The 461,373-nt window shown below is 71.9% G+C and carries 400 protein-coding genes, 1 tRNA gene, 8 pseudogenes and 2 riboswitches (2 of these 411 cut by a window edge); of the genes and pseudogenes, 184 read left to right on the top strand and 225 right to left on the bottom strand.

Features of this window, described 5'->3' with window-relative positions; genetic code table 11:
* The 5 genes in view from tkt to pgl are tightly spaced (at most 34 nt apart) and all read left to right on the top strand, a layout consistent with a single transcriptional unit that may run on beyond the window.
* On the top strand, positions 1-644 hold the 3' portion of the coding sequence (gene tkt, locus B9W62_RS29435) for a transketolase (RefSeq protein ID WP_087809987.1). Its footprint begins 1,444 nt before the window's first position; the window shows 644 of its 2,088 coding nt (coding positions 1,445-2,088); its start codon lies beyond the left edge, outside the window; its stop codon occupies positions 642-644.
* A 34-nt stretch (positions 645-678) separates the two neighbouring features.
* Positions 679-1,797: a transaldolase gene (tal, locus tag B9W62_RS29430; RefSeq protein WP_087809986.1), complete on the top strand. Its 1,119-nt coding sequence runs from the start codon at positions 679-681 to the stop codon at positions 1,795-1,797.
* 3 nt (positions 1,798-1,800) lie between these two features.
* The gene (gene zwf, locus B9W62_RS29425) at positions 1,801-3,324 is read left to right on the top strand and encodes a glucose-6-phosphate dehydrogenase (protein WP_087809985.1); all 1,524 of its coding nucleotides are present in this window, start codon (positions 1,801-1,803) and stop codon (positions 3,322-3,324) included.
* On the top strand, positions 3,321-4,376 hold the full coding sequence (gene opcA / locus B9W62_RS29420; protein WP_087809984.1) for a glucose-6-phosphate dehydrogenase assembly protein OpcA: 1,056 nt from the start codon (positions 3,321-3,323) through the stop codon (positions 4,374-4,376). Before zwf ends, opcA begins: the two co-directional genes overlap by 4 nt.
* Complete coding sequence (gene pgl / locus B9W62_RS29415) at positions 4,373-5,158, top strand: 6-phosphogluconolactonase (RefSeq protein ID WP_087809983.1); 786 nt, start codon at positions 4,373-4,375, stop codon at positions 5,156-5,158. The genes opcA and pgl overlap by 4 nt, the downstream gene beginning before the upstream one ends.
* A 67-nt stretch (positions 5,159-5,225) precedes the next feature.
* On the opposite strand, the gene B9W62_RS29410 is transcribed toward pgl, so the two are convergent.
* From B9W62_RS29410 to B9W62_RS29385, 6 genes are all read right to left on the bottom strand, one after another.
* Positions 5,226-10,193: a DUF3320 domain-containing protein gene (locus tag B9W62_RS29410; RefSeq protein ID WP_087809982.1), complete on the bottom strand. Its 4,968-nt coding sequence runs from the start codon at positions 10,191-10,193 to the stop codon at positions 5,226-5,228.
* Between the two features lie 160 nt (positions 10,194-10,353).
* Positions 10,354-11,193, bottom strand: coding sequence for a carbohydrate ABC transporter permease (locus B9W62_RS29405; protein ID WP_087809981.1), 840 nt, complete (start codon positions 11,191-11,193; stop codon positions 10,354-10,356).
* Between the two features lie 10 nt (positions 11,194-11,203).
* Positions 11,204-12,568: a carbohydrate ABC transporter permease gene (locus B9W62_RS29400; protein ID WP_087809980.1), complete on the bottom strand. Its 1,365-nt coding sequence runs from the start codon at positions 12,566-12,568 to the stop codon at positions 11,204-11,206.
* Positions 12,569-12,581: 13 nt separating this feature from the next.
* Positions 12,582-13,913 carry an ABC transporter substrate-binding protein gene (locus B9W62_RS29395; RefSeq protein WP_087809979.1) on the bottom strand — a complete coding sequence of 444 codons (1,332 nt, stop codon included), beginning with the start codon at positions 13,911-13,913 and terminating at the stop codon, positions 12,582-12,584.
* Positions 13,914-13,961: 48 nt separating this feature from the next.
* Positions 13,962-15,626, bottom strand: a complete 1,665-nt coding sequence (locus tag B9W62_RS29390) for a glycoside hydrolase family 13 protein (protein WP_179235727.1) — start codon at positions 15,624-15,626, stop codon at positions 13,962-13,964.
* A gap of 131 nt (positions 15,627-15,757) precedes the next feature.
* Positions 15,758-17,023 carry an ABC transporter substrate-binding protein gene (locus tag B9W62_RS29385; protein WP_087809977.1) on the bottom strand — a complete coding sequence of 422 codons (1,266 nt, stop codon included), beginning with the start codon at positions 17,021-17,023 and terminating at the stop codon, positions 15,758-15,760.
* A gap of 160 nt (positions 17,024-17,183) precedes the next feature.
* Here B9W62_RS29385 and B9W62_RS29380 point away from each other — a divergent pair, with 160 nt between their 5' ends.
* The 3 genes from B9W62_RS29380 to B9W62_RS29370 are packed head-to-tail and all read left to right on the top strand — an operon-like array spanning position 17,184 to position 20,916.
* Entirely contained in the window at positions 17,184-17,699 is a 516-nt protein-coding gene (locus B9W62_RS29380) for a PadR family transcriptional regulator (RefSeq protein WP_087809976.1), read from the top strand.
* Positions 17,696-18,463 carry an ABC transporter ATP-binding protein gene (locus B9W62_RS29375; RefSeq protein ID WP_087809975.1) on the top strand — a complete coding sequence of 256 codons (768 nt, stop codon included), beginning with the start codon at positions 17,696-17,698 and terminating at the stop codon, positions 18,461-18,463. Before B9W62_RS29380 ends, B9W62_RS29375 begins: the two co-directional genes overlap by 4 nt.
* 50 nt (positions 18,464-18,513) lie before the next feature.
* The gene (locus B9W62_RS29370) at positions 18,514-20,916 is read left to right on the top strand and encodes an FtsX-like permease family protein (protein ID WP_087809974.1); all 2,403 of its coding nucleotides are present in this window, start codon (positions 18,514-18,516) and stop codon (positions 20,914-20,916) included.
* Between the two features lie 34 nt (positions 20,917-20,950).
* Here the strand turns inward: B9W62_RS29370 and pgi are convergent, their stop codons facing one another.
* The 11 genes from pgi to uvrC form a co-directional block, all read right to left on the bottom strand.
* Positions 20,951-22,606, bottom strand: coding sequence for a glucose-6-phosphate isomerase (gene pgi / locus B9W62_RS29365; protein ID WP_087809973.1), 1,656 nt, complete (start codon positions 22,604-22,606; stop codon positions 20,951-20,953).
* Positions 22,607-22,739: 133 nt separating this feature from the next.
* Complete coding sequence (locus tag B9W62_RS29360) at positions 22,740-23,075, bottom strand: RNA polymerase-binding protein RbpA (protein ID WP_003976875.1); 336 nt, start codon at positions 23,073-23,075, stop codon at positions 22,740-22,742.
* A 213-nt stretch (positions 23,076-23,288) separates the two neighbouring features.
* Positions 23,289-23,525 (bottom strand): preprotein translocase subunit SecG, encoded by a 237-nt coding sequence (gene secG, locus B9W62_RS29355; protein WP_016325957.1) that lies wholly within the window; start codon positions 23,523-23,525, stop codon positions 23,289-23,291.
* Positions 23,526-23,660: 135 nt separating this feature from the next.
* Complete coding sequence (gene tpiA, locus B9W62_RS29350) at positions 23,661-24,437, bottom strand: triose-phosphate isomerase (RefSeq protein ID WP_087809972.1); 777 nt, start codon at positions 24,435-24,437, stop codon at positions 23,661-23,663.
* Between the two features lie 5 nt (positions 24,438-24,442).
* A complete protein-coding gene (gene pgk, locus B9W62_RS29345) occupies positions 24,443-25,654 on the bottom strand; it encodes a phosphoglycerate kinase (RefSeq protein ID WP_087809971.1) in 1,212 nt (403 codons plus the stop codon).
* A 134-nt stretch (positions 25,655-25,788) separates the two neighbouring features.
* Entirely contained in the window at positions 25,789-26,799 is a 1,011-nt protein-coding gene (gene gap, locus B9W62_RS29340; RefSeq protein ID WP_087809970.1) for a type I glyceraldehyde-3-phosphate dehydrogenase, read from the bottom strand.
* Positions 26,800-27,026: 227 nt separating this feature from the next.
* Positions 27,027-30,026 carry a M14 family metallopeptidase gene (locus B9W62_RS29335; protein ID WP_087809969.1) on the bottom strand — a complete coding sequence of 1,000 codons (3,000 nt, stop codon included), beginning with the start codon at positions 30,024-30,026 and terminating at the stop codon, positions 27,027-27,029.
* A 248-nt stretch (positions 30,027-30,274) separates the two neighbouring features.
* Positions 30,275-31,267, bottom strand: a complete 993-nt coding sequence (gene whiA / locus B9W62_RS29330) for a DNA-binding protein WhiA (protein WP_059300230.1) — start codon at positions 31,265-31,267, stop codon at positions 30,275-30,277.
* Positions 31,258-32,349, bottom strand: a complete 1,092-nt coding sequence (gene yvcK / locus B9W62_RS29325; RefSeq protein WP_087809968.1) for a gluconeogenesis factor YvcK family protein — start codon at positions 32,347-32,349, stop codon at positions 31,258-31,260. The genes whiA and yvcK overlap by 10 nt, the downstream gene beginning before the upstream one ends.
* Before the next feature lie 7 nt (positions 32,350-32,356).
* Positions 32,357-33,454: an RNase adapter RapZ gene (rapZ, locus tag B9W62_RS29320; RefSeq protein WP_179235726.1), complete on the bottom strand. Its 1,098-nt coding sequence runs from the start codon at positions 33,452-33,454 to the stop codon at positions 32,357-32,359.
* Positions 33,451-35,655 (bottom strand): excinuclease ABC subunit UvrC, encoded by a 2,205-nt coding sequence (gene uvrC / locus B9W62_RS29315; protein ID WP_087809966.1) that lies wholly within the window; start codon positions 35,653-35,655, stop codon positions 33,451-33,453. Before uvrC ends, rapZ begins: the two co-directional genes overlap by 4 nt.
* Positions 35,656-36,004: 349 nt before the next feature.
* Here uvrC and B9W62_RS29310 point away from each other — a divergent pair, with 349 nt between their 5' ends.
* Positions 36,005-36,955 carry a hypothetical protein gene (locus B9W62_RS29310; protein ID WP_087809965.1) on the top strand — a complete coding sequence of 317 codons (951 nt, stop codon included), beginning with the start codon at positions 36,005-36,007 and terminating at the stop codon, positions 36,953-36,955.
* 27 nt (positions 36,956-36,982) lie between these two features.
* Here the strand turns inward: B9W62_RS29310 and B9W62_RS29305 are convergent, their stop codons facing one another.
* Positions 36,983-37,408, bottom strand: coding sequence for a Rieske (2Fe-2S) protein (locus B9W62_RS29305; protein WP_087809964.1), 426 nt, complete (start codon positions 37,406-37,408; stop codon positions 36,983-36,985).
* A gap of 313 nt (positions 37,409-37,721) precedes the next feature.
* Between B9W62_RS29305 and B9W62_RS29300 the strand changes: the two genes are divergently transcribed.
* A complete protein-coding gene (locus tag B9W62_RS29300) occupies positions 37,722-38,807 on the top strand; it encodes a LacI family DNA-binding transcriptional regulator (protein ID WP_087809963.1) in 1,086 nt (361 codons plus the stop codon).
* Positions 38,804-39,712 carry a carbohydrate kinase family protein gene (locus tag B9W62_RS29295; RefSeq protein WP_087809962.1) on the top strand — a complete coding sequence of 303 codons (909 nt, stop codon included), beginning with the start codon at positions 38,804-38,806 and terminating at the stop codon, positions 39,710-39,712. The genes B9W62_RS29300 and B9W62_RS29295 overlap by 4 nt, the downstream gene beginning before the upstream one ends.
* A 142-nt stretch (positions 39,713-39,854) precedes the next feature.
* Here the strand turns inward: B9W62_RS29295 and B9W62_RS29290 are convergent, their stop codons facing one another.
* Positions 39,855-40,718 carry a helix-turn-helix domain-containing protein gene (locus B9W62_RS29290; RefSeq protein ID WP_087809961.1) on the bottom strand — a complete coding sequence of 288 codons (864 nt, stop codon included), beginning with the start codon at positions 40,716-40,718 and terminating at the stop codon, positions 39,855-39,857.
* A 103-nt stretch (positions 40,719-40,821) separates the two neighbouring features.
* On the opposite strand from B9W62_RS29290, the gene B9W62_RS29285 reads away from it, so the two are divergent.
* Positions 40,822-41,394: a YceI family protein gene (locus tag B9W62_RS29285; protein WP_087812160.1), complete on the top strand. Its 573-nt coding sequence runs from the start codon at positions 40,822-40,824 to the stop codon at positions 41,392-41,394.
* A gap of 65 nt (positions 41,395-41,459) precedes the next feature.
* On the opposite strand, the gene uvrA is transcribed toward B9W62_RS29285, so the two are convergent.
* Entirely contained in the window at positions 41,460-44,546 is a 3,087-nt protein-coding gene (gene uvrA, locus B9W62_RS29280; protein ID WP_087809960.1) for an excinuclease ABC subunit UvrA, read from the bottom strand.
* Positions 44,547-44,769: 223 nt separating this feature from the next.
* Between uvrA and B9W62_RS29275 the strand changes: the two genes are divergently transcribed.
* Together B9W62_RS29275 and B9W62_RS29270 are read left to right on the top strand one after the other, a co-directional pair.
* Positions 44,770-45,456: a maleylpyruvate isomerase family mycothiol-dependent enzyme gene (locus B9W62_RS29275; RefSeq protein WP_087809959.1), complete on the top strand. Its 687-nt coding sequence runs from the start codon at positions 44,770-44,772 to the stop codon at positions 45,454-45,456.
* Between the two features lie 62 nt (positions 45,457-45,518).
* Entirely contained in the window at positions 45,519-46,175 is a 657-nt protein-coding gene (locus B9W62_RS29270; RefSeq protein WP_087809958.1) for an MBL fold metallo-hydrolase, read from the top strand.
* A 210-nt stretch (positions 46,176-46,385) separates the two neighbouring features.
* On the opposite strand, the gene aroQ is transcribed toward B9W62_RS29270, so the two are convergent.
* The 7 genes from aroQ to B9W62_RS29235 all read right to left on the bottom strand — a co-directional run bounded on the left by aroQ (position 46,386) and on the right by B9W62_RS29235 (position 55,368).
* Positions 46,386-46,859 (bottom strand): type II 3-dehydroquinate dehydratase, encoded by a 474-nt coding sequence (gene aroQ / locus B9W62_RS29265; protein WP_087809957.1) that lies wholly within the window; start codon positions 46,857-46,859, stop codon positions 46,386-46,388.
* Positions 46,860-46,951: 92 nt separating this feature from the next.
* Complete coding sequence (locus tag B9W62_RS29260; RefSeq protein ID WP_087809956.1) at positions 46,952-48,052, bottom strand: calcium:cation antiporter; 1,101 nt, start codon at positions 48,050-48,052, stop codon at positions 46,952-46,954.
* 144 nt (positions 48,053-48,196) lie between these two features.
* The gene (locus B9W62_RS29255; protein WP_087809955.1) at positions 48,197-49,198 is read right to left on the bottom strand and encodes a TerC family protein; all 1,002 of its coding nucleotides are present in this window, start codon (positions 49,196-49,198) and stop codon (positions 48,197-48,199) included.
* A 253-nt stretch (positions 49,199-49,451) separates the two neighbouring features.
* Positions 49,452-51,467, bottom strand: a complete 2,016-nt coding sequence (locus B9W62_RS29250; protein WP_087809954.1) for a TerD family protein — start codon at positions 51,465-51,467, stop codon at positions 49,452-49,454.
* A gap of 123 nt (positions 51,468-51,590) precedes the next feature.
* Positions 51,591-52,169 carry a TerD family protein gene (locus tag B9W62_RS29245; RefSeq protein ID WP_003976854.1) on the bottom strand — a complete coding sequence of 193 codons (579 nt, stop codon included), beginning with the start codon at positions 52,167-52,169 and terminating at the stop codon, positions 51,591-51,593.
* Between the two features lie 141 nt (positions 52,170-52,310).
* Positions 52,311-54,449: an excinuclease ABC subunit UvrB gene (uvrB, locus tag B9W62_RS29240; protein ID WP_087809953.1), complete on the bottom strand. Its 2,139-nt coding sequence runs from the start codon at positions 54,447-54,449 to the stop codon at positions 52,311-52,313.
* 40 nt (positions 54,450-54,489) lie between these two features.
* Complete coding sequence (locus tag B9W62_RS29235; RefSeq protein ID WP_087809952.1) at positions 54,490-55,368, bottom strand: MHYT domain-containing protein; 879 nt, start codon at positions 55,366-55,368, stop codon at positions 54,490-54,492.
* Positions 55,369-55,659: 291 nt separating this feature from the next.
* Between B9W62_RS29235 and B9W62_RS29230 the strand changes: the two genes are divergently transcribed.
* Positions 55,660-56,529: a glycerophosphodiester phosphodiesterase gene (locus B9W62_RS29230; protein WP_087809951.1), complete on the top strand. Its 870-nt coding sequence runs from the start codon at positions 55,660-55,662 to the stop codon at positions 56,527-56,529.
* A gap of 37 nt (positions 56,530-56,566) precedes the next feature.
* Complete coding sequence (locus tag B9W62_RS29225) at positions 56,567-57,121, top strand: methylated-DNA--[protein]-cysteine S-methyltransferase (RefSeq protein ID WP_087809950.1); 555 nt, start codon at positions 56,567-56,569, stop codon at positions 57,119-57,121.
* Positions 57,122-57,154: 33 nt separating this feature from the next.
* On the opposite strand, the gene B9W62_RS29220 is transcribed toward B9W62_RS29225, so the two are convergent.
* Complete coding sequence (locus B9W62_RS29220) at positions 57,155-57,583, bottom strand: VOC family protein (RefSeq protein ID WP_087809949.1); 429 nt, start codon at positions 57,581-57,583, stop codon at positions 57,155-57,157.
* 138 nt (positions 57,584-57,721) lie between these two features.
* Between B9W62_RS29220 and B9W62_RS29215 the strand changes: the two genes are divergently transcribed.
* Positions 57,722-58,627, top strand: a complete 906-nt coding sequence (locus B9W62_RS29215; RefSeq protein ID WP_087809948.1) for a pseudouridine-5'-phosphate glycosidase — start codon at positions 57,722-57,724, stop codon at positions 58,625-58,627.
* Positions 58,624-59,571: a carbohydrate kinase family protein gene (locus tag B9W62_RS29210; RefSeq protein ID WP_087809947.1), complete on the top strand. Its 948-nt coding sequence runs from the start codon at positions 58,624-58,626 to the stop codon at positions 59,569-59,571. The genes B9W62_RS29215 and B9W62_RS29210 overlap by 4 nt, the downstream gene beginning before the upstream one ends.
* Positions 59,572-59,583: 12 nt before the next feature.
* Here the strand turns inward: B9W62_RS29210 and B9W62_RS29205 are convergent, their stop codons facing one another.
* Positions 59,584-60,378, bottom strand: coding sequence for a methyltransferase domain-containing protein (locus B9W62_RS29205; RefSeq protein WP_087809946.1), 795 nt, complete (start codon positions 60,376-60,378; stop codon positions 59,584-59,586).
* A gap of 268 nt (positions 60,379-60,646) precedes the next feature.
* On the opposite strand from B9W62_RS29205, the gene B9W62_RS29200 reads away from it, so the two are divergent.
* A complete protein-coding gene (locus B9W62_RS29200; RefSeq protein ID WP_087809945.1) occupies positions 60,647-61,774 on the top strand; it encodes a magnesium and cobalt transport protein CorA in 1,128 nt (375 codons plus the stop codon).
* Positions 61,775-61,778: 4 nt separating this feature from the next.
* Here the strand turns inward: B9W62_RS29200 and B9W62_RS29195 are convergent, their stop codons facing one another.
* Complete coding sequence (locus B9W62_RS29195) at positions 61,779-62,411, bottom strand: nucleoside/nucleotide kinase family protein (protein ID WP_087809944.1); 633 nt, start codon at positions 62,409-62,411, stop codon at positions 61,779-61,781.
* Between the two features lie 228 nt (positions 62,412-62,639).
* Here B9W62_RS29195 and B9W62_RS29190 point away from each other — a divergent pair, with 228 nt between their 5' ends.
* Both B9W62_RS29190 and B9W62_RS29185 read left to right on the top strand, forming a co-directional pair.
* Positions 62,640-63,119: an anthrone oxygenase family protein gene (locus B9W62_RS29190; protein ID WP_087809943.1), complete on the top strand. Its 480-nt coding sequence runs from the start codon at positions 62,640-62,642 to the stop codon at positions 63,117-63,119.
* Between the two features lie 118 nt (positions 63,120-63,237).
* Positions 63,238-64,728, top strand: a complete 1,491-nt coding sequence (locus B9W62_RS29185) for a glutamate synthase subunit beta (RefSeq protein ID WP_087809942.1) — start codon at positions 63,238-63,240, stop codon at positions 64,726-64,728.
* Positions 64,729-64,989: 261 nt separating this feature from the next.
* On the opposite strand, the gene B9W62_RS29180 is transcribed toward B9W62_RS29185, so the two are convergent.
* From B9W62_RS29180 to B9W62_RS29170, 3 genes are all read right to left on the bottom strand, one after another.
* Positions 64,990-65,796 carry an SAM-dependent methyltransferase gene (locus B9W62_RS29180; RefSeq protein WP_087809941.1) on the bottom strand — a complete coding sequence of 269 codons (807 nt, stop codon included), beginning with the start codon at positions 65,794-65,796 and terminating at the stop codon, positions 64,990-64,992.
* A gap of 93 nt (positions 65,797-65,889) precedes the next feature.
* A complete protein-coding gene (locus tag B9W62_RS29175; protein ID WP_087809940.1) occupies positions 65,890-66,165 on the bottom strand; it encodes a DUF397 domain-containing protein in 276 nt (91 codons plus the stop codon).
* Positions 66,166-67,026, bottom strand: coding sequence for a helix-turn-helix domain-containing protein (locus B9W62_RS29170; RefSeq protein WP_087809939.1), 861 nt, complete (start codon positions 67,024-67,026; stop codon positions 66,166-66,168).
* 276 nt (positions 67,027-67,302) lie between these two features.
* On the opposite strand from B9W62_RS29170, the gene B9W62_RS29165 reads away from it, so the two are divergent.
* Entirely contained in the window at positions 67,303-68,028 is a 726-nt protein-coding gene (locus B9W62_RS29165; protein ID WP_373433712.1) for an ATP-binding protein, read from the top strand.
* Positions 68,019-68,459 (top strand): hypothetical protein, encoded by a 441-nt coding sequence (locus B9W62_RS29160; RefSeq protein WP_373433711.1) that lies wholly within the window; start codon positions 68,019-68,021, stop codon positions 68,457-68,459. Before B9W62_RS29165 ends, B9W62_RS29160 begins: the two co-directional genes overlap by 10 nt.
* 17 nt (positions 68,460-68,476) lie before the next feature.
* On the opposite strand, the gene B9W62_RS29155 is transcribed toward B9W62_RS29160, so the two are convergent.
* The 5 genes from B9W62_RS29155 to B9W62_RS29135 all read right to left on the bottom strand — a co-directional run bounded on the left by B9W62_RS29155 (position 68,477) and on the right by B9W62_RS29135 (position 73,923).
* Complete coding sequence (locus B9W62_RS29155; RefSeq protein WP_087809936.1) at positions 68,477-68,662, bottom strand: hypothetical protein; 186 nt, start codon at positions 68,660-68,662, stop codon at positions 68,477-68,479.
* Between the two features lie 155 nt (positions 68,663-68,817).
* A complete protein-coding gene (locus tag B9W62_RS29150; RefSeq protein ID WP_087809935.1) occupies positions 68,818-69,507 on the bottom strand; it encodes a DUF899 domain-containing protein in 690 nt (229 codons plus the stop codon).
* A gap of 223 nt (positions 69,508-69,730) precedes the next feature.
* Positions 69,731-71,110: an amidohydrolase gene (locus B9W62_RS29145; RefSeq protein WP_087809934.1), complete on the bottom strand. Its 1,380-nt coding sequence runs from the start codon at positions 71,108-71,110 to the stop codon at positions 69,731-69,733.
* Positions 71,110-72,966 (bottom strand): FUSC family protein, encoded by a 1,857-nt coding sequence (locus B9W62_RS29140; RefSeq protein ID WP_087809933.1) that lies wholly within the window; start codon positions 72,964-72,966, stop codon positions 71,110-71,112. The genes B9W62_RS29145 and B9W62_RS29140 overlap by 1 nt, the downstream gene beginning before the upstream one ends.
* 177 nt (positions 72,967-73,143) lie before the next feature.
* Positions 73,144-73,923 carry a nucleotidyltransferase domain-containing protein gene (locus B9W62_RS29135; protein ID WP_087809932.1) on the bottom strand — a complete coding sequence of 260 codons (780 nt, stop codon included), beginning with the start codon at positions 73,921-73,923 and terminating at the stop codon, positions 73,144-73,146.
* Between the two features lie 149 nt (positions 73,924-74,072).
* Here B9W62_RS29135 and B9W62_RS29130 point away from each other — a divergent pair, with 149 nt between their 5' ends.
* Positions 74,073-74,486 (top strand): RidA family protein, encoded by a 414-nt coding sequence (locus tag B9W62_RS29130; RefSeq protein WP_087809931.1) that lies wholly within the window; start codon positions 74,073-74,075, stop codon positions 74,484-74,486.
* Between the two features lie 179 nt (positions 74,487-74,665).
* Positions 74,666-75,118, top strand: coding sequence for a GNAT family N-acetyltransferase (locus tag B9W62_RS40925; RefSeq protein ID WP_087812159.1), 453 nt, complete (start codon positions 74,666-74,668; stop codon positions 75,116-75,118).
* Here B9W62_RS40925 and pip read toward each other — a convergent pair.
* Entirely contained in the window at positions 75,115-76,116 is a 1,002-nt protein-coding gene (gene pip, locus B9W62_RS29115; protein WP_087809930.1) for a prolyl aminopeptidase, read from the bottom strand. The genes B9W62_RS40925 and pip overlap by 4 nt on opposite strands.
* 41 nt (positions 76,117-76,157) lie before the next feature.
* A complete protein-coding gene (locus B9W62_RS29110) occupies positions 76,158-76,874 on the bottom strand; it encodes a uracil-DNA glycosylase (RefSeq protein WP_087809929.1) in 717 nt (238 codons plus the stop codon).
* Between the two features lie 159 nt (positions 76,875-77,033).
* Here B9W62_RS29110 and B9W62_RS29105 point away from each other — a divergent pair, with 159 nt between their 5' ends.
* The gene (locus tag B9W62_RS29105) at positions 77,034-77,573 is read left to right on the top strand and encodes an RNA-binding S4 domain-containing protein (protein ID WP_087809928.1); all 540 of its coding nucleotides are present in this window, start codon (positions 77,034-77,036) and stop codon (positions 77,571-77,573) included.
* A 26-nt stretch (positions 77,574-77,599) separates the two neighbouring features.
* Here the strand turns inward: B9W62_RS29105 and B9W62_RS29100 are convergent, their stop codons facing one another.
* Together B9W62_RS29100 and B9W62_RS29095 are read right to left on the bottom strand one after the other, a co-directional pair.
* A complete protein-coding gene (locus B9W62_RS29100) occupies positions 77,600-78,037 on the bottom strand; it encodes a DoxX family protein (RefSeq protein ID WP_087809927.1) in 438 nt (145 codons plus the stop codon).
* Positions 78,038-78,104: 67 nt separating this feature from the next.
* Complete coding sequence (locus tag B9W62_RS29095) at positions 78,105-78,788, bottom strand: class I SAM-dependent methyltransferase (RefSeq protein WP_087809926.1); 684 nt, start codon at positions 78,786-78,788, stop codon at positions 78,105-78,107.
* 181 nt (positions 78,789-78,969) lie between these two features.
* Between B9W62_RS29095 and B9W62_RS29090 the strand changes: the two genes are divergently transcribed.
* Positions 78,970-79,227 (top strand): DUF6343 family protein, encoded by a 258-nt coding sequence (locus tag B9W62_RS29090; protein ID WP_087809925.1) that lies wholly within the window; start codon positions 78,970-78,972, stop codon positions 79,225-79,227.
* Between the two features lie 3 nt (positions 79,228-79,230).
* Here the strand turns inward: B9W62_RS29090 and B9W62_RS29085 are convergent, their stop codons facing one another.
* From B9W62_RS29085 to rpsA, 4 genes are all read right to left on the bottom strand, one after another.
* Positions 79,231-79,611, bottom strand: a complete 381-nt coding sequence (locus tag B9W62_RS29085; protein WP_087809924.1) for a tetratricopeptide repeat protein — start codon at positions 79,609-79,611, stop codon at positions 79,231-79,233.
* A 49-nt stretch (positions 79,612-79,660) separates the two neighbouring features.
* Positions 79,661-80,263 (bottom strand): dephospho-CoA kinase, encoded by a 603-nt coding sequence (gene coaE, locus B9W62_RS29080; RefSeq protein ID WP_087809923.1) that lies wholly within the window; start codon positions 80,261-80,263, stop codon positions 79,661-79,663.
* Positions 80,264-80,295: 32 nt separating this feature from the next.
* The gene (locus B9W62_RS29075) at positions 80,296-81,234 is read right to left on the bottom strand and encodes a PAC2 family protein (RefSeq protein ID WP_087809922.1); all 939 of its coding nucleotides are present in this window, start codon (positions 81,232-81,234) and stop codon (positions 80,296-80,298) included.
* A gap of 158 nt (positions 81,235-81,392) precedes the next feature.
* Positions 81,393-82,901, bottom strand: a complete 1,509-nt coding sequence (gene rpsA, locus B9W62_RS29070; RefSeq protein ID WP_052841553.1) for a 30S ribosomal protein S1 — start codon at positions 82,899-82,901, stop codon at positions 81,393-81,395.
* Between the two features lie 374 nt (positions 82,902-83,275).
* Between rpsA and B9W62_RS29060 the strand changes: the two genes are divergently transcribed.
* Positions 83,276-84,088: a class I SAM-dependent methyltransferase gene (locus B9W62_RS29060; RefSeq protein WP_179236146.1), complete on the top strand. Its 813-nt coding sequence runs from the start codon at positions 83,276-83,278 to the stop codon at positions 84,086-84,088.
* A gap of 64 nt (positions 84,089-84,152) precedes the next feature.
* On the top strand, positions 84,153-86,948 hold the full coding sequence (locus tag B9W62_RS29055; protein ID WP_087809920.1) for an ATP-dependent RNA helicase: 2,796 nt from the start codon (positions 84,153-84,155) through the stop codon (positions 86,946-86,948).
* A gap of 43 nt (positions 86,949-86,991) precedes the next feature.
* Here the strand turns inward: B9W62_RS29055 and B9W62_RS29050 are convergent, their stop codons facing one another.
* From B9W62_RS29050 to polA, 3 genes are all read right to left on the bottom strand, one after another.
* Entirely contained in the window at positions 86,992-88,770 is a 1,779-nt protein-coding gene (locus tag B9W62_RS29050; RefSeq protein WP_087809919.1) for a lytic transglycosylase domain-containing protein, read from the bottom strand.
* A 302-nt stretch (positions 88,771-89,072) separates the two neighbouring features.
* Positions 89,073-89,462: a hypothetical protein gene (locus B9W62_RS29045; RefSeq protein ID WP_179235725.1), complete on the bottom strand. Its 390-nt coding sequence runs from the start codon at positions 89,460-89,462 to the stop codon at positions 89,073-89,075.
* A gap of 447 nt (positions 89,463-89,909) precedes the next feature.
* Positions 89,910-92,633 carry a DNA polymerase I gene (polA, locus tag B9W62_RS29035; RefSeq protein WP_087809916.1) on the bottom strand — a complete coding sequence of 908 codons (2,724 nt, stop codon included), beginning with the start codon at positions 92,631-92,633 and terminating at the stop codon, positions 89,910-89,912.
* Positions 92,634-92,885: 252 nt separating this feature from the next.
* On the opposite strand from polA, the gene B9W62_RS29030 reads away from it, so the two are divergent.
* From B9W62_RS29030 to B9W62_RS28990, 9 genes are all read left to right on the top strand, one after another.
* Positions 92,886-95,165: an FdhF/YdeP family oxidoreductase gene (locus tag B9W62_RS29030; protein WP_087809915.1), complete on the top strand. Its 2,280-nt coding sequence runs from the start codon at positions 92,886-92,888 to the stop codon at positions 95,163-95,165.
* An 85-nt stretch (positions 95,166-95,250) separates the two neighbouring features.
* Positions 95,251-95,739 (top strand): PaaI family thioesterase, encoded by a 489-nt coding sequence (locus tag B9W62_RS29025; RefSeq protein ID WP_087809914.1) that lies wholly within the window; start codon positions 95,251-95,253, stop codon positions 95,737-95,739.
* A 124-nt stretch (positions 95,740-95,863) separates the two neighbouring features.
* Positions 95,864-96,307: a hypothetical protein gene (locus tag B9W62_RS29020; RefSeq protein WP_087809913.1), complete on the top strand. Its 444-nt coding sequence runs from the start codon at positions 95,864-95,866 to the stop codon at positions 96,305-96,307.
* Positions 96,304-96,900: a Tat pathway signal sequence domain protein gene (locus B9W62_RS29015; protein WP_087812158.1), complete on the top strand. Its 597-nt coding sequence runs from the start codon at positions 96,304-96,306 to the stop codon at positions 96,898-96,900. The genes B9W62_RS29020 and B9W62_RS29015 overlap by 4 nt, the downstream gene beginning before the upstream one ends.
* 287 nt (positions 96,901-97,187) lie before the next feature.
* Complete coding sequence (locus tag B9W62_RS29010) at positions 97,188-98,423, top strand: branched-chain amino acid ABC transporter substrate-binding protein (RefSeq protein WP_179235724.1); 1,236 nt, start codon at positions 97,188-97,190, stop codon at positions 98,421-98,423.
* 116 nt (positions 98,424-98,539) lie between these two features.
* A complete protein-coding gene (locus tag B9W62_RS29005; RefSeq protein WP_087809911.1) occupies positions 98,540-99,472 on the top strand; it encodes a branched-chain amino acid ABC transporter permease in 933 nt (310 codons plus the stop codon).
* A gap of 5 nt (positions 99,473-99,477) precedes the next feature.
* Positions 99,478-101,304, top strand: a complete 1,827-nt coding sequence (locus B9W62_RS29000; protein ID WP_087809910.1) for a branched-chain amino acid ABC transporter permease — start codon at positions 99,478-99,480, stop codon at positions 101,302-101,304.
* A 5-nt stretch (positions 101,305-101,309) separates the two neighbouring features.
* Positions 101,310-102,233, top strand: a complete 924-nt coding sequence (locus B9W62_RS28995; RefSeq protein WP_087809909.1) for an ABC transporter ATP-binding protein — start codon at positions 101,310-101,312, stop codon at positions 102,231-102,233.
* Entirely contained in the window at positions 102,230-102,946 is a 717-nt protein-coding gene (locus B9W62_RS28990; RefSeq protein ID WP_087809908.1) for an ABC transporter ATP-binding protein, read from the top strand. The genes B9W62_RS28995 and B9W62_RS28990 overlap by 4 nt, the downstream gene beginning before the upstream one ends.
* An 85-nt stretch (positions 102,947-103,031) precedes the next feature.
* Here the strand turns inward: B9W62_RS28990 and B9W62_RS28985 are convergent, their stop codons facing one another.
* Entirely contained in the window at positions 103,032-103,691 is a 660-nt protein-coding gene (locus tag B9W62_RS28985) for an ANTAR domain-containing response regulator (protein ID WP_059299131.1), read from the bottom strand.
* 101 nt (positions 103,692-103,792) lie between these two features.
* Here B9W62_RS28985 and B9W62_RS28980 point away from each other — a divergent pair.
* Positions 103,793-103,866 (top strand) — tRNA-Leu (locus B9W62_RS28980).
* Positions 103,867-103,915: 49 nt separating this feature from the next.
* On the opposite strand, the gene pyk is transcribed toward B9W62_RS28980, so the two are convergent.
* Entirely contained in the window at positions 103,916-105,346 is a 1,431-nt protein-coding gene (pyk, locus tag B9W62_RS28975; RefSeq protein WP_087809907.1) for a pyruvate kinase, read from the bottom strand.
* 215 nt (positions 105,347-105,561) lie between these two features.
* Here pyk and B9W62_RS28970 point away from each other — a divergent pair, with 215 nt between their 5' ends.
* Positions 105,562-107,370 (top strand): bifunctional metallophosphatase/5'-nucleotidase, encoded by a 1,809-nt coding sequence (locus B9W62_RS28970; RefSeq protein ID WP_087809906.1) that lies wholly within the window; start codon positions 105,562-105,564, stop codon positions 107,368-107,370.
* A 17-nt stretch (positions 107,371-107,387) separates the two neighbouring features.
* Here the strand turns inward: B9W62_RS28970 and B9W62_RS28965 are convergent, their stop codons facing one another.
* From B9W62_RS28965 to B9W62_RS28950, 4 genes are all read right to left on the bottom strand, one after another.
* The gene (locus tag B9W62_RS28965) at positions 107,388-108,800 is read right to left on the bottom strand and encodes a lysine N(6)-hydroxylase/L-ornithine N(5)-oxygenase family protein (protein ID WP_087809905.1); all 1,413 of its coding nucleotides are present in this window, start codon (positions 108,798-108,800) and stop codon (positions 107,388-107,390) included.
* Complete coding sequence (locus B9W62_RS28960; RefSeq protein WP_087809904.1) at positions 108,797-110,155, bottom strand: pyridoxal phosphate-dependent decarboxylase family protein; 1,359 nt, start codon at positions 110,153-110,155, stop codon at positions 108,797-108,799. The genes B9W62_RS28965 and B9W62_RS28960 overlap by 4 nt, the downstream gene beginning before the upstream one ends.
* A gap of 165 nt (positions 110,156-110,320) precedes the next feature.
* On the bottom strand, positions 110,321-112,819 hold the full coding sequence (gene pepN / locus B9W62_RS28955; protein WP_179235723.1) for an aminopeptidase N: 2,499 nt from the start codon (positions 112,817-112,819) through the stop codon (positions 110,321-110,323).
* 128 nt (positions 112,820-112,947) lie between these two features.
* Entirely contained in the window at positions 112,948-113,304 is a 357-nt protein-coding gene (locus B9W62_RS28950) for a chorismate mutase (RefSeq protein ID WP_087809902.1), read from the bottom strand.
* Positions 113,305-113,430: 126 nt separating this feature from the next.
* Here B9W62_RS28950 and B9W62_RS28945 point away from each other — a divergent pair, with 126 nt between their 5' ends.
* Positions 113,431-114,327: a hypothetical protein gene (locus B9W62_RS28945; protein ID WP_087809901.1), complete on the top strand. Its 897-nt coding sequence runs from the start codon at positions 113,431-113,433 to the stop codon at positions 114,325-114,327.
* Positions 114,328-114,366: 39 nt separating this feature from the next.
* Positions 114,367-114,996, top strand: a complete 630-nt coding sequence (locus tag B9W62_RS28940) for an SIMPL domain-containing protein (RefSeq protein WP_179235722.1) — start codon at positions 114,367-114,369, stop codon at positions 114,994-114,996.
* 19 nt (positions 114,997-115,015) lie between these two features.
* Here the strand turns inward: B9W62_RS28940 and B9W62_RS28935 are convergent, their stop codons facing one another.
* Positions 115,016-115,741, bottom strand: a complete 726-nt coding sequence (locus B9W62_RS28935; protein WP_087809900.1) for a vWA domain-containing protein — start codon at positions 115,739-115,741, stop codon at positions 115,016-115,018.
* A 153-nt stretch (positions 115,742-115,894) separates the two neighbouring features.
* On the opposite strand from B9W62_RS28935, the gene B9W62_RS28930 reads away from it, so the two are divergent.
* Positions 115,895-116,830: a rhomboid family intramembrane serine protease gene (locus B9W62_RS28930; protein ID WP_087809899.1), complete on the top strand. Its 936-nt coding sequence runs from the start codon at positions 115,895-115,897 to the stop codon at positions 116,828-116,830.
* A 30-nt stretch (positions 116,831-116,860) separates the two neighbouring features.
* Positions 116,861-117,787: a chitosanase gene (locus B9W62_RS28925; protein WP_087809898.1), complete on the top strand. Its 927-nt coding sequence runs from the start codon at positions 116,861-116,863 to the stop codon at positions 117,785-117,787.
* Positions 117,788-117,906: 119 nt separating this feature from the next.
* On the opposite strand, the gene B9W62_RS28920 is transcribed toward B9W62_RS28925, so the two are convergent.
* The 3 genes from B9W62_RS28920 to B9W62_RS28910 all read right to left on the bottom strand — a co-directional run bounded on the left by B9W62_RS28920 (position 117,907) and on the right by B9W62_RS28910 (position 125,065).
* Positions 117,907-119,370 (bottom strand): glutamate synthase subunit beta, encoded by a 1,464-nt coding sequence (locus B9W62_RS28920; protein WP_087809897.1) that lies wholly within the window; start codon positions 119,368-119,370, stop codon positions 117,907-117,909.
* Positions 119,363-123,907 (bottom strand): glutamate synthase large subunit, encoded by a 4,545-nt coding sequence (gltB, locus tag B9W62_RS28915; RefSeq protein ID WP_087812156.1) that lies wholly within the window; start codon positions 123,905-123,907, stop codon positions 119,363-119,365. The genes B9W62_RS28920 and gltB overlap by 8 nt, the downstream gene beginning before the upstream one ends.
* Before the next feature lie 426 nt (positions 123,908-124,333).
* Positions 124,334-125,065 carry a VIT1/CCC1 transporter family protein gene (locus B9W62_RS28910; RefSeq protein WP_087809896.1) on the bottom strand — a complete coding sequence of 244 codons (732 nt, stop codon included), beginning with the start codon at positions 125,063-125,065 and terminating at the stop codon, positions 124,334-124,336.
* A 235-nt stretch (positions 125,066-125,300) separates the two neighbouring features.
* On the opposite strand from B9W62_RS28910, the gene B9W62_RS28905 reads away from it, so the two are divergent.
* Genes B9W62_RS28905 through B9W62_RS28880 form a run of 6 tightly spaced genes read left to right on the top strand, consistent with a single transcriptional unit; the run spans position 125,301 to position 132,345 of the window.
* The gene (locus tag B9W62_RS28905; protein WP_256976623.1) at positions 125,301-126,440 is read left to right on the top strand and encodes an ADP-ribosylglycohydrolase family protein; all 1,140 of its coding nucleotides are present in this window, start codon (positions 125,301-125,303) and stop codon (positions 126,438-126,440) included.
* Complete coding sequence (locus B9W62_RS28900; protein ID WP_087809895.1) at positions 126,437-127,714, top strand: ADP-ribosylglycohydrolase family protein; 1,278 nt, start codon at positions 126,437-126,439, stop codon at positions 127,712-127,714. The genes B9W62_RS28905 and B9W62_RS28900 overlap by 4 nt, the downstream gene beginning before the upstream one ends.
* Complete coding sequence (locus tag B9W62_RS28895) at positions 127,711-128,889, top strand: ADP-ribosylglycohydrolase family protein (protein WP_087809894.1); 1,179 nt, start codon at positions 127,711-127,713, stop codon at positions 128,887-128,889. Before B9W62_RS28900 ends, B9W62_RS28895 begins: the two co-directional genes overlap by 4 nt.
* Complete coding sequence (locus B9W62_RS28890) at positions 128,877-130,310, top strand: ADP-ribosylglycohydrolase family protein (RefSeq protein WP_087809893.1); 1,434 nt, start codon at positions 128,877-128,879, stop codon at positions 130,308-130,310. The genes B9W62_RS28895 and B9W62_RS28890 overlap by 13 nt, the downstream gene beginning before the upstream one ends.
* Positions 130,292-131,524 (top strand): CaiB/BaiF CoA transferase family protein, encoded by a 1,233-nt coding sequence (locus tag B9W62_RS28885; RefSeq protein ID WP_087809892.1) that lies wholly within the window; start codon positions 130,292-130,294, stop codon positions 131,522-131,524. Before B9W62_RS28890 ends, B9W62_RS28885 begins: the two co-directional genes overlap by 19 nt.
* Complete coding sequence (locus B9W62_RS28880) at positions 131,521-132,345, top strand: HpcH/HpaI aldolase/citrate lyase family protein (protein ID WP_087809891.1); 825 nt, start codon at positions 131,521-131,523, stop codon at positions 132,343-132,345. The genes B9W62_RS28885 and B9W62_RS28880 overlap by 4 nt, the downstream gene beginning before the upstream one ends.
* An 86-nt stretch (positions 132,346-132,431) precedes the next feature.
* Here B9W62_RS28880 and lgt read toward each other — a convergent pair whose 3' ends face one another.
* From lgt to hisI, 11 genes are all read right to left on the bottom strand, one after another.
* Positions 132,432-133,496: a prolipoprotein diacylglyceryl transferase gene (gene lgt, locus B9W62_RS28875; protein ID WP_087809890.1), complete on the bottom strand. Its 1,065-nt coding sequence runs from the start codon at positions 133,494-133,496 to the stop codon at positions 132,432-132,434.
* Between the two features lie 76 nt (positions 133,497-133,572).
* Positions 133,573-134,346, bottom strand: coding sequence for a DsbA family protein (locus B9W62_RS28870; protein WP_179235721.1), 774 nt, complete (start codon positions 134,344-134,346; stop codon positions 133,573-133,575).
* Between the two features lie 86 nt (positions 134,347-134,432).
* The gene (trpA, locus tag B9W62_RS28865) at positions 134,433-135,248 is read right to left on the bottom strand and encodes a tryptophan synthase subunit alpha (RefSeq protein WP_087809888.1); all 816 of its coding nucleotides are present in this window, start codon (positions 135,246-135,248) and stop codon (positions 134,433-134,435) included.
* Positions 135,245-136,528, bottom strand: coding sequence for a tryptophan synthase subunit beta (gene trpB, locus B9W62_RS28860; RefSeq protein ID WP_087809887.1), 1,284 nt, complete (start codon positions 136,526-136,528; stop codon positions 135,245-135,247). Before trpB ends, trpA begins: the two co-directional genes overlap by 4 nt.
* 116 nt (positions 136,529-136,644) lie before the next feature.
* Positions 136,645-136,836: a tryptophan biosynthesis modulator TrpM gene (trpM, locus tag B9W62_RS41270; RefSeq protein ID WP_087809886.1), complete on the bottom strand. Its 192-nt coding sequence runs from the start codon at positions 136,834-136,836 to the stop codon at positions 136,645-136,647.
* 21 nt (positions 136,837-136,857) lie between these two features.
* Positions 136,858-137,667, bottom strand: coding sequence for an indole-3-glycerol phosphate synthase TrpC (gene trpC / locus B9W62_RS28850; protein ID WP_087809885.1), 810 nt, complete (start codon positions 137,665-137,667; stop codon positions 136,858-136,860).
* A 117-nt stretch (positions 137,668-137,784) separates the two neighbouring features.
* Positions 137,785-138,231, bottom strand: coding sequence for a DUF2752 domain-containing protein (locus B9W62_RS28845; protein ID WP_087809884.1), 447 nt, complete (start codon positions 138,229-138,231; stop codon positions 137,785-137,787).
* A gap of 102 nt (positions 138,232-138,333) precedes the next feature.
* The gene (locus B9W62_RS28840) at positions 138,334-138,585 is read right to left on the bottom strand and encodes an HGxxPAAW family protein (RefSeq protein WP_087809883.1); all 252 of its coding nucleotides are present in this window, start codon (positions 138,583-138,585) and stop codon (positions 138,334-138,336) included.
* Positions 138,586-138,718: 133 nt separating this feature from the next.
* Positions 138,719-139,354: a TIGR02234 family membrane protein gene (locus tag B9W62_RS28835; protein ID WP_087809882.1), complete on the bottom strand. Its 636-nt coding sequence runs from the start codon at positions 139,352-139,354 to the stop codon at positions 138,719-138,721.
* An 83-nt stretch (positions 139,355-139,437) separates the two neighbouring features.
* Positions 139,438-140,928, bottom strand: a complete 1,491-nt coding sequence (locus B9W62_RS28830) for an anthranilate synthase component I (RefSeq protein WP_179236144.1) — start codon at positions 140,926-140,928, stop codon at positions 139,438-139,440.
* A 29-nt stretch (positions 140,929-140,957) separates the two neighbouring features.
* Positions 140,958-141,413, bottom strand: coding sequence for a phosphoribosyl-AMP cyclohydrolase (gene hisI, locus B9W62_RS28825; RefSeq protein WP_087809880.1), 456 nt, complete (start codon positions 141,411-141,413; stop codon positions 140,958-140,960).
* 81 nt (positions 141,414-141,494) lie between these two features.
* On the opposite strand from hisI, the gene B9W62_RS28820 reads away from it, so the two are divergent.
* Complete coding sequence (locus B9W62_RS28820) at positions 141,495-142,130, top strand: TIGR03085 family metal-binding protein (RefSeq protein WP_087809879.1); 636 nt, start codon at positions 141,495-141,497, stop codon at positions 142,128-142,130.
* A 10-nt stretch (positions 142,131-142,140) separates the two neighbouring features.
* On the opposite strand, the gene B9W62_RS28815 is transcribed toward B9W62_RS28820, so the two are convergent.
* The 11 genes from B9W62_RS28815 to hisD form a co-directional block, all read right to left on the bottom strand.
* Positions 142,141-143,403 (bottom strand): MFS transporter, encoded by a 1,263-nt coding sequence (locus B9W62_RS28815; RefSeq protein ID WP_256976622.1) that lies wholly within the window; start codon positions 143,401-143,403, stop codon positions 142,141-142,143.
* Positions 143,404-143,407: 4 nt separating this feature from the next.
* Positions 143,408-143,782, bottom strand: coding sequence for a hypothetical protein (locus tag B9W62_RS28810; RefSeq protein WP_087809878.1), 375 nt, complete (start codon positions 143,780-143,782; stop codon positions 143,408-143,410).
* Complete coding sequence (locus tag B9W62_RS28805; protein WP_030186025.1) at positions 143,779-143,997, bottom strand: hypothetical protein; 219 nt, start codon at positions 143,995-143,997, stop codon at positions 143,779-143,781. Before B9W62_RS28805 ends, B9W62_RS28810 begins: the two co-directional genes overlap by 4 nt.
* A gap of 67 nt (positions 143,998-144,064) precedes the next feature.
* Positions 144,065-144,820: an imidazole glycerol phosphate synthase subunit HisF gene (gene hisF, locus B9W62_RS28800; RefSeq protein ID WP_087809877.1), complete on the bottom strand. Its 756-nt coding sequence runs from the start codon at positions 144,818-144,820 to the stop codon at positions 144,065-144,067.
* Positions 144,817-145,221, bottom strand: coding sequence for a RidA family protein (locus B9W62_RS28795; RefSeq protein WP_087809876.1), 405 nt, complete (start codon positions 145,219-145,221; stop codon positions 144,817-144,819). Before B9W62_RS28795 ends, hisF begins: the two co-directional genes overlap by 4 nt.
* Positions 145,218-145,943, bottom strand: a complete 726-nt coding sequence (gene priA, locus B9W62_RS28790; RefSeq protein ID WP_087809875.1) for a bifunctional 1-(5-phosphoribosyl)-5-((5-phosphoribosylamino)methylideneamino)imidazole-4-carboxamide isomerase/phosphoribosylanthranilate isomerase PriA — start codon at positions 145,941-145,943, stop codon at positions 145,218-145,220. Before priA ends, B9W62_RS28795 begins: the two co-directional genes overlap by 4 nt.
* 35 nt (positions 145,944-145,978) lie before the next feature.
* The gene (hisH, locus tag B9W62_RS28785; protein WP_179235720.1) at positions 145,979-146,632 is read right to left on the bottom strand and encodes an imidazole glycerol phosphate synthase subunit HisH; all 654 of its coding nucleotides are present in this window, start codon (positions 146,630-146,632) and stop codon (positions 145,979-145,981) included.
* The gene (locus B9W62_RS40345) at positions 146,623-146,787 is read right to left on the bottom strand and encodes a hypothetical protein (RefSeq protein ID WP_003976764.1); all 165 of its coding nucleotides are present in this window, start codon (positions 146,785-146,787) and stop codon (positions 146,623-146,625) included. The genes hisH and B9W62_RS40345 overlap by 10 nt, the downstream gene beginning before the upstream one ends.
* 3 nt (positions 146,788-146,790) lie before the next feature.
* On the bottom strand, positions 146,791-147,384 hold the full coding sequence (gene hisB / locus B9W62_RS28780; RefSeq protein WP_030186039.1) for an imidazoleglycerol-phosphate dehydratase HisB: 594 nt from the start codon (positions 147,382-147,384) through the stop codon (positions 146,791-146,793).
* Positions 147,381-148,490: a histidinol-phosphate transaminase gene (locus tag B9W62_RS28775; RefSeq protein ID WP_087809873.1), complete on the bottom strand. Its 1,110-nt coding sequence runs from the start codon at positions 148,488-148,490 to the stop codon at positions 147,381-147,383. The genes hisB and B9W62_RS28775 overlap by 4 nt, the downstream gene beginning before the upstream one ends.
* Complete coding sequence (gene hisD / locus B9W62_RS28770; protein ID WP_087809872.1) at positions 148,487-149,812, bottom strand: histidinol dehydrogenase; 1,326 nt, start codon at positions 149,810-149,812, stop codon at positions 148,487-148,489. The genes B9W62_RS28775 and hisD overlap by 4 nt, the downstream gene beginning before the upstream one ends.
* A 199-nt stretch (positions 149,813-150,011) precedes the next feature.
* Between hisD and B9W62_RS28765 the strand changes: the two genes are divergently transcribed.
* The 4 genes and pseudogenes from B9W62_RS28765 (at position 150,012) to ybaK (ending at position 154,189) form a co-directional block, all read left to right on the top strand.
* Positions 150,012-151,589 (top strand): oxidoreductase, encoded by a 1,578-nt coding sequence (locus B9W62_RS28765; RefSeq protein WP_087809871.1) that lies wholly within the window; start codon positions 150,012-150,014, stop codon positions 151,587-151,589.
* Between the two features lie 287 nt (positions 151,590-151,876).
* Positions 151,877-152,905 (top strand): annotated as a pseudogene (locus tag B9W62_RS28760) (hypothetical protein).
* Between the two features lie 11 nt (positions 152,906-152,916).
* Entirely contained in the window at positions 152,917-153,657 is a 741-nt protein-coding gene (locus B9W62_RS28755; protein WP_087809870.1) for an LON peptidase substrate-binding domain-containing protein, read from the top strand.
* Between the two features lie 13 nt (positions 153,658-153,670).
* Complete coding sequence (ybaK, locus tag B9W62_RS28750) at positions 153,671-154,189, top strand: Cys-tRNA(Pro) deacylase (protein ID WP_087809869.1); 519 nt, start codon at positions 153,671-153,673, stop codon at positions 154,187-154,189.
* 172 nt (positions 154,190-154,361) lie between these two features.
* Here the strand turns inward: ybaK and B9W62_RS28745 are convergent, their stop codons facing one another.
* From B9W62_RS28745 to B9W62_RS28730, 4 genes are all read right to left on the bottom strand, one after another.
* Positions 154,362-155,078: an AAA family ATPase gene (locus B9W62_RS28745; protein ID WP_087809868.1), complete on the bottom strand. Its 717-nt coding sequence runs from the start codon at positions 155,076-155,078 to the stop codon at positions 154,362-154,364.
* 34 nt (positions 155,079-155,112) lie between these two features.
* Positions 155,113-155,937: an ABC transporter permease gene (locus tag B9W62_RS28740; RefSeq protein WP_087812154.1), complete on the bottom strand. Its 825-nt coding sequence runs from the start codon at positions 155,935-155,937 to the stop codon at positions 155,113-155,115.
* 107 nt (positions 155,938-156,044) lie between these two features.
* On the bottom strand, positions 156,045-157,019 hold the full coding sequence (locus B9W62_RS28735; RefSeq protein ID WP_087809867.1) for an ABC transporter ATP-binding protein: 975 nt from the start codon (positions 157,017-157,019) through the stop codon (positions 156,045-156,047).
* Between the two features lie 146 nt (positions 157,020-157,165).
* On the bottom strand, positions 157,166-158,380 hold the full coding sequence (locus B9W62_RS28730; protein ID WP_087809866.1) for an NYN domain-containing protein: 1,215 nt from the start codon (positions 158,378-158,380) through the stop codon (positions 157,166-157,168).
* A gap of 224 nt (positions 158,381-158,604) precedes the next feature.
* Here B9W62_RS28730 and B9W62_RS28725 point away from each other — a divergent pair, with 224 nt between their 5' ends.
* The gene (locus B9W62_RS28725; protein ID WP_087809865.1) at positions 158,605-158,772 is read left to right on the top strand and encodes a hypothetical protein; all 168 of its coding nucleotides are present in this window, start codon (positions 158,605-158,607) and stop codon (positions 158,770-158,772) included.
* A gap of 90 nt (positions 158,773-158,862) precedes the next feature.
* Here B9W62_RS28725 and dnaE read toward each other — a convergent pair whose 3' ends face one another.
* Positions 158,863-162,402: a DNA polymerase III subunit alpha gene (gene dnaE / locus B9W62_RS28720; protein WP_087809864.1), complete on the bottom strand. Its 3,540-nt coding sequence runs from the start codon at positions 162,400-162,402 to the stop codon at positions 158,863-158,865.
* Between the two features lie 203 nt (positions 162,403-162,605).
* Here dnaE and B9W62_RS28715 point away from each other — a divergent pair, with 203 nt between their 5' ends.
* From B9W62_RS28715 to B9W62_RS28700, 4 genes are all read left to right on the top strand, one after another.
* Positions 162,606-163,946, top strand: a complete 1,341-nt coding sequence (locus B9W62_RS28715; protein WP_087809863.1) for a DUF2252 domain-containing protein — start codon at positions 162,606-162,608, stop codon at positions 163,944-163,946.
* A gap of 86 nt (positions 163,947-164,032) precedes the next feature.
* Positions 164,033-164,743 (top strand): hypothetical protein, encoded by a 711-nt coding sequence (locus B9W62_RS28710; protein WP_087809862.1) that lies wholly within the window; start codon positions 164,033-164,035, stop codon positions 164,741-164,743.
* Between the two features lie 100 nt (positions 164,744-164,843).
* Positions 164,844-165,644: a DsbA family protein gene (locus B9W62_RS28705; protein WP_087812153.1), complete on the top strand. Its 801-nt coding sequence runs from the start codon at positions 164,844-164,846 to the stop codon at positions 165,642-165,644.
* A gap of 83 nt (positions 165,645-165,727) precedes the next feature.
* Positions 165,728-167,410 (top strand): alkaline phosphatase D family protein, encoded by a 1,683-nt coding sequence (locus B9W62_RS28700; RefSeq protein WP_087809861.1) that lies wholly within the window; start codon positions 165,728-165,730, stop codon positions 167,408-167,410.
* On the opposite strand, the gene B9W62_RS28695 is transcribed toward B9W62_RS28700, so the two are convergent.
* On the bottom strand, positions 167,395-167,985 hold the full coding sequence (locus B9W62_RS28695; protein WP_087809860.1) for a dienelactone hydrolase family protein: 591 nt from the start codon (positions 167,983-167,985) through the stop codon (positions 167,395-167,397). The genes B9W62_RS28700 and B9W62_RS28695 overlap by 16 nt on opposite strands.
* Before the next feature lie 105 nt (positions 167,986-168,090).
* On the opposite strand from B9W62_RS28695, the gene B9W62_RS28690 reads away from it, so the two are divergent.
* Positions 168,091-169,239 carry a mechanosensitive ion channel family protein gene (locus B9W62_RS28690; protein WP_087809859.1) on the top strand — a complete coding sequence of 383 codons (1,149 nt, stop codon included), beginning with the start codon at positions 168,091-168,093 and terminating at the stop codon, positions 169,237-169,239.
* Between the two features lie 21 nt (positions 169,240-169,260).
* Here B9W62_RS28690 and B9W62_RS28685 read toward each other — a convergent pair whose 3' ends face one another.
* The 5 genes from B9W62_RS28685 to B9W62_RS28665 all read right to left on the bottom strand — a co-directional run bounded on the left by B9W62_RS28685 (position 169,261) and on the right by B9W62_RS28665 (position 173,881).
* Entirely contained in the window at positions 169,261-170,847 is a 1,587-nt protein-coding gene (locus tag B9W62_RS28685; protein ID WP_087812152.1) for a Na+/H+ antiporter, read from the bottom strand.
* A gap of 88 nt (positions 170,848-170,935) precedes the next feature.
* Positions 170,936-171,424: a GNAT family N-acetyltransferase gene (locus tag B9W62_RS28680; protein ID WP_087809858.1), complete on the bottom strand. Its 489-nt coding sequence runs from the start codon at positions 171,422-171,424 to the stop codon at positions 170,936-170,938.
* Entirely contained in the window at positions 171,421-172,365 is a 945-nt protein-coding gene (locus B9W62_RS28675; protein ID WP_087809857.1) for an RluA family pseudouridine synthase, read from the bottom strand. Before B9W62_RS28675 ends, B9W62_RS28680 begins: the two co-directional genes overlap by 4 nt.
* A 77-nt stretch (positions 172,366-172,442) precedes the next feature.
* Positions 172,443-173,048: a signal peptidase II gene (lspA, locus tag B9W62_RS28670; RefSeq protein WP_087809856.1), complete on the bottom strand. Its 606-nt coding sequence runs from the start codon at positions 173,046-173,048 to the stop codon at positions 172,443-172,445.
* Between the two features lie 68 nt (positions 173,049-173,116).
* Positions 173,117-173,881, bottom strand: coding sequence for a TraR/DksA family transcriptional regulator (locus B9W62_RS28665; protein ID WP_087809855.1), 765 nt, complete (start codon positions 173,879-173,881; stop codon positions 173,117-173,119).
* 550 nt (positions 173,882-174,431) lie between these two features.
* On the opposite strand from B9W62_RS28665, the gene ileS reads away from it, so the two are divergent.
* A complete protein-coding gene (ileS, locus tag B9W62_RS28655; protein ID WP_087809854.1) occupies positions 174,432-177,578 on the top strand; it encodes an isoleucine--tRNA ligase in 3,147 nt (1,048 codons plus the stop codon).
* 161 nt (positions 177,579-177,739) lie between these two features.
* On the opposite strand, the gene divIVA is transcribed toward ileS, so the two are convergent.
* The 16 genes from divIVA to rsmH form a co-directional block, all read right to left on the bottom strand.
* Entirely contained in the window at positions 177,740-178,951 is a 1,212-nt protein-coding gene (gene divIVA / locus B9W62_RS28650) for an apical growth/hyphal branching protein DivIVA (protein ID WP_087809853.1), read from the bottom strand.
* Positions 178,952-179,006: 55 nt separating this feature from the next.
* The gene (locus B9W62_RS28645; RefSeq protein ID WP_007448661.1) at positions 179,007-179,291 is read right to left on the bottom strand and encodes a YggT family protein; all 285 of its coding nucleotides are present in this window, start codon (positions 179,289-179,291) and stop codon (positions 179,007-179,009) included.
* Positions 179,292-179,372: 81 nt separating this feature from the next.
* The gene (locus B9W62_RS28640) at positions 179,373-180,014 is read right to left on the bottom strand and encodes a cell division protein SepF (RefSeq protein WP_059299077.1); all 642 of its coding nucleotides are present in this window, start codon (positions 180,012-180,014) and stop codon (positions 179,373-179,375) included.
* A gap of 128 nt (positions 180,015-180,142) precedes the next feature.
* Entirely contained in the window at positions 180,143-180,862 is a 720-nt protein-coding gene (locus B9W62_RS28635; protein WP_087809852.1) for a YggS family pyridoxal phosphate-dependent enzyme, read from the bottom strand.
* Positions 180,863-180,868: 6 nt separating this feature from the next.
* Positions 180,869-181,597, bottom strand: coding sequence for a peptidoglycan editing factor PgeF (gene pgeF, locus B9W62_RS28630; RefSeq protein ID WP_087809851.1), 729 nt, complete (start codon positions 181,595-181,597; stop codon positions 180,869-180,871).
* Positions 181,594-182,793, bottom strand: a complete 1,200-nt coding sequence (gene ftsZ, locus B9W62_RS28625) for a cell division protein FtsZ (protein WP_087809850.1) — start codon at positions 182,791-182,793, stop codon at positions 181,594-181,596. The genes pgeF and ftsZ overlap by 4 nt, the downstream gene beginning before the upstream one ends.
* Positions 182,794-183,081: 288 nt before the next feature.
* Complete coding sequence (gene ftsQ / locus B9W62_RS28615) at positions 183,082-183,876, bottom strand: cell division protein FtsQ (RefSeq protein ID WP_087809848.1); 795 nt, start codon at positions 183,874-183,876, stop codon at positions 183,082-183,084.
* A gap of 23 nt (positions 183,877-183,899) precedes the next feature.
* On the bottom strand, positions 183,900-184,994 hold the full coding sequence (gene murG / locus B9W62_RS28610; RefSeq protein ID WP_087809847.1) for an undecaprenyldiphospho-muramoylpentapeptide beta-N-acetylglucosaminyltransferase: 1,095 nt from the start codon (positions 184,992-184,994) through the stop codon (positions 183,900-183,902).
* 6 nt (positions 184,995-185,000) lie between these two features.
* Complete coding sequence (gene ftsW, locus B9W62_RS28605) at positions 185,001-186,371, bottom strand: putative lipid II flippase FtsW (protein ID WP_087809846.1); 1,371 nt, start codon at positions 186,369-186,371, stop codon at positions 185,001-185,003.
* A 77-nt stretch (positions 186,372-186,448) separates the two neighbouring features.
* On the bottom strand, positions 186,449-187,864 hold the full coding sequence (gene murD / locus B9W62_RS28600; protein ID WP_087812151.1) for a UDP-N-acetylmuramoyl-L-alanine--D-glutamate ligase: 1,416 nt from the start codon (positions 187,862-187,864) through the stop codon (positions 186,449-186,451).
* Between the two features lie 8 nt (positions 187,865-187,872).
* Positions 187,873-188,964, bottom strand: a complete 1,092-nt coding sequence (mraY, locus tag B9W62_RS28595; protein WP_087809845.1) for a phospho-N-acetylmuramoyl-pentapeptide-transferase — start codon at positions 188,962-188,964, stop codon at positions 187,873-187,875.
* Entirely contained in the window at positions 188,964-190,379 is a 1,416-nt protein-coding gene (murF, locus tag B9W62_RS28590) for a UDP-N-acetylmuramoyl-tripeptide--D-alanyl-D-alanine ligase (RefSeq protein WP_087809844.1), read from the bottom strand. Before murF ends, mraY begins: the two co-directional genes overlap by 1 nt.
* Before the next feature lie 49 nt (positions 190,380-190,428).
* On the bottom strand, positions 190,429-191,949 hold the full coding sequence (locus B9W62_RS28585; protein ID WP_087809843.1) for a UDP-N-acetylmuramoyl-L-alanyl-D-glutamate--2,6-diaminopimelate ligase: 1,521 nt from the start codon (positions 191,947-191,949) through the stop codon (positions 190,429-190,431).
* Positions 191,950-192,170: 221 nt separating this feature from the next.
* Positions 192,171-194,135 (bottom strand): cell division protein FtsI, encoded by a 1,965-nt coding sequence (gene ftsI, locus B9W62_RS28580; protein ID WP_087809842.1) that lies wholly within the window; start codon positions 194,133-194,135, stop codon positions 192,171-192,173.
* The gene (locus tag B9W62_RS28575; protein ID WP_179235719.1) at positions 194,132-194,695 is read right to left on the bottom strand and encodes a cell division protein FtsL; all 564 of its coding nucleotides are present in this window, start codon (positions 194,693-194,695) and stop codon (positions 194,132-194,134) included. The genes ftsI and B9W62_RS28575 overlap by 4 nt, the downstream gene beginning before the upstream one ends.
* Before the next feature lie 79 nt (positions 194,696-194,774).
* Complete coding sequence (gene rsmH, locus B9W62_RS28570) at positions 194,775-195,731, bottom strand: 16S rRNA (cytosine(1402)-N(4))-methyltransferase RsmH (protein ID WP_087809840.1); 957 nt, start codon at positions 195,729-195,731, stop codon at positions 194,775-194,777.
* Between the two features lie 428 nt (positions 195,732-196,159).
* On the opposite strand from rsmH, the gene B9W62_RS28565 reads away from it, so the two are divergent.
* The 4 genes from B9W62_RS28565 to B9W62_RS28550 all read left to right on the top strand — a co-directional run bounded on the left by B9W62_RS28565 (position 196,160) and on the right by B9W62_RS28550 (position 201,784).
* A complete protein-coding gene (locus B9W62_RS28565; RefSeq protein ID WP_087809839.1) occupies positions 196,160-196,702 on the top strand; it encodes a beta-class carbonic anhydrase in 543 nt (180 codons plus the stop codon).
* A 257-nt stretch (positions 196,703-196,959) separates the two neighbouring features.
* Positions 196,960-198,033, top strand: coding sequence for an AAA family ATPase (locus tag B9W62_RS28560; protein ID WP_373433710.1), 1,074 nt, complete (start codon positions 196,960-196,962; stop codon positions 198,031-198,033).
* Entirely contained in the window at positions 198,033-199,397 is a 1,365-nt protein-coding gene (locus B9W62_RS28555) for a DUF58 domain-containing protein (RefSeq protein WP_179235718.1), read from the top strand. Before B9W62_RS28560 ends, B9W62_RS28555 begins: the two co-directional genes overlap by 1 nt.
* Positions 199,394-201,784 (top strand): transglutaminase TgpA family protein, encoded by a 2,391-nt coding sequence (locus B9W62_RS28550; RefSeq protein ID WP_087809836.1) that lies wholly within the window; start codon positions 199,394-199,396, stop codon positions 201,782-201,784. Before B9W62_RS28555 ends, B9W62_RS28550 begins: the two co-directional genes overlap by 4 nt.
* 317 nt (positions 201,785-202,101) lie before the next feature.
* On the opposite strand, the gene B9W62_RS28545 is transcribed toward B9W62_RS28550, so the two are convergent.
* From B9W62_RS28545 to B9W62_RS40340, 3 genes are all read right to left on the bottom strand, one after another.
* Entirely contained in the window at positions 202,102-202,509 is a 408-nt protein-coding gene (locus B9W62_RS28545) for a spore wall synthesis complex protein (RefSeq protein ID WP_011028137.1), read from the bottom strand.
* A 276-nt stretch (positions 202,510-202,785) separates the two neighbouring features.
* A complete protein-coding gene (locus B9W62_RS28540; RefSeq protein WP_179235717.1) occupies positions 202,786-203,613 on the bottom strand; it encodes a methyltransferase in 828 nt (275 codons plus the stop codon).
* A gap of 151 nt (positions 203,614-203,764) precedes the next feature.
* Complete coding sequence (locus B9W62_RS40340) at positions 203,765-204,352, bottom strand: SAV_6107 family HEPN domain-containing protein (RefSeq protein ID WP_160166069.1); 588 nt, start codon at positions 204,350-204,352, stop codon at positions 203,765-203,767.
* A 184-nt stretch (positions 204,353-204,536) separates the two neighbouring features.
* Between B9W62_RS40340 and B9W62_RS28530 the strand changes: the two genes are divergently transcribed.
* A complete protein-coding gene (locus B9W62_RS28530) occupies positions 204,537-205,166 on the top strand; it encodes a TetR/AcrR family transcriptional regulator (RefSeq protein WP_087809834.1) in 630 nt (209 codons plus the stop codon).
* A 459-nt stretch (positions 205,167-205,625) separates the two neighbouring features.
* Positions 205,626-207,146, top strand: a complete 1,521-nt coding sequence (locus tag B9W62_RS28525) for a phytoene desaturase family protein (RefSeq protein ID WP_087809833.1) — start codon at positions 205,626-205,628, stop codon at positions 207,144-207,146.
* A gap of 13 nt (positions 207,147-207,159) precedes the next feature.
* On the opposite strand, the gene B9W62_RS28520 is transcribed toward B9W62_RS28525, so the two are convergent.
* The 6 genes from B9W62_RS28520 to B9W62_RS28495 all read right to left on the bottom strand — a co-directional run bounded on the left by B9W62_RS28520 (position 207,160) and on the right by B9W62_RS28495 (position 212,130).
* The gene (locus tag B9W62_RS28520) at positions 207,160-208,155 is read right to left on the bottom strand and encodes an SCO2102 family sporulation regulator (protein ID WP_087809832.1); all 996 of its coding nucleotides are present in this window, start codon (positions 208,153-208,155) and stop codon (positions 207,160-207,162) included.
* A 56-nt stretch (positions 208,156-208,211) separates the two neighbouring features.
* Positions 208,212-209,135 (bottom strand): methylenetetrahydrofolate reductase [NAD(P)H], encoded by a 924-nt coding sequence (metF, locus tag B9W62_RS28515; protein WP_087809831.1) that lies wholly within the window; start codon positions 209,133-209,135, stop codon positions 208,212-208,214.
* 126 nt (positions 209,136-209,261) lie between these two features.
* Complete coding sequence (gene thiE / locus B9W62_RS28510) at positions 209,262-209,936, bottom strand: thiamine phosphate synthase (protein WP_087809830.1); 675 nt, start codon at positions 209,934-209,936, stop codon at positions 209,262-209,264.
* A gap of 123 nt (positions 209,937-210,059) precedes the next feature.
* Positions 210,060-210,425, bottom strand: a complete 366-nt coding sequence (locus B9W62_RS28505; RefSeq protein WP_087809829.1) for an Rv2175c family DNA-binding protein — start codon at positions 210,423-210,425, stop codon at positions 210,060-210,062.
* A gap of 41 nt (positions 210,426-210,466) precedes the next feature.
* Positions 210,467-211,747, bottom strand: a complete 1,281-nt coding sequence (locus B9W62_RS28500; protein ID WP_087809828.1) for an NAD(P)/FAD-dependent oxidoreductase — start codon at positions 211,745-211,747, stop codon at positions 210,467-210,469.
* Positions 211,748-211,779: 32 nt separating this feature from the next.
* Positions 211,780-212,130 (bottom strand): avidin-fold protein, encoded by a 351-nt coding sequence (locus tag B9W62_RS28495; RefSeq protein WP_087809827.1) that lies wholly within the window; start codon positions 212,128-212,130, stop codon positions 211,780-211,782.
* 52 nt (positions 212,131-212,182) lie between these two features.
* Positions 212,183-212,294, top strand: a riboswitch (TPP riboswitch).
* Between B9W62_RS28495 and thiO the strand changes: the two genes are divergently transcribed.
* The 7 genes from thiO (at position 212,292) to fxsT (B9W62_RS41140) (ending at position 224,151) form a co-directional block, all read left to right on the top strand.
* Entirely contained in the window at positions 212,292-213,500 is a 1,209-nt protein-coding gene (thiO, locus tag B9W62_RS28490; RefSeq protein WP_087809826.1) for a glycine oxidase ThiO, read from the top strand. It overlaps the preceding riboswitch by 3 nt.
* Positions 213,497-213,697 (top strand): sulfur carrier protein ThiS, encoded by a 201-nt coding sequence (gene thiS / locus B9W62_RS28485; RefSeq protein WP_087809825.1) that lies wholly within the window; start codon positions 213,497-213,499, stop codon positions 213,695-213,697. Before thiO ends, thiS begins: the two co-directional genes overlap by 4 nt.
* Positions 213,698-213,699: 2 nt before the next feature.
* Entirely contained in the window at positions 213,700-214,497 is a 798-nt protein-coding gene (locus B9W62_RS28480; RefSeq protein ID WP_087809824.1) for a thiazole synthase, read from the top strand.
* A gap of 194 nt (positions 214,498-214,691) precedes the next feature.
* The gene (gene pknB / locus B9W62_RS28475) at positions 214,692-216,602 is read left to right on the top strand and encodes a Stk1 family PASTA domain-containing Ser/Thr kinase (protein WP_179235716.1); all 1,911 of its coding nucleotides are present in this window, start codon (positions 214,692-214,694) and stop codon (positions 216,600-216,602) included.
* A 144-nt stretch (positions 216,603-216,746) separates the two neighbouring features.
* Entirely contained in the window at positions 216,747-218,675 is a 1,929-nt protein-coding gene (locus tag B9W62_RS28470; protein WP_143665482.1) for a VMAP-C domain-containing protein, read from the top strand.
* On the top strand, positions 218,672-219,688 hold the full coding sequence (locus B9W62_RS28465) for an AAA family ATPase (RefSeq protein WP_256976619.1): 1,017 nt from the start codon (positions 218,672-218,674) through the stop codon (positions 219,686-219,688). Before B9W62_RS28470 ends, B9W62_RS28465 begins: the two co-directional genes overlap by 4 nt.
* Positions 219,688-224,151 (top strand): FxSxx-COOH system tetratricopeptide repeat protein, encoded by a 4,464-nt coding sequence (fxsT, locus tag B9W62_RS41140; protein WP_087809820.1) that lies wholly within the window; start codon positions 219,688-219,690, stop codon positions 224,149-224,151. Before B9W62_RS28465 ends, fxsT (B9W62_RS41140) begins: the two co-directional genes overlap by 1 nt.
* Here fxsT (B9W62_RS41140) and B9W62_RS28455 read toward each other — a convergent pair.
* From B9W62_RS28455 to B9W62_RS28445, 4 genes are all read right to left on the bottom strand, one after another.
* Positions 224,082-226,337, bottom strand: a complete 2,256-nt coding sequence (locus tag B9W62_RS28455; protein WP_179235715.1) for an aKG-HExxH-type peptide beta-hydroxylase — start codon at positions 226,335-226,337, stop codon at positions 224,082-224,084. The two genes, fxsT (B9W62_RS41140) and B9W62_RS28455, sit on opposite strands and share 70 nt — an antisense overlap.
* Positions 226,334-227,533, bottom strand: a complete 1,200-nt coding sequence (locus B9W62_RS28450) for an FxsB family cyclophane-forming radical SAM/SPASM peptide maturase (protein WP_087809818.1) — start codon at positions 227,531-227,533, stop codon at positions 226,334-226,336. The genes B9W62_RS28455 and B9W62_RS28450 overlap by 4 nt, the downstream gene beginning before the upstream one ends.
* On the bottom strand, positions 227,496-227,666 hold the full coding sequence (locus B9W62_RS40335) for a hypothetical protein (RefSeq protein ID WP_159330091.1): 171 nt from the start codon (positions 227,664-227,666) through the stop codon (positions 227,496-227,498). Before B9W62_RS40335 ends, B9W62_RS28450 begins: the two co-directional genes overlap by 38 nt.
* 159 nt (positions 227,667-227,825) lie before the next feature.
* Positions 227,826-228,146 carry a CU044_2847 family protein gene (locus tag B9W62_RS28445; protein ID WP_087809817.1) on the bottom strand — a complete coding sequence of 107 codons (321 nt, stop codon included), beginning with the start codon at positions 228,144-228,146 and terminating at the stop codon, positions 227,826-227,828.
* Between the two features lie 95 nt (positions 228,147-228,241).
* On the opposite strand from B9W62_RS28445, the gene B9W62_RS28440 reads away from it, so the two are divergent.
* Positions 228,242-229,123, top strand: a complete 882-nt coding sequence (locus tag B9W62_RS28440) for a deoxyribonuclease IV (protein WP_087809816.1) — start codon at positions 228,242-228,244, stop codon at positions 229,121-229,123.
* 19 nt (positions 229,124-229,142) lie between these two features.
* Here B9W62_RS28440 and B9W62_RS28435 read toward each other — a convergent pair whose 3' ends face one another.
* Positions 229,143-229,790, bottom strand: a complete 648-nt coding sequence (locus B9W62_RS28435; RefSeq protein WP_087809815.1) for a sulfite oxidase-like oxidoreductase — start codon at positions 229,788-229,790, stop codon at positions 229,143-229,145.
* A gap of 191 nt (positions 229,791-229,981) precedes the next feature.
* Between B9W62_RS28435 and bfr the strand changes: the two genes are divergently transcribed.
* Positions 229,982-230,485: a bacterioferritin gene (bfr, locus tag B9W62_RS28430; RefSeq protein WP_007448529.1), complete on the top strand. Its 504-nt coding sequence runs from the start codon at positions 229,982-229,984 to the stop codon at positions 230,483-230,485.
* A gap of 13 nt (positions 230,486-230,498) precedes the next feature.
* Here bfr and B9W62_RS28425 read toward each other — a convergent pair whose 3' ends face one another.
* Together B9W62_RS28425 and B9W62_RS28420 are read right to left on the bottom strand one after the other, a co-directional pair.
* Positions 230,499-230,732, bottom strand: a complete 234-nt coding sequence (locus tag B9W62_RS28425; RefSeq protein ID WP_164883559.1) for a (2Fe-2S)-binding protein — start codon at positions 230,730-230,732, stop codon at positions 230,499-230,501.
* Between the two features lie 165 nt (positions 230,733-230,897).
* The gene (locus B9W62_RS28420; protein ID WP_003976701.1) at positions 230,898-232,250 is read right to left on the bottom strand and encodes a class II 3-deoxy-7-phosphoheptulonate synthase; all 1,353 of its coding nucleotides are present in this window, start codon (positions 232,248-232,250) and stop codon (positions 230,898-230,900) included.
* A 169-nt stretch (positions 232,251-232,419) separates the two neighbouring features.
* On the opposite strand from B9W62_RS28420, the gene B9W62_RS28410 reads away from it, so the two are divergent.
* From B9W62_RS28410 to B9W62_RS28400, 3 genes are all read left to right on the top strand, one after another.
* A complete protein-coding gene (locus B9W62_RS28410) occupies positions 232,420-235,248 on the top strand; it encodes an N-acetylmuramoyl-L-alanine amidase (protein WP_087809813.1) in 2,829 nt (942 codons plus the stop codon).
* A gap of 45 nt (positions 235,249-235,293) precedes the next feature.
* A complete protein-coding gene (locus B9W62_RS41265; RefSeq protein ID WP_071528813.1) occupies positions 235,294-235,350 on the top strand; it encodes a trp operon leader peptide in 57 nt (18 codons plus the stop codon).
* A 100-nt stretch (positions 235,351-235,450) separates the two neighbouring features.
* Positions 235,451-237,382 (top strand): anthranilate synthase family protein, encoded by a 1,932-nt coding sequence (locus B9W62_RS28400; RefSeq protein ID WP_087809812.1) that lies wholly within the window; start codon positions 235,451-235,453, stop codon positions 237,380-237,382.
* Here the strand turns inward: B9W62_RS28400 and B9W62_RS28395 are convergent.
* The 5 genes from B9W62_RS28395 to B9W62_RS28375 all read right to left on the bottom strand — a co-directional run bounded on the left by B9W62_RS28395 (position 237,334) and on the right by B9W62_RS28375 (position 242,303).
* Positions 237,334-238,329 (bottom strand): 2-hydroxyacid dehydrogenase, encoded by a 996-nt coding sequence (locus B9W62_RS28395; protein ID WP_087809811.1) that lies wholly within the window; start codon positions 238,327-238,329, stop codon positions 237,334-237,336. The two genes, B9W62_RS28400 and B9W62_RS28395, sit on opposite strands and share 49 nt — an antisense overlap.
* A gap of 84 nt (positions 238,330-238,413) precedes the next feature.
* On the bottom strand, positions 238,414-239,442 hold the full coding sequence (locus B9W62_RS28390; RefSeq protein ID WP_087809810.1) for a 6-phosphofructokinase: 1,029 nt from the start codon (positions 239,440-239,442) through the stop codon (positions 238,414-238,416).
* Positions 239,443-239,498: 56 nt separating this feature from the next.
* Positions 239,499-240,146 (bottom strand): response regulator, encoded by a 648-nt coding sequence (locus B9W62_RS28385; protein ID WP_087812149.1) that lies wholly within the window; start codon positions 240,144-240,146, stop codon positions 239,499-239,501.
* Positions 240,147-240,303: 157 nt separating this feature from the next.
* A complete protein-coding gene (gene macS, locus B9W62_RS28380) occupies positions 240,304-241,545 on the bottom strand; it encodes a MacS family sensor histidine kinase (RefSeq protein ID WP_087809809.1) in 1,242 nt (413 codons plus the stop codon).
* 26 nt (positions 241,546-241,571) lie between these two features.
* Complete coding sequence (locus B9W62_RS28375; protein ID WP_179236138.1) at positions 241,572-242,303, bottom strand: lysophospholipid acyltransferase family protein; 732 nt, start codon at positions 242,301-242,303, stop codon at positions 241,572-241,574.
* Positions 242,304-242,453: 150 nt separating this feature from the next.
* On the opposite strand from B9W62_RS28375, the gene B9W62_RS28370 reads away from it, so the two are divergent.
* A complete protein-coding gene (locus B9W62_RS28370) occupies positions 242,454-243,257 on the top strand; it encodes an alpha/beta hydrolase (RefSeq protein ID WP_087809807.1) in 804 nt (267 codons plus the stop codon).
* Positions 243,250-243,867 (top strand): hypothetical protein, encoded by a 618-nt coding sequence (locus B9W62_RS28365; RefSeq protein WP_087809806.1) that lies wholly within the window; start codon positions 243,250-243,252, stop codon positions 243,865-243,867. Before B9W62_RS28370 ends, B9W62_RS28365 begins: the two co-directional genes overlap by 8 nt.
* Before the next feature lie 29 nt (positions 243,868-243,896).
* On the opposite strand, the gene B9W62_RS28360 is transcribed toward B9W62_RS28365, so the two are convergent.
* From B9W62_RS28360 to B9W62_RS28335, 6 genes are all read right to left on the bottom strand, one after another.
* The gene (locus tag B9W62_RS28360; RefSeq protein WP_087809805.1) at positions 243,897-244,658 is read right to left on the bottom strand and encodes an endonuclease/exonuclease/phosphatase family protein; all 762 of its coding nucleotides are present in this window, start codon (positions 244,656-244,658) and stop codon (positions 243,897-243,899) included.
* A gap of 170 nt (positions 244,659-244,828) precedes the next feature.
* Positions 244,829-245,782 (bottom strand): ROK family glucokinase, encoded by a 954-nt coding sequence (locus tag B9W62_RS28355; protein WP_031035803.1) that lies wholly within the window; start codon positions 245,780-245,782, stop codon positions 244,829-244,831.
* 54 nt (positions 245,783-245,836) lie between these two features.
* On the bottom strand, positions 245,837-246,373 hold the full coding sequence (locus B9W62_RS28350; RefSeq protein WP_087809804.1) for a DUF5304 domain-containing protein: 537 nt from the start codon (positions 246,371-246,373) through the stop codon (positions 245,837-245,839).
* A gap of 73 nt (positions 246,374-246,446) precedes the next feature.
* Positions 246,447-247,619 (bottom strand): ArsA family ATPase, encoded by a 1,173-nt coding sequence (locus tag B9W62_RS28345; RefSeq protein WP_087809803.1) that lies wholly within the window; start codon positions 247,617-247,619, stop codon positions 246,447-246,449.
* 125 nt (positions 247,620-247,744) lie between these two features.
* Positions 247,745-248,179, bottom strand: coding sequence for an SRPBCC family protein (locus B9W62_RS28340; protein ID WP_003976686.1), 435 nt, complete (start codon positions 248,177-248,179; stop codon positions 247,745-247,747).
* A gap of 138 nt (positions 248,180-248,317) precedes the next feature.
* Entirely contained in the window at positions 248,318-249,115 is a 798-nt protein-coding gene (locus tag B9W62_RS28335) for a metallophosphoesterase family protein (RefSeq protein ID WP_087809802.1), read from the bottom strand.
* Positions 249,116-249,425: 310 nt separating this feature from the next.
* Between B9W62_RS28335 and B9W62_RS28330 the strand changes: the two genes are divergently transcribed.
* On the top strand, positions 249,426-251,222 hold the full coding sequence (locus B9W62_RS28330; protein ID WP_087809801.1) for an AMP-dependent synthetase/ligase: 1,797 nt from the start codon (positions 249,426-249,428) through the stop codon (positions 251,220-251,222).
* A gap of 151 nt (positions 251,223-251,373) precedes the next feature.
* On the opposite strand, the gene B9W62_RS28325 is transcribed toward B9W62_RS28330, so the two are convergent.
* Positions 251,374-252,516, bottom strand: a complete 1,143-nt coding sequence (locus tag B9W62_RS28325) for a glycosyltransferase family 4 protein (protein ID WP_087809800.1) — start codon at positions 252,514-252,516, stop codon at positions 251,374-251,376.
* Between the two features lie 176 nt (positions 252,517-252,692).
* Between B9W62_RS28325 and B9W62_RS28320 the strand changes: the two genes are divergently transcribed.
* Entirely contained in the window at positions 252,693-253,961 is a 1,269-nt protein-coding gene (locus B9W62_RS28320) for a glycosyltransferase family 87 protein (protein ID WP_087809799.1), read from the top strand.
* Between the two features lie 36 nt (positions 253,962-253,997).
* On the opposite strand, the gene B9W62_RS28315 is transcribed toward B9W62_RS28320, so the two are convergent.
* From B9W62_RS28315 to B9W62_RS28295, 5 genes are all read right to left on the bottom strand, one after another.
* Positions 253,998-255,191: a hypothetical protein gene (locus tag B9W62_RS28315; RefSeq protein WP_179235714.1), complete on the bottom strand. Its 1,194-nt coding sequence runs from the start codon at positions 255,189-255,191 to the stop codon at positions 253,998-254,000.
* Positions 255,192-255,266: 75 nt separating this feature from the next.
* Positions 255,267-256,283, bottom strand: a complete 1,017-nt coding sequence (locus B9W62_RS28310) for a C40 family peptidase (RefSeq protein WP_087809798.1) — start codon at positions 256,281-256,283, stop codon at positions 255,267-255,269.
* A 215-nt stretch (positions 256,284-256,498) separates the two neighbouring features.
* Positions 256,499-257,542 (bottom strand): C40 family peptidase, encoded by a 1,044-nt coding sequence (locus B9W62_RS28305; RefSeq protein WP_087812147.1) that lies wholly within the window; start codon positions 257,540-257,542, stop codon positions 256,499-256,501.
* A gap of 251 nt (positions 257,543-257,793) precedes the next feature.
* Positions 257,794-259,137: an NYN domain-containing protein gene (locus B9W62_RS28300; RefSeq protein WP_087809797.1), complete on the bottom strand. Its 1,344-nt coding sequence runs from the start codon at positions 259,135-259,137 to the stop codon at positions 257,794-257,796.
* Between the two features lie 62 nt (positions 259,138-259,199).
* A complete protein-coding gene (locus B9W62_RS28295; protein WP_052841425.1) occupies positions 259,200-259,439 on the bottom strand; it encodes a hypothetical protein in 240 nt (79 codons plus the stop codon).
* 155 nt (positions 259,440-259,594) lie between these two features.
* Between B9W62_RS28295 and B9W62_RS28290 the strand changes: the two genes are divergently transcribed.
* The 7 genes from B9W62_RS28290 (at position 259,595) to B9W62_RS28260 (ending at position 265,960) form a co-directional block, all read left to right on the top strand.
* Positions 259,595-260,365: a rhomboid family intramembrane serine protease gene (locus B9W62_RS28290; protein WP_087809796.1), complete on the top strand. Its 771-nt coding sequence runs from the start codon at positions 259,595-259,597 to the stop codon at positions 260,363-260,365.
* On the top strand, positions 260,362-260,643 hold the full coding sequence (locus tag B9W62_RS28285) for an Lrp/AsnC family transcriptional regulator (protein ID WP_007448778.1): 282 nt from the start codon (positions 260,362-260,364) through the stop codon (positions 260,641-260,643). Before B9W62_RS28290 ends, B9W62_RS28285 begins: the two co-directional genes overlap by 4 nt.
* A 141-nt stretch (positions 260,644-260,784) precedes the next feature.
* A complete protein-coding gene (locus B9W62_RS28280) occupies positions 260,785-261,081 on the top strand; it encodes a small secreted hydrophilic protein (protein WP_087809795.1) in 297 nt (98 codons plus the stop codon).
* On the top strand, positions 261,020-262,492 hold the full coding sequence (locus tag B9W62_RS28275; RefSeq protein WP_373433709.1) for a sensor histidine kinase: 1,473 nt from the start codon (positions 261,020-261,022) through the stop codon (positions 262,490-262,492). The genes B9W62_RS28280 and B9W62_RS28275 overlap by 62 nt, the downstream gene beginning before the upstream one ends.
* Positions 262,493-262,531: 39 nt before the next feature.
* Positions 262,532-263,197 carry a response regulator transcription factor gene (locus tag B9W62_RS28270; RefSeq protein WP_087809794.1) on the top strand — a complete coding sequence of 222 codons (666 nt, stop codon included), beginning with the start codon at positions 262,532-262,534 and terminating at the stop codon, positions 263,195-263,197.
* An 82-nt stretch (positions 263,198-263,279) separates the two neighbouring features.
* Entirely contained in the window at positions 263,280-264,695 is a 1,416-nt protein-coding gene (locus B9W62_RS28265) for an SLC13 family permease (RefSeq protein WP_179235713.1), read from the top strand.
* Between the two features lie 11 nt (positions 264,696-264,706).
* The gene (locus B9W62_RS28260) at positions 264,707-265,960 is read left to right on the top strand and encodes a glycerate kinase (RefSeq protein ID WP_087809793.1); all 1,254 of its coding nucleotides are present in this window, start codon (positions 264,707-264,709) and stop codon (positions 265,958-265,960) included.
* Here the strand turns inward: B9W62_RS28260 and B9W62_RS28255 are convergent.
* From B9W62_RS28255 to B9W62_RS28230, 6 genes are all read right to left on the bottom strand, one after another.
* On the bottom strand, positions 265,882-267,267 hold the full coding sequence (locus B9W62_RS28255) for an aminotransferase class V-fold PLP-dependent enzyme (RefSeq protein WP_087809792.1): 1,386 nt from the start codon (positions 267,265-267,267) through the stop codon (positions 265,882-265,884). The two genes, B9W62_RS28260 and B9W62_RS28255, sit on opposite strands and share 79 nt — an antisense overlap.
* A gap of 151 nt (positions 267,268-267,418) precedes the next feature.
* A riboswitch (SAM riboswitch) is annotated at positions 267,419-267,535 on the bottom strand.
* Between the two features lie 88 nt (positions 267,536-267,623).
* Positions 267,624-268,688 carry an anthranilate phosphoribosyltransferase gene (gene trpD, locus B9W62_RS28250; RefSeq protein WP_087809791.1) on the bottom strand — a complete coding sequence of 355 codons (1,065 nt, stop codon included), beginning with the start codon at positions 268,686-268,688 and terminating at the stop codon, positions 267,624-267,626.
* 131 nt (positions 268,689-268,819) lie between these two features.
* Positions 268,820-270,457, bottom strand: coding sequence for a cytochrome bc1 complex cytochrome b subunit (locus B9W62_RS28245; RefSeq protein ID WP_087809790.1), 1,638 nt, complete (start codon positions 270,455-270,457; stop codon positions 268,820-268,822).
* The gene (locus B9W62_RS28240) at positions 270,454-271,515 is read right to left on the bottom strand and encodes a cytochrome bc1 complex Rieske iron-sulfur subunit (RefSeq protein ID WP_087809789.1); all 1,062 of its coding nucleotides are present in this window, start codon (positions 271,513-271,515) and stop codon (positions 270,454-270,456) included. The genes B9W62_RS28245 and B9W62_RS28240 overlap by 4 nt, the downstream gene beginning before the upstream one ends.
* Positions 271,512-272,321 (bottom strand): cytochrome bc1 complex diheme cytochrome c subunit, encoded by an 810-nt coding sequence (locus B9W62_RS28235; RefSeq protein ID WP_087809788.1) that lies wholly within the window; start codon positions 272,319-272,321, stop codon positions 271,512-271,514. The genes B9W62_RS28240 and B9W62_RS28235 overlap by 4 nt, the downstream gene beginning before the upstream one ends.
* Before the next feature lie 74 nt (positions 272,322-272,395).
* Positions 272,396-273,016 carry an aa3-type cytochrome oxidase subunit III gene (locus B9W62_RS28230; protein WP_003976664.1) on the bottom strand — a complete coding sequence of 207 codons (621 nt, stop codon included), beginning with the start codon at positions 273,014-273,016 and terminating at the stop codon, positions 272,396-272,398.
* Between the two features lie 198 nt (positions 273,017-273,214).
* On the opposite strand from B9W62_RS28230, the gene B9W62_RS28225 reads away from it, so the two are divergent.
* The gene (locus B9W62_RS28225) at positions 273,215-273,616 is read left to right on the top strand and encodes a response regulator (RefSeq protein ID WP_087809787.1); all 402 of its coding nucleotides are present in this window, start codon (positions 273,215-273,217) and stop codon (positions 273,614-273,616) included.
* 87 nt (positions 273,617-273,703) lie between these two features.
* Here B9W62_RS28225 and B9W62_RS28220 read toward each other — a convergent pair whose 3' ends face one another.
* The 4 genes from B9W62_RS28220 to coxB form a co-directional block, all read right to left on the bottom strand.
* Positions 273,704-274,978 carry a L,D-transpeptidase gene (locus tag B9W62_RS28220; RefSeq protein ID WP_087809786.1) on the bottom strand — a complete coding sequence of 425 codons (1,275 nt, stop codon included), beginning with the start codon at positions 274,976-274,978 and terminating at the stop codon, positions 273,704-273,706.
* 130 nt (positions 274,979-275,108) lie between these two features.
* Positions 275,109-275,507, bottom strand: a complete 399-nt coding sequence (locus B9W62_RS28215; RefSeq protein WP_087809785.1) for a cytochrome c oxidase subunit 4 — start codon at positions 275,505-275,507, stop codon at positions 275,109-275,111.
* The gene (ctaD, locus tag B9W62_RS28210; RefSeq protein ID WP_087809784.1) at positions 275,504-277,240 is read right to left on the bottom strand and encodes an aa3-type cytochrome oxidase subunit I; all 1,737 of its coding nucleotides are present in this window, start codon (positions 277,238-277,240) and stop codon (positions 275,504-275,506) included. The genes B9W62_RS28215 and ctaD overlap by 4 nt, the downstream gene beginning before the upstream one ends.
* Positions 277,237-278,196 carry an aa3-type cytochrome oxidase subunit II gene (gene coxB, locus B9W62_RS28205; RefSeq protein WP_087809783.1) on the bottom strand — a complete coding sequence of 320 codons (960 nt, stop codon included), beginning with the start codon at positions 278,194-278,196 and terminating at the stop codon, positions 277,237-277,239. The genes ctaD and coxB overlap by 4 nt, the downstream gene beginning before the upstream one ends.
* A 305-nt stretch (positions 278,197-278,501) precedes the next feature.
* Between coxB and B9W62_RS28200 the strand changes: the two genes are divergently transcribed.
* Positions 278,502-279,890, top strand: coding sequence for a cysteine desulfurase/sulfurtransferase TusA family protein (locus B9W62_RS28200; RefSeq protein WP_087809782.1), 1,389 nt, complete (start codon positions 278,502-278,504; stop codon positions 279,888-279,890).
* 120 nt (positions 279,891-280,010) lie between these two features.
* Here B9W62_RS28200 and B9W62_RS28195 read toward each other — a convergent pair whose 3' ends face one another.
* Positions 280,011-280,985: a carbohydrate kinase family protein gene (locus B9W62_RS28195; RefSeq protein WP_087809781.1), complete on the bottom strand. Its 975-nt coding sequence runs from the start codon at positions 280,983-280,985 to the stop codon at positions 280,011-280,013.
* 132 nt (positions 280,986-281,117) lie between these two features.
* Here B9W62_RS28195 and B9W62_RS28190 point away from each other — a divergent pair, with 132 nt between their 5' ends.
* Together B9W62_RS28190 and B9W62_RS28185 are read left to right on the top strand one after the other, a co-directional pair.
* On the top strand, positions 281,118-281,327 hold the full coding sequence (locus B9W62_RS28190; RefSeq protein WP_087809780.1) for a hypothetical protein: 210 nt from the start codon (positions 281,118-281,120) through the stop codon (positions 281,325-281,327).
* Positions 281,328-281,441: 114 nt separating this feature from the next.
* The gene (locus B9W62_RS28185; RefSeq protein ID WP_087809779.1) at positions 281,442-282,968 is read left to right on the top strand and encodes a hypothetical protein; all 1,527 of its coding nucleotides are present in this window, start codon (positions 281,442-281,444) and stop codon (positions 282,966-282,968) included.
* Positions 282,969-283,128: 160 nt separating this feature from the next.
* On the opposite strand, the gene B9W62_RS28180 is transcribed toward B9W62_RS28185, so the two are convergent.
* Complete coding sequence (locus B9W62_RS28180; protein ID WP_052839876.1) at positions 283,129-283,485, bottom strand: HesB/IscA family protein; 357 nt, start codon at positions 283,483-283,485, stop codon at positions 283,129-283,131.
* 291 nt (positions 283,486-283,776) lie between these two features.
* Between B9W62_RS28180 and nadA the strand changes: the two genes are divergently transcribed.
* On the top strand, positions 283,777-284,961 hold the full coding sequence (gene nadA / locus B9W62_RS28170) for a quinolinate synthase NadA (RefSeq protein ID WP_087812144.1): 1,185 nt from the start codon (positions 283,777-283,779) through the stop codon (positions 284,959-284,961).
* A gap of 78 nt (positions 284,962-285,039) precedes the next feature.
* Here nadA and B9W62_RS28165 read toward each other — a convergent pair whose 3' ends face one another.
* From B9W62_RS28165 to B9W62_RS28145, 5 genes are all read right to left on the bottom strand, one after another.
* On the bottom strand, positions 285,040-288,165 hold the full coding sequence (locus B9W62_RS28165) for an efflux RND transporter permease subunit (RefSeq protein WP_087809778.1): 3,126 nt from the start codon (positions 288,163-288,165) through the stop codon (positions 285,040-285,042).
* A 180-nt stretch (positions 288,166-288,345) separates the two neighbouring features.
* Positions 288,346-289,029 (bottom strand): response regulator, encoded by a 684-nt coding sequence (locus B9W62_RS28160; protein WP_087809777.1) that lies wholly within the window; start codon positions 289,027-289,029, stop codon positions 288,346-288,348.
* Entirely contained in the window at positions 289,026-290,267 is a 1,242-nt protein-coding gene (locus tag B9W62_RS28155) for a sensor histidine kinase (protein ID WP_087809776.1), read from the bottom strand. The genes B9W62_RS28160 and B9W62_RS28155 overlap by 4 nt, the downstream gene beginning before the upstream one ends.
* A gap of 153 nt (positions 290,268-290,420) precedes the next feature.
* Positions 290,421-290,705 (bottom strand): PspA-associated protein PspAA, encoded by a 285-nt coding sequence (locus tag B9W62_RS28150; protein ID WP_087809775.1) that lies wholly within the window; start codon positions 290,703-290,705, stop codon positions 290,421-290,423.
* A 21-nt stretch (positions 290,706-290,726) separates the two neighbouring features.
* Positions 290,727-291,524: a PspA/IM30 family protein gene (locus tag B9W62_RS28145; RefSeq protein WP_306426460.1), complete on the bottom strand. Its 798-nt coding sequence runs from the start codon at positions 291,522-291,524 to the stop codon at positions 290,727-290,729.
* A gap of 284 nt (positions 291,525-291,808) precedes the next feature.
* Between B9W62_RS28145 and B9W62_RS28140 the strand changes: the two genes are divergently transcribed.
* From B9W62_RS28140 to B9W62_RS28130, 3 genes are all read left to right on the top strand, one after another.
* Entirely contained in the window at positions 291,809-292,447 is a 639-nt protein-coding gene (locus tag B9W62_RS28140) for a DUF3043 domain-containing protein (protein ID WP_179236136.1), read from the top strand.
* A gap of 83 nt (positions 292,448-292,530) precedes the next feature.
* Complete coding sequence (locus B9W62_RS28135; protein WP_087812143.1) at positions 292,531-293,232, top strand: class I SAM-dependent methyltransferase; 702 nt, start codon at positions 292,531-292,533, stop codon at positions 293,230-293,232.
* 208 nt (positions 293,233-293,440) lie between these two features.
* A complete protein-coding gene (locus tag B9W62_RS28130) occupies positions 293,441-294,529 on the top strand; it encodes a S1C family serine protease (protein ID WP_087809772.1) in 1,089 nt (362 codons plus the stop codon).
* 43 nt (positions 294,530-294,572) lie between these two features.
* Here B9W62_RS28130 and B9W62_RS28125 read toward each other — a convergent pair whose 3' ends face one another.
* The gene (locus B9W62_RS28125; RefSeq protein WP_087809771.1) at positions 294,573-294,812 is read right to left on the bottom strand and encodes a hypothetical protein; all 240 of its coding nucleotides are present in this window, start codon (positions 294,810-294,812) and stop codon (positions 294,573-294,575) included.
* A gap of 193 nt (positions 294,813-295,005) precedes the next feature.
* On the opposite strand from B9W62_RS28125, the gene B9W62_RS28120 reads away from it, so the two are divergent.
* Complete coding sequence (locus B9W62_RS28120; protein ID WP_087809770.1) at positions 295,006-296,205, top strand: bifunctional adenosylcobinamide kinase/adenosylcobinamide-phosphate guanylyltransferase; 1,200 nt, start codon at positions 295,006-295,008, stop codon at positions 296,203-296,205.
* On the opposite strand, the gene B9W62_RS40905 is transcribed toward B9W62_RS28120, so the two are convergent.
* Positions 296,194-296,670, bottom strand: a complete 477-nt coding sequence (locus tag B9W62_RS40905; protein ID WP_256976617.1) for a class I SAM-dependent methyltransferase — start codon at positions 296,668-296,670, stop codon at positions 296,194-296,196. The genes B9W62_RS28120 and B9W62_RS40905 overlap by 12 nt on opposite strands.
* 397 nt (positions 296,671-297,067) lie before the next feature.
* Here B9W62_RS40905 and cobT point away from each other — a divergent pair, with 397 nt between their 5' ends.
* On the top strand, positions 297,068-298,141 hold the full coding sequence (gene cobT, locus B9W62_RS28110) for a nicotinate-nucleotide--dimethylbenzimidazole phosphoribosyltransferase (RefSeq protein WP_087809768.1): 1,074 nt from the start codon (positions 297,068-297,070) through the stop codon (positions 298,139-298,141).
* 455 nt (positions 298,142-298,596) lie between these two features.
* On the opposite strand, the gene B9W62_RS28100 is transcribed toward cobT, so the two are convergent.
* Positions 298,597-299,337 (bottom strand): hypothetical protein, encoded by a 741-nt coding sequence (locus B9W62_RS28100; RefSeq protein WP_087809767.1) that lies wholly within the window; start codon positions 299,335-299,337, stop codon positions 298,597-298,599.
* Positions 299,338-299,397: 60 nt separating this feature from the next.
* Between B9W62_RS28100 and B9W62_RS28095 the strand changes: the two genes are divergently transcribed.
* Positions 299,398-300,180, top strand: coding sequence for an adenosylcobinamide-GDP ribazoletransferase (locus tag B9W62_RS28095; RefSeq protein ID WP_087809766.1), 783 nt, complete (start codon positions 299,398-299,400; stop codon positions 300,178-300,180).
* A gap of 9 nt (positions 300,181-300,189) precedes the next feature.
* Here the strand turns inward: B9W62_RS28095 and B9W62_RS28090 are convergent, their stop codons facing one another.
* Positions 300,190-300,978, bottom strand: coding sequence for an endo alpha-1,4 polygalactosaminidase (locus B9W62_RS28090; protein ID WP_087809765.1), 789 nt, complete (start codon positions 300,976-300,978; stop codon positions 300,190-300,192).
* 252 nt (positions 300,979-301,230) lie between these two features.
* On the opposite strand from B9W62_RS28090, the gene B9W62_RS28085 reads away from it, so the two are divergent.
* The 7 genes from B9W62_RS28085 to B9W62_RS28055 all read left to right on the top strand — a co-directional run bounded on the left by B9W62_RS28085 (position 301,231) and on the right by B9W62_RS28055 (position 312,425).
* Positions 301,231-302,769, top strand: coding sequence for a leucyl aminopeptidase (locus B9W62_RS28085; RefSeq protein ID WP_087809764.1), 1,539 nt, complete (start codon positions 301,231-301,233; stop codon positions 302,767-302,769).
* Between the two features lie 455 nt (positions 302,770-303,224).
* Positions 303,225-304,613 (top strand): dihydrolipoyl dehydrogenase, encoded by a 1,389-nt coding sequence (lpdA, locus tag B9W62_RS28080; protein WP_179235711.1) that lies wholly within the window; start codon positions 303,225-303,227, stop codon positions 304,611-304,613.
* Positions 304,614-304,675: 62 nt separating this feature from the next.
* Complete coding sequence (gene sucB, locus B9W62_RS28075; protein WP_087809763.1) at positions 304,676-306,463, top strand: 2-oxoglutarate dehydrogenase, E2 component, dihydrolipoamide succinyltransferase; 1,788 nt, start codon at positions 304,676-304,678, stop codon at positions 306,461-306,463.
* A 256-nt stretch (positions 306,464-306,719) separates the two neighbouring features.
* Complete coding sequence (locus B9W62_RS28070) at positions 306,720-307,343, top strand: GntR family transcriptional regulator (RefSeq protein ID WP_003976633.1); 624 nt, start codon at positions 306,720-306,722, stop codon at positions 307,341-307,343.
* 384 nt (positions 307,344-307,727) lie between these two features.
* Positions 307,728-310,433, top strand: a complete 2,706-nt coding sequence (aceE, locus tag B9W62_RS28065; RefSeq protein ID WP_087809762.1) for a pyruvate dehydrogenase (acetyl-transferring), homodimeric type — start codon at positions 307,728-307,730, stop codon at positions 310,431-310,433.
* Positions 310,434-310,501: 68 nt separating this feature from the next.
* On the top strand, positions 310,502-311,485 hold the full coding sequence (locus tag B9W62_RS28060; protein WP_087809761.1) for a helix-turn-helix transcriptional regulator: 984 nt from the start codon (positions 310,502-310,504) through the stop codon (positions 311,483-311,485).
* Between the two features lie 418 nt (positions 311,486-311,903).
* Entirely contained in the window at positions 311,904-312,425 is a 522-nt protein-coding gene (locus tag B9W62_RS28055; protein ID WP_087809760.1) for a DUF4240 domain-containing protein, read from the top strand.
* A 22-nt stretch (positions 312,426-312,447) separates the two neighbouring features.
* Here the strand turns inward: B9W62_RS28055 and B9W62_RS28050 are convergent, their stop codons facing one another.
* A complete protein-coding gene (locus B9W62_RS28050) occupies positions 312,448-313,446 on the bottom strand; it encodes a peptidoglycan recognition protein family protein (RefSeq protein ID WP_087809759.1) in 999 nt (332 codons plus the stop codon).
* A gap of 109 nt (positions 313,447-313,555) precedes the next feature.
* On the opposite strand from B9W62_RS28050, the gene B9W62_RS28045 reads away from it, so the two are divergent.
* Positions 313,556-314,740, top strand: a complete 1,185-nt coding sequence (locus B9W62_RS28045; protein WP_087809758.1) for a MarP family serine protease — start codon at positions 313,556-313,558, stop codon at positions 314,738-314,740.
* On the opposite strand, the gene B9W62_RS28040 is transcribed toward B9W62_RS28045, so the two are convergent.
* Positions 314,730-315,254, bottom strand: coding sequence for a GNAT family N-acetyltransferase (locus B9W62_RS28040; protein WP_179235709.1), 525 nt, complete (start codon positions 315,252-315,254; stop codon positions 314,730-314,732). The genes B9W62_RS28045 and B9W62_RS28040 overlap by 11 nt on opposite strands.
* 72 nt (positions 315,255-315,326) lie before the next feature.
* Here B9W62_RS28040 and B9W62_RS28035 point away from each other — a divergent pair, with 72 nt between their 5' ends.
* On the top strand, positions 315,327-316,271 hold the full coding sequence (locus tag B9W62_RS28035; protein ID WP_087809756.1) for a TIGR01777 family oxidoreductase: 945 nt from the start codon (positions 315,327-315,329) through the stop codon (positions 316,269-316,271).
* Positions 316,272-316,579: 308 nt separating this feature from the next.
* Positions 316,580-317,932 (top strand): NAD(P)/FAD-dependent oxidoreductase, encoded by a 1,353-nt coding sequence (locus B9W62_RS28030; protein ID WP_087809755.1) that lies wholly within the window; start codon positions 316,580-316,582, stop codon positions 317,930-317,932.
* A 131-nt stretch (positions 317,933-318,063) separates the two neighbouring features.
* On the opposite strand, the gene B9W62_RS28025 is transcribed toward B9W62_RS28030, so the two are convergent.
* Positions 318,064-319,527 carry an NsdA family TPR-like regulatory protein gene (locus tag B9W62_RS28025; RefSeq protein ID WP_087809754.1) on the bottom strand — a complete coding sequence of 488 codons (1,464 nt, stop codon included), beginning with the start codon at positions 319,525-319,527 and terminating at the stop codon, positions 318,064-318,066.
* 235 nt (positions 319,528-319,762) lie between these two features.
* On the opposite strand from B9W62_RS28025, the gene lipB reads away from it, so the two are divergent.
* The 4 genes from lipB (at position 319,763) to B9W62_RS28005 (ending at position 322,916) form a co-directional block, all read left to right on the top strand.
* A complete protein-coding gene (gene lipB, locus B9W62_RS28020; protein WP_087809753.1) occupies positions 319,763-320,560 on the top strand; it encodes a lipoyl(octanoyl) transferase LipB in 798 nt (265 codons plus the stop codon).
* Between the two features lie 156 nt (positions 320,561-320,716).
* Complete coding sequence (gene lipA, locus B9W62_RS28015; RefSeq protein ID WP_087809752.1) at positions 320,717-321,670, top strand: lipoyl synthase; 954 nt, start codon at positions 320,717-320,719, stop codon at positions 321,668-321,670.
* Positions 321,671-321,914: 244 nt separating this feature from the next.
* Positions 321,915-322,130 (top strand): SCO2195 family GlnR-regulated protein, encoded by a 216-nt coding sequence (locus tag B9W62_RS28010; protein WP_087809751.1) that lies wholly within the window; start codon positions 321,915-321,917, stop codon positions 322,128-322,130.
* A gap of 81 nt (positions 322,131-322,211) precedes the next feature.
* Positions 322,212-322,916, top strand: coding sequence for a DUF4191 domain-containing protein (locus B9W62_RS28005; protein WP_087809750.1), 705 nt, complete (start codon positions 322,212-322,214; stop codon positions 322,914-322,916).
* A gap of 107 nt (positions 322,917-323,023) precedes the next feature.
* On the opposite strand, the gene B9W62_RS28000 is transcribed toward B9W62_RS28005, so the two are convergent.
* Positions 323,024-323,491 carry an RDD family protein gene (locus B9W62_RS28000; protein ID WP_087809749.1) on the bottom strand — a complete coding sequence of 156 codons (468 nt, stop codon included), beginning with the start codon at positions 323,489-323,491 and terminating at the stop codon, positions 323,024-323,026.
* 220 nt (positions 323,492-323,711) lie between these two features.
* Between B9W62_RS28000 and glnA (B9W62_RS27995) the strand changes: the two genes are divergently transcribed.
* Together glnA (B9W62_RS27995) and B9W62_RS27990 are read left to right on the top strand one after the other, a co-directional pair.
* The gene (gene glnA, locus B9W62_RS27995; protein WP_003976617.1) at positions 323,712-325,121 is read left to right on the top strand and encodes a type I glutamate--ammonia ligase; all 1,410 of its coding nucleotides are present in this window, start codon (positions 323,712-323,714) and stop codon (positions 325,119-325,121) included.
* Positions 325,122-325,302: 181 nt separating this feature from the next.
* A complete protein-coding gene (locus B9W62_RS27990; RefSeq protein WP_179235708.1) occupies positions 325,303-325,563 on the top strand; it encodes an SCO2583/SCO2584 N-terminal domain-containing protein in 261 nt (86 codons plus the stop codon).
* A 21-nt stretch (positions 325,564-325,584) separates the two neighbouring features.
* On the opposite strand, the gene B9W62_RS27985 is transcribed toward B9W62_RS27990, so the two are convergent.
* Positions 325,585-326,424 (bottom strand): NAD(P)H-binding protein, encoded by an 840-nt coding sequence (locus B9W62_RS27985; protein WP_087809747.1) that lies wholly within the window; start codon positions 326,422-326,424, stop codon positions 325,585-325,587.
* Between the two features lie 113 nt (positions 326,425-326,537).
* On the opposite strand from B9W62_RS27985, the gene B9W62_RS27980 reads away from it, so the two are divergent.
* The 4 genes from B9W62_RS27980 to B9W62_RS27965 all read left to right on the top strand — a co-directional run bounded on the left by B9W62_RS27980 (position 326,538) and on the right by B9W62_RS27965 (position 329,784).
* A complete protein-coding gene (locus B9W62_RS27980; protein WP_087809746.1) occupies positions 326,538-326,909 on the top strand; it encodes a winged helix-turn-helix transcriptional regulator in 372 nt (123 codons plus the stop codon).
* A 62-nt stretch (positions 326,910-326,971) separates the two neighbouring features.
* Positions 326,972-327,886, top strand: coding sequence for a zinc metalloprotease HtpX (gene htpX / locus B9W62_RS27975; protein WP_087812141.1), 915 nt, complete (start codon positions 326,972-326,974; stop codon positions 327,884-327,886).
* A 45-nt stretch (positions 327,887-327,931) separates the two neighbouring features.
* Entirely contained in the window at positions 327,932-328,510 is a 579-nt protein-coding gene (locus B9W62_RS27970) for a PspA-associated protein PspAB (protein WP_087809745.1), read from the top strand.
* Between the two features lie 86 nt (positions 328,511-328,596).
* The gene (locus B9W62_RS27965; RefSeq protein WP_087809744.1) at positions 328,597-329,784 is read left to right on the top strand and encodes a winged helix DNA-binding domain-containing protein; all 1,188 of its coding nucleotides are present in this window, start codon (positions 328,597-328,599) and stop codon (positions 329,782-329,784) included.
* Between the two features lie 92 nt (positions 329,785-329,876).
* Here the strand turns inward: B9W62_RS27965 and B9W62_RS27960 are convergent, their stop codons facing one another.
* Complete coding sequence (locus B9W62_RS27960; protein ID WP_087809743.1) at positions 329,877-330,191, bottom strand: hypothetical protein; 315 nt, start codon at positions 330,189-330,191, stop codon at positions 329,877-329,879.
* Positions 330,192-330,366: 175 nt separating this feature from the next.
* Between B9W62_RS27960 and B9W62_RS27955 the strand changes: the two genes are divergently transcribed.
* On the top strand, positions 330,367-330,726 hold the full coding sequence (locus B9W62_RS27955) for an arsenate reductase family protein (RefSeq protein ID WP_087809742.1): 360 nt from the start codon (positions 330,367-330,369) through the stop codon (positions 330,724-330,726).
* Between the two features lie 117 nt (positions 330,727-330,843).
* Positions 330,844-331,512, top strand: coding sequence for an RlpA-like double-psi beta-barrel domain-containing protein (locus tag B9W62_RS27950; protein WP_087809741.1), 669 nt, complete (start codon positions 330,844-330,846; stop codon positions 331,510-331,512).
* 3 nt (positions 331,513-331,515) lie between these two features.
* Here B9W62_RS27950 and B9W62_RS27945 read toward each other — a convergent pair whose 3' ends face one another.
* Positions 331,516-332,397, bottom strand: a complete 882-nt coding sequence (locus B9W62_RS27945; protein ID WP_087809740.1) for an alpha/beta fold hydrolase — start codon at positions 332,395-332,397, stop codon at positions 331,516-331,518.
* A 157-nt stretch (positions 332,398-332,554) separates the two neighbouring features.
* Here B9W62_RS27945 and B9W62_RS27940 point away from each other — a divergent pair, with 157 nt between their 5' ends.
* The 8 genes from B9W62_RS27940 to B9W62_RS27900 all read left to right on the top strand — a co-directional run bounded on the left by B9W62_RS27940 (position 332,555) and on the right by B9W62_RS27900 (position 340,909).
* Entirely contained in the window at positions 332,555-333,010 is a 456-nt protein-coding gene (locus B9W62_RS27940; RefSeq protein WP_256976797.1) for a MarR family transcriptional regulator, read from the top strand.
* A gap of 136 nt (positions 333,011-333,146) precedes the next feature.
* Entirely contained in the window at positions 333,147-334,178 is a 1,032-nt protein-coding gene (gene glnII, locus B9W62_RS27935; RefSeq protein ID WP_087809738.1) for a glutamine synthetase, read from the top strand.
* A gap of 134 nt (positions 334,179-334,312) precedes the next feature.
* Positions 334,313-335,242, top strand: coding sequence for a DUF6891 domain-containing protein (locus tag B9W62_RS27930; protein ID WP_087809737.1), 930 nt, complete (start codon positions 334,313-334,315; stop codon positions 335,240-335,242).
* Positions 335,243-335,583: 341 nt separating this feature from the next.
* Positions 335,584-336,192 (top strand): winged helix-turn-helix domain-containing protein, encoded by a 609-nt coding sequence (locus tag B9W62_RS27920; RefSeq protein WP_087809736.1) that lies wholly within the window; start codon positions 335,584-335,586, stop codon positions 336,190-336,192.
* 70 nt (positions 336,193-336,262) lie between these two features.
* Positions 336,263-337,291: an SDR family oxidoreductase gene (locus tag B9W62_RS27915; RefSeq protein WP_087809735.1), complete on the top strand. Its 1,029-nt coding sequence runs from the start codon at positions 336,263-336,265 to the stop codon at positions 337,289-337,291.
* Between the two features lie 52 nt (positions 337,292-337,343).
* Positions 337,344-338,621 carry a sensor histidine kinase gene (locus B9W62_RS27910; RefSeq protein ID WP_087809734.1) on the top strand — a complete coding sequence of 426 codons (1,278 nt, stop codon included), beginning with the start codon at positions 337,344-337,346 and terminating at the stop codon, positions 338,619-338,621.
* The gene (locus B9W62_RS27905) at positions 338,606-339,259 is read left to right on the top strand and encodes a LuxR C-terminal-related transcriptional regulator (protein ID WP_087809733.1); all 654 of its coding nucleotides are present in this window, start codon (positions 338,606-338,608) and stop codon (positions 339,257-339,259) included. The genes B9W62_RS27910 and B9W62_RS27905 overlap by 16 nt, the downstream gene beginning before the upstream one ends.
* A 159-nt stretch (positions 339,260-339,418) precedes the next feature.
* A complete protein-coding gene (locus B9W62_RS27900) occupies positions 339,419-340,909 on the top strand; it encodes a DUF1996 domain-containing protein (protein WP_087809732.1) in 1,491 nt (496 codons plus the stop codon).
* A gap of 76 nt (positions 340,910-340,985) precedes the next feature.
* On the opposite strand, the gene B9W62_RS27895 is transcribed toward B9W62_RS27900, so the two are convergent.
* On the bottom strand, positions 340,986-341,429 hold the full coding sequence (locus tag B9W62_RS27895; RefSeq protein ID WP_087809731.1) for a hypothetical protein: 444 nt from the start codon (positions 341,427-341,429) through the stop codon (positions 340,986-340,988).
* A gap of 133 nt (positions 341,430-341,562) precedes the next feature.
* On the opposite strand from B9W62_RS27895, the pseudogene B9W62_RS27890 reads away from it, so the two are divergent.
* The 5 genes and pseudogenes from B9W62_RS27890 (at position 341,563) to B9W62_RS27870 (ending at position 346,974) form a co-directional block, all read left to right on the top strand.
* Positions 341,563-342,073: pseudogene (locus B9W62_RS27890) on the top strand (tetratricopeptide repeat protein).
* A 60-nt stretch (positions 342,074-342,133) separates the two neighbouring features.
* Entirely contained in the window at positions 342,134-344,065 is a 1,932-nt protein-coding gene (locus B9W62_RS27885) for a hypothetical protein (RefSeq protein ID WP_087809730.1), read from the top strand.
* Positions 344,066-344,246: 181 nt separating this feature from the next.
* Entirely contained in the window at positions 344,247-345,137 is an 891-nt protein-coding gene (locus tag B9W62_RS27880; protein ID WP_087809729.1) for a metal-dependent hydrolase, read from the top strand.
* Positions 345,134-346,228: a PDR/VanB family oxidoreductase gene (locus B9W62_RS27875; RefSeq protein ID WP_087809728.1), complete on the top strand. Its 1,095-nt coding sequence runs from the start codon at positions 345,134-345,136 to the stop codon at positions 346,226-346,228. Before B9W62_RS27880 ends, B9W62_RS27875 begins: the two co-directional genes overlap by 4 nt.
* Before the next feature lie 56 nt (positions 346,229-346,284).
* On the top strand, positions 346,285-346,974 hold the full coding sequence (locus B9W62_RS27870) for a TetR/AcrR family transcriptional regulator (protein ID WP_087809727.1): 690 nt from the start codon (positions 346,285-346,287) through the stop codon (positions 346,972-346,974).
* Here the strand turns inward: B9W62_RS27870 and B9W62_RS27865 are convergent.
* The 7 genes from B9W62_RS27865 to B9W62_RS27835 form a co-directional block, all read right to left on the bottom strand.
* Positions 346,971-347,327 (bottom strand): 5-carboxymethyl-2-hydroxymuconate Delta-isomerase, encoded by a 357-nt coding sequence (locus B9W62_RS27865; RefSeq protein ID WP_087809726.1) that lies wholly within the window; start codon positions 347,325-347,327, stop codon positions 346,971-346,973. The genes B9W62_RS27870 and B9W62_RS27865 overlap by 4 nt on opposite strands.
* A 55-nt stretch (positions 347,328-347,382) precedes the next feature.
* Positions 347,383-352,797 (bottom strand): pullulanase-type alpha-1,6-glucosidase, encoded by a 5,415-nt coding sequence (gene pulA, locus B9W62_RS27860; protein ID WP_179235707.1) that lies wholly within the window; start codon positions 352,795-352,797, stop codon positions 347,383-347,385.
* A gap of 107 nt (positions 352,798-352,904) precedes the next feature.
* Positions 352,905-353,465 carry a GNAT family N-acetyltransferase gene (locus B9W62_RS27855; protein WP_087809724.1) on the bottom strand — a complete coding sequence of 187 codons (561 nt, stop codon included), beginning with the start codon at positions 353,463-353,465 and terminating at the stop codon, positions 352,905-352,907.
* Between the two features lie 91 nt (positions 353,466-353,556).
* Positions 353,557-355,290: a glycoside hydrolase family 13 protein gene (locus tag B9W62_RS27850; protein ID WP_087809723.1), complete on the bottom strand. Its 1,734-nt coding sequence runs from the start codon at positions 355,288-355,290 to the stop codon at positions 353,557-353,559.
* Between the two features lie 129 nt (positions 355,291-355,419).
* Complete coding sequence (locus tag B9W62_RS27845) at positions 355,420-356,331, bottom strand: sugar ABC transporter permease (protein WP_087809722.1); 912 nt, start codon at positions 356,329-356,331, stop codon at positions 355,420-355,422.
* A gap of 13 nt (positions 356,332-356,344) precedes the next feature.
* Positions 356,345-357,349, bottom strand: coding sequence for a carbohydrate ABC transporter permease (locus B9W62_RS27840; protein WP_003976584.1), 1,005 nt, complete (start codon positions 357,347-357,349; stop codon positions 356,345-356,347).
* 114 nt (positions 357,350-357,463) lie between these two features.
* Positions 357,464-358,735 (bottom strand): extracellular solute-binding protein, encoded by a 1,272-nt coding sequence (locus tag B9W62_RS27835; protein WP_087809721.1) that lies wholly within the window; start codon positions 358,733-358,735, stop codon positions 357,464-357,466.
* A 390-nt stretch (positions 358,736-359,125) separates the two neighbouring features.
* Between B9W62_RS27835 and B9W62_RS27830 the strand changes: the two genes are divergently transcribed.
* Complete coding sequence (locus B9W62_RS27830; protein ID WP_087809720.1) at positions 359,126-360,160, top strand: LacI family DNA-binding transcriptional regulator; 1,035 nt, start codon at positions 359,126-359,128, stop codon at positions 360,158-360,160.
* Positions 360,161-360,253: 93 nt separating this feature from the next.
* Positions 360,254-361,120: a phosphatase PAP2 family protein gene (locus B9W62_RS27825; RefSeq protein ID WP_087809719.1), complete on the top strand. Its 867-nt coding sequence runs from the start codon at positions 360,254-360,256 to the stop codon at positions 361,118-361,120.
* Positions 361,121-361,256: 136 nt separating this feature from the next.
* On the opposite strand, the gene B9W62_RS27815 is transcribed toward B9W62_RS27825, so the two are convergent.
* Entirely contained in the window at positions 361,257-364,259 is a 3,003-nt protein-coding gene (locus B9W62_RS27815) for a bifunctional [glutamine synthetase] adenylyltransferase/[glutamine synthetase]-adenylyl-L-tyrosine phosphorylase (protein WP_087809718.1), read from the bottom strand.
* Between the two features lie 188 nt (positions 364,260-364,447).
* Between B9W62_RS27815 and B9W62_RS27805 the strand changes: the two genes are divergently transcribed.
* From B9W62_RS27805 to B9W62_RS27795, 3 genes are read left to right on the top strand one after another with little or no spacing between them, the layout of a single operon-like run.
* Complete coding sequence (locus tag B9W62_RS27805) at positions 364,448-364,711, top strand: type II toxin-antitoxin system Phd/YefM family antitoxin (protein WP_052839935.1); 264 nt, start codon at positions 364,448-364,450, stop codon at positions 364,709-364,711.
* The gene (locus B9W62_RS27800; protein ID WP_087809717.1) at positions 364,708-364,962 is read left to right on the top strand and encodes a Txe/YoeB family addiction module toxin; all 255 of its coding nucleotides are present in this window, start codon (positions 364,708-364,710) and stop codon (positions 364,960-364,962) included. Before B9W62_RS27805 ends, B9W62_RS27800 begins: the two co-directional genes overlap by 4 nt.
* A 57-nt stretch (positions 364,963-365,019) precedes the next feature.
* Positions 365,020-365,466, top strand: a complete 447-nt coding sequence (locus B9W62_RS27795) for a VOC family protein (RefSeq protein ID WP_087809716.1) — start codon at positions 365,020-365,022, stop codon at positions 365,464-365,466.
* A 27-nt stretch (positions 365,467-365,493) separates the two neighbouring features.
* On the opposite strand, the gene B9W62_RS27790 is transcribed toward B9W62_RS27795, so the two are convergent.
* The 3 genes from B9W62_RS27790 to B9W62_RS27780 all read right to left on the bottom strand — a co-directional run bounded on the left by B9W62_RS27790 (position 365,494) and on the right by B9W62_RS27780 (position 368,623).
* The gene (locus B9W62_RS27790; RefSeq protein ID WP_087809715.1) at positions 365,494-367,263 is read right to left on the bottom strand and encodes an NAD+ synthase; all 1,770 of its coding nucleotides are present in this window, start codon (positions 367,261-367,263) and stop codon (positions 365,494-365,496) included.
* 68 nt (positions 367,264-367,331) lie between these two features.
* Positions 367,332-367,958: a DUF305 domain-containing protein gene (locus tag B9W62_RS27785; protein WP_087809714.1), complete on the bottom strand. Its 627-nt coding sequence runs from the start codon at positions 367,956-367,958 to the stop codon at positions 367,332-367,334.
* Positions 367,955-368,623 (bottom strand): DUF3105 domain-containing protein, encoded by a 669-nt coding sequence (locus tag B9W62_RS27780; protein WP_087809713.1) that lies wholly within the window; start codon positions 368,621-368,623, stop codon positions 367,955-367,957. The genes B9W62_RS27785 and B9W62_RS27780 overlap by 4 nt, the downstream gene beginning before the upstream one ends.
* Before the next feature lie 292 nt (positions 368,624-368,915).
* Here B9W62_RS27780 and glnA (B9W62_RS27775) point away from each other — a divergent pair, with 292 nt between their 5' ends.
* Positions 368,916-370,277: a type I glutamate--ammonia ligase gene (gene glnA, locus B9W62_RS27775; protein WP_087812139.1), complete on the top strand. Its 1,362-nt coding sequence runs from the start codon at positions 368,916-368,918 to the stop codon at positions 370,275-370,277.
* A 33-nt stretch (positions 370,278-370,310) separates the two neighbouring features.
* Here the strand turns inward: glnA (B9W62_RS27775) and B9W62_RS27770 are convergent, their stop codons facing one another.
* Positions 370,311-370,757: an anthrone oxygenase family protein gene (locus B9W62_RS27770; RefSeq protein WP_087809712.1), complete on the bottom strand. Its 447-nt coding sequence runs from the start codon at positions 370,755-370,757 to the stop codon at positions 370,311-370,313.
* 90 nt (positions 370,758-370,847) lie between these two features.
* Between B9W62_RS27770 and B9W62_RS27765 the strand changes: the two genes are divergently transcribed.
* The gene (locus B9W62_RS27765) at positions 370,848-371,426 is read left to right on the top strand and encodes a TetR/AcrR family transcriptional regulator (RefSeq protein ID WP_087809711.1); all 579 of its coding nucleotides are present in this window, start codon (positions 370,848-370,850) and stop codon (positions 371,424-371,426) included.
* Positions 371,427-371,450: 24 nt separating this feature from the next.
* Here the strand turns inward: B9W62_RS27765 and B9W62_RS27760 are convergent, their stop codons facing one another.
* The 3 genes and pseudogenes from B9W62_RS27760 to B9W62_RS27750 form a co-directional block, all read right to left on the bottom strand.
* Positions 371,451-373,529 carry a WD40 repeat domain-containing serine/threonine protein kinase gene (locus tag B9W62_RS27760; protein ID WP_179235706.1) on the bottom strand — a complete coding sequence of 693 codons (2,079 nt, stop codon included), beginning with the start codon at positions 373,527-373,529 and terminating at the stop codon, positions 371,451-371,453.
* Complete coding sequence (locus B9W62_RS27755) at positions 373,526-373,735, bottom strand: DUF397 domain-containing protein (protein ID WP_087809710.1); 210 nt, start codon at positions 373,733-373,735, stop codon at positions 373,526-373,528. Before B9W62_RS27755 ends, B9W62_RS27760 begins: the two co-directional genes overlap by 4 nt.
* A pseudogene (locus B9W62_RS27750) lies at positions 373,732-374,582 on the bottom strand (helix-turn-helix domain-containing protein). Before B9W62_RS27750 ends, B9W62_RS27755 begins: the two are co-directional and overlap by 4 nt.
* 509 nt (positions 374,583-375,091) lie before the next feature.
* On the opposite strand from B9W62_RS27750, the gene B9W62_RS27740 reads away from it, so the two are divergent.
* From B9W62_RS27740 to B9W62_RS27725, 4 genes are all read left to right on the top strand, one after another.
* Complete coding sequence (locus B9W62_RS27740) at positions 375,092-375,589, top strand: FBP domain-containing protein (protein ID WP_087809709.1); 498 nt, start codon at positions 375,092-375,094, stop codon at positions 375,587-375,589.
* Between the two features lie 400 nt (positions 375,590-375,989).
* Positions 375,990-376,214, top strand: a complete 225-nt coding sequence (locus B9W62_RS27735) for a hypothetical protein (protein ID WP_087809708.1) — start codon at positions 375,990-375,992, stop codon at positions 376,212-376,214.
* Between the two features lie 161 nt (positions 376,215-376,375).
* Positions 376,376-377,203, top strand: coding sequence for an MBL fold metallo-hydrolase (locus tag B9W62_RS27730; protein ID WP_087809707.1), 828 nt, complete (start codon positions 376,376-376,378; stop codon positions 377,201-377,203).
* A gap of 103 nt (positions 377,204-377,306) precedes the next feature.
* Positions 377,307-377,924: a hypothetical protein gene (locus tag B9W62_RS27725; protein WP_256976616.1), complete on the top strand. Its 618-nt coding sequence runs from the start codon at positions 377,307-377,309 to the stop codon at positions 377,922-377,924.
* On the opposite strand, the gene B9W62_RS27720 is transcribed toward B9W62_RS27725, so the two are convergent.
* From B9W62_RS27720 to B9W62_RS27705, 4 genes and pseudogenes are all read right to left on the bottom strand, one after another.
* Positions 377,908-378,129, bottom strand: a complete 222-nt coding sequence (locus B9W62_RS27720; protein ID WP_087809705.1) for a DUF397 domain-containing protein — start codon at positions 378,127-378,129, stop codon at positions 377,908-377,910. The two genes, B9W62_RS27725 and B9W62_RS27720, sit on opposite strands and share 17 nt — an antisense overlap.
* Positions 378,126-378,374, bottom strand: a pseudogene (locus B9W62_RS27715) (Scr1 family TA system antitoxin-like transcriptional regulator); the annotation flags it as partial. The pseudogene B9W62_RS27715 and the gene B9W62_RS27720, both read right to left, overlap by 4 nt.
* 13 nt (positions 378,375-378,387) lie before the next feature.
* On the bottom strand, positions 378,388-379,629 hold the full coding sequence (locus B9W62_RS27710; protein WP_087809704.1) for an MFS transporter: 1,242 nt from the start codon (positions 379,627-379,629) through the stop codon (positions 378,388-378,390).
* Positions 379,630-379,750: 121 nt separating this feature from the next.
* Positions 379,751-380,803, bottom strand: a complete 1,053-nt coding sequence (locus B9W62_RS27705; protein WP_087809703.1) for an endonuclease/exonuclease/phosphatase family protein — start codon at positions 380,801-380,803, stop codon at positions 379,751-379,753.
* A gap of 319 nt (positions 380,804-381,122) precedes the next feature.
* On the opposite strand from B9W62_RS27705, the gene panB reads away from it, so the two are divergent.
* From panB to B9W62_RS27690, 3 genes are all read left to right on the top strand, one after another.
* Positions 381,123-381,998 carry a 3-methyl-2-oxobutanoate hydroxymethyltransferase gene (gene panB / locus B9W62_RS27700; RefSeq protein WP_087809702.1) on the top strand — a complete coding sequence of 292 codons (876 nt, stop codon included), beginning with the start codon at positions 381,123-381,125 and terminating at the stop codon, positions 381,996-381,998.
* Positions 381,999-382,176: 178 nt separating this feature from the next.
* On the top strand, positions 382,177-383,208 hold the full coding sequence (locus tag B9W62_RS27695) for an ATP-binding cassette domain-containing protein (RefSeq protein ID WP_087809701.1): 1,032 nt from the start codon (positions 382,177-382,179) through the stop codon (positions 383,206-383,208).
* The gene (locus tag B9W62_RS27690; protein ID WP_087809700.1) at positions 383,205-384,029 is read left to right on the top strand and encodes an ABC transporter permease; all 825 of its coding nucleotides are present in this window, start codon (positions 383,205-383,207) and stop codon (positions 384,027-384,029) included. Before B9W62_RS27695 ends, B9W62_RS27690 begins: the two co-directional genes overlap by 4 nt.
* Positions 384,030-384,050: 21 nt before the next feature.
* Here B9W62_RS27690 and B9W62_RS27685 read toward each other — a convergent pair whose 3' ends face one another.
* Positions 384,051-387,629 (bottom strand): AfsR/SARP family transcriptional regulator, encoded by a 3,579-nt coding sequence (locus B9W62_RS27685; RefSeq protein WP_256976615.1) that lies wholly within the window; start codon positions 387,627-387,629, stop codon positions 384,051-384,053.
* Between the two features lie 273 nt (positions 387,630-387,902).
* Between B9W62_RS27685 and B9W62_RS27680 the strand changes: the two genes are divergently transcribed.
* Positions 387,903-388,700 (top strand): site-2 protease family protein, encoded by a 798-nt coding sequence (locus tag B9W62_RS27680; protein ID WP_087809698.1) that lies wholly within the window; start codon positions 387,903-387,905, stop codon positions 388,698-388,700.
* 6 nt (positions 388,701-388,706) lie between these two features.
* On the opposite strand, the gene B9W62_RS27675 is transcribed toward B9W62_RS27680, so the two are convergent.
* Together B9W62_RS27675 and npdG are read right to left on the bottom strand one after the other, a co-directional pair.
* Positions 388,707-388,916, bottom strand: a complete 210-nt coding sequence (locus B9W62_RS27675; protein WP_179235705.1) for a hypothetical protein — start codon at positions 388,914-388,916, stop codon at positions 388,707-388,709.
* Between the two features lie 53 nt (positions 388,917-388,969).
* Positions 388,970-389,689: an NADPH-dependent F420 reductase gene (gene npdG, locus B9W62_RS27670; RefSeq protein ID WP_087809696.1), complete on the bottom strand. Its 720-nt coding sequence runs from the start codon at positions 389,687-389,689 to the stop codon at positions 388,970-388,972.
* Positions 389,690-389,820: 131 nt separating this feature from the next.
* Here npdG and B9W62_RS27665 point away from each other — a divergent pair, with 131 nt between their 5' ends.
* Together B9W62_RS27665 and B9W62_RS27660 are read left to right on the top strand one after the other, a co-directional pair.
* Entirely contained in the window at positions 389,821-390,435 is a 615-nt protein-coding gene (locus B9W62_RS27665) for a hypothetical protein (RefSeq protein ID WP_052839956.1), read from the top strand.
* Between the two features lie 376 nt (positions 390,436-390,811).
* The gene (locus B9W62_RS27660) at positions 390,812-392,083 is read left to right on the top strand and encodes an MFS transporter (RefSeq protein ID WP_087812137.1); all 1,272 of its coding nucleotides are present in this window, start codon (positions 390,812-390,814) and stop codon (positions 392,081-392,083) included.
* Here the strand turns inward: B9W62_RS27660 and B9W62_RS27655 are convergent, their stop codons facing one another.
* Entirely contained in the window at positions 392,084-392,326 is a 243-nt protein-coding gene (locus B9W62_RS27655; RefSeq protein ID WP_161379795.1) for a hypothetical protein, read from the bottom strand.
* A gap of 57 nt (positions 392,327-392,383) precedes the next feature.
* Here B9W62_RS27655 and map point away from each other — a divergent pair, with 57 nt between their 5' ends.
* Both map and B9W62_RS27645 read left to right on the top strand, forming a co-directional pair.
* Positions 392,384-393,241 (top strand): type I methionyl aminopeptidase, encoded by an 858-nt coding sequence (gene map, locus B9W62_RS27650; protein WP_087809695.1) that lies wholly within the window; start codon positions 392,384-392,386, stop codon positions 393,239-393,241.
* A 131-nt stretch (positions 393,242-393,372) separates the two neighbouring features.
* Complete coding sequence (locus B9W62_RS27645) at positions 393,373-394,020, top strand: biliverdin-producing heme oxygenase (RefSeq protein WP_087809694.1); 648 nt, start codon at positions 393,373-393,375, stop codon at positions 394,018-394,020.
* Positions 394,021-394,119: 99 nt separating this feature from the next.
* On the opposite strand, the gene B9W62_RS27640 is transcribed toward B9W62_RS27645, so the two are convergent.
* The 4 genes from B9W62_RS27640 to B9W62_RS27625 form a co-directional block, all read right to left on the bottom strand.
* The gene (locus tag B9W62_RS27640; protein ID WP_087809693.1) at positions 394,120-394,332 is read right to left on the bottom strand and encodes a hypothetical protein; all 213 of its coding nucleotides are present in this window, start codon (positions 394,330-394,332) and stop codon (positions 394,120-394,122) included.
* 104 nt (positions 394,333-394,436) lie between these two features.
* Positions 394,437-395,081 carry a PhzF family phenazine biosynthesis protein gene (locus B9W62_RS27635; protein ID WP_087809692.1) on the bottom strand — a complete coding sequence of 215 codons (645 nt, stop codon included), beginning with the start codon at positions 395,079-395,081 and terminating at the stop codon, positions 394,437-394,439.
* 170 nt (positions 395,082-395,251) lie between these two features.
* Positions 395,252-396,853 carry an HtaA domain-containing protein gene (locus B9W62_RS27630; RefSeq protein ID WP_087809691.1) on the bottom strand — a complete coding sequence of 534 codons (1,602 nt, stop codon included), beginning with the start codon at positions 396,851-396,853 and terminating at the stop codon, positions 395,252-395,254.
* Positions 396,854-396,883: 30 nt separating this feature from the next.
* Complete coding sequence (locus B9W62_RS27625; RefSeq protein WP_087809690.1) at positions 396,884-398,329, bottom strand: HtaA domain-containing protein; 1,446 nt, start codon at positions 398,327-398,329, stop codon at positions 396,884-396,886.
* Positions 398,330-398,441: 112 nt separating this feature from the next.
* Between B9W62_RS27625 and B9W62_RS27620 the strand changes: the two genes are divergently transcribed.
* The 5 genes and pseudogenes from B9W62_RS27620 to B9W62_RS27600 all read left to right on the top strand — a co-directional run bounded on the left by B9W62_RS27620 (position 398,442) and on the right by B9W62_RS27600 (position 402,484).
* A complete protein-coding gene (locus B9W62_RS27620; RefSeq protein WP_087809689.1) occupies positions 398,442-399,467 on the top strand; it encodes a heme/hemin ABC transporter substrate-binding protein in 1,026 nt (341 codons plus the stop codon).
* The gene (locus B9W62_RS27615; RefSeq protein WP_087809688.1) at positions 399,464-400,555 is read left to right on the top strand and encodes a FecCD family ABC transporter permease; all 1,092 of its coding nucleotides are present in this window, start codon (positions 399,464-399,466) and stop codon (positions 400,553-400,555) included. Before B9W62_RS27620 ends, B9W62_RS27615 begins: the two co-directional genes overlap by 4 nt.
* Positions 400,552-401,394, top strand: a complete 843-nt coding sequence (locus tag B9W62_RS27610) for a heme ABC transporter ATP-binding protein (protein WP_087809687.1) — start codon at positions 400,552-400,554, stop codon at positions 401,392-401,394. Before B9W62_RS27615 ends, B9W62_RS27610 begins: the two co-directional genes overlap by 4 nt.
* Positions 401,395-401,397: 3 nt before the next feature.
* A pseudogene (locus B9W62_RS41260) lies at positions 401,398-401,532 on the top strand (iron transporter); the annotation flags it as partial.
* Positions 401,495-402,484 (top strand): SCO2278 family lipoprotein, encoded by a 990-nt coding sequence (locus B9W62_RS27600; RefSeq protein ID WP_179235704.1) that lies wholly within the window; start codon positions 401,495-401,497, stop codon positions 402,482-402,484. The pseudogene B9W62_RS41260 and the gene B9W62_RS27600, both read left to right, overlap by 38 nt.
* Before the next feature lie 24 nt (positions 402,485-402,508).
* Here the strand turns inward: B9W62_RS27600 and B9W62_RS27595 are convergent, their stop codons facing one another.
* The 6 genes from B9W62_RS27595 to B9W62_RS27565 form a co-directional block, all read right to left on the bottom strand.
* Entirely contained in the window at positions 402,509-403,240 is a 732-nt protein-coding gene (locus B9W62_RS27595) for a bifunctional DNA primase/polymerase (protein ID WP_087809685.1), read from the bottom strand.
* Positions 403,241-403,345: 105 nt separating this feature from the next.
* On the bottom strand, positions 403,346-404,002 hold the full coding sequence (locus B9W62_RS27590; RefSeq protein WP_087809684.1) for a TetR/AcrR family transcriptional regulator: 657 nt from the start codon (positions 404,000-404,002) through the stop codon (positions 403,346-403,348).
* A gap of 58 nt (positions 404,003-404,060) precedes the next feature.
* Positions 404,061-404,723, bottom strand: coding sequence for a response regulator transcription factor (locus tag B9W62_RS27585; RefSeq protein WP_179236132.1), 663 nt, complete (start codon positions 404,721-404,723; stop codon positions 404,061-404,063).
* A 31-nt stretch (positions 404,724-404,754) separates the two neighbouring features.
* Entirely contained in the window at positions 404,755-405,744 is a 990-nt protein-coding gene (locus B9W62_RS27580) for a small ribosomal subunit Rsm22 family protein (RefSeq protein ID WP_087809682.1), read from the bottom strand.
* Between the two features lie 515 nt (positions 405,745-406,259).
* Complete coding sequence (locus tag B9W62_RS27570; protein ID WP_087809681.1) at positions 406,260-407,306, bottom strand: serine hydrolase domain-containing protein; 1,047 nt, start codon at positions 407,304-407,306, stop codon at positions 406,260-406,262.
* 77 nt (positions 407,307-407,383) lie between these two features.
* Entirely contained in the window at positions 407,384-408,742 is a 1,359-nt protein-coding gene (locus B9W62_RS27565) for a multidrug effflux MFS transporter (RefSeq protein WP_256976614.1), read from the bottom strand.
* Between the two features lie 168 nt (positions 408,743-408,910).
* Between B9W62_RS27565 and B9W62_RS27560 the strand changes: the two genes are divergently transcribed.
* Entirely contained in the window at positions 408,911-410,005 is a 1,095-nt protein-coding gene (locus B9W62_RS27560) for a Gfo/Idh/MocA family protein (RefSeq protein WP_256976613.1), read from the top strand.
* On the opposite strand, the gene B9W62_RS27555 is transcribed toward B9W62_RS27560, so the two are convergent.
* Entirely contained in the window at positions 409,992-411,662 is a 1,671-nt protein-coding gene (locus B9W62_RS27555) for an alkaline phosphatase D family protein (RefSeq protein ID WP_087809679.1), read from the bottom strand. The two genes, B9W62_RS27560 and B9W62_RS27555, sit on opposite strands and share 14 nt — an antisense overlap.
* 132 nt (positions 411,663-411,794) lie before the next feature.
* On the opposite strand from B9W62_RS27555, the gene B9W62_RS27550 reads away from it, so the two are divergent.
* Positions 411,795-412,586 (top strand): SDR family oxidoreductase, encoded by a 792-nt coding sequence (locus B9W62_RS27550; protein WP_087809678.1) that lies wholly within the window; start codon positions 411,795-411,797, stop codon positions 412,584-412,586.
* Between the two features lie 260 nt (positions 412,587-412,846).
* Here B9W62_RS27550 and B9W62_RS27545 read toward each other — a convergent pair whose 3' ends face one another.
* Positions 412,847-413,173: a nuclear transport factor 2-like protein gene (locus B9W62_RS27545; RefSeq protein WP_087809677.1), complete on the bottom strand. Its 327-nt coding sequence runs from the start codon at positions 413,171-413,173 to the stop codon at positions 412,847-412,849.
* Positions 413,174-413,350: 177 nt separating this feature from the next.
* Here B9W62_RS27545 and B9W62_RS27540 point away from each other — a divergent pair, with 177 nt between their 5' ends.
* Both B9W62_RS27540 and B9W62_RS27535 read left to right on the top strand, forming a co-directional pair.
* A complete protein-coding gene (locus B9W62_RS27540) occupies positions 413,351-413,893 on the top strand; it encodes a DoxX family protein (protein ID WP_087809676.1) in 543 nt (180 codons plus the stop codon).
* Between the two features lie 36 nt (positions 413,894-413,929).
* Positions 413,930-414,268 carry a MazG-like family protein gene (locus tag B9W62_RS27535; protein WP_087809675.1) on the top strand — a complete coding sequence of 113 codons (339 nt, stop codon included), beginning with the start codon at positions 413,930-413,932 and terminating at the stop codon, positions 414,266-414,268.
* 94 nt (positions 414,269-414,362) lie between these two features.
* Here B9W62_RS27535 and B9W62_RS27530 read toward each other — a convergent pair whose 3' ends face one another.
* Positions 414,363-415,373: a polysaccharide deacetylase family protein gene (locus B9W62_RS27530; protein WP_087809674.1), complete on the bottom strand. Its 1,011-nt coding sequence runs from the start codon at positions 415,371-415,373 to the stop codon at positions 414,363-414,365.
* A 34-nt stretch (positions 415,374-415,407) separates the two neighbouring features.
* Positions 415,408-416,403 (bottom strand): glycoside hydrolase family 11 protein, encoded by a 996-nt coding sequence (locus tag B9W62_RS27525; protein ID WP_087809673.1) that lies wholly within the window; start codon positions 416,401-416,403, stop codon positions 415,408-415,410.
* A gap of 229 nt (positions 416,404-416,632) precedes the next feature.
* Here B9W62_RS27525 and B9W62_RS40895 point away from each other — a divergent pair.
* The 6 genes and pseudogenes from B9W62_RS40895 to B9W62_RS27495 form a co-directional block, all read left to right on the top strand.
* Positions 416,633-416,740 (top strand): annotated as a pseudogene (locus B9W62_RS40895) (LysE family translocator); the annotation flags it as partial.
* 826 nt (positions 416,741-417,566) lie between these two features.
* Entirely contained in the window at positions 417,567-418,859 is a 1,293-nt protein-coding gene (locus tag B9W62_RS27515; RefSeq protein ID WP_087809671.1) for a helix-turn-helix domain-containing protein, read from the top strand.
* A complete protein-coding gene (locus B9W62_RS27510) occupies positions 418,856-419,428 on the top strand; it encodes a helix-turn-helix domain-containing protein (protein WP_256976611.1) in 573 nt (190 codons plus the stop codon). The genes B9W62_RS27515 and B9W62_RS27510 overlap by 4 nt, the downstream gene beginning before the upstream one ends.
* Positions 419,429-419,608: 180 nt before the next feature.
* Positions 419,609-420,322, top strand: coding sequence for a ParA family protein (locus tag B9W62_RS27505; RefSeq protein ID WP_087809669.1), 714 nt, complete (start codon positions 419,609-419,611; stop codon positions 420,320-420,322).
* Positions 420,319-421,176 carry a hypothetical protein gene (locus B9W62_RS27500; RefSeq protein ID WP_087809668.1) on the top strand — a complete coding sequence of 286 codons (858 nt, stop codon included), beginning with the start codon at positions 420,319-420,321 and terminating at the stop codon, positions 421,174-421,176. The genes B9W62_RS27505 and B9W62_RS27500 overlap by 4 nt, the downstream gene beginning before the upstream one ends.
* Positions 421,177-421,302: 126 nt before the next feature.
* Positions 421,303-421,629 carry a hypothetical protein gene (locus B9W62_RS27495; RefSeq protein WP_087809667.1) on the top strand — a complete coding sequence of 109 codons (327 nt, stop codon included), beginning with the start codon at positions 421,303-421,305 and terminating at the stop codon, positions 421,627-421,629.
* A gap of 38 nt (positions 421,630-421,667) precedes the next feature.
* Here B9W62_RS27495 and B9W62_RS27490 read toward each other — a convergent pair whose 3' ends face one another.
* The 5 genes from B9W62_RS27490 to B9W62_RS27470 all read right to left on the bottom strand — a co-directional run bounded on the left by B9W62_RS27490 (position 421,668) and on the right by B9W62_RS27470 (position 428,332).
* A complete protein-coding gene (locus B9W62_RS27490) occupies positions 421,668-422,888 on the bottom strand; it encodes a helix-turn-helix domain-containing protein (protein ID WP_087809666.1) in 1,221 nt (406 codons plus the stop codon).
* Positions 422,885-423,685: a hypothetical protein gene (locus B9W62_RS27485; RefSeq protein ID WP_087812134.1), complete on the bottom strand. Its 801-nt coding sequence runs from the start codon at positions 423,683-423,685 to the stop codon at positions 422,885-422,887. Before B9W62_RS27485 ends, B9W62_RS27490 begins: the two co-directional genes overlap by 4 nt.
* 216 nt (positions 423,686-423,901) lie before the next feature.
* Complete coding sequence (locus B9W62_RS27480) at positions 423,902-425,812, bottom strand: UvrD-helicase domain-containing protein (protein ID WP_087809665.1); 1,911 nt, start codon at positions 425,810-425,812, stop codon at positions 423,902-423,904.
* Between the two features lie 3 nt (positions 425,813-425,815).
* Complete coding sequence (locus tag B9W62_RS27475; protein ID WP_143665480.1) at positions 425,816-427,699, bottom strand: ATP-dependent nuclease; 1,884 nt, start codon at positions 427,697-427,699, stop codon at positions 425,816-425,818.
* Between the two features lie 375 nt (positions 427,700-428,074).
* A complete protein-coding gene (locus tag B9W62_RS27470) occupies positions 428,075-428,332 on the bottom strand; it encodes a helix-turn-helix domain-containing protein (RefSeq protein WP_256976610.1) in 258 nt (85 codons plus the stop codon).
* A gap of 209 nt (positions 428,333-428,541) precedes the next feature.
* On the opposite strand from B9W62_RS27470, the gene B9W62_RS27465 reads away from it, so the two are divergent.
* On the top strand, positions 428,542-429,846 hold the full coding sequence (locus tag B9W62_RS27465) for a tyrosine-type recombinase/integrase (protein WP_087809663.1): 1,305 nt from the start codon (positions 428,542-428,544) through the stop codon (positions 429,844-429,846).
* Positions 429,847-429,945: 99 nt separating this feature from the next.
* Positions 429,946-431,418 carry a hypothetical protein gene (locus B9W62_RS27460; RefSeq protein WP_087809662.1) on the top strand — a complete coding sequence of 491 codons (1,473 nt, stop codon included), beginning with the start codon at positions 429,946-429,948 and terminating at the stop codon, positions 431,416-431,418.
* Here the strand turns inward: B9W62_RS27460 and B9W62_RS39755 are convergent.
* Together B9W62_RS39755 and B9W62_RS40330 are read right to left on the bottom strand one after the other, a co-directional pair.
* Positions 431,415-432,232 (bottom strand): IS5 family transposase gene (locus B9W62_RS39755; protein ID WP_256976609.1). Its coding sequence is split into 2 segments (ribosomal slippage): positions 431,415-431,881 and positions 431,881-432,232, totalling 819 coding nucleotides; the frame shifts between segments, so codons are not numbered across the junction. The genes B9W62_RS27460 and B9W62_RS39755 overlap by 4 nt on opposite strands.
* Positions 432,233-432,318: 86 nt before the next feature.
* Positions 432,319-432,633: a transposase gene (locus tag B9W62_RS40330; protein WP_179235703.1), complete on the bottom strand. Its 315-nt coding sequence runs from the start codon at positions 432,631-432,633 to the stop codon at positions 432,319-432,321.
* 279 nt (positions 432,634-432,912) lie between these two features.
* Between B9W62_RS40330 and B9W62_RS27440 the strand changes: the two genes are divergently transcribed.
* A complete protein-coding gene (locus B9W62_RS27440) occupies positions 432,913-435,492 on the top strand; it encodes a DEAD/DEAH box helicase (protein WP_179235702.1) in 2,580 nt (859 codons plus the stop codon).
* A 198-nt stretch (positions 435,493-435,690) separates the two neighbouring features.
* Here B9W62_RS27440 and B9W62_RS40325 read toward each other — a convergent pair whose 3' ends face one another.
* Genes B9W62_RS40325 through B9W62_RS41255 form a run of 3 tightly spaced genes read right to left on the bottom strand, consistent with a single transcriptional unit; the run spans position 435,691 to position 436,639 of the window.
* Positions 435,691-435,861: a DUF3052 family protein gene (locus B9W62_RS40325; protein ID WP_179235701.1), complete on the bottom strand. Its 171-nt coding sequence runs from the start codon at positions 435,859-435,861 to the stop codon at positions 435,691-435,693.
* On the bottom strand, positions 435,858-436,430 hold the full coding sequence (locus B9W62_RS40320; protein WP_179235700.1) for a hypothetical protein: 573 nt from the start codon (positions 436,428-436,430) through the stop codon (positions 435,858-435,860). Before B9W62_RS40320 ends, B9W62_RS40325 begins: the two co-directional genes overlap by 4 nt.
* Positions 436,427-436,639, bottom strand: coding sequence for a phosphotransferase (locus tag B9W62_RS41255; RefSeq protein ID WP_373433708.1), 213 nt, complete (start codon positions 436,637-436,639; stop codon positions 436,427-436,429). The genes B9W62_RS40320 and B9W62_RS41255 overlap by 4 nt, the downstream gene beginning before the upstream one ends.
* Positions 436,640-436,958: 319 nt before the next feature.
* Here B9W62_RS41255 and fxsT (B9W62_RS27425) point away from each other — a divergent pair, with 319 nt between their 5' ends.
* Complete coding sequence (gene fxsT, locus B9W62_RS27425; RefSeq protein WP_087809656.1) at positions 436,959-439,052, top strand: FxSxx-COOH system tetratricopeptide repeat protein; 2,094 nt, start codon at positions 436,959-436,961, stop codon at positions 439,050-439,052.
* 51 nt (positions 439,053-439,103) lie between these two features.
* On the opposite strand, the pseudogene B9W62_RS27420 reads toward fxsT (B9W62_RS27425), so the two are convergent.
* The 5 genes and pseudogenes from B9W62_RS27420 to B9W62_RS27400 all read right to left on the bottom strand — a co-directional run.
* Positions 439,104-439,328 (bottom strand): annotated as a pseudogene (locus B9W62_RS27420) (helix-turn-helix domain-containing protein); the annotation flags it as partial.
* 320 nt (positions 439,329-439,648) lie between these two features.
* Entirely contained in the window at positions 439,649-440,038 is a 390-nt protein-coding gene (locus tag B9W62_RS27415) for an XRE family transcriptional regulator (protein ID WP_087809655.1), read from the bottom strand.
* 489 nt (positions 440,039-440,527) lie between these two features.
* Positions 440,528-441,211, bottom strand: a complete 684-nt coding sequence (locus B9W62_RS27410) for an RES domain-containing protein (RefSeq protein WP_087809654.1) — start codon at positions 441,209-441,211, stop codon at positions 440,528-440,530.
* A gap of 265 nt (positions 441,212-441,476) precedes the next feature.
* A complete protein-coding gene (locus B9W62_RS27405; protein ID WP_087809653.1) occupies positions 441,477-443,759 on the bottom strand; it encodes a WD40 repeat domain-containing protein in 2,283 nt (760 codons plus the stop codon).
* Positions 443,752-445,836 (bottom strand): ATP-binding protein, encoded by a 2,085-nt coding sequence (locus tag B9W62_RS27400; RefSeq protein WP_256976607.1) that lies wholly within the window; start codon positions 445,834-445,836, stop codon positions 443,752-443,754. Before B9W62_RS27400 ends, B9W62_RS27405 begins: the two co-directional genes overlap by 8 nt.
* Before the next feature lie 60 nt (positions 445,837-445,896).
* Here B9W62_RS27400 and B9W62_RS27395 point away from each other — a divergent pair, with 60 nt between their 5' ends.
* The 5 genes and pseudogenes from B9W62_RS27395 to B9W62_RS27375 all read left to right on the top strand — a co-directional run bounded on the left by B9W62_RS27395 (position 445,897) and on the right by B9W62_RS27375 (position 452,493).
* Positions 445,897-447,378, top strand: a complete 1,482-nt coding sequence (locus B9W62_RS27395; RefSeq protein WP_256976605.1) for an esterase/lipase family protein — start codon at positions 445,897-445,899, stop codon at positions 447,376-447,378.
* Positions 447,379-447,521: 143 nt separating this feature from the next.
* Positions 447,522-448,656, top strand: a pseudogene (locus tag B9W62_RS27390) (IS701 family transposase).
* A 1,035-nt stretch (positions 448,657-449,691) separates the two neighbouring features.
* The gene (locus B9W62_RS27385; RefSeq protein WP_143665479.1) at positions 449,692-449,919 is read left to right on the top strand and encodes a hypothetical protein; all 228 of its coding nucleotides are present in this window, start codon (positions 449,692-449,694) and stop codon (positions 449,917-449,919) included.
* A 1,117-nt stretch (positions 449,920-451,036) separates the two neighbouring features.
* The gene (locus tag B9W62_RS40035; protein WP_143665478.1) at positions 451,037-451,486 is read left to right on the top strand and encodes a hypothetical protein; all 450 of its coding nucleotides are present in this window, start codon (positions 451,037-451,039) and stop codon (positions 451,484-451,486) included.
* A gap of 179 nt (positions 451,487-451,665) precedes the next feature.
* Complete coding sequence (locus tag B9W62_RS27375; protein WP_087809649.1) at positions 451,666-452,493, top strand: SAM-dependent methyltransferase; 828 nt, start codon at positions 451,666-451,668, stop codon at positions 452,491-452,493.
* Positions 452,494-452,537: 44 nt separating this feature from the next.
* Here the strand turns inward: B9W62_RS27375 and B9W62_RS27370 are convergent, their stop codons facing one another.
* Both B9W62_RS27370 and B9W62_RS41250 read right to left on the bottom strand, forming a co-directional pair.
* Complete coding sequence (locus B9W62_RS27370; protein ID WP_087809648.1) at positions 452,538-453,461, bottom strand: helix-turn-helix domain-containing protein; 924 nt, start codon at positions 453,459-453,461, stop codon at positions 452,538-452,540.
* Between the two features lie 102 nt (positions 453,462-453,563).
* A complete protein-coding gene (locus B9W62_RS41250; protein WP_373433707.1) occupies positions 453,564-453,944 on the bottom strand; it encodes a DUF397 domain-containing protein in 381 nt (126 codons plus the stop codon).
* Positions 453,945-454,727: 783 nt separating this feature from the next.
* On the opposite strand from B9W62_RS41250, the gene B9W62_RS27360 reads away from it, so the two are divergent.
* On the top strand, positions 454,728-455,174 hold the full coding sequence (locus B9W62_RS27360; protein ID WP_087809647.1) for a hypothetical protein: 447 nt from the start codon (positions 454,728-454,730) through the stop codon (positions 455,172-455,174).
* Positions 455,175-455,227: 53 nt separating this feature from the next.
* Complete coding sequence (locus B9W62_RS27355) at positions 455,228-456,067, top strand: transposase family protein (protein ID WP_087809646.1); 840 nt, start codon at positions 455,228-455,230, stop codon at positions 456,065-456,067.
* 84 nt (positions 456,068-456,151) lie between these two features.
* On the opposite strand, the gene B9W62_RS27350 is transcribed toward B9W62_RS27355, so the two are convergent.
* Positions 456,152-458,656 (bottom strand): ATP-binding protein, encoded by a 2,505-nt coding sequence (locus tag B9W62_RS27350; protein WP_087809645.1) that lies wholly within the window; start codon positions 458,654-458,656, stop codon positions 456,152-456,154.
* A gap of 436 nt (positions 458,657-459,092) precedes the next feature.
* On the opposite strand from B9W62_RS27350, the gene B9W62_RS40030 reads away from it, so the two are divergent.
* Both B9W62_RS40030 and B9W62_RS40890 read left to right on the top strand, forming a co-directional pair.
* Entirely contained in the window at positions 459,093-460,778 is a 1,686-nt protein-coding gene (locus B9W62_RS40030) for a hypothetical protein (RefSeq protein ID WP_143665477.1), read from the top strand.
* 139 nt (positions 460,779-460,917) lie between these two features.
* Positions 460,918-461,373, top strand: partial view of a hypothetical protein gene (locus B9W62_RS40890; RefSeq protein ID WP_256976603.1) — the 5' portion only. It continues 24 nt past the right edge of the window; 456 of the gene's 480 nt are visible here — the first part of the coding sequence; it begins with the start codon at positions 460,918-460,920; its stop codon lies off the right edge, out of view.

Genomic DNA, 461,373 nt, shown 5'->3' with positions numbered 1-461,373 from the left:
TGTGGACGCACGACTCCATCGGTCTGGGCGAGGACGGCCCGACCCACCAGCCGGTCGAACACCTGGCCTCGCTGCGCGCCATCCCCGGCCTGAACGTGGTCCGTCCGGCCGACGCCAACGAGACGGCGATCGCCTGGCGCGAGATCCTGCGCCGCTGGACGAAGGAGTTCGGCAAGGGCCAGCCGCACGGTCTGGCGCTCACCCGCCAGGGCGTGCCGACGTACGAGCCCAACGAGGAAGCGGCCAAGGGCGGCTACGTGCTGTTCGAGGCGGACGGCGGCGAGCCGCAGGTCGTCCTGATCGCCACCGGTTCCGAGGTGCACGTCGCCGTCGAGGCGCGTGAGCAGCTCCAGGCCGACGGCGTGCCCACCCGGGTGGTGTCCATGCCGTCCGTGGAGTGGTTCGAGCAGCAGGACCAGGGGTACCGGGACAGCGTCCTGCCCCCGTCCGTGAAGGCCCGGGTCGCGGTCGAGGCCGGGATCGGCCTGACCTGGCACAAGTACGTGGGGGACGCCGGACGCATCGTCTCCCTGGAGCACTTCGGTGCTTCTGCGGACGCCAAGGTGCTCTTCAAGGAGTTCGGCTTCACCGCCGAGAACGTCGCGTCCGCCGCCCGGGAATCGATCGCCGCAGCCCAGCGCTGACGCTCGTACACGACACGTAGGAGATGCATTTTCCATGACAGACGCACTCAAGCGCCTCTCCGATGAAGGCGTCGCGATCTGGCTGGACGACCTGTCGCGCAAGCGGATCACGTCCGGCAACCTCGCCGAGCTGATCGACCAGCAGCACGTCGTGGGCGTCACCACCAACCCGTCGATCTTCCAGAAGGCGATCTCGCAGGGCGACGGCTACGACCAGCAGCTCGCCGACCTCGCGGTGCGCGGGGTCACGGTCGAAGAGGCCATCCGCATGATCACCACGGCGGACGTCCGCGACGCCGCCGACATCCTGCGCCCGGTCTACGACAACACCGGCGGCAAGGACGGCCGGGTCTCCATCGAGGTGGACCCGCGCCTGGCGCACAACACCCACGCCACGGTGGCCGAGGCCAAGCAGCTGGCGTGGCTGGTGGACCGGCCCAACACGCTCATCAAGATCCCGGCCACCGAGGCCGGCATCCCGGCGATCGCCGAGACCATCGGTCTGGGCATCAGCGTCAACGTCACGCTGATCTTCTCGCTGGAGCGCTACCGCAAGGTCATGGACGCCTTCCTGACCGGCCTGGAGAAGGCCAAGGAGCGCGGCCTGGACCTCTCCCAGATCCACTCCGTGGCGTCCTTCTTCGTGTCCCGCGTGGACACCGAGATCGACAAGCGGATCGACGCGCTCGGCACCGACGAGGCCAAGGCGCAGCGCGGCAAGGCCGCCATCGCCAACGCGCGCCTCGCCTACCAGGCGTACGAGGAGGTCTTCGGCACCGACCGCTGGGCCGCCCTGGAGAAGGCCGGCGCCAACAAGCAGCGGCCGCTGTGGGCGTCCACCGGTGTCAAGGACAAGGCGTACAGCGACACCATGTACGTCACCGACCTGGTCGCGCCGAACACGGTGAACACCATGCCGGAGGCGACGCTGTTCGCCACCGAGGACCACGGCGAGATCACCGGGGACACCGTCTCCGGGACGTACGAGCAGGCCCGCGCCGACCTCGACGCGGTCGAGAAGCTCGGAATCTCCTACGACGAGGTGGTCCAGCTCCTGGAGAAGGAAGGCGTCGACAAGTTCGAGGACGCCTGGAACGACCTGCTGAAGTCCACGGAGGCGGAGCTCAAGCGCCTCGCTCCCTCGAAGGGCTGACAATTGTCAAGCAGCAATCCGCTGCGTGACCCCGCAGACCGACGGCTCCCGCGCATCGCGGGGCCGTCGGGTCTGGTCATTTTCGGCGTCACCGGCGATCTGTCCCGCAAGAAGCTCATGCCCGCCGTGTACGACCTCGCCAACCGGGGCCTGCTGCCGCCGGGCTTCTCGCTCGTCGGGTTCGCCCGCCGCGACTGGGAGCACGAGGACTTCGCCCAGGTCGTGCACGACGCCGTCAAGGAACACTCCCGCACGCCGTTCCGCGAGGAGGTCTGGCAGCAGCTCATCCAGGGGATGCGCTTCGTCCAGGGCACCTTCGACGACGACGACGCCTTCGAGCGGCTGCGCGGCACCATCGAGGAACTGGACAAGGCACAGGGCACGGGCGGCAACTTCGCCTTCTACCTGTCGGTGCCGCCGAAGTCCTTCCCCGTGGTCATCCAGCAGCTGAAGAAGCACGGTCTCGCCGACCAGTCGAGCGGCTCCTGGCGGCGCGCGGTGATCGAGAAGCCGTTCGGCCACGACCTCAAGTCGGCCGAGGAGCTCAACGCGATCGTCCACGAGGTCTTCGGCTCCGACCAGGTCTTCCGCATCGACCACTACCTGGGCAAGGAGACCGTCCAGAACATCCTGGCGCTGCGCTTCGCCAACACGATGTTCGAGCCGATCTGGAACCGGTCCTACGTGGACCACGTGCAGATCACCATGGCCGAGGACATCGGCATCGGCGGCCGGGCCGGCTACTACGACGGCATCGGCGCCGCCCGCGACGTCATCCAGAACCACCTGCTCCAGCTCCTCGCCCTGACCGCGATGGAGGAGCCCGCCTCCTTCGACGCGGACGCGCTGGCGGCGGAGAAGACCAAGGTGCTCGGCGCGGTCCGCCTCCCCAAGGACCTGGGCCGGGACACCGTGCGCGGCCAGTACGCGGCCGGGTGGCAGGGCGGCGCCAAGGCCGTCGGCTACCTCGAAGAGGACGGCATCGACCCCAAGTCGAAGACCGACACCTACGCCGCGATCAAGGTCGGCATCGACAACCGCCGCTGGGCGGGCGTCCCCTTCTACCTGCGCACCGGCAAGCGCCTCGGCCGCCGGGTCACGGAGATCGCGGTGGTCTTCCAGCGGGCCCCGCACTCCCCCTTCGACACGACGGCCACCGAGGAACTCGGCTCGAACGCGATCGTCATCCGCGTCCAGCCCGACGAGGGCGTCACCGTCCGCTTCGGCTCCAAGGTGCCGGGCACCTCGATGGAGATCCGGGACGTGTCCATGGACTTCGCCTACGGCGAGTCCTTCACCGAGTCCAGCCCGGAGGCGTACGAGCGCCTGATCCTGGACGTCCTGCTCGGCGACGCCAACCTCTTCCCGCGCACCGAGGAGGTCGAGCTGTCCTGGAAGATCCTCGACCCGATCGAGGAGTACTGGGACGAGCACGGCACCCCGGCCCAGTACCCGGCCGGCACCTGGGGGCCCGTCGAGGCCGACGACATGCTGGAACGAGACGGACGGAGCTGGCGCCGGCCATGAAGACCGACCTCACGGACACCACGGCCAGCAAGATCAACAAGGCGCTGGTGCTCGGCCGTCGGGCCATCGGCACCCCGGCCATCGGCATGGTGCTCACCCTGGTCATCGTCACCGACGAGGAGAACGCCTACGACGCGCTGAAGGCAGCGAGCGACGCCGCGCACGAGCACCCCTCGCGCACGCTGGTCGTCATCAAGCGGGTCTCGCGCTCGCCCCGCGACCGCACCCGGTCCCGGCTGGACGCCGAGGTCCGCCTCGGTGCCGACGCGGGCACCGGCGAGACGATCGTGCTGCGGCTGTACGGCGACGTCGTCGACCACGCCCAGTCGGTGGTCCTGCCGCTGCTGCTGCCGGACGCGCCGGTCGTGGTCTGGTGGCCGGTGAACGCGCCGCTGGACCCGGCGAAGGACCCGCTGGGCGCCCTCGCCCAGCGCCGGGTCACCGACACCTACGCCTGCGAGGAGCCGATACGGGAGCTGGCGGCCCGTGCCGACGCCTACGCGCCGGGCGACACCGACCTGTCGTGGACCCGCATCACGCCGTGGCGCTCCATGCTGGCGGCCGCGCTCGACCAGGTCGACTGCAAGGTGCAGGGCGTCGAGGTGGAGGGCGAGGAGTTCAACCCGAGCTGCGAGCTGCTCGCGATGTGGCTCGCGGACCGGCTGGACGTGCCGGTGCGGCGCACGGTGTCGAGCGGTCCGGGTCTCACCGCGGTCCGCATGGACACCGACTGCGGCCCGGTCGTCCTGGACCGGGCCGACGGCTCGCTGGCGAACCTCTCCATCCAGGGCCAGCCGGCCCGCGCGGTCGCGCTCAAGCGCCGCGAGACGGCCGAGCTGATCGCGGAGGAGCTGCGGCGCCTGGACCCGGACGACACGTACGCCTCGGCGCTGCGGTACGGCGTGGACCGGCTGACCGAGTCGGCCAAAGGAGACCGGGCCGGAGAAGGGGACGCCCTCGCGGCCGCCGCTCCCGTCGGGACGGTCGCGAAGGCACCCGCGAAGGACGCGGCGCAGGAGAAGACACCGGTGAGGAAGGCGGCGGCGAAATGAGCGACACCCCGCAGCTGGTCGTGCACCGCGACAAGGAGCTGATGGCCGAGGCCGCGGCGGCCCGCCTGATCACGAAGATCGTGGACGCGCAGGCCTCCCGGGGCAGCGCGTCCGTGGTCCTCACCGGCGGCCGCAACGGCAACGGCCTGCTCGCGGCGCTGGCCGGCTCCCCGGCCCGGGACGCGATCGACTGGAGCCGGCTCGATCTCTGGTGGGGCGACGAGCGCTTCCTGCCGGAGGGCGACCCGGAGCGCAACGTCACCCAGGCGCACCAGGCGCTCCTCGACGCGGTGCCGCTGGACCCGAAGCGGGTGCACGCGATGGCGGCCTCCGACGGCCCCTACGGCTCGGACGTGGAGGCGGCAGCGGCGGCCTACGCGCAGGAACTGGCCACGGCGTCCGTCCCCGAGAACCACGCCGCGGTCCCGTCCTTCGACGTCCTGCTCCTCGGCGTCGGCCCGGACACCCATGTGGCGTCGCTCTTCCCGGAGCACCCGGGGGTCCGGGAGACGGAGCGCACGGTGATCGGCGTCCACGGCTCCCCCAAGCCGCCGCCCATCCGCATCTCCCTGACCCTGCCCGCGATCCGCGCCGCCCGTGAGGTCTGGCTGCTCGCGGCCGGCGAGGACAAGGCGAACGCGGTGGCGATGGCCCTGTCGGGCGCGGGCGAGATCCAGGCCCCGGCAGCGGGCGCCCGGGGCCGCGCCCGCACCCTGTGGCTCCTGGACTCGGCGGCGGCGTCCCAGCTGCCGAGGTCGCTGTACCCGCCGGCGTCGGCCTGAGGAGTGCGGGCCTGGGTGCCGAAGGGTCTCACTCCCTCCGGCACCCGGGCCCGTTCCCGTCCCGGCGTCAGGCGCGCACGACGCCGACCCGCTCCGGTCCGCCTTCCAAGCGGCCCTGGTCGTGCAAGGTGGTGACGTCCGTCGCCAGACAGTCACGGATGTCCTTGCCGATACGGCGCCAGCCGAAGAACTCGCACGCCTGCTTGATCAGTTCGTCCTGCGACATGCCCGGGCACTCGGCGGCCAGCTCGCAGAGTGCCAGGTACCGCTCCTCCGGTGCGATGTGCACGACCTTGCGCACCGGCGTGCCGTCCTGAGGCGTCCGGGCCTTCAGGGTGTCCCGGTCCGCCGTGTCGAAGAACGCGCCGTCGGACGAGACGAGTCCCGACCGGACGAGGGCGAGCGCCACCTCCCGGACGTTGTCACGGATGCGGTTGCCCGCCCGGCCGACGCCCCACGCCTCCCGCGCGCGCTGCACGAGCAGGTCCTCGTGGATGGGTCCCTCCACCTCGATGACCTGGGCGAGCACCTTGCGCAGCGCCGGCCTGGCCTCCGGCGTGTGCAGCTCGTGGCGTGGGCCGACCTCGACACGACTCGTCCGGTAGGGCGCGCTCCACTCACGTTCGGCACCGGAGTCGACCGGCACGCGTTCGTACTCCACTTCCACCTGGGCGGGCGCCCTGGGCGCAGGCACCGCCCGCAGTGTCCCGGCGTCCTGCTGTCCGTCATCGGCCGGGGCCGTCCCGTCGGCCGTCGGCTCGCTGCCGGGGTCGGTGCCGGTGCTGGTGCCGGTGGCCGGTGGCTCCACCGGTGCCCGGAGCGGTCCCTGGGCTACGGCCTGCTCGACGGCCTCCCGCAGCCGCAGCTCGGCGGCGGCTCGTCCGCGGTACCAGTCGGTGCCCCAGATGCGGTGGAGCCGCCAGCCGAGCCCGGTCAGGACCTGCTCGCGGAGCCGGTCGCGGTCCCGGGCGGTCTTGGAGGAGTGATACATGGCACCGTCGCACTCGATGCCGAGCGCGTAGGCGCCGGGCAGCTCCGGATGGCGTACGCCGAGGTCGATGCGGTACCCGGCGACGCCGACCTGTGGCTGAACCCGGTAGCCCCAGCCGCGCAGGACGGCGAGGACCGATTCCTCGAACGGGCTGTCCGGCTCGGCGTCCGCCTGGACGACGTCACGGGCGAGGACGGCCGGCCCGCTCTCGGCGTATTCGAGGTAGCGCTTGAGGTACTGCACGCTCTCGTTGGCGCTGTCGGGCAGGGCGGTGCCGCGGAAGGAGGCGACGACCTCCATGCGGTAGCGGGCGCGGGTCACCGCCACGTTGAGGCGGCGCCAGCCGCCGCCCTTGTTGATCGGGCCGAAGTTCAGTCCCAGCTTGCCGTGCTCGTCGGGGCCGTAGCCCACCGACATGATCATCACGTCGCGCTCGTCGCCCTGGACCGATTCGAGGTTCTTGACGAAGAACCCGTCGAGCCGGTCCTCGGTGAAGCAGTGGTCGAGGTCGGGGCGCGCCAGCCGGGCCTGTTGCACGGCCTGGTCGATGGCGGACGCCTGGGCCTGGGAGAGCGCGACGACACCGAGGGTCCGGCCGGGACGGGTGTCGAAGTGGTGCAGGACGCGGCGGGCGACGCAGTCCGCCTCGGCGCGGTTGTCCCGGCGCCCGCCCCGGTCGTAGACCCCGTCGGCCTTCAGGAAGGCGACGCCGACGTCGTTGCCCTGGTCGACGGCTCCGGGGAAGGTGACCATCGAGTTGCCGTAGAACTCGCGGTTGCTGAAGGTGATCAGGTCTTCGTGGCGGCTGCGGTAGTGCCAGCGCAGGGGAAGTTCGCGCATGGCGCCGGCCTTGCAGGCGTGCAGCAGGGACTCGAAGGAGTCCGGGACGTCCTCGGCGTACTCCTCCGAGTCGTCTTCGACCGAGGAGTCGAAGAACGAGGTCGGCGGGAGCTGCTTCTCGTCACCGGCGACGACGAGGGTGCGTCCCCGGTAGACGCAGTTGATCGCGTCGCTGGGGCGGACCTGGGATGCCTCGTCGAAGACGACCACGTCGAAGTGGAAGTCGGCCGGGAGGAACTGGCTGACCGTCAGGGGGCTCATCATGAAGCACGGCTTGACCGCCTGGACGACCTCGCGGGTCCTGCCGAGCAGTTCCCGCACCGGCATGTGCCGGGTCTTCTTCTCCGCCTCGCGGACGATCACCGCGCCCGCACCGCCCGCGAACCGCCGGGGGCGCCGCTTGTTGCACGCCTCGATCACCGCTCCGCCCGCGGCCGCGACCAGCCTGCGGTCGGCCTCCTGGAAGTCGGTGACGCGTGCGTCGAGGTCGTCGGAGCGGGTGGTGCGCAGGCGTGCGTCGGACGCGAGGACGCCGTCGGCCCACGCGCGCAACAGCGCCTGTTCGACGATGTCGGGCAGCCGCCGCGGGTCGAGTCCACGCTCGGCGGCCGTCCCCACGAGGTTGTCCGCTCCGTGCCGGGCGAGCACCGCGAGCCCGTCCTGGTGGGCGTGCCACTCGTCCGGTCCCTGCGGGTCGGCGCGCAGGGTGTCGACCAGCCGCCGGGCGTCCTCGAACCGGCCCAGCAGGGCGGGCGAGAGCTGGGTCCGGCGGGCGGGATCGAACAGGTCGAGCAGCGCGGTCACGGACCGGGACCAGTGTTCGGTGCGGGTGGTGACGGCGGTGCACCACGCGCCGAGCGCGTCCCGGACGGTGTCCGTGAGCAGCGCCGGGAGGCGGTCGGGTTCGGCGTCGTCGGCGAGGCGGTCGGCGAGCAGCTCGGGCCGGTCGGCGTCGCGGGTCAGCTCGGCGATCCGGTCGGCCGTCGACAGGGCCTGTTCGAGGTCGGCCAGCGCGTCCTGGGTCCGCGGGGTGTACCGGCCGAGGAGCGCGGCGTGGTGGTCGGCCAGTCGGGCCGTTTCGGCGGCGGCGGTGTGCCAGGCCAGGGCCTGCTCCAGGCGGCCCACGAGTGACTTGTGCCAGGCTCCGTCGCGGGTCAGCGCTGCCGCCTCTTCGCGGTCGGCCTTGTACTGGGCGGAGAAGCGTGCCATCAGCCCGCGGTGCTGTTCGTCGAACCGGCGCACCAGCTCGGGCAGTCCGGTGGCGTGGAGGACCTGGTCGCCGAAGACGTCCGAGGCCGCCTCCCGGGCCGCGGCCTCGGCGTCCAGGACGGCGCGCAGCTCGTGCGCCGCCGCGTGGGCCCGGCCCAGGGCGTCGGCGTGGAACCAGGCTCGGGGAGGTCGCCGGCCGGCGGTGGTGAGGTCGGCGAGTTCACACAGGGCGAAAGCGGCGTCCGCGTCGTCGGCCTTGGGCATGCCGAAGAGGTCGGCGAGCTGCGCGACCTGGCTGGTGACGTCCTCCGGGAGGGGGCCGCCGGGCGTCCCGGCGCGGTCGGGAAGCCCGGCCCGCAGGGTGCGCACCGTCTGCTGCACCTCCCGTACCGACGCGGGTTCCGACCGGGTCGCGGCGAACGGACGCCGGGCGGTCGCCTTCAGTACGGCGTCCAGCGCGTCGGCGGCTTCGGAGACGGTCTGGTGAGCGCCCGTGCCGATCAGACCGCGCCAGGCGAAGGCGTCGCCCTCGGCGGCGGGGCGCCAGGAGCGGCTGACCGCCTGGGCCGCGGCGGTGACGTCCTGCAAGGAACCGGCGGTCAGCCGGCGGACGATCTCCGCGTTGTCGGCGGCCGGCGTGAGGTCCGGGGTGTCCGCCGAGTCCAGCTGGACGAGACGGCCGAGGACGTCGTGCAGCGTGCGCTGCAACGGCTCCCTGACCTGGTTCATGGCGGCCGCGTACGCGGACAGCTCCTCGCGCAGTCTCCGGGCCCGCTCCAGTTCGTGCTCGGCGGCCCCGGTGACGCGGGCCTCGGTGGTGAGCACCCGGGCGAGTTCCGTCGCGACGGCCTTCTTGCTGGTGTCGCCGCTGTGCAGCGCCATGACGAAGTCGCCGAGGCCCACGCCCCGCAGCCGGTTGCGTACGACGTCGAGCGCGGCGGCCTTCTCACTGACGAACAGCACGCTGCGGCCGGCGTGCATGAGTGAGGCGATCATGTTGGTGATGGTCTGGCTCTTGCCGGTCCCCGGCGGGCCGCTCATCACGAACGACCGGTTGTCCAATGCTGCGGCTATGCACTGGCGCTGAGAGGCGTCGGCGTCGAGGACCAGCGGCGTCCGCTCGGGCAGCTGGACGTCGTCGATGCGGTCCAGCTCGGGCGGTTCGAAGCCGATCAGGTCGTCGGGCAGGCCGGCGTCGGGGCCGAGTGCGACGGCCCGCACCAGCGGATGGCCGAGGATGCGGTCCTCGTTCTGCTGGAGGTCCTGGTACATGGCCTCCCGGTGCGAGGCGAACAGGCCGAGCACCGCGCGTTCGGCCACCGACCAGCCCTTGAGCCCGGCCGCCACCGAGCGTGCGGCCGACAGTACGCCGGGCAGGTCCCCGACGTCGGTGGCGGCGACCGCCGACCAGTCGACGCCGAGCCGCTCCAGCTTCACCGCGAGCGCCGGATTGTGGATGCGTTCCTGGTCGTCGGACAGGTGCAGCCGGTAACGGCGGTGCCGGTCGCGGCGCAGCTCGACCGGGACCAGGACGAGGGGGGCGGAGCTGCTCTCGTGGGCGTCGGCTTCGCGCCAGTCCAGCATGCCGACCCCCAGCCACAGCACCCACAGGCCGTAGTCGTTGTACATCTGACCCGACTTCTGGCGCAGTTGGTACAGCGAGGCGTCCAGCGCCGCCTGAGTGGTCTTCTGGGTGACCAGACGGAGCCGGGCCCCGTCGGCGAGGGGCCCGGCCGCGCCGGTTTCCGCCTGCTCCACTCCGCCCGTCTCCACGACCGGTGCGAAGTCCCAGCCCTTCGCGAGACCGCTCAGGAGAGCGCCGGCGCCGGGCGAGGAGATCTCGAGGGACGCGGTCCGGCTGTGGCGGAAGTTCAGCAGCCGGTTCCGGCCGCCCATGTCCAGCAGGGAGTTGCGCCAGCCGTCGAGCACGGCCCGCAGCCGGCGCAGACCGGGGTCGTCGGCACCGGCGGACGCGGTCGGGGACTGGTGGGGCATGGGCGGGTACCTCCTGAGCAACGCACAGGGGCAACCGGCCTCACAGTCCCCCCGAAGGTATCTGCCTATCAGCTGTGATCTGCGGACACACCGAAGATCGACGAGACGGTATGCGTTTGTTGTGAAACCTGTGGACAGATCGTGCGGAAGAGTGTTCGCGTCACTTGACGGACCCCGCCATGACTCCTTGCACGAAGTGCCGCTGGAACGCGAAGAACACCACCACCGGCACCACCAGGGACAGGAACGCCCCCGGCGCCAGCACGTCGATGTTGCTGCCGAACTGCCGGATCTGCGACTGGAGCTCCACCGTCAGCGGCTGCGCCGAGCTGTCCGCGAAGAGCAGCGCGACCAGCATGTCGTTCCACACCCACAGGAACTGGAAGATGGCGAGGCTGGCGATGGCCGGCTTGCCGACCGGCAGCACCAGCCGCGTGAAGATCCGCCACTCGTTTCCGCCGTCCATGCGCGCGGCCTCCAGCATCTCCTTGGGCATCTCGGCGAAGTAGTTCCGCAGCAGGAACACCGCGAACGGCAGTCCGTAGGCGACGTGGAAGAGCACGACACCCGGGATGGTCCCGAACAGGCCCAGCTGGCCGAAGAGTTTGGCGACCGGCAGCAGCCCGATCTGCACGGGCACCACCAGCAGCGCGACGACGACCAGGAAGACCGTCTCGCGCCCCGGGAAGTCCAGCCAGGCGAAGGCGTATCCGGCGAGCGCCCCGACGACCACGACGAGCACGGTCGTCGGGACGGAGATGAGCACCGTGTTCCAGAAGGCCTGGGTGATGCCCGAGTTGCCGAGCAGCGCCGAGTAGTTGTCGAGGGAGAGCTGCCCCGGGCTCGCCAGGGCCGTCCACCAGCCGCCCTTCGCCGTGTCCTCGGAGGACCGCAGCGAGGACAGGAACAGCCCGGCCAGCGGCGTCATCCACACCAGCCCGACGAGCACGAGGAAGGCCTGGACGATCCCCTTGCCCAGATACCGCCGGACGGCGTTCATCGCTGACTCCTCATCGCTGACTCCTCTTGAAGCGGCGGACGTTGAAGACCATGGCCGGGGCGACGAGCAGCAGGAGCAGTACGCCGAGCGCGCTGCCGAGGCCCTGGTTGTTGCCGCCGCCGAACGACACCAGCCACATCTGCGTCGCGAGCACCGTCGCGTCCTCCTGCACGGGTCCGGGCGCGATGATGTAGACGAGGTCGAAGACCTTCATCACGTTGATCACGAGGGTGATGAAGACGACCGTGAGCACGGGTGCCAGCAGCGGCACGGTGATCCGCCGGAAGATCTGCCACTCGTTGGCGCCGTCCATCCGCGCCGCCTCCAGCGCGTCGCGCGGCAGCGACGACAACCCGGCGCCGATCAGCACCATCGCGAACCCGGTCCAGATCCACAGGTACGCCCCGATGATGGCGGGGGTGACCAGCGCGGGCCCGAGCCAGGAGACGCCCTCGTAGGGCGGGGCGAAGTTCGAGGCGGGCAGCCTCACGGTGTAGGAGCCCCGGTCCAGCCCCTCGAAGTGGAAGGAGCCGTCGTCGGCGGTGGTCGTGGTGGCGACCGTACGGCCGTCGCGCACCGCCTCGACCGTCATCTCGGGCAGCCCGCTCTCCCGCCGGTCGACCCGGCCCTGCTCCCCTCCCCCGCCGGGTGTGAAGTCCAGGTAGACGACCCCGCGCACCTCACCGGCGGCGGCGTCCCGTCCCGCCGCCTCGTACGCGGACTGCGCGCCGGACGGCAGGTCGTCGGGCCGCACGCCGACCAGGCCGAGGGCCACCGTGTCGCCGGGTGACACGCCCGCACCGGTCCGGTACGAGCCGTCGGCCCCCTTGACCAGGCCGCCCTCCTGGCCCTCACGCGCCCGGGCGCCCGGGTAGCTCGACGTACCGGCGAAGGCGTCGTGCACGCCGGTCACGGCGGCGTTGAGGACGCCCTTGTCCGGGTCGTGGTCGTAGGCGAGCCGGAAGATGATGCCGGCGGCGAGGAAGGAGACCGCCATCGGCATGAAGAGGAGCAGCTTGAAGGCGGTGGCCCAGCGGACCTTCTCGACCAGGACGGCGAGGATCAGGCCGAGGCCGGTCAGCAGGGTGGGCGCGACGACGACCCAGATCGCCGTGTTGCGGACGGCCTTGAGAGTGGCCGGGTCGCGGAACATCTCGGTGTAGTTCTCGCCGCCCACGAAGCGCGTGCCGGAGGCGTCGAAGAAGCTGCGGCCGACGGAGAACAGCATGGGGTAGACGACGAGGGCGCCCAGCAGGAGCAGCGCGGGCAGGACGAAGAGCAGGGCGACGGCCGCCCGGCGCCGCCGGGGGCGCCGCAGGGGCGCCGGGCCGGGAGCGGCGGGCGGGCTCGCCTCTTTCACCAGGGTGGAGGTCATGACCGGTCGGCCCTCAGCCCTTGTAGGCCTTGGCCGCCGCGGTCTCCAGTGCGGCCGCGGTCGCCTTCGGGTCGGAGGGGTCGCGCAGGAAGTCCTGGAGGATCTTCCACTCGCCGGTGCCCTTGGTGCCGCCGAAGGCCGCCGGTGCCTGGTCGGACATGTCGAAGCGGACGGAGTCCCCGGCGCCGACGAGGGACTCGGCGGTGGCCCGGGTGACGTCGTCGCCGTAGGAGGCGGGGTCGAGGTTCTTGTTCGGGGAGAGGAAGCCGCCCGCCTCGGCCCACACGGCCGCGGCCTCCGGCGTCGCGAGGTACTCCAGGAGCGCCATGCCGGCCTCGGAGTTCTTGCCGTCCTTGAGGACGACGGCCGCGTCACCGCCGCTGACCACGGGCGCCTCGCCGCCGTCGACCGCGGGGAACGGGAAGAAGTTCGCGTCCTTGCCGATCTCCTTGCCGAACTGGTCCTTGGCGACCCCGGCGACGAAGTCCCCCTCGTAGACCATGCCGGCCTCGGGCTTCGGGCCGAACACCTTTTCCACCGAGCCCGGGAAGTCGGTGTTCAGGGCGCCCTGCTGACCGCCCGCGACGAGCTGCTTGTCCTTGAAGAGCTTGCCGAGGGTGGTGAGCGCGTCGACCACGCTCGCGTCGGTCCACTTCAGTTCGTGGGCGGCGAGGGCGTCGTACTTCTCGGGTCCGGCCTGGGAGAGGTAGACGTTCTCGAACCAGTCGGTCAGCGTCCAGCCGTCCTGCCCGGCGACCGAGAAGGCGGCGAGCCCGGAGTCGGAGACGGTCTGTCCGGCCTTCAGCATCTCGTCGTACGTCTTCGGCGGCTCGACCCCGGCCTGGGTGAGGGCGTCGGGGCTGTACCAGACGGTCGACTTGTGGGCGGCCTTGAAGTAGAGGCCGTAGAGGGTGCCGTCGACGGTCCCGTAGGTCTGCCAGACGTCGGCGAAGTTGGTGTCGACGGACTTCTGTGCCGTCTTGGACAGCGGCTTCAGCCAGCCGTTGCCGGCGAACTGCCCCAGCACGCCGACCTGCGGGACCATCACGACGTCGGGGGCGTTGCCGCCCTCGATCTTGCTGCCGACCACGGTGGAGACGTTGTCGCCGGTGGAGACGAAGGAGGTCTTGGCGCCGGTCTTCTCGGTGAAGGCGTCCAGCACCTTCTGGAAGTTCTCCTGTTCGGTGCCGGACCAGACGCCGGCCACGGTGACCGACTGCCCGCTGAGCGCCTTGTCACCGCCGCCCGCGGTGACGGGTCCGGAGCCGCCGCAGGCGGTCGCGCCGAGGGCGAGGACCAGGGCGGTGCAGCCGGTGAGCAGGGTGGTGCTGCGTCGTCGCATCATCGTTGATGTCCCTTTCGAGGGTCGGGCGAGGCAAGGTGGGAGGCGAGGTCAGAGGTCGGCGATCCACCAGGCGGCGGTGGAGCCGGGCAGGACGTCGGGCGGGCAGGGACCGTCGCTGGTCAGCAGCGGGGCGCCGGCAACCGGTGCGGGCGTGGGGGCGGTGCCGAAGTTGACGGCGCAGACCAGTCCGTCGCCGCGGACGAAGGCGAGCACGCCGGGCGGGGTGTCCAGCCAGCGCAGGGTGCCCTCGCCCAGCTGCGGCAGGTCGGAGCGGAGTTGCAGGCCGTCGCGGTACAGGTGCCAGAAGGAGCGGGTGTCGGCGAGGGCACGGTCGGTGGCGTAGTGGGCGAAGTACTCGGGCTGCGGCAGCCAGGGCTGGGCACTCCCGTCGCCCGCGGTGAAGCCGAACGGGGACGCCTGGCCCGACCAGGGCAGCGGCACCCGGCAGCCGTCGCGGACGCGGGCGCGGCTGCCGGTGCGGTGGAAGATCGGGTCGGTGAGCACGTCGTCGGGCAGGTCGACGACCTCGGGCAGGCCCAGTTCCTCGCCCTGGTAGATGTAGGCGGCGCCGGGCAGCGCCAGCATCAGGAGGGCGGCGGCGCGGGCGCGGGCGGTGCCGAGTCCGCTGCCGTCGGTGGCGGGTTCGCCGTAGCGGGTGACGGTGCGGACCTGGTCGTGGTTGTTGAGGACCCAGGTGACCGTGGAACCGGTGCCGGCGATGTCCTGCATGGCCTCGGAGATGACCTTGCGGAAGGCGTCGGGGTCCCAGGGGGCGCCGAGGAGGTCGAAGAAGAAGGCCTGGTGGAGTTCGTCGGGCCGGACGTAGCGGGCGTGTTCGCGGGCGCTGGGGACCGACACCTCGCCGACGAGGAGGCGTTCGCGGCCGTCGCGGGCGGTGTACTCCTCGCAGACCGCGCGCCAGTGCCGCCACACGTCGTGCACCTCGGGCTGGTTCCAGGCCAGCGGGTTGACCGAGTCGCGGGTGCGGGCGTCGGCCTCCGGGTCCGGGGAGTCGGGCAGCTCCGGGTGCTTGTAGAGGCCGGCGGCGACGTCGATGCGGAAGCCGTCGACGCCCCGGTCCAGCCAGAAGCGGAGTATCCGGTCGAACTCGGCGGCGACCTCGGGGGTGCGCCAGTTCCAGTCCGGCTGCTCGGGCGTGAACATGTGCAGGTACCACTGGCCGGGGCGGCCGTCGGCCTCGGTCACCCGGGTCCAGGCGGGACCGCCGAACATGGCGTGCCAGTTGTTGGGCGGCTCGTCCCCCTCCGGTCCGCGGCCGTCGGCGAAGTGGAAGCGGGCGCGGGCCGGGCTGCCGGGCGGGGACGCCAGCGCCTCGCGGAACCACGGGTGCTCGCTGGAGCAGTGGTTGGGGACGATGTCCAGCAGGACCCGGATGCCGAGGCGCCGGGCCGCGGCGACCAGCGCGTCGAACTCGTCGAGGTCGCCGAAGAGCGGGTCGACGCCCCGGTAGTCGGCGACGTCGTAACCGTGGTCGTGCTGGGGCGACGGGTAGAAGGGGCTCAACCAGATCCCGTCGACGCCGAGTTTGCGCAGGTAGGGCAGTCCGGCCCGGACACCGGCGAGATCGCCGACGCCGTCGCCGGTGCTGTCGAGGAAGCTGCGGACGTAGACCTGGTAGATCACCGCGTCACGCCACCAGTGGTGCCTGTTCACCCCGGAACCTGTCTGTAGAGGAGGGCCGCTGTTATGCATGCATGTTAGGTAGCGGTGACAAGAGAGTGTCAATGAACAGAACAGAAGCTCCTGGACAGTTGGGGCTTTATATGCCGACTTTTCGGCACGCAGCGGACGCAGATGAGACGTCGGCGTTACCTAACGCGTAACTAGGAGATCGCGGCCAGCTCGCGCGCCAGCCGCCGCACCGCGGCCTCGGGCGTCTGCCGCCCGGTCATCGCGTCGTGCACGACCGCCTGCACGGCCAGGCTGACCTGGTCGTAGCGCGGGCTCTTGGGGCGCGGGGCGGCGGCGAGCACGCTCTCGCGCAGGGTCGGCAGGTAGGGGAACGCCTCGATCAACTCGGGGTCCTCGTACAGGCGGGCCCGTACGGGCGGCAGCGCGCCGCGGGTGAGGACCTGGCGCTGGACGCGCTCACTGGTGAGGTACGCGATGAGGCGCGCGGCCGAGTCGGGGTGCCGGGCGTGGGCGCCGACGGCCAGGTTGGAGCCGCCCAGGACGCTGGTGCCGGGGCCGTCGGGGCCGGGCAGCGGTACGGCGCCGACCTTCCCGGCGACCGCGGAGTCCGGGGCGGAGGCGCCGACGTAGGCGTAGGGCCAGTTGCGCAGGAAGAGCAGGCGGCCGTCCTGGAAGGCCTGCTTGGACTCCTCCTCCTTGTAGGTCAGCGCCGCCTTGGGGATCCAGCCCTCGCGCACCCCGCGCGCCAGGAAGCCGATGCCCTCGCGGGCCGCCGCCGAGTCCACGGTGACGCGTTCGCCCTCGTCGCCGAGGATGCTGCCGCCGGCCGAGTAGACGGACTCGGCGGCGTTCACGGTCAGGCCCTCGTAGGGCAGGAACTGGCCCGCGTAGCCGTCCAGTCCGTGCTTCGGGGCGATGGTCTCGGCGTACCGCTCCAGCTCCGCCCAGGTGCGCGGCGGCGGGACGCCCTCGGCGGCGAGGACGTCCTTGCGGTACAGGAGCAGACCGGCGTTGGTGACGTACGGGACGGCGTAGAGCCTGCCGTCGTAGGTCGCCGTGTCGACGACGGGCGGCAGGAAGGAGCCGAGCGGGAAGCGGTCGCGGGGCAGCGGGCGTATCCAGTCGGCGGCGGCGAACTCGGAGGTCCAGTTGACGTCGATGTTGAGGACGTCGAAGCGGTGCCGGCCGCCGTCGCGCAGGTCGGTGGCCATCTGCGCGCGGGTCTCGTCGGCGGAGTCGGGCAGTTCGACGAGGGTGACCCGTTCGCCGGGGTGGGCGCGGTTCCAGCCTTCGAGGAGCGGGCCGAGGTAGCCGGTGAGGTCCCCGGCGGTGGCCAGGGTGAGCGGGCCCCGGCCGCTCGCGGTCCCCTCGTCCGCGCGGGCGCCGGAGGCGGCGTACCCGGTCAGGACGACGACGAGGACGAGGAGGCCCCTACCGGCGGCGTGGATCCACCGCATAGGTTCCTCCCTGTACACCCTCGTACACCGGGCTCACTGGCTCGCACCGGCACCGGGCGTCGTCGTCCCGGGTCAGAGGCCATGTATACCTGTTAGGTATGCGCGATACTAGGGCGTGGAGCACATCCGGGGACTCGAACAGAAGCGGGAGGACGGCTGAGTGCGCCTGCACCTCCTGGCTCTCCTGGCCCGCGGTCCGGCCCACGGCTACGAGCTGAAGCAGGACCTTGAGCAACTGCTGGGCTCCGCGTACCCTCAGCCGAACGTCGGCCAGATCTACGTCACCCTCGGCCGTCTCGAGAAGACGGGACTGATCGAGGGCGAGGACATCGAGCAGTCGGGCCGGCCCAACAAGAAGGTCTACCACCTCACCGACGCCGGACGCGACGAGCTGCGGGCCTGGTACGAGGAGACGGCGGACGAGCCGCGGGTGCGGGACGAGTTCTTCATGAAGCTCGCCCTGGCTCCGCAGACCGGGCTCGCCGACCAGATCGCCCTGATCAACAAGCAGCGGCGGCAGTACCTGAACACGATGCGGCAGCTGTCGAAGCTGGCCGCCGCCGAAGACCGGGACAACCGCATCGCCCACCTCCTCATCGAGGGCGCGATGCTGCACCTCCAGGCCGACCTCGACTGGCTGGAGCGGTGCCAGGAAGAGCTGGAGGAGCTGGAGTGAGCGCTGGGACGAGTGCCGACCCCGCTCCCGTGCTGCGCGCCGAGGGCCTGGTCAAGACGCACCACGGCGAGGGCGCCCCGGCGCACGCCGTGCGCGGGGTGGACCTGACCGTGCGGCGCGGCGAGTTCGTGGCGATCACGGGACCGTCCGGTGCCGGGAAGTCGACACTGCTCCACCTGCTCGGCGGGCTCCAGCGGCCGGACGCGGGCAGCCTCTGGCTGGACGGCGCGTGCACCGACGGCTACGGCGAGGCGCGCTGGGCCGTCGAGCGCAGGAAGCGGATCGGGATCGTCTTCCAGTTCTTCAACCTGGTCTCGGACCTGTCCGTCGCCGACAACGTGGAACTGCCCGCCCTGCTCGCCGGACTGCCGCCCAAGCGGGCGCGCGCCGAGCGGGAGGAGCTGCTGGCCGAGCTGGGGCTGACGGGCAAGGAGCGCAGCATGCCCGGTGAGCTGTCCGGCGGTGAGCAGCAGCGGGTGGCGCTGGCACGTGCGCTGGTCAACCATCCGCCGCTGCTGCTGGCGGACGAGCCCACGGGCAGCCTGGACAGCAAGGGCACCCGCGAGGTGATGCGGCTGCTGTCCCGCTTCCACCAGCGGGGGCAGACGATCCTGCTGGTCACCCATGACGCACGGCTGGCCAGCGCCGCCGACCGGGTGATCAGCTTCTTCGACGGACGGATAGCCGACGACGCCGAGCTGGACGCCGCCGCGCCACCGCGCCGCCGTCCCGGGGCGTCCGCCGTCCTGGAACTGAAGGACTGACATGCGGGCGTACGACCACCTCGCGCACCGCGCACCGGAGGGCTGAGCCCGTGCGAGCCACTCTGCGCTGGGCCCAGTCCGATCTGCGCACGCACCGGGGCGAGGCGCTGTTCCTCGTCCTCGCCACCGCCGGGATCGTGGCGTCGCTGCTGCTGGCCACGGCCCTGTTCGGGTACGCGACCAACCCTTGGCAACGGGTCTTCGCCCAGGCGCGCGGTGCCCACGTCTGGCTGCACACCGACCGCGCCGCCGACACCGGCGCGCTGGCCGCGCTGGACGGCGTCCAGTCCGTCGCCGGCCCCTACCCCACCGCCTCCGCCACCGTCGCCGTGCGCGGCACCCGGGCCTCCGTCGAGCTGCGCGGCACGGCCGAGGAACCCGACGTGGGGCGCCCGCTGCTCACCGCCGGGCACTGGCTCGACGCCGACGACCCCGACGGGGTGGTCCTGGAGACCCGCCTCGCCCGCGCGCTGCTGGCCCAGCCCGGCGACGCCCTCACCCTGCCCGGTACGTCGCGGACCCTCACGGTGCTCGGCATCGCCGACAGCCCCGAACGCCGCTACCGGCCGGGCGAGCAGCCGGGCCTGGTGTGGGCGACGCCGGCCGCGGTGCCCGACCCGGGCGGCCAGGTGATCGGGCTGCGGCTGACCGATCCCGGGGAGACGGACTACGCCGTGCAGCGGGCGGTGACCGTGCTGGGCGCCGGGGCGATCGGGCAGGTCTCCACCTGGGAGCAGGCCCGCGCCGAGGCCCAGGGCGACAACCGGCTGCTCGGTCAGGTCCTCGGCCTGTTCGGGCTGGGCGCGCTGCTCGCCGCGGGGCTGGCGGTGCACGGGGCGATCGGCACCCGTATCCGAGGACATCTGCGGGACATCTCGGTGCTGAAGGCGATCGGCTTCACCCCGGGCCAGGTCGTGCGGGTCTTCCTGCTCCAGCACCTCGCCTACGCGCTGCTCGGCGCGGTGGCCGCCGCCGCGACCGTCCAGGCGCTGGGCGGCCGCGTCCCGGGGCGGCTCGGGGACGCGGTCGGCGTCTGGCAGGGGCTGCCCGGGCACACCGTCGCGCTGTTCGTCGTACCGGCGTGCGCGGTGCTGTTCATCGGCGCCACCACCGGCCTCGCGGCCTGGCGGGCGGGCCGGGTGCCGCCGGTCCCGCTGCCGCGCCCGGCGGGGGCGCAGGGCGGCGGGCTGTCCGCGGCGGCTCGCCGGGCGCTGGGGCTGCGGATGTTCCGGGTACCGGTGGGAGCCCGGGGGCGGGGACGAGGGGTCCGGGGTTCCGACGGAGCGGGTGCACCGGGTGCCGGAGGGTCGCCCGGCGTGCGCGAACTGGAGGTACGCGTACCGCCCGCGCTCGTGCTCGGCTGGCACAAGGCGTTCGCCCGCCGCCCGCGCTCCTTCGCCACGGTGGCCCGGCTCACGCTGCCGCTGCTGCTGATCGTGGTGGCGTTGAGCGCGTGGACCACCATCGACCGCTTCCACAGCCGGCCCGAGCAGATCGGCCTGCCGACCGCGCTGACCGTCCGCGCGGACACCGACACCGACGCCGGGGAGCGCGGCACGCGGGCCCTGCTGGAGCGCGACCCCCAGGTCGCCGCCGCCTACCCGGGGGTCGAGGTCGCCGCCCTGGTGCCGGGCCAGACCGCGACGATCGCCCTGCGCGGGCTCGGCACCCGCGAGGACCCCTACCCGTACGCCCTGGCCGACGGCCGCCGCGCGCACGGACCGGACGAGGCGGTGGCCGGGCAGGGACTCCTGGACCTGCTGGAGGTGGAGGTCGGCGACTGGGTGCGGATGACCGTCGGCGACCGGCCGCAGATCCTCCACATCGTGGGCCGCAGCATCGAGCCGGAGAACGCCGGCCGGGTCATCTCCACCTCCCTGGACACCCTGAGGGAGAACGATCCGCGGCTCCGTCCGACCCTCTACCAACTGCGGCTGGCGACCGGGGCAGACCCCGACGAGGTCGCCGGGCGGCTGGCGGACGCCGGGCACGGGCGGCTCGACGTGCACGCCGTGGCGAACCCGGCCGACGGGCTGTCCCCGTTGCGCGGAGTGGTCCTGGGGCTGATCGCCGTCCTCGCCCTCGTCGGGCTGATCGAACTGCTCACGGCGATCGGCGGCACCGTCCGGGAGAGCGAACGGGACCTGCTCGCCCTCAAGGCGATCGGGCTCTCCCCGCGCCAGATCACCGGCATCACCGTCACGGCGACGGGCTGCACCGCCCTGGCGGCCGTGCTCCTCGCCGCCGCCCTCGGGCTGCCGCTCGCCCACTGGCTGATCGACGCCCAGGGCGCCTCCAGCGGCATCGGCGCGGGAATCGCCCAGCTCCCCTCTCCCGCTCTCCTGGTGCCGGTGGGCGCGGCTGCCGTGCTGGGTGCGGCGGCGCTGGCCGCGGTGCCGTCGGCGCGGGCGGCCCGGCGGCGCCTCGCTGACACCCTGAGCGCGGTGGCCTGACCGGGACCGGCCGGGCCACCGCGCCCCGTTCCGCTCACTGCCGGTCGCGCAGCTCCCGGTAGGCGGCGACCAGCGCCACCGTGGAGGCGTCCAGCCCCGGCACCTCCGCGCCCTCGGTCAGCGCGGGCTCGATCCGCTTGGCGAGCACCTTGCCGAGTTCGACGCCCCACTGGTCGAAGGAGTCGATGTTCCAGATCGCGCCCTGGACGAACACCTTGTGCTCGTACAGCGCGATGAGCTGGCCGAGGACGGAGGGGGTCAGCTCGGCGGCCAGGATCGTCGTGGTCGGGTGGTTGCCGCGGAAGGTCTTGTGCGGGACCAGTTCCTCCGGCACTCCCTCGGCGCGTACCTCGCCCGGGGTCTTGCCGAAGGCCAGGGCCTGGGTCTGGGCGAAGAAGTTGGCCATCAGCAGGTCGTGCTGGGCCTTGAGTTCGTCGCTCAGCTCGCCCACGGGCCGGGCGAAGCCGATGAAGTCCGCCGGGATCAGCTTCGTACCCTGGTGGATCAACTGGTAGTACGCGTGCTGCCCGTTGGTGCCCGGCGTGCCCCACACCACCGGCCCCGTCTGCCACTGCACCGGGTTCCCGTCCCGGTCCACGGACTTGCCGTTGGACTCCATGTCCAACTGCTGGAGATACGCGGTGAACTTCGACAGGTAGTGCGAGTACGGCAGCACCGCGTGCGACTGCGCGTCCAGGAAGCTGCCGTACCAGACGCCCAACAGGCCCATCAGCAAGGGGACGTTGGACTCGGCGGGGGCGGTGCGGAAGTGCTCGTCGACCAGGTGGAAGCCGTCGAGCATCTCCCGGAACCGGTCCGGGCCGATGGCGATCATCAGCGACAGCCCGATGGCCGAGTCGAAGGAGTACCGGCCGCCGACCCAGTCCCAGAACTCGAACATGTTGGCCGTGTCGATGCCGAAGTCCGCGACCTTCCCGGCGTTGGTCGACAGGGCCACGAAGTGCTTCGCGACCGCCTTCTCGTCGCCTCCGAGGCCGTCCAGCAGCCAGGAGCGCGCCGAGGTGGCGTTGGTGATCGTCTCGATGGTGGTGAAGGTCTTGGAGGCGATGATGAACAGCGTCTCGGCCGGGTCCAGGTCCCGGACCGCCTCGTGCAGGTCGGCGCCGTCCACGTTGGACACGAAACGGAGGGTGAGGGAGCGGTCGGTGAAGGCCCGCAGCGCCTCGTAGGCCATCGCGGGACCGAGGTCGGAGCCGCCGATGCCGATGTTGACGACGTTCCTGATGCGCCGGCCGGTGTGACCGGTCCACTCGCCGCTCCGGACCCGGTCGGCGAAGCCGGCCATCTTGTCGAGCACGGCGTGCACCTTGGGGACGACGTTCTCGCCGTCGACCTCGATCACCGCGTCCCGCGGCGCCCGCAGCGCGGTGTGCAGCACGGCCCGGTCCTCGGTGATGTTGATGCGCTCACCGCGGAACATCGCGTCGCGCAGCCCGAACACGTCGGTGGCGGCCGCCAGCTCCTGGAGCAGGGCCAGCGTCTCGTCGGTGACCAGGTGCTTCGAGCAGTCGACGCGCAGGTCTCCCACGCGGAGCGTCCAGCCGGTGCCGCGCTCCGGGTCCGCGGCGAACAGCTCGCGCAACCGCACCTCGCCGAGCTGCCCGCGGTGCTTGACCAGCGCGGCCCATGCGGGTGTCTGGTGGAGCCTGGTACGGCCGTCTGCGTTCATGTCGGACGTCAGCCTTCTTCCTTGGGTGTCCCAGCTGTCCCGGCTGTACAGCTGTTCCAACCTAAGTGATCAGGAGTGAAGGCGACCGACCCAAACGGAAACCGACGGAGGCGGAAACCGACGGTGTACGGAGCTAGATCTCGCCGCGCAGTTTGGCGAGTGCCTCGGCGAGGATCGCCTCGCCGTCCGCGTCGCTGCGGCGTTCGCGCACGTACGCGAGGTGGGTTTTGTAGGGCTCGGTGCGGGGCGGGTCCGGCGGGTTGTCCCGGTCCTGTCCGGCGGGGAAGCCGCAGCGCGGGCAGTCCCAGGTCTCCGGGACCTGGGCGTCGCTCGCGAAGCTCGGCTGTGTCTCGTGTCCGTTGGAGCACCAGAAGGAGATGCGCAGACGTGGCGCGGACTCGCCGCGCTCGGCCTCGCCCATCGGCCCCGCCCCGACCCGGCTTCCCCGGATCGCGTTGCCACTTGCCACGGTCGTAACTCCCTGCGTGATGGTGCCGCGAAGCGAGTCGGCGTTTCGCTTCGCTGCGAGCGCCTCAGTCTACGTAAGGCCCAACGCGCGTCCAGTATTTGGAGTTACAAGCTCCAGTGCACAGACGCAAGCCCCATGATAGGCGGCGCGCCGAGACGCGTACCGGACATGGGGCTTTACGTGCACAAGTGTGTGACGGGGCGACGGGACCCCTCAGTTGTTGGCCTTCATCAGCAGGCCGAGCACCATGATGCAGGCGAACCAGGCCAGGCCGACCACCACGGTGATCCGGTCCAGGTTGCGCTCGGCGACCGAGGAGCCGCCGACGGACGACTGCATGCCGCCACCGAACATGTCGGAGAGGCCGCCGCCCTTCCCCTTGTGCATCAGCACCAGCAGCATCAGCAGCAGGCTGAAGACGATCAGGGCGATCGAGAACCCCAAAACCACGGCTGGACCAACTTCCTCGGATTCGGATGAACGACGGGGGCACGGTGACAGCAGGCCACCATGCCCCCGCAAGGGTACGACGTATCGCCGCCAGCGCATACTCACCGGTCGATCTGCCTATCGACCGGGCGCCGGCTACTGGTCGCGGAAGCGGACGATCTTGACGAACTCGTCCGAGTCCAGCGAGGCGCCGCCGACCAGGGCACCGTCGATGTCGGGCTTCGCCATGATCTCGGCGACGTTGCCGGACTTGACGGAGCCGCCGTACTGGATGCGGACCTTGCCGGCCAGCTCCTCGGAGTACAGCTCGGCCAGCTTGCCGCGGATCGCCGCGCAGACCTCCTGGGCGTCGTCGGCGCCGCAGACCTTGCCGGTGCCGATGGCCCACACCGGCTCGTAGGCGATCACGATCGTCTCGGCCTGGTCGGCGGTGAGGTCCTTGAGACCGCCTTCGACCTGGGCGAGGGTGTGCTCGACGTGATTGTCCGCCTCGCGCACGTCCAGCTCCTCGCCGACGCACAGGATCGGGGTCAGGCCGTGCTTGTAGGCGGCCTTGACCTTGGCGTTCACGATCTCGTCGGTCTCGGCGTGGTACTGCCGGCGCTCGGAGTGGCCGACGGCCACGTACGTGCACTTCAGCTTGGCCAGCATGGGGCCGGAGATCTCGCCGGTGTAGGCGCCGCCGTCGTGCGCGGAGATGTCCTGGGCACCGTACTTGATCTTGAGCTTGTCCCCGTCGACCAGGGTCTGCACGGAGCGCAGGTCGGTGAAGGGGGCGAGGACGGCGACCTCGACGGCGTCGTAGTCCTTGTCCGCGAGGGCGAAAGCGAGCTTCTGGACGTGGGCGATGGCCTCGAGGTGATTGAGGTTCATCTTCCAGTTGCCCGCCATCAGCGGCGTGCGGGTGGTCATCGGGGTCAGTCCTCCAGTGCGGCGAGGCCGGGGAGCGTCTTGCCCTCGAGGTATTCGAGGGAGGCGCCGCCGCCGGTCGAGATGTGGCCGAATGCGTTCTCGTCGAAGCCGAGCGTGCGCACGGCCGCGGCGGAGTCGCCGCCGCCGACCACGGTGAAGCCCGGGGCGTCGACGAGGGCCTGGGCGACCGCTTTGGTGCCCTCGGCGTAGTCGGGGTGCTCGAAGACGCCCATGGGACCGTTCCAGAAGACGGTGCCGGCGTCGGCGAGCTTCGATGCGTACAGCTTGCGGGTCTCGGGACCGATGTCCAGACCCTCCTGGTCGGCCGGGATGGCGTCCGCGGCGACGGTGGTGGGGTTGGCCGGGGCCTTCGTCTTCAGGTCGGGGAACTCGGGCGCGACCAGGACGTCGACGGGCAGGACCAGCTCGACGCCGTTCTTCTCGGCGCGCTCGATGTACTCCTGGACCGCCGGGATCTGGTCCTCCTGGAGCAGCGAGATGCCGACCTCGTACCCCTTGGCCTTGAGGAAGGTGTACGCCATGCCGCCGCCGATGAGCAGCCGGTCGGCCTTGCCGAGCAGCTGGTCGATGACGGCGAGCTTGTCGGAGACCTTGGCGCCGCCGAGCGCGACGACGTAGGGGCGCTTCACCTCGTCGGTGAGCTTCTTGAGGACGCCGACCTCGGTGGCGATGAGGTACCCGGCGTAGTGCGGGAGCCGCTTCGGCAGGTCGAAGACGGACGCGTGCTTCCGGTGCACCGCGCCGAAGCCGTCACCGACGTAGACGTCCGCGAGGCCGGCCAGCTTGTCGGCGAAGGCGGCGCGCTCGGCGTCGTCCTTGCTGGTCTCGCCGGCGTTGAAGCGCAGGTTCTCGATGACGGCGACACCGCCGTCGGCGAGGCCGGAGACGACGGCCTCGGCGGAGCTGCCGACCGTGTCCTCGGCGAAGGCGACGTCGGCACCGAGCAGTTCACCGAGGCGGGCGGCGGCCGGGGCGAGGGAGAAGGCGGGGTCCGGGGCGCCCTTGGGGCGGCCCAGGTGCGAGGCGACGATCACGCGGGCGCCCGCGTCGGCCAGCGCCTTGACGGTGGGCACTACCGCGCGGATGCGGCCGTCGTCGGTGATGGTGGTGCCGTCCAGCGGGACGTTCAGGTCGGCGCGGACGAAGACGCGCTTGCCCGCGACGCCTTCGGAGAGCAGTTCGTCGATCGTCTTCAAGAGGGCTCCTGGGTTCTCGGATCGCTCGTGATCCTACGAGGGCTGGTGGCGGCGGACGCGACGCAGGGCCCGGGCAGCGCGACCTTGCGCTGTCCGAGCCCTGCTACCGCATCGAGGTGCCTTGCTGAAGTCGATCAGAGCTGGTTGCCGACGAAGACCGTGAGGTCGACGAGGCGGTTCGAGTAGCCCCACTCGTTGTCGTACCAGCCGAGGATCTTCACCGACTTGCCCTCCTGGACCATGGTCAGGGAGGAGTCGAAGGTGCAGGAGGCCGGGTCGCCGACGATGTCCGAGGAGACGATCGCGTCCTCGGTGTAGAACAGGATGCCCTTGAGGTCGCCGTCGTCGGCGGCCTTCTTGAACGCGGCGTTGACCTCGTCCTTGGTGACCTCGCGCTGGAGCTCCACGACCAGGTCGGTGGCCGAGCCGGTCGGGACCGGGACGCGCATCGCGATGCCGTCGAGCTTGCCCTTGAGCTGCGGCAGGACCAGCGCGGTGGCCTTGGCGGCACCCGTGGTGGTCGGGATGATGTTCTCCGCGGCGGCACGGGCGCGGCGCAGGTCCTTGTGCGGGAAGTCCAGGATGCGCTGGTCGTTCGTGTACGCGTGGACCGTCGTCATCAGACCCTTGACGATGCCGAAGTTCTCGTCGAGGACCTTGGCCATCGGCGCCACACAGTTGGTGGTGCAGGAGGCGTTGGAGATGACGTGGTGGTTCGCCGGGTCGTACTTGTCCTGGTTGACGCCCATCACGATGGTGATGTCCTCGTCCTTGGCCGGGGCCGAGATGAGGACCTTCTTCGCGCCGCCGGCGATGTGCTTCTCGGCGTCCGCCTTCTTCGTGAAGATGCCGGTCGACTCGATCACGATGTCGACGCCCAGCTCACCCCACGGGATGTCGGCCGGGTTGCGCTCGGACAGGACCTTGATGGTCTTGCCGTCGACGGTGATGGTGTCCTCGGTGTGCGAGACCTCCGCCTTCAGGCGGCCGAGGATGGTGTCGTACTTCAGCAGGTGGGCGGTGGTCGCGGTGTCACCCAGGTCGTTGACAGCCACGATCTCGATGTCCGCACCCTGCTCCAGCAGCGCGCGGAAGTAGTTACGACCGATGCGGCCAAAGCCGTTGATGCCTACGCGGATCGTCACGAACCGATCTCCTCGTTGGTACGCCGGCCCGATGTGCCGGCGAGCTGTATTTGGGATGTCCCCGACCACCTCCGACCCTACCTCTCCGGGGCCTCGGGGGTGACATCGAGACGCCCCATACCCGGCAGGGCGGTCCGTACCCGCCAGTAGGGGTACGGACCGCCCTGGGCGACGGGGACCAATCACCCGATGTGGTTACACAGGGTCAGTCCCCCGCACACCGGAATTCACTCGTCCAGGGCACGCAGCGCCTGCCGGACCAGTGCCGCGCGGGCGGCCGGTTCGGCGAGGTGCTCCAGGCCGAAGCCGAGCAGCACGGTGTCGTCCGTGGTGACGGCGCCGTAGGTCTGGAAGAGGGTCCCGGTGCGGGTCCAGTCCTTCAGGACCGCGGGGCTGCCCGCCGGAGGCCCGGAGACCTGCCAGGCGCCCAGCGAGGTCTCGAAGCCCTCGGTCTGCGTCGCCGCGCCCCCGACGACCAGGGAGGCCTCGTCGGCGAGGACGCCGCGGCCGCCGCTGCCCGGGTCGGTGACGTAGGCGATCGACAGCTCCACGGACTTCCCGGCGTAGGCGCTCAGGTCGAACTCCACCTGCTTCCAGCCGCCGGAGGAGCCGGTGAGGCTGTTCCACTGCCCGCTGGTGCCGGTCGCGGTGCAGCCGTCGTCGGACAGGGTCAGATAGTGCGCCAGCCAGGGGTGCCCGGCCAGGTAGAACCCGGCCGCGCACTCGGCGGGCACGGCCGTGCCGGTGGCGCCGTTCGCCTCGGGCAGCGTGGTCCAGTCGTCGGCGCCGGTGGTGTGCGCCTCGACCAGGGCGTGGTCGTAGCCGCGCTCGGTGTCCCACAGCAGCTGGGTGCGGAGCGTGGGGCGGTCGGCGGCGGTGACACCGGTGAGGTCGACGGTGCGGGTGAGGCGCTTGTAGGCGTCGTCGGTGTGGACGGCGGCGGCCATCCACTCCCCCGCGTACGGCCCGTACGGATTGACCGTCCCGGCGAACTTCCCGGCGCCCGCGCTCGCGAACTGCGGGTAGGTGCCGGGGTCGAGCTCGTCGGAGGTCACGCTGTACGCGCCGGCGGCGTCCAGCGGGTTGCCGGGGGCGTCGCCGAGGGTGCCGTCGGCCTTGTCGAGCTTGCCGGAGCCGGTGAACCCGGTGGCGTCGGAGGTGGCGGTGCGGGTGTAGGCGCCCAGGTAGTACTGACTGAAGTCGTCGGAGAGGGTGCCGCCGTCGAGGTCGACGTCGCCGCCGGCCTGCTCGCCGGCCTCGATCAGCTTGCCGCCCTCGTTGAGGAAGGCGCGCAGCTTGAGCTGGGTGGCGTTGCCGGGCACCGCGGCGCCCGTGTAGTGGACGACGGTGCCGAAGTGGCCGAGGACGCCGAGCGCGTCGGGCGCGCCCTGCGTGGCGACGTCCCAGACGGCCGCGCGGTGGCCGGTGGCCTTGAGCGCGTCGACGTACGTCTGGGTCTGGGTGGCCTTCGCGCCCTCCTCGGCGACGACGAGGACGTCGGCGCGGGGCCGCTCGGCGACCGTGTAGGTGAAGTGCTCGCTCTCGGTGCGCTTGCCGTGCTTGCCGCTTGCTCCGTGCCGGTCGTGGCTGTCGTGGGTGCCGCGCGGCGTCTCGCCGGTGAACCAGACCTCGACGCGGTCGCCGGGGCCGGCGCCCCTGACCTCGGCCCGGTACTCGTCGAAGTACAGGTTGTCCTCACCGCCGTACGTCTCGCCGCCCCGCCAGGGCCGCAGCGCCGTGTCGTGGGTGCGTCCGCCGTTGACGCGGTACTTCAGCTCCTTGTCGCGCACGGACTTGCGGACGACGACGGAGACCTCCTGGTCGGCGCCGCGTGCGTAGGAGGCGGTGAAGGGGGCCGGGGTGAAGTCGGCGGCGTCCAGGCCGACCGAGGAGGACGGCCGGTCGGGGTGGGCGGCGGACTCGGCGACGGAGAGCGCGAAGGGGATGTTCTTGGCGAACTCCTGCTGGATCAGCTTCTCGTCGTCGGGGAAGTTGAAGCCCGACTGGCAGTCGCGCGCGTTCCACGGGTCGCCGGGGTCGAGGTCGGAGGCCGTCTGGCAGGTCGACATCTCCGGGGTGAACATCGCCATGCCGTTGACGTTGGCCGCGTGCCCGTCGGCCTCGCCGTTGGTGGTGTACAGCTCCGAGGAGACCTGCGGGTGGTAGCCGGGGATCGCGGAGTTGTCGGGGGTGCCGGCCAGCGCCTCGTAGAGGACGTCGTCCGGGGTGTTGGTGGCCACCTGCCAGCCGACGCCGTAGAGGAGGAGTTCGGCGGCGGAGTGGTAGTTGATGCCGTACGTGAAGCCGATCCGCTTCTGGAAGGCGTCGAGTGCCTTGGTCTCGGGCTCGGAGCCGGGGCTCGCGCCGCGGTAGGTCTCGCTGGTGGGGTTGGGGGACGAGCCCTCGTCGTCGTAGCCCCACTTGTAGGCGAAGTTGCGGTTGAGGTCGACGCCGTCGCCGGTGCTGATGGTGCCGTCGCCGTTGACGTCGCGCAGGTTCTTGCGCCAGAGGCGGTTGTCGGTGTTCTCGAAGGTGTAGTCGTAGCCGTCGGGGTTGGCCGACAGGACGAACCACAGCTCGGTGGAGTCGACGATCTCCCTGATCCGCCGGTCCTTCTTGTAGTTGTCCAGGTAGTGGTGCATCAGCCGCCGGGTCATCTCCGGGGTGATCCACTCGCGCGCGTGCTGGTTGGACATGTAGAGGACGGAGGGCTTGGAGCCGTCCTTGGACTTCTTCGCGTGCTTGGTGAGCTTGAGCGCCAGGATGTCCTGGCCGTTGACCGTCTTGCCGAGGGAGACGACCTTGGTGAGGCCGGGGTTCTGCTGGGCGGTGCGCAGGATCTCCTCGCGCAGTCCGCCGTTGCCGCTGTAGGGGCGGAAGACGCCGTCGGCGGCGCTTTCGACGCGCTTCTCGGCCTGGGTGGACAGGGTGTGCTCGGTGAGGTCGACGCCCTGTTTCTCCAGCGTGCCGGCCTGCTTCTCGGTGAGGTACAGCTCGACTGCCGCCGTACCCCGGTCGGGTACCTGCTCGCCGAGTTCGTGGCCGTCCTGACCGGCGGCCAGCAGCAGGGGTACCTGCTCGCGGGTGACGTCGGCGCGGAAGACCTTCACTTCGTTCGCGTCCGGGGTCTCCGGATGCGCGGGTTGTGCCTGGGCGATGGGCGCGAAGCTCGCTCCGCCGATCAGGAGCGCGCCGACGGCGAGGATCGATCTCGCTCTTCGTCTCATGAACCCCCCTAGATGGGGCCTGTCCGACAGGCCTGCGTCCGCCACAGCGGCGAACAGATGCCAGGCTCATGACAGCTCATGATCGAGTCAAGAGTGCGGCAAGGACACGCGAAAGCCGGTGCCGATCACCCAAGTGGGCGCCGGCACCGGCTCGTTGTCCTCGTTCCGTACGGCCCGGGGCACGGGGGCCGGGGGCACGGGGGCACGGGGACCCTGGAGTACGGGGCCCGGGGGCCGGAGGCATCCGGTCAGCCGACGAGGTTGTCGGCCATCTCCTCCTCGCCGAGGTTGGCGTCCGTACCGGCGATGCCGAGGTCCGAGGCCCGCTTGTCGGCCATGGCCAGCAGGCGGCGGATGCGGCCCGCGACGGCGTCCTTGGTCAGCGGCGGGTCGGCGAGGGCGCCCAGCTCCTCCAGGGAGGCCTGCTTGTGCTCCATGCGCAGCCGCCCCGCCGCGGCGAGGTGCTCGGGCACGTCGTCGGCGAGGATCTCCAGGGCCCGCTGCACCCGGGCACCGGCGGCGACCGCCGCGCGGGCGGAGCGGCGCAGGTTGGCGTCGTCGAAGTTGGCGAGCCGGTTGGCGGTGGCGCGGACCTCGCGCCGCAGCCTGCGCTCCTCCCAGGCCAGCACCGAGTCGTGGGCGCCGAGCCGGGTGAGCAGGGCACCGATCGCGTCGCCGTCGCGGACCACGACCCGGTCCACGCCGCGCACCTCGCGGGCCTTGGCCGGGATCGACAGCCGGCGGGCGGCACCGACCAGGGCAAGCGCAGCCTCGGGTCCCGGGCAGGTCACCTCCAGGGAGGAGGAGCGGCCGGGCTCGGTGAGCGAGCCGTGCGCGAGGAACGCCCCGCGCCAGGCCGCCTCGGCGTCGCAGGTGGCCCCCGAGACCACCTGCGGCGGCAGGCCCCGGATCGGGCGGCCCCGGCCGTCCACCAGGCCGGTCTGCCGGGCCAGCTGGTCACCGCCCGCGACCACCCGGACCACGAAACGCGAACCGCGGCGCAGCCCGCCCGGCGCCATCACGATCAGCTCCGAGCTGTGCCCGAAGATCTCCAGGATGTCCCGCTTGAGCCGTCGCGCCGCGTTCCCGGTGTCCAGCTCCGCCTCGATCACGATGCGTCCGCTCACCAGGTGGAGGCCGCCGGCGAACCGCAGGACGGCGGAGACCTCCGCCTTTCTGCAGCAGGTCCGGGTGACGGGGAGCTGGGAGATCTCGCTCTTCACCGCTGCCGTCATCGCCATGGGCCGATCCTTCCATGCATCCGAAAAATACGGTCGTACGCGGCGGCCAGCAGCTCCGGGTCGTGCCTCGGGGTCCCGTCGGTCCGGGCGACCGGAGCCAGCTCGACCGCGGCGCCGAACCGTTTCGCGGCGTCGGTGAGCGAGTCACGGTCGGGCACGGCGGCCTCGTCGGCCAGCACCACGTCCAGGGCGAGTTTAGGGGCGTGTCGTCCCAAAACCTCCAAATGACGCTGCGGGGAGAAGCCCTCAGTTTCTCCGGGCTGCGGGGCGAGGTTCAGCGAGAGCACCCGGCGCGCCTTCGTCTCGACCAGCGCGTCCAGCAGATCCGGCACGAGCAGGTGCGGGATGACCGAGGAGAACCAGGAGCCGGGACCGAGCACCACCCAGTCGGCGTCCAGGACGGCGTCGACCGCCTCGGGGACGGCCGGCGGGTCGCTGGGCACCAGGTGCACGGACTGCACCTCGCCGGGCGTGAGCGCCACGGTCGCCTGCCCCCGTACGGTGTCCACCTCGTCGGGCCGCTCCGGGTCGTGGCCCCTGACCAGGGCCTGGAGCTCCAGCGGGACGGCGGACATGGGCAGCACCCGACCGTGTGCGCCGAGCAGCTTGCCCACCAGGTCCAGCGCCTGGACGTGGTCGCCGAGCTGCTCCCACAGGGCGACGATCAGCAGATTGCCGACCGCGTGTTCGTGCAGGTCGCCCTGGGACTGGAAGCGGTGCTGGATGACGCGGGCCCAGGTCTGGCCCCAGTCGTCGTCGCCGCACAGCGCGGCCAGCGCCTTGCGCAGGTCGCCGGGCGGCAGGACGCCCAGCTCGTCGCGCAGGCGCCCGCTGGAGCCGCCGTCGTCGGCGACGGTGACGACGGCGGTGAGGTCGCCGGTGATCCGGCGCAGTGCGGCGAGCGAGGCGGACAGGCCCATGCCGCCGCCGAGGGCGACGACCTTGGGCTGGGTGCCCCGGCGGCGCGGCTTGCCGCCGCGCGTCTGTTCGGGCCGGGCGGCGCGGGCGTCGGCCGGTCTGCCGCCGCGTCCCTCGGGCACCACCCGGCGCAGCCTGCTCAGCCGCGGAGTGCGTCCTGTCATTCCCCTGTCATTCCCGTCCCATGTCCCGGTGGACGACCACCGTCTCCACGCCCTCGGCGGCGAGCCGGGCGGCGAGCTTCTCCGACATGGCCACGGACCGGTGCTTGCCGCCGGTGCAGCCGACGGCGACGGTCACATAGCGCTTGCCCTCCCGACGGTAGCCCGCGGCGATCAGCTGGAGCAGCTCGGCATAGCGGTCGAGGAACTCCTTGGCCCCCGGCTGGTTGAGGACGTAGCTGGAGACCTCCTCGTTGAGGCCGGTGAAGGGGCGCAGCTCCGGGACCCAGTGCGGGTTGGGCAGGAAGCGCATGTCGACGACGAGGTCGGCGTCGACCGGGAGGCCGTACTTGAAACCGAAGGACATCACCGTGGCCCGCAGCTCGGGCTCCTCCTCGCCGGCGAACTGGGCGTCCATCTTGGCGCGCAGCTCGTGCACGTTGAGGCTGGAGGTGTCGATCACCAGGTCCGCGTCGCCGCGCAGCTCGCGCAGGAGCGTGCGCTCGGCGGCGATGCCGTCGACGATCCGGCCGTCGCCCTGGAGGGGGTGCGGGCGGCGCACCGACTCGAAGCGGCGCACCAGGGCGTCGTCGGAGGACTCGAGGAAGACGATCCGGCGGGTGACGCCGCGGGCGTCGAGGTCCGCGAGGGACTCGCGCAGATTGTCGAAGAAGCGCCGGCCGCGGACGTCGACGACCACCGCGATGCGGGCCACGTTGCCCTGGGATCGGGCGCCCAGCTCGACCATGGTGGGGATCAGCGCGGGCGGCAGGTTGTCGACGACGAACCAGCCGAGGTCCTCCAGACACTTGGCGGCCGTGGAGCGGCCTGCCCCGGACATGCCGGAGATGATCACCAGCTCGGGGATGGCCGCCTCGTGCGCCCCGGCCGTTTCCTTGCCCGTACTCACCTGTGCTCCGTCGTCGCGGGTCTGTTCCCGTTCGGCTGTGCCCTGGGCCTTTTCTCGTCCCGTCGCGGGCTGCGCCTGATCTCGCTCCGTCGCAGGCTGCGCCTGTTCTCGTCCCATCGGCGGCTGCGCCTGTTCTCGTTCCGCTGCGGGCCGTACCTGTTCTGGTTCCGCTGCGGGCCGTGCCTCGTGGTCGTTCATCTCTCCTGCCCCCGTCGTTCGTCCGGGGTGCCCGCGGACACGGGCTCCCCCGGGGCATCCGCCGTCGTCTCGGGTGCCCCGTCGTCGTCATCCATGATCTCTCCGGTCGCCGTGTTCACGGCGGGCGCGGCCGGGGTGGCCCTGGCAAGGGCCACGGCGACGGTCTCGGCCGTCTTGCGGCCTATGCCGGGCACCTCGCAGATCTGGTCGATCGTCGCCGACCGCAGCTTCTTCACCGAACCGAAGTGCTTGATCAGCGCCTGTTTCCGGGTCTCCCCCAGGCCGGGCACGTCGTCCAGCGGACTGGAGCGGAAGCGCTTGGCGCGCTTGGCGCGCTGGTAGGTGATCGCGAAGCGGTGGGCCTCGTCGCGGACCCGCTGGAGCAGATAGAGGCCCTCGCTGGTGCGGGGCAGGACGACCGGGTCGTCCTCGCGCGGCAGCCAGACCTCCTCCAGGCGCTTGGCGAGACCGCACACCGCGATGTCGTCGATGCCCAGGTCGTCCAGCGCCCGCTGGGCGGCGGCGACCTGGGGCTGCCCACCGTCGACGACGACGAGCTGGGGCGGGTAGGCGAACCGCTTGGGCCGGCCGTCGTCGTCCTTGAGCGCCGGGCCGTCCGTGGGCGCGGGTGCGGGTGCGGGCTCTTCCGTCAGTGCCGGACCGTGCGTGAGTGCCGGACCGCCGTCCGTGGGCACCGGACCGCCGTCCGTGGGTACCGCGCCGTTCTCCGCGGCGTCCGCGCCGGTCGTGGGCCGGTCGCCGTCGGTCAGTCCCTCGCCGTCCGCCCACTCGCCGGTCTTCTCCTTCTCGGCGAGGTAGCGGCGGAAGCGGCGGGTGATGACCTCGTGCATGGAACGGACGTCGTCCTGTCCCTCGAAGCCCTTGATCTGGAACCGCCGGTATTCGCTCTTCCGGGCCAGCCCGTCCTCGAAGACGACCATGGAGGCCACGACGTCGTCGCCCTGGAGGTGCGAGATGTCGTAGCACTCGATCCTGAGCGGAGCGCTGTCCAGGTCGAGGGCCTCGGCGATCTCCTCCAGCGCGCGCGAGCGCGTCGTCAGGTCGGAGGCGCGTTTGGTCTTGTGCAGGACGAGGGCCTGCTGGGCGTTGCGCTGGACGGTCTCCATCAGCGCCTTCTTGTCGCCGCGCTGCGGGATGCGCAGCGACACCCCCGATCCGCGGCGCTCGGTCAGCCACTGCTGGACGGGCTCCACCGGGTCGGGCAGGGCGGGGACCAGGACCTCCTTGGGGACGGTGTCCCCCCTCTCCTCGCCGTACAGCTGCTGGAGGGCGTGCTCGACGAGGGCGCCGGTGGTGATCTCCTCCACCTTGTCGGTGACCCAGCCGCGCTGACCGCGCACGCGGCCACCGCGCACGTGGAAGATCTGGACGGCCGCCTCCAGCTCGTCCTCGGCGACGGCGATCAGGTCGGCGTCGGTGGCGTCGGCGAGCACCACCGCGCTCTTCTCCATGGCCTTCTTGAGCGCCCCGATGTCGTCCCGCAGGCGGGCCGCCCGCTCGTACTCCATCTCCTCGGCCGCCTCGGCCATCTGCCGCTCCAGGCGGCGCAGGTAGGTGCCGGTGCGGCCGGCCATGAAGTCGCAGAACTCGTCGGCCAGGTCCCAGTGGTCGTCGGGGGTGATGCGGCCGACGCAGGGCGCCGAGCACTTGCCGATGTAGCCGAGCAGACAGGGGCGGCCGGTGCGGGCGGCGTTCTTGAAGACGCCCGCGGAGCAGGTGCGCACCGGGAAGACGCGCAGCAGGAGGTCGACCGTGTCCCGGATCGCCCAGGCGTGCCCGTACGGCCCGAAGTAGCGCACGCCCTTCTTCTTCTGGCCGCGCATCACCTGGACGCGGGGGAACTCCTCGTTCATCGTGACCGCGAGGTACGGGTAGCTCTTGTCGTCGCGGTACTTGACGTTGAACCGGGGGTCGTACTCCTTGATCCAGGAGTACTCCAGCTGGAGCGCCTCGACCTCCGTGGACACCACCGTCCATTCCACGGACGCGGCGGTCGTGACCATGGTGCGGGTGCGCGGGTGCAGGTTCGCCAGGTCCTGGAAGTAGTTCGCCAGGCGCTGGCGCAGGCTCTTCGCCTTTCCGACGTAGATCACCCGGCGGTGCTCGTCACGGAACCTGTACACCCCCGGGGAGTCCGGGATCTCTCCCGGCCTGGGGCGGTAGCTGGAGGGGTCGGCCATGACTCACACCCTACTGGCGCGGACCGACACTTCGACGGGGCTGTGGACGACGGGCCGGGCCCCCTGTGGACAACCGTCGGGGCAGGCCGGGGAGGACGGTGCGGGACCGGTCGGTCACGCCGGGTGGCCCTTGTGGCGAGGGCCCGTGCGTTCTCGGCCAGGAGCGCACGGCGGTCGGGCGCCAAGTGTTGTCCGGACTAGGTCAACACGCTTCAATGCGGAGGGACTCGGGGCCCTGAAGCGCGGCGTACGGATGTGAAGACCTCTGCGCCGCGACCGGGGGGCGGCCCCGGCCGATCCGTGTCGACGGCCTGACCAGCCGTCGTGAACTTCACAGAAGGGCCCCTGCATGCCGCACGCCACACAGCACGCGGACGTCGCCACCGCGCAACTCGACTCTGCCCTGCGCGGCGGCCCCTTCCACGTCGCCCTGCGGGCGGCGATCGCCGCCCGCGGACTGCCGCTCCAGCGTGTGCAGCACCATCTGTCGCGCCACGGGGTGAAGGTGGGCGTCACGAGTCTGAGCTACTGGCAGCAGGGCGCCCGGCGTCCGCAGCGTCCGGAGTCCCTGCGGGCCGTGCGCGCCCTGGAGGAGATACTCCAGTTGCCCGAGGAGTCGCTGATACGCCTGCTCTCCGAGGCCGACGCGGAGACCTCGGAGCGACCGCCCGCGGGCCGCTCCTACCGCGCCCACCTGGCGGCCTCGGGCGTCCTGGACGGGCTGCTGGCCGAACTGGGGTACCCGGCCCCGGACGGCGGGGTGCACACCCTCGGGCATCACGAACGGATCCGGATCGGGCCCGGCCGTGAGCTGGCCGGACGCGAGTCGCACCTCATCGTCCGCGCCCACCACGACGGCGTCGACCGCTTCGTCGCCGTCCATCACGGCGATCCGGGGTGCGTTCCCGCGCGGATGAGCGTCCGCGCACTGGAGAACTGCCGCACCGGACGTGTCCGCACCCACCAGGAGACCGGTGTCCTCGTGACGGAGCTGCTCTTCGACACGCGGCTGCGGGCGGGCGACACCCACCTCTTCCGCTACGGCGTCGAGGACGGCACGGCCGGTGTGTCGCGCGAGTACGTCCGCGGGTTCGGCACGGCGGGCGGGCAGTACGCACTCCAGGTGCGCTTCGACGCCGCGGCCCTCCCGGTGCGCTGCCACCGGTTCACGCAGCACTCCCCGGCGGCACCGCGCGGCGGGCGGCAGGAACTGGCGCTCAGCGGGCAGCACCGCTCGGTGCACCTCGTGGAGCCGCGGATCAGGTCGGGGATGCTGGGGATCGGCTGGGACTGGGAGTAGGGCACCGGCCGCGCCGGCCCCTGCCGGTCAGGTCCCCGGGCTCGCGACGATCCGGCCCTGCTTCACCTCGACGGGCAGTTCGACGAGCGGCACGGTCGCCGGGGCGTGCAGCACCTCGCCGGTACGGGCGTCGAACTCGCTGCCGTGGCAGTCACAGACGAGCTTGGTCCCCGCCAGCTTCTTGATCGGGCACCCCGCGTGCGTGCACACCGTGCTGAACGCCTTCAGGGAACCGTCCGCGGCCCGGCTGACCACCACGTTGCCGTCCGGGAAGAGCTTGGTCGCGCCCTTGGCGACCTCCCCCTCCGCACCGAGATCCACGGGCGCGGTCGGCCTGGCCGGCGCGGCACCGTCGTCGCCCGGGGAGCAGGCGGCCAGGCCGAGGCCCACGACGGGCGTGGCGGCGGCCGAACGCAGAACGGTACGGCGGCTCGGGGCGGGACGGCCGGACATGCGATCTCCACTGGTCGGGGCGGGTGCCGGGGCGAGTGTGTGAGCTGGCGCGGGCGGGGTGTGCGGGTGCAGGGCGACGATATCCGGCGGGCCGGGTGGCCCGGGCGGGAGGGTCTCCGCCGAGGCCTCCACCGTGGTCTACGCCGAGGTTCCCGCCGAGGCCTCCAACGGGACCGTCGGCGGGGTCTCCATCGAGACCGTTGGCGGGGTCTTTCAGCGCGGTCGCGTAAACGCTTGCGCAAGCGTTTACGCGACCGCGGGGCATGGGGTACGGTCCCGCCACGACGCGACCGCACGCGAAGGGGGTACGCCGGTGGCGACCATGGCTGACGTCGCACGGTGCGCCGGGGTCTCCGTGGCGACCGTCTCGCACGTGCTCAACGACACCCGCCCGGTGCTCCCGCACACCCGTCAGGCGGTGCTGGACGCCGTCGAGGAGCTGGGCTACACGACGAACACCCTGGCCCGTTCCCTGGTGACCGCCCGCACCCGCTCCATCGGGCTCGCGGTGTCGGCGATCAGCAACCCGTACTTCACGGAGATCCTCCAGGGTGTCGAGGCCGGCGCCCTGGAGCACGGTTACAGCCTGCTCATCGCCGATCCGCACGACGACCCCGGGCACGAGTGCAAAGTGGTCCGGCTGCTGCACGAGCGGCGGGTGGACGGCATGATCGTCGCGCCCTCCGCCGCACCCCGGGACCTCCTCGCCTACCTGACGCGCCACCGGGTGCCGACCGTCTTCCTCGACCGCATCGTCGACGTGCCGGAGAGCGCGGACGCCCCGCGCTTCGACCAGGTCTGCGCCGAGAGCGCCGAGCCCACGACGGGGCTGGTGCGCCATCTCGCCGGACTGGGCCACCGCCGGATCGGCCTGGTCGCGGGCCGGCCGGGACTCAGCACCACCCGCGAGCGGATCACCGGGTACCGGCACGGCCTCGCCGCCGCCGGGCTGCCGTTCGACGAGCGGCTGCTGGCCCACGGCGACTCCGAGGCGGCCGGCGGCGAGCGGGCCACGGCGGAGCTGCTGTCCCTGGCGGTGCCGCCCACCGCACTGGTCACCGCCAACAACGCGACGACCATCGGCGCCCTGCGCGCCCTCCGGGACCGGGGGCTGTCCGTGCCCGGTGACCTCGCCCTGTGCTGCTTCGACGACTTCGCCTGGGCGGATCTCTTCTCCCCCCGGCTCACCGCCGTCGCCCAGCCCAGCAGGGACATCGGGGCGTGGGCCGTCCGGCTGCTCCTCGATCGCCTCGCCGCACCGGACCGGCCCGCGCGGACCCTGCGGCTGCCCTGCACCTTCGTCCACCGTGACTCCTGCGGCTGCGCCGAGCGGCCCACACCGCTCTCCGGGCAGTCCGGGGAAGCCCATGCCAAGGCCCACGAAAGGACCCTTCCGTGATCGTCGTCGCCGGTGAGGCACTGATCGACCTGGTACCGCAGGGCACGGGCGCCCTCGCCGCACTGCGGCCCGCGCTCGGCGGCGGTCCGTACAACACGGCCGTCGCGCTGGGCCGCCTCGGCTCACCCGCCGCGTTCTGCTCGCGGGTGTCGTACGACGCCTTCGGCGAGGCGTTGCTGGACCGGCTGCGCGAGACCGGCGTCGACGTCTCCCCGGTGCAGCGCGGGCCCGAGCCGACGACCCTCGCCGTGGCCTCGCTCGACGCGGACGGTTCGGCCGCGTACTCCTTCTACGTGGACGGCACGGCCGACCGGCTGTTCCGGCTGCCCGCCGGTCTGCCGCCGGGCACCCGGGCCGTCTCCTTCGGGACCTGTTCGCTGGTGCTGGAGCCGGGCGCGAGCGCGTACGAGGAACTGCTGCGCGAGACGGCCGCGCGGGGCGTGTTCACCGCGCTGGACCCCAACATCCGGGCCGGGCTGATCCCGGACCCGGACGCCTACCGGGCCCGGTTCAAGAGCTGGCTGCCGTCGGTGTCGCTGCTGAAGCTGTCCGCCGAGGACGCCGAGTGGCTCGGCGGCACGCCCGGGGAGTGGCTCGCGGCGGGACCGGCCGCGGTCGTGGTCACCCGGGGCGGCGACGGATTGACGGCGTACACCCGTGACGGGGGCCAGTACACGGTGCCGGGCGAGCGCGTCGAGGTGGTGGACACCATCGGAGCGGGCGACACGGTCAACGCGGCGCTCCTGCACGGACTCGCGGCGCGGGACGCGCTCGACGACGCGGCCGTGGCCGCGCTGGGACCGGAGGGCTGGGCGGGGCTGCTGGGCTTCGCCGCCCGCGCGGCGGCGGTCACCTGTTCCCGTGCGGGCGCGGAACCGCCGTACGCCCACGAGGTCGCCGTCTGACGGCGGCGCGACGGCTGCCGACACCGGCCGCGGGTCCGGCATTCCGGTCCGCGTCGGGGGCCGGGACCGGGGCTGGGTCTGGGCCCGCGTCCGTGTCGGGGTCCGGGTCCGCGTCCGGGGCCGGTGGGCGGTGGGCGGTTTCTCAGACCGCCCGGCGTACGGCCCGCAAGGCACCGGGACGGCGGCCGTTCAGGCGGTCCAGGGCGGCGGCGGTGGCATCGTCCGCGGGCAGGTGCACGACGATCCGCCGGCCCTCCTCCGGCAACGTCAGCGTCTCGTGCAGCAGCCGCAGCGGTCCGGCCTCGGGGTGCACCATGAGCTGGGTGCCGACCCGCCGGGCCGCCGCGCCGAGGTCGGAGAACCGGTCGGTGAAGGCCGCCCCGGCGGTCAAGGTCAGCTCTTCGGCCAGGTCGTTCACGTACGGGTCCCGCAGTGGAGCCTCTTGCCGGAGCTGGGCGACCATGTCGTCGGCCACCCGGTCCCAGTCGGGGTAGGCGACCCGCGCACGCGCGTCGGTGAACACGTACCGCAGCAGGTTGGGCCGCTCGCCGTCCAGCAGTCCGATGGGGCCGGTCAGCCGGGCATAGCCGCCGGTGTGGGCGAGGACGTCACCGACCCAGTCGAGCACCACGGCGGGAGCGGGTTCCATCCGGTCCAGGACGGCCCGCACGGTGGGGCGCACGCCGCCGCCGCGCGCCGGGGCCGCGGCGCACAGCAGCGGGTCGCCGCCGTCGGCCTCCTTGGTCAGGCGGCGCAGCATCATCCGCTCCCGCAGGGACAGGCCCAGTGCGTCGGCCAGGGCACCGAGCACCTGGACCGACGGGTTGCGGTCACGTCCCTGTTCCAGCCGGGTGAGGTACTCGACGCTGACGCCGGCGAGGGTGGCCAGCTCGGCGCGGCGCAGGCCCGGAGTACGGCGGCGGGTGCCGGCGGGGAGCCCCACCTCGGCCGGGGTGACGGACTCCCGCATGCGGCGCAGGAACGTGCCCAACTCGTTGTCGCTCACGCCTTCGAACGTACCAACGCGCACGCGCGAAAGGGTGGCCCTGCGACTACCACGCTCGGGCCGGTCTCCCTCCGTGGGCTGCTCGGCCCGCACGGTGGACGGCATGACGAACGACACCCGCACTGACACCCGCACGCCCGCCGCTCCCCTGCCCATCGCTCCCGGTGCGTGGGCCCTCGACCCGTTCCACTCCTCGGTGAACTTCACCATCCGCCACCTCGGGATCGCGAAGGTGCGGGGCCGTTTCACCGGGTTCGACACGGAGCTGCACGTCGGCCGCACGGCCGAGGAGGTCCGGGTGACCTCGACGATCGACCTGGCCTCCATCGACACCGGGAACGCCGACCGGGACGCGCACGTCCGGGCCTCCGACCTGCTCGACGTGGAGAAGCGGCCGACGATGTCCTTCCGCTCGACCCGGGTCTCGGGTGCGGGCGACGACTGGACCATGGACGGCGAGCTGACGATCGGCGACGTGACCCGCCCGGTGACCCTGGCCGTGGAGTTCGGCGGGCTGGTGGACGTCCCGATGGAGGGCGGCGGCCGGCACGCCGGGTTCGAGGCGACCGGTGAGATCCGGCGCAGCGAGTACGGCCTGGATTTCGCTCCGGGGCTGCTGGGTGAGGTCGTGAAGATCCAGCTCGACATGCAGTTCGTGGAGCCGGCCGGCGCCTGAGGGACGGACCGTGTGCACGGCGCCGGGCCCCACGGATGATCCGTGGGGCCCGACGCCGTCCGGACTCAGGCCTTGCTCGTCCGCGTGGTCTTCTTCGCGGCGGGCTTGGCGGCCTTCTTGGCCGCCATATTGGCCGTCTTGGCCGCCTTCGTGGCGGTCGCCGTCTTGGCGGCGGTCGCCGTCTTGGCCGCCGTCTTCTTGGCCGCCGTGCCGGTGACCGTCTTCGTGGCGGTCTTCTTGGCGGTGGCCTTGGCCGCCACCGTCTTCGCCGCCTTGCGCGGCCTGGTCACCGAGGGCGCGTCGCTGACGCGGTCGGCGCCCAGCACGTCCCGCAGGAACTTGCCCGTGTGGCTGGCGGGGACGCCCGCGACCTGCTCGGGAGTGCCCTCGGCGACCACCAGGCCGCCGCCGGCGCCGCCCTCGGGGCCCATGTCGACGACCCAGTCGGCGGTCTTGATCACGTCGAGGTTGTGCTCGATGACGATGACCGTGTTGCCCTTGTCGACCAGGCCGCCGAGGACGGTCAGCAGCTTGCTGATGTCTTCGAAGTGCAGACCGGTGGTCGGCTCGTCCAGGACGTAGACCGTGCGCCCGGTGGAGCGGCGCTGCAACTCGCTGGCGAGCTTGACGCGCTGCGCCTCGCCGCCGGACAGGGTGGTCGCGGACTGGCCGAGCCGGACATAGCCGAGCCCGACGTCCTTCAGGGTCTTCATGTGCCGGGAGATGGCGGGCACCGCCTCGAAGAAGTCGGTCGCCTCCTCGATCGGCATGTTCAGCACGTCGGCGATGGACTTGCCCTTGTAGTGGACCTCCAGGGTCTCCCGGTTGTACCGGGCACCGTGGCAGACCTCGCACGGGACGTAGACGTCCGGCAGGAAGTTCATCTCGATCTTGATCGTGCCGTCGCCCGCGCAGTTCTCGCAGCGGCCGCCCTTGACGTTGAAGGAGAAGCGGCCGGGCAGGTAGCCCCGCACCTTCGCCTCCGTCGTCTCCGCGAACAGCTTGCGGATGTGGTCGAAGACGCCGGTGTACGTGGCCGGGTTCGACCGCGGGGTGCGGCCGATGGGCGACTGGTCGACGTGGACGACCTTGTCGACGAGGTCGTCGCCCTCCACGCGCGTGTGCCTGCCGGGGACGTTCCGCGCGCCGTTCAGTTCGCGGGCCAGGTGGGTGTACAGGATGTCGTTGACCAGCGTCGACTTGCCGGAGCCCGAGACGCCGGTGACGGCCGTGAAGACGCCCAGCGGGAAGGACACGTCGATGTCCTGGAGGTTGTTCTCCCGGGCGCCGTGCACGGTGAGCCGCCGGGAGGGGTCCTGCGGGCGCCTGATGTCGGGCAGCGGGATGGCCTTGCGCCCGGACAGGTACAGGCCGGTCTGCGACTCGGCGTTGTCGAGCAGCTCCTTGACGGAGCCGCTGTGCACCACCTTGCCGCCGTGCTCACCGGCGCCGGGGCCGATGTCGACGATCCAGTCGGCGACCTTGATGGTGTCCTCGTCGTGCTCGACGACGATGAGGGTGTTGCCCATGTCGCGGAGCCGGACGAGGGTTTCGATCAGCCGGTGGTTGTCGCGCTGGTGCAGGCCGATGGACGGCTCGTCGAGGACGTACAGCACGCCGACGAGTCCGGAGCCGATCTGGGTGGCCAGCCGGATGCGCTGGGCCTCGCCGCCGGAGAGGGTGCCCGCCGCGCGGTTCAGCGAGAGGTAGTCCAGGCCGACGTCGACCAGGAACCGCAGCCGCTCGTTGACCTCCTTGAGCACACGCTCGGCGATCTTCTTGTCCCGGGCGTTGAGCGTCAGCTCGCCCAGGAAGTCCGCGCAGTCGCTGATGGACATCGCCGAGACCTCGGCGATCGACTTGCCCATGACGGTGACCGCGAGGACGAGGGGCTTCAGGCGCGTGCCCGCACAGGTGGGGCAGGGCACCTCGCGCATGTAGCCCTCGAAGCGCTCGCGGCTGGCGTCGCTCTCCGCCTCGCTGTGCCGGCGCTTGACGAAGGGGATCGCGCCCTCGAAGGCCGTGGTGTACCGGCGCTCGCGGCCGTACCGGTTGCGGTAGCGGACCTCGACCTGGGTCTTGTGGCCGTACAGCAGGGCCTTGCGGGCGCGCAGCGGCAGGCCCGCGAAGGGGATGTCCGTACGGAAGCCGAGCGCGTCTGCGAGCGCGCCGATGAGGCGGGCGAAGTAGTCCTTGGTGTGCCCGTGCGACCAGGGGTGGATGGCGCCCTCGTCGAGGGACTTGTCCTCGTCGGGGACGATCAGCTCCGCGTCGACCTCCATGCGCGTGCCGATGCCGGAGCAGTCGGGGCAGGCGCCGAAGGGCGAGTTGAAGGAGAAGGAGCGGGGCTCCAGCTCCTCGAAGGACAGGTCGTCGTACGGGCAGTAGAGGTGCTCCGAGTACATGCGCTCGCGCTCGGGGTCGTCCTCGGGGAGGTCGACGAAGTCGAGCACGACCATGCCGCCGGACAGGCCGAGCGCGGTCTCCACGGAGTCGGTGAGCCGGCGCTTGGCGGAGTCCTTCACCGTGAGGCGGTCGACGACCACCTCGATGGTGTGCTTCTCCTGCTTCTTCAGGGTGGGCGGGTTGGACAGCTGGACGGTCTCGCCGTCCACCCGCGCGCGGGAGTAGCCCTTGGTCTGGAGGTCGGCGAAGAGGTCGACGAACTCGCCCTTGCGCTCGCGCACCAGCGGGGACAGCACCTGGAAGCGGCTGCCCTCGGGCAGCTCCAGGACCTTGTCCACGATGGCCTGCGGCGACTGGCGCGAGATCGGCCGGCCGCACTCGGGACAGTGCGGCTTGCCGATGCGGGCGAAGAGCAGGCGCAGGTAGTCGTAGACCTCGGTGATGGTGCCGACCGTCGAGCGCGGGTTGCGCGAGGTCGACTTCTGGTCGATGGAGACCGCCGGCGAGAGACCTTCGATGAAGTCGACGTCCGGCTTGTCCATCTGGCCGAGGAACTGCCGGGCGTAGGAGGAGAGCGACTCCACGTAGCGCCGCTGGCCCTCGGCGAAGATCGTGTCGAAGGCCAGGGAGGACTTGCCCGACCCGGACAGGCCCGTGAAGACGATGAGCGAGTCGCGAGGCAGGTCGAGCGAGACGTTCTTCAGGTTGTGCTCGCGCGCGCCACGGACGATGAGACGGTCGGCCACGCCGGTCCGCACCTTTCTTGAGAGAAGTGACAGGGGCGGGGCCCCCGTCTTTCTCAGACTAGGGGGAGCCACTGACAACGCCGGTCGGATTCACCGGTTGTCAACAAACCCCGACTCCCCAGCATGCCCGACGCCGCAGTCGACCTTATAGCACGTGCATTCGAATTGCGGGGGTCGTCGACCACCTTCACCCGAAGGTGTGGCCCGGTCTAAGGTCAGCAGCATGATGGATCACGCTCATGACCTGGCGTCTGTACGTGCCGCGACCGATCGGCTGCTCACCGCGGTCGGGAAACTGGACAACGCGTCCGTGACGGAGTCGTCACGGCTTCCCGGCTGGAGTCGCGGTCACGTCCTCGCCCACCTCGCCCGCAACGCCGACGCCCTCGTGAACGTCCTCGAGGGACGCCCCATGTACGTGTCCGGCGAGGCCCGGGACGCCGACATCGAGCGGGACGCCCCGCGCCCCCTCGACGCCCAGCTCACGGACGTGCGCGAGAGCGCGGCCCGGTTCCAGGAGGTCTCGGCCGTCCCCGCCGACTGGTCGCGGACCGTGGAGCTGCGCAACGGGATCACGGACTCGGCCTCCCGGGTGCCGTTCCGGCGGTGGGCCGAGGTGGAGCTGCACCACGTGGACCTGTGCATCGGCTACGAGCTGGAGGACCTTCCGGCGGAGTTCACCGAGCGGGAGACCGACTTCCTCGCCGCCCGGTTCGCGGGTCACCCCGAGGTGCCGCCGACCCTCCTCACGGACGGCACGCGCGCGTGGCGCACGGGACGGGAGGCGGACGCCGCCGAGGTGACCGTCACGGGACCCCCGGCCGATCTGCTCGGCTGGCTCGCCGGCCGCCGTGCGGGCTCCGCGCTCACGGTGGAGGGCGGCGCGCTGCCGGTGCTGCCGCCCCTGTAGGCGCCCCCGCGGTGCGGGCGGGGGCGGCCTGCGGTGCGTCCGACGGCGCTAGGCTGGCCGACATGACGTACAGCGGAGAGGTGACGGTCGGCGGCCCCGCCGACGTGCACGAGCTCAAGGACCTGATGATCACCAAGGTCGCGGTCGGCCCGATGGACAACAACGCCTATCTGCTGCGCTGCCGGGCCACCGACGAGCAACTGCTGATCGACGCCGCCAACGACGCGCACACCCTGCTCGGCACGATCGGTGACGACGGCATCGCGTCCGTCGTCACCACGCACCGGCACGGCGACCACTGGCAGGCGCTCGCCGAGGTCGTCGCGGCCACCGGCGCCCGCACCCACGCCGGCCGGCACGACGCCGAGGGCATCCCGGTGCCGACCGACGTCCTGGTCGACGACGGCGACACGATCCGGGTGGGGCAGGTGGAGCTCACCGCACGCCACATCGTCGGACACACACCGGGCTCCGTCGTCCTGGTCTACGACGACCCGCACGGGCATCCGCACGTGTTCACCGGGGACTGCCTGTTCCCGGGCGGGGTGGGGAACACCTTCAAGGACCCGGACGCCTTCGTGAGCCTCCTCCACGACGTGGAGACCAAGGTCTTCGGCACGCTCCCGGACGAGACGTGGGTCTACCCCGGCCACGGCAACGACACGACGCTCGGCGCGGAGCGGCCGCACCTGCCGGAATGGCGGGCCCGCGGCTGGTGACGGGCGGGCGCGTCGGGCACGGGTCCGTGCCCTCGCGTCTGCGTACGCGCCCCGTGTGAAGCGTTCGCACACACCCGCGGTTCGCGCGCGCTCCCCGCGCGACGGCACGGCGCGGTCGACTGGTGGCAGCCCCGCACAGGAACGACGGCTCCTGCGCGGCACGGGCCGCCGGCCTCCCGATCCCCGCCCTCGGCCGGCGGCCCCGGCGTATCAGGTCCTGGCCGAACCCGCCCCGGCCAGGGCCGCGATCCGCTCCACGCCGAAGACGTACCCCTGCACACCGCACCCCGCGACGACTCCGTCGGCGCGCTGCGAGACGTAGGAGTGGTGCCGGAACGGCTCACGCTGGTGGATGTTGGAGATGTGGACCTCCACCACCGGCAGCCCGTCGCACGTGTTGAGCGCGTCCAGGATGGCGACGGACGTGTGCGAGTAGGCGGCGGGGTTGATCACGATCCCGCAGTGGTTCAGCCGGGCCTCGTGGATCCAGTCGACCAGTTCGCCCTCGTGGTTGGACTGCCGGAAGTCCACCGTTCCCCCGTGCGCGGCCGCCGCCTTCACGCACAGCGCCTCGACGTCGGCGAGGGTGTCGGAGCCGTAGATCTCCGGCTGGCGCTGGCCGAGCAGGTTCAGGTTGGGGCCGTTGAGGATCATGATCGGGGCGTTGGCCAGGCTGCGGGGCACGGTTCCTCCGGTCCGTAAGGGGTGCGGCGGTCCGTGCGCGACCGCTGCTCGGTCCCCGGTCTATCACGGTGCGCCGACGGCCCGGCCCCGGCCTACGGGTTGACGGCCAGTTCCAGGTACGCCGCGAACAGCACCAGGTGGACGCCCCCTTGCAGCGGCGTGGCCCGGCCCGGCACGACCGTCAGGGACGCCACCACCACGGTCAGGGCGAGCAGCACCATGTGGATGGCGCTGAGGCCGAGCTCCAGCGGTCCGCTGAGCCACACGGAGGCCAGGGCGACCGCGGGGATGGTCAGGCCGATGCTGGCCATGGCCGAGCCGAGCGCCAGGTTCAGGCTGGTCTGCACCCGGTCGCGGCGCGCGGAACGCACCGCGGCGATGGTCTCCGGGAGCAGGACCAGCAACGCGATGATGACGCCGACGACGGCGTGGTGGAGTCCGGCGGCCGCCACCCCGTCCTCGATGGTCGGCGACACGCCCTTCGCGAGGCCGACGACTCCGACCAGGGCCAGGCCCAGCATCCCCAGGCTGATCATGGCCGTGCGCGAGGACGGCGCGTGGGCGTGTTCCTCGCTCGTGATCACTTCGCCCTGCCGGGTGATGGGCAGGAAGTAGTCGCGGTGCCGCACGGTCAGGGTCGCGATGAACAGGCCGTAGAGGACGAGCGAGGACAGCGCCGCGAAGGTCAGCTGCACGGTGGAGAACTCCGGGCCGGGCGCGCTGGTGGTGAAGGTGGGCAGCACCAGGCTGAGGGTGGCCAGGGTCGCCACCGTCGCGAGGGCGGCACCGGTGCCCTCCGGGTTGAACACCGCGATCCCGTGGCGCAGGGAGGCGACCAGGAGGCTGAGGCCGACGACGCCGTTGCAGGTGATCATGACGGCCGCGAAAACCGTGTCCCGGGCCAGGGTCGCGCTCTTGTCCCCGCCGTCCGCCATCAGGGTCACGATGAGCGCGACCTCGATGACCGTGACCGCGATGGCCAGGACCAGGGAGCCGAAGGGCTCGCCGACCCGGTGGGCGACCACCTCGGCATGGTGCACCGCGGCCAGCACGGACGCCGCCAGGACGATGGTGAGCAGCGCGACGACCGCGCCGGGCAGTGAGCGGCCCCAGGTGAGGGCCAGCAGTACGACCGCGATCACGGGCGTGACGGTCGTCCACTGTGCGAGGAGCGCCCTGGGACCGGTGACCATGCGGTGATCGTCGCAGAGGGCAGGGGGCGTCGCATTCCGGATCGCCTGGCCTCGTCCACCGAGCACGTGGCCCCATCACGCCCACCGAGCACACGGGGAGCGGCGACCGGCTCCAGCCGGTCGCCGCTCCTGGGCCCGGGTGGATCAGGCCTCGACGCTGTCCTTCGACGCCTCGCCGCTGCCGGCGGCCGCCGCTTCCGCCTCTGCCTGCTTCTTCGAGGCGCGGAGGCTGGTGATCGTGGTGACGATCAGGACGGAGCAGATCACGCCGAGCGAGACCGGAATGCTGATCTCGGGGACGTGGACGCCGGACTCGTGCAGGGCGTGCAGCACCAGCTTGACGCCGATGAAGCCCAGGATCACGGACAGGCCGTACGAGAGGTGGACCAGCTTCTTCAGCAGGCCGCCGATGAGGAAGTACAGCTGGCGCAGGCCCATCAGGGCGAACGCGTTGGCCGTGAACACGATGTACGGGTCCTGCGTCAGACCGAAGATCGCCGGGATGGAGTCGAGGGCGAAGAGCACGTCGGTGGTGCCGATGGCGAGCATCACGACCAGCATCGGGGTCATGATCCGCTTGCCGTTCTCCTCGATCCACAGCTTGGTGCCGTGGTACCGGTCGGCGACACCGAAGCGTCGCTCGGCGGCCTTGAGGAGCTTGTTCTCCTCGAACTCCTCGTCGTCCTCGTCTGCACGGGCCTCCTGGATGAGCTTCCAGGCGGTGTAGATGAGGAAGGCACCGAAGATGTAGAAGACCCAGGCGAAACTGGCGAGGATCGCGGCACCCGCGGCGATGAAGACGGCCCTGAGGACCAGGGCTATGAGGACACCGATGAGCAGAACCCGCTGCTGGTACTGCGAGGGCACCGCGAACTTCGCCATGATCAGGACGAAGACGAAGAGGTTGTCCACGCTCAGCGACTTCTCGGTGATGAAGCCCGCGAAGAACTCGCCGGCGGGTTCACCGCCGCCGAAGAGCAGCAGGCCGAGTCCGAAGAGGCCCGCCAGGGCGATCCAGACGCCGGTCCAGATACCGGCTTCCTTCATCGATACGTCGTGCGGTTTGCGGCCGATGAAGAAATCGACCGCGATGAGGGCGGCAAGGCCCACGATGGTCAGGACCCACAGGGTCACCGAAACTTCCACTACGCCTCCGGCAGTACGTCACACGGCAGATGTCAGCGTCGTCGCTGCCGGAGGTCTCTTCCACCCGCGGGGTCCGGGACGCGCGATGCGTTCGGAACCACGGGCCGACGCCCCGGGATCTGGCCTGATCCGTATTGACGGGTACGCCGCACAGACAGGGAGTACTCCCCTCCGTACGGACGACAGTACCCCAATCCCCAAGGGAAGGTAAAGAGATTTGCAAATAAAGCTCAAAAGCCCAGCTCGGAGACGGTCACCGACCCCATGACCGGCGGGCGGCGGCGACCTGGGAGAGCACCTGCCGGAGCACCTGGCTGCCGGGCGGCACGAGCGGGGGCTCATACGTCCAGGCGTGCCCGACCCACGGGTCGGCGAGGTGGTCGTCGGCCACCGGCGTCAGCCGGAGCAGCGAGCGCCACAGCGGATCGAGCAGCGGTCCGAACCCGGTGGACTCCTCGCGGTCGGCGACCATCATCAGGTGGACCCCGACGGCCGGACCCTCGTCGGCGAGATAGCGCAGCTGGTTGACGGCCCGGTCGTCGAAACCGTGCGGGAAGTCGTTGACGATCAGCAGTTGCTGCGAGGTGTCGAGGCCGGGCGGGAGTGCGTCCGGAGCGCCTCCGCGCAAGGCCATCTGGACCAGGTCGACGCGCTGGGTGAGACGGGCCAGTACGTCGGCCGCCCCCGCGGCCCCCTGGGCGGGCGGCGCGGCGAGCACGCCGCTCTGCACCAGTGGCGCCAGTGCCTGCGCCCCGGATCCGGCCGGGTCGATGACGTGCACGGTGAACTCGCCGGCCGGGTAGATGGCGAGCAGCCGGGCCGCGTGCGCCACGGCCGTCTCCAGGCCCAGGCGCCGCATCTCGTGGGAGTCGGCGAACGAACCGTCGAGCGAGGCGGAGCGCCCGCTGTCGATCCACAGGCCACGCTCCAGGGGCAGCCGGATCAGCATCGGAACGCGGATGCGGTCGGCCTCCGGCAGATGGAGATCGCCCAGCCGCAGGGCCATCGGGATCTCCATGGGGACGCGGTAGGCGTGCCAGACGGGGTTGTCCCAGCGGGCGAAGGCCGTGGGCAGTGCGGGCTCGACGACCTCCGCCTCGGCGACGAGCTGGGCGACGTCCCGGTCCAGGACCTCCCGGGCCTGGGACACCAGCTGCCCGTGCCGCGCGCGGGCCGCTTCGCGGGCGGCGTCACCCTGCCCGCCGATCCGGCTGCGGGGATCGGACAGGGCCTGGTCGAGTTCCTTCTCCATGCGGGAGTCGGCGAAGTCGACGGCGCTGCGGTAGGCGGCCGTGGTGCGGGCCAGGTCCTCGAACATGCCCCACACCTGGTTGTAGAGCCGCTCCTCCATGGACCAGCCGGTGGCGTCGCCGGCGACGGGCCGGGCGGGCTGTCCCGGTTCGGCCGGGGGCGCGGCCGGCGGGGGCGAGGGCGGTGCCGTGGTCTGCCGGCGGGGGTGGCTGTAGTCGATCGGGCCGCCTCCGGCGGGGGCCGACGGCTGGCCGGTGGCGGCGGGCTCCCCCGGCCCGCCCGGGTACGGCTGCGGTGCCCCGTGCCGTCCCGGCGCCCCGGGCGCCTGCGGGCCGGGAGCGGATCCACCCTGCGGGTCGTACGGAGAGGCCGGCGGGACGGCAGCGCCGGGGCCGGTCCGGGGCGCGGCGCCGTGGTCCGGGCGGTGCGCCGGGGCGGCGGCCGGCGGGGCCGGTATCGAACGGGCCAGCCCGCTCGCCACGGCCTCGTGGATGCTCGTCGCGAGCTGGTGGGCCTGGGGCAGCTTCTGGTCGGCCAGGAGCTCGGCGAGGCCGCCCGCGTACCCCTGACCGACGGCGCGGACCTTCCAGGCGCCCTGGCGCCGGTAGAGCTCCAGGGCGACGACGGCGGACTCGGCCTCCAGGCCGGTGATCGTGTAGCTGGCGACCTCGTCGCCGTCGAGGTCCGTGACGGCGACGAAGGGGGCGGCGACGCCCCCGAACCGGGCCGGGCCCCGCCCGCCGACGGGCAGGGCGAGCAGCACACTGACCCGGTGCACCTCGTCGGACACGGCGTCCAGGTCCACCGCGAGGCGGTGGTCGGCGGCGGCCTGCCGGGGAACCTCCAGGCCCGGCAGGGTGGGCGCGCCGGGGTGGGCCACCCGTTCGTCGCCGTGGATGGTGCCGTTCTCGTCGCCGAGCGTGGCCGCGGCCACGACCGGCGTACCGGCCGAGACCCGGATCTCGAGACGAGCCCGGGGAAGCGGGTGGTTCTGTCCCCGCGTCAGCTCGGCCGTCATCGCCTTTCCCCCTGTGTCGTTCGTGTGCGACCCGCGAGACGACGTGCGGGTCTGGCCGGTCCCGCGAACGGGACCGGCCGGTTCGTGTCGGACGGCTGCGGCCGGACTGCCGCGGCCCGGCCGCTACAGGACCGGCAGGATCGCCGGCATCAGGTCCTGGAAGGTGCGGCCGTTGGCCGGGGTGCCGATGGCGGTCATCGACCAGCCCTGGCCCGCGCGGTGCACCTTGGCCATGATCTGGGCCGTGAAGGCTCCGCCGCCGGCCAGCGTGTAGCGGGCGAGTTCCTGGCCGTTGGTCTCGTCGACGAGGCGGCAGAAGGCGTTCTGCACCTCCTGGAAGGTCTGGCCGGTGAAGGAGTTCACCGTGAAGACGATCTGGTCGATGTGCACCGGAACGCGCTGAAGGTCGACGAGGATCGCCTCGTCGTCGCCGCCCTGGCCGACACCGCCGACGAGGTTGTCGCCGGTGTGGCGCACCGAGCCGTCGTCGCTCACCAGGTGGCGGAAGAAGACGACGTCGACCGGCTGCTTGTCCGCGAAGAGGACCGCGGAGGCGTCCAGGTCGATCTCCCGGGTGCGCGAACCGAACAGGCCGCGCCGGGGAGCCGCCTGCCAGCCGAGACCCATGCGCACGGACGTCAGGCTGCCGCCGTCGCTCTTCTGCAGACTGATGGCCTGACCCTTGGTCATGTTGACGGTCACGCGCTGATCCCCTCTCGAACTGTCCCCTGTTGCCGCGGTCCCCGCGGTTGACAGAACCCTACGCAGGGGCACTGACAGTGCCCCACCCCGGTCGGCGCTTTGTGTCGGTCTTGCAACACAGCGCGTGCCCCGGACGGGCCGTCAGGCCAGGCCCGCCTCCTTCATCTGGCGCAGTTCCTTCTTCATCTCGGAGACCTCGTCGCGCAGCCGGGCCGCGATCTCGAACTGGAGGTCGGCCGCGGCCGCCCGCATCCGGGTGGTGAGGTCCTCGATCTGCTCGGCCAGCTCCGCCGCGGGACGGTCGGTCACCGCCGTCTCCTTGGCCCTGCCCTTGGCCGCCTTGGCTCCGCCCGCCGCCTGGCCGCCCAGTGCGGGCACGGGAGCCTTGGCGCCCTTGCCCTCCTTCGTCTGGCGGTAGCCCGAGCCGAGGAGCTGTTCGGTGTCGACGTCCTCGCGGGCGATCTGCGCGACGATGTCGTTGATCTTCTTGCGGAGCGGCTGCGGGTCGATGCCGTTCGCCTTGTTGAACGCGACCTGCTTCTCGCGCCGGCGGTTGGTCTCGTCGATGGCCCTCTCCATCGCCGGCGTGATCTTGTCCGCGTACATGTGGACCTGGCCGGAGACGTTGCGCGCCGCACGGCCGATGGTCTGGATCAGGGAGGTGCCGGAGCGCAGGAAGCCCTCCTTGTCGGCGTCGAGGATCGCCACCAGGGACACCTCGGGCAGGTCGAGGCCCTCGCGGAGCAGGTTGATGCCGACCAGGACGTCGTACTCGCCGGCGCGCAGCTCGCGCAGCAGCTCGACGCGGCGCAGCGTGTCGACGTCGCTGTGGAGGTAACGGACCTGGATGCCGAGTTCCAGGAAGTAGTCGGTGAGGTCCTCGGCCATCTTCTTGGTGAGGGTGGTGACCAGGACGCGCTCGTCCTTCTCGGTGCGCTTGCGGATCTCGTGCACCAGGTCGTCGATCTGGCCCTCGGTGGGCTTGACCACGACCTCCGGGTCGACCAGACCGGTGGGGCGGATGATCTGCTCGACGGCGCCGTCCGAGCGGGAGAGCTCGTAGGCGCCCGGGGTCGCCGACAGGTACACGGTCTGACCGATGCGCTCCTGGAACTCCTCCCACTTCAGCGGGCGGTTGTCGAGCGCGGAGGGCAGCCGGAAGCCGTGGTCGACCAGGGTCCGCTTGCGGGACGCGTCGCCCTCGTACATGGCGCCGATCTGCGGGACGGTGACGTGCGACTCGTCGATGACGAGCAGGAAGTCGTCCGGGAAGTAGTCCAGCAGCGTGTTCGGAGGGGAGCCGGGCAAGCGCCCGTCGAAGTGCATCGAGTAGTTCTCCACGCCGGAGCAGGAGCCGATCTGCCGGAGCATCTCGATGTCGTACGTGGTGCGCATACGCAGCCGCTGGGCCTCCAGGAGCTTGCCCTGCTTCTCCAGCTCGGTCAGGCGCTCGGCCAGCTCCTTCTCGATGTCGTTGACCGCCCGCTCCAGGCGTTCGGGGCCGGCGACGTAGTGGGTCGCCGGAAAGATGTACAGCTGCTGGTCGTCGCTGATGATCTCGCCGGTGACCGGGTGGAGCGTGGACAGGGCCTCGATCTCGTCGCCGAACATCTCGATGCGGACGGCCAGCTCCTCGTAGACCGGGAAGATCTCGATGGTGTCGCCGCGCACCCGGAAGGTGCCGCGGGTGAAGGCCATGTCGTTGCGCGTGTACTGGATGTCCACGAAGCGGCGCAGCAGCTCGTCCCGGTCGTGCTCCTCGCCGACCCGCAGCGGGACCATGCGGTCGACGTACTCCTGCGGGGTGCCGAGGCCGTAGATGCAGGACACGGAGGCCACCACGACGACGTCGCGGCGGGTGAGCAGCGAGTTGGTGGCGGAGTGGCGCAGCCGCTCCACCTCCTCGTTGACCGAGGAGTCCTTCTCGATGTAGGTGTCCGACTGGGGGACGTAGGCCTCGGGCTGGTAGTAGTCGTAGTACGAGACGAAGTACTCGACGGCGTTGTTGGGCAGCAGCTCGCGGAACTCGTTCGCCAGCTGGGCGGCCAGGGTCTTGTTCGGCGCCATCACCAGGGTGGGGCGCTGGAGCTTCTCGATCATCCACGCGGTGGTGGCGGACTTGCCGGTGCCGGTCGCGCCGAGCAGGACGACGTCCTTCTCGCCTGCCTGGACGCGCCGGGCCAGCTCGGCGATGGCCGCCGGCTGGTCGCCGTTGGGCTGGTAGGGGCTGACGACCTCGAAGGGCGCCACCGTGCGTTCGATCTGGGAAACGGGCCGCATGGGTTCCACCGTACGACCCCGCACTGACAACGGGTCCCGGTCAGCGGTTCTGCGGGGTGCGGGGGCGCCGGTGCACGAGGTGACGGCCGGGCCGGCGCGCGGGGTGATGGGGCGAGCGGCGGACCGTGCGCGCGCCGTCCGTGTGGGCGGGCACGCCCGGCTTCCGCTCGACGGGGACCGCGGCGGGCTTCCCCATCACCATCAGCGGGTCGAGCATGACGACGACGCCGGCGAGGAGGAGGAAGGCGAGGGGACCGATCAGCATGGGGGCGAGCAGTTCGGCGGGCGATCCGTCGGCGGACGGCTCGGCCGTGGCGCTGACGTGGACCTCGACGGCGGCCATCCCCGTGTAGTGCATGCCGGTGACGGCCAGCCCCATGATCAGCGCCGCGCCCACGCTCCACAGGAAGCCCCGGACCTGGCCGGCCGCCCACAGGGCGGCGGTGGCGGCGGCCATGGCTATGACGACGGACGCGGCGACGGTGAACGTGTTGTACGTGAGCTGCCCGTCCAGGTGCATCCCGGCCATTCCCAGGTAGTGCATCGAGGCGATGCCCAGGCCGGTGACGGTGCCACCGGTGAACAGCGCCGTCCCGCGCGCGCCCCGGTAGCCGACGATGAAGATCCCGACCCCCACCATGACGACGGCGACGGCCAGGCTGGCGAAGGTCATCGGCCAGTCGTAGCGGATCGGCGTGTGTTCGATCGTGAAGCCCATCATCGCGACGAAGTGCATGGTCCAGATGCCGGAGCCGATCGCCGCCGAGCCGAGGACGAGCCATCCGGGACGCCAGGAACGGGTGACCAGCATGGCCCTGGCGGTGCAGCGCAGGCCGAGGGCACCGCCGAGGCACGCCATGAGGTAGGCCGCCAGCGGCGTGACGAGTCCGTAGCCGAATCCGTGGACCGTGCTTTGCATGTGCGGCTGCCCTTCCGCCTTCTTACGCCCCGGTGGATGTCCCGGGTTCTCCTGATGTGCGCCCCCTCCCAGGACCGCGCGAACGATCAGGGTCGAGGCAGAGAGTATGACTTCCACCGGAATGGTCGAACGATTCTCCGGCAAAGAATCACGGTCTCGCCCCAGTTGTGCCGCCCCGGTGAGCGTAGTTGAGCAACTCCATTCAGCCTGTGGCCACTCCGTACCCCTCTCCCGTTGACTCTCTGGTGTCACAGTGGTGCTGTCCGTGATCGTTCGACGCGAGGAGTACGCATGCACGTGCGCGCAGTAGCCGTCACGACCACCGCCCTTCTTGGAGTCGCCCTCACGGCTCCCCTCTCGCACGCCCGGGCCGACGCGGCGGGCGACGACGGGCCCACGGTCGTCGCCCACCGGGGCGCTTCCGGGTACGCGCCGGAGAACACGCTGGCCGCCGTGGACCGGGCGGCCGAGCTGGGCATCCGCTGGGTGGAGAACGACGTCCAGCGCACCCGGGACGGCGAGCTCGTCGTCCTCCACGACGAGAGCCTGGCCCGTACGACCGACGTGGAGCAGGTCTTCCCCGACCGGTCGCCCTGGAAGGTGAAGGACTTCACAGCCGCCGAGATCGCGCGGCTGGACGCGGGGAGCTGGTTCGGGTCCCAGTACGCGGGCGCGCGCGTGCCGACGCTGGAGCAGTACGTGCACCGTGTGGAGCGCAACCACCAGAAGCTGCTGCTGGAGCTGAAGAGCCCCGGACTGTACCCGGGCATCGAACGGCAGACCCTGAAGGTCCTCGCCAACGAGGGCTGGCTCGACCGGCGGCACGTGGCGGGGCGGCTGGTCGTGCAGAGCTTCGACGCCGACAGCATCCGGACGGTCCACGACCTCAAGCCCGCCGTCAAGACCGGTTTCCTCGGCACCCCGGCCGTCTCGGAGCTGCCGGCGTACGCGGAGTTCGCCGACCAGATCAACCCGTCGTACGGCTCGCTCTCCATGAGCTACGTGTCCGCGGTCCACGCGTTCACCGGGCCGCACGGCAGGCCGCTCGAGGTCCTCACCTGGACGGTGAACGACGCGGACACCGCCCGCCGGGTCGCCGGGTACGACGTCGACGGCATCATCACCAACAAGCCCGACGTGGTGCGCGACGCCGTGGACTGACCCGGCGTTGTCAGTGGCGGGCCGTACCGTGGGGCGCATGGACAGCCCTGGGCAGTACGAACAGCGGGTGGTGTGGACCGTCGTCGGGACCGACATCGGTCCGCTGCTGCTGGCCGCCACCCGCGAGGGTCTGGTCAACGTGGTGTTCCACGCCACCGAGGCCACCCGCGACCGGGCGCTCGAGAGGCTCGCGGCCCGGCTGGGCACGGAGCCCGTCGAGGCGCCCGGCTCCCCGTTGCTGGCCGAGGCGATACGCCAGGTGGAGGCGTACTTCGCGGGCCGGAGGCGCGACTTCGACGTGTCCTTGGACTGGTCGCTGATCTCGGGCTTCAACCGGCAGGTGCTGCGCGAGCTGGCGTCCGGCGTCCCCTACGGCCAGGTCGTCGGCTACGGCGACCTGGCCCGCCGGGTGGGACAGCCGGGCGCCGCCCAGGCGGTGGGCATGGCCATGGGGGCCAATCCGCTGCCGGTCGTCGTGCCGTGCCACCGGGTCGTGGAGAGCGACGGCGGCATCGGCGGGTTCGGCGGCGGCGTGGGCACCAAGCGGCGGCTGCTCGCGCTGGAGGGCGTGCTGCCCGAGCCGTTGTTCTGACCGGCGGCACCCGCGGGGACGGGCGCACGGCGGTCAGTCGTAGTGCCGGGCTTCGACGATGTTGCCGTCCGGGTCGCCGAAGTAGAAGCTCCGCCTGGCCATGCCGCGGGCGCCGTAGGAGTCGTGGGAGAGGTCGGAGACCGGGACGGACTGCTCCTCCAGGCGGGCGCGCAGGGCGTCGAAGTCGTGCGCGGGCAGGGAGACGCAGATGTGGTTGACGGGATGCCCGGCGCTGGCGTCGGCGCCGGGGACCACGCGCATGCGGTCCGCCATGGCGTGCGGTGCGAGGTCGAGGATGGTCTCGTCGTTGAGGCGCACGGAGGGGAAGCTCACGGTCCCCGCGGCGTACTCGGTGACGCGCAGCGGTTCGAGGCCCAGGTTCTTCTCGTAGAAGGCGGCCGCGGCCACCGGATCGCGCACCCAGAGGACGACGTGGTCGAGACGTGTCGTGTTGTCCGTCATGGCTCCCAGGTTCGTGGCCGGTCCCGAGAGCCGCAAGGGGCCCGTTCCGGCGGCGGCGGGGTTTGGCCCGGTCCCCCGCCCGCCAGGGATGAGGGAGACCGGAGCCGAGGGAGACCGTCGACAGGAGGCAGGCGCGTGATGCTGGTGGTGTCGGAAGAGGTACGGGAGGCGATGGATGCCCGTCGCCCCGTGGTGGCGCTGGAGTCCACGATCATCGCGCACGGCTTGCCGCGCCCGCGCAACCTGCTGGTGGCGCGGGAGCTGGAGGAGGCCGTGCGGCGGGAGGGCGCCATACCGGCGACGATCGCCGTGCTCGACGGGCGGCCGCACGTCGGCCTGGACAAGGAGCAGCTGGAGCGGGTCGCCAACGAGGACGGCATCCGCAAGCTGGGGCACCGGGACCTGCCGCTCGCGGTGGCCTCCGGCGCGAGCGGGGCGACCACCGTGTCGGCGACCGCCCTGCTGGCGGCCCTCGCGGGCGTCCGGGTGTTCGCGACCGGAGGGCTGGGCGGCGTCCACCGGGAGTGGACGGTGACGCAGGACGAGTCGGCCGACCTGGGCCTGCTGGCGCGCACCCGGATCACGGTGGTCTGCGCGGGCGTGAAGTCCATCCTGGACGTGCCGGCGACCCTGCAACGGCTGGAGACGCTGGGGGTCGCGGTGGCCGGGTACGGGACGCACCGCTTCCCCGGCTTCTATCTGTCCGACTCGGGACATCCGGTGGACTGGAGGCTGGACCGCCCGGAGCAGGTGGCCGCGGTCATGCGGGCGCAGGACACGCTGGACGGGCCGCGGTCCGCGCTCGTGGTCGCCAACCCGGTGCCCGAGGAGGAGCAGCTCGATCCCGTGCTGCACGCGCGTGTGCTCGCCGAAGCGCTGCGGGCCTGTGAGACGGAGGGGGTCACGGGCCAGGCGGTCACGCCGTTCCTCCTCGAACGCCTGGTTCGGCTCACCGACGGCGCCTCCCTGAGCGCCAACCTGGCGGCCGTGCGGGGGAACGTACGGCTGGCGGCCCGGATCGCCGCGGCCTGGGCCGGGGCGTGACCGGGGCGTCGGGTGGGGCGTCGGGCGGAGCGCTGCTGGTCGTCGGGGACGTGGTCACGGACGTCGTCGCCCGGCACCGGGGACCGCTGGCCGTCGGCACCGACACCGCCGCCTCGGTCCGGCGGCTGCCCGGCGGGGCGGGCGCCAACGTGGCCTGCTGGGCGGCGCACGAAGGGTGCGGCGAGGTGCGGCTGCTGGGCCGGGTGGGCACCGACGCGGCCGCGTGGCACGAACGGGAGCTGGCGGCGTGCGGGGTGCGGCCGCTCCTCGTCGTCGACGCGGCGGCGCCGACGGGGACGGTGATCTGCCTGGTCGACACCGCCGACTCGGCCGAGCGGACGTTCCTCACGGACAGCGGGGCGTCGCTGCGGATCGGACCGGACGACTGGTCGGACGCGCTGCTGGACGGCGTGGGCCGACTGCACCTCTCGGGCTATCTGCTGTTCTCGGAGCCGAGCCGCGCCCTGGTGTCGGTCGCCCTGTCGGCGGCCCGTGCGCGCGGGGTGCCGGTCAGTCTGGACCCGGCGTCGACCGGGTTCCTCACCGCGCTGGGCGTCGATCGTTTCCTCGGTCTCGTCGAGGGAGTGGACGTGCTGCTGCCCAGTCGGGACGAGGCGTGTCTGCTCACCGGCCTGCCGGATGCGGCGGACGCGGCCGCGAAGCTCAGCCGTCACGTTCCACTGGTGATCGTCAAGCAGGGGGTGCAAGGGGCTCTGGTGGCGCGGTCCGGCGCGGTGAGCACACGCGTCGCGGCGGTCAGGGCGTCACCACGGGACAGTACGGGGGCGGGTGACGCCTTCACCGGCGCGTTCCTCGCCGCGCTGCTCGCCGGCGCGGAGCCGAGGGAGGCGGCGGCCGCCGGATGCCGGGCGGGTGCGCGGGCGGTCGAGCGGGTGGGCGGGAGACCGCCACGAGCGGCCTGCTGGGGACCGGCCGACGGGTAGCGGAGCCGGAGCTCACCCCTTGCGTCCCCACGCCGAGATCATCGGCGCGGTCGCGAGGTCCATGCCGCCGGACGCGACGTTCGCGAGGTGGCGGTCGATGTCGTCGTGGGTGGCGACCCCCGCGGCGACCAGCTGGTCGCGGATCTGCCGCACCGTCGCGGACTCCAGGGCGGCGCACGCGGGCGAGGTGACCGGGAAGTAGGCGTCGGCCTCGACTCGGCACAGCCCCGCCTCCCGGAGCAGCCGGGGCAGCCGCCGGCCGTAGGAGAGGTCGACACCGCGGTGGGACAGCAGTTGGCGGAAGCCGTGCCGGAGCCGGTTCGCCAGCTGCTGCTCGGGGCCGTGCTCATCCGGGCAGAGCAGCGGCTGGAGCGCCGGGTCGGCGTCCTCGACGAGGAGACGGCCACCGGGGCGCAGGGCCCTGGTCATCGACCGCAACGCCCGGTCCCGGTCGGGGACATGGACGAGGACGAGCCGTGCGTGCACCAGGTCGAAGCCCTCCCCCGGCGGCTCCTCCGCGCCCACGTCGTGCACGCGCACCTCGACCGGCGGCCGGCCGGCCGGGACGATCCGTGAGGTGTCGATGTCCGTCGCGAGGACCTTGCCGGTCGGTCCGACCCGCTTGGCCAGCCACGACACCACGGAAGTGCCTCCGACCCCGACCTCCCAGCAGCGCCAGCCGGGGCCGACGCCGAGTGTCTCGAGGTGCCGGAACGTCGTGGGGTCGAAGAGTGTGGCGAAGGCGTCGAAGCGCTCCGCCGCCTCGGACCGGCCGTTGTCGAGGAGGTATCCGTCGGTTCGCGTCATGCTGCGATCATCCCAGTTGTCCGGCTTGTGCGAAGGGGGCGACGCTCCGGGAGGAGGGCCTCCTCGGGGCCTTCTTGAGGCCCTCTGGGGGCGGTCGGCGGGGTCGGAACGGGGGCGTGTGCGGGCCCCGGGACGGTCCGTCCACAGGTGGGAACAAAGCGGAACCTCCCGTTTCCACAGGCCCGTTCGCCCGGCCTGCCGACCTGGCAAACTGACGTGCCAAGGCGCGGGAAGCACGGCGCGAGGGGACCCACGCGAGGAGATTCGGATGACCATGGCGGGGAATCTGCGGAAGGTCACGGGGCTGGGCAGGGTCGGCAGCCTCCGGAAGGTGGCACGGCTGACCCGTCGGCGTCCGCGGGTGGACCTGAGCCACCACGCCCGCTCCCCGCTGGGTTCCTCGGTGGTGAACTGCGTGACCTACCGGGACGGTGTCCGCACGCCCGAGGGTGGCGATCCGGTCGAGGCCGTGGCACGGATGCGCAGGCGCGGCGCGGGTTTCGTGTGGCTCGGCCTGCACGAGCCGACGGACCAGGAGTTCGCGGGCGTCGCGGAGCTCTTCGAGCTGCATCCGCTGGCGGTCGAGGACGCGATCGAGGCGCACCAGCGCCCCAAGGTGGAGCGGTACGGGGAGACGCTCTTCGCCGTGTTCAAGACCGTCTGCTACGTGGAGCACGAGGAACTCACGGCCACGAGCGAGGTGGTGAGCACCGGCGAGATCATGGTGTTCGCCGGGCAGGACTTCGTGATCACCGTGCGGCACGGGCGGCACGGCTCGCTGGGACCGCTGCGGGAAGGGCTGGAGTCCGATCCGGCGCAGCTCGCCAAGGGACCGTCGGCGGTGCTGCACGCGATCGCCGACCATGTGGTGGACGACTTCCTGAGCGTCATCGAATCGGTCCAGGAGGACATCGACCACGTCGAGACGGAGGTGTTCGCGGAGAACGGCGCGCGGGTCGACCCCGGGCGCATCTACCAGCTCAAGCGCGAACTCCTGGAGCTGCGACGGGCCGTGGTGCCGCTCGGCCGGCCACTGGAGGAGCTGGCCACGCGGCCGTTCCGCGTGGTCGACCCGGAGATACAGGCCTACTTCCGCGACGTCGCCGACCATCTGCTGCGGGCCACCGAGCAGATCGCGGCGTTCGACGAACTCCTCAACTCCATCCTCCAGGCACACCTCGCCCGTGTGACCGTCGCACAGAACGAGGACATGCGGAAGATCACGGCCTGGGCCGCGATCATCGCGGTGCCCACGATGATCTGCGGCGTGTACGGCATGAATTTCGACCACATGCCGGAGCTGGGCTGGCGGTACGGCTACGGCCTGGTCCTGGGCGTGATAGCCGTCGGCTGCCTGGCGCTGCACCGGGGCTTCAGGCGCAACGGCTGGCTGTGAGACGTCACCCGTTCCAGGCGGGATGGCGAGGGTCGTCGGCACGCACCAGGACGTCGGCGGTGCCCGACGGGTCGGTCTCCTCGTCGTAGCGCTCGAACGCGGGCAGGGTCCACTGCTCGGTCTCGGGGGTGCGGCGGCGCAGGGCGCCCGGGGTGAGGAGCAGATGGACGCTGAGATCGAGGGGGAACCAGTGACGGAGCAGAAAGGGCCCGTGGAGCAGCAGCACACCGCCGGGAGGGAGTGGGACGTAGGGGCTGCGGGTGGCGCGGTCGGTGACCGGGTCCCACAGGTCGGGCAGGACCCGCCCGTCGCCGCCGGGGCCGAGGGGGTCGAAGACCTCGCGCCACAGGGCGCCGGTGTCGTACCAGCCGTTGTAGTAGGACTCCGCGTCCTGGTGTCCGTACTCCAGGCGGAGCGAGGCGGGTCGCAGGAAGCCCTCCGCTCCGACGACGAGGGAGGGGCGGCCGCGGACGCGCAAGGCCTCACCGACTCGTGCGGCGAGGTCGCCGGGGTGGGCGGCCGGGGCGCCGTCGAGGGCGACGCGCGTCCAGGCGCCGCCGTCGGCGGGCTCCAGGTCGAGCAGTCGCTCGGCGAGCCGGTCGCCGAGCCGGTCCCAGGTGATCGCTTGCAGTCGCACCCGCCCATGATGCGTCAGGTCTCGCTTCGGTCCACACGACGGTCGCCCTCTCCGTCGCCCCGTCGGTCGCCCGGTCGGTCGCTCCGTCGGTCGACCCCGTAGCCGTCGGCCCGCGCTTGGACGCTCGCGCATGGATCCGCGGTGCTCGGCCATGGTCACCGAGTCGGTGCAGAGGTTGACTTGGGGTGATCGACGGGTGGAAGCCGAGACGGGTGGGAGTTGACGGACATGAGTGACGGACCGTACGTCGTGCTGGTGGTGCTGGGCGTGCTCGGGACCGGTCTGACGGCCGGTGTCTTCTGTGCGTTCTCCACCTTCGTCATGCGCGGGCTCGCCTCGCTGCCGCCCGCACAGGGGGTCGCCGCGATGAACGCGATCAACAGGGCCGCGGTGAGACCGCCCTTCATGCTCGTGTTCCTCGGGACGGCGGTGCTGGCCGCGGTGACGGCCGTGGTCACGTTGGTGCTGTGGCCGAAGGAGGCGGCGGTGGAGCTGCTGCTGGGGAGCGGGCTGTACCTGGTCGGCTCCTTCGGAGTCACCGCGGCGGCCAACGTGCCGCGCAACGCCGCGCTGCTCCGGCTGGAGCCGGACTCCACGGAGGCCGCCGACCGCTGGCCCGCGTACGTGCGCGAGTGGACGGCCTGGAACCACGTCCGCGCGGTCGCCTCGGCCGCCGCGGCGGTGGCGTACGTGCTGGCCCTCGTCTGAGCCGGCCGAGGAGCCGTCCGGCGTTCTGCGCGCGGGGCGGGCCGGTCGTATCGTGGAGCGCGAGAGTGCCGCCACGCGGCGCACCCGGCCAGCCACCGCGCACGCAAGGAAGACGGCCATGGCCGATCCCAAGGGTTTCCTGACGACCCCCCGCGAGGAATGGCCCCGCAGGGCGGCCGGGGAGCGCGTCCGGGACTGGGACGAGGTCTACGTCCCGGGAGCCCTGCTGCCGATCGTCGACCGGCAGGCCGACCGGTGCATGGACTGCGGGGTGCCCTTCTGCCACGAGGCCTGCCCCCTGGGCAACCTGATCCCGGAGTGGAACGACCTGGTTTCCCGGTCGGACTGGCGGGCGGCGAGCGAGCGGCTGCACGCCACGAACAACTTCCCGGAGTTCACCGGCCGGTTGTGCCCGGCACCGTGCGAAGCGGGCTGTGTGCTCGCCATCAACCAGCCCGCCGTCACCATCAAGAACGTCGAGTGCGCGATCGCCGACGTGGCCTGGGAGGAGGGCTTCGTCCCGCCGCGCCCGCCGGAGCGGCTGTCCGGGAGGACGGTGGCGGTGATCGGCTCGGGGCCCACGGGCCTCGCGGCGGCGCAGCAGCTGACCCGGGCGGGGCACACGGTCGCCGTGTATGAGCGGGACGACCGGGTCGGCGGGCTGCTGCGGTACGGGATCCCCGAGTTCAAAATGGAGAAGCGGCACCTGGAGCGGCGCATCGGACAGATGCGGGCGGAGGGTACGAGGTTTCGCACGTCGACCGCGGTCGGACAGGACGTGGACGCCGCCGGGCTGCGGGCCCGCTACGACGCGGTGGTGATCGCCACCGGGGCGACCGCGTGGCGCGAGCTGACCGTGCCCGGCCGGGAGCTGGCGGGGATTCACCAGGCGATGGAGTACCTGCCGCTGGCCAACCGGGTGTGCGAGGGCGATCTTGAGCGCTCCCCGCTGTCCGCGGCCGGGCGGCATGTCGTCATCGTCGGCGGCGGCGACACCGGAGCGGACTGTCTCGGTACGGCGGTGCGGGAGCGGGCGGCGTCCGTGACGCAACTGGACATCTACGCGCAGCCGGGTGCGGAGCGCGACGAGGAGGCCGAGCCGTGGCCGACGTATCCGCGTCTGTACCGGTTGTCGGCGGCGCACGAGGAGGCACGCGAGCTGCGGTCCGCTCCGGCGGCCGACGCGGACGCCCGGCTGTTCGCGGCGTCCACGCTCCGCTTCACCGGCGACGGGCGGGGGCACGTGCGTGCGCTGCACCTGGTCGGGGTGGACGCCGGCCGCCGGCCGCTGCCCGGCACCGAGCGCTCGCTCCCGGCGGACCTGGTCCTCCTCGCCCTCGGCTTCTCGGGCCCCGACCGGCAGGACGGACTCGTCGACGGTCTCGGGCTGGAGATGGAGCCCGGTGGCACCATCGCCCGGAACCGGGAGTTCGCGACCAGCGTCCCGGGGGTGTTCGCCGCCGGGGACGCGGCACGCGGGCAGTCACTCGTCGTCTGGGCGATCGCGGAGGGGCGGGCGGTGGCGGCGGCCGTCGACCGCCACCTGTCCGGCGGCACCACCAGACTGCCGGCGCCGGTCGGCCCGTACGACCGGCCGATGACGGCCTGACCGGCCCGACGCGGCCCGCCCCGACCGACGCGGCCCGATCCGTCCGACGGCCCGATCCGCCCGGCATCCGTCCGATGACGCGACCCGCCCGGCATCCGTCCGACGGCGCAACCCGTCCGGCATCCGTCCGACGGCGCAACCCGTCCGGCATCCGTCCGACGGCGCAACCCGTCCGGCATCCGTCCGACGGCGCGACCCGTCCGGCATCCGTCCGGCGGCTGAATCTTCCCCGCCGGGCGCGGGACAGGTGCCCGGGCGCTTTCACGGCTTGCGGGCCACCGCCCCGTACCCGGGGATGACCCCGTCGTCCTGGCCGGCGACCGGATCGCCCAGTTCGGGGTGCCACAGGTGCGGCACCTCGATCCCGGGCTCCACCAGGTCGAGGCCGGTGAAGAACCGGGTGAACTCCTCGCGCGAGCGCAGGGCCAGGGTGACCCCGGCCGCGCGGAGCTTCTCGGTGGCCGCCCGCGACTCCTCGGGCGTGAAGTCGGCCGTCGCGTGGGTCATCACCAGGTGGCTGCCGGAGGGCAGCGCGTCCAGGAGCCGCCGGACCAGGTCGTGCGCCCCGTCCTCGTCCGGGACGAAGTGCAGCAGCGCGACCAGGGACAGCGCGACGGGCCGGTCGAAGTCGAGGATCTTCCGGGCCCCCTCCAGGACGGCGTCCGGGTCCCGGACGTCGGCCTGGAGGTACTCGGTCTCCCCCTCGGGCGTGCCACGCAGCAGGGCTGCCGCGTGGGCCAGCACGATGGGGTCGTTGTCGCAGTAGACGACGCGGGCGTCCGGCGTGATCTGCTGGGCGACCTGGTGCAGGTTGGGCTCGGTCGGTATGCCGGTGCCGACGTCCAGGAACTGCCGGATGCCGTGGCCCGCCAGCCACCGGGTGGCACGGTGCATGAAGGCGCGGTTGACCCGCGCCATCACCGGCACCCTCGGGTCGAGGGTGAGCATCTGCCGGCCCATCGCCTCGTCGACCGGGTAGTTGTCCTTTCCGCCGAGATACCAGTCGTACATCCGCGCGGGGTGCGGCTTGCTCGTGTCGATCCCGGCGGTGCTGTGCTGCCCGGTCATGACGCACTCCCAGGTGTTGAGTACTCGTCGCGATGGGTGATCAACTCAGTGCCAAACAAGCTTAAAAACAACGATGCGCAAGCAACGGGTGTTTCAGGACAGAAGGAAGTCCGCCTCCCCCGCCTTCGCTCCCTCGATGAACGCCGTCATCTCGGCCGTGGTGTAGATGAGCGCCGGCCCGTCCGGGTCGGTGGACTGGCGCACCGCGATCCGCCCGTCGGCGAGCTTCATCGCCTCCAGGCAGTTGCCTCCGTTGCCGCCGCTCCACGGCTTGTGCCACCCCTCGCTGCCCAGTTCACGGGCGGGCATGCCGTTGTAGATCCGCGCGCCGCGGGTCAGTGGCGGACGCTGGGGTTTGATGCGGTTCATTCACAGCTCCTTGCGGAGATCCCGGAGGATCTCCTTCGTGCGATGTGCCGTGGCGGCCTGCGCCGCCATGCGGTCCATGACCTCGAGGTGGGTCGCCACCTCGGCACGCGCGTCGAGGTAGACGGCGCCGGTCAGGTACTCGCTGTAGACCATGTCCGGCAGTTCCGGCATGGCGAATCGGAACAGCACGAAGGGCCCGTACGTGCCGGGGTGCGGACCGCTCGAGAACGGAGCGATCTGGAGCGTCACGTTGGGCAGCTTCGCGGCCTCGAGCAGCCGGTCGATCTGGGCACGCATCACCTCCGGCCCCCCGACGGGGCGGCGCAGCGCGGTTTCGTCCATCACGACCCACAGCCGGGGTGCGTCCTTACGGGTGAGCAGTTCCTGGCGTTGCATGCGCAGGTCGACATGGCGCTCGATGTCGTCGGGCCGGGTCTGCCCGATGGCGCCCGAGCGCAGCACGCCGCGCGCGTAGTCCTCGGTTTGCAGCACTCCGGGGACGAAGTGGGGCTCATAGGCGCGGATCAGGGACGCCGCGCCCTCCAGGCTCACGTACAGCGAGAACCAGCCGGGGAGGATGTCGTGGAAGCGCTGCCACCACCCCGGCTTGTTGGCGTCCTCGGCCAGCCGGACGAAGGCGTCGGCCTCCTCGTCGCCGACGCCGTAGGCCTTCAGCAGGAGCTGGAGGTACGGGATCTTGAGGGCGACCTCGGCCATCTCCATGCGGCGGACCGTCGCGGGGGCGACGCGCAGGATGCGGGCGGCTTCCTCGCGCTTGAGTCCCGCACGTTCCCGCAGGTCCAGCAGGCGCCGGCCGAGTACGACCTGGCCGACCGTCGGCGCGGACCGCGGCTCGCTCACCGCCCACCTCCTGAAGAGTCCCGAAAGAGTCCCTGCGTCCCTGTTCCCGTGTAAGGACAGCCTCGGCGAGCCCCGGTATGTCCTGGTGCGGACAGCCCGGCGGCGCCATTCGAAGATCTGTTCGAAAACCCGCTGAGGCCTTCGACGACCTGAAGTGGCGCCGCTCGACGTGCTGTTGCGAGCAGTGTGCCACGGCCGTCCAGAACGGCACACAGCACTCTGCATTTTTCAGAGTGACACTTGCCAAGTGTTCACGGCGGGGCGATAGTGGCAAGCGTGATTCCGTCCGCGCCCTTAGGAACAGACGCCACCGCGGGCTCCCTGGACCTCGGTGCCGCCATGGGAGCCGGCTCCTCGGGAGCCTCCGCCGCCGAGCGCCGGTTCCGTTTCGAGCTGGCCGCCCATCCGGGCTCTCCCTCGCAGGCCAGACGCCTGACCCGGGCCCGGCTGAGCGGCTGGGCGGTGTGCGAGGACACCTGCGACACCGCGGCCCTGGTGGTCTCCGAACTGGTGACCAACGCGATCGTGCACACGGCGAGCAGACACATAGTGTGCGAGCTGCACGACGTCGACGACCTGGTCCGCATAGCCGTGCGCGACGAGGGCTGCGCCCCCGGCCAGCCCCACCCCTCGGCCGATCAGCAGCCGGAGGACGAGCACGGCAGGGGGCTGCTGCTCGTCGACGCCCTGTGCGACGCCTGGGGCGCCCACGAACACGGCCCCGGACTGCTGGTCTGGGCCGAGCTGCCGCGCAAGGCCGACGAACCGCGCGATCCGGCCGAGCCCCACAACGACCTGGGCTGGGGCGCCCGGCCGAAGCCCGGCCCCACGGACGGCACCGAGGACGAGGGGGACGCCGAGGGCGAGGTCGAGTCCCGCCGCGGGGCGGGCCCGGAGGCACGCGGGGCCCGCGAGACCAGAGAGAGCCGGGAGCACCGGGAGCACCGGGAGCACCGGGAGCACCGGGAAACACTGCGCGGAACGGGGACCGAATGGCTATGAGGGCTGCGTCCGGCGTCCGACCCCTCGGTCTGGACACGATGGTCCGCCTCCAGCGCGGACGGCACACCGCAACGACACCTCTGAGACTGCCCGTGCCGGACGGCATGACGGCACCGCTGGGCTGCGACGCGGTGGCGGTGCCCGCCCGCCTCGGCCAGCAGGTGCTGCCGCGGCTGCCGCGCGTGGGGTGCGTCTACGCCGATGAGACGCACTGGTGGTGGATCGTTCCGTCCGACTCCGACTACGCCCTGGATTGGCCCGCGCCCGCGCGCTACGCCACCGGTGCGGTCGTACCCGGAGCCGCGGAGCTGCCCGCCCTCCTCCACCGCTCGGACGGCACGGTTCCCTACACGCCGCCCATCCCGCTGTATCTGGCCCTGTGCCGGCTGACGAACACGACACCCACCTGGTCGCGGACGGTCAGCGCCTAGCGCCGGAAGGCGGCGCGTCAGGCGGCCGCGTCACCCGCGGCGTCGCCGCGGCGCACGACGACCAGGAACATGTCCGTGGCGAGGTCCATCACGACCTCGGCGGGCAGACCCTCGAGACGCCGCGCCTGTGCGAACTCCTCCGCCGGCCAGGATCCCCGTGGTCCACCGGCGGGAAAGCGTTCGAGCACCGTTCGCCCGTTCACTCCGCACCTCCATGTAGCGCTGTACTCGTAGAGTTAAACGCCAACCATGGAGCGAACGCCTCGCGTGGTGATGGTACTGAGACACAGTTGACACCCGTTCACCGCAAAGCGTGAGCGGCACCTCGGCCGTTCGGCCGTTTCCGCTACCGAGCGTCTCAGTCCTCGTACTCGTCGTGATAGCGCACTCTCCCACTGCCCGCGGGAGCACCGAGGGCCGACGCGCGCCCCTCGGGTTTCTCCCACGCCTCCCGCCGGCCGAGCGCGGTCAGGTCGAGCAGGCTGGTGGTCGAGCCGAGCCCGTCCAGGCCGCGCTCGTACGTCGAGTAGGTGTGGAAGACCCGTTCGCGGTCCCGCAGGAAGCAGCTGAGCCCCGGCCGCTCGACCAGCTCGCCCTCGTGCTCCAGGGTCACCTCGAAGTCGGTGTTGAAGTCGCTGACGTACGACGAGTACCAGGGCAGGGTCCAGCCCATCCGCGCCTTGAACGGCAGGATCCTCGGGTACGGCGCCCGGGAGACGGCCGCGAACGACGTGCCGCGGGCCCTGAGGTGCGCGAGGTGCCCGATCTGGTCCAGGAACGCCGAGCAGCTGCGGCAGCCGGCGTCCCACTCAGGCGCGAACATGAAGTGGTAGACGACGAGCTGTTCGCGGCCCTCGAAGAGGTCGAGCAGGGTGGCCTTGCCGTCGCCGCCCTCGAACACGTACTCCTTGTCGACCTCCACCATGGGCAGTCCGCGCCGCTCGGCGTTGAGGGCGTCACGCGCGCGGGTGGCCGCCTTCTCCTTGGCCAGTAAGGCCTCGCGCGCCGCGCGCCAGTCCGCGCGGGTGACGATCTCGGGCAGCGACATGCTCCAGCCTCCTGTACGACGTGCCTCGTGTGTCGAGCGTCGTGTGTCGTGTGTCGTGATCAGGTCCGACGGCCGACGGTCCGACAGCCGACGGCCGACGGTCCGACAGCGGTCGGGCCGTCCGGGTGGTGACCGGAGGGCGGAGCGGAACTCATCGCTGCCCGGCAAGATTCTTTTCAGCAGGGCGACGAGGACTGTCTGAACAGGCCTTTCAGGGGCCGTATCAGGTGTCGTACTCCTGGATGCGCCGGCCGTGCCCGCGGTCGGTCAGGGCGGGCAGCCGCTCCCCCAGCTCCCGCACCACCGCCGGCACGTCCACGGTGAGCAGTTCGCGGTCCCGCATGAGGACGCGTCCGTCCACGATCGTCGTGCGCACGTCGGCGGAGCGCGCGCTGTGCACCAGGGTGGCGGCGAGGTCGTGCACGGGCTGAGTGTGCGGGCCGGTGAGGTCGACGAGGATGAGGTCGGCCCGCCGCCCCGGCGCGATGCGGCCCACGGTGTCCCCGAGCCCGACCGCGTGGGCGCTCTGCACGGTGGCGTGGTGGAGGGCCTGGCGGGAGGTCAGCCAGCGCGGGTCGCCCTCGGTGGACTTCTGGATCAGGGACGTGAGCGCCATCGACTCCCACACGTCGAGGGAGTTGTTGGACGCGGCACCGTCCGTGGCGAGTCCTACGGAGACGCCGATGTCACGCAGCGCGCGCACGGGCGTGGTGCCGGGCCAGGCGAACTTGAGGTAGCCGCGGGGCGCGGTCGCCACCGCCGTACGGCCGCCCGCGCGCGCGAGGAGCGGCAGGTCGCCCTCGGTGATGCCGGTGCCGTGGGCGATGAGCACGTCGGTGTCGAGGACGCCGGTGCGTTCCAGGACCTCGATGGGGGTGACTCCGTGCCGGGCGAGGCTCGTGTCGGTCTGGTCGCGGTTCTCGGCGGCGTGCAGGTGCACGGGCAGGCCGTGGTCCCGGGCGAGTTCCGCGGTGGCGGCGAGGTCGGCGTCGGTCACCGTGTAGGGGGCGTGCGGGGCGAGTGCGGTGGTGATCCGGCCGTCGGCGCCGTCGCGGCGGCGCAGCGCGAACTCCAGCGAGGCCTCCCGGCCTTCGGGCCCCTGCGAGGAGAAGTACGCCTGTCCCAGCTGCGCCCGCATCCCGCACTGGGTGACGACCGCGGCCACGGCGTCCATGTGGAAGTAGCTGTCCGCGAAGGTCGTGACCCCCGCGCGGATCATCTCGGCGCAGGCCAGCCGGGCGCCCAGGATCACGTCCCGCACCGTGAGGTTGGACTCGACGGGCCAGACGACGTCGTTGAACCACTCCTCGGTGGGCAGGTCCTCGGCGAGTCCGCGCAGGGCGGCCATGGGCGCGTGCGTGTGGCAGTTGATCAGGCCGGGGAGGGCGACCTGGCCGCGTGCGTCGATGTTCTCGACGGCGGGCACCGCGGCCCCGGCGGCGGCGGTCGTCACGGACTCGACGACCCCGTCGCGTACGACCACGGCCGCGTCCTGCTCGAAGCCGATCCGTTCGCGGTCGTCGTGCACGAGGACGGTGCAGCCGGTGATGACGAGATCGGCGGGCCCGGCGGAAGCGGGAGAAGAGGCGGAGGAAGGCGTCATCACGCCAACGTAAGGGGCCTGCCCACGCGCCCGCGTCGCTCGGCGAGTTCGTCCCGCAGGGCGGCGAGCCGTTCGGTGTGGCGAGGGGTGAGCCGGCCGGTGTCGTCGAGGTGCACGGCGCACGCGGTGGTGGTGTCGACGAGCCGTTCGAGGACCGCGGCGACCTCGTCGGTGCCCCGGGAGTGCCGGGCGAGGGCGGGCAGTTCGGCGGCGGCCCGGGCGCCGGCGGCGCGGGCCTCGGCGAGGGTGCGGTAGGCCTCCCGGCGCAGCGTCCACCGGGTGGCGCGGTCGTCGGACTCGCCCAGTACGTGGGTGAGGTAGGCCTGTGCGGCGGCGTCGGCGGCGTCGATTCCGGCCCGGATGCCGGCGCCCCGCGGCCCCGGCATCGGCAGGTGCCCGGCCACCAGGACGATCGCGCAGGCCAGCAGCGTCTCCCCGATGCGGCCCGCGGAGGCCTGCGGTTCGCCGCCGACCATGACCAGGGCGAGGACGAGGACGGTGACGACGGTGGTCTGGGCGGCGAAGTGCCGCGCGGCGACCGGTACCAGGGCACCGCAGACGGCGACGAGTGCGACGAGCCCCTCCGGCCGGGGCAGCAGGGCCGCGAACCCGGCGAACAGCAGCGCCCCGAGCACCGTCCCGGCCGCCCGGCACAGCACCCGGGACACGAGCGGGCCGAGGTCGGGCTTGACGAGGAAGACGGCAGTGGCGGGCAGCCAGTACCAGTGCTGGTGGGAGCCGTACCAGTGACCGTGGTGCAGCGCCTGGGCGACGGCGGCACTGGCGCCGAAGCACAGGCCGACCCGCAGCCCGTACTCCCGCCCGCCCGGGCCGAGCACGGCGCGCGCCGCGGAGCGGGGTGATCGCCTGCGGACGTGCAGGTCGGGGCCCCTGCCCCGGTCGAAGGCCTCCGCCGCGTGCAGCAGGGCGTCGTCCAGGGCGCGCAGGGCGGGATCGGTCCGGCTGGGCGCGGGCAGCGGCCCGGCGTGGGTGTTGCCGCGGACGGCGGCCGCGAGCCTCAGGGGCCCTTCGACGGCCCGCGCGGGCACCGCCCGCCCCGCCCAGGCGAGCGCGGTCGCGGCCTCGCCGAGGGGCAGTGCGGCGGCGTACTGCGCGTGCAGCCGGCGTTCGGCCGCGGTGGAGGCACGGCGCCGAAGCCGGGGTCCGGCGAGCGCGTCCTGCGCATGGTCTAGGGCGGCGGTGAGCGCGGCCCGGCGGGCCGTGGCGTGCTCCGTGCCGACGGCGTCGAGCAGGGCGGCGACGGCCTGGTAGACGTCGGCGACGGCGGCCCGCTCCCCGTCGAAGCGGAAGTCGAGACGGAGATCGCCGGCGAGCGAGGTGGGCGTGGGCAGGACCAGCCGCAGCAGGAGCAGCCATCCGGCGCCGGCGAGGAAGGCGAGCACGCTCTGCCACCCGGGGCCGGGCAGCGGCATTCCGGCGCCCACGGCCGCGGTGACCAGCAGCTGCGTCCCCGTGCCCGACGCTACAGGGCCGACGGCGCTGACGCTTCCCGCGACCAGGCCGAGACCGGTCAGCACCGACGTCAGCGCCACGGCTCCGAGATGGTGCCCGGCGTACGTCCCCACGAGCAGCCCGACGGCCCCCGCGAGCGCGGGTACGCCGATCCGGCGCACGGAGGCGCGGCGGCTGCCCGGCCGGTCGTTGATGCCGGCCAGCATGGCGGCGATCGCGGCGACGACTCCGAGGGAGGCCCGCCCGGCGCCCAGGGCCACGATCAGCAGCGGCCCGCCGGCCAGCGCGCCCCGGGCCACCGCGTTCCAGGGCACGGGGCCGCGCTGGGCGCTGAGGGCATGGCCGAGCCAGGGCGGGAGCGCGTGGGCTGCGGTGCGGAACACGGGGTGCGGGGCTCCTGTCGTCCGGGCGAGGCGGTGGTGAGCCTTCGGGCGACGGTGGCCGGGCTGGGCTGGTGCGGTGCTGCGCCGTCAAGCCTACGACGGGTTCTCGAAGGCGCGGAAACGGTCCTGTTTCGGGAAGATGAAGGCCGTCGGGCACCACGGCGCACGGCGGTGCGCTCAGGGGCGGGCGGCCTCCACGGCCTCGCGCAGCACTGTCGCGGCCCGCGTCACCGAGTGCGCCAGGGCCTGTGGTTCCGGTGTCAGACCGGCGAGCAGCGCGTCGATCCCGCCCAGCCCGGCCTGCTCGACCATTCCCTTCTCGTTGGTGACCCACTCCCCCCGCGCCGCCAGTACCGCGTGTGCCGTCTGGGCCGTGGCGAGGGCGACCGCGCCGGCGACCTGGGTGAGGGCGCCCCTGGGGGCGTGGCCGGCCTCGGCGTAGGCGAGGGTGGCGGTGGCCGCGCCGTACCAGCGTTCGGGTGCGGTGGCGCGCAGGGCCTCCGGGTAGGCGGGGCGGGGCAGGTCGCCGCGCAGTACCTGGTTGATCGCCAGCTCGGCGACCACGAGGTAGGTCGGGATGCCCGCCAGGTGGAACATCAGCGGCTCGACGCCGAAGCGGCCCGCCTCCGCCTCCTGCACCTCGTGCTCGACCGTGTCGAGGTCGCGGTAGTGCACGTCGACCCGGCGCCCGTCGATCGTCAGCCAGGCGCCCCCGTTGAAGACGCCGCCGCCCCAGGCGCCGATCTCCGAGATCTCGCCCGCCCAGCCGACGGCGCGCAGGTCCGCCGGGTCGAAGGCGCCCCGGTAGTAGACCGCGAGGTCCCAGTCGCTGTCCGGTCCGTGCGTACCCCGCGCCCGGGATCCGCCGAGGGTGACCGCACGGACCGCGGGCAGGGCGGCGAGCCGGTCCGCCGTGGTGTCGAGGAAGGCCTGGTCCGTGAGGGTGGGTGCGGGCACTGGTGCGGGCTCCTGACGGTGCGGGCGGGACGGGGGCCGACTCCGGAGCCTAGGCGGCCGGAGGGCGGGCCGCGAGCGAAAATCGGATGCGCGGCGCGGGCCGGGAACGGACGATCGGGGAGTCGTCCGTCCGCCTTCCAGGAGTCCACGTGATCCAGCGCGTCACCGTGCCCGGCCTCTTCCCGCCGCCCGTCTACTCCCACGCCTCCGTCGTCGAGGCCGGGACCAGGCTCGCCTTCCTCGCCGGTTCCGTCCCGCTCGACGCGGAGGGGAAGCTGGTCGGCGAGGGCGACCCGGTCCGGCAGGCCGAGCAGGTGATCGCGAACCTCACCGAGCAGCTGCGCGCCGTCGGAAGCGGGCTGGAGCACGTGCTGTCGACCGACGTGTACGTCGTGAGCACCGAAACCGCCGCGCTGTCCGCCGTCTGGGACGTCGTCGAGGCGTCCGGGCTCAGCACCGGTCCGCACTCCTCGACCCTGCTCGGCGTGAGCTGCCTCGGCTACCCGGGACAGCTGGTGGAGATCACCGCGACCGCGGCGGTGCCGGAGCCGGGCCGCCCGTGAGCGGGGAGCCGGGTACCGGGGCGGAGCTGGGTATCGGGGCGGAGCCGGGTATCGAGGCCGAGCCGGGCACCGGGGCCGAGCCGGGCACCGGGGCCGAGCCGGGCACCGGGGCCGAGCCGGGCACCGGGGCCGAGCCGGGCTCCGGGGCCGAGCCGGGCTCCGGGGCGGGCACCCGGACCGTGGTCCTGCGGCGCGCCCGCGCCGCCGACGCGCGTGCGGCGGCCGACGTCTGGCTGCGCTCCTTCGCTGCCGCCCTGCCGACCGTGGTCCGGCCGCGCTCGGACACCGAGGTGCGTGCGTGGTTCCGGCACGTGGTGGTGGAGCGGTACGAGACCTGGGTGGCGGAGGGGGCCGACGGCGCGGTGGCCGGTGTGATGGTGCTGGAGGGCGAGGAGCTGTCCCAGCTGTACCTCGCCCCCGAGCGGCGCGGCCGCGGGATCGGCGACCGGTTCGTCGCCCTGGCCAAGGAGCGCCGGGCGGACGGGCTGTCGCTGTGGACCTTTCAGGTCAACGCGCCCGCGCGGCGCTTCTACGAGCGGCACGGTTTCACCCCCGTGGAGTGGACGGACGGCGACCGCAACGAGGAGCGGGAGCCGGACGTGCGCTACGTGTGGCGGCCCCGGCGGTCCTAGCTCCTCATCGGCCGGTCACCGCGCGCGTACTTGTCCGTGTCGCCCCGCGCGTACTTGTCCGTCGCCGCCAGCAGGGCCTCGTCGCCGATCGTCCCGGCGTCGTGCCCGGCCTCGTCCACGATCACCAGCTCGCTCTCCGGCCAGCTGTGGTGAAGCCGCCAGACGATGCCGAGGAGGTTGCCGAAGTCCAGGCTGCCCTGGACCAGGGTGCCGGGGATGCCCTTCAGCAGGTGGGCGTCCCTGAGGACCACGCCCTCGTCGTTGCCGTCGCCGAGGAAGTGGTCGTTGCCCCAGTAGTGCGTGACGGTGCGGGCGAAGCCCCTGCGGAACTCCGGGTCCTGGAACCGGGGGACCGAGCCGGGCGGTGCCGGGATCATGGCCGTCTCCCAGTCGGTCCAGGCCCGCGCGGCCCGCTCGCGCACCGCCGCGTCCGGCGACTCCAGCAGGCGGTTGTACGCGGCGGCCAGGTTTCCGTCGCGTTCGTCCGGGGGCAGTTCGGCGAGGAACCGCTCGTGCGCCTCGGGGAAGACGTTTCCCAGCCCGCGCGTCAGAAGGGCGACTTCGGCGTTGGAGCCGGTGGCGACCCCGGTCAGCACCAGCTCGGTCACCACGCCCGGGTGCGTCTGCGCGTACCGCAGGCCCAGGGCGGAGCCCCACGACACGCCCCACACCAGCCAGCGCTCGATGCCCAGGTGGGCCCGCAGCCGCTCCAGGTCCGCCATGACGTGGGCGGTCGTGTTGACGCTCATGTCGGTGTCGTGGACGCTCGCCCGGGGCCGCGAACGTCCGGCGCCCCGCTGGTCGAGGAGGACGATCCGGTAGGCGGCGGGGTCGAAGTAGCGCCGGTGCCCCTCGGTCGCCCGGCTGCCGGGTCCGCCGTGCAGCACCAGCGCGGGCTTGCCGTGCGGGTTCCCGCAGGTCTCCCAGTACACGTGGTTGCCGTCGCCGACGTCGAGCATGCCGTGGTCGTACGGTTCGATCTCCGGATACAGGCCCATCGGAGCACCGTAGCCGCGTCGGCCCAGTCCGCTCATCCCCTTTACCCGGCGGGCAGCCCGGCCGCATCCGCCGCCGTGCGCAGCACCTCGCGCAGCATCTCGGGGGTGAGCCGGCCGGTGAAGGTGTTGCGCTGGCTGACGTGGAAGCAGCCGAAGAGGTCCAGACCCGGCCCGTCGTCCGGGGCGTCCAGCGTCACGTGCCCGCCGTGTGCGAAGGCCGGCCGGGGCCGGGGTACGGTCCAGCCCGCCGCCGCGAACGCGGGCAGCGCCGCCTGCCAGCCGAAGGCGCCGAGGACGACCACCGCACGCAGGGTCGGCCGCAGCAGCCCCAGCTCCTGGACGAGCCAGGAACGGCAGGTGTCCCGTTCGGCGGGGGTGGGCTTGTTCGCGGGCGGGGCGCAGTGCACCGGCGAGGTGACGCGCACGCCGTACAGCTCCAGGCCGTCGTCCACGCGGACCGCGGTGGGCTGCGAGGCGAGGCCCACGTCGTACAGCGCCCGGAACAGGACGTCTCCGGAGCGGTCGCCGGTGAACATCCGCCCGGTGCGGTTGCCGCCGTGGGCCGCGGGGGCCAGTCCGACGATCAGCAGCCGCGCGTCCGGCGGGCCGAAGCCGGGCACCGGCCTGCCCCAGTACGTCCAGTCGGCGAAGGCGGCCCGCTTGGTGCGGGCGACCTCCTCGCGCCACTCGACCAGTCTCGGGCAGGCCCGGCATCCCGCGATGCGCTGGTCGAGTACGGAAAGGCCGCCGGTGTCCATGCGTCCACCGTAAGACCCCGGCCGCCAGGTCGGGGCCGCCAGGTAGGCGCCGCCCGCGCTCCCCGCTGCCCGACGAGGTCCACGAGGTCCACGAGGTCCGTCGGCCGGGTCGCCAAAATTGCGGTCCGCTGTGCCGGGCCGGGCGGTTAGGGTCGGACCATGGCTTCCGAGCATGACGAGGGCGGGAGCGGCCCGGTGGCCGCCCCGCAGGACGGCGCCGCAGCCGCGGCCGTGGTACCGGACCCGAAGACGGCGGCGGCGATCGCCGCCGCCGAGGCGGCCGGGCCGCAGAACGGCGAGAGCGTCCGGGTGGACAGCTGGATCTGGGCCGTCCGCCTGATCAAGACCCGTTCCCTGGGCGCGACCGCCTGCCGCGGCGGCCATGTCCGGGTGAACGGCGAGCGGGTGAAGCCCGCCCATGCGCTCCGCGTCGGCGACGAGGTGCGCCTGCGACAGGAGGGCCGGGAACGGGTCGTCGTCGTGAAGCGGCTGATCCGCAAGCGCGTCGGTGCGCCGGTCGCCGTCCAGTGCTACGTCGACAACTCCCCGCCGCCCCCGCCCCGCGAGGCCGTCGCCCCGGCCGGGATCCGCGACCGCGGCGCCGGACGCCCGACCAAGCGCGACCGCCGCGAGATGGACCGGCTGCGCGGGCTGGAGGGCCTGAGCAGTTCCCGGAGGGACGCGGGGACCGGGCCCTGAGCAACCCGCGGGCCGCGCACGCCCGATCAGCCGCGCCGGGCCCGGTCCCGTACCAGTCGGCGCAGCTCTTCGTTGTGCTCGCGCCGGGCCCCGGCGATGACCAGGAGCGGCACCAACAGGACGAGCGGCGTCGCCGCGTTCGCACCGTCGAAGTAGGTGAGCTGGACGACGAACGCGCCCACCATCAGCGCGCTCAGCGCCGTCGCCGCCACCGACTGAAGCACTGGGACGACCAGGGCGACCGCTCCCGCCAGCTCCAGGACACCGATCGCGTACATGCCCACGTCGCCCCAGCCCATCTCGGCGAAGGTGTCGGCCGCCGAGGAGTGCCCGATCAGCTTGGGCAGGGCGCTCGCGAGGGCGAAGAACAGGGCGAGGAGCACCTGCACCACGCGCAGGGCGACGCGGCGGCCACGCCGGCGGACCGGCAGGGTGGGGGCGGTCGAAACGGTGGTGTCGGACATGGCGGTCTCCCCTGGGCTGGGCGGTGCGTGCTGCTGTCGGACGGCAGACCGCTCCCCGCTCAGGAACTCATCGCGGGGCCGGCACGGCCCTCACCCACGTCCCGTCGTCGGTGAGATACCGGTCCACCGCCAGTCCCGCCTCCCCGAGCGCCGCCTCGAACTGCTCCCTGGTCAGTGGGCGGGCCCGGAAGGTCTGGGTCCAGACGGCGTCCGGGAACTCGTACTCCGCGCGGACCGAGTTGACGCCGTCGCCCACCGGGTCCGCCGACAGGATCCGCACGGTGAAGCCACTGGGGTCCACCCGCTCACGCGGCAGATTCGTGTGATAGTCCGCCCCCTCCCGCTGGATCAGTACACAGCCGTCCTCCGCCACGTGCCGGGCGCAGGCGCGCAGCAGTCCCTGCCGCACCTCGACGTCCCCGGTGTGTATGAGGAACGACGCCAGCGTCACCGCGTCGAAGCGCTCACCGAGGTCGAGGTCCTCGATCGGGCTGCGCACGGTGCGGGCCCCGCGCACGTGCGCCAGCATCTCGGCGGACTCGTCCACCGCGGTGACCGCGTACCCCCGCTCCAGCAGCGGGTGGGTCATCCGCCCCACCCCGCTGCCCAGCTCCAGAATCCGCGCGCCCTCGGGCACGGCCGCGGCGACGATGTCCGGCTCGGCTCCGGCGGGCAGCCGCGCGTAGAGCTCGACCGCGCAGCCGTCCGGGGTGATGGCTCCGGGTCCTGTCCCCTGGTGTCCCTCTCGCATTCTCAGCTCCATGTCCGTCCAACGGCCCGCGTCCGCACAGCCGTTCCCCTCGGGAGCCGGTTCACCCGACCGAGTGAATGTGCCTGTTACCGGAGGCGGCCGGTCCGGCGGTACGGCTCGCTTTCCCCTCCCGTCCTGCCGCAGTACGTTCGAAACAGGAGAGTCCGGGAGTGGTGAACGGATGCGTACGGGCAGTGAACCGGCGACCGCACGCAGTGCCCTGCGGGCGCGGTTCTGGCTGAGCCTGTGGGGGCTGGTCTGGGCGGTCTTCGGCACGGCCGCCTTCGCGCTCACGGGGCACTTCGGCTGGGCACTGGCCTGCGGGGTGCTGTGGCTCGTCGCCACGGCCGACCTGACCGTGGTCCTCCGGCACCTCCGCCAGGGCCCGCACTACCAGCCGGGCCGCGACGTCCCGCCCTACCCGCCGCCAAAACGCTGACCGTCAGGAGTCGAAGCGCGCCTGTTGCAGGTACTCCGGGTTCGGGTCCAGCGCCGCCGCCAGCCGGAAGTGGCGCCTGGCCTGGTCCGGGCAGCCCCGGCGTTCGTAGGTGCGGGCGAGGGCGAAGTGCGCGAAGGCGTTGTCCGGCTCGCGCTCCAGGACGATGGTGAACTCCAGCTCGGCCGGTCGCAGTTGCGCCGCGGCGAAGAAGGCACGCGCGCGCAGCAGCCGGGCGGCGGTGTTCTCGGGGTGGGCGCCGATGACGCCGTCGAGCAGCTTCACCGCACCGCGCGGGTCGCGCGCCGCGAGCAGTTGCTCGGCGGCGCGGAAGTCGATGACGTCCGTCTCCGGCGTACGTCCGGTCGAACCGCTTGTCTCGGGCACGGCAGAGTCCTTCCCTCGCTGGGATGGATCAACGCACGCGCCGGATCCGCTATTCCGTGTGCGCCCTGCGCACCAGTTCGTCCCAGACCTCCGCGACGCGCCGCCGCAGCTCGTCCAGCGGTACGTCGTTGTCGACGACCAGGTCCGCGATCTCCCGGCGCTGCTCGCGCGTCGCCTGGGCGGCCATGCGGGCCCGCGCGTCCTGCTCGGTCATGCCGCGCAGTCGCACCAGCCGGTCGAGCTGGGTGGCCGGGTCGGCGTCCACGACGACCACGAGGTCGTACAGCGGCGCCAGGCCGTTCTCCGTGAGCAGGGGGACGTCGTGGACGACGACGGCGTCCTCGGCGGCGGTCTCCTCGAGGGCGCGGGAGCGCTCACCGACCAGTGGGTGCACGATGCCGTTCAGGACGGCCAGCTTCTTCGGGTCGGCGAACACGATCGAGCCCAGTTTAGGCCGGTCCAGAGCGCCGTCCCGGGCGAGGACGTCCTCGCCGAAGGCCGCCACGACCGCGGCGAGCCCCGGTGTCCCGGGGGCGACGACCTCGCGCGCGATCCGGTCGGCGTCGATCAGTACGGCACCGTGCTCGACGAGGAGCCGGGACACCTCGCTCTTGCCGGCGCCGATCCCGCCGGTCAGGCCCACCTTCAGCATGAGCGGAAGCTTAGAGGGTGCCGGTCACGCCGTCAGTTGTCGCCCTCCCGCTCCGCGAGGAACCGTTCGAACTCGCGGCCGATCTCGTCCGCGGAGGGGATCTCGACGGGCTCGGCGAGCATGTTGCCCCGGGTCTCGGCGCCGGCGGCCGCGTCGTACTGGTGCTCCAGCCCCTGGACGAGGGCGGTGAGCTCCTCGTCGCCTTCCTGGATCTGCCGGTCGATCTCCGTCTGGGTGCGGTGGGCTTCCGTGCGCAGGGAGTGCGCGATGCCCGGCAGGACCAGTCCGGTCGCCGCGGTGATCGCCTCCAGGACGGTCAGGGCCGCGTCCGGGTAGGCGGAGCGGGCGATGTAGTGCGGGACGTGCGCGGCGACGCCGAGCACGTCGTGGCCGGCCTGCGCGAGCCGGTACTCGACGAGTGCCTCGGCGCTGCCGGGGACCTGCGCCTCCTCGAAGGGGCTGCGGTGGCCCGGCACCAGGTCGGTGCGGGTGCCGTGCGGGGTGATGCCGACGGGGCGGGTGTGCGGGACGCCCATCGGGATGCCGTGGAAGCTCACCGACAGACGGACGCCGAGCCGCTCCACGATCTGCCCCACGGCGGCGGCGAAGCGCTCCCACTCGACGTCCGGCTCGGGGCCCGACAGGAGCAGGAAGGGCGCTCCGGTGGCGTCCTGGACGAGCCGCACCTCGATGGTGGGCTCCTCGTAGTCCGACCAGGTGTCCCGCTTGAAGGTCAGCAGCGGACGGCGCGCGCGGTAGTCCACGAGCCGGTCGTGGTCGAAGCGGGCGACGACCTGGTGGGGCAGCGCGTCGAGCACCTGGTCGACGATCTGGTCGCCGGTCTCACCGGCGTCGATGTATCCGTCGAAGTGGTACAGCATGACCAGTCCGGCCGACTCCTGGGCGAGTGCCATGTCGACGACGGCAAGGCCCTTCGGCTCCCAGGCGTACAAATCCTGCGGATCAAGCACAGTGACCGCTCCCCTCCTCGTGTTCACACCTCACAACGCCCTTGCGGGGTGGGGCATTCCCGGCGGACACACCGAAGGGGCCGCACCTCGGAAGGTGCGGCCCCTCGGTCAACCGCTGTGCTTCAACCGCCGTGTGTCAGCGGCCGGTGCGCAGAGCCTCAGCTCTGGCCGCCGGCGAGCTTCTCACGCAGCGCGGCCAGCGCCTCGTCCGACGCCAGGGCGCCGGAGTTGTCGCCGCCCTCGGAGGAGTACGAGCCGCCGCCGCCACCACCGGACGCGACCGGAGCCGCACCCGCGGTGTCGACACCCTCGGCAGCGGCCTTCTCGTCCGCCTCGCGGGACTTGATGACCTGCGCCTGGTGCTGCTCGAAGCGCTGCTGGGCCTCGGCGTACTGCGTCTCCCAGGCCTCGCGCTGGGTCTCGTAGCCCTCGAGCCAGTCGTTGGTCTCGGGGTCGAAGCCCTCGGGGTAGATGTAGTTGCCCTGGTCGTCGTAGGACGCGGCCATGCCGTACAGGGTCGGGTCGAACTCGACCGTCGACGGGTCGGCACCGAAGGCCTCGTTGGCCTGCTTCAGCGAGAGGCTGATGCGGCGGCGCTCGAGGTCGATGTCGATGACCTTGACGAAGATCTCGTCGTTGACCTGGACGACCTGCTCCGGGATCTCCACGTGGCGCTCGGCCAGCTCGGAGATGTGGACCAGACCCTCGATGCCCTCGTCCACGCGGACGAACGCACCGAACGGCACCAGCTTCGTGACCTTGCCGGGCACGACCTGGCCGATCTGGTGGGTGCGGGCGAACTGCTGCCACGGGTCTTCCTGGGTCGCCTTCAGCGACAGGGAGACGCGCTCGCGGTCCATGTCCACGTCGAGGACCTCGACGGTGACTTCCTGGCCGACCTCGACAACCTCGGACGGGTGGTCGATGTGCTTCCAGGAGAGCTCGGAGACGTGGACCAGACCGTCGACGCCACCCAGGTCCACGAAGGCACCGAAGTTGACGATCGAGGAGACGACGCCGGAACGGACCTGACCCTTCTGGAGGGTCGTGAGGAACGTCTGGCGGACCTCGGACTGGGTCTGCTCCAGCCAGGCACGGCGGGACAGGACCACGTTGTTGCGGTTCTTGTCCAGCTCGATGATCTTCGCCTCGAGCTCCTTGCCCACGTAGGGCTGGAGGTCGCGGACGCGGCGCATCTCGACCAGGGAGGCCGGGAGGAAGCCGCGGAGGCCGATGTCGAGGATGAGACCACCCTTGACGACCTCGATGACGGTACCGGTGACGATGCCGTCCTCTTCCTTGATCTTCTCGATGGTGCCCCAGGCACGCTCGTACTGGGCGCGCTTCTTCGAGAGGATCAGGCGGCCTTCCTTGTCCTCCTTCTGGAGGACCAGGGCCTCGATCTCGTCACCGACGGCGACGACCTCGTTGGGGTCGACGTCGTGCTTGATCGAGAGCTCGCGGCTCGGGATGACACCTTCGGTCTTGTAACCGATGTCGAGCAGGACCTCGTCCCGGTCGACCTTCACGATGACGCCGTCGACGATGTCGCCGTCGTTGAAGTACTTGATCGTCTCGTCGATCGCGGCGAGGAAGGCTTCCTCGTTACCGATGTCGTTGACCGCAACCTGCGGGGTGGTGGCGGTGGTCTCGGTGCTGCTCGTCATGTGGGAAAGGGCTCCGGTACGGACATTGAAGTCGTAGGTACTGCTTACGCCGGGAGCCCGTTTCGCTCTGCAGAAGCCGGACAGCCAAGGAAGTGTCACCGAAACCAGGGGTGACACCTCGAGAACCGAGGGGACATACAACAGATGCGAGCGCGACCTGCTACGTCTGAGGTGCGCAGGCCCGCAGCGCAACTTGTAGCATACGGGGGCAGCCGGGCAGGGTCAATGCGCGAAGCCGCACACCCGGGGCGGATCGTCGCATACCCGGCACAAGAGCCGTCTCCCGAGGCCACACGGACCCCTGGATGCCCCTTGCGTGACACGCGGGGCGGGCGGCACGGAAGAGCCCGCAGACTAGTACGAGGGAGCCGGTCATCCAAGAGGGAGTCGAAGCATCCGAACCCGAGGCCACCCGGCGTGCCGCCGGTGTCACGGAGAGTTCCCGCGCCAACCGCGGCTGGTGGGACCGGAACGCGGACGAGTACCAGACCGAGCACGGCACCTTCCTCGGCGACGACCGCTTCGTGTGGTGTCCCGAGGGGCTGGACGAGGTGGAGGCGGAGCTGCTCGGCCCGCCGGAGGAGCTGAAGGGCAAGGACGTCCTGGAGATCGGCGCCGGCGCCGGCCAGTGTTCGCGCTGGCTGACCGCCCAGGGTGCCCGTCCGGTGGCCCTGGACCTCTCCCACCGCCAGCTCCAGCACGCCCTGCGCATCGGCGGCGCGTTCCCCCTGGTGTGTGCCGACGCGTCGGTGCTGCCCTTCGCGGACGGCTCGTTCGACCTGGCGTGTTCGGCGTACGGGGCGCTGCCGTTCGTCGCCGACCCGCGGCTGGTGCTGCGGGAGGTGCGCCGGGTGCTGCGTCCCGGCGGCCGCTTCGTCTTCTCCGTGACGCACCCGCTGCGGTGGGCGTTCCCGGACGAGCCGGGCCCCGAGGGGCTGTCGGTCTCCGCCTCGTACTTCGACCGGACGCCGTACGTCGAGCAGGACGACGAGGGCCTCGCGGTGTACGTCGAGCACCACAGGACGCTCGGCGACCGGGTGCGGGACGTGGTGACGTCGGGGTTCCGGCTGGTGGACCTCGTCGAGCCGGAGTGGCCGGACTGGAACACCTCGGAGTGGGGCGGCTGGTCGCCGCTGCGCGGGCATCTGATCCCGGGGACGGCGATCTTCGTCTGCGAGCGCGACTGAGCCGTACCGGGAGGCGGGCGCCCGCGCGTGGAGGGCGGTTTCGCGGACGTACGACACTGGGGACGTGATCCGTTACGACGCCCTGGACGCGCTGCCCGTGCGCGGTGCCCTGCCCGCGCTGCACGACGCCCTGGAGGGGCACGGCACGGCGGTGCTGGTCGCGCCGCCCGGCACCGGCAAGACGACGCTGGTGCCGTTGGCGCTGGCCGGGCTGCTGGGCGGCGAGGAGGCTCCCGCGCGGCGGGTGGTCGTGGCCGAGCCGCGCCGGATCGCCGCGCGGGCGGCGGCCCGCCGGATGGCGTGGCTGCTGGGTGAGAAGCCGGGCGCGAGTGTCGGGTACACCGTGCGCGGGGAGCGGGTCGTCGGGCGCCGCACGCGCGTGGAGGTCGTCACGACCGGTGTGCTGCTCCAGCGGCTCCAGCGGGACCAGGAGCTGACGGGCGTCGACGCGGTGGTGCTGGACGAGTGCCACGAGCGGCACCTGGACGCGGACACGTCGGCGGCCTTCCTGTGGGACGTGCGGCAGGCCCTGCGGCCCGAGCTGCGGCTGGTGGCGGCGTCGGCCACGACCGACGCGGAGGGCTGGTCCCGGCTGCTGGGCGACGCGCCGGTCGTCGAGGCGCACGGCGTGTCGTACCCCGTCGAGGCCGTGTGGGCGCCGCCGGTGCGGCCGGTACGGCCACCGCACGGGATGCGGGTGGACCCGGCGCTGCTCGCCCACGTGGCCTCGGTGGTACGGCGGGCGCTGGCCGAACGGGACGGGGACGTGCTGTGCTTCCTGCCCGGCGTCGGCGAGATCTCCCGCGTCGCCGGGCAGCTGGGGGCGCTCGCGGACGTGGACGTGCTCCAGGTGCACGGGCGGGCGCCCGCGGCCGTGCAGGACGCGGTGCTGGCGCCCGGGGCGCGGCGCAGGGTGGTACTGGCGACCTCGGTGGCCGAGTCGTCGCTGACCGTTCCGGGCGTGCGGGTGGTGGTGGACGCGGGTCTTGCGCGGGAGCCGCGGGTGGACCACGCGCGCGGGCTCAGCGCGCTGACGACGGTACGGGCCTCGCGGGCGGCGGCGCGGCAGCGGGCGGGCCGGGCCGGGCGCGAGGCGCCGGGAGTGGTGTACCGCTGCTGGGCGGAGGCGGAGGACGCCCGGCTGCCGCGGTTCCCGGCCTCGGAGATCAAGGTGGCCGACCTGACGGCCTTCGCGTTGCAGGCGGCCTGCTGGGGCGATCCGGACGCGTCCGGTCTGGCGCTGCTCGATCCGCCGCCGGGCGGGGCGATGGCGGCCGCGCGGTCGGTGCTGGAGGCGGTCGGCGCGGTGGACTCCACCGGCCGGGCGACGGAGCGAGGCGTACGGCTGGCCCGCCTCGGCCTGCACCCCCGGCTGGGCCGCGCGCTCCTGGACGCGGCGGAGCCGAGTGCGGGGGCCGCGTCCCCGCCCGCCTCGCCCTCGCCGGCGGAGCCTGCCGACCGCACCGGTCCGCGGGCCTCGGGTACGGGCGCGTCGTCGGCGCGGACCGCGCCCGCACGGCACACCGCCGGCGGCCCGGCGCGCACGGCCGCCCCGGGGGCCGGGAGCTCCGAGGCCGGGACTCCTGGGGCGCGCGACCGCGGCACGGCCGCGCCGCGGCCCCACACCTCCGCGACGGGCGGTTCCGGGGCGAGGACCGCCGGGGCGGCGGGCTTCGGGGGCGGCCGGGCGGAGGTGGTCGCCGAGGTGGTGGGGCTGTTGAGCGAGGAGGCGCCGCGGGAGTACGGGGACGAGCTGGTGTCCGTGCTGCGGGCGGCTCGGCGGGGCGGTGACGCGTACGGGGCCCGGTGGCGGGCCGAGGTGCGGCGACTGCGGGCCGCCGTGGACGGCGGGGACGGCGGGGACGGCGGGCCGGGACAACCGGTCGGCGACGACACCCTCGCCGGTCTGGTGGCCGCCCTGGCGTTTCCCGAGCGGGTGGCCCGGAAGGACGGCGGTTCGTACCTGATGGTCTCCGGCACCCGGGCGGAACTGCCGGAGGCGTCCGCGCTGCGCGGGGCGCCGTGGATCGCCGTCGCCGTGGCCGACCGGCCGGTGGGCAGGGGGCACGCGCGCGTGCAGCTCGGCGCGGCCGTCGACGAGGAGACCGCCCGGCTCGCGGCGGGAGCGCTGCTGACGGAGCGGGACGAGGTGCACTGGGCCGACGGAGACGTGGTGTCCCGGCGGGTCGAACGGCTCGGGGCGGTGGAACTGGCGGCGCGGCCCCTCACCGACGCCGACCCCGCGCTCGTACGGGGCGCGCTGCTGGAGGGGCTGCGGCGGGAGGGGTTCGGGCTGCTGGGCCGGTCGGCCGACGCCGAGCTGCTGCGCAAGCGGCTCGCGTTCCTGCGCCGCCACCTCGGTGAGCCCTGGCCGGACGTCACGGACGAGGCGCTGCTCGCGCGCGCGGACGAATGGCTGGAGCCCGAACTCGGCCGGGCCCGGCGGCGGGCCGACCTGGGGCGGATCGACGCCGGGCAGGCGTTGACGCGGCTGCTGCCCTGGGCGTCCGGGGAGGCGGCGCGGCTCGACGAGCTGGCCCCCGAGCGGATCCTCGTCCCCAGTGGGTCCAGGATCCGGATCGACTACGGCGACCCCGGACAGCCCGTCCTCGCCGTGAAGTTGCAGGAGATGTTCGGGCTCCAGCGGTCACCCGAGATCGCCGGGGTGCCGCTCCTCGTACATCTGCTCTCCCCCGCGGGCCGCCCCGCCGCGGTCACCGCCGACCTGGCCTCGTTCTGGAAGGACGGCTACCACGGCGTACGGGCGGAGCTGCGCGGCCGGTATCCGAAGCACCCGTGGCCGGAGGACCCGGCCACGGCGGAGCCGACGCGGTACACGAAGGCCCGGCTCGGCAAGTGACCGAGCACCGGCGGGGCGGCTGCCCCGCCGGGCGGGTCGGTGCCTACGCCTCCGGTGCCGTCGAGGGCCCGGTCGACGGGTCCGGCGCCGGTTCGGCCGGCTTGGCCACCTTCAGGGTGATGTCGAGCCGCCCGCCGCCCGGCGTGGTGAGGCGGAGGACGTACGTGCCCTCGGCGTCGTCGGCGTACAGCTTCGGCAGCTCCAGCAAACCCTCGGCGTCGGTCTGCCGGCCGGTCAGCGTACGGACGGCCTTGCCGTCGGCGTCCTTGAAGTAGGGACCCTTGTCGTTCTCGGTCGGGTCGTCCTCGGACTTGATGAGGGTGGCGGTGACGGCGACCTTGTCCGCGACGGCACCCTTGAGGGTGGCCTTCACCGCGATCGGGTCGGCGAACTCGCCGCCCGGCGTGCACGTCAGCTCGGTCTCACCGGTGCTGGTGAGGACGTCGGCGACGCGCTCGGTGACGGTGGCCTTGTAGTCGAGGCCCGGGACGGTGCGGCCGATCACGGTGGCGCGGACGGTGAAGGCGCCGGTCTGCTCGCCCGCCACCAGCGCGGGCGCGACGGCCACGCCGGAGGCGTTGGTGGTGACCGCGGCGACCTTGTCCCCGCCGGTGAAGGCGGCGTCCGTGTCACCCAGGACGGTGAAGCGGATGCGCACCTTGCCGACGGCCTCCCCGGCCTTGGTCTCGGCGCGGGCGCTGATCTTCTTGGCGAACGTGTCGCCCGCGATCGCGGTGAGCCCCGTGCTGCCGGCGTTCTCCAGGTGGTGAACCGTGTCGGTGGGCGTGGGGGGCGGGGTGGGGGTCTCGGTCGGCGGCGTCGGGTCCTTGGGCGGTGTGGAGGGGCCGGTGCCCGGGCTGCCCGGATCGGTGGGCTTGCCCGACGACGGCGGCTTGCTCGGGCTCTGGCCGGGACCGGGCGTCGTACCGGGAGCCCTGGGCGGGGTGCTCGCACCCGTCCGGCCCGGTGACGGACTGGCACCCGCGCGGGTGTCGTCGCTGCGGCCGACCGGGAGGCTGCCGGTGCCGTCCGGGATCTCGTGGGAGCCCTTGCGGTAGTGCTCCAGCCACGACAGGACCGTGTTCAGGTAGTCCTGCGAGTTGTTGTAGCTGAGGATCGCTCGATTGAGGTCGGCCTGGTCGGACAGGTCCCAGTCGAAGCGGCACAAGTAGTGGCCGGCGGCGAGCGCGGCGTCGTAGACGTTGTTGGGGTCTTCCTTGCCGTCGCCGTTGCCGTCGCGGCCCGCCCACGACCAGGTGGACGGGATGAACTGCATGGGGCCGACGGCGTTGTCGTAGCTGCTGTTGCCGTCGTAGACGCCGTTGTCGGTGTCCTTGATGAGCGCGAAGCCGTTGCCGTCGAGCTGCGGGCCGATGATCCTGCCGATCGTGGTGCCGCTGGCGTCGACGCGGCCGCCGCGGGCCTGGCCGGACTCCACCTTGCCGATGGCGGCGAGCAGTTGCCACGGCAGGTTGCAGCCGGGCTTGGCCCGGCGCAGCTCCGACTCGGCCTTCTTGTAGGCGTCGAGGACGGTGGCCGGGATGCCGGCCTCGGACGTACCCCGGGAGGAGGGGGTGCCCGTGGTCGGGGAGGGGTTGGGACTGTTGAGCGGCGGCAGGTCGGTGTAGTAGGGCGAGTTGCCCGTGGCGCTCTCCTCGGCAGGCGCGTCGGACGTCGGCACGTTGTCGGCGGTGGTCTGTCTGCCGTTGCCGTCGGCCGTCACGTCGGGGGCCTGGGACGCGGACAGGGCCGCGACCGCGACCGCCGCCACGGTGGTGGTGACCGCCGCCTTGCGGAGCCTCCTGTCGAAATGCGCCGCCATAGAGTGAACCCCTCCCGTGGACGCCCGCGCGTCCGTCCCGTCCGTTTTCTGCTGTCCTACGCGCCCGTCGTACCGGCTGTGTCCGCCCTGTTGTGACGATCGACCGGCGCAGACGGTTGCACCGCCGGTCCTCCGGGCACCGTGCGCGTCTGTTCGACCCGTACCGTGCCGCAGGCGACCCTACGACAACTTGCTTTGCACGGGCACCCGTTCCTGCCCGATATTCACCACTTGGCCATATGAGGAGTTCTGTTGCCGTTCGCGCCCCGGTCACGCGGCCGCCTTGCCGTCCGGGGCCGTGGTCAGTACCGAGTCGGGCCGCCCGGTCGGGCGCCGAGCGTGTCGGCGGTCGCGACGAACACGGTGAAGGTGTGCGCGGGCCGGGGGCGCGGCAGCAGGGTGAGGGCCAGCGCGAGGTAGCCGCGGGCCAGGTCGGCCCACAGCCGCCAGGCGGGTGTCTCGTGCGGGGCGGCGGTCGCTGGGGCGCGGCGGGCGAGTGGGCGGCGTAGGTCCGTCGCGGTGCGGCGGAGGACCGTCGCGGTGCGGCGCAGGACCGTCGTGAGGGTGGCGGGGGTGCGGCCGGTACTTGCGCCCGGTGCGAACACCGGGACCGGGAGGAGTGGCACGCGGGCGGGTCCGTCGGTGCGTGCCCGTGCCGGTGTCGTCCGGTGGTGGAGCATGCGTATACCCATGCCCGCATCCTCACGGGAGGCCGGGGGCGGGGCGTTTCCGCGGGGGCCACCGGAGTGACGGAAGCGGCGGGCGAGCGGCCCGGGGGCCGCGCACCAGCGCCGGAAGAGTGACCCGGCGTTGCGGGCGGGGGTGCGCAGCCCGACGCCGACGGGCTGGCCGGCGTTGGGGCCGGGGCGGGGTGTGCGCAGCCCGGCGTTGCGGGGTGCCGCTGCGCCCACCCGTGCCGCCCAAGCGGCACGACTGCCCGCAGCGGCGGAGGGCTAGGGGGTGTCGTTTGGATCTTGCCGGGGTCGCGGGGTCTGGCACGCACATCTGCGGCGTTGTCGTCGGTTGCCAACGCTCCGCGTTGTCGCCCTCCTCCGCCTTGCAGCTGCACGCACCAGACCCCGCTCGGGTCGGCCACAAGGCACCGTCGGCCGCGGCCGGCCTGATCCAAACGACACCCCCTAGTGCGCGGCCGACTCCCAGTCCGGGCCCGCGCCGACCGAGACGCCCAGGGGGACCCTGAGCCGCACCGCGTTGGCCATCTCGCGGCGGACCAGCTCCTCCGCCGCGGCGCGCTCGCCCGGGGCGATCTCCAGGACGATTTCGTCGTGGACCTGGAGGAGCATGCGGGACGCGAGGCCGGCCTCGCGCAGCGCCTTGTCCACGTTGAGCATGGCGATCTTGACGATGTCGGCCGCCGTGCCCTGGATCGGCGCGTTCAGGGCCATCCGCTCGGCCGCCTCGCGGCGCTGGCGGTTGTCGCTGTTGAGGTCGGGGAGGTAGCGGCGGCGGCCGAAGAGGGTCGCCGTGTATCCCGTGGCCCGTGCCTCGTCGACGACCCGGCGCAGATAGTCCCGCACGCCGCCGAAGCGCTCGAAGTAGGCGTCCATCAGGCCGCGGGCCTCGGCCGCCTCGATGTTCAGCTGCTGGGAGAGGCCGAAGGCGGACAGTCCGTACGCCAGGCCGTAGGACATGGCCTTGATCTTGCGGCGCATCTCGGCGTCCACGGCCGACTGCTCGACGGAGAAGACCTGGGCGGCCGCGGTGGTGTGCAGGTCCTCGCCGGAGGTGAACGCCTCGGTCAGGCCCGCGTCCTCGGAGAGGTGGGCCATCACCCGCAGCTCGATCTGGCTGTAGTCGGCCGTCATCAGGGACTCGAAGCCCTCGCCGACGACGAACCCGCGGCGGATCGCCCGGCCCTCGTCGGTGCGCACCGGGATGTTCTGGAGGTTCGGGTCGGTGGAGGACAGGCGGCCGGTCGCGGCGACCGTCTGGTTGAACGTGGTGTGGATGCGGCCGTCCGCGGCGATGGTCTTGATCAGGCCCTCCACCGTGACGCGCAGCTTGGCCTGCTCGCGGTGGCGGAGCATGATCACCGGCAGTTCGTTGTCCGTCTGCGCCGCGAGCCAGGCCAGGGCGTCGGCGTCGGTCGTGTAGCCGGTCTTGGTCTTCTTGGTCTTCGGCAGGTTCAGCTCGCCGAAGAGGACCTCCTGGAGCTGCTTGGGCGAGCCCAGGTTGAACTCCCGTCCGGCCGCCGCGTGGGCCTCCTTCACGGCCTGCTGGACGGCGCCCGCGAACATCTGCTCCATGGCCTGGAGGTGCTCCCGGTCGGCCGCGATGCCGTGCCGCTCCATGCGGGCGAGCAGTGCGGAGGTGGGCAGCTCCATGTCGCGCAGCAGGTCCGCGGCGCCGACGTCGGCCAGGCGGCTCTCGAAGGTCTCGCCCAGGTCGAGGATGGCGCGGGCCTGCACCATCAGCACCTCGGCCTCGGCGCCCTCGTCCGCGCCGAAGGCGAGCTGTCCGTCGGCCGCGGCGGCGGGGGCCAGCTCGCGGTGCAGGTACTCCAGGGACAGCGCGTCCAGGTCGAAGGAGCGCCGGCCGGGCTTGACCAGGTAGGCGGCCAGCGCGGTGTCCATGCCCACGCCGGCGACGCTCCAGCCGTGCTCGGCGAAGACGCGCATCGCGCCCTTGGCGTTGTGGAAGACCTTCGGACGGTCCGGGTCGGAGAGCCAGGAGCGGAACGCCGTCTCGTCGGCCTCGTCGAGCTCCGTCGGGTCGAACCAGGCGGCCTTCCCGTCGGACGCGGCGAGCGCGACCTCGGTCACCGATCCGGTGCCCAGGGCCCAGGTGTCGACGGTGGCCACGCCGAGCGGCTGCGCGCCGTGCTCGGTGAGCCAGCCGGCCAGCTCGCCCGTGCCCAGCACAGTGCCGTCCAGCTCGACGCCGTCCGCGACCACCGGGGTGGCCTCGGCCTCCCCGGCGCCCGGGTCGACGGCGTAGAGCCGCTCGCGCAGCGAGGGGTTGCGGATCTCCAGGGTGTCCAGGATCACCGCGACGCCCTTGCGGTCGTAGGCCGTCCGCTCGAGGTCGGTGACCGTCCTGGGCAGCTCGACGCGCCGCTCCAGCTCGGTGAGCCGGCGGTTGAGCTTCACGTTCTCCAGGTGGTCGCGCAGGTTCTGCCCGGCCTTGCCCTTGACCTCGTCGACGCGCTCGACCAGCTCCGCGAACGACCCGAACTGGTTGATCCACTTCGCGGCCGTCTTCTCGCCGACGCCCGGGATGCCCGGCAGGTTGTCGGAGGGGTCGCCGCGCAGCGCCGCGAAGTCGGGGTACTGGGCGGGGGTCAGCCCGTACTTCTCGAAGACCTTCTCCGGCGTGAAGCGGGTCAGCTCGGAGACGCCCTTGGTCGGGTACAGGACCGTGGTGTGCTCGCTGACCAGCTGGAAGGAGTCGCGGTCGCCGGTGACGATCAGCACGTCGAAGCCCTCGGCCTCGGCCTGAGTGGCGAGGGTGGCGATGACGTCGTCCGCCTCGAAGCCCTCGACGGCGAAGCGGGGCACGTGCATGGAGTCGAGCAGCTCGCCGATCAGCTCCACCTGCCCCTTGAACTCGTCCGGGGTCTTGGAGCGGTTCGCCTTGTACTCGGTGAACTCCTCGGACCGCCAGGTCTTGCGGGAGACGTCGAACGCCACCGCGAAGTGCGTGGGCGCCTCGTCGCGCAGGGTGTTGGCCAGCATCGACGCGAACCCGTAGATCGCGTTGGTCGGCTGGCCCGTCGCGGTCGTGAAGTTCTCCGCGGGCAGCGCGAAGAACGCGCGGTACGCCAGCGAGTGCCCGTCCATGAGCATCAGCCGCGGTCGGCCGCCGGAGGTGCTGTCGGTCTTCTTCGATGCTGTCTTCGCCACGACACCGATCCTGCCACGTGCCACTGACAGTCGGCCCCGGCCTCGCCGTCCCGCGGCCTCCCCGCGCCGTCCCACGGCCTCCCCACGCCGTCCTGCGCCGTTCTGCGCCGTTCTGCGCCGGGTGCGCGGCGGCGGCACGCAGGTTCCGCAAGCTTTGCTCACCGTCTCCGCCCCGACCGGACGGACTCGGTGTCGGCGGGGCGTGCGAGGATCGGAGACGTACCTCACAACGCGTAAGCGAAGGAGCGCGCGATGGCGACCAAGCCGCCCAAGGGTGATCCGGTTCAGGACGCGCCGCAGGTCTCGGGACCTCAGCACGCGGCGGCGGGCATCCCGGCGATCGGCCACACCCTGCGAGTCGCGCAGCGGCAGATGGGTGTGAAGCGGACGGCGCTGACGCTCCTGCGCGTCAATCAGAAGGACGGCTTCGACTGCCCGGGCTGCGCCTGGCCGGAGGGGGACCACCGGCACAAGGCGGAGTTCTGCGAGAACGGCGCGAAGGCCGTGGCCGAGGAGGCCACCCTGCGCCGCGTCACCCCGGAGTTCTTCGCCGCGCACCCCGTCGCCGACCTCGCGACCCGCAGCGGCTACTGGCTGGGCCAGCAGGGCCGGCTGACGCACCCGGTGTACCTCCCGGAGGGCGGTGAGCACTACGAACCGGTCACCTGGGAGCGCGCCTTCGGCATCGTCGCGGAGGAGATCGCCGCGCTCGACTCGCCCGACGAGGCGGTCTTCTACACCTCGGGGCGCACCAGCAACGAGGCGGCGTTCCTCTACCAGCTCTTCGCGCGCGAGCTGGGCACCAACAACCTGCCGGACTGCTCCAACATGTGCCACGAGTCGTCCGGCTCGGCGCTCTCCGAGACGATCGGCGTCGGCAAGGGCAGCGTCCTGCTGGAGGACCTGTACAAGTCCGACCTGATCATCGTGGCCGGCCAGAACCCGGGCACCAACCACCCGCGGATGCTCTCCGCCCTGGAGAAGGCCAAGGCGAACGGCGCGCGGATCATCAGCGTCAATCCGCTGCCCGAGGCCGGCCTGGAGCGCTTCAAGAACCCGCAGACCCCCAAGGGGCTCACCGCGGGTGCCTCCCTGACCGACCTGTTCCTGCAAATCCGCCTCGGCGGCGACCAGGCGCTGTTCCGGTTCCTCAACAAGCTGATCCTGGAGACGGAGGGCGCGGTCGACGAGGCCTTCGTCGAGGAACACACGCACGGCTACGAGGAGTTCGCCGCGACCGCCCGCGCCGCCGACTGGGACGAGACGCTCACGGCGACGGGACTCACGCGCGCGGAGATCGAGGCGGCGCTGCGCATGGTGCTCGCCTCCGAGCGCACCATCGTGTGCTGGGCGATGGGCCTGACCCAGCACAAGCACTCGGTGCCCACGATCCGCGAGGTCGTGAACTTCCTGCTGCTGCGCGGCAACATCGGTCGTCCCGGCGCGGGCGTCTGCCCGGTGCGCGGCCACTCCAACGTGCAGGGCGACCGCACGATGGGCATCTTCGAGCGGCCCGCGCCCGCCTTCCTGGACGCCCTGGAGAAGGAGTTCGGCTTCGCCCCGCCGCGCGAGCACGGCTACGACGTCGTCCGGGCGATCCGCGCGCTGCGCGACGGCGACGCGAAGGTCTTCTTCGCCATGGGCGGCAACTTCGTCTCCGCCTCCCCCGACACCGAGGTCACCGAGGCGGCGATGCGCCGGGCCCGGCTCACGGTGCACGTGTCGACGAAGCTGAACCGCTCGCACGCGGTCACGGGCGCACGGGCGCTGATCCTGCCGACGCTGGGCCGCACGGAGCGTGATCTCCAGGGCGGCGGCGAGCAGTTCGTGACCGTCGAGGACTCCATGGGCATGGTGCACGCCTCGCGCGGCCGTCTGGAGCCCGCGAGCGGGCAGCTGCTGTCCGAGCCCGCGATCGTGTGCCGCCTGGCGCGCCGGGTGCTGGGCGAGGAGAGCCGCACGCCGTGGGAGGAGTTCGAGAAGGACTACGCGACGATCCGCGACCGCATCGGGCGGGTCGTACCGGGCTTCGAGGACTTCAACGCGCGCGTGGCGCACCCCGGGGGCTTCGCCCTGCCGCACGCCCCGCGCGACGAGCGCCGCTTCCCGACGGCCACCGGGAAGGCCAACTTCACCGCCGCGCCGGTCGAGTTCCCCGAGCTGCCCGAGGGGCGGCTGCTGCTCCAGACGCTGCGCTCGCACGACCAGTACAACACCACGATCTACGGCCTGGACGACCGTTACCGGGGCATCAGGAACGGCCGCCGCGTCGTCCTGGTCAATCCGGAGGACGCCCGGCGGCTGGACGTCGCGGACGGCTCCTACGTCGACCTGGTCAGCGAGTGGCGGGACGGGGTGGAGCGGCGGGCACCCGGTTTCCGCGTCGTGCACTATCCGACGGCCCGGGGCTGCGCGGCGGCGTACTACCCGGAGACCAACGTCCTGGTGCCGCTGGACGCCACCGCGGACACCAGCAACACCCCGGCCAGCAAGTCCGTGGTCGTCCGTCTGGAACAATCGGCGACCGACTGAGCGTTTGCTCAGCCAAGCGGCCGGCCGGCACCCCGCGCTGCCGGCCGGCGGACCCGCAGACGGATGGACGAAACGGAGCCGGCCCATGGGCGAGCAGCAGCAGGTGCAGTTCCCGCAGGAGGTCATCGACGAGTACGCCGCGCTCGGGGTAAACCTGCCCGCGCTGTTCTCCGCCGGGCACCTGGGCACGCGCATGGGTGTCCAGATCGTCGAGGCGTCGGCGGACCGGGTCGTCGGCACCATGCCGGTGGAGGGCAACACCCAGCCGTACGGGCTGCTGCACGGCGGCGCCTCGGCCGTGCTGGCCGAGACGCTCGGGTCGGTCGGCTCGATGCTGCACGGCGGCGCCGCCAAGATCGCCGTCGGTGTCGACCTGAACTGCACCCATCACCGCGGGGTCCGTTCCGGTCTGGTCACCGGGGTGGCCACGCCCGTGCACCGCGGCCGGTCGACGGCGACGTACGAGGTCGTGATCAGCGACGAGCAGGACCGCCGGGTGTGCACCGCCCGGCTGACCTGCCTGCTGCGCGACCTGAACCCCGGCGACGGGGCCCCGACGGCCACGGCGGGCTGAGCCACCCGCGCCGGGCGCCCCGCGGCGCGGTGCCCGCGGGTACGCGCGGGATCCTGCCGGTGCCCGCCCGAGCGCCCGTGACCGCGGCATTGCCCGCGGTCGTCCCGCGTCCTAGCGTCGGGGCATGGGACGGGGAGGGGCGCTCCGGCGGGGACGGACACCGAGGCGGGGCCGTGCGGCGCTGACGCTGGTGACGGCGGTCGTGGTCGTCGGCTGCGGCTCCGGTGACGGAGCGGGCGGATCCGCCGGGTCCGCACACGGCGCCTCCGCGTCGGCCGCGCCGTCCGCGTCTCGACAGCCCTTGTCCGGCGCCGAGTTGTGCGTGAGCGCCGTCGGGTACTGGGCGCGCGAGATGCTGGACGGCGGGGAGCCCTACGGCGACTATCAGTCGATGGGGCTGTCCAACCGGCAGTACGACATCCTGCGCGAGGTCGTGGACGAGGCGCGGGCCGCGCAGCGGGACCAAGGCGCCCGGACCGCCCGGGAGTTGCTCGACCGCCGGGTGCGGCAGGCGTGCGCCGACGGATACCGCGACGGCGGTCCGAGCCGCGGTCCGTGGCAGTCATGACCGGCATCGGACCGGTCGAGCCGGGCGGGGACACCCGCGTCCGGGACGCGCCGCCGCCCCGGCCGCGCGGACGCCTCGCCCTGCGCTACGAGCGCCACCGCCGGACCGTCCTCGCCTCCGGCGCCGCCCTCGTCGTACTCGCGGGCGGCGGCTACCTGTACGCGAGCCGTCCCCAGCCGCGGCCCGCTCCCCCGCCGCCCTACCCGTCCCAGGCGGTCGACCTCGTCTACGGGGCCGCCGCGTCCGGCTCGCCGGGGGCCACGGCGGGCACTTACAGCTTCACGGTGCTGCTGAGCGTGCGGTCGGGACCGCCCGTCACGGTGACGCGGCTGACCCAGCCCTACGACGGCCTGTCGGTGACGTCCTCGCCGACGGCACCTTTCCAGACAAAGTCGCATTCCACCCGCAAGATCATTGTCACCCTGCGGGTGACGGAATGTGAAAAAGCACCCCGGAATCCCGGACTCCCTTTCCTGGATGTAACACTGCGTAATGCGCGCGCAATAGAAGCCCACAGTTTCATCCTGGGAGCGCGCTATGCGCAGGACCTCTCCCAGGCCCTCGAGGTCGCCTGCAGCAACCATTCGCGGTAATCACCAAAACGCCCCAGACGCCTGAACCCGGGCTGTTCGTCCTGCGGGTTCTCACCATGCGGACAGGGCGAATCGGCCTGAATTCAGCCCTTCTTCCCACCGAGTACCGCTCTGCAATACCCGGTGTCATAACAAGAGAGTCACAGCCTCAGTCAGACCCTCCTCCACCTTCCCCACACACGCTTAGAGTCACGGCCAGTCACCGCGCCGTCGGATTGTCATTTCGGCCCCGCGCTCGACTCGACCGCCTCCACGGGGATGCGGCCGTGCCAGGGAAAGGACTGATCGTGCGTCAACGTTCGCTCATCGCCATCACCGCCGCTCTGGCGGCGGGAGCGCTCACCCTCACCGCCTGTGGCTCGCGCGACGACGACGGCGGATCCGACTCCGGCAACGGCGGCGGGGGCACCACCGTCGTCATCGGCGTCGACGCCCCGCTGACCGGCGACCTGTCCGCGCTCGGCCTCGGCATCAAGAACTCGGCGGACCTCGCGGCCAAGACGGCCAACAAGGACAAGACCGTCGAGGGCATCACCTTCAAGGTCGAGGCACTCGACGACCAGGGCCAGCCGTCCGTCGGCCAGCAGAACGCCAGTAGCTTCGTCGCCGACAAGGACGTCCTCGGCGTCGTCGGCCCGCTGAACTCGTCGGTCGGCGAGTCCATGCAGAAGGTCTTCGACACGGCCAAACTGGTCGAGGTCTCCCCGGCCAACACCGGCCCGTCCCTGACCCAGGGCCCGGACTGGCGGAACAAGAAGGTCCGCCAGTACAAGTCGTACTTCCGCACCGCGACCACGGACGCCATCCAGGGCCCGTTCGCCGCGCAGTACGTCTACAACGACGCCAAGAAGAAGAAGGTCTTCGTCATCGACGACAAGAAGACCTACGGCGCGGGCCTCGCCGCCACCTTCACCGAGGAGTTCAAGAAGCTCGGCGGCCAGGTGGTCGGCACCGAGCACATCAACCCGGACACCAAGGACTTCTCCTCGGTCGCCACCAAGGTGAAGAACTCCGGCGCCGACGTCGTCTACTACGGCGGTGAATACCCGCAGGCCGGCCCGCTGAGCAAGCAGATCAAGGAGACCGGCGCCAAGATTCCGCTGGTCGGCGGCGACGGCATCAAGGACGACACCTTCATCAAGCTGGCCGGCTCCGCCGCCAACGGCGACCTCGCCACCTCCGTCGGCGCGCCCGTCGAGGAACTCCCGTCGGCCAAGAAGTTCGTGGCCGACTACAAGGCGGAGGGTTACAAGGAGGACTACGCGGCCTACGGCGGCTACTCCTACGACTCCGCCTGGGCGATCATCGAGGCCGTCAAGAAGGTCGTCGGGGACAACGGCGGGAAGCTTCCCGACGATGCCCGTGCCAAGGTCACCGAGGCCATGCAGAACGTCTCCTTCGACGGTGTGACCGGCAAGGTCTCCTTCGACGAGTTCGGTGACGCGACCAACAAGCAGCTCACCGTCTACTCCGTCGAGAACGGAGCCTTCAAGTCCGTCAAGTCCGGTACCTACACCGGCTGACCGGACCCGCACCACTGCCCACGAGCCGCGCGGGGCGCTGTTCCACTGGCGCCCCGCGCGGACTCGCATCCGGCCACACCATCCGTCGAACGTCCGAAAGTCTCGGAGGACATGCGGTGAACGAACTGCCGCAGCAGCTGGTCAACGGCCTGCTACTGGGATCCATGTACGGGCTCGTCGCCATCGGCTACACAATGGTCTACGGCATCGTCCAGCTCATCAACTTCGCCCACGGCGAGATCTTCATGACCGGCGCCTTCGGCGCACTCACGGTCTACATGTACATCCTGCCCGACGGCACCTCCATGCTGATCGCCCTGCCCCTGATGCTCATCGGCGCGGTGATCGTCTCCACCACCGTCGCCGTCGGGGCGGAACGGTTCGCCTACCGCCCCCTGCGCGGCGCACCCCGGCTCGCGCCCCTGATCACCGCGATCGGCCTCTCCCTCGCCCTGCAACAGGCGGTGTGGGCCTGGTACCCGGACGCGAAGTCCGCGCGGCCCTTCCCGCAGATCGACGGCGGGCCCTTCCACATCGGCGACGTCACCCTCCAGACCGGCGACATCTTCCTGTTCGTCGTCGCCCCGGTGAGCATGGCGATCCTCGGCTTCTTCGTGATGCGCACCCGCACCGGACGGGGCATGCAGGCCACCGCGCAGGACCCGGACACGGCCAAGCTGATGGGCGTCAACACGGACCGCATCATCGTGATCGCCTTCGCGCTCGGCGCCGTCTTCGCCGCCGTCGGAGGCGTCGCCTACGGCCTCAGGTACGGCCAGATCGAGTTCAAGATGGGCTTCATCCTCGGTCTCAAGGCCTTCACCGCGGCGGTCCTCGGCGGTATCGGCAACATCTACGGCGCCATGATCGGCGGTGTCGTCCTCGGCGTCGCCGAGACCCTGGCCACCGCCTACATCGCCGACATCCCCGGCCTGGACAAGTTCGGCAGCCAGTCCTGGGCGGACGTCTGGGCCTTCATCCTCCTCATCCTCGTGCTGTTGTTCAGGCCGCAGGGCCTGCTCGGCGAACGCGTTGCGGACAGGGCGTGACACCGATGACCACACAGACCACCGCGCCGAAGAACACCGGCGCCCCCGCTCCGGGCGACGCCTCCGGCCTCATCGGCATACCCGCGAACCTCGGCCGTGCCCTCGCCACCGGCGGCGGCGTCCTCACCGTCGTCTCCACCTTCCTCGCCTGGACCTGGACCGCCGAGTTCCCCGGCGACCTCACCGTCTACGGCTACCCCGGCGGCCTCCAGGTCCTGGTACTGATCGCCGGCGCCCTCACCGCCCTCTTCGGCCTCGCGTCGTACGGCGTCAAGGGGCTCGGCTGGCTCGCGCCCGCGGGTGCCGACGCGGCGCTCAAGTTCGCCGCGCTCGCCGCCTTCGCCACCACCTGGTACACGGTGGTCGCGATCAGCACCAAGCTCGGCGGCGTCGTCAACCTCGAACCCGGCGGCTACATCGCCGCGGCCGTCACCCTCGTCGCGTTCCTGGGCGCCCTCGCGCTGCCCTTCGAGCGCCCCGAGCCCGACCCGTTCGACCCCGACGACACCGGCTGGGACCGCTTCAAGCACACCGGCTCGCAGAACTGGCAGACGGTCCGGGCGGCCTTCGCCTCCAAGGACCCCAAGCCGGTGCGCGCGCTGCCCTCCTACGTCGAGATCCTCGTCATCGTGGCGATCCTCGCCGTGGCGCTGCTCGTCTTCACCTACGGCATCGGCACCGAGTACGACGAGCTGTTCATCGGCTTCCTGATCGTCGCCGGCTTCGGGTTCTCCGCCTTCCACCGGTCCGGGCTGATCGGCCACGCCACCGAGATCACCGCACGGCACCAGAACATCACCGTCTGCGGCGCCTTCATCGCGGCGGCCTGCTTCCCCTTCACCCAGTCCGACGACCAGTACGCCACCCTCGGCGTCTACATCCTGATCTTCGCCACGGTCGCGCTCGGCCTGAACATCGTCGTCGGCCTCGCCGGCCTGCTCGACCTCGGCTACGTGGCCTTCCTCGGTGTCGGCGCCTACGCCGCCTCCATGGTCTCCGGCTCCCCCAGCTCGCCCTTCGACCTGCACCTGCCCTTCTGGGCCGCGGTCCTGGTCGGCGCGGCCGCCTCCCTGGTGTTCGGCGTCCTGATCGGCGCGCCCACGCTGCGGCTGCGCGGCGACTACCTCGCCATCGTGACGCTCGGCTTCGGTGAGATCTTCCGGATCACCGCCAACAACCTGGACGGCACCTCGGGCCCGGACGTCACCAACGGCTCCAACGGCATCTCGTCCATCCCCGACCTCAAGATCCTCGGCTTCGACCTCGGGGTCGCGCACGACATCGGCGGCTTCACCCTCGGCCGGTTCGCCAACTACTTCCTGCTGATGCTCATCATCACGGCCGTCGTCGTCCTCGTCTTCCGGCGCAGCGGCGACTCCCGCATCGGCCGCGCCTGGGTCGCCATCCGCGAGGACGAGACCGCCGCGCTCGCCATGGGCATCAACGGCTTCCGCGTCAAGCTCATCGCGTTCGCCGTCGGCGCCTCGCTGGCCGGACTCGCCGGCACCGTCCAGGCGCACGTCACCTACACCGTCACCCCCGAGCAGTACCTCTTCGCCGGCACCACGCCGCCCAACTCGGCCTTCCTGCTCGCCGCGGTCGTGCTCGGCGGCATGGGCACCATCGCCGGTCCGCTCATCGGTGCGGCGCTGCTGTTCCTGATTCCCAACAAGCTCCAGTTCCTCGACGACTACCAGCTCCTCGCCTTCGGACTCGCGCTCGTCCTGCTGATGCGCTTCCGTCCGGAGGGCCTCATCGCCAACCGGCGCCGCCAGCTGGAGTTCCACGAAGAGGCCGAAGCGCCCGCAGTCCTGAGCAAGACAGGGGCCTGACCACCATGACCACCGACACCACCACCAAGGACACCGCACCGGGCGCCCCGGCCCCCGGCACCACCATCCTCGACGCGCGCGGTGTCACGATGCGCTTCGGCGGACTGACCGCCGTGAACGGCGTCGACCTCACCGTGAACAGCGGCGAGATCGTCGGCCTGATCGGCCCCAACGGCGCCGGGAAGACGACCTTCTTCAACTGCCTGACCGGTCTCTACATCCCGACCGAGGGCGAGGTCCGCTACAAGGGCCAGGTCCTGCCGGCCAAGTCGTTCAAGGTGACCGCCGCCGGCATCGCCCGTACCTTCCAGAACATCCGGCTGTTCGGCAACATGACGGTCCTGGAGAACGTCCTCGTCGGCCGGCACACCCGGACCAAGGAGGGCTTCTGGTCGGCGGTGCTGCGCGGTCCCGGCTTCCACCGCGCGGAGAAGGCGTCCCGTGAACGCGCCATGGAGCTCCTGGAGTTCGTGGGTCTCGACCCCAAGGCCGACCACCTCGCCCGCAACCTGCCCTACGGCGAGCAGCGCAAGCTGGAGATCGCCCGCGCGCTGGCCAGCGAGCCGGGGCTGCTGCTCCTGGACGAGCCGACGGCCGGCATGAACCCGCAGGAGACGCGGGCCACCGAGGAACTGGTCTTCGCCATCCGCGACAAGGGCATCGCCGTCCTCGTCATCGAGCACGACATGCGGTTCATCTTCAACCTCTGCGACCGCGTCGCCGTACTGGTGCAGGGCGAGAAGCTCGTCGAGGGCGACAGCGCCACCGTGCAGAGCGACGAACGCGTGGTCGCCGCCTACCTCGGCGAGCCCCTCGCCGACGACCCCGGCGCCGCGGAAGCGGCCGAAGTGGAGGCCGCCGAAGCCGCGCAGGCCGCCCAGGCCGGCACCACCACGGACACCGCGGCCGGCAAGGAGAACGACCGATGACCGCACTGCTCGAGGTCGAGGACCTCCGCGTCGCCTACGGCAAGATCGAGGCCGTCAAGGGCATCTCCTTCAGCGTCGACGCGGGCGAGGTGGTCACCCTCATCGGCACCAACGGCGCCGGCAAGACGACGACGCTGCGCACGCTGTCGGGGCTGCTGAAGCCGGTCGGCGGCCAGATCAGGTTCGGCGGCAAGTCGCTCAAGAAGGTCCCCGCGCACCAGATCGTCTCGCTGGGGCTCGCCCACTCGCCCGAGGGGCGGCACATCTTCCCGCGCATGACGATCGAGGACAATCTGCGCCTCGGCGCCTTCCTGCGCAGCGACCGGCCGGGCATCGAGAAGGACATCCAGCGCGCCTACGACCTCTTCCCGATCCTCGGTGAACGCCGCAAGCAGGCCGCGGGCACCCTGTCCGGCGGAGAGCAGCAGATGCTCGCCATGGGCCGTGCCCTGATGTCCCAGCCCAAGCTGCTGATGCTCGACGAGCCCTCCATGGGCCTCTCGCCGATCATGATGCAGAAGATCATGGCGACGATCGCCGAGCTGAAGTCCCAGGGCACCACCATCCTGCTCGTCGAGCAGAACGCCCAGGCCGCCCTGTCCCTGGCCGACCACGGCCACGTCATGGAGGTCGGCAACATCGTCCTGTCCGGCAGCGGCCAGGACCTGCTCCACGACGAGTCGGTCCGCAAGGCCTACCTCGGCGAGGACTGACGGCCGCTCCGCTCACGGTACGGCTGAGGCCCGCACCCCCGCACGGGGGACGCGGGCCTCACTCGTACACCGAGGGTGTCGCGGGTCAGCCCTTGGACGCCTTCTTCTCCTCGGCGTCCTGGATGACCGCCTCGGCCACCTGCTGCATCGACATCCGCCGGTCCATGGAGGTCTTCTGGATCCAGCGGAAGGCGGCCGGCTCGGTCAGGCCGTACTCCGTCTGGAGGACCGACTTGGCGCGGTCGACCAGCTTGCGGGTCTCCAGGCGCAGGCTGAGGTCGGCGACCTCCTTCTCCAGCGCCTTCAGTTCGGTGAACCGCGAGACGGCCATCTCGATCGCCGGCACGACGTCGCTCTTGCTGAACGGCTTCACGAGGTACGCCATGGCCCCGGCGTCGCGGGCCCGCTCCACCAGGTCGCGCTGCGAGAAGGCGGTCAGCATCAGGACCGGCGCGATGGACTCCTCGGCGATCTTCTCGGCCGCGGAGATGCCGTCGAGCTTGGGCATCTTGACGTCGAGGATCACCAGGTCGGGGCGGTGCTCGCGGGCCAGCTCCACGGCCTGCTCACCGTCGCCGGCCTCACCGACGACGGAGTACCCCTCCTCCTCCAGCATCTCTTTGAGGTCCAGCCGGATGAGCGCCTCGTCCTCGGCGATGACGACGCGGGTCGTCAGCGGAGGCACGTGCGACTGGTCGTCGTCGGGCACGTCGTCTACGGGCTGGGGCGACTCGGGGGCGGTCACGTGGGCTCCTCGTTCGGGGCAGGGGTACTGCTGACAAGAGCCTACCTAGCTCCTGTATGTTTGAGTCACCGAGGGGCTACACTGACCTTCGGTTCGAAGAGGCTCCGGTAGTCCAATCGGCAGAGACGATGCCCTCAAAAGGCATTCAGTGTGGGTTCGAGTCCCACCCGGGGCACTTTACCTTCGTTTCGAAGGCATCCCGAAGCCGTCGCGGAGACACCCGTTCAGCGGTCGTCCTCCCCGATGTGATGCACCCGCACCAGGTTCGTCGTGCCGGACACCCCCGGCGGGGAGCCGGCCGTGATGACCACGGTGTCCCCCTTCTCGCACCGCCCGTACCGGGTGAGCAGTTCGTCCACCTGGTCGACCATCGCGTCCGTGGAGTCCACGTGCGGGCCGAGGAAGGTCTCCACGCCCCAGGTCAGGCTCAGTTGCGAGCGGGTCGCCGGTTCCGGGGTGAAGGCGAGCAGCGGAATGGGCGAGCGGTAGCGGGACAGGCGGCGGACGGTGTCGCCGGACTGGGTGAAGGCGACCAGGAACTTGGCGCCGAGGAAGTCGCCCATCTCGGCCGCCGCGCGGGCGACCGCGCCGCCCTGGGTGCGGGGCTTGTTGCGCTCGGTCAGCGGGGGCAGCCCCTTGGCCAGGATGTCCTCCTCCGCCGCTTCGACGATCCGGGCCATCGTGCGCACCGTGTCGGTCGCGTGCTTGCCCACACTGGTCTCGCCGGAGAGCATCACGGCGTCCGTGCCGTCGATGACCGCGTTGGCGACGTCGGAGGCCTCCGCGCGGGTCGGGCGGGCGTTGTCGATCATCGAGTCGAGCATCTGGGTGGCGACGATGACCGGCTTGGCGTTGCGCTTGGCCAGCTTGATGGCGCGCTTCTGCACGATCGGCACCTGCTCCAGGGGCATCTCGACGCCGAGGTCGCCCCGGGCGACCATGATGCCGTCGAAGGCCGCGACGATGTCCTCGATGTTCTCCACGGCCTGCGGCTTCTCGACCTTGGCGATGACGGGCAGGCGGCGGCCCTCCTCGTCCATGATGCGGTGCACGTCCAGGACGTCCCGCCCGCTGCGCACGAAGGACAGCGCGACGACGTCGAAGCCGCTGCGCAGCGCCCAGCGCAGGTCGTCCTCGTCCTTCTTCGACAGGGCGGGCACGGACACCGCGACGCCGGGCAGGTTGAGGCCCTTGTGGTCGGAGACCATGCCGCCCTCGATCACCCGGGTGCGCACGTGCGGCCCGTCGACGCCGGTCACCTCCAGGCAGACCTTGCCGTCGTCGACGAGGACGCGTTCACCGGGGGTGACGTCCCCGGCGAGGCCCGCGTACGTGGTGCCGCAGGTGTGGCGGTCGCCCGCGACGCCCTCCTCGACGGTGATGGTGAAACTGTCGCCGCGTTCAAGGAGTACGGGTCCTTCACCGAAGTGGCCGAGGCGGATCTTCGGACCCTGAAGGTCGGCCAGGGCACCGACGCTGCGGCCCGTCTCGTCGGACGCCTTGCGGACCCGGCGGTAGCGCTCTTCGTGTTCGGCGTGGGTGCCGTGGCTGAAATTGAAGCGGGCGATGTCCATACCGGCGTCGACCAGGTCCTTGATCTGGTCGTACGAGTCGGTGGCGGGCCCAAGAGTACAGACGATCTTTGCTCGGCGCATGAGTCGAGCCTATGACTTACTGCCGGGTAGCGAATTGGCCACGCATGACCACTCAACAACCGTTCAGTAAAGGGATATTGACAAGTGTTGAATTGTGCGCGGCGCCGCTCCGATGAGCATACGGAGGGTCCGGCACCCCTTGACAGAAGACATGTTCAGGACAGAATCTACGCGCGTTGCCACTGTCTGCACGGGTCCACCGAGGAGAGTCAGTCATGCCGTTGAACCGCCGCACCTTCCTGAGCAGGTCCGCCGTGACGGGGGCGGGGGTCGCCCTGGCCGGCGCGGCGGCCGCTCCGGCGGCCGAGGCCGCGGCCCCCGCGCACCGGGGCGGCCGCAGGCCCAAGCGGTACGCGCTGACCGTGCTCGGCACCACCGACCTGCACGGGCACGTCTTCAACTGGGACTACTTCAAGGACGCCGAGTACACGGACGCGGCGGGCAACGCCCAGGGTCTCGGCCGGATCTCCACCCTGGTGAACCAGGTCCGCGAGGAGAAGGGCCGCCGCAACACGCTGCTGCTGGACGCGGGCGACACCATCCAGGGCACCCCGCTGACGTACTACTACGCGAAGGTGGACCCGATCACCGCCGAGGGCGGTCCGGTGCACCCGATGGCGCAGGCGATGAACGCCATCGGCTACGACGCGGTGGCGCTCGGCAACCACGAGTTCAACTACGGCATCGAGACGCTGCGCCGGTTCGAGGAGCAGTGCGACTTCCCGCTGCTCGGCGCGAACGCGGTGGACGCCAAGACCCTGAAGCCCGCCTTCCCGCCGTACTTCATGAAGACCTTCCGGGTGAAGGGCGCGCCGCCGGTGAAGGTGGCGGTGCTGGGGCTGACCAACCCGGGCATCGCGATCTGGGACAAGGCGTACGTGCAGGGGAAGCTGGCCTTCCCGGGCCTGGAGGAGCAGGCGGCCAAGTGGGTGCCGAAGCTGCGTTCGATGGGCGCGGACGTCGTGGTCGTCTCGGCGCACTCGGGCTCGTCGGGCACGTCCTCCTACGGTGACCAGGTCCCCTACGTCGAGAACGCGGCGGCCAACGTGGCCCGGCAGGTGCCGGGCATCGACGCGATCCTGGTCGGGCACGCGCACGAGGAGATCGCCGAGCTGAAGGTCGTCAACGAGAAGACCGGGAAGACGGTCGTGCTGTCGGAGCCGCTGTGCTACGCCGAGCGGCTGACCCTGTTCGACTTCGAGCTGGTCTTCGAGCGGGGCCGCTGGCACGTCGAGTCGGTGAAGGCGTCGCTGCGCAACTCCAACACGGTCGAGGACGACCCGAGGATCACCAAGCTGCTGGCGGACGAGCACGAGAAGGTCGTGGCCTACGTCAACCAGGTCGTCGGCACCGCCACCGAGACGCTGACCACGGTCGAGGCGCGGTACAAGGACGCCCCGATCATCGACCTGATCACCAAGGTCCAGGAGGACGTGGTCAAGGAGGCGCTGGCGGGCACGGAGTACGCCGCGCTGCCGGTCCTCGCGCAGGCCTCGCCCTTCTCGCGGACCTCCGAGATCCCGGCCGGCGACGTGACGATCCGGGACCTGTCGAGCCTGTACGTGTACGACAACACGCTGGTCGCGAAGCTGCTGACGGGCGCGCAGCTGCGGGCGTACCTGGAGTACTCGGCGGAGTACTACGTGCGCACGGCCGCCGGTGCGCCGGTGGACGTGGACAAGCTGACCAACGCGGGCGGCCGCCCGGACTACAACTACGACTACGTCTCGGGCCTGACGTACGAGATCGACATCGCGCAGGCGGCCGGTTCCCGGATCAAGAACCTCGCCCACGCCGGTGCTCCGCTGGACGACGCGCGGCAGTTCGTACTGGCCGTGAACAACTACCGGGCCAACGGCGGCGGCGCCTTCCCGCACGTGGCGTCGGCCAAGGAGCTGTGGTCGGAGTCGACGGAGATCCGCACCCGGATCGCGGAGTGGGCGACCGCGAAGGGTGTGCTGGACCCGAAGGACTTCGCGTCCGCGGACTGGTCGCTGACGCGCGACGGCGTGCCGGTGTTCTGAGCGGTGCCGGGGCGGCCCTAGACCCCGTCCACCAGGGGCGTGAGTGCCCGGTGGTGGCGCGCGGACGGGATCTGGGGCAGGCCGCCGTCCAGGCCGAAGGTGGTGAAGGCGGTGCGGGCGGGCAGCGGGTACGGCTCCCGCCCGGTGAGGTCGTTGAGGACGGTCGCGCTGCGCCAGGCGGCGAGGCCCAGGTCGGGCGTGCCGACCCCGTGGGTGTGCGTCTCGGCGTTCTGGACGTAGACGTTGCCGGTGACACAGGGGTCGAGGACGAGGCGGTGGCGGTCGTCGACGCGGGGGCGTTCGGAGCTGTCGCGCCGCATGTAGGGGTCGAGCCCGGCGAGGAGGCGGCCCAGCGGGCGTTCGCGGTGGCCGGTGGCGAGGACGACGGCGTCGGTGGTGAGGCGCGAGCGGGTCTTCTGCTGCTCGTGCTCCAGGTGGAGTTCGACCTGGGTGGCGGCGATGCGTCCCGCGGTGCGGACGTGGACGCCGGGGGTGAGGGTGGTGTCGGGCCAGCCGCCGTCGAGGGTGCGCCGGTAGAGCTCGTCGTGGATGGCGGCGGTGGTGTCGGCGTCGATGCCCTTGTGCAGCTGCCACTGGGCGGCGACGAGGCGGTCGCGGACCGGTTCGGCCAGGCCGTGGAAGTAGCGGGTGTAGTCGGGCGTGAAGTGCTCCAGGCCGAGCTTGGAGTACTCCATGGGGGCGAGGGCCCGGGTGCGGCCCAGCCAGTGCAGCCGCTCGCGCCCGGCGGGGCGGTGGCGGAGCAGGTCCAGGAAGACCTCCGCGCCGGACTGGCCGGTGCCGATGACGGTGACGTGTCCGGCGGCCAGGAGCGTGTCGCGGTGGCGGAGGTAGTCGGCGGCGTGCACGACGGGGACGGCGGGGTCCTCGACGAGCGGCCTGAGCGGGTCGGGGACGTGGGGTTCGGTGCCGATGCCGAGGACGACGTTCCGGGTGTGGGTGCGGCCGAGGGCCTCGGCCTCCCCGTCGGCGTCGAGCTGGGTGTAGTCGACCTCGAAGAGGTCGCGTTCGGGGTTCCAGCGCACCGCGTCGACCTGGTGGTGGAAGCGGAGCGCGGGCAGGTTCTCGGCGACCCAGCGGCAGTAGGCGTCGTACTCGGCGCGCTCGATGTGGAAGCGTTCGGCGAAGTAGAAGGGGAAGAGGCGTTCTCTGGCCCTGAGGTGGTTGAGGAAGGTCCAGGGGCTCGCCGGGTCGACGAGGGTGACCAGATCGGCGAGGAAGGGCACCTGGACGCGTGCGCCGTCGATGAGCAGGCCGGGGTGCCAGCGGAAGTCGGGGCGCTGTTCGTAGAAGACGGCGTCGAGGTCGGTCAGGGGGTCGGCGAGGGCGGCGAGGGAGAGGTTGAAGGGGCCGATGCCGATGCCGACGAGGTCGCGGGGGGCGTCGGGGGTGTGGTGCGCCGGGGTGTTCATCGCGGGACGTGTCCTTCCACGAGCGTCAGGAGTGCTGCGAGGTCGTCGGGGCGGGTGTGCGGGTTCAGGAGGGTCGCCTTGAGCCAGAGCCGGCCGTCGGCGCGGGCCCGGCCCAGGACGGCGCGGCCGGTGCTGAGCAGTGCGCGGCGTACGGCGGCGACGGCGTCGTCCCTCGCTCCGGCGGGCCGGAACAGGACCGTGCTGATGGTGGGCGGGGCGTGCAGTTCGAACCCGGGATGCGCCTCGACGAGCCCGGCGAACTCGCGGGCGAGGGAGCAGACCGCGTCGACGAGGGCGCCCAGTCCGGTGCGGCCCAGGGTCTTGAGGGTGACGGCGGTCTTCAGGACGTCGGGGCGGCGGCTGGTGCGCGGGGACCGCCCGAGGAGGTCGGGCAGGCCCGCGTCGGTGTCGTCGTCGGCGTTCAGGTAGTCGGCGCGGTGGTGGAGGGCGGCGAGGTCGTCGGCGTCGGTGACGGTGAGGAGCCCGGCCGGGATCGGCTGCCAGCCCAGCTTGTGCAGGTCCAGGGCGACGGTGTCGGCCGCCTCGAGTCCCGCCAGCCTGGCCCGGTGCCGGTCGCTGAACAGGAGGCCCGCGCCGTAGGCGGCGTCGACGTGGAGGCGGGCGCCGTGGGCGGCGCAGCGGTCGGCGATCTCGGGCAGCGGGTCGATGAGCCCGGCGTCGGTGGTGCCCGCGGTGGCGGCGACCAGGTGCGGTCCGGGGACCTGGGTGAGGGCCTCGTCGAGGGCGGCGGGGTCGAGGGTGCCGGCGGGCGCGGGGACGACGACGGGTTCGGGCAGCCCGAGCAGCCAGGCGGCGCGGGGCAGCGAGTGGTGGGCACCCTCGCCGTGGACCAGCCGCAGGCCCGCGCCGTGCGTCTCGCGGGCGAGCAGGACGGCGAGCTGGTTGGACTCGGTGCCGCCGGTGGTGACGACGGCGTCGGCGGCACCGGTCTCCCGGGCGAGGGCGCGGACGACGAGGGCCTCCAGGGCGGAGGCCGCGGGTGCCTGGTCCCAGGAGTCGAGGGAGGGGTTGAGGACGCTCGCGGCGAGGTCGGCGGCGGCCGCGACGGCGAGCGGCGGGGTGTGCAGATGGGCGGCGCACAGGGGGTGGGCGGGGTCGGCGGCGCCCTCGGCGAGCGCGCCGACCAGCACCCGGAGCGCCTCGGGGTCGCCCTTCTCGGGCAGGATGTCGCCGGCCGCGTCCGCCACCCGGGCGGCGACGGCACCGGGGCCGCCGGCGGGCAGCGGGCCCGCGCGTCGGGCCGTACCGGCGCGCAGGGCGTCGAGCACGGTGTCGAGCAGGGGCCGCAGGGCGTCGGTGCCGTGCGGGCCCGAGGCGAGGGGCGGCATGCCCATGTGCTGTCCTCCGGGCACGGGGGCTGGGGCTCCAGCTTCCACGCGAAGGGGCGCGTACGCCCGGACAGCTCAGTGATCACAACCCGAAAGGGGGACGCCAGCGGCTCTCGGCCGGGGAACGCGGCCGGTCTCCCCGCCCCGGGGAGACCGGCCGCGTCGGGTGTGTCAGGCCGTGCCCGTCTCCCGTACCCGCAGTGCGCGCGCCAGGTCGTCGAGCTGGTCGGTGAGCTTGCGGCGCAGGGCGGGGATCGGGTCGGCGTCGGCGAGGCACTCGCGGCCGAGCCGGAGGGTGTCGGCGTCGACGGCGTGGGCGGGGAAGGCCCAGCGGCCTGCGGCGTCGGCCATGGCGGGGCCGCGACGGGCGGCGAGCGCGACGGCCTCGGGGTAGTAGCGCGGTACGTAGTCCCGCACGAGGTCGGCCTGTTCGGGCTGCCAGAAGCCCTGGGCGGTGGCGGTGAACAGGTAGTTGGAGAGGTCGTCGGAGGCGAACATGGCCTCCCAGGCGCGGGCCTTGGCCTCGGCGTCCGGCAGCGCGGCGCGGCAGCGGGCGGCGCCCTCCTGGCCGGTGGCGCTCGGGTCGTCCGCCAGCTCGGCGGCGATGGCCGCCTCGTCGGTGGCGCCGAGGACGGCGAGCCGGGTGAGGATCCGCCAGCGCAGCTCCGGGTCGAGCTCGGGGCCGCCGGGCACGGTGCCGTCGGCGAGCCAGGCGGCGATGGTGTCGGGGTGGGCGGCCGTCGCGATGCGGTGGCGTACGGCGATCAGGCGCAGCCCGGGGTGGTCGCCGTCCTCGGTGCGGCGGATGAGGTCGCGGCACAGCTCGGCGAGGGTGCTCAGGGCGGCGGGCCGCTGCTCGGCGGTGACGTAGCGGTCGGCGACCTGGCCGGAGGCGAAGGCGAGGACGCCGTCGACGAGCGCGAGGTCCGTCTCGTGCGGGAGGTGGGCGCGGGCGATGTCGAGGTAGGTGGCCGCGGGGAGTTCGCCGTCGCGGACGGCGTCCCTGAGGGCGTTCCACACGACGGCCCGGGTGAGCGGGTCGGGCAGGCCGGACAGGCTCTCGCGCAAGGTCCGGAAGGAGTCGGCGTCGAAGCGGATCTTGGCGTAGCTCAGGTCGCCGTCGTTGAGCACGACCAGGGCGGGGAGCTTGCCGATGGGCCGGGGCTCGGCCTGGGGGACGTCGATGTCGAGGCGTTCGCGCGGGGTGAGGCGGCCCTCGTCGCCCGGGCTCTGGTCGTAGAGGCCGACGGCGATGCGGTGCGGGCGCTCGCCGGTGCGCCGGACGGTGAGGGCGCGGCTGCCGTTGTCGCCGGTGACGCTCGGGACGAGGGTGTCGACGCCGGTGGTGCGCAGCCAGGCGTCGGCCCAGGCGTGGACGTCGCGGTCGGTGGCGGCGGCCAGGGAGTCGATGAAGTCGGCGAGGGAGGCGTTGGCGAACCGGTGCCGCTCGAAGTGGATGTTGATGCCGGCCAGGAAGTCCTTCTCGCCGAGCCAGGCGACGAGCTGGCGCAGGGCGGAGGCGCCCTTGGCGTAGGAGATGCCGTCGAAGTTGAGCAGCGCGGAGGCGGTGTCCTGGACGTCCTCGGGGGCGACCGGGTGGGTGGAGGGGCGCTGGTCGGCGTCGTAGCCCCAGGGCTTGCGGGTGACGCCGAAGTCGGTCCAGGTGTCGGTGAAGCGGGTGGCCTCGGCGGTGGTCTGGTAGCCCATGTACTCGGCGAAGGACTCGTTCAGCCAGATGTCGTCCCACCAGCGCAGCGTGACGAGGTCGCCGAACCACATGTGGGCCATCTCGTGGGCGATGACCATGGCGCGGGTCTGCCGCTGGGTGTCGGTGACGGCGGACCGGAAGACGAACTCGTCGCGGAAGGTGACCAGGCCGGGGTTCTCCATCGCGCCGGCGTTGAACTCGGGGACGAACGCCTGGTCGTAGGAGTCGAAGGGGTAGGGCTCGTCGAACTTCTCGTGGTAGCGGTCGAAGCAGGCCCGGGTGACCTCGAAGAGTTCGTCGGCGTCGGTGTCCAGGTGCGGGGCGAGCGAGCGGCGGCAGTGGATGCCGAAGGGCAGGCCGCGGTGCTCGGTGCGCACGGAGTGCCAGGGGCCGGCGGCGACGGCGACGAGGTAGGTGGAGATCAGCGGGGTGGTGGCGGCCTGCCAGCGGCCCTCGCCGGTGTCCTCGGTGACGCCGTTGGCGAGGACGGTCCAGCCCTCGGGCGCGGTCACGGTGAGGTCGAAGACGGCCTTGAGGTCGGGCTGGTCGAAGGCGGCGTAGACCCGCTGGACGTCGTCGAGGAAGAGCTGGGTGTAGACGTAGGTCTCGCCGTCGGCGGGGTCCGTGAAGCGGTGCATGCCCTCGCCGGTGCGCGAGTAGCGCATGGCCGCCTCGACCCGCAGCTCGTGCTCGCCGGGGGCGAGGTCCTTCAGCGCCAGCCGGTTCTCCTCCAGGGCGGTGGGGTCCAGGGGCTGTCCGTCCAGCGTGACGGAGCGCAGTTGTGCGGGCTTGACCTCGACGAAGGTGTCCGCGGTGCCCTCGTCGCCGCGGACGGTGAACCGGATGGCGGTCCGGGAGTCGAAGGTCTCGTCCCCACGGGTCAGATCGAGATCGATCGCGTAGTGGTGGACGTCGAGGAGCCGGGCACGGGTCTGCGCTTCGTCGCGCGTCAGTACGGACATGCACGACATGCTGCCTGATGCGGTGGGCAGGGCACAGAGGCGGTTCGGTACGTGCGGTATGTCCGGTCCGCCGCGGCGGTCGTCGCACTCCCCCGGCGTGCGCCCCCGTGGCGGGGGCGCACCCGGTCTCAGTCGGTGGCCGGCGCCGCGCCCGCGCCGCCGCCGTTGCTCTCCGCGATGCGCTCGTGGTGGTGGATCACCTCGGCGACGATGAAGTTCAGGAACTTCTCGGCGAACGCCGGGTCCAGCTTGGCGCTTTCGGCGAGGGCGCGCAGCCGGGCGATCTGCCGGGCCTCCCGGGCCGGGTCGGCGGGCGGCAGCCGGTGGCGGGCCTTGAGGTGGCCGACCTGCTGGGTGCACTTGAAGCGCTCGGCGAGCATGTGGACGACGGCCGCGTCGATGTTGTCGATACTGTCCCGCAGCCGGGCCAGCTCCTCGCGGACGGCGGGTTCGACGGCACCGGTACCGGTGTTGCTGGTGGTCATGGGCGCACACCCTACGGGCGGCGGCCCGGCTGCCGCAGACCCGTCTCAGGCGCTGAACGCCGTACGGTCCTCGTACAGTGGGAGCAGCATTCAGGAGGCAGGGTTCAGGCGTCTTGGGGGTCGGGCGTGGCGAACGGCGGACCGGTCGAGCACGGGTTCCCGCACCTGGAGACGGTGCGGGAGGCGGTCACGGCGCTGTACCGGCGGCTGTCGTACGACACCGTGCGGACGTTCTCGGCCAGTGTGGCCCCGGCGGACGTGGCGTTCTGCGACACGGACGACCTGTACCTGGGCACGCAGCGGGTGGCGCACGAGTTGGTGCGGCACTACCGGCTGCCCGACGCCCGCATGATCGTCTCCTTCCGCGAGATGACCCACGCGGCGAACGTGGAACTCACGGCGGGCCCGGAGTACTTCATCGAGCTCAACGACCGTTTCCGCACGCACCGCCGGGATATCGGCGCGGCCCTCGCGCACGAGGTGATGCACGTGTACCTGCACCGCCTCGACCTGGCCTTCCCCTCCACCCGGGCCAACGAGATCCTCACCGACACGGCGACGACGTACCTGGGCGCCGGCTGGCTGCTCCTCGACGCCTACCGGGAGGACGCGGCGACCTCGCAGAAGCTGGGGTACCTGACGCCGGAGGAGTTCGGCTACGTGCTGGCCAAGCGGGCGCTGGTGTTCGGCGAGGACCCGTCGGTGTGGTTCACGAGTCCGCAGGCCTACACGGCGTACGGCAAGGGCCTGGCGCGGGCGCGCCGGGACGAGCAGCAGCCGCCGCTGACCGCGGCCGGCTGGGCGGGCCGCCGCCGCTACGCCCGGGACCGCCGCCACGCGCAGGACCCGCGGGCCGCCGGTGCGGCGGGCGGCGACCCGTACTCCTTCACCGCGCAGCCGCCCGGGCAGCTGCGGGTGTCGTTCCCCTGCCCGACCTGCCACCAGCGGATCAGGGTGCCGGTGCGCGGGCGGGTCCGGGCGCGGTGCGGGCTGTGCCGGACGGTGCTGGAGTGCGACACGTAAGTCGCCGCGCGGGGTGCGCAGCGCTGCTTCAATGCCCTTATGACACAGGCCATCGAAGAACCGTGGGGCATCAGCGTGTTCGGCTCGGGCACGGTGCGGGCCGAGCCGTCGCTCGCTCGGGTGCGGCCGGCGGTGGACGTGCTGGAGCCGTCGCCGGAGCAGGCCTTCCAGCGGGCCGGGGAGGCCGTGGCCCGGCTGCGGGAGGTGCTGCGGCGGCACGGTGTGCCGGACGCCTCGGTGTCGGGCTCCCGGCTGGGCCTCAGCTCGGAGTACGACGGTCACGCCCGGGGCCGGACCCTGCTCGGGTACCGGTGCCAGGCCTCGTACGCGGTGGAGACCGGGGCGCTGGACGACCTCGAGCGGCTGATCGCGGACGTGGTCGACGCGGGCGCGCACCGGATCGACGGCGTGGAGTTCGACGTGCGCGACAGGCCGGCGCTGCTCGACGAGGCACGGCGCCGGGCGGTGGCCGCGGCCCGGCGCAAGGCCCAGGTGTACGCGGAGGCGGCGGACGCGCGGCTGGGGCCGGTGCTGCACATCCAGGACGTGGAGGCGGAGCCCGTCGCCGCGTTCCGGGCCTCGGCGGCCGGCGGCCCGCCCGGCGCGCTGGCTCCGGGCGCGGTGGAGGTGTCCGCCCGGGTGGTGCTGGGCTTCTCCCTGCGGCACTGACCGCCGCGGGCGGGCGCCTTCAGGCGGGCCGCACGATCCCCTGGGCGCGTGCGGCCGCCAGCCACTGGGGGAACTCGCCCACCAGCCGGTCGTACAGTTCCGCGTCGGTCACCTTGCGCGGGTCGCGGCCCGCGTGGAAGAACCCGGCGTTGTCGACCACCCGCTTGCCGGGCACCGCGAGTTCGTCCAGCTTGCGCAGGTACTCGAACTGGCGGCTGTCCGGGTCGCCGAAGCCGACGAACTGCCAGAACAGTGGCAGCGGCGCCGCCTTGCACAGATAGCGCTCGGCGGCGAGCCGGTTGATCGGGCCGCCGTCGGTCTGGAAGACGACCAGGGCGGGGTGGCGGGCGCCGCTGTCCAGGTAGTGGTCGATGACGGCGTCCATGGCCAGGTGGTAGCTGGTCTTGCCCATGTGCCCGAGCCCGGCCACGATCCGCTCGATCCGGCCCTGGTGGTCGGCGAGCGCGATCTCGGTGACCGCGTCGACGTCGGTGGAGAAGAACACCACCGGCACGGTGCCGTCGTCGTCGAGGTGCGCGGACAGGCTCAGCACCCGGTCGGCGAGCGCCTGCACGCTGCCGTCCTTGTAGTACGGCTTCATGGAGCCGGAGTAGTCGACGACGAGGTAGACCGCGGCCCGGGTCTCCTCCATGCCGTGCTTGGTGAGCGACACCCCGGCGGTCTTGTACAGATCGACCAGCGCCGGCGCGCTCTCCCGCACCTTGGTGAGACTGATCGCGGCCATGCGGACTCCCCCCGTCACTGCTGCCTCGCGGCATCCGGTGCCGAGGGTACGGCACGGCGCACCCCGCCGACCGGCCGGTCCACGGGCATTCGCTATTTTGTTCGCCGCCGTCCCCACCGGCTCACCGTCCGCCCGTCCCGAGGAGCCGGCCCCGTGGATTCCGAGTCCACCGCCACCACCTGCTACCGCCACCCCGCGGTGGAGTGCCAGGTCCGCTGTACCCGCTGCGAGCGGTTCGTCTGCCCCGACTGCATGCGTGCGGCGCCCGTCGGCCACCAGTGCCCGGAGTGTGCCGGGGAGGGGGCGCGGTCGGCCCGGCGGGCCAGGACCCTCGCCGGGGGCCGGATGTCGGCGACGCCCGTGGTGACGTACGTGCTGTTCGCGCTCACCGTGCTCGCCTACCTGGCGGAGGTGGTGCGGCCCGGGATCGTGGACCGGTTCGCCATGGTGGGCGCGCGGCTGGTCGGTGCGGACGGCACCCACTACGCGGGCGAGGGAACGTTCCTCGTCCTCGGGCCCGTCCACACGGAGGGTGTCGCCGGGGGCGAGTGGGAGCGGATGCTCACCAGCGCCTTCCTGCACCAGTCGCCCTTCGAGGGCACGTTCGGGATCCTGCACATCACGCTGAACATGGTCGTGCTGTGGCAGTTGGGGCGGGTGGTGGAGCTGATGCTCGGCCGGTTCCGTTTCGCCGTCCTGTACCTGCTGTCGGCGCTCGGCGGTTCCGTCCTGGAGCTGGTCCTCGCCGACCCCGGGCAGGCCTCGGTCGGCGCGTCCGGTGCGGTCTTCGGCGTGGGCGCCGCGTACTACGTGCTGCACCGCCGGCTGGGCGCCGACCCGGCCCGGGTCAACCGCTCCATGGCCGCCCTGCTGCTGTGGCTGCTGGTCTCCGCCTGGTTCACCGCGTGGCAGGGGCACCTCGGCGGCATGCTGGTGGGCGGTGCGCTGGCCCTGGCGTTCGCGTACGCGCCCCGGGACGGGCGCCGGGTGGCGGTGCAGGCCGGTGCGGGTGCCGCGCTGGTGGTGCTGCTGGCGGTGACGTCGGCGGTCAAGGTGTCCGAGCTGACGGGCGGAAGCATCCCGCTGTGAGAGGTCTCCCCCTATGAGAGGTGTCCCCCAATGAAACGTGCCGGAGTGCTGCTCCTCGGGGCCCTTCCCGTGATCGCCGCGGGCGTGTACCTCGCCGTGCCGGACGACTCGGCCGGCTCGGCGGACACCGCGTCCTCGGCGTCCTCGTCGTCCCCGGCCTCCGCCGAGTCGGCCCGCGACGACGCCAAGGACCGGGCCGAGCGGGAGCGGGAGCGGGAGGCGGACGACGCGCTCATCGCCGACCTGCCGCCGGGACTCGCCGCACCGGCCAAGAAGGAGCTGGCCCAGCAGGTGGTGTCCAGCGCCGAGAACTCGACGACTCGGTGGCGCACCGCCTACGGCAGCATCGAGGACGTCGGGGACGGCGACGGGTACACCGCGGGGATCGTCGGTTTCTGCACCGGCACCCACGATCTGCTCACCCTGGTCGAGCGCTACACCGAGGACCACCCGGACAACGGCCTGGCCGGCTATCTGCCCGCGCTGCGCGAGGTGGACGGCAGCGACTCGCACGAGGGCCTGGACCCGGGCTTCACCGCGGCCTGGAAGGCGGAGGCGGAGGTCCCGGCGTTCCGCGCGGCCCAGGAGGAGGAGCGCGACCGGGTCTACTTCGAACCGGCGGTGCGCCTGGCCAAGCTGGACGGCCTGGGCACGCTGGGCCAGTTCGTCTACTACGACGCGATGGTCTTCCACGGCCCCGACACGGACGCCGAGGGCTTCTACGGGCTGCGCGAGCGGGCGATGGCCAAGGCGAGGACGCCGGGGCAGGGCGGCGCCGAGAAGGCGTATCTGGACGCCTTCCTGGACGTCCGGAAGCAGGCCATGGAGGCCAAACGCCCGGGCATCGACACCTCCCGCGTCGACACGGCCCAGCGCCGGTTCCTCGCGGCCGGGAACATGGAGCTGGCGACCCCGCTGGTGTGGGAGATGTACGGGGACACCTACCGGGTGCCCTGAGCATGCGACAGCGCCTGCCCATGGTCCGGTCGGGGACGGGGCAGGCGCCATCAGTGTTCCGCACGCCTTTGTGCGGGACGTTCTTCGGTTGTCCGTCCGTCAGGACGGTGGTCCGTCCGTCAGACCGCGAGGGCGCGGTCGGTCGGGCGGATCGGGGCCGGCAGGTCGCTGGCCCCGGTCAGGAAGCGGTCGGCGCCGCGCGCCGCCGAGCGGCCCTCGGCGATCGCCCAGACGATGAGCGACTGGCCGCGGCCGGCGTCACCGGCGACGAACACACCCGGCACGTTGGTCTGGAAGTCGGCGTCCCGGGCGATGTTACCCCGTTCGTCGAGCGCCAGGCCGAACTGGTCGACGAGACCGTTGTCCTTGTCGGTGCCGGTGAAGCCCATGGCGAGGGTGACCAGCTGGGCCGGGATCTTCCGCTCGGTGCCCGGCTTCGACGTGAGCTTGCCGTCGACGAACTCGACCTCGCTCATGTGCAGCCACTGGACGTTGCCGTCCTCGTCGCCCTCGAAGTGGGTGGTGGAGACGGCGTAGACCCGCTCGCCGCCCTCCTCGTGGGCGCTGGTGACCTTGTACAGCATGGGGAAGGTCGGCCACGGCTGGCGCTCCGCGTCCCGCTCCTCGCCCGGCCGGGGCATGATCTCCAGCTGGGTGACGGAGGCCGCGCCCTGGCGGTGGGCGGTGCCCACGCAGTCGGCGCCGGTGTCGCCGCCGCCGATGACGACGACGTGCTTGCCCTCGGCCGTGATCGGGGGCGCCACGTAGTCGCCCTCCTGGACCTTGTTGGCCAGCGGCAGGTACTCCATCGCCTGGTGGATGCCGTTCAGCTCGCGGCCGGGGGCCGGCAGGTCGCGGGCGGTGGTGGAACCGGCGGCGATGACGACGGCGTCGTAGCGCTTCTTCAGGTCGGTCGCCTTGAGGTCGCGGCCGATCTCGACGCCGGTGCGGAAGCGGGTGCCCTCCGCGCGCATCTGCTCTATGCGGCGGTTGATGTGCCGCTTCTCCATCTTGAACTCGGGGATGCCGTAGCGCAGGAGCCCTCCGATGCGGTCCGCGCGCTCGTAGACGGCGACGGTGTGACCGGCCCGGGTGAGCTGCTGGGCGGCGGCCAGGCCCGCCGGGCCCGAGCCGATGACGGCGACGGTCTTGCCGGACAGGCGCTCGGGGATCTGCGGGGCGACGTCCCCGGTCTCCCACGCCTTGTCGATGATCGAGACCTCGACGTTCTTGATGGTGACCGGCGGCTGGTTGATGCCGAGCACGCACGCCGACTCGCACGGAGCCGGGCACAGGCGGCCGGTGAACTCCGGGAAGTTGTTGGTGGCGTGCAGGCGCTCGGACGCCGCCGACCAGTCCTCGCGGTAGGCGTAGTCGTTCCACTCGGGGATCAGGTTCCCGAGCGGGCAGCCGTTGTGGCAGAACGGGATACCGCAGTCCATGCAGCGGCTGGCCTGCTTGCTGATGATCGGCAGCAGGGAGCCGGGGACGTAGACCTCGTTCCAGTCCTTGACGCGCTCGTCGACGGGGCGGGTCCTGGCGACCTCGCGTCCGTGGTTGAGAAAGCCCTTGGGATCAGCCATTGGTCGCCGCCTCCATCATCTTCTCGGTGGTCTCGGTCTCGGAGAGACCGGCTCGCTCGGCGGCGTCCTTGGCGGCGAGCACTGCCTGGTAGGTGCTGGGGATGATCTTGCTGAAGCGCTCCACGGCCGCGGGCCAGTCGGCGAGCAGCTTCCCGGCGACCGTGGATCCGGTCTCCTCGGCGTGGCGGCGCACCACGTCGTGCAGCCAGTCCTTGTCGGCGTCGTCCAGGGCCTGGACCGCGTCGACGTTGCCGACGTTGACGTTGTCGCGGTCGAGGTCGACGACGTAGGCGATGCCGCCGGACATGCCGGCCGCGAAGTTGCGCCCGGTCTCGCCGAGGACCACCGCGTGGCCGCCGGTCATGTACTCGCAGCCGTGGTCGCCGACGCCCTCGGAGACGACCAGCGCGCCGGAGTTGCGGACGCAGAAGCGCTCGCCGACCTTGCCGCGCAGGAACATCTCGCCGCCGGTGGCGCCGTAGCCGATGGTGTTGCCGGCGATGGTGGAGTACTCGGCGAGGTGGTCGGCGCCCCGGTCGGGGCGGACGACGATCCGGCCGCCGGACAGGCCCTTGCCGACGTAGTCGTTGGCGTCGCCCTCCAGGCGCAGCGTGATGCCGCGCGGGACGAAGGCGCCGAAGGACTGGCCGGCGGAGCCGGTGAAGGTGATGTCGACGGTGTCGTCGGGCAGACCGGCGCCGCCGAACTTCTTGGTGACCTCGTGGCCGAGCATGGTGCCGACCGTGCGGTTGATGTTGCGGATGGCGACCTGGGCGCGCACCGGGGCGGCCCGGGTGGCGTCCGGGGCGGCCAGCGCGTCGGAGGCGAGCTTGATCAGCTGGTTGTCGAGCGCCTTCTCCAGGCCGTGGTCCTGGCCGACGGCCTGGTGGCGCACCGCGCCCTCGGCCAGCGCGGGCACGTGGAACAGCGGCTCCAGGTTCAGGCCCTGCGCCTTCCAGTGGTCGACCGCGCGGGTCACGTCGAGGGTCTCGGCGTGGCCGACGGCCTCCTCGATGGAGCGGAAGCCCAGCTCGGCGAGGATCTCGCGGACCTCTTCGGCGATGAACCGGAAGAAGTTCACGATGTACTCGGCCTTGCCGGAGAAGCGCTCGCGCAGCACCGGGTTCTGGGTGGCGATGCCGACCGGGCAGGTGTCCAGGTGGCAGACGCGCATCATGACGCAGCCGGAGACGACGAGCGGCGCGGTCGCGAAACCGAACTCCTCGGCGCCCAGCAGCGCGGCGATGACGACGTCGCGGCCGGTCTTGAGCTGGCCGTCGGTCTGGACGACGATCCGGTCGCGCAGGCCGTTGAGCAGCAGGGTCTGCTGGGTCTCGGCCAGGCCCAGCTCCCAGGGGCCGCCCGCGTGCTTGAGCGAGGTGAGCGGGGAGGCGCCGGTGCCGCCGTCGTGGCCGGAGATCAGCACCACGTCCGCGTGCGCCTTGGAGACGCCCGCCGCGACGGTGCCGACGCCGACCTCGGAGACCAGCTTGACGTGGATCCGCGCCTGCGGGTTGGCGTTCTTCAGGTCGTGGATCAGCTGGGCGAGATCCTCGATGGAGTAGATGTCGTGGTGCGGCGGCGGGGAGATCAGGCCGACACCCGGGGTGCTGTGCCGGGTCTTGGCGACCCAGGGGTACACCTTGTGGCCGGGCAGCTGGCCGCCCTCGCCGGGCTTGGCGCCCTGGGCCATCTTGATCTGGATGTCGTCGGCGTTGACCAGGTACTCGGAGGTCACGCCGAAGCGGCCGGAGGCGACCTGCTTGATGCTGGACCGGCGCGCCGGGTCGTACAGGCGCTCCGGGTCCTCGCCGCCCTCACCGGTGTTGGACTTGCCGCCCAGCTGGTTCATGGCGATGGCGAGGGTCTCGTGCGCCTCCTGGGAGATGGAGCCGTACGACATGGCGCCGGTGGAGAAGCGCTTGACGATCTCGGAGACGGGCTCGACCTCGTCGAGGGAGATCGGCTGCCGGTCGCTCTTGAAGCCGAACAGGCCGCGCAGCGTCATCAGCCGCTCGGACTGCTCGTTGACGCGCTCGGTGTACTTCTTGAAGATCTCGTACGTGCCGGAGCGCGTGGAGTGCTGGAGGCGGAAGACCGTCTCCGGGTCGAACAGGTGCGGCTCGCCCTCACGGCGCCACTGGTACTCGCCGCCGATGTCCAGCGCGCGGTGGGCCGGCGCGATGCCGCTGGCCGGGTACGCCTTGGCGTGGCGGGCGGCGACCTCCTTGGCGACGACGTCGATGCCGACGCCGCCGATCTTGGTGGCGGTGCCGTTGAAGTACTTGGCGACGAACTCCTCGTCCAGGCCGACGGCCTCGAAGACCTGGGCGCCGCGGTAGGAGGCGACGGTGGAGATGCCCATCTTGGACATGACCTTGAGGACGCCCTTGCCGAGGGCGTAGATCAGGTTGCGGATGGCCTGCTCGGGCTCGCCGTCGTCGGTCTGCAGGAAGGTGCCCGCGCGGACCAGGTCCTCGACGGACTCCATCGCGAGGTACGGGTTGACCGCGGCGGCGCCGAAGCCGATGAGCAGGGCGACGTGGTGGACCTCGCGGACGTCGCCGGCCTCGACCAGCAGGCCCACCTCGGTGCGCTGCTTGGTGCGGATGAGGTGGTGGTGGACGGCGGCGGTGAGCAGCAGCGAGGGGATCGGCGCGTGCTCGGCGTCCGAGTGGCGGTCGGACAGGACGATCAGCCGGGCGCCGTTCTCGATGGCGGCGTCGGCCTCGGCGCAGATCTCCTCGATCCGCGCGGCCAGCGCCTCGCCGCCGCCGTGCACCCGGTAGAGACCGGAGAGGGTCGCGGCCTTGAAGCCGGGCATGTCGCCGTCGGCGTTGATGTGGATGAGCTTGGCCAGCTCGTCGTTGTCGATCACCGGGAAGGGCAGCAGGACGCTGCGGCACGAGGCGGCCGTCGGGTCGAGCAGGTTGCCCTGGGGGCCGAGCGAGGAGCGCAGCGAGGTGACCAGTTCCTCGCGGATGGCGTCCAGCGGCGGGTTGGTGACCTGGGCGAAGAGCTGGGTGAAGTAGTCGAAGAGCAGCCGGGGCCGGTCGGAGAGCGCGGCGATGGGCGAGTCGGTGCCCATGGAGCCGATCGGCTCGGCACCGGCCTTGGCCATCGGCGCGAGGATGACGCGCAGCTCCTCCTCGGTGTACCCGAAGGTCTGCTGGCGGCGGGTGACCGAGGCGTGGGTGTGCACGATGTGCTCGCGCTCGGGCAGGTCGGACAGCTCGATCTCGCCGGCTTCCATCCACTCGCCGTACGGCTGCTCGGCGGCGAGCTGGGCCTTGATCTCGTCGTCCTCGATGATGCGGTGCTCGGCGGTGTCCACGAGGAACATGCGGCCGGGCTGGAGGCGGCCCTTGCGGACGACCTTGGCGGGGTCGATGTCGAGGACGCCGACCTCGGAGCCGAGGACGACGAGGCCGTCGTCGGTGACCCAGTAGCGGCCGGGGCGCAGACCGTTGCGGTCGAGGACCGCGCCGACCTGGGTGCCGTCGGTGAAGGTGACGCAGGCGGGGCCGTCCCAGGGCTCCATCATCGTGGAGTGGAACTGGTAGAAGGCGCGCCGGTCCGGCTGCATGGAGTCGTGGTTCTCCCACGCCTCCGGGATCATCATCAGCACGGAGTGCGGCAGCGAGCGCCCGCCCAGGTGGAGCAGCTCCAGGACCTCGTCGAAGGAGGCGGAGTCCGAGGCGTCCGGCGTACAGATCGGGAAGATCCGCTCCAGGTCGGCGGAGGAGCCGAACAGGTCCGAGGCCAGCTGGGACTCGCGGGCGCGCATCCAGTTGCGGTTGCCCTTGACCGTGTTGATCTCGCCGTTGTGCGCGACGAAGCGGTACGGGTGGGCGAGCGGCCAGCTCGGGAAGGTGTTGGTGGAGAACCGGGAGTGCACGAGCGCGATCGCGGAGGCGAAGCGGCGGTCGGACAGGTCCGGGAAGAACGGCTCCAGCTGGCCGGTGGTCAGCATGCCCTTGTAGACGATGGTCCGCGCGGACAGCGACGGGAAGTAGACCCCGGCCTCGCGCTCGGCGCGCTTGCGCAGCGCGAAGGCGTGCCGGTCCAGGGCGATGCCCTGCGAGGTGCCGTCGCTCACGAAGATCTGGCGGAAGACCGGCATCGTGGAGCGCGCGGTGGCGCCCAGCATCTGCGGGGCGACCGGGACCTCGCGCCAGCCGAGGACGGTGAGGCCCTCCTCTTCGGCGATCGTCTCGATGCGCGAGACGGCGTCCTGGGTGCCGTCGACCGGCAGGAAGGCGATGCCGACGGCGTACCCCCCGGCCTCGGGCAGCTCGAATCCGGCCACCTCGCGGAAGAACGCGTCGGGCACCTGGGAGAGGATGCCCGCGCCGTCGCCGGAGTCGGGCTCGGAGCCGGTGGCGCCGCGGTGTTCCAGGTTGCGCAGCACGGTGAGTGCCTGGTCGACCAGGGTGTGGGAGGCCTCGCCGGTAAGGGTGGCGACGAAACCGACGCCGCACGCGTCGTGTTCGTTGCGGGGGTCGTACATACCCTGGGCAGCAGGGCGAGCATCCATGAAGGACCAGTTCTGGCCACTCTCGGAGTGCTGGGACGGCTGGCGCGGCGTACGCATCGGCTCTCCCGTCGTCGTCATCTGGCATGTGCAGGTGCCGAGGGACGACGTTGGCCCTCTGCGGTGGCTGAAAATTTGGTGCAGGTTACATGATGGAGCGGTTCTCGGTAAACGGGACAATCCGTTCCAGCATGCGGACACCGGAGGGTGGCGGCGGGGGTACCGCACCCGTGGTGGAAGCTATGGAGACCGGGGCGAACAGATCGGTGTCCGTCGGTCCGAGGGGCGGAGGGGGCGTCGTCGCCCACTCCGCGCATGCACGGCAGGCTTCATTGCCCACAGCGCTTACGGCTCATGCCCGGAGATTACGCACTCGAAACCAGCGAGTAACGGCTACTTATGCGGCCCGCCGCATAAGTTCGAGCCGGGCTATCCTACGGCCGTTCCGAACAGGCTGCCCAGGAGATACGTCACACCGGCCGCCGCGCCACCGAGGGCGAGCTGCCGCAGGCCGCTGTACCACCAGCTGCGGGCCGTGACCTTGGCGACCACCGCGCCGCACAGGAACAGTCCGGCCAGTGCCAGCAGCACGGCGGGCCACAGCGCACCGGCGCCGAGCAGGAAGGGCAGGACGGGGAGCAGGGCGCCCAGCGCGAAGGAGCCGAACGAGGACACGGCCGCAACGGTCGGCGAGGGCAGGTCGGAGGGGTCGATGCCCAGCTCCTCGCGGGCGTGTATCTCCAGCGCCTGCTCGGGGTCGCTGGACAGCTGGCGGGCCACCTCGCGCGCGAGGTGCGGCTCGACGCCGCGCGATTCGTAGAGCGCGGCCAGCTCGGCCTCCTCGTCCGCCGGGTGCTTGCGCAGCTCGCGGCGCTCCACGTCCAGCTCGGCCTCGACCAGCTCGCGCTGGGAGGCGACGGAGGTGTACTCGCCCGCGGCCATGGAGAAGGCACCGGCGGCCAGGCCGGCGAGCCCGCTGATCACCACGGTCTGCTGGCTCGCGGTACCGCCGGCGACGCCGGTCATCAGGGCAAGGTTGGAGACCAGTCCGTCCATGGCGCCGAAGACGGCGGGGCGCAGCCAGCCGCCGTTCACGTCGCGGTGGGTGTGGTTGTCGCGGTGCGCCTCGTGCAGCGCCGCCTCGGTCTCGATGATGGCCATGCGGGTACCCCCGGGAAGCTAGTTTGGACTCGTTCTACTTTTTTAACAACACCCAATCTACGCCGATCATTTCCGTCCCGCCAGCAAGGAAAGGCTGGGCTTACCTGCGGTTTTGCCACTCCGCACTCATTCGTGATCATGCTCGCTCATATGTCGACCGGGTGACGCTGCGCCCGGTTCGGCTGCGGTGCGACCCGCACCGGGGACAGATGTGCGGAGGGAGAGGAGAGGCCGCATGGCATCCACCGCCTGCATTTCCCCGGGCCCCGCGCCGGGAGACGCCGTCGGGCTCCGTGACCGGGCCCGGGGCGCGCTGCTCGGACTGGCCGTCGGGGACGCCCTCGGGGCACCGGCCGAGAACATGAAGCCCTCCGAGATCCGCGCCCGCTGGGGCCGCATCACGGGGTACGTGGCCGACCGGCCCGCCGGTACGGACGACACGGAGTACGCGATCTTCTCCGGGCTGCTGCTGGCCCGCCACGGCGCCGGGCTCACCCAGGCCCATGTGGAGACGGCGTGGCACGAGTGGATCGCGGACCGGGAGGAGGGCCCGTTCCGGGGCGCGGGCTTCAGCGAACGCGGCACCCTGGAGAACCTGCGCCGGGGGCTCGCCGCCCCGATCTCGGCCCAGCACCGGCACGCCTGGAGCGACGGACTGGCCATGCGGGCCGCGCCGCACGGCGTGTTCGCGGCCGGGCGCCCCGCCGAGGCGGCCCGGCTGGCGGCGATCGACGGCGCGGTCAGCCACGAGGGCGAGGGCATCTACGGCGGCCAGGCGGTCGCGGCGGGCGTCGCGGCGGCGGTGGCCGGGGCGTCGACCGTCGCGGTGGTGGCGTCCGCCCTGGCCGTGATCCCGGACGACTCCTGGACGGCGCGCTGTCTGCGCCGCGCGCTGACGGCGGCCCACCGGGGCGAACGCGCGGTGCGCTCCGCGGTGGTCATCGGCGGCTACCCGTGGACCGACCTGGCCCCCGAGGCGGTCGCCCTCGCCTTCGGCGCGTACGCGGCGGCCGACGGCGACTTCACGGACTCCGTGCTGACGGCCGTCAACATGGGCCGCGACGCCGACACCACGGCCGCGGTGGCCGGCGCCCTGGCCGGCGCGACCCGGGGCGTCCACGCGATCCCGTCCGACTGGGCCACCGCCATCGGCCCGGCCCGCGGCACCTGCCTCCCGTCGATGGCCGGCCACCACGTCCTGGAGGTGGCGGACCTGCTGACCCGCGCGGCACGCGAAGCACCTCCGGACGCCGGTCATGCCGAAAACACCGGGAGCACAGGGAGCACCGGAAACGCCGGGACCACCGGGAGCACCGGGAAGCCTCCGGGCGAACCGTCCGGCACCGCCCGTGCGGCAGCGCGGGTGGGGCCGTGAGCAGGGCTCGCGCCGGGGTCGGGGCGACCGGCACCACGGCGTACGTCGAGGGGCCCGGTGTGCCGGAGGGGGTCGTGTCCAGCGGGAGCGGGCAGCGGCCGGGAGCCGAGCCGGGGACAGCGGCCGCGTGCCCCGCCGTGCCGCTGCCGGACCGCATCGAGGGGCTCCTGCTCGGGCTCGCCGCCGGGGACGCCGCCGGCTGGCCGGCCGCCCGGCACCGGGCCGCCCGCATGCCGGAGTGGACGCGTCGGCTCACCCGCGAGCTGGACACCTTCGCCGAGCAGAACGCGACCACCACCCTCCCCGTCCCCATCGCCCTGAACCAGCCCCCGGAACCGCTGCGCCTCGGCCCCTCGGACGACGCCGAGTGGGCGGCGTTCGCGGCGGAGGCGGTGCTGCGGGCCGGGGACGACAGCGTGCTCGGGGACCTGAGCCGGGACCGCCGGATGCGGGCCGCGATCGACCTGACCTGGAACTCCGTCGCCAGCGAGGTCGCCGCGGCGGCCGACCGCGCCCCCGAGGTGGAGTCCGCGGTGCTGCCGCTGCGCGCCCGCATCTCGGTGCGGGCCGGGCTCGGCAACCTCGCCGCCGGCCTGCGTCCCCCCGCCACCGGCCACGACAACCCGCACTACTTCGACGACGCCGCCTGCGTGCGGGCCTGCGTCCTGGCCGTCGCCCACCCCGGCGCCGCGCGCGAGGCCGCCGACCTCGCCGAGTTCGACGCCCGCTACACCCAGGACGGCGACGGCGTGCACGGCGCGCGGGCCATGGCGGCGGCGCTGGCCTGCGCCCTCGACGGTGCCGACGTGGACGCCTGTGTGACGGCCGCGCTCGCCGAACTCCCGCACGCCACGGAGATCGGCCGCAACGCCCGCCAGGCCCTGGCCCTCGCGGAGGACACCGAGAACACCTTCGCCCTGGTCCCGCTCCTCGAACACCGCATCGTCGACCACGTCTACAGCTACGGCATCGCCGCCGCCGAGACCGTCCCGGTCGCCCTCGCCCTGGCCACCGCCGCCCGGGGCCGCCTCGCGGAAGCGGTCCCCGCGGCGGCCTGTCTGTCCCGGGTCGCGGACTCCGCCCCCGCGCTGGCCGGCGCCCTCACCGGCGCGCTGGGCGGCGGCACCTCGGTCCCCGCGTCCTGGCGGGACGCCTGCCGCACCCTGCCCGGCTGCGTACTGCCCCGGCTCACCGGCACCGACCTGGTCGAACTCGCCGGTCTCCTGCACGCCACCCGACCGTCCCCACCGGAAGGACGAGGCACCGCCCCATGACTCCCCCGACCCCGGACCACAGCAGCACCGCATCCCTCGACGAGCGCGTCACCGGCGCCCTCGTCGGCGCGGCCGTCGGCGACGCCCTCGGCGGCCCCGTCGAGGGCTACTCCCCCGAGCAGATCCTCGAACGCCACGGCGGCCGCGTCCACGGCGTCGTCGGCCCCTGGAACGGCGACGACTGGCGCACCGCCCGCCCCCTGGCCCCGTACCACAAGGGCGACGGCCACGTCACCGACGACACCCTGATGACGCACGCGCTGGTCCGGGTCTACGGCACGGTCCGCGACCACCTCAACGCCCACGCCGTCGCCGAGCACCTGGTCCCGGACCTGATCACGCACCCCCGCTGGATCCCCGAGCTGGAGGCCGAGGCGCTGTTGCTCCAGCGGATCTTCCTCGCCGAGAAGTGGCTGGTCGCGCGGATCCACTACGGCCACGTGGACCCGCGCGAGGCCGGCACCGGCAACATCGTCAACTGCGGGGCCGCGATGTACATGGCCCCGGTCGGCCTGGTCAACGCGGCGAACCCGGCGGCGGCCTACGCCGAGGCCCTGGACGTCGCGGGCGCGCACCAGTCGTCGTACGGCCGGGAGGCGGCCGGTGTCCTCGCGGCGGCGGTGGCCGCGGCCTGTGCGCCGGGTGCGACCCCTCAGTCGGTGGTGGCCGCCGCGCTGGCCCTGGCCAAGGACGGCACCCGGGCCGCGATCGAGGCCGTGTGCGACGTGGCCTCGGGGCACACGGACTTCGAGTCGGCCCTGGCACCGCTGCGCGCGGCGGTGACCCCGTACGACACGGTGGGCCCCGACTACCGCTCGCCCTCGCTGGGCGCCCGCCGCCCCTCGCGCCTGCACGCCATCGAGGAACTGCCGATCGCCCTGGGCATGCTGCTCGTCTCCGGCGGCGACTTCCGGCACGCGGTCCTCGGCGCGGTCAACTACGGCCGCGACTGCGACTCCATCGCCACGATGGCGGGCGCTCTGGCCGGGGCGCTCGGATCGCCGGTGCCCGAGGAGTGGGCGAAGACCGTCGCGGAGGCGAGCCGACTGGACCTGTGGGAACCGGCCGTCACGCTCACCCGGGTCGCGCGGGAGGTCTTCGAGCGGGACGTCCGGCGCCGCCGCGCCCACGAGGAGGCGTTCGCCGCGATCGGGGGCGCGGGATGCTCCGGCTGACCTGGGTCCAGCCCGAGGACCTGGTCGGCCACGAGCTGCGCCAGGCACGGCTGGACGGCCGCGACGCGTCGGCGGTCGCGGCCCGCTGGCGCGCGGCGGGCGGCGGCGCGGCACCGCCCCGGGCGGGCGCCTCCGACCGGCCCGCCTCCCCCGGCCTCCGAGCGCTGGCCGGGGAACTCCTGGACGAACTGGCCCGCCTGCCCAGTGTGTCGGCGGACGCCGAGCCGACCGAATACGACCGGATCAGGGCGCTGTGCCCCGACTGGCCCGCCCCGCGTCCCGGAGCCCGGGTGTCGCCCGCCCGGCTGGAGGCCGCCTGGCTCGGTCGCGCCGTCGGCTGCCTCCTCGGCAAACCCGTCGAGAAGCTCCCCCTGTCCGGCATCCGCCGCCTGGGCCGGGCCGCCGGCAACTGGCCCCCGACCGCGTACTTCACCGCCCGGGGCGTCCCCGGCGACCTGCTCGCCGCGTATCCGTGGAACCGCCGCTCCGCGCCCACCTCCCTCGCCGAGAACATCGACGGCATGCCGGAGGACGACGACCTCAACTACCCGCTCCTGGGCCTCAAGCTCCTCCAGCGCCACGGCCGGGGCTTCGAGACGGCCGACGTGGCCCGGGTGTGGCTCGACGAGCTCCCGGCCGGCCGTACCTTCACCGCCGAACGCGTCGCCTACCGCAACCTCCTGAGCGGCGTCGAGCCTCCCGACACCGCCCGCCACCGCAACCCGTTCCGCGAGTGGATCGGCGCCCTGATCCGCGCCGACGTGCACGGCTGGACCAACCCGGGCGACCCGGGCGCCGCCGCCGAACAGGCGCACCGCGACGCGACCCTCACCCACACCGCGGTCGGCGTCCACGCGGCGATGTTCGCGGCGGCCGTCATCGCCACCGCCGCGGGCACGGACACCGACACCGACACCGGCACCGGCACCGGCACCCGCACCCGCACCGGCACCGGCGCACCCGACGTCCACACCTGTCTGCGCGCCGGCCTCGCGGTCGTGCCGCCCGGCTCCCGCCTCGCCGGGGCCGTCCGCCACGCCGTGCGGCTCGCGGCCGCGCACGCCGACTTCGACACCGTCGTGGACGGGCTCCACGCCGTGCACTCCCCCGCCCACCACTGGGTGCACGCCGTCCCCAACACCGCCCTGATCGCCGCCGCGCTCACCCACGCGGACGGCGACTTCACCGGCTCGGTCTCGCGTGTCGTGTCGGGCGGCTGGGACACCGACTCCAACGGCGCCACCGTCGGCAGCGTGGCGGGACTCCTCGCCGGGTCCCCGGCCGCGCTGCCCGCGCACTGGACGGCCCCGCTGAAGAACCGACTGGCCAGCTCCGTCGGCGACTTCGACGGCACCGGCTTCGACACCCTCGCCCACCTCACCCACCGGGAGGCCACCCGCCCATGCCCGAGCCCGCCGTGACCTCTGCGCACTCCGCCCCCGCCACCTCCGCCGCCCCGCTCACCGGCCTGCGCGTCCTCGACCTCGCCACCCTCTTCGCGGGGCCGCTCGCCGCCACCATGCTCGGTGACTTCGGCGCCGACGTGATCAAGGTCGAGCACCCCACCCGGCCCGACCCCTCCCGGGGACACGGCCCGTCGAAGGACGGCGTGGGCCTGTGGTGGAAGCTGCTGGGCCGCAACAAGCACGCGATCACCCTCGACCTGTCGAAACCCGCCGGGCGCACCACCCTGCTCCGCCTCGCCGCCACCGCCGACGTGGTCGTCGAGAACTTCCGGCCGGGCACCCTGGAGAAGTGGGACCTGGGCTGGGACGAGCTGTCCGCCGTCAACCCGCGCCTGGTCCTCACCCGGGTCACCGGCTTCGGCCAGTTCGGTCCCTACGCGCGCCGCCCCGGCTTCGGCACCCTCGCCGAGGCCATGAGCGGCTTCGCGGCGATGACCGGCGAGCCCGACGCGCCGCCGACGCTGCCGCCGTTCGGCCTCGCCGACTCGATCGCGGCGCTGGCGACGGCGTACGCGGTGATGACGGCGCTGGCCGCCCGGGAGCGCACCGGCGAGGGACAGGTCGTCGACATGGCGATCATCGAGCCGATCCTGACCGTGCTCGGCCCCCAGCCCCTCTGGTACGACCAGCTCGGCCACGTCCAGCCGCGCACCGGCAACCGCTCGCAGAACAACGCCCCGCGCAACACCTACCGCACCGCCGACGGCACCTGGGTCGCCGTCTCCACCTCGGCCCAGTCGGTCGCCGAGCGGGTGATGCGGCTGGTGGGCCGCCCGGAGCTGATCGACGAGCCCTGGTTCGCGACGGGCGCCGACCGGGCCCGGCACGCCGACGTGCTGGACGCGGCGGTCGGCGACTGGATCGCCCGGCACACCCGCGCCGACGTGCTCGCGGCGTTCGAGGAGGCCGAGGCGGCCGTCGCGCCGGTCCAGGACGTGCGGGACGTGCTGGCCGACCCGCAGTACCAGGCCCTCGACACCGTCACCACGGTCGACGACCCCGAGCTGGGCCCGCTGCGCATGCAGAACGTCCTCTTCCGGCTCTCCGCCACGCCGGGCGCGATCCGCTGGGCGGGCCGCCCGCACGGCGCCGACACCGAGGAGGTGCTGACCGGGCTGGGACTCACCCCGGCGGACGTGAAGGAGCTGCGTGAGGAGGGCGTCGTATGACCGCACCTCCGCTGACCTGGTTGTACGCCCCCGGGGACCGGCCCCGGGTGGTGGCCAAGGCGCTGGCCGCCGGGGCCGACGTGGTGGTGGTCGACCTGGAGGACGCGGTCGCCGCCGACCGCAAGGAGTACGCCCGCGACGCCACGGCCGAGTTGCTCGGCGAGCCGCAGCCGGTGCCGGTGCACGTCCGCGTCAACGCCCTGGACGGTCCGCTCGCCGCCGACGACCTGGCGGCGCTGGCCCCGCTGCCGGGCCTGTCCGGGCTGCGGCTGCCCAAGATCACGTCGCCGGAGCAGGTCACCGGCGTCGCCGCCGCCACCGGCGGGCCGCCGCTGTACGCCCTGCTGGAGACGGCCCTGGGGGTCGAGCGGGCGTACCGGATCGCCGCCGCCCACCCGGCGCTGCGCGGCATCGCCCTCGGGGAGGCGGACCTGAGGGCCGACCTGGGCGTGCGCGGGGACGCCGGCCTGGACTGGTCGCGCTCGCGCGTGGTCGTGGCCGCACGGGCGGCGGGACTCGCACCGCCGTCCCAGACGGTGCACCCGGACACCCGGGACCTGGAGGGCCTGGCGGCGTCCTGTGCGCACGGCCGCGCCCTGGGGTTCCTGGGGCGGGCGGCGATCCACCCCCGCCAGCTGCCGATCATCGAGCGGGCGTATCTGCCGACCGAGCGGGAGCTGGAGGAGGCGGAGACGATCCTCAAGGCGGCCACGGTCCAGCCGGGCGCGCAGGCGCTGCCGGACGGCCGGTTCATCGACGCGGCGGTGGTGGCGACGGCCCGGCGCACCCTGTCCCTGGCCCGGCGGCCGGCTCTGTCCTGAGCCCTGAGCCCCGGCCCGGCACACGCCGAGGGCGCCCGGAGTGTCCTCCCGGGCGCCCTCGGCGGCGTGTGTGGTGGGGCGCGGCGTCAGCCCTTCTTCGCGGAGTCGGCGCCGTCCCTCACGGCCCCGGAGTCCTTCGCGTCCTCCGGGTCGTGCGCGTCCTCGGCGGCATCGGTGGACTCGGCGGTCCCGGTGGCCTTGGTGAGGTCGGGGGCATCGGCCTGCTCCCCGGTCCCCGCCTCGTCCCCGTCTTCGGTCGCGGTGTCCGCGGCGTCCGCCCGGTCCTCCTTCGAGTCCTTGTCCCCCTCGGACCCGGCGTCGCCGGCGGCGGTCTCCGCACCCGGCTCCACCACGGCCTCCCGGCCCGGCCGCATCCGTGCCGAGAGCACGATGTACAGCACGGCGAGCAGGAACACGAAGAGCGCCGTCCAGTTGTTCAGGCGCAGGCCCAGGATGTGGTGGGCGTCGTCGACGCGCATGTACTCGATCCAGAACCGGCCCGCGCAGTACGCGGCCACGTACAGGGCGAAGGCGCGCCCGTGGCCGAGCTTGAAGCGGCGGTCGGCCCAGATGACGAGCAGCGCGACACCGATGCACCACAGCGACTCGTACAGGAACGTCGGGTGGTAGGTGCCCGGCACCCGTCCGTCCGACGTCGAGGTGATCTCCACGGCCCACGGCAGGTCGGTCGCCTTGCCGTACAGCTCCTGGTTGAACCAGTTGCCCCAGCGGCCGATGGCCTGCGCGAGAGCGATACCGGGGGCGACGGCGTCGGCGTACGCGGGCATCGGGACGCCCCGGCGGCGGGCGCCGATCCAGGCACCCACCGCACCGAAGGCGATCGCGCCCCAGATGCCGAGTCCGCCCTCCCAGATCTTGAAGGCGTCGACCCAGTCACGGCCCTCGCTGAAGTACAACTGGTAGTCCGTGATCACGTGGTAGAGGCGCCCGCCGATCAGGCCGAAGGGAACGGCCCAGACCGCGATGTCGGCCACCGTGCCCGGCCGCCCGCCCCGGGCGATCCAGCGCCGGTTGCCGAGCCAGACGGCAACGAAGACGCCGATGATGATGCAGAACGCGTAGCCGCGCAGCGGGATGGGACCGAGGTGCAGCACCCCGCGCGACGGGCTGGGAATGAAGGCAAGTTCCATGGCAGGGTCGACGCTACCGTGTCGGACGGGACACGCGGCGGGCAGCCCGGCTACGGGTCCGTAACGAGCGGGCGCGCTACTTGTTGGCCTCCTCCACCATCTGCTTGAACTTGGCCGGGGTCATGGAGCGGTCCTGGTAGATGTTCTTGCCGTCCAGGAGCACCGTCGGGGTGCCGCTGAAGCCGCCGTTCTGGAAGGCCTTGTTGGACTTCTCGACCCAGCTGTTGTGCTTGCCGTTCTTGACGCACTCCTGGAACAGGGTGGTGTCGAGGCCGTCGACCTTGCCCGCCAGGTCGAGGAGTTTGTCCTCGTCGGCGAAGGCGTCGTCGGCCTCCGGCGGCTGGTTGTCGTAGAGCACGTCGTGGTACGGCGGGAACTTTCCGGCGTCCTGGGCGCAGGCCGCGGCGTTGGCGGCCTTGCGGGAGCCGGTGCCGCCCATGTTGCCGTCGATGATGGTCGCCAGGTGGTACTCGACCTTGAGCTGCCCGGCGTCGGTCAGCTCGTGGATGGTGTCGCGGTACGCCAGCTCGAAGGCCTTGCAGGCCGGGCAGCGGAAGTCCTCCCAGACGGTGAGCGTCGACTTGGCGCTCTCCTTGCCGACGGGGATCGCGAGGCCGTCCTTGCCCTGCGCCCCCGAGGGGGCCACGACCGGACCCGCCGACTCGCTGCCGTCGTCCTTGCCCGCGTTCGCGGCGACCACGCCGATCACCGCCGCGAGGCCCAGCACGCAGACCACGCTCGCGCCGACGATCAGCGCACGGCGGCGCTTGTCCCTGGACTTCTGCTTCTCGCGCTCGGCCGCCAGCTTCTCGCGGGCGCCGCGCTTTCCCTGTCGGTTCTTCTCGCTCACACCCCGCAGAACGAACCGGGGAGGCGCAGCGCGCCTCCCCGGTCCCGAGTCCACTCGTACGAGGGACCTCTGTCATGTGCCGGTGCTCACGCCTGTTTGCGCACGCCCTTCGCCAGGTCGGCGGCGAGGGCGCGGACGCCCTCCAGGCCGGCCGCGTCGTCGGGCGCGTCCAGCATCCGCTTGACGAACGCCGAGCCGACGATCACGCCGTCGGCGAACCGGGCGACCTCGGCGGCCTGGGCGGCGTTGGAGACACCGAGGCCGACGCAGACCGGGGTGTCGGTGGTGGCGCGGGTGCGCCGCACCAGGTCCTCGGCCTGCGCCCCGACCGACTCGCGGGTGCCGGTGACGCCCATGAGGGAGGCGGCGTACACGAAGCCGCTGCCGGCCGCGGTGATCTCGGCGAGCCGCGCGTCCTTGCTGCTGGGCGCGACCACGAAGACCGTGGCGAGGCCGTGCTTGTCGGCGTGCTCCCGCCACAGCGCCGACTCCTGGACCGGCAGGTCGGGCAGGATGCACCCGGCGCCGCCCGCCTCGGCCAGCTCGGCGGTGAACCGCTCCACGCCGTAGCGGTCGATCGGGTTCCAGTACGTCATGACGAGGATCGGCTTGCCGGTGGCCTCGTGCGCCTCGCGGACCGTGCGCATCACGTCGGCGATCCGCACGCCGCCGCGCAGCGCGATGTCGTCGGCGGTCTGGATCACCGGGCCGTCGAGCACCGGGTCGCTGTGCGGCAGGCCCACCTCGACGACGTCGGCGCCCCCGTCGAGCGCGGCCTTGACCGCCTCGATGCCGCCGGTCACGGTCGGGAAGCCGGCCGGGAGGTAGGCGATCAGGGCGGCGCGGCCCTCGGACTTCGCGGCCGCGAGGGTGTCGTTCAGCAGCTGTACGTTCCCGCTCACTTGGCGTCCCCCTCGATCTCCGCGGCGCCGGTCTCGTCGGCGGCGACCTCGGCGTCGGTGTCGTACAGCCCGAAGTAGCGGGCGGCGGTGTCCATGTCCTTGTCGCCGCGGCCGGACAGGTTGACCACGAGCAGCCCGTCCCTGCCCAGCTCCTTGCCGACCTCCAGGGCCCCGGCCAGCGCGTGGGCGCTCTCGATGGCCGGGATGATGCCCTCGGTGCGCGACAGCAGGCGCAGGGCCTGCATGGCGGCGTCGTCGGTGACCGCGCGGTACTCGCCGCGGCCGGAGTCCTTGAGGTGGGCGTGCTCGGGGCCGATGCCCGGGTAGTCCAGGCCGGCCGAGATCGAGTACGGCTCGGTGATCTGGCCCTCGTCGTCCTGGAGGACGTAGGACCGGGAGCCGTGCAGGATGCCGGGCTCGCCCGCGGTCAGGGTGGCCGCGTGCTCGCCGGTCTCGACGCCGTGCCCGGCGGGCTCGCAGCCGATGAGGCGGACGCCGGTGTCGGGGATGAAGGCGTGGAAGAGGCCGATGGCGTTGGAGCCGCCGCCGACGCAGGCGATCGCGGCGTCGGGCAGGCGCCCGGCCTGCTCCAGGAGCTGGCGCCTGGCCTCGACGCCGATGACGCGGTGGAAGTCGCGGACCATCGCCGGGAAGGGGTGGGGCCCGGCGACGGTGCCGAACAGGTAGTGGGTGCGGTCGACGTTGGCGACCCAGTCGCGGAACGCCTCGTTGATCGCGTCCTTCAGCGTGCGGCTGCCGGACTTCACGGCGATGACCTCGGCACCGAGCATGCGCATGCGGGCCACGTTGAGGGCCTGGCGGCGGGTGTCGATCTCGCCCATGTAGATGGTGCAGTCGAGGCCGAAGAGGGCGCAGGCGGTCGCCGTCGCCACACCGTGCTGGCCCGCGCCGGTCTCGGCGATCACCCGGGTCTTGCCCATGCGCTTGGTGAGCAGGGCCTGGCCGAGCACGTTGTTGATCTTGTGCGAGCCGGTGTGGTTCAGGTCCTCGCGCTTGAGGAAGATCCTGGCTCCGCCGGCGTGCTCCGCGAAACGGGGGACCTCGGTGAGGGAGGACGGGCGGCCGGTGTAGTGGACGAGGAGGTCGTCCAGCTCGCGGGCGAACTCCGGGTCGGACTTGGCCTTGTCGTACTCGACGGCGACCTCGTCGACCGCCGCGACGAGGGCCTCGGGGATGAACTTGCCGCCGTACACCCCGAAGTAGCCTTCGGGGCTGGGGATTTGACCCTCCGGGTCGGGGATGAAGAAGGTGCTGGGCATGCGTGTACCTCACGGTGAGTGTCTGATGTGACTGATCGCCGTGGGGGCGGGGGCCTCTCTGCCGGCCGCGAGCCACGTGTGGTTGCTCGCGCCCGCGCGACGGAGTCGCGAATGCGCTACAGCCCCGCGCCCCTTGCGGGGCGCGTGAGCCATCGCATGCCGTTCACTTGCCCGGGCTCGTCTCCGATGACGTACCGCACGCGGCGGCCGTGGACCCGGCGGGCGGGGGCGCGGCAGCCGCGGGGGCGGCAGCCGCGCGCCAGGCGCGCGTAGGGGTCCCGGGGGGCCGGGGCGAGCGGGAACGTCATGGGGATCAGCCTACCGGGGTGTCAGCCCCGGCCGTGGCGCAGTGCCGGATGTTCGCCGGCCGCGACCAGGTCGGAGACCGCCGTCTTGGGGTCGCGGCCGGTGACCAGGGACTCGCCGACCAGGACGGCGTCGGCGCCCTCGTTGGCGTAGGCGATGAGGTCGTGCGGGCCGCGGACGCCGGACTCGGCGACCTTGACGATGTGCGCGGGGATCTCCGGGGCGACCCGTTCGAACGTGCCGCGGTCCACTTCGAGCGTCTTCAGGTTGCGCGCGTTGACGCCGATGACCTTGGCGCCCGCGTCCACCGCGCGCTCGACCTCGTCCTCGTCGTGCACCTCGACCAGCGGGGTGAGTCCGATGGACTCGGCGCGCTCGATCAGCGACTCCAGCGCCGGCTGCTCGAGGGCCGCGACGATCAGCAGGACGAGGTCGGCGCCGTGCGCGCGGGCCTCCCACAGCTGGTACGAGGTGACGACGAAGTCCTTGCGCAGCACGGGGATGTCCACACGCGCGCGGACCGAGTCCAGGTCGGCCAGCGAGCCGCCGAAGCGGCGCTCCTCGGTGAGGACGGAGATGACGGCGGCGCCGCCCGCCTCGTAGTCGGCGGCGAGTCCGGCCGGGTCGGCGATGGCCGCGAGCGCGCCCTTGGAGGGGCTGGAGCGCTTGACCTCGCAGATGACCTTGACGCCGTCGCCGCGCAGCGCGGACACGCCGTCCTTGGCGGGCCGAGCCTTGGCCGCGCGCTCCTTGAGCTCGTCGAGGCTGACGCGCGCCTGCCGCTCCGCGAGGTCGGCACGGACTCCGTCGATGATCTCGTCGAGCACACTCACGCGAGCGGCCCCCTTTCAGACGGCAAAACCTGTGGTCACTGTGATGGTATCCGCAGCCGGGCACCGGTCCCGAATCCGGCCGATCCAAGTCCCACTACCTGGACGTTCCATGAATGATCAAGGGAGGAGCCAGCCGCCGTACGGCAGGTTCCGGACAACGGTGAAGACCAGTAGCAACGTCCCCAGCGTCCACAGGTGGACCGGTCCGAGGTCGATGCGCACGGGGCGGCCCCGCGCCGCGCGGATCACCCAGACGGTCCACAGGACGGCGAAGCCCAGATAGGCCAGGACGGCGGGCGCGTTGGCGTGCAGCGCCGCGGTCAGGTCGCCGTGGACGAAGGCGTGCGCGCTGCGCAGGCCGCCGCAGCCGGGGCAGTAGACGCCCGTGAAGCGCAGCAGGGGGCAGACGGGGTAGTGACCGGGCTCGTAGGGGTCCACGCTGCCCACGTAGGCGAAGGCCCCCGCGACGGCTGCGAGCACTCCCGCCGGGGCGGCCAGCCGGAGGGCCGCACCGCGGGGCTGGATGATGCCGGTCCGGCCGGGTTTCCCGCTCTCGACGTCCACGCCCGCATTCTGCCCCCGGCGGCCCCCGCACGCACGTGAGGGGCGGTCCGGGCACTCCCGTGCCGGTCCGCCCCTCAGGAGGCCGGTGACCGCCGCGCCCGGTCAGCCCTTGGCGCCGGCCTCGACGCGCTCGCCCGCGACCTGGTGCACGGGGTGGTTCTGCTTCGGCTGGCCGAGGCCCATCATCCTCATGATGTAGCCGACGACACCACCGAGGAGCACGACCGCCATGCCGGCCCAGAAGCCCCACGGCTGGGCCGCCACCATGAACATGCCCGCGATGCAGAAACCGATGAAGGCGATGATGACACCGGTCCAGGCGGCCGGGGTGTGACCGTGGCTGCTGCCCGCCATTGCTTGCTCCTCGTTGCTGTGTGCCAAGTCTGAGCAGGACGCTCGCACCCATTGTCCCGCACGGGGACACGCGCCGTGAGCGGGGGTGCTCCAGTGGGTGGACGCGAGCCGGGACGCGGGGCCGGACGCCGGGTCAGGCGCTGGTGGGGTCCTCGCCGCGGTCGATGGCCTTCCACAGGTCCTCGGGGCGGTCCGGGTCGACGGTCTGCGCCCTGCGCCGCGGGGCGCCACCGCGTTCGTAGCGGCCGGACATCGCGGGCCACTGGCGGCCGTAACGCAGCGCGAGCAGCCCGGCCAGCAGGAGCAGCGCGCCGCCCACGGCCGCGACGTACGGCCAGGCGGTGTGGGAGAGCGCGTCGACGGTGGCCGAGGTGTCACCGGCCGCCTTCGCGGCCTGGTCGTCCAGCGCGGAGCTGTCGGAGGCGCCCGCCAGGGCGGCGGCGACGGTGCCCGCGCCGCTGAGCGCGAGCAGCGCGGCCACGGCGAAGCGGCCGGCGCGGCGGACGGCGAAGACGGCGACGAGCGCGGCGAGGCCGACTATGGCGAGCGACGCGGGTACGCCCGTGACGTCGCTGCCCTTGGCGGTCAGGGTGAACGCGCCGCCGGCCACCGTCGCGGTGCCCTCCGCCCACTCCTGCCGGGTGGCGAGCAGGGCGACGGCGGCGCCGAGCGCGCCGCACAGCAGGGCGACGGCGAGGCTCCGGCGGCCGGCCCGGGCGGGTCCTGCGGCTGGGGTACGGGGGTGAGGAACGGCTGTCACGTACTCCACTATCACCCGAACCCCGGGCGAACCGTCACCCGGGGTTCCGATTGGGGGCGTGAGAATTGCCCCACCGGTCCGACCGGTTGGCCCTATTGCGCCAGCCGGTTGGCCGTGTGTACGGCCCGCAGCACGGCCGCCGCCTTGTTGCGGCACTCGGTGTCCTCGGCGACCGGGTCGGAGTCGGCGACGACACCGGCGCCCGCCTGGACGTAGGCGGTGCCGTCGCGCAGCAGGGCGGTGCGGATGGCGATGGCGGTGTCGGAGTCGCCCGCGAAGTCGAGGTAGCCGACGCAGCCGCCGTACAGGCCGCGCCGGGAGGGTTCGAGTTCGTCGATGATCTGAAGGGCGCGCGGCTTGGGCGCGCCGGAGAGGGTGCCGGCCGGGAAGCACGCGGTGAGGACGTCGAAGGCGGTGCGGTCCTTGGCGACGCGTCCGGTGACCGTCGAGACGATGTGCATGACGTGCGAGTACCGCTCGACGGACATGAAGTCGACGACCTCGACGGAGCCGGGCTCGCAGACGCGCCCCAGGTCGTTGCGGCCGAGGTCGACGAGCATCAGGTGCTCGGCGCGCTCCTTGGGGTCGGCGAGCAGTTCGTCGGCGAGGGCCTGGTCCTCCTGCGGGGTGGCGCCGCGCGGGCGGGTGCCGGCGATGGGGTGCACCAGGGCGTGCCCGTCCTCGACCTTGACCAGCGCCTCGGGGGACGAGCCGACGACGTCGAAGCCGTCGAGGCGCAGCAGGTACATGTACGGGGAGGGGTTGGTGGCCCGCAGGACCCGGTACACGTCGAGCGCGCTCGCGGTGCAGGGCGTCTCGAACCGCTGCGAGGGGACGACCTGGAAGGCCTCGCCCGCGCGGATGCGTTCCTTGATGTCCTCGACGGCGTCCTGGAAGTCGGGCCCGCCCCACAGCGCCGTGTACTCGGGCAGCTCGGACGGCGGCAGCGCGGCCGGGGGCTGGGCGACGGCACGCGTGAGGTCGGCCTCCATGGCGTCCAGGCGGGCGATCGCGTCGGCGTAGGCCTCGTCGACGCCGGTCTCCAGGTCGTTGTGGTTGATCGCGTTGGCGATCAGCAGGACCGAGCCCTCCCAGTGGTCCATGACGGCGAGGTCGCTGGTGAGCAGCATGGTCAGCTCGGGCAGCTTCAGGTCGTCGCGCTCCCCCGGGCCGACCTTCTCCAGACGGCGCACGATGTCGTAGCCGAGGTAGCCGACCAGGCCGCCGGTGAAGGGCGGCAGGCCCAGGTCGTGGGCGAGGTCGCGCGGGGTGTGCAGGGCCTCGACGGTGGCGCGCAGGGCGGCGAGCGGGTCGCCGTCGGTGGGGACGCCGACGGGCGGGGTGCCCTGCCAGTGCGCCTGGCCGTCCTTCTCGGTGAGGGTGGCGGCGCTGCGGACGCCGACGAAGGAGTACCTGGACCAGGATCGTCCGTTCTCCGCGGACTCCAGCAGGAAGGTGCCGGGGCGCTCGGCGGCGAGCTTGCGGTACAGGGCCACCGGGGTGTCGCCGTCGGCGAGGAGCTTGCGGCTGACCGGGATCACCCGGCGGTCGGCGGCGAGCTTGCGGAAGGTGTCGAGGTCCATGTCATGCGTGACGTCCATGGCGGCAGACCCTACTGACCCGCGCCGGGCGCGTCGGCGCCCGCGGCGTCTGCGGCGGCCCCGGCGTCTTCGGCGGCCCCGGAACCCTCGGCGAGGAGCACGTCGGTGTCGAAGCAGGTGCGGGTTCCGGTGTGGCAGGCGGCGCCCACCTGGTCGACCTTGACCAGCACGGTGTCGGCGTCGCAGTCCAGGGCGACGGACTTCACCCACTGGAAGTGACCCGAGGTGTCGCCCTTGACCCAGTACTCCCGGCGGCTGCGCGACCAGTAGGTGCAGCGGCCGGTGGTCAGCGTGCGGTGCAGCGCCTCGTCGTCCATCCAGCCGAGCATCAGCACCTCTCCGGTGTCGTACTGCTGGGCGATGGCGGGCAGGAGCCCGTCGGCGCTGCGCTTGAGCCGGTCGGCGATCTCGGGGGCGAGGGGGCTGGGCCGCCCGGGGCCGCCACCGGTGGGGGAGCTGCTGGTCATGCGCCCATTGTGCCGCGCGGGGCGGACACACCCCCGGGATGTCCATTGGGCGGACCCGGCCGCTCGCCGTAGGCTGACTTCATGTCGACTTTCGCCAAGCGTGAACGACTTCTGCTCGCGGACCTGTTGGAGACGGCGGGTCCGGACGCCCCGACCCTGTGCGAGGGCTGGCGGACCCGTGACCTGGCCGCGCACGTGGTGGTGCGCGAGCGGCGTCCGGACGCGGCCGGGGGCACCCTGATCAAGCCGCTGGCGTCCCGCCTCGACCGGGTGATGGAGGAGTACGGCGCGAAGCCGTACGAGGAACTGCTCCAGCTGATCCGCAGCGGCCCGCCCCGCTTCTCCCCCTTCCAGCTCAAGCAGGTCGACGAGGCGGCGAACACGGTGGAGTTCTACGTCCACACCGAGGACGTCCGCCGCGCCCAGCCGGACTGGTCGCCGCGCGAGCTGGACCCGGTCTTCCAGGACGCCCTGTGGTCCCGCCTGGAGCGGGCCGCCCGGCTGATGGGCCGGGGCATCCCGACGGGCCTGGTGCTGCGCCGCCCGAACGGCCAGACGACGGTCGCCCACCGGGGTACGCCGGTGGTGACGGCGACGGGCGAGCCGTCCGAGCTGCTGCTGTTCGCGTACGGCAGGCAGAGCGCCGCGAAGGTGGAGCTGGCGGGCGAGGAGAACGCGATCGCCAAGCTGCGGGAGACGAAGCAGCTGGGCATCTGACCTCCGCCGCTCACTTCGGCAGCTCGGCCCGCCGTACGCCCGGCGCGCACAGGGCGACGACCCCGCCGAGGCCGCAGACCACGGCGCTGACGGCGAAGACGGGACCGGTGCCCCAGACGCCGATGGCGGCGGCGGACAGCGGCATGCTCAGCGGGGCGATGCCAAGGCTGACGATGCCGGAGACCGCCGTGACGCGGCCGAGGAGGGCGGGAGCGGACTGGGTCTGGAGCAGGGCCCCGCAGAGCGCGCCGCTGAGGCCCGCGAGCAGCCCGATGAGCAGCGCGGTCCCGACGGCCACGGGCAGGGCGGGTGCCTGTGCCAGCATGCCGATCGCGGCGGCGCCGGGCACGAGGGCGCCGGCGACGACGTACCCGGCGTGCGGCACGCGTCCCCGGACGGTCAGCAGCAGGGCGGCCGCCCCGGCGCCGATCCCGAAACCGGCGAGTACCCAGCCCATGCCGGAGGCTCCCCAGCCGCGTTCGTCGGCGAGCAGGGTCAGACCGATGTTGAGCGGGCCGACGAAGCCGAGGTCGCCGAGGGCGATGACCAGCATCAGCGGTCCGAGGACGCGGTGCCGGCGAATGTACCGGAGCCCGTCCCGCAGGTCCCGCCACGCGGTGCCGCCCTCGGCGGTGGCCGCATCGTCGGGGGGCAGCTCGCGCATCCGTACGGAGACCAGCAGCGGCACCGACACGGCGATCAGCACCCCGGCGAGGGCGAAGGCCGCCGCCGCGCCGCCGAGCGCCACGCCGAGGCCGCCGAGCGGGGCGCCCACGACGGAGGACAGGCGGACGGCGAGGCCGCGCATGCCCTGCACACGGGCGAGCTGGTCCTTGGTGGTGATGCGGGCGGGGAGGGCTCCGACGGCGGGCATGAAAAGGGCGTCCACCGCGCCGAAGACGAGGGCGAGCAGGGCCAGGAGCCACAGTCCCGGGTCGGTGGCGAAGAGCAGCGCGGCCACCGCGAGGACCGCCGCGCACCGCACGGCGTCGCTGCCGATGACGACCCTGCGCGGTCCCAGCCGGTCGACGACCACTCCCCCGCCGAGCATGAGCAGGGCACGCGGCACCGCGCTCACGGCCGTGACGATCCCGGCCTCGGCGGGACTGCCCTGCCGCACGGCGGCCCAGGACAGCGCGAGGAAGAAGACGCTGTCGCCGAGCATGGACGCGGTGTAGGCCGCGACCCAGCGCAGCACGTTGCCGTCGCGGTGGGCGGGGCGGCCAGGGGTGGAGCCGACCTCGCGGTCGGCTATGTCGGAGAGGTCGGACACCTGGTCAGGCAGCCCAGTCGCGCAGCAGGCGGGCGGTTTCGCTGAGGTCGGCCTCGTCGCTGCGGATGTCGGAGACGAGTTTGGCCCAGTCGCCGGGTCGTGGGTCGACCGGTGTGCCGGAGGCCTCCATATACGCCCGGATGCAGCCGATGCCGATCGACGCGTTGTAGTCCGTAAACGGGCGGAGCCTCAGCGCGGTGTGCAGGAACGTGGCCGCTCGGGTCGGGATCTCCTCGTAGTAGGGCTCTCCCGCGACACGCTCGTACCGGTGCCTCTCGGCCATGCAGTGCAGGGCGCCCCAGTCCCGGATGGGTGTGTTCGGCGGCGAGACTTCGACCTGGGCGCAGAGAACCCAGCCGGTATCGACGTAGAGCGTCACCGCAGGCCCGCCGGGAAGCGCTCTTCGAAGTCGGCCATGATTTCGCGTGCGTACTTCGACGCCCCTTCCACGAAGCGCTGCTTCTGCCGTCGGCGCACCACGTCCTCGGTCAGTATGTCGTGCGCCAACCGCTTGATCGCGACGCCCTGCTCCTTGGCCTCCGCGCGCAGCTCGGCCAGCTCTTCCTCGGTGAACTCAATCGTGATCCCAGGCATATGAGCACCTTAGCGGGCACGCAACCGCAGCCACTACCGCATTCACTACCGGGAGTGACCCGTCGAACTACCGAACGGGATGTCCCGCCCCCCGCAGCGCTTCCTTCACCTCGCCGATCCGCAGGTCGCCGAAGTGGAAGACCGACGCCGCCAGGACCGCGTCCGCGCCCGCCTCGACCGCCGGGGCGAAGTGGGCGAGGCTGCCCGCGCCGCCCGAGGCGATCACGGGGACGGTCACGTGCTTGCGGACCGCCGCCAGCATCTCCAGGTCGTAGCCGTCCTTGGTGCCGTCCGCGTCCATCGAATTGAGCAGGATCTCCCCCGCGCCCAGCTCGGCGGCCCGGTGGGCCCAGTCGACGGCGTCGATGCCGGTGCCGCGGCGGCCGCCGTGGGTGGTCACCTCGAAGGTGCCGGCCTCGGTGCGGCGGGCGTCGACCGACAGCACGAGGACCTGGCGGCCGAACCGCTCGGCGATCTCGCGGATCAGGTCGGGGCGGGCGATGGCGGCGGTGTTGACGCCCACCTTGTCCGCGCCGGCCCGCAGCAGCTTGTCCACGTCCTCGGCGGTGCGCACCCCGCCGCCGACGGTCAGCGGGATGAACACCTGCTCGGCGGTGCGGCGCACCACGTCGTAGGTCGTCTCGCGGTCGCCCGACGAGGCGGTGATGTCCAGGAACGTCAGCTCGTCGGCGCCCTCGGCGTCGTACACCTTGGCCATCTCGACGGGGTCGCCCGCGTCGCGCAGGTTCTGGAAGTTGACGCCCTTGACGACCCGGCCGTTGTCCACGTCCAGGCAGGGGATGACTCGGACCGCCAGGGTCATGAATCCACGGCTCCTCTATACGCTTCCACTTCGACCGACACCAGGACCCGCGAGTCGATGAAGCCCTCCACGACCAGCAGGGTCGTGGCGGGGCGTACGGAGTCGAACAGCTCCTTGTGGGCGCGGCCCACCGCATCGACGTCGCGGGAATGTGCCAGGTACACACGGGTCCGGATCACGGACTCGATGCCGAGCCCGAACTCGGCGATCGCCTCGACGGCGGTGCCGAAGGCGACCTTGGTCTGCTCGTACGGGTCGCCCTCGCCATAGAGCATGTCGCCCTTGAAGGCGGTGGTGCCCGCCACGATGACACGGTCACCCGCCGCCACGGCCCGTGCGAAACCGAAGGACTCTTCCCAGGGACTACCGCTCTGCACGCGCCGTACGGCTTGGGACGTCATGTCGACACAGCCTCCAGGGCTTCTTCCAGGGTGAACGCCTTCGCGTACAGGGCCTTCCCTACGATGGCCCCCTCGACACCGGCCGGGACGAGCCCGGCGATGGCGCGCAGGTCGTCCAGGGAGGACACGCCGCCCGAGGCCACGACCGGGCGGTCGGTGGCGGCGCAGACGTTCTTCAGGAGCTCCAGGTTGGGGCCCTGGAGGGTGCCGTCCTTGGCGATGTCGGTGACGACGTACCGGGCGCAGCCCTCCTTGTTCAGGCGGTCCAGCGTCTCGTAGAGGTCGCCGCCGTCGCGGGTCCAGCCCCGGCCCCGGAGCGTGGTGCCCCGTACGTCCAGACCGACCGCGATCTTGTCGCCGTGCTCGGCGATGACCTTGGCGACCCACTCGGGGGTCTCCAGCGCGGCGGTGCCCAGGTTCACCCGGGTGCAGCCGGTGGCGAGGGCGGCGGCGAGGGTGTCGTCGTCGCGGATGCCGCCGGACAGCTCCACCTTGATGTCCATGGCCTTCGCGACCTCCGCGATCAGCGCGCGGTTGTCCCCGGTGCCGAACGCCGCGTCCAGGTCCACGAGGTGCAGCCACTCGGCGCCGGAGCGCTGCCAGGCGAGGGCGGCCTCCAGCGGGGAGCCGTAGGAGGTCTCGGTGCCGGACTCGCCGTGCACGAGGCGGACGGCCTGGCCGTCGCGGACGTCGACGGCGGGGAGGAGTTCGAGCTTGCTCATCTCTACCGGGCTCATTCCTTCTACCGGGCTCATCTCTACAGGGTCTCGATCCAGTTGGTGAGGAGCTGGGCGCCGGCGTCGCCGGACTTCTCGGGGTGGAACTGCGTGGCCCAGAGCGCGCCGTTCTCCACGGCGGCCACGAAGGGCTTGCCGTGCGTGGACCAGGTGACCCTGGGCTCGGCGATCAGCGGGTTGTGCGTTTCCTGGGCCCACTCGTGGACGGCGTAGGAGTGCACGAAGTAGAAGCGGGCGTCCGCGTCCAGGCCGGCGAAGAGCTGGGAGTCGGCGGGTGCCTCGACCGTGTTCCAGCCCATGTGGGGCACGACGTCGGCCTGGAGCGGTCCGACCGTGCCGGGCCACTGGTCCAGGCCCTCGGCCTCCACGTCGTGCTCGATGCCGCGCGAGAACAGGATCTGCATGCCGACGCAGATGCCCATGACCGGGCGGCCGCCCGACAGCCGGCGGTCGACGATCCAGTCGCCGCGGGCCGCCTTGAGGCCGTCCATGCAGGCGGCGAAGGCGCCGACGCCGGGGACCAGCAGCCCGTCGGCGTTCATGGCCCGGTCGTAGTCGCGGGTGATCTCGACGTCGGCCCCCGCGCGCGCGAGGGCGCGTTCGGCGGAGCGGACGTTGCCGAAGCCGTAGTCGAAGACGACCACCTTCTTGGCAGCGGCGGCGGTCAACTCCACACCTCCAGCCTCAGGACGCCGGCGAGCAGGCACATGCCGGCACCGATGGAGAGCAGCACGATCAGGCCCTTGGGCATCTGCTGCTTGGCGAAGGAGTAGATGCCGCCGAGGAAGAAGAGGCCGACGACGATCAGTGCGGTGGACGTACCGTTCATGGGTTACAGCGCGCCCTTCGTGGAAGGCAGGATGCCGGCCGCGCGCGGGTCGCGCTCGGAGGCGTAGCGCAGGGCCCGGGCCAGCGCCTTGAACTGGCACTCCACGATGTGGTGCGCGTTGCGCCCGTAGGGCACGTGGACGTGCAGGGCGACCTGGGCCTGGGCGACGAAGGACTCCAGGATGTGCCGGGTCATCGTCACGTCGTACTCGCCGATCATCGGCGCCATGTTCTCGGGCTCGGTGTGCACGAGGTAGGGGCGGCCGGAGAGGTCGACGGTGACCTGGGCGAGGGACTCGTCCAGCGGGACCGTGCAGTTGCCGAAGCGGTAGATGCCCACCTTGTCGCCGAGGGCCTGCTTGAAGGCGGCGCCCAGCGCGAGGGCGGTGTCCTCGATGGTGTGGTGGGAGTCGATGTGCAGGTCGCCGTCGGTCTTCACGGTCAGGTCGAACAGACCGTGCCGGCCGAGCTGGTCGAGCATGTGGTCGTAGAAGCCGACGCCGGTGGCGATGTCGGTCTTGCCGGTGCCGTCGAGGTCGATCTCGACGAGGACCGAGGTCTCCTTGGTCGTGCGCTCCACGCGTCCCACGCGGCTCATGTGTTCTGCTCCTTCTTGACTTCACGTACCGCGTCGAGGAACGCGTCGTTCTCCTGCGGGGTGCCGGCGGTGACCCGCAGCCATCCCGGTACGCCGTTGTCCCGGACCAGGACGCCCCGGTCGAGGATCTTCCGCCAGGTGGCGTGGGAGTCCGCGAACCGTCCGAACTGGACGAAGTTGGCGTCGGACTCGGTCACCTCGTAGCCGATGGCGCGCAGTTCGGCGACCAGCCGGTCCCGCTCGGTCTTCAGCTGCTCGACGTACTTGAGCAGCGTGTCCGTGTGCTCCAGGGCGGCCAGCGCGGTCGCCTGGGTGACGGCCGACAGGTGGTACGGCAGCCGTACGAGCTGGACGGCGTCGACGACGGCCGGGTGCGCGGCCAGGTAGCCCAGGCGCAGGCCCGCCGCGCCGAACGCCTTCGACATGGTGCGGGAGACGACCAGGTTCGGGCGGCCGTCCAGCAGCGGCAGCAGCGAGGCGCCGTGGCTGAACTCGATGTACGCCTCGTCCACCACGACCATGGAGGGCTTGGCGGCCTGCGCGGCGTCGTGGAGGGCGAGGACCGTCTCGGCCGGGACCGCGTTGCCCGTGGGGTTGTTGGGGGTGGTGACGAAGACGACGTCCGGGCGGTGCTCGGCGATCGCCCGCTCGGCGGCGGGCACGTCGATGGTGAAGTCCTCGTGGCGCGGCCCGGAGATCCAGCCGGTGCCGGTGCCGCGCGCGATGAGGCCGTGCATCGAGTACGACGGCTCGAAGCCGATCGCGGTGCGGCCGGGCCCGCCGAAGGTCTGGAGCAGCTGCTGGATGACCTCGTTGGAGCCGTTGGCCGCCCAGACGTTGCGCACGTCCAGCGGGTGTCCTGAGGTGTTCGTCAGGTACTCGGCGAGCCTCGTGCGCAGCTCGACCGCGTCCCGGTCGGGGTAGCGGTTGAGGTCGCGGGCGGCCTCGCGGACCCGCTCGGCGATCCGCTCGACCAGCGCCTCGGGCAGCGGGTAGGGGTTCTCGTTGGTGTTCAGCCGTACCGGCACGTCCAGCTGGGGCGCGCCGTAGGGGGACTTGCCGCGCAGCTCGTCCCGTACGGGGAGATCGTCGATGCCGAACGTCACTTGCTCTCCGGGACCTTCCACTCGAACCTCGCCTTGATCGCCGCCCCGTGCGCGGGCAGGTCCTCGGCCTCGGCCAGCGTCACCACGTGGTGCGCGACCTCGGCGAGCGCGTCGCGCGTGTAGTCGACGATGTGGATGCCGCGCAGGAAGGACTGCACGGACAGGCCCGAGGAGTGGCAGGCGCAGCCGCCGGTGGGCAGGACGTGGTTGGACCCGGCCGCGTAGTCGCCGAGGGAGACGGGCGCCCAGGGGCCGACGAAGATCGCGCCGGCGTTCCTGACCCGGTCGGCGACGGCGGCGGCGTCGGCGGTCTGGATCTCCAGGTGCTCCGCGCCGTAGGCGTCGACCACGCGCAGCCCCTCCTCCAGGCCGTCGACGAGGACGATCGCGGACTGGCGGCCGGCCAGCGCCGGGCGGATCCGGTCCTCGACGTGCTTGGTGGCCTCGACCTGCGGCTGAAGCTCCTTCGCCACCGCGTCGGCCAGCTCCACGGAGTCGGTGACCAGGACGGCGGCGGCCAGCGGGTCGTGCTCGGCCTGGCTGATCAGGTCGGAGGCGACGTGCACCGGGTCGGCCGTCGAGTCCGCCAGGACGGCGATCTCGGTCGGTCCGGCCTCGGCGTCGATGCCGATCTTCCCGGTGAAGAAGCGCTTGGCGGCGGCGACCCAGATGTTGCCGGGGCCGGTGACCATGTTGGCGGGCGGGCAGGACTCGGTGCCGTAGGCGAACATCGCGACGGCGGTGGCGCCGCCCGCCGCGTACACCTCGTCCACGCCGAGCAGGGCGCAGGCGGCGAGGATCGTGGGGTGCGGGAGTCCGCCGAACTCGGCCTGGGCCGGGGAGGCGAGGGCGAGCGACGGGACGCCGGCCTCCTGCGCCGGTACGACGTTCATGATCACGGACGACGGGTAGACGGACCGGCCGCCGGGCGCGTACAGCCCGACCCGGTCCACCGGCACCCACTTCTCGGTGACCGAGCCGCCGGGCACGACCTGGGTGGTGTGCGTGGTGCGGCGCTGCTCGCGGTGGACGAGGCGGGCGCGGCGGATGGATTCCTCCAGCGCGGCGCGCACCGCGGGGTCGAGCTCCGCCAGCGCGCGCGTGAGCGCGGCGGCCGGCACCCGGACCTGGTCCAGCCTGACCCCGTCGAACTGCTCGGCGAAGTCGATCAGCGCCGCGTCGCCGCGATGATGCACGGCCTCGCAGATCGGGCGCACCTTGTCCAGGGCGGCCGCGACGTCGAAGTCGGCTCGGGGCAGCAGGTCGCGCAGGGCGGGACCCTCGGGGAGGGCCTCGCCGCGCAGATCGATTCGGGAGATCACGGAACCAATTCTCTCAGACCCGCGTCGGGCACGGTCCGCGCGTATCAATGGCTGATACGGAACGCGACGGACCGCACGGCCCACGGTGAACTCGCGCGATCGATGCTCACTTTGAGTGTTCGACAGGTCACTCAGTGGGCATGAACGGTTGTACGAAGGGTGAGCGACCGGCGAGTAGGCGGGGAGGGAGTGAAGCACCGTGACGCAGGGGGCAGGCCATCGTGACGGAGAGCTGCCGGACGACCTGACCACCGCCGAGGCCGGCATGTGGCAGGCCTTCCGCAACGGCAGCGTGTACGACCTGAGCAGCGGCGACCCGGCGGTGGACGACCCGCACGGCGGGCATCCGTGGGGGCCGGAGCGGACCGTGCGGGCCCGCGTCGTGTGCTGGCTGCTCCTCGACGGTCCGCCGGCGCTCGCGGGCCGGGTGTCCTCGTTGCAACTGGTGGGCGTGCGGATCAGCGACACGATGGACCTGGCGGGCGGCACGGTGGTGCCGTACGTGGAGCTGCGGCGCTGCCGTTTCGAGCGGGAGGTGCTGCTGCCGGAGACCCGGTTCACGACGGTGCGGCTGGTGGACTGCGCGGTGCCGCGGCTGGAGGCGGCGCGGCTGCACACCGAGGGCGACCTGCATCTGCCGCGCTCCCGCTTCCCGGGCGGCATCCGGCTCACGGACGCGCAGATAGGCACCGACCTGCTGCTCAACCAGGCGATCGTGCACCGGGACCGCAGCGGGCGGTCCATCGCGGCGGACGGCATGACGGTCGGGCAGGACCTCCAGGCCGAGATGCTGGAGTCGCACGGCGAGGTGAGCCTGCGCAGCGCCCAGGTCGGCGTGTCGCTGAGCCTGCGCGGTGCCCGGCTGCTGAACCCGTACACGCGGCACGCGCTGAACGCCCCGCAGCTGACGGTGGAGCGCACGCTGTACCTGACCCCGGCGGGCCTGGGCAGCCCGCTGCTGCGGGGCACCACCCCCGCCCAGGGCACCCGCATCCAGCGCTTCGAGTGCGAGGGCGGGGTGCGGCTCGACGACGGGCGGTTCGGCGACGCGCTGGACCTGGAGCACGCCCGGTTCACCTTCACCGACGACCAGGAGCTGTCGCTGCGCCGGGTGCAGACGCCCGAGCTGCGTTTCCTGGGCGAGCGTCCGGCGCGCGGGCGGGTGGTGCTGTCGGGGGCGCGGGTGGTCAACCTGATGGACCGGGCGGACAGCTGGCCCGGCCCCGGCCGGCTGCACATGGGCGGCTTCGCCTACGAGAACCTGGTGCCGCGCGGGCCGTTCCCGCTGGCCAAGCGGCTGCGCTGGGTGGGCGCCGCGACCGCCGAGTACAACCCGGAGCCGTACGAGCGCCTGGCCGCCGTGCTGCGAGCCGGCGGCGAGGACGAGGACGCCCGCGAGGTGCTGCTCGCCAAGCACCGCAGGCGCCGCGAGAGCCTGCCGGTCGCCGCGAAGCTGGTGGGCTACGCGCAGGACTGGACGGTCGCCTACGGCTACCGGCCGGGCCGGGCGGCGGTGTGGATGGCGGTCCTGTGGGCCGCCGGCTCCCTCGCCTTCGCGGGCGCGGACCCTCCCCCGCTGAAGAGCGGCGAACACCCGGACTGGAACCCGGCCCTCTTCGCCCTCGACCTCCTCCTCCCGGTGATCGACCTGGGCCAGGCAGGCTCCTGGCAGCTTCACGACGGCTGGCAGTGGCTGTCGACGGCCCTGGTCCTGCTGGGCTGGGTCCTGGCGACCACGGTGGCGGCGGGCGCCACCCGCCTCCTCCGCCGGAGCTGACCCCGCCACGGGCAGCCACGGCCCGCCTCCGCGACCCACCCACCACCCTGCTCCCTGCTCCCTGCTCCCTGCTCCCTGCTCCCTGCTCCCTGCTCCCTGCTCCCTGCTCCCTGCCGGAACCCCCCGCCTCGGCGGCAGGTTTCGGCGCCGTCGGCGGTGGGAGGGTCCGCGGGTGTCCGTACCCGGCGGCGGGTGCCGGGGGCGGGCGGCGGGGTGGGAAGCCACGATCGGCCGAAGGCGGGACCGTGCCGCACAACCATCCCGAACCCTCGGCCGTCGTACTGGCCATGCTGCGCGCGTTCCTGCGGACCGCGGCTGCCCGGACCCGCTCCCGGACACCACGGCCCGCCCCAGACGACGACGTGCTCCTCGACGCCCCCGACGACCGCCTCGCGCCCGCCCTCGTCGCCGCGGCCCGGGGCGAGCACGGCCCCGCGGCCGGTCTTCTCGCCGCTACCCGCGAGAACGCCGAATGGGACCACCGCGACCGTTACGCGACCCGGCTCGCCGCCTTCTCCCGCTCCCGCTCCGAGTGGCTCGACACCTGGCGTGCCGCCGCCCCGGACGACCCCGACGCCCTGCTGGTCGCCGCCCGCCTGACGGTCCACCGGCACTGGGACTCACCGGCGCGCACCGAACTCCTGCGCCAGGTGCTCCCCGCCCTCGCCGCCGCCGCGGCGGCCGCGGGACCCGCCGACCCGGTGCCGTGGCGGACCGCGCTGGACGCCGCGCGGGGCGCGCGGGCCGGACACGCCGAGTTCGAGCGCCTGTGGGAAGAGGCGGTCCGCCGCTGCCCGCACCACTACGGCAGCCATGTCGCCGCCCTGGAGTACCTGGCCGCCGCCTCGCCCGACGCCCACGGCGAGTGCCTGGACTTCGCGGAGACGGCCGCCCAGGACGCGCCCGAGGACGCGCTCGTCCGGTCCTTGCCGCTGCACGCGGCCCTCACCTGCCCGACGCCGGCCGCCGTCCGCGCCCACCGCCCCCGCCTGGACGCCGCCGCGGACCGCGCGATCACCCTCTCGGCGGCGCACCCGGCGGCCGACCCCTGGGCGGCGGAGCTGCGGAACCTGCTCGTCCACGTCCTCGTACGCCTGGAGCGCCACCGGGACGCGGCGGAGCAGCTGCGGCTGACCGGCCCGTACGTCACGTCCTTCCCGTGGGACCGGGACACGGACGATCCGCTCGGCGGCTTCCTCCAGGTGCGCGCGGACGTCCGCGCGCGCGTGGCGTAGCCGGCCGCCACCACCGTTACGGCGGGTTCGGGACGGCCGCGAAATGGGCACGGCGGACGCGTCCGCCCCGGCGACCATTAGGCTTCTGCGTCGTGACCACCGTCCGGCTCCCCCTCTTCCCCCTGAACTCGGTCCTGTTCCCGGGGCTGGTGCTCCCCCTCAACATCTTCGAGGAGCGCTATCGCGCCATGATGCGCGAGTTGCTGAAGACTCCCGAGGACGAACCGCGCCGGTTCGCCGTCGTGGCGATCCGCGACGGCTACGAGGTGGCTCAGACCGCCCCCGGCCTGCCCGACCCGACGGCCACCGTCGAGCGCGGCCCGACGGCCGGGTTCGGGACCGACCCGCTCAAGGCGTTCCACAAGGTGGGCTGCGTCGCGGACGCGGCGACCGTCCGCGAGCGGGCCGACGGCACCTTCGAGGTGCTGGCGACCGGCACCACCCGGATGCGGCTGCTCTCGGTGGAGGCGTCGGGACCGTTCCTGACGGCCGAGCTGGAGCCGCTGCCCGAGGAGCCGGGCGACGAGGCGGGCGCCCTGGCGGAGGGCGTGCTGCGGTCCTTCCGGCAGTACCAGAAGCGGCTGGCGGGGGCCCGCGAACGGTCGCTGGCGACCGGCGCCGAGCTGCCGGACGAACCGGGTGTGGTCTCCTACCTGGTCGCCGCCGCGATGATGCTGGACACGCCGACGAAGCAGCGCCTGCTCCAGGCCCCGGACACCGCCTCGCGGCTGCGGGACGAGCTGAAACTCCTTCGCTCGGAGACCGCCATCATCCGTACGCTGCCGTCCCTGCCCGCGCAGGAACTGACGCGCGGCCCGACGAGTCTCAACTGAGGTACTGGCCCGCATGGCGAAGAAGCCGAACAAGCCGAGCAAGGCGAAGAAGCAGCAGCCGGGCGGCACGCCCGCGACGGTGGCGCTCACGGCGGCCGGGGTGACGTACACGGTCCACGCCTACGAGCACGACCCGGCGCACCCGTCCTACGGCGAGGAGGCGGCCGAGGCGATGGGCGTCTCGCCGGAGCGGGTGTTCAAGACGCTGGTGGCGGACGTCGACGGCGCCCTGACGGTCGCGGTGGTGCCGGTGGCTGGCCAGCTGGACCTCAAGGCGCTGGCGGCCGCGGTGGGCGGCAAGCGCGCGGCGATGGCCGACCCGGCCCTGGCCGAGCGCAGCACGGGCTACGTGCGCGGCGGCATCTCCCCGCTGGGCCAGCGCAAGCGGCTGGCGACGGTCCTGGACGCGTCGGCCGCGAAGCACGCCACGATCTGCGTCTCGGCGGGCCGCCGCGGCCTGGAGGTCGAGCTGGCCGCCGACGACCTGGCCAGGCTCACGGACGCGGTGCTGGCGCCGATCGGACGTACCTGACCCCGACCGGACACGCCCGACCCCGCCCGGACGTGCCCGACCCCGCCCGGACGTGCCTGCCCTCTCGACGGGCATCCGGTTGTCGGCTAATCAGACAGGACATGTCGAAGCGAACACGCAAACGCCGGTGGCGCACCAGGAAGGGCCGGGCCAACCACGGCCGTCGCCCGGCCTAGGCGGACTTGTCCCCGTAGGGTCCCGACGGATACTGCCCCGGTGCCGGCCACGGGTCCGGCTCCGGGTCCCGGGGTCCGAACAGGCCGGTCAGCCCCAGGTGGACCACCAGCGCCGCGAGCGACCAGGCCAGCAGCGCCCCCTTGGCGCCGAGCTTGAGCGGGGCGGAGAACGTCACGCCCTTGCCCACGTCCTTGGCGTGCGCGATCACGTCCTGCGCCGGCCCGAGCCACACCCCGAGCCGCCAGGCCAGCAGCGACCCGAGCAGTCCGCCCGCGCCGAGGGCCACCACCAGCGGCACACCCCCGCGCCGCCGCAGCAGGAAGACCACGATCCCGCTGAGCGCCCCGAACGCCAGCGCGAGCAGCGTGAACGTTCCGTCCACGCCGATCGCCTGCTCGCCCTCGGAGTCCTTGAGGTAGACGACCCAGCTGTCGTCGACCACTTCGCCCACCAGCGGCACGCTCGGCGCCAGCTTCCACCACAGCACGCCCAGCAGCGCACCGGAGAGCGCGACCGCCACCGCGGTCACGGCGGCCTGTCGCACTTCGGTCAGCATCCCGGGGCCGTCCTGTTCGCCGTGCGTGCCGTAGGGGTCGTGAGAACCGCCGGGCGCGGCTCCCACCGCGTGTGCGCCGGCGGGCGGCGGCACCGGCCCGCCCTGGTACGACGGGCGTTCGTTCGGCGGCGGTGGCGGAGTCAAGGGTGCGGTCACCGTGCCATCGTGCCAAACCCGGCTGTGCCGCGCGTCACCGGACGGCGGCCCGGCGGTACGCCCAGGTGGCCACGGCCAGCGAGATCACCCCGACCGCGGCGCACACCGCGAGGTCGCCGAGGACGAAGCCCCAGTCGGGCCGCTCGCCGAAGGTGCGTGCGAAGGCCTCCACGCCGTACGTGGAGGGCAGCAGGTCCCGGGCCAGCCGGATCACCTGCGGCATCCGCTCCGGGGGCAGCACGCCGAGCAGCAGGGCCGCCGACATGCCGAGCTGGCCGAGGAGCGTGGCGAACTCGGGCCGGGGGGCGAGCAGCCCCAGCGCCGCGCCCAGCCCCGCGAGGGCGGCGCCCGCCAGCGGGATCACGGCCACCAGCACCCACAGATGGGTCATCGGCAGCCCGAACAGCAGGCAGCCGGTCACCGCCGTCACCACGGTCCCGGGCACGGTGAAGGACGCGTACGCGCCCGCCGCGCCCAGCACCACCGCGGCGGGCGGCACCGGCAGTGTCGCGTAGTGGTCGAGGCCGCCGCTCCCGCGCAGTTGGCCGAAGTACTGGGCGAGGAGGTTCAGCGCGACGAAGGCCACGACGAGCACCGCGGACCCGGCGACCACGGCCCGTGCCTCGCCGCCGCCGTCCACGACGCCGCGCATCAGGATCATGATGCCGATCGACTGGAAGGTCGCCACGAACAGCAGCGGGATGCGCGCGACCCGCGCCCGGGACAGCTGCGCCCGGTACACGGCCACCAGGGAGGGCCACAGCCGTGCCCTGGGCCCCAGCTCGGCGGGTTCTGCCACGCGCTGCCCCTCGGCTGCCGGGGCGGCGCCCCGCAGGGCATCGGCGGATACGACACTCACGTCGCGCAGCTCCCCTTCGCTCGGGTCGTTCGAAGCGGTCGCCCCGGCGGGGACGGCCGCCCCGACGGGTACGGATGCGGCGGCCGGTGTGCTCACCGCTCGCGTGCTCACGCTCTCACCAGCCCCTGTCGCGCGGCACCGCCCAGCGCCAGGTACACGTCCTCCAGGCTGGGCGTGGCCAGGGTGAAGTCGTCCAGGGCGGCGAAGGCGGCGCCGCCGGTGACGGTGGCGACGACCGCGCGGGCCTCCTCGGGGGCGAGCCGCAGGGTCCAGCGGCGCCCCGACTCGACCACGCGGTCGCGCAGGGCGGCGACCTCGGGGACGTGCAGCGGCGCGCTCTCCCGCCACACCAGGTCGACGCGGACCTCTCCGGCGACCTTCTCCTTGAGCCCGGAGGGCGTGTCGCAGGCGATCACACGTCCCCGGTCGAGGACGGCGACCCGGTCGAGCACGGTCTCGGCCTCGATGACGTTGTGGGTGACGAGCAGCACGGTGGCGCCGTGTTCGGCGCGCCGCCGGTCAACGGCCGACCACACCGCGCGCCGGGCCACCGGGTCCATGCCGGTGGTCGGTTCGTCAAGCACGAGCAGCGGCCGCTCCCCCACCAGTGCGGCGGCGAAGCAGGCCAGGCGGCGCTGGCCGCCGGAGAGCTTCTTGATCGGCCGGCCCGCGAGCCCGGTCAGTCCCAGCTCCTCCAGCACGGCGTCCCGCTCGGCGCGGGCCCGCCGCACCTCCAGGCCGCGCAGCCGCCCGGTGGTCTCGGCGGCCAGCGACACGGTCAGCTCGTCCAGCGCGCTGGACTCCTGCCCGAGGTAGGCGAGGATCCGCGCGGCCCGCTCGGGATGGCGCACGATGTCGTGGCCGAGGATCTCCACGCTGCCGCCGTCGGGCCGCATCAGCCCGGTGAGCTGGCGCACGAGCGTGGACTTGCCGGCGCCGTTGGGTCCGAGCAGTCCGAAGATCTCGCCGCGGCGGATGTCCAGGGTGACGTCGTCGGTGGCCCGCACCTCGGGAGTGGCGGGTACGCCGCGCCTGCCGCGCTGGGCCGGATAGGTCTTGGTCAGTGCGCGCACCACGCACACGGCATCGCCACCGGGTCGAGGTGCCTGTGCCGCGCGCGTACTCACAAGGGACGAGAGTACGGGGTCGGTCCCCCCGGTCCGCTTCCGGGTCCGCCCATAAGTGTCGTTTCAGCAGGAGTCGCTTCGGCCGGGTACGCCGGGGCGGCTCACTCGGCGGCGGGCGTGCGTTCGGTCGCCGTACGGACGTCGATCTCCCGCCAGAACCCGGCCCGGATGGCGTACCGGTCGTGCTCGTCGATCTGGTCGTCCTTGTGGGCGAGCAGTCCGAAGCGGGCCGCGTAGCGCAGCAGCTCGCCGTCGACGCGGTGCGGGATGCGCGGGTACATCCCGGACAGTTTTTGCAGGTGGCCGTGGTCGCCGAGGCGTTCGAGCCAGCGCCGGGCGAAGACCTGCCCCACCTCGTACGGGTCGCCGCCGACCGTGGTGATGTCCTCCTCGCGGTCGGCCCAGCGCTGCTCGGCGGTGGTGAGCTGGGCCAGCGTCGGCAGCGAGGCGGCCTCGGCCGGCTCGGCGGCGGGCCGGTCCACCCAGCCCTTGTCGGAGGACCAGCGCAGGGTCGCGTTGGCCGGCTGCGGGGCGGGGTGGGCGGCGCCGGGGGCGCGCAGGGCGGCGAGGTCCTTGGGGGTGGGGACGCCCTTGGCGGGCGGTACGCGCTCGTCGGCGCCGCCCTGCGCCGCGGCGGACGTGGTGGGGTGCTCGGGCTGCTCGGCGGGCCGCTGGGCGGCCGACAGGGCGGACTCGGGCAGCGGCGCGGAGAGGATCGCGGCGATCTCGGGTCGGGGCACGGGCGGCGGCGCGCAGATGCCGCCGAGTTCCTTGGCGCGTACGGCCTTGGTGATCCACACACGGTCCAGGACGCGGCGTTCGTCGGCCTCGGCGACCAGGTCCTCGGACTGGTTGTAATCGCCGTCGGCGGCCTGGACGGCCCACAGGTGGACGGCGACGCCGTGTTCCTTGGCGGCCATCATGCCGGGCAGCAGGTCGCCGTCGCCGGTCACCAGGACCACGTCGGAGCAGGCGCGGTTGCGGGCCAGCTCGGTCAGTTCGGCGTGCATGGCGGCGTCCACGCCCTTCTGCGCCCACCGCCCGTCACTGCGCGTGAGGGCGCCCAGCCGGACGGTGACCCGGGGCATCACGCGCAGCCGCCGGTGTTCGGGCTGCGGGACGCGGTCGGGGGCGCCGTCGAACCAGTAGATGCGCAGCAGGGGCTGCTGGGTGTCGGACTCGGCGCGGTCGCGCAACCCCTGGATGAGGGCGGCGTGGTCGACGGTGATGCGCGAGCGCGAGGGCTCTCCCGCCAGGAGACTCGCGGCGGCCCCCAGCAGATACCCGGCGTCCACCAGGACGATGCAGCGGTCCACGCGATCCACCCTCTTTCCGGGAGGTTTGCTTCGGGCTTCCTTCGAGTCTGCCCGACCACGCGGAGGTTAACGGCCCGAACTCGATCTTCGGCGTGGCGTTTCGGCACCCCGCGCCCCGTAGAGCCGCGTCACGGACGGTAATTGCCCGATATGCGTTCTTTGTTGGGCTGTGTGAATCTGGTTCCGGCCCTGGCCCCTAGATCCCCCTCAGGAGGTAGATCACCATGGCCAAGAACAAGAACAACCGTGATCGTAAGCAGCCCCAGTCCGAGCGCTCCCCGCAGGCCGCCGAGTCGGCCGTACTGGACCGCGAGGAGCAGCACTCCCCGCAGCTGACGACGCCCGGCGACGCGGCGTCCCGCAAGCGGCAGAAGCGCTTCGGCCACAACTGACATCCGCGGTACGGGCCGTCGCGGCCCCCCGCACGACGAGGGGCGCACCCGGCAGCCGGGAGCGCCCCTCGCTCGTCCTCCCGGGCCCGCTCAGCCCGCCAGGCAGGACGGCCCGAGCAGCACCTTCAGGTCACCGAACAGCGCCGGATCGGGCTTCACCCGGTGCCGGTCCAGGCGCAGCACCGTCGTCTTCGTGGGCCCCTGGAGCTTGATCCGCACCTCGCTGTCGCCCCGGTGGTGGGTGAGGATCTCCCCGAGCCTGCTGACCATCGGCGGGGTGATGCGGGTCGCCGGGATGGTGAGGACGACGGGGGCGTTGGCGCCCGCGTTGGACAGGTCGGGGATCATCAGCTCCATCGCGACCAGCCGGGGCACGTCCTCGCGCTTGTCGAGCCGCCCCTTGACGAACACCACGGCGTCCTCCACCAGTTGGGTGGAGACCAGCTGGTACGTCGCCGGGAAGAACATGCACTCCAGCGAGCCGGCGAGGTCCTCGACGGTGGCGATGGCCCAGGCGTTGCCCTGCTTGGTCATCTTGCGCTGGAGGCCGGAGATGATGCCGCCGATGGTGACGACCGCGCCGTCGCCGAAGTCGCCGCCGGTGAGCTGGGAGATGCCCGCGTCGGCCTTGTCGGACAGCACGTGCTCCAGACCGAAGAGCGGGTGGTCGGAGACGTAGAGGCCAAGCATCTCCCGCTCCTGGGCGAGGAGGTAGGTCTTGTCCCACTCGTCCTCGCCGAAGACCACGTCGAGTCCGAAGCCGGGCTCGTCGTTCTGCTCGTCGCCCATGCCGCCGAAGAGGTCGAACTGGCCCTCGGCCTCCTTGCGCTTGACCGCGACCACGTTGTCGATCATCGGTTCGTACTGCGCGGTGAGGCCCTTGCGGGTGTGCCCCATCTCGTCGAAGGCGCCGGCCTTGATCAGCGACTCCGTCGTCCGCTTGTTGCAGACGACCGCCTCCACCTTGTCCAGGTAGTCGGGGAAGGACGCGTACTTCCCCTTGGCCTTGCGGCACTTGATGATCGACTCGACCACGTTGGTGCCGACGTTGCGCACGGCGGAGAGGCCGAAGAGGATCACGTCGTCGCCCTGCGCGGCGAAGTTCGACATGGACTCGTTGACGTTGGGCGGCAGCACCTTGATGCCCATGCGCCGGCACTCGTTCAGGTAGACGGCCGACTTGTCCTTGTCGTCCTTGACCGAGGTGAGCAGGGCGGCCATGTACTCGGCCGGGTAGTTCGCCTTCAGGTATCCGGTCCAGTACGAGACGAGGCCGTAGGCGGCCGAGTGCGCCTTGTTGAAGGCGTAGCCGGCGAACGGGACCAGCACGTCCCACAGGGCCTGGATGGCCTCGTCGCTGTAGCCGTTCTTCCTGGCTCCGGCCTGGAAGAGGACGAAGTTCTTCGCCAGTTCGTCGGGCTTCTTCTTGCCCATCACGCGGCGCAGGATGTCGGCCTCGCCGAGCGAGTAGCCCGCGATGATCTGGGCGGCCTTCTGCACCTGCTCCTGGTACACGATCAGGCCGTAGGTGACCGCGAGGACCTCCTGGAGGGGCTCCTCCAGCTCCTTGTGGATCGGCGTGATCTCCTGGAGGCCGTTCTTGCGCAGCGCGTAGTTGGTGTGCGAGTCCATGCCCATGGGGCCGGGGCGGTAGAGCGCGGAGACGGCGGAGATGTCCTCGAAGTTGTCGGGCTTCATCAGCCGCAGCAGGGAGCGCATCGGTCCGCCGTCGAACTGGAAGACGCCGAGCGTGTCGCCGCGCTGGAGCAGGTCGAAGGTCGTGGGGTCGTCCAGCGGCAGCGACAGCAGATCGAGGTCGATGCCCTTGTTGGACTTCACCATCTTGACGGCGTCGTCCATGATCGTGAGGTTGCGCAGGCCGAGGAAGTCCATCTTCAGCAGGCCGAGCGACTCGCACTGCGGGTAGTCCCACTGCGTGATGGTCACGCCGTCCGTGTGCCGGACCCAGATCGGGGCGTGGTCGACGATGGGCTCGCTGGACATGATCACGCCGGCCGCGTGCACGCCCATCTGTCGCACCAGGCCCTCGACGCCCTTGGCGGTGTCGATGACCTTCTTCACGTCCGGCTCGTTCTCGTACATCGAGCGGATCTCGCCGGCCTCGCTGTAGCGCGGGTGCGTCGGGTCGGTGATGCCGTTGAGGTCGATGCCCTTGCCGAGGACGTCGGCGGGCATGGCCTTGGTGAGCCGGTCACCCATCGCGTACGGGTAGCCCAGCACGCGCGCGGAGTCCTTGATGGCGTTCTTCGCCTTGATCTTGCCGTAGGTGCCGATCATGGCGACCTTGTCGGCGCCGTACTTCTCGGTCACGTACCTGATCACCTCGACGCGCCTGCGCTCGTCGAAGTCGATGTCGACGTCGGGCATGGAGACGCGCTCGGGGTTGAGGAACCGCTCGAAGATCAGGCCGTGCGGGATCGGGTCGAGGTCGGTGATGCCCATCGCGTACGCCACGATCGAGCCGGCCGCGGAGCCTCGGCCGGGGCCGACCGCGATGCCCTGGTTCTTGGCCCACATGATGAAGTCGGCGACCACCAGGAAGTACCCCGGGAACCCCATCTGGATGATGACGTCCATCTCGTACTCGGCCTGCTTCTGGCGGTCCTCGGGGACCTGGCCCGAGAAGCGGCGCTCCATGCCGCGGCGGACCTCCTCCTGGAACCAGGTGACCTCGGTGAAGCCCTCGGGGATGTCGAACTTCGGCATCAGGTCGCGCTTCTCGAACATGCCGGTGGTGTCGATCATCTCGGCGATCAGGCGCGTGTTGGCGCAGCCCTCCTGCCAGGCGTCGGAGGAGTCGATGGCGTACATCTCGTCCGTCGACTTCAGGTAGTAGCCGGTGCCGTCGAAGCGGAAGCGGTCCGGGTCGGAGAGGTTCTTGCCGGTCTGGATGCACAGCAGGGCGTCGTGGGCGGTCGCCTCGTGCGCGTAGGTGTAGTGCGAGTCGTTGGTGACCAGCGGCGGGATGCCGAGCTTCCTGCCGATCTCCAGGAGTCCGTCGCGGACCCGGTGCTCGATCTCGATGCCGTGGTCCATCAGCTCCAGGAAGTACCGGTCCTTGCCGAAGATGTCCTGGTAGTCGGCGGCGGCCTTCAGGGCCTCGTCGAAGTGGCCGAGGCGCAGCCGGGTCTGCACCTCGCCTGAGGGGCAGCCGGTGGAGGCGACGATGCCCTCGGACCACTGGCTGATGGTCTCCTTGTCCATCCGCGGCCACTTCTGCAGCCAGCCCTCGGCGTAGGCGTCGGAGGAGAGGCGGAAGAGGTTGTGCAGACCCTTGCTGTTCGTCGCCCACATGGTCTTGTGGGTGTAACCGCCCGAACCGGACACGTCGTCCCGCTTCTGGTGCGGCTGGCCCCACTGGATCTTGCGCTTGTTGCGCCGGGACTCGGGGGCGACGTACGCCTCGATCCCGATGATCGGGGTGACTCCGGCCTTCTTCGCGGAGTGGAAGAAGTCGTACGCCCCGTGCAGGTTGCCGTGGTCGGACATGGCGATGTGCGACATGCCCATCTCGTTGCACGCGTCGAACATGTCCTTGAGCCGCGCGGCACCGTCCAGCAGCGAGTACTGGGTGTGGACGTGCAGGTGCGTGAACGGCGGCTTTGACACGTGCGGCCTCCTGAGAAAACTGGGGACGACTGGCGGCGGTCGATCCGGGGGGTCAGCGTCGAAGTCTATGCCTCGCCACTGACACTCCGAGGGCCACCACGCGTACCTTCTGGGGCGGGCACTCCCGCATCCCTTCGAACGTTGGCCCGAGTGGAGATCCGCTCCATCCGTGAGGCACCACCCCGCACCAGGAGGCACCAGGCATGTCGGTCCCGCAGCTCAACGAGGAGCACCGCGGCGAGGAGATCCTCGCCGTCTTCGACACCGCCTTCGGCCAGCTGCTGGCCGCGGATCCCGCGGCGTTCCGGGTGAAGTTCCGGAAGATGGCGGCCTCCGCCTTCGCGTTCTACCGCGGCACCGCCGGCCTCTTTTACCGCGATTTGACCGAGGATCCCGAGTTCGGCGACCAGCCCGGCGGCGCCTACCTGGACGAGCGGACCTCCCGGGTGTGGATCCACGGCGACCTCCACGCGGAGAACTTCGGCACGTACATGGACTCCACCGGCCGGCTGATCTTCAACGTCAACGACTTCGACGAGGCCTACGTCGGCCCCTTCACCTGGGACCTCAAGCGCTTCGCCGCCTCCGTGGCGCTGATCGGGTACGCGAAGGCGTTCAGCGACGAGCAGATCACCGAGCTGGTGCGGGTGTACGCGGGCGCGTACCGCGAGCGGATCCACGCCCTGGCCACCGGTGCCAAGAGCGACGAGGTGCCGCCCTTCACGCTGGACACCGCGGAGGGTCCGCTGCTCGGCGCGCTGCGGGTGGCCCGCTCGCTGACGCGCTTCGGGCTGCTGGACTCGATGACCGAGATCCGCGACTTCGAGCGCCGCTTCGCCCCCGGCGGCGGCTCCATCGAACTGGACGCCGCCACGCGCTACAAGGTGCTCGCGGCCTTCGACGGCTACCTGGAGACGCTCCCCGAGTCCTCCCTGGCCCGCCCCGACTCCTACCGCGTGAAGGACGTCGTCGGCCGCCGCGGCATCGGCATCGGCTCGGCCGGCCTGCCCTCGTACAACATCCTGCTGGAGGGCAACAGCGACGCCCTGGAGAACGACGTCGTGATCTACATCAAGCAGGCCCAGACCCCGGCCGTCTCCCGGCACATCACCGACCAGGCCATCCGGGACTACTTCCAGCACGAGGGCCACCGCACGGTGATCTCCCAGCGCGCCCTCCAGGCGCACGCCGACCCGTGGCTGGGCTGGACCGAGCTGGACGGCGCCGGACAGCTGGTCGCCGAGGTCTCGCCGTACGCCGTCGACCTGGACTGGGGCGACATCGACGACCCGGAGGAGATCGCCGAGGTCGTCGCCGACCTGGGCCGGGCCACCGCGACCATGCACGCGGCGGCCGACGACCAGTCCGGGGAGTCCCTGGTGCCGTTCTCCACCGAGCGGGCCATCGACGCGGCGATCGCGGCCGACGAGGAGGGCTTCGCGCCCCTGCTGGTCGACTTCGCGCACCGCTACGGCGCACGCGCGCGTGCCGATCACCAGACCTTCGTCGACCTGTTCCGCAACGGCCGGATCCCGGGTCTGTGACCATTCCGGTTCGGTAACCGTCGGCCGTCTCACAGGAACCCTTTAGGGGTCCCTTACCGGACCCCGTGACACACTCTTCTACTGCTATGGACATATCCGGAACCCCGCTCAGAGCCGTACGCGCGGCGCTGTTCACGGCACTCGCCGTGACCCTCAGCACCGCGTCGCACGTGCTGCTGTCCGGGGTTCCGCTGCCGCTGCCCACGGTGGCCGCCGTCGCGGCCGCCGTGTTCCTGATCGCGTACGCCCTGGCCGGGCGGCGCGAGCGCGGCTTCGGGCGGATCGCCGCCCTGCTGATCCCGCTGGAGCTGGCCGCCGACACGGTCTTCACCACCGGCCAGCACGTCTGCTACGGCCGGGCGGGCGGCCCGGTCGCGGGCCCGCTGCGCTCGGTCGGCTTCGACGTGCTGTGCGGCGACGGGACCGGCGTCCACGCCGGGGTGACCGCGCCGCTGACCCGGGTGACCGGGGCCGAGACCGACCGGATGGCGTCGGTGCTGGCCCAGGCCGACCCCGGCACCGCCTGGCTGCTCCTTGCCGCGCACGTCGGTGTCGGGCTGCTGGCGGCGGCCTGGCTGCGGCGCGGCGAGCGGGCCCTGGCCCAGCTGCTCGGCGCGGTGGCCGCGACCACCTTCCGGCCGCTGCTGCTCGCCGTCGCGGCCGTGGGCGTGCGCCGGGCCCCGGCGGTGCGCCGCCCGGCTCCCCCGGCCCGCCGCACCGCCGGTGCCCGCCAGCGGATCCTCACGCACTCCCTGGGACGTCGCGGACCGCCGCTCCCGGTCGTCGCCCTCGGCTGACCCGGCACCGGCCGGGTCGCACGAGCACCACCGAGCACGGCAGTCCCCCATACGAACTTCCGCACACCCCCGTGTGCGCGTCCCCGGAGAGATCACCATCATGAGCAAGCGGAACAGCCAGGCGGCGAAGACGGCGGCCCGTGAGCGCCTGCGCCAGGAGCGCGAGCGCCAGGCCAAGCGCGACAAGGTCAGGCGCCAGGTCATCGTGGCCGCCTCCATCGTCGGCGTGCTGGCGATAGCCGGCGGCATCAGCTACGCCGTCGTGCAGGGCAACAAGCCCAGCGGCTGGGACAAGGCCGCCGAGGCGAAGGTGGTGGCCCCGGCCAACACCTCCGGCAAGGACGGCACCACCGTCGTCATCGGCGAGTCCACGTCCGACCACGTCATCCACCTCTACGAGGACCCGCGCTGCCCCGGCTGCGCGGCGATGGAGCAGAGCATCGGCGAGACCGTCAACAAGGGCATGGAGGACGGCGACTACAAGCTCTCCTTCACCGTCGGCACCTTCCTCGACGGCAACCTGGGCGGCGAGGGCTCCAAGAACGCGCTGAGCGCCCTCGGCGCGGCGCTGAACGTCAGCCCCGAGGCTTTCGTCGACTACAAGACCGCGCTGTACTCCACGAAGTACCACCCCGAGGAGTCGACCGACGAGTTCGCCAAGGACGACTACCTCATCAAGGTGGCGGACTCGGTCGACGCCCTGAAGGGCAACAAGAAGTTCCAGGACGCCGTGGAGAAGGGCACCTACGACGCCTGGGCGATGCGGATGAGCAAGTCCTTCGACAAGGCCGAGGGCGTCGAGTCGACCCCGACCATCAAGATCAACGACAAGGTGGTCGAGACCCCGAGCACGCCCGACGCGTGGCAGAAGGCACTGAAGGACGCGGGCGTCACCAAGTGACCCGGTGATCGCCGGCTGACGGGTGGGCGAACTTTTGCGAGTTCGCCCACCCACGCGCATACCGATCAGTAACCTGATCGGCCGTGACCAGTCGATACAGAGCGTCCGAAGACAACGAAAGCCACCGGGGTTCCCCGAACTCCCGCACCCCGAGCCGCCGTACGGTCGTCAAGGCCGCGGCGGCCGGTGCCGTTCTGGCCGCCCCGCTCGCCGCGACGCTGCCCGCCGGCGCCGCCGACGCGGCCCCCGCCTTCCTGCACGGCGTCGCCTCCGGCGATCCCCTGCCCGACGGAATCCTGCTGTGGACCCGGGTGACGCCGACGCCCGAGGCCATACCGGGCTCCGGAACCGGTCCGGACACCGAGGTGAGCTGGGTCGTCGCCACGGACAAGGCCCTCACGAACGTCGTCGCCAAGGGGTCCGTCACCGCGACGGCCGCCTCCGACCACACGGTGAAGGCGGACGTCCGCGGCCTCGCGCCCGCCACGGACTACTGGTTCCGCTTCGCCGCGGGCCCCACCGACTCCCCCGTCGCCCGCACCCGCACCGCCCCCGCACACGACGCGGCCGTCACCGGGCTGCGCTTCGGCGTGGTCTCCTGCGCCAACTGGGAGGCCGGGTACTTCTCCTCGTACCGCCATCTCGCGGCCCGCGGCGACCTGGACGCCTGGCTGCACCTGGGCGACTACATCTACGAGTACGGCACCGGCGAGTACGGCACCCGCGACACCGTCGTGCGCCCGCACGCCCCCGCCCACGAGATCCTCACCCTCGCCGACTACCGGATCCGGCACGGCCGCTACAAGACCGACCCCGACCTCCAGGCCCTGCACGCCACGGCGCCGGTGGTGGCGATCTGGGACGACCACGAGATCGCCAACGACACCTGGTCGGGCGGCGCCGAGAACCACACCGAGGGCGCCGAGGGCACCTGGGCGGCGCGGCAGAGCGCCGCCAAGCGGGCCTACTTCGAGTGGATGCCGGTGCGCCCGGCGATCGCCGGCACCACCTACCGGCGGCTGCGGTTCGGCAAGCTCGTCGACCTCTCGCTGCTCGACCTGCGCTCCTTCCGCTCGCAGCAGGTGGCGCTCGGCAACGGCGAGGTCGACGACCCGGACCGCACCCTCACCGGGCGTGCCCAGCTCGACTGGCTCAAGGCGGGTCTCGCCTCCTCCGACGCCACCTGGCGGCTGGTCGGCAACCCGGTGATGATCTCGCCGTTCGCCGTCGGCTCGCTGCCCGCCTCGCTGCTCGGGCCGCTCGCCGAACTGCTCGGGCTGCCGAAGGAGGGCATCGCCCTCAACACCGACCAGTGGGACGGCTACACCGACGACCGACGCGAGCTGCTGGCCCACCTGCGCGCGCACGCGATCCGCAACACCGTGTTCCTGACCGGCGACATCCACATGGCCTGGGCCAACGACGTGCCGCACCACGCCGGGACCTACCCGCTGTCCGCCTCGGCCGCCACGGAGTTCGTCGTCACGTCGGTGACCTCCGACAACCTCGACGACATCGTGAAGGTCCACGAGGGCACCGTCTCGGCGATCGCCGCGCCGGTGATCCGGGCCGCGAACCGGCACGTCCACTGGGTCGACACCGACCGGCACGGCTACGGCGTCCTAAACATCACCGCGGACCGGGCGCAGATGGACTACTACGTCGTCTCCGACCGCACCGACGCCGCGGCCACCTCCGCCTGGGCCCGCTCCTACCGCACGCGCAGCGGCACGCAGCGCGTCGAGCGCGTCTACGACCCGGTCTGAGCCTCCTGGAGCGAGGTGAGGAAGCCGAGCGCCACCCGCCAGGTGGCCTCGGCCGCCTCGGCGTCGTAGTCGGGCAGCTCCGGGTCGGTGTAGAGGTGACCCGCCCCGGGGTACCGGTGCACCTCGACGTCGGCGCCGATCCGGCCCATCTGGAGGTACCAGGCGCTGAGCCAGTCGTCCGTCTCGAAGGGGTCGGGCTCGGCCACGTGCAGCTGGACCGGCAGCTCGTCCACCGAGGCGTTCGGCGCGAGGTCCGAGGTGCCGTGCACGAGCAACAGCCCGCGCGCCCGGTGGTCGCCGAGGGCGAGGGTCTGGGCGATGGAGGCGCCGAGCGAGAACCCGGCGTACACCAGCCCGCGCTCGGAGTAGGGCGCGGCGGCCAGCACCGCCCGCTTCAGCAGCTCCTCCCGGCCGATCCCGTCCTGATGGGCCATGCCCTCCTCGACCGAGTCGAAGGTACGGCCCTCGAAGAGGTCCGGGGTCCACACCTGGTGCCCGGCGTCGCGCAGCCGGTCGGCGGCCTGCCGCACCGCGGGCCTCGGGCCGAGGGTCGAGTGAAAGAGCACGATGTTCATGAGGCCATGGTGCCAGCCGGGTGTGACGGGCCCGCGCCCGGCGATACCCCGGACGGGAGATACCTCACAGGTTCACAGCACCGCGCGGCCGGTTACGTTCGAGGGATGGAGACGATACTCCGCCCGCTGATCGTGGTCGGCGGCTCCGTCCTGCTGACCCTGGTCATCGGCTGGGCCACCGACCTGTTGCTGCGCAAGGCCGACGGACGCCACCCCGAGACACCGTTGTGGGGGCTGCTGCGGCGCGCCCGCGTGCCCTACCAGATCGCGCTCTGCGCGGGCCTGCTGAGAGGGTCGTACGTCGAGGCCGGGGTGTTCCCCGAGCACGGGACCGGGGTCGGCCGGACGCTGACGCTGCTGCTGATCGGCTCGGTGGCCTGGCTGGTGGTCCGGATCGCCGCGGCGGTCGTCGAGACGTCCTACTCGCGTTACGCGCACGCCCACGCCGAACGGGACCCGGCCCGGGTCCGGCGGGTGCGGACCCAGGTGTCGCTGATCATGAGGGTGGTCACGGCGATCGTCGGCGTGGTCGCCGTGTCGTCGATGCTGCTGACGTTCCCCGCGATGCGGGCGGCGGGCGCCTCCCTGCTGGCCTCGGCCGGCATCATCGGCATCGTCGCCGGTGTGGCGGCCCAGTCCACGCTGGGCAACCTGTTCGCCGGGTTCCAGATCGCCTTCGGCGACATGGTGCGCATGGGCGACACGGTCGTGGTGGACGGCGAGTGGGGCACCGTCGAGGAGATCACGCTGACGTACCTGACCGTGCGCACCTGGGACGAGCGCCGGATCACGATGCCGGTGTCGTACTTCACCTCGAAGCCGTTCGAGAACTGGTCGCGCGGCACCCCGCAGATGACCGGGACCGTGTTCTGGCACCTCGACCACTCGGCCCCGCTCGACGCGATGCGGGAGCGGCTGCGCGACCTGCTGCGCGAGTGCCCGGCCTGGGACGGGCGCAGCTACAACCTGACCGTCACGGACACCACCCCGACCACCATGGAGGTGCGGGCCCTGGTGACGGCGAAGGACGCGGACGACATCTGGACGGTGCGGGTCGCGGTCCGCGAGGGGATGATCCGCTGGCTGGCCGACGAGCATCCCTACGCGCTGCCCCGGGTCAACACGGCGGACGCGGCCCTGCGCCCGCCCCGCGCCGGCCTTCCGCACGCCCGCCACGCCCAGGAGGCGGTTCCCGGCCGCTCCTCCGACGGGGACGCCCGCCGCTTCCCGGGCCGCCCCACCAAGAGCCTGTGACCGCGGGGGCGCGCGGCCGGGTCAGCGCAGGCTGCGCACGTCCAGGTGGCGCAGGACCCGGTCGACGATCTCCGGGTCCGCGCCGGGTTCGCTGCGGGCGGCCAGCACCTCGTGCCGGGCGGCGCTCAGCATCTCGCCCTGGATGCGCCGGACGCGTTTGATCCGCCGCGCCCGCTGCTCCTGGGCCTCGCGCCGTTCCTCGTCCCCGAGGTCCGGGCTGATGCGTATGCCGATGTCGAAGGCGCGCCGCAGCATCTGCTCGGACAGCTCCTCCGGCAGTTCCTCCACCGACTCGATCTCCTTGAGCCGCTGCTTGGCCGCCTTGGCCGCCCGCAGCGCCAGGTCCCGCTCGAACTCCTGCTCCCGCTCGGTGTCCGCCCGCACCCCGAGGCGGCCCACCAGCCAGGGGAGCGTGAGGCCCTGCAACAGCAGCGTGCCCATGATCACCCCGAACGCGATGAAGACGATCTCCTCCCGGTGCGGGAAGGGCGCCCCGTCGTCCGTCTCCAGCGGGATCGCCAGGGCCAGCGCGACCGAGGCCACACCCCGCATCCCCGCCCACCACATGACCACCGTCTCCCGCCAGCTGGTCGGGATGTCCTCGTCCTGGTCGCGCCGGGCGTGCAGCCGCTGGGTCAGCCAGGTGGCCGGCAGCAGCCACAGCAGCCGGACCAGGACGACGACGCCGAGGATCGCCGCCGCCCAGCCGAGCAGTTCCGTCCACCGTCCGGAGGCGGTGCGCACGGCGTTGTGCAGTTCCAGTCCGATCAGTCCGAAGGCCACCCCGGTGACCAGCGTGTCGACCACGTCCCAGACGGTGTGGCCGCCGAGCCGGGTCATCACGTCGTCGGCGTCCGAGGCGTACTCGGCGAGGAACATGGCGGTGGTGAGTACGGCGAGCACGCCCGATCCGTGGAGTTCGTCGGCGGCGACGTAGCTGACGAACGGCACCAGCAGGGTGAGGCCGATCTGGAGCGTCGGGTCGCCGAGGACGCTCATGAGCTTGTTGGAGCCCCAGCCCAGGGCGATCCCGATCGCGACGGCGACGACGGCGGAGAGCACGAGGTCGAACCCGGCCTGCCACGGCGAGAAGGAGCCGCCGACCGCGGCGGCGATGGCCACGTGGTACAGGACGATGGCCGTCACGTCGTTGAAGAGCCCCTCGCCCTCCAGGATGGACACCAGGCGGCGCGGCAGCCCCAGTTGCCCGGCGACGGCGGTCGCGGCGACCGGGTCGGGCGGCGCCACCAGCGCGCCCAGCGCGAAGGCGGCGGCGAGCGGCAGCCCCGGCACGATCGCGTGGGCCACGGACGCCACGCAGACCATGGTGACGAAGACCAGCGCGACGGCCAGCAGGAAGATCGGGCGTTTGTTGGCCGCGAACTGCCGCCAGGACGTGCGCCGCACGGCGGCGTACAGCAGCGGCGGCAGCAGCGCGGGCAGGATCAGCTCGGGCGGGATGTCGACGTTGGGCACGAAGTCCAGCAGGGCCAGGACGATCCCGAGGAGCGTCATCAGCACCGGCGCCGGCAGCCCGAGCCGGGCACCGATCGGGACGCTCAGCAGGGCCCCGAGCAACAGCAGGAACAACAGGGCCAGCTGATCCACGGTCACCGCTCCGGTGGGGTCTCGGCGTTACACGGCGGACCTCAAGCGTGCCACGCGACCGGTCTCACCAGCCCGTTCGCCGCCCCGGCTACAGGGCTCGGCGCATCGCGCGGTGCGGAATTCCGGCGTCCGGGAACTCGGGTCCGTAGGCCTGGTACCCCAGACGTTCGTAAAATCCCAGGGCGTGGGTCTGCGCGTGCAGGTCCACGGCGGTGAGTCCGCGCGCGCGTGCGGCGTCCTCGATGGCCCGCACCAGCGCGGCCCCGACGCCCAGGCCGCGGGCCGCGGCGGTCACCGCGAGCCGGCCCAGGGAGCCGACGGCCGGGTCGCCGTCGCCGTTCTTCGCGGCGGCGGCCGCGCCGTGCAGCAGCCGGCCGGTGCCGAGCGGCACGCCGTCCTCCCTCACGGCCAGCACGTGCACCGCGTCGGCGTCGTAGGCGTCGTACTCGATGTCCTCGGGGACGTTCTGCTCGGCGACGAAGACGTCCTTGCGCACGGCGAAGCACGCCTCGCGGTCGGCGGGGTCCTCGGCGACGCGCACCTCGTAGGCGGCCGGGGCCCGGCTCGGCCCGCTCATCCGTAGGTCTCCTCGCGGACCAGGTCGAGGGCCTGCTGGAGGTCCTCGGGGTAGTCGCTGGCGTACTCCACCCAGTCGCCGGTGCCGGGGTGCTCGAAGCCGAGGCGCACGGCGTGCAGCCACTGCCGGGTCAGCCGCAGCCGCTTGGCGAGGGTGGGGTCCGCGCCGTAGGTCAGGTCGCCGACGCAGGGGTGGCGGTGGGCGGCCATGTGGACGCGGATCTGGTGGGTGCGGCCGGTCTCCAGCTTCACGTCGAGCAGGGAGGCGGCGCGGAAGGCCTCGATGAGGTCGTAGTGCGTGACGGAGGGCTTGCCCTCGGCGGTGACGGCCCACTTGTAGTCGTGCTGCGGGTGGCGGCCGATGGGGGCGTCGATGGTGCCGCTGGTCGGGTCGGGGTGGCCCTGCACCAGGGTGTGGTAGCGCTTGTCGACCGTGCGCTCCTTGAACTGGCGCTTGAGCGAGGTGTAGGCGCGCTCCGACTTGGCCACCGCCATCAGGCCGGAGGTGCCGACGTCGAGGCGGTGCACGATGCCCTGGCGCTCGGCGGCACCGGAGGTCGAGATGCGGTACCCGGCGGCGGCCAGTCCGCCGATGACGGTCGGCCCGTTCCAGCCCGGGGACGGGTGCGCGGCGACGCCGACCGGCTTGACGATCACCACGACGTCCTCGTCGTCGTGCACGATCTCCATGCCCTCGACGGGCTCGGCGACGACCTGCACGGGCGCGGGCGCCTGCGGCATCTCGACCTCGAGCCAGGCGCCGCCGTGGACGCGCTCGGACTTGCCGACCACCGACCCGTCGACCTGCACCTTGCCCGCCGCGGCGAGCTCCGCGGCCTTGGTACGGGAGAAGCCGAACATGCGGGAGATGGCGGCGTCGACGCGCTCGCCCTCCAGGCCGTCCGGCACGGGCAGGGTACGGATCTCGGGAATCGTGCTCACCCGTCGAGTATGCCGGACGGCCCGGACACTCCCGAACGCGCGCTCAGTCCCGGTGCCCGCTCAGTCCCGGTGCCCGCTCAGTCCTTGTGGACGGTCCCGTCCGGGTCCAGGCCCCGGAAGGAGAGGATCACGATCAGGATGCCGCCGCAGACGATCGCCGAGTCGGCGAGGTTGAAGACGGCGAAGTGCTTGGGCGCGATGAAGTCCACGACCGCGCCCTCGAAGACGCCGGGAGCACGGAAGATCCGGTCGGTGAGGTTGCCGAGGGCACCGCCGAGCAGCAGGCCGAGCGCGATCGCCCAGGGCAGGCTGTGCAGCTTGCGCGCGAGGCGGGCGATCACGACGATCACGGCAGCGGCGATCACCGTGAAGATGATCGTGAACGCCTCACCGAAGCCGAAGGCCGCGCCCGCGTTGCGGATCGCGGCGAACCGCAGCCAGTCGCCGATGATCTCGATCGGCTCGTGGTGCTCCAGCTTGGCGACCACCAGCATCTTGCTGCCCAGGTCGAGCAGGTACGCGAACAGGGCGACCGCGAACAGCACGGCGACCCGCCGCTTGCCCCGAGGGCGCTCAGGAGCCTGCTCCTGCTTCTGCTCCTGCTCGGCGTCGGGCCGCTCCTGCCCGTCCCCCGCCGCGTCCGGGGTGTCCGGAGTACCGATGATGCGCTCCGCCTCTGCCACGTGAGTCCCTCAGCCTAGGTCCTTGACTGAGCACGAGGGTACGGCACGCTTCCCGTCCCGGCTGCGGCTCAGTACCGGCGCTCCTGCTTCTGCTTGCACTCGACGCACAGGGTGGCCCGCGGGAAGGCCTGCATCCGCGCCTTGCCGATCGGCTTGCCGCAGTTCTCGCACAGGCCGTAGGTGCCCGCGTCCAGGCGGTCCAGGGCACGCTCGGTCTGGGTGAGCACCTCGCGCGCGGTGGCGGCCAGCGCCAGCTCGTGCTCGCGGGTGATGTTCTTGCTGCCGGTGTCGGCCTCGTCGTCGCCGGCGCCGTCGCCGGAGTCCCGCATCATGCCCTGGAGCGACCGCTCGGAGGTGTCGATCTCGGTGCGCAGCCGGTCGGCCTCGGACTGGAGCTCGCCGCGCGCCTCCTCGACCTCCTGCGGGGTCCAGGGTTCCTCGCCGGGGCGTACCGCCAGGTCGCCGGCGTCCGCAGCGGTGCCGCGGGCCTTGGGAACAGCGGTCTTGGCCGCCGTGGCCGTGCCAGGAGTCTTCTTCGCAACCACCGTCGTGGCTCCCGTCTGCTCCGCGGCCTCGGCCGCGCCCACTTTCTTGGCCGTGCTCTTCTTCGCCGTGCTGCTCTTCGCCGTGCTCTTCTTCGCCGTGCCACCGCTCGCCGCGGTCTTCTTCGCCGCGCCACCGCTCGCCGCGGTCTTCTTCGCCGCGGTCTTCTTCGCCGGGGTTCTCTTCGCCGGGTCCTTCTCTGCCGCCGCCTTCTCCTCCGGGTCCGGCACCGCGGTGCTCTCCGCGGCGGTGCTCCGTTTCGCGGCCGTCGTCTTCTTCTTCGCCACCATGGCCGCGGCCCCTTCACATATTGTGATCTTGCGCGCGAATCGTGCTGGGACGATAAATCGACTCCGGTCCCGCGGCAACGGGGCACGCCGCCCGACTCGCCCGCCCGCCGTGCGCCGCCCGGCGAGCATGCATGCGTTGTGCCCAGCTCCCCGCCCGGTAATCCGCCCAAGCGGCTCCCGCCGGGCCGTCCGGGAGCCGGGCCCCGGACGGCGGCATTCGGGTCACGCCCAAATGGGTCGGCCACGGCCCGCGCGGCGCCGTACACTGGGCGGAGCGAAAAGCGTGGATGGGGACGAGTAGCGGCGTCAGCAGCCCAGAGCGACCCGGGGACGGTGTGAGCCCGGGGGCGAGCGCGACGTGAAGATCACCCCGGAGCCGCCGGAAGAAAGCCGTGGCCGGACAGCCGCGGCGAGTAGAACCGGCTCGCGACCCCAATGAGGGGGCTCGCCGGAGCACACGACGCACCGGCCGGGCCAAGGAGGGTGGTACCGCGGGAGCACGGCTCTCGTCCCTCCGACGGAAGGCAGCACGTCCGCCGGAGGAAGCCCGTTGAATACGCAGCCGCAGTACCGCCAGGTGCCCGCCCAGGTCGACCTGCCCGCGCTCGAACACGCGGTGCTCGACTTCTGGCGCGAGCAGAAGATCTTCGCCAAGAGCCTGGAGCAGTCCGAGGGCCGCCCCGAGTGGGTGTTCTACGAGGGCCCGCCCACCGCCAACGGCATGCCCGGCGCCCACCACATCGAGGCGCGGGTCTTCAAGGACGTCTTCCCCCGCTTCCGCACCATGCGCGGCTACCACGTGGGCCGCAAGGCCGGCTGGGACTGCCACGGCCTGCCGGTGGAGCTGGCCGTCGAGAAGGAGCTGGGCTTCTCCGGCAAGCAGGACATCGAGGCGTACGGCATCGCCGAGTTCAACGCGAAGTGCCGCGAGTCGGTGACCCGCCACACCGACGCCTTCGAAGAGCTCACGACCCGCATGGGCTACTGGGCCGACCTCCAGGACCCGTACCGCACGATGGACCCGGAGTACATCGAGTCCGTCTGGTGGTCGCTGAAGGAGATCTTCAACAAGGGCCTGCTGGTCCAGGACCACCGCGTCGCCCCCTGGTGCCCCCGCTGCGGCACCGGCCTGTCCGACCACGAGCTGGCCCAGGGCTACGAGACGGTCGTCGACCCGTCCGTCTACGTCCGCTTCCCGCTCACCTCCGGCCCGCTGGCCGGCGAGGCCGCGCTGGTCGTCTGGACGACGACCCCGTGGACCCTGGTCTCCAACACCGCCGTCGCCGCGCACCCGGACGTCACCTACGTCGTCGCGACCAACGGCGAGGAGAAGCTCGTCGTCGCCGAGCCGCTGCTGGAGAAGGCCCTCGGCGAGGGCTGGGAGACCACCGGGCAGTCCTTCACCGGCGCCGAGATGGAGCGCTGGACGTACCAGCGCCCGTTCGAGCTGGTGGAGTTCCCGGAGCCCGCGCACTACGTGGTGAACGCGGACTACGTCACCACCGAGGACGGCACCGGCCTCGTCCACCAGTCCCCCGCCTTCGGTGAGGACGACCTCAAGGTCTGCCGCGCGTACGGACTGCCCGTGGTGAACCCGGTCCGCCCGGACGGCACCTTCGAGGAGGACGTCCCGCTGGTCGGCGGCGTCTTCTTCAAGAAGGCCGACGAGAAGCTGACCGAGGACCTGGACACCCGGGGCCTGCTCTTCAAGCACATCCCGTACGAGCACAGCTACCCGCACTGCTGGCGCTGCCACACGGCCCTGCTCTACTACGCGCAGCCGTCCTGGTACATCCGCACCACCGCCGTCAAGGACCGCCTCCTCCAGGAGAACGAGAAGACCAACTGGTTCCCGGAGGCGGTCAAGCACGGCCGGTACGGCGACTGGCTGAACAACAACATCGACTGGGCCCTGTCCCGCAACCGCTACTGGGGCACCCCGCTGCCCATCTGGCGCTGCGCGGAGGACCACCTCACGGTCGTCGGCTCCCGCGCGGAGCTGACCGAGCTGTCCGGCACCGACCAGTCGGCCCTGGACCCGCACCGCCCGTTCATCGACGACGTGACCTTCACCTGCACCCACGAGGGCTGCTCCCTCGAAGCGGTGCGCGTACCGGAGGTCATCGACGCCTGGTACGACTCGGGTTCGATGCCGTTCGCGCAGTGGGGCTACCCGTACAAGAACAAGGAGCTGTTCGAGAGCCGCTACCCGGCGCAGTTCATCTCCGAGGCCATCGACCAGACCCGCGGCTGGTTCTACACGCTGATGGCGGTCGGCACCCTGGTCTTCGACAAGTCGTCCTACGAGAACGTGGTCTGCCTCGGCCACATCCTCGCCGAGGACGGCCGCAAGATGTCCAAGCACCTGGGCAACATCCTCCAGCCGATCCCGCTGATGGACCAGCACGGCGCCGACGCCGTCCGTTGGTTCATGGCGGCCGGCGGCTCCCCGTGGGCGGCCCGCCGGGTGGGCCACGGCACCATCCAGGAGGTCGTCCGCAAGACGCTCCTCACCTACTGGAACACGGTCGCCTTCCAGGCCCTGTACGCCCGCACCACGGGCTGGGCCCCGAGCGAGGCCGACCCGGCCCCGGCCGACCGCCCGGTGCTGGACCGCTGGCTGCTCTCCGAGCTGCACGCGCTGACCGACCAGGTCACCCAGGCACTGGACGCCTACGACACCCAGCGGGCCGGCAAGCTGCTGTCCGCCTTCGTCGACGACCTGTCCAACTGGTACGTGCGCCGCTCCCGCCGCCGCTTCTGGCAGGGCGACAAGGCGGCGCTGCGCACGCTGCACGAGGTCGTCACGACCGTCACCCAGCTGATGGCTCCGCTGACCCCGTTCATCACCGAGCGGGTCTGGCAGGACCTGGTCGTTCCGGTCACCCCGGGCGCGCCCGAGTCGGTGCACCTGTCCTCGTGGCCGGAGGCGGACCTCACGGCCATCGACCCGGAGCTGTCGAAGCAGATGGTCCTGGTCCGCCGCCTGGTCGAGCTGGGCCGTGCCACCCGCGCGGAGTCCGGCGTCAAGACCCGGCAGCCGCTCAGCCGCGCGCTGATCGCGGTGGCGGGCTTCGACGCCCTCTCCCCCGAGCTGCACTCGCAGATCACGGAGGAGCTGAACGTGGCGTCCCTCGCCTCGCTCAGCGAGGTCGGCGGCTCCCTGGTCGACACGACCGCGAAGGCCAACTTCCGGGCGCTGGGCAAGCGGTTCGGCAAGCGCGTCCAGGACGTGGCGAAGGCCGTCGCCGCCGCGGACGCCGCCGCGCTGTCCCTCGCCCTGCGCGAGGGCACGGCGTCGGTGGAGGTCGACGGCGAGACCGTCACCCTCGCCCCCGACGAGGTGATCATCACGGAGACGCCGCGCGAGGGCTGGTCGGTCGCCTCCGACTCGGGCGCGACGGTGGCGCTGGACCTGGAGATCACGGAGGAGCTGCGCCGGGCCGGTCTCGCGCGGGACGCGATCCGCCTGATCCAGGAGGCCCGCAAGAACAGCGGCCTCGACGTCGCCGACCGGATCGCCCTGCGCTGGACGGCCACGGACCCGGCGACGATCGCGGCCCTGACCGACCACGCGGGCCTGATCGCCGACGAGGTCCTGGCGACGGACTTCGCCCAGGGCGAGGCGGACGACACGTACGGGGCGCCGTTCACGGACGAGGGCCTGTCCCTCTCGTTCCGCCTGCGCAAGCAGTAGCCGAGGGAAGACGACGAGGGCCCGCGTCCGGGGGATGCGGGCCCTCCGCCGTAGCCGCGGGCCGTCGTGCCTCATCCGCGCACACGGCACAAGGGCGGGCCCCGGGTTCAGAAACCCGGGGCCCGCCCTGAACGTTGCCGAAGGCTACGCCGTACTACAGATCAGTTGTCGTCCTCGTCGATCAGGAACCCGCGCATCGGCGAGGGCGCCTGCCCCATCGGCGACGGCCCCTGGGGCCGCACCGGTGCCATCGGCTGGGTCATCGCCGGCGACATCTGCTGCTGACCGCCGTAGGACGGACCGGACTGGCCCGGACCGCTGCCCATCGACTGGTTGCCGCCGTAGGACGGGGCACTCGCGCCGGCCGGTGCCATCGAGGGCGCCGGGGACGGCGGCAGAGAGGCCGTCGCGGGGGTACGCGGCGGGGCGAGCGAGTCGTCGGCCTGGGTCTCCAACTGGCGCAGCTGCGACTCCAGGTAGGACTTCAGCCGCGTGCGGTACTCGCGCTCGAAGCCGCGCAGGTCCTCGACCTTGCGCTCCAGCGTGGCGCGAGCGGACTCCAGGGAGCCCATCGCGACGCGGTGCTTCTCCTGCGCGTCCCGCTCCAGGGCGTCCGCCTTGGCACGGGCGTCCCGCTCCAGACCCTCGGCACGCGAACGGGCCTCGCCGACGATCTTGTTGGCCTCGGAACGGGCCTCGGCGATCGCCTGGTCGGCGGTCTGCTGGGCCAGCGAGAGCACGCGGGCGGCGCTGTCGCCGCCGGGGCCACCCTGGCCGGGCATGCCACCGGGGCCGCCGGGGCCGCCGTGACCCTGCGGGCCGCCCATGGGGCCGCCCATCGGACCGGGACCCATCTGGCCCTGCATCGGACCCGGGCCCTGGCCCATCGGCCCCGGACCCTGACCCATCGGGCCGGGACCCTGCGGGCCACCCTGTCCGCCGGGGCCGGCGGGCAGCTGCGGGGCACCGCTCGGCAGCTGGGGCGGACCACCCATGGGGCCACCCATCTGCTGCTGCGGCGGGCCCGATATGCCGGCGGGCACCGGAGCGCCGGGACCTCGCATGCCCTGCTGCGGCATACCGCCCTGCTGCGGGTGCCCCTGCTGGTGCGGCGGCTGCCCCTGCTGCGGCGGACCCTGCTGCTGCTGATCCTGCGGAGGTTCCGGAGGCTTGCGCATGTTCTGCTGGTTCTGCGCGGCCGCACGCGTCGCCGCGGCCAGCTTGGCGCGCAGGTCCTCGTTCTCGCGGAGCAGCCGGGTCAGTTCGGCTTCGACCTCGTCGAGGAAGGCATCGACCTCGTCCTCGTCATAGCCTTCTCGGAGGCGGACGGTCGTGAACTGCTTGTTCCGCACGTCCTCGGGGGTCAACGGCATCTCTTCACCTCAACGTTGTCGTCGGCATTCGGCAAGCCCGTATCTCTCTCATCGATCACAGCCGGCTCACGATCGAGATCAGGATGTAGACGATGATCATCAGTACGAAGAAGGACAGGTCGAGCGCCACGCCCCCGAGACGCAGCGGCGGGATGAACCGCCGCAGAAGCTTCAACGGTGGATCGGTGACAGTGTAGGTGGCCTCCAGAACGACCACCATCGCCTTGCCGGGTTGCCACGAGCGGGCGAACTGGAAGACGTAGTCCATGACCAACCGGAAGATGAGCACGATGAGGAAGCACATCAGCGCGATGTAGACGACATCCAGGACCACGCTCATGACCTGTGCTTCCCTCTCCCCTGAACCATCTCTCGGACCCTTCCTCGGGCCCGTGGTCTTGCTCTGTACCGGTGGTGCGTCTCAGCTCTGGTTGAAGAACCCGCCCTCTGCGATGCGGGCCTTGTCCTCCGCCGTGACATCGACGTTAGCAGGAGACAGCAGGAACACCTTCTGCGTCACCCGCTCGATACTGCCGTGAAGACCAAACACCAAACCGGCCGCAAAGTCGACAAGTCGCTTCGCATCTGTGTCATCCATCTCAGTGAGATTCATGATCACCGGCGTGCCCTCACGGAAGTGTTCCCCGATGGTACGGGCCTCGTTGTAGGTCCGGGGGTGAAGTGTGGTGATCCGGTAGGGCTCTCGTTCGGACACGACCTTGGGCATGATGACCGGTGCGCTCTTTTCCAGGCTTGCGCGTTCTTGTGTGATGGACGCCACGGGCGCGATGCGCGCCGGACGACCGGATTCCGCCGCGAGCGAAGCGGAACGGGGCATCGGCTCGCGCTGCGCGGGCGGTTGTACGACTCGTACCTCTTCGTCCCTTTGGGGCTGATGCGCACCATGTGACTGGTGCGCCGGTTCGTGGCGCCGGTGATCCCGCTCGGGTTCCGGGTCCAGTTCGGGTTCGAAGTCGTCGTCGGGGTCGAACCCCCGGCCGTCGTACCCATCGTCCTCCACGAGGCCGAGGTAGACCGCCATCTTGCGCATCGCGCCGGCCATGCTCCGAGTCCTCCGCTCTGTGGTGGATCTGCTGACGACTCCAAGTGCCTGCGATCCACGAGGTCGTTACTTCCGCCTTTCGGCGGTAATGACCATATTTTCTGCTGTGGTCCGACTTCTTGGCGACGTTACCCGAGCCTGGGGCGGACTCCGAGTACCGCAGTGCCGACGCGTACATGTGTCGCTCCGGCGGCCACGGCCTGTTCGAGGTCCGCACTCATCCCTGCGGAGACCATGTTCGCAGCCGGATGGGTTCGGCGCACGCGGGTCGACAAATCCATGAGGTGCTCGAACGCGGCCTGTTGGCGTCCCGCGTACGCGCCGGTGAGCGGAGCCACCGTCATCAGTCCGTCGAACCGCAGCCCGTCCGATCCGGCGACCAGGTCGGCCAACTCTTCGATTCCCGCGGGCGAGACGCCGCCGCGCTCCCCGCGCGCGCTCTCCCCCGCGTCGAGCGCGACCTGGAGGAGACAGCCCAGCTCGCGGCCGGCCCGTACGGCCTCCTTCGACAGGGCCGTGACCAGGCGGGCCCGGTCGACCGACTGCACGACATCCGCGTAACCGACCACGGACCGCACCTTGTTGGTCTGCAACTGGCCGACGAAATGCCACGAAAGCGGCAGATCCGAGCAGGCGGCGGCCTTGGGCGCGGCGTCCTGGTCGCGGTTCTCCGCGACGTGGCGCACCCCGAGTTCCGAGAGAATGCGCACATCGTCCGCGGGGTAGGTCTTGGTGACCACGATGAGGGTCACGTCCTGGCGCGGGCGGCCCGCGGCCGCGCAGGCGGCGGTGATGCGCTCTTCCACTTTCGCCAGGTTCGCGGCGAGTTCGTGCTTACGGTCCGTCATGCCCCATCAGTCCAGCCACACATAGCCCGCGAGCCGCCCGGTGGTGCGGTCGCGTCGGTACGAGAAGTGGTCCGCCGACTCCCGGGTGCACACCGGCGACTGCGCCCGGTCGCGCACCCCGAGGCGCTCGAGCTGCGCGAGCACACCGGCGCTCACGTCGACCGCCGGTGTGCCCCAGCTCGTCTCGGCGTACGCCGCCGGTTCGACGGCGGCCACCTCGGCGCGCATCTCCTCGGGCACCTCGTAGCACCGGCCGCACACGGCGGGTCCGGTGCGGGCGACGATCCTGGCGGGGTCCGCACCGAGTTCGGCCATGGCCCGTACGGCGGCCGGGACGACCCCGGCGACCAGGCCGGGCCGGCCCGCGTGCGCCGCGGCGGCGATGCCGGAGACCGGGTCGGCGAGCAGGACGGGCACGCAGTCGGCGGTGAGGACGGCGAGGGCGAGACCGCCTTCGGCGGTGACGACCGCGTCGACCCGCGGAACCGGGGCGTCGCCCCAGGGGCCGTCGACGACTGCGACGTCGGCGCCGTGCACCTGGTTCATCCAGACCACCCGGGCCGGGTCGACGCCCAGCGACTTGGCCGCCAGCTCCCGGTTGGCCGTCACGGCGGCGGGGTCGTCACCGACGGCTCCGCCGAGGTTGAGCTCCTCGTACGGAACGGCGCTCACTCCGCCCCACCGGTCGGTGAAGCCGAAGTGCGCGCCGTTCACGGTGTCGCGCTGTCCTATCACTTCAGGAAGTCCGGCACGTCCAGTTCCTCGGCCGCGCTGTCCGAGTAGGTCCGCGACGGCGGAACCGGCGGCGGGGAGACGGGCAGGTCGGCGACCGGCTCCGGCGCGGGCGCCTGCTCCGGCTCCTCCTTGGGCTTGACGCTGCCGAGCGAGCCGAAGGACGGGCGGCTCTCGGTCTGCCGGGCCGGGGTGGGCTCCTCGCGCTTGGCCGAGGAGGACCCGAGGACGTTGTCCCGCTTGGACGGCGGCTGGCCCCCGTCGAAGCCGGCCGCGATCACGGTGACCCGCACCTCGTCGCCGAGGGCGTCGTCGATGACCGCGCCGAAGATGATGTTGGCCTCGGGGTGAGCGGCCTCGCTGACCAGCTGGGCGGCCTCGTTGATCTCGAACAGGCCGAGGTCGGAGCCGCCGGAGATGGAGAGCAGCACGCCCCGGGCGCCGTCGATGGACGCCTCGAGCAGCGGCGAGGAGATCGCCATCTCGGCGGCGGCCACCGCGCGGTCGTCGCCGCGGGCCGAGCCGATGCCCATGAGGGCCGAACCGGCCTCGGACATGACCGACTTCACGTCGGCGAAGTCCAGGTTGATCAGGCCGGGGGTGGTGATGAGGTCGGTGATGCCCTGCACACCGGACAGCAGCACCTGGTCGGCGGACTTGAACGCGTCGAGCACGCTGACCTGGCGGTCCGAGATGGACAGCAGCCGGTCGTTGGGGATGACGATGAGGGTGTCGACCTCTTCGCGGAGCTCGGCGATGCCGTCTTCGGCCTGGTTGGCCCGGCGCCGTCCCTCGAAGGTGAACGGGCGGGTGACCACGCCGATGGTGAGGGCGCCCAGCGAGCGGGCGATGTTGGCCACGACGGGCGCGCCGCCGGTGCCGGTGCCGCCGCCTTCACCGGCGGTCACGAAGACCATGTCGGCCCCCTTGAGGACCTCCTCGATCTCCTCGCGGTGGTCCTCGGCGGCCTTGCGGCCGACGGCCGGGTTGGCTCCGGCGCCGAGTCCGCGGGTGAGTTCGCGGCCGACGTCGAGCTTGACGTCGGCGTCGCTCATCAACAGCGCCTGCGCGTCGGTGTTGATGGCGATGAACTCGACGCCCTTGAGACCGACCTCGATCATCCGGTTGATGGCATTGACACCACCGCCGCCGACACCGATGACTTTGATGACTGCGAGGTAGTTCTGCGGTGCTGCCACGTCGAAGGCCTCTCGCCTCGAGTTACGTGTCGCCCGACCGCCGAAGCACTGATGCCCCCGCGACCCGACGACTGATGCCGATTGGGACGGTCCGTAGCGCCGACCCGAACCCTAACGCTGAAGTTTAGGGTTACCAGTGTGTCTGTTCCTTGGACTCTTCCGAACAGGACACTAAGTCGACAAGTGGCGCACGTTCAACGAACACGCCGAACCTCCCGTTTTTCTTTTCACCCTATGTGATCAGCCGTAGCGCTGCCCAACCAGGGTGCTGGCCTGCACGTATACCCGTCAACTCCCGGATGACGCGGGGGCGGTGGGAACGCTCACGTCGAAGTGCCGCGCATCGGGCGTCGCTTTCATCAGCGCGGTGAGCGCGCGGGCTTTGCGCACGCTCTGCTCACCGCTTCCCCACGACACGGTCCGCTCGCCGCTCAACTCCAGCGAGATGTCGTCGTAGGAACGGACCTTGACGACCCGTGTGTCCCGGGCGACCTTGGCCGGGAGGCGGCCGGCCACCCGCACCGCCTCGCGCACCAGGCGGTCGTCGTCGAAGCGGCGCAGGCTCGCCGCGGCGGAACCGGAACGGGCGGGTTCCAATTCCAGCGCGGGTACGCCTTTCGGGGCCTTGGAAACCGTCGCGAAACGGACGCCTTCCTCGTCCACTTCCACGAAGTTTCGGCCCTTTTGAGCAATCAGGACCGGCGTACGCTCGGTCACTTTCAGTCCGATTCCGTGCGGCCAGGAACGCTCCACGTCGACCTCGTCAATGCGGGGCAATTTCCGGCGAAGTCGGGCCTCGACCGCCTCGGTGTCGACCGAGATCAGCGGGTCCCCGACCGGCACGTCGGCGGCCTCGCGCACCTGCGCGGGCGTCAGGACGCGTGTTCCCGAGACCGACACCTGTTCCAGGCGGGTCCAGTTCGAGCCGTAGAGCACCCAGACGGTGCCGCCCGTGACGAGCACGAGCGCCACCGCGAGGATGATGATCGTACGAAGGCGGGGCGGGCGGAACCGGCGCACCCGGGGCGGGCCGGACGACTCCTGCTGCCGTGCACCCCGCTCGGCGGTGGTCGATCCGGCCACGCTCCCCTGCCTTCCGTCAGTGTCTAGCGGTGCGCACGGGCGGCGATCGCCTCGTACACCATGCCGACGAGGAGGTCGTCGGCGTCCCGGCGGCCGAACTCGGCGGCGGCGCGGGACATCTCATACAGCCGGTGCGGGTCGGCGAGCACGGGCAGGACGTTCTGCTGGAGCCACTCGGGCGTGAGTTCCGCGTCGTCGACCAGCAGCCCGCCGCCGGCCTTGACCACCGGCTGGGCGTTGAGCCGCTGTTCGCCGTTGCCGATGGGCAGCGGGACGTAGGCGGCCGGGAGCCCGACGGCGGAGAGTTCGGCGACGGTCATCGCGCCCGCGCGGCAGAGCATCATGTCGGCGGCGGCGTACGCGAGGTCCATCCGGTCCAGATAACTTACCGGGATGTACGGGGGCATCCCCGGCATCTGGTGGACCTGCGGCAGTTCGTTCTTGGGTCCGACCGCGTGCAGGATCTGGATGCCGGCCTGCTGGAGCCAGGGTGCGACCTGCTGCACCACCTCGTTGAGCCGCCGGGCGCCCTGCGAACCGCCGGTGACCAGCAGCGTCGGCAGGTTGGGGTCGAGCCCGAACATCGCGCGGGCCTCGGGGCGCGCGGCGGCGCGGTCGAGGGTGGCGATGGAGCGGCGCAGCGGGATGCCGATGTAGCGGGAGTTGCGCAGCTTGCTGTCGGGAGTGGAGACGGCGACCTGGGCGGCGTAACGCGATCCGATCTTGTTGGCCAGGCCGGGGCGGGCGTTGGCCTCGTGGACGACGATCGGCACGCCGAGCCGCTTGGCCGCGAGGTAGGCGGGCAGCGCCACGTAGCCGCCGAAGCCGGCCACGGCGTCCGCCTTGGTGCGCTCCAGGATCTGCTCGGCGGCCTTGATGGTGCCGCGCAGCCGGCCCGGGACGGTGATCAGCTCGGGGGTGGGCTTGCGCGGCAGCGGCACGGCCGGGATCAGCGCCAGCTCGTAACCCCGCTCGGGCACCAGGCGGGTCTCCAGGCCGCGTTCCGTGCCCAGGGCCGTGATCCCCACGGTCGGATCCTGCCTGCGCAGGGCGTCCGCGAGGGCGAGCGCGGGCTCGATGTGGCCCGCGGTTCCTCCGCCGGCGAGTACGACATGCACCGAAATTCACCGCTCTCCGGACGAACGCGCCTTCGAGGCGCGCCGTCGCATCGTGTTCCAACTCCCGGGTCTCCGCTTGGCCGCGGGTCCCCCGGCTCCCCGCTTTCTACCAAAGCGAGGTTGCCGCAACGCAAGCGCCGCCCGCGCACCGGGTTCATCACGCGCGAACGCGATCAGCAGACCGATGGCGAACATGGTCGGCAACAGGGCGGAGCCCCCGTAGGAGAACAGCGGGAGCGGGACGCCGGCGATCGGCAGCAGCCCGAGGACCGCACCGATGTTGATCACGGCCTGGGCCGTGATCCAGGTGGTCACGCCTCCCGCGGCATACCTCACGAAGGGGTCCTCCGTGCGTCCGGCCACGCGGATACCCGCATAGCCTAGAGCCGCGAAGAGGGCGAGCACGGACAGCGTCCCCGCCAGGCCCAGTTCCTCACCGGTGACGGCGAAGATGAAGTCGGTGTGGGCCTCGGGCAGTTGGCCCCATTTCTCCACACTGGCACCGAGCCCGGAGCCGAACAGTCCGCCCGAGGCGAGGGCGTAGATGCCGTGCACGGCCTGCCAGCAGGAGTCGCCGGGGCCCGGGTCGGTGGCGCCGAGGCAGTTGAGCCGGGCCATGCGGTTCGCGCTGGTCTTGATGAGGATGAAGCCGAGCAGCAGGGCGATCGAGAGCACGCCGGCGAACAGCCGGGTGGGCGCGCCGGCCAGCCACAGCAGACCGAACAGGATCGCGGTGAGGATGATCGCGGTGCCCATGTCGCCGCCGATCATGATCAGCCCGAGCAGCATGAACGCGGCGGGCACCAGCGGCACCAGCATGTGCTTCCACTGGGTCAGCAGCTTCTTGTCGTGCTTGCGGGCGAGCAGGTCCGCGCCCCACAGCACCAGGGCCAGCTTGCCGAACTCGCTGGGCTGGATCTGGAAGGAGCCGCCCAGCGCGATCCAGTTCTGGTTGCCGTTGACCGCGACTCCTATCCCCGGCACCTGGACGAGGATCATCAGGAAGACGGCACCGGCGAGGATCGGGTAGGCCAGCGCCCGGTGCAGTTTCACCGGCATTCTCATGGCGGCGACCAGCAGCCCCCCGCCGATCAGCGCCGCGAGGGCCTGCTTGCGGAAGAAGTACGAGCCGGGCAGCGAGAGCTGGAGCGCGGTGATCTGGGACGCCGAGTAGACCATCACCAGGCCGAGCACGGTGATCAGCAGACTGCCGCCGAAAATCAGGTAGTACGCGGTCAGTGGCCGGTCCCAGGCCCGGCGCAGCCGGTGGTAGAGGCGGAGCGCGCCGTTCTCGTGCGGCGGCCCCGGTGTGGCGGGTCGCCTGACGGACCGCTGTACGGGCGGACGTCCGGTGCGGCTCTGGGGACTACCGGGCATCGCGGCCTCCGCTGTACGTCGGCATGGACCGTCCCACGCGTCCTCCCGAGTTCACCCGGCGGCAGGAGGCGGCCGGGTCAGGCGCCGAGTTCGCGAACGGCCTGCGCGAACGCGTCACCGCGCTGGTTGTAGTTGGTGAACATGTCCATGGAGGCACAGGCCGGTGCCAGCAGCACCGTGTCACCGGGCCGGGCGAGCCGCCGCGCCTCCTGGACGGCCTGGAGCATCGCACCAGTGTCGGTCCGGTCGAGGTCGACCACGGGTACTTCGGGCGCGTGTCGCGCCAGGGCTTCGCGGATCAGGGCGCGGTCGGCGCCGATGAGGACGGCACCGCGCAGCCGCTTCGCCGCGCCCGCGACCAACTCGTCGAAGGTCGCGCCCTTCGCCAGCCCGCCGGCGATCCACACGATCGACTCGTAGGCCGCCAAGGAGGCCTCGGTGGCGTGGGTGTTGGTGGCCTTGGAGTCGTCCACGTAGGCCACGCCGTCCACGTCGGCGACGTGTGCGATGCGGTGGGCGTCCGGGGTGAAGGCGCGCAGCCCGTCGCGTACGGCGGCGGCGGAGACGCCGAAGGCGCGGGCGAGGCCCGCGGCGGCAAGGGCGTTGGCGATGTTGTGCGGCGCCGGCGGGTTCACGTCGGAGACCTCGGCCAGTTCCTGGGCGTTCTTGTGCCGGTCCTCGACGAAGGCGCGGTCGACCAGGATGCCTTCCACGACGCCGAGTTGGGAGGGACCGGGGGTGCCCAGGGTGAAGCCGATCGCACGGCAGCCCTCCTCGACGTCGGCGCCGCGGACCAGGTCCTCGGTGGCCTTGTCCGCGACGTTGTAGACGCAGGCGATCCGGTTGCCCTCGTAGATACGGCCCTTGTCGGCGGCGTACGCCTCCATCGAGCCGTGCCAGTCGAGGTGGTCCGGGGCGAGGTTGAGGACGGCGGCGGAGTGGGCGCGCAGCGAGGGCGCCCAGTGGAGCTGGTAGCTGGACAGCTCCACGGCGAGGACGTCGTACTCCTCCTCGCCGGTGACCGCGTCCAGCAGGGAGACGCCGATGTTGCCGACGGCGGCGGTGCGCAGCCCGGCCGCCTTCAGGATCGAGGCGAGCATCTGGACGGTGGTGGTCTTGCCGTTGGTGCCGGTGACCGCCAGCCAGGGTGCGGGCTCCCGGCCGTCCAGACCGCGCAGCCGCCAGGCCAGTTCCACGTCGCCCCAGACCGGGACACCGGCCCGCTCGGCCGCCGTGAACAGGGGCTTGGTGGGCTTCCAGCCGGGGGCGGTGACGATCAGTTCGGTGCCCTCGGGGAGGGTGTCCCCGTCGCCCAGGCGCACGGTGACGCCGAGCGCCTCCAGTTGGGCCGCCTGCGCCCGGGCGCGCTCGTCGTCGCCGTCGTTGACGACCGTGACGTGCGCGCCGAGTCCGTGCAGGACCTTGGCCGCCGGGACGCCGGAGACGCCGAGTCCGGCGACGGTGACGTGCTTGCCGGTGAATTCCGAAGGCACCGAGGAGGTCACTTGTCCGTTGCCCATCCCGCGTAGAAGAGGCCGAGTCCGACGATCACACAGATGCCCTGGATGATCCAGAAGCGGACCACGACAAGGACCTCGGACCAGCCTTTGAGTTCGAAGTGGTGCTGGAGTGGCGCCATCCGGAAGACCCGCTTGCCGGTGAGGCGGAAGGAGCCGACCTGGATGACCACCGACATGGTGATCAGGACGAACAGGCCGCCGAGGATGGCCATCAGCAGTTCGGTGCGCGAGCAGATCGCCAGACCCGCGAGCACACCGCCGAGCGCGAGCGAACCGGTGTCGCCCATGAAGATCTTGGCCGGCGAGGTGTTCCACCACAGGAAGCCGAGGCAGGAACCCATCAGCGCGGAGGCGACCACCGCGAGGTCGAGCGGGTCTCTCACCTCGTAGCAGGCGCCCGGGTTGGTCAGGGTCAGCGCGTTGGCGCAGGACTCCTGGAACTGCCAGACGCCGATGAAGGTGTACGCGCCGAAGACGAGGACGGAGGCGCCGGTGGCCAGGCCGTCCAGGCCGTCGGTGAGGTTCACGCCGTTCGACATCGCGAGGATCATGAACAGCGCCCAGACGACGAACAGCACCGGGCCGATGGTCCAGCCGAAGTCGGTGATGAACGACAGCTTCGTGGAGGCCGGGGTGTTGCCCCGGTTGTCCGCGAATTGCAGCGAGAGCACGGCGAAGGCGATGCCGACGGTGAGCTGGCCGATCATCTTCGCCCGGGCCCGCAGGCCCAGCGAACGCCGTTTGACGATCTTGATGTAGTCGTCGAGGAAGCCGACCAGGCCCATGCCCACCATCAGGCCGATCACCAGCAGACCGGAGAAGGTCGGCCCCGCGTCGATGTCGGGGTCCAGATAGCCGGTGATGCCCTTGGCGAGGAAGTACGCGGCGACCGTCGCCAGGATGAAGGCGATACCACCCATGGTCGGCGTACCGCGCTTGCTGGCGTGCTCGCGCGGTCCGTCGTCGCGGATGTACTGGCCGTAGCCCTTGCGGGCCAGGAGCTTGATCAGCAGCGGGGTGCCGACCAGCGTGAGGAAGAGGCCAATGACTCCTGCGAACAGGATCTGCTTCATCATCGGGCGGCAACCTCACCCTCGGCGCCGGTCTCGAGGAGCGCCGTGGCGACACCCTCAAGACCCACCGAACGGGACGCCTTCACGAGCACGACGTCTCCTGGGCGCAACTCGCTGCGCAACAGGTCGACCGCCGCCTGTGCGTCGGACACGTGCACCGACTCCTCACCCCACGAACCCTCGTTATATGCGCCCAGTTGCAGCCATTGGGCTTCCCTGCCCCCGACCGCGACGAGCTTGCTGACGTTGAGCCGGACGGCGAGCCGTCCGACCGCGTCGTGCTCGGCGAGCGCCTCGTCCCCGAGCTCGGCCATCTTGCCGAGCACCGCCCACGTACGGCGCCCCTTTCCCATGGCGACGAGCGCACGCAGCGCGGCCTTCATGGACTCGGGGTTCGCGTTGTAGGCGTCGTTGACGACCGTCACGCCGTCCGGGCGCTCGGTGACCTCCATCCGCCAGCGGGAGAGGGAGCCCGCCTCGGAGAGCGCGGTGGCGATCTCGTCTGCGGACATGCCCAACTCGTGGGCGACGGCGGCCGCGGCGAGCGCGTTCGACACGTGGTGCTCACCGTACAGGCGCATGGTCACATCGCTTGCACCGGAGGGTGTGTGAAGGCTGAAGGAAGGCTGTCCGGTGTCCGTGAGTCGCACGTTCTCGGCGCGAACGTCCGCTTCGCCGGACTCTCCGAAAAGGATCACCTTCGCCTTCGTTCGGGAGGCCATGGCCCGTACGAGCGGGTCGTCCGCGTTGAGGATCGCGGCGCCGCCCTCCTCGGCCGGCGGCAGGGCCTCGACGAGTTCGCCCTTGGCCTGGGCGATCTGCTCCCGGCCGCCGAACTCGCCGATGTGCGCGGAGCCGACGTTGAGGACCGCGCCGATCTTCGGCGGGGTGAGTTCGGTGAGGTACCGGATGTGGCCGATGCCGCGGGCGCCCATCTCCAGGACGAGGAACTTCGTCTCGTCGGTGGCGGTGAGCGCGGTGAGCGGCAGCCCCACCTCGTTGTTCATGGAACCGGGCGTGAAGACCGTGGGCGCCTTGCGGCGCAGGACCTGGGCGATCAGGTCCTTGGTGCTGGTCTTGCCGGCCGACCCGGTGAGGGCCACGAGGGTGGTGCCGAGGCGCCGCACGACGTGCCGGGCGAGGGCGCCCAGGGCGGCCTGGACGTCGTCCACGACGATCGCGGGCACGCCGACGGGGCGGGAGCCGAGGACGGCCACCGCTCCCGCTTCGACGACCTGCGCGGCGAAGTCGTGGCCGTCCACCCGTTCGCCGACGAAGGCGACGAAGAGGCTGCCGGGCCCCGCTTCCCGGGAGTCCCGGACGACCGGCCCGGTGACCTCGGCGGACGCGTCCGGTATGTCGTGCATCCGCCCGCCGACGACTTCTGCGATCTCGGCGAGTGAGAGGGTGATCACAAGTTCGTCCCTTGGATCAGGATCAGGATCGGCTGGATCATTCGGGATCTCATCCCTGGGCTTTCTTGATGGCTTCGCTGAGCACCTGGCGGTCGTCGAAGGGACGGACGACCCCGGCGATGTCCTGGCCCTGCTCGTGGCCCTTGCCCGCCACCAGCACCGTGTCGCCGGGCTCGGCCCGGGCGACGGCGGCGGTGATCGCGGCGGCCCGGTCCTCGAAGACCTGCACCTCGCCGCGCTCGTGCGCGGGCACGGACGCCGCGCCCTGGAGCATGGTGGCGAGGATCGCGAGGGGGTCCTCGGAGCGGGGGTTGTCGGAGGTCAGTACGGCGGTGTCGGCGAACCGGGCCACGGCGGCGCCCATCGGCTCCCGCTTGGTGGTGTCCCGGTCGCCGCCGCAGCCGAGCACCACGTGCAGCCTGCCCTCGGTGACCTTGCGCAGGGCCCGCAGGACGGACTCGACGGCGTCGGTCTTGTGGGCGTAGTCGACCACCGCGAAGAAGGGCTGGCCCTCGTCCACGCGCTCGAGGCGGCCCGGCACGCCCGGTACGGCGGCGACACCGTCGGCGGCGCTCTGCGGGTCGAGTCCGGCGGCGGCCAGGGCGACGATCGCGGCGAGGGTGTTCGCCACGTTGAACGGCCCGGCCAGCGGCGACTTGGCGGCGATCCGCTCGCCCTTCGGCCCGAGGACGGTGAACGTCGAGTCCAGCGGGCCGACCTCGACCTCGTCGGCGCGCCAGTCGGCGTCCGGGTGGCCCTCGGCGGAGTAGGTGACGACCGGGACGGTGGCCTCGTTGGCGAGGCGCCGCCCGTACTCGTCGTCCACGTTGACCACGCCGAGCCTGCTGCGCTTCGGGGTGAAGAGCTGCGCCTTGGCCTGGAAGTAGTCCTCCATGCCGGAGTGGAACTCCATGTGCTCCGGGCTGAGGTTGGTGAAGACGGCGATGTCGAAGACGCAGGCGTCGACGCGGCCGAGCACCAGGGCGTGGCTGGAGACCTCCATCGCGACCGCCTCGGTGCCGCGCTCGCGCATCACCGCGAACAGCGCCTGGAGGTCGGTGGCCTCGGGCGTGGTCCGCTCGGACTTGATGCGCTCGTCGCCGATGCGCATCTCGACCGTGCCGATCAGGCCGGTGGACTTCGCCGTGCGCAGGCCGCCCTCGACGAGATAGGCGGTGGTGGTCTTGCCGGAGGTGCCGGTGATGCCGATCTGGAGCAGGTCGCGGCCCGGGTGGCCGTAGATCGTGGCCGCCAGCTCGCCCATCCGCGCGCGCGGGTCGTCGACGACGAGCGCCGGCAGCCCGGCGGCGGCGGCACGCTCCGCGCCGGCCGGGTCGGTCAGCACGGCGGCCGCGCCGAGACCGGCGGCCTGGGTGACGAAGTCGGCGCCGTGCAGGCGGGCTCCGGGGAGGGCGGCGTACAGGTCACCGGGGCGGACGGCGCGCGAGTCGTGGGTGATCCCCGTGATCTCGGCGGAGCCGTCCGGCGCGGCGGCACCCAGCTGATCGGCGAGTTCCGCGAGGGGTGTGGCGGAGATCCGCACCGGCCGGGGCGGTCCCGGGTATGTCACGGGGTGGCCCTTCTGGGTGGTTTGGGACTGATCAGGGTGTGGCACGGCGGTGAGCGTACCGGGAGTACCCGCTTCCCGGCGAAGCGAGGGCTGGGGCGAGGCCTGGGGGCCGCTCTGGTTCCCGGGGTCGGGGGTGATCGTTGTCACGGGTGGTTCCTGGTGGCTCGGTACTGAAACGGCGCTGGCTCGGTACGGGCTCGATGCGGGAGGGGCGGTACGGCTCAGGGTCTGAAGGTGACCGGGAGCCTCGCGGGGTCGGCCCCGGTCGGCGGGACCTGGAGGGTCTTCAGGGCGAACTCCATGACCTGCTTGTAGATGGGGCCGCAGATCTGGCCGCCGAAGTAGCTGCCCTCGGTGGCGTTCTGGATGGCGCAGTAGACGGTGACGCGGGGCTTGTCGGCGGGGGCGAACCCGGCGAAGGACGAGGTGTAGCCGTGGTACTTGCCGGTGGCCGGATCCACCCGGTTGGCCGTGCCCGTCTTGCCCGCCACCCGGTAGCCGGGGATGCGGGCCTTGGTGCCGGTGCCCTCCTCGTCGTCGACGACGGACTCCAGCATCCGGGAGAGGGTCTTGGCGGTCTTCTCGCTGGTCACGCGGGTCTTCTTGGGCTCGGGCGCCGGAGTGAAGCGCCCGTCGGCGCCCTTGGTGCCGCGGACGAGCGTGGGTTCGATACGGACGCCGCCGTTGGCGACGGTCGAGTAGATGGAGGCCGCCTGGAGCGCGTTCACGGAGACGCCCTGGCCGAAAGGAATCGTGTACTGCTGCGAGGTCGACCACTGGCCGGGCGGCGCGAGGATGCCCTTGGTCTCCCCCGGGAAGCCGAGCCCGCTGTAGTCGCCGAGGCCGAACTTGCGCAGGTATGAGTAGAGCACCTTGTTGGCCTCGGCCTGGGTCTTGCCCAGTTCGCCGGTGGCCATGATCGTGCCGATGTTGCTGGACTTGGCGAGCACGCCGTTGAGCGTGAGGTACCAGGTCGGGTGGTCGATGTCGTCCTTGAAGAGCCGGTCGCCGCGCTTGAGCCGGTTGGGGACCGTGATGTGGGTGTCCGGGGTGGCGACGTTCTCCTCCAGCACGGCCGCCATCGACAGCACCTTGGCGGTGGAGCCCGGCTCGAAGGCGTCCTGGAGGGCGGCGTTGCCCAGCGCGTCGGGGTCGGCGTGGGCGAGGTCTCCCGGGTCGAAGCCGGGTGAGTTGGCCATGGCGAGGATCTCGCCGGTGGTCGTGTCCTGGACGATGACGTAGCCGCCGTCCGCCTTGGACTTCTCCACCTGCTCGCTGATGGCGTGCTGCGCGGCCCACTGGATGTCGCGGTCGATGGTCAGCTCCACGTCGCTGCCGGGCACGGCGGGCGTCTCGGTGGAACCGGCGGTGGGCACCTGGCGCCCGCCGGACTGCGCGTAGCGGATCTTGCCGTCCTCGCCGGCCAGCGTCTTGTCCAGCTTCCGCTCCAGGCCGCCGCCGCCCTTGCCGTCGGCACCGACCCAGCCGAGGATGCCGGCGGCGAGGTCGCCGCCCGGGTACACGCGCTTGCTGCTGGGGTCGGCGAAGACGCCGGCGAGCGCGTTGACCGTCGACCTGTCGGTCTCCGCCTTCGTGGTGAGCGCGGTCTTCAGGTCCTTGATCTGGTTCCAGACCTGGGGGGTCTGCCGGCGCGCGAGGCGGACGTAGCGCAGTTCCTTGTTCTTCGGGCGGAGCACCTTGGCCAGCTGCTCCTGGTCCTGGCCGAGGATCGGCGCGAGCAGCGCCGCCGCCTGCTCGGGTCCGTCGTCCACCTTCAGCTGCTCGCGGGTGAACATCGTGGGGTCGGCGGTGATGTCGTAGGAGTCCACGGTGGACGCGAGGGCGACGCCGTTGCGGTCGGTGATCCCGCCGCGTTCGGCGGGCAGGGTGTGCACGACGTAGCGGTTCTGCTCGGCCTTCGCCGAGTAGGTGCCGGCGTCGACGGCCTGCACCTGGAGGAGCCGCACGACGAAGGCGGCGAGCACCAGGGTCAGCGCGAGGCCGATCATGCGCAGCCGGGGGCGCGGGCTGCCCAGCCGGAAGGCGCGGGGCGCCGGCCGGGGCGGTCCTGGCCTGCGGGCCGGCCGGGCGCCCGGTCCCGGGCGGCGCCCGCCGCCGGGGCGGACGGGCCTCGCGGGTCCGGGCACGCGGCGGCGCGGCGGTTCCCTGTCGGACACTTCCGTCACCTGCCGGGAGTCGGGGTCGGGGTGGGCGTCGCCGCTGTGGTGGGGGTGGCGGCTGTGCTGGGTGTGGCCGCGGTGGTGGACGTGGGGGCCGGGGCGGACGGCTCGCTGTAGGGGGACGGCGTGGCCCCGGTCGCGCCGGCGGACGTGGAGGCCAGTGCCTCGGGGGCGAGCACGAGCGGGGCGGCCGCGGCGGGCGCGGGGCTGGGGTTGCCCTTGACGGTGCCGTCGGGGTCGAGGAAGGCGGGGTCGCCGCCGGGCACCATGCCCAGTTCGAGGGCGCGGCGCTGGAGGGCCCGGGGGGCGGAGTAGGCGTCGATGTCCCGCTGGAGCGCCTGTTCCTCGTCGGTGAGTTCCTTGGTCCGCTGCTTGAGGTCGTCCAGCTGGAAGGAGCCCTCGCTCAGGGCGGAGTTCAGCACGAGGAGCCCGATGAGGCCGCCGCCGAGCAGGACGACGACCAGGAGGACGAAGGGCGCCCGGGCCGCCTGGCCCCGGGTGCCGCCGGTGGGCAGGAGCCGGGCGAGGCGGGCCGCCCGGCCCTTCAGTTCGGGTTTCCTGCTCATGTGCCCTCCCCCCGGCCCGGGACGGGCCGTCCGCACCCCTGCCTGGCCTGACTCGCTCGCCGCACCCGAGGAACCCCCTTCACCCGAGGGACTCCCTGATGCGCTCGGCGCCGCGCAGCCGTGCCGGTGCCGCCCGCCGGTTCTCGGCGATCTCCTCCTCGGTGGGAAGTTCGGCACCGCGGGTGAGCAGCTTGAGCCGCGGCGCGTACTGCTCGGGGACGACGGGCAGGCCGGGCGGCGCGGTGTTGGCGGCGCCGGCCGCGAACACCTGCTTGACCAGCCGGTCCTCCAGCGAGTGGTACGACAGCACGGCGATCCGCCCGCCGACCGCGACGGACTCGACGGCGGCCGGGATCGCCCGCTCCAGGACCGACAGTTCGCCGTTGACCTCGATGCGCAGGGCCTGGAAGGTGCGCTTGGCCGGGTTGCCGCCGGTGCGCTTGGCGGCCTGCGGCAGCGCCGCGCGGATCAGCTCCACCAGGCGGGCGCTGTTGGTGAACGGCTCCTTCTCGCGCTCGCGCACGACGGCGGACACGATCCGCTTGGCCTGCTTCTCCTCGCCGTACGCCCGCAGGATGCGGACGAGTTCGCCGGGCGGGTAGGTGTTGAGGACCTCGGCGGCGCTCATGCCGGTGCTCTGGTCCATCCGCATGTCGAGCGGGGCGTCCTGGGCGTAGGCGAAGCCGCGGTCGGCCTCGTCGAGCTGCATGGAGGAGACGCCGAGGTCGAACAGCACGCCCTGGACGCGGGGGGTGCCGAGCCGGTCGAGGACGTCGGGCAGCTCGTCGTAGACGGCGTGCACGAGGGTCGCGCGCTCGCCGTACGGGGCGAGCCGCTCGCCGGACAGGCGCAGGGCCTCCTTGTCGCGGTCGAGCGCGACGAGCCGGGCCTCGGGGAAGCGTTCGAGGAGTGCCTCGCTGTGCCCGCCGAGTCCCAGCGTGCAGTCGACGACCACGGCTCCCGGCTCCTGGAGGGCGGGCGCCAGCAGGTCCAGACACCGCTGGAGCATCACCGGGACGTGTCGACTCTGGCTCAAGTGGGGCGGCCTCTCAGGTCCGGCGCGGCGTCACGCACCGCCGGGTCCCCTCCCGCTCGCATCTGAAGGGGAGGCCTGCCGGCGCCAAGAGCGTCGGCCGGCCGGGAGCGGGAGGAGGCCGAGCCGTACGTACGCGCCGCGCACGTGGGGAGATCTGGCGGGACGTCGCCCAGGTCTCCGGGGATTTCAGTCCAGCAGGGAGGACCTCGCCTCCCGCTTCGCGTCACTTTAGTCCACCGTGTCGCCCGGTCAATCAACCGGCCTGCGCGTCGCGGACCCCGGCGTCCGCAAACCGGCACAGCGCGGCTTTTCACTCGGACGGCCGCATCCGCACCACCCTGTGGGTTGGCTCACAACAAGCCCCGATGACGTTCTTTGTACCGCTTCGCAGCGGGCCACGGCCGGGGACGGCCAGTAACGTCATGGATATGACGACTTCTGCATCGGTACCCGCGGGCCCGGAATCCGCCATAGACCACACCGTCACCGACCGGCTCGTCGAGGCGAACGAGCGCTACGCCGCGGCGTTCACCGACCCCGGGATGGACGCGCGCCCCGTACAGCGGGTCGCGGTCGTCGCCTGCATGGACGCGCGCCTGGACCTGCACGCCGCGCTCGGTCTGAAGCTGGGCGACTGCCACACGATCCGCAACGCGGGCGGTGTCGTCACCGACGACGTGATCCGCTCCCTGACCATCAGCCAGCGGGCGCTGGGGACCCGCAGTGTGGCCCTCATCCACCACACGGGCTGCGGCATGGAGACCATCACCGAGGAGTTCCGGCACGACCTGGAGCTGGAGGTCGGCCAGCGTCCGGCGTGGGCGGTGGAGGCCTTCCGGGACGCCGACCAGGACGTGCGGCAGTCGATCGAGCGGGTGCGCACCTCGCCGTTCCTGCTGCACACCGAGGACGTACGCGGTTTCGTCTTCGACGTGAAGACCGGGCTGCTGCGCGAGGTCGACCCGGCCTGATCCGGTGGCCCGCCCCGGTGATCCCGCCGCGCAAGCGCCGCAAAGGCCGTAAGGGCCGACATATCGCGGCCAGTTGTCCACAGGCGAGTGACACGAATCGGTAACGGCGGCAAGAATGCGGGAAGTGGTGTCACGCGGAACTTTTTCCGCGCGGCGTCCGTGATTCGGGGTGGGCCGGTCCGCGGTGCGGGGGCGGCCCGGCATGTTGGGGTACTCCCGCTTCCCAGGAAGTGCGGGGAAAGGCCGAGGAGGGCCGGGTGACGACCTATGACGATCAGGCGAGCCGTGGAGGCGCCGCCGCGCGTGCGTACGGAAGCGTGGGGGAAGATCTGACCGCTGTGGTCGAGCGGGTCCGCGGTTCGGTGGAGGACGTGATCGAGGGCAAGCCCGAGGTCGTACGGCTCTCGCTGACCGTGCTGCTGGCCGAGGGGCACCTGCTGATCGAGGATGTGCCGGGCGTCGGCAAGACCATGCTGGCCAAGACGCTGGCGCGGTCCATCGACTGCTCGGTGCGCCGGATCCAGTTCACGCCGGACCTGCTGCCCTCGGACATCACCGGGGTGTCCATCTGGGACCAGCAGCGCCGGGACTTCGAGTTCAAGCCGGGCGCGATCTTCGCGCAGGTGGTGATCGGCGACGAGATCAACCGCGCGTCGCCGAAGACGCAGTCGGCGCTGCTGGAGTCGATGGAGGAGCGCCAGGTCACCATCGACGGCCAGACCTACGAGCTGCCCAGCCCGTTCATGGTGGTGGCGACGCAGAACCCGGTCGAGATGGAGGGCACCTACCCGCTGCCGGAGGCCCAGCGGGACCGCTTCATGGCCCGGGTCTCCATCGGCTATCCGAGTCCGGAAGCCGAGTTGGAGATGCTCGACGTGCACGGCGGGGTCAGTCCGCTGGACGACCTGCAACCGGTGGCGCACGCGCACGACATCCTGAAGCTGATCGAGGCGGTCCGCGGCGTCCACGTGGCGGACCCGGTGCGGCGGTACGCGGTGGACCTGGTCTCCGCCACCCGCACCCACCCCGACCTCAGACTCGGCGCCTCGCCGCGCGCCACGCTGCACCTGCTGCGCGCGGCGAAGGCGTCCGCCGCCCTGAGCGGCCGGGACTACGCGCTGCCGGACGACGTGCAGGCCCTCGCGGTCGCCGTCCTGGCCCACCGGCTGCTGCCGACCGCGCAGGCCCAGCTCAACCGCCGCACCGCCGAGCAGGTCGTCGAGGAGATCGTGCAGCGCACCCCGGTGCCCGCCGAACCCCAGCAGCAGACGGGCTTCGGCATGGGCCGCGGCACGTCGGCCTACGGTCAGCAACCGCCGCGGAGGCTGTGATGGACGCCGGGGGGACGGACCGGTCCGAGGCCGACCGGGGCGAGGGCGGCGGCATCCGGACCGCCCTGGCCGGTCTGACCACCCGCGGACGCTCCTTCCTGGCGGCCGGCATCGCGGCCGCGGTCTGCGCGTACGTCCTGGGGCAGAGCGATCTGCTGCGGGTCGGGCTGCTCCTGGGCGCCCTGCCGCTGGTCTGCGCGGCCGTGCTCTACCGCACGCGCTACCGGGTCGCGGGCAGTCGCCGGCTCTCCCCCGGCCGGGTGCCCGCGGGCAGCGAGGCCAGGGTCCATCTGCGCGTCGACAACGTCTCCCGGCTGCCCACCGGTCTGCTGATGCTCCAGGACCGGGTGCCCTACGTGCTCGGGCCGCGCCCCCGTTTCGTACTCGACCGGGTGGAGCCCGGCGGTCGCCGCGAGGTGTCCTACCGGGTCCGCTCCGACCTGCGCGGCCGTTACCCGCTGGGCCCGCTGCAACTGCGTCTGACCGACCCGTTCGGCCTGTGCGAGCTGACCCGTTCCTTCTCGACGTACGACACGCTGACCGTGATCCCGCGCGTGGCGGCGCTGCCGCCGGTGCGGCTGAGCGGCGAGGCGAAGGGGTACGGCGAGGGCAGGCAGCGCTCGCTCGCCCTGGCCGGCGACGACGACGTGATCCCGCGCGGGTACCGGTACGGCGACGACCTGCGCCGCGTGCACTGGCGCTCCACCGCGCGCTACGGCGAGCTGATGGTGCGCCGCGAGGAACAGCCGCAGCGGGCCCGCTGCACGGTGCTCCTCGACACCCGGGTCGTGGCCTTCGAGGGCGGCGGCCCCGACTCGGCCTTCGAGTGGGCGGTGTCGGGTGCGGCGTCCGTGCTGGTGCACATGCTGGAGCGGGGCTTCTCCGTGCGGCTGCTCACCGACAGCGGCAACTCGGTGCCGGGCGAGGGTGCCGACGGCTTCGCGGGTACCGGCCAGGGCACCGCCGACGCGGCCGGGCTGATGATGGACACCCTCGCCGTGATCGACCACTCCGACGGCACGAGTCTGTCGCGGGCGTACGACGTACTGCGCGGCGGGAACGAGGGGCTGCTGGTGGCGTTCTTCGGTGACCTGGACGAGGAGCAGGCCACGGTGGCGGCCAAGATGCGGCAGCGCAGCGGCGGCGCCGTCGCCTTCGTCCTGGACAGCGAGGCCTGGGCACGGGAACCGGCCGACGGGCCCGGCCCGTTGGACGGGAGCGGGGAGCGCCTGCGGATGCTCCGCGAGTCGGGCTGGACCGCGGTGACCGTCCCGCGGGGCGCCACCGTCGAGGAGATGTGGCGCCTGGCCGACCACGAACGCACCACCCTCACCACGCCGGCCGGCGGAAAGGGGACGCGATGAGCGGGCGGGCGCGGCTGGCCGTGTGCGCTTGGGCGGCCACCCTGATGGCGGCGTGCGCGCTGCTGCCGTTGGTCGAGCCGGCCACGTGGATCCTCCAGGCGGCGGTCCTGCTGGCGGTGCAGTCGGTCGTGGGCGCGGTGGCCCGGCGGGTGCCGCTGGCGCGGCCGCTGACCATCGCGGCACAGGCCCTGGTCACGCTGGTGCTGCTGACCCTGGTCTTCGCCCGGGAGCAGGCGTTCGCCGGGCTGGTCCCCGGCCCGCAGGCCTTCCAGCGCTTCGCCGACCTGCTCCAGCAGGGCGGCGACGACATCGCCCGGTACGCGATCCCCGCGCCGCTGGAGTCCGACGGCATCCGGCTGATGCTCGTCGGCGGCGTCCTGGTGGTCGGGCTGCTGGTGGACACCCTCGCGGTGACCTTCCGCAGCGCCGCCCCGGCCGGCCTGCCGCTGCTCGCCCTCTACTCGGTGGCCGCCGGGCTGTCCGAGGGCGGCGCCGACTGGCTGTGGTTCCTGGTCGCGGCGGTCGGCTATCTGATGCTGCTCCTGGCCGAGGGACGCGACCGGCTCTCGCAGTGGGGCCGGGTCTTCGGCGGTTCGTCGCGCGCCCCGGGTCCGGAGCAGGGGCGCGCCTTCGCCCCGGTCCGCACCGGACGGCGCATCGGCGCCTTCGCGCTGGGCATCGCCCTGGTGGTGCCGCTCGCCCTGCCCGCGATGGACGGCGGGCTGCTGGACGGTGCCCGGGGCGGCGTGGGCTCCGGCACCGGTGGCGGCGGCACGATCTCCGCGGTGAACCCGCTGGTCTCCCTGCGGGACAGCCTCAACGTCAACGAGGACCGCCAGGTCCTCTCCGTCCAGACGGACTCCGAGGACCTGTCCAACCTGTACCTGCGCATCGTGTCGCTGGACGACTTCGACGGCACCACCTGGAAGCCGTCCAAGCGGCACATCACCGCCGTGCCGGACGGCACGTTCCCCACGCCGGCCGGGCTCGGTGCCGACACCCGGCGCACGGAGATCCGGACCCTGGTCTCGGCCGCCGACTGGTACGCCCAGGACTGGCTGCCCATGCCCTACCCGCCCAGCGGCGTCCGCGTCGCGGGAAACTGGCGCTACGAACCCGTCGGCATGACCCTGGTCGGCGACCACGGCCAGAACACCCGCGGGCTGCGGTACGAGGTGCGCAGCCTGAACGTGCAGCCGACGGCGGAGCAGCTCGCCGCGGCGCCCGTGCCGTCGGCGGCGCTCCTGCGCGAGTACACGCAGCTGCCGGACTCGCTGCCCGCGGTGGTCTCCCGGACCGCCCGCGAGGTCACCGCCGGCGCCGCGAACCCCTACCAGCAGGCGGTCAGGCTCCAGGAGTACTTCGCGGTCAACGGCGGCTTCGAGTACGACACCCAGGTCAAGGTCGGCAGCGGATCCGACGCGATCGCCCGGTTCCTGAAGGACAAGGAGGGCTTCTGCGTCCACTTCTCCTTCGCCATGGCGGCGATGGCCCGCTCCCTGGGCATTCCGGCCAGGGTCGCGGTCGGTTTCGCACCGGGCTCCCCGCAGGCGGACGGCTCGGTGTCCGTGGGGCTGCGGGACGCGCACGCGTGGCCCGAGGTCTACTTCGAGGGCGTGGGCTGGACCCGCTTCGAGCCGACGCCGACCCGAGGCTCGACCCCGTCGTACACCATCACGGACCGGCCCGGCAGCTCGGTGCCCGACCCGGCCCTGCCGTCGCGGAACACGGAGACGGAGCCGTCCGCGGCGCCCTCGTCGAGCGACACCTGCTCCCCGCAGGACAAGAAGCTGGACGCCTGCTCCAGCGAGTCCGCGGTGGCCGCGCCCGTCACCGGCGGCGACGGACCGAAGTGGTACGCGCTGCTGGCCTGGGCCCTGGCGGGACTCGTGGTGCTGCTGATCCCGCTCGCGCCGATGCTGTGGCGGCTGCGCGCCCGGGCGGTGCGGCTCGGGGCACACGGCCGCGCCGCGGAGGACGCCGCTCCGCACACCCTCGCGGTGTGGCAGGAGCTGACCGACACGGCGTGGGATCTGGGCATCCTGCCCCAGGAGTCGCAGACCCCGCGCAAGGCGGCGGCCCGCATCGTCCGGCTGGGCCGGCTCGACGCGACCCCCGCACAGGCGGTGCACCGGGTGGCGGACGCCGTGGAGCAGGTCCTCTACGCGCCGCACCCGCGCCTGACGGCGGGGCTGACGGAGGACGCCCGGCTGGCGACCGCCGGTCTGCGGGCCGCGGTCGGCCGCGGCACTCGGCTGCGCGCACGGTTCGCCCCGCGTTCGGCCATCCGGGTGACCTGGACAGTGTCGGCCCGGTGGACGGCCCTGAAACAGCGGGCCGCAGCGTCCCGCCCGGTATGGCGCAAGCCCTCCGACCAGCAGGGCTGATCCCTCCGCGAAGGGCCGCCGGTCCCGGAGGCCCGGGCGGACCGGGCGGGCGGGCTGTACTCGGCGACCGGTTTCGGCCGGAACCGCCCGGCCCGTGGCCCGATCCCGCCGGGCCGGGAGAACGGAGCGCGTGGCGTCCGGCCGTTGGGGTGAGCCCGTCGGCCGCCGGTGGGACCGACTCGCGGAGGGGGGTGGCGTCCGTGCCGCCGCGGGATGGCGCCCTCAGGAGCCGCTCATGGGCGCGCGTGAGGGGGTGACCACCCGGACGGTGGTCACCCCCTCACGCGGATGTCCTGGTGAGCAGCTGCTCGGCGGCGCTACTGGCCGCCCTGCTGCTCATCTCTGCGACGCTGCCAGCGTTCGTCGATGCGGTCCATCATGGAGCGTTTCTGTCGTCCCTGGCGGCGTGCGGCCTGCGGACCGGCACCGGCCGCCTGCTGCTGCTCGCCCGGCTTGGGGGCCTTGCGCCAGCCGGTTACGGCGAGCACCGCGCAGCCCAGCATGACGAGGAAGCCCACCACACTGAGCCACACCTGCTGGGCGACCATACCGGCCATGAGGAGCGCAATACCTACGAGGAAGCCCGCGACCGCCTGGTAGACCCGTCGCCGGGTGTACGTACGCAGCCCGCTTCCCTCGAGCGCTGTCGCGAACTTGGGATCTTCGGCGTACAGCGCTCGCTCCATCTGCTCGAGCATGCGCTGCTCGTGCTCCGAGAGCGGCACGGAGTCCTCCTCATCGTGCAGTCGCCGGGGCGACCCGGGGGGTCCCTTCAGGATAGGCAGGGAATCGCCCCCGTGAAACCCGCCCCTCTGCGCCAATTGACCAACCGGACTCCGTCATGGCCGTACCGGCTCGCTGAAGTTCCCATTCCCCAGCGGCCGACCCGTCATGCCGGGCGGTCTCCCTCGATCATACGGCGACTGCCCCCCGTTCGGGGGGCCTGTGGCGTACTCCATCTGCAGTCGCGCCCCTGATCAGCGCCTTACCCCACCGGGCGCTCAGGCCCCGTCGGCCCCTCGCGTCTCACCGAGCACATGGAGCTGCGTGGCCACGGAGTGGAACGCGGCGAGCTCGGCCGCCGCGGCCTCCAGCTTCAGCAGGGCGTCCATGGCGCCGGGCTCGGTGTCCACCAGCACACCGGGGACGAGGTCGGCGAAGACCCGTACGCCGTGCACGGCGCCGATCCGCAGCCCGGCGGCCTCGACCAGCCCGGTGAGCTGCTCGGCGGTGAACCGGCGCGGCACGGGGTCACCCGTGCCCCAGCGGCCGTCCGGGTCGCCCAGGGCCTGCCGGGCCTCCGTGAAGTGGCCGGCGAGGGCACGCGCCAGCACGGCGCCGCCCAGGCCCGCGGCGAGCAGGCTGAGGACGCCGTCGGCGCGCAGGGCCGCCACCGCGTTGCGCACCCCCTCCGCGGGGTCGTCCACGTACTCCAGGACGCCGTGGCACAGCACCGCGTCGTAGCCGCCGCGCTCGACCACGTCGAAGAGGCCGCTGGCGTCGCCCTGGACGCCCCGCACGCGGTCGGCGACGCCGGCCTCGGCGGCCCGGCGCTCCAGGGCGAACAGGGCGTTGGGGCTCGGGTCCACGACGGTGACGCGGTGGCCGAGGCCGGCCACGGGCACCGCGAAGTTGCCGCTGCCGCCACCGGTGTCGAGGACGTCCAGCGTCTGGCGGCCGGTGGCCTTGACCCGGCGGTCCAGGGCGTCCTGGAGGACGTCCCAGACCACGGCGGTGCGCAGCGCGGCCCGGGAACGGGAGGGCTCGGAGCGCGGAGCCGCCGTGTGCGGTCGGGGCTGGGAGGCGGGCGGGCGCATCGGGTCCGACACGGCAGTTGACTCCTCGGCGCGGCACCGCCTCGGACTCGGGCGGAGCGGAACGGGCTGCCGCCCCCGGCCCGGTGCGGGAGGGGGAGGCTTCAGGCGACTCCCACCCTATTGCCTGCGCCGCACCCGCCGAGCACCCCGTTTCGTCATGCGCTCAGCCCGCGTCCGGCAGGTCGCGGCCCGGGGGTCCCGCGTCGGAGCGGCCGGGCCGCTCCGGGCCCGGTGGGTCCGCGTCGGGGCGGGGCTGGGGCAGGACCGGCTGGAGGACCAGCATCCGCTCCACCAGGCGCAGGAACATCGCCACGTCGCGTATCAGGTCGTCGGCGTCCCGCGTGCCCGCGGCGCCCTGGATGCCCGCCTCGGCGCGGGCCCGGCGCCGCGCTCCGGAGGCGAACAGCGCGCTCCAGTCGGACAGCTCGGGGGCGATCTCGGGCAGCACCTCCCAGGCGCTGCGGATGCGGGCCCTGGCCCGTGGACTGGTCTCCGGGCGGCCGCGCGCGGCCAGCACGGCGGCGGCGGTGCGCAGGGCGGCGAGGTGGGCCGTCGCGTACCGCTCGTTCGGCGTTTCGAGGGCGGTGGCCTCCTCCAGTCCGGCCCGGGCCTGGGCGAGCAGGTCGAGGGCGGCGGGCGGGGCGGTCGTCCGGCGGAGCACGGGGTGCACGTCGCTCGCCGGTCCGGTCAGTGAGGGTGCAGGGCCGGCTGCGCGGCGCCGCCGGGCGGCGGCTGCGGACGAGTGGGCCATGACGATCCTCCTGTCGTCTCCGTGACGGCACGCCCCGGGCAGGAGGTGCCGTATGTGCCCATCGTGAGGTATGGCACTGACAATCCGTTCTGACCTGGACTTTTGATTCGATCGACAGTTCGGTTCGGGCTCCGGGCGGGCCTGCGGTGAACGCGCCGGGCGGGGTGCTGTGAGAATCGGGACCATGGAAAGCAGCAGCACCGCCTCGCAGAGCGGCAGCCGTCGCGAGGCCACCCGGCAGAAGCTCTACGAGGCGGCGGTCACCCTCATCGCCGAGCAGGGCTTCTCCGCCACCACCGTGGACGAGATCGCCGAGCGGGCCGGGGTCGCGAAGGGCACGGTCTACTACAACTTCGCCAGCAAGTCCGTCCTCTTCGAGGAGCTGCTGCGGCACGGTGTCGGCCTGCTGACCGCCTCGCTGCGCGAGGCCGCGGAACGGACGGCACGGGAGGGCCGCGGCCGGGTCGACGCCCTGGACGCGATGATCCGCGCGGGGCTCGTCTTCATCGACCGCTATCCGGCCTTCACCCAGCTGTACGTGGCCGAGCTGTGGCGCACCAACCGGGCCTGGCAGTCCACGTTGCTGGTGGTCCGGCAGCAGGCTGTGGCGGTGGTGGAGGGCGTGCTGCGCGAGGGGGTGGCGAGCGGTGAGTTCAGCGAGGAGATCGACGTGCCGCTGACCGCCGCCGCGCTCGTCGGCATGGTCCTGGTGGCCGCGCTGGACTGGAAGGCCTTCCAGTCGGAGCGCTCCCTGGACGACGTGCACGCCGCGCTGTCGCGGCTGCTCCAGGGGCGTGTGAGCGGCCGGGGCTGACCGAAAGGGGGCGGGGCCGCACGGGCCTCGCGGGCCGCGCACGAAGAACGCCGGTCCGTGGTGGCCGCGTCCCCCGCGGGCCGCCGTCGGACCGGCGCCTTCTCGTACTCCCCCGTACGTCCCCCCGTCGGAACTCCCGTCGCCGGTCGTCCCTCCGGGCTCCCCCGTGCCTCGCTCCCGCCGACCACGGTCGGCGGAAGGAGCGGATCGCGGGCCCGGCTCCGTTCCGACGCCCCGTGCCGCCGGTCCCGGAGCCGTGCCCCTCTCCGTGTCTCCACTCTCTCGTTCCCACAGGTCGCAGCCCATCCGCGCGCGTACTCATCTGCCGCACTAGGTACAGCTACTCACCCCTGGGCCTCCCGCGCCACGGCGCGGCGCCGCCGACCGGTCACCTGGACGTCCGCTCCGGTACTCAGCCCTCGCACGGCGGTGCCGGCGGCGGCGGATAAAGTCCCTGGCATGGCACGGATTGCGGTGATCGGCGCCGGGATGGGCGCCATGGCGGCGGCCGCCCGGCTGGCCGTCGCGGGCCACCGGGTGGTGGTGTACGAGCGGACGCGGACGTACGGCGGAGCCCTGGGCCGGTTCGAGCGGGACGGGTTCTCCTTCGACACCGGTCCCGGTCTGCTCCCGCTGCCCGCGGTCTGGCGCGATCTGTTCGTCAAGACCGGCAAGGAGCCGCTGGAGTCGTGCGTGGACCTGGTCCAGGTCGACCCGTCGTCCCGGCACGTGTTCGCGGACGGCACGGAGGTCTCGCTGCCGAACGCCTCGCGGGCCGGTGTCGTCGCCGCCCTGGACGCGGCGCTCGGCGCGGGCGCCGGGCGGCGCTGGGGCGACTTCCTTGTGCGGGCCCGGGAGACCTGGGACCGCACCCGCCGCCCCCTCCTGGAGGAGCCGCTGTGGCCGAACTGGCGGGTGCTGGCCGAGCGCGAGCCCTACCCGGCGGTCCCGCACAAGCGGCTGCTGCGCACCCGCCGGGCCGGCACGCTCGCCGAGGTCGGCGCCTGGGAGCTGCGTGACGCCCGGCTCGCGGCCCTGCTGGAGAGCCACGCGCTCGCCCACGGCCTGGACCCGCGCACCGCCCCGGCGAACACCGCGGTCCTGCCGTACATGGAGTACGCGTTCGGCGTCTGGTACGTGCGCGGCGGCGGGCTGCGGGAGCTGGCCCGGGCGGTGTACGAGCGGTGCCTGGCCCGCCGGGTCGAGTTCCGCTTCGGGGCCGAGGTCACCGGGATCGCCGAGAAGGACGGCCGGGTGGCGGGCGTGGAGCTGGCCGAAGGTGCCGCGGCGCAGGCCGAGTTCGTGGTCTCCGGCGTGCCGCCGGAGGTACTGGACCGCCTGTGCGGCGGAGCGCCGGTGCGCGGCGGGGACGAGGTGCCGGCGCGGCGCGGCGGGTCGAGCCGGCTGACGGTGCTGCTGGCGCTGCGGGGCGGCCGCCCCGGGGGCACGGCGCACCGGACGGTGGTGCACGCGGCGGACCGCGAGGCCGAGTTGGACCGCCTGTTCGGCACCGTCCCGGGGATGGCCGCGCGGCCGACCGTCACGGTCCTGCGGCCCGACGACCCGGCGCTGGTCCCGGACGCGGACCACGAGGCGGTGACGCTCAGCGCGGCGGTGCCCGCCCTGGGCGGCGCGTCGGACCGGGCCACCAGGGAGGTGTCCGGTCATCGGGCCGAGCACCTGATCGACGTGGCGGAGCGGGTGGTACCGGACCTGCGCGACCGCCTCCTGTGGCACGAGGTGCGCACCCCGGCCGAGGTGGCGGCGGACACCGGCGCGCCGGACGGGGTGATTCCGGTGCCGGCGTTCGCGGGCGCCGGCGGACGGCTGCTGCACCCGGCGAACGGCACGCGCACGGAGGGCCTGTTCACCGTCGGCGGCTGGTCGCACCCCGGCGGGGGGCTGCCGCACGCGGGGATGTCCGGTGCGCTGGTCGCCGGACTCGTGGTGGAGGGACCGGAGTTCCGCGGCTCCCAGTGAGCGGCCTGCTTCCTCAGAAGCGGTACTGCTCGTCGTACCCCTGGCCCTGGCCCTGCCCCTGCGGCTGGTCGTTGCCCTGGTAGGGGTACGGCTGCTGCTCGGGCGGGAGTTCGCCGCCGTAGGGGTCGTCGGTGCTGCGCTGCTGCGGCACCCACACCCCGCCGGCCGGGGTCTCGCCGCCGTAGCCGCCGGGCGCGCCGGTGGCGTACTGGTCCTGGCCGTAGCCCTGCTGGCCGTAGTTCTGCGCGCCGGTCGGGTCGTAGCCGCCGGTGTCGTACGCCCCGCCGCCGTAGGTGTGGGTGCCGATGTACGGGTCGGAGTAGGCGGCGTACTGCTGCTGGGCGCCGGTGTCGTAGCCGTACTCCTGCTGCTGGCCGTAGCCGGAGTAGTCGTAGGCGTAGGCCTGGTCGGCGCCCGGCGCGGGGGCCGCCTGCTGCTGACCGGTGCCGTAACCGGCGTCGGTGTACACGCCGTACGAGTTGGTGTCGTCCGGCATGGGCTGCGGTTCGTAGACGGCGGTGGTCTCCGCGGCCGAGGGGTCGGCGGTGGGCCGGGCCGGGGTGAAGACGTCGTCGCGGTCGTAGTCGTCGTGCCCGTACGGCGGGACGTCCTGGCCCGGGGCGGGTGCCTGGGCGCGCTCGTCGTACCCGTCGTGGTGGTCCCGGTCGCCCTCGGCGGGTCCGAGCCCGGAGACCTCCAACGTCGGCTCCTGGCGGCCCCGTTCGGGGCGTCCGCGTTTGCCGACCAGGCTTGCCGGGGCGTTGACCGCCCAGCCGGCCTCGAAGCCGCGGCGGAACGACAGGGTGACGTAGGTCTGGCCGACCGCGAAGGCCGCGGCGCCGAGACCGATGACGAGCACGTTCGACATCAGCACGCCGGCGACGACGCCGACGAAGCCGCCGAAGGCGAGCAGCCGCCAGCGCAGCCGCGCCTTGTACTGCAACAGCACCTCGCCGAGCAGCCACAGCGCGACCACGCCGAACGCGATGTAGAGGACCGTCCAGCCCATGTACGCCCCTCTCCCAGTGGCCGTTACGCAGTGTGTCGCAAATACGTGCGGCCGGTCTAGGCCCGCGGTGGGTGGTGCAGGCCCAGGTTCTCGTAGATTTCCAGCGTCGCCGTGGAGTTGTTCAGCGTGATGAAGTGCAGTCCGGGCACACCCTCGGCCAGCAGCCGCGCGCAGAACTCCGTGGCGAACTCGATGCCGATCGAGCGTACAGCCGCCGGATCGTCCTTGGCTGTGAGGATCCGCTCTTTCAGCTCCGGCGGGAACGAGGCGTTGCTGAGCTTGGGCAACCTCTCCAGCATCTTCACACTGGTCACCGGCATGACCTCGGGGATGACCGGGGTCGCGCAGCCGGCCGCGGCGACCCTGTCGCGCAGCCGGAGGTAGGACTCGGGCTGGAAGAACATCTGGGTGATGGCGTAGTCGGCGCCGGCCCGGCACTTGTCGACGAAGTGCGCGACGTCCGCGTCCCAGTCGGCGGAGCGCGGGTGCATCTCGGGGAAGGCCGCCACGCCGACGCAGAAGTCGCCCGACTCCTTGATGAGCCTGACCAGTTCGGCGGCGTACGTCAGGCCCTCGGGGTGCGCGATCCAGTCGGCGCCCGGGTCGCCGGGCGGGTCGCCGCGCACCGCCAGCATGTTGCGGATCCCGGCGTCGGCGTACTGGCCGATGATGTTGCGCAGCTCGGCGACGGAGTGGTCGACGGCGGTGAGGTGCGCCACCGGGGTCAGCGTGGTGTCGGCGACGATCTGCTGGGTCTCGCGGACCGTGCCGGCGCGCGTGGAACCGCCGGCGCCGTAGGTCACGGAGACGAAGTCCGGCGCCACCGCCTCGACCCGCCTCAGCGCACTCCACAGGTTCTTCTCGCCCTTGGGCGTCTTCGGCGCCGAGAACTCGAACGAGTACGTCGTCTTGCCGGTGGCGAGGATGTCACGCACCGTGCGGGCGCGATCCGTCCTCGTGCTTGCGGTTCCGAGGGCCATATGGGCAGGTTAGCCAGGGTGCGGCGGCCGCCCAACCGGATGCGGGATATTTGTCCGCATTGTCGAGTTGCTGTCCACCCTTTGGACACCTGCCCGTCCGTGACGGCGCGCCGCGACGGGGTGCGGCTACGCCCGGTCCGGGGCCGCCTGCCGCAGTCGCTTCGCGAACTCGGCCGCCGCCGCGCCCGGGTCCTCGGCGGCGGTGATCGCGCGGACGACGACCACGCGCCGGGCGCCCGCGTCCAGCACCTCGTCGAGGTTGCCGAGGTCGATGCCGCCGATCGCGAACCAGGGGCGGTCGGTGCCCAGGGCCGCCGTGCGGCGGACCAGGTCGAGGCCGGGTGCGTGGCGGCCGGGCTTGGTGGGGGTCGGCCAGCACGGACCGGTGCAGAAGTAGTCGACGCCCTCCTGGGCAGCGGCAGCGGCGGCCTCGGACTCGGCGTGGGTGGAGCGGCCGACGAGGACGTCGTCGCCGAGGATCGCCCGGGCGGCGGGCACCGGCAGGTCGCCCTGGCCGAGGTGCAGCACGTCGGCGCGGGCGGCGTGGGCGACGTCCGCGCGGTCGTTGACGGCGAGGAGCTTGCCGTGGCGGGCGCAGGCGTCGGCGAAGACCTCCAGGTGCGCCAGCTCCTCCGCCGCCTCCATTCCCTTGTCCCGCAGCTGCACGATGTCGACGCCGCCGGCGAGCACGGCGTCCAGGAACTCGGGCAGGTCGCCCTGGCTCCGGCGGGCGTCCGTGCACAGGTAGAGCCGGGCGTCGGAGAGCCGGGCGCGGGCGGTGGTCGCGGCGGTGTCGGGCATGCGGGTGTCCCCCCGGTGAGTGGCGTGGGCCCGCGAGGGGCCGCACGCCGTGGCGTACGGGCACGGGCGCCCGGCGTGCGTGGCCGCACGCCGGGCGGTGTGGCGGATCGGCGACGGGGCCGGTCAGACGGCGAGCGCCTGGGCGCGGCGCTTCACCTCCGTACCGCGATTCTCACTCAGGGCCTGGGCCGGGGTGCCGGGCAGGCTCGGGTCGGGCGTAAAGAGCCACTCCAGCATCTCCTCGGCCGTGAAGCCGTCGTCGCGCAGCAGCGTCAGGGTCCCGACCAGGCCCTTGACGACCTTGTCCTCGTCGATGAAGGCCGCGGGGATGTGCAGTGCGCGGTTCTCACCGCGGCGTACGGCGATGAGCTGGCCTTCCTTGATCAGCTGGCGTACCCGGGTCACCTCGACACCGAGCATCTCGGCGATGTCGGGAACGGTGAGCCAGGCGGGCACGAGAGCATCGGTCTTTGCGTCAATCTCGGTCACGCCTCCAGCCTGCCACCTGGCACTGACAGTCGGAAACCCGACTACGCCGTGGCCGCCGTCGCCGCCTTCAGCGGTCTCGCCGGGTCGGCCAGCAGTTCCGGGTCCATCGCCGCGCCCGACTCGATCAGGCGTCTGCCCTGCGCCAGGTCGCGGGGGCGGCCCACCGCCAGCACGGCGACCAGGCGGCCCTCGCGCAGCCAGCAGACCGTCCACGCGGCATCCGCGGGGTCGCCTCGCCACAGGGTGGTGTCGGCGGCCGCGTGGTGACCGGCGTACTGGACGAAGCGGCCGAACTGCTCGGACCAGAAGTACGGCACCGGGTCGTAGGCCGCCGGGACCTCGCCGCCCGGGGCGCCGACGATGTGCGCGGCGACCGTGCGCGGGCCCTGGAGGGCGTTGTCCCAGTGGTGCACCAGCAGCCGCTCCCGGTAGCGGGCGGACGGGAAGGAGGCGCAGTCGCCGACCGCGTGGACGTCCGGCGCGGAGGTGCGCAGGCGGTCGTCGGCCAGCACCTCGCCGTGCGCGCCGAGGGCGATTCCGGAGCCGGCCAGCCAGCCGGTGGCGGGGCGGGCGCCGATGCCGACGACGACCGCGCCGGCGGGCAGCCGGGTGCCGTCGTCGAGGACGACCCGGCCGGACTCGCCGGGGCCGCCCGCCTCCACCCGCTCCACGCGCGCGCGGGTGCGCAGTTCGGCGCCCGCGTCGGCGTACCAGGCCGTCATCGGCGCGGCGACCTCGGCGGGCAGCGCGTCGGCCAGCGGCCGGTCGGCGGCCTCCACCACGGTCACCGCGCAGCCCGCCTCGCGCGCGGCGGTGGCGAACTCGGCACCGATCCAGCCCGCGCCGACCACCACGACGTCGTGCTGCCGGGCGAGCACCGGCCGCAGCCGTTCGGCGTCGTCCAGGGTGCGCAGCAGGTGCACCCCGGGCACGCCCTCGGCGCCCGGGAGGCGGACCGGTTCGGCGCCGGTCGCGAGGACGAGGACGTCGTAGGGCACGGGTCCCTCGGAGGTGTCCAGGACGTGCTCGCCGGGGCGGACGCCCAGGGCCTCGCAGCCCAGCCGCAGGGTGATGCCGAGCCCCTCGAAGTCGACGTCGAAGGCGGAGCCCTCGGCGGTGCCGAGCAGGACGGCCTTGGACAGCGGGGGCCGGTCGTACGGTTGGTGCGGCTCCGCGCCGATCAGGATCACCGGGCCGGCGAAGCCCTGCTCCCGCAGGGCGACCGCGGTCTGCACGCCCGCCATCCCGGCGCCCACGACGACCGCGCGCCGCCCCGCGTCGGCCGCCGGTCCCTGTCCCCGTTCCCGCGTCTGCTCGCTCACCCGATCACCATAGACACCCGGCGTTTCGCCGGTCAGTGCCCGCTCGCGGTGAGCTGCTCCACCACGCTGGTCCCGCTGCCCGGCTGCGACTCCCACTCCCAGCTCTCGTCCAGGCGCACGCGCCCGTCCGGCAGTTCGACGACGGTGGACACGCAGTGCCCCGACGACGTGCTGCCGTCGGTCGTGAGCTGCACGTACCGGAAGTCGAGGCGGTCGCCCTCCCTGGTGCCCACCAGGTGCCCGCGGACCACGTCGCCGCCCGCGTACTCGGCCCACACGGCGCCGTCGTGCTCGTGGTAGGTGAACCGGGTCCGGGTGCCCACCTGGCCGGGCGCCTGGTCGGCGACGGGGGCGAGGACGAGGCCGTCGAGTGAACGCGCCACGGGTGGAGGCTCCCTTACACGTGCGTTGCGCTGCGGGCTAGGGTGGCCAACGTAAGGCACTCGCGGGAGCCCGGACGCACCGGGCTGAGAGGGAGGCTGGCGGCCTCCGACCGTACGAACCTGATCCGGGTCATGCCGGCGAAGGGAGGGGCTGGACGCCCATGTCGTCTCCACCACACACGTCTCGTACGCCTCATACGTCACGTACACCCGACGTGCTCGTCGTCGGCGGCGGGATCATCGGGCTCGTCACCGCCTGGCGGGCCGCGCGGCGCGGGCTGGTCACCGCCCTCGTGGACCCCGAGCCGGGCGGCGGGGCGGCCCAGGTGGCGGCCGGGATGCTGGCCGCCGTCACGGAGCTGCACTACGGCGAGGAGACCCTGCTCGCGCTGAACCTCGCCTCGGCCCGCCGCTACCCGGAGTTCGCGGCCGAGTTGACCGAGCTGACCGGCCACGACCTCGGTTACCGGCGGTGCGGCACGCTCGCCGTCGCGCTGGACTCCGACGACCGCGCCCACCTGCGCGAGCTGCACGCGCTCCAGCAGCGCTCCGGCCTGGAGTCCGGGTGGCTGTCGGGACGCGAGTGCCGGCGCCTGGAGCCGATGCTCGCGCCGGGCGTGCGCGGGGGGCTCCGGGTGGACGGCGACCACCAGATCGACCCGCGCCGTCTCGCCCACGCGCTGCTGGCCGCCTGCGAACGCGAGGGCGTCGTCCTCCACCGGGTGTGGGCCGAGCGGCTCACCGTCGGGCGCGGGGACCGGGCCACGGGGGTCGTCACCGCCGACGGCACGGCGCTGGCGGCCGGGCAGGTGGTGCTGGCCGGGGGCAGCCTGAGCGGGCGGCTCGCGGGCGTGCCGGAGGCCGTACTGCCGCCGGTGCGGCCGGTGAAGGGGCAGGTGCTGCGGCTGACCATGCCGGGGACGGGGGTGCGGGCGCCGCTGCTGAACCGGACCGTGCGCGCCGTGGTGCGCGGCAACCACGTCTACCTGGTGCCCCGGGAGAACGGCGAGCTGGTCGTCGGCGCCACCAGCGAGGAACTGGGCTGGGACACGACGGTCACCGCGGGCGGCGTCTACGAGCTGCTGCGCGACGCGCACGAGCTGGTGCCCGGCATCACGGAGCTGCCCCTGACGGAGACCCGCGCCGGTCTGCGCCCCGGCTCCCCGGACAACGCCCCGCTGCTCGGCCCGACCGCCCTGGACGGTCTGCTGCTGGCCACCGGCCACTACCGCAACGGGGTCCTGCTCACCCCCGTCACCGGCGACGTCATGGCGGACGTCCTGGCCGGCGGGGAGCTGCCGGAGGAGGCCCGCCCCTTCAGCCCCCGGCGCTTCGGCGCCGTCCCCGCACTCTCGGAGCAGTCCGCATGAACATCTCCGTCAACGGCGAGCCGCGCGAGGTGGCTCCCGGCACCGCCCTGGACGCCCTGGTGGGCACGCTCACCCGGGCCCCGTCCGGAGTGGCCGCCGCCCTGAACGAGACCGTCGTCCCGCGCGCGGTGTGGTCCGCCACGGCGCTGGCCGACGGCGACCGTGTCGAGATCCTCACCGCCGTCCAAGGAGGCTGACCATGGCCGACGATCCCTTTGTCCTCGGCGGCACGACGTACGCGTCCCGCCTGATCATGGGTACGGGCGGGGCGCCCAGCCTGGACGTGCTGGAGCGCGCGCTCGCCGCCTCCGGGACGGAGCTGACGACCGTCGCGATGCGGCGGGTGGACGCCTCGGTGCACGGGTCCGTGCTGTCCGTGCTGGAGCGGCTCGGCATCCGGGTGCTGCCGAACACGGCGGGCTGCTTCACCGCCGGGGAGGCGGTGCTCACCGCCCGCCTGGCCCGCGAGGCGCTCGGCACGGACCTGGTCAAGCTGGAGGTCATCGCCGACGAGCGCACCCTGCTGCCGGACCCGGTGGAGCTGCTGGACGCGGCGGAGACGCTGGTCGACGACGGGTTCACGGTGCTGCCGTACACCAACGACGACCCGGTGCTCGCGCGGAAGCTGGAGGACGTCGGGTGCGCGGCGATCATGCCGCTGGGCTCGCCGATCGGGTCCGGGCTCGGCATCCGCAACCCGCACAACTTCCAGCTGATCGTGGAGCACGCGCGCGTGCCGGTGATCCTGGACGCGGGGGCCGGTACGGCGTCGGACGTGGCGCTGGCGATGGAGCTGGGGTGCGCGGGTGTGATGCTCGCCTCGGCGGTGACGCGGGCACAGGAGCCGGTGCTGATGGCCGCCGCGATGCGCTCCGCGGTGGAGGCGGGGAGGCTGGCCCGGCGGGCGGGGCGGATTCCGCGGCGGCATTTCGCCGAGGCGTCGTCTCCTGCGGAGGGCCTGGCGGTGCTGGATCCGGAGCGGCCTGCCTTTCAGTGAGCCTGCGCCGTACTGGGGTTTGTCTCCCACCGCGCACCATCCGTTTCCAGTCGGCCAGGAGGTGGCCCGACCCGTCGTGGTGCCTCGCCGTCGGCGGCGGACGGTGCGTGGGAAGCGTCACAGGTGCGCTTCAGTCCCGCTCCTGTTCTGCTCGGCGGCGCGGGGTGTCCGTGGTGGCTCGTAGACTCACGTGCGTGGACACGACCCTTCAGGACCCTCTCGTCGGGCAGGTGCTCGACGGCCGGTACCGCGTCGAGGCGCGGATCGCGGTCGGCGGGATGGCCACGGTCTACCGGGCCGTGGACACCCGCCTGGACCGCGTGCTCGCGCTGAAGGTGATGCACCCGACGCTCGCGACCGACGCCACCTTCGTCGAGCGGTTCATCCGCGAGGCCAAGTCCGTGGCCCGGCTCGACCACCCCAATGTCGTCCAGGTCTTCGACCAGGGTGCCGAGGGGGCGTACGTCTACCTGGCGATGGAGTACATCGCGGGCTGCACCCTGCGGGACGTGCTGCGCGAGCGCGGGGCGCTCAGGCCGCGGGCCGCGCTGGACATCCTGGAGCCGGTCCTGGCCGCGCTGGGCGCCGCGCACCGGGCCGGGTTCGTGCACCGGGACATGAAGCCGGAGAACGTGCTGATAGGCGACGACGGCCGGGTCAAGGTCGCCGACTTCGGCCTGGTCCGCGCCGTGGACACCGTCACCAGCACCACCGGTGCCGTCCTCGGCACCGTCTCCTATCTGGCGCCCGAGCAGATCGAGCAGGGCACCGCCGACCCCAGGGTCGACGTGTACGCGTGCGGTGTCGTCCTGTACGAGATGCTGACCGGCGCCAAGCCGCACGACGGGGACTCGCCCGCGGCGGTGCTCTACAAGCACCTGCACGACGACGTGCCGCCGCCGTCGGCGGCCGTGCCGGAGCTGGCGTACGAGCTGGACGAGCTGGTCGCCGCGGCCACCGCGCGCAACCCGGAGATCCGGCCGCACGACGCCGTGGCGCTGCTCGCGCGGGCCCGCGAGGCGCGTGAGGCGCTGAGCGCGGACCAGCTGGACGCCGTCCCGCCGCAGGCGCTCGCCGGGGAGCACGACAACGGCGAGGACCGCACCAGCGTGATCCCGCGCGCGCTGACGATGCCCCGGCCGCTGCCCGTCAACGAGGACAACCACACCAGCCGGCTGGCCGCTCCCCCGCCGGACCCGGCGCCGTCCCGGCGGCTGCGGCTGCGCCGCGGGCCGCTGACGATCGTCGTGGCCGTCCTGCTGGTGCTCGGGATCGGCACCGGCGTCTGGTACATCAACTCCGGTCAGTTCACCAAGGTGCCGCCGCTGCTGTCCAAGACCGAGTCGCAGGCCCGGGACCGGCTGGACGACGCCGGTCTCGACGTCGGCAAGGTGCGGCACGCCTACAGCGACACCGTGGAACGCGGCAAGGTGATCAGCACCGACCCGGGGGTGGGCGACCGCATCCGGAAGAACGACTCCGTGTCGATCACCGTCTCCGACGGCCCCGACACCGTGAAGCTGCCGGACGTCACGGGCTACAAGCTGGACAAGGCCCGGACGCTGCTCGAGGACGAGGGGCTGGAGCCGGGCATGGTGACCCGGGCGTTCAGCGGCGAGGTGGCCAAGGACTTCGTGATCTCCACCAAGCCCGGGACGGGCACCACCGTGCGCGCGGGCTCCGCGGTCGCCCTGGTCGTCAGCAAGGGCAGCCCGATCGACGTCCCGGACGTCACGGGCGACGACCTGGACGAGGCGCGGGCCGAGCTGGAGGGGGCCGGCCTGAAGGTGAAGACCGCCGACGAGCGGGTGAACTCGGAGTACGACAGCGGCCGGGTGGCCCGGCAGACGCCGGAGCCGGGCGGCCGGGCCGCCGAGGGGGACACGGTGACCCTCACGGTGTCCAAGGGGCCCCGGATGATCGAGGTCCCGGACGTGGTCGGGGACAGCGTGGACGACGCCAAGCGGAAGCTCGAGGACGCGGGCTTCGAGGTGGACGAGGACCGCGGTCTGCTCGGGCTGTTCGGCGACACCGTCAAGAAGCAGTCCGTGGACGGCGGGGACACCGCTCCCGAGGGCTCGAGCGTCACCATCACGATCCGCTGACCCGGCGGCCCGACAGGCCGAATCCATGGTCAACCGGACGTCCGCAAAGGGCCGTTGCCCCCTCTGCTTCCCCCGGCGGGGACCGCTACTATGGCGGCTCCGCAGACGGTCGGGGCCTGCGGCGGCGGACGGGGGGAGGACGCCTTGGCGGCGGAACCGGTCGTACGCACGGCCGTCACCGACGACTGGCAGGTGAGCATCCTCGGCCCGGCCGGGAACCCGGTCGGCGGCGGGGTCATCGTCCCGCCCCGCTATGTGCTGACCTGCGCCCACGTCGTGACGTCGGCCATGGGCGGACGTCTGGAGGACGACCCGCACGCCACCGTCACGGTGACCCTCAGCAGCGGGCTGAAGCTGACCGGCTCCCCGGGCGGCGGGCACCGCTACACGGGCGGCAGTCACCACGAGGACGTCTCGGTGCTCACCCTGCACGGTGACCTGGGGCAGGCCAACGGCCAGTTCCCCACCTCGCACGCCCATCTCTCCACCGGCGTCTACGCCGCCAAGCGGCCCATGCAGGTGTACGGCTATCCGCAGGGCCAGCCGCACGGGGTGTGGGCGGACTGCCTGATGGCCGGCCGGGGCGGTCCGGAGTCGGCGCTGATCCAGCTGAACGACGCGCCGGACACCGGCCGCCGGGTGGCCCGCGGCTACAGCGGCTGCGGGGTCAGGGACGCCGTGACCTCCCGCGTCGCCGGGCTCGCCGTGCTGCGCGACAAGTCGCCCGAAGCGGGGGTGACCTGGATGATCCCGCTGGAGCGGCTGGCCCGGGACTGGCCCCCGTTACGGGCGGCGCTGGCGCTGTCCGGCGACCGTCCCGCGCCGCTGCCCGCGCCGGAGCCGCCGGACCCGGACGACGGCCCGTTCGACGACGAGGCCATGGACGACCTCTACCGACTGCTGCTCGACGGCCGGCTCTCGATGCCCGGCCTGGTGGGGCTGCGCGACGACGCGCTCGGGCCGGTGCGCCGCCCCTGGCAGGGCTCCCCCGAGGACATCCTCGGCATCGTGCACGACCTGCGGCACATCGCCCAGGCGGGCCGGCCGGTGCCGCCACTGCTGACCTTCGTCGCCGCGCTGTCCCGGCGGGTCCCCGGCCCCCGCGGACAGGAACTGGCCCGTTGGGTGCGCGGCCGGGCGGGGCACTGCACCCCGGCGGTCGACCCCGGGCCGCTCCTTGAGCGCCGGGTGCGCCCGGGCGGGGCGGGTACCCGGTGGACGTACGCCACCTTCCGCGTCACTCCGGCGTCGCCGAGCCGGCACTACCTGCTCGACGTGTTCCGGCAGCACGAGGGCGCCCCGCGGGAGGCCGTGCAGCAGTACACCGAGGCCATGCGGCTGGGGCGGCTGGAGCGGCTCGTGGTGGACGAGATCATCCGGATGCGCCGGGAGAAGGCCATCGACTCCCCCGACCTGTTCGTGGAGTTCGTCCTGCCCCGCGAGCTGCTGGGCCGGCCGGTCGACGGCCTGCCGATCACGACGCCGAGCGGCGCAGAGGTGCGTCTGGGGGTCGTACACCCCGTCGCCGTGCGCAGCCTCGAGCGCCAGAACGCGTCGGAATGGGTCGACTGGGGGCATAACTGGTCCCGGAAGTGGGACAGGATGAAGGCATTGTCCGCACTCTCCGGAGAGGGCGTGGTCGCGGTGGTCCCCGCCCGGAACCAGGACGGTTCGTCCTACGAGGCGCTGTTCTCCGCACTGTACGCGGACGACGGGCCGCTGGCCCTGGTCCTCGGGTTCCCGCCGCGGGTGCCCCGCAGGCGCGCCCCCGACGCCGAGTTCGACGCGGCCCTGGACGCGGGGGTGCCGGCCCTGGTCTGGGCCCACGACGAGCAGGACGGGCCGGGCGTGGCCACCGGCCTGCCGGACCGGTTGCGGGCCGCCGGGGCGCGCACGCTGCCCGGGGAGGTGCTGCGGGCCCGCCGCGGGGAGTGGTCGTCCCGGCCGGGTGCGGCCCGGCCGCGGGTCGGGGGCGGTCTGCGGCTGGGTTTCCTGTGGGACCCGTTCGACCGGCTGCCCCCGCACACCCCTCTGACCCCACCAGCTCCCGCTCCCGGAGGTGCCTCGTCGTGACCGAGCCCGCAGCCCCGCAGCCGCCGGCGTGGTGGATCTACCGCGGTGACGGCGTCCCGCACAACGGCATCGAACGGCTGCCCGATCCGCCGAGCTGGCGCCCGCTGCAACATGGCATGCCGCCGCAGGACGAGCCCGTGCCCCCGCAGCCCGCCGACACCCGCCGCGGGCGGGTCTTCCAGGTCGACCACGGTCTGGTCGACGCGGTCAACGCCGCGCTGCTGCTGCGCCGCCCGCTGCTGCTGACCGGGCGTCCCGGCACCGGCAAGTCCACCCTCGCGCACGCGGTCGCCTACGAGTTGGGGCTCGGCCCCGTCCTGCACTGGCCGGTGACCTCGCGCAGCACGCTGCGGGACGGCCTGTACGCCTACGACGCCATCGGCCGGCTGCACGAGGCCAACCTGCGCCGGGCCGGCTTGGAGACCGGGGACGGCACCGGCGACATCGGCCGCTTCCTGCGGCTCGGACCGCTGGGCACGGCGCTGCTCCCGCGCCGCCGGCCGCGGGTCCTGCTCGTGGATGAACTGGACAAAAGCGACATCGATCTGCCCAACGACCTGCTCACCGTGTTCGAGGAGGGCCGCTTCACCGTCGAGGAGCTGCTGCGGCTGCCGCCCGAGCAGCGCACCGTCCCGGTGCGGACGGCGGACGGGCAGAGCGCCCCGGTGACGGAGGGCGAGGTGGAGTGCTGGGCCTTTCCGTTCGTGGTGATCACCTCCAACGAGGAGCGGGAGTTCCCCGCCGCCTTCGCCCGGCGCTGCCTGCGCTACGACATCGAGCAGCCGGGACCCGACCGGCTGGCGGCGATCGTCGCCGCGCACCTGGGCGCCGACGCGCTGGAGGAGGCGGCGCCCCTGGTGGAGGCGTTCCTCGCGGAGCAGAGCAACGGGAGCGTCGCCGTGGACCAGTTGCTGAGCGCCATCCAGCTGGCGCGGGCCGGCGCCGACGAGGACCCGGAGCAGTGGCAGGACCTGCTGCGCACCCTGTGGCGGCATCTGGAGACGGGGCCCTGATGCCGTACGAACCGCCGGAGCGCCCCGCTCCGGACGCCCGGGAGATCGCCGAGGTCCTGTGGCTCGCGGCGCGGCTGGCCCGCGCGCCCCAGGAGCCGGAGCCCGCCCGGCCGGCCACGGGCGCGCCCCGGCTGTCCGGGATCGCGGGCCAGCTGGAGCCGGGCTCACCGCGCCGCCGGCCGGGTGCCCGGCCCTCGGCGGACCCGCCCGGCCCGGCGCCGGACGACACCTGGTCCGAGGGGGCCGGGCCGGGGGCCGGGGAGCCCCGGCTGCACGTGCGGAGCACCGGCGCGCCGGACGGCCGTACGGGCACCCCGGTACCCGCGCTGCCGGTGCGGTCACCGGGGGTGCGGCCGCTGGCCGGGACGGCGGAGCTGGCCAAGGCCCTGCGGCCGTTGCGGCGGCGGGCCGCGTCCAGCGTCCGGCACCGGCTGGACGAGGAGGCGACGGCCGACAGGGCGGCGGAGACCGACGTCTGGGAGCCGGTGCTGGTCCCGGCGGAGGAACCCTGGCTGGACCTGGTGCTCGTGGTGGACACCGGCGAGTCGATGGTGCTGTGGGACGGCGCGGTGGCCGAACTGCGCGCGGTGCTGCGCCGGGTGGGGGCCTTCCGCTCGATCACCGTGCGCTGGCTGGAGCACCTGCCGGGCGGCTCCGTGACGGTGCGCGCCACCCCGCCGCCGTGGCCGGACGGCGGCGCCCCGCGCCCGGCCACCGGTGCGGACCGGCATCTGCCGCACTCCCCGCGCGGCGCGGTCCTGGTCCTCAGTGACGCGATCGGGCCCGGGTGGTATTCCGGCGCGGCGCACCGGCTGCTGGCCCGCTGGGCGCGCGGCGGCCCGACGGCGCTGGTGCAGCCGCTGGACCGGCGGCTGTGGCACCGCACCGCGCTGCGGCCGCTGCCCGTCGCGCTCAAGGCCTCCCGGCCCGGCGCCCGCAACGCGGACCTGCGCGCGGACGCCGACCGGCCGGGGCTGCTGGTGCCGGTGGTCGAACTCGCCCCGGCGGCCCTGCACATGTGGGCGCGGCTGGTCGCGCGTCCCGAGTCCTCACCGTTCCAGGGGTACGCGGTGCGGACGGACGCCGTCCCGCGTCCGGAGCCGGGACCGGGACCGGGACCGGGACCGAACCAGGGTCCGGCGGATCCGGCCGGTCCGGGGCCCGCGGTGCTGCCGGACGAGCGGCTGTCGCCCCTCGACCGGGTACTGGCGTTCCGCGCGGAGGCCTCGCCGCAGGCCTTCGAACTGGCCGGATATCTCGCCGCCGCCCCGCTGTTCCTGCCGGTGATGCGTCTGGTGCAGCAGGTGATGGCGCCGCGCACGACCCCCTCGCACCTGGCCGAGGTCTTCCTGTCCGGTCTGCTGCACCCGGTGCCGGCGCAGCCCCGCCCGGCCGAGCAGACCGAGTTCGACTTTCCCGAGACCGTGCGGTCGCTGCTGCTGGGTTCGCTGCACCGGCAGGAGAGCCGCCGGGTCCTGACCGCCGTGTCGGGCTATCTGGCGGAGCACTCCTCGGCGCCGTACCGGTTCGACGCGACGCTGACCGACCCGTCGCGCGGGCTGCCCTCCCGGATCAGCGTCGAGAGCCTGCCCTTCGCCAAGGTCGACGCGGCGGTCGCCGACGCCCTGGGCGGCGGGTTCGCCGCCCGCGCGCGCGAACTGCGGGACCTCATCTCCCGGCAGCAACGGCCCGGGGGAGATGGTGACCCGAAGTCGCCATACGATGACGGTGTGACTGACACCACATCCACCAGTGGAGCCATCGAAACGGGCGTCGACCGCCCCCGTCCGGCCGGTCCCGGCACCCGGACCGGGGGGACGTCCGCGCCGGCGGGGGAACAGTCACGGCAGACAGCGGGAAGGGATCCATCCGTGGCCGAGTCCGCCTCTCACCCGGTCGGCGTCAACGGTCCCCCGAAGACCGCGCCGGCTCCGACGGGCACCCTTCCGACGCTCACCCGTCCGATGCGTTTCGAGGAGACCGTGCCGCAGGTGTGGGGCCGGCGCATCCCACCGCGCAACCACAACTTCACCGGACGCAGCGAGCTGATCACCCAGTTGCACGACCGGCTGGCCGACCGTCGCGCGGCCATCGTGCCGCAGGCGTTCTTCGGTCTCGGCGGTGTGGGCAAGACCCAGCTGGCGGTGGAGTACATCTACCGCTACCAGTCCCAGTACCAGCTGATCTGGTGGATCAACGCCGAGGACCCCGCCCTGGTCCGCTCCGCCATCGCCGCTCTCGCGCCGCACCTGGGCCTGGAGGCCGGGCCCAGCGGTGACGAGGCGCTTCCGCTCGTCCTCGACGCGCTGCGCCGGGGCTCTCCCTACCGCAGGTATCTCTTGGTCTTCGACAACGCCGACCGGCCCGAGGACCTGGAGGAGTACTTCCCCTCCGGCGAGGGGCACATCCTGATCACGTCCCGCAACCAGAGCTGGGCCGGTCACGCGCACCCCGTCTCGGTGGACGTCTTCTCCCGCGAGGAGTCGGTCCGCTTCCTCCAGCGCAGGGTGCCGGGCATGCCCGCGCAGGACGCCTCCCGCCTCGCGGAGGCGCTGGGCGACCTGCCGCTCGCGGTGGAGCAGGCCGGTGCCTGGCACGCGGAGACGGCGATGTCGGTCGACGAGTACCTGGAGCTGCTGCGCGAGCACGCGGACCGGCTGCTGGACACCTCCGTGCCCTCGGGGTACCCGCACTCCGTGGTGGCGACCTGGAACCTGGCGATGGAGCGCCTGGAGCGGCGCAGTCCGGCGGCCGTGCAACTGCTGCGGCTGTGTTCCTGCATGGCCCCGGAGCCGATCAGCTGGGCCATGCTGCGCAGCGCCGCGTTCGCCCCGCTGCCCTCGCCGCTCGCCGAGGCGCTGCGCGATCCCGTCGAACTGGGCCTGGCCACCCGGGAGATCGGCCGGCTCGCCCTGGCCCGGATCGACCACCGCAGCAACAGCCTCCAGATGCACCGGCTGGTGCAGGCGGTGCTCTTCAACCAGATGTCGGAGCAGGAGCAGGAGGACACCTACCACCTGACCCACGTGCTGCTGGCCGCCGCGGACCCGCAGGAGCCGGAGGACAACGACAACTGGCGCCGCTACTCCGAGCTGCGGCCGCACATCCGGCCCACCCGGGCCGTCGAGTGCGACCACCGCGAGGTGCGCGACCTGGTCATCAACGAGATCCGCTACCTGTACCTGCACGGCGACTACACCGGCGGCACCGAACTGGCCGAATTCGCCCGCAAGGAGTGGCAGCAGCGGCTGGGCGACGACCATCCGCAGACGATGCGCACCACCCGCTCCTACGCCACGCTGATCCGCAACTTCGGCCGGTTCGACGAGGCCCGGGAGCTGAACGCCCAGCTGCTGGTGCGGGCCCGCCGGGTGTTCGGCGAGGACCACGAGGAGACGCTGGCCATCGCCAACAGCAACGCGGCCGACCTGCGGGTGCTGGGCGACTTCGAGCAGGCCACGGAGCGGGACGCCGACACCCTGGAGCGGCTGACGAGGAGCTTCGGGCGGGACTACCCGCTGGCGCTGATGTCGGCCGCCAACCACGCGCTGGACCTGCGGCTGCTCGGCCGTTTCCAGGAGGCGCTGGAGCTGGACGCGGACACCTACCAGCGGCGGGTGCGCATCTTCGGCCCCGACGACCCGGTCACGCTGGTGGTGGCGGCCAACTACGCCCGCGACCAGCGGGAGCTGGGCGACTACCGGGGCTCCACCGAGTCGCTGCGGGCGCTGTACCCGAAGCTGCGGGACCGGCAGGGCCGCGAGCACCCGTCCACCCTGGACGTGGCCAAGAACCTCGCGGTCTCGCTGCGCGCGATGGGCGCCTACGAGGAGGCCTACGACCGGTCGTCGCGGACGGTGGAGCGCTACCGGGCCCGGTACGGCGAGGGCGACCTCAACACGCTGGCGGCGGTGGGCAACTACGCCATCGACCTGCTGCTGCGCGGCGAGCTGGAGGACGCCGAGCGGCTGGCCGCGCAGACCGTCGCCGGGTACGAGCAGCTGTTCGGCGCGGACCATCCGTACCTGCCGATGACCGAGACGAACCACGCGCTGGTCCTCAGCGCGCTGGGCGAGCACGAGCGGGCGCTGTCGCTGAACCTGACGGCGTACGAGAAGCTGACGGCCCGTTTCGGTCCTGAGCACAACTGCACGCTGCGCTGCGGCGTCAACCTCGCCAACGACCTGCACTCGGCAGGGCGCCACGAGGAGGCGGCGCGGGCCGACGGCCGGCACCTGGAGGCGCTGCGGGCGACCGTCGGGCCGGACCACCCGGTGACCCTGGTGTGCGGCGGCAACCTGGCGCACGACCTGAGCGCACTGGGCCGGGACGACGAGGCCGAGGCGCTCCTCGACGACGTCCTGACCCGTTTCGCCCGGTCCCTGGGCCGGGACTACCCGGTCGCCGAGGTCTTCGCCAGGGGCGAGCGCGCGTTCTGCGACATCGAGACACCGGTCTTCTGACCGGGCGCCCCGCCTCCGCCGGGCTCGGCCCCGGCGTCGAAACCCCCTCCCGGGCCCGGCGGGGCCGGAGCCACGGGCCCCTCGTCGGCGGCCGGGTCCGGGCCGGGCGAACGGGCCGGAGCCCTGGGCGCCTCCGCGGAGCCGGACTCCGCCGGGACCGCGAGCCCGTCACCGCAGGCCTGCCCCGAAGCGGGGCCGGCCTCGCCCCGGCCGACGTGCCCGGACCCTCGGGCCGGGTGGGCGCCCCGCGCCTGTGGGTCCCGCCCCGGGCCTCCCTCCTCGTCCGCGGCCGCACCCCCGCCGGAGCGATCCGTCCCAACGGCGGGGCCCGCCAGCCAGGCCGCCAAGGCCAACGGGTCGGGCGAGCCGGGCGACGCCGGGCCGGGCGTCCTCGCCGCATCCGCGACCGGACCCCCGCCGGAAGGAACCGGGCCCACGCCGGGCTCCGCCGGCCAAGCCGCCAAAGCCAACGGATCGGGCGGGCCGGGCGGTGCCGTGCCGGGCGGCCTCGCCGTCTGCCGTGCGGTGAGTCGCGCGCAGAGGTCGCGGACGAGTTCGGTGCGGGCGCGCAGGACGTCCGCGCCGGGCCGGTCCTCCTCGGCGGCCGCCGCGGCGAGTTCCGCCCATCCCTGCGCCCGGTCCGGCGCGGCGAGCACCGCGTCCGCCGCCTCGCGGGCCGGCCGGGCCCGTTCCGCGCCCCGCTGCCGTGCCGCCCAGCGCCCGAACTCCGGGCCCGGTCCGGCCACGGCGCCGGTGGCCGGGCGTACGTCCTGCGCGGGCAGCGGGCCGGCCGGGCGGCCGGCCCGCCACAGCGCGGCCAGCCGTTCGGTCCCGGCGTCGTCGGCGGCCGCCCAGCGCAGCCGCCAGACGGCCTCGTCACCCGCCTGCACCCGGGCAACGGCCCGCGCGAGCCGCTCACCACCGCTCCCGCCACCGGCCCCGGCTCCGTCCCGATCCCCGCCCCGTACGGTCCGGGCGAGCCGTTCGAGGAAGCGGGTGCCGAGGTCGGTGAGGCGGACGTGGGCCGCCGCCTCGGTCAGGCCGCGCTCGACGTGGGCCCGGGTCTGTGCCAGCCGCCAGGCCGCGTCGGCCTGCGCGGGCCCGTGCCGGCTGCCGCTGCGCTCCTGCCAGAAGGCCAGGTCGCCGAGATGGGCGTAGATGCCCTGGAGCAGTCCGCCGGGGGGTCGCGGGTCGGGCCGCCAGGGCGCGTACAGCCGGGGTCCGCCGCCGGGCTCGTACAGGGTCACCAGGTCGGTCAGGGCGCTGAGTTTGCTGTGCTGGAACTCGTGCAGCAGCGTCAGCGCCAGCCGCTCGGGGTCGGCCGGCCAGGAGGTGAGCACGGTGCCGAAGGCGTGCCGGGAGGTCGCGGAGGCCACGCCGCGTGCCGGGGCGGGCAGGGGCACGATGCCGTTCAGCCCGGCGGCGAGTTCCTCGGCCCGGCGCGGATGGTTCTCGACGAGCAGTTCCCAGGCCTGCCGCAGGAGGTCCCGCCAGGCCGCGGGACCCGCGCTGGCCGTCTCCAGTGCGGGCAGTTCCGGCGCGGCGGTCTCCAGCGGCAGCCGGAGCGTCAGCCCCCGGTGCCGGGCGTCGAGCACGGCGACGGGCTGCCAGCCGTGCCCGGGGCGGGACGGGTCGCGCGGCAGGACGCGTTCCCCGTCGGCGGTCAGGACCCGGACCCGGACCCGGCAGTTCCCGGCCGAGGTGCCCGGCATCCCCTCGGCATCCGCCGCAGCCTCGACGACGACCAGTGCCTCGGGCACCTCGCCGAGCCCGGTGACCGTGCCGAGGCCGGGCAGCGCCAGCCGCCCGTCCCGCACCGGCACGGTGATCCGGGCCGGGTGGGCCGCGCGTACCGCCGCGAGGACCGTGAGGGCGGCGAGGTCCCGCCCGGCGCACCCGCGACGCCCGTGCGCCGGGCAGTCCCGCAGGGTCCGGGCGGCCCAGGTGCCGAAGGCGGGGCCGTCGATCACCGACCGGGCCGCCTCGGGGGCGACGCGTTCGACAGCCGCCAGCAGTCCCGCGGCCGCTTCGGCGGCCCCGCCGCACGGTCCGTCCAGGGCGCGGCGCAGCAGCAGGAGGTTGCGGCTGCGCCGGGCGCGCCGCAGCAGCAGCACCGCGGGCCGGCCGCCCTCCCCCGCGGCCAGGGCGTCGAAGACGTCGTCCGGCAGGACGTACGGGCCGATCACGTCGGCGCCGCCGTGGGTGCGAGCCGGCGTCTGATGTGCCCGATGAGCAGCAGCAGGTCGGTGCAGTACACGGTGGGCGCACGGTAGCCGGAGCCGGGCCGGTAGCGGTGCCCGTACTCGCCGCCGCCGCACACGGACAGCTCCGGGCAGCGCAGGCACTGCGCGGACAGGGCGCGCTCCCCGGCCTGCCGGGCGGCGAATCCCGGGTGCAGCAGGACCTCGTCGAAGGAGTGGCGGAACACGTCGAGGCCGCTCTCGGAGGCGCCGTCGGGTCCGGTGCGCAGCGTGTCGTTCTGGTGGACGGACCCGTCGGCCTCGATGAAGACGGAGACGCTGCTGGTCACGCCCACCCAGTCGAGCCTGCTGTGGCCGCCGAGCACGGTGTGCAGCAGTTCGTCGAGGATCCGCACGGAGGTCTCCTTGCGCGGCGCGTCGGCCCAGCGGTCGAAGACGGCGGCCAGCCAGCGCCCGTACGTCCCGGCCGGTGCCGGGGGCGGGGCGCCCCAGTGGCCGTGCGGCAGCAGGAAGTCGATCAGCGGCGGCCGGGTCGCCAGCAGCGACTCGTAGACGGCGACCGGGTCCCTGGCCGCGTCCACGGTGCACAGCAGCCCCGCGTAGAGCTGCGGGTAGGAGCCGGACAGCAGGCGCAGGCCCGCCATCACGTCGTCGTAGGAGCCCCGGCCCCCGCGGGTGCGGCGGTGGGCGTCGTGCGCCTCCCGGTCGCCGTCCACGCTGACGCCGACCCGGACCCGGTGCTCGGCCAGCGTGTCCAGCATGCGGGGGTCGAGCAGCGTGCCGTTGGTCTGGACGGTGAACTCGGTCTCGGTGCCCGCCTCCCGGACGGTCTCCCGCACGGTGCGCACGGCCTCGGCGACCCCTTGGGGCCCGGCCAGCAGGGGCTCGCCCCCGTGCAGCACGACCCGGACCTGCCGCAGTCCGTGGCGCCGGGCGTGCTCCGCGATCCGCTCGGCGGTGCGGCGCAGGGTGGCGGGGCTCATGGCGCGGGGCTGGCGGCGCCAGGTGCGGTCGCCGTGCTCGTAGATGATGCAGTAGTCGCAGGCGAGGTTGCAGCGGCTGCGGGTCTTGAGGACGAACTGGCGCAGCGGGACCGGCCGCCAGCCCTCGTCGAGGAGTGCCGCGACGTCGACCGCGGGTGGGTCAGGCGCTCGCCTGCCAGCTGGTGTATTCGTCGTCATGGGACTGGGCGGCCTCCGTCTGCAACCGCTCCAGGGCCACCGCGAGTACGGAACCGGGGAGCGCGCGCAGTTCGTCGACGGTGCATCCGGCGATGTCGGGCAGTCCGCACTCGACCCCCGTGGTCTCTTCCACGCCTCGGCCCCCTCCTGCGTCCGGGACGTCCGGCATCCGGCCCCGCGCCGCGGCACACCGCCGCCCGTGCATGGTAGGCGGATCCGGGTGCGGTGCGGGAGAGGGCCTCACTCCCCCGCGGCCGGATCCGGACACCCGGTCCGCCGGGCAGGCCGCCCCTCAGCTTTCCCACACGGCACGCACGATCAGGTGGGCCTCTCCCGTCGCCTTGGCCACGACGGCACCCGCCTCCCCGCTGAGCTTCACCCCGAACTCCAGTTCCAGCCGTTGCGGGGCGACGGCGAGGGACGTCATGCGGGTGTGCGCCTCGGCGGCCATGCGCCGGATGCCGTCGAGGGCCTCGCCGAGGCCCTCCTGGGCCCGCCGGACGACCGTGCTTCCGTTGACCGAGATCTCCTGAAGTCCGTAGACGTCCTCGTCGGCCGGTTCGACCAGGACCCGGCCGCCGTCCGGCAGCGCGAAGCTGACGACGTCCCCCATGTGCACCCTCCCCAGGCTCGGCAGCGCCGGTGCGCTGGTGCAGTCGTACCCTGATCCGGGGTCCGCCCACACGTCCTGGCATCCTTGGTGCGGACATGAGCACCGCATCCCCCTCCCCCACGCCGCGCAACCCCGTCGGCGGCCACGTCCCGGTGGCCGGCGGACTGCACTCCGTCGGCCTGTCCTACGCCCGTGAGCTGGAGGCGGAGTCCGTGCAGGTCTTCGTCGCCAACCCGCGCGGCTGGGCCACCCCGGCCGGCAACCCGAAGCAGGACGAGGCCTTCCGCGAGGCCTGCGCGGCCGGGTCGGTCCCGGCGTACGTGCACGCCCCGTACCTGATCAACTTCGGCTCGCACACCGAGGCGACGGTGGAGCGGTCGGCCGAGTCGCTGCGGCACTCGCTGCGGCGCGGGCGGGCGATCGGCGCGCTCGGCGTGGTGGTGCACACCGGCAGCGCGACCGGCGGACGGGACCGTTCGGTGGCGCTGAAGCAGGTGCGCGAGCACCTGCTGCCACTGCTCGACGAGCTGACCCACGACGACGACCCGTACCTGCTGCTGGAGTCGACGGCGGGCCAGGGCTCCTCCCTGTGCTCGCGGACCTGGGACTTCGGGCCGTACTTCGAGGCGCTGGACGCCCATCCGAAGCTGGGCGTATGCCTGGACACCTGCCACATCTTCGCGGCGGGGCACGACCTGACCGGCCCGTCCGGCATGCACCAGACCCTCGACCTGCTGGTGGACACCGTCGGCGAGGGCCGGCTGAAGCTGATCCACGCCAACGACTCCAAGGACGTGGCCGGAGCCCACAAGGACCGGCACGAGAACATCGGCGCCGGTCACATCGGCGAGGACCCGTTCCGGGCGCTGATGACGCACCCCGCGACCGAGGGTGTGCCGCTGGTCATCGAGACGCCGGGCGGCAAGGAGGGGCACGCGGCGGACGTGGCGCGGCTGAAGAGGCTGCGCGACGGCTGATCCGCCGAGCGGGGCGGGATCACAGCTCGGGGCCGTCCCCGGGCTCCTCCTGGTAGGAGTAGCGCTGTTCCTTCCAGGGGTCGCCGACGTTGTGGTAGCCGCGCTCCTCCCAGAAGCCGCGCCGGTCGGCGGTCATGTACTCGATGCCGCGCACCCACTTCGGGCCCTTCCAGGCGTACAGGTGCGGGACGATCAGCCGCAGCGGGAAGCCGTGCTCGGCGGTGAGCAGCTCGCCGTCCTTGTGGGTGGCGAAGAGGGTCCGCCCGGCGGCGAAGTCGGACAGCCGGAGGTTGGAGCTGAACCCGTACTCGGCCCACACCATCACATGGGTGACGTCGGGCGCGGGCGGGGCGAGCCGGAGGATCACGGCGGCCGGGACGCCGCCCCACTCGGCGCCGAGCATGCTGAACTTCGTGACGCAGTGCAGGTCGGCGACGACCGTGGTGTAGGGCAGGGCGGTGAACTCGTCGTGGGACCAGCCGTGCTTCTCGTCGTCGGTGGTGGCGCCGAAGACCCGGAACTCCCAGCGCTCGGGGCGGAACTTGGGGACCGGTCCGTAGTGCGTGACGGGCCAGCCGCGCTGTAGCCGCTGCCCGGGCGGGAGCTCGAACCGCGACGCTCCTTGCGAACCGTCTTCTCCCGATCCGTCTTCCACCGGCTGACCCATGCCTCCATCCTGACAGACCCGGGCCGATGCCCCGGACCCACCTCTCTTACATTCGGGCAAACATCCACAAGAACGACTAAGCCGACTAAGCCTGTACTTACTTACTAAGTCAACACTTACTGGACGATCTTCGATGCCGGTGCAATCATGCCGCGCAACACGCCTGTTCCCGTTCGAAGGAGCGTCAAGCGATGCAGGGCGACCCGGAAGTCATCGAGTTCCTCAATGAGCAGCTGACCGCCGAGCTGACGGCGATCAACCAGTACTTCCTGCACGCGAAGTTGCAGGACCACAAGGGCTGGACCAAGCTCGCGAAGTACACGCGCGCGGAGTCCTTCGACGAGATGCGCCACGCCGAGGTACTCACCGACCGCATCCTGCTCCTGGACGGCCTGCCGAACTACCAGCGGCTCTTCCACGTGCGGGTCGGCCAGAGCGTGACCGAGATGTTCCAGGCCGACCGGGAGATCGAGCTGGAGGCGATCGACCGGCTGCGCCGGGGCATCGAGGTGATGCGGGCCAAGCACGACATCACGTCGGCCAACGTCTTCGAGGCGATCCTCGCCGACGAGGAGCATCACATCGACTACCTGGAGACCCAGCTCGACCTGATCGAGAAGCTGGGCGAGTCGCTCTACCTGTCGACGGTGATCGAGCAGACCCAGCCGGACCCGTCCGGACCGGGCTCGCTCTGACCCGACACGGGTCTCAGGCCGCCTCGGGAAGCTCCGAGAGGACCGGGGCGCCCTGGTCGGCCAGCTGCCGGCGGGGGCAGGCGCCGCGCCCGAGCAGGGCCTGGATGCGTCGTACGCAGCCGCCGCAGTCGGTGCCCGCCTTGCAGGCGGAGGCGATCTGCCGGGGCGTGCACGCGCCGGCCTCCGCGTGGCTCTTCACCTGTTCCTCGGTGACACCGAAGCAGCTGCAAACGAACACGCGGTTCACCTCCCGGGCGGGGTACAAGGTCGTGCCGTACCGACGACCGGAGGGCCCGACTGATCGGTGAGGCAAACCTAACCTTACCCATCGCGCCAGGCCGGCAAAAGTGCGAGGGGCGCGGATCCCGTGTGACCCGCGCCCCATTTCACCCGCCCGTCGAGGGGCGGACCGTCACTGGTCCCGGTACATCTCCGCCACCAGGAAGGCCAGGTCGAGCGACTGGCTGCGGTTGAGCCGCGGGTCGCAGGCCGTCTCGTAGCGCTGGTGCAGGTCGTCGACGAAGATCTCGTCGCCGCCGCCCACGCACTCGGTGACGTCGTCGCCGGTCAGCTCCACGTGGATGCCGCCCGGGTGGGTGCCGAGCGACTTGTGCACCTCGAAGAAGCCCTTGACCTCGTCGAGCACGTCGTCGAAGCGGCGGGTCTTGTGACCGGAGGCGGCCTCGTAGGTGTTGCCGTGCATCGGGTCGGTGATCCAGGCGACGGTCGCGCCGGACGCGGTGACCTTCTCCACCAGCTCGGGGAGCTTGTCGCGGATCTTGTCCGCGCCCATCCGGACGATGAAGGTCAGCCGCCCGGGCTCCCGCTCCGGGTCCAGGCGCTCGATGTATTGCAGCGCCTCCTCGGCCGTCGTGGACGGGCCGAGCTTGATGCCGATCGGGTTGCGGATCCGCGAGGCGAACTCGATGTGCGCGTGGTCCAGCTGCCGAGTGCGCTCACCGATCCACACCATGTGCCCGGAGACGTCGTACAGCTGCCCCGTGCGCGAGTCGACGCGGGTGAGGGCCGACTCGTAGTCGAGCAGCAGCGCCTCGTGCGACGAGAAGAACTCGACGGTCTGGAACTCGGCCGGGTCCGTCCCGCAGGCCCGCATGAAGTTCAGCGCGTTGTCGATCTCCCGGGCGAGCTGCTCGTAGCGCTGGCCGGAGGGGGACGACTTCACGAAGTCCTGGTTCCAGGCGTGCACCTGGCGCAGGTCGGCGTAACCGCCGGTGGTGAAGGCGCGCACCAGGTTCAGCGTGGACGCCGAGGCGTGGTACATCCGCTTCAGCCGCTCGGGGTCCGGGATCCGGGCCGCTTCGGTGAAGTCGAAGCCGTTGACGGAGTCGCCGCGGTAGGTCGGCAGGGTCACGCCGTCGCGGGTCTCGGTGGGCTTGGAGCGCGGCTTGGAGTACTGGCCGGCGATCCGGCCGACCTTCACCACCGGCACGGACGCGGCGTAGGTGAGGACGGCGCCCATCTGGAGCAGCGTCTTGAGCTTGTTGCGGATGTGGTCCGCGGACACCGCGTCGAAGGCCTCGGCGCAGTCGCCGCCCTGGAGGAGGAACGCCTCTCCCTTGGCGACGGCCGCCATCCGGGCGCGCAGCTGGTCGCACTCGCCCGCGAAGACGAGCGGCGGATACGACTCGAGGTCCGCGATGACTGCGCGCAGAGCCTCGGTGTCGGGGTACTCGGGCTGCTGCGCCGCGGGCAGGTCTCGCCAGGTGTTGCCAGCGCTCGGGCTGGTCTTAGCGTTCACGGTCACCCCTCAACCCTACGGGGTCGCGCCACGCCGTTTTCGCCCGGCTCGACAGGTGAGACGGGACCCCGGTGCGGACCGCGGCGACCGGGTTGGTAACCTCACGCGCCTCCTGAGTTCGGATCACAGACGACTCTCGTACATATTCATATCGAGCGCACACCGGGGTGGGGTTTTGAGCGCGGATCACCGCAGGGACCGCAAGAAGAAGAGACTGCTCGTCTACGGCATCGCCTCGGCGGTGGCCGTCGCCGCCACGGCCGGCGGCCTGGCCCTGGCCTCGCCGGGTCTGCTCGGCTCGGACCAGGCGCAGGCGGCCGTGGCCCCGGGGGCCCGGCTCCAGAGCGAGTTCGAGCAGGCCGCCGAGGAGTTCGACGTCCCGCAGAGCGTGCTGATGGCGGTCTCGTACCGGCAGACGCGCTGGGAGGACCACGACGGGCTGCCGAGCACCACCGGCGCCTACAACGTCATGGGGCTCACGGACGTCGACGAGGACAGCCTGGAGAACGCCGGCGCCGCCGAGGAGCGCGAGCACCGGCTCGAGCACATGAACCGCAGCGGCGACCCGGTCGTCGAGAAGCACTTCGACGCCGACAAGGCGCTCAAGAGCCTCGACGAGAAGCCCGTCGACACCGACGACCCGCGGCTGCACACCCTGGACGAGGCGGCCGGCCTCATCGACACGTCGGCCGAGAAGGTGCGCAGCGACACCGGCGAGAGCATCCGGGCGGGTGCCGCGCTGCTGGCCCAGTACCAGAAGGACGCCACCGGTTCGCTGCCCGCGGACCCCGGTGCCTGGTACCCGGCGGTGGCCCGGGCCAGCCAGGCCACCGACACCAAGGGCGCGCAGCTCTTCGCGCAGCGCGTGTTCGAGTCGGTCAGGACCGGCGAGCGGCGCGTCACCGCCGACGGCCAGTCGCTCAGCCTGCCGGCCGACCCGGCGGTGCGGCCGAAGAAGACGACGGACCTGGAGCTGGCCGCGGCCTCCGCCGCCCCGGCCCCCGAGTGCCCGTCCGGCCTGAACTGCGACTTCCGGCCCGCCGCCTACAAGCAGAACGGCGGCATCGACGACTGGGGCAACTACAACGTCGCGAGCCGTCCCACGGCCGGGCACGAGATCACCTCGATCGTGATCCACGACACCGAGGGCAGCTACAGCAGCGCCCTGGGCGTGTTCCAGAACTCCCTGTCGTACGCCAGCGCGCACTACCTGATCCGCGCCTCCGACGGTCTGGTCACCCAGCTGGTCCAGAACAAGGACGAGGCCTGGCACGCGGCCAACAAGACCCTCAACATGCACTCGATCGGCATCGAGCACGAGGGCTACGCGATCAAGGACGGCAGCTGGTACACCGAGCCGCAGTACGAGTCCTCGGCCGCGCTGGTGAAGTACCTGGCCGGCAAGTACGACATCCCGCTGGACCGTGAGCACGTCCTCGGCCACGACGAGGTCCCGGGCGTCCTGGACGGCAACGTGAAGTCCCAGCACTGGGACCCGGGCCCGTTCTGGGACTGGAACCACTACATGGACCTGCTGGGCGCCCCCACCGGCGCCGAGGGCCCGGGCGGCCCGTACAAGGCCGGCCAGGTGATCCGCGTCGTCCCGCCGTTCACCACGGCCAACCAGCCGAAGATCACCAACGGCGGCTCCTCGGTCCCCAAGCAGCCGGCGAACTTCAGCTACCTGTACTCCTCGGCCTCCACCTCCTCGGCCACGCTCACCGATCCGTACCTGGGCAGCCAGACCTGGACCGAGGGCTGGAACTGGGGCAACAAGGTCCTGGCCGGCGGCGAGTTCGTGGTCGCCGAGGCCCGGCAGGACTGGACGGCCATCTGGTACGGCGGCAAGAAGGCCTGGTTCCCCAACCGGGGCGGCCAGTTCGCCACCGCCGTCGGCACGCCGAACGTGGTCATGGCCAAGGCCGGGGCGAGCTCCGTCCCGGTGTACGGCCGCGCCTACCCCGAGGACAGCGCGTACACGGGCACCGGAGTGCCGGTCCAGAGCAAGAACAACGAGTCGCTGACCAAGTACGGCGTCCTGGCCGGGCAGAAGTACGCCCTGGCCGGCGCGGCCATGAAGGGCTCGTACTACAACAGCGGCAACATCGACGGCTCGGGCGTGGGCTCGCGCACGGTGGTCGTGGGCAACACCACGTACTACCCGATCCGTTTCAACCACCGCGTCGGCTACGTCCGCACGGCCGACGTCCAGCTGGTCAAGGGCACCGCGCCCGACCCGGGCACCGACCGGTACGACGTCCTCGGCCGGGACTCCTCGGGCGTGCTGTGGCAGTACCAGGGCACCGGCAGCGCGTCCTCGCCGTTCTACAGCCGCTTCCGCATCGGCGGCGGCTGGAACACCTACAACGCGGTGACCACGATGACGGCGCTGCGCGCCGACGGCACCGGCGACGTGGTGGCCCGCGACAAGAGCGGTGTGCTCTGGTACTACAAGGGCAGCGGCGACCTGACGGAGCCGTTCGAGTCCCGCACCCGGGTCGGCGGCGGCTGGTCCGTCTACGACACGATCATCGGCGCCCGCGACCTCGACGGTGACGGCAGGCCGGACCTGATCGCCCGCGACAAGAGCGGCGTCCTCTGGCTGTACAAGGGCACCGGCAGCACCTCCGCGCCCTTCGCGACCAAGTCCAGGGTCGGCGGCGGCTGGTCGGTCTACAACGCGCTGGTCGACACCGGTGACCTCACGGGTGACGGCAGGGCGGACGTGATCGCCCGCGACAAGAGCGGTGTCCTGTGGCTCTACAAGGGCACCGGCAACGCCGCGGCGCCGTTCGAGGGCCGCAGCAGGATCGGCGGCGGCTGGTCGGTCTACGACGTGCTGAACGGCCCGAGCGACCTGAACCGCGACGGGGTGCCGGACCTGATCGCCCGCGACAAGGACGGCGTGCTCTGGTACTACCAGGGCACCGGCAGCGCCGCGGCGCCGTTCAAGGCCCGCGCCAGGGTCGGCGGCGGCTGGAACACCTACGGCATGATCATCTGAGGCGAACGCCGCCGGCCCGCGCGCGGATGCGCTAGGGTCGGCGGCATGTTCGCGCACTCGACCCAGAACTGGTGGTGGACCGCTCATCCGGCGGCCCACTGACTGCGCGCGACACAAGACTCCGCGAAGGCCGCCCGAGGGGCGGCCTTCGGTGTTTCCGCGACCGGGCCCGTCCCTCCTCGACAACCGAGGGACACCACCCATGACACCGCCCACGTCGTCGCCCGCCACACCGCTCGACGGCCTCCTGGCCGACCCCCGCCCCTTCGCCCTGCTCCGCCGCCGGGCCCCCGGCCACGACCACGACCTGGTGGAACTGCTGGTCGGCCCGGTCACGGAGCACGACCGGCTCGCCGACCTGCCCGACGAGGGGCTGGCGCTCGTCCCCTTCCGGCAGATCCGCGAGCGCGGCTTCGACGTCCGCGACGACGGCACCCCGCTGCTGATGCTCACCCCCGAGGAGCGGTACGCCGTCCCGCTCGCCGAGGCCCTGGACCGGCTGCCCGCGCACGAGGTCCGGGTCGAGGGCGGCGGGTTCGACGTCGGCGACGAGGAGTACGCGCGGATCGTCGGCCGGGTCCTCGACGAGGAGATCGGACGGGGCGAGGGCGCCAACTTCGTGATCCGGCGGACGTACCAGGGCCGGATCCCCGGGTTCGGGCGGGCCGACGCGCTGGCGCTGTTCCGGCGGCTCCTGGCGGGCGAGCGGGGCGCGTACTGGACGTTCGTCGTGCACACCGGGGACCGGACGCTGGTGGGCGCCAGCCCGGAGGTGCACGTGCGGATGTCCGGGGGCACGGTCGTCATGAACCCGATCAGCGGCACGTACCGCTACCCCGCCGAGGGGCCCACGCCCGAGCACCTGCTCGACTTCCTCGCCGACGGCAAGGAGATCGAGGAGCTGTCGATGGTCGTCGACGAGGAACTGAAGATGATGTGCACCGTCGGCGACATGGGCGGGGTGGTCGTCGGCCCGCGGCTCAAGGAGATGGCGCACCTCGCGCACACCGAGTACGAGCTGCGCGGGAAGTCCTCCCTGGACGCGCGGGAGGTGCTGCGGGAGACCATGTTCGCGGCGACGGTCACCGGCTCGCCGGTGCAGAACGCCTGCCGGGTCATCGAGCGGCACGAGGCCGGCGGCCGGGGCTACTACGCGGGCGCGCTGGCGCTGCTCGGGCGGGACCCGGGCGAGGGGCCGGGGCGGCCGGCCGGGGCCCAGACCCTCGACTCCCCCATCCTGATCCGTACCGCCGACATCGACGCCGGCGGGCGGCTGCGGGTGCCGGTCGGCGCCACGCTGGTGCGCGGCTCGGACCCGGCGGGCGAGGTCGCGGAGACCCACGCCAAGGCGGCCGGCGTGCTGGCGGCGCTGGGCGTACGCCCGTCCCGGCCGCGTACGGAGGCGGGGCGGCCGAGGCTCGCGGACGACCCCCGGGTGCGGGCCGCGCTGGACGGGCGCCGCGCCTCGCTGGCCCCGTTCTGGCTGCGGATGCAGGAGCCGTCGGCCGAGCTGTCCGGGCACGCCCTGGTCGTCGACGCGGAGGACACCTTCACGGCGATGCTCGCCCACGTGCTGCGCTCCTCGGGGCTGGCGGTGAGCGTGCGGCGGTACGACGCGCCCGGGCTGCGCGAGGCGGTGCTCGGGCACGGGGGCGGCCCGGTGGTGCTGGGTCCGGGCCCCGGTGATCCCACGGACCCGGCCGACCCGAAGATGCGCTTCCTGCGGTCCCTGACCGCCGAGGTGCTCGGCGCCAACCGGAACGGCGTCCTCGGCGTCTGCCTCGGGCACGAGCTGATCGCGGCGGAGCTGGGGCTCGGCATCGCCCGCAAGGAGGTGCCGTACCAGGGTGCGCAGACCGGGATCGACCTGTTCGGGCGGCCGGAGACGGTCGGCTTCTACAACAGCTTCACCGCGCGCTGCGACGACCGGGCGGCCGCCGGGCTGGCCGCACGCGGCATCGAGGTGAGCCGGGCCGCGAACGGCGAGGTGCACGCGCTGCGCGGGCCGGGTTTCGCCGGCGTCCAGTTTCACCCCGAGTCGGTGCTGACGCTGAACGGCACCGCGATCGTGCGGGAGCTGGCCGGTCAGCTGCGCGGGACCAGCACGTTCTCCGAGCGGCGGCCCTCACGGTAGTCGAGGACGTTGCGCACCGTGGCGTCGACGATCTGGCCGACGGCGTCCTCGGTGTAGTACGCCTGGTGCGAGGTGACCAGGACGTTCGGGAAGGTGACGAGGCGGGCCAGGGTGTCGTCCTCGACGGCCTCCAGGGACTTGTCGAGGAAGAACAGGCCCGCCTCGGCCTCGTAGACGTCCAGGCCCACGCCCGCGAAGCGGCCCGCGCGCAGCTCGCCGACCAGGGCCGCGCTGTCGATCAGGCCGCCGCGGCTGGAGTTGATCAGGATGGCGTCGTCCCGCATCGCCTTCAGGGCGGTGGCGTCGATCAGGTGCCGGGTCTCGGCCATCAGCGGGACGTGCAGGGTGATCAGGTCGGAGCGGGCGAGCAGCTCGTCCTTCGGGACGTAGCGCATGCCCAGTTCGGCGCAGGCCGGGTTCTCGGCGACGTCCCAGCCGAGCAGCCGCATGCCGAAGCCGTGGGCGATCCGGGCGAAGGCCTCGCCGATCTTGCCGGTGCCTAGCACGCCGGCGGTGCGGCCGTGCAGGTCGCGGCCCATCAGGCCGTCGAGCCGGAAGTCGAAGTCGCGGGTGCGGATGGAGGCGCGCACGATCCGCCGGTTGACGGCCATGGCGAGGGCCCAGGCGAACTCGGCGACCGAGTGGGGCGAGTAGTACGACACCCGGGAGACGGTCATGCCGAGCCGCTCGGCCGTGTCCAGGTCGACGTTGTTGAAACCGGTGGAGCGCTGGGCCACCATCCGGGTGCCGCCGGCCGCGAGGATCTCCAGGACGGCCGCGCCGAGGTCGGCGTTGACGGACGTGGAGACGATCTCGTGGCCGGCCGCGATGGGGGCGGTGTCCTCGTTCAGGAAGACGTCCAGGCAGCGGACGTCCTCGTGGTCGCGGAAGGCCCGCTCGATCAGGGGTTTCTCGTCGGCCTGGACGCCGAAGGCAAGGATCTCCATGACCGCTCCCGTCGTGGTGGGCTCCGGGCCGAATATACGACTCCGGGCCCGCCGTCGCCGGTCAGCGGGCCGTTGCGCCGGGCGTCAGCCGAAGAACACCCCGACCTCCTCGTACAGCGCCGGGTCGACCGTCTTCAGGCGGGCCGTGGCCTCGGCGATCGGGACCCGGACGATGTCCGTGCCGCGCAGGGCGACCATCTTGCCGAAGTCCCCGTCGCGCACGCAGTCGATGGCGTGCAGGCCGAAGCGGGTGGCGAGCCAGCGGTCGAAGGCGCTGGGTGTGCCGCCGCGCTGGACGTGGCCGAGGACGGTGGTGCGGGCCTCCTTGCCGGTGCGCTTCTCGATCTGCTTGGCCAGCCACTCGCCGACCCCGGACAGCCGGACGTGCCCGTAGGAGTCCAGCGACTCGTCCTTGAGCACCACGTCGCCGTCGCGCGGCATCGCGCCCTCGGCGACGACCACGATCGGGGCGTAGGACGCCCGGAAGCGGGAGGTCACCCAGGAGCACACCTGCTCGACGTCGAAGCGCTGCTCGGGAATGAGGATGACGTTGGCGCCGCCGGCCAGGCCCGAGTGCAGCGCGATCCAGCCGGCGTGCCGGCCCATGACCTCGACGACCAGGACGCGCATGTGGGACTCGGCGGTGGTGTGCAGCCGGTCGATGGCCTCCGTGGCGATACCGACGGCGGTGTCGAAGCCGAAGGTGTAGTCGGTGGCGGACAGATCGTTGTCGATGGTCTTGGGAACGCCGACGCAGGGCACGCCGTACTCGTCGGCGAGGCGGGTGGCGACGCCGAGGGTGTCCTCGCCGCCGATGGTGATGAGGGCCTCGACGCCGAGTGCGGCGAGGTTGTCCTTGATGCGCCGGATGCCGTCCCGCTGCTTGAGCGGGTTGGTGCGCGAGGAGCCGAGGACGGTGCCGCCGCGGGGCAGGATGCCGCGGACGGCCGGGATGTCGAGCGGGACGGTGTCGCCCTCCAGGGGGCCGCGCCAGCCGTCCCGGAAGCCGGTGAAGTCGTAGCCGTACTCCTGGACGCCCTTGCGGACGACGGCCCGGATGACGGCGTTGAGCCCGGGGCAGTCGCCGCCTCCGGTCAGTACTCCGACCTTCATCGCGTAATCCCCTTGCCACAGTGGGTGGTTGAGGCCACTCCACTGTCCCGCGCGGGTCACGCGTCGTCCAGACCCCGTTCTATCGCGTACCGCACCAGCTCCACGCGGTTGTGCAACTGGAGCTTGCCGAGGGTGTTCTGGACGTGGTTCTGCACGGTGCGGTGCGAGATGACGAGGCGTTCGGCGATCTGCTTGTAGCTCAGGCCCTTGGCGACCAGGCGCAGCACCTCGGTCTCCCGGTCGGTGAGCCGGGGCGCGCCGGGGTCGTCGGTGCCCGCGGCGGGCGCGGGCTCGGAGGCGAGGCGGCGGTACTCGCCGAGGACCAGTCCGGCCAGCCCCGGAGTGAAGACCGGGTCACCGGCGGCCGTACGGCGCACCGCGTCCCGCAGCTCCTCGGTGGAGGCCGACTTGAGCAGGTAGCCGGTCGCGCCGGACTTGACCGCCTCCAGCACGTCGGCGTGCTCCCCGCTCGCCGAGAGCACGAGCACGCGCAGCCGCGGGTCGGCGCCGACGACCTCCTTGCAGACCTGGACGCCGGGCCTGCCGGGCAGGTTGAGGTCGAGCACCAGGACGTCGGGGGCGGCGGCGCGGGCGCGGCGCACCGCCTGGTCGCCGTCGCTCGCGGTGGCGACCACGTCGAAGCCGGACTCGGCCAGGTCGCGGGCGACCGCGTCGCGCCACATCGGGTGGTCGTCGACGACCATGACCTTGATCCGGTCCGGTCGCCGGGGGTCCTGCCGGTCGCGGTCGTGCCGGTCGCGTTCCTGCCGTTCGGACTCCTGCCGTTCGGCGGCCTGCCCCTCGGCGGCCTGCCGTTCGGCGGCCTGTCCCTCGGACTCCTGCCGCCCGGGTGTCTGTCGTTCACTCATGGTTCGCTGCCTTCCCCCGCGCGGTGGTACCGACGGTCTTCTTCGGTGCCTTCAGTTCGACCTCGGTGCCCTGCCCGGGCACCGAGATCAGCTCGGCCGTGCCACCGAGGTCGCGCAGCCGGCCGCGGATCGACAGGGCCACGCCCAGCCGTCCCTCGCCCTCGGCCTCGGCGAGCCGCCCCTCCGGGATGCCGGGCCCCTCGTCGCGGACGGTGACGACCACCTCGTCCGGTTCGTCCTCGACCAGGATCCACGCGCGCGCCCGCTCACCGACGTGCGCGCGGACGTTGTCCAGCGCGGCGCCCACGGCGGCCGCCAGCTCCCGCGCGGCAGCCGGGGCCAGCAGGACCGGGGCGCCCGGTTCGGCGAGGTTCACCAGGGATCCGGCGTACGGGGCGAGCAGCGCGCGCAGATCGGCGGGGGCGTCCGGGTCCGCCCCCTCCGGTTCCTCGACCACCCGGACGACCGCGCCCTCGGCGGCGTCCTCCGAGACGCGGGAGACGGGTACCAGGCCGCCGGAGACCAGGGTGCGCAGGGCCACCTCCTGCTCACCGGCCAGCCGGCCCAGCTCGGCCGCCTCGCCGCCGATGACGGCGCCCCGGCGCTGCACCATGGCCAGCACCTGGAGGACGTTGTCGTGGATGTCCCGGGCGAGCCGCTCGCGTTCCCTGGTCGCCGCCTCGATCTCCAGGGCGCGCGCGAGGGTGCGCTCGGAGGCGCGGGCGACCTCGACGACGTAGCCGATGGCGATGGAGGCGACCCAGACGAGGATGACGTTGTGGACGGTGTCGCGGGCCGCGGTGCCGCGTTCGACCAGGTTGGCGACGGCGACGAGGGTGGAGGCCACGGCGGCCCAGCGCCAGCCGCCCTTGATGGCGAAGGCGAGCACGGACCCTGCGGTCCATATCGACGGCAGGGTCGGTCCGCCGTCCATGACGCGTTCGTGGGCGTCGGCGAAGGGCGTGAGCAGGATGCCGGTCAGCGCGACCGTGAGGTCGGCGGCGAGGAACCGCTTGGTGCAGCTCGCGGCGTTCGCGACCCTGGGGAGGGTGGCCAGGGTCCAGACGAGGAGGACCGCGTAGTAGCCGACGGCGAGCCAGGGCCGGGCGAAACCGGAGTAGGCGGTGGCGAAGAAGCCGATCGCGTACAGCATGGTGAGCACGCGGTAGCCGGCGAGCGCGCGCCACAGCGGCTGCTCGACCGACATCCGCATGACTCTCTCGCGTCTGGCCATGTCCCCCCTCCCCGGGCCGTTGCGGGCTACGTCCCGGCCCGGTCCTTCCCGGCCTTCGCCGCCTTGCCCGCTTCCTTCTCGGCCTTCGCCGCCTCCGCGAGCTGCCGCTTCATGGCGGTCGCGTACATGTCGACGTACTCCTGGCCGGAGAGCTTCATGATCTCGTACATGACCTCGTCGGTCACCGCGCGGAGCACGAAGCGGTCGTGCTCCATGCCCTGGTAGCGGGAGAAGTCCAGCGGCTTGCCGATGCGGATGCCGGGCCGCATGAGCTTCGGCATCACCTGGCCGGGCGGCTGGATCTTCTCGGTGTCGATCATGGCGACCGGAATGACGGGCGCGCCGGTGGCGAGGGCCACGCGTGCCAGCCCGCCCGGCTTGCCGCGGTAGAGGCGGCCGTCCGGGGAGCGGGTGCCCTCGGGGTAGATCCCGAACAGCTCGCCGCGCTCCAGGACCTCTATGCCGCTCTTGATGGCGGCCTCCCCCGCGCCGCGCGCGCCGGAGCGGTCCACCGGGAGCTGGCCGACGCCCTTGAAGAAGGCGGCGGTGAGCCGGCCCTTGACCCCGGGGGTGTTGAAGTACTCGGCCTTCGCGATGAAGGTCACCTTGCGGTCGAGGACGGCGGGCAGGAAGAACGAGTCGGAGAACGACAGGTGGTTGCTCGCCAGAATGGCGGGCCCCCCGGCCGGGATGTACTCCAGGCCTTCCACCCAGGGCCGGAAGGCGAGCTTCAGCGACCCCCCGACGGTGACCTTCATCGCGCCGTACAACAACCGAGTGCCTCCCATGTCCGTGGGTCAGACCTTAACCCGCGGCGCCGTCAATGGCCCCGACGGCCCTGGTCGGTGTCAGTGCGGTCGCGTACGGTGAAAGACCCGCGAGTATCCCTGACGACAGGAGACCGAGACGTGTCGGTCCTGCCCGGAGCCGAGCCGTACCGCCACGAGGGCGGTGAGGCCGGCGTCCTCCTCTGTCACGGCTTCACCGGCTCCCCGCAGTCGCTGCGGCCGTGGGCCGAGTACCTGGCCGCGCGCGGTCTGACCGTGGCGCTGCCGCTGCTGCCCGGACACGGCACCCGCTGGCAGGACATGCAGGTCACCGGCTGGCAGGACTGGTACGCGGAGGTGGACCGCGAGCTGCGCGCCCTGCGCGAGCGCTGCGAGCGCGTCTTCGTGGCCGGTCTGTCCATGGGCGGCGCCCTTGCGCTGCGGCTCGCCGCCAAGCACGGGGACGCGGTCTCGGGCGTCGTCGTCGTCAACCCGGCGAACCGGATGCACGGCGTCGCCCAGCACGCCCTGCCGGTCCTGCGCCACCTGGTGCCCGCGACGAAGGGCATCGCCAGCGACATCGCCAAGCCGCTCAGCACGGAGCTGGGGTACGACAGGGTGCCGCTGCACGCGGCGCACTCGCTGCGCGCCTTCTTCCGTCTCGCCGACGGCGACCTGCCGCAGGTGACCCAGCCGCTGCTGCTGCTGCGCAGTCCGCAGGACCACGTGGTGCCGCCGGCCGACTCGGCGCGGATCCTGGGCCGGGTGTCGTCGACGGACGTGACGGAGGTCCTGCTGGAACAGAGCTACCACGTGGCGACGTTGGACCACGATGCGGACCGGATCTTCGCTCAGAGCGTCGCGTTCATCGGCCGGCTCGCGCCCGGTTCCGTCGGGGAACCGGAGTCCGGTCTCGGCAAGGAAGGGACGGCCGCAGGTGGCTGAGCACGACTCCGACCGCGAGGACCGCGAGGAGCGGGACCTGGAGCGGGAGCACCGTGAGGGACGGGAGCGCGCGGCGGACGGCGGCCCCGAGGCGCAGGACGTGCCGATCGACGAGGACGCCGCCTGGGCCGCGATCGTCGCCGGGTACGGGGAGGAGCCGCCGGACCCGCCGGGCGCCAAGCCGTTCAAGTCGGTCGAGGACCTGGCGCTGCTCGAGCCGGAGGTGAACGACGAGAAGCCCTCGGCGGACCGGCCCGCCTCGGACCGGCCGCTGGGCAGCTCGGTCGCCTTCGCGCCCGGCGTCGGTCCCCGCGACCACACGCCCGCCGAGCCGTCCGACGACGACTTCGACGCGGACGACGAGGGCCACTTCGTGCCGCCCGAGCCGCCACCGCTGCCCGATGCCGACCCCACGGCGAAGTTCGCCTGGCTGGGCGTGCTCGGCGGTCCGGTGCTGCTCCTGCTGGCGGTGGTGCTCGGCTGGGACATGACCTGGTGGCTGACGACCCTGAGCATCGGCGGCTTCCTCGGCGGCTTCGCCACCCTGGTCATGCGGATGCGCACGGGCGACGAGGACGACGACGATCCGGGGCGGGGCGCGGTGGTGTAGCCGGGCGGCGGCCTGCCCCCCCAGGGGGGTCAGGCGGTCGCGGGTACGCGGAGGGCGGTCAGGACCGGGAGGTGGTCCGTGGCCGCCCTCAGGTCGTCCTCGGCCACCCCGGGCAGTCCCGACGGCACCCCGCAGCCCAGCACCTCGACGCCCTCGGTGACGAAGACCGCGTCGATGCGGCGGTCCGGGGCGGTGGCGGGGAAGGTGTACTCGCCGCCCCACGGCTCCGCGGTCCAGCAGTCGCGCAGCCCGTCCCCGAGCCGCCGGAAGGTGCGCCCGCCGGGGCGCTCGTTCAGGTCGCCGCCCGCCACGGCGTGCGTCACACCGAGGGCGGCCAGGTGCTTGAGGAACAGCCCGGCCTGTTCGTGGCGCTCGTCGGCGTCCAGTGACAGGTGGGTGCTGAGGACGCCGAGACGGGCCCCGCCGATCCGGACCACGGCGGCGGCGATGCCGCGGCGGTGCCGGCCGGGGGTGAGCGGGAGCAGCACGTCCTCGGTGCGCTCCACGGTCGCCCGCAGGGAGCAGAGCAGCGCGGGGCCCGCGGCGGTTCCGCCGCCGGAGAGGAGCACCAGGTCCGCCGCGCGGGCCAGGCGGGTGAGCTTCTTGCGCCAGCGGAAGAAGCGCGGGGCCTCCTGGAGGAGGACGAGGTCGGGTGCGCAGGCCTTGATGACGCGGGCGACGGCGTCGGTGTCGTCCCGCAGCGAGCGGATGTTGTAGCTCAGGACGCGGATGACCGCGGAACCGTCGGGCTCGGTGCGGGAGTTGGGGAGCGCGGGGAGGGACGTTGCCATGCCGTCAATTTACGGGACCGCATGATCAGGCGCCTCACGGGCCGGGGCGCGGGGATCGTGGGCGACTGCCGGTGGTACGTGGCTTGTCGCGGCCGCGGGGCGGAGCCCCGAATGGACTCCGCCCCGCGCCCCTGAGGTCGGGACGGTACCCGTCGCCCGAAAAGCGACCGTTACATGATCGGGTCGGGCTCCCGGGCCAGGTCGGCCGCGCCGACCAGGCCCGCCTTGTTGCCGAGCTGGGCGGCGACCACGTCGGCGACCGGGCGCCAGTTGCCGCCGACCAGCCAGCGCTTGTACGACTTGCGGATCGGGTCGAGGACCAGGTCGCCCTCGTCCGAGAGGCCGCCGCCGACGATGAACGCGGACGGGTCGAAGAGCGAGGCCAGGTCGGCCAGGCCGGCACCGGCCCAGCGGGCCAGCTCCCGGTAGGAGTCGACGGCGACCGGGCAGCCCTGGCGGGCGGCGACCGAGATGTGCTTGCCCTCGATGCCGTCCGGGGTGCCGTCACCGAGCGCGAGCAGCACCTCGGCGCGCTCGGGGGTGGCGTTGGCACGCTGCTTGGCGTACCGCACCAGCGCCCGGCCCGACGCGTACTGCTCCCAGCAGCCCTGCGAACCGCAGCCGCACAGCAGGCCGTCCGGCACCATGCGGATGTGGCCGAACTCGGCGGCCACGCCGAAGTGGCCGCGGCGCAGCTTGTTGCCGATGATGATGCCGCCGCCGAGGCCGGTGCCGAGGGTGATGCAGATGACGTTGCGGTGGCCCTTGCCGCCGCCGAACTTGTACTCGCCCCAGGCCGCGGCGTTGGCGTCGTTCTCCACGACGACCGGGAGGCCGACGCGGGCCTCGACCTTCTCCTTGAGCGGCTCCTGGCGCCAGTCGATGTTGGGCGCGAAGTAGACCGTGGAGCGCTGGCGGTTGACGTATCCGGCGGCACCGATGCCGACGCCGACGATCTCGTGTCCCACGCGCGCGCCCTCCACCGCGGAGGCGATGGCGTCCACGATGGCCTCGGGTGTGGTGGGGGTCGGCACCTTGTGGGTCGAGAGGATGTTGCCTTCCTCGTCGACCACGCCGGCCGCGATCTTCGTGCCGCCGATGTCGACGCCGATGGTGAGTCCCATGAATCCCTCAGTTCGGTCGAGCCCCGCTAAGGGCAACCGTACCCGAGGCGGCGCTCAGTCCAGGTCGATGCGCTGTCCCGGGCCGGTGCCCTCGTCGCCCTCGTCACGGCCGTCGGTGCCGTGTCCGTCCTGGTCACGGGGGTCGCGGGGATCTCCGGGCGCGGTGTCGCCGGTGGTCCAGCGGCGTTCCTGGTTCTGGACGGCGGAGCGGTAGGCGGCGAGGAGTTCGCCGCCGGCGGCGGCGAGGTGGTCGAACAGGTCCGGGTTGCGCTCGATGACCGGTTCGACGGCGGCCTTCGCCTGCTGCACGACCTGCCGGACCACCTGCTGGGCGGCGGGTCCGGCGACCTGGCCGAGCAGCGGTGACTGGAGACCGGACAGCTTGTCCGCGACGGTGTCGACGAGCCGGCGCAGCTCCTCGGCGGCGGAGCCGGGCGGCGGCCCGTACTCGGCACGGCGGCGGGCCTTCTCCGCCTCCAGGTCCTCGGCACACGCCGTGGCCCAGGCGTCGGCGTCGGTCGCTCGCGTCTCGTCGACCGCGTCGGCCTCGTCGGGGCGGGGGGCCTCGGACGGGGGGAGCTCTTCGCTCATGACGGACTCCTGACTACGGTTCGTCCTTACGACGTTACCCGAACGGGCCCGTGCTCCGGCGGGTCCTGTCGGGTCAGCGTCCCCGCGGCCACAGTTCCGGGTCCGGCGCGAACCGCACGGCGAGTGTGCCGTCCCGCAGCGCGGCCCCCTCCACGGTGCAGCGGCGCAGTGCGGAGGGCAGCGGGACGACGCGGCGGAAGGGCCCGGCGGCGACGACCAGTTCGTCACCGCGGCGGATCAGGTCGAGGTCCTCGCGCACGGCGCCGGGCAGCGGGATGTGCCAGACCAGCACGCCGTCCTCGGCCAGCCGGTCGGTGACGGGCCACTCGACCGGGGAGGCGTCCGCGTTGACGCCGGGCACGTCGAGGGCCGCGAGGTCGTCGGTGCCGCGCGGGTCGCGGCCCAGATGGGCGACGGCGCGTACGTCGTACGTACCGCGCCACTCCTCCAGGGTCTTGCGCTGCTGGGCGAGCGGGCCGCTGAGCCAGCTGTCCGCCGGGGTGTCCTCGGGCAGGACGCGGTTGGCGACCAGGAGGTCGGTGCGCAGGCCGCGCAGGGCGAGGCCGAGGGCGGCGGCGCGGACGGCGTCGGCCCCGGCCGGTCCGGGTTCGGCGACCAGCCGTACGGCGGTGTGCCGGTCGGCCAGTACGGCCTCGGCGGCGGCGAGTTCCAGGTCCCAGCGTGCGGTGGCCTCGTACAGCGCCTCGGTCGGCATGGGGACGCCCGCGAGCCGGCCGAGGACGGGGCGCAGGGCGCGGGCGGCCTGCCGCTCGGGCGGGAGCAGGCGGCGCAGGCAGCGGCGCAGTTCCTCGGGCGCGGCGAGCAGGGCGAGGGCGCGGGGCGCGGGCGGCAGGTCGACGACGAGGAGGTCGTGCGCCTCGGCGAGGGCGGCCTCGCGCAGGGCGCGCAGCAGGGCGAGATCCTCGGCGCCGGGCAGCGGGGTGAGGTCCTCGGGGTCGAGGCGGGAGGCGCCGAGGAGGTCGAGCGCGGAGGCGGCGCGGTCCTGGAGGGCGGCGAGGCCGTCCCGGAAGCCCTGGGCGGCGTCGGGGCGCCAGACGGTGAGGCCGGGTTCCACGGGGGTCGGCGCCGGACCGGTGCGCACGCCGAGCACGGCGCCGAGGGTGTCGTCGCGGTCGGTGCCGAGGAGGAGGGTGCGGGTGCCCTCGCGGGCGGCGGTGAGCGCGGTGGCGGCGGCGACGGTGGTACGGCCGGTGCCGCCGGGGCCCGTGATCAGGAGGGTGCGCATGGGGGTGAACGGTACCTGGGGCTCCGCCGGTTGGGCTGGTGACCGGCGGGGTGCGCTGCCCGGCGTTGCGGGGTGCCTCCCAGGCCGTTCAGGCACTGGAGGAGGCACGACTGCCCGCAGCGGGGTTACTTCGACTCGACTCGCTTCTTCAGGCCGGCCAGGGCTCGGTCGATGATGACCTTTTCCGCCTTGCGCTTGATCATGCCGAGCATCGGGATCTTGACGTCCACCGTGAGCCGGTAGGTGACCTCCGTGCCCGTGCCCGCCGGGCGGAGCAGGTAGGAGCCGTCGAGGGAGCGCAGCATCTGGGACTTCACCAGCGTCCAGGACACCTCGTGCTCGCCGGTCCAGGTGTAGCCCAGCGTCTGGTCGTCCTTGATCGCCCCGGCGTCCATGACGAGCCGGACCTGCTCGGCACGCCCCTGTTCGTCAGTCGCGAGGACCTGCGCCTCCTTCACCTCGCCGGTCCAGTCCGGGTAGCGGGCGAAGTCGGCGATCACCGCCATGACGTCGGCCGGGGCCGCCTCGATGGTGATGCTCGAGCTGGTGTGTTCCGCCATCGCCGTGGCTCCTCCGGATGCGGGCCGCTACTGGGGGGCGTCGTGCGCCCGTCGCGCGCACGTGTGTGCCGCGTGCAGGCTATCGCGCACGGGGAGCGCACATGCCACCACCCACCTGCACGGGTCCGCACCGCGCGGTCACCACTCCAGCGCCCACGGCCGTCCCGTCGACGCGAAGTGGCCGACGTTCACGCATTCGGTCGCGCCGACGCGCATCCGCCGTACCAGCGGCTGGTGGACGTGCCCGAACAGGGCGTAGCGCGGGCGGGTGCGGCGGATGGCGTCCAGCAGCGCGCGGCTGCCCCGCTCGAAGCGCCGGGCGACCGTGTCGTAGACCAGTTCCGGCACCTCGGGCGGGATGTGGGTGCACAGCACGTCCACCTCGCCGACGGCCTCGATCTTCGCGGCGTACTCCTCGTCGCTGATCTCGTACGGCGTGTTCATCGGGGTGCGCAGCCCGCCGCCGACGAAGCCGAAGACGCGGCCGCCGATCTCCACCCGCTCCCCGTCGAGCACGGTGGTGCCGGGGCCGGCGTACTCGGGCCACAGCGGGGGCACGTCGACGTTGCCGTAGGTGGCGTACGTCGGGGTGGGGAAGGCGGCGAACAGCTCGGCGTACTGCCTGCGCACCGCCTGCTCGATCAGCTCCCGCCGGTCCCCGTCGACCCCGGCCCAGAGCCGCGTCCCGAACTCCCGTGCCTCGGCGAAGCGGCGGGCGGTGCGCAGCGCGACGATGCGGTCGGCGTTCGCGACGCCGAACAGGTCGGGGAAGATGCCGCGCGAGTGGTCGGCGTAGTCGAGGAAGAGGACCAGGTCCCCGAGGCAGATCAGGGCGTCGGCGCCCTCGCCGGCCCTGGCCAGGTCGCGGGCGTTGCCATGGACGTCGCTGACCACGTGGACGCGCGTGGTCGTGTTACGGGGCGGTGTGGGTGCCATGGCGATCAAGCGTAAGCAGCGCGCGCGTGCTGTGAACAGTGGCGGTCGGACCTGCGGTTACTGGCTGGTCCGCTGATCCGTCGACTACTGTGCGCAAAGCAAACCCCATCCGTGTGACGCAGCGAACATCTCGCGGGGACCCCCTGTCGGAGAACGCATACCGGCGGGTAACGTCCGGGCAGTCCAGTCGTGCTCTGGATTTCAACATGTGAATCCCGCATGAGTCCTCCGGAGCCACAGCCCGAGCCTTGGACCGCACCGTCGCATCGCATAACGTCGTGGCGCCGGCGCCTTATGAGGAGCAGCAGTCTTGCGCGAGTTCAGCCTTCCGGCCTTGTACGAGGTCCCCGCGGACGGAAACCTGACCGACATCGTCCGCAGAAACGCCGCGCAGCATCCGGACGTCGCCGTCATCGCCCGCAAGGTGTCGGGCGCCTGGCAGGACGTGACCGCGCGCACCTTCCTCGCCGAGGTGCACTCCGCCGCCAAGGGCCTGATCGCCTCCGGTGTCCAGCCGGGCGACCGGGTCGCACTGATGTCCCGCACGCGCTACGAGTGGACGCTGCTGGACTTCGCGATCTGGAGCGCGGGCGCGATCACCGTGCCGGTGTACGAGACCAGTTCGCCGGAGCAGGTGCAGTGGATCCTCGGCGACTCGGGTGCCACGGCGTGCGTCGTGGAGTCGGCCGGGCACGCCGCCGCCGTCGAGTCGGTGCGCGAGCGGCTGCCCGCCCTCAAGAACGTCTGGCAGATCGACGCCGGCGCCGTGGAGGAGCTGGGGCGGCTGGGCCAGGACGTCACGGACCGGACCGTCGAGGAGCGCGGCTCGATCGCGAAGGCCGACGACCCCGCGACCATCGTCTACACCTCGGGCACCACGGGCCGCCCGAAGGGCTGCGTCCTCACCCACCGCAGCTTCTTCGCGGAGTGCGGCAACGTGGTGGAACGGCTGCGTCCGCTCTTCCGTACCGGTGAGTGCTCCGTCCTCCTCTTCCTGCCGCTCGCCCACGTCTTCGGGCGCCTGGTCCAGGTCGCGCCGATGATCGCGCCGATCAAGCTGGGCAACGTCCCCGACATCAAGAACCTCACCGACGAGCTGGCGGCCTTCCGGCCCACGCTGATCCTCGGCGTGCCGCGCGTCTTCGAGAAGGTGTACAACTCGGCGCGCGCCAAGGCGCAGGCCGACGGCAAGGGCAAGATCTTCGACAAGGCCGCGGACACCGCGATCGCGTACAGCAAGGCCCTGGACACCCCATCCGGCCCGTCCGTGGGCCTGAAGCTCAAGCACAAGGTCTTCGACAAGCTCGTCTACAGCAAGCTCCGCACGGTCCTCGGCGGCCGCGGCGAGTACGCCATCTCCGGCGGCGCCCCGCTCGGTGAGCGGCTCGGTCACTTCTTCCGCGGCATCGGCTTCACCGTCCTTGAGGGCTACGGCCTCACCGAGTCCTGTGCGGCCACCGCCTTCAACCCCTGGGACCGGCAGAAGATCGGCACGGTCGGCCAGCCGCTGCCCGGCTCCGTGGTGCGCATCGCGGACGACGGCGAGGTGCTGCTGCACGGCGAGCACCTGTTCAAGGAGTACTGGAACAACCCGGGGGCGACCGCGGAGGCGCTGGCCGACGGCTGGTTCCACACCGGTGACATCGGCACCCTCGACGAGGACGGCTATCTGCGGATCACCGGCCGCAAGAAGGAGATCATCGTCACGGCCGGCGGCAAGAACGTCGCCCCGGCCGTCATAGAGGACCGCATCCGCGCGCACGCGCTGGTCGCGGAGTGCATGGTGGTCGGCGACGGGCGGCCCTTCGTGGGCGCGCTGGTCACCGTCGACGAGGAGTTCCTGGGCCGCTGGTGCGCGGAGCACGGGAAGCCGGCCGGGTCGACCGCGGTGTCGCTGCGGGACGATCCGGACCTGCTCGCGGCGATCCAGGACGCGATCGACGACGGGAACGCGGCGGTGTCCAAGGCGGAGTCGGTGCGCAGGTTCCGGGTGCTGGGGGCGCAGTTCACCGAGGACTCGGGGCACCTGACGCCGTCGCTGAAGCTGAAGCGGAACGTCGTGGCGAAGGACTACGCGGACGAGATCGAGGCGATCTACGCCAAGTAGCCGGGCGGGGGCGCCTCATGGGGTGCCCCCTTGTCGCCGCGGGCGGGCGCGGGTCATCGTGGCTGATCGCGCCCGCGCGGCGGAGCCGCACATGTCACAGCCCCGCGCCCCTGAGCACCTCCCCTCCCCCTGCTGCCGAAGGCGCCCCGGGCTACAACAACGCCTTCAGGTGCTCCGCCAGCAGGTCCCAGCGCCACTTCTCCTCGACCCACGCCCTGCCCCGCTCGCCCATCCTGCGGCGGAGTTCCGGGTCGGCGAGGAGGGTGGTGATGCGGTCGGCGGACTCGTCCGGGTCGGCGCCGCGGACCACCCAGCCGGTCTCCCCGTCGAGTACGGCGTCCGGCGCGCCGCCCGAATCGCCGGCGACGACGGGCAGGCCGGTCGCGGAGGCCTCCAGGTAGACGATGCCCAGGCCCTCCACGTCGAGGCCGCCCCGGCGGGTGCGGCAGGGCATGGCGAAGACGTCCCCGGCGCCGTAGTGCGCGGGCAGTTCGGACCAGGGCACGGCGCCGGTGAAGCGGACGGAGGCGGCGACGCCGGTCTCCTCGGCGAGGCGGCGCAGGTCCTTCTCGTAGGGGCCGCCGCCGACGATCAGCAGGACGGCGTCCGGCTCGGCGGCGAGGATCCGCGGCATCGCCCGGATCAGGGTGTCCTGGCCCTTGCGCGGGACCAGACGGGAGACGCAGACCACGACGGGGCGCTCGGTGAGGCCGAGGCGGGCGCGCACCTCGTCGCCGCCGCTGGCCGGGTGGAAGGTCTTCTCGTCGACGCCGGGCGGCAGTTGCACCATCCGGGCGGCGGCCTCCGGCGTGAGCGCGCCCGCGATCCGGGAGCGCGTGTACTCGCCGAGGTAGGTGATCGTGTCCGTCGACTCCCCGATCCGGCGCAGCAGTTGCCGGGCGGCGGGCAGTTGGGCCCAGCCCGCCTCGTGGCCGTGGGTGGTGGCGACCAGGCGCTCGGCGCCCGCCTTGCGCAGGGCCGGGGCCATCAGGCCGAGGGGGGCGGCCGCGCCGAACCACACCGACGTGCAGCCGTGCTCGCGCAGCAGGCCCACTGCCCGCCGGGTGGCGCCCGGCGTCGGCAGCAGCATCGTCGTGCGGTCCCGTACGACGGTGAAGGGCTGCTCGGCGTCGAAGGCGGCGGTGGCCTCGATGCCCTCGCGGCTCCGCTTCCAGGTGGAGGCGTAGACGAGCAGCCGCTCGGGGTCCAGGCGTAGCGCCATGTTGTGCAGGAAGGCCTGGATGCCGCCCGGGCGGGGCGGGAAGTCGTTCGTCACGATCAAGGTCTTGCGCACGCCGCCGACCCTACCGAACCGTCCGCCGGGTGCCGGGCCCGGCCGCGTCCTGTGGCACGTCCCCGGGGGTCCGGGTCATCATGGCCGCACCGGCGGACAAGCCGGTACGAGGCGGGGACAGGCAGGTAGGGGCGGGGACAAGCAGGTACGGACGGGCGCGAACGGGCAGGGAGCACGTGGACACGAGGGACGCGGTCCGGTCACCGCTGTGGTTGCCGACGGTCTGGGGCGCCACGCGGCTGGTGCTGCTGCTGTCCGTGCTGAAGGTGCTGGCCTTCCCGGGTCCGGACGTCACGAGCGACGTGTCCGTCATCTACCGGGACTGGTCGGACGTCCTGCGCACCGGAACGTTTCCGCTGTCGGACGTCACCTGGCAGTACCCGCCGGCGGCGGCCCTCGCGATCCTCTCCCCCGGCCTGCTGCCCTTCCTGGAGTACGCGACGGCCTTCTTCGTCCTCGCCTGCGTCACGGACGCCGCGGTCCTCGCGCTGCTGTGGCACGCGGGCCGGGGGGCGGGACGGTCGCCGCGCGGGGCGTGGGTGTGGGTCGTGGGCGTGCCGCTGCTCGGGCCGACGGTGTACGCCCGCTACGACGTGATGGTCACGGCCGTCGCGGTGGCCGCGCTGCTCGCCGCCGGGCGGCATCCGCGGGTGGCGGGGGCCCTGGCGGCCCTCGGGGCGCTGCTGAAGGTGTGGCCGGCGCTGGTGCTGGTCGGGATGCGGGGGTGGCGGCCGTGGATCGCGGCCGCGGTGAGCGGGGCGGGGCTGGCCGTGCTGTGCGCGGTGTCGATGCCCGGGGCGTTCGCGTTCCTGACGTTCCAGCGCGAGCGGGGCGTCGAGGTGGAGTCGGTGGGCTCCCTGGTCTTCCACGTCGCCCGGCACTTCGGCTGGGAGGGCGGGGTGCTGCTGAACTACGGCTCGATGGAGTTCCTGGGCCCGCACGTGGACACGGTCGGCACCATCTCGCTGGGACTGAGCGCGGTGGGGTTCGGCTGGCTGCTGCTGTGGCGGCTGCGGGCCTCGCGGCCGGCGGCCGGCCGGTTCGCGGCGCACACGGCGGCGGACGCGGCCTTCGTGGCGGTGCTGTTGTTCACGGTGACCAGCCGGGTGATCAGCCCGCAGTACCTGGTGTGGCTGGTGGGCCTCGGCGCGGTCTGCCGGTGCTTCCGGACGAGCCGGATGCGGGTGCCGGTGGCCCTGGTGCTGGCGGCGACCCCGCTGACGCTGCTGGAGTTCCCGCTCCTGTTCGCGGACGTGGTGGGGAGCACGCCCCTGGGCATCACGCTCCTGTCCGTCCGCAACGGCCTGCTGGTGGCCGCCGCCCTCCTCGGCGCCCGCGCCCTGTGGCGCGGCCCGGCACGCCACGGGTCCCCGGCCCCGGCCGCGCCCTCCGAGCGCCCGGACCGCACCACGGCTCCCGCGGACACCGGCGCCGGCACGCCGTGACCCCCTCCGGCGCCACGGCCGCCGGGCACCCGCGGCTCAGGCGAGCCGCGCACGCAGATACGCCTGCCAGCGCGCCGTGAAGTCGTCCGGCGTCGTGCCGAGCACCTCGCGCAGGGCGTCCTCGACCGCTCCGGCGCGCTGGTCGTGGGCGCCCACCGCGCGGTAGAAGGCGTCCAGCCGGTCCTCGCCCCACTGCTCGGCGATCATCCGGCAGGCCAGCCAGCCGCCCTCGTAGGCCCGGGCCAGTTCCTCCGCCTCGGCGGTGAAGCCGAAGTCCTCGTCCGTCGGCAGCCGCGCGGGCACCCGGCCCCCGGCGACCGCCTCGGCCAGCTCGGGGGCGGCCTGGACGGCGCTGCGTCCGGTGTCGCGGTAGCCGACCCAGTCGGCGTAGCCCTCGGAGAGCCACAGCGGGGTGGCCGAGGTGGTGTCGGCGCGGGTGGCGACGTGGGTGGTCTCGTGGGTGAGCACGACCTGCTTGCCGAGGCTGCCGAGCAGTCCGTAGGCGTCGGGGTTGACGATGATCCGGTCCGCGGGGGCGTGTTCCCGGCCGCCCGTCTCCCCGGTGGTGACCGCGGCGATGCCCCGGTAGGACGAGGCCGGGGAGCCGAGCAGGCCCGCCATGCCCTCCACCGACCGGGGGACGACCACGACCACCCGGCGGGACCAGTCGCCGTCCCAGGCGTCCGAGACGGCCGGCACCGCCCGGTCGGCCAGGTCGGCGAAGCGGCGCAGCATCGCGGTGGACTGCCCGACGCCGAGGACGAGGCTGTGCGTCCCGCGGACGACCTCGACCGCGCCCTGGTCCCAGGGCTGCTGGCCGGACTCCTTGGCGGGGCGGTCGGAGTCGACGGCCCACGTCCCGCCCCCGCCGTCCCGGCTCAGCCGCACGGTGCGGCCCGCGGTGACGGGGCCCCGGTCGTAGCCCTCGACGCGGTAGCGCAGTTCGACGTCGGCGGTGGCGGTGTCGCCGGTGCGCTCCACGTCCCGCACCCGGTAGGACCAGGCGGCCAGCGGGAGCGCGCTCAGGTGGCCGAAGCCCGTACCGGTGCCGGTGCGCCCGTAGGCGGCCGCGTCGTGGGCGAGGACGGCCGCCGCACGCCGGTCCAGGACCCGCTGGACGTCGGCCCGGGCCGGGTCGGCCGCGGTCCGGCCGCCGCAGCCCACGAGCGCGAGCGGCAGCAGGCACAGCGCCACCACCGAGAACCCCGACACCCGCCTTCGACCAGCCATCTTCCCGATCGTACGGGCGCGGGGCCGCGGAAGGCACCGGGTCGGGGGACGCGGCGGGGCGGAGGGGCCGCGGGGTCACACCCGGGTGATCGAGGAGACCGGCATCATGCCGACCGGGTCGTAGCGCACCGGCGCGCCGGGGTAGGGCGCGTGGATCACCTGCCCGTTGCCGGCGTACATGCCGATGTGGCTGGCGTCGTCGCGGTAGGCGACCAGGTCGCCGGGGCGCGCCTCCGCCAGGGACACCCGCTGTCCGGCGCCGGACTGCGCCTGCGAGGTGCGCGGGATGCCGACACCGGCCTGCGCGTACGCCCACTGGGTCAGGCCCGAGCAGTCGAAGCCGGAGGGGCCGTTGGCGCCCCAGACGTAGGGCTTGCCGAGGGCGGAGCGGGCGGCGGCGAAGGCGGCCGCGGCCCGGCCGGAGGCGGGGGCGGCGGCACCGGCGAGGGCAGTGAGGTCCTCGCGGCCCGAGCGGGACCCGCGCTGGTAGGCGGCGCGTTCGTCGTCGGGCAGGGCGGCGAGCAGCGCGCGGGCCTTGGCGAGCTTGCGCTCCACGGTCTTCTTGTGGGCGGCGACGGCCTTGCGGCCCTTCTCCAGCTCGGTGAGCTTGCGGGCCGCCTCCGCCCGGTCCTGGGCCAGGTCGCGCATCGCCCGCTGGAGCTGCCTCAGCTCGCCCGCCTGGCGGGTGGTGATCCGGTCCAGCACGGAGGCCCGGTCGAGGTAGTTGTCCGGTTCGGCGGAGAGCAGCAGCGCGAGGGAGGGGTCGATGCCGCCGGAGCGGTACTGGGCGCCGGCCAGCGAACCGAGCGCGTCCCGCATGCTGTTGACGCGTTCCTGCTGCCGGGCGATGGACTCCTGTGCGGTCGTGACCTGCTCGCGCAGCGCGTCGGTGCGCGCGTCGGCCTTGTTGTAGGCCTCGGTCGCCTGCTCCGCCTCGGTGTGGAGCCGGTCCACCTCCGCCCGCCGGTCGTCGTGCGGGGCGGCCGCGGCCGGTACGGCGCCCAGGAGCGCGGCGGCCACGGAGAGCAGGCCGACGGCGGCGGTGGAGCCGCGGTCGAACCCGGATGGTGCAAGGCGGCGATGGGACCCCACGGGAAGCCGCACTCCTTCCGCTGGCGGACAGGGAAACGCGGCAGACAGTAACCCCACGGCGGGGCACCGGCCAACGACCCGAGGGGCCGCGCAACACGGCGCCCCGCCGCTGACGCAGGTCACCGGCGGGGCGGGGGGTCACAGGGCCCGGACGTGATTCGCCCGAACGGGCGGCACGGCGGGGGTGACTTCGGGTGGTGCGGAGGGCGCCGGGATCAGACCCGGACGCCGAACATGAACGGGCCGCCGATGGTGCCCATCGACTCGTAGCGGACGTTCGTGCCGGTGCGCGGCGCGTGCAGGACCTGGCCGTTGCCGGCGTAGAGGCCGACGTGGTGCAGGTCGCTGAAGAAGAAGACGAGGTCGCCGACCTGGAGGTCGCTCATCGAGGAGATGCGCGTGCCGTAGTTGGCCTGCGCCTGGGAGGTGCGCGGAATGCCGACGCCGGCCTGCGCGTACGCCCAGGAGGTCAGGCCCGAGCAGTCGAAGGAGGACGGGCCGGTGGCGCCGTAGACGTACGGCGTGCCTATCTTGCCCTGGGCGGCGGCGAAGGCGGCGCCCGCGCGGCCGGAGGCAGGGGTGCTCTTGCCGCCGGTGAGGACCTGGCGCTCGCTGGCGCGGTTGGAGCGCTGCTCCTCCTGCTGGAGGGCGGCCTTCTCCTGCGCGGTGAGCGTGTTGAGCAGCTTCTGCGCGGACGAGAGCTTGCCCTGGACCTGCTTCTTCTTCTTGCCCAGTTCGGTGCGGGTGGCGGAGAGGTCCTTGAGCTTCTCGGACGCCTCGGAGCGCTGCTGGGCGAGGTCGCGCTGCTTGGTCTGGATCTTCTTCAGCGCCTCGACCTGCTGACCGCTGAGCTGGTCGAGGGTGGAGGCCTTGTCCAGGTAGTTGTCCGGGTCGGCGGACAGGAAGAGCTGGAGGGAGGGGTCGATGCCGCCGGAGCGGTACTGGGCGCTGGCCATCGAACCGAGGCCGTCGCGCAGCTCGTTGAGCTCCTCCTGGCCGCGGGCGACGTTGTCCTGGAGGGTGGAGATCTCCTTCTGGAGCTTCTCCTGCTTCTCCTTGGCGCCGTTGTACTTCTCGGTGGCCTGCTCGGCCTCCTCGTAGAGCTTGTCGACCTTGGCCTTGACCTCGTCCTTGCTCGGCTTCTCGCTCGGGGCGGCGTTGGCGGCCTGGGAGCTGAGAGCGACAGCGGCGGCGGCAGCGGTGGTGAGCACGGTCACGCGCGTGCGGCTCGGCTGCTTGGGACGACGGTGGGACGCCACGGAGACGAGCTCCTTCTTGAGAGGGATCACCCGTTCGAGGGTTCGAAGGGTGACCCTAGTGACCCACTCGTGATCAGTTCAAATCCTCCGCCGAAAAATCACGGTTACGCACCGCGATTTCCGCCGCAACTCACCTGCTGTGACACCCTTCTGACGCTACGTTGCGTGACGCTTCCGTCAATTCGGGCATAGAACGCCTACGTCACGGTTGGTACGGAAGTGAAGAGAAGTGGCCGGAAGCCAACGGCAGATCAGGAAAGCCGCTTGAGGAGCACCACGGACGCCACCGGGCGTGCGCCCGCGCGCGCCACGCCGTCGGCGACCTCGCGGTCGGTGGAGACGACGATGACCGGCCGGCCCGGCGGCTCGGCCCGCACCAGCTGGCGGATCAGCTCGTCGGCGGTGACGCCGGGCTTGGAGAACAGCACCCGTACCCCGCGCGGCGGCGCGAGCAGCACCGGCGCCACGAGTTCGGCCCCGTCGAAGACGCAGGTCATCTCGGCGCCGGTCTGCGCGGCCAGCTGGGAGAGCTGGCCGAGCAGCCGCAGCCGCTGCTTCTCCAGCGGCATCTGCGGATAGCCGGTCTTGGTGACGTTGTAGCCGTCGACGACCAGGTGCGCCTGCGGCAGCGCCAGCAGCTGGTCGAGGATCGCCGGGTCGTTCTCGGACAGGGCCCGGTTGGCGATGTCCTTCGGCGTCATCCGGCCGGGCTCGACCGCGTCCACGGTCTCGGCGGGCCGCACGGACACCGGGGGCAGCGCCAGCTCGCGGCGCAGCCCCTGGGTGGCGTCGAGGAGGGTGTCCAGGAGCAGCCGTACGCGCATGTCCTCGACGCTGCGCCCCTCGCGGGCGGCCTTGCGGGTGGCCTCCAGGGCCGCCTCGGCCTCCCCCAGGCGGGTCTTGAGCCGCCGGGTCTCGCTCTCGGCGGCGGACACCTGGGTCTGCCCCTCGGCCCGTACCGCGTCCAGCTCGGCCTGGACCTTGCGCAGCGCCGCCTCGCCGCGCTTGACGTCGCTGAGGGCGGAGCGCAGCTTGCGGTGCAGCGCCTCGGCCTCCCGCTTCGCCGCGTCCAGCTCGGTGCGCAGCCGCTCGGTCTCGGTCCTGGTGTGCTCCCGGGCCCGGGCCAGCTCCTCGTGCAGCCGCTCCAGCTCCGCCCGGTTCTCCTCGCCGGCGCGCTCGGCGTCCGCGCGCTGCGCCTCCTCGCCGGCGGCGGTGACCAGTTTCACCCAGCCGTGCGGGCGCAGCACGTAGGCCGCGGCGGCCACGTCGAGCGGGTCGGCGGCCGGGAGCGCGGACCCGGCGTCCAGGGCCTCGGCCAGCTCGGGCTGGGTGTCGCGGAACTTCTCGCCGATGCGCTGGCGGAAGAGCGGGTCGGTCTCCACGGCGGCGGCCATGGCGTTGCCGGCGAACTTGGCCCGGCGGTTCGGGGCGAACCTGGCGTACTGCCTGAGCTGCGCGGGCAGCTCGCCGAGGGTGAGTGAGCCGAAGCCGTCGGACACGATCTGCACGACCCGGCGGCGCACGCCGTCGGGCAGCGGGCGGTCGAGCACCTCAGCGGCGCCGTCGCCCGGCCCCCCGCCGTGTGTCTCCACCATCCGTCACCCCAATGTCTCAGGGCGATCCCGGGCCGGAATCGCCTTGTGCGGGGCCGCTCCGCTCAGGAGGCGGCACCCGGCCTGTCCACGAGTTCCACCTGGTCCACGGCGTTGCACCAGCGGCACCGCACCGACTCGATGGTCTCACTGAGCACCTCGCGCTCCTCCACCGTCGGCTCGCCGGCCAGATCGAGGTGCACGTACTCGACGACCTTCGAGGCCCGGGTCACGTCGAAGCGGGTGAGGTTGCCGCAGAGGGTGCAGCGCCACCGCGTCGTGTCGGTCGGCAGGGGAACCGTCATCGTGGCTGTTCACTCTCTTCCAGTGTCGGTGACGCGCCGGGCTCCCCGGGGCGTGTGGCACGTAACCCTACGGCCTGGCGGGTACCCGACGCCCGCGTGTCCACGGCGGCGAGGCGCTATGAGCCCTCGCGCCCGTTACGTCATGCTCTGTGTCCATGATCCGCAACTGGAGCAAGGCGGTCCGCAGAACGGTCACGACGGCCCGGGCGCTCGTCCCCGCCCGCTCGTCGCGACGCCGGGCGGCGCCGGTGACGTACACGCTGATCACGCTGTGCTGCCTGCTGTTCCTGATCAGCCCGGCGGCGGGCCTGAACCCGGTGTACGGCACCGGGGAGGAGCTGCTCGCGGCGCAGCGCGCCTACTTCCGGCGCTGGGGCGTGATCCCCGCAGAACTGTTCGAGGACTCCCCCGGATCGGCGCTCACCCCGGCCACGGCGCTGTTCGTGCACGGCAGCTGGGTGCACCTGCTGGGCAACATGCTCTTCCTCTACGTCTTCGGCGCGATGACCGAGGAACGGATGGGCCGGCTCCAGTTCGCCCTGTTCTACCTCGGCTGCGGCTACCTGGCCCTGGTGGGCTACGCGGGCGCCAACGCCCACTCCCAGGAGTCCCTGGTCGGCGCCTCGGGGGCGATCTCCGCGGTCCTCGGCGCGTTCCTGTTCCTCTTCCCGCGGGCCCGGGTGACCAGCCTGCTGCCCTTCCTCTTCTTCCTGCCGCTGCGCTTCCCGGCCTGGGTCGTGCTGCCGTTCTGGGTTTCCCTTCAGTGGCTGGCCGCCGGGCGGGCCGGAGACGGGCCGGGGGTGGCGTACCTGGCGCATCTGGTGGGCTTCGGCCTGGGCTTCGCCTTCGCCTGGGTGCGGTTCGGACGTACGACTAGAGTTGGTGGCGTTCCAGTGGCGGCGCCCGAGGGAGAGAACCAGCCGTGATCAGCGCGATCGTCCTCATCAAGACCAGCGTGGACCGCATTCCCGAGATCGCGGAGCAGATCGCCGCGCTGGAGAGCGTCAGCGAGGTCTTCTCCGTCACCGGCACCTACGACCTGATCGCCATGGTGCGGGTGAGCAAGCACGAGGACCTGGCCGACGTCATCCCCGGCCGGATCAGCAAGATCCCGGGCGTCGAGGGCACCGACACCCACGTGGCCTTCCGCACCTACTCCCAGCACGACCTGGAGGCGGCCTTCGCCATCGGCCTGGACAACTGAGACGCGCCCCAAAGGGGCGCGGGGAACTGCGCGACCAGCCACGACGGACCCGCACTGATCCGACAACGGGCAGATGCAGATGAAGGCTTCTTCATCCAGGGCTCATCCGGCCCACCGGATACCCCGCGCAGAATCCACCGCATGGTCTTCTCCCGCCGGATGGCGGCCCTCGCGGCCGTCGTCCTGATCCCCCTCGGCATCGCCGCGACCAGCTTCGCCCTGACCGACAGCCCGCAGGAGCCCAAGGTCCCGGCCAAGGTGGAGCTGGAGAGCGGCTCCCCCACCCCGGCGCCGACCTCCTCCTCGCCCGAGCCGACGCCCAGCGATCAGGTGGTGACACGGCCGCCGGTCACCGACGGCCCTTCGGATGACGACGATGACGACGACCGCGGCGGGGACACCGACGACGGCCCCGGAGACGGAGCGGGCGACGGGTGAGCGCGAGCGCCGCCGGGTCTCGGCCCGGGTCCGCATCCTGCTGTGGCTGCTGCTCGTGATGGCGGTCGCGCTGGCCTCGGTGGCGGCGACCACCCGGTCGATCCTGCTGCGCGACACCGACCAGCGGATCAACGGCCTGCTCGCGCAGGAGGCCGGCGAGTTCGCCAACTTCGAGGAGCAGGGCTTCGACCCGGAGACGGGCCGCCCGTTCACCGACCCGGGGCGGCTGCTGCGGGTCTTCCTGGAGCGGCAGTACGCCGACCTGGACGAGGAACTGGTCGGGCTGGTCGGCGAGGTGGGCAGCCGGCCCACGCAGATCATCCAGCAGCGCGAGATCCCGGTCGGCCGGCCCCTGCACGAGGACGCCGACGCCCGGCGCCGCATCTACGCCTCCCCCGACTCCTCCGGCACCCTGGACCGGCCCGAGGGCGAGATCCGCTGGGCCAAGGTCACCGTGGCCCGCTACGGCGGCGAACCGGCGGCCGCGTTCGTGGTCGCCTTCCACCCGGGGCGCGAACAGGCCCGCGCGGACGAGGTGTTCCGCGTCCTGCTCGCCATCTCCGGCGTCGCCCTGCTGATGACGACCGGCATCGCCTGGGTGGTGGCGGGCCGCATCCTGAAACCGGTGCGGCTGGTGCGCACGACCGCGGCCCAGCTCACCGAGCAGGACCTGACCCGGCGCATCCCGGTGCACGGCCACGACGACGTGGCGGCCCTCGCCGAGACGTTCAACGCCATGCTGGACCGGCTGGAGCGCGCCTTCGCCACCCAGCGCCGGTTCGTCGACGACGCGGGCCACGAACTGCGCACCCCGATCACCATCGTGCGCGGCCACCTGGAGCTGATGGGCGACGATCCGGCCGAGCGCGAGGAGACCGTCCGCCTCGTCACCGACGAACTGGACCGGATGAGCCGCATCGTCGAGGACCTGCTGCTGCTCGCCAAGGCCGAACGCCCGGACTTCGTCACCCCCGAGCCGGTGCAGCTGGCCGAACTCACCGCCGACGTCTACGTCAAGGCCCGCACCCTCGGCGACCGGGAGTGGGTGCTGGACTCGGTCGCCGACCGGGAGGCCCTCCTCGACCCGCAGCGGATCACCCAGGCCATGGTGCAGCTCGCGCAGAACGCCGTGCAGCACACCACGGCCGGCCAGCGGGTCCGCATAGGCTCCCGCGCCGACGGTGCGCGCATCGAGCTGTACGTCGCCGACTCGGGACCCGGCGTCCAGCCGCAGGACGCCGAGGTGATCTTCGAACGGTTCCGGCGCGGCACGGCCCGGCGCGGGGTGCGCGGCACGGGCGCCGGGCTCGGGCTGTCGATCGTGCGGGCGATCGCCGTGGGCCACGGCGGCCGGGTCGACCTGCGCACCACCGAGGGCGGCGGCGCCACCTTCGTCCTCACCCTGGACTGAACCCCCGGAGCTGCACCGAACCCCGAAGAAGAGGCTTCCATGAACCGCATCCTCATCGTCGAGGACGAGGAGCGCATCGCCTCCTTCGTCGAGAAGGGCCTGCGCGCCAACGGCTTCACCACCACCGCGGTCGCCGACGGCGACGCCGCCTACGAGTACGCCCTCACCGGCGGCTTCGACCTCGTCGTCCTGGACATCGGGCTGCCCGGCCGGGACGGCTTCACGGTCCTGCGGGAGCTGCGTGAGGCCCGGGTGACCACCCCCGTCATCGTGCTGACCGCCCGGGACTCGGTACGGGACACGGTGGCCGGCCTGGAGGGCGGCGCCGACGACTGGATGACCAAGCCGTTCCGCTTCGAGGAACTGCTGGCCCGGGTGCGGCTGCGCCTGCGCACGGCGGCCAGGGCGCCGGAGGTGACGGTGCTGAAGTCGGGGTCGCTCAGCCTCGACCTGCGCACCCGCCGGGCCCGGGCCGAGGGCCGCACGGTGGACCTGACGGCACGTGAGTTCGTGCTGCTCGAGCTGTTCCTGCGCCACCCGGGGCAGGTACTGTCCCGCGAGCAGATCCTGTCGCACGTGTGGGGCTACGACTTCGACCCGGGCTCCAACATCGTGGACGTGTACGTGCGGGCCCTGCGCAAGAAGCTGGGCGCCCAGCAGGTGGAGACGGTGCGCGGGATGGGGTACCGGCTGCCGACCTGGTGAGGCCCGCGTCCGGCCCGGTCCGGTGAAGTTTCCTTCATGTGACCCTCATTGAGGGCTCACCGCCCCCGTGGACGCTCGAGGCGTGACGTTGAACCTCCGCCTCGCGGCGGCCCTGTGCGCGGCGCTGTCCCTGTGCGCGCTGCTGGCGATCCCCGCCAACTTCCCCGCCCTGGGCGGCGACGCGCGCCTGACCCTCGCCGTGTTCGCGCTGGCCACCTGCGCCTGGATCGGTACGCCGATCGACGACACGTACATCGCGCTGGGGGCCGGACTGGCCCTCACCGCGACCGGCGTCATCAGCAGCGACACCCTCTTCGGCACCCTCGGTGAGGACACGGTGTGGCTGCTGATCTGCGCCTTCGTACTGGCGGCCGCGGTCGCCCGGACGGGGCTCGCGGGGCGGGCCGCGGCGTTCCTGGTGGGCGGGGCGCGCACGGTGCGGCAGTTGGTGCACCTGACGACGGCCGCGCTGGTCGTCACGGCCTTCGCGGTGCCGGCCACCTCGGGCCGGGCGGCGCTCGCGCTGCCGGTGTTCCTCGCCCTCGCCAAGGCGCTCGCCGAGCGGAAGCGACTGGTCGTGATGCTGGCACTGCTGTTCCCGACCGTGATCCTGCTGTCGGCGGTGGCGACCCTGATCGGTGCCGGTGCGCATCTGATCACGGTGTCGGTGCTGTGGGAGGCGACCGGGGACCGGATCGGGTTCACCCAGTGGCTGCTGCTCGGCCTGCCGCTGGCGGTCGCCTCCTCCCACCTCGCCGCCGAGACGGTCCTGCTGACGACCACGCGGCGCGCGGACCGCGCGGGCCCCGTCCGCATCACCGCCGAGGAGATACAGCGGCACAGCGAGAGCCCGGTCACCGGCGCGTGGACGCAGGCGGAGAAGCGCTGCGCGCTGCTGCTGGCCACGGTGGTGGCCCTGTGGTGCAGCGAGCCCCTGCACCGGGTCTCCCCCGCCGTGGTGGCGCTGATCGGCGCGGTCGTCGCCTCCTCCCCCGCGCTGGGCACCGTACGGCTCAAGGACGCGCTGAAGACCGTCCCGTGGTCGCTGCTGCTGTTCATGGCGGCCACGATGGCGATGGGCGTCGCGCTGGCCGACTCCGGTGCGGCGAGGTGGCTGGTGTCGGGCCTGCCCGCGGACGTCGCCCCGGGGGTCTTCCTCGGCGTGGTGGTCGCGGTGAGCACGGCGGCCCACCTCGTCCTCCAGTCCCGCTCGGCCCGCTCCTCCGTCCTGGTCCCACTGGTGATCGCGGCGGCCGTCGGCGCCGGGGTCAACCCGGTCGCCGCCGCGCTCGCGTCGACCGCGGCGGCCGGGTTCTGCCACACCCTCCCGGCCTCCGCCAAGCCGGTCACGCTGTTCTCCGACGTCCCCGGCGTCCCCACCTACACCCCGCGCGACCTGCTGCGGCTGTCCGCCGTCCTGGCCCCGCTGTCCGCCCTGCTCGTGCTGTTCTTCGCCGCCGCGGTCTGGCCGCTGCTCGGCGTGCCCGTGACCCGCTGAAGGAGCCGTCCGTGTCTTCTCCGTCCTGTGTACTCAACCGTGTCGTCGTCGCCCCCAGCGGCTTCAAGGAGTCCCTGTCCGCCCAGGCCGCCGCCGACGCCATCGCGGCGGGCGTCCGCCGGGTGCTGCCGGACGCCGAGATCGACCGGATCCCCCTGGTCGACGGCGGCGAGGGCACCGCCGTCGCGCTGGCGTCGGCGACCGGCGGACGGCTGGTCGCGCTCGCCGCCACCGGTCCGGTCGGCGACCGGATCGGCACCCACTTCGCCCTGCTCGGCGCCCGGGACACGGCGGTGGTGGAGATGGCGGCCGTGGCCGGCCTGTCCCTGGTGCCCCGCGCCCTGCGCGACCCGGGCGTCACCACCACGTACGGCGTCGGCGAGCTGCTCCGCGCCGCGCTCGACACCGGGGTGCGGCGCGTCCTGGTCGGCTGCGGCGACTCGGGCACCTCCGACGGGGGCGCGGGCGCGCTCCAGGCGCTCGGGGCCCGGCTGCTGGACGCGGACGGCTTCGAACTGGGCCCCGGCGGACGGGAGCTGAACCGCCTGGTCCGCATCGACGCGTCGGGGCTGGACGCCCGGCTGAAGGACACCGAGCTGCTCGTCGCCTGCAACCCGTACAACGTGCTGTGCGGACCGCGGGGCGTGGCCCGGGTGTTCGGACCGCAGAAGGGGGCGACGCCCGCGCAGGTCGAGGAGTTGTCGGCCGGGCTGGAGAACTGGGCGCGCGTCCTCACCCGCGACCTCGGCACCGTCGGCACCGACCTGCGGACGGGCCCGGGCACCGGCGCCTCCGGCGGTCTCGGCGCGGGGCTCGCCGCCGTCGGCGCGCGGCTGCTGCCCCGCTTCGACGTGCTCCTCGACCATGTCGACCTGGACGCCCGCCTCGCCCGCGCCGACCTGGTCCTCACCGCCGAGGGCGCCCTGGACCACCAGACGCCGCGCGGCAAGGTCCCGGCCGAGGTGGCCCGCCGCGCCAAGCTCTCCGGCCGGCCCGTCCTCGCCCTGGCCGGCACCCTCGGCGAGGGCGCACACGAGGTGCCGGGGGTGGACGCCTGCCACGGGATCATGCCGGCGCCGATGGCCCTGGCGGACGCGCTGCTGCGCGCCTCCGAACTCCTCACGGACGCCACGGAGCGGGCGCTGCGGATGGTGGTGCTGGGGTCGCGGCTGCCGGGCCGGGCGGCTCAGGCGCCGGTACCCGCCGTGGCGGCGGGAGCGGCGGAGGTGGTGTCGGGCACGCAGCGCCCGTCCTCGGTGCGGTAGTTCCAGCGGGCGCCGTCGCTCACCAGTTCCCGGACGGCGCCCACGAACCGCTCGACGTGCTCGTCGGGGGTGCCCGCGCCGAAGCTGACGCGGATGGCGTTGAGGGACTTCTCGCCGGGCGACGCCTCGGGCGCCCCGCACTCGCCCTGCGCCTGCGGGTCGCTGCCGAGCAGGGTGCGCAGCAGCGGGTGGGCGCAGAACAGGCCGTCGCGCACGCCGATGCCGTACTCGGCGGAGAGCGCGGCGGCGAAGTGCGAGCTGTTCCAGCCCTCGACGACGAAGGACAGCACCCCGACGCGCGGCGCGTCGTCCCCGAAGAGGGACAGGACGCGCACCTCGGGCACCTCGGCGAGGCCCTCGCGCACCTTCCGGATCAGGTACTCCTCGCGGGCGACCAGCGAGTCGAACCCGGCCTCGGTGAGCGCCTTGCAGGCGGAGGCGATCGCATAGGCGCCGATGACGTTGGGCGACCCGGCCTCGTGCCGTGCGGCGCTGTCGTGCCACCGCACGTCCACGCCGCCGTCCGCGCGCCGGGAGACGCTGCGGCTGGCGCCGCCGCCGGCCAGGTACGGCTCGGCCTCGCGCAGCCAGTCGGCCCGCCCGGCGAGCACGCCGGAGCCGAAGGGCGCGTACAGCTTGTGCCCGGAGAAGGCGACCCAGTCGACGTCCAGGTCGCGCACGCTCACCGGGTGGTGCGGGGCGAGCTGGGCGGCGTCCAGCACGATCCGGGCGCCGTGCGCGTGGGCGGCGGCGGCCAGTTCCCGCACCGGCCACAGCTCACCGGTGACGTTGGAGGCGCCGGTGACGCAGACCAGGGCGGGCCCGTACGGCTCGCGGGCGGCGAGGGCCCGCTCCAGGGTCTCGACGGCCTGCGCGGGCGTGCGCGGGGCGTCGAGGTAGGTCACGTCGGCGTCCCGCCAGGGCAGCAGCGAGGCATGGTGCTCGGTCTCGAAGACGAAGACCCGGCAGCCGGCGGGCAGCGCGGCGGCGAGCAGGTTCAGGGAGTCGGTGGTGGACCGGGTGAAGACCACCTGGTCCTCGTCCCGGCAGCCGAGGAACTCGGCGACGGCCTTGCGGGCGTTCTCGAACAGGTCGGTCGACAACTGCGAGAGGTACCCGGCGCCCCGGTGCACGCTGCCGTAGTACGGGGCGTAGGCGGCCACGTCGTCCCAGACCCGCTGGAGCGCGGGCGCGCTGGCGGCGTAGTCGAGCGCGGCGTAGGTGACCTCCCCGCCGGTGACGAGCGGCACGGTGACGTCCCGGCCGAGGACGGGCAGCGGGGTGGCGACAGCGGTGGGTACGGACATGGCGGACTCCCGTGAGGACCAGCGCGCGGCGGGGCGCTGTGAAAGTGAAGAGAAGAAGGGTGCGTGCGGAGGCGGGGCTCTGCGGCCCTATCGCATTCGCTGGTTCACGGAAGACTCCCTCGGACGACCCAGGACCCCTGGTTCCGCGAGGGGTCCGCGCTTGCCGTGGACCTTGCTGTCCACGACCTGGTCTTCACCCGGGGCACCCCGCCACGGACGGAGGGTTGCCGGACAGTCGGCCGGGGCCTCATGACTGTCACTCATGACCTGTCGAAAAACCTAGGGGAAAAGATCGGCGTCCCGCAACCCGGGTCCGGATCGCGGGACGCACGTCACAGGTACGGCCGTACTGCCGCTCAGCCGTTGCTGACGGCCACCCAGCGCTCCAGCACCCGCCGGGCCGCCCCGGAGTCGATCGCCTCGGCCGCCCGGTCCATGCCGGCCCGCAGCTGCGCCGCCAGGGGCTCCGCGCCGGGGTTCAGGGCCACCAGGGCCGCGGCCGAGTTCAGCAGGACGGCGTCCCGCACCGGGCCGGTCTCGCCGGCCAGCAGGCGGCGGGCGACGTCTGCGTTGTAGGAGGCGTCGGCGCCGCGCAGCGCCTCGACCGGCACCAGCTCGAGGCCGACGTCCCGCGGGTCGAAGGTCTCTTCGGTGACCCGGCCGTCGCGCACCGTCCACACCCGGGACGTGGCGGTGGTGGTCAGCTCGTCGAGACCGTCGTCGCCGCGGAAGACCAGCGACGAGTGGCCGCGCTCGGCGAAGACACCGGCGATGATCGGCGCCATCCGGGCGTGCGCCACCCCGATCGCCTGGGCCTTCACCCGGGCGGGGTTGGTCAGCGGGCCCAGGAAGTTGAACACCGTGCGGATGCCGAGCTGACCGCGGGCCGCCGCCACATGGCGCAGCGCCGGGTGGAACTTCACGGCGAAGCAGAAGGTGATGCCGGCTTCCTCGGCGACCTCCGCCACCCGCTTCGGCGTCAGCTCCAGATTGACGCCGAGCTTCTCCAGGACGTCGGAGGCCCCGGACGCCGAGGAGGCGGCCCGGTTGCCGTGCTTGACGACCTTGGCGCCCGTGCCGGCCACGACGATCGCGGACATGGTGGAGATGTTGACGGTCTTGGCGCCGTCGCCGCCGGTGCCGACGATGTCGACGGTCTCCCCCGGCACCTCGATCACGTTGGCGTGCTCGTACATGGTGCGGACCAGCCCGGAGATCTCCTCGACCGTCTCGCCCTTGAACCGCAGACCCACCGCGAAGGCGGCGATCTGCGCGTCGGTCGCCTCGCCGCGCATGATCACGTCCAGCGCCCAGGCGGTGTCGTCCGCGCTCAGGTCGCGGCCGTCCAGCAGTTTGTTCAGCAGGGCGGGCCAGGAGCGGTCCGCCGTGGTGTCGCCTCCAGCGGGGGTCACAGCGCTCATAGCCGCTCCTGAATCGTGTGTGTCGTCGACGGGGATCGTGCTCCCACCCTATCCAGCCGCGGGCACGGCGAAGGGCCCCGTCCGCAGACCGGAACGGGGCCCTTCGACCGTGGTGTGGCGACGCTGGAGGGTCAGTGGTGGCCGTGGCCGCTCGTGATCTCCTTGTACTCCTCGACGGTCGGCTTCGGAATCTGCGACTCCTCGCCGTAGTACGACTCGCTGAGCTTGGCACGGAGCTTCTGCGTGCCGCGCACCTTGCGCTCGACGCCGTTCTCGTCGACCGTCGGGCCGATCTCGGCCGGCTTGTACTGCTCGTGCGCCGTGAGCGTGTGCAGCTGCTCCTGGCTGAGCGGCTCGTGCACCTCGATGAACTCACCGTGCGGCAGGCGCTTGATGATGCCGGACTCGCGTCCGTGCAGCACCTTCTCCTTGTCCCGGCGCTGGAGGCCGAGGCAGATCCGCTTGGTGGCGATGAAGGCGACGACCGGGCCGACGAAGAACGCGACGCGGACGAACCAGGTGATCGCGTTGATCGACAGGTGGAAGTGCGTGGCCCACAGGTCGTTGCCGCCACCGATCAGCAGCACGAAGTAGACGGTCAGCCAGGCGACACCGAAGGCCGTACGGGTCGGGGCGTTGCGCGGGCGGTCCAGGATGTGGTGCTCGCGCTTGTCGCCGGTGACCCAGGACTCGATGAACGGGTAGACCGCGATCGCCGCCAGGACCAGCGGGAAGATCAGCAGCGGGATGAACACGCCCAGGACGAGTGTGTGGCCCCAGAAGTTGATCTCCCAGCCGGGCATCACCCGGATCAGGCCCTCGGAGAAGCCCATGTACCAGTCCGGCTGGGCGCCGGTGGAGACCTGGTCCGGCCGGTAGGGGCCGATGGCCCAGATCGGGTTGATCGTGGCGATGGCCGACACCACGGAGATCACACCGAAGACCAGGAAGAAGAAGCCTCCGGCCTTCGCCGTGTACACCGGCAGCAGCGGCATGCCGACGACGTTCTTGTTGGTCTTGCCGGGACCCGCGAACTGCGTGTGCTTGTGGTAGAAGACCAGGATCAGGTGGCCCACCAGCAGCCCGAGCATGATGCCCGGCAGCAGCAGGATGTGGATCGAGTAGAACCGGGACACGAAGTCGTGGCCGGGGAACTCGCCGCCGAAGAGGAAGAACGAGATGTACGTGCCGACGATCGGCACGGACAGGATCGCGCCCTCCATGAAGCGGATACCGGTGCCCGAGAGCAGGTCGTCCGGGAGCGAGTAACCGGTGAAGCCGGTGAACATGCCGAGGACGAGCAGCAGGAAGCCGAACAGCCAGTTGACCTCGCGCGGCTTGCGGAACGCGCCGGTGAAGAAGACGCGCATCATGTGCACGAACATGCCGGCCAGGAAGATCAGCGCGGCCCAGTGGTGGATCTGCCGGATCAGCAGACCGCCGCGGACGTCGAAGCTGATGTCCAGAGTGGAGGCGTAGGCCTCACTCATCATCTGGCCTTGCAGCGGCACGTACGAGCCGTGGTACTCGACCTCGGCCATCGACGGGTGGAAGAACAGCGTCAGGTACACACCCGTGAGGATGATGATGATGAAGCTGTAGAGGCAGACCTCACCCAGCATGAACGACCAGTGGTCGGGGAAGATCTTGCGCATGTTGGCCTTGGCCAGGGAGTAGATCCCCAGCCGGCCGTCGGCCCAGTCGGCGACGCGCTCGCCGGCCGGTGCCTTCCCGCGCGAGCGGGACGCTTCGTTGTCTGCAGTACTCATCCGCGCTCCCAGTAAGCAGGACCGACGGGCTCTTCGAAGTCGCCGAGCGCTTCGAGGTAACCCTCGTCGTTCACGCCGATGCGCAGCTGCGGCAGGGCGTGACCGGCGGGACCGAAGATGACCCGGGCACCGTCGGCAAGGTCGAAGGTGGACTGGTGGCAGGGGCAGAGCGCGTGGTGCGTCTGCTGCTCGTACAGGGAGATCGGGCAACCGACGTGGGTGCAGATCTTCGAGTACGCCACGATGCCCTCGTGCGACCACTCGAGTTCGCGCTTGTCCTTGATGGACTCCGGCTCCAGCCGGATGATCATCAGGGCGGCCTTGGCGATCTCGTTCTGGAAGTCCTCGTCGTGCTCCTCCAGGCCCTCGGGCATGGCGAAGGTGAGCGAGCCCACCGCGACGTCGGAGGGACGCAGCGGCTCGTTGGTGTTCATGTTGACGAGGAGCTTGCCCTTGGACCACAGGGTGTGGCGGAGCTTGGTCCCGGGCAGCGGACCGAGGTCGCGCAGCAGGACGACGCCGGAGAGCGGCACCAGGGTGAGCGCGCCCAGCATCGTGTTGCGGATCAGCTTGCGGCGCCCGATCACGGACTCCTTGGCGCCCTGCTTGAAGTCCGCGTGGACCTTGGCCCGGACCTCGGGGGACGCCGAGATCGGGTGCCGCTCGTCGGCGATCTCCTCGTCGGACATCAGGGTGCGGGCCCAGTGGACCGCGCCGGCGCCGATGGCGAACAGCGCGACGCCGAGCGTCATGCCGAGCGCGAAGTTCAGCGCACTGATGTGCCCGAGCGGGAAGATGTAGACCGACTTGTCGACGTCGATCGCCACGAAGGCGGCGATGAAGGCGACGGTGGCCAGCATCGACAGCGTGAACAGCAGGGCGACCGTGCGCTCGGACCGCTTGGCGGCCCGCTCGTCGACGTCCTGGATCCGCGGCTCGTGGGGCGGCAGACCCGGGTCGGCGAACGGGTTGGTCTCGTCCGCGGGCCGGGCGGCCGCGCCGTGCGGGCGGTCCTGCTCTGCCGGGAGCTTCTCTTCTGGAATGTCTTGGCTACTCATGACTTCTTGGCCTTTGCGGTCCGAGCGGCGACCCAGACGGCGACGGCGATCAGCGCGCCCAGTCCGAACACCCAGGCGAACAGACCCTCACTGACCGGGCCGAGTCCGCCGAGGCTGAGACCACCGGGGCTCTCGGTGTCGTCACCGTTGACCGCGTCCAGGTAGGCGATGATGTCCTTCTTGTTCTGCTCCGACAGCGTGGTGTCGGGGAAGGAGGGCATGTTCTGCGGGCCGGTCTGCATGGCCTCGTAGATGTGCTTCGGGTCGACACCCTCGAGGCTCGGCGCGTACTTGCCGTGCGTCAGGGCGCCGCCCTTGCCGGTGAAGTTGTGGCACTGCGCGCAGTTGGTGCGGAACAGCTCACCGCCCTTGGCGATGTCCGCGCCCTCGGGGCCGTACTTCTCCTCCGAGGGGATGGCCGGACCGGCACCCAGCGAGGCGATGTACGCCGCGAGCTGGTCGATCTCCGCCTGGGAGTAGATGACCTTCTTCTTCGGGACCTGCGCGCCGGGCTGCTGGGCCGGCATACGGCCGGTACCCACCTGGAAGTCGACGGCCGCGGCGCCCACGCCGACCAGGCTCGGACCGTCGGTGGTGCCCTGCCCTCCGGTGCCGTGGCAACTGGCACAGCCGACGGCGTAGAGCTTCTTGCCCTCGTCGATGGCGAGGGACTGGGCGGATTCATCGGCCTGCGCCTTGCTCGCGGGTGCGAACGCGGCGTACAGCCCCCCTGTGCATGCCAGCGCGAGGAGTAGGACGACGAGGGCCGCCAGCGGATGGCGTCGTCGTGCGGAGAGCTTTTTCACGGATTACCCCGGTGTCAGGATCTTCTGCGTCGATGCTGTCGATGCTTCTGGTGTTGCGCGGGTGCGCGCCGCGACTACTTGATCAGGTAGATCGTGGCGAACAGGCCGATCCAGACCACATCGACGAAGTGCCAGTAGTAGGACACGACGATGGCGGCGGTCGCCTGCTCGTGGGTGAACCTCCGGGCCGCGTAGGTGCGGCCGAGGACCAGCAGGAAGGCGATCAGTCCGCCCGTCACGTGCAGTCCGTGGAAGCCGGTGGTCAGGTAGAACGCCGAGCCGTACGGGTCCGACGAGAGCGAGATGCCCTCGTGCTTGACCAGCTCGGTGTACTCGAACACCTGACCGCCGATGAAGATCGCACCCATCACGAAGGTGACGATGAACCACATCCGGAGCTTCTTCACGTCCCCGCGCTCGGCGGCGAACACGCCGAGCTGGCAGGTGAGGGAGGAGAGCACCAGGATCGTGGTGTTCGTCGCGGAGAACGGGATGTTCAGCGCGTCGGCCTTCTCGGACCAGAAGTCCGGGCCCGTCACCGATCGCAGGGTGAAGTACATCGCGAAGAGGGCCGCGAAGAACATCAGCTCGGAACTCAACCAGATGATGGTTCCGACGCTGGTGAGGTTCGGCCGGTTGACCGACGGGTGCGCGTGCCCGGTTTCTACTGTCGTTGCTGTCGCCACGACCGACATTATGTCGGTCGCTTATCCCGCCCTCACCCCGGGGGGTGCCGTTCGGTGTGTTCCCCCTGCTTGTACGGCCCGGATGGCCCATCGAACGGCCCGTCGAAGCCCTGCCCGAACCCGTGCTGACGGGACGTTCGAGGGAGTAGCATCCGCCCCAACGGGCTACGACAGCCTTCACCGGTCTCACCGCGTATCGGAGGAAGCATGCAGGCGACCGCCACGGTGCTGGTCTACAGCGACGACTCCAACACCCGCGAACAGGTGCGGCTCGCGACCGGCCGCCGGCCGGCTCCGGACGTGCCCGTGGTCGAGTTCGTGGAGTGCGCCACCCCGGCCGCCGTGCTCAAGGAGCTGGACAAGGGCGGGATCGACGTCTGCGTCCTGGACGGTGAGGCCGTGCCCATGGGCGGCATGGGCATGTGCCGCCAGATCAAGGACGAGGTCTTCCAGTGCCCGCCGGTGCTGCTGCTGATCGCCCGGCCGCAGGACGCGTGGCTGGCGACCTGGAGCCGGGCGGAGGCGGCGGTGACGTCGCCGGTGGAGCCGGTGGAGTTCGCGTCCGCGCTGGCCGCTTTGCTGCGGGAGAAGAGGCTGCAGGGCGTCTAGGGGCGCTTCAACTCGGGGGTGCGGGTCCTTGTGGCGAATGCCGCGCCGTCGTGGCTTGTCGCGCAGTTCCCCGCGCCCCTCAGAGCCTCACACAGCCGTTGGGCGTAGACGTGCCGTGTCCTGGTTGTTCGAAGCACCGGTGCCGCCCGTGAGGGCGCTGCCGGTGCGCCACTTCGTCCAGTCCATGTTCCAGTCGCCGAAGCCGTTGCCGAAGGGTTCCATCGTCTCGCCGCCGGAGTTGACGACCTCGACGAGGTCGCCCTCCTGGACGGTCTCGAAGAACCACTCGGCGCTGTCGGTGCTCATGCCGACGCAGCCGTGGCTGACGTTGGCGATGCCCTGGGAGCCGACGGACCAGGGGGCGGCGTGCACGTACTCGCCGCTCCAGGTCACCCGGGTGGCCCAGTAGACCGGCAGATCGTACGACTCCGAGGAGCCCTCGGCGATGCCGACGGTGCTGCTGCGCATGCGTACGAAGGATTCCTTGCCGAGGACGACCTTGACGCCGTTGCGGGTCTCGAAGCCGGGCTTGCCGGTGGTGACCGGGATCTGCCGGATCTCCTCACCGTCCTTGAAGACCGTCAGCGTGTGCGCGGCTGCGTCGGTGACGGCCACGACGCGGTCGTCGGTGGTGATCTTCAGAGGCTTCGCCCTGCCGCCCCACATCCGGTCGCCGATCTTGATGCCGTCGAGGGTGCTGCGGACCTCGACGGTGGCGTGGGCGGGCCAGTACTCCTGCGGCCGGTAGTGGAGCTTCTTGTCGTCCACCCAGTACCAGGCGCCCTGCACCGCGGGGGTGGAGTCGACCTTCAGGGCGCGCTCCACTATGGCCCGCTGCGCCGGGTCCCGGACCGGCTGGCTCAGTTCCGCCGTGATGGGCTGACCGACGCCGTACGCGCCCGCCTTGGGCCCGAAGGCGACGTCCAGGGTCTTCTTCGCGCCGGGCTTGCCGGTCTCGAAGGTGAGCACCTTGCGGCCGGGCGCGCCGTCCCCGTCCTCGGTGCTGACGCGCACCGTGTAGCTGGCGTTGGCCGCCAGCGGCGAGGTGCTGTGCCAGCGTGCGCCGTCGGCGGACAGCTCGCCCGCGACGTGGCGTCCGGCCGCGTCCATGGCCGTGACGTCCGTGATGCGCCCGTCCGCGCCCTCGGCGACCACCTCCAGGGGTTTGTCCGGGTCGGCCTTCTTCCCGGCGTCCGTGGGGCCGTTGAAGGAGATCTGGCCGGCCGCGTCGTAGGGCGTGGCGGACAGCGGGTTGGCGTCGTCGCCGAGGCAGGCGGTGCCGCTCGCGCCGAGGGCGATCACCAGCAGGGTGCAGCCGACGACCGTACGCCCCCGCGCCTGGAAGTGAACCGTGATGCTCATGGCCTCACGCTAGGGAGAGACGTCAACGGCGGCACGGTGGGTAAGCCGGAAGAGTGAGGGACGGTACGGCAGACGAAGGGGCCCGGACGCTCCTGACGGAGTGTCCGGGCCCCTTCGTGCTCGACGCGTGCTACTGGGTGCGGTTCTCACCGCGGTAGTACTCGAAGACCCAGCCGAACAGGCCGACCAGGAGGATCGGTGCCGAGAAGTACATGATCCACCAGCCGACGGCCACGCCCAGGAAGGCGAGGGCGCCGCCGAGGGCGAGGGACAGCGGCTGCCAGCTGTGCGGGCTGAAGAACCCGACCTCGCCGGCGTCGTCCGCGACGTCCGCCTCCATGTTGTCCTGCGCGCCCACGTCGACCCGCCGCGCCGTGAAGGCGAGGTAGAAGCCGATCATGATGGCCAGGCCGAAGGCCAGGAAGAGGGCCGTGGTGCCGGCCGGCTCCTTGGACCAGTAGCCGTAGACAACCGCCACGGCGAGGATGAAGACGCTCAACCAGATGAACATCTTGCCCTGGATCTTCACTTCCCGGCCTCCTTGCCGCCGGCGAGGGCCTTCTCACCGTGGCCGACGTTCTCCAGCTGGTCGATCGCGGAGATCTCGGGGTGGTGCAGGTCGAAGGCCGGGGATTCACTGCGGATGCGCGGCAGCGTGAGGAAGTTGTGCCGCGGCGGCGGGCAGGAGGTCGCCCACTCCAGCGAACGGCCGTAGCCCCACGGGTCGTCCACCTCGATCTTCTTGCCGTACTTGGCCGTCTTCCAGATGTTGTAGAAGAACGGCAGCATCGACATGCCGAGCAGGAACGAGCTGATCGTCGAGATCGTGTTCAGGGCGGTGAAGCCGTCCGCCGCCAGGTAGTCGGCGTAGCGGCGCGGCATGCCCTCGGCGCCCAGCCAGTGCTGGACCAGGAAGGTGCCGTGGAAGCCGACGAACAGCGTCCAGAAGGTGATCTTGCCCAGCCGCTCGTCCAGCATCTTGCCGGTGAACTTCGGCCACCAGAAGTGGAAGCCGGCGAACATCGCGAACACCACGGTGCCGAACACCACGTAGTGGAAGTGCGCCACCACGAAGTACGAGTCGGACACGTGGAAGTCCAGCGGCGGCGAGGCGAGGATGACACCGGTCAGACCACCGAACAGGAAGGTGATCAGGAAGCCGGTGGACCAGAGCATCGGTGTCTCGAAGGACAGCGAGCCCTTCCACATGGTGCCGATCCAGTTGAAGAACTTCACACCGGTCGGGACCGCGATCAGGAAGGTCATGAAGGAGAAGAACGGCAGCAGCACGCCGCCCGTGACGTACATGTGGTGCGCCCACACCGTCACCGACAGACCCGCGATCGCGATCGTCGCGCCGATCAGACCCATGTAGCCGAAGATCGGCTTGCGGGAGAAGACCGGGATGATCTCACTGACGATGCCGAAGAACGGCAGCGCGATGATGTACACCTCTGGATGCCCGAAGAACCAGAACAAGTGCTGCCACAACAACGCCCCGCCGTTGGACGAGTCGAAGATGTGGGCACCGAACTTGCGGTCGGCCTCCAGCGCGAACAGGGCCGCGGCCAGCACCGGGAAGGCCAGCAGGACCAGCACACCGGTCAGCAGCACGTTCCAGGTGAAGATCGGCATGCGGAACATGGTCATGCCCGGCGTGCGCATGCAGATGATCGTGGTGATGAAGTTGACCGAGCCGAGGATGGTGCCGAAGCCGGAGAAGGCCAGACCCATGATCCACAGGTCACCGCCGATACCGGGCGAGTGCACCGCGTCGGACAGCGGCGAGTAGGCGAACCAGCCGAAGTCGGCCGCGCCCTGCGGGGTCAGGAACCCGCCCACCGCGATGGTCGAGCCGAACAGGTACAGCCAGTAGGCGAACATGTTCAGCCGGGGGAACGCCACGTCCGGCGCGCCGATCTGCAACGGCATGATCCAGTTCGCGAAGCCCGCGAACAGCGGCGTCGCGAACATCAGCAGCATGATCGTGCCGTGCATCGTGAACGCCTGGTTGAACTGCTCGTTCGACATGATCTGGAGACCGGGTCGAGCCAGCTCGGCGCGCATGAAGAGCGCCATCACGCCGCCGATCACGAAGAACGCGAACGACGTCACCAGGTACATCGTGCCGATGGTCTTGTGGTCAGTGGTCGTGAGCCACTTGATCACCACGTTGCCGGGCTGCTTGCGCCGTACCGGCAGCTCGTTCTCGTACGAGTCCTCCGCTGCCGAGGCACCCTGGGGTTCGTTGAGGATGCTCACAGGTTGTTCGTCTCCCGGTTCTTCTCGTGGCTCGTCTGAGCGATGCCCGCGGGAACGTAACCGGTCTGCCCCTTCTTCGCGAGGTCCTGGAGGTGCTGCTCGTAGCGCTCCGGGGAGACGACCTTGACGTTGAACAGCATCCGGGAGTGGTCCACGCCGCACAGTTCGGCGCACTTGCCCAGGAAGGTCCCCTCCTTGTTGGGGGTCACCTCGAAGGCGTTGGTGTGGCCCGGAATCACGTCCTGCTTCATGAGGAACGGCACCACCCAGAAGGAGTGGATGACGTCACGCGAGGTCAGGACGAAGCGGACCGTCTTGCCCTTGGGGAGCCAGAGGGTCGGGCCGGGGTTGCCGGTCTGCGGGTTCTCCGCGCCGGGGGTACCGCAGTCGTAGACACCGCCCGCGTTGGCCGGGAAGTCCTCGATGAACCGGTCCGGGATGCCGGCCAGTTCCTTGGAGGTCTTGGCGTCGCCGGTGGAGCCCGGGACGTCCTCGATGTGGTTGAAGCACCAGCTCCACTGGAAGCCGACCACGTTGACCGTGAGGTCGGGCTTCTTGTTGAGGCTCATGAGATCGGACTCGTCGCGCGCGGTGAAGTAGAACAGCACCGAGACGATGACGAGCGGAACCATGGTGTACAGCGCCTCGATGGGCAGGTTGTACCTGGTCTGCGGAGGGACCTCGACCTTGGTGCGGCTGCGCCGGTGGAAGAAGACACTCCACAGGATCAGGCCCCACACCAGCACGCCGGTGGCCAGCGCGGCTGCCCATGAGCCCTGCCACAGGGAGAGGATCCGCGGAGCCTCTTCCGTGGTGGGGGTGGGCATGCCGAGGCGGGGGAAGTCCTCGTATGTGCAACCGGTGGCGGTCGCCAGGACCAGGCCCGCGGTCAGTGCCTGCAGCAGCTTCCGCCGCATCGGGCGCCGCGGCGAGCGGTCGGAGCCGTTGGGACTCACGTAGCGCCTTCCCGAGAGTCTCGCCCGCGCGGTTGGCTGCGGCCTGCCTTCTCGCTGGTCGGTCGCCGCCCTGCGTCGGGCAGGGGTTTGATGTTTATGCGGACCAAACCCTAGCCGACGCCCTCCGGGGGGTCGCGGGGAGGGTGGCATACGCGCCGGGGGTCACCCAGAAAGGGTGGGACGGGGGCGCCTATGGGGCGGGGAGGTGCGGTTTCGTGGGCGGCTGACGATGCGTCGTGGCTTGTCGCGCCGTTCCCCGCGCCCCTGATGGGGCGCTTCGGTCCCCGGCGTTCTAGCGTTGCCGTGTGGCCTACTTCGATGCTGCTTCCGCCGCTCCCCTTCATCCCGTTGCCCGGCAGGCGCTGTTGGCGTCTCTGGACGAGGGGTGGGCCGATCCTGCTCGGTTGTACCGCGAGGGGCGCCGGGCGCGGTTGCTGCTGGACGCCGCTCGGGAGGCGGCGGCCGAGGCCGTGGGGTGCCGGGCGGACGAGTTGGTGTTCACTCCTTCGGGGACGCGAGCGGTGCATTCAGGGGTGGCGGGGGCGCTGGCCGGGCGTCGGCGCGTCGGGCGCCACCTGATCGTGTCAGCGGTCGAACACTCCTCCGTACTGCATGCGGCCGAGGCGCACGAGGCGGCCGGCGGCGGCGGGAGTGTCACGCAGGTGCCCGTGGACCGGACGGGCGCGGTGGACCCGGCGGCGTACGCGGCCGCCCTGCGCGAGGACACGGCGCTGGCCTGTCTCCAGTCGGCCAACCACGAGGTGGGCACCGAGCAGCCGGTGGCGGAGGTGGCGGAGGCCTGCCGGACGGCGGGCGTGCCGCTGCTGGTGGACGCGGCCCAGTCGCTGGGCTGGGGCCGGGTCGAGGGCGGCTGGTCGCTGCTCACGGCCAGCGCGCACAAGTGGGGCGGGCCTTCGGGGGTCGGGCTGCTCGTCGTACGCAAGGGGGTCCGGTACGCGCCGCAAGGGCCCGGGGACGAGCGGGAGTCGGGACGGGCGCCCGGGTTCGAGAACCTGCCGGCGATCGTGGCCGCGGCGGCGTCGCTGCGGGCGGTGCGGGCCGAGGCGGCGGCGGAGGCGGCCCGGCTGCGGGAACTGACGGAGCGCATCCGGTCCCGGGTGCCGGAGCTGGTGCCGGACGTGGAGGTGGTCGGCGATCCCTCGCGGCGGCTGCCCGGGATCGTCACCTTCTCGTGTCTCTATGTCGACGGGGAGACCCTGCTGCACGAGCTGGACCGCGCCGGTTTCTCCGTGTCCTCCGGGTCGTCCTGCACGAGCAGCACGCTGACGCCCAGCCACGTCCTGAAGGCCATGGGGGTGCTCAGCGAGGGCAACGTCCGGGTGTCGCTGCCGCCGGGGACGGCGGCGGAGGACATCGAGCGGTTCCTGGAGGTGCTGCCCGGCACGGTGGCCGCGGTGCGCGAGAAGCTGGGGGCGCCGGCGGCCACGGAGGCCGCCCCGCGGACCGGGGGCGACCTGGTCGTGGACGCGCTGGGCCGGCGCTGCCCCATTCCGGTGATCGAACTGGCCAAGGTCATCGGCGACGTCCCCGTCGGCGGCACGGTCCGCGTCCTCTCCGACGACGAGGCGGCCCGCCTGGACATCCCGGCGTGGTGCGAGATGCGCGGCCAGGAGTACCTGGGCGAGGAACCGGCGGAAAGGGGAACGGCTTACCTGGTCCGCCGGACGAGCTGACTCACCCGGGGGCGCGGGGCTGTATCGATTTGCGGCTCCGCCGCGCGGGCGCGACCAGCCCCCACGCCCCCGCACACGACAACGCTCCCCGCGAGGCAACCGAATAGTCGCCCCCCGCATTCAGCCCAGGTGCGCCTGGACCTCCCCCGCGGCCTCGTCCCCGTACGCCTTCGTGAACCGCTCCATGAAGTGCCCGCGCCGCAGCTGGTACTCCTGCGTCCCCACCGTCTCGATGACGAGCGTCGCCAGCATGCAGCCGACCTGCGCGGCCCGCTCCAGCGAGACCCCCCACGCCAGTCCCGACAGGAACCCCGCGCGGAAGGCGTCGCCGACGCCCGTGGGGTCGGCCTTGCGCTCTTCGTCGGGGACGCCGACCTCGATGGTCTCGCCGCCGGCCCGCTCGATGCGCACGCCCCGCGCGCCGAGGGTGGTGACGCGGTGGCCGACGCGGTCGAGGATCTCGGCCTCGCTCCAGCCGGTCTTGGTCTCGATGAGCCCCTTCTCGTACTCGTTGGAGAAGAGGAAGGTCGCCCCGTCCAGCAGTATCCGGATCTCGTCGCCGTTCATCCGGGCGATCTGCTGGGAGAAGTCGGCGGCGAAGGGGATGGACCGGGTGCGGCACTCCTCGGTGTGCCGGAGCATCGCCTCCGGGTCGTCGGCACCGATGGAGACCAGGTCGAGGCCGCCCACGCGGTCGGCGACGGTCTTCAGTTCGATGAGGCGGGCCTCGCTCATCGCGCCCGTGTAGAAGGAGCCGATCTGGTTGTGGTCGGCGTCGGTGGTGCAGACGAAGCGGGCGGTGTGCAGGGTCTCGGAGATCCGCACCGAGCCGGTGTCGACGCCGTGCCGGTCCAGCCAGGCCCGGTACTCGGCGAAGTCGGAGCCGGCGGCGCCGACCAGGATCGGGCGGGTGCCGAGCTGCCCCATGCCGAAGGCGATGTTCGCGGCGACGCCGCCCCGGCGCACGTCCAGCTGGTCGACCAGGAAGGAGAGCGAGACCGTGTGCAACTGGTCCGCCATGAGCTGGTCGGAGAAGCGGCCGGGGAAGGTCATGAGGTGGTCGGTGGCGATGGAGCCGGTGACTGCGATGCGCACGGCGTGGACTCTCTCCTGAGGGGAGGCGGGTTGACGGTTCACGCTACCCGGCGGCACCGCAAGGCTGAAGCAGGCGAAACTACCCGGTAGTACAACTTTCTTCGCGGTACGGGACGTGCCTACGGTTCTGTTATGACGAACCTGAGGACCGCCGACCCCGCTCCGGCCGACCTGGACGGCGATCTGGCGTCGCTGCGCGGCGACTGCGCCCGGATGACTCCGCGCTGGTCGGCGCCGGCCCACGTCCCGGCGCGGCCGGTGCCCCTCGCCCTCATCCACGGCGTCCGGGTGCCGCCGGCCTCGGCCCGCTTGCTGGAGGCGATGTCCGAGTACGGCGACTGAGCGGCCGCCGGGCGGCCTCGGGGCCGTTCGGGCGACGCGTGCCGCCACCGGGAACCGGATCCCGGCCCACCGCGTCCCATCGCTGTCCCCAGCAACAGCCGAAGGAGCGATGCGGTGAACACCGAGCGACCCGACAACGACGACCCCGCCGACGAGGCCGGCGGGCGTCCCGCGCGGCGGCGCCCCCGGGCGGTCGCGGTCGCGTCGGTGGCCGCCGCGGTGCTGCTCGTGGGTGCGGGCGGCGCGTACGTGGCCACGTCCGCCGCCGACGGTGACCCGGACGGCGGTACGGCGTCCGGGGCCTCGGGCGACGACACTCCCCCGCCGCTGCCCCTCGACGGCCACGGGGTGTCCCAGGACGGCGGCTCGAACGGCATCGCGCCGGGCGAGCCCGACCCGTACGGCGTCACCTACCGCGCCGACGGGCCGCTTCCCGAGGGGCCCGGCTCGGCGCCGGTGTACCGGGCGGAGGGTGACGTCACCGAGGCCGAGGTGGCCCGGCTGGCCGAGGCGCTGGGCGTCGAGGGCGCGCCCCGCACCCAGGGCGAGGCGTGGAAGGTCGGCAACGACGGGGACGGTTCCGGGCCGCTGCTCACGGTGAGCCGTCAGGCGCCGGGCACCTGGACCTTCCACCGCTACGCGCCCGGCACCGACAACTGCAAGAAGGGCGCCGTCTGCAAAGGCCCCTCCGCCGACGGGGACCCGGTGGGCGAGGCGGCCGCGAAGAAGGCGGCGGCGCCGGTGCTGAAGGCGCTGGGCCAGGACGACGCCAAGCTGGACGCGAGCCAGGTCATGGGCGCCCGGCGGGCCGTGAACGCGGAACCGGAGGTGGGCGGGCTGCCCACGTACGGCTGGACGACCGGGATCGTCGTCGACGCGCGGGGCCGGGTGGTCGGCGGCAGCGGACAGGTGAAGGCGCCGGTCAAGGGGGACGTCTACCCCGTCCTGGACGCCGAGCGGACGCTGGCGCTGCTGAACGAGCCGGGTGCCGGGGCCGGAGCGGACACGGGTGCCGGGGGTATCGGCGGCTGTGCCAGTCCCGTGCCGCACCAGGACGGCGCCGACCTGCCGTGCGCTGCGCCGACCGGCGCTCCGGAGCGGCCCGGGACGGGGAAGAAGCAGGTCGCCGCCGTCGAGGACGCGGTGTTCGGGCTGGCCGCGCATCCGGTACGGGGGCGGCAGACGCTGGTGCCGTCCTGGCTGTTCGAGGTGCGGGCGCCGGGGGCGCGGGACGCCGTGACGGTCACGTATCCGGCCGTCGAGCCGAGGTTCCTGACCACGGCGGGCTCCGCCGAACCGTCCCCGGCGCCGTCCGACGATCCGGCCTCGAAGCCCGGGGAGCCGCGGGACGTCGACATCAGCGGCTACACGGCCGCCGACGGCGAGCTGACCGTGCACTTCACGGGCGGAGTCTGCTCCGACTACGACGCGAAGGCCGAGGAGAGCGGCGGGCGGGTGACCGTCACGGTGACCGAGACCCCGCACCCGGACAAGGTCTGCATCCTGATCGCCAAGGAGTACGAGCGGACGGTGCCGCTCGACGAGCCGCTGGGCGACCGGACGGTCGTGGGCAAGGACGGCGAGGACATCCCCGTCCACAAGCCGGGCGCGCGGCTGCCGGCTCCCTCCGGCGGCCGGTGACGCCCGACGCCCGCGGAGTGACGGACGCAGCGTGACGGACGTGGCGGACGCAGCGTGACGCACGCGGCGTGACGCACGTGGCAAAAGGGCGGCGGCCCGGGGAGGTACCCCGGGCCGCCGCCCTTGTCCGTCGCGCTCGGGTGCCGCGCGGCTCGGTCCGTCAGCTGAAGGAGTCGCCGCAGGCGCAGGAGCCCGTCGCGTTCGGGTTGTCGATCGTGAAGCCCTGCTTCTCGATCGTGTCCACGAAGTCGATGGTGGCGCCGCCGAGGTACGGGGCGCTCATGCGGTCGGTGGTGACCTTGACGCCGCCGAAGTCCTTCACCACGTCGCCGTCGAGCGAGCGCTCGTCGAAGAAGAGCTGGTACCGCAGGCCGGAGCAGCCGCCGGGCTGGACGGCGACGCGCAGGGCGAGGTCGTCACGGCCTTCCTGGTCGAGCAGCGCCTTGACCTTCGACGCGGCGGCGTCGGTCAGGATGATGCCGTCGGTGACGGTGGTGGTCTCGTCCGATACGGACATCTACATCTCTCCCGGGTTGTACGGAGACTGCTTGCCGACGGTGTCAACCGACGGAGCCGCGGATTCATTCCGGGCAGACCGAGTCTTTGTCCTCGGCGCTCCCTTCATGCTCGCACACGCCCCCGGCGACGGTCAGCGGCCGGTGGACGTCGGCCGTGCACCGCGGCTCTCGGACGCCGGGATTCACGTCACACCGACACTATCGCCATCGTCAAAGTGACGTGAACCGGTTATGATATATAGCGTCAGTTCGACGAAAAGGGTCGACGAAAAGTAGAAAGGGTGCGTGTCGTGACCACCGCCCAAACCCAGGAGCTCGACGTACAGCCGACGCCCCTCGCCCTGCTGCTGCTCGGCCGTGAGGCCGACCCGAGGAGCGAGCGCGGTGTGGAGTGCCCCGGGGACCTGCCCTCGGCCTCCGACCCGGACCTGGTCGCACGCGCCCGTGCGGCCAAGGAGAAGCTCGGTGACAAGGTCTTCGTCCTCGGTCACCACTACCAGCGCGACGAGGTCATCCAGTTCGCCGACGTCACGGGCGACTCCTTCAAGCTGGCCCGGGACGCGGCCGCGCGTCCGGAGGCCGAGTACATCGTCTTCTGCGGTGTGCACTTCATGGCGGAGTCGGCCGACATCCTGACCTCCGGCGACCAGAAGGTGGTCCTGCCCGACCTGGCGGCCGGCTGCTCCATGGCGGACATGGCCACCGCCGAGCAGGTCGCCGAGTGCTGGGACGTGCTGACCGAGGCCGGGATCGCCGAGCAGGTCGTGCCCGTCTCGTACATGAACTCGTCCGCGGACATCAAGGCGTTCACCGGCAAGCACGGCGGCACCATCTGCACCTCCTCCAACGCCGAGCGCGCCCTGAACTGGGCCTTCGAGCAGGGCGAGAAGGTCCTCTTCCTGCCGGACCAGCACCTGGGCCGCAACACCGCGGTGCGGGACCTGGGCATGTCCCTGGAGGACTGCGTCGTCTACAACCCGCACCGGCCGAACGGCGGGCTGACGGCCGAGGAGCTGCGCGCCGCGAAGATGATCCTGTGGCGGGGTCACTGCTCGGTGCACGGCCGCTTCAGCCTCGACTCGGTGAACGACGTGCGGGAGCGCATCCCGGGCGTGAACGTCCTGGTGCACCCCGAGTGCAAGCACGAGGTCGTCGCGGCGGCGGACTACGTCGGCTCGACCGAGTACATCATCAAGGCACTGGAGGCGGCCCCGGCCGGTTCCAAGTGGGCCATCGGGACCGAGCTGAACCTGGTCCGGCGACTGGCGAACCGTTTCGCCCCCGAGGGCAAGGAGATCGTCTTCCTCGACAAGACGGTCTGCTTCTGCTCGACCATGAACCGCATCGACCTCCCGCACCTGGTCTGGACCCTGGAGTCGCTGGCCGAGGGCACCCTGGTCAACCGCATCGAGGTCGACCAGGAGACGGAGGCCTTCGCGAAGCTGGCGCTGGAGCGGATGCTGGCGCTGCCGTAGGCGGTTCCCACGGCGCGAGAGCACGGAGGGTGTCCCCACCGAGCGGTGGGGACACCCTCCTGCGTTCGGCCGCCGCCGTCAGACCTGCGCCGGCTCCGGCTCGTCCGACGCCGCCGGCTGCGGCGGCACGTCGCCGCCGCCCTTCTTCGCGGCCCGCTTCTTCGCCCGGCGCTCCTTGCGGAGCTCCAGCATCGCGTAGAGCGTCGGGACCAGGAGCAGGGTCAGCAGCGTCGACGTGATCAGACCGCCGATCACCACCACCGCGAGCGGCTGGGCGATGAAGCCGCCCTCGCCGGTGACGCCGAGCGCCATCGGGAGCAGGGCGAAAATCGTCGCCAGGGCCGTCATCAGGATGGGCCGCAGACGGTGCCGCCCACCCTCGACGACGGCCTCGACGACGCCGTAGCCCTGCTTGCGGTACTGGTTGATCAGGTCGATCAGCACGATCGCGTTGGTGACCACGATGCCGATCAGCATCAGCATGCCGATCATCGCCGGGACGCCCATCGGGGTGCCCGTGGCGATCAGCAGGCCGATCGCGCCGGTCGCCGCGAACGGGATCGACACCAGCAGGATCAGCGGCTGGGCCAGCGACCGGAAGGTGCCCACCAGCAGCATGAAGACGATCGCGATCGCCGCGAGCATGGCCAGGCCCAGGTTGACGAAGGCATCGTCCTGGTCCGCGGTGACGCCGCCGATCTCGGCGGTGGCGCCGGCCGGCAGGTCCAGGCCGTTGATCTTCGACTGGAGGTCCGCACCGACCGCGCCGGTGTTGTCGCCGGTCGGCTTGGCGGTGATGGTCGCCGCGCGCTGGCCGTCGATGCGGGTCATCGAGACCGGACCGTCCACCAGCCGCACGGTGGCGATGTCACCGAGCTTGACCGCGCCCAGGTTCAGGGCCTTCAGCTCGGCGATCGTCTCGGCGGGCTGCGCCGACTTGATGACGACGTCGCGCTCGGTGTCGTTCAGGGTCGCCTTCGCGGCCGGGGTGCCGCGCACCGCCTGGCCGACGGCCGCGCCGAGGGTCTGGTCGGTGAAGCCCGCCGCGGCGGCCTTCGCGTTGGCCTTGACCGAGATCCGCGGCACGCTCTGCGCCAGGTCGCTGGCGACGTCGGTGACGTCGTCGAGACCGGCGACCGCCTTGCGGACCTGCTCGGCCGCGTCGCGGAGCACCTGCCCGTCGGCCGCCTTGACGACGACGCTCAGGTCCTGGCTGCCGAAGCCGTCACCGGCGGCGATCGTGGTGGTGCCGATGCCGTCGCCGAGCTTCGCCAGCCCGTCCTCGATGTGGTCCTGGATGTCCTCGGCGTTCGCCGAGTCCTCCAGCATCAGCTGGTACGAGGCCTGGTTGGTGTCCGTGCCGCCGCCGAAGGCGGCCATGAAGCCGGACGAACCGATGGTGACCTGGTAGTCCTTGACGCCCTCGGTGTCGCCGAGCAGCTTCTCGACCTTCTTCACCTGCGCGTCGGTCGCGCCGAGGCTGGTGCCGGGCTTCAGCTCCTGCTTGACGCTGAGGACCTCCTGCTCGCCCTGGTCGAAGAAGTTGGTCTTCAGCAGCGGCGCCATGCCGAAGGTGCCGACCAGTACGACGATCGCGATGGTCACACTGGTCAGACGGCGGCGGGTGGCGAAGCGCAGGACGGGCACGTAGAAGCGCTGGAGGCGGCTCTTGGCCTCCTTCTCCTCGGCCAGCCTGCGGGCCTCGGCCGCGTCCTCGGGGGTGCCCTTCGGGGGCCGCAGGAACCAGTACGACAGCACCGGGACGACCGTCAGCGACACCAGCAGGGACGCGAGCAGCGCCGCGGTGACGGTGAGGCTGAAGGAGCCGAACAGCTCGCCGACCATGCCGCCGACCAGACCGATCGGCAGGAACACGGCGACCGTGGTGAGCGTGGACGAGGTGACCGCTCCGGCGACCTCGCGGACGGCGCCCAGGATGGCGTCCTTGCGCTCCTCGCCGTAGCCGAGGTGCCGCTTGATGTTCTCCAGCACCACGATCGAGTCGTCGACGACGCGGCCGATGGCGATGGTCAGGGCGCCCAGCGTCAGCATGTTGAGCGACAGGTCGCGCGTCCACAGGACGATCAGCGCCAGCACCACCGACAGCGGGATGGAGACCGCGGTGACCAGGGTGGAGCGGATCGAGGCCAGGAAGACCAGGATGACCAGCACGGCGAAGAGGAGACCGAGCCCGCCCTCCGTGGTCAGGCCCGAGATGGCCTTGGAGACCGCCGGTCCCTGGTCGCTGACCACGGTGAGGGTCGCGCCGGAACCGAGCTGCTCGCGCAGGTCGGGGAGCTTGTCCTCGACGGCGTTCGAGATGGAGACCGCGCTGCCGTCGTGGTCCATCGTCACGGCGACCGCGAGGGACGGCTTGCCGTTGGTGCGGGTCAGGGAGTCGGCCTTGGCCTCCTCCTCCTTGACCGTGGCGATGTCGCCGAGGCGGACCGGCTTGTCGACGCCCTCGCCGGTGACCATGAGGTCCTGGATCTGCTGGACCGAGGTGTAGCCGCCGCCGACCTGGACGGTGCGGTTGGCGCCGTCCTCGTCGAAGGAACCGGCCGGGACGGTCGCGCCGCCCGCCTGGAGGGACTGGGCGAGCACCTGCGGGCTCACCTTGGCCGCGGCCAGCTTCGCCGGGTCCGGCGTGACCGTGACCTGGACGTCGCGGACGCCGTCGACCACGACCTGGGCGACACCGTCGATGTCCTTCAGCTCGGAGACGACGGTCTTGTCGAGCTGGTCGGCGAGCGCCTGCTGGTCCTTGTCCGAGGTCACGGCGAGGACGACGGTCGGGATGTCGTCCGTCGAGCCGGAGATGACCTGCGGGTCCACGTCGTCCGGGAGCTGGGCGCGGGCCCGGTTCACGGCCTGCTGGACGTCGGCGACGAGCTGCTGGGTGTTCGGGCCGTAGTCGAAGGACGCCATGATGACGGCGTTGCCCTCACTGGCCGTGGAGGTGACGCCCGAGATCCCGTCGACGGCCTCGAGGCTGTCCTCGATCGGCTCGACGACCTGCTTCTCGACCACGTCCGGCGAGGCGCCCTGGTACGGAGCCAGCACGGACACCATGGGCAGTTCGATGGTGGGCAGCAGCTGCTGCTTGAGCTGGGGGATGGCGATCGCGCCGAAGACGAGCGCGACGATCGACATCAGGCCTATCAGGGCCCGTTGCGCGAGGCTGAATCTCGACAGCCAGGACATGGGTCAGGGTCTCTCTTCTGTGGCCGAGCGGGGGACGGGGCACATGGCAGCGCCGGTCGCGGGCGACACACGTGAGCGCCCACCCCAACACCCTGAGCCATGCGGGGCCCCGCATCCCTAGGCCCCAGGTCCATTTCCTTATCCCGGGCCTACTCCCACCGCAGTACACCCGGGCGGCGCTCACTCCACCCTTGGACGTACCAGTCCGGATTCGTACGCGATGACGACCAGCTGGGCACGGTCCCGGGCACCCAGCTTGGCCATGGCCCGGTTGACGTGGGTCTTCACGGTCAGCGGGCTGACCTCCAGCCGTTCGGCGATCTCGTCGTTGGAGTGCCCGCCGGCCACCTGGACCAGCACCTCGCGCTCGCGCACGGTCAGCGACTCCAGCCGCTCGGCGCGGGCCGGGTCGCGGTCCTCGTCGGCCGTGTCCTGCTGGGCGAGGAAGCGGGCGATCAGTCCCTTGGTGGCGGTCGGCGACAGCAGCGCCTCGCCCCCGGCCGCGACCCGGATCGCGCTGAGCAGTTCCTCGGGCTCCGAGCCCTTGCCGAGGAAGCCGGAGGCACCGGCGCGCAGGGACTGCACCACGTAGTCGTCGACCTCGAAGGTGGTCAGTATGACCACGCGCACATGGGCGAGGGACGGGTCGGCGCTGATCATGCGGGTGGCGGCGAGACCGTCCGTGCCGGGCATCCGGATGTCCATCAGCACCACGTCGGCCCGCTGCTCGGCGGCCAGCCGGGCCGCCTCCGCGCCGTCGGACGCCTCCCCCACCACCTCCATGTCGGGCTCGGAGTCGACCAGCACCCGGAAGGCGCTGCGCAGCAGCGCCTGGTCGTCGGCGAGCAGCACACGGATCGTCATACGGGGTCCTTGGTGGCGTCGGTGGCGGCGTCGGTGCGGTTCCTGACCGGAAGGATCGCATGCACGCGGAAACCGCCTCCGTAGCGGGGACCGGTGGTGAGGGTGCCGCGCACGGCGGTGACGCGCTCGCGCATGCCGAGCAGCCCGTGTCCGCCGCCCTCGGCCGGGCCGTCCGGGGCCTCGCCCTCGCCGGCCCCGTCGTCGAGCACGGTCACCTCGATGTTCGGCCCCACCCGCACGACGCTGACCTCGGCCTTGGCCTGCCGCCCCGCGTGCTTCTGCACGTTGGTCAGCGCCTCCTGGATGATGCGGTAGGCGGCCAGGTCGACGGCGGCGGGCAGCCCGGTCTCCTGGTCGGTGCGCGCCACCTCGACCCGCAGTCCGGCGTGGTGGAAGGTGCCCACGAGTTCGTCGAGGCGGGCGAGGCCCGGGGCGGGCTCGGTCGGTGCCTCCGGGTCGCCGGACTGGCGCAGCAGGCCGACGGTGGCCCGCAGCTCGTCCAGCGCGCTCCGGCTGGCCTCCCGTACGTGGGCGAGCGCCTCCTTGGCCTGGTCGGGCCGCTTGTCCATGACGTGCGAGGCGACCCCGGCCTGCACGTTGACCAGGGCGATGTGGTGGGCGACCACATCGTGCAGGTCGCGGGCGATGCGCAGCCGCTCCTCGGCGACACGGCGGCCCGCCTCCTCCTCCCGGGTGCGCTCGGCCTTCTCCGCCCGGTCCCGGATGGCCTGCACGAAGGCCCGGCGGCTGCGGACGGCGTCCCCGGCGGTCGCGCCGATACCGGTCCAGGCGAACACGGCGAGGTTCTCCTGCGCGTACCAGGGCAGGGGGCCGGCCAGCATGGCGGCGCCCGTGAGCACCGTCATGGTGAGCAGGCCGACCCGCCAGGTGGTGGGCCGGTCGGTGGAGGCGGCGACGGTGAACAGGGCGATGACGGCGGACATGACGACCGGGGCGCGCGGGTCGCCGGTGACGCTCTCGACGACGGAGACGCCGCCCGTGACGACGAGGACCGCCATCGGCCGCCGGCGTCGGAAGGCGAGCGCGGCGGCGCCGAGGGTCATGAGGGCGAGGCTGAGCGCGTCGGGGGTGCGCAGGCCCCAGCTGACGCCCTCCGGGCCGTGCGGGTCCACGAAGGAGCCGGCGAGCATGCACAGCAGGACGGCTACGGCGAGGGCGGCGTCCAGGGCGGAGGGGTGGGCGCCGATGGTGCAGCGGGCGCGGGCGAGTGTGCTCACGGTTTTTTACGGTAGCTGGACTGGGCGTGTCTCATGAGGGGCCCCGCATGCGGTGGGCGTTGGCCGGGGGCTGCGCCCCCAGACCCCCGCTCCGGCCCTGAACGGGCCTCGTCCTCAAGCGCCGGACGGGCTGGATGCAGTCACCCGCGCCCCTCAGGTGCCGCCCGGGATGAGGCCGTCGTCGCTCAGGAGTTCCTGGACCTCCTCCAGGGTGGCGTCCGGGGAGGGAAGGATGAGGTCGGAGGGCTCCAGGGTGTCGTCCGGGAGGGGCTCGCCCAGTTCCCGGACCTTGGCCAGGAGGGCCTGGAGGGTCGCGCGGAAGCCTGGGCCGTCGCCGTTCTCCATTTCGGCCAGGAGCTCGTCGTCCAGCTTGTTCAGCTCACCGAGCCGGCCGTCGGCCAGCGTCAGCTGTCCCTCCCCCATGATCCGTACGATCATGTCGGCCCTCCTAGGCGTGGGCTACTGCTTGTCGAAGCGCGGGGTGTCCTGCGGCTGCTGCTGGGACTGCGACGGGGCCTGGCCCTGACCCTGGCCGCCCTCGATGGCCTGGCGGTCGGAGGCGGAACCCCCGGCCAGCTCGGCCTTCATGCGCTGCAACTCCAGCTCTACATCCGTACCACCGGAGAGCCGGTCCAGCTCGGCCTGGATGTCGTCCTTGTGCATGCCGGACTGGTCGTCGAGCGCACCGGAGGCGAGCAGCTCGTCGATGGCACCGGCCCTGGCCTGGAGCTGGGCGGTCTTGTCCTCGGCCCGCTGGATGGCCAGGCCGACGTCGCCCATCTCCTCGGAGATGCCGGAGAACGCCTCGCCGATGCGGGTCTGCGCCTGGGCCGCCGTGTAGGTGGCCTTGATGGTCTCCTTCTTCGTGCGGAAGGCGTCCACCTTGGCCTGGAGGCGCTGGGCCGCAAGGGTGAGCTTCTCCTCCTCGCCCTGGAGCGTGGCGTGCTGCGTCTCCAGGTCGGTGACCTGCTGCTGGAGCGCGGCGCGCCGGGACAGCGCCTCGCGGGCCAGGTCCTCGCGGCCCAGCGCCAGCGCCTTGCGCCCCTGGTCCTCCAGCTTGCCCGACTGGGACTGGAGCTGGTTGAGCTGGAGCTCCAGCCGCTTGCGGCTGGTCGCCACGTCGGCGACGCCGCGGCGCACCTTCTGGAGCAGCTCCAGCTGTTTCTGGTACGAGTAATCGAGGGTCTCGCGCGGGTCCTCGGCCCGGTCAAGGGCCTTGTTGGCCTTCGCGCGGAAGATCATCCCCATACGCTTCATGACACCGCTCATGGGCTTCGCGCGCCCCCTTCTGACCGACTCCAGCTCCAGCACCTGCGACAGAACCCACAGTACGGGCCCTGCATCCATTACCGCACTGTTCGGGGACGGATGCGCTCATCCCCAAGGACGACTGCGTACGTTCCCCGTCCGGCGCAGGGAGTAGGTGCTCCCCGGGGTTGTCCGGAAAGTCCCGGTGTCCGGGGCCGTGCGCACCATCCGCGCCGTACTTCCGCTCTGTCCCCTTACAGACGTCCGGCGTTGCCGGATCGTTCCCCACTGGACTGGGGTCCACACCCCAACACCCCGTACCCTTGGGTTTTGTGTTCCGTAGCCGTGCCAAGGAAGAGAAGGCCCAGAGCGCCGTCAGCGCGCCGGTGACCGACTCCAATCAGCCCCGTGACCCGCAGGCCCCCAAGGGCAGGCCCACGCCGAAGCGCAGTGTGGCCCAGTCCCAGCGCCGCAGCGTCGCCAATACGCCGATGACGCGCAAGGACGCCGCCAAGCGGCAGCGCGAGGAGCGGCGGACCGCGATGGCCCGGCAGCGCGAGGCGCTGGCCAAGGGCGACGAGCGGTACATGCCGGCCCGCGACAAGGGCCCGGTCCGCAAGTTCGCCCGCGACTTCGTCGACTCGCGGTTCAACATCGCGGAGTACTTCCTGCCGATGGCCGTGATCATCCTCGTGCTGAGCATGATCCGGGTGGCCTCGTTGCAGAACGTCGCGCTGCTGCTGTGGCTGGTCGTGATCGTGCTGATCGTGCTGGACTCGATCGTCACCGGCTTCCGGCTGAAGAAGCGGCTCGCCGAGCGCTTCCCGGACGAGCGCCGCCGCGGTGCGGTCGCGTACGCGCTGATGCGTTCGCTCCAGATGCGCCGGCTGCGGCTGCCCAAGCCCCAGGTCAAGCGTGGGGAGCGGCCCTGAGCACGACGCCGTTCACCAAAGGCGCGGCCGAGGCCTGGACAGCGGGGCTGTCCGGGCTTCGCAATGTCGTGCGGCAGGAGCTGGTGGCCCGGCAGCTGGACGAGCAGATAGCCGGGCGCTTCGCCGTGGGCAGGCGGTTGCGGGTGCTCGACGTCGGCATGGGCCAGGGCACCCAGGCGCTGCGGCTGGCACGGGCCGGGCACCAGGTGACCGGCGTGGAGCGGGACGCGACGATGATCGCGACGGCACGCGAGGCACTGGCCGGCCAGCCGGAGGGCATCCGGGAGCGGATGCGGATCGTCGAGGGCGACGGCCGGGACACCGGCGTGCACTTCCTGCCGGGCAGCTTCGACGTGGTGCTGTGCCACGGCGTGCTCATGTACGTCGAGGAGCCCGATCCGCTGCTCGCGGGGCTGGCCCGGATGCTCGCGCCCGGCGGCCTGCTGTCACTCGTGGTGCGCAACGGCGACGCGCTCGCGCTGCGCCCCGGCCTGCACGGTGACTGGGCGGGCGCGCTGGGCGCCTTCGACACCGTGAACTACCGCAACCGCCTGGGCCTTGACGTCCGCGCGGACCGGCTGGCGACACTGACGGCGAAGCTCGCGGGCATCGGCGCCCCGCTGCACACCTGGTACGGCGTGCGGGTCTTCACCGACACGGCGCCCGACGGGGCCCCGGTCCCGGACGACCTGGAGGCGCTGCTGGCCGCCGAGGAGCGGGCCGGCCGGACCGACCCGTACCGCGCGGTCGCGGCCCTGCTGCACCTGTGCGGGGTGCGCGGCTAGGGGGCGTCGTCCGGATGTCGGCCGTGGCCTCCGGTGCCTTGCGGCCGACCCGAGCGGGGCGATGGGGGTCCCTCCCGCGCGAGCGAAGCCGAGCGTGGGGAACGTGCGGCAGGATCCAACCGGCACCCCCAGCGCCGGTCCCGGGCTCCGGCGCCCGTTCGGGTGTTCACCGGGGGCCGTGGGCCGGGGGCGCGGTGAGACTCGGGCCATGGACACTTCCCGCTCCCGTCTGTCCGGGCCGCTCGCTCCGCTCGCCGTCCTGGCCTGCTCCCTGCTGCTCGCGACCGGCTGCTCCGACGGCGGTGCGGGGACCGACCGCGGCTCGGGGAGCGCGCGGGAGGGCGACCCGGCGCGGGCCGCGGCGCCGCGCGCGGCCAACGACCTCCAGGCCGACTACGAACGGGTGATCAAGGACGTACTGCCGTCGGTGGTGCAGATCCAGGCGGGGGACTCGCTGGGGTCGGGGGTCGTGTACGACGACAAGGGGCACATCGTCACCAACGCGCACGTCGTCGGGGACGGCAGGTCCTTCCGGGTGACCACGGCACGCGCCGAGGGCGCCCTGACCGCGAAGCTGGTCTCCTCCTACCCGGAGCAGGACCTGGCCGTGATCAAGCTGGACAAGGTGCCCGACGGCATGGAGGCGGCCCGTTTCGCGGACTCCGCGAAGGTCGAGGTCGGGCAGATCGTGCTGGCGATGGGCTCGCCGCTCGGCCTGTCCTCCAGCGTGACGCAGGGCATCGTGTCGGCGACCGGGCGGACCGTCACCGAGGGCAGCAGCGGGGGCGGCACGGGCGCGACCATCGCCAACATGGTGCAGACGTCGGCGGCCATCAACCCCGGCAACAGCGGGGGCGCCCTGGTGAACCTGGACGGGCAGGTGATCGGCATCCCGACGCTGGCGGCGACCGACCCGGGCCTCGGCGACAGCGCGGCGCCCGGCATCGGCTTCGCGATCCCGGCGTCGATGGTGACGACGGTGGCCGGGCAGATCGTCAAGGACGGCAGGGTCACCGACTCGGGCCGGGCCGCGCTGGGCATCACCGCCCGGACGGTCGTGGACGACAGCTACCGGCCCGCCGGGGCGGCCGTCGTCGAGGTGAGCGACGGCGGGGCCGCCGACGACGCGGGACTGCGGCCCGGGGACGTCATCGTGCGGCTCGGGGACACGGACATCACCACCATCACCTCGCTGTCCGAGGCCCTGGCGTCGATGCGGCCGGGCGACCGCACCAAGGTGACGTACACCCGCGACGGCGACGAACGCACCGCCGAGGTGACGCTGGGCGAGCAGTGACGGGGGCGAAGCCGCCCCCGCCCCGCCCCCGGGACCACGGCCCTCAGGCCTCGGACCCGGCCTCCTCGGCCTCCGCCTCCTCGGCGTGCAGGCTCATCGGGCCGTAGATCTCGGTGGAGTCCTCGAAGAGCCGCACCTGGTCGGTGCCGCCCTCCTGGAGGTCCTTCCAGTGCTCCCCGATCCAGGACTCGGCGTCCCCTTGCGTGGTGAACTCCTCGGGCTGCACCGCGGGCGGGACCTCCGTCCCGTCGGCCGTCTCGAACCGCCACGTCCATGCCGCCATGTACGCCTCCAAGATGTGAGCACATGCAGAGCGGAAGCCGGATCTTGGTCCGGCCCCCGCCCGCAGCCTATGCGCTCGGCCGGGCACTCCGTAGAAGGCCGGGAGACAGGACCGGTCACGGGAACGGCCCGGTCGCACGCCCCATGGGGGGCTCGGGCGCGCATGTCGCCGGGTGCCCGGTGAAAATCGGTGCGTGGACGTGACTCTGCTCGGCACCGGTGCCCCCGCGGGACTTCCCCGCCCCGACTGTCCCTGCGCGGCCTGTGCCGCGACCCAGGGCGAGGACGCGCGCGCGGCGACCGCGCTGCTGGTGGACGGGGCGCTGCTGCTCGACCTGACACCCGGCGTGGCCTTCGCGGCGGCGCGGGCCGGGCGCTCCCTGGCCGGCGTACGGCAGGTGCTGCTCTCCCATCCGCACGACGGCCCCGCCGTGGAGGTCCCGGCCGGGCTGCCGCAGCCGGGCCGGGTGCCGGACGGGCGGGAGCTGGCGCTGCTGACCGGGCACCGGGTGCGGGCGGTGGCGCTGGACGCGCCCGGCACCGGGTACGCGGTGACGGGCCCGGACGGCCGGCGGCTCCTGTACGTGCCGCCGGGCGGCGCGCCGGCCGGTCTGGAGGAACCCGCCCAGCCGTACGACCTGATCCTCGCGGACGTCGTGGGGCGGCCGGACGCGCTGGCGAAGCTGCGGGCGGTGGGCGCGGCGGGCCCGACCACGGACGTCGTCGCCGTCCACCTGGACCACGACGTGCCGCCGGGCCGGGAGCTGGCGCGGCGGCTCGCGGCGGCCGGCGCGCGGGCGGTACCGGACGGCACGACGCTGGCGGTGGGCTCGTACGAGGACGTGCCCGACGTACCGCGGCGCACCCTCGTGCTGGGCGGCGCCCGGTCGGGCAAGTCGGTGGAGGCGGAACGCCGGCTGGAGTCCTTCCCCGACGTGCTCTACGTCGCCACCGGCGGCACCCGGGGCGGCGACACCGAATGGGCGGCCCGGGTCAGCGCCCACCGGGAGCGCCGCCCCGGTTCGTGGCGCACGGCCGAGACCTGCGACCTGGTCCCCCTCCTGAAGGACGAGGGCCCGCCCCTGCTCGTCGACTGCCTGTCGCTGTGGCTGACGGACGCGATGGACGCGGTCGGCGCGTGGGACGACGCGGAGTGGGCCGACGGCGGCGAACGGGCGCTTGGGGCCCGGGTACGGGAACTGACGGACGCGGTCCGCGCCACCCGGCGCACGCTGGTGGCGGTGTCGAACGAGGTCGGCTCGGGCATCGTCCCGGCCACGGCGTCCGGCCGCCGCTACCGCGACGAACTCGGCCGTCTGAACGCGGCGTTCGCCGCCGAGTGCGAGCAGGTCCTCCTCGTGGTGGCGGGCCAGGCCCTGGTGCTACGGGGCTGAGGCGTCCTTGCGGGCGATGACGCGCTGCCCCCGGGTGCCGGTGAGGACCGTGCAGCCCTGGGCCACGAGTTCGGCGCGCAGCCCGAGGGGGTGCACCGGCACCAGGCGGCGCGGGTCGGCCACGTCGACGAGCAGATGCCCGCCGGGCCGCAGCGCGCCCAGCGCGGCCCGCAGCTCCGCCCGTGGGTCCGGAACCCGCTCCAGGTACTGGAAGAGGCTGACGACGTCGTAGCGCTCCCGCACCCGCACCGCCACATGATGATCCGTCAGGCGCCCGACGAGCGCCTCCTCCACCCGCTCGACGGCGCGGGCCCGCAGCACCCGGCCGGTGGGATCGAGGCCGTCGAACGAGGTGTACGGGAAGTACGCACGGGCGGCCCGCGGGAAGTCGGCGTCCCCGGTGCCGACGTCCAGCCAGCTCTCGGGCTCGGGACAGCGGCGGGCCATCGCACGGGCGGCCAGCACGTGTCCGATCCGGACGCCGGCCCGGACCACGGGGTGTGCGGGCCCGGGCGGGAGCGGCGGATTCCGGAAGACGTGCCGGCAGTCCGGGCACCGCTCGGCCGGAGACCGGTGCGGCGCTCCCTGCCGCGGCCCGGCACCGCGCGGCCGGACACGCAGCCGCCGGGAGCCGCACCAGGGGCAGTCCTCGCGGTACGGCCCGTACGAGGGGACGGGAGGCACCGGGGGGACGGAGGTTCCGGACACGGGCGGCTCCCGACGCGAGACGAACATGGTCACGTACGACATTCCAGGCAAAACGTTACGTAGGTGAGGGCGCTCCGGGGTGCAACGACGCCGCCCGGGCGTGCTGCCCACGGGCCCTCCTCGGTGTTCGACGGGGGCCGGTACTGTTCGGCGAATGAGCTCGCTGAATCTCGACGACTTCACCGACCTGATCGAGCGCCCCGACGGCGGGGTACGCCGCGACGCGGAGGCGCGCCGGGAGCGTCAGGTCGTTCCGCCCGGATCGCTGGGCCGCCTCGACGACCTGGGCGAGTGGCTGTCGGCAGCCCAGTCCGCCGTACCGGTACGGCCGGTCGTCCGCCCCCGCGTGGTGCTCTTCGCCGGTGACCACAAGGTCGCCGAGCTGGGCGTGTCGGCGCGGCCCGCGGGCGGTGCCGGCGACCTGGTGCGCGAGGTGCTGGAGGGCGGCCGGCCGGTGTCGGTGCTCGCCGGGCGCCTGGACGTACCCGTGCGCGTCGTCGACATGGCCCTGGACTGCGACCCGGAGACGCTGCCGGCGGAGGTGGCGGGACACCGGGTGCGGCGGGGCGGCGGCCGCATCGACATCGAGGACGCGCTGACCCTCGAGGAGGCGGAGGCCGCCTTCCGGGCCGGGATGGCGGTGGCCGACGAGGAGGCCGACTCGGGCACGGACCTGGTGGTGCTCGGCGACGTGAGCGTGGGCGGTACGACGGCGGCGGGTGTGCTGGTCGCCGCGCTGTGCGGGACGGACGCGTCGGTCGTCACCGGCCGGGGCGGGCTGCCGATCGACGACCTGGCCTGGATGCGCAAGTGCGCGGCGATCCGTGACGCGCTGCGCCGTGCGCGCCCCGTCCTCGGCGACCAGTTGCAACTCCTCGCCACGGTGGGCGGCGCGGACCTCACGGCCATGACGGGCTTCCTGCTCCAGAGCGCGGTGCGGAAGATGCCGGTGATCCTGGACGGCGTCGTGACGGCGGCGTGCGCGCTGGTCGGGCAGCGGGTCGCCTTCCGGGCACCGGACTGGTGGCTCGCCGCCCACGACAGCGGGGAGCCGGGCCAGGCCAAGGCGCTGGACCGGATGGCCATGGAGCCGCTGCTGAGCCAGGGCGTGAAGGTGGGCGAGGGCGCGGGCGGTCTGCTGGCGCTGCCGCTGGTCCAGGCGGCGGCGTCCTTGGCGGCGGAACTGCCGGAGGTCTCCGACGGTGAGGCCGCGACCGGGGGCGAGTGAACGCGGTTCGGTGAACCGGGGTTCCTTGGTCGCCCGGGGTGGGTGCGGGCGCGGGGTGGGTCTCGTGACCCGGCGTTCTCCTCGTACCGGCGTGGGTGTGGGCGCGGGGTGGGTCGCGTGGCCCGGCGCTGCCGGGGTGCCGCCGCGCCCACCCGTGCCGCCCCAGCGGCACGACTGCCCGCGGTTGCGGGGGCGAGTGCCCGCGGCTGCGGGGCGACGGCCCGCAGCCGCGTACGGCGGGAAGGGGACGTGTCGGGGGGTGTTCGCCCGCAGCGGTTGGCGCGTCAACGCCCCGCACCTCTTCAAGTAACCGATTCCGCGCCGTTCCGAGGACGAACACCCCCCGGCGCGGCCCCGACCCACAACCGAACGCACCGCGCTACGCGCACCCCCACCGAACCCGCACAGGCGCCGCAGGCACCCCGCTCAACCGCCGGAGGCACCCGCACGCACCCTCATCGCGGATCCGGGCGGCCGCCGATCCAGTCCTGGACGACTCGGCGCGGCCCGGACCAGCGGCGGTCGTGGTGGTAGGCGCGCAGCCGAGCCCTCGCGCGGGCGCGCGGCCGACGGGCGTAGAAGCGGCGGGCCCACGGGGACCCCGGCCGGGCCAGGCGGATCGCGCCGATCAGGGCGATCACGGGCACGATGACCCCGAAGATCGCCAGCCGGGCCTTGCCCTTGGCCAGGGCGAGGAGAGAGAAGAAGAAGTTCCCCGCGACGGTCGCGATGACGTTCGTGCGGTCCTGCAACTCGTCCTGGGACATTCCGTCGACGCCGAACGGCGTGAACCCCGCCAGCACCAGCCCCACCAGCGCCGCGGTGAGCACCACGACCTCCACGCTCTTGCGCCCCGCCTCGGTCCAGTACACGTCGTCGAGGTGCAGGATCAGCGCGAACTCGTCCAGCACGAGCCCCGCCCCGACCCCGAAGACCACCGCCGCGAGCGCCGACCCGAACCCGTGCCGCCCGCCGGCCACCGCCCCGAAACCGCCGACGACGGTGAGGACGACCCCGGGAACCACATGGTGGATGTGCACCCCGCCCGCCTTGACGTTCCCGAAGGGCCCCTTGCCCGCCCGGATCAGACGCGTGATGACCCGGGTGATCACGAACGTCAGCACGAACGCCGTCAGCGCGAGGAGCAGCGGCAGCTTGCCCGGTTCCATGATGTTGCGCTGCCACCAATCTCCCATATGCGCACTTTATCCCCGACGCCCGTCAACGCCCCGCCGACCGCCGGGTAGTCTGCGCCGGTGCTCAGGACCCCCTCCCCCGACGGCCTCCGCTTCGCCTTCGGCACCCTCACCGTGCTCCCGGTCAAGGTCACCCGCTGGGACCGGCCCGCCGCGCGCGGCGGCATGCTGTGGGCGCCGCTGGCCGGACTGACCGTGGGCGTCCTCGCCGCGGGCACCGGGCTCCTGCTGCTCGCGCTGGGCGCCGGGCCCCTGCTGGCGGCGGTCGCCACGGCCGCCGTCCCCGCCGTCCTCACGCGCGGACTGCACCTGGACGGGCTGGCCGACACCGCCGACGGACTGGGCAGCGGCAAGCCCGCCGAGGACGCCCTGCGGATCATGAAGCAGTCGGACATCGGACCGTTCGGCGTGCTCACCCTGCTGTTCACGCTGCTGGCCCAGGTGGCCGCGCTCGCCCAGGCCTACGACGGCTCGTGGACCCGGGGAGCGCTCGCCGCCGTGGTGTCGGCCACGGCCGCCCGGCTGGCGCTCACCACGGCGGCCCGGGCCGGGGTGCCCGCCGCCCGCCCGGAGGGACTGGGCGCGGCGGTCGCCGGGGTGGTCCCGGCCGGCGCGGCGCTGGCCGCCGCGGCGCTCGTCACCCTGGCCGGCGCCGCGGCGGGCGCGTACCTGGGCCCGTACGACGCACTGCGCACGGCGCTCGCCGTGGCGTGCGCGGTCGCCGCCGCCGAACTCCTGCTGCGGCACTGCGTCCGCCGCTTCGGCGGCGTCACGGGCGACGTGTTCGGCGGCGTCGCGGAGACGGCGGCGACCACCGCCCTCGTGGTCCTCGCCCTCGGCTGAGGCACGGGCTCAGCAGGCCTCCCGCCACGCATCCAGTTCGTACTTCTTCAGCATCGAACTGAGCCGCAGCTCACGGGAGTCGGCGCAGAAGCGTTCCGTCGGCAGCTCGTACTCGACGTGGAAGACCGCCTTGTCGGCGTCGACGAACGGCTGGTTGTCGGCGCACTCGCCGTACTGGGCGCACTGCTCGTTGACGGCGAAGTCGAAGTCGTCGACCAGGTCCGGTATCTGGTCCAGGTCGTTCTTCAGTCCGACGGCCATCCCGCGGTCGTGGGCGAGCTTCGCGATCAACCGGTTGTAGCGGAGCTGGTCGTCGCCGGTGAGCGGGAAGCCGGTCTCGTTCTTGTAGCCGTCCATGTTGTCCGGCTCGACCGCGTCGAAGCCCTTCTCGCGGCACATGTCGAGACGCTCGGCCATCAGCGGCTCCAGGACATCCGTCGCGCGGATGTCCAGCCACCGCTCGCCCTCCCAGCCGTTGCCCTTGCCGAGCACGGCCGCCGGGAACTTGTCGGCGTCCGGCCGGAAGTCCTCCCAGGCGCCGGTGGAGACGTAGCAGATGACCTTGCGTCCGTCGTCGTGCAGTTCGGCGACCGTCGCCCGGTCGTGGTCGAAGCCGTCGATGTCGTAGACGGGTACGTCGACGGAGGTGTCGAGCTTGCCGCTGAGCTGCCACTGCCAGGCGGTGCCGGGCGTCGGCCGCCAGTGGCCGGCGGCCGGCCCGCCGTCGTCGCCGGGGGCCGACGTGCAGCCCGCGAGCAGCGGCAGGAGGAGGGCTGTCGACAGGACCGGGCGTCTCACGGGAAGTGCTCCAGAGGGCGGGAGGGGGAGGGCGGCGTGCCCCCGGAATGATCTCCCATGGTCCCTCCCGCGGGGAAACCGCGGCCCCGCGGGAGGGGGTGCGGCCGGGCGCGAGCGTAGGCTCGTGCCGAGTGTTCGCCTGCCCAGGCGAGGACCGCATCGCAGGAGGGATCTAGGGTCGGATGTCGGGCCCGGTCGACCCACCCGCATTCGGCCACACCAGACTTCATACGGAAGCGAGATTTCACCACCGTGACTGCTCTCACTCTCTCCACCTCCGCGGCGCCCGGCCTCCGGGCCGACGCGATCGTGATCGGTGTCGCCAAGGGCGCCGGCGGCCCGTCCGTCGCCCCGGGCGCCGAGGCCGTGGACAAGGCGTACGACGGCCGGCTCGCCGGCGTCCTGGAGACCCTCGGTGCCTCGGGCGCCGAGGGCGAGGTGACGAAGCTGCCCGCGCCGGCCGGCTTCAAGGCGCCCGTCGTGGTGGCGGTGGGCCTCGGTGCCGAGCCCGAGAAGGACGCCGGATTCGACGCCGAGGCGCTGCGCCGGGCCGCCGGTGCGGCCGCCCGCGCCCTGGCCGGCGCCAAGAAGGCCGCGTTCGCCCTGCCGCTCGCCGAGGCCGCCGACGCCGGGGTCGTCGCCGAGGGCGTGCTGCTCGGCGCGTACTCCTTCGACGCGTACAAGGAGTCCGCCAAGGACGCCAAGGGCGCCCGGGCGAAGGGCAACGGCAAGGCCCCGCTGGCGGAGGCCGCGCTGCTCGGCGGCAAGCCCCGCGACAAGGCGTACAAGGCGGCGGTCGAGCGTGCCGCGGCCGTCGCCGAGGAGCTGAACCGCGCCCGCGACCTGGTCAACACCCCGCCGAACGACCTGAACCCGGAGGCGTTCGCGGCGGTCGCGCAGACCGCGGCCAAGGAGCACGGCATCAAGGTGCAGGTGCTCGACGAGAAGGCGCTGACCAAGGGCGGCTACGGCGGCATCCTGGGCGTCGGCGCCGGTTCGGCGTCGGGTCCGCGGCTGGTGAAGCTGTCGTACACCTCGCCCAAGGCGAAGAAGTCCCTGGCCTTCGTCGGCAAGGGCATCACCTACGACTCGGGCGGCATCTCGCTGAAGCCGGCCGGGCACAACGAGACGATGAAGTGCGACATGGCCGGTGCCGCCGCCGTGTTCGCCGCGGTGGTCGCCGCCGCGCGGCTCGGCCTGGAGGTCAACGTGACCGGCTGGCTGGCGCTGGCCGAGAACATGCCGTCGGGCTCCGCGACGCGCCCGGGTGACGTGCTGCGCATGTACAGCGGCAAGACGGTGGAGGTGCTCAACACCGACGCGGAGGGCCGGCTCGTGCTCGCCGACGCGCTGTGGGCGGCCTCGCAGGACAAGCCGGACGCGATCATCGACGTGGCGACGCTGACCGGCGCGATGATGCTGGCGCTGGGCAGCCGGACGTACGGCGTGATGGCGAACGACGACGCGTTCCGCACCGCGGTGTACGAGGCGGCGGAGGAGGTCGGCGAGCCGGCGTGGCCGATGCCGCTGCCGGAGCACCTGCGCAAGGGCATGGACTCGCCGACCGCGGACATCGCGAACATGGGCGAGCGGATGGGCGGCGGTCTGGTGGCCGGTCTGTTCCTGCGGGAGTTCGTGGGCGAGGGCATCACCTGGGCGCACCTGGACATCGCGGGTCCGGCCTTCAACGAGGGCGGGCCGTTCGGGTACACGCCGAAGGGCGGCACGGGGACGGCGGTGCGGACGCTGGTGCGGGTTGCCGAGCTGGCGGCCGCGGGTGAGCTGGGCTAAGGGCGCCTGAGGGGTACGGGGTGCGGGTGACTGCGCGGCTGCGGGCCCGTCGTGGCTCGTCGCGCAGTTCCCCGCGCCCCTTGGTTGGCCGTCCTGGCGTCGGCCAAGAAGAACTCGCACGCGGTCGCGCCCACGCGGCGGAGCCGCAGAGCGACACAGCCCCGCGCACCTTGGTCGGCGGTCCTCGCGTCGGCCGGGGAGAACCGGACGCCGGTGGGGCCGCGGGGCGGGAGACCGTCACAGTTCGGGCGGGGAGCCGGTCGTAGTGTGGGGGACGAGCTCGAACGTGGGGTGTCTCACACCCCGGCCCCACGTCTCGTTCGCCTCTCACAAGTGCGAAGATGGAGCCCGGCAGGACAGGGCCCACCCAAGGGCCGAGAACAATGAGCGGCCGGACACCAGCCGCCGACCGGTCACTGGAGACCGGCGTGGCGCACATGCATGGAGGACGTGACGTGGCGAACGACGCCAGCACCGTTTTCGACCTAGTGATCCTCGGCGGTGGCAGCGGTGGTTACGCCGCGGCCCTGCGCGGGGCGCAGCTGGGCCTGGACGTCGCCCTGATCGAGAAGAACAAGCTTGGCGGCACCTGCCTGCACAACGGCTGTATTCCCACCAAGGCCCTGCTCCACGCGGGCGAGGTCGCCGACCAGTCCCGCGAGAGCGAGCAGTTCGGCGTCAAGACGTCCTTCGAGGGCGTCGACATGGCCGGTGTGCACAAGTACAAGGATGAGGTGATCGCCGGCCTGTACAAGGGGCTGCAAGGTCTGGTCGCCTCCCGCAAGATCACCTACATCGAGGGTGCGGGCCGGCTCTCGTCCCCCACCTCCGTCGATGTCAACGGTCAGCGCGTCGAGGGCCGCCACATCCTGCTCGCGACCGGCTCCGTGCCGAAGACGCTCCCGGGCCTGGAGATCGACGGCAACCGGATCATCTCCTCGGACCACGCCCTCACGCTGGACCGCGTGCCGAAGTCCGCGATCGTGCTGGGCGGCGGCGTCATCGGCGTCGAGTTCGCCTCCGCGTGGAAGTCCTTCGGTTCCGAGGTCACGGTCATCGAGGGCCTCAAGCACCTCGTCCCGGTCGAGGACGAGAACAGCTCCAAGCTCCTGGAGCGCGCCTTCCGCAAGCGGGGCATCAAGTTCAACCTGGGCACCTTCTTCCAGAAGGCCGAGTACACCCAGGACGGCGTCAAGGTCACCCTCGCCGACGGCAAGGAGTTCGAGGCCGAGGTCCTGCTCGTCGCCATCGGCCGCGGCCCGGTCTCCCAGGGCCTGGGCTACGAGGAGAACGGCGTCGCGATGGACCGCGGCTTCGTCCTCGTCGACGAGTACATGCGGACCAACGTCCCGACCATCTCCGCCGTCGGTGACCTCGTTCCCACCCTCCAGCTCGCGCACGTCGGCTTCGCCGAGGGCATCCTGGTGGCGGAGCGGCTCGCCGGCCTGAAGACCGTGCCGGTCGACTACGACGGCGTGCCGCGGGTGACGTACTGCCACCCGGAGGTCGCCTCCGTCGGTCTCACCGAGGCCAAGGCCAAGGAGGTCTACGGCGCGGACAAGGTCGTCTCGATCAAGTTCCCGCTGGGCGGCAACGGCAAGAGCCGCATCCTGAAGACCGCCGGCGAGATCAAGCTGGTCCAGGTCAAGGACGGTGCCGTGGTCGGCGTCCACATGGTCGGCGACCGCATGGGCGAGCAGGTCGGCGAGGCGCAGCTGATCTACAACTGGGAGGCGCTGCCGGCCGAGGTGGCCCAGCTCATCCACGCCCACCCGACGCAGAACGAGGCGCTCGGCGAGGCCCACCTGGCGCTGGCCGGCAAGCCGCTCCACATGCACGACTGACCGCTTCGGTCTTCGGGCGCGACGACACAGACTTCCGCAATTCGTAAGGAGCAACCGAAACCATGGCGGTTTCCGTAACCCTTCCGGCGCTCGGCGAGAGCGTCACCGAGGGCACCGTCACCCGCTGGCTGAAGGCCGAGGGTGAGCGCGTCGAGGCCGACGAGCCGTTGCTCGAGGTCTCGACCGACAAGGTCGACACCGAGATCCCGGCCCCCGCCTCGGGCGTGCTGTCCTCCATCAAGGTCGCCGAGGACGAGACCGTCGAGGTCGGCGCCGAGCTGGCGCTGATCGACGACGGCAGCGGCGCCCCCGCCGCCGCTCCGGCCCCGCAGGCCGAGCAGGTGGCCGAGCCGGCCCCCGAGCCCGCCCCGGCCGCCCCCTCCACCGAGCAGGCCGCCCCGGCGCCTGCCCCCACGGCCGAGGCCGCTGCCGGCGGCTCCGCCGAGGGCACGGACGTGGTCCTGCCCGCGCTCGGCGAGTCCGTCACCGAGGGCACCGTCACCCGCTGGCTGAAGTCGGTCGGTGACAGCGTCGAGGAGGACGAGCCGCTGCTCGAGGTCTCGACCGACAAGGTCGACACCGAGATCCCGGCCCCCGCCTCCGGCACCCTGCTGGAGATCGTGGTCGGCGAGGACGAGACGGCCGAGGTCGGCGCCAAGCTCGCCGTCATCGGTGCGGCGGGTGCCGCTCCGGCGGCTGCCCCGGCGGCCCCCGCCGCCCCGGCCAAGCCCGCACCCACCCCGGCTCCCGCGGCCCCGCAGGCTCCGGCGGCCCCGGCTCCCGCGCAGGCCGCTCCGGCTCCGGCCGCCCCGGCTCCCGCCCCGCAGGCTCCGGCGGCTCCGGCCCCGCAGCCCGCCGCCCCGGCGCCCGCGCCGGCCCCGGCCGCCGCTCCGGCAGCCCCGGCCGCCGCCCAGCCGGTGGACGACGGCGCCTACGTCACCCCGCTGGTGCGCAAGCTCGCCGCCGAGAACGGCGTCGACCTGTCCACCGTCAAGGGCACCGGCGTCGGTGGCCGTATCCGCAAGCAGGACGTCGTCGCCGCCGCCGAGGCCGCGAAGGCCGCCCCGGCTCCGGCCGCCGCCCCTGCCGCGCCCGCCGCGAGGAAGGCCCCCGTCCTGGAGGCCTCCCCGCTGCGTGGCCAGACCGTCAAGATGCCGCGCATCCGCAAGGTCATCGGCGACAACATGGTCAAGGCGCTGCACGAGCAGGCCCAGCTGTCGTCGGTCGTCGAGGTCGACGTCACGCGTCTGATGAAGCTGCGCGCCCGTGCCAAGGACGCGTTCGCGGCGCGTGAGGGCGTCAAGCTCTCCCCGATGCCGTTCTTCGTCAAGGCCGCGGCCCAGGCCCTCAAGGCCCACGCCCCGGTCAACGCCAAGATCAACGAGGCCGAGGGGACCATCACCTACTTCGACACCGAGAACATCGGTATCGCGGTGGACTCCGAGAAGGGCCTGATGACCCCGGTCATCAAGAACGCCGGTGACCTGAACCTGGCCGGCATCGCCAAGGCGACCGCCGACCTGGCGGGCAAGGTGCGGGCCAGCAAGATCAGCCCGGACGAGCTGGCGGGCGCGACCTTCACCATCAGCAACACCGGTTCGCGCGGCGCGCTGTTCGACACGATCATCGTGCCGCCGGGCCAGGTCGCCATCCTCGGCATCGGTGCCACGGTCAAGCGTCCGGCCGTCATCGAGACGGAGGACGGCCCGGTCATCGGCGTCCGCGACATGACGTACCTGACCCTGTCCTACGACCACCGTCTGGTGGACGGCGCCGACGCCGCCCGCTACCTGACGGCGGTCAAGGCGATCCTGGAGGCGGGCGAGTTCGAGGTCGAGCTCGGCCTGTAGTCCCCCGCGCCCCTGGGCCTGTACGGTGCCCCCGCCCGGAGCTTTCCGGGCGGGGGCACCGCCGTGTCCGGGGCCGGCGCGGCGCCGTTCCCGGGGCGGAGGCATCACCGCGTTCCGGACGGGGCACGCTGTGTAAGTCTCGTCTCACCTGCGTCAAAGCGCCCCCGTGCGCCCTTCCCGCCCGCCGCGACGGCCGTATTGTCTAAGCGTCAGTCGCCCCCGGGGTCCGAAGGGGACCCTCCCCGAAGGAGCTCTCATGACCGCGCCCGTCGTCCACTCGCTGCGCGAACAGATCCGCGAGCACATCCTGGAAGGGATCATCAGCGGACGCTGGCAGCCGGGCGAGCGGATCGTCGAGCGGCGGATCGCGACCGAGCTGGAGGTCAGCCAGACGCCGGTGCGCGAGGCGCTGCGGGAGCTGGAGTCGCTGCGGCTGATCGAGTCGGCGCCGAACAAGGGCGTGCGGGTGCGCAACCTGACCGCCGCCGACCTGGAGGAGAGCTACCCCGTCCGGGCCGGCCTGGAGGCGATCGCGGCGGAGCTGGCGGCGGACCGGCTCGCCCTGGACTGCTCGGCCCTGGAGCCGCACGTCGCCGCGCTGTACGAGGCCGACCGGGTCTCCGACGGCACGGGCCAGGTGCGGCACACGGTGGGGTTCCACCGGGAGCTGGTGCGGGCGGCGGGCAACTCGGTGCTGCTGCACACGTGGGAGGGGCTGGGGATCGAGGTGTTCACGGCGCTGTCGATACGGTGGCTGGGGACGGTGCAGCAGTCGTACGCGGAGGAGCACGAGGAGCTGGTCGCGGCCTTCCGCCGCCGGGACCCCCGCATCCCGGAGATCGTGAAGTCCCACGTCCTGGGCTGCGCGCCCCGCCCCTGACGCATCCCTTCGCCCCCGCCGCCCCTGCGCAGTTCCCCGCGCCCCTGAGGAACGGCTGGGCCGTTCCTCAGGGGCGCGGGGAACTGCGTGCTCAACCACGACGCACCCGCAGCCGCCACACCACGCAACCACCCGAGCCGCACCGCGCTCACCTGCACAAACCGCCACCTTCAAGGTCACCCCGTGCCACCGCCGGAGGCACCCCGTGCCGACTTTCTCGTGATCAAGAGTTTTTGCCCCTCAACCCTTTGATCGATCATCGATCAGGGAGTTACAGTCGCTTTCGGACTCCCACCGGAGCCCAGCCCTGTCCTGCCAAAGACCTAGGGCACCCCCGAACCCTTGCCGATGAGGGAACCCCCTTCGACTGAGGAAGGCGGCGACATGACGACCGACCCCAAAGCCATCCAGCCGAGCGAGCTCGACCAGCTCCCGGACCGCGACCCCGAGGAGACCGCCGAGTGGCAGGCCTCCCTGGACGCCGTCACCCAGGCGGCCGGGCCGCACCGTGCCGCGTACCTGATGCGCCGCACCCTGGAGCGCGCCGAGGGCGCGGGCCTGGCGCTGCCGAAGCTGCTGGAGACCGACTACGTCAACTCCATCCCGACCTCCGCCGAGCCGGCCATCCCCGGTGACGAGGCCATGGAGACCCGGATCACCGCGTGGAACCGGTGGAACGCGGCGGCGATGGTTTCCCGCGGCAGCAAGCACGGCGTGGGCGGCCACATCGCCACCTTCGCCTCCGCGGCCTGGCTGTACGAGACGGGCTTCAACCACTTCTTCCACGGCAAGGAGGGTGACGGCTCCGGCGACCAGCTCTACATCCAGGGCCACGCCTCCCCCGGCATCTACGCCCGCGCCTTCCTCGACGGCCGGCTGAACGAGCAGCACCTGGACAACTTCCGCCAGGAGGCGGGCGGCGCCGGTCTGCCCTCGTACCCGCACCCGCGGCGGCTGCCCTGGCTGTGGGAGTTCCCGACGGTGTCGATGGGCCTCGGCCCGCTCTCCGCCATCTACCAGGCGCGCTTCAACCGCTACCTGACCAACCGCGGCATCAAGGACGTCTCGTCCTCGCACGTGTGGGCCTTCCTCGGCGACGGCGAGATGGACGAGCCGGAATCGACGGCCGCCATCGCGCTGGCCGCCCGCGAGGGTCTGGACAACCTGACCTTCGTCATCAACTGCAACCTGCAACGCCTGGACGGCCCGGTCCGCGCCAACTTCAAGATCGTGCAGGAGCTGGAGGCCCAGTTCCGCGGCGCCGGCTGGAACGTCGTCAAGACACTGTGGGGCACCGACTGGGACGAGCTGTTCGCCCTGGACCACACGGGCGCACTGGTACGGCGGCTGCGCGAGGTACCGGACGCGCAGATCCAGACCTACCAGACGCGTGACGCCGCCTACATCCGCGACCACTTCTTCGGCCCCGACCCGGAGCTGCGGGAGATGGCCAAGCTGCTGAGCGACGCCAAGATCGAGAACTGCTTCCAGTTCTCCCGCGGTGGCCACGAGCCCCGCAAGGTCTACGCCGCGTACAAGGCCGCCCTGGAGCACAAGGGTGGCCCGACGGTGATCCTGGCCCAGACGGTCAAGGGCCACACCCTCGGCAGTGGTTTCGCCTCCAAGAACGCCAACCACCAGATGAAGAAGCTGACGGTGGACCAGTTCAAGGAGATGCGCGACCTGCTGGACCTGCCGATCTCGGACGAGATGTTCGTCGACGGCCAGGTCCCCTACGGCCACCCGGGCGCCGACTCTCCCGAGGTCCGCTACCTCCAGGAGCAGCGCGCGGCCCTCGGCGGTCCCGCCCCGGCCCGCCGGACGCACGCGCTGCCGGCCCTGCCCGTTCCGGCCGACAAGGCGTTCACCGCCTTCGACAAGGGCTCCGGCAAGCAGAGCCTCGCCACCACCATGGCCTTCGTTCGCCTGGTCAAGGACCTGGTCCGCGACAAGGAGACGGGTCGGCGCTGGGTGCCGATCGTCCCCGACGAGGCGCGCACCTTCGGCATGGAGTCGCTGTTCCCGTCGCTGGGCATCTACTCGCCGAAGGGCCAGACGTACGAGCCGGTCGACCGCGACCAGCTCATGTACTACAAGGAGGCCAAGGACGGCCAGATCCTCAACGAGGGGATCACCGAGGCCGGTTCGATGGCCGACTTCATCGCCGCTTCGACGTCGTACGCGACGCACGGCGAGGCGATGATCCCGTTCTACATCTTCTACTCGATGTTCGGCTGGCAGCGCACGGGCGACCAGATGTGGCAGCTCGGCGACCAGCTCGGCCGCGGCTTCCTGCTCGGCGCCACGGCGGGCCGGACGACGCTGACGGGTGAGGGCCTGCAGCACGCCGACGGCCACTCCCCGGTGCTCGCCGCGACCAACCCGGCGGCGCTGACGTACGACCCGGCGTTCGCGTACGAGATCGCGGTCATCGTCAAGGAGGGCCTGCGCCGTATGTACGGCGAGGCGGCCGAGGGCGAGGACCAGAACGTCTTCTACTACCTCACGGTGTACAACGAGCCGCTGCCGCAGCCGGCGAAGCCCGGTGCCCCGGGCGTCGACGAGGGCATCCTCAAGGGCCTGTACCGCTTCAACACGGCCGAGTCCGAGGGTCTGGGCATCCCGGCCAACGCGCCGCGGATCCAGCTCCTCGGCTCCGGCACGGCGATCCACTGGACGCTCAAGGCGCAGCGGCTGCTCGCCGAGGAGTGGGGCGTGGCCGCCGACGTGTGGTCCGCGACCTCCTGGACGGAGCTGCGCCGGGACGCCATGGACGCCGACGCGGCGCTGCTGCGCGGCGAGGAGCGGGTGCCATACGTCCGCCAGGCGCTCCAGGGCGCCGAGGGCCCGGTCCTCGCGGTCTCCGACTACATGCGTCAGGTCCCGGACCAGATCGCGCAGTGGGTCGAGCAGGACTACTCGTCGCTCGGTGCCGACGGCTTCGGCCTGTCGGACACCCGCGACGCCGCCCGCCGCCACTTCGGCGTGGACGCCGAGTCCATCGTGGTCGCGGCCCTGGCCCAGCTCGCCCGGCGCGGCGAGGTCAAGGCGACGGCCGTGAAGGAGGCGCGCGAGCGCTACGGCCTGTAGAGCCGAGTCACGAACGGAAGGCCCCCGCCGCCGCGGGGGCCTTCCGCGTCCTCCTGCATCATGTGGGGATGCGTGCTGCCCGCCTCATCAAGATGGTGCTGCTCCTCCAGTCCCGCCCGACGATGACCGCCGCCGAGCTGGCCCGGGAGCTGGAGGTGTCGGAGCGGACCGTGACGCGGGACGCGCAGGCGCTGTCGGAGGCGGGCGTGCCGGTGTACGCGGAGCGCGGCCGGGCCGGCGGTTACCGCCTGGTGGGCGGCTACCGCACCCGTCTGACCGGGCTCGCCCGGGGTGAGGCGGAGGCGCTGTTCCTGTCCGGGGTCCCCGGGGCGCTGCGCGAGATGGGCCTGGAGGACGCGGCCTCCGCGGCCCGCCTGAAGGTGTCGGCGGCCCTGCTCCCGTCCCTGCGGGACGCCTCCCGTACGGCGGCCCAGCGGTTCCACCTGGACGCGCCGAACTGGTTCCGGGAGCCCGAGACGCCCGAGCTGCTGCCCGCGGTGGCGGACGCGGTCTGGGACGACCGGCGCGTCGCCGCGCGCTACCGGCGCGGAACGGAGGAGGTCGTCCGGGACCTGGAGCCGTACGGCCTCGTTCTGAAGGCCGGGGTCTGGTACGTGTGCGCGCGAGTCACGGGGCCGGCCGGCGACGGCCCCTTCCGCGTGTACCGCATCGACCGCTTCACGGCGGTGGAGGCGGGCGAGGAACGTTTCACGCGGGACGACGACTTCGACCTGCCCGCGTTCTGGGCGGAGCGGGCCGAGCAGTTCGCGCGGTCGATCCTGCGGGCCGAGGTCGTGGTGCGGCTCTCGGAGCGGGGCGTGCGCACGTTGCCGTACGCGGTCGACGCGCCGACGGCCCGGGAGGCGCTGGCGGCCGCGGGCGCGCCGGACAAGGACGGCCGGCTGACGGTGACGCTGCCGGTGGAGTCGGAGGACGTCGCGCACACGCAGCTCAGGGCGCTCGGGCCGGAGGTGGAGGTGCTGGCGCCGGCGTCGCTGCGGGGGCGCTTCGCGCGGGATGCGGGGCGGTTGGCGGAGCTGTACGGGGACTGAGCGCCGGTTTGTGGCGACCCGGGGTGGGTGTGGGCGCGGGGGTGGGTCGCGTGGCCCGGCGCTGCCGGGGTGCCGCCGCGCCCACCCGTGCCGCCTGGGGGTACCTCCCAGGCCGTTCAGGCACTGGGGGAGGCACGACTGCCCGCGGCTACGGCGAGCCGCAGCCGCGTGCGGCGGGAAGGGGTCGTGTCGGGGGGTGTTCGCCCGCAGCGGTTGGCGCGTCAACGCCGGAAAGATCTGTGGCCAACCGATTCCGCGCCGTTCCGAGGACGAACACCCCCCGGCGCGGCCCCGACCCACAACCGCACGCACCGCGCACCCCCACCGAACCCGCACAGGCGCCGCAGGCACCCCGCAGATAACGATCCGCCGCACTCCACGTGCGCCGCCCCCGCCCAGGACCGATGCTGGACCCGTGATGGACGAGACGGAGTTCTGGGAGCTGATCGACGCCGCCCGGCAGCGCGCCGACGGCGACCCCGAGGACCAGGCCGACCTGCTCGTGGAGCGGCTCCTCGACATGGACCCGGACCTGGTGCTCGACTTCGCCCGCCACTTCGAGGCCCGCTACAACCGCGCCTGCACCTGGGACGTGTGGGGCGCCGCGTGGATCCTGCTCGGCGGGGCCAGCGACGACGCCTTCGACTACTTCCGCTGCTGGCTGATCGGCCAGGGCCGCGAGGTGTACGAGGGCGCGGTGCACGAACCCGACTCGCTCGCCGAGCTGCTGGACGCCTTCGACGAGGAGCTGGACGGCGACGGCGAGGAGCTGGGCTACGCGGCCGACGAGGCCTACGAGCAGCTCACCGGCACCGTCGCCCCCGACCTGGGCATCGCGCCCGCGCCCGCCGAACCGCTGGGCACCCCGATCGACCTGGAGGACGACCGCGCCCTCGCCGAACGCCTGCCCCGCCTGTGGACGAGGTTCGGACCGGAGTGACGCGCCCAGCCCGCCCGGACGGTCACACCCGCCCCTGGAGTCGCGCCGCCGTGTCCCTGATGTCACCGAGGCGCGCACTGAGCGCGGCCCCCGGGCAGCTCGTCGCGTAGCCGTCGTCGTGGCCCGCGACGGCGGGCAGCCTCGCGGTGGCGCCCGCGGCGAAGCGGCTGAGGCCGTTGCTGGAGACCAGGGCGACCTGCGCGTGCGGGTCGGTGCCGGTCTCGCCGAGCTTCCAGGCGGCCACGGCGGCGATCGCGTCGGTCAGTTCGTCGGGCACGGGCACCCCGGCGGTGTAGGTGCCGAGGGCGGCGATCCCGGTGGTGCGGTGGTTGAACCCCTGGGTGTGGGCGCCGGTGACGGGCCGGTCGATACCGCCCGCGCGGCCCTCGTAGACGGTGCCGCAGCGGTCGACGACGAAGTTGTAGCCGATGTCGTCCCAGTCCCGGGCGCCGGTCTGGCCCTGGTACACCCCGCGGAGTATGGCCGGCACGTCGGCGCAGTCGTAGCCGTTCGGCGTGTCCGTGTGGTGGACGAAGACGGCGACCACCTTGTCGTCGTAGCGCGGCGCGGGCTGGGCGCGGGCGGCGTCGCCCAGCCAGACCGACCGGGGCACGATGTCGGGCCGGGGCGCCGCGTACCGGTCGGCGGCGGCCGGGGCGGCGCCGGCGTCGGCGTCGGCCGCCCGCTCCACACCGTTCGCGCACAGGAAGAGCGCGGCGACGGCGGCCAGCCCCGGCAGGGCACCGAGCAGCGCCCGCACCGCGGTCGGCATCCGGAAGCCTCCGGAATCGCGCAGGCCACGGGAATCGCGCAGGCCACCGGAATCACGGACGCCACCGGCATCGCGGGCGGCGCCGGATATACGGTCGGGCCGCCCCTCCCGGGCCCGAGCCCGGCGCGGCCCTCGGAAGACTCGCATGGTCCCACTGTCCGGCGGATCCGCTCTGTCCGCGATGTGTGCTGTGCCACCCGGTGGAACCATCGTCCCGGTGCACGGCGTTTCAGGGTTGACCGCACACATTCGCTCGCACGGGTGGCCGCTTTTCGGACAGCCGTGCACCTCAGGCTGATCACCGGCCCGGTACAGCACGTACTGAGGGGTCCCGGGCTCCGGCAGAAAGGCGGTTCGCGTGGACCTGCTCGACATCGTGCTGGCGCTGGTGGTGCTGGCCTACGCGGCTTCCGGATACCGGCGCGGGCTGGTGGCCGGCTGTGTGTCGCTGGCCGGCTTCGTGGGCGGTGCGGCGCTCGGCGTGTGGGTCCTGCCGTGGGCGACGGACCTGGTGGAGCGGGGCTCGACGGCGGCGACGGCGGTCGCGGTGGTCACGGTGCTGCTGCCGGCGATGGTCGGCCACGAACTGGCGGGACGCCTCGCGCTGCGACTGCGCCGGGAACTGGACGCCGGCCCGCTGAGGGTCGCCGACGGGGTCGGCGGCGCGGTGGCCAACTCGGCGGCGGCGCTGATCGTGGCGTGGGTGGCGGCGAGCGTGCTCGCGGCCTCCTCGTCCTCGCTCCTCACCTCGGCGATCCGGGACTCGTCGCTGCTGGGCGCGGTGCAGCGGGTGATGCCGGACGCCACCCCGGCGTGGTTCTCGGGGGCGACGTCCGCACTGGCCGACGCCGGGTTCCCGCAGGTCTTCAACCCGTTCGAGAACGAGTCGGCCGCCGAGGTCGCCGAGCCCTCCGGCGACAGCGTCACGCCCGCGGCCACCCGCGCGGCCCAGCTCAGCACGGTGAAGGTGGAGGGCGTGAGCGGCACCCAGGGCCGGGAGGGCAGCGGCTTCGTGTACGCGCCGGAGCACGTGATGACCAACGCCCACGTGGTGGCCGGCATCGACGCCCCGACCGTGCGGATCGGCGGCGTGGGCCCGGCGTACGAGGCGCGGGTGGTGCTGTTCGACCCGGACAAGGACGTGGCCGTGCTGTACGTCCCGGACCTCGAGGCGCCGGTGCTGCGGTTCGACGAGGACGCCGCGCGGGGCGACGCCGCGGTGGTGGCGGGCTATCCGCAGAACGGCGACCTGGATCTGCGGGCGGCGACGGTGGCCAACCGGATCCGCGCCACCGGCCAGAACATCTACAACGACGAGAACGTCACCCGGGAGATCTACTCGGTCCGCTCCACGGTCCGCCCCGGCAACTCGGGCGGACCGCTGCTGACCACCGACGGCCGGGTCTACGGCGTGGTGTTCGCCCGTTCCACCTCCGACGCGCAGACCGGCTACGTGCTGACGGCGGCGGAGGTGGCTCCCGAGGCACGCGAGGCGGCGGACGCCACACTGGCGGTGGACACGGGCGAGCCGGTCACGTCGTGAGCGCGGCCTCGGCCCGGCCGTCCGGACCGGTCAGCATCTGCCCCATCAGCACGTCGTCGACGTACTGCCCGTCGAGGTGGAACTCCTCCGGCTGTACGCCCTCGATCACGAAGCCCTCCGACTCGTAGAGCTTGCGTGCGGCCGTGTTGTGCCCGAGGACCCGCAGTGTGATGCGGCGGAAGCCCTCGTCCCGGGCCTCCTGCACGGCGGCCCGGACCAGTGCCCGCCCCACGCCGTGGCCGCGGGCCGCACCGGCGACGGCGAGGCCGCGGATCTGGCGGACGTGGGTGTTGGAGTCCAACGGGGTGGGGAAGCCGAGGCGGACGTAGCCGACGACGGCGCCGTCGAGTTCGGCGACCAGGTGGGCCTCGGGCCCGCAGGTGTCACTGAAGAAGGGGTCGTCCGGTTCCGGCGGGGGCGAGACGGCGTGCAGGTAGGACCAGGTCTCAAGGTCGATCCGGCGCAGCGGCTGCTCGTCTTCGGACCTGGCGCGGCGTATGTGCGGGGCTGGCATGACGGTCACTGTACGACGCGGTGACGCAGACCGTTCCATGGTTTTCTCCCGGCCACCCGGCAGGATGGGCCCATGGACGACGGACGCGTGAACGGCGGGCACATGGACGGACGCACCGGCAGGGCCCCTTCCCGCATCGCGGTGGCCGGCGCGTCCGGTCTGATCGGCGGTGCGCTGGCACGGTCGCTGACGGCGGACGGGTACCAGGTGGTACGCCTGGTGCGGCGCGCGCCCGAGGGCGCGGACGAGGTGCGGTGGGACCCCGAGAACGGGCGGGTGGACGCGGCCGGGCTGGAGGGCTGCGACGCGGTGGTCAATCTGGCCGGGGCCGGGGTGGGCGACCGCCGCTGGACCGACGCGTACAAGACCCGTATCCGCAGCAGCCGGGTGCACGGCACGACGGCGCTCGCGGAGGCCGTCGCGGCGATGGAGCGGCCGCCGCGGGTCTTCGTGAACGGCAGCGCGATGGGCTACTACGGGGAGACCGGCGACCATCCCGTGGACGAGAGCGCACCGCCCGGCGAGGGTTTCCTGCCGGGCCTGTGCGTGGAGTGGGAGGCCGCGGCGGCCCCGGCGCAGGAGGCGGGCGTACGGACGGTGTTCACCCGCACCGGGCTGGTCGTCGCGCGCGGGGGCGGCGCCTGGGGGCGGCTCTTCCCGCTCTTCCGGGCGGGGCTCGGCGGACGGCTGGGCGACGGATCGCAGTACTGGTCCTTCGTCGCGCTGCACGACGAGGTGGCGGCCGTCCGGCACCTCATGGACCGGGACGACCTGTCCGGCCCCTTCAACCTGACCGCCCCGCGGCCGGTGACGAACCGTGAGGTCACGGTCGCCATGGGCCGGGTGCTGCACCGGCCGGCGCCGTTCCCGGTGCCCGCGCCGGTCCTGCGGGCGGTGCTCGGCGAGATGGCGGGCGACGTCCTCGGCAGCGCCCGGGTCCTGCCGGCCCGCCTCCTGGAGTCGGGCTTCCGCTTCGCGTTCCCGGAGATCGACGGAGCGATCCGGGCGGCGCTGTAGGCACGCCCGGCACCCGCCACCCCGCACCCGGCACCCGGCACCCGGCACCGACCGCATACCGACCGAGCCCGACCGGGCACCGATCGAGCACAACCTGACGCGGCGACCGAACCCGACCGGGTACGACCGGGCACCGACCACAAGATGACCGCACCCCTCCCCCATGCGACCGCCGTGCGACCGTGTGCTTCCTCCGCGCGACTCCCGTTGACCGTTTCGGGCCCTAACCTCGTCTCGAACTCGGGTATTCCTCAAGCCTGTTGGGGGCATGACGTCTCCAGCGGCCGCGCAACCTCGAGGAGGGGCACGTGCTTGAGCCCGCGTACCAGGCGGACGTCGTCGTCGTGGGAGCCGGGATCGCCGGACTCGCCGCGGCGCAGCGACTGACCAGCGCAGGAGTGACGACCACGGTCCTGGAGGCCGCGCATACGGTGGGCGGCCGGATGGCCACCGAGAAGGTCGACGGTTTCCGGCTCGACAGAATCGGACAGCTGCTGTCCACGGCGTATCCCGAACTGCGCCGCACCCCCGGGCTCGACGGCCTCGCGCTGCTGCCCTTCACCCCCGGGGTCCTGCTGCACAGCGAGGGCCGCCACCACCGCGCGGGCGCCCCGGCGGGCGTACGGAGCGCACGGGGCGCACTCCATGCGGTGCGCGCCCTGGCGAGCGCCCCCCGCGCGATGCCCGCGCCCCGCGCCCGCGCCGGGGCCCCGCTCGGCACCGCCGTGGACCAGGCCCGGCTCGGTGCCGCGCTGGCCCGGCTCGCGCACACTCCGGCCGAACGGCTGCTGGCCCGGCCGGAGCTGCCCGCCGCCCGCGCGCTGGCGGCCCGCGGGCTGCCGGCCCGTACGATCGACGGCTTTCTGCGTCCGCTGCTCGCCGCGCTGCTGTACGACCCGGACCTCACGACGTCCAGCCGGTGCGCGGACCTCGCGCTGCGCGCCTTCGCCGGCGGGCGGCTCGCGCTGCCGGAGGGCGGCGCCGAGTCCCTGCCGGAGCACCTGGCGCGCTCGCTGCCGCCGGGCACCGTGCACACCGGGGTCCGCGTCACCTCGGTCGCGACCAACGCCGTGACCACCGCGGAGCACGGGGTCGTCCGCTGCCGGGCCGTCCTGGTGGCGACCGACGCCCGCGCGGCGGCCGAGCTGCTGCCGGGCCTGCGGGTGCCGGACTTCCACCCGGTGACGGTGGTCCACCACACGACCGACGAGCCGACGACCACCGGCGCGGCCCTGCTGCTCGACGCCGACCGGGGCGGCCCGGTCGCCCACACGGCGCAGATCAGCCAGGTGGATCCGTCCCGTGCGCCCGCCGGACGCACCCTCGTCTCCTCGACGGTCCTCGGCCCTCCCCCGTCCGGCCTCGACGCCGCCGTACGCATCCACCTCGCCCGCCTCTACGGCACCCCGACCGACCGCTGGGAGACCCTCGCCGTGCACCACACGCCCGAGGCGGTGCCCGCGATGCGCCCGCCGCACGATCCGCGCAGGCCGGTACGGCTGCTGGCCGGGCTGTACGTGTGCGGCGACCACCGCGACACCAGCACCGCCCAGGGCGCGCTGCACTCGGGCCACCGGGCCTCGGCGGCGATCCTGACCGACCTGGGCGCGGGCCGTCCGATGCACACGGCGGAGCCGACGGCGACGGCCCACGCGGCCTAGGAGGTGTCGTTCGGCTCCTGCCGTTCGGCTCGTGCCGTTCGACTCGTGCCGGGTCGCGGGGGCTGCCCCAAGGAGCCGTCGCCCGGAGCCGTCCTGATCCAGACGACACCCCTTGGGGCCGGGGAACGGGGCTACCCCAGGGCGGCCACCTTGTCCCGGTACCCCCGGACCGGGGCGGCGTCCCGGTAGGGCTCCAGACGGCGTTCGAAGTCGCGGACGTACTCCGCGGCGCGCACCGAGCGCATCTCGGCCGCCTGCCCCGCCGCCTCGGCGGCCAGCTGGCAGGCCTGGTCGAGCTCGCCGAGGCCGAGCCGGGCGGTGGCGAGGACGATCCGGCAGAACAGCCGGCTGCGGGCGTAGACGGGGGCGCGCAGTTGCAGCGAGCGTTCCGCGTGCTGGGCGGCGGCGCGGAACTGCTGCAAATCGCGGTGGCAGTGCCCGAACTCGTCGGCGAGCTGCGCCTCGTCGAAGAAGCGCGCCCAGTGCGGCACCTCGTCCCCGGGCCGGGCGGCCTCCATCGCGCGCTCCGCCCGCACCAGCGCCGCCGTGCACGCCCGTACCTCCCCGAGGACGCCGTGCGCCCGCGCCTCGGCGGCGTGCAGCAGGGTCTGCACGACCGGCGGCGCGGAGGTCCCCACGCCCTGCTGCGCCACCCTGGCGAGCTGCACGGCCTCCCGCCCGTGGCCCAGGTAGACGGCCTGCCGGCTCATGGTGACCAGCACGTACGAGCCGTACGCCCGGTCCGCCGCCGCCTGCGACAGCCGCAGCGCCTGCACGAAGTACCGCTGGGCGAGACCGTGCGCGGCGATGTCGTACGAGGTCCAGCCCGCGAGCCGGGTGAGGTCGGCGGCGGCCGCGAAGAGGCGCCGGCCGGTCTGCTCGCCGTAGGTGCCGCGGAGCATCGGCTCCAGCTCGTGCTCCAGGTAGCGCACCAGGGCCTGGCGGGCGTGTCCGCCGCCGTACCGGTCGTCGAGGCTGCGGAACAGCTCGCCGACCGAGCGCAGCGCGGCGAGGTCGCCACCGCTGACTTTCTGGCCGGGGCCGCGCTCGGCGGCGGGGCGGCGCCTGGCCGGGTCGAGCGGGACGGCGAGCCTGGGGCCCGCGGGGCGGCCCTGCGCGGGGATGCGGACGGGCACCTCGGTGCGGGCCACCTTCTCGTCGGCGCGGCCGATCAGCCAGTCGCGGCTGGGCACGACGAGCCCGGCCGGGGTGAAGGCGATCTTCCGCAGCTCGGCGTGGCTGCCGGAGTCCTTGCGCCACAGCCCGCCGACGATGTCGACCGCCTCCTCCGGGCTCCCGGCGAACTCCAGGCCCGCGTAGACGGGCGCGCAGGCGTCCAGGCCGAGGTCCTGGGCGGTCAGGCGGCGGCCCAGGCGCCGGGTGAAGACCTCGGCGATCAGGGCCGGGGTGGTGCCGCGGGGCTGCTGGCCGCGCAGCCACCGGGTGACGGAGGTCTTGTCGTATCTCAGGTCCAGGCCGTGTTCGAGTCCGAGCTGGTCGACGCGACGCGCGAGACCCGCGTTCGAGAACCCCGCTTCGGCGATGAGCGCGGCGAGCTGGCGGTTGGGGGTGCGCTGCGCGGGTCGTTCCGTCATGGTGCGGTGCGGTCTCCTGCCTTCCGGGCGTTCGAAGTGCCCGGAGCGCCTGTGAGCAGCCCTTATGGCCTCGTGAACGGCGTGAATGTAGCGGAGAGTAAGCACCCGATCGCACAATTCGCCCAGCATTCATCCGATCGTGTGAGGATTGCCCGCTCCGCTGACGACGGGCGGGCGGTCGTACAGTGGCGTGGGCACGCTTCGTGCCTTACGACCTTGCAGGGAGGCACGTGCCGTGAGTGAGCTGCGCTTCGTCCGGATGGGGTTCGGTGCCGAACGCGTCGAGTACCAGGAGGCGTGGGACGAACAGCGCCGGGTGCACGCCGCCCGGTTCGCCGACGAGGTCCCCGACACCGTGCTGCTCCTCGAACACCCGCCGGTCTACACCGCCGGCCGGCGCACCGAGGACAGCGAGCGTCCGCTGGACGGCACCCCGGTGATCGACGTGGACCGCGGCGGCAAGATCACCTGGCACGGCCCGGGCCAGCTGGTCGGCTACCCCATCCAGAAGCTCCCGCGCCCGGTCGACGTGGTGGCCCACGTCCGCCGCCTGGAGGAGGCCCTGATCCGTACCTGCGCGGAGTTCGGGCTGGAGACCAGCCGGGTCGAGGGCCGCAGCGGCGTCTGGGTCCTCGGCGACCCGGTCGAGCAGCGCCCGAAGCTCGGCGGCCTGTCCCTGGACTTCGACCCGCGGCTGACGGACGAGGAGTTCGACCCGCGCCTCAACGGCCCCGACTACGCCCCGTCCAACGCCGGTCAGCGCCGCGAGGACCGCAAGATCGCCGCGATCGGCATCCGGGTCGCCAAGGGCGTCACGATGCACGGCTTCGCGCTGAACGTGAACCCCGACAACAAGTGGTTCGACAAGATCATCCCCTGCGGCATCCGCGACGCGGGAGTCGCCTCCCTGGCGAACGAACTCGGCCGCGACGTGACCATCGAGGAGGTCCTCCCGGTGGCCGAACGCCATCTGCGGGACGTCCTGGAGAACGCGGAGCTGAAGCCGAGGGTGATCGAGAAGACGCCGGCATAAATCCGGACCGTCCGGAGTTTGAACACGAGGCCCGTTCAGGGCCGCGGCGGGGGCCTGGGGGCGGCAGCCCGCAGCAGGGCCAGCACCAACGCCGACCAACAAATCAACGGGCGTACCCTGAAGAACGCCGAAGAATCAAACGCTAGGGAGCCGGTCGTGTCCGCAGTCGCACCCGACGGACGCAAGATGCTGCGCCTCGAGGTCCGCAACAGCCAGACCCCCATCGAGCGCAAGCCCGAGTGGATCAAGACCCGGGCGAAAATGGGCCCCGAGTACACCAAGATGCAGAACCTCGTGAAGAGCGAGGGCCTGCACACCGTCTGCCAGGAAGCCGGCTGTCCCAACATCTACGAGTGCTGGGAGGACCGCGAGGCGACCTTCCTCATCGGCGGCGACCAGTGCACCCGGCGCTGTGACTTCTGCCAGATCGACACCGGCAAGCCCGAGGCGCTCGACCGCGACGAGCCGCGCCGGGTCGGCGAGTCCGTGGTCACCATGGACCTGAACTACGCCACCATCACCGGCGTCGCCCGCGACGACCTCCCGGACGGCGGTGCCTGGCTGTACGCGGAGACCGTGCGCCAGATCCACCAGCAGACCGCCGACCGCGAGGCCGGCCGCACCAAGGTCGAGCTGCTGGCCCCCGACTTCAACGCGGTGCCCGAGCTGCTCCGCGAGGTCTTCGAGTCCCGCCCCGAGGTCTTCGCGCACAACGTCGAGACGGTCCCGCGGATCTTCAAGCGCATCCGCCCCGGCTTCCGCTACGAGCGCTCCCTGAAGGTCATCACCGACGCCCGCGATTTCGGCCTGGTCACCAAGTCGAACCTGATCCTCGGCATGGGCGAGACCCGCGAGGAGATCAGCGAGGCGCTGAAGCAGCTGCACGAGGCCGGCTGCGAGCTGATCACCATCACGCAGTACCTGCGCCCCTCCGTGCGCCACCACCCGGTGGAGCGCTGGGTCAAGCCGCAGGAGTTCGTGGAGCTCCAGCAGGAGGCCGAGCAGATCGGTTTCTCCGGCGTGATGTCGGGCCCGCTGGTCCGCTCGTCGTACCGGGCCGGACGGCTCTACGGCATGGCCATGGAGCAGCGCCGCTCCGCCACCGTGTGAATTCCCGCACAAGTCACTACTGGCCAGTAATGGCCGAGATGCCGCGGCTCCGACCGTCCTCGCTGATGAGGACACCGGTCGGGGCCGCGCGCCCGTTCCGGGACCCGGCAACGCGCATTCATGTGCGTTTGACCGGCGGGTCACGCCCTGGTAACACCAATCAGTGACCCTGGAATCACAGCACGTACACCACCGCGTACACCCGTCTCCGCACCCGGAGCCGTACCGAGGGGGGACCTCCACGATGCAGGCCGCGCCCGCCCGTGCCACCACCGTCCGCGCCACCGCCATCCCGTCGTTCACCACCGCCCTGCGGGCCGTCGAGTCGCTGCTGATGAGCGGCGGCCAGCGCACCGCCCGGCGCAACGCGTGGAACTCCGTCCTCGAGGACCGCCGCCGCGCCAAGGACCGGATCGAGACGGAGCGCGCGCTGCGGCAGTCCGTCGCCGGCCGCCCCTGAGCCCGTCCCCGGCCCTCCCGCCTCCCCGCCCGCCGGGCACTGCCGTCGTCGGCGCTTTCGGGGGCACGTAGACTTCGTGCCATGGCGAGGAAGGAACCTGCAGCGGACGCTGCGAATCCCGGGCGACTGAAGCAGATCGCTCTGACTTACAAGATGACCCGCAAGGCCGACAAGAAGATCGGTCTTGTGCTCGCGGGTGTCGGCATCGTCGTCTTCGGTGTCCTCCTCGCGATCGGTTTCTTGATCGGTCACCCCATCTATCTCGGCATCCTGGGCGTGCTGCTCGCCTTCCTCGCGACGGCGATCGTCTTCGGGCGCCGGGCCGAGCGGGCGGCCTTCGGTCAGATGGAGGGACAGCCGGGCGCGGCGGCGGCCGTACTGGACAACATCGGCCGGGGCTGGACGACGACCCCCGCGGTGGCGATGAACCGCAACCAGGACGTCGTGCACCGCGCGGTCGGCAAGGCCGGCATCGTGCTGGTCGCGGAGGGCAACCCGAACCGGGTCAAGTCCCTGCTGGCGGCCGAGAAGAAGAAGATGAACCGCATCGTCGCCGACGTCCCCGTGCACGACCTGCTCGTGGGCACCGGCGAGGGCCAGGTCGAGCTGAAGAAGCTGCGCACGACCATGCTCAAGCTCCCCCGCGTCCTCAGCGGTCCGCAGGTCACCGTGACCAACGACCGGCTGCGCGCCCTGGGCGACCTGATGAGCAACATGCCGCTGCCGAAGGGCCCGATGCCCAAGGGCATGCGGATGCCCCGCGGCGGCAACCCCAAGCAGCGCTGACCCGCAGGACTCCACAACGCCGGTACGGCGAGGGGGCGGCCCGATCACTCGGGCCGCCCCCTCGCCGTTCGGCGTCGTACCGCGCCGGGCGTGCGGCGCGCGGCGGGTCAGATGCGGACTTCCACCGTGCGCGCCAGCCGGTCGTGCAGGCCCCGGCCGTCGCGGTCCCAGATCAGCGCCGGGAGGGCGAGGCACAGCAGGACCGAGCGGAGCAGGGCGCGCAGCGGGCTGGGGCGGCCGGTGGCGAGGTCCACCACGCGCAGGCCCAGCAGTCGCTTGCCCGGGGTGAAACCGACCGTGCCGACGGTCAGCACGCTCAGCACGAAGAAGATCAGCAGCGCCCAGTTGCTCGCCGTCTGCCCGTAGCTGCCCGTGATCAGGCCGTATGCGATCAGGGAGCACAGGGCCCAGTCGACGGCCAGCGCGGCGAGCCGCCTGCCCGGGCGGGCGATCGAACCCGGTCCCTCCTCGGGCAGGCCGAGCTGCTCGCCGCGGTGTCCGAAGTCGGCGCCGGCCTCTTCCACGGCCGCGCGGGGGCCGGAGAGCCACGATCCGATTGCTTGCCTGTTGTCCACCCGAACACGGTACTGCGCCCGTATACGTACCGGGAACGGCGGGGTGTGCGGGCCCCCGATCCGGCCTAGGCTGGGCAGGGAGCCGGTTAACTTCTGCGAAACAAATGGGTCACGCCCGAGAAATCACCCGTCCCTAGGGTCGACGCAGCGTGTGCCACCCGCACTGGCCGCACGAACGATCTACCAACCCGGCAGGACGGTCGGGAGTAGGAGGAGCTGGATGTTCCAGAACGCCGACGACGTCAAGAAGTTCATCGCGGACGAGGACGTCAAGTTCGTCGATGTCCGGTTCTGCGACCTGCCGGGCGTCATGCAGCACTTCACGCTGCCCGCCACGGCGTTCGACCCCGACGCCGAGCAGGCCTTCGACGGGTCCTCGATCCGCGGCTTCCAGGCCATCCACGAGTCGGACATGTCCCTGCGCCCCGACCTGTCCACCGCGCGCGTCGACCCGTTCCGCCGGGACAAGACGCTCAACATCAACTTCTTCATCCACGACCCGATCACGGGCGAGCAGTACTCCCGCGACCCGCGGAACGTGGCGAAGAAGGCCGAGGCGTACCTGGCCTCCACGGGCATCGCCGACACGGCGTTCTTCGGCCCCGAGGCGGAGTTCTACGTCTTCGACTCCGTCCGCTTCGCCACCCGCGAGAACGAGTCCTTCTACCACATCGACTCCGAGGCCGGCGCCTGGAACACCGGTGCGCTGGAGGACAACCGCGGTTACAAGGTCCGCTACAAGGGCGGCTACTTCCCGGTCCCGCCGGTCGACCACTTCGCCGACCTGCGCGCCGAGATCTCCCTGGAGCTGGAGCGGTCCGGCCTCCAGGTCGAGCGCCAGCACCACGAGGTGGGCACGGCCGGCCAGGCGGAGATCAACTACAAGTTCAACACGCTGCTCGCGGCCGCGGACGACCTCCAGCTCTTCAAGTACATCGTGAAGAACGTGGCCTGGAAGAACGGCAAGACGGCGACCTTCATGCCGAAGCCAATCTTCGGTGACAACGGCTCGGGCATGCACGTCCACCAGTCCCTGTGGTCGGGCGGCGAGCCGCTCTTCTACGACGAGCAGGGCTACGCCGGCCTGTCGGACACCGCCCGCTACTACATCGGCGGCATCCTCAAGCACGCCCCGTCGCTGCTGGCCTTCACCAACCCGACGGTGAACTCCTACCACCGCCTGGTGCCGGGCTTCGAGGCTCCGGTGAACCTGGTGTACTCGCAGCGCAACCGCTCCGCCGCGATGCGCATCCCGATCACGGGCTCGAACCCGAAGGCCAAGCGCGTCGAGTTCCGCGCCCCGGACGCCTCCGGCAACCCGTACCTGGCGTTCTCGGCGCTGCTGCTCGCGGGCCTGGACGGCATCAAGAACAAGATCGAGCCGGCCGAGCCGATCGACAAGGACCTCTACGAGCTGGCTCCCGAGGAGCACGCGAACGTGGCGCAGGTCCCGACCTCGCTGGGCGCGGTCCTGGACCGCCTGGAGGCCGACCACGAGTTCCTGCTCCAGGGTGACGTCTTCACGCCGGACCTGATCGAGACGTGGATCGACTTCAAGCGCGCCAACGAGATCGCGCCGCTGCAACTGCGTCCGCACCCGCACGAGTTCGAGATGTACTTCGACGTGTGATCGGCCCGTCGACCGGCGAACCCACCGGCTGACCGGCGCCCCCGTCCCCGTTTCCCGGGGGCGGGGGCGCTGTCGTGGGTGGCCGAAAACCCTTCACAGGGTGGGCGCGGGCCGGAATCATGTCCACTGACACGGTTGTTCGAGTCGGATGGACGTCGGGGGGACGGGGAGAGTGCCGGAGATGCCGGAGCGTGACGACGAGGAGCGCGAGTACGACCTGAGGTGGGCGGACGGCGCCGCGCACAAGGAGCCGTCGGCGCGGGCCCGGATGCTCGCCGCGCGCTGGAAGGAGAACCCTCCCGGCCCGGTCCCCTTCCGCGCCGACCCCGACCACCGGGGCTCCGGGCGCCGGTCGTCGTGGGTGTCCACCGTCGTGGTCCTCGGCTGTGTCGCCGCGGTGATCGTGCTGCTCGGCTACGTCAACTTCCGGGCGCCGTACTAGTACCGCCCGCCACCACCGCTCTCAGCGGAAGGCGGTGGCGTTGCGGGCGGCCCAGTCGGCGAAGGGGCGCGGGGCGCGGCCGAGGACGCGTTCGACGTCCGGGCTGACGCGCTGCTCGGCCGGGCTCGGGTTGCCGAGGATGTCCAGGGTGTCGTCGGCGAGTTCCGCCGGCATGCTGCGGGCCATCGCGGCCCTGGCCTCCTCGCGGGTCAGCTCCTGGAAGGCCACGGGCGAGCCGAGCGCTGTTGCGAGGGCCTCCGTCTGCCCGCGCGGCGTGATCGCCTCCGGGCCGGTCAGCTCGTACGCGCCGCCGGTGTACCGGTCCTCCAGCAGGCAGGCCGCCGCCACCGCCGCGATGTCGGCCGGGTCGATCACCGGCACCCCGACGTCGCCGAAGGGCGCCGCGACGAGCCGTCGCTCGCGGACGGACTCGGCCCACCACAGGGCGTTGGAGGCGAAGCCGCCCGGCCGCAGCACGGCCCACTCCAGGCCGGACTCCCGCACCGTGTCCTCCAGCGCGCGCATCGCGATCCGCGTCGCCCCGAAGGGCCTGGTCACCACGCCGAGCGTGGAGAGCAGGACGATGCGGCGGACCCCGCTGTCCACGGCCTCGCCGACGATGTCGGCGGGGTGGGCGCCGAGGGCGTGCAGATCGCCGGAGAGCAGCAGGAACAGCGACTTCGCCCCGGCCAGCGCGGGCCGCAGCCCGGCCGGCTCGGCGAGGTCGGCCACCCGGTGGCGGACGCCGTCCGGTACCGCCGCCGGGTGCCGGGACACCGCCGTCACCTGCTCGCCCGCCTCCGCCAGCGCCCGCGTCAGCGGCCGGCCGATGTTCCCGGTCGCCCCGGTCACCACGATCATGATCAGCTCCTTGTCGGTTGTGCTCGGACGTGCTCGGACGTGCTCCGAGGGCGCTCACGCTAGGAGCGGCGGCTAACTTCTGGTAAGGGCATACCTGGAGGTAAGCTCATGACATGACGGAAGGCGTGCAGCGCAGACGGGTCGAGACCGGCGAGCGGTATGACGTGTTTCACACCGACTGCCTGGCGCGGGACGTGGTCGACCACGTGACCAGCAGGTGGGGCGTCTGGGTGCTGATCTCCCTGCGGCGCAACGACCTCCGGTTCTACGAGCTGCGCGAGAGCATCCAGGGCATCAGCGAGAAGATGCTGGCCCAGACCCTGCGCGCGCTGGTCGAGGACGGCCTGGTCTGGCGGGAGGTCGAGCCGACGACGCCGCCGCGGGTCACGTACGGGCTGACCGGGTTCGGCCGGGACGTCGGCGAGCCGCTGACGGAGCTGTTCGACCGGATCACCCGGCGGCTGTCGGCGCCCGATCCCGGCTGACCTCCGGGGCGCCGGGTGCACACTGGACAGCGGGACGAGTGCCCGACTGCGAGGTGGTGCAGATGCAGAGCCGCTTCCGGAGCGACCGGCGGTTGACCGTGCGGATGGGGATCACGCTGTTCCTGCTCGGCCTGTTGTACGTGGGGTTCGTCGCCGCGCTGATCGCGCTGCTGAAGTCCTGGGTCCTGGTCGTGGTGATCGTGGCGCTGGTGTCCGGGGCGCAGTACTGGTTCTCCGACCGGATCGCGCTGTTCGCCATGCGCGGCCGGATCGTGGAGCGGGACGAGTATCCGGAGCTGCACGGGGTGGTGGACCGGCTGGCGGCGATGGCCGACATGCCGAAGCCGGTGGTCGCGGTGTCGGAGATGGAGATGCCCAACGCCTTCGCCACCGGCCGCAATCCGGACAACGCAGTGGTCTGCGTCACCACCGGGCTGTTGCGGCGGCTGGAGCCCGCGGAGCTGGAGGGGGTGCTGGCGCACGAGTTGTCGCACGTCGCGCACAAGGACGTCGCGGTGATCACGGTGGCGTCGTTCCTCGGTGTGATCGCCGGGCTGATCGTGCGGTTCGCCTTCTACTCCCAGCTCTTCGGCGGGCGGCGGGACCAGAACACGATGGCGGTCCTGGCCGTGGTGATGGGCGTCTCGGCGGCCGTGTACGCGCTCAGCTTCCTGCTGATCCGGGCCCTGTCCCGGTACCGGGAGCTGGCGGCCGACCGGGCCGCGGCCCTGCTCACCGGGCGTCCCTCGGCCCTGGCGGCGGCGCTCACCAAGGTCACCGGCGACATCGCCCGCATCCCGACCAAGGACCTGCGCACCGCCCAGGCATTCAACGCCTTCTACTTCACCCCGGCCTTCGGCAGCGAGCCCGGCCTCGGCCGGTTCTTCGCCACCCACCCGAGCCTGGAGCAGCGGCTCGACCAGCTGGGCCGGATCTCCGCCGAACTGGGTGAGGCGACGGCCCCCGGCAGGGCCTGAGGCACGGCACGTCACGGGACGTCGCGGGAAGGCGGGCGCACGGGCATGAGACTGCTGGACATCCTGCTCGGCAGGTCCCGGGCCGTGGGCCCCGATCTGGACCGGCTGTTCGCGCTGCCCTCGGCGGCGGTGGGCCTGGAGGCCGCGGCCGGGTTCCGGCCGACCGGGCAGGGGGCGGTGTGCTTCGCGACGGTCGAGGGGGCCGCCTTCGAGCGCACGCACCGCGAGATCCGCGCCCTGCTGGACGCGGACGCGGGCCGGACCCCGGTGGAGCTGACCCACGACTCCTACGGCTACTCCTGGCTCGTCTCGCATCGCTCCCCGGCGGAGCTGCCGGTGCTGGTGAACGACCTGCACGCGGTGAACAGCACCCTGGAGGCGGCCGGTTTCGGCCCGCGGCTGCTGTGCTCCCTGGCCGGATTCGCGGCCGACGACGGGCGGCGGCTCGCCCTCGTCTACCTCTACAAGCGCGGCACCTTCTACCCCTTCGCGCCCCTGCCCGGCGGGCGGCAGCAGCGGGACAACGCGCTGGAGCTGCGGATACGGGCGGCGCTCGCCGACGAGCTGCCGGTGGAGGGCGACCTGGGCCGCTGGTTCCCGGTGTGGGGAGCGCCCGGCCTCTGAGCGCCGGGCGCCGCCGCCTGTCAGTGGGACCGGGCACGATGTCCGTACCGAGGACGCTACGGACGTGACGACGGGCGGAGGGCCCCATGCATGACGGCGGACGACGGCACATCGCAACGGCCGAGCGGCGACACCGGCTGGCGCTGCGGCACCGGCTGGCGGGGGCCGCGCGGGCGGGGAGCCCGGAGGAGGTCGCCGGATCGATGGTGGCGCTGCACGGCACGGATCCGGCGGCGGTGCACCTGGCCGTGGGCGCGCGGCTGGCGGACGCGGCGAAGACCGTGGGCGAGACGGAGCGGGCGCTGTACGAGGACGGGGCGCTGGTCCGGATGCACGGCATGCGGCACACGGTGTTCGTGTTCCCCACCGAGCTGACGGCGGTCGTGCACGCCTCCACCGGCCGCACCGTCGCCGCCCGGGAGCGGGCCAGACTGCTCAAGAACATGGCGGAGGCCGGGGCGCCGGACGCCGCCTGGCTGACCGAGGTGGAGGAGTCCGCACTGGCCGCGCTGGCCCGGCGCGGCCAGGCCACGGCGGCCGAACTGGCCCGCGACGAGCCGCGGCTCAAGGAGCAGTACGTCTACGCGGCCGGGAAGAGCTACGAGGGGGTGCACACCGTCTCCACCCAGCTGCTGAGGGTGCTGGGCGTGGAGGGCAAGGTGGTGCGGGGGCGGCCGCTGGGCTCGTGGACGTCCAGCCAGTTCCGCTGGGCACCGGCGCCGGAGCATCCCGAGCTGGACCAGGGCGGGGCCCAGGCCGAGCTGTTGCGCCGGTGGCTGACGGCGTGCGGTCCGGCGACCGAGGACGACCTCAAGTGGTGGACCGGGTGGCGGGTGACGGAGGTGCGCCGCGCGCTGACCGCGATCGGCGCGGAGGCCGTCTCGCTGGACGAGGGCACGGGGTACGTCGTCTCCGGTGACACCGGCCCGGTCGCCCCGCCCGCAGAGCCGTGGGCGGCACTGCTGCCCGCGCTGGATCCCACCGCGATGGGCTGGCAGCTAAGGGACTGGTACCTCGCCCCCGAGCTGCGGCCGCAGCTCTTCGACCGCAGCGGCAACGTCGGACCGACGGTGTGGTGGAACGGCCGCGTGGTCGGCGGCTGGGCCCAGCGCGCCGACGGCGAGATCGTCCGGCGGATCCTGGACGGTGACGGCATCGGCCGCGAGGCGGAGAGCGCGATCGCGGCCGAGGCGGAGCGTCTGGCGTCCTGGGTGGGCACGGCCCGGATCACCCCCCGCTTCCGGACACCGCTGGAGAAGGAGTTGTCGGCGTAGGGCCGCATCCCGCGCCGGTCGGGTGCATCGGTCCCCGGGAGCGGCGACACGCGCGCCGGGCGCCGTGACGGACACGGCACCCGGCGCCCACGTCACCGCGAGTACCGCATCAACGCCCGCACCATGTGGCACGTCGTGTCCGACGGCGGGTGGATCCCGATGGTCAGCGCGGCGCTCCGTATCCTCTCGTTGCGCGCCTGGTCGGGCAGGTAGACGCCGGAGTCGAGCAGGGCGATGGCGAGGCGCATCGCCTTGAGCCGGCGGTTGTGCGTCACGTACCACTCGCGCGGACGGCCCGCCGGCAGCGGACGCTTCTCCACGGGTGCGTACGGCAGGTCGAGCAGGACGGGCCGCTTGGCGGTGGACTGGGTGGGCAACGGCTTCGGCTTCAGTGCGGCAGCGGGCACAGGCATCCTCCTGTCGCGGTGGGGGCGCCGTCCGGACCTCCCGGCGACACCCTCGAACACTGCTTCTATTTTACCGCCCACCACTGACAAAAGCCCCTGCCCACAAGGCCTTTCGGGGTCGCTGTGACCCACGTGGCGAACGGGTTTCCGCACCCCTCGGGCTACCGTGTGCGGCATGGAGATCTGGATCAATCCGGCCTGCTCGAAGTGCCGCAGCGCGATCAGCCTGCTCGACGCGGAAGGGGCCGACTACACCGTCCGCCGCTACCTGGAGGACGTGCCGAGCACGGACGAGATCCTTGAGGTGCTCACCCGGCTGGGACTCGAACCGTGGGACATCACCCGCACCCAGGAGGCGGCCGCCAGGGAACTGGGCCTGAAGGACTGGCCCCGTGACGAGGCGTCACGCGACCGCTGGGTCACCGCCCTCGCCGAACACCCCAAGCTGATCCAGCGCCCGATCATCACGGCGGACGACGGAACGGCCGTGGTGGGCCGCACCGACGAGGCGGTCCGGGACGCCCTGTCCCGGTAGGCCGGGAACCGGGATGTGACGCAGGTTACGGACGCGCGTCGACGCGACCGGTGAGTCACTCCGTTCGGTATCCCGTACATAGCGGCGTACGCTCCCCTACCTCTTCAGGAGGCGCGGATGTCGCGCAGGAGAACTCTCGGTACGAAGAAGAAGATCGCGCTACTGGTCGGCGCCGCCACGGTGGCCGGTGGCGGCGCCTTCGTCATGGCGAACGCCTCGAACGCCGCGCAGACCACCCAGGACGCGCGGACGAAGGCGGCCCAGGACGCGGGCGTCTGCCAGGGGCTGGCCACCGCGCTCGGCAACAACCAGCGGTTCATCGAGGGCCAGCGGGCCGATCCCGACGCGCAGTCGCAGGCCAGGATCGAGAACCGCGAGGCCGTCGTCGCGGAGATCGAGCGCAAACAGGCCGCCTCCGGGTGCGCGGTCGGGGAGTCGGCTCAGGACTCCCAGACCTCGCAGCCGCCGCAGGCCGGGCAGGAGGCGGGCGGGCAGGACACCGGGGACCAGGCCGGAGGCCAGGCCGGGGACCAGGCGGGCGAGCAGGTCTGCGCCGGTTCCACCGTCACCCTCTCCGGCGAGGGCGGCGCGCCCGCCGCCTCCAGCAACCAGTTCCCGGTGGGCACCAAGCTGCGGGTGACCAACCTCGACAACGACAAGTCCACGACCGTGGAGGTGAACTCGGTCTCGGGCAGCTGTGCGCTGCTCAACAACGCGGCGTTCGAGCAGGTCCGCGAAGAGGGCAAGTTCCTGATCCGGCGGGCGCTGATCGAGAAGGTCGGCTGAGGGTCACTCGCCCGCCGCGCCCGGCGCGGCCAGGAAGTCGCCGAGGCGGCGGCCGAGACCGGGCGGCGCGGACTGCGGCAGCGCGTGGTGGGACACGCCCGGCAGGAGGTCGGTCTCCACGTGCGGCAGCAGGGTCCGGGCCCGGGCCGCCACCTCGGCGGGGTCGTGCGTCCTGCTGTTCCCGGCCAGGAGCAGCAGGACCGGCACGTCCAGGGCGCGCAGCGCCTCGGGGGCCGGACGCGGTCCGGTGACCGGCCTGCGCTCCGAGAAGCCGACGGCGGCCTCCTGGAGGGCGAGCCAGTCGGCGTCGAGCGGCGTCGCGCCGGTCTCCCAGTCCAGGAAGGCGCGCACCCGGCGGGGCGTGGGCCGCAGCAGCATCGGCAGCGCGTGCAGCAGGTAGGCCGCCTTGAACCCGGCGAAGCACTGGGTCGGGTCCAGGAGGAACAGGCGGCGTACCCGCTCGGGCGCGTGCAGGGCGTGATGCAGGGCGATCCAGGCGCCGTAGGAGTGCCCGCCGAGGTCCGTCTCCCCGATGCCGAGGCCGTCGAGGAGCGCGTCCAGCCAGCCGCCGAGGTCGGCGACCGTACGGGGGTGGCGGTCGCCGGCCGGCGCGCTGCGGCCGGGGGCGCCGATCAGGTCGACGGCGTGCACGCGGTGGGTGCGGGACAGCTCGGCGGCCTGGGCGTACCAGGACGCGGAGGTCGCCGCTCCGCCGCCCGGCAGCAGGACGAGGGGACGGCCGCCTGCCGGGCCGGTCACGAGGACGTGCGTCTCGCCGAACGGGGTGGGCACGGTCACCGCCCCGGTGCCCGCGGGCCACTTGGCCACGACCTTGTCGTAGGCGTCCCGGAAACGGCCGGCGTCGTACGGACCGCGAGCGCTCATGAGCGGTACCCCCTGTTTCGTTCGCTCCCCTGCTGCCTGCTTTCCCGGTAGTATCTCGCCCAACGAGATACTTGTCGAGCGAGACGATCGCGGACGCGAGCGGGGCGATCGCCGCCGGGACCGAAGGGAGCGCCCCGTGTCCGACCAGGGACCGGAGATGGAACTCGTCCACCTCCTGCGCGCGGTCGCCGTCGAACTGGGTGCGCACAGCGCCCGGTTCGCCCAGCGCAACGGCATGCACCCCACCGACGTCCGGGCACTCATCGCGCTGATGGACGCCGCGCGGGCGGGCGAGGCGATGACCGCCGGGCGCCTGGGCGGCGCGCTCGGTCTGAACTCCGCGGGCACGACGGCACTGGTCGACCGGCTGGAGCGGGCCGGCCACGTGCGCCGGGTACGCGACGGACGGGACCGGCGCAGGGTCACCGTCGAGGTGGACGAACGGGCCGTGGCGCTGGGCTGGTCCCACTTCGGACCGCTGATCGGGCGGGCGGTGGAGCTGCTGCGCGGCTACGACGAGCGGGAACGGGCGGCGATCAGGGGCTTCCTGACCGGCGTACGGGAGGCCGCCGCGGACGACGGGCGTGAGCCGCCCCACAACGACCCCGGGTAACACGGGGTTCACATACGGGCAACGGCCGGGAAATCGCCTGTTGACACGCTGCACGGCAGTAGTCGCGGCACCCCTGCCGCCCCGCGCCGCCGCACCCGCACGTGCGCCGAGACCCACCCCGAAGGATGTGGCCCCCGTGACCTTCAAGGCCGAGTACATCTGGATCGACGGCACCGAGCCGACGGCCAAGCTCCGTTCCAAGACGAAGATCATCACGGATGCCCCGGCCGGCCTGGACGCCCTCCCGATCTGGGGCTTCGACGGCTCCTCCACCAACCAGGCCGAGGGCAGGTCCTCGGACTGCGTGCTCCGGCCGGTCTTCTCCTGCCCCGACCCGATCCGCGGCGGCGACGACATCCTGGTGCTGTGCGAGGTCCTGGACACGGACATGACGCCGCACCCGAGCAACACCCGGGCCGCGCTGGCCGAGCTGGCCGAGCGCTTCGCCGCGCAGGAGCCGGTCTTCGGCATCGAGCAGGAGTACACCTTCTTCAAGGGTGCCCGCCCGCTCGGCTTCCCCGAGGGCGGTTTCCCGGCCGCGCAGGGCGGCTACTACTGCGGTGTCGGCTCGGACGAGATCTTCGGCCGCGACGTCGTCGAGGCGCACCTGGAGAACTGCCTGAAGGCCGGTCTCGGCATCTCCGGCATCAACGCCGAGGTCATGCCCGGCCAGTGGGAGTTCCAGGTCGGCCCGCTGGCCCCGCTGGAGGTCTCCGACCAGCTGTGGGTGGCGCGCTGGCTGCTCTACCGCACCGCCGAGGACTTCGGGGTCTCCGCCACCCTCGACCCCAAGCCGGTCAAGGGCGACTGGAACGGCGCGGGCGCGCACACCAACTTCTCCACCAAGGCGATGCGCGAGGGCTACGACGCGATCATCACCGCCGCCGAGTCCCTGGGTGAGGGCTCCAAGCCCCTTGACCACGTCAAGAACTACGGCGCCGGCATCGACGACCGCCTCACCGGCCTGCACGAGACCGCCCCGTGGAACGAGTACTCGTACGGCGTCTCCGACCGCGGCGCCTCGGTGCGCATCCCGTGGCAGGTCGAGAAGGACGGCAAGGGCTACCTCGAGGACCGCCGTCCCAACGCCAACGTCGACCCGTACGTCGTGACCCGCCTGCTCGTCGACACGTGCTGCACGGCGCTGGAGAAGGCCGGCCAGGTCTGAGGCGGGCCGGGTCCGAGGCGGCCGCGTCCGAGGCGGCCGAGCCTGAGGCGGGCCTAGCCTGAGGCGGGCCGGGTCCCGTCCCGGCCGGATCCCGTCCCGGCGGCGTTGTCAGTGGCGCGTGCGAAGGTGGGGTCATGGAGATCGACGGGGACCTCGCCCTCAGGGTCGAGACGGAGAACTGGCAGACGCACACCCGGATTCGGGCCGAGCGGCTGCGGGAGCTGGTGACGCGTATCGGCCACCCCGGCGACCGCTTCCTGGTGATCCAGCGGATACCGGACGTCCCCGACGTGTTCGCGCAGGTCTGGCACGAGGAGGGCGGGGAGTACCGGCTGGAGTGCCGCAGCGCCGCGGACGCGTTCTTCGGCACCGACCTCGACGACCCCCACCGCGTGGCCGACCTCCTGACCGGCTGGGCCCGCCAGGAGCCCGGCTGGGACGCGGGCGTCGCCTGGGAGCCGATCCCCGTCCCGCCGCCGGAAGAGGTCCCGGAGCTGCCGGACGAGGTCCGCGAGCAGGTCGAGCGGCGGGTGCGCGAGCAGCTCCGTTGCGGCTACGACGGCCGCGGGGCGCTCTGCGAGATCGCGGAGGACTACCTCGTCGGCGGCGAGTACGGCGAACGGCCGGTGTCGAAGGCCCAGGCGCGGCGGCTGGTGGACCGGCTGTGGCTGGAGCGGCTCGCCGAGCAGGAGTCCTGGGGCGAGGAGACCACCGACCCGGACCGGCTCACCCGGGTCTTCCGGGCCCTGGACGCGGCCGGGGTCACCGCCCGGGAGAACTTCGCCTGCTGCCGGGGCTGCGGCACCGCCGAGATGGGCGCGGAGCGCGAGGGCGCCCGGGGCTTCGTCTTCTTCCACCGGCAGAGCACCGAGGCCGCTGCCGAGGGGCACGGGCTCATGCTGCACTACGGCGGTTTCGACGGCTCCCCGGAGACGACCACGGCCGTCGGGCACGAGGTCGTGGCGGCGTTCGCCGGGTCCGGGCTGTCCGCGCAGTGGGACGGCGATCCGGGCAGAGCCATCACCGTCGCCCCGCTGAACTGGCGCAAGCGCCTGGAGGGATGACCGGGCCGGGGGCCGGTTCGCGCCAAGCGGCGTCCACGCACTGAGAGGAGTCTCCTCTCCCCCGCCGCCGTCTGCTTCAATGGGCCCATGGCCAGCTTCCGGAAGTACGCAGCGACGGGTCGCCATGACCTCGAGCCCTTCTGGCCGTCCCGTCAGCACGACGACTTCGACCGGGTGTGTTGCCGCGCGACGATCGCGCCGGCCCGCTAGGAAGCCGTACATCCCAGGCCTTCCGTGCCTTCGGCCGGTGCGCACGACGTACGTCCCGCGACGCGCCCGACCACGAACTCGCGCCCGTCGCCCCTCCCGACGAACCTCTCGCGCGAAAGAGCTGACGTCTCATGGCGACCCCCCGTTCCCTGTCCACCGTCACCCTCGGCTCCCCCACCGTCCGCCCCGACTCCGGCGGGCCCCGGCACCGGCTGCGCGCCGTGGACCGGGACGAGGTGGTGGACGTCTCCGATCTGCTGCCGCCGGGCGCCACCTGGCTGCCCGCACCCCCGCACGCCCTGCCCGCGCTGCCCGGCCGGCCGCCGATGGTCGGCTACCTGGTACTCGTCCCGGCCGACCAGCAGCCGCCGTTCCACCCGCTGGGCGCGGCCGCACCGTCCCCCGAGGGCGACGGCGAGCCGGCCCGGGACCGGCACGGGGACGAGGCCCCGCTCGTCCGGATCGATTCCGCGCGGCGCGTCGCCGCCGTGGACGGACGCGAACTCGACCTGACCTACCTGGAGTTCGAACTGCTCACCCACCTCGTCACCCATCCGCACCGGGTGCACACCCGCGACCAGCTGGTGACCACGGTGTGGGGCTACGGACACGTGGGCGACGGCCGCACCGTCGACGTGCACGTGGCCCGGCTGCGCCGGAAGCTGGGCGCGGAGTACCGGCACACGATCCAGACCGTGCGGCGCGTCGGCTACAAGTACGCGCCGCCCGCGGGACGCTGAGCCGCCACCGCCCTTCTGCTGACGGCAGAGGGGCGTTCCGCGCGGCCGCCGCGCCCGGCACAGTGACGGCATGAGACTACTGGTGCTGGGCGGTACGGAGTTCGTGGGGCGGGCCGTGGTCGAGGCGGCGCTCGGCCGCGGCTGGGAGGTGACCGTCCTGCACCGCGGACGGCACGCCCCGCCCCCCGGGGTGCGGGCGCTGCACGGCGACCGCACCGCGCCCGACGGGCTCGACGCGCTGGCCGAGGGCACCTGGGACGCCGTCGTCGACACCTGGTCGGCGGCGCCCCGCGCGGTGCGGGACGCGGCGCGGCTGCTGCGGGGCCGCGCCGGACGGTACGTGTACGTGTCGAGCTGCTCGGTGTACGCCTGGGCCCCGCCCGCCGGGTACACCGAGGACGCCCCGCTCGTCGAGGGCGCCTCGGCGGACGCCGGGCAGCTCGACTACGCCCGGGACAAGCGGGGTGCCGAGCTGGCCGTCCTGGACGCCTTCGGCGCCGACCGCTCGCTGCTCGTGCGGGCCGGGCTGATCCTCGGCCCCCTCGAGAACGTCGGCCGGCTGCCGTGGTGGCTGAACCGCATGGCCCGCGGCGGCCCGGTCCTCGCGCCGGGACCGCGGGACCTGCCCGTGCAGTACATCGACGTGCGCGACCTCGCCGACTGGATGCTCGGCGCGCTGGACCGGGAGCTGAGCGGGCCGTACAACCTGGTCTCCCGGCCCGGGCACACCACCATGGGAGAGCTGCTCGACGCCTGCGCGACGGTCACCGGCGGCGCGGCGCGGCTGCGCTGGACCGCCCCCGAGACCGTCCTGGCCGCCGGCATCGAGCCGTGGGGCCAGTTGCCGGTGTGGACCCCGCCGGGCAGCGACCTGCACGACGCCCTCCAGAGCGCGGACGTCTCCCGGGCCCTGGCGACCGGCCTGGTCTGCCGGCCCGTCGGCGACACCGTGGCCGACACCTGGGCCTGGCTGCGGGACCTCGGCGGCACGGCACCCCGGCGCCCGGACCGGCCACCGGTCGGCCTGGACCCGGAGACGGAGGCGAAGGTCCTGGCCGCCGGCGGGCCCGGCGGAGGTGTATCTGACACCACCCCCTGACCGGGGTGCCCGGCCCAGTGCCCCGCGTCGTCGCCTCGGCGAAACTGACGTCATGAGCATCGAGACGAAGAGCGGCACAGGGCGGCCACAGACACCCGGGCGGACGCGGAGCGTGGCGCTGTCGGCCGTACGGGGACTGGCACTGGCGCTCATCTCCCTGCCGGGCGCGGTGATCTGCTTCTGCCTGACCGTGGTGTCCATCGCCCTCATCCCGATCGGGGTCGGCATCGTCACCACGTCGTGGGTGCTGACGGGGGTACGGGCGTTCGCGGACTGGCGGCGGCTGCTCGCCGCCGAGTGGGGCGGGGTGCGGATCCCGCGGGCGTACCGGCCGCTGCCCGAGGGCGCCAATCCGTGGGCCCGCACCTTCGGGATGCTCCGCGACCCGGCGACCTGGCGGGACGTCCTGTGGCTGCCGGTCGACATGACGGCGGGCTTCGTCAGCGCGCTGCTGGCCGTCGCGCTGGTGCTCTACCCGCTGGAGGGCTTCGTCATCGCGGCCGGGCTGTGGCGGGCCTGGGACGACACCTACTGGTACGGCTTCGTGCCCGTGACCGACCAGATCACCGCTCTGTACGCCGCCGTCCTGGGCGCCGCCCTCCTCGTGGCCGCCGTCCGGCTCAGCCCTCTCGCGCTGAAGGCCCACTTCCGGCTCACCGGGGCGCTCCTCGGCTCCGGCCAGGGCGAACTCGCCGAGCGGGTACGGGTGCTGACCGAGACCCGGCGTAACGCCGTCGACACCTCCGCCGCCGAGCTGCGCCGCATCGAGCGCGACCTGCACGACGGGGCGCAGGCCCGGCTGGTCGCCGTCGGCATGGACCTGGGCACCATCGAGGCGCTGCTGGAGAAGGATCCGGCGAAGGCCAGGGAGCTGCTCGCGCAGACCCGGCAGTCCTCCGCCGACGCCCTCACCGAGCTGCGCGAACTCGTGCGCGGCATCCATCCCCCGGTGCTCGCCGAACGCGGCCTGGGCGACGCGGTGCGCGCCCTGGCCCTGCGGCTGCCCGTCCCCGTCGACGCCGAGGTGGACCTGCCCGGCCGCGCCGAGGCCCCCGTGGAGTCGGCCGCGTACTTCGCGGTCAGCGAGACCCTCACCAACGCCGTGAAGCACTCCGGCGCCGACCGGATCTGGATCGACATGCACTACGCGGAGGGACGGCTGCGCGTCTGTGTCACCGACAACGGCAAGGGCGGCGCCGTGGTCGGAGCGGGCTCGGGCCTGGCCGGTCTGGAGCGCCGACTGGGTACATTCGACGGCGTCCTGGCCGTCAGCTCGCCCGCGGGCGGCCCCACCATGGTCACCATGGAGATCCCTTGCGCGTTGTCCTAGCCGAAGACCTGTTCCTGCTGCGCGACGGACTGGTCCGGCTCCTGGAGGCCCACGACTTCGAGATCGCCGCGGCCGTCGAGACCGGTCCCGAGCTGTCCCGGGCCCTGGCCGAACTGGAGCCGGACGTCGCCGTGGTCGACGTCCGGCTCCCGCCCACGCTCACCGACGAGGGACTTCAGTGCGCGCTCCAGGCCCGCCGCGACCGGCCGGGGCTGCCGGTGCTGGTCCTCTCCCAGCACGTGGAGCAGCTGTACGCGCGCGAGCTGCTGGCCGACGGGAGCGGCGGGGTGGGGTATCTGCTCAAGGACCGGGTGTTCGACGCGGAGCAGTTCATCGACGCCGTACGGCGGGTGGCGGCGGGCGGTACGGCGATGGACCCGCAGGTCATTCAGCAGTTGCTCAGCCGGCGCGCGGCGGAGGACCGGCCGCTGGAGCGGCTCACCCCGCGCGAACTGGAGGTGCTGGAGCTGATGGCGCAGGGCCGGACCAACGCGGCGATCGCCGGGAAGCTCGTCGTCACGGAGCGGGCGATCGCGAAGCACACGGCGAACATCTTCGCGAAGTTGAGCCTGGAGGTCTCGGACGACGACAACCGCCGTGTGCTGGCGGTTCTGGCGTATCTGGACCGCGGCCGCTGACCCCGTGCCGCGTCCCCGGGGCCCCACCGGCCCCGGCAATTCCCCGGACCGGTGAACACCTCAGGAGCGGCTTCCGTATGGAGGGGAGCCGCTTCACTCCTGTCGGGCGCCCTCGATGCCCCGCAAGCGATGCCCCCGCAAGGAAGTTTGAGGAGTTCCATGGGACGCAACACGAGAAAACGCCGTACGCCGCTCGCCACCAAGATCGTAGCCGGGGCGGCGGCCCTGGCGGTCGGCGGGGGCGGGCTGGTCTGGGCCAACTTCTACGCTTCGGCGCACGAGGATCACGGGGGCCACAACCGGACCAGGTCGGCCGGCGCGCAGGTCGCGACGATCGACTGCCCCGACGTCGGCCAGAAGATCCGGGACGTGCCGGACCGGGCGCGCGGGGAGGTGGACGGCGAACTGGCCTCGATGGACAGCCAGATCACCGACGCCTACCAGCGCCTGGCCACCACGCGGCGGGCGCAGGCGGGTGACGCGCGGTTCGTCGAGAACAGCATCCTCGGCCCGCTCAAGGAGCGCCGGAAGGCACTCATCGACCGGATCCAGCTGGAGATCAACCGGGCCGGCGGGAAGGCCGACGACAACCTGGACGAGCTGGCCGGATGCCAGGGACGCCCCGCGGACCAGCAGCAGAACGGCGACGGCCAGGACGGCGGCGGTGGCCAGGACGACGGCCAGAACGGCGACGGCCAGAACCAGGACGACAACGGCAACGGTGTCGCCGGTCCGGTCGCCGACGACTTCATCGACATCAACGACGTCCAGCCCAACTCCCGCAACAGCCGCAACGGCCTGGCCGCCGACGGCGACGGCGGCTCCACCGGCACCTTCAGCACGGACTGCGGCGTCAACGAGAACAACCTGTTCAACAGCGACAACCTGATCGCCGCCCCGGGCGTCGACAACGGCGCGCACCACACCCACGACTACGTCGGCAACCAGGACAACGACGCCTTCTCCAGCGACGAGGACCTGGCGAACGCGGACACCTCGTGCCAGAACCAGGGCGACAAGTCCACCTACTACTGGCCGGTGCTGCGCCTCCAGGACGGTACGCAGGAGTTCGACGCGAACGACCAGGGCGGTGGCGCCGAGGGCAACATCGGCAAGATCCTCAAGCCGGCCCAGGCCGAGTTGAAGTTCGTCGGCAGTCAGCAGGGCGACGTGGTCGCGATGCCGAAGTTCCTGCGCGTCATCACCGGTGACGCCAAGTCGTTCACCAACGGCGACGCGAACGCCAACACCTCGTGGAGCTGCTCGGGCTTCGAGGACCGGCAGGTGACGGACAAGTACCCGCTGTGCCCCGAGGGCAGCCAGGTGCTGCGGACGACCAACTTCCAGAGCTGCTGGGACGGCCAGAACATCGACAGCGCCAACCACCGGGACCACATGGCGTTCGTCCGGGAGGACGGCAGCTGCCCGGAGGGCTTCCAGGCCGTTCCCCAGCTCCAGGTCCGCCTCGCGTACGACATCCCCACCCCGACCGTCGAGAACGGCCAGGTGCGGAACCCGTACGCCGTAGACAGCTTCCCGGAGCAGCTGCACAAGCCGATCACGGACCACAACGACTTCATCAACGTCATGGACGAGAACCTGATGAACGAGGTGGTCGACTGCATCAACCGGGGCGAGGACTGCCAGTAGAGGTACCGGCCCGGAGGTGAGGAGGGGGCCGGTGACGGATTTCCGTCACCGGCCCCCTTCGCGCGTCCGGGTCCGGTCAGCCGGAATGCCCGGCGTGCTCGCCGTGCCCGGCCGAGTGCCCGGCGCCGCCGCCGTGCTGGACGCCCTGCTCCAGGTTCCCGCCGAGCCGGCCGCGCAGGTCCGCCACCACGTCCTGGTGGCCGACGGCGACCCATTTGCGGCCGACCAGGTAGTAACCGCCGTAGTCCTTGGCGGTGTTGATCCACTCGCGCTGGCCGCGGTCGGTGGAGAAGGTGGCCAGGACGTACTTCCCGTCGCCCTTCCCGCACAGGGCCTGGCGGATGGTGTCGGCGTCGGTCTGCATGTTCGGGGTGCACTCGGCCTCGGCGGCCAGGTGTTCCAGGCTGCCGGTCGCCGTCGCGGGCACGCCGGCCCCGCCGTCCTCCCCGGCGCCGCAGCCGGTCAGCGCCAGGACCGCCGCGAGGGCGGCCGGCGCGAGCATCGGTCGGGTCAGCCTCATGTGTTCCTCCGGTCCGCTGTCGACATGCCGCACGGAGCCCCCGGGAGGGGCTCTCGCCATCGATACGGGCGCGGAGCGCGAAGTACTCAGCTACCCGGGTGCCGTTGTGCGGGCGCCGTGCGAGAGTGGCAGCGTGGACCAGGACTGGGAAGAGCGCGTGACGGCCGCCTGGGCGGCATTCGACGACTACGCCGAGGACGATGCCGCCGATTTCCCGGGCGGTCGTCGACGCCCTCGCCGACGAGTTGCCGGCCGACAGCCCGCTGGGCCTGTTCGAGCGGGCCTGCGCCTGGGACTCGACGGGCCACTCCGACCGGGCGGTGCCGCTGTACCGCGAGGCGCTGGAGCGGGGGCTCGGCGAGGTCAGCGCCTACAAGGGGCGCCGGGCGAAGATCCAGCTCTCCAGCTCGCTGCGGAACACCGGGCACCCGGAAGAGGGCGTGAAGCTGCTCTCGCCGGAACTGGTCGCCCCGTCCGACGAGTTGGACGACGCCGTGCGGGCCGCACTCGCGCTCTGCCTGTCGAGCATGGGCCGCGACCGCGAGGGCCTGTCCCTGGTGCTCGGCGCGCTCGCGCCCCATCTGCCGCGCTACCAGCGTTCGATGGCCAATTACGCGCGGCTCCTGGTGGAACCGGAGGACTAGGGAGCGTCGCCCGGGGCGGTCCTACGGTGACCATCGCCGCGTTCGCTCGTTCTGCTGAACGTGCAGCCACAGGATGTCGCCCCGCGCCCCGCACCGTCCTCCGCCTCCTCGGCCGATCCGGTCGTGGACGTCGAGCAGGCCGAGGCCGCGCTCGTCGAGCACTATCCGCGCCTGGCCCGGCTGGCCTATCTGGTGCTGCCGCCGGGTCTCGGCCGGAGCCGCCGCGTCCTGACCGCGCACGCCCTCACCCAGCGCGCCCTGCCCCGGAACCGGACGACGACCCCGGTGATCCCGGCCCAGTCCACCGGCCGCGAGGTCGACCCCGGGTACGCGCTGGTCCGGCTGCGGGTGGTGCGTACGGCGCTGGAGGCGGGGCTTCCGCTGCGCCGGCGGGCGTGGCCCCGGCGGACCCAGCTGCCGCCGCTGCTGCCCCACGTGCGGGGCCTCAAGCTCTTCCCGCGCTCGGGCGGCGCCGACGAACTCGCCCTGGACCAGCGGCTGTCCGCGCTCTCCGGGCCCGGCCGGGCGGCGTACGTGCTGCGCGGTCTGGAGCGGCTGCCCGACGACGCGGTGCGGCAGGTGCTCGCGGCCGCCCGGGTCGCCGACGTGGACGCCGCGCTGCGGGAGGCCGACGGGGTGCCGGGGCAGTACGGGCTGCTCGGCTCACCCGAGTTCGACCCCTGCTCGTTGCAGGCCCGGCCGACCGATCTGCTGCGCCGGCGCCAGCACACGCGGGCCGCGCTGGTCGCCGGGGCGGCGCTGGTGGTGTGCGGGGCGCTGCTCGGTCTGCCCGGGGACGGCTGGGGACCGGACGGTGCCGCCGCCCCGCCGTACGCGCAGAACCCCGCGGCCGAGGCCGCGCTGGACCCGGGCAGGCTGACCAAGGCCGCGCCCGCCGCGTGGGAGACGTCCGCGCGTACGGACTTCTCGGTGTGGCCGGCCCGCGGTGGCCTCACCGGCGACGAGGAACTGCTGCGCCGCGCGCTGGCCGTCTGGGCGCGGCCCGGCGAGAGCGTGGGGGTGTCCGCGACGCCGGGGACGGCGACCGGCGGCCCGGCCGGTCCGCCGCAGCTGCTGTACGCGGGGGAGGTCGACAACGCGCGGGTGGTGATCCTGCACGACGGTCTGCGTCTCGTCCGGTACGCCGAGCCGAAGGACGGTTCCGCCGGTGCCGCCCTGGACTTCGCGCGGACCGACGGGGCCGGCCGGGCCGCGGCGACCGCGGTGGTGCTGGGGCGCGCCGACGGCAACGTCCGCTATCTGACGGCGCCCTGGGTGACCGGGGCGGCGGCGCGCGATCTCGTCGCGCCGGACTCCGCCGCCGAGGAGCTGACGCTCACCGACGGCGTGACCTCGCCGCTGGCCAGCCCGGTGCAGCAGCAGTCCGGCGCGTGCACGTCGTGGAACGTGCTGGAGCTGAGAGACGGTTCGGACACCCGGGTGGTGACCGACCTGGGTGAGCTGGTGCCGGTCCGGCTCACCACCGGGCGCCCCGGTTCCGCGAAGGACGCCGCGGGCGCGAAGGCGCTGGGCGCGTGGGCGCCGTACGCCTGCTCGCTGGGCGCGGTGCGCGGGCAGGGGGTGCGGTCGGTGAACGCCTGGGAGTTCGCGACGCAGCCGCTGCCCGACGGGACGGGGTCGGGCGCGTGGGTGTGCACCCGCGCCGAGACCTGGCGCGGCGAGGGGGCCCGGGTGCTGGCGCAGTTCCGGACGCCGGGCGGGGCGCAGGGCGCGGTGGCGGCGCGGGCGCAGGACGTTCCGGCGTGCGGCGAGCGCGACCCGCAGGTGCTGGCCGGGGTGCTGTGGAAGTCGGAGGGCGGGCACTGGTACCTGCTCGCGGCGGGCGGACGCGACACCGCGTCGATCGAGGCGACGGGCGGCATCAGCGACCGGGCCGACGGCAACCTGCTGACCGCGAAGGCCGAGCAGGGCGCGCGGGCAGAGCTGAAGGGCACGCTGGACAGCGGCCGGACGATCGGCGGACTGCGCTAGCCGCACGGGCGGGCCGGCACCGGCCCGCCCGCCGACACCGGCCCGCCCGCCGACACCGGCCCGCCCGCCGACACCGGCCCTGTCGATACCCGCCCGGTCGGCACCGGCCTCGCTGACACTGGCGTCAACAAGTACCGGCAGGAGGGTTCCGCCGGACCGTACCCGTCAGTACATTGACGCCATGTCTAACAAGCATGTCCCGCTCAAGGCGCGGAAGGTCTCCTTCGCCTGGGAGGACACCCCGCTGCACTGGGTGCCGGGGGACCCGTTCACGACCCACACCATCAACGTGCTGCACCTGCTGCTGCCCGCCGGGGAACGGTGGTTCGTGCACGTCTACAAGCAGGTGCTGCCGTACATCCGGGACGAGCGGCTGCGCGAGGACGTCATCGGGTTCATCGGGCAGGAGGCGATGCACTCCCAGGCCCACGACGAGGTGCTGCCGCACCTGCGGGACCAGGGGCTCGACCCGACGCCGTACACCGCGCAGGTCGACTGGCTCTTCGAGAAGCTGCTCGGCGACCGCACCCTGCCGCCGGGCCGTCCGCGCCGCTGGTGGCTGATGGAGCGGGTGGCGCTGATCGCGGCCATCGAGCACTACACGGCCTTCCTCGGCGACTGGGTGCTGAACGCCGAGGCGCTCGACCGGCGGGGCGCCGACCCGACCATGCTGGACCTGCTGCGCTGGCACGGCGCCGAGGAGGTCGAGCACCGGTCCGTCGCCTTCGACCTCTTCGTGCACGTGGACGGGGACTACGCGCGGCGGGTGCGGACCTGGGCGACCGCGTTCACCGCGCTGGTGTTCCTGTGGCAGCGCGGGACCCGGTTCTTCATGGCGAACGACCCGACCCTCGCCGACGGCAGGGCCACCATCCGGGACTTCCACCGGCGCGGCCGGCAGGGCCTCCTGCCGTCCACCGGCGCGATCACCCGTTCCATACCCGGCTATCTGAGCCGCGCCTACCACCCGTCCAGGGAGTGCTCCACCGAGCAGGCCGTCGCCTACCTCGCCACCTCCCCCGCCGCCGTGGCCGCCGCGGCCGCCGTCAAACCCCAGGAAGGTGCCGCATGAGCCCGAACCCGAGCCCGAGGCCGACTCCGAAGCGGACGGCGGCCCTGCTCCTCGCGGCCGGCACGGCCGGTGCCGCGCTCGTCGTCCGCCGGGCGCTGCGCCGCCGCGTCCAGGGCTCGCCGCTGTGGCCGCTGCCCGCGCTGGATCCGCCGGTCTCCGGGCGGCCCCGCTCCCGCGCGCTGACGCTGCTGGTGACCGCGCACGAGCGGCTGGCCGACGGGGTGGTGCGGCTGCGCCTGGAGGGGACCGGCCTGCCGCGCTGGGAGCCGGGCGCCCACCTGGACCTGGTGCTGCCCTCGGGTCTCGTGCGGCAGTACTCGCTGTGCGGCGACCCGGAGGACACCTCGTCGTACACCGTGGCCGCGCGGCTGGTCGAGGACGGGCGGGGCGGCTCGCGCGAGGTGCACGAGCAGGTGCAGGAGGGCACCGAGCTGGAGGTGCGCGGGCCGCGCAACCGCTTCCCGCTGGTCGAGGCGCCCGCCTACGCGTTCGTCGCCGGGGGCATCGGCATCACGCCCGTGCTGCCGATGCTGCGGGCCCTGCCCGAGGGCACCGGCTGGCGGCTGCTGTACGGCGGGCGGACGCGGGCGTCGATGCCGTTCCTGGAGGAGATCGAGAAGCTGGACCCGGACGGCTCGAAGGTGACCGTCGTCGCCGAGGACGAGGACGGGCGGCCCCGTCTCGACGCCTTCCTGGCGGACCTCCCCGAGGGTGCGGCCGTGTACTGCTGCGGCCCGGAGGGCCTGATGGCGGCCGTGGAGGAACGCCTCCCGGCGGGCGCGGCCCTGCACCTGGAGCGGTTCGCGCCGCGTACGACGGCCGACGGCGACGCGGAGTTCGAGGTGGAGCTGCGCCACAGCGGGCGGACGCTGACGGTGCCCGGCGACTCCTCGGTGCTGGCCGCCGTGCGCGCCGAGCTGCCGAACACCCCGTACTCCTGCGAGCAGGGCTGGTGCGGGACCTGCCAACAGAAGGTGCTGGAGGGCGAGATCGATCACCGGGACGAGTTGCTGACCGACTCGGAACGCGGTGACTCGATGCTCATCTGCGTGTCCCGGTGCCTCGGCACGCGGCTCGTGCTCGACATGTGAACGCCGATGCCCGGTCCGGCCCGTTCGGGGCCGGATTCGATCGGTAAGGTGTTCGTATGACTACCGGGGTACGCCGCAGAATGGGCGTCGAGGAGCGGCGGCAGCAGTTGATCGGCGTCGCGCTCGATCTGTTCAGCCGCCGCTCGCCCGACGAGGTCTCCATCGACGAGATAGCGTCGGCGGCGGGCATCTCGCGCCCGCTGGTCTACCACTACTTCCCCGGCAAACTCAGCCTGTACGAGGCCGCGTTGCAGCGCGCCTCGGACGATCTGGCGGCTCGGTTCGTGGAGCCGCACCAGGGTCCGCTGGGCGCGCGGCTGCTGCGCGTGATGGGCCGCTACTTCGACTTCGTCGACGAGCACGGCCCGGGTTTCTCGGCGCTGATGCGCGGCGGCCCGGCCGTGGGCTCGTCCACCACGAACGCGCTGGTGGACTCCGTACGGCAGGCCGCGTATGTCCAGATCCTTTCGCACCTGGACGTCACCGAGCCGCCCGCACGGCTGGAACTGGTCGTCCGCTCGTGGATCTCGCTCGCCGAGTCGACGGCGCTGCTCTGGCTGGACGGGCGCCGCATCCCGCGCGCCGAGCTGGAGGCGCAGCTGGTGCACGACTTCGCCGCGCTGCTGGCGGTGAGCGCCGCCTACGACGAGGAGATGGGCGCCCTCCTGCGCCGCGTCCTGGCGGACGAGCCGGCCGACGGCCTCTTCGGGGACCTGGTCGGCCGGCTCATCGCCCTGGCCGGTTAGCTCTCGAACTTCCGGTACGACGGGTCCAGGTCGCGGACCTCGGCGGAGGCGTGCAGGGCGAGGCCGTCGCCCGGCTTGGCGTACTGGCGCAGCAGTTCCAGGACGGCCTCGGTCAACCGCGCCTTGGTCTCCTCGGTGCGGCCGGCGAGCAGCCCGAGCGTGACGTGCACGACGGCGTGCCCCTCGGTGTCGGGGCCGACCACGGTGTCCTCGGTGCGGCGGAACTGCGTCTTGCACGCCGGCGGCTTCGCGGCCGCGATCTCGACGACGGCCTCGTGCAGGGCCCGCGCGAAGGCGGGCCGGTCGAAGTCGCCGGCGAGCCGGTCGGAGTAGTCGACGGTGATCTGCGGCATGAGCCCTCCCGTTGCGTGAACAGCAGGGCTCACCCTAACCGCAGGTCCGCTGCCGTCAGCCGGCCCGCTGGAACACGGCGACCGTCCGGGCCGGCACGGTGAACGTGCCGCTCTCCGCCGCGTACGCCGACTCCTTCACCACCGCGTCCGCGCCCGCCGCCTGCACCGGGTGCAGCCGGTAGCCGGTCCCGGCCGCCGCGTCGACGCGCTGCTCCTGCCGCTCGGGCGTGGCGTTGAAGACGACGACGAGGTCACCGAGGCGCATGGTGATCACGCCGGGCGTCTCGTCCTCGCCGGAGAGCGGGAAGGAGAGCCGGGACTGGACCTGCGCGGCCGTGGCGAGGGAGAAGTCCCGCTCGCCGCTGCGGATCCTCAGCAGGTCCCGGTACGCCGCCGAGGCGCCGGTGATCTGCGGGCAGCCGACCCGCACCGTGCCCAGCAGGGGCTTGGCGTAGGGCCACTTGTCCTGGTTGTCGGCGGCCGGGGGCAGGCCCCGGCCGAAGCCGTTGCCGTCGGCGCAGTTCCAGTGCAGGGCGTTGAACCAGTCGCCGCTGTCGTAGGAGTTGCGGTCCAGCGACTTGGAGCGCAGCAGGTCGGTGCCCGCCTGGGAGAGCGCCGGGCCCTGCGAGAGGGCGGCGGTCGCCAGGGCGAGGACCTGCATGCGGGCCCGGTCGTCAGCGGACGTGTCCTTGGGCAGCTTGAAGGCGAGCGCGTCGAAGAGGGACTCGTTGTCGTGCGCGTCGGCGTAGGCGAGGGCGTCGCCGGGTGCCGCCGCGTATCCGGCGGGGGCGCCGTTGTAGTCGACCTCGGAGCCCTTGACCTCCTTGCCGTCGGTGTCGGTGAAGGCGTAGCCGGCGAGGTTGCCGGTCAGCCCGACCTTGATCAGGTCCTGGTAGTGGAGCAGGCGGGCCTTCTGCTCGGCCTCGGTGCCGTTGGCCTGGGAAGCGTTCGGGTCGGTGTAGAGGCCGGAGGCGAAGCCCTGGACGCCGGGGTCCTCGTCGAAGGGGCCGCCGCCGCGCACGGCGTCCCGGGCCCGGTCGGAGAAGGTGGCGACGCCGGTGCCGGCCATGTTCTTCTGGGTGGCCTGGACGAAGCGGGCGTCGTCGGCGACCTCGCCGAAGTTCCAGCCCTCGCCGTACAGGATGATCTTCTTGCCGTCGACGCCGTCCTTCGTGAGGGTCAGCTCGTCCAGCGCCTTCCTGACCGCGAGGATGTTGGCCTTCGGGTGGTGGCCCATGAGGTCGAAGCGGAAGCCGTCGACCTTGTACTCCTTGGCCCAGGTGACGACCGAGTCGACGACGAGCTTGCCCATCATGGCGTTCTCGGTGGCCGTGTTGGCGCAGCAGGTGCTGTTGGCCACCGAGCCGTCGGCGAGCAGCCGCTGGTAGTAGCCGGGCACGATCCGGTCGAGGACGCTGGTCGCCGCCTGGCCGCTCGCGGCCGTGTGGTTGTAGACGACGTCCATGACGACGCGCAGGCCGTCGTCGTTGAGGGATTTGACCATCTTCCGGAACTCGGCGGTGCGCCCGGTGCCGTCCGGGTCGGTGGCGTAGGAGCCCTCGGGGACCGTGTAGTGGTACGGGTCGTAGCCCCAGTTGAAGGCGTCCTTGGCGGCGGCCTTCGTCACGCACTCCTGCTGCTTCTCGGAGTCGGCCGGGAGGGCGGCGAGGTCGCAGCCGGGCACCGTCTGCTCGGACTTCTTCTCGGGGATGGTGGCGATGTCGAAGGCGGGCAGCAGGTGCACGTAGGAGGTGCCGGCCTCGGCCAGCTCGCGCAGGTGCTTCGAGCCGTCGCTCTTGTCGTCGGTGAAGGCGAGGTAGGTGCCCCGGTGGTCCGCGTCGGCGGTCGGGTCGGCGACGGAGAAGTCGCGGATGTGCAGCTCCTGGATCTGGGCGTCCCTGAGCGGCACCGCCTTCGGCTTGTCGTAGTCGTTCCAGCCGCGCGGGGCGAGGGAGCGGTCGTCCAGGTCGACGACGAGGCTGCGCTCGGAGTCGGTGGTCAGGCCGAGGGAGTACGGGTCGGTGACCTTGTTGGTGACGACCTCGCCCGCGGTGGGCGCCCAGACCGTGACGGCGTACCGGTAGGCCTTGCCCTTCCAGGACTTCGGGCCGGTGGCGGACCAGACGCCGGTGGCGTCGTCGCGGCGCATCCGCACGGTGCGGCCACCGATCTCCAGCTTCACGTCCTGCGCGGTCGGCGCCCACACGGAGAGGGTGGGGCGGCCGTGCCGGAAGACCGGGCCGAGGCCGGCCTTCGTCGCGCCGGAGGCGTAGAGGTCGTCCAGGGCGCCCGCGGTCTGTACGCCCGTCGCGGCGAGCAGGGCGCCGGTGGCGGTGCGCTGGGACGCGACGACCTGACCGCGCAGGGCCTCGCGGACCCGGTCGCGGTCGCGCGGGTCGACGGACCAGGCGGTGTACTCCTTCAGGTGCGGGAACTTCGCCTTCTGGGCGTCGGTGAGGGCGCTCCTGGTGAGGCGGAGCCACTGCTGGTCGTCGCCGGTGAGCCGGCCGTCCTCGGCGGTGACGGAACCGGTGCGGGAGGCGAGCAGCTGGGTGGAGGCGGCGCCTTCGGAGCCGTTCCAGGCGACGGTGTTCCGGTCGATCCAGACGGCCTTGGAGGTGGTGAGGTCGACGGCCGCCGCCGAGCCCGCGGGCTGCGGCAGCAGGTAGTCCTCCTGGCCGCTCAGCAGCCACACCTCGTGGCCGTCGGCCTTGAGGTCCAGGGCCTGGTCGGTGGGCAGGTCCTTCTCGTCGCCCTTGTGGACGATGTAGCTGAGACTGCTCGCGCCCTCGGTGAGGGGCACCTCGAAGACCGCGCCGTAGGGGTCGGTCCTGACCGGCTGGAGGGGCTTGGCCCAGTCGGTGGGGTGCGCGGCGTCGCCCCAGACGTGCAGGCCCCAGCCGTCGTAGTTCCCGTCGGCGCGCTGGTAGTGCAGTACGGCCTTGGTGGTGTCCTGGGCAGGGTACTCGGGCCGCTCGGTGACGACCTGCTCCTTGCCCTGCTCGATCCACACCTCGCCGGTCTCGGTGACGTCGATGGCGCGGTCGGCGGAGACGTCCTTGGTGCCGTCCTTGTCGACGACGACGAAGCCGACGTTCGACGCGCCCGGCTTGAGCTTGACGTGGGCGAAGGCGCCGTAGGCGTCGCGGCCGGTGAAGGGATGGCTGTCCGGCCACTCGGTGGCCTCGCCGTCGGCGAGGTCGCCCCAGGCGTACAGGCCCCAGTCGTCGTAGTCGCCGTCCGCGCGCTTGTAGTGGACGACCGCGTAGTCCCGGGAGGCGGCGCTGGGCACCTCCTCGGCGGGCGGGGTGCCGGTGGTGGAGGCGGCCGTGGCACTCGCGGTGCGGTCGGCCGAGTCCACGACGACCGCCTTGTAGCGCAGGGCGGTCCCGGCGGGAGTGTCCGCGTCGACGGTGTGGGTGACCCGGTAGGGGGCATGGTCGGCGGTGCCGAGCGTGCGCCACTTGCCGTCGCCGGTCTGGGCGGCGAAGACGACGCGGTTGAGCTGCCCGCCCGCGACGTCGGCGCTCAGCTCGACGGTGCCGGTGGCGCCGGGGTCCGGGGCGCGCAGGGTGATCGTCGGCTCGGCGGCGGGCGCGGCGAGCCGCCCCGCGGCCTTGAGGACGACGGCCGACCCGGCCGGGACGGTGACGGTGACCTTCTTGTCGGCGCCGGACTTCACGGTGGCGTCGGTGCCGTAGATGCCGCGGAAGGTCAGGTGTGCCGAGCCGGTGGCGAAGGTGGCGCTCTTCTCGGTGCCGGCGTTGTTGAAGGCGACGACGTACTCGGTACCGGTCTCGGCGTCGGTGCGGGAGACGGCGTAGACGCCGGCGCCGTCGGCCGCGTAGCGCTCGGTCTGGACGCCGTCGGCGAGGGCCGGGTTGGCCTTGCGGAGCTTGGCGAGGGCGCTGATCTGCCGGTAGAGCGGGGCGCTCGTGTCGTAGGCCGCCTCGGCGTGGGTGCGGTCGGTGCCGAGCTGGTCGTCGTCGAGGTAGTCGGCGGTGCGGGAGGCGAACATCGGCTGGCGGGCGTCCTTGTCGCCGCCCGCGCCGGTGAAGCCCTGCTCGTCGCCGTAGTAGATCACCGGGTTGCCGCGGTTGAGGAACATCAGCTCGTTGGCGAGCCGGTCCTTCTTCAGCAGCTCGGCGTCGGTGGCCTCGGGGTCGTCCTGCTTGAGGAAGGTCCCGATGCGGCCCATGTCGTGGTTGCCGAGGAAGGTGACCTGCTCGTACGCGTTGGCCTTGTCGGTCGTGTACTTGTAGTCGTCGCCGAAGACGGAGGCGAGCTTCTGGGCGCTGCCGCCCTGGGAGGCGTAGGCGCGGGCCGCGTCCTGGAAGGGGAAGTCCAGCGTGGAGTCCAGGCGGCCCTGGGTGACGTAGGGCGCGGTGACGGAGGTGTCGGCGGAGTAGACCTCGCCGAACATGAAGAAGTCGTCGCGGCCCTTCTTGGCGGCGTAGGCGTCCAGCGCGGTCGCCCACTGGGTCCAGAACTCCATGTCGACGTGCTTCACGGTGTCGATCCGGAAGCCGTCGATGGCGAAGTCCTTGACCCACCGCTGGTAGATCTTCTCCATGCCGTCGACGACCTCGGGACGCTCGGTCCACAGGTCGTCGAGGCCGTTGAAGTCGCCGTAGGTGGCGGACTCGCCGGCCCAGGTGGAGTCGCCCCGGTTGTGGTACATCGCCGGGTCGTTGAGCCAGGAGGGGACCTTGAGGTTCTTCTTGGCGGCCGGGACCGTCGGGGTGCGCGGGAAGGAGCCGGAGTCCACGCGGGGGAAGCGGCGCTCGCCGTCCGCGTAGTCGGCGTCGTCGAAGGGCTGCCCGTCCTTGGTCAGGTACGGGAAGGCACCCTTGGAGAGGTAGTCGTAGGACTTCTCCTCGTAGTCGACGACGTCGGCGGTGTGGTTGGTGATGACGTCGAAGAAGACCTTCATGCCCTTGGCGTGGGCCTTGGAGATGAGGTTCTTCAGGTCCTGGTTGGTGCCGAAGTGCGGGTCGACCTGGGTGAAGTCGGTGATCCAGTAGCCGTGGTAGCCGGCCGAGGCATCCTTGCCGGTGCCCTGCACGGGCTGGTTCTTGAAGATGGGCGCCATCCAGATGGAGGTGGTGCCCAGCCCCTTGATGTAGTCGAGCTTCTGAGTGAGGCCCTTGAGGTCGCCGCCCTGGTAGAAGCCCTTGTCGGTGGGGTCGTAGCCGGTGGTGAGCCGGGTGCCGGTCAGACCGCCGCGGTCGTTCCCGGCGTCCCCGTTGGCGAAGCGGTCCGGCAGGACGAAGTAGAACTGCTCACGCGTCAGGTCGTGACGCGCGGCGGTCTTCGCCAGCTTCGCGTCGGACGGGGGCGCGGGCGGGGCGTCGGCCCGTGCGGCGAGCGGGGGAAGCAGGGCGGCGGCGAGCGCGGTCACGGTGACGCCCGCGACCCGTCTCACTCGTGCGGTACGGCGCGCGACAGGCACCGGCCATCTCGGTATCACAGGCGTGAGCTCCTTGCGAGTACGGCTCGTTCGGGTCCGACCCCGGCGAGACCGTAGCGCTGTCGCAAGTCTTGCGGCAAGGGTCGTGAAAGTATCGGCAAGAACTTTCACGACCGTCGGTCGTGCTGTCGCTCGGCGTCCGGGGCGGTGGTCCACAACTCCTCGTCGTCGTGCACCTCTTCGCCCGGTTCCATGCCCAGCGACCGGGCGATCCCGGCCGATGCCCGGTGATCCGGGTGCACATGGGCCACGAATCGCGCCACGCCCCGCTCGCGCAGCCACAGCGCCATGACGGCGGCGGCCTCCTTGCCGTAGCCCTCGCCCTGGAAGTCGTGACCGACGACCCAGGCCAGCTCGGCCTCGACCCGGTCGGGGCCGGTCCGGTGGAGCGTTGCCTGCACGGTGCCGACCAGCCTGCCGTCGGTGTGCCGGCGCAGCATCCAGTTCAGCCAGCCCTGCCGGCCGTCGGGCGAGTGGCCCACGGCCTGCCGTCGGTAGCGCCGCCGCAACTCCTCGCGGGTGGGCGGCGAACCGCCGATCCACCGGTGCAGGCGGACGTCGTCGAGGAAGTCCACCGCTTCGCGGGCGTGTGCGACCGTCAGGGGTTCCAGCCGCAGTCGGGCTCCCCGCAACGGGGCGGCGACCGGCCAGGAGTACGTCTCGGACATGGGGTGTGTCTACCGCACACCGGTCGCCGAGGGCCCGCCACTTCCTCGTCCGGCGAGTGGCGGGCCCTTGGGCGGTGCGGGCGGGAGAGCGTCAGGCGCGGGTCCACCACACCGTCGTGTCCGCCGGGACCTTCGCCTCGCCGGCCGCCTCGGTGATCTCGCCGCTGGCCAGCAGGACGCGCCCGTGCGCGGGCACCGCCACCGACTCGCCGGTGGTGTTGGCGACGCACACGAAGTCACCGCGCCGGAAGGCGACGACGCCCTCGGGGGCGCGCAGCCACTCGACCGCGTCGCCCGCGCCCAGGTCGGCGGTGGCGCGGCGGACGGCCAGGGCCTCGCGGTACAGCTCCAGGGTGGAGCCGGGGGTACCGGTCTGCGCCTCGACGCTCAGCTCGCCCCAGCCCGCCGGCTGCGGCAGCCAGCTGCCGCCGTCGCCGAAGCCGTACGAGGTGCCCTCGCGGGTCCACGGGATCGGCACGCGGCAGCCGTCGCGGAAGCCGTCCTGGCCCGCGCCGCGGAAGTAGGCCGGGTCCTGGCGGACCTCGTCGGGCAGGTCGACGACGTCCGGGAGGCCCAGCTCCTCGCCCTGGTAGACGTAGGCCGAGCCGGGCAGGGCCAGCATGAGGAGGGTGGCGGCCCGTGCCCTGCGCAGGCCCAGTTCGCGGTCGCCGGCCAGGCGGATCTGGGTGCCGAGGCCCGCCGGGTTGGCGAAGCGGGTGGCGTGCCGGGTGACGTCGTGGTTGGACAGGACCCAGGTGGCGGGGGCGCCGACGGGGCGCATGGCGTCGAGGGTGCGGTCGATGACCGTGCGCAGTTCCTCGGCGTCCCAGTGGGTGCCCAGGTACTGGAAGTTGAACGCCTGGTGCAGCTCGTCGGGACGGACGTAGTTCGCGGTGCGCTCGACGGTCGGGGTCCAAGCCTCGGCGACGAAGATGCGCCCACCCGTCGCCCGCCCCCGCCCTTCTGCGGAAGGCCCTTCGGGCCCCATTGCATCGCTGTACTCGTCGAGGATGCGCCGCCACTGGCGGTAGATGTCGTGCACGCCGTCCTGGTCGAAGAACGGCATGACATCGTTGCCCAGCAGCTTCAACTGCTCGTGGGATCCAAGGTCGGGCAGGCCCTCCGCCTTGACCATGCCGTGGGCGACGTCGATGCGGAAGCCGTCCACGCCCATGTCCAGCCAGAACCGCAGGATGGAGCGGAACTCGTCGCCGACGGCCGGGTGCTCCCAGTTGAAGTCGGGCTGCTCGGGGGCGAAGAGGTGCAGGTACCACTCCCCCGGCGTGCCGTCGGGCTCGGTGACCCGGGTCCAGGCGGGGCCGCCGAAGATGGACTCCCAGTCGTTGGGCGGCAGTTCGCCGTTCTTTCCCTTGCCGGGGCGGAAGTGGTAGCGGTCCCGGGAGGGCGAGCCGGGGCCCTCGGCCAGGGCGCGCTTGAACCACTCGTACTGGTCGGAGGAGTGGTTCGGCACCAGGTCGACGATGATGCGCAGGCCCAGCGCGTGGGCGTCGCGGATCAGCGCGTCGGCGTCCAGGAGGGTGCCGAACATGGGGTCGACGGCCCGGTAGTCGGCGACGTCGTAACCGGCGTCGGCCTGCGGGGAGGCGTAGAAGGGGCTGAGCCACACGGCGTCCACGCCCAGGTCGCGCAGGTACGGCAGGCGGGTGCGGACACCCTCCAGGTCGCCCATGCCGTCACCGTTGCTGTCGGCGAAGCTGCGCGGGTAGACCTGGTAGATGACCGCGTCCCGCCACCAGTCGTGGCGCTCGGAGACGGTGGCGACGGCGGAGGTGGGGGCCGGTGCGGCGGAAGGCTGCTGGCTCATGTCGTCCTTGGTACGTAGCGAAACGGAGCGGTACGGAGTCGAGGCGTCGGTGGCGGAAGAGGCGGCCGGCCGCGGTGCAGCGGGGTCGGATGGGCACCGCGGCCGGACGTTTTCCGGGTCGGGCGGCGATCAGCCCTTCGTGCCGCCCGCGGTGAGGCCGGTCACCAGGTTCTTCTGCACGAGGTAGAAGAACGCGGAGACGGGTATCGCGACGAGCACGGCGGTGGCCGCCATCAGGTTGCGCTGGGCGTCGTGCTCGCTGACGAAGCTCTGGAGTCCGACGGCGAAGGTGTACTTCGTGTCGCTCAGCATGAACGTCGAGGCGAAGGCGACCTCGCCGAACGCGGTGATGAAGCTGTAGAAGCCGGCGACCGCGAGGCCCGGCCGGGCCAGCGGCAGGATCAGCCGGAAGAAGGTGCCGAACGGCGTCAGCCCGTCCACCCGCCCGGCCTCGTCGATCTCGAACGGGATGGTGTCGAAGTAGCCCTTGAGCAGCCAGGCGCAGTACGGCACCGCGGTCGAGCAGTAGACGAGGATCAGGCCGAAGTAGTTGTCGATGAGCTGGAGCTTCGACAGGATCTGGTACATCGGCACGATCAGGACCGCGATGGGGAACATCTGGGTGACCAGCAGGACCCACATGAGCTTCTTGTAGCCCGGGAAGCGCATCCGCGAGACCGCGTAGCCGGTCGTCGCGGCGACCATGACGCCGATGACCGTGGTGCCCAGCGAGACGATCAGCGAGCTCTTCAGCCAGTCGAAGAAGTTGGTGTCCTGGAGCACGAACGCGTAGTTGTCGAAGGTCATCTTCGACCAGATGCGTCCGGGGTGCAGGTAGTCGTTCTTGTCCGGGCCGAGGGACAGGTAGACCAGCCAGGCGACCGGGAAGAGCGCGACGAGGCTCGCGAGGGTCAGCACGCCGTGGGAGGCGAGGGACGCGGCGCGGCTGCGTTCGCCGCGGCCGCGGACCTTGCGCGGCGGCGCGGCGGGTGCGGCGATCTGCTCGGCGGGGGCCTTGGTGGGCGCGGTGCTTGTACTCATGGCGGCTCCTGCCTCAGTTCGCGAGCTGCTGCTCATTGCGGTTCAGCCAGCGGCGGTAGAAGGAGGTGAAGACGATCAGGATGGCCAGCAGCAGGATGCCGTAGGCCGCGGACTGCGCGAAGTCGCGCGGCTGCTGTCCGAAGCCGAGCTGGTACGCCCAGGTGACGAGGATCTGCGCGTCGGGGGCGGTGTTGCCGAACAGCAGGAAGATCACGGCGAACTGGTTGAAGGTCCAGATGATGCCGAGCAGGACGACGGTGGAGCTGACCGAGCGCAGACCGGGCAGGGTGACGTAGCGGAAGCGCTGCCAGGCGTTGGCGCCGTCCATCTCGGAGGCCTCGTAGAGGCTGTTGTCGATGGACTGGAGGCCGCCGAGGAGCGAGACCATCATGAACGGCACGCCGCACCAGGTGTTGACCATGATCGCGGAGAACCGCTGCCAGAAGGTGTCCTCCAGCCACGCGGGCGTCGGCAGGTGCAGCCAGTCCAGGGCGGAGTTGATGATGCCCTGGTCGGCGAGCATGAAGCGCCAGCCGAAGACGGTGACGAAGGTGGGCACGGCCCAGGGCAGGACCAGGATCAGCCGGTAGAAGGTGCGGCCGCGCAGCTTCTGGTTGAGCAGCAGGGCGAGCCCGAGGCCGATGAAGAAGTGCAGGCCGACGCAGACCGCCGTCCACACGATGGTCCAGATGAAGTGCGACCAGAAGCGGTCGTAGGCCGTCGGGCCCCACAGGATGTCGGCGTAGTTGTCCAGGCCGACGAACTTGTAGGTGGCCTCGATCTCGTTGACGCCGATGGTGCGCGCGCTGTTGAGGCTGTTGGCGTCGGTGAGGGTGAGGTAGAGGCCGTAGCCCAGCGGGTACAGCACGAGGACGCCGATCACGACGGCCACCGGCGCGATCATGGCGTAGGCGTACCAGTGCTTCTGGTAGCCGTCTTTCAGACGCCGGCCGAGGCCGGGCCGCGGGGTGCGGTCACCGCGGCGCTTGCCGGTCGCGCGGTCGATGGCGACTGTCATGGTTCGACACCTTCGGGAGCGATCAACGGGAGGATCGGAAGTTCAGGGGTGCGGCGCACGGCCGGTGACCGCCGGGCCCCTCCCCCAGTGCGGGGGCCCGGCGGTCGGCTGGACCTACTTGCTGAAGTCCGGCACCAGCTTGGCGATCGCGGTCTCGGCGTCGCCGAGGCCCTCGTCCAGGGACTTCTTGCCGCCGGCGATCTGGGGCAGCTCGTCGTCCAGCGGCGTCCACAGGGAGCTGTACTCGGGCAGCGCCGGGCGCGGCTGGGCGGCGGGCAGGACCGTCTGGTAGCCGGCGATGCCCGGGTCGGCCTTGACCTTGGCGGTGTAGGCGTCGTCGCGGGTCGGCAGCGTGGAGTTCTTCAGCGCGACGGTCTCCTGGGACTTCGCCGAGGTCATGAAGTTCACGAACTTCAGCGCCGCCTCCTGGTGGGCCTTGTCCGAACCGGCGTAGACGGACAGGTTGTGGCCGCCGGTCGGGGCGCCCGCCTTGCCGGTGGAGCCGGCCGGGACGGTGGCGATGCCGAGGTTGTTCTTGTCCTTGAACGCCGAGCCCTTGTAGAAGTTGGTGATCTCCCACGGGCCCTGGATGATCGAGGCGACCTTGCCGCTGACGAACGCCTCCTGGATGTGGGCGTAGGCATCGGCGGTGGTGTCGGCCTTGTGCAGGCCCTTGCCGTCGAAGAGGCTCAGCCAGGTGCCGTAGCCCTTCTTCGCCGCGGCGGAGTTGACGGTGACCTTCTTGGCGTCGGCGTCGACCGTGTCGGTGCCCTCGCCGTACAGGAACGGCTGCGCGTAGTAGCCGGCCGTGGAGGCCCAGTAGCCGTCGGCGCCGGTCTTGTCCTTGATGGTGGCGGCGGCCTTCTTCAGGTCGTCCCAGGTCTTGGGGGCCTCGACGCCGGCCTTCTTGAACAGTTCCTTGTTGTAGACGAAGGCCAGGGTGTCGGTGACCAGCGGGACGCCGTAGGTCTTGCCCTCGTACTTGGCCTGCTCGATCAGGTTGGGCTGGAACTTGTCCTGCTCGGCGAGGGCCTCGGTGCCGTCCAGGGGCAGGAAGAAGCCCTTCTTGGCGAAGGCGGGCGTCCAGCCGACCTCGGAGCGCAGCACGTCGGGCGCGCCCTTGGACCCCGCGGCGGTGTCGAACTTGTTCTGCGCCTGGTCGAAGGGGACGTTGACGAAGTTGACCTTGACGCCCTTGTTGGCGGCCTCGAACTCCTTGACCAGGGCCTTGTAGGTCGGCGCCTCGTTGGTCGCGTTGGAGGTGTCCCAGTAAGTGATGGTGACCGGTCCGCCCGACTCGCTGTCGCCGCCGTCGTCTCCGCCGCACGCCGTCGCCGCCAGGGCGAGGGACGCCACCAGCGCGGTGGCCGCTATGCCACGCCGCATGAGTTCTCCTTGAGGGTGAAAGCCCGTGTGGTGCAGGGTGCGGGCCCGTCCGCCGCTCCTGCCGTCACCGACCGCGTCATCGCCGCCGTCGGGCGACGTGAACGTAACAGCGTTGAAAGCTTGGCGAAAGGTCTTGCAGCAAAAATGTGCAAGAGATCTCCGAAGTTATCCGGGCGTGACCTCTCGGCGACCGTCATGAGACGCTTGTTTACGGGGTCCGAGCGGTATCGGGCCGGTTGTGCAAGACTCTGCAAGCTCTTGCCGCCACTTTCTCGAGGGAGCGCGATGACGCAGCAGCCCGCGCCGGGCCGTCCGACGGGCCGTCCAACCGGCCGCCCACGGCGCCCGATCGGTGTGCAAGGCGGCGGCCGACAGGTACAGTCCACCCCTGTGACCACACGGCTTGCCGACATCGCCGCCCAGGCGGGGGTGAGCGAAGCGACCGTCAGCCGCGTCCTCAACGGGAAGCCGGGCGTCGCCGCCACCACCCGCCAGTCCGTGCTCGCCGCCCTCGACGTGCTGGGCTACGAGCGCCCCGTGCGGCTGCGGCAGCGCAGCGAGGGCCTGGTCGGCCTGATCACCCCGGAGCTGGAGAACCCGATATTCCCGGCGCTGGCGCAGGTCATCGGCCAGGCGCTGACCCGCCAGGGCTACACACCGGTCCTCGCCACCCAGACACCGGGCGGCTCCACGGAGGACGAGCTGACCGAGATGCTGGTCGACCGCGGGGTCGCCGGCATCATCTACGTCTCGGGGCTGCACGCCGACACCACCGCCGACATGCAGCGCTACGAGCGGCTGCGGGCGCAGGGCGTGCCGTTCGTCCTCGTCGACGGCTTCTCCTCGCGAGTGCAGGCGCCGTTCATCTCCCCCGACGACCGGGCCGCGATGAGCCTCGCGGTCACCCACCTCGTCTCGCTCGGCCACACCCGGATCGGACTGGCCCTCGGGCCGAAGCGGTTCGTGCCGGTGCAGCGCAAGATCGAGGGTTTCGTGCGCACCGTCCAGGAACAGTTGGGCCTGAGCGCCGAGACGGTGGAGAAGGAACTGGTCCAGCACTCGCTGTACACCCTGGAGGGCGGCCAGGCGGCGGCCGCCGCGCTCATCGGGCGGGACTGCACGGCGGTGGTCTGCGCCAGCGACATGATGGCGCTGGGCGCGATACGCGCGGCCCGTCAGCAGGGCCTGGACGTGCCCAAGGACGTCTCGGTGGTCGGCTTCGACGACTCGCCGCTGATCGCCTTCACCGACCCGCCGCTGACCACGGTCCGCAAACCGGTGCCCGCGATGGGGCAGGCGGCGGTGCGCACGCTCCTGGAGGAGATCGGCGGGACGCCCGCGCCGCACAGCGAGTTCGTGTTCATGCCGGAGCTGGTGGTGCGCGGATCGACGGCGTCGGCGCCGGGCGAGCGCGGCCGTCCCTGACCCGGTGGGGGCGGCGGCTCCGGGTCGGATGCGGGTCGGGTCCACCTGGGGGATGATCGGTGGAAGAGGGCTTTTCTGGCAGACTTCATGCCTATGGGTGACGCGACCGTGAGGACTCGGGAACGCCTGGAGGACGGCGTTCCGCGCCCCGTCGCAGAGTCGACGGGGAGGGGGGTCGTGCGTCGGCTGCGGGCCCCGCGCCGTCCCCGCCTCTGGTTCGAGATCCTGCTGATCGCGCTCAGCTACTGGACGTACTCCCTGGTCCGCAACGCGGTGCCGGAACAGCGGACGGCCGCACTGCGCAACGCCGACTGGATCTGGCGGGTCGAGCAGCAACTGGGCATCGCCGTCGAGGAGTCCGTCAACCACGCCGTGAACTCGGTGACTTGGCTGGTCGTCGGCATGAACTACTACTACGCCACGCTGCACTTCGTGGTCACGCTGGGTGTCCTGGTGTGGCTCTTCCGCAGCCATCCCGGCCGCTACGCGGCGACCCGGCTGGTGCTCTTCGCCACCACCGGCGTCGCCCTGGCCGGTTACTACCTGTACCCGCTCGCCCCGCCCCGGCTGATGAACGGCGGGCACTTCATCGACACGGTGATGGTCCACCAGACGTGGGGGTCGATGGCGTCCGGGGACCTGAAGAACATGTCCAACCAGTACGCCGCGATGCCGTCGATGCACATCGGGTGGTCGGTGTGGTGCGGTCTGACGATCTTCGCGCTGGCGTCGGTGCCGTGGGTGCGGGTGCTGGGGCTGGTGTATCCGGCGCTCACGCTGGTGGTGATCGTGGCGACGGCGAACCACTTCTGGCTGGACGCGGTGGGGGGCGTGGCGTGTCTGGCGTTCGGGTACGGGGTCGCTGCCGCTTGGTACGGGAAGCTGCCGTATGCGTTGCCTCGTCTGGTGCCGGTCGCTGCGGCTCGGCGGCGGAAGGTGTGGTTGCCGGGGCGGGCTTGAGGGATGCCCGGCGCGAGCGTGGCCGGGGGGTGGGTGCGCTGCCCGGCGGGGCGGGGTGCCGCTGCGCCCACCCGTGCCGCCCCAGCGGCACGATTGCCCGCAGCTACGGGGGGCACGACTGCCCGCAGCGGCGGGGCTATGCGTAGAACAGGTCCTCCACCACCGTCCTCGCCCTTCTGGCCGTGCGGCGGTATTCGTCGAGCATGTCCCCCGCGTGGCCCGAGCCGTGGCCGAGGTAGCGGCCGACGGCCGCCAGCTCGCGCGGGTCGGTGGGGAAGGTGTCCCCCGCCCGCCCCCGCACCAGCATCACCGCGTTGCGCACCCGCGTCGCCAGCACCCACGCCTCGTCGAGCGTGGCGGTGTGCTCCTCCGAGACCAGCCCCGCGTCGCGGGCGGCGGCCAGCGCCGTGCGCGTCCGGGTGGTGCGCAGCCCGGCGATCCCGTGCCCGTGGCGCAGCTGGAGCAGCTGCACCGTCCACTCCACGTCGGAGAGACCGCCCGGCCCCAGTTTGGCGTGCAGCTTGGGGTCGGCCCCGCGCGGCAGCCGCTCGGACTCCATGCGGGCCTTGAGCCGCCGGATCTCCCGTACGGCGTCCTCCCCGAGCCCGCCCTCGGGGTAGCGCAGGGGGTCGATCAGCTCGATGAAGCGCCGCCCCAGCTCCTCGTCCCCGGCGACGAACTCGGCCCGCAGCAGGGCGTGCGACTCCCAGCCCAGCGACCAGCGCCGGTAGTAGGCCTCGTACGACTTCAGGGTCCGCACCAGCGGACCCGACCTGCCCTCGGGCCGCAGGTCGGCGTCGATCAGCAGCGGCGGGTCGGCGCTGGGCACCTGGAGCAGGCGGCGCATCTCGGAGACGACCTTGTTGGCGGCGTCGCCCGCCTCCCGCTCGTCCACCCCGTCGCGGGGCTCGTGCACGAACAGCACGTCCGCGTCCGAGCCGTAGCCCAGCTCGTGTCCGCCGAAGCGGCCCATGCCGATGACCGCGAACCGGGTCGGCAGGACGTCGCCCCACTTGTCCCGCACGACCGCCCGCAGCGTCCCCGCCAGCGTCGCCGCCGTCAGGTCGGACACGGCGCCGCCGACCAGGTCCACCAGGGCGCCCTGGTCGGCCTCGACGGGCTGGGCCTCGGTGCCGTAGGAGCCGACGATGTCCGCGGCGGCCGTGCGGAACAGCTCCCGGCGCCGTACACCGCGCACCGCGGTGACGGCCTGGACGGCGTCGTCGGCGCGGCGGACCGCGGCGAGGGTCTCCTGCTCCAGCTGGGCCCGGCCGCGCGGCCGCAGTCCCCCGGCGACGCCGTCGCCGAGCAGCGCGACCGCCTCCGGGGCCCGCATCAGCAGGTCGGGGGCGAGCCGCCCGGCGGAGAGCACCCGGGCGAGGTTCTCGGCGGCGGCGCCCTCGTCGCGCAGCAGCCTGAGGTACCAGGGCGTGGTGCCGAGCGCGTCGGAGACCTTGCGGAAGTTGAGCAGTCCGGTGTCCGGGTCGGCGGAGTCGGCGAACCAGCCGAGCAGCACCGGCAGCAGGGTGCGCTGGATGGCCGCCTTGCGGGTGACGCCGGACGCGAGCGCCTCCAGGTGCCGCAGGGCGGCGGCCGGGTCGGCGTAGCCGAGGGCGACCAGGCGTTCCCGGGCCGCCTCGGGGCTGAGCCGGGCCTCGCCGGGCGCGAGCTGTGCGACGGCGTCGAGCAGCGGCCGGTAGAACAGCTTCTCGTGCAGCCGGCGTACGACGGCGGCGTGCCGCTTCCAGGCGCGCAGCAGCCCGGTCACCGGGTCGGTGCGCAGGCCGAGCGAGCGGCCGAGGCGGCGCAGGTCGGCCTCGTCCTCGGGCACCAGGTGGGTGCGGCGCAGCCGGTGCAGCTGGATGCGGTGCTCCATGGAGCGCAGGAACCGGTACGCCTCGTCGAGCTGGGCGGCGTCGGCGCGGCCGACGTAGCCGCCCGCGGCGAGGGCCGCCAGCGCGTCCAGCGTGGTGCCGCTGTGCAGGGAGGTGTCCGCCCGCCCGTGCACCAGCTGGAGGAGCTGCACGGCGAACTCGACGTCCCTCAGGCCGCCCGGCCCGAGCTTGAGCTGCCGGTCGACCTCGGCGACGGGGATGTTCTCCACCACCCGGCGGCGCATCTTCTGCACGTCCGGGACGAAGTTGTCGCGGTCGGCGGCCTGCCACACCAGGGGCTGGAGGGCGGCGACGTACTCGGCACCCAGGCCGGGGTCGCCGGCCACCGGGCGGGCCTTGAGCAGCGCCTGGAACTCCCAGGTCTTGGCCCAGCGCTGGTAGTAGGCGACGTGGCTGCTGAGGGTGCGCACCAGCGGGCCGTTGCGGCCCTCGGGGCGCAGGTTGGCGTCGACGGGCCAGATGGAGCCCTCGACGGTGGTCTCGGAGCAGATCCGCATCATGTGCGCGGCGAGCGAGGTCGCGGCCCGCATCGCCTTGGCCTCGTCGGCGTCGGGCCCCGCGTCCGCCGCCTCGCCCACGAAGATGACGTCGACGTCGGAGACGTAGTTCAGCTCGTGTCCGCCGCACTTGCCCATCGCGATCACCGCCAGCCGGCACCGCGCGGCGTCCTCGGGCGCGGCGGCCTCGGCGAGGGCCAGGGCCGCGCGCAGGGTGGCGGTGGCGAGGTCGGCCAGCTCGGCGGCGGTCTCGGCGACGTCGATGGTGCCGCACACGTCGCGGGCGGCGATGGACAGCAGGCAGCGCCGGTAGGCGACGCGCAGGGTGACCGGGTCGGTGGCCTCGGCGAGCCCCCGCTCGAATTCCTCGACCCCGCGGTGCAGGTCGCGCGGCTCGTAGGTGACGAGGGCCTGCCAGTCCCCCGCGTGCCGGGCGAGGTGGTCGGCGAGCGCCTCGGAGGCGCCTAGCACCCCGAGGAGGCGGTCGCGCAGCGGCTTGGCCGCTATCAGGGTGTCCAGCAGCTCCTGGCGGGCGGTGGGGTCGGGCTGCGCCTCCAGGAGCCGGACCAGGCCGTGCAGGGCGAGGTCCGGGTCGGCGGTGGCGCCCAGCGCCTCCAGGAGCACGGGGTCGGCCCGCAGCTCGGCCAGCTCGGCACCCTCCAGCAGCCGTTCGGCGGCCGACGGATCCGTGAAGCCGTGCCGCAGCAGCCGCGTGAAGGTACTGCTCCTGCGCCCCGGCGCCGTCATCTCGGCCTCCTGTCGGACTGCGGGGCACGTGGGCCCGGTCGGATCAAGGTCGTACGGGCTGAGCGTAACCGGGGAACGGCGGACGGGCGCCGGGGCGTACCCCGCCCGCTCCTGCGGACTCGCTCTTCCGGTGGCCCGCCACGGACTCGTACGATATCTTGTACCAGCCGAGGAAGGGAGGCACTGGTATGTCCATCACCGCCAGCGAAGCCCGTCAGAATCTGTTCCCGCTGATAGAGCAGGTCAACGAGGATCACGCCCCGGTGCACATCACCTCCCGCAAGGGGAACGCCGTGCTGATGTCCGAGGAGGACTTCACGGCGTGGACGGAGACGGTCCACCTCCTGCGCTCGCCCAGGAACGCCCGCCGGCTGCTCGACTCCATCGCCGAGGCCGAGGCGGGCGACGCACGGCAGCGCGAGCTGATCGACCCGGACGCGGAGCGGGCGTGAGGATCACTTTCACGTCCCACGGCTGGGAGGACTACGTCCACTGGGCCGAGAGCGACCGGAAGGTGACCAAGCGGATCAACAGACTGATCACCGACATCGCCCGTGACCCGTTCAAGGGCATCGGCAAGCCGGAGCCGCTCAAGGGCGACCTGTCCGGCTACTGGTCACGGCGCATCGACGACACGCACCGTCTTGTGTACAAGCCCACCGATGACCTGCTGGTCATCGTCCAGGCGCGCTACCACTACTGACACCCGCCAGTACGGACACGACACCCTGCGACCGGCGAAAGCCGAAGGAGTCACGCCATGGACTTCACGCTCGAAGTCATCCCGCTCCCCGTCACCGACATCGACCGCGCCCGGGACTTCTACCGCGACAAGGTCGGCTTCCACGTCGACATCGACCAGGAGGTCATGCCGGGCATGCGGATCGTCCAGCTGACGCCCCCGGGCTCCGGCTGCTCGGTCGCCCTCGGCGACGCCATCTGGGACATGGCCCAGGGCCAGACCCGGCCGGAACCGGGCTCGTACCAGGGCCTCCAGCTCTGCGTCGCCGACATCAAGGCGGCGCACGCGGAGCTGACCGCGCGCGGCCTGGAGGTCTCGGAGCCGGTGCAGTACGCCCCGGACGACGGCGCCACCTTCATGTACTTCAAGGACCCGGACGGCAACGGCTGGGCGGTCCAGGAGTACCGGCGCCGGGTGGCGGAGCCGCTGCACAAGGTGCTGGCCGACCTCAAGCGCGAGGGCTGACCGGCCCCGCCGGCCGCGCCGGCCGCCTCAGCCGCGCTCCCGCCAGCGGTTGGTGACCGGCAGGCGGCGGTCCTTGCCGAAGCCCTTGGCCGAGATCTTGGTGCCCGGCGGGTACTGCCGCCGCTTGTACTCCGCGGTGTCCACCATGCGCAGCGTCCGGGTCACCAGCTCCCGGTCGTACCCGGCGGCCACGATCTCGTCCGCGCCGCGGTCCCCGTCCACGTACTGGGCGAGGATCGCGTCCAGCACCGGGTAGTCCGGCAGCGAGTCGGTGTCGACCTGACCGGGGCGCAGCTCCGCGCTCGGCGGCTTGGTGATCGAGTTCTCCGGGATCGGCGGGGTCTGCCCCCGGGCGGCCGCCGCGCGGTTGCGCCATTCGGCGAGCCGGAAGACCGAGGTCTTGTACACGTCCTTGATGGGCCCGTAGCCGCCCACCGAGTCGCCGTACAGCGTCGAGTAGCCGACCGCCAGCTCCGACTTGTTGCCGGGGGCCAGGACCAGGTGGCCCTCCTGGTTGGAGAGCGCCATCAGCAGCGTCCCGCGCAGCCGGGACTGGAGGTTCTCCTCCGCCAGGCCGGTCAGCTCCAGCGCACCCGTGTACGCGTCGAACATCGGCTCGATGGACACGGTGCGGTAGTGCAGGCCGGTGCGGCGGGCCAGCTCGGCCGCGTCGTCCCTGGAGTGCCCCGAGGAGTACTTGGAGGGCATGGAGACGCCGTACACGTGCTCCGCGCCGAGCGCGTCGCAGGCGATCGACGCGACCAGCGCGGAGTCGATGCCGCCGGACAGTCCGATCAGCACGGAGCGGAAGCCGTTCTTCGTGACGTACGCGCGCAGGCCGGTGACGAGCGCCGAGTAGACCTCCTCGTCGTCGTCCAGCGGCTCGGCATGCCCGCCCGACAGCCAGGGCTCACCGGCGGGCAGCGGCTGCTCCCGCCCGGCCTCCCCGGGGAGCATCACCCGGTCGACGCGCAGTGCGTCGTCCACGACGCCCGTGGGCGGCTCCGTGTCGGCGGCGGGCAGGTCGAGGTCGAGGACCATGCAGCCCTCGGTGAACTGCGGCGCCCGGGCCAGCACCGTCCCGTCCCGGTCGACGACGATCGAGTCGCCGTCGAAGACCAGCTCGTCCTGCCCGCCGGTCATCGCGAGGTAGGCGGTGGTGCACCCGGCCTCCTGCGCGCGCTTGCGCACCAGCTCCAGCCGGGTGTCGTCCTTGTCGCGCTCGTACGGGGAGGCGTTGACGGAGAGCAGCAGCCCGGCCCGTGCCGAGCGGGCGGCCGGCACCCGGCCGCCGTCCTGCCACAGGTCCTCGCAGATGGCCAGTGCCACGTCCACGCCGCGCACCCGCACCACGGGCAGGGTGTCGCCGGGCACGAAGTAGCGGAACTCGTCGAAGACGCCGTAGTTCGGCAGGTGGTGCTTGGCGAAGCTCAGCGCCACCTCGCCGCCGTGCAGCACGGCCGCCGCGTTCTGCGGGGCGCCGGCCGGCTGGCCGTACCTGGGCTGCGCGGTCGCCGAGCGGTCGAGGTACCCGACGACCACGGGGACGGCGCCGAGGCCCTCGTCCGCCAGCCGCGCCGCGAGGGAGCGCAGGGCGGCGCGGGAGGCCTCGACGAAGGAGGACCTGAGAGCCAGGTCCTCCACCGGGTATCCGGTCAGCGTCATCTCCGGGAACGCCACCAGGTGCGCTCCCTGTCCGGCCGCGTGCCGGGTCCAGCGCAGGACCGACTCGGCGTTGCCGTCGATGTCGCCGACGGTGGAGTCGATCTGGTTCAGGGCGAGTCGTAGGCGGGGCACGCGTCCACTGTAATCGTCAGAACGACGCGATGGGGCGACGGATGTGTTACCGCATCATGTCCGCAACCTCACGGCCGCGGCTTCGCGCCCCGCTCGGCCAGCAGGTCGGCCATCAGCCGGATCTCCGACTCCTGGGACTCCACCATCCCCTGGGCCAGCCGCTTCTCCACGCCGACCGTGCACCTGTCGACGCACCCCTGCGCCATGTGGACGCCGCCCTTGTGGTGCTCGGTCATCAGCTGGAGGTAGTAGACCTCGGCCCGCTTCCCGTTCAGCGTCCCGAGCTTGTCCATCTCGGCGTCGGTGGCCATCCCCGGCATCAGCGACCCCTCCCCGGCCGAGGGCGCGTCACCCATGCCCATCCAGGTCATCGGCGGGTCGGACGACACCTTGGGCAGCGCCCACAGGTCGAGCCAGCCGGTCATCATGCCGCGCTGGTTGGCCTGGGTCTGCGCGATGTCGTACGCGAGCCGCCGCACCTCCTCGTCGTCGGTGCGGTCGCGCACGATGTACGACATCTCCACGGCCTGCTGGTGGTGGACCGACATGTCCCGGGCGAAGCCGGCGTCCGCGGAGTCGGCGGCCGGGACCCGGCTGCCGCCGTCGTCCCCGGCGACCGCGTAGGTGATCCCGCCGGCCGCGACGAGGACCGCGGTCGCGGCCCCCGCGATCCAGCCGGCCCGTTTCGGGGTCACTGGGACAGCCCGTTGGTGCACGCGGCCCCCGGCTCGGGGGTCTGCCGGCCCTGCACGAACTTCTCGAAGAACTTGTCCACGTTCGGGTCGTCGGCGCCGGTCACCGTGCGCTGGTGCCCCCACGCGGACAGCATGATCGGGTCCTTCTGCTTGTCGTCGGGGCTCATCAGCGAGTACGGCGTCTTCTTGACCTTGGCGGCCAGCTTGTCCACGTCGGCCTTGGGAGCGTCGTCGGTGTACGTCACCCAGACGGCGCCGTGCTCCAGCGAGTGCACGGCGTTCTCGTTGTTCAGCGGCTTGGTGTAGACGTCGCCGTTGCAGTTCATCCAGACCTGGTTGTGGTCGCCGCCGACGGGGGGTTCGACGGGGTAGGTCACCTTCTTGGTGACGTGGTTGCGTCCCAGGTCGCCCTTCCAGGTCCGTACGCCGTCCGCGCCGGTCTCGAACTTCCCGGAGGTCTTGCCGTCGGACGCCGTGTCGCCGGAGGAGTCGTCGGACTGCGACCGGACGAGGAAGACGCCGCCGACGACGAGACCGGCGACGACCACGGTGCTGAGCGTGATCGTGAGGATCCGGTTCCGGCGGTTGCGGGCCTCCTCGGCACGCCGCATCTCGGCTATGCGGGCCTGTCGCGCCGTGTTGCTGCTCTTCTTGGCGGAACCCATGGGGTGTTGCCCTTCTGGGAAGGAATGCTGGGGAACGGACGACCGTGAGGTCCGCTGATCGTAATGGCGCGGGGCCCGTCCTTCGTAGGGCGGGCACAGGATCTGTCCCGGCCGGATCCCCGGAATGGCCCGATCGAACAGGTGGCCTCTACGCTGCGGTCACGGGGTGGGCCCGCCGACGGAGGTCCGCAACGCACACGTAACGGCGCTGTGGTGTGATGCTCAGGTGCCCGACCGCCTCCCGCCGTACCGGAGACAGGCGGCCTGACCAGCAAGGATGGGGAAGCGGAAGATGGACAAGCAGCAGGAGTTCGTGATCCGGACGCTGGAGGAGCGCGACATCCGGTTCGTACGCCTGTGGTTCACGGACGTGCTGGGCTTCCTCAAGTCCGTCGCCGTGGCCCCGGCCGAGCTGGAGCAGGCCTTCGACGAGGGCATCGGTTTCGACGGCTCCGCGATCGAGGGCTTCGCCCGGGTCTACGAGTCCGACATGATCGCCAAGCCGGACCCGTCGACGTTCCAGGTCCTGCCGTGGCGCGCGGAGGCCCCCGGCACGGCCCGCATGTTCTGCGACATCCTCATGCCGGACGGCTCGCCGTCCTTCGCGGACCCGCGCTACGTCCTCAAGCGCGCCCTGGCCCGCACCTCCGACCTGGGCTTCACCTTCTACACCCACCCCGAGATCGAGTTCTTCCTGCTGAAGGACAAGCCGGTCGACGGCTCGGTCCCGACCCCCGCCGACAACTCCGGCTACTTCGACCACACCCCGCAGAACATCGGCATGGACTTCCGCCGCCAGGCGATCACCATGCTGGAGTCGATGGGCATCTCGGTGGAGTTCTCCCACCACGAGGGCGCCCCCGGCCAGCAGGAGATCGACCTGCGGTACGCGGACGCGCTCTCCACGGCCGACAACGTCATGACGTTCCGCCTGGTCATGAAGCAGGTCGCGCTGGAGCAGGGCCTCCAGGCCACCTTCATGCCGAAGCCGTTCTCGGAGTTCCCGGGCTCGGGCATGCACACCCATCTCTCCCTCTTCGAGGGCGACCGCAACGCGTTCTACGAGTCCGGCGCGGAGTACCAGCTCTCCAAGGTGGGCCGCTCCTTCATCGCGGGCCTGCTGCGCCACGCCGCCGAGATCTCCGCGGTCACCAACCAGTGGGTGAACTCCTACAAGCGCATCTGGGGCGGCACCGAGCGCACGGCGGGTGCCGGCGGCGAGGCCCCCTCCTACATCTGCTGGGGCCACAACAACCGCTCGGCCCTGGTCCGGGTCCCGATGTACAAGCCCGGCAAGACCGGCTCGGCGCGCGTCGAGGTCCGCTCCATCGACTCCGGCGCCAACCCGTACCTGACCTACGCGGTCCTCCTCGCCGCCGGCCTCAAGGGCATCGAGGAGGGCTACGAGCTGCCGCCGGGCGCCGAGGACGACGTCTGGGCCCTCTCCGACGCGGAGCGCCGCGCCCTGGGCATCGAGCCCCTCCCCCAGAACCTGGGCGAGGCCCTCGCCCTGATGGAGCGCAGCGACCTGGTCGCCGAGACGCTGGGGGAACACGTCTTCGACTTCTTCCTCCGGAACAAGCGGCAGGAGTGGGAGGAGTACCGGTCCCAGGTCACCGCCTTCGAGCTGCGGAAGTCGCTGCCGGTACTGTAGGGCGGCTCTGCCGACCCGGCGGACCCCGAGGGCTCAGGTGAGGGCGGTGGCCAGCAGGGCGAAGGCCGCGAAGATGACGGCCAGGCGGACGTAGTGCCAGCGCAACCAGCGCTGCGTCTGCTCCTTCCAGTCCTCGGGCCGGTTCTCGGGGGTCCACGTCTTGTTCCGGTTGTTGATCGGGACGAGCAGCAGGAGCGACATGACCACGCTGAGGAGCAGCAGTGCGCCGGCGGTGACGACGAGGCCGGTGCCGTGGTGGTGCCGTCCGGCGGCGGCCCATATGGCGACGAGGACGAGCGAGCCGATGTACCAGACCGGCATCACGGCACCGAGCATCCGGCCCCCGTGCGCGTGGCCGAGTTGACGGCTGTCCTCCGGGAGGGCGTTGAGGATCGGGTTCATGACGAAGGCGACGGCGAACTCCACCCCCACCATCACGCCGACGACGACCGTGGTGACGACCTCGAGTGCGTTGAGCATGACGACCCCTTCGGAATCTAGTGCTGCTAGCCGATGAGGCAACGCTAGTACTATCAACGCTTCGTTGTCTAGCAATGCTAGGATCGAGTCATGTCGGTACAGGAACGCAAGCAGCGGGAACGGGCGGAGCGCGAGCGCCTCATCGTGGCGACGGCCCGTGAACTCGCCGAGCAGCAGGGCTGGGACGCGGTCACCACCCGCCGGCTCGCCGAGCGCATCGAGTACAGCCAGCCCGTCCTCTACAGCCACTTCCGCGGCAAACGCGAGATCATCGGCGCCGTCGCCCTCCAGGGCGCCACCGAGATGGCCGTGGCGATGCGGGCCGCGACCGCCGACGCCGACGGCCCGCGCGCCCGGGTGCACGCACTCGCCCGTGCCTACCTCGCCTTCGCCGAACGCAACCCGGCGGTCTACGACGCCATCTTCCAACTCGACGGCGGCCTGGCGTACGCGCGGGAGGACACCCCCGAACCCCTCAAGGACGCCTTCGCCGCGCTGATGGAGAGCCTCGGGGAGGTCGCGGGGGACGGCGTCGCACCGGGGCTGTTCACCGAGGTGTTCTGGGCGTCCCTGCACGGGGTGGCGACCCTGACCCGGTCGGGACGGCTGCCGCCGGAGGAAACCGGGCGGAGGGTGCAGCTCCTGGTGGACCGGCTCCCGGTGGTCTGATCCGGGGGCAGGGGCGGGGTCCGCTCAGTGAGCGGTCTCGGCCGGGACCTTCCACAGCCGTACGCCGCTGTCCTTGGCGGCGTCGGCATCGGCGGTGGTGCCTGGGGCGGCGGTCTCCTCGGGGGCGCCGCCGCCGGTGGTGGTGCCCGCGAGGAACCGGCCGTCCGGGCTGAAGGCCAGCTCGTCGATGTCGGCGCCGAAGCCGGTCTCGTCGTCGGCCAGGATGGCGCTGGGCTTGCGGTCGGCCAGGTTCCACAGGAGCACCCGGCCTTCGGCGGTGACGGCGAGCGTCCTGCCGTCCGGGCTGAACGCCAGGTCCCGGGCCTCGGTGACGAACTTGTGGGTGAGGGTGGCCTTCGGGCGGCCGGTGGCCGCGTCCCACAGCCGTACGCCGCCGCCCTGGCCGCCGGTGGCGAGGGTCTTGCCGTCGGGACTGAAGGCGACCGCGTAGGTGATGTCCTCCAGGGCGAGGTTGTGGCGCGGGTCGCCCTGGCCGTAGGGCCGCGGGTCGAGCCGGGTCAGGTCCCACAGCTTGGCCGGCTCGTTCTCCACCTGGTAACGCTGGTCGGAGAAGTCGCCGACGGAGGCGAGCGTCCTGCCGTCGGGGCTGAACGCCATGTCCGTCGCGTGCAGGTTCTGCGACAGGTGGGCGCGCGGGTCCTCACCTCGGCTGCCGAGGTCCCACAGGTTGGCGCCCGCGCTGTCGCCCAGGGCGATCCACTTGCCGTCGGGGCTGAGGGCGAGGGAATAGGCCGATTCCTCGATGCGGCGGACCTCCCGGCGCCGGGCCACGTCCCAGACGCCGACCAGGTGGGTGCCGGTCCTCGTGGCCAGGGTCTTCCCGTCGGCACTGAACGTCACGCCGACCACACGGCTCGGGTCTCCGGACCAGTTCTTCTCGACGAGCGTGGCACGCACCTTGCGGGTGGCGGCGTTCCACAGCCGCACCTTCCCGTCCTCGCCGCCGGTCGCGAGCGTCTCGCCGTCCGGGCTGAACGCGACGCCGCTGGTCCCCTTGGCGAAGATGTCGGTCGCCGCGACCACCGGGTACGGCTGCTTGCTCTTCGGGGGTTTCTCGGACGAGGGCAGCAGCGTCACGACCAGGACGACGACCAGGGCGAGGGCACCGACGACGCCGAGCAGGGCGGCGTACGGCGGTGTGGACGGGGTCTCGGGGCCGGCGTCCGGGGCGGGGGCGCGCGCCGGGGCGGTGGCGGTGGGCGCGTCCGGGCCGGTCGCCGGGGGCGTGGAGACGACGGTGGGCGTGCGGCCGTCGTCGAAGTCCCCGTTGGCGGCCCGGCCGCAGAGCCGGACGATCTCGGCGGGCGTCGGCCGCCGGGCCGGGTCCTTCTCCAGGCAGAGCGCCACGACGCCGCGCACGGACGCGGGACAGCCGTCGAGGTCGGGGGCTGATTCCAGGATCCGGTACGCCACGCCGTGGTCGCTGCGGCCGCCGAACGCGAGCCGTCCGGTGGCGGCGAAGTGGGCGACGAGGCCGAGCGCGAAGACGTCACCGGCCTCGGTGACCTCCTGCCCCCGGATGTACTCGGGTGCCATGTAGGCGGGCGTCCCGGCGCGCATGCCCGTGGCGGTCAGGGCCGTGACGTCCGCGGCGCGGGCGATGCCGAAGTCGATGACCTTGGGTCCGTCGGCGGTGAGGACGATGTTGGAGGGCTTCAGGTCGCGGTGGATCACCACGGCGGCGTGGATCGTCTCCAGCGCCTCGGCGACCCCGGCCGTCAGCGCGAGCACCTCGGCGGCGGGCAGCGGCCCCCGTTCGCCGACGGCCTGCTGGAGGGAGGGCCCGGGGGCGTAGGCCGTGGCCAGCCAGGGCTCGTCGGCCTCCAGGTCCGCCGCGACGACGGGCACGGTGTAGAGCCCCTGGACGCGCCGGGCCGCCGCGACCTCCAGCGCGAACCGCCTGCGGAACTCCGGGTCGGCGGCGTACGCCCGGTGGACGACCTTGACGGCCACGGCGCTCCCGGCGGGCGTACGTCCGAGGTAGACCCGGCCCATCCCGCCCTCGCCCAGCAGCCGCTCCAGCCGGTAGGGACCGATCTCGGCCGGTATGCCACTGGCGGGGCGGGACATGCGGTCCGTCATTCCGCGAGCGTCCCGGCCACGAACATCGTCCAGGTCAACGAGTCGACGGCGAGGCGGGGGCCGTCCGGACGCTTGGAATCGCGGATGTGGACGGTGGCCGGCGTTCCCGCCACCTCGACGCAGTCGCTGGGCTCGCTGGTGTCGCTGTAGCTGCTCTTGAACCATGCCAGGTCGGCGGGGTGTACGGGTGTGTCCTTACCGGTCATGTCTCCCCCAGCAGTTGTTGGATGAAGGCCACCGACTCCCTGACGGGCAGCGCCTCGGCCCGGATACTGCCATACCGCAGTTCGAGGATGCGCAGCTGCCGGGGATCCGTGACCGGCCGAGCGCCGAACAGGTCGTCGACCCGGCCGACCGCGGTGCCGTCGTCGAACTTGAGCACCTGCATCCGCCCGCCTCCCGGATGGTCGCCGCGGGACGTCGGCATCACCTGGATCTCCACATGCCGCAACTGCTCCACTTCCAGCAGGTGTTCGAGCTGGCGCCGCAGAACCATCATGCCTCCCACCGGGCGCCTGAGGGTCGCCTCCTCCTGGACAAAACTGAGTTCCGGAGCCGGGTCCCGTTCGAGCATCGCCTTGCGGCCCATCCGTGCGGCGACGGCGCTGTCCACCTCGTCATCGGTGAGGGCCGGTCGCCGTCTGCCCAGTAGTGCCCGTGCGTACTCCTCGGTCTGGAGAAGCCCGTGCAGGCTGTAGCTGCCGTACGAAAGCGACTCGACCGCTCGCGACTCCAGCTTCGCCAGGTCCCGCACCTGCTTGGGGTACCGGACCTTCTTCACGTCCTCCCAGGCCGCAGCGATGAGACCGTCCGCCCGCAGCACCTGGTCGGCCTTCTCCAGGTACTCCCGCCGGGGGATCCGCTTCCCGCCCTCCACCTTGTAGACGAGATCCTCCCCGTAGCCGACCGCCACCCCGAAGTCGCTCGCGCGCGGCCCACCGCCTCGCGGCGCAGCTTCAACTGCCTGCCCACGGTGGTGAGGACCGCCACGCCCCACTCGTCGTCCGGGTCGACCTGCCAACCCGCCTCGTCCGCCTCGCCGTTCACCGACATCCGCAACCCCCCGTCGTACGCGTCGTATCGCGATGGGCGCCACGCTAGAGGCGGAGGACATGCTCAGTGCCGGGATACGGCCACTGTGTCACTCGGACGTGCGGCGCAGTCCCCGTTGCGCCGGACAGCGTCAGCGGCTCCCCCGTGCGCGGGCGCTCGGAAATTCAGTCGCGCGGCGGTGTCGCGGGGATTAGCCTGTCCGGGATTTCGCGCGGCAGGTTCTCTGCCGCCCCGCTCGGCGCGCTCGGCGTCGACACGCATCGCGTGCCCTGCCTGGAAGGAGGCGAGAGACATGGACCGTGCCGAATGCGTTGCGGCCATAGTTGCCTCCGGCCGTGTGCCCTCCCTCCTCTGCGGCGCGCGGTAACTCTTCCCCCTTCTTGTATCTCGTCGTCGGCATCTCCCCAAGGTGTCGCCTCACGAGACGTCCTGGCCTGCGCGGTTCGCCGCCGCGCGGGCCGCGGGGGGTGTCGCGCCACCATCCACTGCGCCACCCCGAAGGACCCTTCATGAAACCCCTGACCGAGCACGACATCCGCACCTCGTTCGTCAACTGCTCCAAGGGCGCGGCCAAACGCCTCCCCCTGCCCAAGAACCTGGCGGACCTCGACCACTGGGACGACCTCGACTTCCTGGGCTGGTCCGATCTGTCCGCGCCCGATCGCGGCTATCTCGTCCTCGAGCGCGCCACCGGACTCGTCGGCCTGTCCCTGCGCTCCGCCTCCGGCAACCGCGGCTTCCTGCGCCGCAGCATGTGCTCGCTGTGCCTGACCACGCATCCCGGCAACGGCGTCTCCCTCACGACCGCGGCCAAGGCGGGCCGGGCCGGCCGTGAGGGCAACTCGGTGGGCCTCTACATCTGTGCCGACCTGGACTGCTCGTTGTACGTGCGGGGCCGCAAGAAGGCGGCACCGGGCGGACGGATCGAGGAGTCGCTCACCGTCGAGCAGCAGATCGAGCGGCTGCGCGGCAATCTCGACGCGTTCGTGGAGCGGATCCTCCACTGAGGCCGACGGGGGTGCTGATGTGTCACACCCCCGTGGGCCGGGGCCCGGCCTCGGATCGGTCCCGGAAAAGCCGTGAATCTCCACAGCGTTCATCACTCGGTCGCAGGGTCGGGGCACGGTCCCCGGCCACTGGGCGGACCGCGCGCGCCGGGGGCACAGGAGAGCCCTGTGCCCCCGGGGATGGCGTGAAGATCCAGACGCTTTCCCTGACCGCATTCACACACTGGTGAAGTCGGCGGCGCCGGGCGGCGGCGGGCAACGGCTCGCCGATGGTGGGCGGTTCGGCCCCGTGCTTTGATCGGTGCGCGGCGCGCCGGTGGCCCGTACCGGGACCCCCACTCCGGACATCGGGCGTGCGTACCGCACCGCTCTCCTTCCCCATGAAAGGAACAGACCTGCCATGAACACTGTCCCCCAGGTCGCCACGGCCGAGATCTCCGACGCGGACCTGGACCAGGTGTCCGGCGGCATCGGCCTCACCGCGAGCACGGCCCTCATCGCGGGCGACGGCGCCCTCGGCGCGGGCCTCCACGCGGAGTCCGGCCCGTTCGCCGTCACCACCGGCCTCGGCGCCTCGGCCCCCTTCGGCGGCGCGGCGGCCCAGGCCCACACGACGAGCGTCTGAGCCGTCCGCGGCTCCGCACCACACCACACCCGGGCCCCGGACCAGTGCGTCCGGGGCCCGGTTCGCGTGCCGGGCAACCGGGTTGTCCAAAGGGCTGCGTTGCCCGAGTGTCCGGAACTACCGTCTCGGCAAGAGTGTGCGGGCTGATGTGAGGAGACCTCATGCTGACGCCGGTCGCGGACGGTGTGCTGGTGCACCGGAGCGAGTTGCTGCGGAACAACACCGTTGTCGTACGGGGCGAGGCCGGTGTGCTGGTCGTCGATCCCGGGTTGACGAACGGTGAGATGGGCTGCCTGGCCGAGGATCTTCGCCGGCTGGGTCAGCCCGTCGTGGCGGGTTTCGCGACGCATCCGGATTGGGATCACGTGTTGTGGCACGCCGATCTCGGCGATGTGCCGCGTTACGGCACGGCCCGCTGTTCGGCGTACCTGCGAGAACTCATGTCGACGGCGGGGTGGAAGGCTCGTGTCGCCGAGGGGCTGCCGCCTGAGATCGCCGAAGAGACTCCCTTGGACCTGTTCGGTCTCCTCACGGGGCTGCCCGCCGGAGCGGCGCAGATCCCGTGGGACGGGCCCGCGGTGCGGGTGATCGAACATCCGGCGCACGCTCCGGGCCATGCGGCGCTGCTGGTCGAGGACCGTGGGGTGCTCGTCGCCGGCGACATGCTGTCCGATCTCTTCATTCCGATGCTCGACGACACGGAGCATCCGGTCGAGGACTATCTCACCGGGCTGCGGCTGCTGGAGAGCGTGGCGGACGACGTCGACGTACTCGTGCCGGGGCACGGATCCGTCGCCCTCGCCGATCAGGTCCGGGTGCGGATCGGCCAGGACCGGGAGTATCTGCACGCGTTGAGGGACGGCCGCGCTCCGGACGACCCGAGGCTCGGGTCTTCGGTCGAGCCCGGCTGGGAGTGGGTCGACGGCATCCACGAAGGACAGGCTGCCAGAATCGCGCGACGCGGCGAACGGGACGGCACAGAAGGCTAGTTGCCAGGGTCCATTCGGTGCGGCGGCCGGGGGAAGGGAACTCGTGGTGCGGGAGTGCTGGTTCTGCGGCGAGGCCGCCCCACCGTCGTGGCACGACCACGTCTTGGGGTTGCACAAGGACACGGACACCACCATGACCCCGTGGATCGTCGTCCTGCGCTCCACCTGGCGCATGGAGATCGTGTCCGTGCCCCGCTGTGCCCGCTGCCACACCGGACACCAGATCGAGCGGACAGCGGCGGTGCTCTCCCTGGCCGCGTTGATCGCCTACGCCGCCAGTGGCCAACTGGACCGGCTGCTCGGCACCCTGTCGTCCTCGACCGGGGAGCGGGTGGTCGCGGCGGTCTGGGCGGCCGTCGCCTGCCTGCCGGGGCTCGCCTGGATCGCGATCCGCCTGGGCCGACTGCCGTGGCAGCGCCTGGCACCCCGCCGCATGGGCTACGCCCGCCACCACCCGGAGTACTTGGAACTCCGGGCGGACGGCTGGAAGCCCAGGGCGGGACCTCTCCACTACTGGCGAAGCCCGCCCAACCCCCACCACCCGCCGCCCGCGAATCGCCCCCGGCGGCTGATCGGGGGCTCCTTCGAGCTGCTCGGAGCAGCCTGCGGACTCGCCATCCCCGTCGCCTATTTCACCGGTTACGAAGAACTGGCCGGAGTCCTCATCGCGGCAACGGCCGGGCTGCTCTTCGTGGCCTCGAAGGTCAGACCCGAGGACTGACCGCGCCCGGCCAGGCCACGAACGTCGTCCACGTCGCCGACTCGACGGCGAGGCGGGGGCCGTCGGGGCGCTTGGAGTCGCGGACGTGGATGGTGGCGGAGGCTATCGCGACCTCCACGCAGTCGTTGCCGTCTCCACTGCTGCTGTAGCTGCTCTTGAACCAGGCCAGGGCGGGTGCGTCCGGCGTTGCGGTGATGCGGCTCATGACTCTCCAAGCATCTGCTCGATGACGGCCCGCGACTCTCGGGGCGTGAGGGCCTGGGCCCGGATCATGCCATAGCGCAGCTCAAGGATCCGGAGCTGTTTCGGGTCGGACACCGGCCGTCCGGCGAACGCCCCTTCGGAGCGCCCCACCGCAGTGCCGTCCGCGAACTTCAGCACCTCGATCAACCCGCCGGTGCCGATGTGCTCCTCGGAGTCGATCGGCATGACCTGGATCGAGACGCTGCGTGACGGGAAACGGTCACTCCGTCACTCCGGCGTGGGATGCGGCCCGGTCGGTCTCCGGCACGTGCCCCGCGACCACGCGCTCGCGCCCGGGAGCCGGGGCGAGGACCGCGCGACGCCGGTCCACCGTCCACGCCGTGCCCGCGACCGCGAGGCCGAGGACCGCCAGGGCCGCGCCCGCCGTCGCCGGGGAGGTGACCCCGAATCCGGCGGTCAGGGCGAGGCCGCCGATCCAGGCGCCGCCCGCGTTGGCGAGGTTGAAGGCGGCCTGGTTGGCGGAGGAGGCCAGGGAGGGGGCCGCGGCGGCCTTCTCCATGACCATGAGCTGGAGCGGGGAGCCGGTGACGAAGGCGGCCATGCCGAGCAGGGCCACCGACGCGGCCGCCGTGACCGGCGTACGCATCAGCAGGGGGAAGAGGGCCAGGACCACGACGAGGGAGGCGAGGCCGCCGAAGAGGGTGCCGCGCAGGGAGTGGTCGGCCAGGCGGCCGCCCAGCAGGTTGCCCGCGGTGGCGCCGACGCCGAAGAGGGCGAGGAGCAGCGTCACGCTGGTCTCGGCGAACCCGGCGGCATCGGTCAGCATCGGCGTGATGTAGCTGTAGGCCGCGAAGAGCGCGCCGAAGCCGGCGACCGTCGTGCCGAGCGCCAGCCAGACGGGCAGGGAGCGCAGGGCGGCCAGTTCGCCGCGCAGGCCCGTGGTGGGGGCGGGGGCGCTGTCGCGCGGGATGAGGACGGCCAGCGCCGCTATCGCCGCCACGCCGATCGCGCTCACGCCGAGGAAGGTGGCCCGCCAGCCGAGCTGCTGGCCCATGGCGGTGGCCGCGGGAACGCCGACGATGTTGGCGACGGTGAGGCCGAGGAACATCAGGGAGACGGAGCGGGCCCGGCGTTCCGGCGCGACCATGCCGGTGGCGACGACCGCGCCGACGCCGAAGAAGGCGCCGTGCGGCAGGCCGCTGACGAAGCGGGCGGCCAGCAGGGAGATCTCGCCGGGTGCGACGGCCGACAGGGCGTTGCCCACCACGAACAGCGCCATCAGGGCGATCAGGACCGTGCGGCGGGACATCCGGGTCGTGGCCGCCGCGAGCAGCGGGGCGCCGATGACGACGCCGAGCGCGTAGGCGGAGACGAGGTGGCCGGCGGTGGGGATGGAGATGCCCAGGTCGTCCGCGACGTCGGGCAGCAGGCCCATCATCACGAACTCGGTGGTGCCGATGCCGAAGGCGCCCACGGCAAGGGCGAGCAGGGCCAGGGGCATGAGGGGGTCTCGCCTTTCGAGAGCGGGGTTGCGTACGGGAGGCCGCGAGGGCCGGGCGGGGACGACTGTATGTTCCCGTACGGAACAAAGACTCTCAGGGCGGGTATTCCGCGGACGAATTCTAGGAAGCCGTTGTGTCGACCTTCACACGCGCGGCGATCGGCAGGTGGTCGCTGCCGGTCGCCGGGAGGGTCCAGCTGGTCATCGGTTCCACGCCGGTGACCAGGATCTGGTCGATGCGGGCCATCGGGAAGGACGCCGGCCAGCTGAAGCCGAAGCCGTCGCCCACGGCGCCCTGCGGGGAGCGCAGCTGGGAGGTGATCGCGGTGAGCGAGCGGTCGTTCATGGTGCCGTTGAGGTCGCCCAGGAGGATCTTGCGGGGCAGCTTCTCGTCGGAGATGGCCTCGCCGAGGGCGTCGGCGCTCTTGTCCCGCTGCCGCGCGGTGAATCCGGCCTCCAGCTTCACCCGTACGGAGGGCAGGTGGGCGACGTACACCGCGATCGGTCCCGACGGCGTGGCGACGGTGGCGCGCATGGCGCGCTTCCAGCCCAGCTCGATGTCGACCGGCTTCACCCCGCTGATCGGGTACTTGCTCCACAGCCCGACGGTGCCGACGACCGCGTGGTGCGGGTACTTGGCCGCCAGCGCCTTCTCGTACGTCGGTACGGCGGACGCCTTCAGCTCCTCCAGGGCCATCACGTCCGCACCGGCGGCGGCGACGGCGCGGGCGGTGCCCGCCGGGTCGGCGTTGTCGGCGTTGACGTTGTGCGTGGCCACGGTGAGGTCGCCGCCGGAGCCGGTCTTGTCGAAGAGCAGGCCGCCGAAGAGGTTGAGCCACACGCTCACCGGCACGATCAGCGCGATCAGGGCCGTCGCCGACTTGCGGACCAGGGCGATCACCAGCAGCACCGGGATCAGCAGGCCGAACCACGGCAGGAAGGTCTCGGTGAGGCTGCCGAGGTTGCCGATGGCGTTCGGGATGTGCGAGTGGGCCGCCATGACCGCCGACAGGAGCAGGGCGACCACGGCCGTGACCAGGCCCCGGCGCCAGATCCGCCGGTCGCCGCGCCAGCCGCTGACGGCCCGGTCGAACAGGCGCCGAATCCGGTTCTCCCGGCGCTCGGGGTCCGAGCCGCCGCCGTCCGTCTCCGTCATGTACGCCTGCTGCGCCATACCGTTGCCTCACTGCCTGCTGTGCACACCGTCGCCCCCTGTGACTCAGCACCATAGGGGATGATCGGTTCCGATCCCGCCGTCCCTGGACGGCCGTACGGCACGAGGACGCACGGGCCGTGCCGCGGAGTTCCGCAGTGTGCCGGGACGGGCTCCTCTGTGACAGAACGGGCACATTTGACCCCATGAGCCGCACTCCGACCCCGGACGGGGGACGTGACGGGGGTCCCCTAGCCGTCGGGGCGCCACAAGTGCCACCATGGAAGGGATCCGGGGACGCCGTCAGGGCGCCTCGAGATGACATGAAGGAGCCGTTGCCATGACGCAGCTTTCGGCTGCCCAGACGCCGCAGCGCACCCCCGCCGACGGGAGCAGGGCGCTGTACGGGGGCAAGATCAACCGCCGTATCACCGTCCGGGACATCACCGCCGCCAAGGAGCGCGGCGAGAAGTGGCCCATGCTCACCGCGTACGACGCGATGACCGCGTCCGTCTTCGACGAGTCCGGCATCCCGGTGATGCTCGTCGGCGACTCCGCGGGCAACTGCCACCTCGGCTACGAGACCACCGTGCCCGTCACGCTGGACGAGATGACGATGCTCTCGGCCGCGGTCGTCCGGGGCACCAGCCGCGCCCTGATCGTGGGCGACCTGCCCTTCGGCTCCTACCAGGAGGGACCGGTGCAGGCGCTGCGCTCGGCGACCCGGCTGGTCAAGGAGGCCGGCGTCGGGGCGGTCAAGCTGGAGGGCGGCGAGCGCTCGCACCGGCAGATCGAGCTGCTGGTGGAGTCCGGCATCCCGGTGATGGCGCACATCGGCCTCACCCCGCAGTCCGTCAACTCCATGGGCTACCGGGTGCAGGGCCGCGGCGAGGAGGCGGCCCAGCAGCTGCTGCGCGACGCCAAGGCGGTGCAGGACGCGGGCGCCTTCGCAGTCGTCCTGGAGCTGGTGCCGGCCGAGCTGGCCGCCGAGGTGACGCGGACGCTGCACATCCCGACGGTCGGGATCGGCGCGGGCCCGGACACCGACGCCCAGGTGCTGGTGTGGACCGACATGCTCGGGCTGACCGGCGGCCGGATGCCGAAGTTCGTCAAGCAGTACGCCGACCTGCGCAAGGTCATGGGCGACGCGGCGAAGGCGTACGCCGAGGACGTCGTCGGCGGCACGTTCCCCGCGGACGAGCACTCCGTCCACTAGCTCCGTCGACCAGCTCCGTCCACCCGCTCCGTCGACCAGCTCCGTCCCCCCGGTAGACCACCGCGGTACGGCCACCGGCCCCGCCGATCTTCCCCCGTCGGCGGGGCCGAGTGGTTGCCGGGCGCGCTGTCGGCGGGATGTCGGCGGTTTGTCGGTGGGGCCTGTCATCGTCTGGGACATGAAGCCAATCGACGACATCCCCCGGGCCGCGGACAGCGCGGTCACCGTGCGGGGGCTGGTCAAGCACTACGGCGAGACCAAGGCGCTGGACGGCGTCGACCTGGACGTGCGCGAGGGCACCGTGATGGGCGTGCTCGGGCCGAACGGCGCCGGCAAGACCACCCTCGTACGCATCCTGTCCACCCTCATCACCCCCGACTCCGGCCAGGCGCACGTCGTCGGGTACGACGTCCTGCGGCAGCCGCGGCAGCTGCGCCGCGTCATAGGGCTGACCGGGCAGTACGCCTCCGTGGACGAGAAGCTCCCCGGCTGGGAGAACCTCTACATGATCGGCCGGCTGCTCGACCTGTCCCGCCGGGACGCGCGCGCCCGCGCCGACGAGCTGCTGGAGCGGTTCTCGCTCACCGAGGCGGGCAAGCGGCCCGCGTCCACCTACTCCGGCGGCATGCGGCGCCGGCTCGACCTGGCCGCCTCCATGATCGGGCACCCGGCCGTGCTGTTCCTGGACGAGCCCACCACCGGTCTCGACCCGCGCACCCGCAACGAGGTGTGGGACGAGGTCAAGCGCATGGTCGGCGACGGCGTGACCGTGCTGCTCACCACCCAGTACATGGAGGAGGCCGAGCAGCTCGCCACCGAGCTGACCGTCGTGGACCGCGGCAAGGTCATCGCGAACGGCGGCATCGAGGAGCTGAAGGCCAAGGTCGGCGGCCGCACCCTGCGGGTCCGCCCGGCCGACCCGCTTCAGCTGCGTCCGCTCGCCGCCTACCTGGACGAGCTGGGCATCACCGGGCTCGCCAGTTCCACGGTGGACACCGAGCGCGGGACCGTGCTGGTGCCGATCCTCAGCGACGAGCAGCTGACGGCCGTGGTCGGCGCGGTCACCGCGCGCGGCATCACCGTCTCCGCCGTCACCACCGAACTGCCCAGCCTGGACGAGGTCTTCCTGTCCCTCACCGGGCACCGCGCCAGTTCCCCGCAGGACCCCGCCCCGGCCGCCGACGACACCCGCGAGGAGGTCGCCGTATGAGCGCCGCCACGTACGCCCCCGAGACCCTGACCACCCCGGACGCGCGGATCACCCCGCGCGCCCACCTCCGGCACACCAGCGCGCTGATCCGCCGCAACCTGTTGTGGATCCGGCAGGACCCGGAGTCGATGTTCGACGCCATCCTCTTCCCGATCGTCTTCACGCTGCTGTTCGTGTACGTGTTCGGCGGCTCCATCGGGCAGTCCCTGGGCGGCGGTCAGCAGGCGTACGTGCAGTACGTCATCCCCGGCCTGATGGCCATGATGGGCATGAACATGGCCCAGGGGGTCGGCACCGGCTTCAACCAGGACTTCAACTCCGGTGTCATGGACCGCTTCCGGTCGCTGCCGATCGGCCGCGGCTCGGTGCTGTTCGCGAAGATCGCGGTGGAGCTGCTGCGGATGCTGTTCGCGACCGCGGTGCTGATGGTCGTCGCCGTCCTGGTCGGCTTCGACATCACCGACTGGGCGGGGCTGCTGGCCTCGGTGGGGCTGTCCGCGGTGTTCGGCTCGGCGCTGATGTGGGTGTTCCTGACCCTCGGCGTGGTCATGAAGAACGCGCAGTCCGTGCAGGCGATGGGGTTCCTGGTGCTGATGCCGTTGCAGTTCGGTTCGTCGATCTTCGCGCCGACCGACTCGATGCCGGGATGGCTGCAATCGTTCACGGACTACAACCCGCTGTCCTCGCTGGCGGACACCGCGCGCGGGCTGATGCTGGGCGGTCCCGTCGCGCACGACCTGTGGGTGACGCTGGCCTGGTCCGCCGCGCTGACGGCGGTGATGGCACCGATCGCCATCCACAAGTTCCGTACGAAGTCCTGATCCGCGCCCGTGTGGCAGGCGTCAGACGAGGGCGACGGCCTCCTGCGGGGAGAGCCGGCCGCCCTCGGCGTACGCGGTGTCGTACGCCTCGCCGCCGAGCGTCTCGCGGACGCGTTGGACGGCCCGCCCGCGCGCGTCGCGCTCCATGCCCGTCGACACGTGCCCGGGCGGCAGCATCGCGTCGGCCGCGCCGAGGCACCGGGCGCCGTCCGCGGCCCGGTCGCCGCCGTCCAGGCGGGCCAGGGCCATCGCGGCGATGGTCAGGTACGCCGAGCGCATGTGCGGGGCGATCGCCGTGGACAACGGGTCCTCGGCCCGCTCCAGCGACTTGCGGATCCGGGTCAGGCAGTCCTCGTGCCGGTCCTCCAGCGTGGCGAGCCACGCCTCCGCGGCGAGGATGAAGGCGTCGAAGACGACGAAGTGGGCGATGGAGAACTCCTCGCGCAGCAGCCGCAGCTGCTCGCCGGCCTCGGCCGTACGCCCCGTCATGCCCAGGTGCCCGGCGAGGAACAGCCGGGCCGCGGGCATCGCGCCGTTGTGCCCCGTCCCGGCCGTGCGGTCGATCACCCCGCGCAGCACCCGCTCGCCCTGCTCCGTGTCGCCCGCCTCGAGGAGCACGCTGCCGAGGCGGGCGTCGAGGATGTCCACCTGGGCGTGGGCGCCGAGCCGCTCGGCGTGCCGCGCGGCGGCCCGGTAGTCGGCGGCGGCGCGCTGGTACTCGCCGACGCGCTCGCGGGCCTCGGCGCGCCCGGAGAGGGCCTCGGCCATGCCCCAGGCGTCGCCGAGCCGGTGGTAGATCTCCAGCGACTCGTCGGCGTCGCGGACCGCGTCGCCCGCCCAGTCGGTGCGGTTGGCGAGCATGTTGGCACGCATCTGCAAGCCGCCGGCCAGCTCCCACTCGTAGCCCGGGGTCTCGCGGCAGGTGCGCACGGTGGCGTCCATGATCTTGCGCAGCCGTTCCATGTCACCGGTGAGCATCACGGAGTAGAACCAGAGCAGGCCGGGGCTGGAACAGGTCTGCGGCATCCCCGGCTCGTAGGCGTCCGCGATGACCCGCAGCTTGCGCTGGGCCGCCGGGTTCTGCCACGCGTCCAGCTCCGTGTCCATGCAGGCCAGATGGGCCAGGTGCACCCCGCGCCAGGCCTCGGCGAGGACCTCGCCGGTCATCGGGGGCGGGGCGGAGGTGCACCGCTCCCACACCGGCTGGGCGAGGGTGCCCGGTTCCGCGAAGGGGTCCGGGCCGAGTGCCATCACCTCGACGAACCAGTTCCGGGCCTCCACCCGCAGGTCGCGCATCTGCCAGTACCAGACCAGCGACAGCGCCAGGCACAGCGCCTCCTGCTCGTCGCGCTCGGCGACGGCGTGGCGCAGGGCGGTGCGCAGGTTCTCGTACTCGCGCTCCAGCCGCTCGATGGCGGCGAGCTGCTGCGAACCGCGCAGCAACGGGTCGGTGGTGCGGGCGAGTTCGCGGTAGTACGTCAGATGGGCGCGGGCCGCGGCGGCGCGTCCGCCGGTCTCGTCGAGGCGCTCGCCCGCGTACTCGGCGACGGTCTCCAGGAGCCGGTAGCGCATGCCGTCGCCGGACAGGCGGTCGGTCACCGGAGCGGCCACGACGAGGGACTTGTCGACGAGGGAGCCGAGGGCGTCCAGCGCGGCGGGCCCGCACACGGCCTCGGCGGCGGCGAGGTCGCAGCCGCCCGCGAAGACGGACAGCCGCCCCAGCACGTCGCGCTCGTCCGCGTCGAGCAGGTCCCAGGACCAGTCGACGACCGCACGCAGGGTCTGCTGGCGGGGCAGGACGGTACGGCTGCCCGAGGTGAGCAGGCGGAAGCGGTCGTCGAGCCGCTCGGCGATCTGGCGCGGGGTGAGCATGCGCAGCCGGGCGGCGGCCAGTTCGATGGCCAGCGGCAGGCCGTCGAGGCGGCGGCAGATCTCGGCGCAGGCGGCGGCGGTCTCCTCGTCGGCGTCGACGCGGAAGCCGGGGCGGGCGGCCGCGCCCCGGTCGGCGAGCAGGCGCAGCGCGGCGGGCTCGGGCAGCGGCTCCACGGGGCGCAGCGACTCCCCCGGCACGCCGAGGGGTTCGCGGCTGGTGGCGAGGACGGTCAGGTGGGGGCAGCGGGCGAGGAGTTCCTCGGCGAGGCGGGCGGCGGCGTCGACGACGTGTTCGCAGTTGTCGAGGACGATCAGCATGCGGCGCCGGCCGCAGTGCTCGACGAGCCGCTCGACGGCGGTGTCCTGCCCCTCGGAGGCGGTTGCGGCCCGCATCTCCTCGGCACCGGCGCGGTAGAGCACGGTCTCGCGGGCGCCGACGGCGGTCAGCACGGCCTCCGGTACGTCCGCGGGGTCGTCCACGGGGGCCAGCTCGGCCAGCCACACGCCGTCCCGCGCCGTGTCCCCGGCCCCCTCGGCGGCCTCCTGCGACAGCCGGGTCTTCCCGGCGCCGCCGGGCCCGAGCAGGGTCACGAGCCGGGTGGCCGCCAGATCGGCCCGCAGCGCCTCCACGTCACCGTCCCGCCCGACGAAGGAGGTGAGCCGGGCGCGCAGGTTGCCGCGGGGGCGGAGTCCCCCCGGGGCACGCGCGGGGACGGGCTCGGGCACCGCGCCGGAGGCGGGCGCCGCGCCGGAGGCGGCAGGAGCCCTGCCCGGCGCCGACGCCGTACCCGCGCCCGGGACCGCGCCGGGGGCCGGTGCCGTACCCAGTGTGGTGGCGGGTCCCTGCGCCGTCCCGGAGGCGGGCCACCGCTTCGAGCCGGGTCCCGGGGCAGGACCGGACGCAGGGTCCGCGCCGGACGCCACACCCGCGCCGGGCACCGGGCCGGACGACAGGGCGGCGTCGGACGACCGGGCGGGGCCGGGTGCGGGACCGGGTTCCGGGGTGGGTGAGGGACTGAGCAGCTTCGCGTGCAGGGCCCGCAGCTCGGGGCCCGGCTCGGTGCCGAGGCGGTCGGCGAGGACGCGGCGTACGGACGCGTAGGCGGCCAGTGCCTCGGCGGTGCGGCCGGCGTCGCGCAGGGCGCGCAGTCGCAGCGCCTGGAGGGGCTCGTCCAGGGGGTGGCTGTCGCACAGCGCGGTCAGCTCGGGCAGCGAGTGCTCGGCCTGCCGGAGCTCCAGCGCGGCGGTGTGGCGGGCGCGCAGCGCGTCCAGGCGCCGGGTCGTCCAGCGGGCCGTCTCGGCGGTGCGGTCGGGCAGGTCGGGCAGGACGGGGTCCCGCCACAGGGCGAGGGCGTCGTCGAGCACCACGGCGGCCTTGGCCGGGTCGCCGTCGGCGAGGGCGCGGATGCCCTCCCCCGCGAGCCGGTCGAAGCGGTGCAGGTCGACGTCGTCGGGGGCGGCGGCGAGCCGGTAGCCGCCGTCGACGGAGGCGACCGAGTCCGCGCCCAGCGTCCGGCGCAACCGCCCGACCAGCGCCTGAAGGGCACCCGGCGCGTCGGCGGGCGGGTCCCCGTCCCAGACCTCCTCCACCAGCAGCCCCGCGGGGACGGCGCGGCCGGCCCGGAGGGCGAGCACGGACAGCAGGGCGCGCAGCCGCGCCCCGCCGAGCGGGACGGCCGTGCCGTCGGGACGGAGTACCTGTGTGGAGCCGAGAATGCGATAGCGCACGGGCCCATTGTCCCCGCTGCCGTCGGAGCCGGTCACGGGGTTTTGGCCGCACGGCGTGGCCGGGCCCGCACGGCCCCGCTTCCCGCGCCCTGCGCTCCGCTTCCCGCGCCCCGCTCTCGCTCCCCGCGCCCCGCGCCCCGCTCCCCGGAACCGTCCGCACCGGCCCGGAACCGTCCGCCCCGCACGAGACGTTCTCCCCGTGCGCCCGGTACGGTCGGGCAGTCCCGCACCCCGCGGGTGCCCGTCACGCGTGCCCGACAGTCAGGGAGTCCCATGTCCACCGCCACCGCCCGTCCCAGCGACCGGAGGATCAGTCCCGTCTTCCTCGGGATCGTCGCCGTCGCCGCGGTCACGGGCTGGGCCACCTGGACCGGGTTCGCCGAGCAGCCGGGTCTCGCGGTGTTCCTGTTCGTGACGGCGGCCTGGGTCGTCTCGCTGTGCCTGCACGAGTACGCGCACGCCCGCACCGCGCTGCACAGCGGTGACATCTCGGTCGGCGCGAAGGGCTACCTCACGCTGAACCCGGTGAAGTACACGCACGCCCTGCTCAGCATCGTCCTGCCCGTCCTCTTCGTGATCATGGGCGGGATCGGGCTGCCCGGCGGCGCCGTCTTCATCGAGCGCGGGCGGATCCGGGGACGCTGGCGGCACAGCCTCATCTCGGCGGCGGGCCCGCTGACGAACGTGCTGTTCGCCGTCGTGTGCACGGCGCCGTTCTGGCTGGACGCGCTGGACGGCGTGCCGCGCGACTTCCGGCTGGCGCTGGCGTTCCTCGCGCTGCTCCAGGTCACGGCCGCGATCCTGAACTTCCTGCCGGTGCCGGGCCTGGACGGCTACGGCGTGATCGAGCCCTGGCTGTCGTACAACGTGCGGCGGCAGGTGGAGCCGCTCGCGCCGTTCGGGCTGCTGATCGTGTTCGCGCTGCTGTGGATCCCGGCGCTCAACGGCGTGTTCTTCGACGTGATCGACGCGCTGCTGCGGGGCCTGGGGATCGGCGAGATCGACACGTACTGCGGCTTCGAGCTGTACCGCTTCTGGCAGACCGATCCGCTGTGCACGCCGGGCGGATGAGGCCGCTCAGCCGGTGACGGACGTGGACGACGCGGACGAGGCGGCGCGGCGGGCGTCCCGGCCGCGCTTGGCGTAGTACCAGCACATGTTCGACGACAGCCCCGACAGCAGCACCCACACCACGCCGATCACGACGCTGCCCTGCACGAAGGAGACGACGGCGGCGGCCACGGCGAGTACGCAGACGACCAGGGCGTAGAGGGCGAGGCGGGGCATGGGAACGGCTCCTGTCGGGGGGACACTGGTACCGACCAGTGTCCCCCATCGCCTCATACGTCCGTGACGCGGAGCCCGGCGTGCGCCTTGTAGCGGCGGTTGACGGAGATCAGGTTGGCGACCAGCGACTCGACCTGGTGGGCGTTGCGCAGCCGTCCGGCGAAGACGCCGCGCATGCCGGGGATGCGGCCCGCGAGGGCCTGCACGATCTCCACGTCCGCCCGCTCCTCGCCGAGCACCATCACATCGGTGTCGATCTCGTCGATCTCCGGGTCCTGGAGGAGGACCGCCGAGAGGTGGTGGAAGGCGGCGGCGACCCGGCTGTCCGGCAGCAGGGCGGCGGCCTGCTCGGCGGCGCTGCCCTCCTCGGGCTTGAGCGCGTAGGCGCCCTTCTTGTCGAAGCCGAGCGGGTTGACGCAGTCGACGACGAGCTTGCCGGACAGTTCCGCGCGCAGGGATTCGAGGGTCTTGCCGTGCCCGTCCCACGGTACGGCGACGATCACGACGTCGCTGCGGCGCGCGGTCTCGGCGTTGTCGGCACCCTCGACGCCGTGCCCGATCTCCTCGGCGGCGGCCGCGGCGCGCTCGGCGGCGCGGGAGCCGACGATCACCTTCTGGCCGGCCTTGGCGAGGCGGTACGCGAGGCCCTTGCCCTGCGGGCCGGTGCCGCCGAGCACGCCGACGACCAGCCCGGAGACGTCGGGCAGGTCCCAGGGGTCCTTGGCCGGAGCCTTGCCGGGGGCCTTCTGTGCAGCACTGTCGGTAGAGGTCATGGGGCGACCCTACGTCCGTGACGGCCGGCCGAGCGGTACGGGTCCCGCCCGGCGGAAGGCGGTCCCCGGGCCGGGTGAATCCGGGGCGAACGCCGGACCGCGCGGCGGGGGTTGCGGCAGGATGCGGCGGCATGGACGCCGTACGGGTCGCGCTGCTGCGGGAAGTGCTCGCCGGGACCGAGTGGCTGGGGGCCACCCGGAGGTTCGCGGGGGCGCTGCGGGGGTCGGTGGTCCCGCACGGGGGCGGTCTGCTGCTGGTGGGCACCCCCGGGTTCGAGCCCTGGCACCTGGCGGCGCACCTGGTGGACGAGGCCGCCTGGTCGGGGACACCGGAGCTGGCGCCCACGCTGGTCCGGCACGACGCGCGCCCCTCGGACCCGGCGCACCTCGCGGTCGGCCTCGGGCGGCTGGCGGCGGCCCGGCGCGGCGAGACGCTGCTGGTGGTCACGCCCGACGATCCCGGCGCGCCGCTCCTGGAACGGGTGCACGACGCCCGCCGGGCGGGTGCGACGGTGCTGGCGCTGGGCACCGACCGCGAGCCGGGCGAGCGGGAGCTGACGGCGATGGCGCACGAGACGCTGACCGTCCCGGACGGCGCCGAGCTGGACCTGGACACGGTGCAGCACCTGGTCAGCGCCTCGGCCGGGGAGAACGCGGTGCCGCCGCCCCGGGGCCGCCGCCGCTTCCGCGACCGCCTCTCCCGCCTGGCCGACCACCTGACGGCCCCGCCGCCGTCGGGATGGTGACACCGGACCGGAAACGCACGGCCCCGCCGCCCCGGAACCACCCGCCCCGGCCCACCCGGCTCCCGACGGCACCGCCGCCGCAGCAGCCGGTCACCCCGCGCTCCTGCCCCGCCGCCGCTTCCGGGCCCTCGTCCCGTCCGTCCCGTCCGGCCGGCCGGCTGACCACGCCGCCGCCGTCCGACCGGTGACCAGCGCGCGAAAACCGGTTGCCCGCGCTCGTGCGGCCCCCGGACGATGACCCCTCGTGACCGAGACCTCCCCCACCGGCGCGACCGCCGACGGACCCGCCGACGGACCCGCCGACGGACGCGCCGACGAACCCGTCGACGGACCCGTCGACGAACCCACCGCCCCGCCGCCCGCCCCGACCGCCGGCCTGCGGGCCCTGCTTCCCGACCTCTCCCCCTGGCGGGCCTCGCGGGACTTCCGGCGGTTGTGGGTCTCGGGGCTGATCACGAACTTCGGGAGCTTCCTGACGTTCGTCGCGCTGCCGGTGCAGATCAAGGAGCTGACGGGCTCGGCGGCGGCGGTGGGTGCGATCGGTGCCGTGGAGCTGGTGCCGCTCGTGGTGTTCGGGCTGTACGGCGGCGCGCTGGCCGACGCCTGGGACAAGCGGCGGCTGATCCTGTGGACGGAGGCCGGTCAGGGCGTGCTGTGCGCGGCGCTGCTGGTCAACGCGCTGATGCCGAGCCCCGCCGTCTGGCCGCTGTACGTGATCGCCGCGTTCACCTCGGCGCTCGGCGCGGTCCAGCGCCCGGCCCTGGACTCGCTGATCCCGCGGATCGTGGCCCACGAGCACCTGCCGGCCGCCGCCTCGCTGAACGCGCTGCGCTGGCAGGTCGGCGGGATCGCCGGACCGGCGCTGGCGGGCGTGGTGGTGGCGTACGCGGGGCTCGGCTGGGCGTACGCGGTGGACCTGGTCACCTTCGCCGCGTCGGTGGCCCTGGTGGTGGGGCTCGCCGCCTCGCCCGCCTCGCACGAGGCGCGCAGGCCGTCCTGGGCGGCGATCGCCGAGGGCGCCCGGTACGCGTGGAGCCGCAAGGAACTGCTGGGCACCTACGCGGTCGACGTCGCGGCGATGCTGCTGGCGATGCCGCTCGCGGTGCTGCCGTTCCTGGCCGACGAGCTGGACGCCGAGTGGTCGCTCGGGCTGATGTACGCGGCGATCCCGGCCGGGTCGCTGCTGGTGAGCGTGAGCAGCGGCTGGACGTCGCGGGTGCACCGGCACGGGCGGATGGTGGTGCTCGCGGCGGCCGGGTGGGGCGTGGCGATCGCCGCGGCGGGCTTCGCCGGGAACGTGTGGCTGGTGCTGCTGTGCTTCGTCCTCGCCGGGGCCTGCGACATGGTCAGCGGCGTCTTCCGCAGCGCGATGTGGAACCAGACCATCCCGGACGAGCTGCGCGGCCGGCTCGCCGGGATCGAGCTGCTGTCGTACTCGGTGGGGCCGCAGCTCGGCCAGGTCCGGGCGGGCGGCACGGCCGCGCTCGCCGGGGTGCGGGCCTCGGTGTGGTCGGGCGGGCTGCTGTGCGCGGGCGCGGTGGGGCTGCTGGCGCTGTGCCTGCCGACGATGATGACGTACGACGCCCGGACGAACGAGCACGCGGTGCGGCTGCGCGCGAAACGCGCAGCCGACGCCGCGAGCGGCTGATCAGTCGTCCCGGTCGCCGTCCGCACTCCCCGCCGAGGAGGCGTCGTGCCACCGGGGGTCGTTCTCCCACTCGAGGTTGCGCTCGCGGGCGGTCTGCATCGCGTGCTCGGCCTCGGTGCGGGAGGCGTACGGTCCGAAGCGGTCCTTGCCCGGGCAGTCCGGGCCCTCCTCGACCTTCTGGTGTTCCAGGCAGTAGTACCACTCGCCCGGTTTGCCGACCGTGCGCTTCTTGAACAGGGCCATGGACAGCTCCTCTCGCCACCGACATGTTCCCCCACGGCCGCTGGTTAGACTCGCGGCATGTCTGGCCAGTCGCTGCTCGTACCAGGGGAGCTGTCTCCCACCCGTTCCGTGCCCGGAAACATCCGCCGACCCGAGTACGTCGGCAAACCCGCGCCGACCCCGTACACCGGACCGGAGGTGCAGACGCCCGAGACCGTCGAGGCGATGCGCGTGGCCGGGCGGATCGCGGCGCGGGCGATGGAGGAGGCCGCGAAGCACATCGCGCCCGGCGTGACGACGGACGAGCTGGACCGGGTGGCGCACGAGTACATGTGCGACCACGGCGCCTACCCCTCGACCCTCGGCTACCGCGGCTACCCGAAGTCCCTGTGCAGCTCGGTCAACGAGGTCATCTGCCACGGCATCCCCGACTCCACGGTGCTGCGCGACGGCGACATCGTGAACCTCGACGTGACGGCGTACATCGGCGGGGTGCACGGCGACAACAACGCGACCTACCTGGTCGGCGACGTGGACGAGGAGAGCCGGCTGCTGGTCGAGCGGACCCGGGAGTCGCTGGCCCGCGCGGTCAAGGCGGTCAAGCCGGGCCGGCAGATCAACATCATCGGCCGGGTCATCGAGTCGTACGCCAAGCGGTTCGGGTACGGGGTGGTGCGGGACTTCACCGGCCACGGCATCAACTCGTCGTTCCACTCCGGGCTCATCGTGCCGCACTACGACAGCCCGCACGCGACGACCGTCATCCAGCCCGGGATGACCTTCACGATCGAGCCGATGCTGACGCTCGGCACCCACGAGTACGACATGTGGGACGACGGCTGGACGGTCGTGACGAAGGACCGCAGGCGGACCGCGCAGTTCGAGCACACGCTGGTGGTGACGGACTCGGGCGCGGAGATCCTCACCCTGCCCTGACCTCGCACGCCCCTGGACGGCCCGCTCTCCCCGGAGGGCGGGCCGTTTCGCGTCCCAGTGGGTAGGCTTTTGCCGACAGGCCGTCGGCAACCTATTGACTTAGGTAAGCCTAACCATAGAAAATCGCGCCCATGGACTCCTTCTCGACCCTCATCCGCACGGCGTCCCACGAGCAGCACGTGGAGGCGGAGACCTCCACCTTCATGAGCGACCTGCTCGGGGGCCGGCTCGGCGTGGACGCGTACGCGCGCTACACCGAGCAGCTGTGGTTCGTCTACGAAGCCCTGGAGACCGCCGCCGGAGGGCTGGCGGCGGACCCGGTGGCCGGGCCGTTCGTCCGGCCGGAGCTGCTCCGGCTGGCCTCGCTGGAGCGGGACCTGGCGCACCTGCGCGGGGACGGCTGGCGCACGGGGCTGACCGCCCTGCCCGCCACCGAGGCGTACGCGGCCCGGGTGCGCGAGTGCGCCGAGGACTGGCCGGCGGGGTACGTCGCCCACCACTACACGCGCTACCTCGGCGACCTGTCGGGGGGTCAGATCATCCGAGACAAGGCCGAGCGGACGTGGGGCTTCGCCCGGAAGGGCGACGGGGTCCGCTTCTACGTCTTCGAGGAGATCTCCAACCCGGCCGCCTTCAAGCGGGAGTACCGCGAGCTGCTGGACGGCATCCGCGCGGACGACCTGGAGAAGCAGCGGATCGTCGCCGAGTGCAAGCGCGCCTTCGCGCTGAACACGGCGGTCTTCCGGGCGCTGGGCGAGGAGTTCCCGCTCTCCGCGTGAGCGACGCCCCCCCGCGATGCCCGCGATGCCCGCGGACGCACCGGTCCCCCTCGGCCGCCTGGGCCGAGGGGGACCGAAAGAGCGAACGGCAGGACCGACTCAGTTGTCGATGTCGTAGTCGTCGCTGCGGCAGTTGATGCCGCCGAAGTACAGGTCGCCGGTGCTGTCCGTGGTGATGGCGCCGAAGTACGGGCTGCACGTGGCGTCCTCGTCACCGTGCATGGGGCCGTCGAAGGCGGTGGCGGTCGCGGCACCACCGGCGGTCATGGCGGCGGTCAGCAGGACCGTGGCGAGGGCGGAGCGGATGCGCATGGGTTTCCTCTCGGGGAGACTGAGCGGTCAGGCCCAGTGGTCCCCCCTCGCCGTCGCGCGCACACGCTGTTCCACCCGTACGGAGGCGTGGTACGGCACTCCCGTCACCGCTCCAGGCGCACCCGGCCGCCGATCTCGACCCAGCCCTCGGGCTGCGGGGCGGTGAGGATCTGGGAGCCGACCCCCTGGGTGATGTTGAGGGCGCGGCCCAGCCGTCCGGTCAGCAGCAGCGCCGCCGCGCCGGTGGCCTCGTCCTCGTCGATGCCGTCGTCGCGGCCGGGGAACGCACGGGCGCGCACCCGTCCCGCCGCCTCGTCCTCCCACGCCCAGGCGTAGATCCACTCCCCTTTCGGCGGCACGGCCAGGTCATCGACCTCGGCGACGGTGGCGTACTGGCGCAGGGTGCGCGGCGGGGCCCACTCGGGGCGGGCCTCGATCCAGCTGAACTCCCCGTCCAGCCGGGCGCCCACCACCCCGGCCGGGGTGACGAGTTCGGGCACGTCGAGCAGCCAGGCGGCGCCGACGCAGGGGTGTCCGGCGAAGGGCAGCCGCAGGGTGGGCGTGTAGATGTCGACGACGCCGCGCTCGGGGTCGTCGACGAACACGGTCTCGCTGAAGCCCAGCTTGGCGGCCAGCTCCTGCCGCCGCTCCGGCTCCGGCAGCACGGAACCCTCCCGGACGACGCCGAGTTCGTTGCCGTATCCGCCGTTCGGAGCGCAGAAGACGCGCAGTACGTCGTAGTCGGTCACCGACGCATTCAAGCATCGTCCGCGGGCGGCCGGAGCGGGGTGGGGGCTGCGTCGTACGGGAGGGGGGCGAACGCGTCCGGGCGCCCCTCGGCGACCGCGTCGGCGGTCCGCCGTACCGGGCGGCCCGGACGAAACGCAGCGGCGGCGAACCGCCCCGGCCCGCTGCGGGATTACGCCCGCGTACGCCGCCTGCGCGCCGCGTACACCGCACCCGCGCCGACCGCGACCGCGACACCGGCCGCCGCGCCCAGGGCCGGGCCGGGTATGTCCGAACCGGTGGAGGCGAGGCTGCCGCCGCCGATCGAACCGCCGGTGGTCGTTCCGGTACCGCCGACGGTCGAACGCGTACCGCCGGTGCCCCCGGCGCCGCCGGTGGTCGCGCCGCCGGTGCCGCCCGCGCCGCCGGACGTGCCCGTGCCCCCGCCGTCCGGCAGTCGGGCGTCGTCGCTGAGCGCCACCGACAGGTCGACCGGGTCCAGGGCCGTGCCGGCCGGGTAGTTGCCGAAGACCTTCGCGCCGGCGTCGGTGACGGTGGCGGCGATGCCGTCGACCGTGATGACGTCCTTGTCGGCCTTCAGGTCGCCGGATGCGGCCTCGAGGTCGGCCAGGACCACGCCCTCGGTCCGCGTGCCGAGGCTGTTCACGTCGGCGGTGAGGGTGCCGCTGCCGCCGTCGAGGGTGGCCTTGAGGTTGCTCAGGGTCAGGTCGAGGCCGTAGGTGCCGCCCGACGCGTGGCCCTTGAAGTTGACGGCGCCCTTGAAGGTGGCGGTCAGCTTGTCGGCGTCCGTGTCGTAGGTGCCGGTGGCGTCCTTGAAGGTGAACGCGCCGTTCCCGGCGGCCTGGGTGGCGCCGCCCGAGACGGTGACCCGGCCCTTGGCGATGGTGCCGACGACGTACGCGCGGAAGGATTCCTTCACCCCCCAGCCGAGGGTGCCGTCGGCGATCGCGCCCTTGGCGGGGGCCGTGCCGGTGGACGCCGAGGGCGAGGCGCCCGTGCTCGCCGTGGGGCTCGGGTCCTGGGTGCCGGGCGTGGTCTGCGGGCCGGTCGGTTCCGGGTCGGCCGGGCCGGTGCTCGGCTCCTCGGAGGGCTCCCCACCGGGCTCGGTGCTGGGCCCGGTGCTCGGCCCGGTGGTGGGACCGGTGCTCGGCCCGGTCGTGGGACCGGTGCTGGGCTCCGTGGTCGGCGGCGTCTTCTTGACCACCGTCAGCGGGTCACCGGCCGCGCCCGCATAGCCCGCGCTGCCGAGGTACTCGCCCGCCTCGGTGGTAAGAGTCGTCGCCATGTCGGTCATCGCGCGGGTCACGGCGACCTTGGCGAGCGGCACGTCGTCGCCCTTCTTGGTGGGCGTCGCGCCGGAGGTGTCGACCGTGGTCACGTCGGCGGTGATCTCACCGGCGCCGCTGTCGAAGCGCACGTCGGTGAGCGTGACTTCGAAGTGGTGCGCGGCGGAGGCGCTCACCAGCTTGCCCCGGAAGGCGAGGTCGACGGTGTGCGCCGAGGTGTCGTAGGTCCCGGTGCCGTCGGTGAAGGTGAAGGCGCCGTTGCCCGCGGCCTGGGTGGCCCCCTCGGAGGCGGTGAAGCTGCCGAACATGCCGACGTACGTCCGGTAGGACTGCTTGATGCCCCAGGTCAGCTCGTAGTCGGCGAGCGGGGATTCGGCCGCCGAGGCGCTGGTGGCCCCGCCCAGCGTGGCGAGGGCGGTCGCGCCGAGGGCGGCGGCCGTGGCCACGGCGGCGGCGAGTGCGGTGGAGCGGCGTCGTCTGACGGGCATGGCTCGGTTCTCCTTGGGTGTCGGGGGTGTTCAGCCCTGGTCCGGGGCATGGTCCGCCGGGGTGCCGGGGGACGCGGCGGGCCGGGCGCGGCGCCTGCGGAGGGCGACGGCCACGAGGGCCGCGGCCGCCAGCAGCAGGGCGCCGGCCGCGAGGGAGACGGGAAGTGCGGGGAAGTCGCCGTCGTCGGTGGTGCTCGCCACCGGGGCGGCGGAGGTGTCGGCGCCGGTCTTCTCGGGCTGCGGGCTCGCACTCGGCGTGGGCGCGCTGCCCAGGTCGGGCAGGGCGGGCAGGCGCGCGTCGGCGGTGAGGGCGACGGCCAGGGAGACCGGGTCCATCTCGGTGCCCGCCCGGTACATGCCGCCGAAGGCCCGCGCGCCGCGCGCGGTGAGCTTCGCGGGGGCCTCGGTGACCTTCACCAGGCCGCCGGCCGGCTTCAGGCCGCCCGCGGTGAAGGTGACCAGGGGCACCTTCTTCTCCTCGACGTCCGGGCTCGCCACGTCGGCGTACAGCGTGCCCGTGCCGTTCTCGACGACGGCCCGCACGTTGCCGAGGCTCAGGTCGAGGCCGTGGGCGCCGGTGAAGCGCACGGTGCCCTGGAAGGCGGCGGTGAGGTCGCCGTCCGCGTACGTCCCCTCGCCGCCGGGGAAGCGGAAGAGCGCGCCGCCGTCCTGGGCACCCGCGGACAGGGTCCACTCGCCGTCGGCGATGTCGCCGGTGACGTACTCGCGGAAGGTGCGGCGCACCCCCCAGTCGACGGCACCGTCCTGGACGGCGCCGCCGGACGTCTTCGCGGGCTTCGGCGACGCGGCGGACGGGGAGGGGGTGCCGGACGGCTGCTTCTCCTGCCGCGGCGCGGACGCCTCGACGTCGGCGGACAGGCTCACCGGGTCGAGCGCGGTGCCCGCGGTGTAGTAGCCGGCGAAGGAGCGGGCGCCCTCGGCGGTGAGGGTGGCGGGCACGTTGTTCAGGGCCACGGTGGAACCGCCGCCCCGCATGTCGATGCCGCCGAGGGAGAGGGAGGCGAAGGGCACCTGACGGGACGTCGTGACCGCCCCGGTGTCCTTCGCCCTGCTGACGACGTCCACGTGGAGCGTGCCGGTGGAGCCGGAGACGCTCACGGTGGGACGGCTGAGGGTGAGGTCGAGCTGGTGGGTGCCGGCGCTCGTGCGATGGCCGAGGAAGTGCACGCCGCCCGTGAAGGCGGCGCGGAAGGCGCCGGTGGCGGCGTCGTAGGTGCCGGTCGCCGAATGGAAGCGGAAGGTGCTGCCGCCGACCGTGGCCGCACCCCCGTTCAGGGAGTAACTCCCCTTCGCTATGGGCCCGGTGACATAGCTCTGGAACGAGGACTTGATGCCCCAGTCGAGCCGTCCGCCCTGCACGGTCCGGCTCTCGGCGTGGGCGGCGGTCACGGACAGCAGGGCGCCGAGAACGGCCGCGCACACCACGGTGACCAGGGCGCGAAGGCGGGCGGGCATGCGAAGTCCTCCGGATCGGGGGGCCGGTAGCAAACAAAGGTAAGGCTAACCTAAGCTCTAGTCGACCGGCACCGGCCGCTCGTCCGCGGCCCGAGGAGAGGAACGGACCACCGTGCGACGCTTGCGCAACCGACTGGCGGGAGCACTGCTGTCCGTGCTCGCCCTGTCCCTGACCGCGACCGGATGCGGAGGCTCCTCCGAGGCCGCGCCCGGCGGCGGGGGCTCGACGTCCTCCCCCGCCGGGGCGTCCGTCGCGAACCGCGTCGAGCCGCTCGCGCCAGGACCCGAACCCCGACTCCCGGTCACCGTCCCCTCCGCCGACGGCGAGCGGGTGACGGTGCAGGCCGCCGAGCGGATCGTCCCCCTCTCCGGCAGCCTCAGCGAGATCGTCTTCACCCTCGGGCTCGGCGACCGGGTCGTCGCCCGGGACGTCACCGCCACCTTCGAACAGGCGGCGAAGCTCCCGGTGGTGACCCGGGGCCACGACGTCTCCGCCGAGAGCGTGCTGTCGCTCAGGCCCGACCTGGTGCTCGCCGAGACCACCTCGGGCCCCGAGGAGGCGGTGGATCAGATCCGCGCCGCCGGGGTCCCGGTGCTCTTCGTCGAGGCGGCGGGGGGCCTGGACGACGTGGGCCCGCGCATCCGGGCGGTCGCCGGCGCCCTCGGCGTACCGGCGGCCGGGAAGGAGCTGACCCGGCGCTCGGAGCAGCGGATCGAGGCCGTGCGCAAGGGCGTTCCGCACCGGGAGGAGCCGCGGGTCGCCTTCCTCTACCTGCGCGGCTCGGCCTCCGTCTACCTCATCGGCGGCAAGGACTCCGGCGCCGGTTCGCTGATCGAGGCGGCCGGGGCGGTGGACGCCGGGGCCGCCTCGGGACTCGGCAAGGACTTCACCGCCATCACCAGCGAGGCCCTGGTCAAGGCCGCGCCGGACGCGATCCTCGTGATGAGCAAGGGACTCGAATCGGTCGGCGGCGTCGACGGGCTGGTGAAGATCCCCGGCGTCGCCCAGACCCCGGCCGGGATGGACCGCCGGATCGTCTCCGTCGAGGACGGCGTACTGCTCAACTACGGCCCGCGCACCGACCAGGTGCTGAAGTCGGTCGTGGCGCAGCTGTACGGCGAGGACGGCGCCGAGTGACCGTCCTGGACAAGCCGGTCCGCGCCCAGGCGCCCGCGGACCCCGCCGCCCCCCGGTCCCGGCGCACCACCGCCTGGCTGCTGACCGCCGCCCTCGCCGCCGGTCTGCTGGTCCTCGTCCCGGTCGCGGCCGGCACCGGCGCCTACCCGATCCCGGTCGGCGACGTACTCGGCTCGCTGCTGCACCGGACGGGGCTCGGCGGCACGGAGCTGGACCGGGTGGCCGAGTCGGTGCTGTGGAACGTGCGGTTCCCCAGGATCGTGCTGGCCCTGCTGGTCGGCGCCTCGCTCGGGTGCGCCGGGGCGCTCATGCAGGGCGTGTTCGGCAACCCGCTGGCCGAGCCGGGCGTCATCGGCGTCTCCTCGGGCGCGGCGGTCGGCGCGGTCGCCGCCATCGCGTTCGGCCTGAACTTCCTCGGCACCTGGACGGTGTCCGTCTTCGCCTTCGTCTCCGGCCTGATCACCGTCCTGGTCGTCTACGCGATGTCCCGTTCGGGCGGCCGTACGGAGGTCGTGACCCTGATCCTCACGGGCATCGCGGTGAACGCCTTCGCGGGCGCGCTGATCGGCCTGTTCCTGTTCTTCGCGGACACCGCGGCGGTCAACCAGATCACCTTCTGGCAGCTGGGCTCGCTCGCCCAGGCGACCTGGCCGAAGGTGCTGGCGGTCCTGCCGTGCGCGGCGCTCGGCCTCGGGCTCGCCCCGCTGTACGCCCGTCGCCTCGACCTCCTCGCCCTCGGCGAACGCCCGGCCCGCCACCTGGGCGTGGACGTGGAGCGGCTGCGGATCGTCCTGGTCCTGGTGATCGCCCTGCTGACCGCGGCGGCGGTGAGCGTGGCCGGTGTCATCGGCTTCGTCGGACTCGTCGTCCCGCACCTGCTGCGGATGGCGGCCGGGCCGGGCCACCGGTTCCTGATCCCGGGCAGCGCGCTGCTCGGCGCGCTGGTCCTGCTCGCCGCCGACCTGGCCGCCCGCACGGTCGCGGAGCCGGCCGAACTGCCGCTCGGGGTGCTGACGGCGCTGCTGGGCAGTCCGTTCTTCTTCTGGCTGCTGCGCCGCACCCGGCGCAGGCAGGGAGGCTGGGCATGAGAAGGGTGAAGCTGCCGCGGCTCGTGCCGTCCCGTCCGGTGCCGCCGCCCCCGGCCGCGCCGGGCGACGTCCTCGCCGCGGCCGAGGGGCTGCGCGTGCACCTCGGCGGGCGGCCGGTCCTCGACGGGGTGGACGTGGACGTCCGCGCCGGCGAGGTGCTCGCCCTGGTCGGCCCCAACGGGGCGGGCAAGTCGACGCTGTTGGGCGCGCTGGCCGCCGACGTCCCGGCCGCCGGGGGCGTCGTACGCGTGCACGGCCGCCCGGTGGCGGACTGGTCCGCGCACGAACTGGCGCTGCGCCGCGCGGTGCTGCCCCAGTCGGCGTCGCTGTCCTTCCCGTTCGCGGTGGCGGAGGTGGTGCGGATGGGCCGGGCGCCCTGGGCGGGCGGCGACCGGGAGGCGGAGGACGACGCGGCCGTGGCGGAGGCGATGGCCCGCACGGAGGTGGCCGGCTTCGCGGAACGGCCGTTCTCCGCGCTCAGCGGTGGCGAACGGGCCCGCGTGGCCCTCGCCCGGGTCCTCGCCCAACGCGCCCCCCTCCTGCTGCTCGACGAGCCGACCGCGGCCCTGGATCTCAGGCACCAGGAGCTCGTGCTCCGCTTGTGCCGGGAGCGGGCGCGGGCCGGGGACGCGGTGGTCGTCGTCCTGCACGACCTCGCGCTGGCGGCGGCGTACGCGGACCGGGTGGCGGTCCTGCGTGCGGGCCGGATCGCGGCCGACGGCCCGCCGGCGGAGGTGTTCGCCGAGGGGCTCCTGTCCGAGGTCTACGACCAGCCGGTGGAGGTGTTCCCGCACCCCCGCACGGGCGCGCTCCTGGTCGTCCCGCGCCGCGAGCCCTGACGTGAGGTCACGGTGTGGCCGCTGTACCCGGTCCCGACGCTCGCCCGCCTCCTCGCCCCGGTAGGGTTCGCCTCCGGGAAGGGGAAGGTGAAGGAACCTGATGCGCCAGGATCGCGGCCCTCGAAGGCCCCGCAGGCTTGGGAAGTACGCGCTCATATCCGCCTCGGCGACCGCTTTGTCGCTGACGGCGAGCGGCTGCGTGGTGGTGCACGGTGAGCGCGAGGTGCTCCCCTCGGCCACCCGGGCCGAGGCCGCGAAGGCGCTGGAGCAGTTCACCACCGCGTACAACGCGGCCGACAAGGCGTACGACGCCTCCCTGGACGCCGACCACACCACCGGCGCCCTCGCCGCGATCGACTCGGCGCGGCTGAAGGCGGGCGCGGCCAACCACCCGGACGGCAATCCGGCGCACGAGCCGCTGGAGCTGACCGACGCGAAGTTCACGATCCCGAAGAAGGCGGGCTGGCCGCGCTGGTTCGTCGCGGACACCGAGGCCAACAAGGGCGGCACGGCACGCTGGTTGCTGGTCTTCACCCGGGACGGCCTGGAGGAGACCTGGGAGGCGGCGTACCTGACGCTGGTCGCGCCCGGCAAGGTGCCCGAGTTCAAGACCGACCAGGACGGCTGGGCCGAGGCCGTGCCCGCGAACTCCACCGACGTGAGCGTCCCGCCGGCCGACCTGAGCAAGGACTACACGACGTATCTGCAAGGCGGCGGCAAGACGTTCGCGGACGGTGTGCACACCAGCTCCTGGCGCGCACTGCGCGAGAAGCGGTCGACCCGCCCCGGCCTGGTCACGCAGTACATCGACGAGCCGCTGGCGAACGGCGACTACGCTCCGCTGGCGCTGCGCACGAAGGACGGCGGCGCGCTGGTGTTCTTCACCAGCCGGCACTTCGAGAAGCAGACCGCGGCACGGGGCGCGTCCGTGCCGACGCCGAACAAGGACGTGCTGGCGCTGACGGACGGCGAGATCAAGCAGTCGCTGACGATGGAGTTCGTCTCCAACGAGGTCGCGCTCGACCCGGCGGACGGACAGGTGTCGGTACTGGGCCGGGTCCAGGGCCTGACGTCGGGCAAGGGCGAGTAGCGGTACCCGCGCCCGCCCGGACGCTCAGCGGCGCAGCGGCCAGGAGGCTCCCTCGTGCTCGCTCTCCGTACCGGCATGCCGGGCGCAGGCGTCGGTGAGGGTCTCCAGCAGGGTCAGCGGATCCGGCAGCGGGTGCTCGGGGCCGCGCACCCAGTGCACGGTCCGGTCCTCGCCGGGGAGCCGGGCCGGCGGTACCAGCACATAGGAACCGCGGCAGTGCCAGCGCAGTCCGGGGTGCTCGTCCATGGTCTCGGGGTGGCAGTCCAGCTCGCAGGGCCACCACTCGTCCTCGTCCTCGGGGGTGCCCCGGGTGAGGGTGAACAGCAGCATGCGCCCGTCGTCGCTCTCGGCGACCGGCCCGACCTCGACACCGGCGTCGAGCAGCCGCTCCACCGCCTCCCGGCCGGCCTCCAGCGGCACGTCGAGCACGTCGTGCACCATGCCGGTCGCGGTGATGAAGTTGGCCTCGGGCTGGTGCCGGGCCCAGCGCTCGACCTGGGCGCGGTCGGTGGTGGACTGCGTCTGCCAGGCGAACGACACCGGGTGCCGGGCAGGGGTGGGGCAGCCCACGCGGTCGCAGGAGCAACGGTATCCGGCGGGGTGCGCGGCGGGCGCCAGGGGCAGTCCGGCACCGGCGGCGGCGAGCAGCAGATCCTCCCGGCCGCCGTCTCCGGCGACCTCCTTGGGCCGGCGTCCGCGCAGCCACGAGGAGAGTTTGCCCTGTAGACCGCTCCGACCGCCGAACTCCGCGCTCATCTATCCCCTTGCCTCGCCGTCGTGCGCTCCAGCATGCCCTATCGTCGCACCATTCAGCGCTTCGGGGTCGCGAAGGGACAAACTTCCCTGGTCAGGCTTCTTTGGTCAGCGCGGGGCGAGCCCGTGCAGCGCGTAGTCGACGAGGGTGTCGGTGTAGGCGTAGGAGACCGGTGCGGTGTGCTGGAGCCAGCGCTGGGCGAGCGGTGAGACGAAGAGTTCCAGCGCGATGCGCGGGTCGATCTCCGGCCGCACCTGTCCGGCCGCCTGGGCGGCCCGCAGACGGTCGACGTGGAGCTGGAGCGACGGCTCCAGGAGCTTGGCCACGAACTCCCGGCCGAGCTGTTCGTTGACGAGCCCCTCCGCGGCCAGGGCGCGGGACGGCGCCTCGAACTTCGGGTCGTACAGCTGGTCGACGGTGGCGCGCAGTACGGCCTTGAGGTCGGCGGCGATGTCGCCGGTGTCCGGGATGGCGTAGGGCGCGTCCTGCCCCTGCGCGTGCACGGCCTGTTCCCCGAGGTCGAGGAAGGCCTCCAGCAGGACCTCCGCCTTCGAGGACCACCACCGGTAGATCGTCTGCTTGCCGACGCCGGCGCGGGCGGCGATGCCCTCGATGGTGGTCTTCGGGTAGCCGACCTCGCCGACCAGGGCGAGGGCGGCGTCGTAGATGGCCTGGCGGGACCGCTGGCTGCGCCGGGTGGCGTCGGGGTGCGGCCGCTCGGGGGCGGCGGTCGTGGTGCGGGCGGACTTCCGAATGGTGGCCATGCTCCGAAGCTACCAGGTCGACAAGACGGACCGTCTCGCCGCGCGTGGGCCGGGCCGCTCAGTGGCGCGGCGCCCGCGCGTTCTCCAGATAGTGCAGGACGGCCGCCACCCGCCGGTCGACCTGGTCGGCCGGGGACAGGTCGAGCTTGGCGAAGATGCTGCGGATGTGCTTGTGGACGGCGCCGTCGGTGACCACGAGCCGCCCGGCGATGGCGCTGTTGCCCAGGCCCTCGGCCATCAGCCCGAGCACCTCCCGCTCCCGCGGGCTGAGACGTTCGAGACGGGTGTCCTGCCGGGTCCGGGTGAACAACTGGGCGACGACCTCCGGGTCGATGGCGGTACCGCCGCCCGCGACCCGCCCGAGCGCGGCCATGAACTCCTCGACCCGCCCGACGCGCTCCTTGAGCAGGTACCCCAGACCGCCCACTCCTCCGGTCAGCAGGTCGGTGGCGAAGGACTGCTCCACGTACGCGGACAGCACCAGGACGGCGAGTCCGGGGCGCCGCCGCCGCGCCTCGACGGCCGCGCGGACCCCTTCATCCGTATGGGTGGGCGGCATGCGCACGTCCAGGATGGCCACGTCGGGCTCGTGCTCGTCGATGGCGGCGAGCACCGACTCGGCGGTGTCCGCGGTGGCCACCACGTCCAGGCCCTCGGCACGCAGCAGCAGGGCGAGCCCCTCGCGCAGCAGCGGATCGTCCTCGGCGATCACGATCCGCAGGGCGCGGTGCACGTCACGTTCCACTTCTTCCTCAGTCCTCCCCCGGCGGCCAGGAGTCGCCCCAGGCCGCGTCGCGGGCCGCCTTGTACAGGTCGCCGTGCCGCTTGGTGACCGTACGCCGCCGAAGCTGCTCGTCGGGCTCGCAGAGGTCGAGCAGCACCTGTCCCTTGCGGATCTGCGGACGCCGGACCACGCGGGAGGCGGCGGGCTCGGCGGGGAGCCGGGTGGCGGCGACGTAGCTGAACTTCTCGTCCTCGTACGCGAGGGACCCGCTCTTGACCTGCCGGTGCAGACTGGACCGGCTGACGCGCGCCGCGAAGTGGCACCAGTCCGTGCCGGGCACGATGGGGCAGGCGGCACTGTGCGGGCAGGGCGCGGCGACCCGGAACCCGGCGGCGATCAGCCGGTCGCGGGCCTCGATGACGCGGGCGTACCCGGCGGGCGTGCCGGCCTCGACGATCACGACGGCGCGCGCGGCGCCGGCGGCGGCGTCGACGAGGGCGGCGCGGTCGGAACCGGTCAGCTCGTTGAGTACGTAGGACACCGTGACGAGATCAGCGCTCCCGAGGTCGAGCGCCGCTCCGATCCGCGCACGCCGCCAGCGGGTCTCGCGCAGCGCGGGCAGCGATGCGGCGATCTCCCGGCCGAGGGCGAGTGCGGGTTCGGCCCAGTCGAGCACGGTCACCGGACGCGTCCCGCCCCAGGTGTCGCTGACCGCCCAGGTCGCGGCGCCGGTCCCGCCGCCCACGTCCACGTGGCTGTCGGGCACCCATCCCGGCACGGCCGCGGCGAACGCGTGCAGCGCCGAGCGCACCGCGGCGAAGGTGGCGGGCATGCGGTAGGCGGCGTACGCGACGACGTCGGCGCGGTCGCGCAGGATGGGGGCGTCGGTGGGGGTGTCCCCGCGGTAGTTGGCGATCAGCCGCTCCACGGCCTGCGCGGCCTGCCGGGGCGGCAACCCGTCGACGAGGTCGGCGAGAGCGGCGCGCAGGGCGTCGGCGGGGGCGGCGGGGTGGTTCACCCGGCGATTGTACGAGGCACTCCGTGGGGGGCGTGCGGTCCGGCGTTCCCTTGGCACCCCGGGTGAGCGCGGGCGCGGGGGTGGGTCGCGCGGCCCGGCGTTCCCCTCGCACCCGGCGTGGGTGCGGGCGCGGGGGTGGGTCGCGTGGCCCGGCGCTGCCGGGGTGCCGCCGCGCCCACCCGTGCCGCCCCAGCGGCACGATTGCCCGCGGTTGCGGGGGCGGATGGTGACGCGGCGGGAAAGCCGCGTACGGCGGGAAGGGGTCGTGTCGGGGGGTGTTCGCCCGCAGCGGTTGGCGCGTCAACGCCGGGAAGATCCGTGGCCAACCGATTCCGCGCCGTTCCGAGGACGAACACCCCCCCGGCGCGGCCCCGACCCACCCACCGGACGCACCGCGAACCGCGCACCCCCACCGAACCCGCACAGGCGCCGCAGGCATAGCGCGCACCCCCACCACCCCCCACACACGCCGCACGCACCCCGCTCAACCGCCGGAGGCACCCGCACGCGTCGGGTCAGACCCGCACCGCCCGTGCTACCCCCGTACACAGCGCCGCGCGCGGCGCGTTGTCCGGTGCGCGGCGGCGTGGGTGGACCGTGTTGGCGAGGAGCACCGCGAACGTGTCCGTCGTCCGGTCGAGGACCAGCATCGTCCCGGTGAACCCGGTGTGCCCGGCCGCCCCCCGCCCCGCCAGCTCCCCCATGAACCACGGCTGGTCGAGGGCGAAGCCCAGCCCCGGTTCGGCGAGCAGCAGATCCACGAAGTCCGGCCCGAGGATCCGCGCCGGCCCGTGGGAGCCCCCCGCGAGCAGCGTCCGGCAGAAAACCGCGAGGTCCCGCCCCGTCGAGAACAGCCCCGCGTGCCCGGCCACCCCGCCCAGCGCCCACGCGTTCTCGTCGTGCACGACCCCGCGCAGCATCCCCCGGTTCGCCTTGGCCCACGGCCGCCGCTGGTCCTCCGTGGCCGCCGCCCCCGGACACGGCCCGAAGCGCGTCGCCGCCATCCCCAGCGGCCGGGTGATCCCGTCCCGGACGAGGACGTCAAGACCCCGCCCGGTAATGCGCTCCAGCACCTGTTGCAGGAGCAGCATGTTCAGGTCCGAGTAGCAGTACGTGCCCGGCACCCCCACCGGCGGCTCCGCCCGCAGCCGCCGCAGCCGTTCCTCGTCGTCGGCGCAGTCGTACAGCGGGAGTTCGGGCCGCAGCCCGGAGGTGTGGGTGAGCAACTGCCGTACGGTGATCCCGTGCCGCGCCGCGGCGTGGAAGTCCGGCAGGTAGGCGCCGACCTCCGCGTCGATGCCGAGCGTGCCGCGCTCGATCTGCTGCACGGCGGCGACCGCGGTGAACAGCTTCGTCAGCGAGGCGAGGTCGAACGGCGTGTCCACGGTCGCCGGCACCCACGAGTCCGTCGGCAGCTCCACGTCCGTGCCGGCGCGCGGGTCGTGGGAGGCGTAGCGCACGGCCCAGCCCGCCGCCTCCTCGACGGCGAGCACGGGCCCGCGCCCGACGGCCACGACGGCGCCCGCCGCCCAGGGTCGTTCGCCGGCAGTGAGGTCGTGCACCCCGGCGACGACCCGACGGAGCTCCCCGGGGTCGAGTCCGGCCCGCTCCGGGGTGTCGGCGCGCAGTCTCGGAGCGCTCAGTTGTCCGCTCCCTTGCCTTCGCTCTCACCGGCTCCCCCACCGGCTCCCCCACCGGCCCCCGGCCCGGCGAGGCCACCCCCGGCCGAGGGCCGCCGGCACAGGGTCACGAGGAAGCCGAGCGCCACCACCGCGGCCACCAACTGCACCACGGCCATCGGTACGGCGGTGTCCTCCCCCGCGATCCCGACCAGCGGGGAGGCGACCGCGCCGATGAGGAAGGAGGAGGTGCCGAGCAGCGCGGAGGCGGAGCCGGCGGACGTCTTGACCCGCATCAGCGCGAGCGCCTGGGTGTTGGGCAGGCTGATGCCCATCGCCGACATCAGCACGAACAGCACGGCGGCGACCGGCCCGAGCCCGACCTCGCCGAAGACGTCCAGGGACATCAGCAGCAGCACGGTCGCGGCGGCGATCACGATGACGAGGCCGAGGCCGAGCACCCGGTCCAGCCTGGCCCGCCCGACGAGGATCTTGCCGTTGATCTGCCCGACCACCACGAGGCCGATCGAGTTGAGGCCGAACAGCAGGCTGAACGTCTGCGCGGACGCCCCGTAGATCTCCTGCATGACGAACGGCGACGCCGCCACGTAGGCGAACAGCGAGGCGAAGGCGAAGCCGCCCACGAGCATGTACCCGGTGAAGGCCCGGTCCGCGAGCAGGCCGCGCATCGCGCGCAGGGTGTCGCCGACACCGCCCGCGTGCCGCTCCTCGACGGGTAGTGTCTCCGGCAGCCGGGCCCAGACGACGACGCCCAGCACCACCCCGACCACCACGAGGACGACGAACACGCCCCGCCAGTCCGTCACGCGCAGGATCTGCCCGCCGATGAGCGGCGCCACGACCGGCGCGACGCCGGAGATCAGCATGAGGGTGGAGAAGAAGCGGGCCATGGCCACGCCGTCGTACAGGTCGCGTACGACGGCCCGGGAGATGACGATCCCGGCGGCGCCCGCGAGTCCCTGGACCAGCCGGAAGGCGACGAGGAGTTCCACGTTCGGCGCGACGGCGCACAGCGCGGTGGCGACGACGTAGACGGCGAGACCGGCCAGCAGCGGGCGACGCCGCCCCCACTTGTCGCTCATCGGTCCGACCACGATCTGCCCGAGGGCCATGCCGGCCAGGCAGGCGGTGAGCGTGAGCTGCACGGTGGCGGCCGGTGCGCCCAGGGACCGGGTGACCTCCGGGAGCGCGGGGAGGTACATGTCCATCGCCAGCGGCGGCGTGGCGGTCAGGCTGCCGAGGATGAGGGTGACGAGAAGGCTGATACGCCGGGCGGCGGGCGGTGTTCGCGGTATGGGTGGCGACTGGGACGACTGAGACGTTTGCGGCATGTACGTGGACGGCCCGCGCTCGGGCATGTGATGTGCCCCTCCCTCTTCTACAGATCCGCCACCTATGCTCTCAGCTCGTACGCAGTTGAACGAACAAACTCGAACAACGCACGAGCGCCGCACGAGCGACGCACGACGAACGACGAACGACGAACGACGAATAGACCTGAGCGAGGGTGGGGCAGGGTGTCAGCGGTGACCGGGCAGAAGGTGCGCTGGGGGATTCTCGCGACCGGCGGGATGGCGGCGAGGTTCGCGGCGGATCTGGTCGATCTGCCGGACGCGGAGGTCGTGGCGGTGGCCTCGCGGACGGAGGCGTCGGCGAAGGCGTTCGCCGAGCGGTTCGGGATACCGCGGGCGTACGGCGGATGGGAGGCGCTGGCGCGGGACGAGGACGTCGACGTGGTGTACGTCGCGACCCCGCACTCGGCGCACCGGACCGCGGCCGGCCTGTGCCTGGAGGCGGGCCGGAACGTGCTGTGCGAGAAGCCGTTCACCCTGAACGCGCGCGAGGCGGCGGAACTGGTCGCGCTCGCCCGTGCGAAGAACGTCTTCCTCATGGAAGCGATGTGGATGTACTGCAACCCGCTGGTGCGCCGCCTGAAGACACTGGTCGCCGACGGCGCGATCGGCGAGGTCCGCAGCCTCCAGGCGGACTTCGGCCTCGCGGGCCCCTTCCCGCCCGCGCACCGGCTCCGCGACCCCGCGCAGGGCGGCGGCGCGCTGCTGGACCTGGGGGTGTACCCGGTGTCGTTCGCGCAGCTCCTGCTCGGCGAGCCGTCGGACGTCGCGGCGCGAGCAGTGCTCTCCGAAGAGGGCGTCGATCTCCAGACCGGAGCACTGCTCTCCTACGAGAGCGGCGCTCTCGCCTCCGTGCACTGCTCCATCACCGGCGGTACGCCCAACTCCGCCTCGATCACCGGCTCCGAGGGCCGCATCGACGTCCCGAACGGCTTCTTCTTCCCGGACCACTTCGTGCTGCACCGCACCGGCCGGGACCCGCAGGAGTTCCGGGCCGACCCGGCCGACGGCCCCCGCGAGAGCCTGCGGCACGAGGCCGAGGAGGTGATGCGGGCCCTGCGCGCCGGGGAGACCGAGTCACCGCTGGTCCCCCTCGACGGCACGCTGGCCGTGATGCGGACGCTCGACGCGATCCGGGACCGCGTCGGCGTCCGCTACCCGGGAGAAACGGAAGGAACGGAAGGAACGGAAGAAACAGCAGGAACGGAAGGAACGGAACGAACAGGGGAACCCGGAGACACGACGGAGCCGGTCGTCACACCGGCTTGAGCCCCGGCTCCCCCGCCTCCGTCACGAAGGACCCGGCGGTCGTGAGCGCCGCACCCTCGGTGCTGACGTGGGACACCGTCTTGAAGTCGGTGCGCGCCGACTGGCGCCCCAGGGACACCGTCGCGTAGCCGCGCAACCCGTTGAAGAACTTCAGGTGCGGGTTGGCGGTCATGAGGGTGTCCCAGTTGGACGGCTTCGCCGAGCCGTCGCGGCCGCTGGTGATCGAGGTGGTGACGATCTCCGTGCCGACGGTCCGGGAGCCGGGGTCGGAGAAGTCCCGCTTGATGTCGAAGCCGTAGGAGACGTGCACGTCGCCGGTGAGGACCATGAGGTTCTCGATCCCGGCGGCCTGCGCGCCGGCCAGGACCCGCTCGCGGGAGGCCGGGTAGCCGTCCCAGGAGTCCATGGAGACCTTGGACGGCGTGCTGGTCATGTTGTAGCGCTGGGCGAAGGTGACCTGCTGGGGCACCACGTTCCACAGGGCGTTCGACCGGTGCCAGCCGTTGATCAGCCAGCGCTCCTGGGCGTCGCCGGTGAGCGTGCGGCCCGGGTCCTCGGACTCGGGCCCGGGGAACTGCCAGCCGTCGCCGTACGCCTGGTTGGAGCGGTACTGCCGGGTGTCGAGGACGTCGAACTGGGCGAGCCGCCCCCAGTGCAGGCGGCGGTAGAGCTTCAGGTCCGGGCCGTCGGGCAACTGCGGGCGCCGCAGCGGCATGTTCTCCCAGTAGGCGCGGTAGGCGGCGGCCCGGCGGATGAGGAACTCCTCCGGTGGGACGCTGTTCTCCGGGGTCTCGTCGGCGTAGTTGTTCTCGGTCTCGTGGTCGTCCCAGGTGACGACGAAGGGGTGCGCGGCGTGCGCGGCCCGCAGGTCGGGGTCCGACTTGTAGAGGGCGTACCGCAGGCGGTAGTCCTCCAGCGTCACCGTCTCGTGGTTGAAGTGGGCGGGCACGGTGCCCGCGGGGTAGGCGCGGGAGCCGCCGGTGGCGTTCACGGCGTACTCGTAGAGGTAGTCGCCGAGGTGGAAGACGACGTCCACGTCCTCCTGCGCCAGGTGCTTGTACGCGGTGTAGTACCCCTCGTCGTACTTCTGGCAGGAGACGAGGCCGAAGGTGAGGTCGGAGACCCGGCTGTGCTGCGCGGGGGCGGTGCGGGTGCGGCCGGCCTCGCTGACGTAGCGGCCGGCGCGGAAGCGGTAGTAGTAGACGTGGCCGGGCGCGAGGTGGTCGACCTCGACGTGCACGGTGTGGTGGAACTCGGGGTGGGCGGTGGCCCGGCCCCTTCTGACTACGCGGCGGAACCGTTCGTCCAGGGCCACCTCCCAGCTCACCTCGACGCGTTTGGCGGGCAGTCCGCTGTCGGCCTGGTACGGGACCGGGGCCAGGCGCGTCCACAGCAGCACCGAGCCGGGCTGCGGGTCGCCCGAGGCGACGCCGAGCGTGAAGGGGTCGGCGGTCAGCTGCGCGGCGTCCAGCTCGGCGGCGCTCGCGGTGCCGGCGGCCGGCAGGTTCACGGAGAAGGCGAGCGCGGCGGCGGCGCCGGTGACGGTCAGGAAGCGGCGGCGCCCCAGACTGCGGGCGGCGGCGCGGAGTTCGGGCGCGTGCGAGGACTGCGACTGGGCCGGGACCGGGGTCGGGGCCTGGTGGTTCGCGGGTGTCATCCGTTCCTCCCCTTGCGGTGGTTGCAAGGGGAATTCGAAGGGCCGGGAGCGACCCGAGCTTGGCGCGGACATGGCGATCGCGTGTCGGACGGATGAGTTCGGGATGTTCCGCGACCCGTACGCTGCGGACTCATGAACACCGTGAAAACCAGCGACGAGGAAAGCACCGGCGCACGGAAGGTCGCCGTCGTCACGGGCGCCGGTTCCGGCATCGGCCGGGCGGTCGCCGTCGAACTGCTCGCCGCCGGCTGGTCGGTGGCGTTGGCCGGCCGCCGCCCGGAGCCCCTGGCGCAGACGGCCGCGGCGGCACCCGCGGGCGGCGGCACACCGCTCACCGTCCGCGCCGACGTGTCCCGCCCCGAGGACGTGGCGGCCCTGTTCGGCGCCGTGCGCGACCGGTTCGGGCGACTGGACCTGCTGTTCAACAACGCCGGGACGTTCGGCCCCGGCGGCGTGCCGGTCGAGGAACTGCCCTACGAGGCCTGGCGGCACGTGGTGGACACCAACCTCAACGGGGCGTTCCTGTGCGCGCAGGCGGCGTACCGGCAGATGAAGGAGCAGGACCCGCAGGGCGGCCGGATCATCAACAACGGTTCGATCTCGGCCCACACGCCGCGCCCGCACTCGGTGGCGTACACGGCGACCAAGCACGCGCTGACCGGCCTGACGAAGTCGCTGTCGCTGGACGGCCGTCCCTACGGCATCGCGGTCGGCCAGATCGACATCGGCAACGCGGCGACCGACATGACGGCCGGCATGCAGACCGGCGCGCTCCAGGCCAACGGGGAGACGGCACCCGAGCCCGTGATGGACGTCGCCGACGTGGCGCGCACGGTGCGGCACATGGCCGAACTCCCCCTGGAGGCCAACGTGCAGTTCGCGACGATCATGGCGACGGCGATGCCGTACGTGGGGCGCGGCTGAGCGCACGCCGCGCGGCACCCGACGAGTCACACAATCGGAATTTCAAGGTCCACGGTATTGCGGCCGGTGGAGGACGTATGCTCAAATCTCCTTCACCAGAACTTCACACTTGAAGCGCCGGCCTTCCACAAGGCATCTCCGCAAGGCTCCTCCACGAGGCGCCTCGGCGGCGCTCCATGGCCACACCGAGGGGGGAGGCGGCAGCCGTTCCGTCCACCGGCGCACCGGTGGACGGAACGGCTGCCGCACCGTTTTCCCGGTTACGCCTGCCCGGTCTCGAAGCGGGCGATCCGGCCCTCCTCGTCCACGGTGAAGTCCCACCGGGTCCGCATCTCGCCCCAGGTGTCGTTGCGGTAGCGGGCGATGAGGGCGCGACCGCCGTTCGACTCGTTGTCGACCTCCAGGTGACCGTTGGAGGAGAAGATCTCCTGGTCGATCCACTGGTCGAGGTTCCGGTCGTCTCCGTCGTCGGCCATGGTGGCGTCCGGCGCGAGCAGCGCGAGGAAGGCCTCGCGGTCGTGGGCGTTGACGGCGGCGACGAAGGCGCGGACGGCCGGGTCGCTGAGTCGCGTGGTCTGAATGGTCATGGCCGCAGCGTCACACCGGCTCCGCACCCCCGCCACCGGGCCCGCCACCGAGCCCGCCACCGGGCCCGCCGTCCGCCACCCGCCCGCCACCACCCGAACGGCGCCCGGTGACGGGCCCGGACGCCGCCGACGGGAGACGGTGGGCAGATGAGCCGCCGCTGCCCGCGAGGAGTCGAAGTGAAGTGCTGTGACCGGCGTGACGTGGGGTTGCTGCTGCTCCGTCTGGGCGCCGGCGGTGTCCTGGCCGCGCACGGTACGCAGAAGCTGCTCGGCTGGTTCGGCGGCGGGGGCATCGGGGAGACCGGCCGGGCGATGGAGGCCATGGGCTACGCGCCGGGACGGGCCAGCGCCACCGCGGCGGGCCTCGCCGAGGCGGGCGGCGGGACGCTGCTGGCACTGGGCCTGGCCACTCCGGCCGCGGGCGCGGCGGCGGCCGGCGCGATGGTGGGCGCCGCGGCGGTGCACGCCCCGAACGGCTTCTTCGCCCAGGCCGGCGGCTACGAGTACGCCGTCTCCCTCGGCCTGACCGCCGCCGGCCTCGCCGTCTCGGGCCCCGGCCGCCTCTCCCTGGACCACGCCCTCGGCCACGCGGTCAACCGGAACTGGATGGTCCCCGCCGCCCTCGCGGTGACGGCGGCGGCCACGACGGTCGTCGTGGGGGCGCGGAACAGGCGGCTGCGCAGGGCGGCGGAGGGGCACCAGGAGCCGCTGTTCGAGTGACGGCCCGGCAGCCGGGACCATGGCACGCTGCTCCCCATGAGCGACCATCCTGACGGCGGGCGAGCCGACCTGTGGAGCACGATCGACGAGCTGTGGAAGTGGCTGGAGGCGGACCAGCCCGTCGGCGGCCGGGAGGGCCTGCTGCTGCGCATGCTGAAGCTGTCGGAGGAGGTCGGTGAGGTCGCCGAGGCGGTGATCGGCGCGATCGGCCAGAACCCGAGGAAGGGCGTCACCCACACCTGGGACGACGTGGAGGCGGAGCTGTGCGACGTGGTGATCACGGCGATGGTGGCCCTGCGGACCCTGACACCCGAGGCCCGGGAGGTCTTCGGCCGGCATCTGGCACGGGTGGCGGGGCGCTCGCTGGGTGACTGAGGGGACCGGGACCTTGTGCCCAGGTCCTGGGCCCCGGCCCCCGGAGGCCCGCACCCGTGGGAGTCGGTCACGGGTGCGGACCGGTCGGGGCCGGTCAGCCCGCGGTGCAGGAGACGCTCGGCCAGGTCCAGTTGCCGTTGGCCTGGATGGTGGCCCCCCAACTGCTCCCGCTGCCATTCGACTTGGCGGTCAGCGTCTGCGCACTCGGGTAACTGGCATTGACGTTCCAGGTCGACAAGACCTTCGCCGGGGACGGCACGTTCATCGTCACCGTCCAGTCACTGGCACCGCTGACGGAGACGTTGAGGTTGTACCGGTCCCCCCACCGCTGCCCGGCGGACAGCGTCGCGGTACAGGCACCGCCACCGCCCCCGCCGTTGTCGCCGCCACCACCGTCGGGAGCGACCGCGCGGCCGGTCTGCGGCGAGATCATGCCGGAGCACAGCCCCTTGTTCGCCAGGGTCTGGGCAATGCGCGGTATGGCCGCGAGCGTATTGGCCGGCCAGTCGTGCATGAGGATGACCTGGCCGTTGCCGAGCCGCGAGACGGCCTGCACGATCGCGTCGGTACTGGCGTTGTTCCAGTCCTGGGAGTCGACGTCCCAGATCACCTCGGTCAGCCCGTACTTGGCCTCGACCGACCGGAGCGTCGCGTTGGTCTCGCCGTAGGGCGGCCGGAACAGCTTGGGCGTCCCGCCGCCCGCGCTCGCGATCGCCTGCTGGGTCCGGGAGATCTCCGAGTCCATCTGGGCCTGGCTGAGCTGGGTCATGTGCGGGTGGGTGTAGCTGTGGTTGGCGACCCACATCCCGGCGTCGACCTGGGCCCGGACCAGCGAGGGGTTCTGGGCGGCGTACTGCCCCTGGTTGAACATGGTGGCCCGCAGCCCGTTCTGCCTGAGCGCGTTGAGCAGGGACTGGGTGCTGCCGGAGGGGCCGTCGTCGAAGGTGAGCCCGACGTAGCCGTTGCACGCCGCGGCCTGGGCCGGAGCACCCCCGGCCGCGACGGTGCCCGCGGCGGCGAGCGCGGTGACGGCGACACCGGAGGCCAGGGTGCGCAGGGTGCGCAGGGTGCGCGAGGACGCGCGTGATCCGATACTGGTACGCATACGAGTGATTCCTCCTCTCCGCTGGTGCGTTGGGTCAGCCCGCGGTGCAGGAGACGCTCGGCCAGGTCCAGTTGCCGTTGGCCTGGATGGTGGCGCCCCAACTGCTCCCGCTGCCGTTGGACTTGGCGGTCAGCGTCTGCGCGCTCGGGTAACTGGCATTTACGTTCCAGGTCGACAAGACCTTCGCCGGGGACGGCACGTTCATCGTCACCGTCCAGTCACTGGCACCGCTGACGGAGACGTTGAGGTTGTACCGGTCGCCCCACTTCTGCCCGGCGGACAGCGTCGCGGTACAGGCACCGCCACCGCCCCCGCCGTTATCGCCGCCGCCGGTCCCCCCGACGTTGATGTTGGAGCTGCCGCTGCTCTGGTAGCCCTCGGTGGCCATGATCATGTAGTAGCTGAAGTTGCCGAGCGGCATCCCGGCCCGCGCCCACGCGTCGAAGTGGTTGCCGGTGGTGATGGTGCCGCCGGTCCGCTTGGACTGCCGGACGCTCCAGTACTGGTCGAAGGTGCGGGTGCCCTCGACGGAGGGGGCGTTGTACCGCGTCGTCTTGTAGATGTCGTACGTACCGCCGTCGGTGGTGACGGTGCCCTTGAACTCGCCCGTGGGCCGGTAGGTGCCCCAGTTGTCGACGATGTAGTACTCGACGAGCGGGTTCGACGTCCATCCGTAGAGCGCCAGGTAGGCGTTGCCGGACGGGTTGAAGCTGCCCGAGTACTGGACGGTTCTGCGCCCGCCGTTGCTCCAGCCCTTGCCCGCGACGAAGTTGCCGGTGTTGCGCCACGAGGTGCTGTACTGACCGCCGGAGCCCATGTTCATGGAGACGGTGCCCTGGCTGTCGGTCCAGAACGAGTAGTAGTAGCCGTTGTTGGTGCCCTCCTGGTTGGTCGTGACGACCGTGTCCGCCTGGGCGGTGCCCGGCAGCATCAGAGCGGCGAGCGCGGCGAGGGCGACGGCCCAGGCGCTCCGGACGAGCAGGGTGACGAGACCGCGTCTGCGACGCCTCGGCGGGACGAGCAGGTTCATGGGGGGTGTTCCTCTCCTGCGGGTTCGGACAACGGCGACAGTGTTGACCTGCACCCATCAAGCGTCAACAGTTTCGGTAAATGTTTCGAAACCTTCGACGGGCAGGAAACCGGCGCCGTCGACCCAAACACACAGATCAGCTCGCACTCACCCCTGGGCAACACCCTGCAAACAGAAACCCCCCACCAGAGCCTCCAGAAAGGAGGATGCACATCACCGAAACTTTCGACCTACCGTTCTGTTCGTGATCGGGCGGGCGCTGGCCCAGGGCCAGGCCGCGCTGACCACGGTCGTGGGGAACACGGTGGGCGCCTACGTGCTCGTCGGAAGCGCGGCTCGTTGCGGGCCGCGGTCACTGCGGACGGGAGTGGTTCGCCCGCTCACCCCCGGCGGCTCACGATGATCCGCCTCGGCTCACGGTCGCGGCGACAGACCGCAAGGACCGACGCGCGCGGATTCGGCTCGGGGCACGGAACCACCGCCCCTGCCCGGGGCCGGTGAGCGGCAGACGAGTCGGGCTGTACGCCGGGTTCTCCTGGAGCACCTTCCTGACCTGCACTTTTCCGAGGTCGGACCGGCTGTGACCTGCTAGGACGGGTTGCAGAGGCGACCGGAGGCAGTCAGAGGAAGCCGCTCTGATTCGACCCCGATTCGAACCGAGCTGCTCGGAGTCAGTCAGAGGCAATCGCCATCTGTTTGACTCCGAGCCGGCCGAGGTCGGGACGGTGTCGGACGGGTCAGGACTTCTCTGGCAGCGTTCCGAGCCGGTCTCGGTCGAGCCGCGATGGGGACGCCTGCCTCCGGTGCGGAGCCAGGCATACGAAAGCCTCCAGGACGGCCATCCTGGAGGCTTCGCTTGGCACCGATTGGAGGTCGGTTCCGGACACCACCCGTGGTTTTAGCGGGCCCGGGTGGCGTCCACGTCCTTGCGAGACGACCCCACAGTGCCACATCACACCCAGCGGGCAGACTCACCCCGACGTCCAATTCACCCGAGCGAGCGACTGGGCCTTCACCGGCTGCCCAGAGCAGCGGCTGACCTTGTCCTGCTCGGAGACCTCACCGGCCGCTATGCGGCGGGAAGCTACAGCAGGCTCGGCTCCGACGGCCGAACCGCGGTCCTGCGCGATGTCCGTCAGGGCGCAGCCGAGCACGGTCACCGGATGACGGCGGCCATCGCCTGCCACGTCGCCCGCGTCGGCGGAACCATCGACGAGCTGAGCCGGCTGCTGCTCCACCCCGACCACGAGGGTGGTCGGCACGCCCAGCACGTTGCGCTGCGCTCCGGGCAGGCACGGGCCCTGGACTACATCCGCCGAGTGTGGGCCAGTGCCTCAGCCGCAGTGGCCAGCACGCGGGTCGTGGAGTCGCGACAGCAGGCGTACGAGGTTCTCGCCGCGCTGCGGGACCGGATCGAGACGACGCCGTGGCAAGGGGAACGCGGAAGGACAGCACTGCGGGTGCTGCGGGCGCATCTGAACTTCGCCGAGATCGCGGGCGGACCCCTGCATCACGCCAGTGAGCGGCAGACCGCCGAGGAGGCCGGGATCTCCCGGACGACGCTGCGGGTTGTCTACGAGACCGTTCTCAAGCCGCGCGGATGGCTGCGCCGCCTGCGGGTCGGCCATGGCCGGGAGGGGTCCGCCTGGTACGTCGGTGACGGCAGCGCCCACGGCCATGGCGTTCCCACTTCGTTGTCTCGTTCCCGGACCACTCAGTACCCCCCCGACCTGGCACTTGAGGAGTGGCCCACCCCTGAGACAGGGACCGCGGCCGAGGCCGACATCGACTCCACCGTCATCGGCCGTCTGATGGGCCACGACGCCTTTGCCCACCACGGCCTCGGCAGTTCCGCTCTGGTGATCCTTGGCGCGCTTCATGCCCGGCCGGCTCAGACCGTCGGCGAGCTCGTCGGCTCGGCATCGGTGCCTCGGGCCACCGCCTACCGGGCCTTGCGCCGCCTGGCCGACCACGGCCTCGTGCATCACCGCGGAGAAACCTGGACCCTCGCGCCTCGCGCGCTGGAGGGCTTCGGTGCCAACACGCTGGATGCCGGGCCCGACCGAGCCGTACACCCGGCACAAGGATGGGACGTGGTCGCCCAGCAGTACGGCACCGCAGGCGTCGCGGCCCGGCGCATGGCCCTGCACGCGGCCGAGCGGGCGGCCTACCGGGAGGCGCTGGAGCGGCTGTCGGAGCACCGCAGCCCGGCCGTGGTGATCGTCCGCGACGACCGCCAGATTCTGGTTCCGGCACCCCGCCCCGACGAGATCTCCTGCGCGTGGCACGCCCCAGGCGGGCGTGTTCTCGACCCGGTCACGGGCCACCCTCACGCCGAATGGCGCGTGGCCACCGACGGCCGACTGATCCTCATCACCCCATCGGACCAGCGCACTTATGACGAGCTGGCCGCCGCCCATGCCGAAGCCCTCAGCGAATGGGAGTCCCTCGCATGAACCCAGAGCCCCCGGTCACATCCGATGCGAGCAAGGCGGTGACGCCCGAGGCCCTGCGCAAGCAGTACGAGGCCGGTGCAACGGTCGACGAACTCGTCGCCGCCAGTGGGCTGTCGTATGGCACGGTCCTCAACCGGCTGCGCGAGGCCAAGACCGGGATGCGCACGTCGTGGCAGACCCGTCGGATGCGCCAGGATCCGCACGCGCGCCAGCGCCTCGCGGCCCACCTGCGTGCCCTGTACGAGCAGCACGGCGCGACCCTCACCGAGCTCGCCGTGGCGGGGGCTGGGACGAGGCGTACTGCCCGACGCCTGCTGATCGAGGCCGGCGGCGCTGTGCGCACCCCGCAGCAGACGCTTCGGATGCGCGGCGCGGCGCGGGCCGTCGAACGGCACAAGCTCGCGCTGTCCCTGCGGGCACGGTACGAGGCTGGCGCCACGGTCCCGGACCTCGCCCAGAAGTGCAACTACTCGGTCGCCACCGTCTACCGGCTCCTGCACCAGGCCAGCACCAGGATGCGTCCCCCGCACAACCACGGCCCAGCGCGTGCACCGAGGAAGCGGTCATGAACGCCCCCGCCCAGCCCGGTGTCTCCCGCCGTGCCCGACAGATCAATAAGTCGACCGAGCACAGTCCCGGGCACAGCGCTGCCGCACGGGCCCCTCCGTCGGTAGGCAGCCGCCAGCCCTGTCGGCCCGTCGACGCACATCGGACAACGCACCTTCCCAATTTCAGGAGATCAAGCTCACGTGAACGAGAACACCCGCATGAAGACCCTGGCTGCGGCCGCAGCCCGCGCCTGGGACGCCTTCGTCATCGTCGTCGGCATGCTAAAGGGCGGCACGGGCAAGACCACCTCGGCCTGGTTCATCGCCCTCTACTACGCCGTCGTTCTGGGACTGCCGACGCTGCTCCTGGACGCCGACGCGACCAGCCAGTCCGCCTATGACTGGTTCAAGGTCGCCAAGGCCGAGGGCTTCGAGATCCCGGAGAACCTCGTGGTCGAGCGGTACCCGTTCGACGACATCGCCGACTACATCCGCGAGAAGCGGTCCGAGTTCGGCGCGATCGTGGTCGACGCCGGCGGCGGCAGCGCGAAGCTGTTCCACGAGGCTGTTACCGAGGCGAACCTGCTGCTCGTGCCCATCGCCCCCACCAAGATCGAACGCCGCAAGCTCGTGGCCACCTTCGACGAGGCCGAGCGCGCCGCCGCCCACAACGAGCGCGACATCACCGCCCACGTCGTTCTGGTCAAGGCCGACGACCGCACCAGCCTGCCCCGCACCGCGAAGGACAAGCTTCTGGAACCCGCCAAGGGCGAGGGCATCGGCCCGAACCGCGACGAACCGTTCCCCCTCGCCGAGACCACCATCCACTCCTGGGTGCACTACATGGAGGCCTTCGGCGAGATCCCGACCGAGCTGAGCGAGTACGCCGAACTGATGAAGGAGCTCACGGCATGAGCGAGCGTATGAAGCCCCCGGCCCGCCGCACGGGCCGCACCCTGGGCGGAGCCAAGAAGGCGACGCCTCCACCCCCGCCGCCGACTGCCGAACTCACCCCCGAGCAGTACGCCGCCGAACAGGCCGCCACCCACGGCGAAGACCCCCGCGCTGCCGACGAGTCGAAGGTTCAGTCCGCTCGTCTCGCCGTTCCCGCCGAGGCATCGGCGCACGGCCGGACCGAGGAGGTTACCGAGGCCGCGCAGACCTCCACCCAGCCGGCTGTTGAGCAGAGCGGCTCCGTCCCGGAGCCGACCGTCAGTCAGCCGATTCGCCCGACCGCCGTCACCCCCGAGGCGGGGACGGCGGCCGCCGGAGAACCGCTGGAGCAGCAGGTGCCTCCGGCGGTTCCCGCTCCCGAGCCCGGAGCTCCTGCGGTCCAGGCCACGCAGCCGTCCGAACCTGCTGCGCGGCATGGCTCGTCCCAGGCCACGTCCGTGGCTGCTGATGTGGCTCGGGCCGCCGAGGTGGCGGTTCGCTCTGCCATTCCTCCGGTGGCTGGCAGTACGGCGTTCCCGGTGAGGTCGGAGGACCCGGGGGCTCACCAGGAACAGGACGCTCGATCGCAGGAGGCACCCAACCACGGGACGCCGTATGCACACGGCCAGGGCCGTCCTAAGGACGTTCCGGAGGTCGCCGCCGTCCTCAATCAGCGCATCATCGCGCGGGAGAGCCTCGACTCGTCGGTCCCCACAGCGCTGAAGCTAAAGAAGCGGATCAAGCGCTTCGCGCTGGACAACGAACTCGATCACCTGCCCATCGGCGACATCGTCTCGGTCGCACTGGACGAGTGGCTCACCGCCCGCGGGTTCTGAGCCCGACTGCAGTACACGAGGGGCGGCCTACCCACAGGGGGCTGCAGCCGCCCCTCGTGCCGACTATTCCCATAGCCATCTAGACGGATAGCTATCCGCCTAGCCGGAACGACCGGAGCAGCTCTCGTGCCCGACCACTCCGCCTTCGCCCGTCGATTGCGGGAAATCGCCAACGCACTCGACGTCGAGTGCCAGCCAACCGACGACGCTTTTGCACCGCATCCCGACACACTGGATGTTCTGAGGAGCCGACACACCAAACGCGGACAGCTAAACCACGCCGTCCCGGAAGACCTCCAGCTTCAGCGCCGGATCCGCCGATGCAGCGCCGACACCGACCTACCTCACGGCGACATCGTTGCCCTCGCGCTCGACGTCTGGCTCCGGGCCAGAGGCTATCCGCCCGAGCCGAGCACCGAGGGGGCAAGGAGACAAGCTGACGATCAGTGGTGAGGGTGGAGCGGCATCACGCGATCTTCGGAGGATTGCTGTCACGGCCGCTCTGCGGTTTCCAGGGAACGCAGTCCCTTCCTGCGTTCCAGTAGTGACACCACTCGCCCGCTAGCCTGTTGACCAGTGCCTGACGACGTTGTCAAGGCGGGTGTTTCGGTGTCCGGCGTTCGGGCCGTCACTGTCCGGAACAACTCCGCCGGTACGCGGCACTGTGCCACTAGTTGGGACTCGTCAATGCCTTCTTGCGTCAGCAGTTCCACGGCTCTTGGCAGAAGGGACGGCTGCTCGATGGCGCTGACCAAGCCAGGCTCATTCCGGCGCCAGCCGCGAGCTGAAATGGTCGTCATGGCATTGCGGTAGGACGTGTCGCTGAGCTGGCCGAGCCACCGGGCCCGGTACAGAAGAGCCTGCATGCTGACGCCCCACTGCTCCTTCAGCCTGGCCAGTGTTCGCCAAACGGTGCTGCTCATGGTGACAGGAAGCAGGTTCCGGAACTGGTCGGCGGGCATCAGCAGCTCGGCGGCAAAGCGATGTGCTTGGGCCTCGACGATCCTCCCGCCAGGCTCTGCGTCGCCGTGCATGACCAGATGTCCTAGCTCGTGGGCCACGTCGAACCGTTGACGGTAGTAGTCCCGTTTGATCGGATTGAGCACCACCACGGGCCGAAGTCTGCTATCGAACGAGTAGGCGTCCACGGTTGCTGCCTGCGGTGGGCTGAAGACCACGAGAACGCCGCGGTTCTCGAGCATCCTGACGAGGTGCCCAACTGGTCCATTCCCGATCTCCCATTCCTGACGCACCAGTTGCGCCGCGCGTTCCGGGCCGTCGCCGTCCAGGTCCTCGGCGGACACGGGAAAACTGGGGACGTCAGGGTCCGGAAGTTCGACGTGCCGCTCGAAGCTGGCCGTGATGTCCACGGCGAGCTGGCCATAGGCGTAGGCCTGGTCTCGGGCCCGTTGGCTGGTGGAGCGAAGCGAGCGGAAGTGTGGTGCCGTGCTGAGAGCGGCAACGTCCTCAGCACGGACTGCGAAGAAACCCGGGTCGACTGACAGGCTCAGCGCCAGTTGCGCCACCGTGGCGGCGGTGGGTCTCTTCGCTCCGGACTCCCAGGCCGCCACGGCGGTAGGGCTTTTGTCGACCAGGGCGGCCAGGTCACTCTTGCGCAGGCCTGCCAGGTGCCTCGCTAGTTTGAGGCGGGCGCTGTCGAAGAGCGGGGCGACCTCTGCCGCCCGGTCGATCGTAGATGTACGTGAACTCACCCTTCACCACTAGCACGGTTGTCCTGGCGTTTCTGCCCGGGGCGGCGCAGACGGACAGGTGCGTCCGGCACGATGTTCGGCCCGGTCGGCAGTGGCGTGTCATCTGTGCGGCGTCCGCCGTCAGAGGGCGGCGCGCTCAGGATGTCGTGCCGCCAATGCCACGCCTGTCCCCCGCCGTTGTTGAGCCGGGGACGTCCGAAGATCAGTTCCATCCGCCCGCTAAGGGGATCAAGGCTGTGAGCGACGACATACGTGGTGAGGTCGAGCTCCAGCTCTGTGGCCAGTTCCTCCAGGCCGATGAGCTCTTCCGACTCCAAATCCTCGAAGAGCGAGGGCTGCGGCAGCTCAAGGGCCTGTTGGCGGGCCACACGCTGCTTCGTCGGACTCTTCCGGGGCCAGGGCAGCCGGTCAAGGCTGCCGAAGTCGCCCGAAGCGAGTAGGAAGCGGCGCTCCCCGTGCGCCCAGCCGGGGCTGCCGTTGAGGTCGGCGCGTCGCACCAGCCCCGCGTCCAGCAGTGGCATGGCGTCGATGTCCCGTTCGGACAACTGGTCGTACAGCAGGTCGAGGTCGGCGTCGTCGTTGCCGGAGCGCACCGCGTAACGCTCGCAGGCGAAGACACGGTCGAGGCGATCGCGGAAAAGGGTGTACCTGAGGTTGCCGAGCAAGGCCGCGTCATGGCCGTCGGCCTCGGAGTACGTCTCCAATGCCCGAGCAGTAGCGCTCAGATAGGCCCAACGCACGCCGGTCAGCAGACCGGCGTCGCCGAGTTCCGCGATGACATCCTGCTGTTCACTCACGTCGGCAAAGGTACACCACATCCAGTAGTTTGCGCGTCAGAATAAACCGTTCTGGCGTGTCGACGCACCTGAAACGCACCTGTGGGCCTGGCCTACCAGTGGGCACAAGCCCCTGGCGCCCCGAGCTCAGGAGGAGGACTGCGTCAGTTCGCCCATACGCGCGTATGCACCTGCCCGCGCCGGTCGGTGCTGGGGGCAAGTGCGGCGCGTAGTCGGTCATAGGGCGCGAATGTCCTGCACGGACCAGCCGCGGGCGGTCATCGCCTCGACGTACACCTCAGCTCTCGTACGGTGAGCGGCGAACGCAAGCAGGTGGGTGGGGCGGGTGGCGCCCACGAAGACGAGTTGTGCCGCGCGCTGGACCGTGGCCAGGGCCCGGGAGGCGTCGCGTTGCCCGCTCAGGAGCCCGAGGACCTCGTGCACGTCGTACTTCTTTCCGCTTCGCTCCAGGCATTCGAGGATGAGTGTGGCCGCATGGGTTTCCCCCTTGGCGCTCTGGATCGACCCTGCACGCGACAGCACCACATCCTGCTCCGGATCAGCCGTCTGCGCCTCAAGCGCCGGGGCTGGCAGGTCCACGTACGGGACGTGAGCAAGGGGATCCGAGAGACGTGTCACCCCTTTCAGGGGGCTCTGAGTCAGTTCAGGCAGCAGCCGCACAAGCCCGCTGGTAAGAACCGCCCATTCAACAGGACTGTCGAGCGGATTCGTCAGCATCTCGTGCAGAAGCAGACGTGCCCTCCCCCCGGCGGTGGCCGGGTCTCGGTCAAGGCGCTGCAACGGGGGCAGGCCGTTTGGGCTGGCGAGTCGGGCGATGTCACGGATCGCCTTCCACAGGAGTGTGATGGCTGCGCGGTTGTCACCGGCTTGGCGCTGTGTCCGGGCGGCGCGTGCTGTCGTGATCAGGGAGCCTGTTGTCTGGCTGGGCACGGTGGTGAGGCCGGGCACGTAGCAGGACACGGACTGGGGGAAAGCCTTGGTGCCGCCCCGGCTGAGGCGGGCGCCCAGGACGCGGGGTGGGCTGTCCAGCAGGAGCTGCCGGGGGACCGTGGCCGCTGCCATTCGCTCGAAGGCCGGCACGACCTCGGCGACGCAGTCGTCGTCGAAGAGCAGCAGGACGACGTTCCCGTCGTGGCCCGCACCGTCGATGCGCTGGGGGTGGTGGATCGTGAGGTCACTGGCGAGTGCTGCGATCTTGCTGCCGAAGCGGCGGCTGACGGGGAGTTGGGCGGCGTGGGGCAGGGGGAACGACGAGGGCTGTGCGGTGCTCGGTCCATCGGTGAAGATGCGCTGGTTGATGTCACCCACACGTTGGACGACAGTACTCGGGGAACCGAAGACCTGGTCGAGCAGGCGTAGCTGGAGGTCACTGGTGTCCTGCATTTCGTCCAGGAGGACGAAGGGGAAGCGGTGGGCAGCGGCTTCAGCAAGCTGTGGATGGCGGACAAGGTAGTGCTCCGCGACAGCGAACATGTCGTGGTACCGGAAGATGCCCTGCTCAGTGAGCTTCTCTTTGAGAGCCGCGAATTGCCGGCCGCTTGGGCTGCCTGACGTGAAGGGCTGGGTGCCGTCCGGTGCCGTCGTGGCGAGTTCCCCGGCGTCGCACACGTAACGTGCCTCGGCCACGAGCGTGAGGCCATTGCGGCGGTGTCCGAGTGAGGCATTCAGCGTGCGGAAGGCCGGGTGGCGTTCGAGCAGGCGCAGGGCAGCGTCCGCATAGGTGCTGTCGTCGACGGTCTGCACGTCGATGCCGCGGGCTCGTAGGGCTGGCAGGGCGAAGAAGGTGTTGGTGAAGGACTGGATGGTGCCGATGAAGTGCGGGTACTGGAGTAGGCGGCGGCCCGCTGGCGTGGTCGCGAGACGGCTGGTGATTTCGTCTTTGGCTGTGTTGGTGTGGGACAGGACGCAGATGCCGCGGGTGGGTGAGTTCCAGCCCTGGGCCAGGAGGGCGAGTTTGAGTGCGATCAGGCTGGTCTTGCCCGATCCGGGAGCTGCCTGGAGGTCCAGGGACTCTGTGCTCTGGATGAAGTCCCACTGTTCCTGGTGCGGCAGTTCGAGGCGGAGTTGATGGGCGAGTGCTTCGACCTTGTCCTTGATGAAGACGTCAGGTGCGTAGAGGCTCGTCATCGCTCAGACCTCGCTGCACAGATACGTGAAGGCGGCCACGAGGTAGGGCGGCAGGTCGTCCTCGGTCACGAAGGCGTTCTGCAGGAGCCGGGCCGCGTGATGGGCAGCGATCGGCTTGCTGCCCCGCCCCATGCGCAGCGGCTCGTAAATGTTCAGGGCTGCCTGTTCCAGCGATACGTTGTTCTCGCGCCACTTGATGACCTCGTCTCGCGCGGAGCGGTCGAGGTCGGCGAGCTTGTCCGCGGTGGGCCAGGTGGTCTTGGAAGCGACGGCGGCGCGGACAGCCTGGTGCATGAGGGTCGCCATGGTCCAGGAGGCGGCGGCCAGGTCGTACTCCAGGGTCCAGTGATCGGAGACGAAGGTGCGTACGTGGCCGCTGTCCTTCGTTTTCAGTGCTGCGACGTGTTTGTCGATCTCTTGTTCGGTCATCTCTGCCGAGCACTTCAGTTTCTTGCGCATTTCGGAGGAGGTGCCGGCGGGAACCAGGTCGCGGTCTCGGATGCAGGCCACCGCGACCGGGATCTGCTCTCCTTCGCGCTGGAAGATCCGGCTGTAGCGGAAGAGGCCGACGCCGCCGACGTCGACGACACTCACGCCGCATGCGTTGAACGACTTGCCGATGGCCTGTGCGAGCGCGGGCAGGACGATGGCTTCAGCGTCGCCTTCGACGATGGCGACGCTGCGGGCGAAGAACAGGTTGGCTTTGGTCACGTCCAGGAAGCGGGTGAGGAAGGCGTAGTCGCCCTCGTCAAGGTGGGTCAGCCCTGGGGCGAGGCGGAAAGTGGATCCGCGGGCGACGAGGGTGAGGTGTTCGACCGGGATGGCTGATGCGAGGTTGGGGCTGTGGGTGGAGAGGATGACCTGGACCGGTGGTGTCCCGGCCGTCTTGGCCACGTCGGCGCGGTCGCGCAGGAGGTCCATGATGCGGGTCTGAAGCTGCGGGTGGAGGTGGGCTTCGGGTTCCTCGATCAGCAGAAGGGGCGCGAAGGCGCTGTTGTTGTTCAGCAGGAGGAGTTCGGCGGCCATGAACAGGGCGTTGTTGTAACCAAGGCCGTGCCTGGTCCACTCTCCCGTGCCCGCGAACAAGGTGAGTTCCAGGCGTTCCAGGGCCCGGGCGAGTGTCGCATCGCCTGCGACACCGATCTCGCCGCGCAGGATGTCGGAGCCGATGGAGAACTTCTGGAGGTATCCAGTGTTGATGTCGTCCCGGGCTGCGGTCACCGCGTCGTTGTCGCTGATCTGGCGTTCCGTGCGACGCAGGATGCCGACCAGGGTGCTCGCGCTGCCAGTCACCTCGTTGAAGTCGTCCTCGCCTTGGGCGCGCATCGCCGGGTAGCTGGCCAGGATTTGTGACAGCCGTGATCCACGGCCCGAGCGCAGCTCTGCCTCGGCATCCCGCAACGGGCGGAGATAGGTGGCTTTCAGCAGCTCACGCGCGGCGCCGTCCAGGGCCGGCCCCTGCCCGTCGCGGCCGGTACGTGTCGTCACCGCGACGCGGTGGGGACGCAACGGGTCCATCAACTCCGCTTTGACAGTGACGTAGAGGGCGACGTTGCCGTCGCCGTCCGCGGTGAGCAGTTCAAGGAAGACTGCTTGTTCCTCCGTCGTCAGCTCCTTGAAACCGCATGTGATCTTGAAAGCCCCTGCACGTCCGTCTGAACCGACGTGGAAGTCGTCACGCGTGATGCGGTAGAAGTCTGCCGCGGTCGTCTGCAGGCACAAGCGGATCGCGTCGATGATGGCGGTCTTGCCGCTGTCGTTCTCGCCGACGAGGACGTTCGTGGCGGGGCCGAAATCCAGGCTCAGGCTGGCGTCTCTGTCACCGTCCTTTTGTGGCGTTGCGCCGAAGATCCTGAAGTTCTCTGCATACAAACAGGCCAGGTACAACGACGCCCCCACCTTCGCGCCAAGGCCTGGACCCCGTTGGTACAGGCGCTTGCAACCGGCACCACAGCCCCACCCGTGTGCGGTTCCGGCACATCATACGAGCACGTAGGCCTCACCGGACCCTGTACGCCCATTGAGCCACATTGATCCGATCGCCGGGGCTGCCGTCCACAGCACGGAAGCGGGTACTTCTGAGAAGGTCCCGGCAGCATCGCGAAAACTATACGCACTAGCAGATGCCAACTACAGAAAACCGGCGCACGCTCAGAATATTTCGGAGCCACCTCACCATTCGGCGGTGATCAGCAAGGCCATCGAAAACCCTCTTTTCGCCGCCGGATATCTCCGTAACCCCGTTCGCCTCCCGTCAGGCGATTAGATTTCACCGCCGTCTCGCCCGCACGTGTCGTTGAGAAGCCGGCCCGGCGGCACATCCAGTCCCGCCGCAATGTCGAGAAGCGTCAGCACACTCGGATTCCGTTGGCCGTGCTCGATGTAGATGAGCCCCCGGAAGCTCAGTCCGCTGCGCTCCGCAAGGAGTTCCAGACTGTAGCCACGTTCCTCCCGGAGTCGTCGGATTTGCAGACCAATGGAGAGCAGCCGGGGGTCTGGAAGCGGTCGAGATGCAGGCACACTGCGACTCGACCGTCACCCCATCAGGCGCACCATGAACAGTTGTGCATAACTACGGAACGTAGCGGAAAGCGTGCACCGAGAAGGTTTACCTCGGGCGCACATGTCAGCCCGGGGAAGTGCAGTCGAACCTCCGCACGGGTGGCAGCAGCCAAGACCGCAGCCAGCGACGGAGATAGAAGCCGAGCCGACGAACAGGTACGAGGGCCATGAACGAGAGAAGCGAGCCGTTCGACCGCTGGCACAAGTCGTATCCGAAGCCTGAGCGCGGAGAAACACCGTGCAGGTGCGGCACCAAGCGACGTCCGTTGTATCCGTCTTCAGATCACACCCGGGGGCTCCAGTGGCAAGCGCGTTACACAGACATCGCCGGAACTCCAAGGCGCGTCTCCTTCGCTTCATGGCAGGAGTGCCGTGACTATCTGGACGGAGTCGGCGCGGCCGCCCGCTCTGAAGTACCGAAAGAATTCAGCGCAAGCAGTCTTTCTGTTGAGTTCTATGCACGAGAGTTGATTGAGCGAAGACGGACGCGAGGCAAGAAGACGCGTACAACGAACAACTACGCGGCTCATCTGAACAACTATATCCTGCCATTTGCCGGTCATCGGATTGCGGGCACACTCCGCCGTCGGGACTCCACCGCATTCATCGACTTCCTTCTCACTCAGCCCAGACTCCGTTCCATGTACACAGTGGTACAGATCTTCAAAACGTGGCGCATTCTGATGCACTACATGCTGGACGAGGATGTTCTCCTGCCGCCCAACATCGTGACGCGCATCGAGCTTCCGGAAGTGACGCCTCGCGTCAGGGTCGCCTTGTCGCCGCTGCAGGTTGCAGCGGTCGCGACGGCCATGCGCCAAGTGGCGCCACGCTACGAAATCATGATCTGGCTCGGAGCTTGCGCAGGCCTTCGCCAGGGGGAAGCCTGCGGGCTGAAAGGCAGCCACGTCGACTGGAGCCGGGGACGGATCACTGTCCAAGAGCAACGCCAACGAGGCAGGGCGGTCACCCTCAAGACCAAGGCCAGCTTCGCCACACTACCCGTTGACGACTTCCTGCTGTTCCAACTGCAACAGCACCGTGCCCAGTTCACTGAACCCGATACCGTCTCCCAAGAGGCCGAACGGCGACGCCTCGCACGCGGCTTCACCGAACCCCTGGCCGAAGACCTCCTCGTGACGAATCGGGTCGGCAGACCGGTCCTGTACAGCGACTTTCACGACAAGTGGCGGAAAGCATGCAGGCTGGCGCGTCTCCCTGAAGGGACACGTTTCCATGACCTGAAGCACTTCTACACGAGCACTTTGGGCGCCTGCGGACACCACGACCCGAAGACCGTCCAGGCGCTCTCCCGGCACGCAGAGTTCTCCGAGACCTGGGACACCTACGCCCACCCCCCGCTGGCCGTGGAGAACGCCACGGTGACCGCGTTCACCCTCGCCTTCGGCCACAAAAGCAAGACCGAACCGATCCCGGCCCAGCGTCGCCCTGCGCTTCATGAGCGACGCTGAGGTCTGATGAATCAGGCCATTGTTCGGTTGCCATCTGGCAGCACGGGATGCCGCCGGACACCCTTGTGACGTGGGAACCGTGCGAGCGGAGGGGGCCTCATGGAAGACACACCGAGCGCAGCCGAAGTACTGGAACGTCTGTTACAACCGGTCGTGGTCGCCACCAACTCCACAAGCACCCTCGTCGGCAGCGTCGACGCAGCCGCGCGGAGCGAAGACAGCAGGAGGCGCAAGGCACACGAGCGCAAAGCAGAGGAGGCCGAGAGGGAAGGCAAAGCCCGCCCGGAAACCCCACCCGCTCTGCGGCGCAAACCTGGGCTTCAGGCACTGCCCGAATCGGAGTTGCAGCGGTCCGTCCGGTTGCCGTACATCACGCTGCTGCACCGACTCGCCCGCGGGATGTCTCTCACCCGTCGGGGTGCGGCGCGCGGACTCGCAGAGCACTGGGGGAGCCTGAAGTACGTCCAGGCTCTGCGGGCAGGAAAGGGGTCATACCTCTGGCTGTCTTCGGAAGGGCGGCAGATCGCCAAGCACTACAAGACGCTGCAGTCCGAGGAACTGGGCCAGGCGTTCGCTCTCGTGCTCGCCGAGCACATTCTGCGGAGCCGCTTTCCCGGCTACGGAGTGTCGATCCTTCATTCCGACACGGTCCTGCGGGCCGGCTGGGCACTGAACGCCTCCGAGAAGAAGAAGGACGAACCCGGCGCCAGTGTCAGCTACCGCTACCGGCCCCACTTCCTGGCGGAGGTATGGAAGCCGTCACATCCCTCTGTCATCGTGCCGATCGCCTGCAAGGGCAACCACAGTGGGGCTGCTGTTTCCCATGAACAACTGGCCTCATGCGCGGCGTACGCCGACGGCCTGCATGTGGGGGCGTGGAACCAGACGCCCGCGCTGCTGTTCAGCACCGAGCTTCCCCTGGACGGGCCAGTCGCTGTCCATGCCCTTCATGCGCCGGGCGTAGGGGCGCGTCTCACCGTCCCGAGTGGGGGGAACACCGCGGACGTAGACCTGGACGAGCTGCCGCGGCAGGAAAATCACTTCCCCGGCATCGAGCCTCCCGCGCAAAGTGATCGGACCTCCCCTCCCCTGCCCGGTTGCCAGGTCAAGCCTGAGCACTTCGCCTGGTTTCAGCAGACCTTGGGTCACACCGACGCCGCTGGGCTGACGGCCTTTGCCGGGTCAGGACGCGCCACCGCGCGCCTCCTCACCAACCGGCAGGGCAGCGAATTCTTCGAAACGTTCGAACATCCCGCTGCCGGCAGCGTGCAGGACATCACCCGCACCCTGCTGGGTGACGTCTTCGCCGGGACGGACTACATTTTCCGCCTCAACGGCCAGCACGTGGAGGCCTTCTCCGGCGCCCAGAAGGATCTCTTCAAGCACCTGGCGAGGGGAACCGACCGCAGCAGCCACAAGACCCAGGTATCTCGGTGGCGCACGCAAACCCACAGCCACCGGACATCATGGCCTCGTACCGGCTGGGACAGCGGATGGGGCGGTCCGGTCTCCATCCACCAGGACGGAACTGTCCTCGCCATCCGACCAGTGAACGTGACTAAGAGGTCCTAACAAAGGCGTTGGACGTGGCGGTGGGTGATGAGGCAGACGGCGAGTCCGAGGAAGGCTTCGTGGATGTCGTCGCGTCGTTCCCAGCGGATGCGCAGGCGGCGGAAGCCGTGCAGCCAGGCGATCGTGCGCTCGACAACGTAGCGGAAGATGCCCAGGCCGGTGCCGTGTGGCTCGCCCCGTCTGGCGATCACGGGCCGGATGCCGCGCTGCCAGAGCTGGCGGCGGTAGATGTCGTGGTCGTAGCCGCGGTCGGCCAGCAGAGCGTCCGGCCGCCGGCGGGGCCTGCCGACCCGGCCCGCGACGGGTGGGATCTTGTCGAGGAGGGGCAGCAGCTGGGTGACGTCATTGCGGTTTCCGCCGGTCAGCGATACCGCGAGCGGGATGCCCTGACCGTCGACGATGAGGTGGTGCTTGCTGCCCGGCCGTGCGCGGTCGACCGGGCTCGGTCCGCTTTTGGGCCCCGTCGGGCAGCCCGCACGTGCGAGGAGTCGATCACCGCCCGCTCCCAGTCCAGCCGGTCCTTCGACCTCAGCTCGTTCAGCAGCAGCTGGTGGAGCTGGTCCCAGACGCCGGCCTCGTTCCAGGCCGCAAGGCGCCGCCAGCAGGTCATGCCCGAGCCGAAGCCGAGTTCCTGGGGGAGGTACTCCCACTGGATGCCGGTGTGCAGCACGAAGAGGATTCCGCACAGGGCCTGCCGGTCCGGCACCCGCGGTCTGCCCTGGACCTTCTTCGGACCTGGCGTCGGCAGCAACGGCTCGACCAGCGACCACAGTTCATCCGACACGATCCACGGCCGCGACTGACGGTTTCCCATACCCAGACCTACGAGCAGAGAGGCCGACAGCCTCATGATCAGCGGCTTTTGTTAGAGCCAGTAAGACACACCACTAGGGTCCGTCTTCAAACGGATCTTGCCCAGAGCAGGAACGATGCGAGGCTGACCGCCGCTTCGTAAGAAGTAGCAGTCTTCTCGTATCTGGTGGCGATGCCGCGGAAGCCCTTGAGCCGGTTGAAGCAGCGCTCGATCACGTTGCGCCGCCGATAGGTCTCCCCTTCGAACCCTAGCCGTCGGCCGCCGTAGCCACCGCGCCTCAGCCGGTGCCGTCGCTGGTCGATCTTCTCGGGGATGGTGTTCGCGATGCCACGTTTCCGCAGGTAGGCACGGAAGCCGCGGGAGCTGTAAGCCTTGTCTGCGATGACCTGGTCGGCCTGCACCGCGGCCGGCCCAGGCCGGTGCGGGGAACACCGATACGTTCCAGCAGAGCACGTGCGCAGACGCTGTCGTGGCGTGGGTCCAAGACGGCCTGTCGGCATCCCAGGACAGCGCCTGCGTGGTGATGAAGGTTTGCCAGAGGCGGGCGACGAGCAGGGCATCCTCGCAAGGATTGTTATCGACGACATGCCGTGCATGCCAGCACGCTTGCCCCAGAACCCGCCCTGAAACTAGCTGACCCACCGTCCCCAGGGCGGACAACGACAGACGGGAGCCGAACCTTGGCGTTCCAAGGCAAGACCAAGCGCATCCAGCAACAGTTCCCTTCGCCGGAGGAGCTCTATCTCAGCGGCACGCTGCCTCGGACTAACGCTGCAGTCGATGGGCTCTGGCTGCACCAAGGTGATGTCATCCGAGCGTATGCCGAACACCATCACAAGACGCCGGACCTCGCCCTTGAGCTGCCGACAGGATCCGGTAAGACGATTCCCGGCCTGCTGATCGCCGAGTGGGTGCGGCGGAGGAGCGAAGGGCCCGTCATCTATGCAACTCCCACTAAGCAGTTGGCGCGTCAGGTGCTCGCGACAGCGCGCCGCGAGGGTGTTCCGAGTCACCTGCTCATCGGGAGTCACAAGCGCTGGGACATCCTCGAACAGAGTGCCGTGGAAGGCGCCGAGGCGATCGGCATAACCACCTATAGTGCAATCTTCAACAGCAGTCCAAAACTTCCAGAGCCCCGTCTGATCGTCCTCGACGATGCGCACGCTGGCGAGCAGTTCGTCGGTGCGGAGTACGGCCTCACCATCCGCCGCTACGAGGACCCCGAGGCGTATGAAAGCGTCCTCGACGCGCTGTCCTCGTTCCTATCTGGGCTGCTGCTTCAGCGCCTCCGGGGCGAACCTGACCCCGGTGCGCATCACCAGGTGCGACTCCTCCTTCCTGTAATCAACCCGAGTGCCCTCGGAAGGCTCGACGCGGCACTCGCGAAGCTGCCAGCGCCGTACACGTTCGACTTCGCGATGATCCGTTCGGGCTTGGTGTCCTGCTGTGTCTACCTTTCGTACGGCGGGATTCAGATTCGTCCGGTGATTCCCCCGACGTTCGAGAATCGGATCTTCTCGCGCGCTGAGCAGCGGATCTACCTGTCGGCGACGCTTGGATCCGGAGGCGAACTCGAACGAGCTTTTGGCCGTGAGCACATCATCAGGATGCCGCTGCCCACCAAGACTCCACCGCGCTCTGGGCGTCGGCTCTTCGTGTTCCCTGACCTCGCAGCGGGTGGGGATGCGCTCGGTCTGACAAGGCGGATCGTCGGTGTCACGAATAAGGCGCTGGTGCTGAGCCAGGAGACTTTGGCGAAGACTGAAGCGGCCGCAGCTGACCTCGCGGGCGAAGGCGTTCCGGTCATGGGGCGAGACGATGTCGAGCAAGGTCTCGACTCATTCGCCATGGCGCCGACGGGTGTGCTCGGGCTGGCAAACCGCTACGACGGCCTAGACCTTCCGGGCCAAGCCTGTCGTATCGTCGTGCTCGGCGGGAAGCCTGACGCGGTCGGGTTGCAGGAGAAGTTCCTGAGCGAGCGTGCCGAAGCAAGCGCCGCCCTCGCCGAACGTCTTCGAACGCGCATCGTTCAGGGAGCGGGACGGTGTACACGAGGGCCCAACGACTACGCCGTCGTTGTGGTGCTCGGGTCAGACATCACGAGGTACTTCAGCCGGCCGGAGAACCGCGAGGCTCTTGAGCCCGAGCTGCAGGCCGAGGTCGAGTTCGGGTGGCAGAACAGCCGCGGTACCGATCCTGACGAGGTCATCGAGAACATCGAGATGTTCCTCGAACACGATGCCGCCTGGCGGGAAAATGGCGAGCCGCTCGTGGCAGAGTTCCGGCAGGACGCGGTGAAGGTCGAGGCACCGGGTGCGGAGGCGCTCGGTTCCTCAGCCGCTTCGGAGGTCAAGGCATGGCACCTGGCCTTCCGAGGCGAATGGATCGCTGCGAGCGAGCAGCTGCAAGAGGCGGCGAGACAGGTCGGCACCGGTGGTCAGAGCACCCGCGGCTATCGCGGTCTCCTGCTGTATCTCTCGGGGGTCTGGCTACATCTCGGAGCGGAGGACGAGACCCAGCGCGGGCGGGCGAGGGAGCTCGTGCGCCAAGCGGCCGCCGCGTCGGAAGTGCGTGGCACCTGGCTTAAGGAAATGCCTCAGCTTCCTGGGACCGAGGAGGTTTCACTCGCGAGCATGGACGTGGTCGCTGTGAGTACGATCGTCGCGCGCCTGCGGGGTCCACTTCGCCCGAATCGCGTGAACGATGACCTAACGAAGATGCGTGAGGCGCTGGCACAGGACGAATCAACGGTCTACGAGGGAGGGCTTACCGCCCTCGGATCGTTCCTTGGGGCTGAGTCCTCCAAACCCAAGGGGCAGGGAAGGTGTGACTCAGCTTGGGTATGGGGCACCACGATCTGGATGACTGTCGAGGCTAAGTCCGAACAACACGCCGACGGCCTCTTGCCGCTCCATGACATCAGGCAGGCGAACACGCAGCTCGATCAGTTGGCGGCGGATCGTTCCGTGGACCACCCGCCTGCCGGTAGTCCGGCGATCATCGTGTCGGACCGTCTCACCGTCGATCCGCAGCACGCCCCTGCCGCGAACGCCAACGTCTACCTCGCTTCGACCGAGACTGTCGAACAGATCGCCGGTGACGTCTCCATCGTTTGGAGCGATCTACTTACCAGCGCGGCAGGAATCCAGGCAGAGCAGGCACTGCGACAGCACGTTCGATCGGTGATGACGGAGCACGGGTGTCTTCCCACTCAGGTCATTGACCGTCTCACGCAGAACAGGATTCGTCCGGGTGCCTGAGAGGAAGCGACTGCCGTCCCCGCCAGACGGAGGACTAGATCGCGGGGCGGCCGACTGGGAGGCGCTAGTGTCCTCAGCCGGAGGTTTCTCGGCAGCTCTCCCTCGATCGGCCAGGTCGCGCGCCTCCATCGCCCACATGAATCCCGCCTCGGCACGGGTGTGCGGCAAGGGGTTCCTTGCCTCACACCCCCGCCCCGGTTAGCGCCGTGCCTGGTAGGCGAACGGGTTCGCGAGCTGGGCGCCGTCCCAGTCCGTCGCCACCTTGACGGTCGTGATGTGACGGAGACCAGCCGCCTGCGCGGCCTCCAAGACGTCGGCCGGCTCGATGTACTGGGGACACCGGAGGTGCGGGTAGAGCAGCCAGATCACCCCGCCGCCGACGCCAGCCGCCCGGCGTCGTCGGCCAGGATCCCCTCCAGATCCCCGTCCTCGTCGCAGAACCAGCGCACGACCATCGACACCTTCTCCGGGTGGTCCTCGCTGAACGGCGCGGCCCCGGTCAGGTCGCGACCCAGCGCCGCCGCAGGGTTCGACGTCGTCCCGGCGCCCGGCGCACCGACTGCTTCCGGGCCGCGGAGTAGCCCCCATGCCTTTCGCAGCTCGGCGGAGCTTACGTCCGTGAGGGAGCCTTGGCGGTGCTGTAAGCCGGCGCAGTCAGCGCCAATTTGGTCAGTAGCTTTCCAGCCCAGGTCCCATAGGACAGCGATGGCACACTGGTAGTGGCCGGTGGCCTGGATCGGCTTCTGGCTCTCGGGATACAGGTCGCAGGTGAGGATCGCGATGATCTCGACGTACGCGCGTAGAAGGTGGCGGCGGCCGGCGGGGGCGCGGGCGACGGCCTGATCGAGCAGGCGCCGCCGGACGGCGAGGCGGTCGTCCTCGTGCTGGCGGTAGTAGATGCAGGCGCCGGCAACGTCGCGGAGCGGGTCGCCGGTCATGGTGAAGGTGCCGAGAAGTCAACGACCGCGGACACGGTTCCGGCAGCCATTAGGAGGTTCTCTGGGTAGAGGTCTCCGTGGACGACGGCCTCGGGCCCGGTGTAGTCGCTGTCGAGCAGCGAGGCGCTCGGCTGGGACAGACCGCAGCGTGCTACGGCGCGGAGGCAGGTGGCCTGGTGCAGAGTCACGCCGCACCAGGCCACCGCCAACTTATCGGCTCTCAATCCACCAGAGGACTCCGGCGAACAGTGCTCCTCCCGCTCCCGACGCCGCCCCTCGAACGAGAGCGAACATCGCGGTACGACTGAGCCGACGCGTCGTGCTGCTCCGGCGCTTCTTCACAGCAACCCCCAGATCTCTTCGATCCCGGCCCTGTGCCGGGGTCAGCACGAGGTTCCAAGGGAGAGCCACCGCCCGTCCTAAAGTGCGGGCGGTACGGGCAAAGCCGCCCTAAGCTGCTGGTCACGACCCTGCCCGCCTCGGGTAAGCCGGGCACGGCGACGACTCGGGCACCCAAAGGAGGCTGCGATGACTGCGGGTGACGCGCGCAGGTTGTACAGCGAGCTGTACGCGCTCAGGGCCCGTGCAGAGACAACCAGACGAGCCAAGGGTCAGCCGTTCTCGCAGCGGGAGATGCGCACGGTCCTGAGTAAACCCCCCTACTCGATATCGTTCCGAGGCCAGGCCATCAGCGACTGGCTGCCTGACGACCCGGCCAGGGCCCAAGTCCCCCGGGACGCGGAAGTCGTGTGGGCTGTGGTGCGCTTGTGGTCCAACTGGGCCGGTGAAACGGACGCCAACGAGCGCTACTGGCGCACTCTCGTCGAACGAGCGCAGCCAGTCCGGGCCCGACCCCGGCAAGACGACTCCCAGCCCGGTGATCTGCCCCCGGAACAGCGGCTGCGGTGGAGCAACCTGCCGCCCCGCACAGCGTGCTTCACTGGCCGGGACGATCTGCTGCAACAGCTCGACTCCCTCCTTGCCGACGGTCCGGTCTGCGTGGCCGCACTGCGAGGAATGGGGGGCGTCGGCAAGACACAGCTCGCCCTGGAGTACGCACACCACCATCACGCCGCAGGAACGTACGACATCGCCTGGTGGATCCGCGCAGAGCAGCACGCCGCCATGAAGGAGGACCTCCTCACTCTGGCGCCTCATCTCGGCCTATCCGCTGGAGCAGACATCCGCACGGTTCTCTCAGAACTCAGCCAGCGCTCGAACTGGCTACTCGTCTACGACAACGTCACCGACCCCACCTCCATCGAGGGACACCTTCCTACGTCCGGCCACATAATCTTGACCAGTCGATCCCGTGGCTGGAGCCGCTACGCACGTCCACTCGACGTCGGTCTGTTCCATCCCCCCGAGTCGGTGACATTCTTGTCTGCTCGCACTGGAAGCAACGAGCCCGAAGCCATAGAGCTGGCCGAGGAACTAGGACATCTCCCGCTCGCCCTGGCACAGGCCGCCGCCTACTGCGAGGAGCACCAGCTCTCGATCCGTAGGTATCTCCAGCTGTTCCGGTCACCGCGGGTCAGGGAGCGGCTCTTGGAGACCGGACTTCACTCGGCCGAGTACCCCGACAGCGTCGCCACGACCTGGCTGCTCCACGTCGAGTATCTGCGGAAACACAGACCCTCTGCACTGCAACTCCTGCGGCTGTGTGCGTTTCTCCACCCGGACTCCATCCACCTCGACTTGCTCCTGTCCAGATACCACTTGCTTCCTGATCCCCTCGCCAGCGCGGCCAACTGGCTCGACACGCAGTTAGCCAGAGCCGTGGAGGAGGTGCGTGGAATCCCCTTCGAGGCCAAGGAGGACGTCATCGGCGCGCTGGTCAAGACAGGGCTGGTCACCCGCCTGGACGACGCATCCGTGAGGGTCCATCGGCTCGTCCAGGCGGCAACGAAGCAGGAAATGGGCAACGAGCGTGCGACAGCATGGCGCACCTACGTCGACCTGCTCCTGCATGCCCTGCACCCCTACCCACCGTTCCCCGTGGAACCGGAATGGGATGCAACTCTGGGAGAACTGCGCATCCACGGCGATCATCTGGCCAGACTGCTCCTCGACGGTGTCCCAAAGGAGGAGCCAGTCCAAATCGAGCGACTAGTTGCACTGGTGGACTTCACCAAAGAGGGAACGCATGAGGTCATCACAGACTTTGAGTACACCTACGAATGCATGCTCCGCCTGACGGAAGCCTTTCACCAGGAAAGTAAGCCATTCCTGGCCGCTCTCGCACTGTCGAACCTCGGGTACGTTCGCTGCCTGACCGGTCGACACACTCAGGCTCTGGAAGCCATGGAAGCGGCCTCCGCTGCACTCGATGAGGTGTTGCCTTCGATGGATCTAGCGGGCCTGCAGGAGGCGATCCAAGCCTGCCGGTCACACACCGCGCGCCGAGAGGCTGCTGACGAGTCGGATGACACCGTCGTCGTCATCATCCATGAGAACGCCGCCCTCGACCGTGTCGCAGAGTTCGCTGGAGTAGACGGGCGAGTCGTACCGGCCTTCATCGTCATGCCCGGGCAGAACCAGATCACCACGGATCTAGCGACGGCCCTCGGGCATGAAACGGACGGGAAGCTCCCGTACCCGTTCACCCCGCTATGGCGCTGACTTCAGGGCATATCGGCTGTATGGCTGAGCTGTTGAGGGCCAAGCGGGTGTGGGCTTGAGCTGGAACTTACGCCAGATCCGGCCGCCGGTGGACTTCGACAGGCCGCTGTGCTCCGCCATCGATCTGCGCGACCAGTGGGTGGCGTTCTTCGGGCTCTTCTCCAGCGTCGTGACCACGACTGCTTCCACCTGATCAACGCTGATGGTGGGCGGCCGGCCCGGCCGGGGCTCGTCGACCAGGCCATCAAGCCGTTCCGCCAGGAACCGGCGCCGCCACTCTTGAATGTCCATCGCTGCAGTCGATTACGTGAGTACGCGGCACAGCATGACTGGCTCACCATCGTGCAGCTATGCACCCGACCTCAATCCGGTCGAGGGGGCTCGGTCAGGTTGGAGGCGCCGGCCGAGGCCCGGTGCAGGAAGACCGCTGCCTCTCGCAAAGCAGCGGTCCGGGTGCACCTACCCAGTAGCACACCACATCAGGGCGCACAGATTGCCTGCCTCGAACGCCGGTCACGCCAGCGTGAGGGGTCGGCCGCTGCGCTGGCTCTGTCCGAGGGTGCGCCTCACCGGTTGACCGGAGTAGGCGGTTTCGTCTACAGATCGCCCTGGTGGAAGGAGCGTGCCGCTGCCATCACTTCTTTGTGCCGGTCGGCCGCGATGGCTTCGATGGGAGAGTCGTCCTCCAGCTGAGGGTTCATTCCCATCATCCATGCGCGTGCGATGTGCCGGTTGTCGCAGTTGGCAATGTACTGGAAGGCTTGGACGGCTGCGCGCATCCTGAACTCGGCGTCGACGCGGGGAGCGTTGCGTCCCCCGGCCCACCGGCCGACCTGTTTGGCGTCCTCGATCCCGGCGATGAGGGCGACGATGCGCTGGCTGAAGGTGTCTTGCAGGAAGCGCGCGATCTCGGCGGTGGACATCTCTGCGGCGTTGCGGTGCGCCCGAGCGTCGGCCTCGGCGAGGGATTCTCGCTCCGTCTGCATAATCTCCTCTTTCCTCCCGACTGTCGCAGTCGGCGGAGGATGGGCGTGCTTGTGCGCGCCAGGCTGGGGTGTGGGGGCTCGGTCAGAAGCTGCTGCGACGGCGGTGACGCTCGCCACGCGCGCTGTGATCCGGCTGGCTGCTGGGGGCAGCGCACCACTTCAGCCTCATGGATACGGTGCGGTCGGGGGTCGTTCCCCGTGCTCCGTTCCGGTGCTGTGGTGTGGTTGCGGGTAAGAAACCGATGATGACCTGCTCATTCTCCAACATGCTTTTGCCTCCGTGGTGTTGACTGAACCTTACCCGTTTACACGGTACCTACTCCATGGCTTTCCCACCTGAAAACCCTCTAAAAAGCGCCCTTAGAAGGGGGCTGCAAGACGCTGAGCTGGGACGTTCCGACCGTGCAACAGGTTGCAGAAGTGTGACGTGGACTCGGGAGTGAGGACCGGATCGGGGGACATGGCGTACGTCCAGACGACGTAGTCGGCTCAGTGCACGGTGAGGCCGTACTCCTTGGCCACAGCTTGGAGGCCGGTGTCTTCCAAGCGGACCGGGCATCGTTCGACCTCGGTGAGCTCAGTGTCGCGCAGGATGGCCCAAATGCGCCTGCCTCCGTAGGTGCTGCGGTAGGTGATCCCTTGGACGAGCAGGTGCCCGTGGTCGTTCCGTTGCGCGACGGCCCATGCAGCGATTTGCCGGGCGATGCGGCGGTCCTTGCCGTGGATGTGTTCATCGGTCAATGTCCCGCTGACGCCGAAAGCGCTCAGCTCCTCCTTGAGGTCGATCGCCAGCACTGCGCGAGTCTCGTCGCTGTCGACGTCGAGGAACTGGGCCAGCGGTGTGGGACGCAGCCGGAGCAGGATCCGGTCCTCCCTCCAACTGGACGGCAGGTGACCGATGGCCATGAGGTCGGCGTTGTTGGCACCGGCGTTGCCCATCTCGGCTCTCACTCTCGGAGCGATCCGGAACAGCGCCAGTGCCTCCGCAAAGCAGCCGACCCTGTCGGTGGCGCAGTAGAGCATTCCGTAGGAGTACAGGCTGAAGCGGCCGGCGGAGGATCTGTCCAGTGTCTCGGGCTCGACCTGGTTGTAGGCAAGGGGCTCTCTGGCCCTTCCGATGCGCCACACACCGGCCGGAGGGGCCGGGGTCAAAGTGACAGGAGGGATCGTCATCGACTCTGTCCCTCCACTGCCGTGCCCTGGTGCCTCCTTGGGTGTGCCTGGGTGACCGCCTGACGCGTCCTGCCGTGCATGGTGGACACCGCGGATAACGCAACAATCATCGAGTTCCGGTCCTTCTCGGTCAGAGGATGTTCGACACGCGGGGTGCAGACAATGACCTGCCGATTGTTTCGTCCGACGGCAGATCCTGTCCGTCGCGTGTCCTGTCGGTGCACGGCGCACATCCGGTGCGTTGATGCACTGTGCGGCGCACGTGTCACAGCCGTGCGTGGTGCAGACGGAACGTCAGGGTTCCGGCTTCGCCGGATGCGAGGAGTATCGAGGTGCCGTCTTCCTTGGGCCCCTTGACCGTCTTCAGTGTGTGCACAGGCCAGCCTGTGACGATTGTCAGCAGATCGCGGTCCGCCGCCGCGTCCCACAGGTGAACGGCCGTCATGCCCGCGGTGGCGAGGACCGTGCGGTTGCCGGGCAGGGCCAGAGACGTCACGGCGCCGAGTTCGCCGTCCTGCGGCGACATCTCGGCAACGCTCCTTCCGGTCGCCGGGTCCCAGACCTTCAGGGTGCCGGACTGACCCGCGCTCGACAGGAGCACCTGCCCATGAGGCCCTCGGACGAAGGCGACGTCGTTGATGATCCCCTGGTCGGCTTTGATGGCCGGTGCATGCGGGGCGAGCCGGGAGATGTCCCAGACACGCACGCTGCCGTCGCTGCCCGCAGAGGCGAGCATCGGGAACCGGTCGTCCTGATGGGTGGCGAGACAGTGCACGCTGAGCCGGTGCTGGTCGAAGTCGGCGATCAGCCGGCTGTCGTGGAGGTCCCACACGCAGACGCGGCCGTCGGCGCTGGCACTGGCCAGGAGGTCTCCCCGTGGACTGGTGAGGGGCACCATCGCCAGGACGGGAAGGTAGTGGCCGCTGAGCCGGGAACCTGTCCGAGTCTGAGTCGAGGGGTCGAAGCAGACAATGGTGAAGTTCTCCAGTGCTGCAGCCAGTACGAGCTTGTCCTTGACACGCGGCCAGGCAAGTGCGGAGACCTGCTGACCCTTGATCAGGGTTTTCGGATGGCCGGTTGCCGTGTCGTACAGGACAATCCTGGATCCCCGTGCCGCGGCAAGGACGTAGGGCGGGTCAGGCGACAGTGCGGAGGCGGTGACGCGTGTCCATGCTCGTGGCGCCTGTGTGAAAGTAGGCTGGTCCACGCTCCAACTGCGGACCAGGTGGTCGTCCCCTGCGGTCAGCAGCTTGTCGTGCCGCCGGCCGCGTAAAGGGGCAAGCGCGGTGACGGGTGCACTGTGCGCCGACAGGACGCCGGCGCGCTCAAGCGTCGGGATCTTCCACAGGCAGACGGTTCCGTCGCCCGCAGCAGAAGCCAGCACCGGTTCCTCGTCGAGGCGTGTCAGGCTCAGCGCAGTAACGGGTTGTGTGTGCCGTGCTGTGACGATCGCGGGTGCCATCAACAGGTGGCTGCCGGCATCGTGCAGCGATACGATGCCGGCTTCGTCTGCGACGGCATACCAGCCGGGTCGTGGCAGGGAGATGAGGGCGCGGACGCGTGCAGCATGCCGCGAGCGAGCGACCGAAGTGACCCCGTCGAAGTGGTAGACGGTGTCGTGCTGGCTGAACAGCAGTCCGGGCCGGTCCTCGCCATCAATGCCGCACAGGATCGCTGAGGGGTCTGTCAGACCGGACAGCGGGACACTGCGGGGAAGGAAGCGGCCTGTGTCGAATACTGCGACGTGTCCGTCGCTGAATGCAGCCACAACGAGCGGCAGGGAGCTCTGCGGTTTGTACCGTGCGAGCGAGCTCACCCACGTCCGCTCTCGTCGGGGAATGACCTCCTGGACGAGTTTGCCAGTGGCACTGTCGACGGCGCAGACACGCCCGTCGGTTCCGGCGGTGATGAGGATTCCACTCTTGAGGACCAGCAGGTGGCTGATCGCACCGTGGTGCACCTGCAGCGGCGTATGCGCGAGGCTGCCGTCCAGACGATGAAGGCGGAGGATGCCGCCGCGATCACCGGATGCGATGCGTGCGGGCGTGCCGTCGGCCGCCGCGTCGATGTGCGCAAGGGACGCCACGGACTGGGGGGGTGACGTCCAGGCGGGCACGGGGCTGACGCAGTCGCTCCACAGGGGGGTGACAGGAGACGCCGCAAAGGTCCCGCGTGGCTCCGACTCGGACTCCTCCGGTCCGGGTCGTGCCGCGTGGTAAGCCAGTCGCAGGCTGGTCAGCCGGGACAACGGGTCTGCGTGGCGAGCGAAGAGCTCGATGCCGGCCCAGGACCGCAGCCACTGCTGCTGGCCGGGGGTGCCGTCGTCGACGGCCAGCAGGCGCCGGACCTCGGAACTGGTTTCCCAGGCCAGTAGTGCCGGCGGCACGTGGTGATCGTCCAGAACCCTTCCCTCTGCGGCGTGTTCAGCCAGGTGCCTGCGCAGATAGGGGTGAGGCGGAACGGCGGGATCGTCGGGCACCAGTCCGGCCAGAGCCGCAGCAATCCTCTTCTGGATGTCCTCGTACTGCAAGTCGTCCGGATCACGCATCACCGGCCCCCGTATGCAGCAGATCAACCGCGTGATTGCGCAGGACATCGGTCAGTTCCTGGTGGGCGGGCCGATACACCCGGCGCTCGTCCTCGACGGAATGGGCGAGGTAGCCGCTGAGCCGGCCGTGCAGCAGCTTCTCGATCATCTCGTCCCATTCCGCAGGAGTGAGCGTACGGTCCACAAGGAACACGTCGGCCACTGTGGGCCACACGTCGGCCCACGGGATGCCCTCCCCCTTGGCATGAGCCGATGCCTTCAGCAAGGCCAGGCCAACATCGGAGGGAAGGCCGTCCTCTGCGACCAGATGCAGATCGCGTGTGAGGAGCCCTTGGACACCTCGTTTGAGCAGCCGCTGCCATGCCTCATCACAGGCGAGTGCCAACGGATCGGCGGCAGTCCTCAGTTGCTGACCAGCCAGCCGGGCGTCGATGAACGAGGGCCAGACCGCCTCTGCAGCCAACTCAGCCACCTGGTCCACTGTTGCTTGGCCGGCGATGCCTGCTATCAGGGCCTGAAGATACTCACGGATGTCGGCCTTGCTGCTCGGGCCGTCGGTCCGTTCCACGCGCGCACCGGGGAGGGCGTCCTTCAGCGCCCTCAGCAGGCTGCGGTCCTGGCCCCCGTCTTGGTCGGTCGGAGGACGCAGGGGAGTGCTGGAGCGTACTCCGATCACCAGCCGGACGGCTGCCGTTTGGCCCTCGTCATCCTCGTCCAGACGCTGCCCGGGCACGCGAGGTCTGGACATCTGACTCAACGGCTTGAGTATGTCCTCGACGATCCGTGTCTGCTCCCGGGCCTCATCAAGACCGTCCACGACCAGGGTCACGGTCCGGCCCTGGTCGTGCACAAAGTCCAGCAGCTGACCCGCCCACACCTCGGCAGCGTCCCTGGATCCCGCATCAGCCGGCTCTGAGCCCAGCGCTCGCAGCAGGTCCTCGGCAACCTGGGCAGCATTACGGCGGTGGGCCAGGACTGCCGCGTCCACCGAGCCAGGAGGGGGAACCGTTTCCGGGGACGCCAGGTCGTACGCCGTCTTGAAGAGAGGACTGTCACGGAACGCCGGTTCGCTCATGAGGACTGCCCTACCCAGCACGGCTGATTTGCCCGTGCCCGCAGAACCTGTGATCAGCAGGACGCCACGCGCCGTCTGAGGGCCGAGGAACGCGGCGACTTTGGCGTTCAGCTCACGCCGCCCGCGGAAGTACCAGCCCCCGTCACGTTCATGTGGCCGGCCCGTGGCCCGGTCGAGCCAGTGCTCCGCGGCAAGGGGCTCTCGTTCCCCGGATGCTCCGAGGAGTTCGGGCATGTGGGTGTATCCCGGATTGGGGAGGCACGGCGACGGCTGATAGTTGCCCCCCTGCACCAGGTGGTGGAGCTTGAACGTCTGTTCCTCGTCCTCCCGTAGCCCTCGCACGTACTCCGCCATGAAGTCCGGCACACTCAGATGCGGAGTGGTGATGCCGGCGGTTCTCCGCAGACGCCGCAGAGCGCTCTCCAGCAGGGTAGGAAACTTCAGAACCGCGATCTTGCTGTCGTGCCCGCAGGTGACCAGCACGTCCAGCCGACTCCCGCGGCGGCGGCTGTGCGCGATGTCCTCGTACAGGCTGGCCAGCTCCGGAGCCATTTTGCCCGCGAAGCACGTGTTGACGATCACGAGGACGTTCCGGGCATTCGAATCCAGCGCCGCCGCAACGATGTCTGCCGTGCGGACTGCTGTGGCCAGAGGCCGGTGCTGCTCCGTCGCCGGGAGTTTCAGAAAGTGCGTGGGCGACTTGACTTTCAGGCCGTGACCTGTGACGAACAGGACGAGAGCGTCACTCGCCAGTCCCCGCACGTTGTGCTGGCGCAAGAAGTCTTCGACGTGGTCTCGGGACTTCAGCGCGGGGGGCGGCACTTGCAAGAAGGCAGGTTCAGGTCCAGGAGTGGCCCACCACTCCCCCACCACGTCCACCTGACGGTCGATGCCCTCGGCGAACGCTGCTGCTTGGTCCCCCTGCCAGTCGTCCTCATCTTCCGCGTAGTCCCGCACCGCCAGTGTGAGTAGAACGCGCTGAGCTGTGCTGACCTCAGCCACTAAGTCAGGACTCTGCCGAAGGTCACCCCCCGTGTGCTGCATGTCACTAGTGTGACACGCATGAACCAGCCCTGGGTGGATTCTCCGGCATATGCAGCCCCGTACACAGAACCTGGCCTGACTCCGGCGGTCACACATGACGCGGTCGTCGTAGTGCCCGGGATCATGGGCAGCGAACTGTTCGACACAACCCTGGAGAAGGTTGTCTGGGGCATATCGAGCACGGGCTGGCTCGCTCGGGCCTGGCTCACGCCTCAGGGACTGACACCCCTCCACCTCAGGGACGAGGAACTCGCAGGAGAATACGGCCGGATCCAAGCACGCCGCCTTCTGCAAACACCGGCGTGGAGTCCGTTCCTGCGAGGCATCGAGCCATACCAACGGCTGCTTCGCACCGTCGAGGCCAGGGTGGCCCACCGTGATGCAGTCATGGCCTTTCCCTACGACTGGCGCCTGCCCGTAGCCGTCAGCGCCTGTCAACTCGCCCGGCAGGCCCGCGAGCACCTGCAACGCTGGCTCAACCACCCCGCACACGCCGAGGCACGCAAGCAGGCCGTCGACGAACGCCCCGCACGCCTCGTGTTCATCGCCCACTCCATGGGAGGTCTCGTCACCTACGCCGCTCTCACCCGCGGCGGCGACACCGACCTCACCGAAGACACCCGAGGTGTCATGACCCTCGGCACGCCCTTCCACGGATCAGTAGTAGCCGCAAACATCCTCAATGCGATCCAAGGCGGTCCGCTGCCCCTCCCGCACCGCCGCCTGGCAGCAGCGGCTGCCACCATGCCGGCGGTCCACGAACTGCTCCCCCGGTTCACATGCCTTGAGGACGGCACCACAGCGCGTCGGCTCACCGCCCCGGACGTAGGCGACCTCGGCGGCAGCAAGGACCTGTATGCCACAGCAGACGACTTCTTCGCCAGGCTCTACAGCACTGCGCTCCCGGTTCTGCGGCCAGTCGTGGGTATCCGCCAGGACACGGTGCAGTCGATGAAGCTTCGCGACGGTCTCGTCGTCGCCTCGGAGTACTGTTTTCGCGCTGACAGCGACGGCACGGTCAAACGAGACAACAACGGGGCTCCCCGCCGCTACCAAAGCTGGGGGGATGGGACCGTCCACCGTGAGTCCGCCTCACTGGATCGCCGTACAATCCCGGTATTTGCTCAGCACGGTGCCCTGGCCAGTGGACGCGATGCCTGCCGGGTTGTCAGTGACTTCCTACTCGAAGACGATCACCTCGGCCCTGAGCAGGCCGCGGACGGCATCGGTCTGAAGACCCCGGACTACGTCACGCCAGACGAGATCTGGGAGTGCACGGTCACCGGCAGCGACGATCCCGCAGAAGTCCGATGCAGCGTCTCCGAAGCGGACGGCACGTGGACGAAAACTCTGTCACTGGACATCACTGGTGACGGCAGGATGAGCACCAGCATCAGTCTCCCCAGCACAGGTCTCTACCGAGTCACCGCACAGGCCGACTACGGGCCAACCGTCACCCAGCTCGTCCTCAGCGGTCCCCGTGAACGGTCTGCATCATGAGGCTGCCGGTTACGGGACTAGTAGTGCTTGGTCAGGTGCGGTTCGTGGTGGCGTGTCTTGTTGATCGGTCGTGTCGTTGACCGGGTGTGCTGGGTGGGGAGTTGGCTGCGGTCCGGTGTGATCTGGAGGACTTCGCGGCGGAGATGTTCGAGCCGTTCGCGCGGGCGGATCAGCGACGATGGGGCGGGGTCTATCTGCGGGGTCTGCTGCTGGACGGCGGGCGTAAGTCGGTGGAGCCGATGGCCGCCCGCCTGGGCGAGGACGGGAACCGGCAGGCCCTGGCCCACTTCGTCACTTCCAGCCCGTGGGATGCGGCGCATGTGCGGGCCCGGTTGTGCGTCCGCGTGCGTGACCCGGCAGTACACCGGCACGGCGGGCAAAGTCACCAACTGCCAGGCCGGCGTCTCTCTGCACCTGGCTTCCGACGGTGCCTCGGCGGCGGTGAACTGGCGTCTTTTCCTGCCCGGGAGCTGGGATCCCGCCTCGCCGAAGGCAGATCCGGCCAAAGTGGCCCGCCGCGCGAGATGCGCCATTCCTGCCGAGGTGGGGCATGTCGAGAAGTGGCAGCTGGCTCTCGACATGATCGACGAGACGCGGTCCTGGGGCATCGAAGTACCCCAGGTCATCGCCGACGGCGGCTACGGGGACGCCGCCGCCTTCCGGCTCGGCCTGGAGACACGCGGTCTCGACTACGTGGTGGGCATCTCGACCACGACCACCGCGCAACCCGAACATGCACAGCCGTGCACCCCGGCCTGCTCCGGCCTGGGCCGACGGCCGGTCCCGGCCTACCCCGAGCCCGCGCAGACCGTGAAGAGCCTGGTCATCGCGGCCGGGAAACGCGCCGCGCGGCCGGTGCAGTGGCGGGAGGGATCGAGGCCGGGCAGTGGCCGCAGCGGACACAAACGCATGTACTCGCGCTTCGTGGCCCTGCGGGTCCGGCCCGCCGGACGTGAGATCCGCAAGGCCACGGCCGGCACCGGGCTCCCGGTCCGCTGGCTGCTGGCAGAATGGCCCGCCGACCAGGACGAGCCCGTGCAGTTCTGGCTGTCCAACCTGCCCGAGACCACCTCCCTGCCCGTCCTCGTGCGCACCGCGAAACTCCGCTGGCGCATCGAGAACGACTACCGCGAGATGAAGCAGACCCTGGGCCTGGCCCACTTCGAAGGCCGAACCTGGCCAGGCTGGCACCACCACGTCACCCTCGTCTCGGTCGCCCACGCCTTCTGCACCCTGCAGCGACTGAGCCGATCCCCAAAAGAGACGGCGTCGGCCTGAGCCTCTACCAAGTCGTTCGCGAGCTGCAGTTACTCCTCGCGATCTGGACCGGCGCCTGCCCCACCTGTCACCGCGACATGCCAGACCCCGCACCAACATGACCAAGCACTACTAGCGTGGGGTAGCAGCACACACGCCTGGTGGCCGTACGGCGCACTCAACCGCGGAGATCCCCTACACCACACAGCGGGACACCATCTGCCCTGCCATGGCATGACGATGCCCGTGCCCCCAGCGTCTCGACGAGTTGATCGCTGAGCTGGGACGTAGGGCACGAGTCAGAAGGCAGCGTCGGCTGCACGGCACCTCGCGAGGGCCTACTCGACGTGCGATGCACAGATCAAGCTGTAGAACGTGAGAGCGAATCGAGCGCCGCGTCACTTACGAGTTCGATGGCTTCACGCGCCAGCACCCCGCCCTGGATCTTTGCCAGGTGAAGACATCAGGCAGGGCGAGCATGCGTAATCCTGCCTGATCGTCAGCCTGTTGCGAGGAGTATCCGGCGTGAGCGTCCACGCCCAGGAAAGAAGTATTTGCTCCCGCACCTTTTCAATTTTCCCATCTGCACGGGCTTATGGGCACGGACGTGCGGGTTCCTCTTGTGCGTGTTCGCGAAGCACGTCACGACACCTTCCGCGCGCCACCTGATCTGTGAAGTTGTCAATCCCTGAAGTTTTCGGCGGGCATTTGGACTGTGTTTCGATCCATTACCGATCAGCAGAAAAACCAAATGATTCAGAATTCGAGTGCGAGTGAACGAAACTTGTCGAGCTGCGGCAGAGTTGCAGGGCGGGAGCGCTTTGCATGAAGGGAAGGCCGCCTGATGGCCCGGTGAATCGTCCTGATCCGACGATATGGTGTCGTGACCGCATGCAGCCGACCGATGGCAGGCTGTCATAGCGGTGGCCCCGGGCTGCATCCCAGGGCCACCTGTCAGGCCATCGACAACCGAAGAAAGGATTGAACGTGACCCACGGAGAAAACCGGGAGCTGGCCTTTACTCCCCCGGATGTTCCCCTCGGGATTATCCCTGCCATGCGTGGTGGTGAAACCTGTAGCACCACACTGATCGATGTTCGGCTGTGCGCAAGCCTGCTGATCGCCGTCCTCGCCCTGACAGTAGTCATCGTCCTGCTGGTCGTGGCATGGCCCGCCGTGGAGAAGGCCCCGGGCGTGTGGCCGTGCGTCGTGTCCGTGGTGCTGAGTCTGCTGGGCCTGTCCCGCCGTAGCTACCTCCGCATCATCCGCTTCCGCCGGGCCTGACTCTTGCTCCCGGGTGGGTGCCTTCGCATGGCACCCACCCGGGAGTGGCCCCTGCCCGCTAACGCGGGCCACCAAGTGCTGAGTACTGGGGAGGGAGCCCCGATGGCGAAACCACCACGATCACGATGCGCCTTCTGCGGCAAGGGTGTCGAGCATTCAAACCAGGGCGGGCGCCCCAAGGACTACTGCGACCCGGTGTGCCGCCGCCGGGCACAGCGTCAGCGTGACCGAGAACGGCGCGCAGCCGAGCCGTCGCGCACCGACTGGCAGGTGATCACCGGCGACCTGTTCGTCCGCACCCAACGGCTGCTGGGTACGGACAGTGATCAGTCGGCCCTGGCAACGACGCTGGACCTGACGGCACGTCTTCGTGAGGATGCAGAGTGCCTGGCTGCTGTGGCGGTCGACAGCGCGCGTTCCGAGGGGTGGACGTGGACAGAGGTTGCTACTGCGGCCGGCCTGAGCGAGGCATCCGCGCGAGCCCGGTGGGGCGGTGTACGTGTCCAGCGCCTGCTCTCCAAGCGGGCAGCGCTTTCCACGTCAGAACGGACACGTGGGATTCACCCGCTGCCAGCTGCCTCTGACCAGGCTGGTGTGCGTTCCTTCGTAGCCTCAAAGGGCGGTGCGGTGCAGGAACTCGGGACTGCTCTGCGCACGCTTCATAAGCGTTCAGGCGTCAGTCTTCGCCTCGTTTCGGACATCACCGGTCTGGCCCTTCCAGTCCTCACCGCCGTACTCGACGGCTCCAGGGTTCCCTCCTGGCCAGAGACCTACATGCTGTCTCACGCTCTGGGGGGCGACCCGCAGGACGTACAGCTCTTGTGGCACTGCGCCGCGGCCGTTCCGCTACCTGCCGAGGCAGCGCCCAGCATCAGCCGATTGGGAGCAGCACTGCGCGGTGCCCACCTTGCGGCGGGGCTCCCTGACCTCGCCATCAGCTGCCCGCCGGGGCTGAGCTTGGCTGACGCCTGCGCGGCACTCGCTGGCGAAGCGATGGTGGACTGGCAGCTGCTGAGGGGCCTCCTCATGAGGTTGGGTGCGGATCCGTCACGTCTCGCACCTCTATGGCTGGCCGCACGAACCGCGCAGCGTGCCATCAGGGCAGGAGAGGGTTGACGTGCCCGGGCACAACCGTCGACCGCCCTGCCCGCCTCTCTTCCGGTTGGAGTTCGCGGCCTTCTGCGAAGCCAACCGCAATACCTACCTTCGTTACGCCCATGCTCGTCTGGGGGATCAGGCGGATGCAAGGCAGTGTGTGGGTGTGGTACTCGGTGACCTCGGGCCACGCTGGATCGCAACACTGGGCAGCGCGAGCCCGGCTGCCCGAGCCTGGGGAGATCTCCGTGCCGAGACCAAGCGTCGCACAACCGGCGCAGCGAAGCGGCCGGGGCAGCTTCATACCGTCCTGCGGGAAGACCAGGCCGACATCATGCTCCTGCATCACCACCTCAGGCTGCCCGTCGATGCCGCGGCCGGCTTCATGGGTCTTGCGAGCCCCGAGGCCCGCGCCCTCCTCCGTGGGGCCGAGCGTGATCTCGACAACCTGCACCCCTCTCACTGCGGCTGAGAGCGGTACCCCCTCCGGCAGAAGCGGCCGGGCGTGTATCGGTAGTGAAGCGTGCACCGGGGCATAACGACTCTGCGCCTTACGCCTCATTGAGCGACTAGCCGACCGCTTCCCGTACTCCTAGGATGAGCCCCTACATTCAGAACACCAGCCCTCGCCAGGGCTCACGGGGAGCATGCATGGCCTACGGGGAGAAACCCCAAACTCACTTTATCGACACCAGCAACGCCAGTGCCGCACGTATGTACGACTGGCTCTTAGGGGGGACGGAAAACTATGAGGTCGACCGCGTAGCCTGCAGTGAGCTCCTGAAGATCGCTCCTAGCACTCAGCAACTGGCCCGCAGTAACAGGGACTTCCTCAGACGGGTGGTTCGCCACCTGGCCACTGAAAAACAGATCACTCAGTTCCTCGACCACGGTTCCGGGCTGCCCACCCAGGACAACGTCCACGAGGTCGCACAAGGTGTCCGCCCTGGCGCAAGAGTGGCCTACGTCGACAACGACCCCATGGTTCTTGCACATGCCCGTACATCCCTGGACGACAACACGAACACCATGGTCGTCGACTACGACATGCGGCGCACGCACGACATCCGACAGGCCACCGGAAGTCTTCTCGACTGGAGCCAGCCCATCGCGGCTCTGTTCGTATCCGTTCTCCACTGCCTCCCCGACACCGACGACGAACGCGACCCAGCAGCGGTAATAAGAGCTGTCGCCGACCAACTCGTCCCGGGCAGCTACATGGTCATCTGCCAGCTCGTCAGTGACGATCCCGCCGTGCGCGACGGCGTCACCCAACTGATGGCTGACGCCACACACGGCAACTGGGGCCGAGTACGCGAAACCCATGAGGTACGCCGGTACTTCGACTGCCTGGAGATTGAGTCACCGCCCGGATTGGTTGACGTGATCGACTGGCGACCCGACTCCCCGCCGCCACCCGGTCATCTGCGGCCCACGGACTGGGTCGAGTGGGGCGGCGTCGGTCGCGTACTCGGATAGCCACTGCGACCAGGCCACCGCGGAGGGCTAACCGGCAGTGATCCTCAGCCTGATCCCTCCGCGGCGGCCCGCCGCTCCCAGTGATCGAGCGCATCCTTCAGGGCGGCAGTGCTGTCCGGCCGCTCGTAGGTGTTCGCACGTACGTTGTCCAGCAGATGACGGTACTTGTCGAGCTGACGCTTCTGCGTGACGTAGTTGGCTCCGTCGAGGTGCTCCACGTAAGCCAGCTCCTGGCAGTCGCCGTCCGTGAACTTCAAGTGGAAAATCGGATACGGCGGAACCATGGCCTCCTTGCGGACTATGCGGACATTGACACGGTCCGTCAGTGTGGCCTTCAGGAGGAACCTGACTTGCTCGACCATGACGCCGGCAGTGCCGTACGGGCGGTAGAGGACTTCCTCGCTGATGAGGGCAGCCAGGGTGGGAACGCCCTTGTCGAGCATGACCTGCCGCTGCATCCGCAGAGCGACAATGCGATCGACGTCGGCGTCCGACAGTCCGACCTCCATCATCCGGACAATCGCCCGCGCGTAGGCCTCGGTCTGCAGCAGGCCGGGCACGACACGCGGCTCGAAGACGGAGATGGTCTGTGCGGTCGCCTCCAGACGGATCAGGCGCTTCAGGAAGTTGGGCGTGACGTCGGCGAAACGTGCATAAAGATCCGCGTTGCCGGCCTGGGCCAGAAGCTGGTCCAGCTGACTCTGCTGCTCGCGGGAGAGACCGTAGAAGACGGCAAGGTCGTGGACATCCCGCGGCTTGGCCGGGCTCTCCCCCCGCTCCAGACGACTCACCTTGGACGTGGACGCCCGGATCACCTGCGCCGCATCGGAGAGGGTGTACCCAAGGCGCTCTCGGTGGAATCGCAGTTCATCCCCCAGAAGCCGCCCAGCGGGACGCTGCTCGTCGGACGCTTGGATTCGGACGACCGATGCGTCGACCTCGCGCAGGGTCTTACGAGCGGCGGGCATACGCACTCCGAAGGTTCAGGGACAACACAAATTGACCCCAGAATGCCTGGCAGATGCCCGCCGCCACAAACTGTGGCCTAAGCCTTACTCGCCGTCGGCCTGCTATGCGGCGAGGTGGTCGAACTCCGCCCTCTTCGCGCCATCGAGGAAGGCGCGCACTTCCGCCTCCGTGAAGATCAAGGCAGGACCCTCCGGGTCCTTTGAGTTCCGCATGGCGACACCGCCCTCCCGCAGCTTGGCCACTTCGACGCACTCACCAGCCCCCACACTCGCCCGAGCCTTCAACCAGGTCACCCCCGTGATCTTGCCTGCCGGGACGCCGTTCGTGATGACCATTACCATCCTCACCCACTTCTGGTCGTACTGATCGAGCCCTGATGCACACGTTTCCCATATGGGAATCAGGGCCGCTGATCGTGCAAGGATATGTGGGTGGGACCGGGCAGACATGTCCCCGAAAGAGTGCAGTTCGAACCCGTTCATCGCATGAAAGTACTCACCACCCGGTGGGCGTCTCGCAGCAGCGCCGAGTGCTTGATGAGCTGGTCCGGAGAGAGGCGGTGGAGCAAGACCTGGGCCACCGCGCCACTTCAGGCCGGGATGCAACAGCCGAAGCCCCGAGCGGCCGGATCGAGACGGTCAGTGCCGCCCGTTATGGCTTGAAGCGGAAGCGACGAGGCGCAGATCTCGCACTGGACGAGCTCGGCAGTGCACAGGCACCCCTCGCTGATCTCGGGGGATCACTTCCGGGCCCCTAACGCCGCTACCGGGGTCAGAGACCCGCACCCAGCGGACCCGACCCGCAAGGCGACGGAGACGCACTCCAGCCAGCGGGACGGTTTTGCCAGGACGGATCCAAAGGTCAGTGCTCAGTGAGGTCCCGGATGTCCCAGCCTGCGTCGAGCCCCGCCCACGTACCGCTTACCTCGGGTAGGTGGCGCGCAGGAGTTCGCGTGCCACACCGGCCAGGGAGGGCCATTGCCGTCCGGTCCGGTGCGGAGAGTGACCGAGACCTGTTCCGTAGGGGCTAAACGACCTCAGGCTGAGACATGGTCTCACTGAGTGGTGTGCATCGTGAAGTCGCAGGTCATGGGTCTGGTGTGAATGGCGGGTTGGATGCTCGTACCGGTCGGCGGGCGATGACCATGGCGTAGATCATCGGGCAGGTCCGGCTCCGGCGAAATGCCGGGTTCGGCTGCACCCACGACCGGCCCCGCCTACGATCCGTCATCAGGTCGACACGCCGTGAGAAGGAGGGCTCGGGGGATGCAGGAGCGGCAGTGGATCACCGCCCGCCGGAGCGAACTGGACGCCCTCGCAGAGGAGTTGGCCAAGCAACTCCAGGAGGTCCAGGCCGAGCGGGATGAACTGGCGATCGCGGAGCGGGTGCTGAACCGCCTGGCCGAGCAGGCCCGGGCCGACGCTGGGGCTGTCGCTCCGGTATCGGCGAAGGTGGCCGGGCGGGCAGTCCTGCTCATCCCGCACCGCAGCGACGCGTCCGACGAGGGCGCGCTGCCCGGCGACTACCGCAAGATCCTTGCGTTCGTGCGGGAGGCCAACGGCCCGGTGCAGGTCAGAGCGGTCGGCGAGCGGCTGGGGCTGGACGCCTCGGTGCGCGGCAAGCTGGAACCTTTGCGGGCGAAGATGACCAAGCTCGCCGACCGCGACTGGCTGCACAAACGCCCTGACGGGCAGTTCACCGCACGTCCATAACTGCGCGGGGCCCGGGCGTAACTGTCGGATACCCGACCGTAGTTGAGTTTGGTGTGAAGAAAAACAACAGTTCCGTCGAGGGCCCTGACGGCCTTGTCTACACCGCCCGCCTGCCGCTGTCGAGTGCCACTCTGAACTGGCTCGCCGACCTGATACGCGGCCACCTCAAGAAGATCGGCTCCAGGTGGCGCGCCCTGCCCGCAGGGAAGATCGCCACCATCGTGCTGGCGGTGCTGCGCTGTGACCAGCGGCCCGGCGACCTGGCCGGCGGCAACGGAGTACACCGCACCACCGTCACCCGATGGGTGGGGGAGGTCATCGGCCTGCTCGCCGCCCGCGCCCCACGCCTGGACCGGGCCCTGAAGAAGATCGCCCGAATGGGTGGCGGCATCGTACTGCTGGACGGATCGGTGATCCGTACCCAGCGCAGAACCGGGAAGGAGAACCGGAAGAACTACTCCGGCAAGAACAAATGCCACGGCCTGCTCGTGATCGCCCTCACCGACGACCGGGGCCGACTGCTATGGATCTCGGCGGCCCGCCCCGGGCGCACCTCGGAGATCACCGCCTGCCGACACGACAAGCTCACCCAGAAACTGCGGGAAGCCGGGCTCGGAGCCATCGCCGACCTGGGATTCGTCGGCCTCGACGACGGCGGCCCCGACACCGACCCGGCGGTGATCACCGGCTACAAGGCCGCACGGAACCGGCCCCTGACACGATGCCAGAAGCTGTCCAACACGGCACTGGCGGCCATCCGGGCACCCGTCGAGCACGGCTTCGCCCACCTCAAGAACTGGCGCGTCCTCAGCAAGGGACGCACCGACCCCGCCTGGGCGACCGCCCTGGTCAGGGCCCTACTGGTCCTCACGAACCGCGAAGTCGCCCGATGACCGACGATCTTCACCAAAGTCACCTGCCAGCGACCAGCACGAGCATCCCGATGCCCACTCACACCAGCCCCGTGACCAGCAAACTCAGCCTTCACACCTCTCATTGTCCCGGAGCGCCTTCTCCAGCGCCCGGCGCAGACCGAGGCGTTGGCCTTCCTGGTACGCACGGGTGTACTCGATGTCGCCGAGTGATCTACGGGCATTTTCGAGACCACGTTCCCGGTGGGCGGTCAGGAGGGCGAACCCGAAGAGCCGAGGAGTGCCGGACGGGTGCCACACGCGGTCCACGGCTCCCAGCAGGACCGCTGCCGAGCGTGCGTCGCCATAGGAGGAGAGCAGCCAGGCGAGAGTTTCGCTGAGTGCTGCTTCTCCCAGGTGTTCGTCGATCTTCCTGGTGTGCCGGAGCGCACGGTGGAGGAGTTGCAGGGCGATCTCCGGCTGCCCGGCTTCACCGTGGTCGACGGCGAGGGCCCATAGCAGGTAGCACTGGTGCCACGTGTTTCCTTGGGTCTCGGACATCGCCAGGGCCTGTTCGAGCAGGGTGGTGGAGCGAGTGCGCTCGCCTTGGAGAACGGCGGCGAAGCCGAGTTGTGCGATGCACTGCTGCTGTGTCAACAGCGGGGCGAACCAGTGCCCGATAGCCAGGGAGGAGTTCGCATGCCGCGCTGTGGTCTCCGTGTCCCCGGTGACCAGTGCTGTCAAGCTCCGCAGCTGCAGAAAAGCAGCGGTGAGTTCGGCCCTGGTCGCCCGGTGCGCCGAGAGGTTTGCACTGCCGGAAGCGGCGGGCATGTCGGCCAGGGCTTGTTCGCTGCGGCTGATCATCTCGTGGGTGCTGTCGTGGTCTCCGTGGAGGAGCAGCAAGAAGCCGGCTACCCATGCGGCTTGGCACCATGTGACGGTGGTCTCGGGGGAGGGAGGCTGCGGGTGCCGTTCGAGGATCGTTCGCATCCAGTGTGCGCCCTCGCCGACATTGGCCGATGTCAGACAGTGCAGCCAGAAGCCGAGGGACGCGCGTAATACGGCCTCCGCGGGCTCACCGGGCGGCGGTGGTGCGGTGACGATCTGCCGCAGGTTGGGGTGTTCGGCACGCAGGCGACGCAGCCACTCGGCCTGTTCAGAGGAGCCGTAAGCGATTCCGGCCTGTGCGGCGAGGTTGAGGTACCACGCACGATGGCGACGCAGGGCGAGTTGCGCTCGGCCGCTTTCTGTCAGACGTTCCTGCCCGTATGCACGGACGGTTTCGAGCATGTGCAGGCGGGTGCGACCGCCTGTTTCGACGCTGGTGAGGAGTGACTTGTCCACGAGCCCGGCCAAGGCTTCGAAAGCGTCATAGGTTGCGGCGGCATCGGGGTCTTCGCCTTCTTCGGTGCGTCCGCAGAGTTGCTCGGCATCGGCGAGCAACATCCCGCCGGAACACAACGACAGCTGCTGCCAGGCCGTTCGCTCGGCCTCGGTGCACAACTCGTAGCTCCAGTCGAAGAGTGCGCGCAGCGCCTGGTGGCGAGGATGTGCTGTGCGGTCGCCTCCGCCGGGGCCGAGCAGGCGGAACCGGTGGTCGAGCCGTTCCAGAAGTTCGTCGACGGTCAGGGTACGCAGCCGTCGTGCGGCGATCTCCAGGGCGAGAGGCAGGCCGTCCAGCCTCTGGCACACACGAGCAACGGTGAGCCGGTTTACCTCGGTGCCCCGGAAACCCGGGGTGGCAGCCTCGGCGCGGTCCACGAAGAGGGTCATGGCCGGAGAGGTCAAGGGGCCCTCGTCCGTGGCATCTGTCTCGTGCAGGCGCCCCTCCATCAAGGCAGGCAGGCCCAGCGGTCTCACCTGTAGCACATGCTCGGCACCGATATCGAGGGGCTGTCGGCTAGTGGCGAGGATGCGCAGTTCCGGCAAGAGCGCGAGCAAGTCACGGACAGTGCGTACGCATCCGTCCAGCACGTGCTCACAGTTGTCGAGCAGGAGGAGGACACTACGTCCCCGCAGCGCCCCGGCAAGCGCAGACATGGGGTCCTGCCTCGCCCTGGCAACCACGCCGACGGCGGAGGCGACCGCTTCGACGACGGCGTGGTCGCTGCCGAGGTCGGCCAGCTCCGCACAGTACGTACCGTCCGTGAATCGCTCGGCCACCTCGCGGACGAGATGCTTGGCCAACCGCGTCTTACCCACACCGCCAATCCCGACCAGAGTGACAAGTCGGCATCGCTCCAGCAGCTCGCCGCCGGCAGCCAGCTCAGGTTCACGGCCCACGAAACTGGTGGCTTCCGCATGGCCGAAGTCATACGGGACGACGCGGGCAGCGTTCCCGTGTGTCTCGGCCCCGTACAGGTCACGCCGTACCTGCTCCCAGTGTTCGTACCACGGGTGTGGATCCCCGCTGCAGGCGCGGACGTAGGCAAGGAGTACCTCTCGGGTGGGCAGCCGCTGCCCAGCGGCTGCCTGAGACAGCGTACTGGGAGAGAAATGAGCCGCAACGGCCATCTCCGAGTAGGTGAGTCCGGCCTTTTTACGGAGTGCGCGCAGCTCTAGCGCGAAGCGTTCCAGCGGACCCGCCTGTGGATCGAGCGGCTGTTCCCGACGCCCCGGCCTGCCTGCCAACTCTGTCCACCTCCCCCGACGTTCAGATTGTTTGGTTGATTATGTCTGCTCTTGCAGAGTGGCGAACAACCCTCGACGTCTCCGATGCTCAAGGCCAACCGCTCCGCTGAGCAGCCAAGGCCGAGGCGGGGTGCGTCGGACTTGTCGTGCACTGCCGTGATGTGGCTGCTCAGCCAGCCCAGGGAGGGCAGGCAGAGGCGTGCGGATGACGGCCGTCGGGCCGTCCGCAGGGAAACCTCACAAGTAGGGGACGGAGAGCACAGGGTCATGGATGCAAGGACGACGGAGTCCACAAATCCGTCGGATGCCGAGCACGGCGATTTGGCCGTGGCGGCGATCTCGGGGCACCAACGGTTCATCAGTGAGTCAAGGACCCCTTCGGCCTTGACGGCCGACAGCACGATTGTTGGTCGGCTCGCAGGAGGAGGGGGCTTGCGTGGATATCGCACCAATCACGCATGATGCGGCGGATGCACTCACCGACTACCTTGCGCAACTGGGCAGCGGAGTGCTGGAGCGTGTGCAGAACAGCGCTATCGATCGTCTCTACACCCTGGCGGAAGATCAACTAAGGGCGACTCAAGCAGGCGCCGCGATTTTGGAGCGGGTCGAGGAGAGCCCACAAGACGCTTCAATCCAGGCGTATCTGCGTTCTGCTCTACAGGTGCAAGGTGAGGCGAATCAGCAGTTTGCCGACCAACTGGCTGCACTTGTACGCGAGGTACAGGCTTCCAAGCCCTCGCGCGGCGATTATCGGGCGAGCTTCAATAATTCTGGCGACTTTCAGATCAGAAAGGGAGCTACCTTCGCACAAGGGGACGTCGATCAATCGAAAAAGGTTTACCGGTCCGGGAGCTGGAAGTTTTGGGTCGGAGGCGCCTCAGCACTCCTCCTTCTCTCTGGTGGTATCACCGCCATCGTCTCAGCCGCCACCCATGCTGATCAGAGACCCAACAGCGCCAAGGATCACACAGCGGCAACAGGAGAACCGTCCAATGGCGATGAGACCGCCAGCGTGAATGGGTCTCCCGGAGGAGAGCTCCGAGAATTCTCGCGCAAGCTCACTGATGTGTTCTTCACCTCAGGGCCAGTTATCTGCAATCGGACCAATGAAGGGTGGGTTGCCTCCCGTTACAACATAGGCTTCAAAGAGAAGGCCGCTTCGGTCTCCTTTGGCGACTTAAAAACGAGGCTTACAGAGATCGCCAAGCAGGCAGGTGGCGGGACTTCGAACATTCCAAATCCGTGCGAGCATGGCGTCAGCGCAATTTCCCCAGACGGAAATCGCATCGCGATCCAAGTCGACACGAACGGCCACGACTACACTGACGGCGGGGGCCATGTTGGCTGGCTAGACCTCACGACCGGAAGATTCTTCGACATAACACAGAAGTCCGCGAAGTCAGGATACTCCCCCGAGGAGTACATCGACTCAAACCCAGGATTCTCTGGTAGTGGAGATCTCTGGTTCCTGCGAGATAGCCAGGAAATCAAATCTGCCGACAAGAGAGGTCGTCTCGCCAGTCGAAAGTTCAGCTTCGCCTGCTTCAAGGATGACCTTGATGAGGGTTACCAGGTCGTAGGGTCACTAGCGATTCCTTGCCTGGACCCGATTCACCCGAATAAAAGGTTCGTCGCCGAGGGGAACGAATCTTCGGGAAAGTTCGCCTATGACGTCATTTCACCTGGCGCCGACCGGTTTTCCGACCTCGGAGTTATTGGCCCCTGGGATCGGGAGGTGCGAGTTAAAGACGCCAAAGGCACAGCCGAGTACTGCAACCCCACGGCATGGCTGAGTAGTACTGAGCTGCTATGCACGGGGGACGACAACGAGTTCTTTACAGTGACTGTGAACCCCTCCAGAGCAGAGAGCAATCTGGAATATCTCCAGACCGACACCCTTGCCGTGAAGTCCGTGATCGCTGCGTCCACCAATCGGCGAATCTTCGGTGCGATGTTGACTCCGGATTATTCTTGGCTGTACATCCTCGCAGGAGGCGACGGCCAGGGGGATACTGGCAAGGTGTACCGGGGGAGCCTGAAGAATCCGGGAAAGGTTGAAGAGGTAAGCCCGCTCCCCGCCGGGACCGACCTTTACACCACCATTCGATGGAATACCTGAACCTGAGACAGAGCAGTGCGGGTTGAGAAGGCATTGCCTTTCCGGACTTGAGGACTGCGTTTTTCCGCTGGTCGGGCGTAGGCCAGCGATTCTGTGGGATTGGTGGCCTGTCGTGCAGCCGCTTCCCGGGAGGTCGTGGATGCCGTCGGTGGTTGGGCTGTTGGAGCAGCGTGAGCTGGGTGCTCGCCGTCGTGTGGAGGAGCTGCGGGAGGAGGCCGACCGTAGCCAGGCGGAGTTGGCCGCGGCCGAGCAGGAATCGGGGGGCCCGCCAGTTACGCCCCGACAGATCACGGCCTGCCGCCACGACCAGCTCACCGACCGTCTTCGCGCGGCCGGCCTCGGCGCGATCGCCGACCTGGGCTTCGTCGGCCTCGACGACAGCAGCCCGGAGGCCGACCCGGCGGTGATCCCCGGCTACAAGGCCGCCCGCAACCGGCCGCTCACCCGCGGCCGGAAGCTGTCCAACACGGAGCTGGCCGCCGTCCGTGCGCCGGTCGAGCACGGTTTCGCGCACCTTCAGAACTGGCGAGTGCTCACCAAGGTCCGCACCGACCCGAAATGGCCGACCTCCCTGGCCAGGGCCCTGCTGGTGCTG

The organism is Streptomyces sp. CS113, from assembly GCF_002188365.1.
GTDB lineage: Bacteria > Actinomycetota > Actinomycetes > Streptomycetales > Streptomycetaceae > Streptomyces > Streptomyces tendae.
Note: the sequence above shows the minus strand (reverse complement) of the source record. Positions and strands in the feature narration are given on the sequence as shown.

Bases quoted from the DNA above. Each gene is read 5' to 3' on its own strand.
- tal (WP_087809986.1), top strand. From the start codon at position 679: ATGACAGACGCACTCAAGCGCCTCTCCGATGAAGGCGTCGCGATCTGG.
- opcA (WP_087809984.1), top strand. From the start codon at position 3,321: ATGAAGACCGACCTCACGGACACCACGGCCAGCAAGATCAACAAGGCG.
- pgl (WP_087809983.1), top strand. From the start codon at position 4,373: ATGAGCGACACCCCGCAGCTGGTCGTGCACCGCGACAAGGAGCTGATG.
- B9W62_RS29410 (WP_087809982.1), bottom strand. From the start codon at position 10,193: ATGCCCCACCAGTCCCCGACCGCGTCCGCCGGTGCCGACGACCCCGGT.
- B9W62_RS29405 (WP_087809981.1), bottom strand. From the start codon at position 11,193: ATGAACGCCGTCCGGCGGTATCTGGGCAAGGGGATCGTCCAGGCCTTC.
- B9W62_RS29400 (WP_087809980.1), bottom strand. From the start codon at position 12,568: ATGACCTCCACCCTGGTGAAAGAGGCGAGCCCGCCCGCCGCTCCCGGC.
- B9W62_RS29395 (WP_087809979.1), bottom strand. From the start codon at position 13,913: ATGATGCGACGACGCAGCACCACCCTGCTCACCGGCTGCACCGCCCTG.
- B9W62_RS29390 (WP_179235727.1), bottom strand. From the start codon at position 15,626: ATGCATAACAGCGGCCCTCCTCTACAGACAGGTTCCGGGGTGAACAGG.
- B9W62_RS29385 (WP_087809977.1), bottom strand. From the start codon at position 17,023: ATGCGGTGGATCCACGCCGCCGGTAGGGGCCTCCTCGTCCTCGTCGTC.
- pgi (WP_087809973.1), bottom strand. From the start codon at position 22,606: ATGAACGCAGACGGCCGTACCAGGCTCCACCAGACACCCGCATGGGCC.
- tpiA (WP_087809972.1), bottom strand. From the start codon at position 24,437: ATGACCACCCGCACGCCGCTGATGGCGGGCAACTGGAAGATGAACCTC.
- B9W62_RS29335 (WP_087809969.1), bottom strand. From the start codon at position 30,026: ATGAGACGAAGAGCGAGATCGATCCTCGCCGTCGGCGCGCTCCTGATC.
- whiA (WP_059300230.1), bottom strand. From the start codon at position 31,267: ATGGCGATGACGGCAGCGGTGAAGAGCGAGATCTCCCAGCTCCCCGTC.
- yvcK (WP_087809968.1), bottom strand. From the start codon at position 32,349: ATGACAGGACGCACTCCGCGGCTGAGCAGGCTGCGCCGGGTGGTGCCC.
- rapZ (WP_179235726.1), bottom strand. From the start codon at position 33,454: ATGAACGACCACGAGGCACGGCCCGCAGCGGAACCAGAACAGGTACGG.
- uvrC (WP_087809966.1), bottom strand. From the start codon at position 35,655: ATGGCCGACCCCTCCAGCTACCGCCCCAGGCCGGGAGAGATCCCGGAC.
- B9W62_RS29310 (WP_087809965.1), top strand. From the start codon at position 36,005: ATGCCGCACGCCACACAGCACGCGGACGTCGCCACCGCGCAACTCGAC.
- B9W62_RS29305 (WP_087809964.1), bottom strand. From the start codon at position 37,408: ATGTCCGGCCGTCCCGCCCCGAGCCGCCGTACCGTTCTGCGTTCGGCC.
- B9W62_RS29285 (WP_087812160.1), top strand. From the start codon at position 40,822: ATGACGAACGACACCCGCACTGACACCCGCACGCCCGCCGCTCCCCTG.
- B9W62_RS29275 (WP_087809959.1), top strand. From the start codon at position 44,770: ATGATGGATCACGCTCATGACCTGGCGTCTGTACGTGCCGCGACCGAT.
- B9W62_RS29270 (WP_087809958.1), top strand. From the start codon at position 45,519: ATGACGTACAGCGGAGAGGTGACGGTCGGCGGCCCCGCCGACGTGCAC.
- B9W62_RS29260 (WP_087809956.1), bottom strand. From the start codon at position 48,052: ATGGTCACCGGTCCCAGGGCGCTCCTCGCACAGTGGACGACCGTCACG.
- B9W62_RS29250 (WP_087809954.1), bottom strand. From the start codon at position 51,467: ATGACGGCCGAGCTGACGCGGGGACAGAACCACCCGCTTCCCCGGGCT.
- uvrB (WP_087809953.1), bottom strand. From the start codon at position 54,449: ATGCGGCCCGTTTCCCAGATCGAACGCACGGTGGCGCCCTTCGAGGTC.
- B9W62_RS29235 (WP_087809952.1), bottom strand. From the start codon at position 55,368: ATGCAAAGCACGGTCCACGGATTCGGCTACGGACTCGTCACGCCGCTG.
- B9W62_RS29230 (WP_087809951.1), top strand. From the start codon at position 55,660: ATGCACGTGCGCGCAGTAGCCGTCACGACCACCGCCCTTCTTGGAGTC.
- B9W62_RS29225 (WP_087809950.1), top strand. From the start codon at position 56,567: ATGGACAGCCCTGGGCAGTACGAACAGCGGGTGGTGTGGACCGTCGTC.
- B9W62_RS29220 (WP_087809949.1), bottom strand. From the start codon at position 57,583: ATGACGGACAACACGACACGTCTCGACCACGTCGTCCTCTGGGTGCGC.
- B9W62_RS29215 (WP_087809948.1), top strand. From the start codon at position 57,722: ATGCTGGTGGTGTCGGAAGAGGTACGGGAGGCGATGGATGCCCGTCGC.
- B9W62_RS29205 (WP_087809946.1), bottom strand. From the start codon at position 60,378: ATGACGCGAACCGACGGATACCTCCTCGACAACGGCCGGTCCGAGGCG.
- B9W62_RS29200 (WP_087809945.1), top strand. From the start codon at position 60,647: ATGACCATGGCGGGGAATCTGCGGAAGGTCACGGGGCTGGGCAGGGTC.
- B9W62_RS29190 (WP_087809943.1), top strand. From the start codon at position 62,640: ATGAGTGACGGACCGTACGTCGTGCTGGTGGTGCTGGGCGTGCTCGGG.
- B9W62_RS29185 (WP_087809942.1), top strand. From the start codon at position 63,238: ATGGCCGATCCCAAGGGTTTCCTGACGACCCCCCGCGAGGAATGGCCC.
- B9W62_RS29180 (WP_087809941.1), bottom strand. From the start codon at position 65,796: ATGACCGGGCAGCACAGCACCGCCGGGATCGACACGAGCAAGCCGCAC.
- B9W62_RS29175 (WP_087809940.1), bottom strand. From the start codon at position 66,165: ATGAACCGCATCAAACCCCAGCGTCCGCCACTGACCCGCGGCGCGCGG.
- B9W62_RS29160 (WP_373433711.1), top strand. From the start codon at position 68,019: ATGGCTATGAGGGCTGCGTCCGGCGTCCGACCCCTCGGTCTGGACACG.
- B9W62_RS29150 (WP_087809935.1), bottom strand. From the start codon at position 69,507: ATGTCGCTGCCCGAGATCGTCACCCGCGCGGACTGGCGCGCGGCGCGC.
- B9W62_RS29145 (WP_087809934.1), bottom strand. From the start codon at position 71,110: ATGACGCCTTCCTCCGCCTCTTCTCCCGCTTCCGCCGGGCCCGCCGAT.
- pip (WP_087809930.1), bottom strand. From the start codon at position 76,116: ATGGGCCTGTATCCGGAGATCGAACCGTACGACCACGGCATGCTCGAC.
- B9W62_RS29110 (WP_087809929.1), bottom strand. From the start codon at position 76,874: ATGGACACCGGCGGCCTTTCCGTACTCGACCAGCGCATCGCGGGATGC.
- B9W62_RS29105 (WP_087809928.1), top strand. From the start codon at position 77,034: ATGGCTTCCGAGCATGACGAGGGCGGGAGCGGCCCGGTGGCCGCCCCG.
- B9W62_RS29100 (WP_087809927.1), bottom strand. From the start codon at position 78,037: ATGTCCGACACCACCGTTTCGACCGCCCCCACCCTGCCGGTCCGCCGG.
- B9W62_RS29095 (WP_087809926.1), bottom strand. From the start codon at position 78,788: ATGCGAGAGGGACACCAGGGGACAGGACCCGGAGCCATCACCCCGGAC.
- B9W62_RS29090 (WP_087809925.1), top strand. From the start codon at position 78,970: ATGCGTACGGGCAGTGAACCGGCGACCGCACGCAGTGCCCTGCGGGCG.
- coaE (WP_087809923.1), bottom strand. From the start codon at position 80,263: ATGCTGAAGGTGGGCCTGACCGGCGGGATCGGCGCCGGCAAGAGCGAG.
- rpsA (WP_052841553.1), bottom strand. From the start codon at position 82,901: ATGACGAGCAGCACCGAGACCACCGCCACCACCCCGCAGGTTGCGGTC.
- B9W62_RS29050 (WP_087809919.1), bottom strand. From the start codon at position 88,770: ATGGCGGCGCATTTCGACAGGAGGCTCCGCAAGGCGGCGGTCACCACC.
- B9W62_RS29045 (WP_179235725.1), bottom strand. From the start codon at position 89,462: ATGGGTATACGCATGCTCCACCACCGGACGACACCGGCACGGGCACGC.
- B9W62_RS29030 (WP_087809915.1), top strand. From the start codon at position 92,886: ATGGCGACCAAGCCGCCCAAGGGTGATCCGGTTCAGGACGCGCCGCAG.
- B9W62_RS29025 (WP_087809914.1), top strand. From the start codon at position 95,251: ATGGGCGAGCAGCAGCAGGTGCAGTTCCCGCAGGAGGTCATCGACGAG.
- B9W62_RS29020 (WP_087809913.1), top strand. From the start codon at position 95,864: ATGGGACGGGGAGGGGCGCTCCGGCGGGGACGGACACCGAGGCGGGGC.
- B9W62_RS29015 (WP_087812158.1), top strand. From the start codon at position 96,304: ATGACCGGCATCGGACCGGTCGAGCCGGGCGGGGACACCCGCGTCCGG.
- B9W62_RS29000 (WP_087809910.1), top strand. From the start codon at position 99,478: ATGACCACACAGACCACCGCGCCGAAGAACACCGGCGCCCCCGCTCCG.
- B9W62_RS28995 (WP_087809909.1), top strand. From the start codon at position 101,310: ATGACCACCGACACCACCACCAAGGACACCGCACCGGGCGCCCCGGCC.
- B9W62_RS28990 (WP_087809908.1), top strand. From the start codon at position 102,230: ATGACCGCACTGCTCGAGGTCGAGGACCTCCGCGTCGCCTACGGCAAG.
- pyk (WP_087809907.1), bottom strand. From the start codon at position 105,346: ATGCGCCGAGCAAAGATCGTCTGTACTCTTGGGCCCGCCACCGACTCG.
- B9W62_RS28970 (WP_087809906.1), top strand. From the start codon at position 105,562: ATGCCGTTGAACCGCCGCACCTTCCTGAGCAGGTCCGCCGTGACGGGG.
- B9W62_RS28965 (WP_087809905.1), bottom strand. From the start codon at position 108,800: ATGAACACCCCGGCGCACCACACCCCCGACGCCCCCCGCGACCTCGTC.
- B9W62_RS28960 (WP_087809904.1), bottom strand. From the start codon at position 110,155: ATGGGCATGCCGCCCCTCGCCTCGGGCCCGCACGGCACCGACGCCCTG.
- pepN (WP_179235723.1), bottom strand. From the start codon at position 112,819: ATGTCCGTACTGACGCGCGACGAAGCGCAGACCCGTGCCCGGCTCCTC.
- B9W62_RS28950 (WP_087809902.1), bottom strand. From the start codon at position 113,304: ATGACCACCAGCAACACCGGTACCGGTGCCGTCGAACCCGCCGTCCGC.
- B9W62_RS28940 (WP_179235722.1), top strand. From the start codon at position 114,367: ATGACACAGGCCATCGAAGAACCGTGGGGCATCAGCGTGTTCGGCTCG.
- B9W62_RS28935 (WP_087809900.1), bottom strand. From the start codon at position 115,741: ATGGCCGCGATCAGTCTCACCAAGGTGCGGGAGAGCGCGCCGGCGCTG.
- B9W62_RS28925 (WP_087809898.1), top strand. From the start codon at position 116,861: ATGAAACGTGCCGGAGTGCTGCTCCTCGGGGCCCTTCCCGTGATCGCC.
- B9W62_RS28920 (WP_087809897.1), bottom strand. From the start codon at position 119,370: ATGGCTGATCCCAAGGGCTTTCTCAACCACGGACGCGAGGTCGCCAGG.
- gltB (WP_087812156.1), bottom strand. From the start codon at position 123,907: ATGGATGCTCGCCCTGCTGCCCAGGGTATGTACGACCCCCGCAACGAA.
- B9W62_RS28910 (WP_087809896.1), bottom strand. From the start codon at position 125,065: ATGGCCATCATCGAGACCGAGGCGGCGCTGCACGAGGCGCACCGCGAC.
- B9W62_RS28905 (WP_256976623.1), top strand. From the start codon at position 125,301: ATGGCATCCACCGCCTGCATTTCCCCGGGCCCCGCGCCGGGAGACGCC.
- B9W62_RS28895 (WP_087809894.1), top strand. From the start codon at position 127,711: ATGACTCCCCCGACCCCGGACCACAGCAGCACCGCATCCCTCGACGAG.
- B9W62_RS28890 (WP_087809893.1), top strand. From the start codon at position 128,877: ATGCTCCGGCTGACCTGGGTCCAGCCCGAGGACCTGGTCGGCCACGAG.
- B9W62_RS28885 (WP_087809892.1), top strand. From the start codon at position 130,292: ATGCCCGAGCCCGCCGTGACCTCTGCGCACTCCGCCCCCGCCACCTCC.
- B9W62_RS28880 (WP_087809891.1), top strand. From the start codon at position 131,521: ATGACCGCACCTCCGCTGACCTGGTTGTACGCCCCCGGGGACCGGCCC.
- lgt (WP_087809890.1), bottom strand. From the start codon at position 133,496: ATGGAACTTGCCTTCATTCCCAGCCCGTCGCGCGGGGTGCTGCACCTC.
- trpB (WP_087809887.1), bottom strand. From the start codon at position 136,528: ATGCCCAGCACCTTCTTCATCCCCGACCCGGAGGGTCAAATCCCCAGC.
- trpM (WP_087809886.1), bottom strand. From the start codon at position 136,836: ATGACGTTCCCGCTCGCCCCGGCCCCCCGGGACCCCTACGCGCGCCTG.
- B9W62_RS28840 (WP_087809883.1), bottom strand. From the start codon at position 138,585: ATGGCGGGCAGCAGCCACGGTCACACCCCGGCCGCCTGGACCGGTGTC.
- B9W62_RS28830 (WP_179236144.1), bottom strand. From the start codon at position 140,928: ATGGACCTCGACACCTTCCGCAAGCTCGCCGCCGACCGCCGGGTGATC.
- hisI (WP_087809880.1), bottom strand. From the start codon at position 141,413: ATGACCAGCAGCTCCCCCACCGGTGGCGGCCCCGGGCGGCCCAGCCCC.
- B9W62_RS28820 (WP_087809879.1), top strand. From the start codon at position 141,495: ATGTCGACTTTCGCCAAGCGTGAACGACTTCTGCTCGCGGACCTGTTG.
- B9W62_RS28805 (WP_030186025.1), bottom strand. From the start codon at position 143,997: ATGCCTGGGATCACGATTGAGTTCACCGAGGAAGAGCTGGCCGAGCTG.
- hisF (WP_087809877.1), bottom strand. From the start codon at position 144,820: ATGACCCTGGCGGTCCGAGTCATCCCCTGCCTGGACGTGGACAACGGC.
- B9W62_RS28795 (WP_087809876.1), bottom strand. From the start codon at position 145,221: ATGACGTCCCAAGCCGTACGGCGCGTGCAGAGCGGTAGTCCCTGGGAA.
- priA (WP_087809875.1), bottom strand. From the start codon at position 145,943: ATGAGCAAGCTCGAACTCCTCCCCGCCGTCGACGTCCGCGACGGCCAG.
- B9W62_RS40345 (WP_003976764.1), bottom strand. From the start codon at position 146,787: ATGAACGGTACGTCCACCGCACTGATCGTCGTCGGCCTCTTCTTCCTC.
- hisB (WP_030186039.1), bottom strand. From the start codon at position 147,384: ATGAGCCGCGTGGGACGCGTGGAGCGCACGACCAAGGAGACCTCGGTC.
- ybaK (WP_087809869.1), top strand. From the start codon at position 153,671: ATGGCGAAGAAGCCGAACAAGCCGAGCAAGGCGAAGAAGCAGCAGCCG.
- B9W62_RS28725 (WP_087809865.1), top strand. From the start codon at position 158,605: ATGGCCAAGAACAAGAACAACCGTGATCGTAAGCAGCCCCAGTCCGAG.
- B9W62_RS28715 (WP_087809863.1), top strand. From the start codon at position 162,606: ATGTCGGTCCCGCAGCTCAACGAGGAGCACCGCGGCGAGGAGATCCTC.
- B9W62_RS28710 (WP_087809862.1), top strand. From the start codon at position 164,033: ATGGACATATCCGGAACCCCGCTCAGAGCCGTACGCGCGGCGCTGTTC.
- B9W62_RS28705 (WP_087812153.1), top strand. From the start codon at position 164,844: ATGAGCAAGCGGAACAGCCAGGCGGCGAAGACGGCGGCCCGTGAGCGC.
- B9W62_RS28695 (WP_087809860.1), bottom strand. From the start codon at position 167,985: ATGAACATCGTGCTCTTTCACTCGACCCTCGGCCCGAGGCCCGCGGTG.
- B9W62_RS28690 (WP_087809859.1), top strand. From the start codon at position 168,091: ATGGAGACGATACTCCGCCCGCTGATCGTGGTCGGCGGCTCCGTCCTG.
- B9W62_RS28680 (WP_087809858.1), bottom strand. From the start codon at position 171,424: ATGAGCGGGCCGAGCCGGGCCCCGGCCGCCTACGAGGTGCGCGTCGCC.
- B9W62_RS28665 (WP_087809855.1), bottom strand. From the start codon at position 173,881: ATGGTGGCGAAGAAGAAGACGACGGCCGCGAAACGGAGCACCGCCGCG.
- divIVA (WP_087809853.1), bottom strand. From the start codon at position 178,951: ATGCCGTTGACCCCCGAGGACGTGCGGAACAAGCAGTTCACGACCGTC.
- B9W62_RS28645 (WP_007448661.1), bottom strand. From the start codon at position 179,291: ATGAGCGTGGTCCTGGATGTCGTCTACATCGCGCTGATGTGCTTCCTC.
- B9W62_RS28640 (WP_059299077.1), bottom strand. From the start codon at position 180,014: ATGGCCGGCGCGATGCGCAAGATGGCGGTCTACCTCGGCCTCGTGGAG.
- B9W62_RS28635 (WP_087809852.1), bottom strand. From the start codon at position 180,862: ATGACGGACCGTAAGCACGAACTCGCCGCGAACCTGGCGAAAGTGGAA.
- ftsW (WP_087809846.1), bottom strand. From the start codon at position 186,371: ATGCCCGGTAGTCCCCAGAGCCGCACCGGACGTCCGCCCGTACAGCGG.
- mraY (WP_087809845.1), bottom strand. From the start codon at position 188,964: ATGAAGCAGATCCTGTTCGCAGGAGTCATTGGCCTCTTCCTCACGCTG.
- B9W62_RS28575 (WP_179235719.1), bottom strand. From the start codon at position 194,695: ATGAGCAGGAAACCCGAACTGAAGGGCCGGGCGGCCCGCCTCGCCCGG.
- B9W62_RS28565 (WP_087809839.1), top strand. From the start codon at position 196,160: ATGACGACTTCTGCATCGGTACCCGCGGGCCCGGAATCCGCCATAGAC.
- B9W62_RS28555 (WP_179235718.1), top strand. From the start codon at position 198,033: ATGGACGCCGGGGGGACGGACCGGTCCGAGGCCGACCGGGGCGAGGGC.
- B9W62_RS28550 (WP_087809836.1), top strand. From the start codon at position 199,394: ATGAGCGGGCGGGCGCGGCTGGCCGTGTGCGCTTGGGCGGCCACCCTG.
- B9W62_RS40340 (WP_160166069.1), bottom strand. From the start codon at position 204,352: ATGGCCCACTCGTCCGCAGCCGCCGCCCGGCGGCGCCGCGCAGCCGGC.
- B9W62_RS28530 (WP_087809834.1), top strand. From the start codon at position 204,537: ATGGAAAGCAGCAGCACCGCCTCGCAGAGCGGCAGCCGTCGCGAGGCC.
- B9W62_RS28525 (WP_087809833.1), top strand. From the start codon at position 205,626: ATGGCACGGATTGCGGTGATCGGCGCCGGGATGGGCGCCATGGCGGCG.
- B9W62_RS28520 (WP_087809832.1), bottom strand. From the start codon at position 208,155: ATGGGCTGGACGGTCCTCTACATCGCGTTCGGCGTGGTCGCGCTGTGG.
- metF (WP_087809831.1), bottom strand. From the start codon at position 209,135: ATGGCCCTCGGAACCGCAAGCACGAGGACGGATCGCGCCCGCACGGTG.
- thiE (WP_087809830.1), bottom strand. From the start codon at position 209,936: ATGCCCGACACCGCCGCGACCACCGCCCGCGCCCGGCTCTCCGACGCC.
- thiO (WP_087809826.1), top strand. From the start codon at position 212,292: ATGTCGTCTCCACCACACACGTCTCGTACGCCTCATACGTCACGTACA.
- thiS (WP_087809825.1), top strand. From the start codon at position 213,497: ATGAACATCTCCGTCAACGGCGAGCCGCGCGAGGTGGCTCCCGGCACC.
- B9W62_RS28480 (WP_087809824.1), top strand. From the start codon at position 213,700: ATGGCCGACGATCCCTTTGTCCTCGGCGGCACGACGTACGCGTCCCGC.
- fxsT (WP_087809820.1), top strand. From the start codon at position 219,688: ATGCCGTACGAACCGCCGGAGCGCCCCGCTCCGGACGCCCGGGAGATC.
- B9W62_RS28450 (WP_087809818.1), bottom strand. From the start codon at position 227,533: ATGACGACGAATACACCAGCTGGCAGGCGAGCGCCTGACCCACCCGCG.
- B9W62_RS28445 (WP_087809817.1), bottom strand. From the start codon at position 228,146: ATGGGGGACGTCGTCAGCTTCGCGCTGCCGGACGGCGGCCGGGTCCTG.
- B9W62_RS28440 (WP_087809816.1), top strand. From the start codon at position 228,242: ATGAGCACCGCATCCCCCTCCCCCACGCCGCGCAACCCCGTCGGCGGC.
- B9W62_RS28435 (WP_087809815.1), bottom strand. From the start codon at position 229,790: ATGGGTCAGCCGGTGGAAGACGGATCGGGAGAAGACGGTTCGCAAGGA.
- bfr (WP_007448529.1), top strand. From the start codon at position 229,982: ATGCAGGGCGACCCGGAAGTCATCGAGTTCCTCAATGAGCAGCTGACC.
- B9W62_RS28400 (WP_087809812.1), top strand. From the start codon at position 235,451: ATGACACCGCCCACGTCGTCGCCCGCCACACCGCTCGACGGCCTCCTG.
- B9W62_RS28395 (WP_087809811.1), bottom strand. From the start codon at position 238,329: ATGGAGATCCTTGCCTTCGGCGTCCAGGCCGACGAGAAACCCCTGATC.
- B9W62_RS28390 (WP_087809810.1), bottom strand. From the start codon at position 239,442: ATGAAGGTCGGAGTACTGACCGGAGGCGGCGACTGCCCCGGGCTCAAC.
- B9W62_RS28385 (WP_087812149.1), bottom strand. From the start codon at position 240,146: ATGGTCGTCGACGACCACCCGATGTGGCGCGACGCGGTCGCCCGCGAC.
- macS (WP_087809809.1), bottom strand. From the start codon at position 241,545: ATGGCCAGACGCGAGAGAGTCATGCGGATGTCGGTCGAGCAGCCGCTG.
- B9W62_RS28375 (WP_179236138.1), bottom strand. From the start codon at position 242,303: ATGAAGGTCACCGTCGGGGGGTCGCTGAAGCTCGCCTTCCGGCCCTGG.
- B9W62_RS28360 (WP_087809805.1), bottom strand. From the start codon at position 244,658: ATGGCAACGTCCCTCCCCGCGCTCCCCAACTCCCGCACCGAGCCCGAC.
- B9W62_RS28355 (WP_031035803.1), bottom strand. From the start codon at position 245,782: ATGGGACTCACCATCGGCGTCGACATCGGCGGCACGAAGATCGCGGCC.
- B9W62_RS28350 (WP_087809804.1), bottom strand. From the start codon at position 246,373: ATGAGCGAAGAGCTCCCCCCGTCCGAGGCCCCCCGCCCCGACGAGGCC.
- B9W62_RS28345 (WP_087809803.1), bottom strand. From the start codon at position 247,619: ATGCGCACCCTCCTGATCACGGGCCCCGGCGGCACCGGCCGTACCACC.
- B9W62_RS28340 (WP_003976686.1), bottom strand. From the start codon at position 248,179: ATGGCGGAACACACCAGCTCGAGCATCACCATCGAGGCGGCCCCGGCC.
- B9W62_RS28335 (WP_087809802.1), bottom strand. From the start codon at position 249,115: ATGGCACCCACACCGCCCCGTAACACGACCACGCGCGTCCACGTGGTC.
- B9W62_RS28315 (WP_179235714.1), bottom strand. From the start codon at position 255,191: ATGGCTGGTCGAAGGCGGGTGTCGGGGTTCTCGGTGGTGGCGCTGTGC.
- B9W62_RS28300 (WP_087809797.1), bottom strand. From the start codon at position 259,137: ATGGTGGAGACACACGGCGGGGGGCCGGGCGACGGCGCCGCTGAGGTG.
- B9W62_RS28295 (WP_052841425.1), bottom strand. From the start codon at position 259,439: ATGACGGTTCCCCTGCCGACCGACACGACGCGGTGGCGCTGCACCCTC.
- B9W62_RS28290 (WP_087809796.1), top strand. From the start codon at position 259,595: ATGATCCGCAACTGGAGCAAGGCGGTCCGCAGAACGGTCACGACGGCC.
- B9W62_RS28280 (WP_087809795.1), top strand. From the start codon at position 260,785: ATGGTCTTCTCCCGCCGGATGGCGGCCCTCGCGGCCGTCGTCCTGATC.
- B9W62_RS28275 (WP_373433709.1), top strand. From the start codon at position 261,020: ATGACGACGACCGCGGCGGGGACACCGACGACGGCCCCGGAGACGGAG.
- B9W62_RS28270 (WP_087809794.1), top strand. From the start codon at position 262,532: ATGAACCGCATCCTCATCGTCGAGGACGAGGAGCGCATCGCCTCCTTC.
- B9W62_RS28255 (WP_087809792.1), bottom strand. From the start codon at position 267,267: ATGTCCGTACCCACCGCTGTCGCCACCCCGCTGCCCGTCCTCGGCCGG.
- trpD (WP_087809791.1), bottom strand. From the start codon at position 268,688: ATGAGCGCTGTGACCCCCGCTGGAGGCGACACCACGGCGGACCGCTCC.
- B9W62_RS28245 (WP_087809790.1), bottom strand. From the start codon at position 270,457: ATGAGTACTGCAGACAACGAAGCGTCCCGCTCGCGCGGGAAGGCACCG.
- B9W62_RS28240 (WP_087809789.1), bottom strand. From the start codon at position 271,515: ATGAGTAGCCAAGACATTCCAGAAGAGAAGCTCCCGGCAGAGCAGGAC.
- B9W62_RS28230 (WP_003976664.1), bottom strand. From the start codon at position 273,016: ATGTCGGTCGTGGCGACAGCAACGACAGTAGAAACCGGGCACGCGCAC.
- B9W62_RS28225 (WP_087809787.1), top strand. From the start codon at position 273,215: ATGCAGGCGACCGCCACGGTGCTGGTCTACAGCGACGACTCCAACACC.
- B9W62_RS28220 (WP_087809786.1), bottom strand. From the start codon at position 274,978: ATGAGCATCACGGTTCACTTCCAGGCGCGGGGGCGTACGGTCGTCGGC.
- B9W62_RS28190 (WP_087809780.1), top strand. From the start codon at position 281,118: ATGACGAACCTGAGGACCGCCGACCCCGCTCCGGCCGACCTGGACGGC.
- B9W62_RS28180 (WP_052839876.1), bottom strand. From the start codon at position 283,485: ATGTCCGTATCGGACGAGACCACCACCGTCACCGACGGCATCATCCTG.
- B9W62_RS28165 (WP_087809778.1), bottom strand. From the start codon at position 288,165: ATGTCCTGGCTGTCGAGATTCAGCCTCGCGCAACGGGCCCTGATAGGC.
- B9W62_RS28160 (WP_087809777.1), bottom strand. From the start codon at position 289,029: ATGACGATCCGTGTGCTGCTCGCCGACGACCAGGCGCTGCTGCGCAGC.
- B9W62_RS28150 (WP_087809775.1), bottom strand. From the start codon at position 290,705: ATGATCGTACGGATCATGGGGGAGGGACAGCTGACGCTGGCCGACGGC.
- B9W62_RS28145 (WP_306426460.1), bottom strand. From the start codon at position 291,524: ATGAAGCGTATGGGGATGATCTTCCGCGCGAAGGCCAACAAGGCCCTT.
- B9W62_RS28130 (WP_087809772.1), top strand. From the start codon at position 293,441: ATGGACACTTCCCGCTCCCGTCTGTCCGGGCCGCTCGCTCCGCTCGCC.
- B9W62_RS28125 (WP_087809771.1), bottom strand. From the start codon at position 294,812: ATGGCGGCATGGACGTGGCGGTTCGAGACGGCCGACGGGACGGAGGTC.
- cobT (WP_087809768.1), top strand. From the start codon at position 297,068: ATGAGCTCGCTGAATCTCGACGACTTCACCGACCTGATCGAGCGCCCC.
- B9W62_RS28100 (WP_087809767.1), bottom strand. From the start codon at position 299,337: ATGGGAGATTGGTGGCAGCGCAACATCATGGAACCGGGCAAGCTGCCG.
- sucB (WP_087809763.1), top strand. From the start codon at position 304,676: ATGGCGGTTTCCGTAACCCTTCCGGCGCTCGGCGAGAGCGTCACCGAG.
- B9W62_RS28070 (WP_003976633.1), top strand. From the start codon at position 306,720: ATGACCGCGCCCGTCGTCCACTCGCTGCGCGAACAGATCCGCGAGCAC.
- aceE (WP_087809762.1), top strand. From the start codon at position 307,728: ATGACGACCGACCCCAAAGCCATCCAGCCGAGCGAGCTCGACCAGCTC.
- B9W62_RS28060 (WP_087809761.1), top strand. From the start codon at position 310,502: ATGCGTGCTGCCCGCCTCATCAAGATGGTGCTGCTCCTCCAGTCCCGC.
- B9W62_RS28055 (WP_087809760.1), top strand. From the start codon at position 311,904: ATGGACGAGACGGAGTTCTGGGAGCTGATCGACGCCGCCCGGCAGCGC.
- B9W62_RS28050 (WP_087809759.1), bottom strand. From the start codon at position 313,446: ATGTGTGCGGTCAACCCTGAAACGCCGTGCACCGGGACGATGGTTCCA.
- B9W62_RS28040 (WP_179235709.1), bottom strand. From the start codon at position 315,254: ATGCCAGCCCCGCACATACGCCGCGCCAGGTCCGAAGACGAGCAGCCG.
- B9W62_RS28035 (WP_087809756.1), top strand. From the start codon at position 315,327: ATGGACGACGGACGCGTGAACGGCGGGCACATGGACGGACGCACCGGC.
- B9W62_RS28025 (WP_087809754.1), bottom strand. From the start codon at position 319,527: ATGACGGAACGACCCGCGCAGCGCACCCCCAACCGCCAGCTCGCCGCG.
- B9W62_RS28010 (WP_087809751.1), top strand. From the start codon at position 321,915: ATGCAGGCCGCGCCCGCCCGTGCCACCACCGTCCGCGCCACCGCCATC.
- B9W62_RS28005 (WP_087809750.1), top strand. From the start codon at position 322,212: ATGGCGAGGAAGGAACCTGCAGCGGACGCTGCGAATCCCGGGCGACTG.
- glnA (WP_003976617.1), top strand. From the start codon at position 323,712: ATGTTCCAGAACGCCGACGACGTCAAGAAGTTCATCGCGGACGAGGAC.
- B9W62_RS27990 (WP_179235708.1), top strand. From the start codon at position 325,303: ATGCCGGAGCGTGACGACGAGGAGCGCGAGTACGACCTGAGGTGGGCG.
- B9W62_RS27985 (WP_087809747.1), bottom strand. From the start codon at position 326,424: ATGATCGTGGTGACCGGGGCGACCGGGAACATCGGCCGGCCGCTGACG.
- B9W62_RS27980 (WP_087809746.1), top strand. From the start codon at position 326,538: ATGACGGAAGGCGTGCAGCGCAGACGGGTCGAGACCGGCGAGCGGTAT.
- htpX (WP_087812141.1), top strand. From the start codon at position 326,972: ATGCAGAGCCGCTTCCGGAGCGACCGGCGGTTGACCGTGCGGATGGGG.
- B9W62_RS27970 (WP_087809745.1), top strand. From the start codon at position 327,932: ATGAGACTGCTGGACATCCTGCTCGGCAGGTCCCGGGCCGTGGGCCCC.
- B9W62_RS27965 (WP_087809744.1), top strand. From the start codon at position 328,597: ATGCATGACGGCGGACGACGGCACATCGCAACGGCCGAGCGGCGACAC.
- B9W62_RS27955 (WP_087809742.1), top strand. From the start codon at position 330,367: ATGGAGATCTGGATCAATCCGGCCTGCTCGAAGTGCCGCAGCGCGATC.
- B9W62_RS27950 (WP_087809741.1), top strand. From the start codon at position 330,844: ATGTCGCGCAGGAGAACTCTCGGTACGAAGAAGAAGATCGCGCTACTG.
- B9W62_RS27945 (WP_087809740.1), bottom strand. From the start codon at position 332,397: ATGAGCGCTCGCGGTCCGTACGACGCCGGCCGTTTCCGGGACGCCTAC.
- B9W62_RS27940 (WP_256976797.1), top strand. From the start codon at position 332,555: ATGGAACTCGTCCACCTCCTGCGCGCGGTCGCCGTCGAACTGGGTGCG.
- B9W62_RS27930 (WP_087809737.1), top strand. From the start codon at position 334,313: ATGGAGATCGACGGGGACCTCGCCCTCAGGGTCGAGACGGAGAACTGG.
- B9W62_RS27920 (WP_087809736.1), top strand. From the start codon at position 335,584: ATGGCGACCCCCCGTTCCCTGTCCACCGTCACCCTCGGCTCCCCCACC.
- B9W62_RS27915 (WP_087809735.1), top strand. From the start codon at position 336,263: ATGAGACTACTGGTGCTGGGCGGTACGGAGTTCGTGGGGCGGGCCGTG.
- B9W62_RS27910 (WP_087809734.1), top strand. From the start codon at position 337,344: ATGAGCATCGAGACGAAGAGCGGCACAGGGCGGCCACAGACACCCGGG.
- B9W62_RS27900 (WP_087809732.1), top strand. From the start codon at position 339,419: ATGGGACGCAACACGAGAAAACGCCGTACGCCGCTCGCCACCAAGATC.
- B9W62_RS27895 (WP_087809731.1), bottom strand. From the start codon at position 341,429: ATGAGGCTGACCCGACCGATGCTCGCGCCGGCCGCCCTCGCGGCGGTC.
- B9W62_RS27880 (WP_087809729.1), top strand. From the start codon at position 344,247: ATGTCTAACAAGCATGTCCCGCTCAAGGCGCGGAAGGTCTCCTTCGCC.
- B9W62_RS27875 (WP_087809728.1), top strand. From the start codon at position 345,134: ATGAGCCCGAACCCGAGCCCGAGGCCGACTCCGAAGCGGACGGCGGCC.
- B9W62_RS27870 (WP_087809727.1), top strand. From the start codon at position 346,285: ATGACTACCGGGGTACGCCGCAGAATGGGCGTCGAGGAGCGGCGGCAG.
- B9W62_RS27865 (WP_087809726.1), bottom strand. From the start codon at position 347,327: ATGCCGCAGATCACCGTCGACTACTCCGACCGGCTCGCCGGCGACTTC.
- B9W62_RS27855 (WP_087809724.1), bottom strand. From the start codon at position 353,465: ATGTCCGAGACGTACTCCTGGCCGGTCGCCGCCCCGTTGCGGGGAGCC.
- B9W62_RS27850 (WP_087809723.1), bottom strand. From the start codon at position 355,290: ATGAGCCAGCAGCCTTCCGCCGCACCGGCCCCCACCTCCGCCGTCGCC.
- B9W62_RS27845 (WP_087809722.1), bottom strand. From the start codon at position 356,331: ATGAGTACAAGCACCGCGCCCACCAAGGCCCCCGCCGAGCAGATCGCC.
- B9W62_RS27840 (WP_003976584.1), bottom strand. From the start codon at position 357,349: ATGACAGTCGCCATCGACCGCGCGACCGGCAAGCGCCGCGGTGACCGC.
- B9W62_RS27835 (WP_087809721.1), bottom strand. From the start codon at position 358,735: ATGCGGCGTGGCATAGCGGCCACCGCGCTGGTGGCGTCCCTCGCCCTG.
- B9W62_RS27825 (WP_087809719.1), top strand. From the start codon at position 360,254: ATGGGTGACGCGACCGTGAGGACTCGGGAACGCCTGGAGGACGGCGTT.
- B9W62_RS27815 (WP_087809718.1), bottom strand. From the start codon at position 364,259: ATGACGGCGCCGGGGCGCAGGAGCAGTACCTTCACGCGGCTGCTGCGG.
- B9W62_RS27805 (WP_052839935.1), top strand. From the start codon at position 364,448: ATGTCCATCACCGCCAGCGAAGCCCGTCAGAATCTGTTCCCGCTGATA.
- B9W62_RS27795 (WP_087809716.1), top strand. From the start codon at position 365,020: ATGGACTTCACGCTCGAAGTCATCCCGCTCCCCGTCACCGACATCGAC.
- B9W62_RS27780 (WP_087809713.1), bottom strand. From the start codon at position 368,623: ATGGGTTCCGCCAAGAAGAGCAGCAACACGGCGCGACAGGCCCGCATA.
- glnA (WP_087812139.1), top strand. From the start codon at position 368,916: ATGGACAAGCAGCAGGAGTTCGTGATCCGGACGCTGGAGGAGCGCGAC.
- B9W62_RS27770 (WP_087809712.1), bottom strand. From the start codon at position 370,757: ATGCTCAACGCACTCGAGGTCGTCACCACGGTCGTCGTCGGCGTGATG.
- B9W62_RS27765 (WP_087809711.1), top strand. From the start codon at position 370,848: ATGTCGGTACAGGAACGCAAGCAGCGGGAACGGGCGGAGCGCGAGCGC.
- B9W62_RS27760 (WP_179235706.1), bottom strand. From the start codon at position 373,529: ATGACGGACCGCATGTCCCGCCCCGCCAGTGGCATACCGGCCGAGATC.
- B9W62_RS27755 (WP_087809710.1), bottom strand. From the start codon at position 373,735: ATGACCGGTAAGGACACACCCGTACACCCCGCCGACCTGGCATGGTTC.
- B9W62_RS27740 (WP_087809709.1), top strand. From the start codon at position 375,092: ATGAAACCCCTGACCGAGCACGACATCCGCACCTCGTTCGTCAACTGC.
- B9W62_RS27735 (WP_087809708.1), top strand. From the start codon at position 375,990: ATGAACACTGTCCCCCAGGTCGCCACGGCCGAGATCTCCGACGCGGAC.
- B9W62_RS27730 (WP_087809707.1), top strand. From the start codon at position 376,376: ATGCTGACGCCGGTCGCGGACGGTGTGCTGGTGCACCGGAGCGAGTTG.
- B9W62_RS27720 (WP_087809705.1), bottom strand. From the start codon at position 378,129: ATGAGCCGCATCACCGCAACGCCGGACGCACCCGCCCTGGCCTGGTTC.
- B9W62_RS27710 (WP_087809704.1), bottom strand. From the start codon at position 379,629: ATGCCCCTGGCCCTGCTCGCCCTTGCCGTGGGCGCCTTCGGCATCGGC.
- B9W62_RS27705 (WP_087809703.1), bottom strand. From the start codon at position 380,803: ATGGCGCAGCAGGCGTACATGACGGAGACGGACGGCGGCGGCTCGGAC.
- panB (WP_087809702.1), top strand. From the start codon at position 381,123: ATGACGCAGCTTTCGGCTGCCCAGACGCCGCAGCGCACCCCCGCCGAC.
- B9W62_RS27695 (WP_087809701.1), top strand. From the start codon at position 382,177: ATGAAGCCAATCGACGACATCCCCCGGGCCGCGGACAGCGCGGTCACC.
- B9W62_RS27690 (WP_087809700.1), top strand. From the start codon at position 383,205: ATGAGCGCCGCCACGTACGCCCCCGAGACCCTGACCACCCCGGACGCG.
- B9W62_RS27680 (WP_087809698.1), top strand. From the start codon at position 387,903: ATGTCCACCGCCACCGCCCGTCCCAGCGACCGGAGGATCAGTCCCGTC.
- B9W62_RS27675 (WP_179235705.1), bottom strand. From the start codon at position 388,916: ATGCCCCGCCTCGCCCTCTACGCCCTGGTCGTCTGCGTACTCGCCGTG.
- npdG (WP_087809696.1), bottom strand. From the start codon at position 389,689: ATGACCTCTACCGACAGTGCTGCACAGAAGGCCCCCGGCAAGGCTCCG.
- B9W62_RS27665 (WP_052839956.1), top strand. From the start codon at position 389,821: ATGGACGCCGTACGGGTCGCGCTGCTGCGGGAAGTGCTCGCCGGGACC.
- B9W62_RS27655 (WP_161379795.1), bottom strand. From the start codon at position 392,326: ATGGCCCTGTTCAAGAAGCGCACGGTCGGCAAACCGGGCGAGTGGTAC.
- map (WP_087809695.1), top strand. From the start codon at position 392,384: ATGTCTGGCCAGTCGCTGCTCGTACCAGGGGAGCTGTCTCCCACCCGT.
- B9W62_RS27645 (WP_087809694.1), top strand. From the start codon at position 393,373: ATGGACTCCTTCTCGACCCTCATCCGCACGGCGTCCCACGAGCAGCAC.
- B9W62_RS27640 (WP_087809693.1), bottom strand. From the start codon at position 394,332: ATGCGCATCCGCTCCGCCCTCGCCACGGTCCTGCTGACCGCCGCCATG.
- B9W62_RS27630 (WP_087809691.1), bottom strand. From the start codon at position 396,853: ATGCCCGTCAGACGACGCCGCTCCACCGCACTCGCCGCCGCCGTGGCC.
- B9W62_RS27625 (WP_087809690.1), bottom strand. From the start codon at position 398,329: ATGCCCGCCCGCCTTCGCGCCCTGGTCACCGTGGTGTGCGCGGCCGTT.
- B9W62_RS27610 (WP_087809687.1), top strand. From the start codon at position 400,552: ATGAGAAGGGTGAAGCTGCCGCGGCTCGTGCCGTCCCGTCCGGTGCCG.
- B9W62_RS27600 (WP_179235704.1), top strand. From the start codon at position 401,495: ATGCGCCAGGATCGCGGCCCTCGAAGGCCCCGCAGGCTTGGGAAGTAC.
- B9W62_RS27595 (WP_087809685.1), bottom strand. From the start codon at position 403,240: ATGAGCGCGGAGTTCGGCGGTCGGAGCGGTCTACAGGGCAAACTCTCC.
- B9W62_RS27590 (WP_087809684.1), bottom strand. From the start codon at position 404,002: ATGGCCACCATTCGGAAGTCCGCCCGCACCACGACCGCCGCCCCCGAG.
- B9W62_RS27565 (WP_256976614.1), bottom strand. From the start codon at position 408,742: ATGCCCGAGCGCGGGCCGTCCACGTACATGCCGCAAACGTCTCAGTCG.
- B9W62_RS27555 (WP_087809679.1), bottom strand. From the start codon at position 411,662: ATGACACCCGCGAACCACCAGGCCCCGACCCCGGTCCCGGCCCAGTCG.
- B9W62_RS27550 (WP_087809678.1), top strand. From the start codon at position 411,795: ATGAACACCGTGAAAACCAGCGACGAGGAAAGCACCGGCGCACGGAAG.
- B9W62_RS27545 (WP_087809677.1), bottom strand. From the start codon at position 413,173: ATGACCATTCAGACCACGCGACTCAGCGACCCGGCCGTCCGCGCCTTC.
- B9W62_RS27535 (WP_087809675.1), top strand. From the start codon at position 413,930: ATGAGCGACCATCCTGACGGCGGGCGAGCCGACCTGTGGAGCACGATC.
- B9W62_RS27530 (WP_087809674.1), bottom strand. From the start codon at position 415,373: ATGCGTACCAGTATCGGATCACGCGCGTCCTCGCGCACCCTGCGCACC.
- B9W62_RS27525 (WP_087809673.1), bottom strand. From the start codon at position 416,403: ATGAACCTGCTCGTCCCGCCGAGGCGTCGCAGACGCGGTCTCGTCACC.
- B9W62_RS27515 (WP_087809671.1), top strand. From the start codon at position 417,567: ATGACGGCGGCCATCGCCTGCCACGTCGCCCGCGTCGGCGGAACCATC.
- B9W62_RS27510 (WP_256976611.1), top strand. From the start codon at position 418,856: ATGAACCCAGAGCCCCCGGTCACATCCGATGCGAGCAAGGCGGTGACG.
- B9W62_RS27500 (WP_087809668.1), top strand. From the start codon at position 420,319: ATGAGCGAGCGTATGAAGCCCCCGGCCCGCCGCACGGGCCGCACCCTG.
- B9W62_RS27480 (WP_087809665.1), bottom strand. From the start codon at position 425,812: ATGACGAGCCTCTACGCACCTGACGTCTTCATCAAGGACAAGGTCGAA.
- B9W62_RS27465 (WP_087809663.1), top strand. From the start codon at position 428,542: ATGAACGAGAGAAGCGAGCCGTTCGACCGCTGGCACAAGTCGTATCCG.
- B9W62_RS27460 (WP_087809662.1), top strand. From the start codon at position 429,946: ATGGAAGACACACCGAGCGCAGCCGAAGTACTGGAACGTCTGTTACAA.
- B9W62_RS40320 (WP_179235700.1), bottom strand. From the start codon at position 436,430: ATGACCGGCGACCCGCTCCGCGACGTTGCCGGCGCCTGCATCTACTAC.
- fxsT (WP_087809656.1), top strand. From the start codon at position 436,959: ATGACTGCGGGTGACGCGCGCAGGTTGTACAGCGAGCTGTACGCGCTC.
- B9W62_RS27415 (WP_087809655.1), bottom strand. From the start codon at position 440,038: ATGCAGACGGAGCGAGAATCCCTCGCCGAGGCCGACGCTCGGGCGCAC.
- B9W62_RS27410 (WP_087809654.1), bottom strand. From the start codon at position 441,211: ATGACGATCCCTCCTGTCACTTTGACCCCGGCCCCTCCGGCCGGTGTG.
- B9W62_RS27405 (WP_087809653.1), bottom strand. From the start codon at position 443,759: ATGCGTGATCCGGACGACTTGCAGTACGAGGACATCCAGAAGAGGATT.
- B9W62_RS27395 (WP_256976605.1), top strand. From the start codon at position 445,897: ATGAACCAGCCCTGGGTGGATTCTCCGGCATATGCAGCCCCGTACACA.
- B9W62_RS27385 (WP_143665479.1), top strand. From the start codon at position 449,692: ATGCGTGGTGGTGAAACCTGTAGCACCACACTGATCGATGTTCGGCTG.
- B9W62_RS27375 (WP_087809649.1), top strand. From the start codon at position 451,666: ATGGCCTACGGGGAGAAACCCCAAACTCACTTTATCGACACCAGCAAC.
- B9W62_RS27370 (WP_087809648.1), bottom strand. From the start codon at position 453,461: ATGCCCGCCGCTCGTAAGACCCTGCGCGAGGTCGACGCATCGGTCGTC.
- B9W62_RS41250 (WP_373433707.1), bottom strand. From the start codon at position 453,944: ATGAACGGGTTCGAACTGCACTCTTTCGGGGACATGTCTGCCCGGTCC.
- B9W62_RS27360 (WP_087809647.1), top strand. From the start codon at position 454,728: ATGCAGGAGCGGCAGTGGATCACCGCCCGCCGGAGCGAACTGGACGCC.